The following is a 432,725-nucleotide window of genomic DNA, read 5'->3' on the forward strand; positions in this document are numbered from 1 at the left end:
ATAACAAAACAATCTGTGTAGGCACTACATCAAGTCGTCCAACGACTTTACGTAAGGAGGTGATCCAACCCCAGGTTCCCCTAGGGTTACCTTGTTACGACTTCACCCCAGTCATGAAACACAAAGTGGTAATCGTCCTCCCGAAGGTTAGACTAACTACTTCTTTTGCATCCCACTCCCATGGTGTGACGGGCGGTGTGTACAAGGCCCGGGAACGTATTCACCGCAGTATGCTGACCTGCGATTACTAGCGATTCCGACTTCATGGAGTCGAGTTGCAGACTCCAATCCGGACTACGACAAGCTTTAAGGGGTCCGCTCCACATCACTGTCTCGCTTCCCTCTGTACTTGCCATTGTAGCACGTGTGTAGCCCTACACGTAAGGGCCATGATGACTTGACGTCGTCCCCACCTTCCTCCGGTTTGTCACCGGCAGTCTCCTTAGAGTGCCCAACTAAATGATGGCAACTAAGGACAAGGGTTGCGCTCGTTGCGGGACTTAACCCAACATCTCACGACACGAGCTGACGACAGCCATGCAGCACCTGTGTCAGAGTTCCCGAAGGCACCAATCCATCTCTGGAAAGTTCTCTGCATGTCAAGTGTAGGTAAGGTTCTTCGCGTTGCATCGAATTAAACCACATGCTCCACCGCTTGTGCGGGCCCCCGTCAATTCATTTGAGTTTTAACCTTGCGGCCGTACTCCCCAGGCGGTCTACTTAGCGCGTTAGCTTCGCTACGCACGAATTAAATTCACACACAGCTAGTAGACAGCGTTTACGGTGTGGACTACCAGGGTATCTAATCCTGTTCGCTACCCACACTTTCGCACATGAGCGTCAGTCTTTGGCCAGGGAGCCGCCTTCGCCACTGATGTTCCTCCAGATATCTACGCATTTCACCGCTACACCTGGAATTCCACTCCCCTCTCCAAGACTCTAGTCTGCCAGTTCTAAATGACCATCCCAGGTTGAGCCCGGGGCTTTCACATCTAGCTTAACAAACCGCCTGCGTGCGCTTTACGCCCAGTAATTCCGATTAACGCTCGCACCCTCCGTATTACCGCGGCTGCTGGCACGGAGTTAGCCGGTGCTTCTTCTGTTGTTAACGTCACAGCTGGCAGGTATTAACTACCAACCTTTCCTCACAACTGAAAGTGCTTTACAACCCGAAGGCCTTCTTCACACACGCGGCATGGCTGCATCAGGGTTTCCCCCATTGTGCAATATTCCCCACTGCTGCCTCCCGTAGGAGTCTGGGCCGTGTCTCAGTCCCAGTGTGGCTGATCTTCCTCTCAGAACAGCTAGAGATCGTCGCCTTGGTAAGCCTTTACCTTACCAACTAGCTAATCTCACTTGGGCCTCTCTTTGCGCGGGAGCCGAAGCCCCCTTTGGTCCGAAGACATCATGCGGTATTAGCAGTCGTTTCCAACTGTTATCCCCCTCGCAAAGGCAAGTTCCCAAGCATTACTCACCCGTCCGCCACTCGTCAGCGATGTGCAAGCACATCCTGCTACCGTTCGACTTGCATGTGTTAGGCCTGCCGCCAGCGTTCAATCTGAGCCATGATCAAACTCTTCAATTAAATATATCGAAATTTTGAATTGTCGTTGTTGACACTCTTAATGAGTGCCCACACAGATTGTCTTGTTATAAATTGTTAAAGAACAGTGCAAAGCGTTGATTTAACTCGACTTTGCGGCTTCAGACTTTTGTGTTTAGCCCCGAAGCGGGATGCGTATATTACGCTTTTCGTTTTCAGTGTCAACCACTTTTTGAAACTTAATTTCGAAGGGTTGAAACTTCAAACCACTTCAACTTTGCCTTTCAGACCTCGTTGAAGTGAGGCGCGCATTTTACGCTGTTGGCTTTCAGTGTCAATGCTTTTTTTGAAGTTTTTCAAACGTAGCATCTGGCTGGAAGCAGCTTCACATAAGGCTTTCGCGTTATGCCGGTTGAGCCTGTTGGGCGTTCCCCGTTGAAGTGGGGCGCATTATAGAGAGAAGAGGATTTTGATCAAGCGTTTTTTGCAAAAAATACAAAAAACGCGACCGTTTGGTCGCGTTTTATACAAAAGCGGTAAAAAGCCACTTAAATCGATTATTTTTTGTCTGATTCCAACGGTTCTTCTTTAACTACGTCTTCTGATTGTTCAGTTTTTACGTCTTCTGTTGATTCGGCCGGAGTGAAGTCAGCATCTTCTAACTGATCGCCTACTACATCACTCAACGTTACTTTATCTACTGTTCTGAATGTATTGATTGGGCCAGCCAGTGCATACAGCGCAAATACAATAAATAAGACAAGTGCTGGCTCGGTAGCAACGATAATAAAGATAAGCAGGATAATAAGCAGAGCAACAAAAGGTACCTTGCCATTCCAGTTCAGTTCTTTAAAGCTGTTGTATTTAAAGTTGCTTACCATTAATAAGCCAGATACGCCGGTTATTAACGCTACTACAATGCCTATATCATTACCGTTGATATCGTACTCTACGCCTAACCATACAAAACCACATACCACTGCGGCAGCAGCCGGACTGGCTAATCCCTGGAAGAAACGTTTATCGGCTATGCCTACTTGTGTATTAAAACGGGCTAAACGCAGAGCGGCACCCGCTACATATATAAAGGCAGCAAACCAACCCAGCTTACCCAGGTCACTAAGCCCCCAGTTGTAAGCAACCAACGCTGGCGCCATACCAAAGGAAACCATATCAGCCATGGAGTCATACTCAGCACCAAAGTCGCTCTGTGTATTAGTGATACGCGCTACCCTGCCATCAAGACCGTCAAAGATCATGGCCACGAACACTGCCACAGCCGCAGCTTCAAAACGCCCATTCATTGAAGACACCACAGCGAAGAACCCAGAAAACAGTCCTGCTGTGGTAAGAAGATTTGGCAAAAGGTAAATACCTTTATGTTTACTTTCTGACATGTTTTTCTCTATTGCTACAAACGGCTTGTATTATTTCATAATCTCAATGGACATGCTTTCAGTTTTTAAGTTTCATACTGTTAGCAAATATATCTTCAGAGTGTATACAGCAGATAACCAGTTATGAGATCATATACACAATGCATAGTGTCCTTGAAGTAAACTCTTACGCAATGAGAGTTTAAGTTTGCCATGTTGAAGCACTTTACACCCTCACAAACTGTCAGTAAATTTTACATTCAAAGTAAAGACACTCGACACTCCATGCATAACATATTGATAAATAAAGATTAAATTTTAAGGCATGATATTTGCTAAAGATTTATCAGCAGGAATGAAAAGTTTTAGAGGTAGTAATGAAGTTAATTAATAAAGCGATTCTTGTAGGCTTGCTACTAGGCTCGAGCGCACAATTTGCAAATGCAACAGGCACAACTTGGGATTTTACGGATAAAAGTTCAAATACAGATTTTACATCCACTGACGGTAATTATAGTTTTCATGATAATACCATTGATCGCGGCAATGTTTTCAAATTAAGCAAAGACGGTGTCAACCTAGAGATAAGAGCCTTCGCTAACACGGGTAGTGGCGGTACAATCGAGGAGGCTAATGTCAGCCATGCAGATTTGGGATTATTGAATTATAACGCTAATTACAATCCGGAAACTAATTCCGGTGATAGCCACGCGATTGATAATAAAGGCGGACAAGTTTTCGATATGCTCTATTTTGAGTTCTCGGAAATGGTTAGCATAACGAATATTAATTTGGGTTGGAAAGGCGACGACTCAGACATTGCTGTTGCTGCATTCAATGATATTAGTTGGTTCAGTTCACTAGATGACACAACTTGGGGTGACGTGGCGCACAATGCTGCATGGAAGGGCACATTCTTCAATTTAACTAATTATGATTTAACATCTAATATTAATAATGTTGAGGCAAAGTATTGGTTAATAGGTGCCTACAACCAAGTTTTTGATGGTGCCAGTTGGACTGAAGATAACGATAGCGTAAAAATCGCTTCACTGACAACTCATAAAGCAGTCCCTGAAGACCCAAATACTACGCCGGTAGATGCGCCTTCTACGATTGCAATGATGTCTTTAGCCTTGGGCGGCCTGCTTGTTCGTCGTCGCAAAGCAATGAAATAACATCTGGCTATTAAACATTGAAAAAGCCCCTTTTTAGGGGCTTTTTTATTATGACATGCCAATTTATGTCATTCTCAGTTAGACTGTTTATTAGTTATTGATTTGAAAAGAGTCGACGTGTGAAATCTCTTAAATTACTGTTATTTACTGCAGCGCTTAGTCTTCCTTCCTATGCCCAGACCGTGGCAGATTTTTACGAAAAAGCACTCGATGCTTTCAAGGAAGAGAAAATCCAGGACAGTTACATATACACCAAAAACGCATTGCAGCAGGATCCTGACCATTTACCCTCCAAGCTATTAATGGGAAGAATTCTGCTAATGGATGGTTTTATTCCTGATTCAATTGACGAGTTCGAAGAGGCGTTGTTGGGAGGTGCAGATAAAAACCTGGTTCTGCCATTTCTTGCACAGGCTTATTTGTTATCTGGTTTGTATCATAAAGTCGTTGATTTATATACCGAACCGGGTCTCACCGAAGAAGTGCGTCTAAACCTGCTATTGGTATCCAGTGAAGCGAAAGTAAGACAAGGTAAGATTGAAGATTCAATTAAACTTCTGGAGTCGAATCTGTCTAAATACGCTAACAAAGCGTCGCTCTATTCTACTCTTGCGTCACGCTATATTTCCGTTGATGACCTGAGCAATGCCGAAGCCTATCTGATAAAAGCACTGACGATTGGCAAGCAATCACCGGCTATTTTGTACACCCGGGGCCGTTTAGAAGAAGCTAAAGGTAACAAAGCAAAAGCGCTCGAAATTTTCGAAAAGGTTGATCAGCAAGACCCTGACAACCCGACTTATATGCGCACTCTGGCAACAACCTATGCCGAAATGGAAGAGTTTGACCGGGCTAATGACATTGTTGCTAAAATTGAATTACAAACGCCTGGTGATGTTCAGAATAAGCTGCTTAAAGCGCGTATCCTGGCTTTAACTAATCAACAGTTTGAAGCCGATAAAATCCTCCAGGAGCTTACCAATGAGTTCAGTCTGTTAACTGAACAACAACGCAATGAGCGTATCCAGTTAAGTTTGATAACCGGCATTGTCGGTTACATCAACAAGAGCTATGACCTGGCTTCGACGGAACTGGCTCGCTACCTCTCCGAGCGTAAACCCACAGTAGAAATTATCGGCATGCTCGCTGACTCGCTGTTGCGTTTGGGCTATTACAAAGATGCAGTTAAAATCCTTGAAAAACATCAGGATATTATACTAAACAATATCGAGGTTGCAGCATTAACCTGCGAGCTTTATATCGCTATTAACAGAAGTTTTAAATGTGAAGCGTTAGTTCCTAAACTTGACATGCGCTATCCGGGCCACACCGATGTAACGCTTATTAAGACCAAGCTGCTAATGGACCGAGGCCAATATACCGAAGCTTATGACTATCTAACTTCAGCCACTACTGATTCCGCACGTTTAGATGTTACCAAACTAAAGATTTTGCTTTTGGCAAACCTGGGCAACTTTACCGATGCTTATGAACAGGCAGGTAAGTTACTTGATGAAGACCCTGACAACATCGGCTACCAGGTTATTTATGCCGATATTGCCGTGCGTTTAAACCGTTTAGATACCGCCACGGCATATGTTAATAAAATCATTAAGGTTGATCCCAAAAATGTCGGCGCATTAGTAACAAAAGCGCGTATTCAATTTGCCCAGGAAGAGCCTCAACCCGCTATTATTACGCTCGATTCTATATTACAGGAAGATAAAAGAAACGTTTCTGCGCTGCTATTGTCAGCGCAAATTCATGCCAGTGAAAGAGAATACGAACAAGCAATCAATCAGTTGCTTACGGCGAAAGAGCTAAGCAACAACTCAGTTAAGCCCCGCCAATTACTGGTTAGCGTTTACCGCGAACAACGTGATTGGGAGGGCGCTTTAGCCGAGATAAACCAATTGTTGAGTATCAGACGCCTATCTACGGATTATCTTATTCAGAAGGCAGAAATTCTCATCAGCATGAACCGGGAGAAAGAAGCCCGCTCACAATTAGGCGCGGTGTTTGGGCAGTGGGCAGAAGAGCCCTACAAACTCTCGGCGCTAAGCAAACTGCAAATGCGCGCAAACGATTACGAAGGGGCTGAAAAGTCGCTTTTGGCCGCCATCGAGAAAGTCCCTAATCAACCGACTTTCCGGCTGGAGTATATTGATTTACTCATTAATCAAAAAGCCCTGGATAAAGCTAAAGGTGAAATTAAAACATTTATCAGCTTATTCGGTAAAACCGCTAACAGCGAGATGCTGGAAGGTGATTTTGCATTTGCCAAAGGCAACAGAAAAGCAGCCTTCGCTCACTATTTAGCCTCGAGTAAACTTGATGGTAATTTCCAACGACCCATACTGAAAATGTACCAGTTGGTAAAAGAAGGACAACCTCTTGATGCATTCTTAAAGCATATTCATTCGCTGCTGGCTAATGACGGAGATAATCATTTAGCCCGTCACCTACTTGCTGATACTTTGTTTAGTAACGGTCAGTACGCCGAGGCCATTGAACAATACAATATGTTGCTGGAAGTGGATGATTTACCCAGAAAATCCTATATCTATAATAACCTCGCCATTATTTATAAAGATCGTGATGTTGAACAAGCAATTAAATACAGCGACTTAGCACTTGATTTGACGCCTGACTCGGCTGCAATTCTAGATACAAAAGGCTGGTTATTAACGCTAAATGGTGATTACCAACAAGGTCTTGCGTTACTGCGAGAGGCGTATACGCTTAACTCTTCCGATCCTTCAACCCATTACCATATTGCCTACAATTTAAATGCGACGGGTAAACGGGATGAAGCCTATACGATACTGAGTTCTAACAACACACTGACTAAAGATTTTACTGAGTTAGAAAAAGCTAAAGCGCTTTACCAGTCGTTAGAAGACAGATAATTCAAATTTCAGACATAAAAAAACGGCTGGCACCAAAGGTACCAGCCGTTTTTTTTGGATTTACAAAATCACTAACTGCTCGCCATCCACATCAATACGAATAGTCGATTCAGGCAGTATCTCACCTGCTAACAGTTGTTGTGCCAGTGGGTTTTCTACCTGTGTCTGGATAGCCCGCTTGAGTGGTCTTGCACCAAACACCGGATCGAATCCCGCATCGGCCAGTTTGTCCATTGCTGCGGCAGAAAGTTCCAGTTTATAACCTTTGTCAGCCAGGCGAGCCCGTAATGCTGCCAACTGAATTTTCGCAATCGATTTGATTTGCTCTTTACCCAGTGGATGGAATACCACAATGTCATCAACCCGGTTAATAAACTCAGGGCGGAAATGCTGGCCTACTACGTTCATCACCATGGATTTCATTTCGTCATACTGACTTTCCTGATGCTTATCCTGAATGATGTCGGAACCTAAGTTCGACGTCATAATCACCACCGTATTTTTAAAATCGACAGTGCGACCCTGACCGTCAGTTAAACGACCATCGTCCAGTACCTGCAGCAGTATGTTGAACACATCCGGATGGGCTTTTTCTACCTCGTCCAACAGGATAACCGAGTAAGGTTTACGGCGAACCGCTTCGGTTAAATAACCGCCCTCTTCGTATCCAACATAGCCGGGAGGAGCACCGACTAACCGTGCCACGCTGTGTTTTTCCATGAACTCCGACATATCGATGCGGATCATGGCTTCTTCGGTATCAAACATAAAGCCAGCCAGTGATTTACACAGCTCGGTTTTACCTACACCAGTTGGCCCTAAAAACAGGAATGAGCCAATCGGCCGGTTCGGATCAGCCAGCCCTGCCCGAGAACGGCGAATCGCGTTAGAGACCGCATTCACCGCCTCTTGCTGACCAACAACGCGCTTGTGTAACACCTCTTCCATGCGCAGTAATTTGTCCCGTTCACCCTCCAGCATTTTGGCTACCGGAATACCTGTCCAACGAGATAACACGTCAGCAATCTCAGCATCAGTTACTCTGTTTTTCATTAGCAGAGTTTCTTTATTCTCGTTTTCGGCGGCTTTTTCCAACTTCATTTCAAGCTCAGGGATACGGCCATACTGTAACTCTGACATCCGGTTGAGATCAGACGCACGACGAGCAATCTCTAAATCCAGCTTGGCTTGTTCCAGCTCAGACTTGATGGTTTGCGTGCCCTGCATGGCGTCTTTCTCTTCTTTCCAGATTTTCTCCAGTTCACCGTACTTGATTTCAGCCTGCTCCCGCTCGAGCTCAATCATCTCTAAGCGCTTATGACTGGCGTCATCGGTTTCTTTTGCCAGCGCCTGCTCTTCCAGCTTAAGCTGAATGATACGTCGCTCAAGGCGATCCATTTCTTCCGGCTTAGAATCAATTTGTAAACGAATGCTGGATGCTGCTTCATCAATCAAATCTATCGCTTTATCCGGTAACTGGCGGTCACTAATGTAACGATGCGACAGCGTGGCTGCGGCCACAATCGCCGGGTCAGTAATATCAACCGAGTGATGCAGCTCGTAGCGCTCTTTTAGACCACGCAAAATCGCAATGGTATCTTCTACACTGGGTTCATCCACCAGTACTTTCTGGAAACGACGTTCGAGAGCCGCATCTTTTTCGATGTACTGACGATATTCATCCAGCGTAGTAGCGCCTACACAGTGCAATTCGCCTCGAGCCAGCGCAGGTTTGAGCATATTACCGGCATCCATGGCACCATCGGATTTACCCGCGCCAACCATGGTGTGTAATTCGTCGATAAACAGAATCACCCGGCCTTCTTCTTTCGCCAGTTCATTCAATACCGCTTTTAAGCGCTCTTCAAACTCGCCGCGATATTTAGCGCCTGCCACCAGCGCGCCCATATCCAGAGATAAGACACGCTTGTCTTTTAAACCTTCGGGCACTTCACCATTGATAATTCGTTGAGCTAAGCCTTCAACGATGGCAGTTTTACCCACACCCGGCTCACCAATCAGCACCGGATTGTTTTTAGTCCGACGTTGCAATACCTGCACCGTACGACGAATTTCATCATCACGACCGATAACCGGATCCAATTTACCCTGCTCCGCACGCTCGGTGAGATCAGTGGTATATTTCTCCAGTGCCTGACGCACATCTTCGGCATTCGGGTCGGTGACTTTTTGTCCGCCGCGCATGTCATCAATGGCTTTCTCGATGGCTTCTTTGGTTATACCGAGTTCGCGGAAAATATCACCTAAGCGACCTTTATCCTGAATGCCGGCTAATACAAATATTTCTGAAGTGATGTAATCATCTTTACGCTGCTGGGCGATTTTGTCGCACAAATTAAGTAAAACAACACTGTCTTTACCCAGTTGCACATCACCGCCAATACCTTCAACCCTTGGCAGACGTTCAATCGCCTGAGCCAAAGCCGAACGCAGCGCATTTACATTTACGCCAGCCTGATCCAGCATGGAGCGAACAGTACCGCCCTGCTGGTTGAGTAATGCTGTCATCAAATGCACGGGCTCGATAAACTGATGATCTCTGCCCAAAGCAAGAGACTGCGCATCTGAGATCGCAATCTGGAACTTGCTGGTAAATCTATCTAAACGCATGGAAACCTCTTTTAACCGTGCTAATACCCTTGCACTCTTTATGGGTATGAATAAATTGGGATTCAAGTAACCAGCACAAAAATCACACGATAAAAATGCACTTTATTGCTTAAGATCAGCTTGTTAGCCAGTTTAAAATATGCCTCAAATTTTGAATTTTAAATTGGAAAATCAGCCACCTGCGACGAAAGGTGGCTGAGAAAAGACATTCGTATTATTTTTTACCCAGGGTCGCAAAGAAGCTATCGCTGTTCCAGCTTGGGCGTTCCGGCGTATTCGCCAGATCCCGGGCAATGGCATAGTTAATTTCAACAAACTGAGCGGCCCATTCATAATCGATCGGCAAATTCAGATCATCTGATGGCATGTGATAATGCTTGGCCAGAAACGTTTGTGGCGACACCCCGAGGGCATCTTTTACTTCAGTCGCCATGCTTGGTACCAAAAACACCGCTGGCACGCCTTGCTTAACAAAGCTGAATTGATCACTGCGCACAAAAATCGCTTGTTCTGGCATCGGATCGTCTATCAACTTCATTTCATTCTTCAGCAATGTAGAACTTACCGTACTTTCCAGCGAACTGTGAGTCGCGCCAAATGCGATGATTTCATTAGTGCGGTAGGTCAGAATGGGCATATCCAGATTCACGTTAGCCACGATGTTTTCGATGGGTACCGTTGGATATTCAGCGTAATATTCAGAGCCTAGTAAACCCTTCTCTTCGCCGGTAACAAAAGTAAATATAATCGAGCGTTTAGGCTTTTCTTTCGCATGATGAAATTCATGGGCAATTTCTAACAGGGTAGACACACCGCTGGCGTTATCCATAGCACCGTTGTTGATTTTATCCTTTAACACCGAGTTTTTGCTGATGCCGATATGATCAGAATGCGCGCTGAGAATAATAAACTCATTTTTTAAAAGCGGATCCGAGCCTTCTATCACACCGATCACGTTAGGACTGGTGGTTTCGCTTAAGACTGACTTTTTCTCCAGTGTCGCGGTCAGGCCCATTGGCATTGACGTCAGCGGTTCATTATTTTCAATCTTTTCGTATATGGCTGCCAAATCCATTCCGGCCATCCCGAACAGTTGTTTTCCCGCTTCAATGCTTAACAATGCGCCGCCCTGCAACTGCGGGTAACCATTGTGAACCTCGCCTTCTTTGTCGAGCCACCGGGTTGTTGGGGTTTTAACGTATAACTTACGCTTTTCAAAGGGGGATACTTTTTCCGAAGTTGGCGTGCTCACTACGATTGTACCTATGGCACCATGCTTTACCTGGCTATCAGAAATCAAGCGTCTGAAATGGGAACCTTCTTCGCTTGGGAATGTATGCGGGCGGTCAGACAAAATCACCGCAATTTTGCCCGTTAAGTCGATACCATCGTAATCAGTGTAGTTCAGATACGGTGCATCAATCCCAAATCCGGCAAACACCAGTTCGCCGCTTACACTAGACGATTCGCGGTTAATATCGGCACTCATGAGCATGTTTTGCATAAACTCAAACTCAATGGAGTCACTATCTTTAGATACCACCATTTTGGGCGATTCCATATCCAGCGTAGATTGTTTGAACGGGACTACCTGATAGTAACTCCCATTATCACCAGCTGGCTGCACACCCATTTTTTGTAATTCGCTGGCGATATAGAGCGATGCAAAATCATGGCCGATACTACCGGTGTCGCGTCCGGCCAATAAGTCATCGGCCAGCAACATCATATGACCTTTAAAACGTTCAGGGGAGGCGGCATTAACCGCGGGGATACATAAGAGCGGTAGCAAAACTGCCGCTAAAACTGACTTGAATGGTTTCATCTGTCGTCTCCGGAATTTCATCTTTCGTTATATTTGAAATTTATAGTAGGAGAATGATGATTTGCTGTACAGCTTTAGCTCTGCAAGGCGCAAAGGGTTTAGGCGCAAAGACCAATTACACTGACTATTCGCCCGGTTTGCGACTGCGCGTTGTGTGTAGCGCGCCGATGAGAGAAAAAACGCGGGTCCTGATAAGTACACAGCGCAGAATTTACTACACTGCCCACCCCAAGCAGTTCAAGTTGATACTTTGCCACCAGTGGCAAATCTATAAGGTATTTATCGGGGTTTGCAGAGCGAACCACCGCAGCGGGGTACGCCATAAAGTGCGTCGCTACGGATTCTGGCACTTCATAACACGCCTGGGAAATAGCGGGGCCAATCCAGGCCATTAACTGGTCAGGGGGAGAGGTCATTCCAGCGACGGTGTGTTCAATTATTTTAAGATGCAGGCCCTTCCAGCCAGCGTGGATGGCAGCCACTTCCTTGCCACTGTTATCGCAGAGTAAAACCGGCACACAGTCGGCTGTCATCACGGCACAATAATAGCTGGCTGAGCGGCTGATTGCCGCGTCAGCTGATGTTGCAGCCGTCGGCAAGGTTACAACATCAGCACCATGGATCTGATTAAGCCAGTGAATTTTATCACTTGCGGGTAACAGGTGGCGGTTGCGTAAGACAACTTCCGCATCATCACCTACATGCAGACCAACATTTAAGCCGGCATAATTTCCCTGACTAAATCCCCCTTCACGCGTGGTGCAGTAGGCCAGTACGTTTTGTGGTGCTGACCAGCGTGGCAGAATGAGCGGGATTTCAGATTTCATCAATACCAAAATGCCTGGTATCTTCGCGTGTACTTTCGATAAGGCTTACCATGTCCTCTGGTAACGGCGCCTGCCAGGTCATCCATTCTTCGGTTTCAGGATGATATAAAGAAAGCTGCGCCGCATGTAACGCCTGACGCTTGAAGCCGCGTAAGGTATTGGCAAACTCTTCGCTTGCGCCCTTGGGCAAACGCCATCTTCCGCCATATACCGGGTCACCCACCAGCGGATGCTTAATATAAGCCATATGAACACGAATCTGATGGGTACGGCCTGTTTCTAACTTAAGGCGGACATGGGTGTGGGCACGAAACTTTTCAATAACACGGTAATGAGTGACGGCTGGTTTACCAAACTCACGTACCGCCATGTGGGTGCGCTTAGTAGCATGGCGGCCGATTGGCGCATCCACTATGCCACCCGCAACCATGGTTCCAAAAACCAGAGCTTCGTACTCACGGCTCATCACCCGGGTCTGTAGTTGATCAACCAGATGTGTTTGGGCGGGTAAGGTTTTGGCCACAACCATTAAGCCGGTCGTATCCTTATCCAGACGATGGACAATCCCGGCACGAGGCACTTTATCTATATCCGGCACATGGGCCAACAAGGCATTTAACAGGGTGCCGTCCTGATTACCGGCGCCGGGATGCACAACTAAATCCGCGGGTTTATTGATTATGAGGATATGTTCATCCTCATAAACAATATCGAGCTCGATTTCTTGCGCTACATTGGCAACTTGCTGGGTTATCTCAGCTTCTATCCCAATAGACTCGTCACCGGTCATTTTTTGTCGCGGGACTTTGCACACTTCACCATTTACCGTTACATTACCTGCCAAAATCCATTCTTTTAGCTTTGAACGGGAATAATCAGGGAACAAATCTGCAATAACCTGATCTAACCTTAGCCCAAAGTGTTGGATATCAGCTTGCGCTGCTAATGAAATTTGTGAACTTTGTTGTACCATAACCGCCTAAAGAGATAACGCAAAAGGCAGATTATAACAGGTTTACTCGCTGTGGCTGTTTTCTTTTGGAGTTTATGTGGTGTTTGCGTTTAAGAGTACGTTAAAATACCAGCCAGAAAACTGTTTTACCCTTGCAGTAAAATTAATTATGTACCAGGAACCAGTAGTACTATGAAAATAAACCGTTGCATTGCCCCCCTGATGATCAGTGTCATTTTATCGGTGGCAGGGTGTTCGTCATCAAGCAAAGAAGATCAGGTGATGAATGCAAACCTGGGCGCGCAGGCACTCTACGATAAAGCACGTGAGAGCATGGCAAACGGCAACTTTGCTGCCGCAGCAGACTCACTCAGTGCGCTGGACTCTCGTTTTCCTTTCGGTCCGTTGTCACATCAGGTGCAACTGGATTTAGTGTACAGCTATTACAAATCAGGCAAGATTGATCAAACGCTGGCCACTATCGACCGGTTTATTCGTCTTAATCCAAACCATGCAGATGTGGATTACGCATTCTACATGCGCGGCTTAACTAACATGGAAGCCGACAACAACCTGTTCCAGGAACTGGTTGGTATTGATACCACAGACCGGGATCCCAGCAAATCCAAACAGGCTTTTGACGATTTCAGACGTCTGATTCAGCAGTACCCTGACAGCAAATATGCTGCTGATGCCCGTCAGCGTATGGTGTTTATCAAAAATCGCCTGGCCAGTTACGAAATTTCTATCGCGCGTTTTTACATGCGCCGTGAAGCCTTTATTGCCGCGGCTAATCGCGGGCGCTATGTACTGGAATATTATCCGGACTCTGATCAGTTACAACAGGCACTGGAAATAATGGTGGAATGTTACGACCAGCTCGAATTAACCGAGCTACGCGACAACGCCATGAAAACCCTGAAGCTGAACTTCCCTGACAGTCAGTTTATCAGTTAATTCCCGTAGAATTTCTAAGCAGAGGCAGCCTGATGGTTGCCTTTATTGTTTTCGGCGGTAGTTCTCTTAAGCGCTTTGTAAGTCGCCTAGCTGCTAATAAATTCGATAAATTCGCTCAGAGGTAACGGCTTGCTATAAAGATACCCCTGTGCCAACTGACAATTCTCGCTTTCTAAAAACAGGTGTTGCTCGGAATTTTCTACGCCTTCAGCCACCACTGAACACCCCATATCCCTGGCAATCCTGATAATACTGCGGGTTAAATTAGTACTCGACTGCTCCAGGGGAATATTTGCTACAAAGCTTTTATCAATCTTGAGGGTATCAATGGGTAAACGATTCAGGTAAGACAGCGACGAATACCCGGTACCGAAGTCATCCAAAGCGAGGGTAAAACCTGCCTTTTTGAGGTCGACCAGAATTTTTAGTTCAACATCAATCAATGCGGTTTCAGTCAGCTCAATTTCAAATCGGGATGGCGTTAAATCAAATTCTTCCAGCACTCGCCGCAGCGAGGCTAACAAATGCTCATTGGCCAGTTCACTGGCTGATATATTAACCGCCAGTCTGAAAGAGTCCGGCACATACGGCGCGATCTGGTTTAATGCATCACAGGCTTTTACCATAATACAGTCTGTCAGACGCCTCATTAAACCGGCTTCTTCTGCCAGTGGAATAAATACATCCGGCGCGATGCGCTCATTATCGTCGGTAGTCCAACGCGCCAGTACTTCAGCGCCATGCACTGCTCCGCTACCAAGATGAATTTTGGGTTGCAGATACACTTCCAGCTTACGACTGTCGATAGCTTCCCGTAGCAGGCTCTCCAGAGTCAGCGACGAACGCCGGGACGTAGTCATCATTTCCTGATAAACCTTAACGGTTCCCTTACCGATCCCTTTTGCCCAGTACAGGGCCGTATCTGCCTGCTGGTATAGCTCATCCGGCGTGCTCGCGAATCCAGGAAACAAACTGATACCAATACAACAATCCACATAAACCGGCATTGTAGGTTCGATATCACAAGGATAACTGGCCTGTAAGCGTAACGCATTAGCCAGTTGCAGCGCCTCGGTAGCACTGTTTATGCCCTTGCAATACACCGAAAATTCATCACCACCGATGCGGAACAAACGGGCGTTATCAGGTAACACCATAGACAGCCTGCGGCTGACCTGCACCAATAACCTGTCGCCTTTAACATGGCCAAAACTATCATTGACCTGCTTAAAGTTATCTAAATCTATCAGTAACAAAGCGACGTCTGGTGCTTCAGCGTTATCTGCCAGTAAAGCCTGTAAAGCGCGGCGGTTAGGCAATCCGGTGAGCACATCGTGATGCGCCATATAGCGCAGCTCTTCCCGTACATCCACCAGCTCCGAAATATCGGTCAGTGACGCCGTATAATTAAGGGCTTTATCGTGGCGATCCGGCACGGTTACCAGCGTGAGTAAGCCTACGTGCACTTTACCGCTAATTACCCAGGTCACTTCATTCGACCACGACGGGTAGTTGTTAAGTTGCTCCTTAATCGCTGTGAGCGTTTGCGGCACAGAAATTAACGTCAACAGATTCTGCTCTGTCAACTCTTGCGTAGGCGCGGATTCCAGCAGCCGCTCCAGTGCAGGGTTTGCAGAGATGATCTTAAAATCGGTATCGAGTACAGCAATGCCTTCCCGACTGTGTTGAACTACGGTCCGCGCCTGCAACAGCTGAGCTTCGTTTTGCTCCAGTTTCTGTACAATATGACTACTACTGGATAGCAACAAACGCCAGTTGAGCAGCGGATCATTGAGTGCTTTTTCCATTCTTTGTTTATTGACCAGCATAAACAGAAACAGGAACGAACCAAAGGTCACTGCTATCAATGCTTTACCACTTAAGTTACCAATGATCAGGGCAAAAACATCGCTCGACACACCCATCGCAATTAAAGGAAACAACACGCCATCCATCAAAATAACCGCCACAAAGCCCAGACTATAGGCCAGACTAAAAATGGCATGATTAACCAACAGGCGCTTGAGTTTATCGAACACAAACACCAGCAGATACAGCTCAACGATAATCAGTACCGCACCAAGCACAATCAATGGCAAAGACAGTTCAAATAAGCCAACCGGCACATTAAGAGGATTCAGAATTTGCGGCGCGTTCAACAGGCCGGCGACACTGGTAAAAAGTAAGACTTTAAATACCGAGACCATCAGAACCAGCCTGACGATATTTTGCAAAATGAACGGATCGTTTTCGATAAACGCCATCATAATGCAGGCCATCATGAAACCGCCGTAGGCGATGGTTCCCCCCGACAAACTGATTGCGTCGAACAACACAACCGAATAAACCGCGCCAAGAAAACCGCCCATAATGAGCACCAGACTCACGTAAATGTACAAAGACACTCTTCTGGTCTGCGGGTTCTTTTCGAAGGTCAGTAACAATGGAAACAGGCAATATATGCTTACCTGCAGTAACAACTGCGCAATCATCGGTGATTCGTATTTTTCAAGTCCGTTTTGACCAGAATACCAACGAAACCTGAGTTGCACCACCAGCGTTGGCAAGGCTAACGTAAACTTTCATTAACGATTAGGAAATGTAGCGGAGAGTTTCATCAAAAAGCAAAAATGGGAGACAAAAAAACAGGCCTCATGGGCCTGTTTTTATCTGAAAAACAAATGACTGAATGGGTTGAGCAACCGCGCAATACCTGATGTGAAATGCAGCGGCTGGTCTACGATACTAAAAACCAGACATCCCTCAGGCGCATCGGACTTGGGCGCGTGAGTGTGATCACCATTCATGTAAATAAAATCACCAGAGTCGTACTGGTTCATTCCATCAGAGAATTCACCATTGATCACCAGTGTCAGCTCAGAACCACGGTGGGTATGTTCTGGTACGGTGCCGCCTTTTTCCATGTAAATAAAGTTCGCGACGCCATCGTATCCAAGATCAACCGGTGCTTGCCACAGCTTACCCACCAAAGACGACCAATTGCCTTTTTTCTGGACTAACCGGTGTAGCGACTTTGGCAATTCAAACGTTTTACCGTCAAGCTCAATGGTGGTTGATAAAGCCTCTTGCTCTAACGTATTTACCCGGGCTCGATCGCGTGGTTCGGCAGCCGGTTGCTGAGTAATATTAGCCAGCATCATGTCAAACTGCGGGTCGTAACTGGCCGCAGCCGACTCTAGCTCAAGATGGTCAAAAGCAAACTCTGCAGTTTTCGTATCAACCAGGTCCCGGCAATACTTGCACATATCACAGTGGGCTGACACCATTAATGACTCTGCCGGCGCCAGGATTCCCGTCACAAACTGCTCAATAAGTTCAGGGGTTGGATGGAACTTAATCATAATCGCTTATCATACCTTTAAGACGCTGAAGCGCGAGACGGGTTCTGGACTTAACCGTTCCCAGAGGAATTTCCAGCTCATCAGCAATTTCTTGTTGCGACTTACCTTCAATGTAGATAGCTTCCAGAACAATTTTTTGCTTTTCAGGTAAGTCTTCAAACAAATGACCAATTTGTTCCAGCGTCACTTGCTCGTCTAAGGCTTGCTCGTTGGCATCCGGCGTTTGTTCGCAAAGCACTGGCCACAGGTCGTCCGCACAAATATCTTCCTTGCGGTTCTGCACCTTACGGAGCATATCGAAACGAATATTCCTGGCTATGGTAAAAATCCACGTGGAAGGGGAGCCTTTTTCTGAGTTAAACAGATGCGCCTTTTGCCACACGTTAGACATGGTGTCCTGAACCAGTTCCATGGCAAGCGCCTCATTACCCAGTTGCTTAAGGGCATAAGAGCGAAGTCGTGGAGCGAAAAAGCCAAACACCCGCGCGAAGGACACCTTACACCTGTCCTCGGCTACCTTAACCAGGTAGTCAGACATTTCAACTGCACATTCTTTAGGTTCTATTGCACTGTTCTCGTGTTCCAAAGGAATTCCAACAAGCATAAATTTTGTCCGATTTTGTCCGTATGATATTAATCCATACGCGACAAAATGTGATCTGGATCAATTTTATTATCTCACCAGCTCATTTATGTAGTCTAACACCTTTTTACAATTATGTTCGTTAAGGAAAGCCTGTTTATTCGCGGCATCCACGGGCAATAGCTCTAACCAGCGGTAGATCACCCACAGTGGTTCGGAGAATTTAAGTTCAGGATAGAGCCTGGCAATTTCCGGATATTTATCGTAAATAATCTGCAGTTTGTCGCGTAGCGGCTCGATATCACCCTCTTCAACTTCGGCATTCCAGTCTTCAATCGGATCGCAAACTCCTACCCGTAAACCATCAGGTTCTGTCGTTACCTCTGACACCCGCACACAGTATTCGCCCTCGACTTTAATGCCCAGTAACCCATCTTCAAGCAAGTCAAAATCTACAATTCTGCATAATGTACCAATAGGGAAGATATGCTCGTTTTTCTGTTGATCGCCCCGGGAATTAAGCATGCACAGCACAAACCGACCACTGCCCCCACACGCTTCCTTAACCATTCGCACATAACGGGGTTCAAAAATCCTCAATGCCATGTGCCCACCAGGCAACAAGTGGGCAGACAAAGGAAACAAAGGCAGTGAATGGTCAGACATAAGCTCGTTCTTTACAAAATTGTATACTAAAACCAAAAACACATACGCCGGCTAAAACCATTTGGATCTATTAATGGCTGCGCAAAACAACAATGTAGAAAAAAGTCCGGGCGGATGATCTAACCACCAGCACCGAAGGTATATGAGGATAAGCTTATAAAATGCATGGAAATACCCACAGGTGAACTTTGAGCAACGCTTTAACTTAATCTACAAGGATTTACTTAATACTGACACTGAAGAGTTGGCGTCAATCTATCACGATGACATTATTTTTGTAGATCCCATCACTACTCATCAGGGGCTTGCTGCGGTTAAAGCTTATTTCGCGCGACTATTAACCAGTACTGAGGCCTGCGAATTTGATATTCACCTGATGCAGGATTGCCGGACGCCTGCAGACGCTAATTACGATTATTTAGTGGAGTGGACGATGCGACTGACGCTTAAGAATCAGTCCCGCCTGATAACAGTAGATGGGGTGTCAGTGCTTAAACTCACCGACGATAAAATTATTTATCATCGCGACTATTATGATTTAGGCGAAATGGTTTACGAACATATTCCACTGCTTAAGCAAGTCATTCACTTTGTTAAAAAGAAACTGAACTCATGAAAACCATTCTTATTACTGGCGCAACCTCGGGCATAGGAGAAGCCCTGGCGATACACGCAGCACAAAGCGGATATAAAGTGCTGGCTTGCGGCAGGAACCAGCAAAAACTGGGGCAGTTAGCTAAAGACTTCGGCGTAGAACCAGTTCAATTTGACGTTACCGACGAACAAGCTACCCTGGATGCCCTCAACGAGGTTAATTTTGATATTGCGGTACTCAACGCCGGTACCTGCGAATATGTTGACCTGCCCGAATTTGAACCCGCGATGTTCAGACGAGTGTTTGAAGTCAATTTTTTCGGCATCATCAATTGCGTTAACGCTTTGCTACCTAAATCTAAAGCTGGCACACAGCTGGTCATCATCGATTCAATGGCCAGATTGTTTCCTTTTACCCGTAGTCAGGCCTATGGCGCCAGCAAAGCGGCGGTCCACTATTTTACCCAAAGTATGAAGATCGACTTAAAACAAAGGGGTATAGTGGTTCAATCGGTTTCTCCCGGATTTGTAGAAACCCCGTTAACTGACAAAAATGACTTTGATATGCCTATGAAAATTACCGCCAGGGAAGCGGCGCAAGCGCTGTTAACCGGCATTGAGCAAAAGCGCTCTGCTGTTTATTTCCCAACCGCTTTTGGCCTGATTTTACGAACCCTTTTCCGCTTACCTGGACGTCTTCAGGTATGGCTTTCAGCAAAACTACAATAACCATGATGGCGGACTGAGCCCTATGAAAAAAGACATTGCCATAATTGGCACCGGGATATCAGGTTTAACCTGTGCGCATTTACTCCACGAAAAGCACAATATCACCGTTTATGAAGCCAATGACTATATTGGCGGCCACACAGCCACCAAGGATGTCACCGTACATGGCCAGCCCTACGCTATCGACACTGGCTTTATCGTATTTAACGACTGGACGTATCCTAATTTTATCAAACTGATAAACCAGTTAGGCGTAGATTACCAGCCTACCGAAATGAGTTTCTCTGTGCGTCACGAGGGGTCAAATATTGAGTATAATGGTCATAACCTCAATACCCTGTTTGCCCAGCGACGCAACCTGTTGCGCCCCCGTTTCTGGCAAATTGTGCGCGACATTGTTCGCTTTAATAACCTGTGCAAGGAAACGCTTGAACAGGAGCAGGACACCAGCGGTCAGACCTTGTCTTCTTTTATTGCCCAACATGGTTTCAGCGACGATTTCAGCGAACACTATATTTATCCGATGTGCGCGGCCATCTGGTCTGCCAGCCTGGAACAAACCAAGGCGTTTCCGCTGACGTTCTTTCTGCAATTTTTTAATAATCATGGCTTACTGAATGTTAGCGATAGGCCGCAGTGGTATACCATCAAAGGCGGCTCCCGCGAATACATCGCACCGCTGGTAAAACCCTTTGCCGACCGAGTCAGACTCAGCTCTCCGATTAGCCGGGTAGAACATACCGGCGGCGGTATTGCGGTTACCACAGCGGTAGGACAAACGGATTACTTTGATGAAGTGATCTTTGCCTGTCATAGCGATCAGGCGCTAGCCATGCTGGCGCATCCAACCGAAGAGCACCAACGTATACTGGGTAAGATTGGATATGCAGAGAATGACGTGGTACTTCATTATGACACCCGCCAATTGCCTCGGCGCAAAGCGGCCTGGGCGAGCTGGAATTATCGACTGACAGGCGATCCTCATGAACAGGAGCGCCCAACCGCGGTTACCTACGACATGAATATCCTGCAACGACTACAGGCTCCAGAGACTTTTTGTGTCAGTCTGAACACGCCGGATATCGATGGGCAAAAGATCCTTGGCACTTATTCCTATGCTCACCCTCAGTTCAGTGAAGATATGGTCAGAGCGCAGCAACAGCGAGCCGAAATCTGCGGTAAAGACAGCCTGCATTTTTGCGGGGCTTACTGGTATAACGGATTTCACGAAGACGGGGTGCGTTCTGCGCTGGATGTCTGCGAACGATTCGGAGCACGCTTGTAATGGACAGCGCCATCTGTACAGGGAAAGTTACCCATCAGCGCTTTCGGCCTACTCAGCACGAGTTTGAGTACGGCATTGCCATGATGTGGCTAAATCTGGATGAAGTGAATCTGCTGGCGCGCACGGTAAAGGGGTTTTCCAATACCGGCCGGGCAGCTTTTGAATTTCGCCGCAGCGATTACCTGGGCGCAAACGACATTCCCCTTAAGCAGGCCGTGCTTAAAAAAATGAACGAGCTTGCCAGCGGGCAGTCCCTTAGCGGCGAGGTGTTTTTACTTGGTCAGGCCCGGCATTTCGGGCTCTACTTCAGCCCCGTCAATTTTTATTTTTTGCGTAACCGGCAAACTGGCATTTTCACTTATATGCTGGCCGAGGTCAGTAATACTCCCTGGAACGAAAGACACTATTATCTGGTTGATCTATCCCGCCAGGAAGATACGCCTAAGGCGTTCCATGTATCCCCGTTCAATCCGATTGACATGGTGTACAAATGGCACATTCAGGCACCTTCTGATGCCTTTAGCGTGGGCCTGAGTTGTTATAAGCAAAACAAGCATTTTACTGCGTTGATGCATTTAAAGTTAAATCCATTAAACTCAAATACGATTAGAAACGTAATTAAATCAATCCCGAATATGACACTCAGAACGGTCATCGGAATTTACTGGCAGGCAGTTAAGTTATGGATAAAACGCACACCGGTATATTCACATCCGATTAATAGTCAGGAATAGATCATGGCAAACAGTGAAACAGCGCTAGTAGCGCCCCTTACGTTTTCTTTTATTGAACGTTACTCCAGACAGATTTTTATCAGTCTGATGCAGTCGTTACCCGAAGGGTATCTGGTTATCAAAGAAAACGGCAGACTGGTCGCCCAATGCGGCAATCCCACCAGCGATTTGCACGCCGAAGTGGACATGCATTCGCCACAGGTTTACAAAAAGCTGTTAATTGGCGGCAGCGTAGCTTCAGGTGAGACCTACACCGCCGGATTATGGACCAGCCCGGAGCTGACTAACGTTATCCGCTTGTTTGCCCGTAATCTTCCCACTCTGGATCGCTGGGAGTCGCGTTTTAAATGGCTCAGCTTCCCCTTTGACAAGATTCAGCATCTGATGCGTCGCAATACCCACGATCAGGCGAAAAAGAATATCGCGGCCCACTATGATTTGGGCAACACGCTTTACACCCATTTTTTGGATGAGAGCATGATGTATTCATCGGCGATTTATCCGGATACCAACGCGTCGCTGGCCGATGCGCAGTTTCATAAACTGCATACGATTTGCAGTAAACTCCGCCTGACGCCCGATGACCACTTAATTGAAATTGGTACCGGCTGGGGCGGCCTGGCAGTGCATGCGGCCAAACATTTTGGCTGTCGCGTCACCACCACTACCATTTCAGAAGAACAGTATGCCTATGCCGTTGACTGGGTAAACCGCGAAGGGTTACAGGATAAAATTACGCTGCTCAAAAAGGATTACCGCTTACTGGAAGGTACCTACACCAAGCTGGTGTCTATCGAAATGATAGAAGCCGTAGGTAAACCTTATCTTAACGAATTCTTTAAAAAATGCGCGAGCCTGCTGACACCTGAGGGGCTGATGCTACTGCAATCAATTACCATTGATGACCGTCGCTACGATAGTTACCACAAAGGTGTCGATTTTATTCAAAAACATATCTTCCCCGGCGGTTTCCTGCCCTCGCAGCTGGTGCTTAATCAACATATTAAGCAGGCCAGTGATTTATCTATTCGCGATCTGCAGGATATCGGACTGGATTATGCAACAACCCTGCGTGACTGGTTTGATGCCTTTACCGCGGCAAAAGATAAGCTGGCCGCACACGGCTATGATGAACGCTTTGCCCGTATGTGGGAATACTACTTAAAATACTGTGAAGGTGGTTTTCTGGAGCGCACCATTAGTACCGTGCAGCTGGTACTCAGCAAGCCGCGTTATGTGGATCCACTTACCCGCTAAGCGGGTAAGTAAGCTTAAACTACTGATCCTGATTTAACACCGAAATCGGCTTTGAGCGAATGGGCTCGCCCTGGTTGATGTTAATTTCGACCCGGCGGTTACTGGCCAGCTCTTCTGGTGTTTGAGGATCTTCAAAAAGCGGATCGTTGCTGGCTTTACCTACCACTGACATTCTGGCTTCATCAAACCCCGGGGCCAGTCTTAATGCTTCTGCAACGGCCACTGCGCGCTGAGCAGATAAATCCCAGTTAGAGCTGTAGAGTTCATTGGAAATTTGCTGCTTGTCACTGTGTCCGGACACTTCGATTTGGCCCGGCATATCCGCCAGAATCTCACCAATTTTACGAATAACCGGGCGAAATTGTGGCTGTAAAAATGCCGAGCCAGCCGAAAACGAACCGTTCTCTCTGATTCGAATGGTGATTTGCTGACCCAGGGATTCCATTTCGATAGACCCGTCAAGAATTTGCTTTTGCAGCTGCTGAGCGACTTTTTTCATCATTTCAGCCACCTGTTCCTGATTGGCCGCGGCCTGACTCGCGGCTGACTGGTCAGCAGCCGTTTGTTGAGACTGCCCCCCCCGCTGGGTGCCCCGCTGTTTCTGGCGGCCACCGGCAGAGTCCTCATCACCAGCCTGAAACTCCAGCATCTGCTGAGTCATATCGATAGTTTGCTGTTGGATAGTATCAATGGGCGTGGGATCCGGTCGACCAGGACGGAACTCCATGGCAATCACACTGGTTCCCTTAGGAATGTCTTTTACTTCGATTTTATTTTGCACACCAAAAGCAAACTTCATGGAACCGGCAATTTGCTTAAACTTGAGTACATCCATCTCGGAAAACGCCAGCAGCAGTACAAAGAAGCACATCAACAGCGACATCAGGTCCGCAAAAGTCCCCATCCACGCGGGGAGACCTTCGGGGGGGCATTTGGGGCATTCTTCTTCCTGCGACATGACGGCTACTCTTCTTCTGCTGCGCCACGCTTACTGGCGGCCAGATAATTTTTCAGGATCCCTTCGATAACACGAGGGTTCTGACCGTCGGCGATCCCAACTATGCCGTCCAGTATCAGTGACTGATTGAGCTTCTCTTCGTTAAGACGGTTGCTGAGTTTAGCAGCAATGGGCAAACAAATAACGTTAGCCAAAAATGCCCCGTAGAGTGTGGTCAACAAGGCTACCGCCATGGCAGGTCCGATGGCTTTCGGGTCATCCATGTTTGATAACATGGCAACCAGCCCGATGAGCGTACCGATCATCCCCATGGCGGGCGCAACGTCACCGAGACCTTTAAAAATAGTCACGCCGAACTCGTGGCGTTCGGTAGTCATTGAAATGTCTTTCGCCAGGGTTGCCCGCACCACATCAATGTCGTGGCCATCCACCAGCATATCAACGCCTTTTTGCATAAAAGGATTCACGATTTCGGCTTCTTCTAACGCCAAAAATCCACCTTTACGAGCTGCATCAGCCATTTCAACCACTTTCTCGATAAGATCTTCCGGCGTATCAATTTTAAACATGAACGCCTTACCGGCAATCTTACCGGCCCCGAAGAACTGACCCAGCGTAAACTGTGACATTACAACAAAAAGGCTACCGCAAAATACGATAAGTACCGAAGGTACGTCGACGAACATGCTGAGATCCCCACCGAGGATCATGGCCATTACAATAAAGCCAATGCCGCCTAACATACCAACCAGGGTTGCTAAATCCACTTGTATCCCTCACTTCATCACTTATTCAGGGCGAAACTGAATTAATGGTGTTAAATATAGCTGTGAATTTATCACAATGCCTTCTTACTCAAAGCAAAGTAATTATCAAAGCGCAATTTATTTTATGCTTGCTTGTCATTCTATCGGCAGCTATTTTTTTTTCTACACCGATATTGAGATAGTTTTCAGCCTGGTTAAACGCAAAATATTCAGTATTTACAGTTATCCGAACCAAAACCCCCGCCACTGCGCCTAAACCATTTGACCCTTGCCCAGCCCTCGGTTAATGTGCCCCTTTTACGCAAAATGAGACCAAAAGAGGGTTCCGTGAGCGATAAAGCCACTCCAGCCAATCCGTCGTTTGAACAAACCATCAGTGAACTGGAAGCCATTGTTAATGAAATGGAACAGGGAGATTTACCCCTGCACGAAGCACTGCAAAAGTTTGAGCGCGGTATCGAGTTATCCCGCCTGAGTCAAAAAGCCCTGGTTGAGGCTGAACAAAAGGTCCGCATCCTGACCGAGCAAAACGGTGACAGTCAGTTGCAGGATTTTGCTGCAGATAACGAGGACTAACATGCAACTTGCTTCATTGCATCAGCTCATCAAAGAGCGCATTGATGCCAGTCTGCAAGACACCATAACCCAGTTAGATGATGCTGCGCCACAGTTAAAACAGGCCATGCTTTATGCCCTGACCAACGGCGGCAAGCGAATGCGTCCGTTGTTGGTGCATCTGACCGGCAATATGCTGGATATTCCGGATAACGATCAACGCGCCATTAGTATGGCCATTGAGTGTATTCATGCCTACTCACTGGTTCATGATGACTTACCGGCAATGGACGATGATGATTTACGCCGGGGCAACCCCACTTGTCATATTGCGTTTAACGAGGCAACTGCCATCCTGGCGGGTGATGCACTGCAAACTCAGGCATTTACCATTCTGGCCGAACACCCTATGAGCAACTATGCCAATCAGCAACGGGCAAAACTGGTCGCTACCCTCGCCCGGGCTGCGGGCTATCAGGGCATGTGCGGCGGACAGGCGATTGATTTAGCAGCAACCGGCAAAGCCATAACGCTGGACCAGCTTAAGCAACTGCACCAGTTAAAAACCGGTGCGCTACTCACGGCTTGTGTGGAAATGGTGTGTCAGGTCACTGAGCAATTACCCCGGCAACACCAGCAGGCACTATGTCGGTTTGCCAGCCTGATTGGCCTTGCATTTCAGGTCCAGGATGACATTCTTGATGTCACCGCAACTACTGAAACCCTGGGTAAACCCATGGGTTCTGATGAAGCTCAGGGTAAAAATACCTTCCCTTCACTACTCGGACTGGAAGGCGCCCGTCAGGAGTTAGCAAAATTACATCAAGAGGCGCTTCAAGCCTTGGCCGGTTTGCCCTACAATACCGACTACTTAGTAGCCTTTACCGATTTGATGGTCAGTCGTAGTCATTAATACGAAGACAGACCAACCCAACGTATCAGAATAATAAATAATGACTCTAGATTTAGCGCACTATCCGACTCTTGCCCTGGCCCGGTCTCCTGAACAACTGCGCAAGCTTCCGCAGGAAAAACTGCGCACACTGGCTGATGAACTTCGCCAGTACCTGCTGACCTGCGTAAGTCAAAGCAGCGGCCATTTTGCATCAGGCCTGGGAACCGTAGAACTCACTGTCGCGTTACACTACATTTATAATACGCCCTTCGACCGCCTGATCTGGGATGTGGGTCATCAGGCTTACCCGCATAAAATCCTGACTGGCCGCGCCGAGCAAATGTCCACGATCCGTAAAAAGGATGGTTTACATCCTTTTCCATGGCCACCGGAAAGTGAGTTTGACACTTTCGCTGTGGGTCACTCATCAACGTCAATCAGTGCTGCACTGGGCATGGCAATAGCCGCAGAAAAAGAACAGTCTGGCCGAAAAGTAGTGGCGGTGATTGGCGATGGCGCTATGACTGCCGGTATGGCATTTGAAGCAATGAACCATGCAGGCGATATCAGCAAGGATTTGGTTGTTGTCCTTAATGACAACGAAATGTCTATTTCTGAAAATGTGGGGGCTTTAAACAGTCACCTGGCGCGCTTACTAACCGGTAACCTGTTTAACAGCATCCGTGATGGCGGTAAGAAGCTCTTGAGCAACGTCCCCCCCATCAAAGAATTCGCCAGCCGCGCCGAAGAACATATTAAAGGCATGGTGGTGCCCGGAACCATCTTCGAGGAACTGGGCTTTAACTACATCGGCCCGATTGATGGGCACGATATCAACGGCGTAGTGGATACTCTGCGCAACATGCGTAAGTTTAAAGGCCCGCAATTACTGCACGTAGTAACGCGTAAAGGCAAAGGGTACCCGGAAGCCGAAAAAGACCCGATTAAATTTCATGCGGTACCTAAATTTAATCCTGCCGAGCAAGCACTACCAAAGGCAAAAGCCTCTAAGCCAACATTTTCTGCCATTTTTGGCAACTGGTTATGCGACATGGCCAAACAGGATCCTAAGTTAATGGCGATTACCCCGGCCATGCGGGAGGGTTCAGGCATGGTGGCATTTTCCCAGCAATTCCCGGAGCAATATTTTGACGTCGCCATTGCAGAGCAACACGCTGTGACACTGGGCGCCGGGATAGCTAAAGAAGGCCTGAATGCGGTAGTTGCAATTTACTCAACATTTTTACAGCGCGCCTACGATCAGCTAATTCATGATGTCGCCCTGCAAAATTTACCGGTTCTGTTTGCTATAGACCGTGCCGGTATTGTCGGAGCCGATGGTCCAACTCACCAGGGTGCATTTGACATCGCCTTCCTGCGCTGTATTCCTAACATGATTGTGATGACACCCGCCGATGAAAACGAGTGTCGGCAGATGCTTTATACCGGCCATATTGCTAATGCACCGGCAGCGGTTCGCTATCCGCGTGGTGCAGGCAAAGGGATCACACCTGAAGTCACCATGACAGCGCTGGAAATAGGCAAAAGCCGCACGCTGCGCCAGGGTCAGAAGATTGCCATACTAAACTTCGGTACCCTGCTGCCGTTTGCTGAAGCAGCAGCAGAAGAACTCAATGCCAGCCTTGTCGACATGCGTTTTGTAAAACCACTGGATACCGCAATTCTGGAAGAACTCAAAGCCACTCATGAGTGCTTCGTTACCCTGGAAGATGGCTGTGTAATGGGTGGAGCCGGTAGCGCAGTAGTAGAATATGTGATGCAAAACCGGTTAAAAACGGATGTGCTTACCCTCGGCTTACCCGACGAATTTATCTTACAGGGTACCCAGGAAGAGATGTACGCCGAACTGGGCCTCGATAGCGCAGGCATCGTGAGCCGCGTTACTGATTATCTGGCCTGATTTTATTGATAGCGCCGCCTGACGGTGCTATGCCATTCTGGTAGCCCACCATCTAAAGTAGCAGGCATAAAGCCTGCTACTTTAATAGACAACCCTCAGCCAACTTGTATACTCAATGAGTACCTCTTAACCAGCGGGCGTTGTCGCGAACCTGATATCTATGAATTCTGCTTCTTTTTATGCTGACTTACCTGTAGAGGAAGATTTTTCGCATATCGCCGACCCCGATAGGTTTTATGCCGTACCACAAGACTGGCTGGTCGTTATCTCAGATATTCGTGGCTCGACCCAGGCCATGTTGCAGGGTAAGTACAAGCAAATCAATGCCACCGCGGTAGCCATGATTGTTGCCGTTAGAAACTGCTTTAACGAACTTGACCTGCCCTTTGTTTTTGGTGGAGATGGTGCCACCATTTGCGTGCCGTCTGGCAATGAGTCAGCGTTACAGCAGTGCCTCTCCTCATCCATCGCTAAAGCCGATATGATGGGTCTGAATTTGCGGGCTGCCGTAATTCCGGTTTCGACACTGTGTTTTGGCGAACAAACCGTGCTGGTGAGTAAATTTAAAGTATCAGAGCACTTCACCCAGGCTTTTTTTACCGGTGGCGGTATTAAATTTGCCGAAAAGATGCTTAAAGATCCGATATTAATCGGTGACTACCTCATAGAACCAAGCAGAGCTGACGCCGATTTTTCAGGATTTGAATGCCGCTGGGACAGCGTTGGCAGTCGCCATGGTGAAACATTATCGCTCATCATCGAGGCAAACGACCAGAGCAATTACGACAGCGCGTGGAAAGAAATTCAGCGGATTACCGGCGGTGCCGACGTCTGCCATCCCGTGCAGGCAGAACAACTCTCCTTCGCCTGGTCCCCCAAAGCGCTGGCCACCGAAATAGCCATTCGCAGCGATTCAGCTGCGCTTGTCGACCGGGTTAAAAAATACGCCAATATTGTGCTGATGAACCTGGTGGGCAGCTGGTTAATGAAGCGCAAAATTAAAACCGAAGAAACCGACTGGGGGAGTTACAAACAGGACTTTGTCGCCAATTGTGACTTTATTAAATTCGAAGACGGTCTGAAAATGTGTATCAGCTGCTCTCAGAGCCAGCGTCAGGCCATTGTTGACTACCTGACAGCGCAGGAACAGGCTGGTTATCTGAAGTTTGGCCATCATGTTGCCAGCGCGGCGTTAATCACCTGTATGATTAATTCGTATCAGTCGCGGCATATTCATTTTATCGATGGTGAACACGGTGGCTATAGCCTGGCGGCTGCCGCGTTAAAAAAGAAACTACTCACAGACCAGTAAGTAACAAGATCGCGTGTAAACTCACACAGGCCATGATGCCGGCAACAATGTCGTCCAGCATAATGCCAAGCCCGCCTGCGACATACTTATCAATGGGCTTTATGGGCCAGGGCTTTAAAATATCGAAAAAACGAAACAGCACAAAACCCAGCAAAACGGTAAGCGGACTAAGGGGAATCCAAAGGAAAGTCAGCAGAATACCGGCGACCTCGTCCCACACAATCGAGCCGTGGTCATGTACCTGCATATCATCTGCAGTTTTACCACACAGATAAATACCGAGCACACTGGCCAGCACAGCGGTAAGTAAAAGGGCATAAGGCGAAAGCCACAGAAAAGGTATTAGCAGTGGCAACGCTGCCAGCGAGCCAAAGGTCCCAGGCATAAGCGGGATCAGGCCACTACCAAAGCCCAATGCTAAAAAATGCACCGGATTTTTGAGTGATACCCGCCCACGCAGTACTTTATCCATTAAAACTGATGCTCGTAACCGGCGTCTTTGTCCAGTTCATACTTTGCGTCGTACAAACGAAGATCAAGTTGCCCGGTGTAGCCATTCACCTGACCAATACAGGTTGCCTTTACGTTAGCGTTGGCCAGCGAGGTCTCCAGATTACCGCGCTGTTCTTCGTTAACGGTAAAGACCAGCTCATAATCGTCACCGGCGGACAAGGCATACCGATAAGCCTGCTGTGCACCAACGGTATCAAACAGAGCGGAAGACACCGGCAATCGATCAACATGAACAGTGGCACCACAGCCGGAAGCGCGCAAAATATGGCTTAAATCGGCTACCAGGCCATCAGAAACATCTATTCCGGTATTTGCTGTACGACGCAAGGAAGTACCGGCAAGCACCCTTGGCGTTGGGTAATAGTGACGGTTGATGAGGTAATCACGATGTTCTGCAGAAGCCTCTATGTTACCTTTAAGGATATCCAGACCCGCCCCGGCATCACCGAGATTACCCGTAACATAAATCCAGTCGCCCGGTTTGGCATTACTGCGCCGCAGTTCGGTATCCGGCGGAACAAATCCCTGCGCCGTTATCGTCAGGGCTAAAGGCCCGGTCACCGTATCCCCGCCGATTAGCTGGACAGAGTAATACTCGGTGAGCTCGTACAAACCGTTGACGAATTCGTCTATCCAGGCTTCATCATAAGACGGTAAGGATAAGGATAAGCTGATCCAAGCGGGTTCGGCACCGCAGGCGGCCAGGTCACTGAGGTTAACGGCCACAGCTTTGTAAGCCACTGAACGGGCGGGAGCATCAGCGAGAAAATGAACACCACTGATTAAGGTGTCAGTTGTAACAGCAAGATGCTGATTGTCCGGTACTTTAGTAATCGCACAATCGTCACCAATTCCCAGGATCACGTCTTTTCTTACGTGACCCCGCTGGGCAAAATACTGTTTAATCAGGTCAAACTCTTTCACAGTAATCCGGAAAGTTAAGTAAATTAAACGTCGAGCATCCTGCTCGCACTAACGATAGGAATACCCGGACTAACCGCGCTCATGGGGACGCAGGGTTTTCACCGCTTTGTCCAGCGCACCGTTGACAAACTTATGGCTATCTTCCGCGCCAAAGGATTTTGCCAGCTCTATCGCTTCATTAATAATGACCTTGTATGGGACATCCAGTTGTTCGGTTAGTTCAAAGGTTGCCAGACGTAAAATCGCTTTTTCGATAGGATCAAGCTCTTCAGGCAAACGACCGAGGTAAGGCTTGATGGTGGCATCAAGACCGGAAGCATTGCGAACCACACCACGCAGCAACAGCTGAAAATAAGCCGTATCAACTTTTTTCATGTCGTTGCTGGTTGCCAGGGACAGCTCAACCTGGTCTACCTGATTTTGGGTCATCTGCCAGGAATACACGCCCTGTAAGGCTAGTTCACGGGCACGACGGCGAGGAGATACTTTCACACCAGTACCCTTATGCCAGGTCGTCTAAAGCAGACATTACGTTAACCATTTCAAGCGCGCCTAAGGCGGCTTCTGAGCCTTTGTTACCAGCTTTAGTGCCAGAACGCTCAATGGCTTGTTCGATAGAGTCAGTGGTGATCACACCGAAAGACACCGGGATGCCGTACTCAAGAGATACCTGGGCCAGACCTTTATTGCACTCACCGGCAACAAAATCGAAATGCGGCGTACCACCACGGATTACCGCACCTAGGGCAATAATGGCATCAAACTTTTTAGACTCAGCAAGTTTCTTAGCGGCAACGGGTAACTCATAGGCACCAGGAACGCGAACCAGGGTTACGTCATCATCGCTTACTTCGCCATGACGCTCCAGTGTGTCCAGCGCGCCTTCCAGCAAACTTTCAACAACAAAGCTATTAAAACGTGAAACAACAATGGCAAATTTTTTGCCCGTCGCGCGAATATTACCTTCGATTACCTGCATTACCCAAATCCCGTATATGAAACCCGTAAGAAAAACGGCGCGAAGTATACCACAACAGCGCCAAAACCCAATCGTTAGTCGTGAATATACTCAACAACTTCCAGCCCAAAACCGGAAAGCGCGTGATATTTAATGGGTTTACTGAGTAAACGCATTTTTTGTACGCCCATGGCGGCCAGGATCTGACTCCCCACCCCTACAGTGCGCGACGATCCCTGCCAGTTTTTACCCACTGGTTGCTCGCCTTTGTCTTCGGCCGCAAAACGTAATAACTGCGACTCCAGATCTTCTTCTTTACCCAGTAACACCAGCACACCGCCTTCTTCGGCAATTTGCTGCATGGCATCTGGTAGCGCCATGGAACGCGAGATGCCGCGGGTAGAACCGAGCAGATCGCTCAGGGTATTATGCAGATGAACACGCACCAGCGTAGGATCCTGAGGGTTAATCTCGCCTTTCTTCAGTGCAAAGTGTAGCTGATTATCAATAACATCTTTAAAGGTAAGCAGTTCAAATTCACCAAACTGGGTAGGTAGTTTGCAACTGGTGACTTTCTGAATGGTTGTTTCGTTAAGATTACGGTATTCAATAAGGTCAGCAATGGTACCGATTTTAATATCATGCTCAGCCGCAAACGCTTCAAGCTGCGGACGACGAGCCATGGTGCCATCATCATTTAATATTTCGACAATAACCGCAGCGGGTTCACACCCGGCTAATCTGGCCAGATCCACGCCAGCTTCGGTATGTCCGGCACGATTGAGCACACCACCCGCTTTGGCAATCAGCGGGAAAATATGACCGGGCTGAACAATGTCACTGGCCTGGGCATCTTTACCCACGGCGGCAAGAATGGTCGTTGCGCGGTCTGCAGCAGAGATACCGGTGGTCACACCTTCAGCCGCTTCAATAGACACGGTGAAATTAGTCGAAAACTGGGCGTTATTGCGATCTACCATCAATGGCAGGTTCAGGCGCTGACAGCGCTCTGCGGTCATCGGCAGACAAACCAGTCCTCGCGCATGTTTAACCATAAAGTTAATGGCTTCAGGCGTCACATGCTCAGCAGCCATAATGATATCGCCTTCGTTTTCGCGATCTTCGTCATCCATCAGAATGACCATCTTGCCGAGCTTGATATCTTCGATTATTTCAGCGGTAGTATTTAATGCCATAAATTTTATTTCTTGTAGGGTTATTTTCTTAAAAAGCCGTTCTCGGCGAGAAATTCCAGACTGATATCCGCTTTTTTCTGCGCAGCTTTATCGCCTAACATCAGTCGTTCCAGATAGCGGGCTATAACGTCCACTTCCAGATTTACTTTTGTGCCGGTCTGGTAAGTCCCTAACACGGTTTCCTGTAAGGTGTGGGGAATGATCCACAACATAAACTCACTGCCATCGACCTTATTCACCGTCAGGCTCACACCATCAACGGTAATACTGCCTTTATGGGCAATGTATTTAGCCAGCTCATCCGGCGCTTTAATCCAGATTTCAACGTAGTCACTGTGTTGAATAATGCGCGACACAACACCAACGCCATCAACGTGACCCGACACGATATGGCCGCCAAAACGAGAATTTACCTGCATGGCTTTTTCCAGATTGACCCGGGTGCCCGGCTTATACTGGGCAAATCCGGTCAACCGAATCGTTTCTGCTGACACATCCGCACTGTAATGATGAGGGCTGTAATCGACCACAGTTAAACAAACGCCATTCGTTGCGATACTGTCGCCCAACGCAACGTCAGACATGTCGAGCTTGCCTGTCGCCACCTTAAGACGAATGGCATCGCCATGGTTGGCCATCGACTCGATGGTGCCAAGTGCTTCAATAATTCCAGTGAACATAGTCTTTTCTCGTGCCCTGCTCTATAACTTGTCGCTGACTATCTGATAGGTCAGGCGAATGTCTTGTGCTATATGTCTGATATCGGTTAATTTCAAGTGCGGAGCCTGATTAACTTCGTCGTAGACTGGTAAGTTCAGCATGGAAACGCCCTTATCGCCCAGAATAACCGGTGCCTGATAGACAATAAGCTCATCGACCAGACCGTTAGCCAAGAACGCACCGGCCAGTCCCGCACCAGACTCTACCAGTACCTCATTAATGCCGCGCCCGGCCAACTCTGCCAGTAGCAGCGATAAATCAATTTTGCCCTGGGCGGATAACGGCAAATGGCATTGCTGTGTATCCTGGCTAAACCCGGCACGAAAGTGCTGGTTAACTAACAACACCGGTTGGCCATCGTTAAACATCAGCCAGTTGGGGGTTAGTTTTTCCTGGGAATCAATCACCACTCTTAATGGCTGACGAACAGTCGATACCGGGTAATCACTAAACTCTGCCTGTTCCGGTCTGACTAACATACTGGGATTATCAGCAATCACGGTACCACTGCCGGTAATAATGGCGCAGCTCTTTGCTCGCAGGCGCTGCACATCACGGCGTGCCGCCGGGCCGGTAATCCATTTACTGGCACCATTTTGCAACGCAATTTTACCGTCCAGACTGATACCCAGTTTAACTCTTACCCAGGGAAGTCCGCTCTCCATACGCTTTATAAAGCCCGGATTAAGCGCTTTAGCCTGTTCAGTGAGTACATCTTGCGTTACCGCTATACCGGCTGCCTTGATACGCTCAATCCCCTGCCCGCTCACCTGCGGGTTAGGATCTGTCATGCCCACCACCACTCGCTTTACACCGGCTTTAATTAAAGCATCAGCACAAGGTGGCGTGCGGCCAGTATGACTGCATGGTTCAAGGGTGACATAGGCAGTAGCGTCACGGGCGTGGTCACCGGCGGCAACCAGGGCATGTACTTCGGCATGGGGGGTACCGGCCTGAATATGATATCCCTGACCAATACACTCGTCGTTTTTTACAATGACGCAGCCAACTCGGGGATTGGGAGAAGTGGTGTAACAGCCTTTGGCTGCCAGCCGGATAGCTTTTGCCATCCAGAATTCATCCGTTGCCGGCGATGTTTTGCGGTGTTGCATGGGAACTAATCCCCCAGTCTGGCTATCTCTTCACCAAACTCTTTAATATCTTCAAAAGAACGATACACCGAGGCGAAACGAACATAAGCCACTTTATCCAGCTCTTTGAGGGCATCCATGATCAGGTTACCCAGTAGTTCGCTCTCGACTTCACGTTCGCCGGTTGCCCGCAGGGTCGATTTCAGTTGCAAAATACACTGCTCGACTTTTTCGGTACTTACCGGACGTTTTTCCAGGGCTCGCTGTAAGCCTGCCCGCAGTTTATCTTCGTTGAAAGGCTCGCGCGTGCCGTCCCGTTTAATCACCCGGGGCATAACCAGTTCGGCGCTTTCAAAGGTAGTAAAGCGTTCATGGCATTCGGCGCATTCGCGACGTCTGCGCACCTGATGCCCTTCAGCGACCAACCTGGAATCAATAACCTTGGTTTCTTCGGCAGAACAAAAGGGACAATGCATAAACGCTCCTGATAACTGACCGGCTCAGCCAGTATTACTGAGCCGGAATTCCTTGGTTCAGGCGTAAACCGGGAAGCGTGAGCACAGCTCAACCACTTCTTTCTGAACGCGTTCTACTACGCTTTCGTCGCCCATGTTATCCAGCACATCACAGATCCAGTTAGCAACCTGTTTGGCTTCAGCATCACCAAATCCACGACGGGTAATCGCCGGAGTACCAATACGCAGACCACTGGTTACAAACGGTGAACGAGGGTCTTTTGGTACTGAGTTTTTGTTTACCGTGATGTTAGCACGGCCCAGCGCCGCATCAGCATCTTTACCGGTGATGTCTTTATCAATCAGGTCTAACAGGAATAAATGGTTGTCAGTACCGTTAGAGACGATCTTATAACCACGCTCCTGCATAACGCTAACCATTGCTTTGGCATTCGCAACAACCTGTTGTTGGTATGCTTTAAAATCCGGTTGTAGCGCTTCTTTAAAAGCAACCGCTTTAGCCGCGATAACATGACACAGCGGGCCGCCCTGATTACCCGGGAATACCGAGCTGTTCAGCTTTTTATAGATGGTTTCGTCGCCACAGGCAGACAGGATAAGGCCGCCTCGTGGACCCGCCAGCGTTTTGTGCGTGGTGGTAGTAACTACGTGAGCGTGTGGCAGTGGGTTAGGATAAACACCCGCAGCAATCAAACCAGCTACGTGCGCCATATCCACCATCAGATACGCACCCACTTTGTCGGCAATAGCGCGGAAACGCTGCCAGTCAACAATACCAGAATAGGCAGAGAAACCACCGATGATCATTTTCGGCTTATGTTCTTCGGCCAGCGCTTCAACCTGATCATAGTCAATTTCGCCAGTCTCTTCGTTCAGACCGTACTGCACTGCATGGTAGGTTTTACCAGAGAAGTTTACGCTGGCACCGTGAGTTAAGTGACCACCTTCAGACAGGCTCATACCTAACACAGTGTCACCGGCATTTAACAGCGCCATAAATACAGCGGAGTTAGCCTGCGAACCAGAGTGTGGCTGTACGTTGGCGAATTCGGCACCAAACAGCTCTTTGGCACGTTCGATAGCAAGGTCTTCAACAATATCGACATACTCACAGCCGCCGTAGTAACGCTTACCCGGATACCCTTCGGCGTACTTGTTAGTCAGCTGCGACCCCTGGGCCTCCATTACTCGAGGGCTGCAATAGTTTTCAGAGGCGATTAGCTCAATGTGGTGTTCCTGGCGTTGATTTTCTTTTTCAATCGCTGCGGCTAATTCCGGATCAAAATCGGCAATGTTCATTTGGCGCGGTAACATGAAGGCTCCTTACTGCGTTTTGGGGTCGCGTAAAATCAGAGACGCATATTCTAGTCATTTTACGTGCTATGTATACTGCTTTGTGGCTGAATTATGACAAATCCGAACAGTATTCCTCAAAACCCACTGTCAACCGAGGATTACATTGGCGTGCACTGTTGCCTCCGGGTTGTCTCCCGATGGTACAAACCCAAGCGGCAGAAACTAAAGAGCCAGCATTAAGCTGGCTCAAAAAAACTCAGGCTATCCGTGAGTCAGGCTAGGCTTTCTTTTCCAACTGCTTTACCCGATCGAACAGTTGCTCCAACTGACGGTTGCGCACGGCGTTTTTACGCCATTCACGGTTGGTCATCGCCGGTTGGCCGGAAGAATAGAGTCCTGGCTCCTTGATATCGCTGATCACCATAGTGTAGCCGGTCAGCTGCACATTATCGCAAATGGTCAGGTGCCCGCCGATGCCGCAGCCGCCCGCAATAATTACGTACTTACCAATAGTCGCACTGCCGGCAATGCCAGTTGCGCCGCAAACGCAGCTGTGGTCACCAATAATACAGTTATGGCCAATCTGCACCTGGTTATCAATAATGACATTCTTGCCAATAATGGTGTCATCCAGTGCGCCCCGGTCGATAGTGCTCGACGCACCAATCTGACTGTCATCGCCAATAACCACAGAACCGGTTTGCGGAATAGGCAACCAGGTACCGGCATCATTGGCGTAACCGAAACCGTCCGCCCCGATAACCGTCTGACTATGAATGCGTACCCGTTTGCCGATGCGGGCATCGTGATAAACCGTCACGTTAGGATGTATTACACTGCCATCACCAACGTGCGTGCCCCGGCTGATGATGGAATGTGCGCCAATCACCACATTATCCCCCAGCACAACATCGTCTTCGATAACACAGTAAGGACCCAGCGCTACGTTTTTGCCTAACTGGGCAGAATCAGCTACCACCGCGGTTTTATGCTGCCCTACAGCCACGCCCGGCGTCGTGTCAAAGATTTGCGCGATACGTGCAAAAGCCGCATGGGGATTGTTGTGAACCAGTGCAGGTAACGGGCAGCTTTCGGCTTCCTTGGGATGCAGAATTATTGCTCCCGCCTGTGACGACTGCAACTGCGCACGGTATTTACCATTGGTTAAAAAAGAAATTTGGTTAGATGTTGCACTGCTTAGCGTGCCAACGCCTGAAAGCATCACTGCTCCGTCGCCCTGAACATCACCGCCAACCTGCTCAGCAAGTTGAGCCAAAGATAGCGTTTTAGGTTGTGCCGGCATGAAAAATCCTTCAAATAATTAGAGATAACGTCTTTTTCCTATACCCGTAGTTTACAAAAAAAAAGCACACTTGGCTCACGCCACTATAAAAAATAGTGAGTTGAACTACGCTATAGGCTGTGCACGGCTACCAAGTAGCCGCGTCTTTGATTACAATAGCGACTTTGTTTAACGCCAGGACCAAGCATGTCTCAATACGTATATACCATGCATCGGGTGGGCAAGATTGTTCCACCTAATCGTCAGATTTTAAAAGATATCTCATTAAGCTTTTTCCCCGGCGCCAAAATTGGCGTACTGGGTTTAAATGGCGCCGGTAAATCCACCTTACTGCGCATAATGGCAGGCGTCGACACCGAAATCGAAGGTGAAGCCCGTGCCCAGCCAGGCATTAACATTGGCTACTTACCACAGGAACCGCAGTTAGACGAAAGCAAAGACGTTCGCGGTAATATCGAAGAAGCCGTGGCCGATGTTGCTCACGCGCTAAAACGCCTGGACGAAGTTTATGCCGCTTATGCCGAGCCGGATGCAGACTTTGACGCGCTGGCCAAAGAACAAGGTGAGCTGGAAGCCATTATTCAGACCAAAGACGGCCATAATCTGGAAAATGCGCTGGAGCGTGCAGCTGATGCCCTGCGCTTACCGCCATGGGATGCAGACGTCAGTAAACTGTCTGGTGGTGAACGCCGCCGTGTAGCACTGTGCCGCCTGTTACTGGAAAAGCCGGACATGCTGCTACTCGACGAACCCACTAACCACCTGGATGCCGAATCCGTGGCGTGGTTAGAGCGCTTCCTGCACGACTACGAAGGCACTGTTGTGGCCATTACCCACGATCGTTATTTCCTGGATAATGTTGCAGGCTGGATTTTAGAACTTGACCGTGGCCATGGTATTCCATGGGAAGGCAACTACTCCAGCTGGCTGGAGCAGAAAGATGCCCGTCTGGAGCAGGAAGAACGTACGGAAAATGCCCGCCAGAAGTCCATCAAACAAGAATTGGAGTGGGTACGTACTAACCCTAAAGGCCGCCAGGCTAAAAGCAAGGCACGTATGGCCCGATTTGAAGAACTGGCCAGCGGTGACTATCAAAAACGTAACGAAACCAATGAACTGTTTATCCCGCCGGGCGAGCGCCTGGGTGACAAGGTTATTGAAGTTGAGCACCTGAAGAAATCATACGGTGATCGTATTCTTATTGATGATATGACCTTCACCGTACCTAAAGGCGCGATTGTCGGCATTATCGGTCCGAACGGTGCAGGTAAATCAACCTTATTCAGAATGCTTACGGGCAAAGAGCAACCGGATTCAGGCACTGTGACCATTGGTGATACGGTTAAGATTGCCAGCGTAGAACAGTTCCGCGACCACATGGACGGCAACAATACGGTGTGGCAGGAGCTGTCAGATGGTCAGGATATCGTGCGTATCGGCAACTTTGAACTGAACAGCCGTGCTTATTGCAGTCGCTTTAACTTTAAAGGGACTGACCAGCAAAAATTCATCAAGGATTTATCCGGTGGTGAGCGCAACCGTGTGCATTTAGCCAAGCTGCTAAAAGCCGGCGGTAACGTATTGCTGCTCGATGAACCGACCAACGATTTGGATGTTGAAACCCTGCGTGCACTGGAGAATGCCCTGTTGGAATTCCCGGGTTGTGCCATGGTGATCTCGCACGATCGCTGGTTCCTCGACCGGGTTGCCACACATATCCTGGATTACCGTGATGAAGGTAAGATTAACTTTTACGAAGGTAACTACAACGATTACGAAGCCTGGTTAAAAGCTAACTTTGGTCAGGATGTGGTTGAACCACACCGCTTAAAATACAAACGCATGAGCAAGTAAAATTGCGCGACTTTGCAGGCTATGCGCTACACTGAACAATAGTGCATAGCCTGTTTTTAAACGAAGTCATTTCATGCAAAACGAAAAACGATTATTTCAGCGTGTTCCGATAAATCTGTGCGGACACCTTACCTCTCCGCAGGGCTCACCCGCGGGTAATACCGCCGTAGACGTACTGGATGTATCCTTACAGGGCGTCAGAATTGTTATTCCGGCCAGTGCCACCACAATTTTAACTGCCGAGTCAGTCACCCTGGCGTTTCAGGCCAACGAAGACAGTCCGATGATCTCGCTGACAGGCACTATTTCACATCAGTTGCCTTCGTCAGAAAACCAGCAACATATTGAAGCCGGTATTAGCATTACTCATATAGACGTAGAAGGTTTAGCCTTACTACGGCGTCTGTTATTACTCAACAGTGGCCAGCAAGATATGGATGCCGGAGAACTCGAGGCATTAGTGGATAAAATCACTAACGCACTCCAGTAAGTCTGCCGGGTCAGGCCTCCAGCGCTTCCAGTGCGTCACTCAGTTTGGTCACCGGAATAACCGTTAGCCCGTCAATTTTTTGCTTGGGCGCATTTGCCTTGGGCACGATCGCCCGTTTAAAGCCATGCTTCACCGCTTCGCTGAGGCGTTCGCTGCCATTAGGTACCGGTCTGATTTCCCCGGCCAGTCCAACCTCGCCAAACACAATGAGTTCCCGCGGTAAGGCACGATTGCGAAAGCTCGAAATCATCGCTACCAACAGCGCTAAATCCGCCGCCGTTTCGCTTACCTTTACGCCCCCCACTACGTTGACAAACACGTCCTGGTCGTTCATCTGCACATTGCCGTGCCGGTGCATCACTGCCAGTAACATGGCCAGCCGGTTTTGTTCCAGCCCCACGGCTATCCGGCGTGGATTATTCAACTGCGAATAATCCACCAGCGCCTGAATTTCTACCAGCAGTGGTCGTGTGCCTTCCCAGATCACCATGACAACAGAGCCAGGCGCCTGACTATCGCCACGACTCAAAAAGATAGCCGAAGGATTGCTGACTTCTTTCACGCCCTTGTCGGTCATGCCAAACACACCCAGTTCATTTACCGCGCCAAAACGGTTTTTGTGACTGCGCAGCGTCCTGAAGCGGCCATCACTTTCGCCTTCCAGCATCATGGAACAGTCGATACAATGCTCCAGCACTTTAGGCCCCGCCAGACTGCCGTCTTTGGTTACATGACCCACAATAAACATGGCAATATGATGTTGCTTGGCAAACCGGGTTAGATACGCTGCGCTTTCGCGTACTTGCGATACACTGCCAGGGGCCGACTGCACATCTGCCACATGCATGACCTGAATGGAGTCGATCACCATTAACTGTGGCTTTTGCTTTAATGCAAGGTCGCAAATGGTTTCAACATTGGTCTCTGCCAGCATCATTAGCTTATCATCGGGCAGTCCCAACCGTTTGGCGCGCATGGCAACCTGCTGCAAAGACTCTTCACCAGTGACATACAGTGCCTTGTGCTGTGTAGCCTGGGTACACATAACCTGCAGCAGCAAGGTACTTTTACCGGCCCCCGGCGAGCCGCCGATTAAGATAGCCGAACCGGGCACAATGCCGCCGCCCAGCACGCGATCCAGCTCTTTTAGTCCGGAGCTGAAACGAGGCAGGTCTTCCACGTTGATTTCGTTGAGGGTTTGGATCTGACTCTGCGTCTGCCCGGCGTAGCCGCTTAAGTTACCTCTGGCCACACTTTTAGCCGGACTCACAACAAATTCAGAGATGGTGTTCCAGGCTTTACATTCGCTGCACTGCCCTTGCCAGCGGGGAAATTCTGCACCACAGTCAGAACATACAAAGGCTGTTTTTCGTTTTGCCATAAATCAATTGGTTTCTGCAAATATTAGTATTATGATTTCGTTAACAAGGATGTGCTGTTTTTAACAATGCTATCCCCGTACACTCTGCAAATAATTACTACGTTAATGTAGTGAGTGATTTTGCCGATAAGTGATTAATATACAAGAAAGCGGTCAGGGACACAGCAAAACCTCGTATGAATCAGGATTTATCACAGTACGCCACTATAATTGAGCAGCTCAAGCCAATGGTTAAAGAACCTGAGTTTAATCAGGTGCTTCAGCAAGTTGCGTCACATGTCCCGAAAGAAAAACGCTTTCTGATAAAAATGGAAGTAAAACGCCTGGCCCGCCCCTGTATGCGTGCCATAGATCTGCGTGGTCAGGTCGACGGTGAATGTAAGCTCTATGAATTTGATGGTATTAAGCACTATCTTGATGATGTGGCTATCGAAGTATTTGAGCAACAGGTGCGCGTTTTCGGTTTATATTGTTTCGGTGTTTACGAGGCCGTTATGGCAACCGAGAACAATTTCAGAGTGATACGGGAAAAAGCCGAAGCCCGAAACGAACAGGACACTGAAATCCCCGAAAAAGCCAGCAACAGCCTGACCCAGTTTGATGTGCCTAACATCAGTTTGCTGACTTACGCCAAGCGTGTCGAAGAACGCATGAACTTTGCCGTGGCGCTGGAAATCTTTACCGAAACCAATAACAGCATTCGGGCAACCAGTGTGGATATCTCTACCAAAGGCATGAAAATCAAGTTGTCAAAAGAACAACTGTTTAAGCCCGGAGAGAATATTGGCGTTTATTTCAGGGGCCTTGAAACCGAATACTCACTGGATAAAAAACTGGCCATTAAGTATCAGGTTGTCAGTATCAGCCGTAAAAAAGAATACCAGTTTTTGCAAATGAAACGCCTGGCTGATGCACCAAACAGCCACTTCGATCAGTTTATTGATAAGTTTATCCATGGCAACAAGCGCCGCTATAAGGTGAATATGGATAACACCATTGATGCCATTATCAATAAGTCCTGCGAACAGTATTTTTCACCCAGCTGTCCTTCTCTGCCGGTGTATATCGAAGTAAATGAAGGCCGGGCCCGTCCCCGCTTTGCTATGGCAAACGATATTAACCGCCACATTCTGAGTTACTGGAATGACGAAGAAGACGAATTACGGCTGGGCTACCTGATCACCGGGGAACGCTTAAAACAACTTATTCAGAGTCCGCACGAATCACCGGCACTGTACGTTTACACTTTTAATCATATTCAAAATGGCAAAGTATATTTTTATTCCGCCTCCAGCGATGAACTGGCGCGCCATCCGGCCTTAAAAGATCTGTTTATTGGCTTTGGCTCACGAAAAGTCAGTTGGCGGGTGTTTAAGCTCGCGATAGGTAAAATGTCACCCAGACAGGCTTACGCACCACTTTCGCTGCCGGATGACGTTGGTTCCAAGGTTAAACGTCAAAATGCTAAACCGGCTCCCCGCCTGATGGCCAGATTGCAAAATCTCGCCTATATCGTGCAGGTTACCGACATTACCTCAGACCGTGAACAACTACAGTACAGTCAGATTAAGATCGACCGAAATCAGCTTAAAGCCCTGAAATTATTTGGCCACGCACGCAACCGGCCGCCAGGCGAGATAAAAGCCTTCCGCTATAAATTTCAGGAACAACGGATGGAAACACGCTACCTGCTGCGCACCAGCATTCAGGTGGTAGCCCGGGGACAAACCATCAGCGCCATCAGTGAGGATATCTCCATTAATGGTATGCGTCTGGAGATCGACGGTGAATACCATGGCGACCTGAATATGCGCGTACTGGTCAGCCTGCCCAAGCTACAGGAGCTGACCAGTAAATATGATCTGAATAACTTACATTACCGGGTAGTCCACATCAGCGGCGACAAAAATGTGCTGCACCTGCGTTCGGTAGCAGGTGATGACGGCTTACCGGCGCGGCGCTTTTTTACCGAGCTGATCAAAAATAATAAATCATCGCTTAAAACCTACCCGGATGAAGAGGAAATTCCTGGCATCGGCCACGCCTTGCGGTGCATTAATGCGAAGAATCCATCGACCCTGGCTTTTGTATTATCGAAAGTCAGCGGCCGCTATTTGCCTCAGGTAGGTGTATTGAGTAAGCAAGCGAACCCGCGTTTAAAAACCTTGTTCAGCCACTTCGCCGAACAGCAAAAAATGAATCTTGAAATTTTTTTCCGCGACCGCCATCAGGATGCACCTTTTATACAACAAGCCATCAAACAGGTAAAAACCGAGCATCAGCCGATAAGCAAAGAAATCTTTGTGGCCTTCCGGCCCGCAGAAAAAAATCCAGCCGAGGCCATAGATGCACGTTACGAGCATCGCTTTAATTCCGATGACTCTCGGCGACAGTATATTGAGAATGCACTAAGCAACGGTCAGTTTATCGCCATGGCCATTACGGTATCGACCACCGGCAAACCGGATTTAGAAATGCTGCAATCAGAAATAAACTATATCGGTGTCTACGCCATTCACCGGGCAAAAGAACTGGAAGAGCGTTTGTGGAGTATTGGCGCCAGTGTCCACGCCGTCGATATTACCGATCAGGTACTGTTACGATTTGGCTTTGACGAACAGCGCATAGCCCAGAACCATAAAGCGCCCAGTCAGCATGCTATAGAGCCTGGCGGCATCAAGGCGTTACTGAAAAGTTAGCCGCGGCGGGATCCCGCGGCATTATCATAGCGCTATCGCAGATAGGTAAGCATCGTGTCCAGACCCGAATAACGGATTGCCACATCGGCCTGAGCATTCACCACGGGCTTAGCCTCAAAAGCCACTCCCAGCGCGGCCACCCCCATCATTTTAAGATCGTTGGCGCCGTCGCCCATGGCCACCGTCTGACTCATTGGGATCCCCCACTCGGTAGCGAGCTCCTCAACGGTTTGCGCTTTTACCTGAGCATCAACGATGTTACCTAATACCTGGCCGGTAAGAATACCGTTATGCTCTTCCAGCACATTCGCTCTGGCGGCATCCAGACCAAGACGCTGTTGCAGGTATCCGGCAAAATAGGTAAATCCACCCGATGCGATGGCAATCTTCCAGCCATGAGCCTTAAGCACCTTAAGCAGTCTTTGCAGGCCCGGCATTAACGGAATGCTGTCGCGAATTTGCTTAAGCTGACTCACTTCAACCCCCTGCAGACAACTCACCCGCGAACGCAGACTCTCGGCAAAATCCAGTTCACCGCGCATGGCTTTTTCCGTGACCGCAGCTACCTGCTCTCCCAAACCAGCCAACTTGGCAATTTCATCGATACATTCAATCTGAATGACTGTTGAATCCATATCCATCACCAGTAAACCCGGCTGAGCAAGCAAAGGGGCATTTTCACGCAGGGCCACTTCGCAGTGAGTTGCGGTAGCAGCGGCATCCAGTAAATCATGTACAGCCTGAGCTTCGCCATTAACAGATTCAACGTTAAAAGCCACGACGTCGGCATCAAGCCATTGCTGACTAACGTGACGGCTGAAACTGCCAAGGGAAAGTAAAGATGAAAGTTGCTGTGCAACTAAGGCCAGGTGCTCAAGGGTTAATTGCTGACCGCTGATTATAAGCTGTCTGGCACTGGTGCCTGACGCCGGGCTATGCAGTCCGGTGTAAGATTGATCCCAGCTAAGATTCTGATACTCTGACAAAAGAGTTTGTAAATAAGCCGCGCTGGTAAATTGTTCTGTACTAAGCGTTTGTATGTCCAAGGTTCAAGATCCGATTGCCTGGCGATGTTGGTAGCCTGATCCTAACGGATAGTCGGCATTTGGCAACTGCCGAGTTAATCTAACTTAAACATTTTTTCTCTGAATAGGCCTTTTCATTGTTTGAACTAATCGTTACGCGCCTGCACCGTAAAGTGATTGCCCTTTTAGTCGTGGTGACAGCCATACTCACGGCTACCGTGTACACCTTATCCTCTCCGGCAACTGAGCCAGAAGTCACTGGCCGACTGGGCGAACACTATGCGCGTTTGTTAGCGCCTGCGGTAGAAAAATCGGATAAGCAAGAAATTAACCGTATTCTGGCGAGTATGACCGCAGATGAAGACATTATCCTGGCGGCAGTTTACTCGTTACAGGGCGAAAGAGTCGCCCGGCAAGGTAGTCCTGAGACGCTTGTAGCCCTGTTGCGGGAGGATGCGCATAGAGTGAGCAAACTATCGCCGATTGCCATAGAAACGCAAACAGTAGCTTATCTGCACTGGCTCACATCCCCAAAAACGTCAAAGTAATTTGCTGTGGTTTGCGCTATAACCGCACTTAAAGGTTGGTGCTTTATATGTGCCAGCGCCTCGGCTACCTCACCCAGGTAGGCCGGTGAATTACGTTGCCCTTGCCTGCCAGATATTGGCATGTCCGGCGCATCGGTCTCCAGCAGCAAATGCTCCATAGCCATTTCTGCAACCGCCTCACGGGTTTTATTAGCCCTGGTATAGGTTATGGTACCGCCAATACCCAGTTTAAAGCCTGCCGCAACGTACTGCCGCGCAACTTCGCGACTACCAGAGAAGGCATGGACAACGCCACCTTGTTTAAAGTGACAACGCTTAATGGATTGCAGGATAAAGTGGTGGGACTGACGGTGATGAATAATCACCGGTAACTGCCAGGTGGTAGCTAATGCCAGCTGCGCCTCAAACAAGTCCTGTTGCTCGGCAACCGGCGTGGTAACGGTACCATCAATGCCTATCTCACCAATTGCGACCGCACGAACCGGACTGACACTTATCTGCGTAGCCAGTGCTGCCAGTGCCTGTTGCGGATCAGGCGGAAAAAAATAAGGATGCAGGCCAAAGGCAATATCCAGGCGCTCACAATCCAATGCCATCCTGATTTGCCGTTGCCAGCCTGAAACGCCCGTGCCTGGTATGAGAATTCGCGAAACGCCGGCTAGCGCTGCCTGATGGATGACCTCCTGCCAGTCTGACTCAAACTGAGGCAAATCCAGGTGGCAGTGAGAATCAATCATCAGACCCTGACTTTTGTTTATGGCATCAAACGCTGAGTTGTCCAGCTATTATCCCCTTGCAGGGTGTATTCGTAACGGTCGTGCAGACGGTCTTCACCGCCTTGCCAAAACTCGATTTGATGCGGGCGTACTTTAAAGCCGCCCCAGAAGTCCGGTAGTGGAATTTCTTTTTTGGCAAATTTTTCTTTCATCTGATGAAACTGTGTCATCAGTAATTCGCGGCTTGAGATCGGCTGACTTTGCTGGGAGGCCCAGGCAGCCAGCTGTGAGTCTTTCGGCCGGGACAAAAAGTATTTTGTATTTTGTGCCGTGCTCAGTCGCTCTGCCCTACCGCAAATACGCACCTGACGCTCCATAAAGAACCACGGAAAATGCAGTGATATACGGGGATTATCAGCCAGCTCTTTCGCTTTACGACTGCCCAGATTGGTGTAAAACACAAAACCTTCATGGTCGTAATCTTTTAACAGCACAATGCGCTGGGAAGGCTGGCCATCGGCATCAACGGTAGCCACTGTCATCGCCGTAGGATCCGGTATGCCCGAATCGATTGCGGCGCCTAACCACTGCTTAAACAAATCAATCGGGTGTGCCGTCAAATCGTCATGGGTTAAATGCCCCTGACGGTACTGACGGCGCATATCAGCAATGCTCATAACCTGATTCCTTAATCTTCACCATAACCCAGTGAACGCAGTGCCCGTTCGTCGTCGGCCCAGCCTGACTTCACTTTAACCCAAAGCTCTAAGAACACTTTGTTGTCAAACAACCGCTCCATGTCCAGACGCGCCTGTTCACCAATGGTTTTTAAGTGTTTACCACCTTTTCCGATCACCATCCGTTTTTGTGTTTCACGCTCAACCAGAATCAGTCCGTTAATGCGATAAACACCGTTTTCGCCCAGCTTAAACTGTTCGATTTCCACGGTGGTGGAGTATGGCAGTTCATCGCCGGTAAACCGCATCAGCTTTTCGCGAATAATCTCGGCTGCCATAAAGCGGCTGGAACGGTCGGTAATGTAATCTTCAGGAAAGTAGAATTCACTGGGCGGCTGGCGCTGCATTACCAGTTCGCGCAATACTTCAACCTGTTTGCCCTGCTTGGCGCTAATCGGGATGATTTCGTCAAACTCATGCTTTTGTGCCAGCACCTGCAAATGGGCAATTAACGCTTCCTGTTCCGGTACTTTATCCTGCTTATTGACCACCAGGATACACGGCAAACCGGATTGTTTAACCCGGGTTAGCACCAGTTCATCATCACTGGTCCAGCGCGTGCCTTCGACCACAAATAAAATCAGGCTCACTTCGCCTAAGGAGCTGGTAGCCGCCCGGTTCATCAAACGGTTAATAGCGCGCTTTTCTTCGCTGTGCAGGCCCGGTGTATCAACATAAACAGTCTGGCAGTCGCCTTCGGTATCGATACCCAGAATGCGGTGACGGGTCGTTTGTGGTTTACGCGAGGTAATGCTGACCTTTTGTCCAAGCAAGCGGTTAAGCAACGTGGACTTGCCCACGTTGGGACGGCCAACAATGGCCACTAATCCGCAACGGGTCGTCACTTCAGCGGGATCGTGATGGTCAGCTTCAGTCATTATCGAGTTTCTCCAGCGCATTACGGGCGGCTTGTTGTTCGGCTTTTCGGCGGCTGGTTCCTGTGCCCTGCATTGGCTTGGCCATGGACTCTATGTGGCAATGCACCACAAAGGTCTGATCATGGTCCTTGCCACTGATATCCACCACTTCGTACACCGGCAAGGGTAACTTGCGGGACTGTAAGAATTCCTGCAGTCGGGTCTTGGCATCCTTTGGATGTTCGTTAGGGTCAAGGCGTTCAATACGGCTCTGCCAAAGGCGCAAAATCACTTCGGCGGTAGTATCCATACCGGCTTCCAGATAAATAGCGCCTAAAATTGCTTCCATCGCATCAGCAATAATAGAACTGCGCCGGTGTCCACCGCTTTTAAGCTCACCCGGCCCCAGTTTAAGTAACTCGCCAACGTCGGCTTCACGGCCCAGTTCGGCCAGCGTCTCGCCCTTGACCAGAGTTGAACGCATGCGGGTCAGTTTGCCCTCGGGTACGCTTGGAAAACGTTTGTATAAGGCCTGTGCCACAACCATTCCCAGTACAGCGTCACCCAAAAATTCCAGGCGCTCGTTGTGTTCTTTCGCCGCGCTACGATGGGTCAGCGCCTGCTTTAATAATTCGACATCGGCAAACCGGTAACCCAGGCGGTCCGATAATCTGGCGTAGCGATCGATACCGATCATTATTGAATGCCACCTACGCGGCTGAATCTGACGCCTGAGGGCACCCACGACGGCAACCAGCTGTCCGGGGCACGCTCAAATTCAAAACTAATCCAGATAGCCACGGCTTTACCCACCAGATTGTCATCCGGTACAAATCCCCAGTAGCGGCTGTCACGGCTGTTATCGCGGTTGTCACCCAGCACAAAATACTGGTTTTCAGGCACGATCCATTCGTTCATCTTAGTACCCGGCTGGGTGTAAAACTCAGACGGATGCGCTTCGGCAATTGGATGCTGCAGGATATCGTGCTCAACCTCGCCGAGGGTTTCGGTCATACGCTTAAGTGGCGCCAGGTTTTGCACAAACTCACCGCTGCTGACAAACTCCTGCGACATCTCTTTAAAGTCAGCGCAGTCTTTGCCGCCATCACAGGCCGGCTTAATGTAAATTTTCTTGTTGCGGTAGATCACCGTATCACCGGGCAAACCCACCACGCGCTTGATGTAGTCTACATTGGGGTCTTCGGGAAACTTAAACACCACAACATCACCGCGCTCCGGCTCACCGGTGGCAATCATCTTATGACGAAATACCGGGTCTTTAATACCGTAGGAAAACTTTTCAACCAGAATAAAATCGCCTACCAGCAGGGTTGGCATCATTGAGCCTGACGGGATCTGAAAAGGCTCGTACAAAAATGAACGCAGTACCAGCACAAAGGCAATTACCGGAAAAATCTGCTGTGCGGTATCCACGATATACGGCAGGTTTTCTTCGGGGGCCAGTGCCGATTCGCCATTGGCAGACAATGCAGCACCACGCACTTTACGCTTTGGCGCAAACAACAGGGCGTCGATCAGCCAGATCAGTCCTGACCCCAGGGTCAGCACGACCAACAAAATTGAAAAATAATTCGCCATTACTTAGATACCTTCAGAACTGCCAGGAAAGCATCCTGAGGCAGTTCTACATTCCCTACCTGTTTCATCCGTTTCTTACCTTCTTTCTGTTTCTGCAACAGCTTTTTCTTACGACTCACGTCGCCACCATAACACTTGGCGATTACGTTTTTACGTAACTGTTTAACCGTGCTACGCGCAATAACATGGTTGCCAATCGCGGCCTGAATGGCAATATCAAACATTTGTCGTGGAATTAACTCACGCAGTTTTTCCACCAGATCACGGCCACGATAAGGGGCATTCTCTTTGTGGGTAATAATGGCCAGTGCATCTACCCGCTCACCATTAATCAAAATATCCAGACGCACCATGTCTGAAGTCACGAACTTCTTAAAGTTATAATCCAGTGAAGCAAAACCCCGGCTGGTTGACTTTAAACGGTCAAAGAAATCCAGTACTACTTCGGCCATTGGCAGTTCGTAGGTAACCGCTACCTGTTTACCGTGATAACTCATATTGGTTTGATAACCACGCTTCTCAACACAAAGCGTGATAACGTTACCCAGGTACTCCTGTGGTACCAGGATATTCGCTTCTACAATTGGCTCACGAATTTCTTCGATATCGTTAATCGGGGGTAATTTTGAAGGATTATCAACCTGAACAGTCTCACCATTGGTTTTCAGCACTTCATAAATTACGGTTGGCGCGGTAGTGATGAGATCCAGGTCATATTCACGCTCTAAACGCTCCTGGATAATTTCCATGTGCAGCATGCCCAGGAAGCCAACCCGGAATCCAAAGCCCAGCGCCGCTGAGCTCTCTGGCTCGTAGAATAGCGATGCATCGTTAAGGCTGAGTTTAGCCAACGCATCGCGGAAGTCTTCGTAGTCGTCAGAACTGACCGGAAAGAGACCGGCATAAACCTGAGGTTTAACCTTTTTAAAGCCCGGCAACATTGCGTCTGCTGGCGCTCTGGCCGTGGTAATGGTATCCCCTACCGGCGCGCCGTGAATTTCTTTTATGCCGGCGATAATAAAGCCTACTTCACCTGCCTTTAAAACTTTGCGTTCAACAGGCTTTGGCGTAAAGACACCAATTTTGTCGGCCTGGTGAGTCTGACCATTCGACATGATCTGGATTTTATCCTTAACGTTCAGTTCACCCTGAACAATGCGTACCAGTGATACGACGCCCTGGTAATTATCAAACCAGGAATCAACAATCAGTGCTTTAAGCGGCGCATCAATCTCGCCTTCAGGCGGCGGAATTTGCTTAACAATGACTTCCAGTACGTCTTCGATACCAATACCGGTTTTTGCCGAACAACGCACCGCGTCGATAGCATCAATACCAATGATGTCTTCAATTTCTTCTGCGACACGCTCTGGTTCGGCCTGCGGCAAATCGATTTTATTGAGGATCGGCACCACTTCCATATCCATGTCAATGGCGGTGTAACAGTTTGCTACGGTCTGCGCTTCCACGCCCTGCCCCGCATCAACCACCAGCAGCGCACCTTCACATGCGGCTAACGAGCGTGATACTTCGTAACTAAAATCAACGTGTCCCGGGGTGTCGATAAAGTTCAGCTGATAGGTCTCGCCATCGCGGGCTTTATAGTCAAGCGTTACGCTTTGCGCCTTAATGGTAATTCCCCGTTCTCTTTCCAAATCCATTGAATCCAGGACTTGTTCGGCCATTTCACGCTCGGTCAGGCCACCACAGTGCTGAATGAGTCGATCCGATAGGGTCGACTTACCGTGGTCAATGTGCGCGATGATTGAGAAGTTGCGTATGTGCTTATGTTGCATAATGCTTGGAAATTACCTGCAAATTGTTACATTTAAACGTCTGGTGGGCGATTTAAGATTAACACAGCAACTCAGCCAGACACCTTCAAGGCTGCGGATTTTACCTACTTATTGCGCTAAAAGCGAATATCAGGACGCACAAATAGTCACTCTTGTCCCGTGGCGCTCTCTGGAATATCTCACACCGCCTTGGGTTGTGCGGTTATTTTACTGATGATCACCGGCTCAAAACGAATATTCTGACGCCGTAGTACGCCTCGGGAGACCGCTTTAACACTGACCCAGGCAACAATAGCGCCGATGGCAAAACCGCTTAGTTCGTGCCACTGTGTTAATAACGTAGTCGCCATTACGCTGCCGATAAAAGCCAGCAGCGGCACCAGATACACCAACAATGACGCCAGCAGCATTTTTTGTTCAGGTATACCAATCATCACCTGATCGCCAGTTTTTACCGGTAACGGCGAACTCACTGTGAGCAATTGCTGGCGTGGTGTAAAGGCTTTGGCCACTGCGCTGGTACCGCAATCGGTGGCAGCCTGACACTGACTGCAACCGGTCTTGACCGACGCACTGACGGTTATTTTATCGCCTTCAACTTTTACCACGGTGGCTGTTTCGGTGAGCATTTTACTCCCCTGCTGCGCGGATGGAGCGCGCTATCTCATAGGCCGTTTGTGGTGGAATTTTACCAATAATGGTGATCTGCACCTGACCATTGGTCAGCGACAAAAAGGTATTGGTGGAATGTCGCAACACCACATCTGAGTCCAGCGACTCTTGTGCCGGTTGCACGTATACTGATACATCCACCATGCCATCACTGAACAACTTATACTCTACTACCTGGCCGGTCATGGCCAGACGCCGGGTTTCACGCTTTATTTCGTGCATGCCAACGGGCAGAAAATTCACTTCCCACTGATGCTGGCGCGGTTTTGGGGTCATGGCTACCGGCCCGGGTAATGCCTGGGGATTGATTCGCGCAAAGTACGGGGAAGGCAATTCGCTGACATTAACGCCGGTGACCTGAATTTGCTCAAGCAGAGAGCCTTGCAGGTCAACCATGTCGAGCTTCAGTAACATGCCGGTTTCTTCATCCAGCCATACCTGATAGTTGTAGCGTTTACTGTCGCGACTAACAATGCGCAACTGCTGGGCAGCACGACCTGACACCCGCGTACGGCCGATAGTGATAAACTGATAGGCCTCTTGCAGCGCTGCCGGGTTGTACAACAAATCACCGGGGATAGGCCCGCTGATGGCATCCGAATAGATGCTGTAAGGCTGTAAGTCCGGTTCAAAAACGCTGACCACATTCCCCAGTCGAATCATCTCCTGGCCAGGGCCGTTTTGTAAATTGAGTTGTTCTGCCTCAATCCCGTTTTCCAGCACCGCGTGACGCCAAAGATACGGCACCATTTCCTGACCGGCCTTGGTCAGCACAAATGACACTTCAAAATTGGCGGTACGATTAATCTGCGCTAATTGTTCGAACCATTCAAAGCCGCTGAGGCCTCGCTGCGTTTCTTCGTCCGGGACCGACGCCTGCGGTGCCGCAGGCTCATCGGGCGGTGGTGAAGTCTGCGCAAAACTTGCCGGAGTAACGCAAAATACGCTGGCTAAAAACAACAAACGCACTGCCCTGGCAGTGCGTTTTATTTTATTTGTGGGTGTAAACATAGTCATTAAGGCTGATTAGGGTCTGATTCCGTTGCCTGCTTTGGATGCTCTTCAGCCTGCTTCAGCTTGAGCTGTTGTTCATGATCAGCCAGCAGGGCATTAATTTGACGCCGCTTCTGAAGCATTGCTTCGATATCGCCATTACGATTACCCGGCAAAATGTTGCTTTGCTCCAGGCTAACTGGTGCCATACCGGCCTGAGGCATCCCCGATACCCGGATTGTCGGCGCTTGCAGCGTCGAAAATGAATCATCGGCGGTAGGCTGATTAACCTGTTGCACGCCTAAAATCACAGCTGCCGCTACCGAAGCCGCCACGGCAAACTGGCCGGACTGACGCAGGAAAGGAACAACACTGCTAACCACAGGTAACGATTTCCACTTTGACTTAGGTGCCAGCACAGTCGCTTCCTGTTCAAGCGCTGCGGCAACCTGAGCGGTTATATCAAACTCAGGCATTACTGTGGCTTCTTTGCGTAACCCACTACGAATAACATGGTAGCTGCGCCACTTAGCCAGTGATTCACTATCGTTTTTAATGCTGTCGATAAACCCTTCGTCGCTGAGTTCACCATCCATAAAAGCCGACAATTTTTCGTGTTGCTGCGTCATATAGTTTCTATTCCTGGTTACGCCCGTACTACTTGACTCGACTCGTCATCGCGTCAGGCAACCTGTCGTGTTCTACTGTAACTGATAATTGGCCTAAAGCTCAATATCAGGTTTCCAGTAATGGCTGAATAACCTTGTCTATCGCTTCCCGCGCTCTGAATATCCTGGAACGTACCGTTCCTACAGGACAGGCCATCACATTTGCTATTTCTTCATAACTCAGCCCCTCTATTTCACGCAGGGTAATTGCCATCCGTAAATCATCGGGCAATTTTTCCATAGCACGAAACAAAGTGGCTTCTAATTCATCTGACAACACGCTGCGTTCCGGAGACGAATGCTCCTTGAGCGCATCACTGCCGTCATAGTAATCTGCCTCTTCAGCATCGACGTCATTGGCTGGCGGCTTACGCCCTATGGCGACAAGATAATTCTTGGCGCTGTTCACGGCTATGCGATACAACCAGGTGTAAAAAGCGCTGTCACCCCTAAAATTAGGCAACGCACGATACGCTTTAATAAACGCATCCTGCGTGACATCTGCAACGTCACCGCTGTTTTTCACATAGCGCGATACCAAATGCATCACTTTATGCTGATAACGTGTTACCAGTAAATTAAATGCGTTCTTATCGCCTTGCTGAACGCGTTCAACTAACTGTTGATCAGTAATTTGCTCGCTCATTCGAGCTATTTCTCCTACAGACTAAATCCCAAACAGCTCATGCAAGCACTTGAGTAGACTTCGCGATATTCAAAAAGTTCGCAAAGAATTTGATCTTTTTTTAATTTCTCAAGTTAAACATACAGGAAATCGGTAAAATTCTCAGTGCACGCACTTGAAATCTTTTACCTTTACGCCGACTTTTATTAGACTTTCCGAAAATCACGCATTGTGACCCTTACATCAAATGAATTCAAATGCTTCTTCTGTAACACCGGAGCAACCAGCCGACGCCAACGTTGAGCACAGTTGTGATGTTTTAATTATTGGCTCTGGCGCCGCGGGCATGACCCTGGCGCTGTCGCTGGCCAATTATTGCCGAATCATTTTGCTCAGTAAAAGTGATTGTAACGAAGGCTCCACACGCTACGCCCAGGGCGGGATTGCTGCAGTATTTGACGAACGCGATTCGATTGAGTCACATGTTCAGGATACCCTCGAAGCCGGCGCTTATTTGTGTGACGAGGACGTTGTCCGCTTTACCGCACAAAATGCCAAGAGCGCTATGGAATGGCTCATCCAGCACGGCGTTCCCTTTGATCAGGAAATAACCGGCGATGGTGAAAACCGTTACCATCTGACCCGGGAGGGCGGCCATAGCTTCCGTCGTATACTGCATGCTGCCGATGCAACCGGCGAAGCACTGCAAATAACTCTCAACGAAGCGGTTTCCCAGCATCCCAACATTCATATTTTTGAACGTTACAACGCGATTGATTTAGTTAAAAGCGAACAAAACGATAAGCGCTGTAAAGGCGTGTATGTATGGAACCGTAAACGCCAGCAGGTTGAGGTTATCCGCAGCCGCTTTATTACCCTGGCCACTGGTGGTGCCAGTAAAGTTTATCAGTACACCTCCAACCCGGATATTGCCAGCGGCGACGGTATTGCCATGGCCTGGCGCGCGGGCTGTCGGGTGGCGAATATGGAATTTAACCAGTTTCACCCAACCTGTCTTTTCCACCCACAGGCTAATAACTTCCTGATTACCGAGGCTTTACGTGGTGAAGGTGCGCGATTGGTGCATGCCGATGGCACGCCCTTTATGGAAAAATTCGACGAACGTAAGGATTTAGCGCCACGGGATATTGTTGCCCGCGCAATCGACTATGAAATGAAGCGCCTTGGGGCCGACTGCATGTACCTCGACATCAGTCATAAGCCGGCTGACTTTATCGTCAAACATTTCCCCAATATCTATCGCAAATGCCGTTCACTGGGGATTGATATTACCCGTGAAGCTATTCCGGTAGTGCCGGCTGCCCACTACAGCTGCGGTGGCGTAATGACAGACATGAATGCGCGGACCGATCTGGACAACGTGTATGCGGTGGGTGAAGTAGCCTATACCGGCCTGCACGGGGCTAATCGCATGGCTTCCAATTCACTGCTTGAGTGTATCGTGTTCGCCCGTTCCGCAGCCGAACATATTTTATCCCGACTGGATGAAACCCCAGCGGAAGAAACCATAGCGCCATGGGACGAAAGTAAGGTCATTGATTCTGACGAAGAGGTTATTATTCAGCACAACTGGCATGAGCTGCGCCTTTTCATGTGGGATTACGTCGGTATCGTAAGAACCAACAAACGTCTGGAGCGGGCCATCAGACGTATCAAGCTGCTGGAACAGGAAATCAGTGATTATTACTCTAACTTCAGGGTCAGTAACAATTTACTGGAATTGCGCAACCTGGTTACCGTTGCCGAACTTATCGTCAGGTGCGCGATGCAACGCAAGGAAAGCCGCGGGCTGCACTACAACCTGGACTTCCCCGCCCGTGCTGAACAGGCAACGCCGTCGGTGCTAACACCTATGGCAACTAACCTGCCACCCCAGCCCGGCGATTTAACCAGCTTCGAACACTAAGTTCAGTCAATTCGGCCAGTCAGATAAGTCTCTTCATTTGGCTGGCCGTCAGAAACCAACGCAAATCGTCGCCCCTGCGCTTCTTCTTCCACCAGCAATCGGGCCTGAGCAGGCACAAACATTGGTCGCTTGAAGGCGATATCAATTGCCTGGCCTGCCAATGCCGATTGTCGGTTTAATGCTGATATCACGCACGCACCGCTATACATGCCATGCACAATCGCGCGTTTAAAACCAAACAGTTTTGCCGTCAGTGTGCTCAGATGGATAGGATTCATGTCTTTGGAGCGTCTGGCGTAGCGGCGCACCATAGCGCCCGAAAATGACATCTGTGCGAGAGTTTGGGCTGCGTCACTGAGTTCTTCGCCCTGTGGGGTATATGCGGCCAATCCGGCCGGCTGATGCGCGGTGCGCATTAAGTAACGTCCTGTCGCACTGTAGACTCTTTTGCCCCGCTGAGTGCCGGTCAGGATGACCTCGACCACTAATCCGCGCCGGTGTTGATAAATCTCACCAAAACGGGCTACCAGCTCACAGGGAATATCAACCCGGCATTCTTTATACAGATCCACACGATTGGTTAAATGCACTAATCCCAATAGCTTAAACGGGCTTTTTTGGTGAGCAAGCAGGCGTAACTGTAACGCCAGGCCCCGGACCTGCCAGTAGAAAGGATGCACCTCGGCGGCCTGCCAGTTAACTAACTGGCAATATCGCTCATAATGTTTGGGCCGTGGCATAAAGGTTTGCCACAATACCGGGGCGCGTTGCAACCCCTCAAGAACAACCGGCGTTATCGAACCCGGCTTTTTTAATCCGGCTTGTAAATATAGTCCTAGCATTTACTGAAGTCCTTGCCTGTACACAATCCTGGCGAGCCGGCGATAGCTAGTGTCACTGGTTTGCCAGGGCATCACCCAGCAAGACTCATAACAGCGCGACTGCGCGTGGAACCTTACCACATATATGGCGTAGGGCAGCAGTTTACTACGCGCGCAAATTTGCCAGTTATCCTGTTGTTCCAGCGCGGAAGCAGCCAGATTGCGCCCTCGTCCGGATTCTGCAAGCATCCATCTGACCGGCTGCTGCTTATGACCTATTGGCCAGTATAGAGCCAGCAACAGTGTCGCAAGACTTAATGTCAGCAACCAGGTTATTCCAGGCTGCATAATAAGAAAAAACATGCCAACCAGGGCCAGTCCGCTCAGTGCCAGTAAACACCGGTACCCGCCCCGACTCATGGCCGGATGAAGGCTAATGCTATACTTTAACTCGGTTGACAATGATGTCTACCATTCTGGCAAGCTCAGGATCAGGGCATGGCTGATGCCCCATAAACCAGGCAAACATATCCGGATCATCAGAGGTTAGCAGACGCTCGAAAACTTCCTTATCGTGCTCTGACAAATCATTAAACGCTTCTTCAACAAATGGCTGTAATAGCACATCCAGCTCCAGCATGCCGCGGCGGCAAGCCCATTTCAATCGTGCATAACGTTTTGCTGTAAACATAACCGGGTGTTCGTGATTAATACTCATGGCGGCAAATATACCATGGTTGACAGCAGGTTGATACTGGCCAAAAGGCATCTGAGGGCGGCTAATTGTCTTACAAACAAAATCAAACACGGCTTGATCTTGTGGCCTTTGCCCCACATATTGACAGTGTTTGGACAAACTACATCAGGCGTTAAAAAATCATGCAGGAATACTCTCCACTCCCCGCTCAGCTAACTGACTTACCCGCTAACTTTGCCGTTGCGTTAAACGCCATGGCGTGTTTAAGCGTCACCGGCGATGATGCGAAAACGTTTTTGCACAGTCAGCTGACTATCGACGTGAATAAACTTGCCGAACATAGCGTTCGCCGCAGCGCTCATTGTGATTTTAAAGGTAAAAGCTGGAGCATCAGCCTGGTTGCCAACGCCCCGTCAGCCATTTATGTGCTTGCCGATAAGAGCGCGCTGCAAGCGTCACAGGAACAGTTCAATAAATACGGCGTGTTTGCCAAAATCAATATCGAGTCGAAAACCGATGTACTGGATTACTTTCTGATCCAGGGCGAAAGCACAAAACAAGCTTTGGCCCCCTATTTCAACGCGCTGCCTGACACCCCGATGACACTGACAGAGTCTGCATGTGGTTTCTGTGTGGCATTGGATTACCCGTCGGATTCATTGCTGGTTGCACTGGAAAAAGACACTGCCCTGGCATTTACCGCAACACTGAAAGAGCACAGCATCGCCTTATTCGACGAAACCGTTGCCACCGCTTTGGAAATTGCCGCCGGAGTTCCTGCTATTTGTGGCACTGATCACGTTAACCAGTACGTACCGCAAATGATGAACTTACAGGCGCTTAATGGCATAGATTTTAATAAAGGCTGTTACATGGGACAGGAAGTCGTTGCCCGTACCCGTTATCTGGGCAAAAACAAACGCGCCGCGATGATTTTTAAACTCGATGGTGCGGTAACTGATATCAACGGTGCAGTTCTGGAAAAGCAAGCCGGTGAACACTGGCGCTCAGGCGGCACCATTCTGCGCGCGGCGGTCCTGGGCAACGAAACCTGGCTGCTGGCCATTGTTAACAACGACACCACTGATGCTGATGCTTTCAGACTCTCGTCAATCCCGTCATCAGAGTTGATCCATTGCGACTTGCCGTATACGCTCTAATAAAGCGCCATAGCGGCTCGTTATTTTTCTTTTAAAACCAACAAGGCAGATATTATGCAAATATCGCAAAACAGTGTAGTGACCCTGCACTACACCGTCAGCACAGACGATGGTACCGAATTAGACTCATCAACCGGTGGTGAGCCGTTGTCAGCATTGCTGGGCAGTCGCTTTTTAATCAGTGGTCTGGAAGAAGCCCTGCAGGGGAAATCGGCTGGCGAGAAGTTTGAAGTCACCGTTGCCCCGGAAAAAGCCTATGGTGAACGTTTAGACCATCTGGTACAGGCGGTCCCGGCATCTATGTTTGAAGGTATGGACGTTGAACCCGGCATGCAATTTCGCGCGACAACCGACGCTGGCGAGCAATCCGTTATCGTGATTGAGACAACCGACGATGAAGTGATTATTGATGGCAACCATCCGCTGGCTGGCATTGCTTTGTCTTTTGAGGTTGAAGTACTGGATGTGCGTGAACCTACTGAAGACGAACTCGCCCATGGTCATGTCCATGGTCAGGGTGGTTGTGGCCACTAAGGCTTATGGCCAAGGCAATATTGCAAAAAAAAACGGAGTGCTGAGCACTCCGTTTTGGTCTTTAAGGCTGGATAATTAAATCGCTTCGTCACCCTGCTCAGAGGTACGAATACGGATCGCTTCTTCCACTGAGTAAATAAATATTTTACCGTCACCAATTTTACCGGTTTTAGCAGACTTAAGAATCGTCTCTACGGCCAAATCCACCCGCTCGTCATCAAGGACTATCTCTATTTTTACTTTAGGCAGAAAATCCACCTGATACTCTGCACCGCGGTACAGCTCTGTATGACCTTTTTGACGTCCAAAGCCTTTTACTTCCGTTACTGTCATACCGGCAATGCCCACGTCGGCCAGAGCTTCCCTGACGTCGTCGAGTTTAAACGGCTTAACGATTGCTTCAATTTTTTTCATCGTCGCTTACTCATCGTAAATAGTAGGAATAGGTACACGTTTATGCTGTGTACGATTATAAATATACAGTAACTTTTCGGATACTTCTGCTGCAACAGGCTTATTTTCAAGAAAATCGTCAATCTGATCATAGGTCAGACCCAACGCCTGTTCATCCGCTTTTTGTGGCGAGAGCGATTCTAAATCTGCCGTTGGTGCTTTATGGATAATCTTTGCCGGTGCACCAAGATGCTCAGCAACCTGACGAACCTGACGCTTACTTAAGCCAAACAGGGGCGCTAAGTCACAGGCACCATCGCCATATTTAGTGTAAAACCCGGTGATATTTTCAGCCGAATGATCGGTGCCTAACACCAGTCCGTCAACCATGCCGGCAATTTCATATTGAATAACCATGCGGGTGCGTGCTTTTACGTTACCCTTTACAAAGTCCTGCTTGCTCTCATCAGCAGGTAACAAACCGGCTGCGCTGAGCGCCGCACAGGTTTCCTGGTGAATGGCATCAGCACCAGGTTGCACGTTTACAGCAATCGACTGGGTGGGTTTGATAAAGTCAATGGAGGCCTGGGCATCATCTTCATCTGCCTGCACATTGTAAGGTAAGCGAACCGCCAAAAACTGGTATTTTTCATGGTGTTCCTGATTAAGCTCATCAACCGCCAGCTGCGCGAGACGGCCCAGGGTACACGAATCTATACCACCGCTAATTCCCAGTACCAGCGCGTTCATGCCAGATTGCTTTAGCTGCTGTTTAATAAACCCGACTCTGCGCGTCACCTCAAACTCAACGTCGATGACCGGCAGAACCTTCATTTCCTCAATAACCGCTTGTTTATCCATTAGATAATCCAGAGTTTATTTATAACCTGTATACAGTCTACGTTAAAATACGCCACCTTGTCAGCAGCCATTCACTGGTTGTTAAAAAGCAGCTTTATTTTTGTCATGCCTAAACACAATACCAGCGTGTGATTTTTCATAAACAAATCGCTGGGCACTGGGTTACACTCCCCTTCAGCTACATAATTTTTTCATTGTAAGATAAAGACTTATGCGACATTCAGGTTACACACTGGTTGAACTTATGATCACCGTTGCCATCATGAGTATCGTTATTGGTGTCGTCGTTCCCGGAGCCCGGGGGTTTATCAATCACTCGTTACTTGCAAAAGAAATTAATGAGCTGAGTGCACTGGCCAGACTGGCTCGCTTTAAGGCAATGGAAGAACGAACCGAAGTCATCCTATGCCCCACCCTGAATTATACGAATTGTGTCAGCAACTGGACTCATCCAACCATGGCTTTTTACGATATTAATGGCAACAGTGAGCATGATAATAATGAGGCTCTGCTGGGTGCCACTGAGCCTTTGCATCATTCAGTTAGTATCCAGGCCCCTGGCCAGGCCATTGTGTTTGACGCCCGTGGCGGCGCCAGTGTGACAACCACGATAAGCTTGTGTGACGATACCGGCAGTGCCGACAAAGCCGTTGGCTTAATCATTAACGGCTATGGAAAAATTGCCATCGCCCAGGACTACAACAACGATGGCATTAACGAAAATCATCTGCAAAGTGCTCTAGCTTGCAGCTAACGTATTTTTGTATGGCTAAGCTGGCCTAGCACGCCCAGCAATATTCATTCGCGGCTATCGACCCATCGGCATTTTTATCCCAGGCTTTTCGCCCGTCACTAAAAATAGACAAGGTTCCATCCCCCGCCTGCACCGAACTGCTTACTGGCACCGCCCGTAATTCATAGCTATTGCCATTATTTCCCACCGCATGGATAGTAAGGGTGTATTTTTTGTTGGCTGCCAGTTCGGTAGACGGCGAATGGCCGCTGAAAATTTCCGGTGTACCTGTGTCAGTACCGTTTGATGCTGCCCCGGCATAGCTGAAGGTAGTGGCATAATGCCGCTCCATCGCCGAGGCAAAACTCATCAAATCGGCCTGCGCGGTACTACGATTAGAACTTTTCATAACTGACTGATAAGAAGGAAAGCCCACCGCGGCAATAATGCCCACTATCGCCACGGCTATCATTAATTCAATGAGGGTAAAGCCTGCTTGCTTTGCCATTACTTTTACAGCTCCACTTCGGTTGACCAACTACCGCGAATTACCCGCTGATAACGGCCAAAGATATTTTGACTTAAACATTCAAATTCTGAGGTACAAGGTTGCTCATTACCATTTTCATCGACCGGCACGACGGCAGATACACACTCCTCGCCCAGGCAAATAGTAGGGTTAGTAGCATCTTCTATCAAAATTTTTGTATCCGGGGCAATGCCTGTTTGGGTCAGTGTGGCAAAGCGGTCTTCATCGCTGAGTTCACCATCGCCATTCAAATCACCCGCCGCATTGCCGTCAATCAGGTTAACCAGATAAGCACGACTGTTTCCCGCTGGCGGCGCACAGGCACTGGTGCTGCTCGCGGCTGCCACGCCTAACAGCGTGACACAAAGCAGTAGGACCATAGCAAACACTAATACCATCCCTTGTTGAGCACATTTCATAACGCTGCACTCCCAACATAATTAATACTGTTACGCAGCGCTACTGCGACATTAAACACCTGATAGTAGTGATTTTTATCTAAAGTCAGCGGCGCTTCAGACAATAAAGTCACTTTTTCATTGGCGAGGTTCTGCAATTTAATGGGCGGACTTTGCACCAGCAGTGCCAGACGAATGGCAACCACCTGCATATTCGCCAGCCGGGCATTGCTTAAATGGCTGCCATCAACGTAGCGAATTACCCGCCCATCGTTTTCAGTAATATCCCCGGACAAGCCATATTCAATCTGCATGCTCTGAACACCATCCAACAGCACCACCTCATCACTGGGTATGAAGTTGCCGGTTAATCCGCGCAGGTAGCGGCCACTGTAGCCCTGACACTTAAGCTGGCCATCCTCGACAAAAAAGTGATTAACGATGTGCAATTGCATAGGGGCAGCTAAACCAAACCGGTTGCCGCTACAGTCTTGCTCAGCCAGTAAATTTACCACCAGTTCGTCACTGGCGTTGCCAACGCCTTCAAGACTTCCCAACGCGCCCATGACGGCGTAATCCGCAGCCAGAGCCACCGGCTGACGCAGTACAAAACTCGACTCAGTAACCAAATCCACCGAGTTATCTATATTGCCCAGCGTTTGCTCATAGCGGCCGACTTCCCGTAGTTCGTCCTGTAATCTTAAGGTGATGTAACGCCCGTATTCCTGGACTTCTGAAATGGCCTGATTAAGCGAATTGGTCGAACGGGTACTAACAAAAACCTGGATCACGCCGGTAGTGATGATCAGTCCCAACAACATACTGATCATCATCTCAATTAAAGAAAAACCGCCCTGCGATTTCACAAGGTGACCTCTTTAACCACGCAGGCCCGGTTAGGGTCGGCATTAAAGGCACAACGAGCATCATTTACTTGCCCTTGCGCTGTGTTTTGTTTTTCTGGCCAGCTCACTGCGATGCTGATAATCGACCCTGCTGAGCAGGCTTTAGCATCGGTATTGTCGCGATCATCACAACTGACCGATATCCGCATATTCGGATTGCTGCCCACCGCCTGACAACTGGCCTACCAGCCACTGAATTGCGCCATTTCGGCCGCCGAACAGTCATTGTCATTACAGTTAGGGATCGCTCCCGGCAAGGTCAGGCAATAACACTGATATAAGTTACTCCCCTGACAACTCAAGGTACTAAAATTGAAGTTATTCTGGTTTAAGAAGGCATCGTCCACTTCCCAACCGTTCGCAGCTTGCGCAGGTCGGACGCCACTAACCAGTTGCTCAGTCAACTGACGGGCCACCAGCTCGGCATGGCTGCGACTGGCAGCCTGGACATTGTTAAAGGTACCGGTAAATTGTAAGGAAGCCACGCCCAGTAATCCTACCGTCAGAATAAAAAGGCTGACGAGGATTTCCACCATCCCAACACCGGATTGTCTGAACACATTGTGACGAGTCTGTACTACCATAAACAGCTCCTAAAATGGCTGTCTATGGTACCGCATACGTTAGAAAATTATTGTAAAAATAGTTACTTAATAGATGTTAAAGGTATCCAATTAAATAACAGCCCGAAAAACCGCCTTGTGTTCAGCTCACAGATAAAAGCAATAAGGGTACTGTAGCAACCTGTGCCCACAGGACATTCGAGGAGCTGCTATGCGGGACCATTACGGATTTTCATTGGTTCAGTTATTGTCGGCTATCGCCATACTGACGTTACTGGCAAGTCAGAGCCTGAGCAATTTTCAGTCGTTGCTGGCCTCATTTTATCTGCGCGGGGCATTGCAGGCAGTGTATTTTCAGTTGCAACAAGCCCGGCATCAGGCAATTACCCGGCAGCAACCAATTACAGTGGATTTCTCTCCCGGCTCCATGTGGTGCATTGGCATGACCGACCAAATGGATTGCAACTGCCAGCAGGCTAACAGCTGCCTGGTAAACGGTTTAGAGTCGGTCGTGTCCTACCAACAGTTTCGTTTTACTGAACTCAACGCCCTGACCTTCGCCAATAACCAGCAGACACGATTCTCTGGTCACCGGGGCTTTGCTGTTGGCTATGCCGGTTCACTAACGTTTACCAACAGTTCGCAGGATTTTAAGGTGATTGTCAGTAACACTGGCAGAGTCAGAATCTGTACGCTGACACCGCCAGTACATCCTTATAAAGCTTGCTGACTCTTTACTGATAAAACTCCAGGATAAGGTTATATTCCTGATTTGATGTAGCAGTTAACCCCTGGGTTAGCGTAATCGTGTCAGTATTAACTACAGAGTTATCCGGCTGCTGAATCTTAATGGTTACCCCATAACCTGCTTTGCTGATTTGGAACTTAATTGTACCCAACCAATTTTCAGATACATTTACGCAGCTGAAGAATGGGGTTGATTTTCCTTTGGGGATCGTTACCGGACAGACAAACTGATTTGGCGAAACAAAAATTTGTAACGCTGTTAAGTCAACAAATTCCGCTTTATTGGTGTTATTTGTTTCACAACTCTTAGTCACGTTTGCTGTGGTGATAAGGCAGCTGATATTACCTATCAGGCCAAAGAATTTTTCTGCACTTGATTTACTGTCTACGGTTACCTCAAGGGAGTCATCGGTAAATAACTGGTTGTATTCGTAAGGTGAAACCGGTGCGGTGCCGGTAATACCCGCGTTATATGCAAAGGCAGCCACTTCGATATCTGCACTACCATCCATAAGTGCCTCTGCCCGCCCCCGGCTATAAGTGCCATAGTAATTATTAGCCGGGTCGATAATAGTCTGAATGGGTTCATTGGTAATGGTTGCCACCGATGTATTATCAGAGCGCCAGTCAGACAACAAGGTAAGATTGACATCGTAAAATGGCACAATTCCCTTCCATTCCGGATCATTTGTTGCCAGTTTTGCCTTAACAGCGTTGAGATGATCTGTTGTCATTCGATCCAGATAGATGCCCCGGGCAATCAGCTGATAACCACCGGGAGGCACCAGAATATCGCGGTCAGCAGGTTTTGCCGGCGCAGGCGACTGATTAATTTTGCTGGCAATCACCCCCTCGGTGTAAGCCCGGTAGCTATCCAAAGCAGGCTCAGTGTTGAGGTAAGTGGTTTCAAACTCGATAATGTCAATGAGCTGCCAGTCAGGATAAAGCTGATATAGGCCATCAATTCGCTTAAAACGACACGCTTCGGTGTAAGGGTCGCCAATACTGGTTGCTTTACTAAAATTACCATTACCCAGATATTCATAATGGCCATGGGGTAAGCCGCCTTCGACCCGGTAATACTCCTCGTTGTTAACCATTGCAGCGGTATCATGATGGTCGCGACAACAGGTAGTACAAAGCGCGGGTTGTTTGCTGGTGGCCACAATACCGACATCCTTGGATTCTTCACGTCCCGGCTTAACTTTCATGTCATTGCCATCAAGCACTGTCATTGCCGGGGTGTAGCCCGTACCGGTACCAGCAAGTCTACAACTGCAGTTGACGGTAAGAAAATCCTCCTGCTCCAGTTTTTCACTAATTTGAGCGTTGCTTTCGTAGCGAATGGTTTCAAACTGCACTACGTTATTATCGCCCTGATTAGAAATATCCGGTACCGGTTTACTGGTTTCCACACTTTCGTTATTACCCAGATCATAGGAGATAACATCCGGCGCTAAACCCGGTGTGTAAGCCACTTCTGGCTGCTCTTTGGCATTGTCGGTCTCGGTGGTAGCCTGAAAACTGCGTCCCGCAGTTACCGGTGCAAAATTACCATCCAGGTTAACCGCCACGACATTACCATCGACGTCCACCCAATCAACGGTGACCGTGACCTGTTTTTGTGGCGGTGTAGCAGGGAGAGCAAAACCCAGCAGAGTAAAAGTAGGGCCATCGACCCAGGTATCTTCAACGCCGTCAGCATTGGTGTCGGCAAAATATTCGTCGGCAACGGTCCATGTGCGGTTAAATGCGTAAGCCTTGCCATCTGAACCAATAACAATATTAACCTGTCCCGCCGCTATATTACCGCCGAGATCGGTAGCAATATCGTTGTATGCCATCAAACCGGCGGTGGTTTCCAGCGTTTCAAACTGCCGCAGATCATCAAATTTTTCCTGGGCCAGTTGCAAGGCAACCTGACGCAGATTAGTCTGGGCATCGCTGCGCATATAGGCAGATTGCAAGGTCACAAACCCCGACACGCCCATCATGATAATCAGTGATGCAATCATCACTTCAATGAGTGAGAAACCACGAACCTGCATATTACCTCCTAGAAATCCCGCCAACTGCCTGGGACTCTGGCTACGCGCTGAAGCGCATCGTGTTGTTGTAGCTGATCAAGCACGTCAGTATCGTAAACCGAGTTATAGGTACCGTTTGCCTGACCAACCGGATGATTAGAGGCCACGACGCCGTTGACGCGGGCACCACCAATCATGTTAATTTCAAAGTCAGCCAGATTACCCGGCTTACGAAAAGAGAACACCATGCCATTGATTACGGCCCCACCATTCATGGTCAGGTCGCCATCGGTAACTATCAGTACCGCAGGATTCGCCGCGCTACCAACAATTGTTCCCGCATTGAGATGGCAGGTTCCATCTACCCAGATAAGTCCTAAACTACCGGGACCCAGTGTCGCGCAGGAGTTCAGCACTTCATCGGCATCGGCCCTTAATGAAGCCCATTCAGCTTCCGGCACATTAAATATGTATTCCAGTAAGTCATCGGGAAAATCAGGATCGTTATCCAGAATATCCAGATCCTGAAAGCCCTTTTCCGAGTAAGGAGAGCTACTGCAATTACCGTCATTAAATTCCTGCAAGCCGCAGGTGGTGCCGCTACCATTGGTCATATCCACGTCCAGATCGGTCCAGATAGACAAAGGTACACCTTCGCCTCCACCATTGGGATTAGCCACTACCTCAAAGTTACCGCCTACATTCAATCCTCCCGCCACAATCAGGGGGACATCAGGTGGGTTAGCTATCACCGAATACAACAGTGCCTGTTCCTGCACGGTAACGGTAGATAATCCATCCGGCGAAGTGCCTGCAGACTGCAACGTTACCAAACGCATGGTGGTGGACTCTCGCGTAATCACCTGCCACGCGCCGCTTACGGTATAGCTGCCCAAATTAGGTAGCGCATCAGCAAAAGCAACGCCATCCCAGCGGGGATTTTCCGTCAGCATCCCTAATGCCTTCATCAGCCCGGCTTCGGCGGCATTAAATGCCAGTACCCGATTTTGCGTATTCAGCATTATTTGATTCTCAAAAGACTTCACCCGCCCGGTATAAACGGTCACCAGCGTTGCCAGGGTTAGCAATAATACCACCGCAGTCAGAATAACCGCGCCGCGTTGTCGGGCAGAGAAACCAGGATTAACTGTCATAATTCCTCACTACCACTACTGTTTGATATTCGCGGGAAAAACTATCATTACTGGCTAATTCACCATTCAACCTGACAGAAATAGCGGTAGTGGTTATGCCATTGTCCACCGACTGATTGACGATAAAAGTCAGGGCCGTCACGTCAATCACATCGTCATCGGTTAAATCTTCCCAGCCCACATCGCCGCAGGCCGCGCCATTGCGGCGGATTTCCACGGCACCATCGCGAAGCCGGTATCCATAACGCTCGTCCGGGACCAGGGTATCGAGCCCTCCGTTATTGTTGCGGTCGTAGCTGAATAAAATGCAGCTGTTAATCTGTTCCCCCGGAAACTCGCTCACCACCACAGAGCCATTGAAGGGCGATGGATTGGCATCCGGGTCAGTGACCATGGGAACCGTCGCCCCCGAATATCCCGTACGCCGCAGGTCGCTCAATAACAACGCGTAAACATTACCCAGTTCCTCATTGAGTCGGGCACTGTTAATGAGGTTGCCATTAACGCCAATCCCATAGCCAACCAGTGAGGAGACGGCAGCCAGTGAGCCAACGGCCAGTACCATGGCAATCAAAATCTCAACCAGTGTGTAGCCGGCCTGTCTTTTAGTACTTAACACGCTGGAAAACTCCCTACATCACCACTGACATTACACATTGATATCCGTCCCGTAGCAGAGATATTAACTCGCACATTGTGGTTAGTGGCATCAGTTAGCTCCAGTGACACCGCGCCTTGAGGAGCCATACCGCGTACGCCATCCAAAATGGCCTGATTGGCATTATCAAAGTTAACATTCTGCATGCTGATACCATTAAAGTCAGCTGAACTGACGACCTGCTCAAGCCCATCGACGGTGCAACTGTTGGCTAGCGAGCAATCACAGTTTGCGGCGTCGGTAATGCCCACGCACCAGGAGATTGTGTCAAAATTTGTGTCAATAAGAATGTCATTGCTTTGCCTGATAGCACTGCTTCTGGCCAGCTGGAGCAGGAAAAACACGTTTTCAACGGCCCCCTTAACTGCCATTTGGCGCTGTACTGTTAATACAGAGGGTGCTGTCACCGTAACAACAACGCCGATGATGGCAACCACGATCAATACTTCTATCAACGACATTCCCTGTTGATAACGGGATGAATGCATAACATACCTTGTGATTAAATTTGCAACGTTACAATCCGGATTTTCTTATACACTAATAGCATAACTATCCGTACTCAGTGTCAGTTGTCTGATGATATTTTAGTCACAAAGAATAGACCAGTAAGTATTCGAATCAATTAATGGGTATAAAGCATGATGCAACGATGTAAGTTAAACCAGGGTTTCACACTAATAGAAATGATGATTGCCATCGTAATAATGGGCATACTGGCGGCGGTGGCCGTGCCGTCGTATCAGAGCCAGGTCAGGGAATCCCGTCGGGGTGACGGACAAACTGCGTTGATGCAAATGCACATGAGCCAGGAAAATTACAGATTACAAAACGTAACCTATGGCAGCGCTAATGATATCGCCATACCGGCTTCAGATTTCTATACGTTTACCGTTTCCAATGTTAGCGCAACCACCTTTACGCTGACTGCTACAGCCAAAAACAGTCAGACCAGTGATACCGGCTGTACAACGCTGACACTGAATCAGTCCTTAACGCGCACCCCGGCGGGATGTTGGTAATACCGCAAAAACAAAAACGCCGCAGAGAAGCTTTCCCGCGGCGTTTTTACATTAGATAGCAATGCTGATACTAACTGACTTGCTTAACCCGTAATTCTTTGGGTACCGCAAACTCAATATTTTCTTCACGGCCACTGCGTTCGGTTGCTTTTACCGCTCCCCAGTCAAGTAGTCGCTGGATCACCCGTTTAACCAGCACTTCTGGCGCCGATGCGCCCGCGGTTACGCCAATGTGTTCGATACCATTAAGCCAGTCGCGCTGAATACAGTTTTCATCGTCGATCAGGTGGGCCTGAGCGCCCATTTTAGCCGCTAACTCTCTAAGACGATTGGAATTAGAACTATTCTGTGCCCCTACCACTAACAGCACTTCACAATCCTGCGCCAGTTCGCGCACGGCATCCTGGCGATTTTGTGTGGCGTAACAGATATCGTCCTTCCGCGGCCCTTCAATTGCCGGGAATTTCTCTCTCAGCGCATCAATGACATCGGCAGTATCGTCTACCGACAATGTGGTCTGGCTGCAGTAATACAGGGCCTGCGGATTTTTCACTTCCAGCGTTTTCACATCGTCACTGGATTCCACCAGATAGATACCGCCTTCAGGATTATCGTACTGACCCATGGTGCCTTCGACCTCTGGGTGACCAGCATGGCCAATAAGAATACACTCAGTGCCACGACGACTCGCCCGGGTCACTTCCAGATGCACCTTGGTAACCAGTGGGCAGGTCGCATCAAATACTTTCAGACCGCGCCGCTCGGCTTCCTGACGAACAGCCTGGGACACGCCATGCGCCGAAAAAATCACGATGTTATCATCCGGCACCTCGTTGAGTTCATCAACAAAAATAGCGCCACGCTCTTTCAGGCCATCCACCACAAATTTGTTGTGCACTACTTCGTGGCGAACATAAATAGGCGGCTGAAAAATTTCCAGAGCCCGCTCTACAATAGTAATGGCCCGGTCTACCCCGGCACAAAAACCGCGGGGATTGGCTAAATGTATTTGCATCGCTTAGTATTCCTCGGCGTTAAGCCTTACGCGTTGATGACATCGATGATTTCAACGTCGAAGATCACCGTTTGTCCGGCCAGTGGATGATTGAAATCCACGGTAACTGAATCGCCGGCTATGCTGCGAATAATACCCGGCACTTCACTGCCATCAGGCTGCGAAAATGCCATGATCATGCCTTCTTCCAGCGCCATATCGGCACTAAAACGGCTTCGGTCCATATGGTGAATGTTATCCGGGTTAGGCAAACCAAATGCATCTTCCGGAGCAAGTTCGAAAGACTTTTTCTCGCCCGCAGTAAGACCTAATAAACAGGCTTCAAAATTAGGCGTCAGGCTGCCATCGCCCATTACCAGCTTGGCTGGCTTTTTATTAACGCGTGTACTGTCGGCTGCTGAACCGTCAGACAATTTCAGGTCAAAATGCATAATGACCTCACTGTTGTCGCGGATGACCTTTGATGCTTCGCTCACGGTAACTCTCTCTGACTTAATTTGTTAATTTGCGTCTTGGGTTGAGGTGTCTTCATTCTTACTGGTTAGCATGTCCCAAATCAGCAGGGCCGCACCAATAAAAATGGCACTGTCAGCCAGATTAAATGCCGGCCAGTGCCAGTCATTTACGTAGAAATCCAGAAAATCGATGACATAACCGTGCACAATCCGGTCGTACACATTACCAACGGCACCGCCCAGGATAAAACTAAACGCGACAGGCAGTAGCTTTTGCTGCCGGGGGGTCTGTTTCAGCCACCATAAAATCACGGCACAAACAGCAACAGCAATAGCAGTAAAAAACCACCGCTGCCAGCCACCGGAATCATGTAAAAAGCTAAAAGCGGCACCGTAATTATGCACATAAGTAAAATTGAAAAACGGTGCCAGCTGCACAGACTCATACAATTCCATGCTGCCTATCACCGCATACTTGCTCCACAGATCAAGTATTACGGTGATCACACTAATCCACAAAAAACGCAGACCGCTTTCGCTTATTAACTTAAGCATAGTGACGCGTTTCTCCGTCGCCATCGACGTTAGTTACGCAGCGACCACATAGTTCCGGATGTTCACTGTGGGTACCCACATCATCCAGCACATGCCAGCAGCGTACGCATTTTTCACCTGAACTTTTCGCCACGCTGACAAACAGCCCTTCCACTTCGGTCGCCGTAGCGTCGTCGGATTTATCGGCCAGTGCCGCCACCGTAACGCCCGATGTTATCAGTACGAAGCGCAGTTCATCACCAAGCTTAGCCAGTTGCGACTTCAGCGCATCATCGGCATATAAGGTCACATTCGCTTCCAGCGAACCACCCAGTAGTTGCGCTTTACGTGCCTGTTCCAGGGCCTGGTTTACTGCATCCTTAACGGCCATTACCTGTTTCCAGTAGGCATCGTTAAAGGTTTCATCCTGACCAAAGCCATTAAAACCCTGATACCAGGTTTCGGTAAACACGTACTTAGCGCGCTCGCCCGGCAGTTCCTGCCAGATTTCCTGTGCGGTAAAGCTGGTAATAGGCGCCATCCAGCGCACTAACGCCTCAACGATATGATACAGCGCGGTCTGACACGAGCGACGCGCCACACTGTCGGCTTTGGCGGTGTACTGGCGGTCTTTAATGATATCCAGATAGAAACTACCCAATTCAATGGAGCAGAAATGAGCGAGTTTTTGCGATACCACCAGCATATCGTACTTTTCGTAGTCAGCAACGATCTCGGCCTGCAGCTGTTTAGCGCGGGACACGACCCAGCGATCCAATGCCACCATGTCGTCTTCGGCAACGGCGTCGGTCTCTGGATTAAACCCGTTCAGGTTAGCCAGCAGGAAACGCGCGGTGTTACGTAAGCGACGATAGTTATCGGCTGCACGTTTGAGGATTTCATCAGATACGGCGATTTCACCACGGTAATCGGTTGAGGCTACCCATAAACGCAGAATATCTGCTCCCAGCTTATTGGTCACTTCCTGTGGGGCTACCACGTTACCCAGAGACTTGGACATCTTCTTGCCCTGAGCGTCAACGGTAAAGCCGTGGGTCAGCACCTGACGATAAGGCGCATGGCCGTGCATGGCGGTAGAGGTCATCAGCGATGACATAAACCAGCCCCGGTGCTGATCAGAACCTTCCAGGTATAAATCGGCTTTAGCCGGAATATCATCCCGACAATCCACCACAAAGAAGTGGGTTACACCGGAGTCAAACCAAACATCCAGCGTATCAGTGACTTTTTCGTACTGGTCTGCGTCGCTGCCTAACAGCGCAGCATCATCGATATCCCACCAGGCCTGAATGCCGGTTTTTTCGATTTCGCTGGCCACCGTTTCAATCAGACTGGCTGATTCAGGGTGCAGTTCGCCACTGACCTTGTGGATATACAGCGGGATAGGCACGCCCCAGGTACGCTGACGGGAAATACACCAGTCCGGACGCCCTTCCACCATCTTGGTGATGCGGTTTTCACCCCACTCAGGGATCCACTCTGTCTTACGGATTTGTTCCAGCGACTGCTCGCGCAGGCCCAGTTTATCCATACTGATAAACCACTGCGGCGTGGCGCGGAAAATAATTGGCGTTTTGTGACGCCAGCAATGGGGGTAGCTGTGCTCAAAATTCACATTCAGCACCAGGTTGCCGCTTTCAGCCAGGGTTTCGATAATTGGCTGATTGGCTTTAAATACGTGCATACCAGCAAACATCGGGGTGTTTTCCAGATACACACCATTGTTACCAACCGGATTGTAGACTTCGATATCGTAGTGTTTACATACGTTAAAGTCATCCACACCGTGGGCTGGCGCGGTATGTACACAGCCGGTACCGGCATCGGTAGTAACATGATCGCCCAACACGATCAGCGAGGTTTTATCCAAAAACGGATGGTGTAATTTGGCTTTGTCCAGCGCCTGACCTAAACAGGTGGCTACCGTTTTATAGTTTTCCACGCCGTAACGCTGCATGCAGCTTTCTACTAAATCGCTGGCCAGCATGATCCACTGGGCGTCGTCACCATATTCTACCAGTGAGTATTCCAGTTCAGGGTGCAAGCTGACGGCCAGGTTAGCAGGCAGGGTCCACGGAGTGGTGGTCCAGATAACTACACCGGCTTTGTGCGCGGTAAGCGCATCACTGTCTACGCCGAATGCTCCAGCAAAGGTGTCTACATCCGCCAACGGAAATTTCACATCGATAGCAGGCGACGTTTTGTCTTTATACTCTACTTCGGCTTCTGCCAGTGCTGAACCACAGTCTGTACACCAGTGAACCGGTTTAAAGCCTTTTTCCAGATGCCCTGCTTCGATAATTTTACCCAGTGCACGAACAATGTTGGCTTCTGAGTCAAAGTCCATGGTCTTGTAGGGTTTATCCCACTCGCCGAGCACACCAAGACGTTTAAAATCGGTCATCTGGCCATTGATTTGCTTTTGCGCATAATCGCGGCATTTCTGACGGAATTCTGCCGCAGTGACCTTTTTACCAGGCTTGCCGACTTTCTTTTCTACCATCAGTTCGATTGGCAGACCGTGACAGTCCCAGCCGGGCACGTATGGGGCGTTAAAATCCGCCAGCGTTTTGGACTTAACAATAATGTCTTTGAGGATTTTGTTAACTGCGTGACCAATGTGAATATTGCCATTGGCATACGGAGGGCCGTCATGCAGTACAAAAGGCGCTTTGCCTTCTTTTGCCTGGCGAATCTGCTGATACAAGCCGTCTTTTTCCCAGTCTTTCAGCATCTGAGGTTCGCGTTGTGCCAGGTTCCCGCGCATCGGGAAAGCGGTTTCCGGCAAATTCAATGTGGCTTTGTAATCACTCATAGCGTTTGTTCTATCCGTCCACGTTATCGGGAGTTATCCCGGTTTCAGACCTCTGACAGGTCATCGTTATTCATTAAAATCTGTTGCGCCCGGGCAACATCCAGCGCGATTTGTTCGCGCAGGGCTTCCAGGCTGCTAAAACGTTGTTCATCTCGTATTTTGGCTACCGGTACTACAGTAATATGCTGACCGTACAGAGAGCCGGCAAAGTCGAAGATATGCACTTCGAGTTGCTTACGCTGGCCGTTGACGGTGGGCCGTGAGCCAATATTGGCAACGCCGGTGAACAGCTTGCCATCGATATTAAGCTTTACTGCGAATACGCCTGTAATGGGGGTCTGACAACGGTTTAACAAGACATTGGCAGTGGGAAAACCGATGGTCCGGCCTTTCTTTTCGCCGTGAATGACCCGGCCGGAAATATAAAAGGAGCGACCCAGCATGGAATGCGCCAACGCAAAATTGCCATCGGCCAGCGCTTCGCGAACCGCGGTAGAACTAATGCGACAATCCTGCATGACGAAACTTTGCGTGCTTACCACTTCAAAGCCCAACTGCTTACCGGCTTGTTCCAGTCGGGTAAAATCGCCCTGGCGGCCTTTGCCAAACCGAAAATCATCACCCACCACTAAAAACTTAACGCCCAGCTTTTCCACCAGCAGGTGTTCAATAAACTCATCGGGTGATTGCGCGGCAAACTGAGCATTAAACCTGACGCAGAGCAGTCGGTCGACCCCCTGAGCTTTAAGCAACTGGTACTTCTCAGCCAACGGACTAATGCGAGCTGGTGCGGTTTCAGGCGTAAACACCTCTTCAGGGTGTGGTTCAAACACCATCACAGTGGCAGGCAGCGATAGCCGCCGGGCTTGTTCAATCAGATTAGACAGCACTGCCTGATGCCCTAAATGGACACCATCGAACTTGCCTATTGTCAGTACACAGCCGTGATGATGGGCTTTTAAATTGTTAAGGCCCCGGATTAGCTCCACGTTTAACAGCAACCTTTTATGAGATGAATATGCTACAAAGCCGGCGATTATAAACTACCCGGCCGGCAATACCAATCGCTAAAAGGCCTTGGATTTGAAATGGCGCAGACGAATGCCCATGGCGAACATACCGCCACTAAAGACGATAACAGCGAGTAAAATGGTTAGCGAAATTGACAATACCTTGTCATGAAAAGTCAAAGCAGTAAATTCCACTCCATGCTGACACCACAAAATAGCGGCAACCATGGCGCAGGTGGCTACCAGCACGCGCATCACAAACCCAACGGTAAGACGGCTCACGGTATAAACCTTCTGTCGCGTCAGTCCCTGATACAGTAAAACCGCATTCAGCGTAGCCGATAAACTGGTGGCAATAGCCAGACCAACATAGCCATAAGAAATCGCAAAAATCAGATTAAACAGCATATTGGCGGCCATACACCAAATACCGAATTTAACCGGTGTTTTGGTATCCTGCCGCGAGTAGTACCCGGGCGCCAGCACCTTAACCAGCATAAAACTGAGTAGCCCCAGGGAATAAGCCATCAGACTGTAGGATGCCATTCTCGCCGTTTCCGCCGTAAAAGCGCCGCGCTGAAAGATGACCGACAGGATTTCCTCAGCCAGCACACCCAAACCAGCCGCAGCGGGTATGCCTAACAGACACACCATTCTCACCGCCCAGTCCATGTTGCCAGAAAAACCCAGCTCGTCCTTGCCCACATGGTTACGGGAAAGGGCTGGCAGGATAACGGTTGCGATAGCAATACCAAACAGCCCCAGCGGGAACTCCAGCAGGCGATCAGAATAATACAGCCAGCTTATGGAACCGGTTACCAGAAAACTGGCAATAAACGTATCCAGCAGCAAATTGATTTGGCCAACAGAGACACCAAATAATGCCGGGATCATCAGCGTCCTGACCTTTACCACACCCGGGTCGCGCCAGCCCCACTCAGGCTTAACCAGTAAACCGGCCCGATACAAAAAAGGTAACTGAAAGCCAAGCTGAACAATACCACCAATAAACACCCCCCAGGCCAGCGCAAAAGCAGGCTCGCTCATAAAGGGAGACAACCAGTAGGCGCAGGCAATAATGCATACATTAAGTAAAACCGGGGTAAAGGAAGCCACGGCAAATTTATTTAATGTATTTAAAATAGCGCCGGACAGTCCGGTCAGAGAAATAAAGGCAATATAGGGAAAGGTAATTTTGAGCATGGCACTGGCCAGTTCAAATTTCGCGCCGTCGGGCTGATCGTTAAGGTAATCAATAAACCAGCCTGCGCCGAATAACACGGTTATGGCCGGAGACACAAACACACCGATAATCGCGGTGACAAATACAATGGCACCCAGTGTTCCCGAAACATGGGCCACAAATTGTTTAAGCTTTACGTCGTCTTTTTCGGCATGCACTTCGGTAAGCACAGGAATAAAGGCCTGAGCGAATGCTCCTTCGGCGAACAAGCGGCGCAGAAAGTTAGGGATTTTATTAGCAAAAAAGAACACATCGGCCGCTGCATCCGCGCCCATCAGCCGGGCAATGACGACATCGCGAACCAGGCCCAGTACCCGTGAAAGCAGGGTCATGGTACTAACAATCAGGCCTGATTTGATTAATTTCTTCGACACAACATTCCCTTTTGGGTGCCCCACTGACACCTGCACTTATTTGTGCCGGTTATTGTATCGTAATTAAACGGAATTAAACCAATAATTAATTGCTTAGAGCAGCTGCTGTCAGCCTTGCAATCGATCCAGCTTATCGATAAGCATCATCGACAAATTAACAAAATCGGTAGACGTCACAATCCCGATAACATGGTTGTTATCGTCAACCACGGGTAAACAGCCATGCTTATTGCGTAAAAAGAATGGTGCAACGTCCTGAATGGTCTCGTCTGCCTTAATCGTATCAAAGTCACACACCGCCACTTCCATTATGTTGGTTTGTTTTTCGTGTTGCTCCAGCACATCGCTGCCATAAAGCACCATCAGGCTCATTACCTTGGCAATCAGACTTTTTTGTGTCACCACGCCAATGATTTGTTGAGTTTCCTGATTAACCACCGGCAAATGGCGAATGCCGCGATGGCGCGTAATATAATGGGCATCATGTAAAGTATTGCCCTCATGTAATTGCATTACCGGGCAAGTCATAATGTCAGCAACCGTTAGCATTACCAGACTCCTGCTATAGTTATTTTAAGTATTATTCTACGTATTCAGTAATTTAGCTTCCCAATACGGGAAAGGTAACTTTACTGTAGACCATTATCGCTGGTTATGCAGAGAAGCATTTGACCTGAATCAAGTGTCGATGTCAGCGAATAATTACTGGAGGCCCGGGTATTAACTCAGGTATAATATCGCCCCAGTGGAAGAAAGTTGCGCTCAACGGCGATAAATTGTTTGACAATTAGCCGATAGCTAGGCACAATCCGCACCCTCGTTTTTGACATGAATTTTTTTGGGAGTTACACCTTGGCTAACATCAAGTCTGCTAAGAAACGTGCAATTCAAGCCGAAAAGCGTCGCCAGCATAATGCCAGCCGTCGCTCCATGACTCGTACAAGTATTAAAAAAGTAGTAGCGGCTATCGCCTCTGGTGATAAAGAAGGTGCCCAGGCTGCACTGTCTGCTGCGACTCCAATTCTTGACAGAATGGCTACAAAAGGTTTGATTCACAAGAACAAAGCTGCTCGTCATAAGAGCCGTCTGGCTGCGCAAATCAAAGCGCTGGGTTAATCACCCACTGACGTTTAGTTTAAAAAAGCGCCTACGGCGCTTTTTTTATGCCTGTCATTTAAACTTCAACAACTCGTCATCGAACGGTCAAACACCCGTCACCTAACTGTCAAGGCACGTGGGTAAAGTACCAGAAACTTTACCAGTAGCGAACCGCCGGGAACATGTGATGGCAAAACTCCACTATAAAGCTGTATGGTTATCTGATATTCATCTTGGTAACAAAGACTGCAAAGCAGAGTTCCTGCTTGAGTTTTTGCAGAGCATCTCGGTCGAAACACTTTATCTGGTTGGCGATATCGTCGATATGTGGCAAATGGAAAAACAGTTTCGCTGGCCGGATGCGCATAACCAGGTCATGCATAAACTCATGCAAATGAGTAATCAGGGCACCCGGGTGGTGTATCTTCCTGGCAATCATGACGCGCCAATTCAGAAATACTCGGGTATGGCCTTTGGCGATATTGAGATTGAGCGCGAGCTAGTGCACACCACGGCAGACGGCAAACGTTATCTGGTACTTCACGGCGATCAGTTTGATGCTGATGTGACACTGGGTAAATTTCATGCCTGGATTGGCGATAAGGGCTACGACCTCCTGTTGTTTTTAAATCGCTGGTACAACCGCTTCAGAGCCTGGCGCAACAATCATTACTGGTCACTCGCAGGCTATATTAAAAAGCACATTAAAGGCGCTAACAAAGCCATAGAACGCTATCGTGAAGCCGGCTGTAAGCACGCCGCTGAAAGAGGCCTGGACGGTATTATCTGCGGCCATATTCACCATCCTGAATCGATTATGGTGAATGGCGTTCACTATATTAACGATGGTGACTGGATTGAGAACTGTTCGGCACTGGTTGAAGACAACGCTGGCCAACTTTCACTGATTCACTTTAACGAATACCTCAAGCACTCGAACAACGTATCGGTACTGGCAGATTTCATCAAAACAGGTCGGGCTGCCTGATCATTGCGGCGCCCAACTGTCAAAGAACTGCAACACAACTGTGAGCATATCGTCACAAATCGCTGCTATCGTGTGGCGAAATAACCTTAAGTGTACCGAATATGTTTACTGTTGATGAATTGCTCGATGAGTACTATCCGCAGGTGGCCAAGCACAGCCTGCTAAGCAAACCCTTGCGCTTTGCCCTGCGTCATTTGTTGCACGAAAGGGAAATCGCCGACTTTGGCCAGACCTACCCGCATTACCACGGTATCGATTTTGTTGAACAGGTACTGGAATACTTTAACGTCAGTACCTCGGTAAGGGACACTGAGCGCGAGCGCATCCCCAGTGAAGGCCGGGTAGTTATTATTGCTAATCATCCGATTGGTTCTATTGATGGCCTGGCCCTGATTAAGCTTATCTCAGAAATCCGCCATGACCTGAAAGTGGTGGCCAACCAGATGCTGATGGCCATAGAGCCACTGCGTGACATGTTATTGCCGGTAAATAACATGCAGGGCGGTACGCGCAAACAACATCTGGCAGCTATTCATGATCACCTCGCCTCAGACGGCGCGGTGTTGATCTTCCCGGCGGGTGAGGTTTCGCGGTTACGTCCACAGGGTGTGCGTGACACACACTGGCACAGTGGCTTCCTGCGTATGGCTCGCCAGGCAAAGGCGCCTGTTCTGCCAATTTTTATTGATGCGAAAAACTCACCGTTATTCTATGGCGTGTCCATGGTCTACAAGCCACTGGCAACCGCACTACTGGTGAAAGAGATGTTTAAGCAGCGCCGCAAATCGCTGCCTATGCGTATTGGTGAGCTTATCCCCTTTTCCAGTTATCAGTCGCTGACCATTTCCGTACCGGATCAGGTAAAGCTGTTTAAACGGCATCTGTATCGGGTTGGTACTAACCGTAAAGGCATCTTTGCTACGCAGGCGGCTATCGCCATGCCCGAAGACAGAAAAGAGCTGTCCCGGGCTATCAGACAATGTGAGCACTTAGGTGAAACCTCTGACGGTAAACATATCTACCTTTACCTGCATCAGGGCAGCTCAGTGATCATGCGTGAGATTGGTCGTTTACGGGAAATCGCCTTTCGCGCTGTGGGAGAAGGGACCCTGCACCGCCGTGACATTGATAAATACGACAATCATTACTATCACCTGATCCTGTGGGATGAAAACGATCTGGAGATTGTGGGTGCTTACCGCTTTGGTGATGCGCGTATTCTTAGTCAGCCTGATCACCCAACCGGGTTATATTCTGCCACGCTATTCGATTATGCCCGGGACAACCCGAAGCTGTTTGAAGAAGGACTGGAACTGGGACGCAGTTTTGTGCAACCGCGTTACTGGGGTAAACGCAGTCTGGATTACCTGTGGTTTGGTATCGGCGCGTTTTTAACCCGCTACCCGCACTACCGTTATTTATTTGGCCCGGTAAGTCTGAGCGATAGTTACCCGCAGCCTGCCAAGCAGTTAATCGTGCAGTTTTACGCGACCCACTTCCCGGCGCGTTTCGGCGCAGCAGAAGCCAAAATTCCGTTTAAGCTGCCAGGCGACGCCCTGACCGAATTTGCAGGTGTTGATTACAAAAAAGAATTCACCCAGCTTAAACACCTGCTGGCCAACATGGGCGTAAACGTTCCCACGCTTTATAAGCAGTATACCGAAGTATGTGAACACGATGGTGTGGCCTTTTTAGACTTCAACATCGATCCGGACTTTTGTGACTGTGTGGATGGCCTGGTTGTGGTCGATACCGACAAGCTGTTACCGAAAAAACGTAAGCGTTACCTGCAAACCCATGAGCTGGCTAAATCTGCTTAAACATCCTTATCCCCGGCAATCTTCGCCGGGGAAACTCTGTTCCCCTCCGCTGATAATTACGAATTTACAATTACTTACAGAGTAAGTCTCAACTCGCTGCTGAATTTTCGATAGCATGGTGCTCCTTTGTTTTAAGTGAGCCATCAGGAATTTACGTATTATGGCAGTAACACCGCAACAACGTTTTGCAGAGCTGGACTGGCTGCGTATCGGCCTTATTCTGGCCGTATTTACCCACCATGTTTTTATGCCATTTAATGGGGATGACTGGCATGTCATGAACCAGCAATCGAGTAAATTACTGGATGACATCATGGTGTATTTTGAGCAGCTTCGTTTGCCCACGTTATTCACCATTGCTGGCGCAGGGAGCGTATTGTTGTTGGGCAAACTCACTGCTGGCGCTTTCCTGCTAAACAAACTCAAACGCCTCCTGATACCACTGCTTATTGGCATGATGTTTATTACGCCGCCGCAAGCCTATTTCGAATCGCCGGAGCATTATGCTTCGCTGTGGGACGCCTATCAGCAACGTATTCTGCTGTTTGATAACAAGCACCTCTGGTTTGTGGAATTTCTGATTGTATTTATGCTGCTGGCCATTCCGGTTTACTGGCTGCTAAGACACCGGACCAACAAAAGCCTGACAGATTTAACGGTCAGGCTGTGCCAGTACCGTTTTAGCCTGATGATCATTGGCGCTGTTGTAGTGCTGATCAGAGGGGGGCTAAAACTAAGTTATCCGGAACAACATGGCAGTATTGAAAACCTTTCGGTTTCGGTATTTTATTTACTGTTTTTCTTAGCCGGCATGCTGTTTATGTCCCGCCAGGAAATATGGACAACACTGCGGCATTTCCGCCGCACCAACCTCTGTTTCTTCGTCTTTTTCAGTCTGTGTTTTTATATTTACTATCTGGGAGACTTCAGCTTTTTAGGTTCGCTTACGGTTCGCTGGCAAATCTGGTGGGCATTGTGTGCTCTGGTGTCCTGGTCGGCCATGCTGGTGATGCTGGGCTACGGCAGTCAGTATCTGATATCCTCGCCCTCCTGGCTGCGCCAGAGCAATGAGCTGATTTACCCATTCTATATTCTGCACCAAACCGTCATTGTGGCCTTAGGCTATTACATTGTGCAATGGGATGCCGCTATAGCAGCAAAATCAGTCAGCCTATTTATGCTGTCGTTACTCCTTACCACCGGCCTCTGTTATTTTGTTATCAGGCCCTTTAACCCAATGCGCTTTTTATTTGGCCTGAAACAGCGCCGCTCCGAGCGTGTGTCGGTACAGAGTTAACTACTGACAGCTCACCGTTATAGCGAATAAAAGTTTTACACAGCCCTGTAAATCTCTCACAACAGGGCATCTCATCGTGCCGCGCCTTTGCTTAAAGTAACCACTTACTTTTTTGGCTTAACCATTTGTATTGAATGGTTTATTTTAAATGCAATCAGGTCAAATTTTAAACAGGCACCCTACTTGCACTCACTCTTCTTAGTTATGCCTTTGCAGTAGCGCAATCCCCCATTCAATTAAGAGGAAGCATCATGAAAAAACTGATTTCATTAACCATTTCAAGCGGACTTATTCTCAATCTCACGGCTTGTGGCACCATTTTACACCCGGAGCGTAAAGGTCAGACAGATGGCCGATTGGATACCTCAGTGGTGCTGTTAGACGCCCTGGGGCTACTGTTTTTCTTTGTGCCGGGCGTGGTGGCCTTTGCGGTAGACTTTTCAAACGGAACCATTTATTTACCAGGCGGATTCACTTCACAACTCAGTGAAGAAGAATTGCAGTCGGTGATCAAAGAAGGCAAGGTTGACGAACAAAAATTAAAGGCGATGGTGTCACAAAAAACCGCTCTGCAGATCCCAGAGAGCCAGCTCTATTCTCAGCCTCTGGCTGACAGCAGTCAGGTTGCCTTAATGATGAAACCGTACAATAAACCCTTACTGGCGATGCAATAAAGCTAGCCGGACAGGAATTTCCCTTGACCTGAGGGTAATGAACAGAAAAACTAGTAGTATTAATAACGGGTAATACGACAAAAGCATTATGTTTAAATTAATCGTACTTATTCCACTACTACTTAGTCTGGTGTGGTTTTTTTATCTGACCTATAAGGGCTATAGTCTGGCCGATGGCAAACAGGGATTTCAGTATATTCTGGTTATTTCTTCGGTCATTGCCGTGTTCTTTACCATTATGTATTTTGTTACTCATTAACACTGTACAAAGCAGGTTGCACAAAAAAAGCAGGTCACTAAAGAGTGACCTGCTTTTTTATTATTTAATCTATCGCTAACGCTTACAGATTAATGGTTACATCCGCCGCAGCGCGTAACGAGTCAACAAAACTTTGATAGTTTGCCTGACTGTAGGTCGCCATTACCTGTTGCTTGAGTCGGGTTTGCTCTTCATCTGACAATGCCGCTGGCGCATTAATAGCAGTCAAACGCACCACTCCGGCATCGCCCGAACCCAATTTAGCGATATCGATGTTATCAGGCGCGTCTGTGCCCAGGGTAAACAGCAAATCAACCAGATTACGCGGTAACTCGCTTGAGTTTCTGGTAATCGCTTCTTTGCTCTCCCACTCAAGGCTCATGTCATCAACCACAAGCGCTGGCGTTTCACCCGCATTAAGCTGCTCAACCACGGTGGTTGCCCAGTTAAATGCCGCTTCCTGCGCCTTTTGCGCGCGTAACTGAGCCAGAATCTGGGTTCTGACTTCATCCAGTGACTGAGTACGCTGTGGCTCATGGCCAACAACACGTACCACAACGACGTTATCGTTGCTCAGTTCAATCACGTCACTGTTGAGACCTTCCTCGATAAAGTCCGGGTCGAACATTTTGCTGGTTACTGCTGGAACATTCAGCGGCACAGGAACCGCAGCGGCAGTAACTAAACCGGTTTCTCTGATTGTTCCGTTAACCGCACCGGCAACATCTTCCAGTGTGTCTGGTACCTCAAACGCCAGGTTAGCCATATCTGACTGTAGCGCATAGAACTCGTCGGTTGCTTTATCGGTTAACAGTTGTGCTTCGATTTCATCACGCACGTCAGCCAGTGGGGTAACCTCTACCGGCTTAATATCGGTAAGTTTGATGATGTGGAAACCAAATTCCGTTTCCACGATGCCTGACGTATCACCAACATCAGCGATAGCAAATGCCGCCTCATCAAATGCCGGATCCATCAGACCAGCAGTAATGAAGTCCAGATCACCGCCATTTTCAGCCGAAAACGTATCAGCTGAATTTTCTTTGGCTAAAGCAGCAAAATCTGCGCCCTGGCCGAGGTCAGCTAACAGTGCTTCGGCTTGAGACTTAGCCGCAGCTTTATCATCACCAAATTCTACCAGGATATGGGAAACGCGACGTTCTTCATCCGTTTTGTACAGCGCAATATTATCGCGGTAAGCCTGCTCAATCTCTTCATCGTTGACGCTTACCTCGCCCTTCAAATCTTCTACAGCGAGCGAAACGTACGCCAGATTGACTTTTTCCTGAGTATCAAAGCGGCTCAGATTTTCCTGATAGAAGGCTTCAACTTCAGCATCAGTAATCTCTACTTTTTTGGCAAACGGTGCAGAATCAACAATCAGATAATCAGCATTGCGGGTCTGACCTTGCAGCACGTGAGCTGTGTTCACTTCTGCAGGCAGACTAAAGTCACTGGCCTGCAACGCTCTGACCAATTGCTCACGCGTCATTTGCTGGCGCATATAATCGCGGAAATCACTTGGCTGAAAACCGTTCTGGCGCAGTAACATCTGATAACGCTCGTTATCAAAGCGTCCGTCGGTCTGAAACTCAGGCATAGCCGTAATGGCTTCGCGAATTTGCTTATCTGACACCCGTAAGCCCATATCATCGGCTTTCTGCTGTACCAGTGTGTCCGCGATTAAGCGTTCCAGCACGTTCAGACGAAAATCGCGCAAATAATTTTCATCACTGAAAAGTGCGCTGATACCCTCGCCAAATTGTGACTCTAACCGGGCGCGTTGTGCCTGATAAGCGCGTTCGACATCCTGTTGACTGATGGGCTCGCCATTGACTTCAGCAGCGGCGGTAACGCCTGATGAATTCACATAACTGCTGACACCAGCAAACACAAAACTCAATACGATCAGGGCAATAATCGCCATCGCCCATGGGCCTTGAGAACCTTCTCTGATCCTTTCTAGCATGACTCGATTTTAACTCCGTTGTATTACAACTCTTCCAACCCAACTCTTGCTATTATTTTGCTAGGTGCAGGCAGGACAAATAAGCGGGGATTATAGCTTAACATTCACCCGGATAGAATGCTGAAGCGTGATTCCTTTGCTTGCAGCAATAAAAAAGGCGATGGAAATCCATCGCCTTTTCAAAAAAATATCTAATGCTTAGTTACAAGCGTCTTTCAGTGCTTTACCAGCTTTGAAAGAAGGTACTTTAGCTGCAGCAATTTCGATAGTCTCACCAGTTTGAGGATTACGACCACTGCGTGCAGAGCGCTCTCTTACAGAGAAAGTACCGAAACCAACCAGAGCTACCTGGTCGCCTTCTTTCAGCGCTTCAGTTACCGCGTCAGTGAAAGCATCCAATGCACGGCCAGCAGCAGCTTTAGAGATATCTGCACCAGCAGCGATTTTATCGATGAGTTGAGACTTGTTCACAATTAGATCCCCTTCGTTTGTTATTATGCTCTCGTCCGCAAAACAATAATTCAGTTCATTGCCCAGACGTTATAGCAAGCTTGAAGTTTAACATCAAGCTTAGCTTTACAATTTTTTAACTTATTACTGAATCGCTGCCATCCCTTTAGTGACAAGGCTTCAAGCGAATCCAGCAGTTAAGGTATCACAACTTTTCGGACTTTGAAGCCCCTAAAGTTAAAAAAAACGGGTTTTACCACATCAGATGGATAAAAATTAACCAAAAGGTCAGAGAAAACCGCTGATGCTCAGGAATGACGCGCGCTTCAGCGATTTTATATGGTGATTTATTCGCCGTTAAGCGCAACCGGTTTAAAACTTTCTACCGGCTCCTGTAAAGCAATATCGAGTACTTCATCTATCCATTGAACCGGATGAATCTCGAGATCCTGTTTTACATTATCCGGAATTTCTTCCAGGTCACGCTCATTTTCTTTTGGAATGACCACCGTTTTTATACCACCACGGTGAGCCGCTAACAGCTTCTCTTTTAATCCGCCAATGGCCAGCACTTCACCACGCAGGGTAATTTCACCGGTCATAGCCACTTCGCATTTAACCGGATTACCGGTCAGGCTGGACACTAAGGCCGTACACATCGCGATACCCGCACTCGGACCATCTTTCGGTGTCGCCCCTTCAGGTACGTGAACGTGAATATCGCGTTTTTCATAGAAATCACTGTTTATACGCAATTTCTCTGCTCGCGAACGCACAACGGTCATGGCAGCGTGAATAGACTCCTGCATTACATCACCGAGAGAGCCGGTCGACGTCATTTTACCTTTACCCGGAACCGACGTTGTTTCGATAGTCAGCAGATCGCCACCCACCTGGGTCCAGGCAAGGCCGGTTACCTGACCAATCTGGTTGTTCTTGTCAGCTTTACCGTAGTCAAAGCGCTGCACGCCCAGATAGTCTTTCAGGTTATCCTGATTAACTACCACTTTCTTGGTAGCTTTATTCAGCAGGATGTCTTTCACGGCTTTACGGCACACTTTAGAAATTTCGCGTTCCAATGACCGTACGCCCGCTTCACGGGTGTAATAACGAATCATGCCGATAATGGCAGAGTCATCAATTTCCAGCTCGTTTTTCTTCAGACCATTACGTTCAATCTGCTTGCCAATTAAATGGCGTGTAGCAATGTTCAGTTTTTCGTCTTCGGTGTAACCAGACAAACGAATGACTTCCATCCGGTCGAGCAGCGGCCCCGGAATGTTCATGCTGTTTGAGGTGGCCACAAACATAACATCTGAAAGATCGTAATCCACTTCAAGATAATGGTCGCTGAAGCTGCTGTTTTGTTCCGGATCCAGTACTTCAAGCAGCGCCGACGCCGGATCACCGCGCATATCCGATGACATCTTATCGATTTCATCCAGCAGGAACAGCGGGTTTTTCACTTCAACCTTGGCCATTTTCTGGATTAGCTTACCCGGTAACGAACCGATGTAAGTACGGCGGTGACCGCGAATTTCAGCTTCATCACGCACGCCGCCTAAGGCCATACGCACATATTTACGGCCAGTCGCTTTAGCGATGGACTGACCCAGCGAGGTTTTACCCACACCAGGAGGACCAACTAAGCAAAGAATTGGACCTTTAAGCTTACGCACACGCTGCTGCACGGCGAGGTATTCAATAATGCGTTCTTTAACCTTATCCAGACCATAATGGTCCGCGTTAAGAATTTCTTCTGCTTTAGCCAGGTTTTTCTTAACTGCAGAGCGTTTATGCCAAGGCACACTGGTCAGCCAGTCGATATAGCTACGCACTACGGTGGCTTCAGCCGACATTGGCGACATCATCTTCAGCTTTTGTAGCTCCGCTTTGGCTTTTGTTTCAGCTTCCTCGGGCATTTTGGCGTCTTCAATTTTTTTGCTCAGCGCTTCAAACTCATCCGGCGCATCATCCAGCTCTCCAAGCTCTTTTTGGATCGCTTTCATTTGCTCGTTTAAGTAATACTCGCGCTGGGATTTCTCCATTTGCTTTTTAACCCGCGTACGGATTTTCTTTTCAACCTGGAGTAAATCGATTTCGCCTTCCATCAGTGCCATCAAATATTCGAGACGTTCATTCACGCCTTTCATTTCCAACACTTTTTGCTTTTCAATAAGCTTTAATGGCATATGCGCGGCCATGGTATCGGCCAGGCGCGCAGCATCGTCAATACCGTTAAGCGACGTTAGCACTTCTGGCGGTATTTTCTTGTTGAGTTTTACATAGCCTTCAAACTGCGACACGGCGGAACGAATCAGGACTTCCTGTTCACTTTCAGACAGATTTTCGTCTTCTGTGCGCTGAATGTCTGCAATAAAGTAAGGCTCTGATTGGGTGTATTCGGCAATCTCACCGCGAACATTACCTTCGACCAACACTTTAACCGTGCCGTCGGGTAATTTAAGTAACTGCAGGATGGTAGCAATGGTGCCTACGCTGTATATATCATTGGTATCGGGTTCATCGATCCCTGCATCCTTTTGCGCAACCAGAAAGATCTGTTTGTCGCTGTCCATGGCCGCTTCCAGGCAACGAATGGATTTTTCTCGTCCAACAAATAAGGGTATGACCATATGGGGGTAAACAACCACGTCCCGTAAGGCCAGTACAGGAATTTCAATGCGATTTTCTCGCTCTGACGTCATACTTCTTCTCTATCTTTTCTATTAATGACTGTTTATATGGGGATAGGCAGACAAAGTTCAATCAACCTAAGAATGTTTTGTACTAATTTCAGCGTTGATATGCCGGATATTCAATACGTTGAATCTAAGATAGCGCAAAAACGCGGAGTTTTGATACAAAAAAGGCCCTTAATTTAAGGGCCTTTTAAAAATTAATTACTCACTCGCCGCTTTCTTGTCGGCGTTGTCGTAAATTAATATGGGTTTCGATTCACCACGGATAACCGTTTCGTCGATGACCACTTTTGACACGTTGTCCATTGATGGTAACTCGTACATGGTTTCCAGCAGCACGGCTTCCACTATCGAACGCAGACCACGGGCACCGGTTTTACGCTGCATGGCCTTTTTCGCTATAGCGAACAAGGCGTCTTCACGAAACTCCAGTTCGGTGTCTTCCATTGCGAACAATGCACCATACTGTTTGGTGATGGCGTTTTTCGGCTCTTTCAGAATCTGAATCAGTGCTTCTTCGTTCAGTTCTTCAAGGCTGGTCACCACTGGTAAACGACCGATGAATTCCGGGATCAGGCCATATTTAACCAAATCTTCAGGTTCGACCTGACGGAACAGGTCTGACACGGCTTTCTTATCTTCCTTGGATTTAACCTCAGCACCAAAACCAATACCACTGCCCTGGGCAGAACGCTGTTCGATAACTTTATCGAGTCCCGCAAATGCACCGCCACAGATAAACAGAATCTTAGAGGTATCTACCTGCAGGAATTCCTGTTGCGGATGTTTCCGGCCACCTTGCGGTGGTACCGACGCAACAGTACCTTCGATCAGCTTGAGCAAGGCCTGCTGTACGCCTTCGCCCGACACATCGCGGGTGATTGACGGGTTGTCAGATTTACGGCTGATTTTGTCGATTTCGTCGATATAAACAATCCCGCGCTGGGCTTTTTCTACATCGTAATCACACTTTTGCAGCAGCTTTTGAATAATGTTCTCAACGTCTTCACCCACGTAACCCGCTTCGGTTAACGTAGTGGCGTCAGCCATAGTAAATGGTACGTCGAGTAAACGAGCCAGCGTTTCCGCCAACAACGTTTTACCGCTACCCGTTGGCCCGATTAACAGAATGTTACTCTTGCCTAACTCAACACCATCATGCACGTCGCCATTACGCAGGCGTTTATAATGGTTGTATACCGCAACGGATAATACTTTCTTGGCGTGCTCTTGCCCGATCACATAGTCATTCAGATGTTCGTGAATTTCCTGTGGCTTCGGTAATGCGTTTTGATTGTTTTTATTCGGTGAAATATCTTTAATTTCTTCGCGAATAATATCATTACAAAGTTCTACGCACTCATCGCAAATGAACACTGAAGGTCCTGCGATCAGCTTTCTGACTTCGTGCTGACTCTTTCCACAAAACGAGCAATACAAAAGTTTATTATCGCTATCGCTGCCTTGTTTATCGCTCATAGATTCTTGCCTCTGGACTGCCCGGCATACACAAAACCAGTGCCGGGCTTTATATAACTATACTACTTAGTGGCGGATGCGTCAGTTCGATTTGTTAAAACCTGGTCGATCAGACCATATTCTTTCGCTTCGATAGCACTTAAGAAATTGTCGCGGTCGGTATCACGAGCCACTGTTTCGTAGTCCTGGCCAGTGTGTTCAGCCATCAGTCGGTTTAATTTTTCCTTGATGCTGAGAATTTCACGGGCGTGAATTTCAAAGTCAGATGCCTGGCCCTGGAAACCACCTAAGGGCTGGTGAATCATTACCCGCGCGTTAGGCAGACAATAACGTTTGCCCTTGGCTCCGCCTGATAACAGGAACGCGCCCATGCTGGCGGCCTGGCCGACGCATACAGTGCTTACATCAGGCTTAATGAACTTCATGGTATCGTAGATTGCCATACCTGCGGTGACCGAACCGCCTGGAGAATTGATGTACAGGAAGATATCCTTTTCCGGATTTTCCGCTTCCAAAAACAACATTTGTGCCACGATAAGATTGGCCATGTGATCCTCAACCTGACCCACCAGAAAAATCACATTTTCTTTGAGCAGACGAGAATAGATATCGTAAGAACGCTCCCCTTTTGCGGTTTGTTCAACAACCATGGGGACAAGTGCATTCATTGGATCAAACGGGCTATGCATTATGCGGTTACCTTAAGTACTAACAGAAATAAAAATGCTCGGACTAGACCGAGCATTTAAACAGTTGCGTGTAGGTTAAGTCAATCCAGGAGTGCAAAATTACCCCTGTTTGTTCATAACCTCGTCAAACGGCTTGCTCACTTCAGTGACCTTAGCCTGAGCTACAACCCACTCGATCGCTTGTTCTTCGAGTGCAACATTTTGCATTTGTTGCATCAGTTCCTGATTATTTTTGTAGTAATCAACAACTTCTTGTGGATCTTCATACGCAGATGCCATGGTTTCGATCAGGCTGTCTACTTTTTCTTGGTCAGCTTTCAGGTCGTTTTGCTTGATGATTTCACCTAACAACAGACCGATAGTAACGCGACGGGTAGCATTGTCTTTAAACAGATCAGCTGGCAGGTCAGGCAGGTTTGCACCGCCGCCTTGTTGGCTGAAACGTTGTTTAGCTTGTTCACGCAGCGCGTTAACTTCTTGATCTACCAGTGCAGCAGGCAGGTCGATTTCGTTCTTCTCAACCAGTTTTGCAATCACGTCTTCTTTAAGCTGAGTTTTAAGCGTTTGGCTTAACTCACGCTCCATGTTCTTACGAACTTCCGCTTTCAGCGCTTCAACGTCACCGTCTTCAATGCCGAACAGTTTAGCGAATTCTTCGTCTACTTTTGGCAGCGTCAGACCTTCAACTTTCTTCACGTTTACTTTGAACTGTGCTTCTTTACCTTTAAGCGCTTCCGCGTGGTAGTCTTCAGGGAAAGTTACATCAACGATAACTTCATCGTCTTTCTTAGCGCCAACCAGAGGCTTTTCAAAGCCTGGGATCATGCGCTCTTTACCCAGCTCAAGGGTGAAGTCTTCAGCTTTACCGCCGTCAAATTCTTCGCCGTCGATGGTGCCTACGAAGTCGATAACGATTCTGTCATCTTTGCGTGCTTTACGCTTAACTTCTTTCCACTCACCGTGTTGCTTTTGCAGCGTTTCTAACATGCTGTCCAGATCTTCATCAGAGATCTCTACAACTGTTTTTTCAATTTCGATTTCGTCTACGCCTTTAACTTCTACTTCTGGGTAAACTTCGAATTTTGCAACAAACTCAAAATCTTCACCGTCCTGATCTTTAGTCAGTTCGAATGAAGGCATGCCAGCAGGATTAATTTTTTCCTGAACGATGGCCTGATAGAAGTTTTGCTGCATTACGTCACCAGCCACTTCCTGACGAACTGCTTGACCGTAACGTTTCTTAATTACGCTTACTGGTACTTTACCCGGACGGAAACCGTTAATACGCTGAGTTTTCGCTAATTGCTGTAAACGCGACTTAACGGCGTTATCTACTGACTCAGCAGGAACAGTAATAGTAAGACGGCGTTCTAAACCCTGAGTCGTCTCGACTGAAACTTGCATTGTATTACCTCAACTTTGCGCCTAATACGCTCTATTTTCCAGCCTCTCGCCCGTCACTGCATGCAGTGATAAAAACCCAGGTAAGAGGTCGATTCATCGCGCTATAAACTAAGCGCAGCCTTAAAAAGACGCAGTAGTATACAGTTTGAGAACAACAGAGTCGAGCATAAATCAGTGGTTTCTGTTGTGGCAGGAAAAACAACGTGCAAAGTAAGAAATATAAAGGCTTTAGGGTGCGTTAGCAGTGGCCATTCAGGAGAAAAAAGAAATTAATGATTTGAGAAAATCGCGCTCAACCAACGACAGATTTCCTGGAATCAAAAGCTTAATGACTCTACGGCTTTCTTTGTAAAAAATTAACTGGAACAGTTAAGAGAGATGGTCGGTGAGACAGGATTGGCTGCGGACTCCTGTCCTTCGCCCTTCGGGCCAGCGCTGAAGCGCTGTTGCACATTGTTCCCGACAATGTGCTGAACTGCTCCCCAACACAAGGGGTCTGCGGCGTTCTTTGTAGAAAATTAATTGGAAAAGCTAAGAGAGATGGTCGGTGAGACAGGATTGACTGCGGACTCCTGTCCTTCGCCCTTCGGGCCAGCGCTAAAGCGCTGTTGCACATTGCTCCCGACAATGTGCTGAACTGCTCCCCATCACAAGGGGTGTGCGGCGTTCTTTGTAGAAAATTTAACTGGGACAGTTAAGAGAGATGGTCGGTGAGACAGGATTTGAACCTGCGACCCCTTGTACCCAAAACAAGTGCGCTACCAAGCTGCGCCACTCACCGACTTTAATCTGTGTTGCTGAACCGGTGAAAATGGTGCGGAAGGAGAGACTTGAACTCTCACGCCGTGAAGCACTGGAACCTAAATCCAGCGTGTCTACCAATTCCACCACTTCCGCGAGAAAATGGGGTGGACGATGGGACTTGAACCCACGACAACCGGAATCACAATCCGGGGCTCTACCAACTGAGCTACGCCCACCATTGAGGTGTTGCATTATACAAATAATAGTTGTGGAGTGGTAACTATTATTTGTTTTTTGCTAGTCACTTCTGCCGACATCGCGTTGGCGCGTCCGGCAGGATTGCAACATACATCGTGTATGTTGTCCTTCGGACCAGCCTGCGGCTGTGCCAATTTGTTCCAGACAAATTTGGTCGAACCTTAGGTTCTCATCTGCCCGACTTCGCGTTGGCGCGTCCGGCAGGATTCGAACCTGCGACCCACGGCTTAGAAGGCCGTTGCTCTATCCAGCTGAGCTACGGACGCTCGGCGAATCTACGCTAGCAAAAAATGGTCGGTGAGACAGGATTTGAACCTGCGACCCCTTGTACCCAAAACAAGTGCGCTACCAAGCTGCGCCACTCACCGAACCTGTGCAGAGGAAGTAAACTTACTGGCCTCTACGGGGTGCGCATACTACCTACTTGCCCCTACCTCGTCAAACACTTTTTTACACTAAAATCATCGTATGCTCACAAAGCCAGCAACTCGCTATAAATTTATCCAAAATATCACGTCGTCGGAAGAATTCGCGTTTGTTGTTTTGCCTTAGCCGCTATACTTGTGGGAAAATACAGCTCCTATCGTTTTTTAATTAATTACTTCATTAAGCAGCCAGTAACTATGACCGCCCATTTGATTGACGGCAAACTCATTGCCAAACAAGTTCGACGAGATGTCGCTTTATATGTTGATTCACTGAAACAAGCAGGTAAAAGGGAGCCTGGTTTGGCGGTGGTGTTAGTTGGCAGCGATCCGGCTTCTCAGGTGTATGTTGCTAATAAGAGAAAAGCCTGCGATGAAGTGGGATTTAACTCACGCTCCTATGATCTGCCTGCAAACACCTCGCAGCAAGAGCTGTTGGATCTGGTCGACGAACTGAATAATGACCCGGCCATTGATGGCATATTAGTGCAATTACCGCTGCCGGCGGGTCTGGATGCTGAAGAAATTCTCGAGCGTATCCATCCCCACAAAGACGTGGATGGGTTCCACCCATACAATATTGGCCGTCTTGCACAGCGCATTCCCGCGCTACGTCCTTGTACGCCCAAGGGCATCATGACCATGATCGAAGCTACTAAGCGCCCGGTCAAAGGGCTTGATGCGGTTATTGTTGGCGCTTCCAATATTGTTGGCCGTCCGATGTCCATGGAATTACTGTTGGCCGGATGTACAGTAACCACTTGCCATAAATTTACTCAGGATTTAAAAAGCCACGTAGGTCGTGCCGACTTATTGGTAGTAGCAGTAGGCAAACCTGCTTTTATCCCCGGCGACTGGATTAAGCCTGGTGCAATCGTAATTGATGTGGGTATTAACCGCACTGCTGAGGGCACACTGGTTGGTGACGTCGAATTTGATAAAGCCGTTGAACGAGCAGGCTGGATTACGCCGGTACCCGGTGGCGTTGGCCCGATGACCGTTGCCAGTCTGATTGAAAACACACTGGAATCCTACGTTAAGTTTCACTCTTAATCGCCGGTTATGAACTATATCCCACCAACGCCAGCCTGTGAGGATGTAAAGCGCTGGCTTGATACCATGGTAATCGGGCATAACTTCTGCCCTTTTGCCCGGTTTGTCCGCGATCAACAGCGCATCCGCTATGTGGATATTGCCTCTGACGATATGGCCGAAGTGCTAACCGGCCTGCGCGCCGAATTTGACCATCTGGATGAAACCCCAAAAACGTCTACTACGCTGGTAGTGTTGCCGCTGGGATGGCAGGATTTTGAGGACTACCTGTTACTGGTTGATGTGGCTCAACAATCACTGGAACACTGGGGCTATGAAGGCTGCTATCAGTTAGCCAGTTTTCACCCCGACTATCTGTTCGATGGCGAACCCTCAGGCGCAGCCAGCCATTTTACCAATCGCGCCCCCCATCCGGTTATTCATATTATTCGCGAAGCCGAAATGGAACAGGCGCTGGCCCATCATGCCGATCCGGAATCGATACCGCAAACTAACATTGAGACCGCAGAAAGCCTTGGTAAAAAGGCGCTGCAGGCACAACTGGATGCCTGTAAACACAGGGATTAATTCCGCAGTGGGCAAGCTGGCCAACTACGGTTTTATCTACCTGCCAGGGGGTGTTTGAGGTTGTTGCAATAAATCCCCCTTCGATGACAACAGTCCACGGGCCTGAAAATCCGTCAGGCCGTATTGCCATTCCAGCATCGACGCGTCAATCAAGTCGCCGGAAAGTATCAAAATATAGCCCTCTTCCCGGGGACGATTATAAATAGATAAACGCAGGCTCTTGTCGTCGCTGGCACTGATATCGATGGTTCGTACCAGCCTGTCGGGCGAGGGTTGCTCTATAAGCGGGCTTACTGTTTCATATTCAAAATTTACAATATCATTAAGCGTATGAACCAGCACGCCGGGATAAGCCAGAGGAAGTTTGTTTTCGCTTAGTTGCCAGTTACCATCCGCTTCCCTGAATAGCGTGAATGCCGGATCGCTGTCGATAGTGACCGATTGCAAGGTATTAAGTCCTGCATCAATGACATCTGGCATCAGCCATTCGTTTGGCGTTAAGGGTAACGAAACGGCCTCGTTAATCAGGTAACTTTGTTGCTGACTCGGCTCGCGAACGTAGCGCCCCAATCCACTGGATGCAAGATTACCAATCAACACCCGCCATTGCTTGGTTGGCGAGGCCAGCGTAATCAGGGTGCTCTGCGAATCAGGCTGGGTGACCGGCTCTACTCCCAAAAGCGGATATTGCGATGCTTTGGCTGTTTTCGGCTCAATAATTCGAGCCTGCGTCAGTGCGCTGACAAATGCCGACAGTTTTTCAACATCGACCGGGAACCGCATAACACTATCCAGATGGGTTGCCAGCCACTGCTCTGAATCCTTGCGTGCAGCAAAGAGAGTGCCCTGAGCATTCTCTATGGTTATTTTAGACAGTGACTGACTCTCCGCGGCCAGACCGCCTAATAACAGATGCGATTGCGCAACCTGCTGAGGATGTCGTTGCACCACCAGGTAATAGGCGCTTCCCAGCGTGATCACAACCAGTAAAAATAAAACGGCGACTCTAATCATGCTGCAATGGCCTCCCTGATTTTTTTGCTGGCTTTGCGCCGAAGTAACCGGGCCAGTAACCACAACAAAGAAACCAGTAACAGCGGGCTCACGGCAATAGTGATTAACTTGAGATAATTACCCAGCTTATCGATATCACTTTGCAGTTGGTATCGCACTTCACGCAGTTCTCGACGTATCTCGTTACGCTGGCTGATGAACGAATCCAGGGCTGCCTGTTGCTCGCTGGTCAGGGTGAGTGCTCCGGTTTCGGTTTGCACATTTTGCAACTGAGCTAATTGCTCCTCGGTTTGCTGCAACTGACTTTGCAAACGTTCTTCCTGCTCGCGAAAACGCGCCTCCGCTTTGGCCTGCAAGGCCTGAACTTTCTCGAAAGGCCGGGCCGAAATCCCCCGTCCGCGAATACTAATCAAGGCATCACTGCCAGCCAGATTTTCGCTGGCATTTACCACCATATCGCCGTTATTGGCAAAAGGCGTGAATATGGTTTCGCCGAAAAAGCTGGTTTGCTGCACCCAAAATCTGTCGGCCAGCAGGTCAGCATCACCCACAACAATCAGATTAAGCTGAGTTGTGCGGCTCACATGCGCCTGATTCAGGTCTTCCGCAGATTCGCTGGGGGGAGCGGCAGCAAACGCAGACTCAGCCGGACCACTGATCCGGGCAACCAGGGTGAATTTTTCTTTGTTGGTGTCATCGAGCATTCGCTGCAACGACTGAGGATCCTGGCTAAGCGCATAGTCAGCGGCATCTACCGCTACCGAATCCGCCGATGAACTGGCCAGCGGTGTTAGCGTTAACTGACTTTGAGGCGAAAGCGCTAACGGCGCGAACGAGGCCCCATTAACCAGTTCCAGATTAGCGGTGATAACGTCTTCACGGTTAAGCTGCTCGGCGGTTAAACCGATAATGCCCGGATGACGGGTAACGCTTCCTTCGGGGGTTCGTATATCAAGGCCTAAACGACCATCCAGGATGACTTTATCCAGATTGACGTTAATCCCCCAGGCATCAAGCAGCGGAAATTGCGACTGATTAGCCTGCAGAGCCCCCATCATGGCCATAGCATCAGACTCATAATGCGAGTCTGCAAACAACAGAATGCGGCCCTGCCGCATGGCAAACTGGTCGATGGAATAAAGTAAACTTTCGCTAAGGTTTTGCGGATGAATAATCACCAGCACATCGGTCTCTTCTGGCAACTGCCTGGCGTCATTGCCGATGGTGGTTACCTGATAAAGCTGGCTAAGCTGAGAGTAAAAGGTCATCGCGGGCGTTAACTGGCCGTTCATGGGGTTTTGGCCCCCCATGAGCTCCAGGTTAGTCAGTAATGTGACTTGTACCTGCTCTGGCTCACTTAACTGATAGATCAGCTTACTAATGTCATACTCAAGAAAACGCTCTTTTTGCGGGTCGAAAAAGTTAATCGTAAACTGATTATCCACCGCATTGGTGCCCGCCAGACCAAAGAATATCGACTCGCCCACACTGCCCAGCGTAGCCGCCGTCAGACCAAACTGACTGGCGCGGTCCTCGGCCTCAGAAAATGGCTCGGGATCGATAATATTAAGGGTGATTTTGCCGTTGGAGCGGGATTCGTATTCTTCTAACAAACTCTGCACCCGATTGGCGTAGTTACGCAGAGAGGTCATGCCTTTAGAAGCCGCATCCGAAAAATAAAAGTTAAGTACGATTGGCTCATCCAGCTCATTCAATACGCGCTGACTTCCCTCAGACAGGGAGTACACTTTGTCTTCGGTCAGGTCGATACGGTAATCTCCAAGCAGTTCGTTATTGATAACCACCAGCCCTAAAAACAGCACCACCAGTAAAAATAAAGTTAGCGAAGTAATCAGTTTTTGCATACTTAATCCGCCTTCTTCTGTTCAATAACGATCAAACTGGCATACAGCCATACCAGCATGATGATGACAAAATACCCCACATCATTAAGCGCCAGCACGCCTTTTGCCATAGCCTCAAAATGGGTTAAAAAGCTGAAGCTGGCAACGGTGTCGAGTACCAGATTACCGGCCCAGGACTGAAAAGCATCAAGCACAATGCCACTGCCGGATACAACAAACAAAAAGCACACCACTACCGCCAGAATAAAGGCCACCACCTGATTACGGGTAAACGCCGACATGCAGGTGCTGATAGCCAGAAACGCACCGGCCATCAGCCAGCTGCCAATGTAAGCAGCAATAATAATGCCGTGATCAGGCTCGCCGAGGTAATCCACGCTAAGCCATAGCGGAAAGGTCAGCGCCAGTGCTAAGCCCAGCACCAGCCAGGCAGCAATAAACTTACCCACCACAGCTTCAGCTGCACTGATGGGGAGTGTCATCAGCAATTCTATGGAGCCTGATTTGCGCTCTTCGGCCCAGCTTCGCATTGCAATAGCGGGAACCAGAAACAAATACAGCCAGGGATGAAAATTAAAAAACGGGATCAGATCCGCCTGTCCCCGTTCGTACAGATTACCGATAAAAAAAGTAAAAATGCCGGACAACATTAAAAAGATAGCAATAAACACATAGGCCACCGGCGTGGCAAAAAAGCTCGAAAACTCTCGTCTGGTAATGATCCAAATATTACCCATGGGTCACCTCCGCCGTGGTGATATAACGAAATACTTCGTCTAACCGGCCGGTTTCCAGCGTCAGGGTATCCACCGGCAGTCTGCGTTGGGTGACGTACTCATTGATGACATGAAAAATATGTTTACCGGGCTCAGGGAAAAGCGTGACTAATCCACTCTTGCGGTCAATTTCCATTTCTTCCACCCCTTCAAGCTCTGCCAGCCCCGAAATATCGGCGGCATAACTCAGTTTCAGACTAACTGCATTACAGTAACGGGAACGATGCCTTAACGCCTCCGGCGTATCATCAAATCGCAACTGGCCGTTGGCCAGAATCATTACCCGGTTACACACCGCAGAGACTTCTTCGAGAATATGGGTAGAGATAATCACGATTTTATCCCGCGACAAATCTTCAATAAGCTGGCGGACATGGTGTTTCTGATTTGGATCCAGACCATCCGTGGGTTCGTCGAGGATGAGAATATCCGGATCGTGCAATATCGCCTGCGCCAGGCCAACCCGGCGTTTAAACCCTTTGGATAAATTATCAATGGGTCGGTTGAGCACATCGGCAAGTTCTACCCGTTTTATCACGTCAAACAGTCGTGCCTTGCGGTGCTCCCCCTTTAAACGGCGCACATCTGCAATAAAATGCAAAAACTGCCATACCGTCATGTCTCCATAGGCGGGGGCGCCTTCGGGCAAGTAACCGATATCACGCTGGATAGCCTTGGCTTCACTGGCCAGTGACTGCTCCTTGATGTAAATCTCACCCTCACTGGGTTGCATAAAGCCCGTGAGCATTTTCATGGTGGTCGATTTACCAGCCCCATTCGGACCTAAAAAACCAACGATATCGCCAGGTTTAATGTCAAATGACAAATTATCAACTGCTTTAAAGTGGTCATAAAATTTTGATAAATTTTTTACCGAGATCATAGCCATCCTATATACGATCTACTTTTGTTACCGCTCTTCTTTGCACACTGTCAGGCAAGTCTGGAAGGCAGTATATGCGATTGTATTTTTCCACGGAGCTATATAGTGGCATACGCAGGGTTTTCAATCATGCAAAAAATTGCAGATTTCCTGTTCACAAGGGTCGGCACTACAGAAAAAATGCCCACCAGCGGCGGGCCAAAGGGATTCCAGGGACTACCAGTAATTCGATAGCGGCGTTACTATAAGTGATAAATGTTTGATATTTGTGTCAGCTAAACTACAAAAGTGTTGCAATTTATGACTGAGCCGGTGGCCTATTCGATTTCTGCGATTGGTACAATAACCTCGCCTTTTAAACAAAAATTTGCCATTCCCCGGCAACCAGCCCTGGCTAATGCCAAAGGCAGCGTTGTTTTTACCCCGGAATTTAACGATGCTAACGGTTTAAGAGGAATCGAAACCTACTCGCACCTCTGGTTACTTTTTTTATTCCACGAAAATCTCGCGCAAAGCTGGACACCTACGGTGAGAGCCCCTCGCCTTGGCGGCAACAGTCGTATTGGTGTTTTTGCCTCCCGCAGTACGTTCCGGCCTAACGGCATTGGTATGTCTGTGGTGAAAAATCTGGGCCATGAACAAAAGCACGGGCAACTTATCCTGCATGTGGGGGGGCTTGACTTACTCGATGGCACACCGGTCATTGATATCAAACCTTATTTACCCTACAGCGATAGCGTTGATGACGCGAGCGCCCGGTTGCTGGAGCAGAATCCTCTGCCACAGCGTGAAGTGGTTTTTACCGACGCTGCTCAAACTGAATTAAATAACCAGCCGCATACCGACCTTGCAGCGCTTATCCAACAGTGCCTGGGGCAGGATCCCCGCCCCGCTTACCGCCAGGCCGAGGACAACGACCCGAAAACCTATCAGGTGATTTTTTATGACCGCGATATTCACTGGCAGGTTACCGCCGGGCAAGTGGTTGTCACCGCTATAAAACAAGTGGCGGTTTAGGGCTATGTAAGCGCTGCTAACACTGCTAGAATACGCCAGTTTTGTAATCATCCAATGGGTATATGCCAGCAATGCGTACTAGTCAGTATTTATTAGCAACACAAAAAGAAACCCCTGCTGACGCTGAGGTAATTAGCCATCAGCTTATGCTTCGGGCCGGTCTTATCCGTAAACTTGCTGCCGGGCTATACACCTGGCTGCCAACCGGTTTGCGGGTACTGAATAAGGTAGCCAATATTGTTCGTGAAGAAATGAACAAAGCTGGCGCCATCGAAGTATTGATGCCTGTCGTTCAGCCTGCCGATTTGTGGCAGGAAACCGGACGCTGGGAAGAATATGGCCCCGAACTACTGCGCATTAAAGATCGCCATCAGCGTGACTTCGTACTCGGCCCAACCCATGAAGAAGTTATTACCGCACTGGTTCGCAACGAAATTAGCAGCTACAAACAGCTGCCGTTGAACCTGTACCAGATTCAAACCAAGTTTCGTGACGAAGTGCGTCCACGCTTTGGTATTATGCGCGGCCGCGAATTTACCATGAAAGACGCCTACAGCTTTCACTTAACTCAGGATTCATTACAAGCCACTTACGATGCCATGTATAACGCGTATTGTAAGATTTTTGAGCGAATGCAGTTGGATTACCGTCCGGTAATGGCCGATACAGGCTCTATTGGCGGCAGTGTCTCTCACGAATTCCATATGCTGGCGGAGTCTGGTGAAGATGCTATCGCATTCTCTAATAGCTCGGATTACGCCGCTAACGTTGAGTTAGCAGAAACGCTGCCAGTAGCAACAGCGTCGGTTGATGCCCTGCAATATGTGCTGGTACAGGCAGAGAGCGAAGAAGGTGAAGCCGATCCAGATAAGTGGGTACTGCTGGTACTTTCTGCCGCACATTCACTGAACGACATTAAAGCAGAAAAGCTCGCTGGTGTGGCTGCGCCATTAATCACCGCAAGCGAAGAAATTGTGACCAAAGTACTCGGTGTCGCACCAAAAGACATCGATTTAGCGTCGGTCGAAGTACCAGTTTATGCCGATTATGTGGTTGCAGCCGCACTGAGTGCAGAAAGCTTTGCCGACAAATTAACTGCGGTTGATATTCGCAACATTGAAGCGGGCGATCCTTCACCCTGCGGTACCGGTACCATCGAAATTAAACGTGGTATCGAAGTGGGCCATATCTTCCAGCTGGGAGATAAGTATTCTCAGGCAATGAACTGTGGCGTTCTGAGTGAAAGCGGTAAACATGAAACCCTGACCATGGGTTGTTATGGCATTGGTGTTTCTCGTGTGGTTGCCGCTGCAATTGAGCAAAACCACGATGAGCATGGCATTATCTGGCCTGACCCGATTGCGCCGTTCACCGTAGCGTTAATTCCAATGAACATGCACAAGTCCCAGCGTATCAAAGACGCTGCCGAAGCGCTGTATGCCGAATTAACCGAAGCAGGCGTAGAGGTATTGTTTGACGATCGTAAAGAACGTCCGGGCGTGATGTTTAAAGATATGGAGCTGATTGGGATCCCACACAGCATTGTTATCGGCGAGCGTAACCTTGACGAACAACTGGTCGAATACAAAAATCGCCGCACAGGTGAAAAATCTTTATTACAATTAAGTGAAGTAGCAGCCTTTATCGGCGCTTTATAGTGGTTCGGGTTTTATTAACGTAAAACCCGTTACATAAGGAGTAAGCATGCAGTTAACCTTCTATGGTGTAAGAGGTTCTATTCCAACACCAGGCGCCGATTATGTGCGTTATGGAGGCAATACTGCGTGCGTCCACATAGAGCTGAGTGACGGTACCGATATTTCGCTGGACGCTGGTACCGGTATTCGCTTGCTCGGTGACAAGCTGATAAAAAAACAAACCCCTATTCACATTTTGCTGACCCATAACCATTGGGATCACATTCAGGGGTTTCCATTTTTCACACCGATTTATCAGCCCGGACGGGAAATCTTTATCACGCCTGGACAAACCACCCTGCCCGAGAATGATGCCATTATCAGGCAGATGCAAGGCTCGGTATTCCCGGTTCCTTTTTCGGCGCTACAGTCCAAAATCAGTATCACCCCACAGCCTGACAAAACCGATACCTGGAAATTAAATGGGGCGACAATTAGTCGTTTACCCATGAATCATCCAGGTAAAGGCAGCGCCTATTCCATTACGGAAAACGGCTATAAAGTGGCCTACATTACCGATAATGAGCTGTATCCCCCGTACAAAAAAGAAACCGACTTTCTGACCTTTGTGGATTTTGCCAGAAATGCCGACCTGATCATCCATGATGCGCAGTATATGCTTTCTGACATGCCGGCTAAGAGTGGCTGGGGCCATTCCGTCGCCGAAGAAGCCGTTAAACTCGCAATGGCGTGCAACGCCAAAAGGCTGGCTTTATACAGCCACGATCCAAGTCGAACAGATACGGATATCGACGCTATTATTGACCACTGCAATCAGTACATTACGATTGCCGAATCGCCATTGGAACTGGTTGCTGCTTATGAAGGACTCACCATTGACTTTGCAGCTGAAAATTAACCGTTTGTTGTTTAGCGGTATTTTACTGGCAACATCCTCAACCTGCACACTAGCAAACGACAATCCCTCCGCTTCTGAAACCGCTACAAAACAACAAGGCAGTGGGCTGGTTGCCCGCCCCAGTTTGTTTACCAAGCGTTTTGAGGCGGACAAGGAACTGGCTGACAACACGTTTGCGATTACTCAGTTCAGGCGTAACTACTTTTTGCCTTATACCTATGTTGATAACCCCAACGCACTGGGCAACGCAGCGCTGACCGAAGACAACATCGACAATAAAGAAGCCAAATTCCAGATCAGTATAAAATTGCCTTTGTATACGCGCAATGAATCGGCAGAGGGTGTCTACTTTGGCTTTACGCTGACGTCATTCTGGCAACTTTATAACACCGAGGTGTCCAAACCTTTTCGGGAAACTAACTACGAGCCGGAAATATTTTATCAGTGGAACACGGATATAAAGCTGCTGGGAATTGACTTTAATGCCTTGCAACTGGGCTTTAACCACATGTCCAATGGGCAGAGTGAAGAACGTTCCCGCAGCTGGAACCGGATTATGCTGACCAGTTTGTTTAGTGATGCCGACGACATCTATTATCTGCGAACCTGGTACCGTATTCCGGAAGACGCCAAAACATCCCCCACCGATACGGCTGGCGACGACAACCCCAGAATCACCCACTACTTTGGCCGGGTAGAATTAGGCTATGGCACACGGGTCAATGATTTTGGTATTTTTGCCCGCCTCAGAAACAACCTGGAATTTGACGACAATCGCGGCAGCATCGAATTATCCCTGAGTTATCCAGTGTCCCCCAGATATGAGGTTGTGCTGCAATATTTCAGTGGTTATGGTGATAGTCTGATTGACTACAACCGTCGTCAGAATCGCATAGGACTGGGTTTTCAGCTCGCTGCTTTTTAACGCCTGTGGGCTAATCGATAACACCTGCAGCGCGATACAGCTGCAGGTGAACAGACACCAGCGCGTCGATATCCCGTTGATACCCACCGCCAATAACGCAGGCAACTGGCAGCCCCCGCTGCCGGCACCAGTCGAGTACCATACTGTCACGTTGATAGACGCCATCAGTACTAACCGATAACAGGCCAAGGTCGTCATTTTCGTGGATATCCACCCCAGCATCATAAATTACCGCATCGGGCACATACACGCGACTAATCAGACTTAAAGCTTCGTCCAGTACAGCCAGGTATGCATCGTCTGTCATTCCCTTAGGCAGCGGAAAATCCATGTCGGACTGCTGCTTTCGGTGTGGGAAGTTTTTCTCGCCATGTAACGATAGGGTAATAATGGCAGAGTCATCCTGGGCCAGTAATGCGGTACCATCCCCCTGGTGCACATCCAAATCAACAATCAGTACCGAATCTATTCCTGGCTGACCAAGCATATGTTTAGCCGCAAGATATAAATCATTGAACAGGCAAAAACCAGAACCCCAGTCAGCAGCGGCATGGTGATATCCACCGGTCAGATTTAAAGCCATGCCATTTAGTAAAGCCAGTTCAGCAGTTTTAATAGTACCGCCAATGGCCGTCAGGCTGCGCTTTATTAATTGATCAGACCAGGGGAAACCAATGCGGCGCATAGCTTTACTATCGAGCGTACCAGCCAGTAGCGTTTCAACATAGTGGCTGTCGTAGTGATTCAGTAAGATGTCTTTCGCTACAGGCTCAGGAGTAACAAAAGTCCTCGCATCAACACCATGGCGGCACAGCGCATCATGGATCCCCTGATACTTGTCGATTGGAAACCGATGCCGCACAGGTAAATCAAGCTGGCTGTAGATAGGATGGAAAACTAGCGGTATATCTTTGTGCAAAATAGTTAACTGATTTTGTAAAGTTACCGCTATGGTACGCTATTTTGCGGCTAACGGCTCAATGCCGATACCACTGACATCACATTTTTTGACATCAGATTAATGGCTTCGCTAATACTGTTGCTCTGCGACAGCTGCTGGTAATTTTCAGCGGAGCGCATCACATTAGCAATGACGCCATCGAGCTGATGCTGGATCACACTTTGGTCGGTTGCAGCCCCCTCAAGGGCCGCCACAACACTCTGGGTTTCATCAATAAAACGGACCAGCTCATTAAGCAGGGCCAGTGCCTGCTGAGCACTTTTTGCATTTACGTCGGCCTGCAGCTGGCCACTTTCCATGGCGGCCACCGCTTTACTGGAATCAGCTTCAAAGGCACTGAGGATGGCGTTAATTTCCTGGGTTGATTGTTGAGTTTTGGCAGCCAGGGCGCGCACTTCGTCTGCAACAACCGCAAAGCCGCGGCCATGCTCTCCCGCGCGCGCCGCCTCTATGGCCGCGTTCAGAGCCAGCAAATTGGTTTGGTCGGCAATCTCATTAATCACATTCACTACGGTAAGAATACTGGTACTTCTTGCCTGTAGTTCATTCACAATCTGGCTTGCCGACGACACGGTACTGGCCAGTTCAGCAAAGCCTTTATTTGCCGCATCAAATGTGGCGTAACATTCCTGAACCTGCTGCTGAGAATGGCCCGATGCCACCGCTACCTGGCTGGTGATCGCACCAAGGCTTTTAACGATTTCGTCCAGTTTCTCGTTAGCCTGAGCCAAGGAATCCGAAGACTGACGCTGCTCAGACGCACCATTAGCAATCCCCGCTCCAACGTCTTCCAGAAGATCGTGAGAGCGCCCTATTTGTTGTTGAGCGTCAGATAAAATAGTTACCGTGTCCTGTAGTTTGGTTTGCAAATGGCGTGTGGCGCTGGCAACCAGCCCTAACTCATGCTCACTGCGATAAGTCAGCTGGTAGTCATATTCTTTTTGTTCCATTTGCTGTAAACACGTGGCAATTTCACGAGTTGGCTTGACGATATTACGGCGCAGATTAGTAATAAGATAGGCAATACACACACCACTTAAAATAAAGGACAAACCCATCACTACCCACAATAATTGCGAGGTTTCACTCATAACACTTTGCTTGGCCTGCTGCGTGGTCTGAGCAATATCATCGGCAGCAGATTGCAACAGTTCGGCGGGCTCCCGATCGATGCCTCTTACAAAGGTATCGCCGGTATGCGGATTATAACCCGCCGCCACAAATGCCTGATAACCTTCACGGTATTTCCTGCCCATCGTCTGGTGAGCAAGTAAGAAGCGCTCGATGGATGCCTTGGCACCGCTACTGAGTTCATCATTACCAACCAACTGACGCAGTATTTTCTGCACGTCGGTTTCTCTGTCCTGAAAACGGGCCCAGTACTTTTCCCGGTCTTTATCGACAGCACCGCGAAGCAGTACATTCTTCCATTCCTGAACCTGGGTTTTAAATTGAGTTAATGCATCTGACACCATCCGCTCCTGCACAACATGAGTCTGCTCTACGCGATCGATGCTGTTCATAAGCGAAAAGGCAATTGCCAGAGACCCGATATTCAGTAAAACCAAAACCGCAATAATGGCCAGTACAGGTGTCATAATCAGGTGATTGATACTGGTGAAACGTATCATAGCGGTCTCCGGGAAGCGGTAATTGAATGATTTCTTACACTTTCCCTGTGCATGGACTGATTATTACAGCGCGTTTATATGACAGTTGCGTGAAATCCTGAATGATAATCATCCAAATCTGCATTTTTCACACCATAGATGTTTAAACCGGGAATAGAAATGCACGTCAGACGGCCCCGCCTGACGCTAAGAATCAGCAGTTCAAATCAAGTTTAGACAACTCGTCTGCTACAGGGAAGCATGCACCAGTTGGTAAAGCATCGGGTTTGTATCTGGCTAAATCAGGGTCGTACAGGGCGTACTCCAGAAAGGCCGTTAGCTGATCAATCTCGAGTTCACTCAGGCCCAATGGAATGAATCGCGGATCCAATTGCGACGCGGGAATGACTTTCTGTGGCACGGCAGCATTTTTATAGGCCACAACATCCCGAATACTATTGAAGCTGGCCCCATGGCCAAATACGTTTGTATCGGCAAGGTTATATAGCTGAGGAACCTTAAATTTATAATCATCTGCCGATTCTCCCGTAAACCCCCCACGACCTTTTGCGTCTGCATCACCAACTGTTCCGGTAATTTGTGGATTATTCGGGTCAAAATCGGCAAAACCAATTGCCATGAACATTTCACTTTCAGTAGCTTCAGCAGAAGAACTCAATCCCGGACCGGTATGACAACTGACACATTTCGCTTTGCCAAAAAATAGGGTTGCACCAAGGATCTCAGACTCAGTCATCACTAGTGACTCACCTTTAAGCCATCGCTGAAAAGGCGCCTGATTAGCCAGCACTGTTCGTTCATATGCCGCTATAGCTTTGCCCGCATCGGCAACGATATCGGTACTTCCTTCAGGAAAGGCCAGTTCAAACAACAGCGCATATTCATCGTTAGTTTGAAGCACCGAACCTTCATCAGTTTTCAGCCGATGTACTTTGGTACCGGCGATTGCCTGGGTTTCCAATCCGGATAACTGTCGAAGATTTTCGTGCTTGGGGGTTCCTTCCGGCGCTAACACCTGTTCATCCAATCCACGATTAACTGAACCTGATTGAGCATTACCAAACTGACCATTCCATAACATTACGTCCTGATAGGCCGTATTTAAAATTGAGGGGGATGCTAATGGCTGAACGTCAGGAATAAGATCAGAATCCATCGATGCTTTATCAAACCCCACGGCAAAAGTACGCATCTCTCCTTTCACACCAAAACCTTCACCGCCTTCACCGATCCCCTGGGGCAAACCAGATTTAAATCCTGCGTCGGCATGATGACAACTGGCACAGGACCAGGTTCCGGTTTGCTGACTGTTGACCCCCTGTGTTGCCAGTGCCGTTTCATGAAAAAGCATTTTACCCAAATGCACTTTTTCGGCCGTCAGCGGATTATTAACATCCTGGGGAATAAGCCTGAAAGCATCACTTTCGGGCAGCACAAACGCACTGAGACCTTGCGGATGGCTCTCATTGATGGCACTGACTAACGCCTCTTCCGGCGATGGCGTGGCAGGCTCGATTACCGTACTGTCTTTGTCATACAGACAACCTGAAAGTAAGGAGAGGCAAAGTCCGCTAATCGCGAACTCGCGAAAAGGTTTCGATGGTACGGATTTCATTTTAACGCTTCCATGTTAAGGAATTTAGCACAACTTCATCCGCCTGCACTGTATTGTGTATTTCGCAGGGAAACGATGTTTTCAGGCATACAAAGGTATAGACCGGGCTTAGTGAAGGTGTTTAATTTGTAGCGTTTGCTCCCAACCTCCGCCACATAAAGTTTAGTCGATATTTATCAGGAAACATAAAACTATAGTACTAATTCTATATCTGTTTTGACTTTACTACGCTTTTACTATTTCACAACACGGAGATCTGACATCAAAAACAAGAAAGCCTTGCAATCGCAAGGCTTTCGAAGTCAGCTGAAACTCAGTCCAGAAACGACTGCTATTCCCACTCTATAGTAGCCGGTGGCTTACCGGAGATGTCGTACACTACGCGGGAAATGCCATCGATTTCGTTGATAATGCGATTAGATACTTTCCCTAAGAAATCATACGGCAGGTGCGCCCAGTGAGCGGTCATAAAGTCGATGGTTTCTACTGCTCGCAATGAAACTACCCAGTCGTACTTACGGGCATCGCCCATTACGCCTACCGATTTAACTGGCAGGAATACCGTAAATGCCTGACTTACCTTGTGGTACAGCTCTGCGTTATGTAGTTCTTCAATAAAGATAGCGTCGGCGCGGCGTAGCAGATCGCAGTATTCTTTCTTGATTTCGCCTAATACCCGAACACCTAAACCCGGACCAGGGAATGGGTGGCGATACAACATGTCGTAAGGCAGACCCAGTTCCAGACCAATCTTACGCACTTCGTCTTTGAACAACTCACGCAGCGGTTCAACCAGACCCAGTTTCATATCCTCAGGCAGGCCGCCTACATTGTGGTGAGATTTAATCACATGGGCTTTACCAGTAGCAGAACCAGCTGATTCAATGACATCCGGGTAAATGGTGCCCTGCGCTAACCATTTAGCATTAACCCGCTTACCGGCTTCTTCATCAAAAACCGCAACGAATTCGTTACCGATAGCTTTACGCTTAAGCTCAGGATCTTCAATTCCGTTAAGGCGGGCCAGGAAGCGCTCTTCTGCGTCAACCTTGATAATATTAAGGCCAAAGTGATCGCCAAACATATCCATTACCTGCTGGCCTTCGTTTAAGCGCAGCAAGCCGTTATCAACGAATACGCAGGTTAGCTTATCACCGATTGCGCGGTGAATAAGCATGGCAACAACAGAGGAATCAACACCGCCGGAAAGCCCCAGAATCACCTCATCGTCACCCACTTTCTCTTTAATGCGAGCAATGGCGTCTTCGATAATCGCGTCTGGCGTCCACAGCTTTTCACAGCCGCAGATATCCATAACAAAGTGCGACAGTAAGCGCATGCCCTGACGGGTATGGGTCACTTCCGGGTGGAACTGTACACCGTAAAATTTCTTCTCGGTATTCACCATAGCTGCATGAGGGCATGAAGGCGTTAAGGCAACGGTTTCGAAACCTTCAGGGATGGCGATAACTTTATCACCGTGGCTCATCCAAACATCCAGTAAGGCATTCCCCTCGGCGCTGATGGCATCTTCGATATTGGCCAGCAGGTCATTCGCTTTAACCACTTCTACCTGGGCATAACCAAACTCACGCTTGTCGGAACCCTGAACTTTACCGCCAAGCTGCTCGGCCATGGTTTGCATGCCGTAACAAACGCCCAGTACCGGCACACCGGCATTAAATACATATTCAGGCGCTCGGGGGGAGTTTTCTTCGGTTACCGACTCAGGTCCACCCGACAAAATAATCCCCTGTGGGTTAAACGACTTAATCTGTTCTTCTGTGACATCCCATGCCCAGAGTTCACAATATACGCCGAGTTCACGTACGCGACGTGCAATAAGCTGAGTATACTGAGAGCCAAAATCCAAAATGAGTATGCGATGATCATGGATGTTTTGTGTCATGGTGTTCGCCTTTAAATAGAAAACAAGCAGGCTGGTAAAAACCAGCCTGATAAATCAATTATTGTTCAGGGTTAGTTTAACCTAAACGGTAGTTTGGTGCTTCTTTGGTAATGCTTACGTCGTGTACGTGCGACTCACCCATACCCGCTGCGGTTACCCGAACAAATTGCGGCTTGGTATTAAGCTCTTCAATAGTGGCACAACCGGTTAAGCCCATAGCAGAACGCAGGCCGCCCATTTGCTGGTGAATGATGGTGGCAATCGGGCCTTTATAAGCCACACGACCTTCAATCCCTTCCGGCACCAGTTTTTCAGCGTTATCGCTTTCCTGGAAGTAACGGTCCGAAGAACCATTGCGCTGATTCATGGCGCCTAACGAGCCCATGCCACGGTAAGACTTGTAGTAACGGCCCTGATACAGTTCAACTTCGCCCGGTGCTTCTTCGGTACCGGCCAGCATCGAACCCACCATTACACAGCTTGCGCCGGCAACCAGGGCTTTGGCAATGTCACCAGAGAAGCGAATACCGCCGTCAGCGATAACCGGAATGTCGCGGCCTTTGAGTGCTTCTACCGCATCAGAAATCGCCGTAATTTGTGGTACGCCACAACCGGTAACAATACGGGTAGTACAAATCGAGCCAGGGCCAATACCCACTTTAACCGCATCAGCACCCGCTTCGGCCAGTGCCAGTGCACCTTCTGCCGTAGCCACGTTACCAGCAATAATTTGCAGTTCAGGATAGGTTTCACGAACGGTTTTAACGCGATCGATAACGCCTTGAGAATGGCCATGTGAAGTATCGATCAGCAGCACATCTACGCCGGCCTCTACCAGCAGAGCAATACGCTCATCGGTACCCGGACCAACGCCAACCGCTGCACCAACGCGTAAACGACCTAAAGAGTCTTTACAGGCATTTGGTTTGCTTTCTGCTTTCTGGAAATCTTTTACGGTAATCAGGCCAGACAGCTTGAAGCTATCATCGACCACCAGAATTTTCTCGATACGGTGTTCGTGCATCAGTTCCAGTACTTCTTCTGAACTGGCGCCTGCTTTCACGGTAACCAGACGCTCTTTAGGCGTCATCACTTTACTTACCTGTAAATCCAGACGGTTTTCAAAACGCATGTCACGACCAGTGATAATACCAATCAGGTTATTATCTTTGTCAGTCACTGGAAAGCCCGAATAGCCCAGCTTTTTACTGAGGGCCAGCACGGTACCCAGATTATCTGTTTCAGAAACGGTAACGGGGTCTGATACCACGCCACTTTCGTATTTTTTTACTTCGCGAACGTGTTTTGCCTGTTCCTCTGGCGTCATATTTTTGTGAACAAAACCGATGCCGCCTTCCTGGGCTAATGCAATAGCTAAACGCGCTTCCGTTACAGTATCCATAGAAGCTGATACCATTGGGATATTCAGGGCGACCTTGCGGGTCAGCTTAGTTTGTAAGTTTGCTGTGTGCGGAAGTACGTTGGAGTGCGCAGGAACCAATAATACATCGTCAAAGGTTAGCGCTTCTTGAGCGATTCGTAGCATGCAAAAACACCTGTAGATTGAGGTTTAATTGCGGCGCAATTGTAGTGTTTTTTCACTTTCAGGTAAACTGTATTTGCATTAAAGCTGAGGTTTTTTCATTCGATGACAGTATTCTCTGCCCCGGACGGGCAAAAAGTTCACAGCGTAACAACATTAAACCGTTTAGCGCGTAACATTTTAACCAGTGAAATTGGTCTGGTCTGGTTGAGCGCCGAAATATCCAACCTGACCCGCGCTTCCTCCGGGCACTGGTATTTTACGTTAAAAGATAACAAAGCCCAGGTCAGAGCGGCTATGTTTCGCTCGGCTAATCGTGTGGTACGCAACCCGCCACGAGAAGGGGACAAGGTGCTGGTCAGAGCCAGCGTGGGAATTTATGAGCCCCGTGGCGACTACCAGCTTGTGGTGGAAACCATGGAGCCCGAGGGTGAGGGCCAGCTAAAACTGGCATTCGAACAGCTAAAATACAAACTCCAGGCTGAAGGACTTTTTGATCCCGCCAGCAAAAAAACGCTGCCAGAGCATATCACCCGCATTGGCGTAATTACCTCCGCCCATGGCGCCGCCCTGCACGATGTATTAAGCGTGTTAAAACGCCGCAGTCCGGCAACCGAAGTCATTGTCTACCCTTCCATGGTTCAGGGTGAACAAGCCGCAGCCCAGCTGGCCCGGAATATCTGGTTGGCAAACCAGCGCAATGAAGTGGATGTTATTCTGCTGACCCGCGGTGGCGGTTCAATGGAAGATCTGTGGTGTTTTAACAATGAATCACTAGCACGTGAAATAGCGCGCTCACAACTACCACTGGTAAGTGCAGTAGGACACGAAGTAGACGTAACCATTGCCGATTTTGTGGCTGATTTACGTGCGCCAACGCCCTCGGCGGCTGCCGAACTGCTGTCTATGGATCAGCGGGAAACGCAACAACGCATCGCGCAACTGCAAAATCACCTTACCCGGGCTTTCAGAAGCAGCTTGCAAAGCCGCTCTCATACCCTTGCGGTTCTGAGTCAGCGCCTTAAGACGCGTCATCCTGAGGTCATGCTTCAACAACAAAGTCAGCGGGTAGATCAGCTTACACAAAGAATGATCAACCGCTTTACCCAGCGAATCGCCCTCCTGCAAGGGCGTAACCAACGTTTAGAAAGTCGTCTGGCGCGCCAGCATCCATCAATTAAACTCGACAAGATCAAAGCCCAACGGCTGTTTTTAACCAGACAACTTCAGACAATGATGTATCAGCGACTAGAGACGGACAAACGCAAGCTTGCTACACTTGCGCACCTGTTGCAGTCTGTCAGTCCACTGGCCACAATGGCTCGAGGTTATTCAGCTACCCTGAAAGGGCAGCAGGCCATTACCAGTATTACCGCGGTGAACGAAAAGGATGAGATTGTCAGCCGGGTAACTGATGGTGAAATTATCAGTGTGGTAAAGGCTGTCAGAGCCAAACCCACGATTTAAGCTAAATTACAGACCCGCCACTCAAGTGGCGCTGGCACTCGTTAAAGGTAATGTTGTTTGAATAATGGTTGGCGGCACCTATTTGCGGTGCCCGTATTACTTATGCTGACAGGTTGTGGCGCGAGCTCCCCTACGCCACCGGAGCAACCGCAGCTCAGTGCACCGGTTAATCTCCCTTTTGACCTTGCGGTAAACGTATTTTCGTCCTATCTCAGTCAAACTGCCGAGCAAGCGTGCTTTGCTGCGTCTTCTCAGGGCCAATGTCGCAACGATGGTATCGCGTCAAACGAATTTCTTGCCGGCCTCGAGCAGCTGTCGCTATTCAGAGAACTTAGTCCGTCTGTGAGTCGGCATGACTACGAGTTGCTCATAGCCAACCAGTTAACCGAAACACCAGCCACGCAGCAAGGTAGTACTAAAGATCAGCCATTACAGAGCTTTAGTGAGTTTTCCGTTGAGTGGCGCGGCGTGCAACTGGATAGTTTTCTGGTCCATTACTGGCATCAGGATAAAGTCACACCTCAGGATATCCAACAAATCATTCTGCGTTGGGCCGCCCATGCAGAGCAACAGCACCTTTTTACAACCCCCTATCTTTATAAGGCTATGGGGGCCAGCGATTACTCAGGTCAGCTGGTACTGCCTCAGACACTGGGAAAATTCCGGCTCAGCCAGCAATACCTCTATCCCGATCCGTTTAAAGGGGTTCTGGCGCGCTACCTGCACCCGGAATTTACTGATGCCATTGTTGATATTGCTGTTTACCCTGTTTTGGCCCCGCTCACTCATAACAGTGCGCAACAGGTTATCCATGAACTGGAAGATGCGGTAGAACAGGCTAAAACGATCGCCGCAGAGCGAGCGATGAATATTGATATCAAAAAGCATCAGCATCCGATCAGTGATGATACAGGCAATATTCATGGCATGATGTCAGAACTCGCTGCGGAAGGTGATGACAGTGAAGCCTTGTATGCCAGTATTTATTTGTTCAGGCTTGAGGACAAGTTTGTTAAATTCAGCACCACCTTTCCTTCCCGGATTGGCGATCCTCTGGTCATTCAGGCCCTGCGTGAACTTACCGTACCAGGTGAATCAGCCCTTATGAAAGAACTACGTCAGGCGCTCTGAAATCAGTCCTTAAATAGCCTGATAAAAAAAGCCCCGTTTGAAAACAGGGCCTTTGGTTACTTTTTGTTTTTATGGAAATCCATCAGACGTTTACGTTTACGCTGCTGCGCCAGCGTAAGCTGATTCTTTTTACCTTCAAACGGGTTAGCCCCCTCGCGGAATTCCATCTTAATAGGCGTACCCATCACATCCAGCGCTTTTCTAAAATAGTTCATCAGATAACGCTTATAGGCATTGGGTATGTCCTCAACCTGGTTACCATGGATGACGATAATCGGTGGGTTATAACCACCGGCGTGGGCATATTTCATTTTAATCCGACGTCCGCGAACCATTGGCGGCTGGTGATCTTCCTGGGCCATTTTCATAATTTGGGTGAGCATCGAAGTGTTGATCCGTTTGGTGGCACCACGGTAGGCTTCATCAACCGACTCAAATAAATTACCCACTCCCGATCCATGTAAGGCCGAGATAAAATGTAACCGGGCAAAATCGATAAAGCCTAACCGACGATCCAACTCTCGTTTTATTTCGTCTTTAACGTCAGTATCCAGGCCATCCCATTTATTCACGGCAACCACCAGCGAGCGGCCGGAATTTAATACAAAGCCCAGCAGGCTGAGATCCTGATCGGAAATACCTTCCCGCGCATCAATTACCAGTAACACCACGTTGGCTTCTTCGATAGCCTTAAGGGTTTTTACAATAGAGAATTTCTCAATTGCCTCAGACACTTTTTTACGTTTACGTACGCCGGCCGTATCGATAATGATGTACTCACGATCGTCGCGTTGAAGTGGAATATACACGCTGTCGCGGGTGGTCCCTGGCATATCAAAAACCACAACCCGGTCTTCCCCAAGAATGCGGTTAGTTAGTGTGGACTTACCAACGTTAGGTTTACCAACAATAGCCAGTTTAATGGGCAAACTTTGCAACTTTTCCAGTTGCTCTTCGGCATCCAGTTCTTCTTCCTGGGCGGTTTTTTGCACCAGCATTTCGGGAAATTCTTGTTCCAGCGGTAACAACGCCGACTGAATAAGTTGTGCGACACCACGGCCATGGGCCGCAGCAATCTGATGCACATTGCCCAACCCTAAAGAAAAGAATTCAGCGCTCTCGCTGTCGCCATCGATGCCATCAACCTTGTTGGCCAGCAAAAATACCTGCTTATCGGTTTTACGCAGGTGGTCAGCAATTAACTGATCAGCGGGTAATAACCCGGCTCTGGCATCCACTAAGAAAAACACGACATCAGCTTCTTCGATAGCTTGCAATGATTGCTGTGCCATCAGGGTATCTATGCCCTCTTCATCGCCTGTAATACCACCGGTATCCACCACAATAAACTGACGTTGTTCGTAGCTGGCCTGTCCATACTGGCGATCCCGGGTGAGGCCAGGAAAATCAGCAACCAGCGCATCACGGGAATGAGTTAAACGGTTAAACAAAGTTGACTTACCCACATTGGGTCGCCCAACTAACGCCACAACAGGCAACATATCGGTGTTCCTTTAAGTAGTAAACAAGCAAACGGCCGCGCTAAGAGCGCGGCCGTTAGATTATATCGGATAATCCGGCGAATTGCAGGATGTGTCAGGTCAGCTTACTGAGATGACAGCGCCGCAATATCGCCATCACGGGTAATGGTCACCACCAGATCATTCACTTTGATTGGCGTGGCGTAAATGGCTTCGTCTTCATCGTCGCCGCCCAGATCATAACGTGCAATCAATGAACCGTCTTCGGTGTTCAGCCAGTGCATTAATCCCCAGCGGTCACCTACTACTAATTTATCATCCATCACCAGTGGCGCAGTTAAGTTACGTTCTTTAAGACCGGCCTGTGACCAGATTTCGACGCCGTTACGGCGATCCAATGCATAAACAATAGAGCGGGTATCAACTACGTAAATACGATTGCCACTGACCGCTAAATCGCGGTAAGAGCCATATTCACGCTTCCATAAAATACGCCCACTGCGTAATTCAAGAGCGGCCAGGGTGCCATCGTATGACACGATGTAAACGTTGGTACCATAAACAACCGGCGAGGAGTCCACATCAATGATGCGCTCCAGCTCTGTGGCTCCGGAAGGGGCTGTAATTGCCGTTTCCCAGGCTGGAATACCACTGGTCAGAATATTAACCTGTAACTTACCGGTTGGTGTACCTACTATTGCACCACCATTGGTCGCCACCGGCGCGGAGATACCACGCAGGCTTAATGGTGGCACGTCGGTTTCGCTGCGCCATAGCTGCTCGCCAGTTTTCACGTCCAGACCAAACAGCACACCAGCGCCTGTATTAAGAACAAGAATACCTTCGTCCATAGCTGGCGTGGCAAGGATTTCACCCGGGACTGACTGTTCCCACAGGGTTTCACCGGTTTCCTGATCAAGCGCGCGTATGATGCCGTCTTCAGTAGCGATAAACACCATGTTATAACCCGCAGCCAGCGCACTTATTTTTGCCGATGCACCGCTACGCCAGATGCGTGCGATATCATCCCAGAACGACTCTTCTTTGAATATCGCAAAATTACGCTCCCAGACAACATCACCTGTATCGGGGGTTAACGCAACAACTTCACCGTGACGCTCTGCGGCAAACACTTTGTTATTGCCAAAAGCAGGCTCTAATCGCGAAAAAAAGCCGTTCACACCGTCACCAATCGAGTAGCTCCAGACTTCTTTTGGCTCAAACTGATTCTCAATTGGCGCGATACGACGAATTTTTATTTCTTCTTCATCAGCAAACCAGTCTGACATGGTAGCACAACCAGACAAACCAATAATGGCAGCGGTTAAAACGACCCGTTTAAACATACGGCCACACAGAGCGGAATGCTGTGAGATGTTTCGAGTATTTAAATTCATTCACTATCCTGCGGTAACTGCAAGGTTATCAAGTTTCATTTGCAGTAATCGATTGTTGATATCTTTCTCTAACGCAGAAGAGTAGGCTATACGAGCCTTATCAAAGTTCCCTTGTGCCGCAAAAATATCACCTTTAATTTCTTCAACCTGGGCTGTAAAGGCTTCATCTTTAACAGACTCAATGGTCGACAATGCTTTTTCAGGCTGTTGCTGAGCAAGCTGAACACGCGCCAGACGAACCTTTGCCACTTGCTTCAGACTTTCATCCACGGCGTTAGTGGCGACGGTGTTCAGATAAGTTGCAGCCGTGTCCAGGTTACCGTCGTCAACCGCTTGTTTAGCTGCCAACAGACCAGCGATGTTAGCGTAACCGGTTGCACTGTCTGAATTGATTACCGTCTCAATCGGCTTGCTGTTTTCGTCATTAACCAGAGACTCCAGCGCTGCCTGATAAGACTGCGATGCCGATTCTTTGGCAGCAATTTGTGAATCGCTATAGTACTGCCAGCCAAACAAACCAGCTAAGCCTAGCACTGCACCCACAATCAAAGACGTTCCATGCTCTGACCAAAATCGTTTAATCGCTTCTACCTGTTGTTCTTCTGTAGCGAATTGTTCCATTTTAAAACCTCGTTATTGTTAACGGTTATGCAGATAACACGTTATTTATTGCTTCAGGCAGTTCACTAAGTGCAACACTTGCCTGTTCACCATTACCGCGTAATGGTTTAAGCGTTACTTGTTCGGCGGCCATTTCTTCTGAGCCAATTAGCAAGGCAACACTGGCACCGACTTTGTCGGCACGCTTAAGTTGTTTCTTTAAGTTACCACCGCCGCAATGCAACATTACCCGCAACTGACTGCTCGCGTCGCGTAATGATTCGGCAACCCGACTGGCGTAGCCACGGGTGTCATCGCCCAATGCGGTAACATAAATGTCTGCCGCAGGCTGTTCCTGTTCGATTTTTTCCAGCGTATCCAGAAGCAACACCAGTCGCTCCATACCAAGTGCAAATCCCACACCCGGTGCTGGTTTTCCGCCCAGTTGTTCAACCAGACCATCGTAACGTCCACCAGCACACACGGTGCCCTGCGCGCCAAGACTGTCGGTTACCCACTCAAATACGGTGCGATTATAGTAATCCAGCCCGCGTACCAGGCGAGGATTTACTTCGTAACGAATACCGGCGTTGTCCAGTAACTGACACAGCAACTCAAAATGCGCTTTTGACTCGTCATCCAAATACTCCATCAATGAAGGCGCATCGACAACTAATGCCTGTACATCCGGATTTTTGCTATCCAGCACGCGTAGCGGGTTGGATTCTAAACGGCGTAAAGAGTCCTCATCCAGCTTTTCTTCATGCTGTTTAAGATACGCGACCAGCGCCTCTTTATAATTTTGACGGGCTTCATTTGAACCGAGGGAATTGATTTGCAGCGTGACCGCATCAGCAATACCAAACTGCTTCCACAAACGCGCCGATAACTGAATCACTTCGGCGTCGATATCGGCACTTTCCAGGCCATAGGTTTCGACACCGAACTGATGGAACTGACGATAACGGCCTTTTTGCGGGCGCTCATGACGGAACATCGGCCCCATGTACCACAGCCGTTGCTGTTGATTGTAAATCAGGCCGTGCTCATTGCCGGCACGCACCGCACTGGCGGTACCTTCAGGACGAAGTGTCAGGCTGTCGCCGTTGCGATCTTCAAAGGTATACATCTCTTTTTCGACGATGTCGGTTACTTCGCCGATAGAGCGCTTAAACAGGTCGGTACTTTCGACGATAGGCGTTCTGATTTCCTGATAGCCATAACTGGCCACAACCTGCCGAATAACTGCCTCGACCTGTTGCCATTTACCCGACTCCGTCGGCAGGCAATCATTCATACCTCGAATAGCCTGGATTGTTTTTGCCACCTGTTCTCTCTCAACCCTAATTAAAAGCCCCGCATTATAGGGGCTTTAGTGATTAACCACAAACATTCTTGCCCGCGGCAGAAATTGTTCTTAGCTGCTACTTTTCCACCACCGGAATGGCGTTAGCAGAATCCAGCATTGCCGCTTTGGCACGAATACGTTTTTCCAGCTGTTCTACCAGATCATCATTGGCCAGACGCTCTTTCTGACGTTTTCCGTCCAGATAAAATCCACTCATATTGCGTGCGCCGGTGAGGCCTAAGTCCGATACTTCCGCTTCGCCTGGTCCGTTAACTACGCAACCAATAATCGACACATCCATTGGCGTTAATATGTCTTCCAAACGCTGTTCCAGCGCGTTTACCGTACCGATTACATCGAACTCCTGGCGGGAGCAGCTTGGACAGGCAATAAAGTTAATACCGCGCGAGCGAATGCGCAGGGATTTTAAAATATCAAAACCAACTTTGATTTCTTCAACCGGATCAGCAGCCAGCGATACCCTCAGCGTGTCGCCGATGCCTTCGGCCAGCAACATGCCCAGACCAACCGCGCTTTTAACGGCACCAGCGCGCTGTCCGCCTGCTTCGGTAATCCCCAAATGCAGGGGCTGTTCAATTTGCTTAGCCAGCAAGCGATAGGCACCTACCGCCAAAAACACATCAGAGGCTTTTACCGATACCTTAAACTGGTCAAAATTAAGTTTGTCGAGAATATCAACATGGCGCATGGCTGATTCCAGCAGGGCTTCGGGTGTTGGCTCACCGTACTTTTCCTGTAAATCACGTTCCAGCGAACCACCGTTTACGCCAATTCGAATAGGGATATTCTTATCTTTAGCACAGTCAACAACTGACTTTACCCGCTCCATATTGCCAATGTTACCGGGGTTAATGCGTAAGCAATCCACACCATATTCGGCTACTTTCAGGGCAATGCGGTAATCAAAATGAATGTCGGCGATGAGCGGCACACTCACTTGCTTGCGAATTTCTTTAAAGGCTTCTGCAGCATCCATAGTCGGCACTGATACCCTGACGATTTCGCCGCCAACGGCAACAATACGGCTTATTTGCGCAACCGTTGCGGCAACATCAGTGGTAGGTGTATTAGTCATGGATTGCACCGCAATAGGCGCGCCATCACCAATGGGGACATTGCCAACATTGATTCGAATAGATTTTCTGCGTTGGATAGGACTATCAGCAAACATCATTGATCCTGCCTGGGTAACGAAAATTTAGCGGTTCGGGTGGGGTCAAAACCTGACATATCCACGGCTTCACCATCATAAGTAATTTCTACCACACTTGGTGCTCCCAGTGTGACTTCAAAAGGCGGCAGCCCGGTAACACGCATCTGATAGCCTGATGATTTTACGCCGTAGGCAATCGCCTCGCCTGAGGCATCATTTATATTCACCCAGCAGTCTGCGTTAAAGTTAAAGACCAACTCTACCGGTGCACCATCAGGGCTGTTCAGATCACTGGCGGGGTCAGACACTACCGGTTCATTAATTTCAGGCTCGGGGGTAAGCGCTTCGGTATCGTCCTGCTGGTTAGTTTGCAAGGCATCAACATTGTCAGCGACTACGGTTTCTTCAGCCTCATCGGACACGTAGTCCTCAGCAGAGTCATTGAGCACAGTGCTGTCATCAACTGCTGCCGCATTTTTTTGCTGGCTCTGTTGCGGCTGGCTTTGCACACTTTTGGGCGCAACAGGCTGGGAGTCCGCTTCATTTGCGGGTTGTTGATACCACCACACCACAACCCCCGCAATCAGCACCACGGCAATGCCGTAAGTCACCATCATCCAACGGTCATCATGGGCCTGCTTAGCCACGCGACGGGAAAAGCTTTGTAATTTTGCCGGTGGTTTAGGGGTAGTGTGATACTGATCAAACAGTTTCAGTAATTCTTCTGCGTTCAAGCCCACGTTTTTGGCGTAAAGCCTTACATACCCCTTAGTGAACGTCACCGAGGTTGAATCATCGAGTCGGTTTTGCTCGAGGTCATCAATGATACCGACTTTCAAATACAATTTATCAGCGATTGCCTGTTGAGTCAGGCCCTGCTCTTCCCGCGCTTCCCGCAATACCTGACCGGGACTGGGCGTGGCAGGCACATGCTGCTCATCAGCTTCGATGTGCTGCTCTTTGTCCATTTGTTACCTACATTAGTTGGATTGTTCTGCCGGTGGTACCAGCCACAGTTTCATACCTGACCTGATAGACCCGTTTGTATTCAGGCCGTTCCATTCTTTCAGCGTATCAAGCTTAATATTATATTTTAGCGACAAGCGGTACAGGTTTTCCTGTGGCTGTACGATATGAAACTTTTGTACAGACTCAGTCTCTGCTTGCGGCGCTTGCGGCGCTTGCATAACCTGCTCAGGTTTGGGTTGTGTTGCCACCACGGGCTCAGAGGGAGCCTGGGTTTCTTTTTTTACTACGGCGTCGGTTTTGGCTTTTACTTTAACCACTGGCTGTGGGTTACTTTTTTGCCGCTCTACATACAAACGGGTCAGCGAATTATCCGGGTACATGCGCAGCAACATATCACCATAGCCGTTAGCAGCGCGAATATCGCCCTGGCCTTTGGCAATTTCTATCGCCATCCACAACGAATCAGGCGACACTCTCGCCACCCTTTCATAACGACGCAGGGTTTCCTGAGCCAGGCCATATTGTTCTGTGGCCACATACATTTCGGTCAGGATAAACAACGTTTTTGCCCGACCGGGCTGATGTTTCAGGGCGCTGTTAAGATATTCGATGGCATCTTCTGCTTGCCCCTGGCTTTGTGCACAAAGCGCCATATTTTCATAGGTTTCGGCTGAGTTGGCATACTGTCTGGCATTTAGCGCCCGCATAAAAAACTCTTTGGCTTTTTCGTAGCGACCGTCCTGACACAAGAAGGCGCCGTAGCTATTGGCGATATTCGCGTCACGCGGCGCCAGGCTCATTGCGGTTTGATAAGATTCATCAGCACGTTCTGTCTCGCCTACCACCTGGTAGTAGTAAGCCAGACCGTAATGGGTTTCGGCCAGTCGTGGGGCAAAAGCCAGCGCTTTATCTAAATTTTGCTTGGCCTGGGAATAATTACCGTTCTTAAGATAAGTCAGACCGAGAGAAACCCGGGTTTTCGCCGCTTCCTGTTGATCAAACTCCGAGCTAAAAGTTCCGGGCTGACTTTCGCTGACACATCCGGCCAGGGCGATCATCAGACTCAACACAATCAATATTCTCATCTGCAGCGCTTACCCTCTGTTTTTTCGACAGTTTGTTATTGTGACATTTTTACCGAAATTGGCTCGCCCTTCATCTGTTTTTTCAACATTCTTTTAGTGCGGTCCACTACGTCACCAACTAACTGGCCACAAGCGGCGTCGATATCATCGCCGCGAGTCTTGCGAACGATAACAGTATAACCATACTCCATCAGTACTTTGGCAAAGCGATCGATACGTGAATTACTTGAACACGTATAAGGTGAGCCTGGATAAGGGTTAAACGGGATCAGGTTGATTTTACACGGGGTGTTTTTCATCACCTTAGCCAGCTGATGAGCATGGTCGGTAGAGTCATTAATCTGGTTAAGCATGACGTACTCAACCGTAACTTTACCCTGGTTGGCCTTAGACTTACTTAAATACCGACGTACACCGGCCAGAAACTCTTCGATATTGTACTTTTTATTTATTGGTACGATTTCATCGCGCAGTTCATCGTTTGGCGCGTGCAACGAAATAGCCAGCGCGACATCAATCTGATCGCCCAGCATATCAAGGGCTGGCACCACACCTGAGGTACTCAGGGTTACCCGACGTTTAGACAAACCAAAGCCATAATCATCCAGCATAATATCCATCGCTGGTACGACGTTTTTAAGGTTTAACAGCGGCTCACCCATGCCCATCATAACCACGTTGGTCACCGGACGTTGGGAAGTATCGTTAGATAATCCCAGGGTAGTGGCTACGCGCCATACCTGACCGATAATTTCACTGACTGTCAGATTGCGGTTAAAACCCTGTTGCGCGGTAGAACAGAATGTACATTCAAGTGCACATCCTACCTGCGAAGAGACACATAACGTGGCCCGGTCAGCCTCAGGGATCCACACGGTTTCAACTTCCTGACCACCATCGAGTTTAAGCGCAAATTTAATGGTGCCGTCTGAGGCCTGTTGATGATAAGCAATCTCAGGCGCTCTTATCTCGCAGTTTTCAATCAGCTTGGCGCGCAGATTTTTATTCAGATTGGTCATCTGTTCAAAATCACTGATACCTTGCTGATAAATCCACTTCATAACCTGATCAGCACGGAATGGCTTCTCGCCGATTTCAGCGAAATAGTCGCGCAATCCCTGCCGATTAAAATTGAGTAGGTTTGTTTTGGTCATAAAGTGTCATCAACTCTTTAAATGGTAGCTTGGAACCGCTATAGAATATCACGAATCAGATTGTCATTCACAGACACAAAAGGGAGCCGAAGCTCCCTTTTTGCAAAGCGTTAAGCTGAGCTTAGCGAGTGCGTGGGCAGATTTCTTCTTCTGAGAAGAAATACGCGATTTCACGCGCCGCAGATTCAGGGGCATCAGAACCGTGCACTGCGTTTTCGTCGATTGATACTGCGTAGTCAGCACGCAGAGTACCAGCAGCCGCTTCAGCCGGGTTAGTTGCACCCATGATTTCACGGTTTTTAACTACGGCATTTTCGCCTTCTAAAACCTGAACCATTACCGGACCAGACGTCATGAAGTCTACCAGTGCACCAAAGAAAGGACGCTCTTTGTGCTCTGCATAGAAGCCTTCTGCCTGCTCTTTGCTCATGTGTACCATTTTAGAGGCAACAATACGCAGACCAGCAGTTTCGAAACGGTTGTAGATCGCACCGATTACGTTTTTAGCAACGGCATCAGGCTTAATAATTGAAAACGTACGCTCAAGAGCCATTTTCTGTCTCCGGGTTTAATTGTAAAAATTTTGGTGGCGAATTATAGGCAATCTTTGCCCCTGTGCCTAGGGGGTAAAGGGCAATTATCAAAAAATCTTCACAATTGGAGAGGCTAACGCAGGCTAACCGCCGTGCTGAACAGCTAATTGCTGGATTTTGCCAACAATAGCACGTAATCCATTACCTCGGGTCGGCGTAATGTGACGCTCCAGATCAAGTGCCGCAAAATAACCATCAATATCAAAGGCGGTGATTTCTGCCGGCGTTTTATCATTGTAGGCCGCCATCACCAGCGCCAGTAATCCGTGTACGATAACCGCGTCGCTGTCAACCTCGAAGTGAATTTTGTCACCCTTCATCTCGGTTACCAGCCACACACTACTCTGGCATCCTTTCACCAGCCGTTCCGGCGTTTTCTGAACATCTTCAAGGCGTGGTAGTGCTTTACCTAAATCTATGATGTATTGGTATTTTTGCTCCCAATCATCAAAGAATTCCAAATCTTCAATGATTTCCTGACTTGATGGTAACTGCATTATTTACTCTCGATTTTAGAAAAACAGGCCGGCTTCCAGCTGAGCTTCTTCGCTCATTTTATCCCGCGACCATGGCGGATCAAAAACCAGTTCTACTTTAACGTTTTCTACGTGGGGTACTAAACCTACACGGTATTCCACATCGCCTACCAGTACCGGCCCCATACCGCAACCCGGTGCAGTTAATGTCATATCGATAACGACCTGTCCGGATGACTGTTCAATGTTTACCGCATAGATTAAACCAAGGGAGACCAGATTGATTGGTATTTCAGGATCGTAGATAGTTTCCAGCGCATCCCAAACCTGCTGTTCGTCAATCTTGCCGTCGGCAGGTGGCACAAAATCCAAAGTCTGGGGTTTGCGGCCAATGGCATCAGCATCAGTTCCATCAATACGCAGCATGTTGCCACGCCAGGTCACCGTATAGTTGCCGCCTAAATCCTGGGTAATATTAACAAATTCCCCTTCAGGAATAATGACCGTCTCACCAGAAGGCACTTTACGTGATTTTACCTCACGCTCGGTCACCACCATTTTTTGCTTCATAAAAATTGTTATCCGACGTTAAAGCTTTCGCCACAACCGCATTCGTCAACAACGTTGGGGTTGTAATATTTAATCACGCCGTTAACACCTTCCATTACGTAATCGATTTCGGTGTTTTGTAATAACGGTACCGCATCTTTGGCAATTGCTACAGTAAGCTTGTCAGACAAGGACAATACCTCATCGCCCTCTACCGATGCGTCGGCAAAATCCAGTACATACGCGTACCCGGTACAACCGCTGACTTTAGTCGATAAACGGATGATTTTTCCGGGTTGGCTGTTTAGCTTACCTTCAAAATGTCTGACCGCTGCCGGGGTTAGTGTTACAACATCTTTACTGGGTACAAAAGTTTCAACTGACATAGATATACTCTCCTAGCCCAACATGGTTTGAGCTTTACGTAAGCCCGCGAAGAAGGCTGACACTTCTTCCTGTGTGTTATACAACGAGAAAGAGGCACGGGCAGTGCCATTGATACCAAGCCGATTCATCAGCGGCTGCGCGCAGTTATCACCGGTACGAATGGCAATGCCCTGGCGGTCGAGAATAAAGCCGATATCCGCAGGGTGCGCATTGTCCATTACAAAACTCAGGATACCAATTTTATTTTTTGCGGTACCGATAAGGCGCATACCGGGAATATCAGCAGCCTGCGCCATCGCCGCATCAATCAATGCTTTTTCATGAGCTTGCACCGCTGCAATATCCAGCTGACTGAACCAATCCAGTGCGGTGCCCAGACCAATTGCGCCGGCAATATTAGGCGTGCCCGCTTCAAGACGATTGGGCAAAGCGCCCCAGGTAGCAGTTTGATAAGTCACATCGGCGATCATCTCGCCGCCAGTAAGCCATACAGGCCAGTTTTCCAGCACTGACTTCCTGCCCCAAAGCGTACCGATACCAGTAGGGCCAAAGACTTTATGACCAGAAAACGCATAAAAATCGCAACCCAATGCCTGAACATCCACATCGCCATGAGCAATACCTTGCGCGCCATCAACCAGCACCAGCGCGCCATAGGCTTTTGCCAGCATGGTTAGCTCTTTTACCGGGTTTACAGTGCCCAGAGCATTAGACACATGTGGGAAAGCGACCATTCGCGTGTTGGGTCCAAGGGATGCTTTGAAGGTTTCAACATCCAGTTCACCATTGTCAAAAATAGGCGCGATGCGCAGCGTGGCACCACTTTGCAGACAGGCTTGCTGCCAGGTAACCAAATTTGCATGGTGCTCCATTTCAGTGACGACGACTTCGTCACCGGCCTGAAGCTGCTGCGCCAGACCTTTGGCTACCAGATTGATTCCTTCGGTAGTTCCACTGGTCCAAATGACTTCTTCACGACTTTCGGCATTGATGAACGCAGCCACCTGATCACGCGCCTTTTCATAGCGGCGGGTCGCTTCGTCTGAGAGCTGGTGAGCACCGCGATGCACATTGGCATTACAGTGAGTGTAAAAATCTACCAGTGAATCAATAACCACCTGTGGTTTCTGGGTGGTTGCGCCGTTATCCAGATAAACTAAGGGCTTACCATCCACCTTTTGTGAAAGGATCGGAAACTGTGCACGAATGGCCGCTACGTCGAAGCTCATTTGACCTCCATGCCTACAAAACGGTCATGTAACTGGGTTAACAGCCATTCTGAAATATCCGCATTGGGGATTTGGTTAATTAGCTCCTGGATAAATCCAAAGTTCAGCATAATGAGTGCCTGACTCCGACTAATACCGCGGGTTAACAGATAATACAGAGCGGTATCGTCAATCTCGGCAACGGTTGCACCGTGGGCACATTTCACGTCGTCGGCGTAGATTTCAAGTTCGGGCTTGGTGTTTATCACCGCGCGGCGGGATAGCAACAAATTACGGTTATTCAGTTCTGCCAGCGTTTTTTGTGCATCACGATGAATATGAATGCGGCCATTAAATACTGCTTTAGCGCGATCGCCAACGATACCCCGGGCATTTTCCTCGGTAGTACAGTTAGGCACGGCATGCTCAATGGTAGTGTGCAAGTCAAACAGCTCGCCTTCGGCCAGCAAATAAATCGCATTAATATTAGCGTTAGCTAATTCGCCGGTATAGATCACATCCACATCGAGGCGTGATAGCTGACTGCCATAGCCAATCAAGGTGCTATTAAGCTGGGCTTTTTCTGCCACTTTAAAATGGCATCCACCCACATGCATGGCATCCTGGGTGTACATAGCAAAGCGATAATGCTCAAGCTGCGCCTGGCTTTCCAGCACATATTCGCTGAAGGCCGTATTCAAACTACTGGCACTGCCGTAGCCATCTTCCAGGATAATCGCTTTTGCGCCCACTCCCACATGCATCAGTACACGCAGATGTTGGTCGCCTTCGTTGCCAGCCAACTGGGTAATACGCACCGGCGTTTCGATGCTGGCACCGTCTGCCACCTCAATAAACAGACCATCGGCCAACAACGCATCGTTAACCTGTCCAAATAAATGCTTGGCCGGCTTTACGTCTGACAACAGGCTTTCGATGACTCGTTGTTGCTCAGCAGTTGCTGATGAGAACCGTAGGATTTCCATCCCTTCCGGCAACGTCAGTGTGCTTACGTCGGTGAGCAGCTCATTGCCACTGAACACCAGTTCGATTGCGTTTAGCTCGCCTATTTTAGGCGCGCTAAACTCGGTATTTTCAGGCTTAGCCAGTGATACGCTGCGCTTTTCTACCGGGATGAGCGGAGTAAAACGCCAGTCTTCCACTTTGCGCAGCGGCCAGCGAACTTTTTCCAGTTCAGCCAGAGCCGCCTGACGATGAGGAGCCAGCCAGTCCTGATGTGTTTGCGCCGTGGCGATTACTTCAGACAGCCATTGGCTCATGCATCCGCCTCCTCGTAGGCTTTACCCAGGAAAGCGTAACCGGATTTTTCCACTTCCAATGCCAGTGAAGCGTCGCCACTTTTAACAATCTTGCCGTCCGCCAGGATATGCACAAAGTCTGGCTTGATATAGTCAAGCAGACGCTGATAGTGAGTCACAACAATGAAGCTGCGCTCACCATTGCGCTGGCTGTTTACGCCATCGGCAACAACCTGCAGAGCGTCAACATCAAGTCCTGAATCAGACTCATCAAGAATGCAAAGTGATGGTTCTAGCAAAATCATTTGCATGATTTCATTACGCTTTTTCTCACCACCAGAAAAGCCTTCGTTAACACCACGCTTTAAGAAATCCAGTGGCAGATTCACCTGTTTACAGGCTGCTTTGGCTTTCTTTAAAAATTCAGCAGCGGTCAGAGGTTCTTCACCACGGTGCTCGCGCAACGCATTAACCGATTCTTTTAAGAATTCCATGTTGCTAACGCCTGGGATCTCAACCGGATACTGGAACGCAAGAAATAACCCTTCACGAGCACGCTCTTCCACTTCAAGGTCGAGTAAATCTTTACCATTAAGCGTTACGGCACCTTCGCTCACTTCATAGCCGTCGCGACCTGACAAGACATACCCTAAGGTACTTTTACCGGCGCCGTTTGGTCCCATGATGGCGTGAACTTCACCAGGCTTAATTTCCAGATTCAGCCCTTTGATAATGGTTTTATCTTCAACACTGGCGTGTAAATTATCGATAGATAACATTAAATTCTTTACCCCACAGAACCTTCTAAACTAATTTCGAGTAACTTGCCGGCTTCCACCGCAAATTCCATTGGTAATTCTTTAAATACTTCCTTACAGAAGCCATTGACGATCATGGATACGGCTTTTTCAGCATCCAGACCCCGTTGCTGAGCCAGGAATAACTGTTCGTCACTCACTTTGGATGTAGTGGCTTCGTGCTCAACGATGGCAGACGGATTTCGGCTTTCGATATACGGGAACGTATGCGCACCACACTGATCGCCAATCAGCAGCGAATCACACTGCGTAAAATTACGGGCGCCGTCAGATTTCGGTCCCATTTGTACCAGACCGCGGTAGGCGTTATTACTTTTTCCTGCCGAGATCCCTTTGGATATGATCGTAGAACGGGTATTTTTACCCAGATGGATCATCTTGGTACCAGTGTCTGCCTGCTGCCGGCCACGGGTTAACGCCACAGAATAAAATTCACCAACGCTGTTATCCCCTTTCAGTACGCAGCTCGGGTACTTCCAGGTTACGGCTGAGCCGGTTTCTACCTGGGTCCAGCTGATTTTTGCGTCATTATGGCAAATACCGCGCTTGGTCACAAAATTGTAAATACCGCCTTTGCCGTTTTCGTCGCCCGGATACCAGTTTTGTACCGTTGAGTATTTGATGTTGGCTTTATCCAGCGCTACCAGCTCTACGACTGCTGCGTGTAACTGGTTTTCATCACGTTGTGGTGCCGTACAACCTTCAAGATAACTAACATGGCTGCCTTCGTCGGCAACAATTAATGTACGTTCAAACTGACCGGTGTTTTGCTCGTTGATTCGGAAATAGGTAGACAGTTCCATTGGGCAACGTACGCCCTTAGGAATATAAACAAACGAGCCGTCGGTAAATACAGCACTGTTCAGCGCCGCAAAGTAGTTATCGGTTCGAGGAACCACAGAGCCGATGTATTTTTTAACCAGCTCAGGATATTTCTGGATAGCTTCAGAAATAGGACAGAAGATAACACCTGCTTCATGCAGCTTTTCGCGGAATGTCGTAACCACCGAGACCGAATCAAATACGGCATCAACGGCAACGCCCGCCAGCATTTCCTGCTCATGCAATGGAATGCCCAGCTTGTTATACACATCCAGTAATTCAGGATCCACTTCATCAAGCGACTTAGGCTTGTCTTTCATGCTCTTAGGCGATGAGTAGTAGGAAATCGCCTGATAATCCACCTTGGGGTAATCGACGTGAGCCCACTCTGGCTCTTCCATCTCCAACCACGAATGATAAGCTTTCAAACGCCATTCGAGCATCCATTCCGGCTCATTTTTCATTGCAGATATGCGGCGGATTATCGATTCGTCCAGACCATTTTCGAAGGTATCAGACTCGATTTCTGAATAGAAACCCGCCTCGTATTGTTTCGATAGTGCCTGTTCGATTTGCTCGCTCATTGACTCATCTCACTGTTATTGAACATATTCTTCACGGTTTTGGTTAAAACGTAAGTTTATTTTCGCACTTACCAACCTGACAACACACTGGTTATCACCGTGACGTGGGTGCCGTATTGTATAATACCCGAGTAATTCACTCAACTATTCGCCCCGAGCGATAGTGACATGCGCTGCTACTGCAGCAATAATTTGGCTTTTATATACACGGATATCTGGGGGCCGCAATCTTGCCTGAATATTGATTAAACTGCAATCTCAGCGGCTCCGACGTTTGTCTCATACCAGCAGCAGAATTAACCTGCCATCCTGGCTTTACGTAAAGTTTCTACAGTTTCTGTTACCCGCTGCGCAACAAAGCGCACTTCATCTTCTGTAGTGAACCGCCCTACCGAAAAACGCAACCCTGCATGCGCCAATTGCGCACTTCTTCCCAGAGCGGTTAACACATAAGAAGGTTCCATGCTCGCCGAGGTACAGGCCGAACCGGTGGAGATAGCAATATCATTCAGTCCCATCACCAGGCTTTCGCCGTCTACACCACCAAAACTGATGTTGATAATGCCTGGTACTCGCTGCGTAAGATGACCATTCAGATAAACATCATCCAAAGTGCTCAACAAGTCCCAAAGCAACTCAGTGTAGTGCCTCAAGCGTAGCCCTTCTTCGGCGAGCTGCTGGCCTGCCAGTTCACAGGCTGCACCAAAGCCAACAATCTGATGGGTAGGTAAAGTGCCAGAACGCATACCCCGCTCATGACCACCGCCATGCATCTGCGCAGCAAGCTGCACTTTAGGCCGACGCCGTACATACAGCGCGCCGATCCCCTTAGGGCCGTAACATTTGTGTGCCGACAAGGACATTAAATCCACCGGCAGTGCGGATAGATCAAGCGGCAACTTACCCAGGCTCTGTGCTGCATCGACATGAAAATACACTTGTTTTTGCCTGCATACCTGACCAATTGCGACCAGATCCTGTACCACACCGATTTCGTTGTTAACATGCATCACCGACACCAAAACCGTCTCGTCGGTAATCGCATCCGCCACCTGCTGCGCCGAAATCAGGCCCTCGGCATCGGGCTGCAGATAGGTAACAGCCACTCCTCGCTGCGCCAGATAATCACAGGTGTCGAGTACCGCTTTGTGCTCGGTAATAACGGTAACAACGTGCTTTTTAGCTTTTTCTGATGCTTCTATTACGCCCTTGATAGCCAGATTGTCTGACTCAGTTGCACCAGAGGTAAAGACGATTTCTCGCGGGTCACAGTTAATCAGGTCAGCTATCTGATTACGTGCTACATCAACTGCTTCTTCGGCAATCCAGCCATAGCGATGGGAGCGGGAAGCCGGATTACCGAAACTGCCATCCATTGTTAAACAGACAGCCATTTGCTCAGCAACCAAAGGGTCTACCGGCGTTGTCGAGGCATAATCTAAATATACGGGAGTACGATTCATACTATGGCTTTAAATTTGAATACTGACCTGGATTTTACCGTCGAGCGGCAGCTTATGCTTATCCTGACGCCCGGCAACGGCCTGCACATCGCCTTTTGCCATTAACTCACCCAGGCTGATACCATCAAGAAAATGACTAATGCGGTCACTTAAATCCTGCCACAAACTGTGGGTAAGGCAGCGTTCGCCAGCCTGACAATCACCTTGTCCCTGACAACGGGTAGCATCAACAGACTCATCTACCGCACGGATCACTTCACCAATAGCGATAAGGTTGGCTTCCCGCCCAAGCTGGTAACCACCACCGGGACCGCGAACACTCAGCACCAGATTGTCTTTACGCAAACGGGAAAACAGCTGCTCTAAATAGGACAGTGATATTTCCTGTCTGGCTGATATGTCAGCCAGAGAGACTGGTCCCTGCTTGGAATGGAGAGCTACATCGAGCATTGCCGTTACAGCATAGCGGCCTTTAGAAGTCAGTTTCATAACCAGGTACGGATAATTAACAATGACAAAATTGTTCCATACCCGAGTAAAATGGTCAAGTATAAAACCCTGCAATTTACTCAGGTATTCGGGATTGCGGTTACGCCGCTAAATTTGTGGATCGAACTCATCATGATGGGGCTGTTTGCTATTAGGTACCACCGGAGAGATACCAGTACAGGCGAAATCTTCGGCGGTCATCGCACTTAAACGCTCCTTAGACACCTCACCACCCAGACTTTGGATAACCTGACAAAGTTCTTCAATGCGCCCATCCATCGCATGGATATGTTCCACCATGATACCCATGGCATTGGCAACCGGATCCGGGTTTTCTGATGCAACCGCATAAGCATCAAAGCCATACTTTTTGGCAATAGCATTACGCTTTTTATTCTCTGTATCAGTCTCTTTAGCCGGTTGCAAAATATGTCCCGGAATACCCAGCACCGTAGCTCCCGGAGGCGCATCTTTAACCACAACAGAGTTGCTGCCAATTTTTGCCCCTTCACCAATGGTAATCGGTCCCAGGACTTTAGCTCCGGCACCAACCACAACATTATCTTCTAAAGTGGGATGGCGCTTGCCGGCGTTCCAGGTGGTACCACCCAGCGTTACGCCATGATACAGGGTGACATCATCACCAATTTCTGCGGTTTCCCCAATTACCACGCCCATACCGTGATCGATAAAAAATCGTTTGCCAATAGTCGCGCCGGGGTGAATTTCGATGCCAGTCAGCCAACGGCTAAAAGTCGATAACGAGCGCGCCAGCCATTTTAGCTCTAACCGCCACAGCTTATTGCTGATCCGATGTAACCAGACCGCATGAAGACCCGGATAGTTAGTGAGTACTTCAAACGCGTTGCGTGCAGCCGGGTCGCGATGAAACACGCCCTGGATATCTTCTTTGATTCGGCTAAACATCGTTATTTCTCCGCTGATTTATCCACCGACGCTAATATACCGCGCAGAATATTGAGCTCCTGTGATTCAGGACGCGCACGGTTAAACAAACGACGCAGGCGGGTCATCACAATACCCGGATGACTTGCTCTGATAAAGTTGACCTTTGTCAGAGTGGACTCGAGATGTACGTAAAAACGCTCTAAGTCATCGTTAAGCGGATACTCGGTTTCCTCGCTTGGGATCGCATCTTTATTTAAATAGGCCATTCGAATTTCGTAACACAGCGTTTGTACTGCAGCTGCAAGATTCAGAGAGCTGTAGTCCGGATTAGCTGGAATGCAGACATGGAAATGACATTGCTGCAACTCCTCATTAGTCAGACCGCTGTTTTCCCGCCCAAATACCAGTGCCACCGGATAATTATCTACTTCTTTGATCAGCTTTTCACCGCAACTACGAGGCTCAAGCATTGGCCAGCTTAGTGTTCGCGAGCGCGCAGAGGTGCCTACTACCAGTCCACAGCCTGCAACGGCTTCCTCAAGCTTGCTGACGATTTTTGCATTTGCCAGCACATCACCGGCCCCCGCGGCCAAGGCGCTGGATTTTCCATCAGGGGGCGTTACCGGATCCACCAGGTATAAATTGCTCAGACCCATAGTCTTCATAGCGCGGGCGGTAGACCCAATGTTACCGGTGTGGGAGGTGTTAACTAATACGATTCTGATATTTTCTAACATGCTTTTAACGTGTACGGCTGTAATTGGCGCTGAGTGTAGCATACCGCTTACACATTCTCACCGCCCGGCAACGTATTTCATCTGGTATGCCATTGCATTGTAGGGTGGAACTGGTAAACTCCGCCGCGTTTACTTTTTGATCTTTTACAATTGGTGGTTTTGTTATGCATCCGATGCTGAACATTGCGGTGCGCGCTGCGCGCGTGGCTGGCTCTATTATTGTCCGTGGTTTTGAAAACCGTGACGATCTGGTAAAACAGGTTAAGGGCGCGAATGATTATGTGACTCAAATCGACAAAGAAGCCGAAATGGCAATCATTCATAAAATTAAGCAATCGTATCCTGACCACAGCTTTCTGGGTGAAGAAAGTGGTGAAACTGCAGGCGAAAGCTCGGAGTTTCAATGGGTTATCGACCCACTGGATGGCACCACCAATTTTATCAAAGGCATACCTCACTTTGCCGTTTCTATTGCGTTACTGCACAAAGGCCGTTTAGATCAGGGCGTTGTCTTCGATCCTATCCGTGGTGAACTCTTCACTGCTTCACGCGGCCAGGGTGCACAATTAAATGGCTATCGTATTCGTGCAAGTAAAGCGCGCGATCTGTCAGAAACAGTTCTGGCAACCGGCCTGCCGTTTAAAAACAAAACCCAATATGCCGATTATGCCATTCGCTTAAACAAGATTTTCCATGAATGTGGTGATATACGCCGCGCAGGTAGTGCCGCACTCGATCTAGCCTATGTGGCAGCTGGCCGTCACGATGGCTACTGGGAGCGTGGCATTAAGCCATGGGATATCGCCGCTGGCGAGCTGTTAGTTCGTGAAGCCGGTGGTTTGGTAACAGATTTTAGTGGTAATAACGACCCACTGTATAAAGGCGAGATTGTTGCCGGTAGTGTTAAGGTTGTGCAGGGTTTGGTTAAACACCTGAAATAATCCCAATAGATAGCAAAAGGCCACTTCAAATGAAGTGGCCTTTTTTATAATGTTCTGTTCGGCAAATTAACCGTTTAGAGACGCCAGATATTCTTTGAATTCTTCACCCAGACCAGGATGGCGCAGAGCATACTCTACGTTAGCTTTCATGTAACCCAGCTTACTTCCGCAGTCGTGGCTCTTTCCTTTCATGTAATAAGCATCAACCTGCTCAACCTTCATTAACGAGGTAATCGCATCAGTTAACTGAATTTCGCCACCTGCGCCTGGTGGAGTATACTCAAGCAGAGGCCAGATTTCATGAGACAAGACATAACGACCCACAACCGCTAAATCAGACGGCGCTTCATCCAGCGGTGGCTTCTCAACCATGTTGTGAATTTTGGCTGACTCGCCTGGTTTAATCGTTGCGCCTTCCAGATCAACAATACCGAATTTAGAAATGCTTTCCTGCGGTACCTGCTCAACCATAACCTGACTCACCCGGCTGGTGTTAAAGCGCGAGACCATCTCTGCCAGGTTATCTTTTTTCAGGTTACTGGCGTAGTCATCAATGATAACGTCCGGCAGTACCACCGCAAATGGCGCATCGCCAACCATAGGGTGTGCACACATAATAGCGTGTCCCAAACCTTTCGCCGCGCCCTGACGCACGTGCATAATGGTTACGTCTTTTGGACAAATCGCCTGGACTTCTTCCAGTAACTGACGTTTTACCCGTTGTTCCAGCGTGGTTTCCAGCTCAAACGACGTATCAAAGTGGTTTTCGATGCTGTTTTTACTGGCGTGAGTAACAAGAATAATTTCTTTCAAACCTGCCTGAACACATTCGTTTACCACGTACTGAATTAAAGGCTTATCAACAACTGGCAGCATTTCTTTTGGGATTGCTTTAGTTGCTGGCAGCATCCGCGTACCTAGGCCGGCTACAGGAATAACCGCTTTTTTTACCTGACTCATAGTTTATGTCCTTTAATTGAAAGTCCTCGACCAATAGTAGAGTAATGCAAACCGCATTCCGAATTGACCTTCGGCTTTTACTCACTACTACCATCATAAAATAGTAGGCTGACCAATATTCTTTAGCTAAATCGGGATTTCTCCCGCTTTTATCTCGTTTATCTTGCACCAAAAATGAGCGAACGCACATTATTAGTGAACAAGGGCGGCGTATTCAGGCCAACCATTCCTTCAAATACACCGGCTTTAACTTTATCAATCCGGGGGCGTTAACCGCTCAACTTTTATTCAACAACTGAGCTGAAAATAAAGCTGAACCTAAATGTAAAACATCTTCATTAAAGCATCATGACGAAGCACGCTCAACCTAAACTTGTTTGCCTGGTTGGTAAGGTCCGGCTCGCTCATTAATCCCGTCAAGCAATCCTTTGTGCATATACTTTCGACGCAGGGCTTTATTATCCAGGCACCAACCATTGATGATCCAACGGAGCGGTAAAGCAAGACAATTGCGTAGCTTCCAATAGCGAGGAACATAGCCTCTGCGCGACAACAAAAGAATGTTGCGATACTGATAATACAATCGGATCGGGCTACCCACCTTAAAGGTAATGCCAAGGATTTTTTTTCTGTCCTCCCCCTGACGATGCAACAGATGCGTCTGGGTATCACCTATGATCCGAAGCCCGCGCTGCGCCGCCCGCCAACACCATTCGTGGTCGACACCGTCGATAAATAAGGCTTCTTCCATGTCTCCGGTGATTTGCAGAACACTCAATGGAATGACTTTTCCGGAAGCAATAATTTGCCGACAAGCCATAAAGCCGTTGTCGCAGCTTTCGGGCCGCTGTATGCGAGCCTTCACCGCTTTATTATTAAACTCGCTAATAATAGTCGGCCCATACGCTGCCATATCGGGAAAAAGCTGATGCGCAGTGACTGACCGCGCCGACACCGCATTAAGGAAGGCAACGCTTAACCGGCTATCCTGGTCCAGCAACATGGCATAGTCATATTGCAAACTTACCGCTACTTCAAGCCCACGATTTTGAGCTGCGGCGATACCAATATTAGTCGGAAAATGCCGGTATTCGATAACTGAAGAAAGCTTTCCCTGACAGCTCTGAGGCGAATTATCAATAATGATGACACCCCATCCGGCGTCTTGCAAATGGGCGATATTACCAAGCAAAACATCCTGCTCGGGATGATAAAGGATAATGATTGCGACAAATTTCAATGTTTAATAAATTTTTCTAATATGTGCCGGTCAAGCTTGTAGGCCATTTTAACAATTCCCGAAGGCATCATTCGCAATCCAAGTACAAGACAAGCGTAAAAAAAGTTATAGGCGGTTAATCTTTTCAACCAACGCATAGCCCTGACCCGGGCACGAAATTCATTAAGGGACTTTATCAATCCACGACGTTTATAAAAATCGTTAACCCGACGAAAACGCAGTAATTTATCTTTTAAATTACAAAAAATATAACCGGCCGCTGCCAACTCAATCCACAAAAAATAATCCTGCGTGTTTTGTAGGGCATCATCATAACGGTAACCATCGGCAAACACTTTGTAGCGAATACATACCGTAGGATGGTTAATAGTACAGCGACGAGGTAACAAACGCGTAATCTGGCGATTAGTCTGCGGCATTACCCGTGCGCCAACCTGCTTGTTCTGTTCGTTGATTTCGACTAAACCCGTTCCCAAAATCGAAACATGGGAATGCTTATTCAAATAAGTAATTTGTTTCTCGAGGCGATTTACTTCGGAGAAATCATCCGCATCCATACGAAAGAAATAGGTAGGCTTTAACGATAGAGACCAGTCTATTGCGAAATTCATACAGGCCGCTAACCCTCGGTTCACGGCCCCTTCTACAACCACGATGCGGTCATCATTTTCGGCATGCCCCATAACGACAGCAAGCAACGACAAATTTATGTGCCCATCGATGACAATCACATACAAAAAGTCGCTATAAGTTTGCTGACGAATACTGGTAATCGCTTGATCTACCCATTCTTCACAGTCTTTTTCATACACGGCCATAGCTACAATCGCAGGTACTTCGTGGACCTTGTAGCAACTGTGTTTGATTGAAAAATTGGGAGTCAAAGGTAAATCCGGTAGTCATCGGTAAACGAAGTGTACCGGATTTTTTGGGAAAAATGCACCATCATGATGCAGATTATACAGGAAATATCTGGCGTTTAATGGTCCGGACAAAGCGTATAATTTTCCAGATATTCATAATCGCGGTACTGTAAATTACCAGCAACGCCATAAATCCCCAGAACATGATGTAGTCGGGAACCTGATAAACCTCACCAAGAATGCCGATCAAGCAATAGGCTGCGCCCATCAACAGAATGGCTACCAGAGAGCGACGGGAACTAAATCCGGCACGCATGAAAATATTGTGCAGATGCTTACGATCGGGACGTAATACAGACTGCCCTTTGCGGGCACGACGGAACATGATCGCCGCCATATCCATTAATGGTAAACCGATTAACCAGACACCCGTTATCGGGCGCAGTGAGGCATTAGCTCCCTGAGTGTGATCCACCAGTAACCAGACGATAGTAAGCCCAACAAACATGCTGCCGGCATCACCCATAAAGATTTTGTTTCCTTTAAACCCTTTCAGGCTAAGATTAAAGGCTAGAAAAGGAACGATAGCCGCAATGATAACCAGCGGCTCCATAATTGCCGCGCCGTTACCTGAAATCAACAACAAGCTGACAACGCTGGCGAGGACAACCAGACTCATACCACCGGCGAGACCGTCAATACCATCAATCATATTAACGGCGTTAATAACGCCTACTACACAAATTAGCGTGAAAAAGTAACCGCCTAAACCAAGATACACTTCGCCAAAGCCAAAAATGTCGCCCAGTGAGGTGATATAGTTTTGCGCACTCCACGCCATTATAGAAGCGACACCGAACTGACAAACCAAGCGCCCTTTAGCACTCAGGTCAAAGCGGTCGTCCAACATACCGAGTAATACAATAAATGCCGACGCCGTAAAAAATAACGGGTTGTTTTTCATCCAGACATCGGTTAGTACGCTGGCAACAAGTACAGCAACAAAAATAGCCACGCCACCAGTTAAAGGAACAATCCCACTGTGTCGTTTGCGATAGGACGGTTGATCAACCAGCCCAAACTGGTGCGCCAGAGGCGTCATTACTACCAGTAAAATCAACGCTACAAAGAATGCCGTAAACAACGGTATCAGCTGCAGATAATCCATCATGCCTTACAATTCTCCACAGAATCCTTACCCACCTGTGTTCTCACGCCCATACTTCACCAAGGACATTCCATTTACTTACTTGCTCCGTTGAGAATAAATCCGAACCTTAGCAGGCTTTATCAGCCCCAGAGGCTTCGTGGAGAGGTCATTACAATCTTCCGATATAATAGTAAACATTAATATAACTGACTAGCCCCCGCAAAGAATTAATATTTAACCGCACAGTTTTTAACCGCTGGCTCCGAATAAAACGCCTCTCTTATCCATGCAACCAATCTAAGGATGCCTTTTTATTCGATTATGTTATGCTAGCGCCAATGTTAAATGGACGTAATTCAGTCAGGCAATGAGAAGACAATTTACATTACTCACACTACTTTTCAGTTCGATGACAATGTTAGGGTGCGTTTCACAACCACAAAGCGTCAAGGCGAACCTGCCACTGGTCAATCCTAGTTTTGCTAATCACAACGATGCAAGCAGTTCCTCGCTGCTCAAAAGTAAAGCAAAAGCTATTCCAGAATTAAGAGTTGTACCTAATCAAACCATCATTATTGAAGGTGAAGAGTACACAGTATCTGCGGGATATACGTCAGCCCTGGGTAACGAATGTTATCGATTACATCGTACTGGTAATTCGGGGGCAATCGAGGTCCGCCCTGTATGCAATAATAAAACCTTTTGGTTGCTTTACCCTACGTTGGTTTCCAATAACACTCTATAAAGGTTCAGAGAGTTTATGCGAATTTCTTTTTGGTTAACGCTTGCGGCGTTTTCACTTCCATTAATGAATACTGCTACAGCGCAAACTGCCGAGCAGATTCAGCAAATACAACAGCAGTTGAGCCAGCGCGGAACAACAACGTCCCGAACAGCCACAGGGGTTAACCCGATGCAAATGGCTGCTTCTCCTACTTTGCAGGGAAACAGTCAAACCGGCACTCGCCCCAGTTCAGGTCAGTATACAACACAACCGCGCAGCGGACTTGTGTTACCCGGAGAACCAACGATGGCCATGGTCTTTCCTTTGCAGGAAGCCATGGAAAACCCGCCATTTGCGGCGAACCTGTTCGTTGGAGGGTTCGAGTCAGAGCGGACTAACAGTGTAAATCCTAACTACCTGGTGGCACCAGGAGATCAAATCTCAATCTGGTTGTGGGGAGCGGTGGATTATGCGGATGTTGCAACCGTCGACAGTCAGGGCAATATCTTTATCCCCAATATAGGCCCGGTAAATCTGCTCAACGTCCCATCTAGTCAGGTCAATGCCACGGTGACACGCAGTATCAAGCAGGTCTACACAAATGATGTTAATGTCTATGTTAATCTGCTCACTGCTACACCGGTATCGGTATATGTGTCAGGTCCGGTGTTAAGACCAGGACAATACGCCGGGCAAGCAACCGACAGCCCTCTTTATTTCTTGAAGCGGGCCGGTGGCATTGATTTCTTGCGGGGCAGTTTTCGCTATATCGACATTATTCGTGGTGGCGAAGTCGCTCATTCCATTGACTTGTACGATTTTGTGACCGACGGAGAGCTCCCATCCGTGTCTTTTCAGGATAAAGACGTCATTTTAGTTCGCCCCATAGGTCCAACGATTACGGTAAGTGAAGGGGCCAGAAACAGCTTTACATTTGAATTAAAACCCACTGATTTATCCGGGGATTCGCTGGTAAATTATGCCAGACCAGGGGATTTTATCAGCCATGTTTCGGTAAGTGGTTTACGCGACGGTGCACAGTTTGCCAGGTATGCAACATTAAGCGAATTTACTCAATTCAAGCTGAAACCCGGTGATCATGTAGAATTTAAAAATGATCATGAAATACAGGTCTACCCTATTAATGTAGCCGGCAGTTTCCGTGGCGCTTCACGCATTATGGTTTCTAAAGGGGCTCGCTTACATCAGGTACTTAGTAATATCGAAGTGGATCCTGCCCTTGCCGATTTTCGCAACGTCTACTTATTGCGGGAAAGTGTTGCTGAACAGCAACAGTTGATCATTAATCAGGCTTTGGATCGTCTCGAGAGAAGTATTTACACTGCACCAGTACGCTCTACCGGTGAAGGCTCTATCCGCGTGCAGGAAGCGCAGCTGGTCACCGACTTTATCGCCAGAGCGAGACAAATCAAACCGCTTGGTAAAGTCATCATCGCCGAAAATAGTAACGTAGCCGATATCCTGCTGGAAGAGAACGATACCATTGTCATTCCGGTTAAGACCGACCTTATCCATATTGGTGGTGAGGTCCTTATGCCTCAATCAGTGGTGTTTAACCCGGATGCTCAATTGGCCGATTACGTTGCCTGGGCGGGCGGTTTCAGTGAGCGTGCTAATGATGCCCGTATCCTCATCGTTAGAGCTAATGGCATGGTTGATTTTTACGATGTCGACGATGAGACGAATATTGTCGCCGGCGATCAGGTAATCGTGCTGCCACGGGTTGATGCGAAGACACTGCAGGCAGTGAAAGATATTACCCAGATTATTTATCAGATTGCGGTTGCAGCTAACGTAGCGCTTAATTAATGTCTGACGTCCTGAAGATTTCGCTTCGCTCGCAACTGAAAGTTTGGAATAGCGTTTGCTTTGCGCTATTCCTGCGGGAGTTGCGCTCGCAATTTGATGATAAGCTTGGCCTGACCTGGGGATTTGTCGAACCCTTTATCTTTATTTTTGGCATGTCATACGCCCGAACCTTTATGGGCGGTGATGACGTTCACGGCATCCCCGTCTTTATGTTTATGCTGATTGGCATGGTTGGCGTACAAACATTTTTACAAGCTTTCCCCAAAGTAGCTAACGCTTTTAGTAAAAATAAACCATTGTATGCTTTCAGGCAGGTACAGCCTATTGCGGGTTTGTTAGTGTCTGGCTTTGTCGAGTACACCATTAAAGTCATTGTGGTGCTGTTATCTGTGGTAACTGTTTATTTACTTGAGATTCCGGTCAAGATACATGACCCATTGTTATTGCTGATTTTATTCCATTTGTTGTGGATTATGACCTTGAGTATGAGCTGCCTGCTGGGTATAGCAGCGTCTTATGTACAAGAAATTAAGAAAGTCGTCGCGTTATTCACCCGTCCATTATTTTTCATTTCCTGTATTTTTTTCAGTCTGCAGGACATACCCAAAGAATACTGGCACTGGCTGACCTGGAACCCACTGGTACACTTTATCGAGCTGGCTCGTTATGCTTGCTACGAATCCTATGGCGATGCCGGTGTGAGCATCAGCTATGTTATTGAATTCACCGTTGCCGTTTTCTTCTTTGCGATAGCGTGTTACCACCTGACCTGGAAAGGATTGTTATCACGATGACTATCCGCCTGATTAATCTGACCAAGTCATACCCCAGCAAGCTTGGCCCGCAATATATTTTTAAAGATCTGAATTTCGATTTTCCAACCGACGATAACGTGGCCATTCTGGGCAAAAATGGCGCCGGTAAATCCACACTATTTCGCATGCTGGCTAAAAGTGAATATCCGGATAAGGGACAAATCTACACCAACAAAACCATGTCCTGGCCTGTCGCACTCGCAACCGGCATCCACCCGCAAATGACCGGCAGAGAAAACGCCCGGTTCATAGCCCGAATTAATGATGTTAAAGACCTCGCTGCCTATGAAAGCGCAGTACAGGATTTCGCTGAAATTGGCCAGCGGTTTGACTTACCAGTTAAAACATACTCATCGGGGATGCGTGCGCGACTGGTGTTTGCCTGCTGCATTAATATTAATTTTGATATTTATCTGATTGACGAAGCCACCTCAGTAGGCGATCCGAAGTTTCGACGCAAGGCCCGGGAAGCGCTGGAAGTCAAAGCTAAAGAAGCAGGACTGATTATGGTGAGCCACGAAATGGATCAAATCCGTGAATTTTGTACCTCGGCAATATTGATTGAAGAGGGTCAACTCAATTATTACAGCGACCTTGAAGAAGGTATAGCGGTCTATATGGAATAAAGAGTAAAACATGAATCAAGCGCTTACTTATACATTAGCTCAAATAAAAAGAAGGCCTGTTCTCCTCGTTGCCATTCCCTGGCTGCTCTATGCTTTTTATCTGGTGGTTCTGGCAAGTCCCAAATACGAAAGCATCAGTCAACTGGTTGTGAAGTCTTCCGATGGCGCCAACAGTTTTGATCCGTCATCCATGCTCATGAGCAGCGTGACAGGCGTTGCCAGCACCAATGACAGTCAGCTCGTAGTTGCTTTTGTCCAGTCAGCAGATATGCTCCACTATCTTGACGATACTATCGCTCTCAGAGAGCATTACACCGCTGCAGGCGCTGACTTTATTGGCCGCCTAGCCAAAAACCACAGTGAAGAGGACTTCCTTGAGTATTACCTTACCAACACTGATGTGGTTATTGACTCGAACAGCAGTGTCATAGAACTATCCGCAAGAGCTTTCGACCCTGCATACGCCCAGCTTATCAGCCAGACTATTGTTAAACGCGCAGAGCAGTTTATTAATGAAATCAGCAATAATCTGGCCAAGTCACGCCTGGCATTTGCCCAAAGTGAACATGACATAGTTGAAGAAAAGTTACACAAAGCCAAGCTGGCCCTGTTAGATTTTCAAACCAAGTACAATGTAATGGACCCCAACGCAGAAGGGGCAGCAATCCAGCAGATAGCTTTCTCACTGGAGGCAACCCTGGCTCAAAAAGAGGCGGAGCTGAACACTCTCAAAAGTATAATGTCTGATTCCGCGCCGGAAATCATTTCCCTGAAGCGACAGATAAAAGCGCTTGAGGAACAGATTAACAGTCAGAAAACCAGAATAAACGATGCGCAGGGGGGAGAAACCAAGCTGTCGATAAACCAGCTAATGGCCCAGTATTCTAATTTACAGGTTCAGGCTGAGTTGGCCATGCAGGCCTACGGCTCATCTTTAATGACGCTGGAAAATGCGCGGGTGGATACTTATCAACAGATACAGCATCTGGTCACCATAGAGACGCCGACATTGCCAGACGAAGCTGCTTATCCGAAGAAGCTGTATAATCTGGTGTTATTTGGCGTAATGTTAATGATGGCCTTTATTGCCGGCCGTATCATCATAGCAACCATAAAAGAGCTGTAAGACTTACGCTACACCCCCATGCCGTTATCCCCCTGACACAGGTTGTGCTTTATCCAAGGCCGCTTGTGTCAGGAATCAACCTCTAGTATAAGAGAGATAGCTAATTAACCAGCCACTCCTGCAGGTAGCCAGTTGATTAGAACTGATAATAATTTTAAATAAAAACTATATGGAACTCTGTTGTGACAACAAATACTTCTAACGACACCAGCTTTTTCGGCCATCCGGGTGGTCTGTTAACGCTATTTTTCACTGAAATGTGGGAGCGCATGAGCTATTACGGCATGCGTGCCCTGTTAGTAATCTTTATGACCATGACCCTTCAGGAAGGTGGTCTGGATTTTAGTAAAGACAACGCTTATGCCATTTATGGCTTATACACCGGTGCCGTTTACTTTATGGGGCTATCCGGTGGTTGGATTGCGGACCGCCTGTTAGGTGGTCAAAGCGCCGTTTGGTATGGCGGTATCACCATAATGCTGGGCCATATCATCCTCGCGATCCCCAGTACTAACACCTTTTTTATTGGCCTTATTTTCGTTGTACTTGGTACTGGTCTGCTAAAGCCAAACATCAGCGCCATGGTCGGTCAGCTTTACACCGAGCAGGATACCCGTCGGGACAGTGGCTACACCATATACTACATGGGTATCAACCTGGGCTCGGTTATCGGTAATCTCGTTTGTGGTTATCTGGCAACCAACTGGGGCTACCACTATGCATTCGGCGCCGCCGCCATCGGCATGGCTGTTGGCTTAATCCAATACCGCATGACCCAGCACAAACTGGGTACTATCGCGACCGGTCCTACCGTGAGTATGTCTGCAACCGGCATTCGCAACAGCTGGGTAGGCGTGTTGATTTTCCTGTTAAGTATCGTTGTGGTCACGTTTTTGATGAGCACCGGCGCAATGGTTATAGACGTTGTTAGTGTTGCGAAATCCGTAGCCTACATCTTTACCGCAATTTTTGTGCTCTACTATGCGTCAATCTTCTTCTTCGGTAATCTCGACAGTGCCGAGAAAAAGCGCATGATTTCGCTACTGCTCATCTGCATAGCCTCAGCCTGTTTCTGGGCCGGCTTTGAACAAGCAGGGTCATCACTGAATATTTTTGCCCATGAGAATACTGAGCGTTTGTTAGGCAGCTTTGAAATTCCTACCGCCTGGTTCCAGTCTTTGAACGCCATTTTTATTATCACGCTTTCGCCTTTCTTTGCCGCTTTGTGGATTAACCTGGGTAAAAAGATGCTCGATCCGTCTTACGGCATTAAGTGTGCGATTGGCATCCTGATTATGGCTAGTGGCTTTATCGTTATGTTTTTTGCCGCACAAGCCGCCGCCAGTGGCCTTAAAGTCGCGCCTTACTGGTTAGTTGCAACGTACTTCCTGCATACGGTTGGTGAACTGTGCCTGAGCCCGGTTGCCTTAAGTGCAGTAAGCAAACTATCACCTAAACGCTTTGCTGGTCAGATGATGGGGCTGTTCGTACTAACCTACTCTATTGGTAACGTAATTGCTGGTGTACTGGCTGGTAGCTTTGGTGGTGAAGAATCTGGTGACTTAAGTGGTCTGTTTGCCTTTATTATCCAGTTTACTGTAAGTATTGGCGTTATTGTGTTCCTGGTAGCGTTATTTACGCGCAAATGGGAAAAACCAGAACAAGAAAATGCCTGACATCCGCTAATTCCAGCGGGAATTGTTACCCAAAGAAACGTCACTAGTGTTAAGCTAGTGGCGTTTTTTTATGAGTGTTACAGAGAGTAATGAAGCTATATTTTTCGACCCGAAATATTCCACAATTGCAGGGCCTATCGCTTGCCGAACGTATGCAGCGACTTGAGAGAGCGGCTAAAAAATTAACCGTTCCGGAGAAAACCTTCCTCAACCTGCTCAAATTGCTGGTGATCATTCCGGCATTTTCATTCCTGCTGCGAATTGCATCGGACTGGACCTCGTTGCTCTGGGCCCTGCTTATCTTCTTACTCTATCCGTTAGTGGTTAAGCCTGTACAATATTCATTAAGCACTAAATATTTAGCATCGTTGTCGACCAAGGATAAACAATGAAAACCATACTTGTCACTGGCGGGGCCGGCTATATCGGTAGCCATACGGTCCTGCAATTACTGGAAGCCGATTATAAAGTAGTCGTACTGGATAATCTGAGCAACGCGTCAGAAGAGTCGCTCAAACGCGTAAGCACACTAACCGGCAAAAGCCTTACATTTGTGCAGGGCGATATTCGCGACAGCCAACAGTTGGATGACGTGTTCAGCGCCCATGAAATTCACGCCGTCATTCATTTTGCCGGCCTGAAAGCCGTTGGTGAATCTGTACAAAAACCGCTGGAATACTACGAAAACAACGTTTACGGCTCTGTTGCGCTCTGCGACGCTATGCGCAAACATAACGTCAAAAATCTCGTATTCAGCTCATCAGCAACCGTTTACGGCGATCCGGTATCCTTACCACTCAGAGAAGATATGGCTACCGGCCAGCCAACCAATCCCTATGGCATGTCCAAGCTGATGGTTGAAACCATTCTGACCGACCTGTATCAATCTGACAACGATTGGAATATTGTTCTGCTGCGTTACTTCAATCCGGTTGGCGCACATCCTTCCGGCCGCATTGGTGAAGATCCAAACGGTATTCCAAACAACCTGATGCCATACATTTCTCAGGTAGCCTCAGGAAAACTACAACAGCTGGCAGTATTTGGTGATGACTATGATACGCCGGATGGCACCGGGGTAAGGGATTATATCCACGTAGAAGATCTGGCTAATGGCCACCTGAAAGCTATCGAACGCCTGAATCTGAATATGGGCCTTGATATTTATAATCTTGGCACCGGTACTGGCTACTCGGTACTGGAAATGATCACGGCTTTTGAAAAGGCCTGTGGCAAACCGATTAACTATAAGATTGCCCCCCGGCGCTCCGGCGACGTAGCGGCCTGTTATGCTGATCCAACCAAAGCAGCAACTGAGTTAAACTGGTGTGCCCAGAAAACCCTCGAAGACATGTGTGCGAATGCCTGGCACTGGCAATCGCAAAATCCTCAGGGTTATTAATCACAAAAGAAAAGGCGCTTAGAGCGCCTTTCTTGTCTTCTGGTTAATTATTATCGGTATCCGACAACGAATCACTTTCCAAATCCACATCGTCAAATAATGATTCAAATTCATCAAACTGCTCAGCTTCAGCTTCGTCAGGCTGAGTTTCTATGCTCTTGCCATCAGTTACCCGAAACTCAAGGTTTTGAAAATAGATATTTTTAACCTGCTCATAGGGGTCTACGGCATCTTCGATTTGCCCTTCCTGTCCCAACAACTGCGCTCGCGCTTCCAGTGCACGTACTGTAAAACGAATTACATTCAGATTACCGGTCATAATGGTCATAGGGAAATACAGATTATCCACATACTCGCCAACCAGACTGCGGGGATCACTCGGCCCGGCTGCCGGCAACATCACAAACGGACCAGTTCCTACCCCCCAGCTTCCGAGAGTTTCACCAAACTCTTCCTCCTGACGTTCCAGTCCCATTGCTCCGGCAACATCAAAGATGCCGACTACACCCACTGTTGAGTTGATAATAAAGCGGGTAAAGCTATCAAAAGAGGGGCCAATCTTACCTTGCAGCAGGTTGTTGAGCATATTAGCGGGCTCAGACAGGTTTTCCACCGCATTTGAAAGCCCGGTTCTGGCAAAGCCAGGCATCACCGCTACGTAAGTTTTGGCGGCTGGACGCAACAGATATTTGTCCAGTATGTCCCAGTTAAAATCCCACACTACGCGGTTTACACTTTCCAGCGGGTCACGAGGGTCAGAGTAGTCCTGCACCACGGGCTGGTTTGTCTTCGCCTGAGCCTGCTCGTCAGCTGCGTCTTTACTGGCACACCCGCTCAGCAACAATACACTGATAGAAAAGATAAATAACGAAAAGCGACGAAGAGATAATGTCACATCAGTTCCTTGTTGATTACTATGGTTTGGTCGATAACTTTACCGCTTTGCACGGGTGCCTCAATGGTTCCTTCAAGGTCACCAGGCTGGGCTGGTGCCTCCTGATCGGCCGATATCCGGGCAATAAGACGAGCGCTGGTCACCTGTGCCAGCGTGTAATTCGGCGCCATGGCATTTTCGCTGGTCAGCGTTACCGTTAATGGCAGCTTATCCAGCGGTAGCCTCAGTACCGCTGCAGGCATGCGGTTGTCACTGTTAGCATCCTGCGCGAAAACAAACAAAAACGCGTTCTGAGGAATAGTCGCAGCCAGTTCTTCACTGATTTCTACCGTCAGATTAAATCCTGTCAGCGCTTTAGCCACTGGCGTTTCACCATTCAGGCTGGCCAGGCGTTCATTGAGCTGCATGGCAATCGGGCTGTCAGCTGGCAATTTACCCTCCAACTGCCGCAGACTGCCGGCTAACAACGTTTTATCACCAAGACGCCCCGCTACCACCGCCTGCATTAACACCAGGTTATCGTTGTCTTGCTGCTGTTCAATAAGAGAAGTTAATAATCTCCGGGCATTTTCCAGATGTGACTTATCGTCGCTCATCATCAGTGCTCTGGCATAGGTCATGCGTACATTTTCATCGTCTGGTGAAAAATGTATGGCTTTCTCCAGCGCAGCGTAGGCTTCGTCGGTTTGATTGAGTGCCATCCAAATCCGACCAAGAAACATCCAGCCCTGCCCGTCTTCAGGCTCGTCCTGCAGGCGTTTACGAATAGCCAGCGTTAACTGCTGGAAATCTTCCGGCGTAAAGTTTTGTCCTTCTCCTGCGGCTAACTTACTGCTGAGCTGTGGTAACGCATCAAGAGCAGCCTGCGCATCTGTTAAATGACCGATATTACTGGCCTTAACATACGCAACTGTGCCCACAGCTATGGCTAACAAAGCGCCACAGGCTAAAATAAACGACGCGTTTGCCTTGCCCTGAGCCTGACTCTGCTGTTCCTCTACCAGCGAAATCTTAATCTCATCGCTGGCCTGACGCATGTCCTGCTCACTGAGCAAGCCTTCCTCTACTTCTCTTTGCAGTTCACTGAGGCGTTGTTTTACTACGGCTACGTTGGCCTGAGTGAGATTTTCCTGCTCAGGTCTTGCCCGTAACCAGGGCAACACTACCATCAGGATTAACAGAGCTATCAATACCACAACAGCGGCAACAAAAATCCATGACATTACTTATTATCCTGCTTCAACATCGCCTCAGCTTTAGCCAGCTTGGCCGCCATATCTTCAGGCGGAGAAGATTTACGTCTTTTAACCACCAATAAAAAAGCGAGTACTGCAAACAGCAGTGGCGCCAGCCACAACCATAAGGTCACTGGCGTCACCGGCGGTTTATAGCTGATAAAGTCACCATAGCGTGACTTCATGTAAGTAATCACTTCATCACCGCTTTTGCCCTGCCTGACAAGGTTATACACTTTGCGACGCATATCATGGGCAATCATGGCATCAGAATCGGCGATATTCTGGTTCTGACACATCGGGCAACGCAGTTCTTCGGTTAACGATAAAAACAGCTGGCGTTGCTCAGGGCTGTCAAATTCATAACTGTCTTCGGTGGCCCAGGCCGAGGCACTAATGGCTAACAGGACCGCAAGAATCAGATTTTTCATTCAGCACCACTCTGTTGGGCCAGCTCTTGTTTTAACTGACGGTAAAGCGGACCCACTTTGTTATTCCACACACGTTCGTTAATGTCGCCGACATGATGCATTCGGATCACACCGTGGTGATCGATTAAAAAATGCTCTGGCGCGCCGGTTACCCCTAAATCGAGTGCGGTGTCACGATACACGTCGAAAATATGGAACGCATAAGGATTACCAAAACGACCGGTGATATCCCTGACTTCCTGTTGCACCCGGTTTAAGGTTTTCGTACCAAATTCAGGGTCCAAATCCTGGTCAAAATAAAGACCAACAATGTTAATTCCTTCCTGCTGAGTCAGTTCAGTGAGGTAAGGTAATTCTACTGCACAGGTTACGCACCAAACACCCCAGACATTGAGCAAAGTCACTTTGCCGCTAAATACTTCGGGGGTATAGGTAATCTCTGGCGCCATCAAATCCGGTAATGAAAAATCAGGCACAGCTTTACCCTTAACCTGAGAATCCAGCTCTCTGGGATCGGAAAATAAGCCACTGAACAAAAACACTACCAATATCACAAAAGCAATCAGTGGCACGCCAAAAATGAAGAGCTTCTTCATGCCTTCGCCTCCATTGAACCGGCTACCGCTGATGCAGCTGACTTAAACCGGGCGACTTTGGCCATCCGGTAGCGTTTATCACTCATTGAGCAAATCCCGCCCAACGCCATAATGACCGCACCAGCCCATATCCAGGTAACAAAAGGTTTAATATAAACCCGTACTGCCCAGGCTCCGTCATCCAACGGCTCACCCAGCGCAATAAACAGATCGCGAAATACCGTTGAATATATGCCGGCTTCCGTCATTGGCATTCGCTGAACCAGATACAAACGCTTCTCCGGCTCCAGGTGTACCAGCTTCTCGCCCCCGGCGTATACATCAAATATACCAACATCGGCGGTATAATTTGGCCCGTTTCTTTGCTCAATTCTACGAAATGCAAATTCATAGCCGGATAATGTCACCGATTCACCAGGCACCATCCGCACATCGCGCTCTACCTCATAGTTGCTCACTAAGGTAATACCGATGAGTGTGACGGCAAAACCCAGGTGACCAAGGATCATCCCCCAGTGGCTCGGCGTCAGCTTGGCCAGGCGATGGGTAATAGTCTCGGTAGCATCCATGGAGGCCAGTCGTTGCATCACTTCCAGTATTGTCGTAATCAGAATCCACGCACTCAACACCAGCCCCAACGCCGCCATATAGGTTGGCGCGTCATAGGTAAAATTAATCAGTACACCAGCACTGATACTTAAACCAAAAGCAATCAACAAAGTCTTTTGCACCTGAGAGACTGGCTGATGTTTCCAACGGGTTAATGGGCCTAACCCCAGAAACAGCACAAATGGCACAATCAAAAACGTGAACATTTGATTAAAAAACGGCGCACCAATCGAAATAGACCCAAGCCCCAACTCTTTATGCACCAATGGCAGCAGTGTTCCCAGTAGAACAACCAGTGTAGCCGCACACAGGAACACGTTATTTCCCATCAGCAACACTTCACGGGAAAACAGTTGGTAGCGCCCGGGACTTTTAAGCTGTTGTGCCCGCAGGGCATAAAGTACCAGGCTTACACCGGTCAGAATCACCAGGATACCCAGAATAAATAATCCCCGGGCCGGATCGCTGGCAAAAGAATGCACCGATACGATTACGCCAGAACGGACCAGGAAGGTACCAAGTAAACTTAACGAAAACGCGGCAATAGCCAGCAGCACTGTCCATGACTTAAAGGCTTTTCGTTTTTCCGTCACCGCCAGAGAATGCATTAGCGCGGTACCCACTAACCATGGCATAAACGAGGCATTTTCTACCGGATCCCAAAACCACCAGCCTCCCCAGCCAAGTTCGTAATAAGCCCACCAGCTTCCCAGTGCAATACCTACAGATAAGAAGCTCCATGCGGCAATAACCCAGGGACGGGACCAACGCGCCCAGGTCGAATCCAACTGTCCTGACAATAACGCAGAGACGGCAAAAGCAAAGGCGACGGAAAAACCTACATACCCCATGTACAGCATTGGCGGATGGATAATCATGCCAAAATCCTGCAATAAAGGGTTAAGATCCCGTCCATCAACCGGGAAATAGGGCAACATGCTGTCGAATGGGTTCGACGTTAATAAGATAAACAGATAAAAGCCGATTGCGACCATGCCCAGTACGGACAGCACCCGGGCAATCATAATTTGGGGAATACCGCGACTAAACAGGGCTACGGCTACCGTCCATAACGATAACATAAGGACCCACAGCAAAAACGATCCTTCGTGGCCTCCCCACACCGCCGTCACTTTATAATAAACCGGCAAACGGCTGTTGGAGTGCTGAGCGACATAGGCGACAGAAAAATCGTCGGTAACAAAGGCATAAACCAAACAGACAAAAGCGAGCGCGGTAAAACCAAACATCGCGATGGCCAGAGGGCGGGCGGTACCAATCATGGCACCGTGGCCTTTAAATGCCCCCCACAGCGGATAGACCGCTAACAAAATTGACGTTACTAACGCCAGTGCAACAGCAATATTACCTATTTCCGGGATCACGACTCGGTATTTCCTTGATTCGGATTAACGTGCTTTATACCTTTCATTTTTTCAGCCAGTTCAGGCGGCATATATTCTTCGTCGTGCTTTGCCAGCACTTCTTCGGCTTCAATTATGCCGTTTTCCTGCAGCACACCCGTTGCCACAATACCCTGCCCTTCACGAAATAAATCCGGCAAAATTCCCGCATATCGAACCGTCACCTGTGGTCCGGTATCAATCAGATTAAAACTCACCGCCAGAGATTCGTTATCACGGTTTACCGTACCGGGCACAACCATGCCTCCAATACGTAAACGCTGGCCAACCGTGGGTTTTACGCCGTCTTTCCCTTCAACAATCTCAGAAGGGGTATAAAATAAATCGATGTTGTCAGTCAGGGCGAACAGCATAAGCGTGATTGCGCCAACAATTAATAAACCAATACCGCCAACGGCTGCGAGTCGTTTTTGTCGTCTTGGATTCATAAGTTTTAACTACCTGCCTGTTCGGATTCTGAATTAATCGGTTTAGCTTTACGAGCAGCGTCGATACGAGCCTGTCTGGCTTGTTCACTCTGCGCCGTTTTCAGTAATTTTTTATGTGTTGCCGCACTGTCCAGCACAATCCATAAGAGCGCTAACAGCGAAACACCAAACGATAGCCACACATAAAGGGCGTAGCCGCCCATGGCAAAAAAATCTGCCAGGTTGTCAAACTGCATGGTTATCTCCCAGCGCTTGCGCCGCTAAAGCCTTAACCCAGGGACGATGATATTCTCGCCGGATAATTTCATTTTTCATGCGCATTACGGTCACTGCTGCTATAAATAAGGCCAACCCCAGTAAAGCGATCAATAACGGCCATAACATTTCAGGGGCAATTGAGGGTTTATCAAATTTACTGATAGTGGCGCCCTGATGCAGGGTATTCCACCACTCAACCGAATAGTGAATAATCGGCACATTGACCACGCCTACCAGAGCCATAACACCCGCGGCTTTACCGGCTTGCTGTTTGTCTTCAAAGGCGCCATACAGCGCGATTACGCCCAGATATAAAAACAGTAAAATCAGTTCTGATGTGAGTCGTGCGTCCCATACCCACCAGGCTCCCCACATAGGTTTGCCCCAGGCTGCACCGGTAAATAAAGCGATAAAGGTGACCACTGCGCCAATGGGTGCCATGGCAATCATCGCCATAAATGCTGTGCGCCATTGCCATACAATCCCCACTAATGCGGCTACTGCCATAGCGGTGTAGGTACTCATGGATAAAATAGCGCTGGGGACGTGGATATAAATAATGCGAAAAGAATCACCCTGCTGATAATCTTGCGGGGCAAACGCCAACCCCCAAATACTACCAATCACCAGACAAAGAATGCCCGGCCATAAAAAGTAGGGTTGCAGGGTTACGCACAGTTGATAGGCGCGTTCTGGTTTTGCGTACGGATGTAACCACTTCCACATCAGTTTTGACTCACTTTTAGTGCATAAGCTATAGCAAAGGGGGCAGCCGCCATGGCTAATAACAGCATGGCGCCAATAATAGCAAGTTGTGCCCGATAAGGTAATTGCAGCGCGGCAGAATCCACCGCAGAGGTGGCAAAAATCAGCAACGGAATAAACACCGGAATCAGTAGCAGAGCCAGTAACACGCCGCCCCGTTGCAAACCAACAGTTAAACCAACCGCTATCGCTCCTACTAAAGACAGCAGCGGCGTACCCAGCACCAGGGTCAGCATCAGCGCAACATACATATCGACAGTAAGGTTAAGAAATAGTGCCAGCAAGGGAGAAAATAATGCCAGGGGCAGAAAACTCACCAACCAGTGTACCAGTACTTTTACTCCGGCAATCGCCGACACTGGCAATCCGCTAAGCATATATTGCTCAAGCGACCCATCCCAAAAATCGTCACGGAATATGCGTTCCATGGCCAGTAAAGAAGATAAAATCGCGGCAATCCAGATAACACCGGGACCAATTTTTTGCAGTGTCATTGGCCCGGGACCAATACCTAACGGAAATAACGTGATCACCATAAGCAAAAACATCAGCGGCTGAGCTAGTTCCGAGCGTTGCCGAAATGCCAGAGCGATATCCCGTTTGAAGATCCCCTGATACAACCCGTTCATAGCCGATACTCCAGGACTAATTCTTCCATTGGACCCGCCAGGTCACTCAATGGTTGGTGGGAAGTCGTAATAATGGCGCCGTTTTGGGCTACGTGCTGGCGCATGTGCTTTTCGAGCAAGGCAATACCATCGGTATCAAGTGCAGTAAAAGGTTCATCAAGTATCCAGTACGTCGCTTTTTTTAGCCATAACCGGGATAACGCCACCCGACGTTGTTGCCCTGCCGATAACATTCTCACCGGCACTTCTTCGAGTCCCACCAGGCCAAGTAATGCCAATACGCGATAAGTATCAGCCGGAACAAACTCGGCACCATGCTGAGCGCACCAGAAGCGCAGATTTTCCATCGCGGTTAACGCACCGTTAAGGCCAGCCTTGTGACCGACGTAAATCAGTTGCTGATTGAATGTGTCCCGCTGCCTCTCCAGCGGCTGGCCGTCAAGCGACAACTCCCCGGCATCTGGCGCAGAAAGTCCGGTCAGTATTCTTAATAAACTGGTTTTGCCTGCACCATTGGGACCACGTAAATAAATGAGCCTGCCAGGCAATAACGCAAAGGACAGATCGGTAAACAAGACTCTGTCGCGTTTTATACAGGTTAAGTTGTCTGCAGCAAGTCCTGCCAAGATTTATCCCGTTCTGTTACAAAAAAATCCGCCGCATTCTATCACAAACCGTAAAGTTCGCATCTTACCCAATAGACCGAACAGCAAATTTCTGATCTATTTCAATCTTTGGCATCATTGACATTATACTTAAATGATCAAAGCAACGGTCGATAACACCTTATGCACTCTTCAAATCTGCCACCACAAATACCGATTGAGGTAAACCGTAGCACTCAGAATCAGGTTCCTTCCCCGGATTCAATTCCGGCGCTTTCGCGTGTGGCACAGATTTTACAACCATTACAAACTCCGGTACCGGCAAGTGCATTGCAATCATCGCAGGCATTAACAACCTCGCTGTTCAGACTCAATAACCAGCAAGGCCTGCAAATATCACCGGCAATACGCTTAGCAGGCAAAGAAAGTTTATTATTAGCTAACCTGCCGGCAACCACGCAGCTTAGAGTCAGTCAGCCTCAACCAGTTACCCTGCAATCATTATTACCAGACCTGGCAACAAAAAGTGAACACTTATCTCTGCTCCGCCTGCTGCCGGAAACATTAAAAACCCAGCTGTCTGAGGTCGCGTTCCAATCCTTGATGAATGTCCTGTCCCGTTCAGTTTCAAGCCGAATTGAATTACCTGCCAGCATTATTCGGCAAGACGAATCAGTCCTTCGTGTCAGTGTTGGTTCGCCTAAAACGCAGATTGCTGATATCCCGGTGGACAATAAAACGGCACAATCCGCTGCCTCCCGAACAACAGTCACAAACATTAGTCCCTCTGTGGATTTGCCCGCTAAGGTAACCCTGACTCTGGTGCCTAAATCCTCACACTGGGAAGTACATATTACGCCGCAGGTAATGTCACCAACGCACGCTCAGGCTGCCAAAGTGGCATCAGCCGCGCCTCCGGTCAATAATCCTATTATGACTGTCCGCCTGCCCACAGAGTCAGTGCCAGTCACTAAACTGACTCAGGCTGTGATGCAGCAACAGGCCGTGACGACAGATGTTCAACCTTTGCTCAGGTGGGCCAAACAGACTTTACCAGCAGAAACGTTCAGGCCTATGCAACAGTTAACGCCAACCATGCCAGTACAAGTTGCCGTCAAAGGCAATGAGCTGACTATTGCAGGTCATACTGCCCAGTTATCCGGGGTAGCACTGACATCAGATAAAGCACTCATCCGCCAGTTACCCAACGTCAGTACCACCAGTGCAAATCAGCTTAATCTGCAAATCAATCAGGGTAACCGGATCCCGCAGGTTGAAATAAAAACCATGCAGGTATCACCCGGCGCGAAATCAGATATACCTATTCAGTCTCACAGTTTATCAGGGAATACCGCGTTGTCTGGCGCGGCCCCCGCGAGTTCAGGCAGACAGTCTCCACAATCAGCCTCTCAGACAGTGACCAACGAACCGGAAAACATCGCCAAACATAAGTTGCAGCAACTTCCTCCCGAGGTTAAAGCTTCACTGGAGCAGTTTGTCCGTTCCGCTAGTCGGCTCAATATGGTTAACACCGAGCCGCAGTTACCTAACCTTGCTGCTTTATCTACCACTATTTTAAAGCTGGTATCGGCCAATCCTTCAATGAACAAGCCATTAAGCGCTTTAGTTGAGCAGTTGCAACTAGGGATGACCGGAATGCAGGATTCCACTACGCAAACTACTGTAAAAGAAAAGTTGAGTAACGATGGTGAAGCGCCGGTGACAAAATCGGCCGTTGCACAGGAATCACTACCCCAGAACGCTGCCATAAAGCAATTAATGACGTCTTCAGCCTGGCTGCAAACGGCTCAGACATTAAGCAACCCGCCATCGGGGCAAAACTTCCTGAATGGATTGATTCAGTTATTACAGGTTTCCTTGCTCGGTCGGCATTTCAAAAGCCAGGATGATATAGAGCAAGTGCTCAGTAAATTAAAAGCAGGCAATCAGCCCGGAGGGGCTTCCGGCAATGTTGCCGGTGGCATTCTAAGCGCCATATCAGGGCGACAAGTACGGGAATTTGCCCAGCTTGACGCCCAGCAAAACCTGCTTAAACAGCTCAAGGGGCTCCTGGCCGGACATCAGAGCGCCAAACTCAGGAACTTAGAACAAGCTTTGCAGGGTCAGGATAGTTTTTACTATGCTTTACCAGGACTATTACCCGAACAGCGCCCTGCCGAAATACTGATTCGCCGCGAACGAGAACAACCAAAAGAGCAGGAAACTGAAAGTTCACATACTCAGTGGCACCTCACCATGAAACTGGACATTGGTGAACAAGGTGAACTCTTGACTAAAGCGAGAATTTCACAGGAACAGTTGTATCTGGATATTTACTCTTCAAACCAATCATTGCTTGAAAAGGTTGGCCTGACCCTGCCCTATTTACTAAAACGCTTTAAACAACTCGGTCTGCATGTTGAAGAACATAAACTTCAATTGGGCAAAATTCCTGATACGCTGGCAAGTCGCCCTTACCAAATTCTGGAAACACAGGCATGAAAAGTAAAAGTAAACGTGCAGTAGGTTTAAAATACAATGAAGCTGAGTCTTCCAAAGCTCCTGTCATTGTAGCAAAAGGCTATGATGATCTTGCCGAAGCGATAATTGCCAGCGCCCGGGAACATGGCGTTTTAATTCACGAAGATCCTTATTTAAGTGAGTTCCTTGCCACCCTGGATTTGGGCCAGTCAATCCCTGAATCACTGTATTTCGTTATTGCTGAATTGCTTGCTTATTCTTATGTACTGCAAGGTAAAGTGCCGGATAACTGGAAACAGGCGTTTCCCGGCATTGAAGAACATATCTAAAGCGTTACATCGACCGTAACCTGACCAGTGTTTGAATCATAAAAAATAGAATAGGCGGGCTGGTCTACCAAATAAAAGGTACAGGTGTTGGCAGAATAGGTTGCCTGATAATCTGCCGATGTATTCTCAGCTACTGTTGGCGAACCATCCAGTAACAGAGCTCCCCACACCGATGTGCAGTCCCAGGCATTATCCAGCAAGGGGTTGGCTTCATAGGGCGGATAACTTTGAACTGGCCAGCCATTCGCGTTCATGTCCATCTCATTCAGGCCATTTCCATATAAATCCAGATTATCTACCGGACCGTTATTGCCACCTACCGCCCATTTAAGGTGAGCCAATTTTACGGCTGCCTCAAACGCGGTCGCAGTTCCCTGAACCGATGCCGCCAGGGCATCATCCTGAATATTGACAAATCGAGGTAACGCAGTCACCGATAACACGCCCAACAATATTATCACGGTTATTAATTCGATTAGCGTAAAACCAGACTGCGATAAGGTATGGCGTTCCATGTTATTGATAAACGGCTAACTTCTTAGTTGGCCAATGTTTACATTAATCACAAATATCTTTCAATAAATATTCATATATGCATATATAAAAAAGCCCATCCAAGCGGATGGGCTAAACTATAAGTTGGGCTTATAGGGGGGTGTTTCAACGTGTGTTGAAATTGATACTACCGTGACTACAGGGCGTCTTCCGGCTCTACGTCATCAGCTTTAATATTTTTGCTCAGCAACAGTTCGGCGCGAATTTTCTTTTCAATATCATCCGCGATATCGGTATGCTCTTTCAGGAATTTCACCACGTTGGCTTTACCCTGACCAATTCGATCGCCATTGTAGCTGTACCAGGCACCGGCTTTATCTACCAGTTTTTGTTTTACGCCTAAATCAATTAGCTCAGCTTCTTTACAGATACCTTCACCGTACATAATTTGGAACTCGGCCTGTTTAAACGGCGGGGCAACTTTGTTTTTAACCACTTTCACCCGGGTTTCGTTACCTACTACTTCGTCGCCCTCTTTCACCGAACCAATCCGGCGGATATCCAGTCGAACCGAGGCATAAAACTTAAGCGCGTTACCACCAGTAGTGGTTTCCGGGTTACCAAACATCACACCAATCTTCATACGAATCTGGTTGATAAAGATACACAGCGTATTAGAACGCTTAATGTTACCGGTAAGCTTACGCAGAGCCTGTGACATCAGACGTGCCTGAAGACCTACGTGAGAATCCCCCATATCGCCTTCAATCTCAGCTTTTGGTGTTAATGCCGCTACCGAGTCAACAATGACTACGTCTACCGCGCCAGAACGAACCAGCATATCGCAGATTTCCAGTGCTTGTTCACCAGTATCTGGCTGTGACACCAGCAGGTCATCAATGTTTACGCCCAGTTTTTCTGCGTAAACCGGATCCAACGCGTGCTCAGCATCAACAAACGCACAGGTTTTACCTTTCTTCTGTGCTTCAGCAATAACCTGCAGGGTAAGAGTTGTTTTACCTGACGATTCCGGACCGTAGATTTCTACTACACGACCACATGGCAGGCCGCCAATACCTAACGCAATATCAATACTGAGTGATCCGGTTGAAATAGACTCAATGTCCATTGCCTGGTTATCACCCAAACGCATAATAGCGCCTTTACCAAATTGCTTTTCAATTTGACCGACCGCTGCCGATAGTGCTTTAGATTTATTGTCGTCCACCACAAAACCCTCATTATTCTTTACTGTTTGCATTGCCTGTTTGGTTACTTTTATTAAAGCAATCGAAAAGCCAGGCAGCGCTCAAATCTGACTGCATAATATACTGTACGATTATACAGTGCAATATGCATTTTACCTTTTCTTTATTTCACCATGATATCAATTGGCGTCAACTAGTCTGTGGTGCAGTGTTGCAATAGCAAAGGCGATAGCCTGGGTTCGCACCGCCTCCCGATCACCATCAAACTGTTGCACAACCGAATCGGTCTTACCGTCAATATGAATGCCAAACCAGACGGTTCCTACAGGTTTTTCTGTGCTGCCTCCACCGGGGCCGGCTATACCGCTGACGGCTAGCGCGCATTCCGCCTGCGCCTCGCGTGCTGTTCCTTCGGCCATCTCCAGCACAACCTGTGACGATACCGCACCGAATTGTTCCAGCGTCGCTTGCTCAACTCCCACCAGAGCGTGTTTGGCGGTATTGGAATAGGTCACAAAACTTTGCCTGAACCAGTCTGAACTGCCCGCCACCGATGTCAGCGCATAAGCAATACCACCACCGGTACAGGATTCAGCGCAAGAAACTGTCCAGCCCCTTTGTCGCAGAACGTCACCAATGGCAAAAATCTGTGCGGCTAATACATTTATATCCAGTTGCTGTCGCGAAAGAGTTGAAAATGACTGGCTCATAGGAATAATACACTCATTACATCATGGCAGTATTATGCCGTGGTCAAACCAACAATCGCAAGTAACAGCAAGCTGAGGCATTCTTGGAATCACACACGCCAATGATGCGCCAATACCTGAATATTAAGGCGCAGCACCCCCAAATTTTATTGTTTTACCGGATGGGCGATTTTTATGAATTGTTCTATGACGATGCCAAGCGGGCGGCAGAATTACTGGACATCTCTCTGACAGCGCGCGGTAAATCCGGCGGCGAACCCATTCCTATGGCCGGGGTGCCTTATCACGCTGTAGAAAGTTACCTGGCCCGACTGGTAAAAATGGGAGAATCAGTGGCAATTTGCGAACAGGTCGGCGATCCTGCCACCAGCAAAGGCCCGGTAGAACGTCAGGTTCAGCGCATTGTTACGCCAGGTACGGTTACCGACGAGGCATTACTGGATGAGCGTCAGGATAACGTACTGGCCGCGGTATACAGCGTAAAAGATAAATTTGGTCTGGCCTGGCTGGACATCACCAGTGGTCGCTTTCTGGTAAGCGAATTTGGCGGCAGCGATATGTTAAGTGCCGAGTTGCAACGCTTACACCCGGCCGAATTACTGTATCCTGAGGGTTTTGAATGGCTGTCTAAGATAGACCATATTAAAGGTTTACGCCGTCGCCCTGAATGGGAATTTGACCAGCAGACGGCAGAGCAGCAGTTAAACAGCCAGTTTGGTACCCGGGAACTCAGTGGTTTCGGGTTAAATAACGTGTCTCTCGCAATCAGCGCGGCGGGCTGTATTCTGCAATATGTTAAGGATACCCAGCGCACTGCCCTGCCGCACATCCGCGCGCTTACGCTGGAGCAACAATCCAACCGCGTGCAGTTAGATGCAGCAACGCGCAAAAACCTGGAGCTTACCCGCAACCTCTCTGGTGGTACCGAACATACACTGTTTGCGGTTCTCGACAAAACCGCTACGGCCATGGGTAGCCGACTGTTGCAGCGCTTTTTACACGCACCGATTACCGACCGAAACGAACTGAAAGCCCGACAGCAGGCGATTGGCGATTTTATTCAGGGTGATTATCCGTCGCTAACCCATCAGCTTAAACAAATTGGCGATATCGAACGGATCATGGCCCGCCTGGCGCTGCGTTCAGCCCGCCCCCGGGACTTTGCCCGCCTCAAAAATGCGCTTACGGCGCTGCCGGCATTACAACAAGATTTAAAACCCTACGAGGCTCGGTTAATCAAAGCATTGAGTAACGAGATTGGCGAATTCCCTGAACTCGCCGATCTGCTCGACAGGGCTATTATTGACAACCCCCCTGTGGTCATCCGCGATGGTGGTGTAATTGCCCCCGGCTACAATGCCGAGCTGGATGAATTACGCGACCTATCTGATGGCGCTACCGAATTATTACGCCAGATAGAAACACGCGAGCGGGAAGAAACGGGGATCAGTACGCTTAAAGTGGGCTATAACAAAGTTCACGGCTTCTTTATCGAAGTGTCCCGGGCCAACAGCCATCTGGTACCGGCCAGCTACATTCGTCGTCAAACACTAAAAAACAACGAGCGCTATATCACGCCGGAACTCAAAGAACATGAAGACAAAGTGCTCACCTCGCAAAGCCGGGCCCTGGCACTGGAAAAGCGCCTGTACGAAGAACTGTTTGAGCTGATTAACCCGCAACTTGACGCACTAATCACTTCAGCAGCCGCGCTAGCCAAACTGGACGTAATGGTTACTCTGGCTGAACGGGCTGAAACGCTGGAATACCATTGTCCGACGTTGTCCGACATACCGGGCGTGACTTACAGCCAGGGCCGCCATCCGGTGGTGGAATACGTGATGGATTCACCGTTTATTCCTAACCCGCTGGATATGGATAAGGATTCACGGATTAAAATCATAACCGGACCAAACATGGGCGGTAAATCTACCTTTATGCGGCAGACTGCCCTTATTGTGCTGTTAGCTTACATTGGCAGTTATGTTCCGGCTCAGCAAGCCAGTATTGGTCCGATTGATAAGATATTTACCCGTATTGGCGCATCAGACGATTTAGCCTCCGGCCGCTCTACCTTCATGGTCGAAATGACCGAAACAGCGAATATCCTGCACAATGCAACGCCATATTCACTGGTGTTAATGGATGAAATTGGCCGCGGTACCAGTACCTATGATGGTTTATCACTGGCCTGGGCCTGCGCTGAGTATCTCGCCACTCAGTTACAGGCATTTACCTTATTTGCCACTCACTATTTCGAGCTGACGGAACTCACTCACACGTTAAAAGGCGTGCAGAATTTGCATCTTGATGCGATTGAGCATGACGATACTATTCGCTTTATGCACTCGGTAGAAGTGGGTGCAGCCAGTAAAAGTTACGGATTACAGGTGGCCCAGCTAGCCGGGGTACCCAAGGCCGTCATCAGCGCTGCAAAAGCGCGATTAAAATCCCTGGAAAGCCAGCATAGCGTATCCGGAGACATAGCCGGATATCATTCTGAACCGGCATCCCAGCCAGCTCAGCCCTCACTGTTACCGGCAGAACCAAGCGCCCTGGAACAAGCGTTCGAGGATATCGATCCCGATGAACTTACGCCAAAACAAGCCTTAGCGCTGATTTACGAATTAAAACAGCTAAAATCATAAAAATCCTCCTCCACACAGCAATTTCAAACGGGCTTAAACGACTTCTTCACAAGGGAAGTCGTTTAAAATCAGCACTCTTGTATAAAACACCAGGAAACAGTATCTTTTAGAGCTGTTATAATTGTGTGAAAGCGCCATATTGGGTATACTGTTGCGCCGTCTACAGTGTTGTTTAAAAACAACGTTTTACCCAAAAATATAACCCAACGTCTTAGGTTTCGCATGACAAACTATATTTTCGTCACCGGTGGTGTTGTTTCATCGCTTGGTAAAGGCATTGCTGCTGCATCCCTTGCCGCTATCCTTGAAGCACGCGGTCTCACCGTGACCATGCTTAAGCTGGATCCGTATATTAACGTTGATCCAGGTACCATGAGCCCCATTCAGCATGGCGAGGTTTTTGTTACTGATGATGGAGCAGAAACAGATCTCGACTTAGGTCACTACGAGCGTTTTATTCGCACCCGTATGACCAAACGCAATAACTTTACCACCGGACGGGTTTACGAAGAGGTATTACGTCGCGAGCGTCGCGGCGATTACCTGGGTGCTACTATTCAGGTTATCCCGCATATCACCAACGAGATTAAACGCCGGGTTATCGACGGTGCACAAGGCCATGATGTGGCTATCGTTGAAGTGGGCGGTACCGTGGGTGACATCGAGTCACAACCATTTATCGAAGCCATCCGTCAGTTAGGCACCGAAGTAGGTCGAGAACATGCTATGTTCATGCACTTAACCTTAGTGCCTTACATGCCAGCTTCAGGCGAGTTAAAAACTAAACCGACCCAACACAGTGTTAAAGAGCTACGCTCAATTGGTATTCAGCCAGATATCCTGGTGTGCCGTTCTGTGGGTGCCATGCCTGTGTCAGAGCGTTCTAAGATTGCGCTGTTCACTAACGTTGCTGACAAAGCGGTTATCTCATTAAAAGATGTGGATAGCATTTACCGCATTCCAGCGGCACTTAAAGCCCAGGGCCTGGATCAGCTGGTTGTTGACCGTTTCCAACTGGATTGTCCGGAAGCCGACCTGACCGAATGGGAACAAGTACTCTATGCAGAATCTAACCCGGTTGGTGAAGTTAACATCGGCATGGTCGGTAAATACGTTGAATTGCCCGACGCTTATAAGTCGGTTAACGAAGCGCTTAAACACGCTGGCCTGAAAAACCGCCTGACGGTGAATATCCATTATGTGGACTCTCAGGATATCGAATCAAAAGGTACTCAGATTCTGGAAAACCTGGATGCCATTCTGGTCCCCGGCGGCTTTGGTGAGCGCGGCATCGAAGGCAAAATTGCCGCTGCCCGTTACGCCCGTGAAAACAAAGTTCCATATTTAGGCATTTGTTTAGGTATGCAGGTAGCACTGATTGAATTTGCCCGCAACGTGGTTGGTATGGAAAACGCCAACAGTACTGAGTTTGATCCAAACACACCATACCCGGTGGTCGGTTTGATTACCGAATGGCTCGACTCTGACGGTAGTACCGAAACTCGCGACGAATCCTCCGATCTGGGCGGTACCATGCGTTTAGGTAGCCAGCTTTGCCACCTGATCCCAGGCAGCAAAGTTCACGCAGCCTACGGCAATGAAGAAATATACGAGCGTCACCGTCACCGTTACGAAGTAAACAACAACCTGCGCGATCAAATTGAAGCGGCGGGCCTGAAGGTCAGTGGATTATCCACCGACAAGCGCCTGGTAGAAGTTATCGAGTTGCCAGACCATCCATGGTTTGTAGCAGGTCAGTTCCACCCGGAATTTACTTCTACACCGCGTGACGGACATCCGCTATTTACCGGCTTTGTCGCAGCGGCGCAATCGTACCAAAAAGAAAATCACTAATTTAATAAAACCCGGCACTGTTACTCCCGCAGTGCCACCATTATTGTTGAGGAAGAAAAAATGGCGAAGATCTCGCGTATCATTGGACGTGAAATTCTGGACTCTCGTGGTAACCCCACGGTAGAAGCAGACGTATATTTAGACTCAGGTGTTATGGGTCGCGCCTGTGCACCATCTGGTGCCTCTACCGGTTCACGCGAAGCACTGGAATTACGCGACGGCGATAAAGGCCGCTACATGGGTAAAGGTGTAGAAAAAGCCGTAGCAGCAGTAAACGAGAAGATCGCACCGGCCCTGATTGGTATGGATCCAGTGGCTCAAACTGACATCGACAAAACCATGATCGATCTGGACGGCACCGAAAACAAAGAAACCCTGGGTGCGAATGCTATCCTGGCTGTGTCACTGGCCGTTGCCAAAGCCGCTGCTACCGAGAAAGGCGTTGCCCTTTACGAGCATATTGCCGACCTGAATGGCACGTCTGGTCAGTACTCAATGCCGGTACCTATGATGAACATCATCAACGGTGGTGAGCACGCCGACAACAACGTTGATATTCAGGAATTCATGGTACAGCCGGTTGGCGCGAAGAGCTTTAAAGAAGCCCTGCGCATGGGGGCTGAAATCTTTCACAACCTGAAAAAAGTACTGAGCGCCAAAGGCCTCAATACTGCCGTTGGTGATGAAGGTGGTTTTGCCCCTAACCTGAGCTCAAACGCAGAAGCCCTGGCAGTTATCGTTGAAGCGGTAGAAAAAGCCGGTTACAAGATGAACGAAGACGTTACCCTGGCACTCGACTGCGCAGCCTCTGAATTCTACAAAGAAGGCAAATACGTACTGTCTGGTGAAGACAAGTCATTTGATTCAGAAGCCTTTGGTGACTACCTGGCAGAGCTGTGTGAACAGTACCCAATCGTGTCTATCGAAGACGGTCTTGATGAAAGCGACTGGGATGGCTGGGCCAGCCTGACCAAGAAAATTGGTGATAAAGTGCAACTGGTTGGTGACGACCTGTTCGTAACTAATACCAAGATCCTGAAGCGTGGTACTGAAAACGGTATCGGTAACTCTATCCTGATTAAATTCAACCAAATCGGTTCATTAACCGAAACCCTTGAAGCGATCAAGATGGCCAAAGATGCAGGCTTTACCGCGGTTATCTCACACCGCTCTGGTGAAACCGAAGATGCCACCATTGCCGACCTGGCAGTAGGTACCGCAGCGGGCCAAATCAAAACCGGTTCACTGTGTCGTTCAGACCGTGTTGCTAAGTACAACCAGTTACTGCGCATCGAAGAAGCGCTGGCGGGTAAAGTAGCTTACAACGGCCGTAGCGAGATCAAAGGTCAGTAATCTGAAGTGGGCGGGCAATAGTCCGCCCTCTTTTTGATACCGTCCCATTTTTGAACGCTATGACGCATCCATCAGACCCAGCGTCACACCAATCCGACTTCTTTAGCACAGTCGAATCAGATACAGCCCAACGAACTATCGCTGAGTTGTGCAACGCATTGTACGAACGCGAACTTCTTACACTTGCCCAACAAGGGCCTAATCAGCTAAACCTGTTACGCCGCAAAATTGCCGGACTAAGTCATCATGTTAATCGCACGGCGCGTTTTCTGGCAACCGGCTCGGTACCATTGGAACTTGATGAACACAATGCCAGCTGGCAAGCCAGACAAGCCGCTAAAAGTCCCGCCCGAACCGGTGATGAGGAAAAAAACCTAAGCTGGTTCAGCGAGCATGCTAAAGTAGGATTAGTGGTCCCGGTGAGGGTCCAGGAATTTGATAATGAACACATCGAACTGGATTCAATCGATCGCGTGCAACACGAAAACCAAACGCTGCATGTCAATAAGTTTGGCTGGTTTGACTTCGCGGGGATACCAGTAGAAAGCCCTGCACGGTTTAGCACAAATGCCAATATTAAACTGACCTTAGTTAAACCATCTAAAGCTATCATGACCGCAGCCTGCTGTGGTCATAGCTGGAATCATAAAGGCCGGATATCGCCCCGTACCCTTACCCTCAGAGAAATCATGCTCGCCAGCACACTAAACTGGCGGACATTCAGTGAAACCCAAAAATCAGCCCATCGCTAACACCGACCAGGACGAACGATCAGGCTCAGGAAAATCGCCAGCCCAAGGCCGATTGCTAACCGGTTAGTTCTGTTCTTCGTATCGCTTAAGAGCGCGCTGCGCATCAACCATCTCAACAAATAACTTAGCCAGATCCGGATTCGCTTTAATCACTTTTTCTGTGTAAGCGTAATAAGCCTGTTGTTTCTTGCGGGTCAACCTTTGAATAAACTCCATGGTAGGCGGTGGCGAGCCGGCGCGGCGGGCCTTCTGAGTTTCTTCATTTAATTTATCCAGCGCAAACTTGGGATGACAAACCTTCCGGATAACCCGTGAGCTGGTGCTTTTTTCGTTTCGACAACTCATCTTAAACTGACTTTTGGTCGTCAGTTCATTAAAGCGTTCATAAAAACTCAGTTCGGTAGACTCTACCTAGTTTTCAAAATACGCTCGTGATGGTGTTCCGGTCACTTCGATGTTTTCTATTTCCTGCTGGTCCGCAGCATTCGACGAAACCGTATCATCCGCAAAACCGTTAGCAGCCGTGATACCGCTACACACCAAAAGGGTAGAAGCCAGCAGGCCGGCTCTGATTAACTTACTTCCGTTTCCGATAATCATCATAGAGTCCTTAATGTATTCTTTAAATAAGTACTATTAGTTTAAGCAAACAATCCAGGTTCACAACCTGACCTTGGTACAGAAATGTAACGAGGAATGTCATTTGTAACATCTGGCAAATTGTCAGTGTATGAAAGCTTTGCAAAGACATTTCAGAGGCTCCTTTTTAACAGGTAGAAATCTCAGTTTTATGACCATCACTGACAATTCCTGGTCAAATACCTGTCGAATTAGGAGACTTATCCTATTTTTTCCCACATTCGGTAATTTATAACTAAAATTTATACCGAAAATCCCAATCAATGGTTGACCTGACACCGCTCAGCCTGTAAATTACCCGCCATTAAAAGGTCGCAACATGCTGCAAACACAAGGTTATATTAATGCCGCGTATGTTTTCTCTATCACTTCTACTCCTTATGGCAGCCAGATTGCACGGGTAGATTGCGACCAGCGATTCATTACACAAAACCCGTGCACAGCACGGGTTTTTTTTTAACTAAAATCAACGAGAGACAGCCATGACGAATCAGGTAAAAATATTTGATACGACCTTGCGTGACGGCGAACAAGCCTTATCAGCCAGTTTGAGTGCCAAAGAGAAACTGCAGATCGCGCAGGCCCTCGAGCGTCTTGGTGTTGATATCATCGAAGCTGGCTTCCCTGTTTCCTCACCGGGCGATTTCAAATCGGTGCAGATGATTGCCAAAGAAATTAAAAATTCTACGGTAGCCGGGTTATCCCGTGCCTTGCCAGCAGATATAGATGCCTGTGGCGAAGCCTTAAAAGTGGCTGAACAATTCCGTATTCATACCTTTATTGCAACCTCCGAGATTCATGTTAGTAACAAGCTTAAAAAATCCCAGGATGACGTAGTAGACATGGCGGTTGCCGCAGTTAAGCGTGCACGTAATTATACCGACGACGTAGAGTTTTCCTGTGAAGATGCTGGCCGTACAGAAATTGGTTACCTGGCCCGCATGGTAGAAGCCGTTATTGCAGCGGGTGCTACCACCGTGAACATTCCGGATACCGTTGGCTACACCACCCCTACCGAATTTGGCGGCATTATCCGTCAGTTATTTGAGCGCGTACCTAACATCGACAAGGCCACCATCTCGGTTCACTGTCACAATGACCTGGGTCTGGCTGTGGCTAACTCGCTGGCAGCCATTGAAAACGGTGCCCGTCAGGTAGAATGTACCATTAACGGTATCGGTGAGCGTGCGGGTAACAGTTCACTGGAAGAAATCGCCATGATCCTGCAAACCCGTCAGGCCATGTTAGGTTTCGAAACCAACATTAACAGCAAAGAAATCAGCCGTACCTCAAAGCTTGTCAGTCAGCTGTGTAACATGCCAGTGCAGGCCAATAAGGCGATTGTTGGCGCTAATGCCTTTAGTCACTCATCAGGTATCCATCAGGATGGTGTCTTAAAAGCGCAAAATACCTATGAAATCATGACACCAGAGAGTGTAGGTATTAACAAAAACAACCTGAATATGACGTCACGCTCTGGTCGTCACGTTATCAAGCACCGGTTACAAGAGCTGGGCTATAAAGACACCGATTATGATTTGGAAGCCATTTATGCGGCTTTCCTGAATCTGGCAGATAAAAAAGGTCAGGTTTACGACTATGATTTAGAAGCGCTGCTGTTTTTCGATCAGCAAAAGCACGATCAGGCGCACTATCAGTTAACCTATCTGCATGCAACGTCAGGAAAAGAGATTATTCCGAGCGCCACTGTGCAGTTAAAAATTGGCGACGAGCTGGTCACCCGCTGCGAAACCGGTAACGGTCCGGTGGATGCCTCTTACAAAGCCATTATGTCGATGCTTGGTCACAACGATCTGGAAGTGGTCGACTTTAAATTAGACTCAAAAGGTGAAGGTGCTGACGCACTGGCCTCAGTAAGCGTAATTACTGAGTATAAAGGCCGCCGTTTCCACGGCCTGGGCCTGGCAACAGATATCGTTGAAGCCGGCGTCAAAGCCTTAATCTTTGTATTGAATAACACCTACTTAGCCGATCAGATTGATCAGCAAAAGAACCAACAAGAACGCGTAGCAGGAGTATAAATGAGCCAGTTTAACATCGCCGTACTTGCCGGAGACGGTATCGGCCCGGAAGTGATGCAGGAAGCCAATAAAGTATTGGATGCCATTGAGCAAAAATTTGCCGTCACCTTTAACCGTACTGCTTATCCTGTTGGTGGTTATGCTATTGATACGGAAGGCGAAGCTCTGCCAGCAAAGACCCTGATGGGTTGTGAGCAGGCAGACGCCATTTTGTTTGGTTCAATTGGTGGTCCTAAGTGGGACACCCTGCCGCTGGAACAGCGTCCTGAACGTGCTGCGCTATTAACCTTGCGTAGTCACTTTGACCTGTTCAGTAACCTGCGTCCGGCTAAGATTTACGCAGGTCTGGAAGACTTATCACCACTACGTAAAGATATCGCCTCAAGTGGCGTAGATATTTTAGTACTGCGCGAACTAACCAGCGGTATTTACTTTGGTCAGCCTAAAGGCCGTGAAGGTGAAGGCGAAGAAGAATACGCCTTTGATACCATGCGCTATTCAAAGCGTGAAATTCGCCGTATTGCAGTGAGTGCCTTTGAAGCTGCAATGAAACGTGGCAAGCATGTTACCTCGGTAGACAAAGCCAACGTACTGGTATGCAGCCGCTTATGGCGTGAAGTAACGGAAGAAGTAGCCAAAGACTACCCGGAAGTTACACTGGACCACATCTATATTGATAACGCGACGATGCAGCTGGTGAAAAACCCGGCGCAGTTCGACGTCATGCTGTGTTCTAACCTGTTCGGCGACATTATGTCTGATGAATGCGCTATGATCACCGGTTCTATGGGTCTGTTACCTTCTGCCAGCCTTAACGAAGACGGCTTTGGTATGTACGAGCCAGCTGGCGGTTCGGCGCCTGATATCGCCGGTCAGGGCATTGCTAACCCGATTGCGCAAATTCTGTCGGCATCCATGATGCTGCGTTTCAGCTTAAACCTGAACGAAGCAGCTGACGCCATCGATGAGGCAGTAGTAAAAGTACTGGCGGCCGGTGTACTGACTGGCGAACTGTTACCGGCAGACAAGCGCGATCAGGCCGCGACCACCTCTCAGGTTGGCGATGCTATTGTTAAATCTATTTTAGGTCAGGAGTAATTATTCATGGCTAAAACCTTATACGACAAGGTGTGGCAGGCCCATATCATCAGCCAGATGGGTGATGACAGCCTGATCTACATCGACCGCCACTTAATTCACGAAGTGACCAGCCCGCAGGCGTTTGCCGGCTTAAATGAAAAAGGCCGTAAGGTACGTCGTCCGGATCGCACGTTTGCGACCATGGATCACTCTATCTCTACCCGCAGCCTGGCACTGGATGCCTGTGGTCCGCAAAATAAACTGCAGTTGCAGACCCTGGCCGAAAACTGCGAAGAGCACGGCGTTAAGTTATTCCCGGTAGGCCACCAGAAACAGGGGATTGTCCACGTAATGGGCCCAGAACTGGGTTTAATCCTGCCAGGTTTTACCGTAGTATGTGGTGACTCTCACACCGCAACCCACGGTGCCTTTGGCGCGCTGGCCTTCGGTATCGGTACCTCTCAGGTTGAACACGTACTGGCCACGCAAACCCTGAAGCAAAGCCGCGCTAAAACCATGCAAATCAAGGTTAACGGCAAGCTGGCGGTGGGAATCACGGCAAAAGATATCATCCTTGCCATCATTGGTAAGATTGGTCACGCTGGCGCGACTGCCCACGTGATTGAATATTGTGGTGAAGCTATCGAAGCCTTATCGATGGAAGAGCGCATGACCATCTGCAACATGAGTATCGAAGCAGGTGCCAAGGCTGGCATGATTGCGCCTGACCAAACCACCTTCGACTACCTGCAGGGTCGTGAGTTTGCACCTAAAGGCGCAGACTGGGATGCGGCAGTAGAATACTGGAAAACCCTGTATTCTGACGATGATGCCGTATTCGACACTGTGGTTGAACTTGAAGCCAAAGACATTACGCCACAGGTTACCTGGGGTACTAACCCGGGTCAGGTTATCGGCGTTAATGAGCCAGTACCAGCACCAGAAGATTTCAGCGACAGCGTAGAGCGCGAGTCTGCTCGTAAAGCACTACAGTATATGGGCCTGAGTGCCGGTGAAAAACTCGGTGATGTACCGGTTTCTCACGTATTTATTGGTTCTTGTACTAACAGCCGTATCGAAGATTTACGCGCTGCTGCACACATTGCCAAGCAAGGCAAAGTCGCAGACTCCGTAACGGCCATTGTGGTCCCAGGCTCTGCGGCGGTAAAACGTCAGGCCGAAGAAGAAAAGCTGGATGTTATCTTTAAGGATGCCGGTTTTGAATGGCGTTTACCTGGCTGTTCAATGTGTCTGGGTATGAACGACGACCTGTTAACCGCAGGCGACCGCTGTGCGTCAACCAGTAACCGTAACTTTGAAGGCCGTCAGGGCCGTGGTGCGCGCACCCATCTGGTCAGCCCGGCCATGGCTGCTGCTGCCGCCCTACGCGGTAAATTTGCCGACGTCAGAGATTTTCAGGAGTAATTTATGAGCGAGACAACTACCGGGATCACCACACTGACCGGCACTGCCTGCCCCTTGGATCAGGCTAACGTCGATACCGATCAGATTATTCCAAAACAGTTTCTGACCAGCGTTAGCCGCGCCGGCTTTGGTAAGCACCTGTTTCACGACTGGCGTTATCTGGATCTGGAAGAAAAAGAGCCAAACCCAGAGTTTGTGTTAAACAAACCCGAGCATGCTGGCGCCACTATTTTGCTGGCCCGCGAAAACTTTGGCTGCGGCTCAAGCCGTGAACACGCACCATGGGCGTTAACCGATTTTGGTTTTAAAGCCGTAATCGCCACCAGCTTTGCCGATATATTTTATGGTAACTGCATGAACAACCAGCTTTTGCCTATTGCACTGAGCAGTAGCGAAATGGATGAGTTGTTTAACGCTGTGGCTGCTGATGCCAATGCGGAAATTACCATTGATTTACCTGCACAAACCGTTTCTGTAGGTGTAACCACGCTGCCCTTTGAGATTGCTGAGCATCACAAAAACAGTCTGGTAAAAGGGCTTGATGCGATTGGTCAAACCCTTGAGCTGACCAGTCAAATCGAAGACTTCGAAGCCAAGCAACCCGCCTGGCTTTAATCTCTCCTGTTTTAATTGCCGTTTATTTGATCCAGATAAGCGGCAATTCTCTAATTTTCATTTCATCTGTCCATAGTTAAGCTATAGTTATCAAGATTAAAGCCTGAATAGCAATCCAACACGGAGAGGACATGCTGCAACGAATCGCCATAGATGAATTATGCCCTGGCATGTATGTGAATCGGGTTCTTGATGACACCGGCAAGGTAAAAATTCGGTCTAAAGGCGTTGTTCGCAGCGACAAGGTCATTGCACAATTAAAGCAAAAAGGCGTCGAGTTTGTAGAAATCGATACCACCAAAGGCTTAGCGCCGGTCGCGCCTCCCGCACCAGAGCCCGAAGCGGATCCCAAGTCTTGTTTGGTTGAAACCACCAGTGCACCGCTGACTTCCGACAACCTCAAAGCCGCAGAAAAACTGTTTCAGAAGGCTATGGCTATACAGCAGTCATTTTTAGAACACCTGAAAACGGGAAAAGGGGCTGATGTTAACAAGCTCACGGCACTAACTCAGGATATTCTGGAATGCGTGTTTGAGAATCAGGCAGCCATGATTTGCTTATCCATGGTGCAACGGGGGAACGACTGTTTGCTGGAGCACTCACTCAATTGCAGCATTCATATGGCTATTCTGGCCGATGCCGCCGGGTACGATAAGCAGTCTGTTGAGTATGCCAGTCTGGCTGGTCTGCTGATGGATATCGGTATGGTTAAGCTACCCGCAGAACTTTGTGTGCCTAAAGAGCGCCTTTCTGGCTCAGACTTAATGATGTACCAAACCCATGTAGATGAATCACTGGAGGTTCTCGATGGCACCGATGACCTGCCCGAAATCGTTAAAACCATAGTGAGCCAGCACCACGAAAGAATTGATGGCAGCGGTTTTCCCAAAGGACTGAGCGGCGAGGAGATCGAACCGTTAGCACAGCTGGCGGCAGTGGTTGACGAGTTTTCTCAGTTAGGCATGTCAGCCCCTCTTGGTAACGCCTATCCGGTTAACAGAGTGCTCAAAACCATGGCGCAAAACACGGGCCTGGAGCAATCTCTGGTAAATCGGCTAATTGGCGTACTGGGTATTTACCCCATTGGCTCACTGGTAAAACTGAAAAGCGGCAAACTCGGCATTGTTAGTCGCCGTAATTCATCCAATCTGCTACAGCCTCAGGTGATGACTTTTTACAGTATTAACAGCGGCCACTTTCAGGAAATCAAGCGTATCGATCTGGCCAAAGGCGGCGATGAAATTGAAAGCAGTATTGGCCCGGATGAATTTGCCATCAACCTGCCCAAGTTTTTCTCCGACGTGTTTATTCATCAGGTAGGCAAGTAAGCGTGACCGGCGCGCTACCAATCGGTGAGCGCTGTCATACTGAATACTTCGCCTTCAAAGCGCAAAATCACCCGCTGCGCCTCAATATTGACGATTTGCACGCGATCGGCGATCCAGTCACCTTCGACTTTATCCTCACCATTAACCCTGACCCAACGGTCACGCGGATTAGACGCATACATATGCGCACTAAAATCCATCGCCGGTAGCCGGGTCAGCAGTCGGGCGGGTAGCTGATCCACACGTTGAATATCATCATGCACATTCACCACGGTGTCGGGCGTTGTTGTGGTTCCGCGCTCCTCTTCATTCTCAAGGTCGGTCAGAACTTTGTTGAAACGCGCCATTAACTCCGGTGACACTTCAACTTCTCTGGTGTCATCAGCCTCTACCGGTGTAGATTCAGGTTCTGGTTCAGCTTTAGTCGTGGCAATTTGCGACGGTTCGTTTTGCGCTGTATCCGGCGAATTTGCCTCCTGTACTGAAGGTCCCGCAGCCTGCTCAGCCGGGGAAGTATCTTGTTGCACAGGGGCTGGCTGGGGAGTTGTAGTGACCAGAGGGGGCGGCGATGCCGGGGGATTGAGTAAGCCCGTGATAGTAGCAGGCAAGACCGCTAAGGTGTAACCGGTAGCAGTTCCACCAATCGCCATCAGCATTCCGATTAGGGCAGGCTTCAGCGCACGTCGCCACTGTCCGGGCAGGCCGTTTACCGTAGGTAAAAATAAACTGCGGTTAAACTGATCACTGATAGCGCTATCCGTTTTTTGTGCGCGGGTATCGTACTGCCCCCGCAATAACGCCTGGGTCGGCGTTTGCTCACTGGCTGGATAAGTTTCATCCGCACAAATTTCAACAGTTTGTTCAGGATCGTACTCGATTTCCTGTACACCCATTTCAATCAGGCCCTGAATCATGGTCCCACTGGTAATTAAACCTGACTTGTTGATACGTACAGGGCCATTTTGCGCCGTGACCCGCACAATCATCATGCCGGGCTGAGCCTGGTCGATAGGAATGATTTGCGTCATGCCATTCCCCACAGATAACCGCCCACCATAGCAGTACAAAAAATACCGGCATAGATTAGTGTCTGCCGTGAGCGCAAACGTTGCTGCACCACATCTTCACCCAGAATCTGCTCAGCCGCGGCCAGAAAGATGTGCTTTTTGACCACCGGTTTTTGCTGGGTAAATGCCAGTGTCAGGGCTCTGTCACACAACAAGTTAATCACCCGCGGAATACCGGCGGTAACCCGGTACATCACGCGTACCGTAGCCGGACTAAATACGGAAACGTCGCCATTGGCCACATTCAGACGGTGGTTAACATAGGCTTTCACTTCATCAGCATTCAGCGGCAACAGGTGATAACGGGCGGTGATACGCTGAGCCAGCTGACGTAACTCGTTGCGTTTGAGCAGTTGCTGTAATTCCGGCTGACCAATTAAGACGACCTTAAGCAGCTTTTCACGATTAGTTTCTAAGTTAGTCAGCAGGCGCAGTTGTTCGAGCACTTCCGGTAACAGATGCTGCGCCTCATCCACCATCAGTACCGTATTTTTGCCCGCGTTATGATTGTCCGCCAGTTTTCTCAAAATCTTGTCGGTAAAATATTTCAGGCTCGCCTGATTGGGGTCAGTCTCTATATTCAGCTCATCACAAACCGTGGCTAATAATTCGATGGCGGATAGCGTGGGATTCAGAATCATGGCGACCTGAGTAGAATCAGGTAACTGCTGTAATAACTTACGCGAAACGGTGGTTTTACCTGTTCCCACCTCACCGGTAAGCATCACAAAACCGCCGCTTTCCCGCAAACCAAAGGTAAGATGCGCCAATGCTTCTTTATGGCGCGGACTCATATAAAGGTAGTCAGGGTTAGGCGCTATAGAAAACGGATTATCAGTTAATCCGAAATATTGTAAAAACATGAGTTATCAGCTGGACTGTCCATATGTCCGGTAAACTATCAGACTGTCGGTCGAAGTCAACAAGACCGTGTTTTCAGGCGTTTAGTCAGGCATAATAGCGCTATCATTTCGTATTTCTTTTTGTGCATGCAGGTTTATCTGGTAGGCGGCGCTGTTCGCGACAAATTACTCAACCGAAACGTAACCGAGCGCGACTGGGTGGTCGTCGGGGCAACCGCAGAACAGCTCATCAAACAAGGCTTCACTCAGGTAGGCAAAGACTTTCCGGTGTTCTTGCACCCGAAAACACAGGAAGAATATGCACTGGCACGCACCGAGCGAAAAACCGGCGGTGGCTATACCGGATTCAGCTGTCATGCTGCGCCGGATGTGACCTTAGAAGAAGACCTGCTGCGCCGGGACCTGACCATTAATGCCATGGCGGAATCGGCCGAGGGGCAACTCATCGACCCCTATGATGGTATGGCAGATTTAAATCAGCGGCTGCTTCGCCACGTTTCACCAGCATTTAAGGAAGATCCGCTCAGAATATTCAGAGTGGCACGCTTTGCTGCACGTTATGCTTATTTAGGTTTCCGGGTCGCCCCTGAGACAATGGCATTGATGCAAACCATGAGTGCCTCGGAGGATATCCTGCACCTCAGCGCCGAGCGTGTGTGGCAGGAAACCCGTCGCGCCCTGATGGAATCATCGCCCCAGGTTTATCTGCACATTCTTCAAGCCAGCGGCGCCTTGCAAGCCTGGATGCCGGAATTAACCAGCCTGGCTGAGCAGCCCGCTACACTTGAGTACCTTGCGCGCTCGGCTGCTGCAAACTGTGCTTTAAATATACGCTGGGCTGCACTTTGCTGGCCCTTGGCCGACGACGCACTCAGCGCATTACAACACAGAATCAAAGTTCCCAACCAGGTAGCAGATACCGCATCGCTGGCGAGTCGCTTTATGCCTGAGCTGCCCGAAAATTACGCCAGGGCCGACTGGTTAATGACCTTATTTAACACCTGTGATGTGTGGCGTCGTCCGGAACGACTGACCCAGTTAATGCCGCTGTCAGCTATTCTTTATCCTGAGCAAGGCAGTACTTATCAGCAAGTTATTGAACAGGCCCTGACAGCCGCCCTCGCCGTGGATGTAAAAGCCATCGTAGCCGCAGGTTACCAGGGCCCACAAATCAAACAACAGCTAACCGAACAACGCCTGCAACGAATCAGTCAGGTCTCGACAAACCGCGGCGTTTATTAGTTTTAGTGCTACAATAGCGCCATTCACGCGACAGACGTATTTTTATGACTTTTGAACAATTAGAATTAGATGATGACCTGTGCCGGGCTCTGGCAGATATGGGCCTGACCCGCCCTACTACCATTCAGTCAATGGTGGTGCCGGTAGCGATGGATGGTAAGGATGTCCTTGCCTCTGCTCCAACCGGTACGGGGAAAACCCTGGGCTTTTTGCTGCCAGCCTGCCAGTTTTTACTGGATTTCCCCCGCAAGCAACCCGGAGCAACCCGTATTCTGGTACTCACGCCTACCCGTGAGCTGGCCTTACAGGTCTATGAGCAAGCGGTAGCCGTTAGCCGCTACACCGATATCGTGTGTGGCGTTATCACTGGTGGTATTAATTATGGTACCGACAAAGAAACCTTGTCACAGAATCTGGATATTCTGGTTGCCACACCGGGACGCCTGTTTGAACACATTGAGCAGGAAACCGCAGATTGTCGCGATATTGAGTGCCTGATCCTGGACGAAGCCGACCGCATGCTCGATATGGGTTTTTCCAGCATTGTGAATCAGATTGCGTCTGAAGCGCGCTGGCGTAAACAAAACATGCTGTTCTCAGCCACCCTGGAAGGTGCCGGCGTGCGCCACTTCGCCGAAGATTTATTAAACGAACCTGAAGTTATCGAAGCCGATCCGCCGCGGCGGGAAAAAGCCAAAATTCACCAGTGGTATCATCTGGCGGATGACCTGGAGCATAAACTGGCATTGCTGGAGAAGATCCTTAAAGAGCAAATCACCAGTGCTATTGTGTTTGTAAAAACCCGCGAGCGGTTACAATGGCTGCGCGAGCAACTCCAGAAACGGGGGCTGATGGTTTGTTACCTGCAAGGTGAAATGCCCCAGGACAAACGCATCGCCGCACTGGCCAGTTTTAAATCGGGCAAGTTAAATATTCTGCTGGCCACCGATGTCGCGGCCCGAGGCATTGATGTGCCTAACGTCAGTCACGTCATCAACTTTGATATGCCCCGCAAAGCCGATGTTTATGTACACCGCATTGGCCGCACCGGCCGTGCCGGCGCTAAAGGCACTGCTATTTCGCTGATTGAGGCCCATGACTTTGAAATGATAGGTAAAGTTTGCCGCTACATGGACGAGCCAATGAAGGCGCGCTTTGTTGATGGCCTGCGCCCCAAACACAAAGCACCAGAGATAAAAGCCAAAAAGAAAAAAGCCAAGTCTTCTAAAACTGCCAAGAAAGCCAAAAAGAAAAAGGGATAAGCACCATGTCATTACCCGCTAAAGTTGTGCTGGCCACCGGCAACGCTGGTAAAGTAAAAGAATTTGCCAGCCTGTTTGCCCCGCTTAACATTGAAGTGGTACCGCAAAGCGAATTTAATGTGAGTAGCGTACCAGAAACCGGCACCACCTTTGTCGAAAATGCCATCATTAAAGCCCGTCACGCCGCCAAAGAAACCGGCCTGCCTGCTATAGCCGATGACTCAGGCCTGGTGGTAGACGCCCTTAACGGCGCGCCCGGTATCTATTCGGCGCGTTACGCTGGTGAAGAGGCCAGTGACAGTGACAATATCGAACGTCTGCTGGCTGAGCTTGGTGATGATAACAGCGCGCGTGCCGCGCATTTTCAGTGTGTGTTAGTCATGATGCGCCACGGTGATGACCCTATCCCGTTTATCAGCGAGGGGCAATGGCATGGCAGTATCACCCGCAAGCAGCATGGGCAAGGTGGCTTTGGCTACGACCCGGTATTCTACGTGGATGAATTTAAATGCACGGCAGCCGAGCTGGATAAAGCACAGAAGAACGCCGTAAGTCACCGTGGTAAAGCCATGCAGCAGCTCCTTAATCAGCTACAAGGGCTTTAATGCGTACGCCACCTCTTGGGCTGTACATCCATATTCCATGGTGTGTGCAGAAATGCCCTTACTGTGATTTTAATTCTCATGCACTGAAAGGCGGGCTGCCGGAACAGGAATACGTAGCCCATTTACTCGCTGATCTTGAGCAGGATGCCCGAATCACCGGTGACCGGCCAGTACAGACAATATTTATCGGGGGTGGTACGCCAAGCTTATTTAGCCCCGACAGTATCGGTCATTTGTTATCTGAAGCCAGCAAACGCGTTCCCTTTGCGCCCGACATTGAAATCACGCTGGAAGCCAATCCGGGCACCATCGAAGCCGCCCGCTTTAACGGCTACGTCAAAGCGGGTATAAATCGTTTTTCCATTGGCATTCAAAGCTTTCAGGCTGCGCATTTAAAAGCATTAGGGCGAATTCACGATCCGGCTCAGGCGCTATTTGCCATTAACCAGGCAAAGCAAAGCGGTGTAGGTAGTTTTAACCTCGACCTGATGCATGGCCTGCCCGGGCAATCCCTGCAGAATGCGCTCGACGATCTGACTACGGCTATGGCACAACAACCAGCCCATTTATCCTGGTATCAGCTAACCATTGAGCCGAACACGCCTTTTTACTCCCGGCCCCCCCAACTGCCTGACGATGATATTCTCTGGGACATTCAGGATGAAGGTCACAAACGCCTGAGTCAGGCCGGCTATGAGCAATACGAAATCTCGGGCTACAGTCAACGCGGTTTTCAGTGCCGTCACAATCTGAATTACTGGCGCTTTGGTGATTATCTTGGCATCGGTTGTGGTGCTCATGGCAAAATCACCGATATTAACTCGGCTACGATTAACCGTACCGTGAAAGTTAAACATCCCCGTGGTTACATGACCCTCAACCGACCCTACTTAGATCAAAGTACCCTTGTTGATCCAGACGATCTGGCCTTTGAATTTTTTATGAATCGTTTTCGCCTGGTAGAACCCTGTCCTAAGCAGGATTTCACCGATTTCACCGGCTCATCACTTAGCTATGAACAGCAAAAAGCGCTGCAACAAGCGGTTGAGAACGGCCTTTTAACCGAAACTTCAACGCACTGGCAAGTTACCGTGCTGGGGCGTCGCTATCTCAATACTTTGCTCAGTGCTTTTGTTTAGCCTCAGGCGTTAAAAAACCGTAACAAATACGTTAAATAATTAGCTGATTTTAAAATCTCCACTACTATAGTATTAAACAAAATAGTCGTTTAAGTTGCTGTACAGGGACGCCAGCCAAAATACTTATTTGCCGGAGTCAGTATGTCCATTCAGCGTAAATTTCTAATCGCTATTACGGTGGTGATAGCCGCTTTCTCGGTGGTGATTGCCATTATTACCTCGATTTCTGCCTCTTCTGAGGCGGAAGATAAAATCAATGAACAAAAGCAACAGCTGTCAGCCAGATTAACCAACATCCTCACCGTTACCGATTCATTGATGCACGAACGTGTGGTAAGCAGTATGAAACTGCTAAAAGAACGGGGTAACAAACTGGGAGTTCCTTCTCAGGGCGGCAGTGTCATGGTAAAACAAACTTCCGCGACACAGCTGTATATTGGCGATGAGCCCCAGGCTAATAATTTTACCCTGGTGGATAACCTCACCGCGGTGATGGGCGGCACAGCAACCCTGTTCAGCAAAACCGGTGACGATTTTATTCGTGTCAGTACCAATGTCATCAAAGATGGCCAGCGGGCTATTGGCACCAAACTGGCTCCTCAGGGCAAGGCCATGGCACAAATTAAACAACGCAAGGCCTACTATGGTGCCGTAGATATTCTGGGCAGTCCTTATTTAACCGCTTATGAGCCAATGTTTAATGCCGCCGGTGACGTTATCGGCATCTGGTATGTTGGCTATTCGGCGGATCTCAAGGTACTGGAAGAAGCCATCACCAGAAGTAAACTACTGGAAAACGGTTTTGTCGCCCTCAGGGACAGCAAAGGCAATCTGCGCATGCACTCGACCCATGTGGACGACGCTACTGTTAATAACGCGCTGAGTCGCGCCAATGACAGCTGGGATGTATCAGTGATCCCATTCGAAGCTTGGGGTTATGAATTAATTCTGGCCGCCTCCACTGACGAAAAATCCGCGCTTGCCGGCAGTGCTGTGTTTTCCGTTCTGGTTAAAATTGTCATTGCCAGTGTGGCAATTCTGGCTACTCTGTTTTTCCTGATTAGCCATATGGTTGGTAAACCACTGGATGAATTTATCAAAGTGGTTAACGATCTCGCCTCCGGTGAAGGCGACCTGACTTTCCGCTTTAATGCCAGTACCAGTGACGAATTCGGCCAGATGGCCAAGGGTTTTAATAAGTTACTATCGCAGCTACAAACTACGCTGCGCACGGTTAACCAGGCCACAGATACCATGCTGGCACAGTCCAGAGGACTTAACGATACCGCGGTACAGTCTAGTTCTACAGTGGCTGCGCTGACCAACGAAACTCAGGCTATCGGCGAAGCTCTGGCAACGCTGCAAGAAAATGCCATAGCGGTCTCATCTAACATTAATCAATCTAATGACGCCGCCGGCGCGGCAGATACTGACACCCGCAACAGTGTTAGTGTGTTGTCCGCTACTATCAGGGACATTGAAGCTCAGGCGCAGAACATTGACGCATCGGTACAGGTTATAAACGAGCTGGCCGCTGCCAGTGAACAAATCAGTGGGGTGATGGATGTTATCCGCAATATTGCCGAGCAAACCAACTTACTGGCCCTGAATGCTGCAATTGAGGCCGCCCGCGCTGGTGAACAAGGCCGAGGCTTCGCGGTGGTGGCCGATGAAGTCCGCTCGCTGGCTAGCAGAACCCAAACATCCACAGAAGAGATCCGTGCAATGATTGAACGCCTGCAGCAAGGTAGCCGGGAAGCGGCTGAGAAAATGCAGCAAAACAAAGACAACGCGTTTTCTACCGTGCAGGTGACGCAAAACGCTGGCGATTCATTAGAAAAATCCCTGCATGCGGTTGCGACCATAACCGAACTGAATCAGGAAGCCGCCACCATGGCCGCTCATCAGGCCAGTATTACTGAAAATGTCGCTACAAGGCTAAGCAGCATCCAGGATGTTGGCAGCCAAAACAGTGATTACGCCCGCCAGGTGGCGCAGAATTGCGCCCAGCTGGTTGATGAGATCAGCAACATGCAGCAGCAACTTAAGCGTTATCGTTTTTAATCCGTTCATCCAGTAACAGCGCATCAATGATATCCCGGTTAGCGGCCGGGAAATCATCGTAGTGAAGTGCATCCAGTGCCAGCCACTTACCCGGCTGGCCTTCTGCTCCGGTAGGCTCTCCGGTAAAACCAGTCACGGTAAACACATGCAAGCGCACGCATTTATCACCGTAATCATGTTCAATTAAAATCAGCGGCTCACAAAACGTGGTGGTTATAGCGACCTCTTCCTGTAACTCGCGAACCAGCGCCGCCTCGGGCGCTTCGTCAGCTTCAACTTTACCGCCAGGAAATTCCCATTTGCCCCCCTGATGTTTATCTTCAGGTCTTAAGCACACATAAGTTTGTGTATCACGTAAAATCACACCTACGGCTACGTCTATATATCTCATGGCTGACACCTTTACTTTGCTCATTAAAAAGGCCGGTTGTACGCTCACCACGTACAACCAGCCTTTTCAGGTTAATTCAGTTCAACGGCTTATTTTAATTTACCGTGGCACTGCTTGTATTTTTTACCCGAGCCACAAGGACAAGGGTCATTACGGCCTACTTTAGGGCCTTCACGCATGCCCGCCTGCTGACCACTCATTTCGTCCGAGGGCTCACCGTCCGGCCCGGCATGTTGGAAGCTTTTAGGTACTTCATCGGCCTGACGACGCTGTTCTTCCACCTTCTCAACGTCCGATTCAGCACGTACCTGAACGCGGCTCAGAATGGTAATCACTTCCAGTTTCAGACCTTCTAGCATATTCGAGAACAGTTCAAAGGCTTCGCGCTTGTATTCCTGTTTCGGGTTCTTTTGCGCATAACCACGCAGGTGAATGCCCTGACGCAGGTGGTCCATGGCGGCCAGATGCTCTTTCCAGTTGCTGTCCAGATTTTGCAGCATTACGGCTTTCTCAAACTGACGCAGTACCGGCGCCCCCACCATTTCTTCTTTCGCCTTATAAGCCGTATTCAGTTCATCCAGAATCTTCTCGCGAAGCTTCTCTTCATACAGCTTGTCATCGGCATCCAGCCACTGCTGAATCGGTGCATCCAGGGCAAAGTCGGCTTTCAGGCGCTGTTCAAGTCCGGCAACATCCCACATTTCTTCCAGTGACTGTGGCGGAATATATTCATCTACCACTTCAGCAATCACATCTTCGCGGATAGCCTGCACGGTATCACTGATATCAGCTTCGTCTAATAGTTCGTTACGCTGCTCGTAGATCACCTTACGCTGATCGTTAGCAACATCATCATATTCAAGCAGTTGCTTACGAATATCAAAGTTACGCCCTTCCACTTTACGCTGTGCATTTTCGATAGCGCGGGTTACCCATGGGTGCTCGATAGCCTCGCCTTTTTCCATACCCAGTCGTTTCATCATGCTGGCCATCTTTTCAGAAGCGAAGATACGCATTAATGCATCATCCAGCGACAGGTAGAATCGAGACGAACCCGGATCGCCCTGACGACCGGCACGACCACGCAGCTGGTTATCAATCCGGCGTGATTCGTGACGTTCGGTACCAATGATATGCAAACCGCCGGCTGCCAGCACGGTATCGTGGTCGGCTTTCCACTGATCCTTAATTTTCTGAATTTGCGCTTCGGTGGGATTTTCCAGCTTGTCTACTTCAGCCTGCCAGTTACCGCCGAGCACGATATCGGTACCACGGCCGGCCATATTGGTGGCAATGGTTACGGCACCGGGACGACCCGCCTGGGCAACAATGTCGGCTTCCTGGGCGTGGAATTTAGCGTTAAGTACTTTATGCGGAATTTTTTCTTTCTTCAGAATGCGCGATAACAACTCTGAATTTTCAATCGAAACCGTACCCACCAGGGTCGGCTGACCACGTTTTACGCAACGGCGAATGTCTTCCACAATGGCATCGTATTTTTCCTGGGCAGTCAGATAGATTAAATCGGCTTTATCATCACGAACCATGGCACGATTAGTAGGAATAACCACCGTTTCAAGGCTGTAAATATGATTAAATTCGAAGGCTTCGGTATCTGCCGTACCTGTCATACCAGACAGCTTCTCGTACAGACGGAAGTAGTTTTGGAATGTAATGGAAGCCAGCGTCTGGTTTTCGTTCTGAATTTTCACACCTTCTTTGGCTTCAACCGCCTGGTGCAGGCCTTCTGACCAGCGGCGGCCTTCCATCGTACGCCCGGTATGTTCATCAACAATAACAATGTTGTCATCCTTAACGATATAATCCACGTCTTTGGTAAATAGCTTATGGGCGCGTAGTGCCGCGTTCACGTGGTGCAGTAATGAGATATTACCAGCATCGAACAGCGATTCTTCTTCCTTGAGCAGACCTTCACGTTTCATGATTTCTTCAACGTGAATCTGACCGTGTTCCGTCAGGTGGATTTGCTTGGCTTTTTCATCAATGGTGAAGTCACCATCGCCATGCTGACCTTCTTCGTCTTCTTTATCCTGTCTGGTCAGTTCAGGAATGATCTGATTAATGCGTAAGTACAGTTCTGAACTGTCTTCGGCGGCACCAGAGATAATTAATGGTGTACGGGCCTCATCGATTAGGATGGAGTCCACTTCATCGATAACAGCGTAATAGAGTTCGCGCTGTACACGATCCTGGGGGCTAAACGCCATATTGTCACGCAGGTAATCGAAACCAAACTCGTTGTTAGTACCATAAGTAATATCGGCCTGGTAGGCTTCGCGCTTTTGGTCCGGTGCCATGCCCGGCACATTACAGCCAACGGTTAAGCCAAGGTATTCAAACAACGCCCGGCTCCAGTTAGCATCCCGCTTGGCCAGATAATCGTTAACCGTAATAACGTGCACACCACGCCCGGTTAGTGCATTCAGATACGTTGGCAGGGTTGAGGTCAGGGTTTTACCTTCACCGGTACGCATCTCAGCAATCTTGCCAGAATGTAATACCTGACCACCCAGCATCTGTACATCAAAATGACGCATACCATACACGCGCTTACTTGCTTCGCGTACTACTGCGAACGCCTCAATAAGTATGTCGTCCAGACTCGCACCGTCTTTCAGACGTTGCTGGAATTCGGCTGTTTTTTGTTTCAGCGCAGCATCATCAAGAGCTTCGTATTCTGCTTCCAGCGCATTAATGGCATTGACGTGCTTTTGTAGTTTTTTTAATAGTCGATCGTTACGACTGCCAAATACTTTCCTGAGAATGCTTGCAAACATTGTGTTGGTATTTCCACTTCTGTGATTTATCTAAAAACAAAAAAACCTGATCGGCAGATTAATCTGTCGCGTTACAATAATTAGATTGGTAGGTAGAGAAGCTTACGTTACTTTTTATAAACGTAAGGAAGTGGATCGACTTTTTGACCAGCCTTAATGACTTCATAGTGTACATGGGCGCCCGTCGAACGACCGGTACTCCCCATTAATGCAATCACCTGGCCCTTCGTGACCAGATCACCTTTATTCACTAATAGTGTCTGATTATGGCCGTAGCGTGTTACCAGCCCATCGCCGTGCTCAATTTCCACGAGATGACCGTAACCATAGCGATCGCCTGACCAAGTCACAATGCCTGCCGCGGTAGCGACGACATCGTCACCCACTTCACCGGCAAAGTCTAATCCGTTGTGCATGGCCGGTTGTCCGCTAAACGGATCCGTACGCATGCCATAGTAGGATGATAACCATCCTTTCTCTATCGGGCGACCCGACAAACTAATCTGTTCATCAATATGGTGCCCGGTAACCAATCTTTCAAGGGCGGCCAGTTGTTGCTGTTTATGCTTTAACTGGCTGCTTAATTCTTCTATCGGCGATAATATCCGCTGTTCTTCGTCTTCCAGCTGGCTTGTAATCGTTGCTGATGCCAGGCCAAAGTCTTTTAATGATGGCTCGTCCACGCCCATGGCTTTAGCCAGCACCTGGGTTTTGGCGTCAATCTTATCCAGCGTCCCCTGCATTGCCATAAGCTGCTCGGTAAGGGCCTTCACCTGTTCACTGGTGGCCACTGTCAGGTCATCTACCTGTTGCTGTTCTGTTTCCAGAATATTCTGAGCAATTTTAACGCGGGCAAGATTTTCAAAGGAAGAGTCGGTAGAGCGGCTTGAAACTAACACAAATAAAGATGACAAAACGGTAAGACTAACGATCGAGCGTACGCTTACGCTGCGCCTGATGCGTTTGTTCTTGCCTATCAATGTCACGGTTAATTTCATTAGTTGTTCTTTTCCACTGTTGTGGTGCTGTGCGACTACAAACGCAGGGTTTAACTTAAATTTTTACCATTCTAGCGACATTTTGCCCTATTAAACAACAAAAAAGCCGCCACAAGGGCGGCTTTTTCAGCAAAATGTGCTAAACCAGCGCAGGCTGAGCATAGCGAATAGGCGCATCTTCCTGTGACTCGTAAGTCACATATTCCCAGCAATCCTGCTGAGCCAGTACAGCATTTAACAGTTTATTGTTAAGACCGTGGCCGGTTTTGTATGCAGCTAGTTCGCCAATAATGCTATGACCACCTAAATAAAGGTCACCAATTGCATCAAGTATCTTGTGTTTCAGGAACTCATCGTCATAACGCAGACCTTCAGGATTCAGCACCCGATAGTCATCCAGCGCAACGGCATTTTCCATACTACCGCCCAACGCCAGGTTGTTAGCGTTCATGTATTCCAGATCACGCATAAAACCAAAAGTACGGGCACGGCTGACTTCGTTCACGTATGAACAAGAGTCGAAGTCCATAACCATATGTTGACGGGTCTGACTGATAACCGGGTGGTCAAAATCAATTTGAAAATCTACCCGGAAACCATCGTATGGGCGCAGTTCTGCCCATTTGTCACCGTCTTCTACCCGCACGGTTCTGGTCATACGAATAAAACGTTTTGGCGCGTTTAATTCTTCGATACCGGCCGACTGCAACAAAAACACAAACGGACTGGCACTGCCATCCATAATGGGAAGTTCGTTGCTGTTCACCTCAACGATAATATTATCGATACCGAGGCCTGCCAATGCTGAAGCTAAGTGTTCAACAGTGTGAATGCTCACGCCGTCATCATTATTCAGACAGGTACACAACATGGTATTCCCCACCGCATTTGCGCGGGAGTGAATATCGACATGCGGTTCAAGGTCAATACGCCGAAACACGATTCCCGTGTTTGCAGGCGCAGGCCGGAGAGTCATCGTGACCTTGTCCCCTTTGTGCAAACCTATGCCAGTTTCCTGGACAGCATGTTTAATTGTACGTTGTCTAATCATGGCTATAAAAAACACCTAACCTAAAGCGGCCGAACATTATAGTTAGCCTTTACTTACTTGTCAAAGATATCGGTTATTTTATGAACAACCTTAACCTTTTGGACAAGCCCCCTGTAAATATTTGTTTACCCTTTAGTCGGCTTGCTTACGCAAAAAGGCCGGGATATCCAGGTATTCCAGGTCGTTGCCCGGCTGCGCATTTTCGTCAGCTTTTAATGCATGACTACCTTCTGTGCCGCCTACTGCGCGTGACTCACCGCTTGAGTGGAACTCACGGGCTGAAGCACTTAAACGCGAGCCTTCCGAACTAACCAGAGAAATATCCGGCTTACGCTCAGCACCAATGCCAGTGGCTACAACTGTAACGCGTAGTTCGTCGGTCATTTCCATGTCGATAACGGTACCTACTACTACAGTAGCGTTTTCTGAAGCAAAGGCCTTAACGGCATTACCTACGGTCTCAAATTCGTCGATAGCGAAGTCCGGACCAGCAGTGATATTAACCAGAATACCACGAGCACCAGACAAGTCGATATCTTCCAGCAACGGACAGGCAATTGCGGCTTCAGAAGCCTCTTCTGCGCGATCCGGACCTGAAGCTGAACCACTACCCATCATGGCTGTGCCCATTTCTGACATCACGGTTTTCACGTCGGCGAAATCCACGTTAATTAAACCCGGACGGGTGATCAGCTCTGCAATCCCCTGCACCGCGCCACGTAACACGTTGTTGGCTTCGCTGAACGCTTGCAGCAGAGGCGTACCCGGCCCCATCACCTTGAGCAATTTTTCATTGGGAATAGTGATCAGTGAGTCAACGTTTTTCGCCAGTTCGTCGGTGCCCTGATTAGCAAAATCAGTACGTTTTTTACCTTCGAACGGGAAAGGTTTAGTCACTACCGCAACGGTAAGAATACCCATCTCACGGGCAATTTTAGCTACCTCTGGCGCCGCACCGGTACCAGTACCACCGCCCATACCCGCGGTAATAAAGACCATATCAGCACCTTCCAGTGCCTGTCTGATGGTCTCACGGTCTTCCTGTGCAGCTTCGCGCCCCTTGTTAGGATCCGCGCCAGCGCCAAGACCTTTGGTTACATTAGAACCAATTTGTAACGTGACATCTGCAGATGAACTACGTAACACCTGTGCATCGGTGTTAACTGCAATAAATTCTACGCCTTCAATGCTTTGTGACACCATGTGTTCAACAGCATTGCCACCGCCGCCACCGACACCGATGACTTTGATTACGGCTTCTTCGCCGTGGCTATCCATTAACTCAAACATACTTACTCTCCGGTTTTGTACGTCTTTCTAACACTTGAGCTTAACTGCATTCTGAGCATTCCATGACTCATACAGATAAACCTAAGCGCCCCCTAAAATTAAAATTCACCCTTAAACCAGCTTTGCACGCGCTTAAACAAGCTATCTGAAGCGCGTTGCTTACTCGTTTTTTTATTATCTGCTTGCATTTTTCCATAGTGGAGCAGGCCCACGGCAGTCGCAAAACTTGCGTCATCGGTATATTCCGATAACCCCACCATGTTAAGCGGGCTGCCTACCCTTACAGGCATCTGGAAAATTTCTTCAGCGATTTCGACAGCACCTTCCATTTTTGCCGTACCACCGGTTAATACCAGTCCGGCTGCAATTTGCTCTTCAAAACCACTTTTTTTAATTTCTTTGTGTATCAGTTCAAATAATTCCTGATACCGAGGTTCTATGACCTCTGCCAGAGTATGGCGGGACATAACGCGGGCAGGACGACCGCCAACGCTGGGCACCTCAATACTCTCTTCCATGCTAACCATGTCTTTTAGCGCGCAGGCATAGTTAACTTTTATTTCTTCAGCGTTACTGATAGGTGTTCTGAAGATTTTTGCAATATCACTGGTAATCTGATTACCGGCCAACGGAATTACTGCCGTATAGCGAATCGCCCCATCAGTATAGATGACAATATCAATGGTGCCTGCACCAATATCAACAACACAGACACCTAATTCACGCTCGTCATCGGTAAGCACAGCATAACTGGACGCCAGCGCTGAAAAAATCAGCTGGTCAGCGTGCAATTCGCAGCGCTCAATGCATTTCACCAGGTTTTTTGCCATGTCGTCAGCACAAGTAATAATGTGCGCTTCGGCTTCCATTCTTACCCCGGACATGCCAATCGGGTTTTTAATGCCCTCTTGCACATCGATAGTAAATTCCTGTGGCAACACATGCAGTAAGCGTCTTTCCGCAGCAATGGGAACCGAACGTGCGGCGTGAACCACGTTATCTACGTCTTCCTGGGTCACTTCCTGATTGTTAATCGGTACCATACCGCTTTCATTCTGGCATTTCACATGACGGCCAGAAATCGACATAAACACAGAAGAGACCTGACAATCCGCCATCAGTTCCATTTCGTTTACCGCGCTTTGTACCGATTTAACCACCAGGTTCAAATCGTTTACACCGCCTTTATCCATGCCCCGGGCAGGATGGGTACCGACACCTACGATACTGATTTGATCATCGTCGAGTAATTCTCCGAGGACGGCTTTCACCCGGCTGGTGCCGATATCCAGTCCTACAATCAAATTACGTTCGGTCGGTTTAGACATATGTCGCTTATCTCTTGTTAACTTTTACTCTGACTATTGTCAGCATCATTCTGCCAGCCTACAGCCAGCCCTGTGTCATAACGTAAATCCACATAACTGACAGCTTTAGGTTGCTCTGTCAGCAAGGGATAGATATCTACAAATCGTTGTAACCGGTCAATAAATTCCTGTCGTCCCAGGTTTATCTCTATGCCATTGACCAGCTGTACCTGCCATGCAAAGCGCTCAGATAACGACAGTTCCTTAATTTGCAACTGACGGCTATGCAACAACTTTTGCATGGCGTTAAAACCTTCCAGGGCGGTTTTTTCGCTGCCACCAGGGCCAAATAATCTTGGTAGCCCCAGTTGCTTTCCTTCAGCGTTAAAACTCTCACCGTAAGGGTTTAACATTAAATCTTCGTTCCATCTGGCCACTGGCGTTTGCTCCACCAGGTAAACCTTTAACCGGTTTGGCCATTGTTTGCGCACCGAGGCCCGATATACCCAGGCCTGATCTTCCAGCAACTGGTGAATATCATTCACATCCAGAGCGAAAAAACTGCCCGGTTGCGACTGCCGGATTAAACGCTCCAGTCTCAGTACATCCAGTTGTTCAAACTGGCCCGAAAAATCTATTACCTGTACCGGCGCCTGCTGCTCATCCTGCATCCAGTTGTAGGTATGCACGCCACCGATGATCAACATCACAACTAACACGACCAAAAAGGCAATACCGCCCCATGGGGCCTGTCGCTGCTGCGCTGACATTCTCGTGTCACTCCATACTGGTTGCCAGAATAGCTAATACCAACTCGGTAAAACTGACCCCGGCAGCGGCGGCCGCTTTAGGTACCAGACTCTTTTCAGTCATGCCGGGTACGGTATTCGCTTCAAGCAGAAAAAATTCACCAGTTTGTTTGTCCTGCATCACATCAACACGCCCCCAGCCTGTTGCTGAAAGCGCCTCAAAGGCTAATGCACAAAGCGATGCCAGGTGCTGCTCATCTTCATCAGATAAGCCACTCGGACAAAAATATTCGGTCGTATTATCCTGATACTTTGCCGAATAATCGTAAAATATATGTGGGGTAGACATGCGGATCGAAGGTAATGCCTGCCCTTGCACAACGGCAACGGTAAATTCAGGACCTTCAATATACTGCTCAAGTAAGACTGTGTTATCGTATTTAAAAGCATCTTCTATGGCAGTCGCGAGTTGTTTAGCGCTTGTCACTTTGGCCATCCCGATGCTCGAACCTTCCCGAGCCGGTTTAACCATGACTTTTCCCCCTAATTTATTCATTATAGCGCCGCATGATCCAGCTTCAAAGCGACTTTTCATAGCAATTTCATATTTCGCCGTAGGAATATTTAAACATTGCCAGATTTGTTTGCTATGCACTTTATCCATAGCCAGCGCTGAGCCTAAAACACCACTACCGGTGTAGGGGATCTTCAGCTGTTGCAAGGCCCCTTGCATGCTGCCATCTTCACCGCCCCGACCGTGCAGCATAATCAGCACGCGATCAACCTTTTCATCAATTAATTCAGTTATTTGACGTTCAGCCGTATCAAAACCAAAGGCATCGACGCCAGCCTGAATCAGCGCGTTTAGTACCGCAGCACCAGACCGCAGTGACACTTCACGTTCGGCGGAATCACCACCAAACAACACCGCTACACGACCGTAAGCGGCTGGCGAACAGGTTGTTAAGGCCATTATTGCCCCTCCCGATGCATGTCTTCAGGTTCTAATTGCATAGCCGCCAGCTTTCTGGCTAACTGCCCTACGTTACCAGCGCCCTGGGTCATCACGATATCTCCCGGTTTAAGCTGGTTGGCCAGAATAGCCGGTAATTCATCATGTTCGCTGACGTAAACTGGCTCAAGCTGGCCTCTGGCACGAATAGAGCGGGCCAACGAACGGCTGTCAGCACCGTCAATCGGTTGCTCACTGGCCGCATAAACGTCCAGCAATAGCAGACAATCCACCTGCGACAGAACTTCGACAAAATCCTCATACAGATCCCGGGTACGGGTGTAACGATGGGGCTGATAAATCATCACGATCCGTTGGCCGGGCCAATTGTTGCGCGCCGCTTCAATGGTCGCCGCTACTTCAGTGGGATGATGGCCATAATCATCTACCAGGGTCACATCACCAATACTGGTGGTAAACTGGCCAAGCACTTCAAAGCGGCGGCCAATACCACCAAACCCTGCCAGTGCGCGCTGGATAGACTCATCATCAATACCTTCTTCGCTGGCAACGGTAATAGCTGCCAGGGCATTGAGAACATTGTGTTTGCCGGTCTGATTTAAGCTGATGGCAAGGGGCGTTCTTTCCGGACGATGCACCGTAAAGTGTGCCGAACCAAAACTAAAATGGATATCTGACGCGTAGACATCGTTATCGTCATTAAGACCATAGGTAATTACGCTGCGACCGATATCCGGTAAAAGCTGCCGAATCACCTTATCGTCGCCGCATACCACAGCCTGTCCGTAAAAAGGCAGGTTATGCAGAAATTCAATATAGGTGTCGGTCATTTTACTAAAATCACCACCGTAGGTTTCCATGTGGTCCGCTTCAATATTGGTCACCACACTCATCATCGGCTGCAGATGCAAAAACGACGCGTCGCTCTCATCGGCTTCGGCAATCAGATAGCGACTGCTACCCAGTCTGGCGTTCGTGCCAGCGCTGTTGAGTAGCCCGCCAATAACAAAAGTTGGATCGCGTTCTGCTTCGGCAAAAATCGTCGCAATTAAACTGGTGGTAGTCGTCTTACCATGGGTACCCGCAACAGCAATACCATGCCGGAATCGCATTAACTCAGCCAGCATTTCGGCGCGGCGAATAATCGGAATGCGCTGCTCTCTGGCGTACTGAATTTCCGGGTTCGCTTCGTTAATGGCACTGGACACTACCACAACATTGGCATCCACCACGTTTTCGGCGCGGTGACCAATGGCAATATCAGCCCCAAGCGCAGTAAGGCGCTCAGTCATTGCACCAGCCTGAATGTCAGAACCGGCAATATCATAGCCTTCGTTTAACAGCACTTCGGCGATACCGCCCATGCCAGCACCGCCAATGCCCACAAAAAATATGCGCGTTATTTTTCGCATTTGTGGACTTTGAAAAGGCGTTTCTAAAACCATTTACCGCTATCTCTCTTTGGTTAAAGCTTCACAGGCGTCGGCCACCTGCTCTGCTGCATTGTAAGGTGCAAACTGTTTTGCATTGGCCGCCATCCTGACACAGTCAGCAGGATTTTCCAGCCAGTCCCGCAGTATTACCGGTAATTCGTCACCAAGTGCTGCTTGTGCCACCACTTTGGCGGCATTCTGATCAGCCAGGGAGCGCGCATTTAAAGTCTGATGATCGTCCACTGCATGGGGTAAGGGCACAAATATCGCTGGTTTTCCCGCTGCTGCGATTTCAGCCACCGTCAGAGCACCAGCCCGACAAACAACAAAATCGGCCCAGTCATAGGCGGCGGCCATATCATTAATAAATTCCGTAACCGTAGCCGTACTCTTTCCGTAGGCTTCCCGGACACTTTGTTCGTTGCCTTTGCCGCATTGGTGACGGATAACCAGTCCCGGAAAAGCCTGGCATATTTGCGGCAATTGTTCATTTAACGGTCGCGCTCCGAGGCTGCCGCCAATCACCAGCATACGCATAGGCGTGGCCGTTTCGGTATGCGGCGTGATAGCCAGAATATCGTGGCGCACCGGGTTGCCGACCACCTGACATTTATCTTTGCCATTGCCGAAATAGGACTGCGCCGAGGCAAATCCCAGCATGACTTTTTCTGCAATGCGCGCCAGCAATTTATTGGTCATCCCGGGCACGGCATTTTGCTCGTGAATAATGACCGGAATGCCCAGGGTTTTGGCGGCAATCCCGCCCGGGCCGCTGGCATAGCCGCCCATACCTATAACTACATCCGGCTTAAGTTCCTGCAGCAGCTTTCTGGCATTCAGCAAAGATTTAACCAGTGCCAACACGCCACTCAAACGCGCCACAATCCCCTTGCCGCGTAATCCTTTCACCGGAATAAAGTGAATGGGGAAACCATGCGCCGGTACCACCTGCGCTTCCATTCTTTCGGCGGTGCCCAACCAGTCTATATGCCAGCCGCGGCGCGTTAGTTCATTTGCCACGGCAATGCCCGGAAACACATGCCCGCCGGTACCGCCAGCCATAATCAGACAACGCTTATTCATCTTCTGGTTCTCCGGCTTCGTCCGCATTCGCTGGCTCTGCTGGCTTGGTAATCGCTTTGTTCTTTGGCTTGCCTTCGCGCTTACGCCCTTTGTCCAGCGCCTGTACGCCAGCCACCCGCATTTCAAAGTCGATACGCAACAGCACCGATACCGTCACCGCCATGACAATTAAACTGGAGCCACCGTAACTGACCAAAGGCAGGGTTAATCCCTTGGTGGGTAAGATGCCCGCGCTGGCACCAATATTGACTGCCGTTTGAAAGCTAAACCAAATCCCAATGGCATAGGCTAAGAAACCGTCGAAAGGCCGTTCGTTGGCTAACGCCTTATTGCCTATCTGTAACGCCCGGATAACCAGCCACAGCATCAATAGCAGTACGACCATTACCCCGCTAAACCCGAGTTCTTCGGCCAGAATAGCCATTACAAAGTCGGTGTGTGCTTCGGGTAAAAATTCCAGTTTTTGCAAGCTGTTACCCAGTCCCTGACCAAACCAGTTACCACGACCATACGCCATTAAGGACTGGGTCAGCTGATAGCCGCTGCCAAAAGGATCAGCCCAGGGATCCCAGAAAGACGTTACCCGCGCCAAGCGGTATTCAGAATCAACAATCAGCAGAACTACGGCCAATACGCCAGCAAATAACAGGGCAAAAAACTGCCACAGTCTGGCCCCGGCCAAAAACAGCAGACCCATGGTTGTAGCCAGCATTACAACCACAGTTCCAAGGTCAGGCTGAGCAAGCAGAAGTACCGCCAGAATAAAAAAGACAAACAGGGGTTTAATGAACCCTTTGAGGTTTTCGGTGACTTCGTCGTAGCGGCGCACCATGTAGCCGGCCAGATAACAAAAGAAGAACAGCTTGGCCGGCTCAGCAGCCTGCACGGTTATTGGCCCCAGCACCAGCCAGCGGGTAGACCCGTTTACATTCCGGCCTATCAGCAATACAGCAATGAGTAAGCCGATGGCGGCGAGCAGCATGTAAGGATTAGCTACGCGCCAGAACTGCATCGGCAGCTGCACGGTAATCATAGCGGCGATAATAGCGCCAATCAGATAAATACCGTGGCGAATAGAGAAGTAAAAAGGATTGTCATGGAGACGTTCCGCCACTGGCATGGATGCCGAGGTGACGATAATCAAACCGATAGCCATTAACGCAAAACACACCAGTACAATGCCGCCGTCAAAAGCCGGCGCATTGCCGGCGGGTTTATCGTGGCGGGCAGCAAACAGCCCGGCGAGATGAGTCGTTACGGCATTCATGCAGTTAACTCCATCACAGCCTGATAAAACACTTCAGCACGATGCTGATAACTGGAAAACATATCCAGGCTCGCGCAGGCCGGCGACAACAATACGGTATCGCCTTCAGCAGCCATGGCAAAAGCTTGCTGAACGGCTTCAGACAGGCTGTTAACGTAGCTCCCTTGCGCCGCTATCTCACTTAATACTTTGCCATCACGACCAATGGCAATAACAGTATCAACGTATTTATCCAGCAGCGGTGCCAGTTCGGTTAAATCCGCGCCCTTAGCATCGCCACCGGCTATCAGAATGAGCTTACCAGGCAGACTCCCGGCCAGGCCAGCCAGTGCCGCCTGGGTAGCGCCAATGTTAGTCGCTTTAGAATCATCAATAAAACTCACACCAGCAACCTGAGCAACTTTTGTGCAGCGGTGCGGCGCAGGTTTAAAAGACTTCACCGCTTCTGCAGCGGCCTGTATGTCATTACTCAGCACGCTGACCAACGCCAGTGCGGTTTGAATGTTTAGTACATTGTGCAAGCCCACCAGAGCAGTATCCGTCATTGCCAGCAACGGCTCACCGTTAAAGGTAATTAGCTGTGGCTCTTGCTGCCAGCCAAACCCCGTTGCTGATGCCGTACCGCCCACGGTAAGCAGATGTTCGACTGCTTTGGCAGGTTTGGTATTGGCATCATCGCGGTTGATCACTGCAACCTGACAATGATTAAAGATCCGTTGTTTTGCCTCACCGTAAGCCGCCAGAGTATGGTGACGGTCGAGGTGATCCGCAGAAATATTCAGAATAGCGCCCGCAGCCAGATTAAGACTGTGGGTGGTATCTAACTGGAAACTGGATAATTCGAGTACCGTTACCGCCGCACTTTCGTTAAGTGAGTCCAGGGCAGGTAAACCAACATTGCCCGCGGCAACGGCATTAATGCCCAGCTGCCTGAGGATATGCGTGGTGAGTAAGGTCACCGTGGTTTTGCCATTAGAACCGGTAACGCCGATCACCGGATGGGATACCTTGCCGGCAAAGAGTTCAATATCCCCGATAACGGCGACACCTGCTTGCCGGGCGTTTTTTACCGCAGGCAAATCGGTTGCAATCCCGGGACTCAGCACTAAATTTGTCACTCCCTGCCAGTAATTTTCTGGCAGCGACCCACAGGTAATTTCGGCATTGACCTCTTGCGCCAGTGCGTCTGAGACCTGAAAGTCCGCGCGGGTATCCCATACTTTGAATGGCAGACCCTGCTGTTGTAAAAAGCGCACACAGGAGAGTCCGGTCTTGCCCAGACCGGCTACTACATACTGTCCCGAACGCTGTGCTGCTGTCATCATTTACCGTAGTTTCAACGTTGCTAAGCCAATTAACACCAGAATCAGAGAGATGATCCAGAAGCGCACGATTACCCGTGGTTCCGGCCAGCCCTTTAATTCGTAGTGGTGGTGAATAGGTGCCATTCGGAAAATCCGCTGCCCCCGTAATTTGTAAGAGCCAACCTGCATAATGACTGACAGGGTTTCCATAACAAATACGCCACCCATAATGATCAGTACGATTTCCTGACGTACCAGTACCGCCAGCACGCCCAGGGTGCCACCCAGCGCCAGGGAACCAACATCCCCCATAAACACCATAGCCGGATAGGTATTAAACCAAAGGAATCCCAGACCAGCACCAACAATGGCAGTACAGACAATAACAAGTTCACTGGTCATCGGAATATGCGGAATGTTCAGGTAGGTAGAAAAGTTCACGTTACCAGTTACATACGCAAAAATAGCAAAGGCGCCAGCCACTAAAATGGTAGGAACAATGGCCAGGCCATCCAGTCCGTCTGTCAGGTTTACTGCGTTACTGGTGCCCACCAGCGCAAAGTAAACAATAGCGATATACAGAATACCCAGCTGTGGCAATACCTCTTTAAAAAACGGTACCACCAGCGCCGTCTCTTCCATGGTCTGTGCCGATGAATACAGATAAAAAGCCACGGTCAGCGCAATCACCGACTGCCAGAAATATTTCCAGCGGGCGATTAATCCTTTCGAGTCCTTACGCACCACTTTACGGTAGTCATCGACAAAGCCAATAATGCCAAATGTCACCACCACAAACAGCGTTACCAGTACATAAGTGTTGGTGAGATCAGCCCATAACAACACGCTAATAACTATAGCGGCAAGAATTAGCAGGCCGCCCATGGTCGGCGTACCAGATTTAGAGAGGTGAGATTCCGGACCATCAGTACGCACGGTCTGACCTATCTGCATACGCTGTAACCAACGGATCATTTTCGGGCCAATAATAATGGCTATCAGCAACGCCGTGAGGGTACTTAAAATTGCTCTCAGTGTAAGATAAGAGAAAACGTTAAAGCCGCTTTCAAATTGTGTCAGCCAGTCGGCGAGCCATATTAACATGCTATTTTCTCCCGCCGACGACTAAGCTTTCCCAGCGGCGAAGTCTCCAATGCCGCTATAACGTTTTCCATTCTGGCACTACGGGATCCCTTCACCAAAAGCGTAAGATCCCGCTGTTCCAGCCCTAAATCCTGTTCCAGAGCGGTAATCAGTGCCGCTTGCTCGCTGAAGTGAAACCCGTTTTCACCAAAGGCGGTCGAGGCACTTTGACTCAACACGCCCACCGTATATAAACAATCAATAAATTTCTCTTTTGCGTATTCGCCTACCTGTTCATGGTAGTAGCGGGCTTTTTCTCCCAGCTCCCCCATATCGCCCAGTACCAGCACCCGGCGACCGGCAAAACTGGCCAGCGTGTCTATCGCTGCCTTAACCGAGCCCACATTAGCGTTATAGGTATCATCCAGAATTCGCACCTGATCTGTTAACGCAATAACCTTTAAGCGACCGCCTACGGCCTGCATGTCCTGTAACCCGTATTTAACGTCTTCTGAAGTGGCACCCACAGCCATAGTAAGCGCCGCAGCTACCAGCGCATTACCCACATTGTGCATGCCAGGAATTGACAGACGAATGTCTGTACTGCCGTGTAAAGAATGTAAAACGAATTCCGCACAACCATTCAAATCAATAATAATATCAGTAGCATAAAAGTCCGACTGGCTGTTCTGGCTGTCCGGCGCGAAAGTCTGCACAGGCTGATGTTTCAGTTTGCCCAACCAGAATTCAGCAAACTGACTGTCCTGATTGACTATAGCCAGTCCCTTGTCGCCGAGGCCTTTGAATATTTCACTTTTCGCACGAGCTACGCCCAGTAAACTGCCGAAACCTTCAAGATGCGCGGCTGCCGCGTTAACAATAGTGGCCACATCCGGTTTCACCAGATTGGTGGTGTAGGCGATTTCACCCAGATGATTAGCGCCCATTTCCACCACGGCATATTCATGTTCCGGCGTCAGACGTAACAAAGTGAGTGGCACGCCAATCTCGTTGTTAAAGTTACCCGCGGTCGCCAGTACGTTGCCGCGGCGCGAGAGAATAGCGGCGCACATTTCTTTTACCGTGGTTTTGCCACTGCTGCCGGTAATACCGATAGTTTTAGGATTAAATTCGCGTTTTACTGCCGCGCCAAGTTGCCCTAGGGCAAGCTTGGTATCCTCGACATAAATCACCGGCAGCGCAGTTTCCACTGGCTGGCTGGCGATAACTGCCGCTGCGCCGGCTTTTTCGGCGGCTTCAATAAAGCCATGGCCATCAAAATTAGTGCCTTTTAAAGCCAGATACAACGCACCTTCTGTCAGGGTACGTGTATCCGTGCTGATAGCAGAAATAGTGCAGTCCTCGCCCGTCAGGCGACCCTCGATTTGCTCTGCAATCCACATCAAAGACGTTGTAATCATTTGCTGCACTCCTGCTGCAAACGGGCAATCACTTCCCGTTCGTTATAATTTATTTTTTTATTACCGATGATTTGGTAGCTCTCATGGCCTTTGCCAGCCGCCAGAATTAAATCATCAGGACCGGCCTGTTCCAGACAATAGCGTATTGCCTGTTCACGATCCGGTATGTCCCGGGCCAGTTCTGGTTTTGCCAATCCGGCTCTGATGTCGGCGGCAATAGCTTCGGGGCTTTCAGAACGACTGTTGTCAGTTGTGATGATCAGTACATCAGCATCCTGCTCGGCAGCCTTTGCCATCAGCGGCCGCTTACCCTTATCCCGGTCGCCCCCGCAACCAAACACGCACCAGAGTTTACCCTGGGTATGCAGCCTCAGCGCTTTCAGGGCCTGAGTCAGTGCGTCAGGCGTATGGGCATAATCCACTACAACATTGGCGTGCTGGTTAAATTCAAACACTTCCAGACGGCCTGCTACGGCATGCACCTGTTCAATGGTTTTTACCACGTTGTCAAAGCGCTCGCCCTGAGACAGTAAAGCCGCCGTTGCACTCATTAAATTGGCGATATTAAAGTGCCCTAACAGTTCGGTTTGCACCACGGTAGTTCCCCAGGATGTCGCCAGTCTGAACTGGCATCCATTGGCATGGTATTGCACGTTTGTGGCGAAACAATAGCGACCTTCTGGCAAATTCTGCACAGGTTCTGGCACCACCGCAGTCCAGACCTTCTGCACTGATGGCCGGGCCTTTAACGCCCAGGCCTTACTGGCTTCATCGTTATAGTTAAGTACAACGGAATGCAAGCCGGGTAATTCAAGCAGCCCCAGTTTTGCCTCTGCATAAGCTTCCATGGTGCCGTGGTAATCGAGATGATCCCGGGTCAGATTAGTAAATACCGCAATTTCGGTGTTTACCTGCTTTAAGCGGTTTTGCACCAGCGCATGGGATGATGCCTCATAGGCAACCTGATTAACTTCCTGCTGAACAAATTCGGCCAGCAAATATTGCATTGATATGGCATCAGGGGTGGTATTGCCATTGGCCGGTGGCTTGCTGTTTTGTTCGTCCCGGTAAATACCACTGCCCAGCGTACCAATAGAGGCGGCGCGATGGCCTAACAGGTGCTTCATCTGACTGATCAACTGCACCACGGATGTTTTACCGTTAGTACCGGTTACCGCAATGGTCGCCAGTTTATTGGCCGGATAATCATAAAACGCCGCAGCCAGCGAAGAAAGTAATGCTGACAGCTCCCATACTTTAACGATAACGGTTTGTTCGCGCATCAGAATCTGACCATGCTCGCCAGCTTCATCAGCTTCGGCAAGCACCGCCCGCGCGCCCAGGCTAATCGCCTGAGGAATAAAATCACGACCGTCATTGGCATGACCTTTGACCGCCACAAAAACCAGTTTAGGGGTAACTTCGCGGCTATCCAGGGTCATCCCATGCACGCGGATATCCGGCGCATTAATACCAAACTTAATTAACAGGGCATGCAAACTCTGCACAAAAGCGTTAACCACCATTGACTGACCTCTCAATCACCTGAGTGGCGCTTACCTGACGATCATCCGGTGCAATGTTTAGCAATTGCAGCGCCCCCCCCATGATTTCAGAGAACACCGGTGCAGCCGTATCACCCGCATGGTAAAGATCGCCACCAGGTTCATTGATTAACACCACGGTGACAAGCTGCGGATCATTGAGCGGCGCAATACCGGCAAAAATATTGACGTATTCTTCGCCATAACCGCCGGCTACCGCTTTACGGCTGGTACCGGTTTTACCCGCCACCCGATAGCCAGGGATCCGCGCTTTCACGCCGGAACCATCATCCTGAGTCACGGTTTCCATCATTGCCATGATGGCCTGGGCATTTTTCTCACTGATAACCCGCTCGGCATCGGGCTTAAAGGCCTCGCTGCCAGAATTTTTAACTATGTTGAGTGGCCGTTTAATACCACCGGAGGCGATAGTGGCATACATACGGGCCAGCTGCGCTGTAGTCACAGAAATACCGTAACCAAAAGACAATGTCGCCAGTTCAAATTCAGACCAACGATTGCGCTCATGGAAAATACCGCTGCTTTCACCGGGCATGTTGATCCCGGTATCCGACATCAGCCCCATATTGTAATAAGAGTCGAGTAAAAACTGCCTGGGCACTGACAATGCCAGTTTCGATGTCCCCATATTACTCGAGTGCTGAATGATTTCGGCAAGACTCAGCTTACCGTAGTTACGGTGATCTTTTACCAGACTGCCGCCCAGTCGCATCCAGCCCGGTGAGGTATCCACAATATCACCGGCTTTTACCGCACCAAATTCCAGTGCGCTCAGTACCGCCAGCGGCTTCATGGAGCTGCCTGGCTCAAACGCATCAGTAATCACGCGGTTACGCATACGGTGAGGGGCAATATCATTACGATCATTGGGATTAAACGACGGCGCATTGACCATCGCGAGGACATCACCACTGTGCACATCCACCACAATGGCTGAAGCCGAACTGGCCTGATAATACAGCATGGCTTCTTTGATCTCACGATAGGCCAGAGCCTGAATACGTTGATCGATAGTCAACGCCAGGTTACCCGCCGCCTCACCATCTTTGGTTTCGAGGATCTCCACCTGCCGTCCCTTAGCATCGCGACGAATTTTACGGCTACCCGGTGAACCGGTAAGCCAGTCATCGTACAACCTTTCCAGCCCCTCGATACCTTTGTCATCGACGTTGGTGATACCAATTAACTGCGCTGCCACTTCACCGGTTGGATAATAGCGGCGTGATTCCTTGCGCAGGTACACGCCGGGAATTTCCAGCTTCTCGACATAATCCGCCATGGCGGGTGACACCTGGCGCTGGAGATACACAAACCGGCGTTTGGGGTTACCCACCTTTTCCACCAGCTCATCAACATCCTGACCCAGCACTTCTGACAGCGCCAGCCAACGGCGGGTCTGATTCAGGCCATTTTGCTCGTGAATAATTTTCGGGTCGGCCCAGATAGCTCTCACCGGTACGCTGACTGCCAGCTCCACACCGTTACGGTCGGTAATCAGGCCGCGATAAGTAGGCGTATTGCGGGTGCGCAGCGTACGGCTGTCGCCTTGCTCAATCAGGGCGTCCGGCGCAATAACCTGAATAAACGCAGTACGGAGCGCCAGGATAAGGAATACCAGCACAATAATGCCCAGCACCAAAAAAAAGCGCCACTGCATGGGACCAGGGCGGGTGTTCATCTTCGCTCCGCCGGCCTTGCCTTTATTGGGTTTCAGCGCAATGGTTGTCATTTAATCCGCACCACTACCTCGTCATTCACACCCGGACGGTGCATGTCGAGTTCCTTTTCAACCATGGCTTCGATACGGTTGTGTTCGGTCAGCGCGCGCTGTTCAAGTACCAGATTACGCCACTCCACATCCAGCTGATCTTTCTCGCGCATCAGCTCTTCCAGCGCAATATTTTGCTGCCGGTTATGGTGGGTACTTAAGATCACCGCCAGTGCGCTGGCGATAACCGCTATAAACAACAAAACCCGCAGCTTATGGCGGGTCAATTCGGTAACCAGGATGAGGAGAAAATTGAAGTTGGTCGTCGAGCCAGTCATCGTTTTTCCGCTACCCTGAGCACCGCACTACGGGATCGTACGTTGTGTTTTAATTCTTCATCGCCGGGTTTAATGGCTTTGCCAATTAAGGTCAGCACTTTGTCAGCATCAATCTCGGCCTGAGTAACCGGTAAGCCCGGTGGTAATGCCTTTCCTTTGCTTTGCTCCTTCATAAAGCGCTTAACCAGACGATCTTCCAGCGAGTGAAACGAAATTACAGCCAGACGTCCGCCGGGTTTCAGGATCCCGGTGGCGGCTTTAAGACCAACCCGGAGCTGATCCAGTTCGGCGTTAATATAAATGCGAATGCCCTGAAAAGTGCGGGTAGCCGGATGCTTAAACTTGTCTTTTACCGGGACGGCTTCGTCAATGATATCCACCAGCTGACTGGTGCGGGTCAGTGCCTGGGTCTGACGGAAGTTAACAATGGCATGAGCAATACGTTTACCAAACTTCTCTTCGCCAAATTCCTTGATTACCTGAGTGATATCCTGTTCGTCGGCGCTGGTCAGCCATTCGGCAGCACTCAGGCCGCGAGAGGTATCCATGCGCATATCCAGCGGCCCGTCACGCAGAAAACTAAAACCGCGCTCAGCATCATCTAACTGCGGCGAAGACACACCCAGATCCATCAATACGCCGTCTATCTGGCCTGTCAGGCCCATCCCGGCGATAACTTCAGCCATATCACCGAAGGCAGAGTGAACGATTTGAAAACGGGCGTCATCAGCAAAACGCGCGGCTGCCTCGATTGCCTGAGGGTCGCGGTCGAACGCGATTAACCGCCCATTGTCGCCCAGCTGTTTTAAGATTTCTCCAGAATGACCGCCCCGGCCGAAGGTGGCATCAATGTAGATACCATCCGGCTTAATCGCCAGACCATCCAGGCACTCCTGTAATAGCACGGAGGTATGTGAAAACGACGTGGTCATAGCGAGAAGTCCTGTAAGCGCTCGGTGAGCTCAAAGTTACCAGAACGCTCAACTTCCATATCTTCTTCGATACGTTTAGCCCAGATTTCTGAATCCCAGATTTCGAATTTATTTAATTGCCCGACAAGGAGAATTTCTTTGTCTAATTTGGCATGATTACGTAGAGGTACAGGAATGAGAACGCGACCGCTCTTATCCATTTCACAATCGATGGCATAACCCAGTAACAGACGAATCTTCCGTCTTTCCTGCTCAATATTGCTGGAAAACTTGCTCAGCTTGAGTTCGATTTCTTCCCATTCGGGAAGCGGGTAAAGCAGCAAACAGCTTTGTTGGGTGTCAATCGTGCAGATTAGTTGTCCGGCGCAATCATCCAGAAGGGGCTGCCGATGCTTTGTCGGTATAGCCAGTCTCCCTTTGGAATCCAGATTGATTGCGTTAGCGCCGCGGAACATTCCCCTAGCCTTTTGTGTATTGATCTTATTATTCGTGTTTTTTGAGATCTAATCTGTAAAACGTTGATTATTTGATCCACTATTTGCCACTTTTACCCACTTTTGACAGTTTAGGTATCATTCCTCCCCACTGTCAAGCAAAAACGGCCCGTACAAGACGAGTGACCAAATGGGGCAAATAGCCCGAATTTCGCGGTTTCCGTTGAAGTGGCTGATAAGAAAGAAGGAAAAAGGGGGAAAAGTGGGGAAATTAATCCCCCTTAGAAGTAAAGCTAAGGTTAAGTGGGTAATTAATGCAAAAAAGGTCTGAGTTGATTACCGAAAAAAAATTACTTTATCGGTAATCGCTCATATTCAGGCAGCGATGAATCGAGGGGATCTTATCTTCGCTGTGATGATTCACATAAAGTAAGGTGGTGCCACCTTCCCGGGCCAGTAACTCAAGCATCGCCAGCACTTTGGTGCGATTAACTTCATCAAGGCCATTGCAGGGCTCATCCAGGATCAGCAGACTCGGATGCTTAACCATGGCACGCACGATCAGCAGTAACCGCTGGTCGCCAAAAGACAGTGACTGGAATGGTGTTTTAGCTTCGTGATCAAGCCCCACCGCAGACAGCCATTCACCACACAACATGCGCTGACGGTCAGTGGGGGTTTTATACAACCCAATACTGTCGTAAAACCCGGAACACACCACATCGGCGACCGAGCAGTTTACCCGGTACTGCAAATGCAGACTGTTAGAGACAATCCCAAGGTGCTGCTTGATATCCCAGATGCTTTCGCCACTGCCCCGTTGATAACCAAACACATTAAGGTTATTGCTGTAACAAAGCGGGTTATCGCCGGTGATTAGCGTCAGTAAACAGGTTTTGCCCGACCCGTTAGGACCAGTCACCTGCCAGTGCTCGCCAGGACGGATAGTCCAGTTAAGATGCTCAAACACCACGTTGTCACCCCAGGCAACGCGCCCGTCAATAAGATTTACCAGTGGCGCATCCGGGTCGCTACGCAGCGGCGCATGACAATCACTGTCGCGCCCGGGCAGCGCTTTCACATTGTGCTGGATATGCAAAATTTGATTCAGCGGGGTTAACGCTTCGTCATTCAATGGCTGTGCTTCGACCTGCCAGGCTACGCGGTAATTTTGCATGAACAGCAATCGTCCCGCCCAGACAGGTATTTCACTCACCCGGTTAACCACCATAATAACGGTGCAGCGACCCGCCAGCGTTTGCAGATAGGCGGAAAACCGCGCAACCGTTTCCACATCCAGGCCATCATATGGCTCATCGAGCACCAGCCAGTCCGGCTGTAACAGCAGTTCACGGGTCAGGATAACTTTTCTGGTTTCACCGGTAGATAACGCCAGAAACTCACGATCTAACAGTTCGGCTATGCCCAGCAAGTCGGCCAGCTCTGCTAACGCCTGCTGACTTTTATCAGGTTGCGGTAAACCACGTAAAATAACCTCTCTGGCGCTACTTGGCACCGGCACCACATCAAGAATGTCCGCATCGTCTTTACGCCGCTCAGCCTCGATAATACGTTGTTGCTGGGTAACGCTCACCCAACCTGTTCGCCCGCTTATTTCGCGCTGTCCTGCCAGTACCTTTCCATCGCCGGCGAGCACTGCCGCCAGTACCGACTTACCACTGCCATTTAAGCCACTGATTATGGTGTGCTGACCGGGTTCAATCGTCAGCGGCGGGCACTCAGCTACCAGCTGATCATTTAGTTTGACAGTGAGCTGGTTAAGAACAATAGACATAACAGACCATTCCGAATTTGCGGGAGATATTGCAAACAAAAAAGGTGGGCTTATGCCCACCCTTCATTGCTATTTTTAATGCTTTTAAATTACTGCTGTGGCGCGGCTTCAGCCTGTTCAGCTGGAGCTGGCTCCATTTGCATCGCTTTAATTGGGTTTTCGGTGGTGGCTGACATTTCGATCAGACGGTTCAGCTGACCCAGCGACAGCATCATGGCATACAAGGCACCCATGAAGCCGGCTTTATGCAGCTCAACGACTTTGTCGTCGGCCAGTTCAAATAACTTTTTCTCATTGATGGCTAAGATACCGCCTACGTTACGGCCCTGACCATTGGTATACTGCACACGCAGTTGCATTGGCGTTAACAGATCCAGTTCTACCACTTTAGCAACAAACTGCTGAGTCAGCATTTCGCTGTTGGCAAGATCACCTAATAACTGCTGACGGTTGTTAAGGAAATCCGATGGATTGCCTTCTTCATTAAACAACGGCTGACCGTCGTCTTTGATAAGGTCGCTGTTTTCATCAATGTAAACGCCCAGCTTTTCACCGTCCGGACGCACGTCAAAGGGATAACGTACAATATTCATCGGAATATGCGGTGCATTCCACTTGTCGTCGTGTAAATACAGGTTTTGACCCGGCTCGATACCCAGCATTGCTACTACGTGGTGCTTGCTGGTTTTAGGATCCTGGATGAACACCAGCGGCATAGCACCGGATAACTGGGCGAACTCACGAATAGAAGCCGCCGCCAGGTGGGTGTTTTTCGCGTATGGAAAAGCCGGATCTACCGCCACTTTCAGATCTTTATGTTTGTTTTTATCCAGCGGTACGAAATTCATTGCCATAAGTACTATCTCGATTCAAATGTAAATTGTGGTCCGGTGCACAAAGCACCATCACCTGTTATTTATTAGTTAATGAGGGCCTGGTTTCAATATTCAAGGGGAGAAATCCAACAAGTTCACTGAAAGCCCGGGATGGCCGCCTCTACAGGGCGTTTCATTAAAAAGAACGCTGCGCTCACGGCGCTGATAACCAGGGTCCTGTTGACCCGGAGCCGCCTGAATATAAAACAGCCGGGAGGCAGTATGGCGCATTTAAAGTTGCGCGTCCAGCCACCCGGCGAGCGGGCCAATGGCAAGGCTACGCCCTGAAGATGACTAAAATATGAAAACGCAAACTATCGCACCACACTAACCACCAGGTGAGTAAATCAGAAAATCATGGTAGGTTTTATATATCATGCAGCGTTTATATTGATTAACAAGGATTTACACCATGAAGCATTCTTATTTGCTGGGTTCGTTTGCGGCACTGACTCTGCTAGCCGGTTGCCAGTCAACCGCAAACAGCGTACAGCCCCCTAAGGGACTCTCAACCGCTCAGGACATTGCTCAGCGTTACATCATTGTTGACGGTCATATCGATGTCCCCTATCGGGTTCACAACAAATGGGTAGATGTGACCCAGGCCACAGAGGACGGTGATTTTGATTATCCACGGGCGGTCAGCGGCGGCCTCAATGCGCCTTTTATGTCTATTTATGTGCCAGCCAGTCTGGATAATTCAGCTGAGTCCACGCAGTTGGCTCACATGTTGATTGATAATGTCGAAGCCATTACGGCACGGGCACCGGACAAATTTGCGATTGCAAAGAGCCCAGCGGATGTTCGCGCGCAATTTGCCAACGGCCTCATTTCTTTGCCCATGGGCATGGAGAATGGCTCACCCATTCAGGGCGATCTGAAAAACCTGGAAAAGTTTTATGAGCGTGGTATTCGCTATATTACCCTGGCTCACTCACGCGCTAATCACATCAGTGATTCTTCCTACGATATCCGACGCAAATGGCATGGCCTGAGCCCGTTTGGTAAAGAGCTGGTTACTGCCATGAACAACATCGGTATTATGATTGATATTTCACACGTTTCGGACGAGGCTTTCTATCAGGCTATTGAGATAAGTAAAGTTCCGGTGATCGCCTCGCACTCATCACTGCGTACATTTACGCCCGGCTTTGAGCGTAACATGACCGACGACATGATTAAAAAGCTTGGCGAGAACGGCGGCGTGGTGATGATTAACTTTGGCTCCGGCTTTGTGACTAAAGAAGCCCGGTTATGGAGTGATAACCGCACTAAACAGCGTAATGCCCTGATTAAGGAATTTGGCGAAGACAGTGAGCAAGTGGCTAACTTTGCTGACAGCTACGCAAAAGAAAACCCTTATCCCTACTCAACCCTGTCTGACGTACTTGATCACATTGATCACGTGGTGGGCCTGATAGGCATTGACCATGTAGGTATTGGTTCAGATTTTGACGGCGTAGGTGACTCTCTGCCGGTAGGGCTTAAAGATGTATCGGCCTATCCTTCTCTGGTGCAGGGCCTGCTGGATCGCGGCTACAGCGAAAAAGAGATTGCCAGCCTGCTGGGAGAAAACTTGCTGCGAGTGTGGTCAGACGTAGAGGCCTACGCCCTGACACATTAATTCAGCAGAGTGTTGTTACTCTTTCGTGGGGGATAAATTGACATATTGTTGATTTACCTTCATGAAAGATAAATCAGCATTTCCCTGTCCTGTCTGATTACCGTATACTGAAACTTCAACATTAAATGGACTGGTTTGTGCAACGACTTTTTTCATATTTATTGCTAAGCATGCTGATTTTGCTGCCTTTGTCAGGGCAGGCAAATACCGTGCGCGTGATGGATACAAAATCAGTTAACAGCATGCCTGCAATGCAAAGCAGCCAGTCCGATTGTCCTATGCATCACGCAAACGACAACAGCGACACGTTACCGATGGTTCACGCCAGTCAGTCTGTGGAAAACGCTCATCAAGCCGATTGCTGTCAGGATGACAATAACAGCCATTGCGCACATCAAGGCTCATCCTGCAGCCAATCAGGTTGCCAGTGTGACCATGTCAGTACACATTTAGTGACCTATCTGACTGGCACGGATACACCGATAACGGTTAAAGTGACATCAGGTGAAATCAGCGGCCGTCCGGCGCTGGCTTTTGCCGGTTTTACCTCCTCCTTGCTTAGGCCGCCAACACACTTACTCTGAGAATCTGGATACCGCAATGTTTTTGGCATTGCACAGGGGTGATTTCACCTGATCGATGATATTTCCGGAGTAAGTATGAAACTTCCTTCTTTATATGCCTTGTCAGCAGGCATTTTGCTCAATTGCTGGCACCTGACCGCGACGGCACAACAAAGCGAACAACCGCAGTTACCACAGCTGCTGTCTCAGGCAATGACTCAGGACTATGCCCTGACCCAAAGCCGCCATAGTGAGCAGGCGCTTAACGCGCAGCGCGACGCGGTTCAGCCGTTACCGGATCCAAGGGTATCAGTGGGAATGGTAAATGTGCCGGTCGATGGTTTTGCCCTTGACGAACAAGCCATGACCCAGCTTAAGGTGGGTGTCAGCCAGATGTTACCGCGAGGAGATTCTGTCGACCTTGCCCGCAATGTACTTGCCGCCCGCGCTACTGAGCATCCGGCCAGGCGCGCTCTGCGCGAGGCGGAAGTCACCCGAGCCATCACCCTGGCCTGGATTTCGGTCATCGTACTGCACAACAGCGCAGATCTGGTAAATGAACAGCTGCACCTGCTGGATCAGTTAACCACGGCTATTGCTAATAACTATGCCAGTTCATCCGGCGCCAGCCAGTATGATGTGTTAGGCATGGAAGTACTCCACGCCGCTCTTGAGGATCGTTTGGAGGCAATTACGGCGCAACAACAAAGCGCAGTGGCGAGCCTGGGAAACTGGCTTACGCCGGCACAGCAGAGCGGCTTAACCGATTTGCAACCCAATCAAGCTGACCAGCGTTGGCTAACCGCACAACTTGAACAATCGTTACCTGCGCCTGACCAGGCATCACTGCTCGCCAGGCTGCAGCAGCACCCATTGGTGCTTATTCAAAACAGCGCCATCGACGTTAAAAAGATTAATCAACAGCAGGTCGCCGCCAGCTTTGACCCACAGTGGGAGTTTAACGCCAGCTATGCATACCGGCAGGATGACACTGCCAACCGGTCGCGTGCCGATTTTGTTTCGGTTGGCATGAGCGTCGACATACCGTTATTTTCCGGCCAGGTAAAACAGGCCGCCCTGGCGGCTACCGTGGCCGAAACTGAAAGTATGGAAACCGAAAAACGCCTGATTATTCAACAGCAACTAAGTCAGGTAAAGCAACTCTATGCGCGCTACCCAACCCTGGCATCCCGGCTCAAACGCTATCACGATACGTTGCTGCCACTGCGTCTTCAGCACTACGAGGCCGCCCTTAATGCCTACACCACGGCAAGCGGTAATTTTTCTGATGTCATGCAGAGTAACCTCGCACTTATTGATGACCAGATGAAACTACTGGCCTTACAGGGCGATATGGCGTCATTAATTACACAACTGGCTTTTTACCTGCAGCCCGCCTCTCACCACACAGGGAATGCTTTATGAAACGTTTTATTCTGCCCACATTAACCCTGTTAGCCGGTGTCAGCATTGGCTATGCTGTACTGCCTCTCGGAGAACCAAACGAGCAAAGTCAGCCAACAGCGGCAGGCGAGCAGGAAATCCTGTACTGGGTTGCCCCAATGGACAGCAGCTATCGTCGCGATAAACCCGGAAAATCGCCAATGGGGATGGATTTGGTGCCAGTATACGCCGGCAACGAGAAAGCAGAGCCTGGTACGGTTTCCATTTCACCCAACATCGTTCAGAGTCTGGGGGTAACCACTGCGCGAGCCGAACTTCAGGATATCGCACAACCGATTACGGCAACGGGGGTAGTCGAAGTTGCTGAAGATAATATTATTCATGTACATCCGCGCGTAAGCGGCTGGATTGAGACTTTATCAATCACCACGGATGGCCAGACCGTGAAAAAAGGTGACACCCTCTACACCCTCTACTCACCAGAGCTGGTTAATGCGCAGGAAGAATACCTGCTGGCCCGCAGCCGTAATCATAAAGCTTTAGTGGATGCAGCTCGTGACAGGCTGAAAGCCTTACAATTCCCACCATCAGCCATTGCCACACTGGATAAAAGCGGCAAGGTACAGCAACAAATTGCCTTTCCGGTCCCACAGGATGGTTATGTCACAAACCTCAATATCCGACCGGGTTTTTATGTGACACCCGGCACCACTATGTTAGCCATAGCCAGCCAGAACTCAGTCTGGATCACCGCCGAAATACCGCAGCGCTATGCTGGTAGCATCAGCACAAACCAGCAGGTCCGCGTGACACTGCCCGCTTATCCTGAGCAACATTTCGACACTCAGGTCGACTTTATATATCCGGAGCTAAATGCCATTACCCGCGCCTTAAAAGTTCGCCTGCAACTGGACAATACTGCCAGGGATTTAAAGCCAAATATGTATGCCAGCGTTACCTTTAACACGCCAGAAGACACTGTGCTGGCTATTCCCCGCTCAGCATTAATCAGAACGGCTGCGAATACTCGGGTAGTGCTGGCATTAGGCAATGGCGAATTTCGCTCGACAGCTGTTGCGGTAGGCCGTATCACCAATGAGTATGCTGAGATTACCGCCGGGCTGTCACAGGGCGATGAGGTCGTCTTAAACGGCGCCTTCCTTATCGACTCAGAAAGTGCTATCGATGCTGACCTTTCGCGAATAACCGGCCCCGAGGAAGCGGTCTCTCCCACAGATACACAGTGGGTCACGCTGAATATCGAAGCAATTGACCACGAAAATAACACCGTTACGGCAAGTCACGGTCCCGTCGAAGCCTGGGACTGGCCGGGCATGACCATGGATTTTGACCTCACCAGCGGCATTGATCATTCCTTGCTGGAACCGGGCATCAGTGTGGCGGCTGAACTTAATCGCGACACAGATGGCATGGTTGAGATTCTTAACCTTAAGGCCGACAGCATCGTTTCTGATGTGCCTAATGCCACGGTTGATGGGGTGATAAATCGCATAGATGAGACCAGCCGCATTATGAATATCAGTCGGGGGCCTATCGAGAAGTGGGGGCGCGGACCTGCCACGATGGACTTTACGGTAGCCGAGGGGATTTCGCTCACTGCCTTTAATAGCGAACAAACTGTCCGCTTTACCTTTGAAATACACAACGGAGAGTTTGTGATTACTGCTATTCAACCGGCAATGGCCATGTCTCATGACATGGACCATTCTGATCACTAACAGGAGCCTGCAATGATTGCATTTATCATAAGCTGGTCTCTCAACAATCGCGTGCTCGTTATACTCGCAGCTTTCATGCTTACAGCGGCCGGGATATGGTCGGTCAAGCAAACACCGGTGGATGCCATTCCTGATTTGTCCGATGTCCAGGTGATCATTCAAACCAATTATCCCGGTCAGGCGCCGTCTGTTGTGGAACAACAGGTCACCTACCCGTTGACGTCTGCCATGCTGTCAGTACCAGGGGCCCATACAGTGCGGGGATTTTCCTTTTTTGGCGACTCGTATGTGTACATTCTGTTTGATGATGATACTGATATGTACTGGGCGCGCTCACGCGTACTGGAATATTTATCCCAGGTCGCCCCAACGCTGCCTGCTGCCGCTAAACCCCGTTTAGGACCTGATGCCACCGGGGTGGGCTGGGTGTTTATGTATGCACTGAGCGATCCCACTGGTCAGCATGGCATTGAAGCACTGACCAGCATTCAGGATTGGTACCTCAAATTTGCCCTGCAGTCGGTAGCCGGTGTTTCAGAAGTGGCCACCGTTGGCGGTATGAAAAAGCAATACCAGATCGTGGTAGATCCTTACAAACTGAATGCTTACAACCTGACTATGGGGCAATTGGAACAGGCGGTTAGCCAGAATAATCAGGAGGTTGGGGCATCCGTTATTGAAATGGCCGAAGCCGAATATATGGTTACCGTTAGCGGCTATATTGAAACATTCGACGACATCCGCAACATCGGTTTGGGCGTATCCCCTACCGGAACCCCCATTACTCTTGCTGACGTCGCCGACATCAGAAAAGGTCCGGCACCACGCCGCGGTATCGCAGAACTCAATGGCGAAGGCGAAACCGTAGGCGGTATAATAGTGATGCGCTATGACGAGAATGCCCAGCACACCATCAACGGTGTTAAAGCCAAACTGGCAGAGCTCAAATCCGGATTACCTGAAGGTGTTGAAATAACCCCGGTATACGACCGCTCCAACCTTATTGCCAGCGCTATTGATAATCTTTGGGATAAGCTGATTGAAGAACTGCTCATCGTGGCGTTGATTTGTGGCTTATTTCTGCTGCATTTGCGCAGCGCCCTGGTCGCTTTGGTCACCCTCCCATTGGGTATTTTAGGGGCTTTTCTGCTCATGCACTGGCAGGGAATTAATGCCAACATCATGTCACTTGGCGGGATTGCCATTGCCATTGGCGCTATGACTGATGGCGCGATAGTCATGATAGAAAATTTTCATAAACATCTGGAAAAAGGCAGCCCGGATGCCAACCGTTGGGAACTGGTGCGCCAGGCCGCCACCGAAGTCGGCCCGGCGCTGTTTTTCAGTTTGCTGATCATTACCGTGAGCTTCTTACCCGTGTTCATTTTAGAAGCGCAGGAAGGCCGGATGTTTGCACCACTGGCTTATACTAAAACCTTTGCCATGGCTGCCGCAGCGGGTCTTGCTATTACACTGATCCCCGTACTCATGGGGTATGTCATTCGCGGTAATATTGTTGCCGAAGAGCGCAATCCGATTAACCGAATTGCCCAGGCCGCGTACAAGCCAGCATTGCGACTGGTGTTGCAATTTCCTAAGAGCACACTGTTAATAGCAACGCTGATCACCGCTGCAGGTTACTATCCACTGTCAAAACTGGGCAGTGAATTTATGCCACCACTCGACGAAGGCGATTTAATGTATATGCCCACCACTTACGCTGGTGTATCTATTGCTGAAGCCAGAGAAATCCTGCAACAAACCGATAAATTAATCCGCACAATACCCGAAGTAAAAACCGTTTTCGGTAAAGTGGGTCGCGCAGAAACCGCAACCGATCCCGCGCCACTGACCATGATTGAAACCTTTATTCAGTTAAAACCCCAAAACCAGTGGCGGGCGGGCATCAACAGTGAGGATTTACGCCGGGAACTAAATAATATAGTGACCTTTCCCGGGCTGACGAACGCCTGGGTAATGCCAATTCAGACCCGCATAGATATGCTCGCAACCGGTATCAAAACGCCTCTGGGGATTAAAATATCCGGACCAGACGTGAAGGTCATCGAACGCATCGGTGCGCAGATTGAAAAACTGCTGGGCCCCCTGACTGGCACCGCATCTGTTTACGCTGAGAGAGTCGCTGGCGCACGCTACATTGATATTGATATCGACCGCAACGCCATTAACCGCTATGGCTTATCAGTTAAAGAAGTACAGCAGTTTATCAGTACGGCTGTAGGTGGAAAAACAGTTACATCAACTGTGGAGGATATTGCCCGTTACGCGGTTAATCTGCGCTTTGCTCAACCTTTCAGGGACAGTCCTGAAGCACTCGCGATGCTGCCGTTACAGACTCGCCAGGGAGAGCGTCTCACACTGGGCGACATCGCTCGCATCGTTATAGCCGAGGGCCCACCCGCGCTTAAAAGTGAAAATGCGCGCTTAACCGGTTATACCTTTATCGATGTTAACGGCATGGCACTCGATACCTACGTTACCAACGCCAAAGCGGTGCTCGATAAGGAACTTTCACTGCCGGCAGGTTACACGCTGCAATGGGCTGGCCAGTATGAGTACCTTGAACGAGCAATACAAAAGCTTACCTTTGTGGTGCCCATGACCCTGGCCGTGATTGTCATCCTGCTGTTTATGAGCTTTCGCCGCTTTAGTGATGTCCTGTTAATCCTCGGCACCTTGCCCATGGCACTGATCGGCGGCATCTGGCTGCTTTACGCACTCGATTATCACTTGTCCGTTGCAGTCGGCGTTGGCTTTATCGCCCTGGCTGGGGTCGCCGTAGAAATTGGCGTGATCATGGTCATTTACCTGAATGCATCCTGTGCAGATATCAGTGCTGACAATGGCGTTGCAAGCAATACCAACTTGCGTGCTGCTGTTGAAGATGGCGCACTGAAACGCGTACGTCCGGTGCTGATGACAGTATTAACGGTGATGATAGGGCTATTGCCGGTGATTGGCGGCAGTGGCACCGGCTCTGAAGTGATGAGCAGGATAGCCGCACCCATGGTCGGCGGTATGGCCAGCGCCCTGGTATTGTCGTTGTTAGTGGTACCCGCCGGCTTCTACCTGCTAAAACGTACCAAGCGGTAACCCCGTTGCCCTGCTATTGCAGGGCAAATTCTACAAAGCCGCGCAATGCACGTGCCATGGGGAAGAACTGTGGGTTTACCTGTGGTATCCCACAGGTTTCACCTAAATCGGCGCGGCTTTTATCAAACTGCATTTTTTCCAACAGCAGACGGTTTACCACCAAATCGGCATGACAAAGCTGGTACTCCTCATCAATGACATAAAACGTATTATCGGCGTCCACATAGGTCAGCAGATTTTCCACGCCCTCAATCGGAGTGGTCTGATCGGCCTGAGAATGGGCGACAAACACGGGGACTTCAATACGCGCTCCATCATCCAGTTGCTCACGAATGCCACGGATCAATTCCATTAACTCCAGACCAGCAAAACTCGCTACCTTGGGATACTTTTGCGGGTTAGGGCCATCGGTCTGGTAATCGCCATCCAGCCACTTTGCCAGGGTTTTTATGCCCCAGATTTTTGACAAAGACTCAACATTACCGTTTAACGCCAGCGCACCGGAAAATAACAGGATCCCTTTTACGTTGTCAGGATGATTCAGGTAATAATCCACCGACAAGGCGCCCCCGGTAGAAAAGCCCCCCAGAATAACCTTATCCGTAGATTCCAGAGCAAGCGCAATAACGTCAGCCAGATGAGCCTGCCAGCGTTCGGCCAGTTGCTCATCTGCCATAACATCACCCGCATCTTTGAGTCCGTGGCCGGGTAACAATGGTGCAATCACAGTATAACCGGAAGCGTAAAGCTCAGCGGCAATGGCGGAAACAAAAAACGGCGAGTCACTTAACCCATGGGTCAGTACTACAATCGGACTTTCTGCACTCTGTAACAAAATAAACGGGGCATTTGTGTCACCTCTGAGCACGGCGGAGCAGACCGCAAAGCGATTTGCCGAGGCATCCAGGCACTTTTGTGTGCTGCCAAGCTCTTTTTCGTAAAGAGCAGTAAAGCCCTGCTGTAAGGCAAACTGAGATTGCCCGGCAGCCAATGCAGGGAAACTCAGGGCAACAAGGATACAAATATGATTAAACAACGACTTCAATGGTTCGCTCCGAAAAATCAGCAAGGCCGCTACTATGGCGGCCCTATCTGACAAATGCAATATGTAAACTGACCCTACCGCTCATTCAGACGTGACAGCAGAATAGCTGCACGCTTGGCCTGTGCCGGTAAAGCACTAATTACCGCGGTTTCTTTCACGGTATGGCCACCCGACCCACTCATACCCAGCCCATCAAGTGCCATCTCGACATACTCCGACGTAAAAGACACATCCGCTGCGCCGGCATTGAGTGGATTAACCGCAGCGACTTTTCCCTGTCCCAGATCCTGACTGACCTCACTGTACAGGTTTAGCAACTGTTGGTTTCCGGCTGAAGGTGATAAGGGGGGATATCCTTCGCCAAAGGTAATTTCAGCGCCGGTTTGCGGCAGGCTTTGCTGCACAATAGCGCGCATTTTATGCTGCACCCGAGTAAGCTGCTCTTGCGAAACAGCCCTGATATCGCCGGTGACAACGGCATGTTCAGCCACCACATTATTTTTACCGAAGGTCGTTCCACTATTGCTGGATTTATCATGGGTCACTTCGGTTCCACCTATAATCCGACCAGGGTTAAATGTAAGTAATTGCTCACTACGAAGTTTGGTGTAAAAGGCGTTTAAAATGCGTGAAGCTTCGTAAATTGCGCCTGCACCTACCGTTGGCTTAAACACCTGCGAGGAGTGAGCAGGCGTGCCGGTAACCGTTAGCACCCAATCAACAGAGCCACGCCGGGACACATTTGCCGTGGCAGGATTACCATCACCGTTTTCGAATCCCAAGGCAATGTCAGCCCATTTAGCACCGTCAATCAGGGCCTTTTTCGACAAAGCCAGAGGACGACCACTCAGTTCCTCGTCGCCGGTCATCACCACCATAATATTCATAGACGCTAACTTCCCAGCCGCGTGTAAAGCACGTAAGGCTTCAAGCATGATTATGTTGCCGCCTTTCATGTCTGCTACGCCGGGGCCACTAACATGATTTTCATCGACATAAGCAAAGGTCTGAAACGGACTCGAGGGTTCAAACACGGTATCAAGATGGCCAATCAGCAATATTTTAGGCCCGTTACCCCCTTCCAGTTTGGCAATAAGATGCCCGGCCCGGTTAAATTCCCCACCGTCTTCAAAGCGAACATCAAAACCAAGTGTCTGAAATTCAGGCATCAGTAACTCAGCCACACTTTTAACCCCGGCAAAATTCATGGTACCGCTGTTGATATTGACACTCTCTTCCAGCAACGCCATGGCCTGGGTTTTACGCTGCTCAATAAAATCAGCCATGCGCTGCTCATCGGCATTTAAAGCGGCCATGGATGGCAGTGAAGTGGTGATGCAAGCTGCCCATAACATGGCGGCCCTGATTTGCTTTTTCATTGTTCTCGTCCTGGTGTTTTTTCTTACTATGACAAATTCGCATCACGATAACGAGGGAAAGAACGATAAACGCCCGGCAAAACCCGATAGTTGCGGACCCGGTTCAACCGGTTTTGACATCGACAACAGAATCGCCATACTGAAGAGCACTACAACAACAAATCCAAGCCTGTTAAGGATTCACTATGTCTAAAAAAGTTTACTGCTGCGCTCAGTTCCTGCCCAAACCTGGCAAAGATAAGGAGCTCTTTAAAGTATTACAAAGCCTGGAACCCAATACGTTAAGAGAAGATGGCTGTATCCAGTATATTGTCACCCGCCACATCACCAGTCCGTTCGCCGAAGGCAGCAGTTTTCCTATTGCCTTTAATGAGATTTGGGCGGATATGGCAAGCTTCGAGGCGCATTGCCAGCGTCAGGAAATCAGTGATTTTTTTGCCACTTACTGTCAGGCGGAAGACGGTCTGGCTGAAGACTGGAATGTTTGCATTTACACGGATGAACCCGAAGACTTTGACGCGCCAGCGCTGTAAAACTAAGGGGTAGGTTAATAAAAAACTCGCCGCAAGGGCGAGTTTTTGTTTTTCGGATTAAGCGAAGTACGCTTCGAGGTCGTCACTACCACCTATGTGTTTGCCGCCAATAAACACCTGGGGCACGGTATCCCGCCCGCTAATGGCTTTGAGCGAAGTAAAGCTGGCATTCTGACCCATAACAATTTCTTCGTATTTGTAGCCTTTTTCTGTCAGCAGCGCCTTGGCTTTCGCGCAATACGGACAGCCCGGTTTAGTGATAATGGATACCGGCTCTTTTTTCACCGCATCAGGCGCAATATAAGCCAGCATGGTATCGGCGTCAGAAACTTCAAAGGGGTCTCCCGGCTTGTTTGGTTCAATGAACATTTTTTCCACCACACCATCTTTCACCAGCATGGAATAACGCCAGCTGCGCTTACCAAAGCCAAGATCAGCTTTGTCCACCAGCATACCCATACCGTCGGTGAACTCACCATTACCGTCAGGGATCAGCGCTACATTTGCCGCTTCCTGATCCGCAGCCCAGGCGTTCATAACAAAAGTGTCGTTAACCGAAATACAAACAATTTCGTCCACACCATGTTCTTTAAACGTATCGGCCAGCTCGTTGTAACGCGGTAAATGGGTAGATGAACAAGTTGGCGTAAAAGCGCCCGGTAATGAGAAAACCACCACAGTCTTACCGGCAAAAATGTCATCGGTAGTCCGTTTAATCCATTCTTCACCAGCACGGATGGCAAAGGTTACAGCGGGTACTTTTTTACCTTCGTAGGAAGGTTTATCGACGGGATGAGTCATTTCAATCTCCTTTAGTATTTAGCCCAGTATAACGCCTGAATCATGAAGAGCCAGTGACTAAAGCAAATCATCCTAATCAGTTTTTTAAATCAATATAACAACAATAAATCAACAAAATTAAAAATAAATCAGGGTCGAAGCGTATTAACCCCAATCCCTTAATATAGATTTTGATGCCTGGATTACGTAGCGAGGCGAGGTTGCGTCGTCTATTATCTCTACAGCTTCAAAATGGGTGGCACCAGACATCCAGGCAGTCAATGAAAAAGGCAAAGCATTCTGAAAAGATGTGACGCAAAACTTCCGGTCTACGTCGATGGATAAGATAGCGGGGTTACCGAACACTGCAAAGCATACTGAACAGCCAGTGACGACTATTCAGTATTGCCCGCAGAGTGTTCACTTTTTTATTACGTAATTACGGTTACCTAATGAGGATTGAACAATGATGATTTTAGTTGGTGGCGAAAAAGGCGGTAGCGGCAAAAGCTGTATCGCCCAGAATATCGCCGTTTATTTACGCTGTGAAAAGAAAGCCAGTGTGTTAATGGTAGATTGTGACCCTCAGCGCACAACTTCAGACTGGGCGCAGGAACGCAGCAGCAATGATGAACTGCCGTCCATTACCTGCATTCAGCTGTACGGCAAAATCCGCAATGAATTACTGAGCCTCAAGGAACGTTATGACTACGTGGTCATCGACTGCGGTGGACAGGATAACCTGGCATTACGTTCGTCTATGGCGGTGGCTGATCATATTTTAATCCCGCTGCGTCCAAAGCGTCGCGATTTAAAAACGGTTCCGCACATGGAAGATATCCTCTCTACCTGTAAGATGGTAAATCCGCGGATGAATGCCGCATTTGTGATTACTCAGTGCCCATCTCTGCCTTCGCTGGCGTCAAGAATTCTCGAAGCCAAAGAAGTTTGCCGTTCCTTTGAAGTACCGGTCCTGAACTCGGTGACATTTAGTCGCAACATGTATGACGACTCTGAAGAATACGGTCGTTCTGTACTGGAAAGCGAACCAGATGGCAAAGCAGCGATAGAAATTCGCAGTATCATCGAAGAATTACTGGCCCGGGGTAAAGGGGAACAACATGAGTCTGATCAATCTCTCTCGTACAGCGCCGCAAGCTAGGCATTCAACCCGGGACAAGGTAAGTGCCGAGGAGTTTATTCAGGAAGCGCTGAATTATGCTAATGGCGTGGTCGTTCCAATAACGGCCGCTGCTGATAAAGCGGGCAGCGCAGTTTCCCCTGAGCCGATGCGTCGCGCCACTTTTACGCTGACCGAAGAATGTATAGCGCAGTTACAGCAGCTTTCTGATCAGAGTGGTATTGCAAAATCTAAGCTGATAAGGCTGTGGATCCAGCGTTATGCCAGCTTAAATATTGACGAAGTTAAACAAAACTTCATTTAAGGCTGATTATTTTTTAAACTGTTCTAACCATAAATTATCTTATAAGTTAAACTTAAGACTAAATTAAGACTATGCCGCGGTAAAATGGAGTTTCGCGGTCAAACGTCACAGGGCGGTGTAGAAAGTAATGAAGTTATTCCGTGCAGGCCTGTTATTGTCCGTACTATGTTACGTTGTGCCAGCGTTTTCGCATACCATGCGCCATGTATCGACGGAAGAACACGCACTTTATTCCAGTGGTTTTAATGTTGATGATCTGGTTAATGAGGGCGACACCCTCAGGGCAGAACGCCATATTCACGAACATTTGGACACCTTTGCGGCAAGTAATGACCAACATGCCATGGCATCTGCTGCCCATGCGCTCGGCCATATTTCGCTGGTCAAAAATAACTATCCCCTGGCGCTTCGCCAATTTCAGAGTGCGCTGGATTACTTTAAAACGGTAGACGAGCCTCTCGGTATGGCCAATCTGTACACCGATATAGGCAGAACCTATCGGGTGATGGGCCTGTATCAGTCAGCGCTGGGCTATTTTAACCTGGCTAAAGACATCTATCATCAGCAAAACCGTAACCTGGGTATCGCTATTCAACAGTTAGAGGTAGGTATTTCCCTGCGTCAGCTGGGTCAGTTTGAAAGTGCGCTCAGTCAGCTCGAACGTGCATTACCATTACTCAGACAAGAGAATGACAATATCGCGGTGGCCACCGCGCTGATGAATATTGCCCGGGTGTATAACGATATCAATAAACACGATGAAGCGATGCTTTATTTACAGGATGCCGCTGCACTTATCAGTACGCTGGAGGTTAAATCTCTGCAAGCAGAGCTCGATTATAACCTTGGACAGCTCAATGTCGAAGCCGGTAACTATGCCGCTGCCCGTCATCATTTGGCACAAAGTCGACAACAATATTCAGCCCTTGATGCTCAGTGTGATGTGGCAAAAACCAACACTTTGCTGGGCAACATTCTGATTAATGAAAAACAATTTTCCCAAGGCGTTTCGTTACTGGAGCCCATTTTGCAATCGGCAGTCCAAAACAACTGCACCACGTTGTTAACCGAAATTCATCTGATGCTGGCCCGGGCTTATCTGGGCAATGAAAACCTGCAACAAAGCAAAAATCACATTGACCTTGGTCTGCAACAGGCCAGAGAGCGCGGCGAGTTGTATACTCAGGGGCGCTATGAAGGCATGAAAGTCAGGCTATTTGAGCAACAAGGCGATTTTGCTAATGCACTGGCCGCCCTTAAGCGTCAACAACAGTTAGAGAAGCAAAGCATCGACCAGCGCCGCTCCCTGGCGTTACTTTACCTGCAGTCGCAGCTTGACGTGGAACGCCAGGCACAGGCACTGGAGCTCACCAACAAAAATCAGGCCATTCAGTTGGCTCAGGCTGAGCAGCAGGAACTTCAGTTACGTATGCTGTACGCTACCTTGTTTGCCATTACGTTACTGGTATTTTTAATCTGGAGCCGTTTTAATCACAGCCAGCGCGCCAGGTTTTTAAAACGGGAAGTCAGTCGCAGAACCCAGGAGCTTGAGTCAAAAAACCACGAGCTCGAAAATGCCTATCTTGCCCTTGAGAGGGCCAGTCTTATGGACCCCCTTACCGGCCTGTATAACCGTCAGTATTTAAATAATCAGCTACCCCAGGAAATCAACCGGGCCCAGCGCGCCTATCTTATGCAGGCAGGCGCCGCCCTGGATAACAGTCCATCGGATATGATTTGTTTTCTGCTGGATATCGATAATTTTAAAACCATTAACGATACCTACGGGCATCTGGCCGGCGACAACATTTTAATTGAGTTAGCCAAAGTCATGCGCTCGGTATTTCGCCCTTCTGATATGTTAATTCGCTGGGGTGGAGAAGAATTTTTAACCGTATGCCGCAATACCAATCGCCAGGAGGCAATTAGCCTGGCTGAGCGATTACGTCAGGGGATCGATCAGCACCTGTTTGCCCTCGACAATAAAAGAAACATCCATATCACCTGCTCTATTGGCTTTTGCGTGCTGCCTTTATATCCGAGTTCGCCCACCTTTCTGGACTGGAACGGTTACTTTGCCCTGTTAGATGATTGTCTTTATGCGGCAAAACGTTCCGGTAAAGACTGCTGGATTGGTTTAACCGGCGAGAAGCAGCATGCAGCTAAAAACACATTTAAAACGCCGCTGGAAAAAAAGCATCATCTGCCACCCACCCGGATCCAGACTTCGCTTAACAACATGTCATCAATTGACTGGGGAGACAGTGAAAAAGTTGAATCAGCTGTCACACCGGATGATGTAACAGCCACTTAAACCAGAGCAGGAAAAACTACACGCCGGTTTTTAAATCTTCCAGGTGATATTTATCTATCAGCGAGTACAGCGTAGGCCGGGTTACGCCCAACAGCTCGGCCGTTTTTGACATATTTTTATCGGCTCGCTGATACGCCTTCCGGATCGCCTTACTTTCGGCCTGTTCCCGCACTTCGCGCAAATTCAGGTTCTCGCCGTCAAAGTCTTCTGAGGGTTCAATTAAACCTAAATCATCCGCCTGGATCACTGTACCCTCGGCCATGATCACCGCTGACTTTAGCTTGTTTTGCAGTTCACGAATGTTACCCGGCCAGCGATGAGCAAGCATGGCTTTTATCGCACCATCGCTAAAGCTTTTAGCCTTGGCATTAAAATCTTCGCGATACTGGTTAAGGAACGTGCGTGCCAGCAAAATGATATCCTGCTCGCGCTCCCGTAAGGGCGGAATATTGATAGGGATCTCACCAATCCGGTAGAACAAATCCTCCCGGAACGTTTCTTCACCCACCATGGCCTGAATATCCCGGTGCGTCGCACATATCACCCGAATATCTACCGGGATCTCGTTTCTGCCCCCTACCCGCTCAATCACCCGTTCCTGCAGAAAACGTAACATTTTCGCCTGTAAACCAATGGGCATATCGCCAATTTCGTCCAAAAACAACGTACCGCCCTGGGCAGTTTCAATCTTGCCCACGGTGGTTTTATTGGCACCGGTAAAGGCGCCTTTTTCATAACCGAACAGTTCACTTTCCAGCAGGTTTTCCGGAATCGATGCACAGTTGATAGCCACAAAAGGCTGATCTTTACGCGGGCTGTGTTCGTGGATAGTCCTTGCAAATACCTCTTTACCGGTACCACTTTCTCCCAGCAGTAAGGTACTGATGTCCGTACCAGCAATTTTTTCGGCCTTGCGCATTACCGTCTGGATCGCGTCGCTGTTACCGATGATCCGTCCCATTGCCGGGCGGGTTTTCGCCAGAATACGGTTTTCATCTTCCAGTTTTGCCAGGTTAAGCGCCCGGTTGATCAACAGCTTAATCGTGTCGGAATCAATGGGTTTCTGATAGAAGTCGTAAGCCCCCAGATCAATGGCTTTGAGAGCATTTTCCTTGTCGTTGTTGCCGGTGACAACAATGACTTTGGTGTTTGGCGCTAACGCCAGGATTTCTTCTAATGCCTGCAACCCTTCTGACGCATTGGCCGGGTCCGGGGGCAAGCCAAGATCAAGCGTAACAACCTTGGGTTCAAAGCGTCTTAGCTGAGCGATGGCTGACGGGCGATCATCAGCAAAAACTACATTAAAATCCGTCAGGCTCCATTTTAACTGCTTTTGGATCCCCAGGTCGTCATCAACTACCAGAATGGTGTCACTCATATTCTATTTCCGTTTTTATTTTCTTTCGACGACATCACTCAACAGGAAAGCCCAGAGTAAAGCAGGTTCCAACACCCGGCTGACTTTGCACCTGCAGATATCCGCCAATCGATTCCATATAGGTTTTTGCATCGTACGCCCCTATGCCCATGCCCGCGTTACCTTTGGTGGTATCGAAGGGTTTGAACAACCGATGCTTGATAAATTCTTCGTCCATGCCTGTGCCATTGTCTTCAATAAACACAAGCTGATGACCATGCTGAGCATCCAGTACCAGCGTCACTTCAATTTCACCGTCATCAGCACACGCCTGTTGCGCGTTACTAAGAAGATGATACATCACATTCGCAAACTTATCCTGGTCAACCACTACACTGGTTTCGTCCTTCACCACCATTTGGGGGATCGGCAATAACGACTGACAGCGTTTTTCGATGACCTGTTCAATTAATGCAGACAACGTATGCGTGGCATTTGCCCCTTTCTCTTCCACCTGCTTCTCGGTGAGCTGGCGTAACATCCTGTCCATACGTGCTTTGGTATGATGCAGTGTTTCAAAGGTATCTTCAATAAATTCAGGATTTGCTTTGTGCTGTTCAGCATTACACAAGATCAGGTCGATCTGTGCCAGTACATTTTTCAGATCATGCAAAACAAAGGCTGCCATTCGGTTGAACGCCGCAAACTGGGCATTTTCAGCGAGGGATTGGGCGGCTTCATGTAAATAGATAAAATTGGCAATCTGGTTGGTCACCGCATTTAAATAATCCCGCACCTCCCAGTTAAGTGCCACCTTGGGGCGATCAACCGCACACAACAGGGCCAGCCCCCACATATTGTCGTGACGGATAAAAGGAATTATCAGCTGTAAGGTGGTGTCAGCTATTAACGCATTAGGCAAATTCAGCCCTTCGTAAACATAAGGCTTGGTGCGATATTCATCGAGGTCGATAAGCCAGCCGGTCCTTTCACAATATTCCCACAGCGGTTTTAACGTTGCTTCCACTTCATCCAGGGAGCCAAAATGATCGCTGCTGACCACATGAAAACCCGGCCCCTGTTTCTTCACCAATGCACCGCTGTCGTAATTAATAGCGCCCATTACCCCTTCCAGCGCAACATTATAAACACTGGGTAGTGACTGATCATTGGAAGAAAGAATGTTGGTTAACTTGACCCATTCCGCCCGGTAATCAAACTGATTGGCAAAAAAGTGTTTGGTAATAAATACCTTAATCCGGGTACGAAAGTTATTCGACATAAACACCGTAGCCAGCACCACCAGTGATAAGGCTACCAGAATAATCTGCACCGTTGAGCCCCAGCTCCATCCCAGGTAGCTGATGACGTACCCCATTGCTGCCATGATAAATAAATACACCCCTGCCACCAGCAGCAGCGAACTGTGCAGCACCACATCGCGGGAGATAAAAATACTCACCCCCCAGTGCTTGATGCGCCGGGTTGCGATGACCAGAAACGGTAGCATCAGCAGATAGAAATAGCCCCGGGCCGCAATAAATCCGGGCTCAATATTCGCTACCATTGTCGCGTTGGCGTAGGATACAAATTCAAACAGGTTGGTGGCACCAAGGTACAACGCCAGAGGCTTGTACGCCCATTGGTCTTTACCTACCTGGCGGTACAACACTTCCAGCAGAATAAGTCCTTCCAGGGCTATCAGCGTTTGCAGTAAAAAATGCCAGGTAATATCGACATGAATAAACCAGGGGGTCACCAGCGCAATTGCCGGCACAATAAGAGCAAACACGGTGGCGGGCTGGCGTAAAACCTGCCAGAGATTGGCAAAGTCATTTTTCAGGCAACTGGCGATAAACAGTAACCAGACACCTTGTTTGATGGTGTCTGCCTGCAATAAGTGAAACACGCTGAGCGGACCACTCAGGTAGGAAACAAAGCTTAACGACCACAACAGTGTTACCAGTGTTGCCAGGCTAAGCATGTACTTGGCCAGGCCGGGTTTACGAACCGTAAACAGCAGCAGCAACAACATCAGGTAACCCATACTATTCAGGCCATAGCCTATATCTGCAATCATTTGTTGTCCTACGGTTTGATGCCAAGCATGTAACAGGCGCGACGACCAGACAGCGTCGCGCCGGGCGGGAAATTAACCCCCTATAAAGTATGGGTATTTTCTATCACAAACTGACTGTTGCTGCCAGTTACCTTTTACGGATCACCAGACTCCCGATAGAGTAGCCGGCACCAAATGAACAGATCACGCCAACATCCTGACTGGCCAGATCCCGGTGGTGCAACGCGAACGCAATAATTGAACCGGCCGATGCTGTATTAGCGTATTCATCCAGCACAATTGGGGCTTCTTCAGCGTTAGCATCCCGCCCCAGTAATTTCTTACAAATCAGGGTGTTCATATTAATATTGGCCTGATGTAACCACCAGCGACTGACCTGCTCTGCAGCGATGTCATGCTGGGCAAGATGGGCGGTAATGTGCTCAGCAGCCATTGGACAAACTTCTTTAAACACCTTGCGGCCAGCCTGATGAAACAACTTATCCGGGCCAAAGGGATCGGTGTCATTAGCGCGACTGATATAACCAAAGTTTGAACGAATATTGTTGGAGAAAACCGTTTGAGCTTTGGTACTTAAAATATCAAAGGCGGTATCGGTATTCACCGTCGCGGCACTTTCCAGCACCGTAGCCGTTGCCACATCACCAAAAATAAAGTGACTGTCGCGATCGGTATAATTCACCTGAGGGGACACCAGTTCAGGATTTATCACCAGCACGCATCTGGCGTTGCCAGAGGCGATCATTTCCCACGCCCGGTGCATACCAAAAGTCGCGGCGGAACACGCCACCAGCATATCAAAGCCAAATCCCTCAATTTCCAGTGCCTGCTGAACCTCTATGGCGATCGCCGGGTAAGAGCGTTGGGTATAAGCACAAGAGACGATCACCGCATCAATATCGGCGGCAGTCTTATTGGCGTCCGCCATGGCCAGCCGGGCGGCTTCAATAGCGATTTCGGCCTGATTAGACAGCTCCTCCTCGCCGCGCTCAGGTATAACAGGGCGCATGCGCTCAATATCCAGCGCCCCTTCCTTACGATAGATATAGCGGCTTTTGATGCCTGAGGCCTTTTCGATAAATTCAGCGCTGGAAAACGGTTTGGCGGTTAATGTTCCGGCGTCTATTTCACTTTGATGTTGTTGATTGTAGGCCGTAGCCCACGCGTTGTAGCTGTCGACCAGCTCCTGATTGGTAATTTTATTAGGTGGTGTCCATAGGCCGACACCACTTAGTACAACATTTGCATTCATGGTTAGCTATTCTCTTTTTCAATTAACCTGTGCTCCCCGGCAACGGAATGGCAAACAGGTCTGATGAGTTTAGCTAAGCTTATACCTTTGTCGGACAAATGTCATTGACCTGAATGGCTTTCCATAACCAGCACCGGCCAAATTGCCTTGCTTTTATAAACGAGACCCCGCGCCAATCCGAACAAATTCGTCAATCAGCCTGGCGGACATCTTCTCCAGACTAACAACATGATCAGCAGCCCCCAAATCGATCGCCGCTTTGGGCATTCCAAATACCACACAGCTGTCTTTATCCTGACAAAAGGTTGATGCCCCCTCCTGCTTTAACTTCAGCATGCCAGCCGCACCATCTTTGCCCATTCCGGTAAGCAGCGTAGCCACCACGTTACTGCCTGCTGCACTGGCCAGGGAATCGAATAACTTGTCCACTGACGGTTTATGCCCGGTTACCCGCATGCCATCGTCCAGAACAATGCGATAGTCGGCACCACTGCGTTCTACCACCATATGTTTATCACCGGGGGCCAGATAGGCATAGCCCGGTAGCAATCGTTCTCCTCCTTTGGCTTCCCTAACCTGCATGGCACAGCAGCTATCCAGACGCTTGGCAAAAGTGGAGGTATAGCCCGGTGGCATATGCTGAGTAATCACCGTTGCCGGTGCATTTCCCGGCAGACCGCTCAGTACATGTTTAATGGCTTCGGTGCCGCCGGTGGACGCGCCAATTGCCAGGATTTTTTCGGTACCAGAAAACTGTACTTTAGCCGTTGAGGTTAGGGGCAGCTTACGCGGTTTACGCACGTAAGCTTTGGCCACTGTCTGGATTTTACTCACGATTAACTCGCTGTAATCTTTTATCCCCTGGGCCACGCCCAGTTTGGGCTTGGGAATAAAATCAATGGCCCCCAGTTCCAGTGATCGAAAAGTCGCATCGGCGCCTTGCTGAGTCAGAGTCGAAATCATCAGCACCGGGATCGGTTTAGCCTGCATCAGGACTTCCAAAAACCGAAGGCCATTAACCTTGGGCATTTCGATGTCCAGAGTAATCACGTCCGGCTCATATTCGAGTACCATTTTCTTTGCCACGTAGGCATCCGGCGCAGCCCCCACCAGTCGTAAACCCGGAGCCGAATCAATAATTTGCGACAGTAACTGTCGAATCAAAGCGGAATCATCAACCACTAAAACTTTTATGGTCATAAACAACCTCTGTGTAACTAACCTACTACACGACGGGAAAGACAAGAACGATGCTGCTTTTCCCGGTCAATGATAGTCGTGTTGTTTAACCGGCGAATACGTTTCATGCAAACTTCGCCGGATTGGGGTAAAAAATACACTTTCCTTGCATAATCCTGATATAAATCCCGCGCGACTATCGGGATATGGTGGGTTTCCATAAACTGCTCGATAAACCTGGCATTCTGAGACCCCACATCACACTGCTCAAAACCATCCAGCACCTTGCCACCGCCAAAAACTTTTGCTTCGTAATGGGCCGGATTCGCCCCCATGTTGTACATGGTTTCCAGTAAAGTCTGCATGGCATAAACACCATACTTGGTAAAGGTTTTGACGGTGTGTTGATCATCCCTGATCACTGCAGGCAGCATAAAGTGGTTCATTCCACCTATGCCGCTTTTGGTGTCCCTGACACAAGCGGCCACACAAGATCCCAAAGTAGTCACCAGCATTGTCTCTCCGGTGGTTACGTAATATTGCCCGGGTAACAGCTTAACTGCGGCACGTTGAAAATAGGGGTCAAAATAGGGTACTGGCACCTCATAAAGTTTCTGCGCTTCATTCGCCATTTGCTGCTTTAACCGGTCGATACAACGTTTTACCGATGGGGGTTACCAGATGACTTTGATGATTAAAGTTTTCTGAATGACCCGCTACGTACAAACCATCCGGTTTCAGCAGTCTGACCATCCGTGCCAATACTTTTAACTGCGTTTCTTTATCAAAGTAAATCATTACGTTACGGCAAAAAACAATATCGACAGGTTGGTTAAAACCCCAGTCTGCCTGGTGCAGGTTGAGCTGGCGAAACTGCACCATATCGCGTAGCTCTTTAACTACCCGAACCTTGTCAGAATTGGCGCCACGCCCCCGATGGAAAAACTGTTGACGACGAACATGAGAGATCCGTTCAATGCTTTTCAAAGGGTAAACACCCTCTCTTGCGGTTGCCAGCACATTACTGTCAATATCTGAGGCAATAATTTTCACCGGGGTTCTGAACGAACCAAAAGCTTCTGCTACAACCATGGCAATGGAGTAAGGCTCCTCACCGGTACTGCTCGCTGCACACCAGATAGTGGTGGTTTGCGGATGCGCTTGCAGATAGTCTGCCAGCGCATCAAAGTGATGAGGTTCACGGAAAAAAGAGGTCAGGTTGGTTGTTAAGGCATTGATAAACTGCTCTTGTTCCGCTTTGGATGATTCGACATAGTCGAGGTATTCTGCGAAGCTCGACAGGCCAAGCGCACGAATACGCTTTGCCAGTCGACTGTATACTAATCCGTCCTTAGCTTCGGTCAGCCTGATGCCGGCTTTTTGCATCAGGCTAGCGCGGACCTTATCGAAATCCGCACGTTTAAAAACAAACTCCCGTTCGTTTTGTATGGCCACCGCGCCCATACTTAGAACGACTCCCAATCATCTTCAGAGGAAACTGACGGCTTTAGCATGGCAGGCGGCATCTTGCTGCCATTCAGTGCAGAACCATTCAGTTTTTTCGCTGCTGGCGGCACATTAAGTGTACGTGTTGCAATAGGGGCTGCAAAGCCAACCGGCGCTGCGGCCGACGTATCCAGTTTAAAGCTTGAAACCCGATCAGACAGCTGACTGGCTTGCTGACGTAAGCTATCGGCAGCGGCAGCCGCTTCTTCCACCAGGGCCGCGTTTTGCTGGGTCATCTCGTCCATTTGTACTACCGCTTTACTGACCTCATCAATACCTGAGGCCTGTTGAACAGAAGCAGCGGCAATTTCAGACATAATATCGTTAACCCGTTTAATCGAATTAACCACATCATTCATCGTGTCACCTGAACGATTCACCAGTTCGTTACCGGTAGTAATTTTGCTGACCGAGTCAGAAATCAACTCTTTAATATCCTTGGCCGCTTCGGCAGAACGCTGAGCCAGGGTTCTGACTTCACTGGCGACCACCGCAAATCCTCTACCCTGCTCACCGGCGCGAGCGGCTTCAACTGCGGCATTCAGTGCCAGAATATTGGTTTGGAAGGCGATACCATCAATCACACCGATAATGTCAGAGATTTCCTGGGCCGACTCGTTGATAGACGACATGGTGGTGACGACCTGACGAATCATGTCTCCGCCCTGGGCTGCCACTTCACAAGCCTGCGCGGCCAGACCATTGGCCTGTTCGGCATTTTCGGCATTCAGTTTCACAGTGCCGTTGAGCTCTTCCATGCTGGACGACGTTTCTTCCAGACTCGATGCTTGCTGCTCAGTACGCGATGATAAATCAGCATTACCTGATGCAATCTCAGACGAAGCCGTGTTAATGGTTTCTACGGCGGTGTTGATCTCACCGATGGTGGAACGCATGTTAAAGATGAACTGGTTAATGGCTTCACCCAGCACCTGGAAATCACCTTCAAATTCATGCTCAATGCTACAAGTAAGATCACCCGCGGCTAACTGAGTCATCACGTTCTTGATATCCATAATGGTAGTACGCATATCTTTGATGAACTGCTCCGTGGCCTGTCCCAGTTCTTTAAAGTCACCTTCAAATTCCTGTTCGATACTGCAGTTAAGATCGCCTTTCGACAGGGAATGCATGATGTGTTTGATTTCGTTAACCGCTTTAGTACGGGCAGTAACATCAGTAGCAAACTTAACCACACGGAACGGCTTACCATTTTGATCCATAATCGGGTTATACGTGGCCTGAATAAACACTTCACGACCGCCTTTGGCAATTCGCTTAAACTCGCCGGAGGCATAAATCCCCTTGTTCAGCTTGTCCCAGAATGCGGTGTAATCGGCGCTGTTTTTGTACTCTTTTTCGACAAACAGGCTGTGGTGTTTACCCATGATTTCATCGCGACTATAACCTAAGGTAGCGCAGAAGTTTTCATTAGCGTTTAAGATCACCCCGTTCAAATCAAACTCGATAACCGCCTGAGACTTACTGATGGCGTCCAGCTGACCTTCAAAATACGCATTCTTTTGTTTTTCGGCAGTAATGTCAGTAGCGTATTTCACTACTTTAAATACTTTACCGTTCATGTCGAAAATAGGGTTGTATGAAGCCTGGATCCACACTTCTTCGTCGTTTTTGCCGATACGTTTAAATTCACCAGCGAAAAACTTACCCTTCTTCAGATCGTTCCAGAACGATTTATAGGCAGAGCTGTTTTGTTCTTTGGCTTCAACAAATAGGCGGTGATGCTGACCTTTGATCTCATCAATCGTATAACCTACTGTGTTCAGGAAGTTTTCATTGGCTGTGACAATAGTCCCGTCCGGCGTAAACTCGATGGTCGCCTGCGACTTACCAATGGCCTCTAACTGACCGGCATAGTCGGCATTTCTCAGCTTCGCTTCGGTAATATCAGAGGCATATTTAACCACTTTATAAGGCTTACCATCTAAATCCATAATGGGGTTATAGCTCGCCTGGATCCAAATTTCTTTATTGTCTTTACCAAAGCGTTGGTATTCGCCGCTAAAGAACTCACCCGCTTGCAACTTTTGCCAGAAAGTGGCGTATTCGGGGCTGTTGGCATAGTCACTGCTAACAAACTTACGGTGATGCTGGCCTTTGATTTCGGCCAGCGTATAACCCATGGCATTGAGAAAATTTTCGTTGGCGGTAAGAATGATGCCGTTCAGATCAAACTCGATGACGGCCTGCGACTTTCCAATGGCATCCAGCTGGCCACTGAAATCGGCATTACGCATTTTCTCGGCGGTAATGTCAGTAGCAAACTTAATGACCTTGGCGACTTTGCCGTTTTTGTCCAGTACCGGGTTGTAGCTGGCCTGGATCCAAATGGCATCGCCCTGTTTATCAAAACGGCAGTATTCGCCAGCGTGAAATTCGCCATTACGCAGTTTTTGCCAGAAATCCTTATACTCGCCACTACGAGCATAATTACTGTCAACAAACATGCTGTGATGCTGCCCTTTGATTTCGTCAAGGCGATAGCCCATGGCGTTTAAAAACAGTTCGTTAGCGTTCTCAATTGTGCCATCAGGGGTAAATTCGATCACCGCCTGAGAACGCTCCATGGCGGCGATTTTACCAAAAGCCAGTTGGTTTTCCTGTTCGTCAAACCATTCCAGTACATAGCTATCAATCTGACCGGTAATGCCCTGTACCGCGGTTACATTTAATTCCAGCGTGTAACTGCCAATTTGCACAGACTGTCGTTGACCCGCCGTTGCCAGCAGATTAGTTAAATCCGCTTTAATCACACTGCAGTGTTGCCCGGCCAGCAAATCTGCCTGCCATTGCCCCTGGTTGGTTTGTAACTGAGCCTGATGCAGTCTGAACAGATTACGCAGCGCCGGGTTGGTGTAGGTAATAATGCCTTCACTGTTCAGTACCATTAAAAATGAAGAACTGGCATCCAATGCCTTGTTTTGTATCAGCGCCTGCTGCTGTGCTTTCTTCAGTGCGTCTTGATTGAAAATGTTTAATACACCCATGATTTAACTCCACAATATTTTAATTGCATGCGGTCACCCACCTGGTCAACCCGCAACACGTAATTACTTAAGCCTGTCTGACCGCTAGCCAGCCAGGGACATGTTTTGGTTAGGATCGACCAGAGCTAAAGCATCACTGGTGATCAGTTTTTCGATGTTGACCAGAATGACCATAGTGTCATCCACCTCAGAAAGACCGAGCAGGTACTGACTGTCGAATGCCACACCAAACTCAGGCGGCGGCAAAATATCATCTTCAGTCAGACGCACCACGTCTGAAACACCATCAACCACCACACCGACGATGCGTTCATGCACATGCAACATGATGACGATGGTAAATTCGTTATAAGTGGCTTCACCCACGTTGAACTTGAGGCGTAAATCCACAATCGGCACGATGTCGCCGCGCAGGTTGAGAACGCCCTTGATAAAGGCCGGCGCATTGGCAATTTTGGTTGCCGCCTCGTAGCCTCGTATTTCTTTTACGGTCGTGATATCCAGTGCATAGTGCTCCTTGCCTAACACAAAACTTAAAAATTCCTTTTCGTTGGATGCCACGGGTGATTGCTGTAAGGTTGAATCGCTCATGCACACACCTCTTGTTTAATGTTTAACTGGCAGGATTGAGCCATGGAATCGACATCGATAATTAATGCCACCTTGCCATCGCCCATGATGGTTGCGCCGGCTACGCCTGCGACCTTTTTGTAATGCTTTTCTAAACTCTTAATTACCACTTGCTGCTGACCCATCAGCGCATCCACTTGCACACCCAGACGATTTTTACCGCTTTCCAGCAATACAATGATGCTCTCGGTGGGCTCCTGAATCGCGTCATCAACCTGCATCATTTGGTGCAGTGGCAACAGCGGCCAGTATTCATCGCGGATCCACAACACGTTGTCGTTGCCGATGGTCTGGATTTGCTCTGGCTTGGGCTGGAATGATTCGATGATGTTCAGCAGCGGCATAACAAAGATTTGTTTGCCCACGGTGACACACATGCCATCGACAATAGCCAGGGTCAGCGGCAGGTGAATGCTGAATGACGAGCCCCGTCCCAGGTTTGATTCGATTTCGATGCGCCCGCCGATGGACTCGATGTTACGACGCACTACGTCCATTCCCACCCCACGACCAGAAACGTCAGTCACCTCGGCGGCGGTAGAGAAACCCGGTTGGAAAATCAGTTGCCATACTTCGCTGTCAGGCATGTCCAGTGAAACCGGCAGGCCATTTTGCAGTGCTTTATCCATAATGCGTTCACGGCTAAGCCCGGCACCATCATCACTGATACTAATGATAATACTGCTGCCTTTTTGCTCGGCACTGAGAATCACCGTACCTGATGCAGGCTTACCAGCCTCAGCCCGGGTTTGGGGTGACTCGATACCGTGGTCGATACTGTTGCGAACCAGGTGAGTCAGAGGATCCACTAACTTTTCAATCAGACTCTTGTCGATTTCGGTGGCACCGCCCTCAATAACCAGTTTTACCTGCTTGCCCAGTTTTTGTGACAGGTCACGGACAACCCGGGGAAAACGGTTAAAGGTCATGTTAATCGGCAGCATACGCATCGACATCACCGATTCCTGAATCTCGCGGGTATTGCGTTGTAATTCAGCAATGGCGGCTTGCAGCAGTTCACCTGACTGTCCGTCGATATCGCGGCCAATCATGGATAACATGGACTGGGTAATAACCAGCTCCCCCACCAGATTCACCATGCCATCAATTTTGCCGGTATCTACGCGGATCGAGCCGGACTCTTTACTCTGGCTGTTGTTGTTTTTTGCCGCCGGCTTTTGCGCTGCACTTTTAATCGGGGTAACGTTAACCGGCGCCGTCTTAGCGGGTTCTGGTAAATCGACAAAGAACCCGAATCCGTCTTCCTCTGCGTCGTCTTTTTTCGCTTCTGGCGCAGGAATATCGGTAAAGAAGCCAAAGCCGTCGTCTTCTTCATCAGCTTTAACCGCTGCCGAACTTGCAGAATCTTCTGCCTCAGTGGCACCGAAGGCAAGGTCACCAAATAATGCATCTGTGGATGTTCCATCGGCCTCGGCAACAGGCTCAGGTATATCATCAAAAAAGCCAAAACCCTCATCTTCTTCGACTTCGGCTGCCTCGGCCTGCGCCAGGAGTTGTGCCTGACCATCCTGGCGCTTTAAGGTTGCTTCCAGCTTTTCAATTCCGGCAGCAATCTGCTCATCAGGCAGGGGCTGTTGTTCGCGATATGCCGTCAGGGTTGCTTTTAACGTATCAACAGTCTCTAAAAACACATCAACAATAGCAGTATCCAGGGCCATGGTCTGGTTACGCGCTCTGTCCAGCAACGTTTCCATTACATGGGTCAGCCCGGTCAACGCGTCGAAACCAAAGATTCCGCTACCGCCTTTAATGGAATGCGCCGCTCTGAAGATACTGTTCAGCTCTTCGATATCCGGATCATCCACATCGATTGTCATTAGCAGATCTTCCATTGCCTGCAGATGCTCTTCACTTTCGTCAAAGAACACGCCGTGGAACTGTTCTACGTCTATAGACATATTAACCTCTGCAACCGCTCTAAGGAGTTAGCCCAGTACCCGTTTGAGTACGTTTAATAACACGTCCGGCGAAAATGGCTTGACCATCCAGCCTGTCGCGCCTGCTGATTTACCTTTCTGTTTCATGTCATCGCTGGATTCTGTGGTCAGCACAACGATAGGGGTTTTGCTGAACTGGGCTTTAGCCCGTAATGCCTTGATAAGCGACAGCCCATCCATACGCGGCATATTCTGGTCGGTCAGAACGAAGTCGAACTGACCTGCACCACATTTGCTCAGTGCATCCTGGCCATCTTCAGCAGTGGTTACGTTGTATTGCGCTGCTTTCAACGTTGCCTCAACCATCTGGCGAATAGAAACTGAATCATCGACGACTAAAATGTTTTTACTCATGGGTAGTCCTACTTATCTCTACACTTACTAAAACAGTTCCACGTCACCGGCTTCCATTGAGGTCGCCGATACCGGGTTGTGATCCAGCTGGCCTTTTGCTATCAACTGTCCCTGATAATCTTCAATCTGAGCTTCGATGTGAGCCATGTCATGGGTTGTCAGCTGATCTTTAACCATGGAGATGATGCCGCCAGTGTGGGACAGGTTCTGACCGTTAATGTCACCAAACTGCATACCCCGTATTGCATCGCCAATGGTGCTTGAAAACTGACCGTTGAGGCTTTCCAACTGGGCCGTAATGGCCATGTCGTTATGGGCTTTCTCGGCAATACTCAGCAGTTGTGCTTTGATGTTGTCTTTTTTGCTGATGACGTTACTAACGTCCATCTCAGCAACGAAACGCGCTTCTTTTTCAAGTTTGATAATCAGGTCGCCAATCATCCCCATCTGATGGGTGATCACGCCGCTAAATTCGGTTGAGCGCGTGGAAAGCTTGCGTACTTCATCAGCAACCACGGCGAACCCACGTCCGGCGTCACCGGCACGGGCGGCTTCGATGGCGGCATTGAGGGCCAGCAGGTTGGTTTGCGAAGAAATCGCATCAATATCGCTCAGCGCTTTTTGTACCGTTGGCATGGCTTCGCAAATATTATTGACCTGAGCCATCAGTGACTGGGTAGAGGTACTCATTTGTTCGCTGGTATCAATGAAGGACATCAGCGTTTGATCGGTTTCTTCAACGAACTGCTGAAGTTTTACCGCATAAATTTCGTCGCTGTCAGCGTCTGCTTTCAGCAGTGCAAATGTCAGCTGGTTTTGTTCTTCAACTAATGAACGTAGCGAAGCAAATGCGGTGGACAGGGTTTCTACCGCATCATCCTGCGTCGATTTTATACCCTGGATGTTAACTTCACATTCCGACAGCAGCTCTGCCAGTGAGTCGTGAATACGACGCATACGGTCCGGCACTTGCGATGGTGGTTCTTTTGATTTGAGTTCGGCCGCCAGAGAAAGCTCGGCGCATTGCAATTCTTGCTGATCACGGGCGGTTCTGGCTATAGAGGCCATCACTGCTACAGATAAAACAGTCAGTGACACAGCGGTTTGTTGTGTGTAAGCAGCCACCCAGGCAGCAACAAGTACCAGTATCAAAGACCAAAACCAACCCCCTTTAAACGAAAGCGGGTGCTTCAACGAACTAACGAACTCTGCCATAACTACCTCAGATAATGCCCATAGCAAAAAGCAAAGCTCCATTTGCTTAACAAAACTTAAACAAACACATCACAAAATAATTATGACCATAATCCGAACTTTCGCCAAAAAAACTTTTGCGCACTTTGTTGCGTTTATTTGTTTAATGACATTTGCGACAAGAGTGATATTAACGGCAGTCCATATTGCTTAGCAAGCACATTTTTTAATCAGCCAGAATGGTTTCCAGGCAGGTTAAAAAAAAGAATCTTAGAATCAGTAGATTAGTCGAAAAGGTTGAGTCTGAAGGTAGACTAAAGAATAAGTCGAATTATCGCGGGGACAACGTGTGATGGCCGCTTCACGGCAAAAACGGAGCGAATTTAAAATAAAATAAACTGGTCTTAACAGCAAAAAAGACAGAGGAAATAGCCGGGCCCGGTCAAGTGTCGGGCCTGGCTGAGATCGGGTTAAAAATGCAGATTACTTTTGGGTAATTGAGTAAACCGCAACCGTGCCACTCACCTCATTGCCCACAATTAATACTGGCGAACCAGTCGGGCTGTTTTCAGCGCTAACAAACAACAGGCTTTCTGGAGCCAGATCGCCAATTGCATCACCCACGGCAAGGCCTTCAGTCACATCGCGATTATTAATGTATTCAACAAAATACGCCTCATATGGATTGGAGATGTCGTAAACAAAGATACCGCCCATGCGCTCAAGACCTATAAAGGCATAAGTGTGGTCGCCAATCTGACCAACGGTCAGCGCTTCGGGTTCTGGGCCTTTATTTTCTGAACGAGAATCTCCTTCGTTTTCATCGTCACCGTTATTAAACGCCGCGCCGTAGATAGAAGCGGTGATACGCTCAAAATCATCACCAGAGTCAAACACCACCAGGCCGTTTTGATCCCAGATAGTGAAAGAACGAGCGCCATAGCTATAGGCCGCGTCGTACAAACCGTTGCCATCGGCATCACCTAAAGCGTTAGTCACACGCAGGTCGTCAGCACCGCCATTGGCTTGTAGCGCTTCCAGCAATGAGCCTGGTTCGGCATCCAGCTTTTTCAGCTTAACTTCTTCGGTGAAAGCCAGACACTCACCGTCGTCCCAGTCCTGACCACCTGCCGCGGTGCAATCAGCTTCGCTCATATTGTCAGAAATAAAATATTCACGGGCATCACCTTCGTTAGCTGTGAGCAGGAAATCAGCCCCTTTCCAGCTAAACATGGCAATGGTGTCAGGCATATAGACACCATAAAGGCCTTCGTACTGGCCGAAGCTCACAGCACCATCTTCTTCTGCGTCAATGTTTAAGCCGGCCCAGTCTTTAAAGCCTAAACCCACCACGCTCATTTCCATGGTATTCAGATCAATGACGGCGACGCCATTATTTTCCTGCAAAGTAACATAAGCCATATCATTGCTGGCGGTGATGTACTCAGGCTCCAGATCCTGAGCCACAGAAGTGCTGATTAGGGTACCGTTAATTGTACGCCCTGCCGGATTGGGGAAATGCATGCCCATTGCCATCAGTTCGGCCTTTTGCGCATTAAACGCGGTAAAGTCCAGCAGCGTTGCACTATCGGCTGGTACGCCATCAGTAACGGCGATCACAGCCACTGAACCTTCCGGATCTATGGTATAGTCACCACCTGGTTCGCCCTCGTTGGCCACTAACACTTTGCTGCCATCCGGCGTAAAGGTCACCATATCCGGCAGATTGCCCACTTCTACGGCTTTGAGGAATGTGGGTGCAATGCCTGAAACATTACTGTAAAACAGCACGTAGCCATTGTCTGCCTTGGCATCTGCTGGTACAGCAACGGCCAGTAAATCACCGGACAACGCAATGCTGGTGAGGCCGTCTAACGCCACCCCGTTAACATCAGCGGGTAATGTCACTTCGCTACCAACCGTCAGATTCAGATCCGTAACAGGACTATCCAGTGGTGTGTTAGTCAGATCGTTAATGTCAACGAGAGCCACGGTGTTGGCGTCACTGTTAGTCACATAGATAGTGCCGGTTGCAACATCAAACTGCACGATTTCAGCCGCGCCTTCCGCTTCCAGTGAACCACGACCAATAATGGCAAGCTCTACACCGCTTACGGCATCGGCACCGGCCGCGCCGGTTTCACCTTGTGGGCCCTGTGCACCATCCAGACCATCAGCGCCATCATCACCGTCCAGGCTACACCCGGTTAGCAGACCAGCGATACTTAAGGCCAGAAGACTCGTTTTAAACATTGACGCTCTCATTGCATTTCCTTTCTTACAGTTAATTGAAGTATGCTTAGCAAAAGACGCTCACCGATCTGAAAAGTAAGCAATTCAGGGTGTTAATCTTGTGTAAACTAGTGAGCGTAGAAAAATCAAATGACGCTTTCATGTCTTTGGGATGACAAATAGATGAATCCCATCAGACTAATTTGCTGGTAAAAAGGAAAAAGGAATCAGTACCATGAAGTTTTCAGCTTACGTTATGGCAATGACGCTCGCCGCGAGCGCGGTAGTGGGTTGTGCAACCTCACCGACAGGACGCAATCAATTGTTATTGTTTAGTAGCAGTCAATTGGATGAAATGGGCGCGCAGGCTTTTGACGGCATGAAAAGTGAAACGCCGGTGTCAAAACAGCCCGCGCAAAATCAGTATGTTCAGTGCGTAGCCGATGCATTACTGCCCTATGTACCCGCAGGCGTTTATTCCGGCGACTGGGAAGTGGTGGTGTTTAATGATGAACAGGTAAATGCTTTTGCCTTACCCGGTGGTAAAATTGGCGTTTACACCGGCCTGCTCAATGTAGCCACAAACGAACATCAGCTGGCCGCGGTAATTGGCCATGAAATTGGCCACGTCATCGCCCAGCACGGTAACGAACGGATGTCTCAGTCGACCCTTATTCAAACCGGTTCACAGGTGGTCAATCAGGTGTTAGCCTCAAATCAGGTGCCTTATAATGCTGAAATTATGGGCGCGCTGGGCGTAGGTTTACAGCTGGGCGTACAACTGCCTTTCAGCCGCTCCCATGAGTCTGAGGCTGATGTCATTGGTTTACAACTGATGGCAAAAGCGGGGTTTGATCCACGCCAGTCGGTGGCTTTATGGCGTAATATGGAAGCTGCCAGCGGTGGTGACCGTCCAATGGAAATCCTGTCTACTCACCCGGCGCCGGACAGTCGTATTAACAACCTGCAAGCCAATATGGATGCAGCGTTGGCCGACTACCAGGCCGCGCCTAACAAACCAGCTTGCCGACCTTAATCCGCAGGCAAAAAAAACGGCTCTTTTATGAGCCGTTTTTTGTTTCCGATTGACGATTAGTCTTTTTTCTCGGTGTTATCCGCTTCTTTGAAGAAATGCACATCCATTTGTGGATAAGGGATGCTGATGCCTTCTTCGTCAAAACGCAGCTTTACTGCTTCGGTAAACGCCAGTCTAACCGGCAGATTATCTGAGGCCTTAACCCAGGGACGAACAGTAAAATTAACTGAGCTGTCACCCAGTTCGGCAACGCCAATCAGACATTCCGGCTCTTTTAAGATGCGTTCTTCTGCATCCACCAGCTCACGCAAAATTCGCTTGGCTTTAAGCAAGTCATCGTCGTAGCCAATACCAAAGGTCATATCGCAACGACGGGTATCTTTGGCGGAGAAGTTTACGATGTTATCACTATAAATTTTACCGTTAGGAATAATGATTTCTTTATTGTCCAGTGACGTCATTGTAGTCGTGAAAATACCAATATTCTGCACCGTGCCTTCCGTGCCAGCAGCCTGTACATAGTTACCTTTGGTAAATGGTTTAAAGACCAGCAGCATTACGCCTGCAGCAAAGTTTTTCAGTGAATCCTGCAGAGATAAACCGATGGCCAGGCCGGCAGCACCTACAATAGCAACCAGTGAAGTCGTGTCTACCTGTAACTGATCCAGTGATGCCACAATAACAAACAACATTAGTACGGCCGATAAAATAGACTCAACAAAATTTATCAGCATTTCATCGTACTTGGATTTCGCCATCACACGACGGAAAATCGACAGCAGTAAGCTAACGACGATTCGGCCCACGATAAAAATGACAATTGCCATTACGATGTTAATACCCCACGGAATCGCGTAGGTATTGATATACATTTCAATATCTTCTTGGCTAAACATATTTTTATTCCTTTAGTATTTATTGTGTTGATAAGTTACCAGTCATACCGCAAACGACGCAACAGAATTGCTGTTCGGAGTTAAAAATTCATTAAGTTGTCACACCCGCTTATTATGATGTCAGCAATGGTTTCTATGCTTATTTTGCTAATCAACTGATTGCCATTGAATTTTTAAAAAAGGTCGGTTTACCACCTGCTTTTTACTGGTATTGAGCGCAGTAAAGGATTATATTTTTTAGCGCGCAATTTTGAGCCGTCCCGGTTGCGCGCCTAAAAAGGTATTTTAGGCCATTCAGAAGTATTCGTAAGTATGCTTAATACTCTGTACTGATTTGGCATAGTGTTAAAACTGCTTACCACCAGTAGAAATTTTTTAAGGAATAGAAAATGTTACTACTTAGTTGTTTATTTGCTGTTGTGTTATTGATTCTTGGTTACGCCCTTAAAGGGGATAAAGGTAAACATACGGTTCACGCCCGTCGGAACAAGACGATGGCGGTAAACCATGCCCAGTCCATCAATACTTTTGCTTCAAAATAAACAAGTGAGGTGCTGTGTTTTATCTTAAGGGTATACGCAGCGCCTTCAGATTCAGTAATCATCGGTTGAACTAACCACCTGATGAAAGCTACACTAACGACCGTTTTCTCTTTGCTAAGATAGTCGTTATGCGCATCCCCCGCTTATTTCATCCAGATACCATTACCGTCGACAGTGAACTGACCCTAACCGCAGAAGCAGCCCATCATGTTGCCAATGTTTTGCGGCTAAAAAGCGGCCATCCGGTAGTGTTATTTAATGGTGACGGTAACGAGTATCCGGCAACTATCATACTGGCCCAACGACGTCAGGTAGTAATAGAAATTGATTCCCGACTGGCTATAGATCCCCAGTCAGCCCTCCCATTACATCTGGGTCAGGGCGTTTCCAAAGGCGACCGCATGGATATCGTGTTGCAAAAAGCCACCGAGCTGGGCGCCACCACCATCACACCGTTAATCACCGAGCGTTGCCCGGTCAAGCTCGACGACGCCCGCTGGCAGAAAAAAATCGCTCAATGGCAAAAAATTATTCAGGGTGCGTGCGAACAGTGTGGGCGCAATACTTTACCCGAGTTAAAACCGGTGACCTCACTTAAAGACTGGCTGGCAGACTCCACGCGTCAGACCCGCCTGGTATTTGCTCCTGGCAGCCAGCAGCGGTTATCACAGCTGAGTGCTAATCCGGCCGGTTTTCGCGTTCTGGTTGGCCCCGAAGGCGGCCTGTCAGACGCCGAGGTTCATCAATCACAGGAAGCCGGCTTCACCGCCTGCTCTTTGGGGCCCCGAATATTACGGACAGAAACTGCGGCAATTTCCGGTCTGTCTGTATTACAGGCCACCTTTGGCGATTTATAATTACCCCGGACAGACCCGTAAGTTGCCAAAAAATACGACTATTAACCGTTTAATGACTTGAATTAAACGGTTTCGGCCTCCATTTTTCTTCCTACATGATTAAAGAGAGTGCGCTATGACCTATACCGTTGGCGTGGTAATGGACCCCATTGCCAAGATAAAACCCGAAAAAGACACCAGTTTTGCCATGATGCTGGAGGCCCAGAGACGCGGTGCTACGCTGGTTTATCTGGAATTAAAAGATTTATACATCGATAACGGTGTGCCAAAAGCTATAGGACAAACCGTCTCTGTCACCGATCAGGCAAAGGATTTTTATCAGTTGGGCGAGCAACAGCAGTATTTGCTGGGTGACCTCGACGTTATCCTGATGCGCAAGGACCCACCCTTCGACAGCGAGTTTCTGTACGCCACTCACATTCTGGATTTGGCTGAAAAAGCCGGCGCTCTGGTGGTCAACAAACCACAGAGTCTGCGGGATTTTAACGAGAAGTTATTTACTGCTTATTTCCCTGAGCTTATCCCCGATACCCTGGTAACCCGTAACGCGCAGCTGGTGAGAGCATTTCATGCCAAACATCAGGACGTTATCTGTAAGCCTCTCGATGGTATGGGCGGTGCGTCTATCTTTCGGGTTAAAGAAGACGGGAATAACCTGGGTGTGATCATTGAAACGTTGACGAACAATGGCCAGCGGCAGATGATGGTACAGGCCTATTTGCCGGCCATTAAAGACGGCGATAAGCGGGTGCTGATTGTTAATGGCAAAGTGATGCCTTATTGTCTGGCGCGGTTACCTTCTGCGGGAGAAACCCGGGGAAATCTGGCCGCCGGCGGCACCGGGCGTCCACAGCCGATCAGTGACAGCGACCGTGCGCTGGCAGAAACCATTGCTCCGGTGCTGGTAGAGCGTGGATTGATGTTTGTTGGCCTGGATGTAATTGGCGATCGTATTACCGAAATAAACGTTACCAGCCCAACTTGTGTTAGAGAAATCGAGCGCGAGTACGATATAAACATTATGGGCGAGTTATTTGACGCCATAGAAGCTAAACTTAACTGACGCGTACGCGCTTAGCTGAGATAGTCGACCTAGTGAGGTAGAGAACATGACAGAACTAAAAAGTCTGGCAAATCACTTTTTGATTGCAATGCCGTCCATGGAAGACCCGTTTTTTTCCCGTAGTCTGACCTACATCTGTGAGCACAATGATGAAGGCGCAATGGGGCTGGTAGTAAATCAACCCACCAACATGACCTTAAGAGAGTTGCTGGAACAGGCCGACAAGGATGCTGAAGTCGATGACGAAAAAGGTCAGCAAATCGTGCTGGCTGGGGGCCCGGTAAGTCAGGAGCGCGGCTTTATTTTACATAGCCCGCAGCCCGGTTGGAGCTCCAGTCTCAACCTCACATCAGAAATCATGGTCACTACGTCAAAAGATATTCTCAGTGCCCTGGGGAATCATCGCGGTCCGGACCAGGCGATCATTACCTTAGGTTATGCAGGCTGGAGCGCGGGACAGTTAGAACAGGAAATTCAGCAGAACTCCTGGCTGACTATCGAAGCCGACCCGAAAATCTTATTTGAAACGCCTATCCATCAGCGCTGGCAGTTGGCGGTTAACAGTCTGGGCGTGGATGTCTGGCAGATTGCGCCAGAGGTTGGCCATGCCTGAGGCTGGCCAGCGTACGGTACTGGCTTTTGATTTTGGCACCAAGAGCATAGGTGTTGCTGTTGGTCAGGAAGTCACGGGCACCGCTGCTCCCCTCGAGGCCCTAAAAGCTCGTGACGGAATACCAGACTGGAATCAGATTCAAAAAATCTATGATGAATGGCAACCCCATATCGTCGTAGTGGGCCTGCCTCTTAATATGGACGGCACAACACAAACCATGACCGAGCGGGCCCAGACCTTTGCGAATCGTCTTCACGGACGGTTTAAAACGCCGGTGAAGACCTGGGATGAACGTTTGAGTACTGCCGACGCGCGAGCAACCCTTTTTGAATTAGGCGGTTATAAAAAACTCACCAAAGGCAAGGTAGATAGCGTATCTGCTTGCCTGATTTTTACCAGTTGGTTTGAGAGCCAGTGGGATTAATTGAGCTCCCCTGCCCCAGAAATTCACTCAATCAATTAGCACTATAAAATTCATACTAAATAGTTATAGCCAATTCCCTCGACATATCGCAGACTGATGAAAATTCCAACGAAAAGGGAATCACTGTGTCCATGTCCAAGTTCATTGAGCAAATAGAAAAAGTCCTCTTAATCCTGATCATGCTGGCAACGCTGGTAGCCGTTGGTGCCGAAATTATGCATATGATTAAGCACCGCACCGTGGAGCTTTCTGATTTACTGTTGTTGTTCATTTATGCAGAAGTCATGGGCATGCTGGCGGCCTATTACAACAGCAACCGTATTCCGGTTACCCTGCCACTGATTATCGCAATGACAGCGTTGAGCCGAATGATTATTTTACAAAGCAAAGAACTGGACAAAATCGTTCTGATTTACGAATCAGGCAGTATTTTGTTACTCAGTATTGCCGCGCTTATCATGAGCATTAAGGATAAATACAGTCTGGATAAGCTGAAAAACCGGATCATCAGCCAACCTGAGCGTTAGCCTGATAATCCCTTGGGTCAATCTTTTATGGTGCAGTAGCCTGGCCGTTACTGCTCTTTTATCACGGCCATTTATCTACTCTGCGATTGCCTGCTTTTAAACGCCATTGTATCGTGTAAATCAACTTCATCGAAAAGGATTAACACGATGACCCAGGTTACCTATGCCGGATTTTGGATCCGCACCGGCGCAGCAATCATCGATTCGATATTATTATTACTTGTTATTCTGCCCGCCGTGGCAGCTATCTATGACATCAGTATTGTATCTGCACTATTTGTTTCCGGCGGACTTAGCGGCGCATTGCTTAACTATTTATTCCCTGCTGTCGCAATCATGTTGTTTTGGATTTATAAGTCTGCAACCCCTGGCAAACTGCTTACCCACACCACCATTGTGGACGCTAACACCGGTGAAAAACCCACTCCGAAGCAGTTTTTAATCCGTTACGTGGGCTACTACCTGGCCATGTTGCCTTTGTTTCTGGGCATTATCTGGGTTGGCGTGGATAAACGTAAACAAGGCTGGCACGACAAACTGGCGCAAACCGTGGTAATAAAATCACCAGCCTCTAAGTAAGAATAACTATGCTAACCAGCAAGGTTTAATGCTCGTCAAACAAGGTTTTGTTTCTGATGTATTTGCGCATGTAATGGTAGGTAATGGGGCGCAACAACCAGCTGTGTAGCGACTTAAGAAACCGCTCATGGGTGGGGGTATTTTCGTAAATCTGATCATCATGCAGCCACAACATTTTTCCCACATGCCAAAAATAATAGGGGAACGGCGGCATAAAGGTCACCATATCCAGATCGCAACAAATGCGATAGGTTTTATTATGCAGTAAATAGTGTTTATGCCACGAGCGAGTTGCTACCGCTGGCTGACCGAAAGTGACCACTCGCTTAACGGCCTTAGCTTCGAGACGCTCAAAGTAGTCAGCCATTAAAACGGCCACCGCACCACCCGATGAATGGCCGGTAAAAGTAAAACGCTTGCCCTGCTGGCGAAGCGGCTCGAGCACCTTGACCAGTAATTCTCGAAGCGGAAGCGCTTCGTTAATGGTTTTAGTACTGGAAAACATGGGCTGATTTAGCAAACGCTTAAACCCCCAGTGGACGTAGAAGTGGCGGTCCACCTGCTTTATCCTGGCTGGTACAAAAACCATGTTAGCCAGCCAGTCCCTCAAGCCTAACGACCCGCGGAACACTACGATGACCTCTTTTTTGTTTTCCATCCACAAAATACGAACGCTCATGCGACCGTATTTGTCCACCAGCAGGCGCTCATGAAAAGGCTTGAGCACCTTTTGATAATTAGCCGCAGCGTCGGGATAAGCGAGCTGGCAAAGAATGGCATATCGCTCGTATTGATAGCGTTTCAGCTTTTTCATTAAAAATTATACAGGCGGCAGTTTCTGTTTTAATGGCATCAATATACGGGATATTAGCCGAATAAGCACAACAGAGTGACCCATTGGATTAAAAATTTCCAGCTAACGCTTGGGCGACAGGCAATTCCAGCACAAATTAAACTCCGCTTCCTGCGGTTCTTCACAGGCCGAACACACCCAGGCCCGGGTTGCGCAGTCTTCCTTGAGAGACTGTAAGACTGCTTCGGCAAACACGATATCTTCAGCGTTAAGCAACCATAGTTCCGGCTCAATGTCCTGGGCTGGCAGCTCGCCCAGCGCGCCACTGATAAACTGATTACGCACCAGGCAGCGGATGCCCTGGGTGGTCAGGGCATCGTAATACTGCTGAATAATAAAGGGCGTTAATCCCGATTTATAGCGAATCAATGCTTAGTCCATATCAATGGACACACCAGACAGCGAGCCCAGTCCATCGCTTTCGGCGTTATTGTCATCAAGCTTGATCATCAGGCGCAGGTCGTTTGGCGAGTCAGCATGATGCAGCGCCTGCTCAAGATTAATCTGGCCCGCTTTGTACAAATCAAACAAGGCCATATCAAAAGTTTGCATACCCTGCTCTTTACCTTTTTGCATTGCTTCTTTCAGGCTGCCAATCTCGTTACGCTGAATCAGGTCACGAATGAGCGGTGAATTAAGCAATATTTCGATAGCAGCGACCCGGCCTTTGCCATCCACGGTAGGCACGAGCTGCTGAGCAACAATGGCGCGAATGTTTAAACTCAGATCAAAGCGAAGTTTATCGTGCTGGTCTTTAGGCGCCAGGTGCATGATCCGTTCAATGGCCTGGTTGGCGTTGTTTGCGTGCAGGGTTGCCACACATAAATGCCCGGTATCGGCAAACGACATGGCATATTCCATGGTTTCCATGGAGCGGATCTCACCAATCAGGATGACATCCGGCGCCTGACGTAACGAGCTTTTCAGCGCGTCGTCAAAAGACTGGGTATCAATACCCACCTCGCGCTGGGTTACCACGCAATTTTTATGTTCGTGAACAAATTCAATGGGATCTTCAATGGTCAGGATATGGCCGTGAGAGTTGGTGTTCCGATGACCAATCAGGGCTGCAAGGGAAGTCGATTTACCGGTGCCGGTGCCCCCGACAAACAGTACCAGCCCCCGTTTGGACATGATGATGTCTTTTAATACCGACGGCAAACCCAGATCTTCAGCGTTAGGGATTTGCGTCACGATTCGACGAATGACCATACCGGCCTGATCACGCTGCCAAAAAGCGCTGCAACGAAAACGACCAATACCATCGCGAGCGATAGCAAAGTTACATTCTTTGGTGGTATGAAACTCTTCGCGCTGCTTCTCGTTCATTGCTTCATGAACCAGATCCAGCGCCGCCTGATCAGATAACTTTGATTCCATCAGTGGTGTCAGTTTACCGTTTATTTTGGCACTGACCGCAAAACCCGATGTCACAAACAAATCCGAGGCATCTTTATCCACCATATTTTGTAACAGCTGATCAAGCATAAAATAACTCCTTAAAAGCCCGGACGTTGTTGCTTATCAATCATTTTCGCCATGGCGTCCTGCTGGGTAATCACGCCGGTCGCCACCAGCCTTTGTAAACACTGATCCATGGTTTGCATACCGTGGGCCTGGCCCGTTTGAATGACCGAATACATTTGCGGCACTTTGTCTTCACGGATAAGGTTTCGAATAGCCGGAATACCAATCATAATTTCGTGCGCTGCCACCCGACCGCCACCAATCTTTTTCAACAGGGTTTGCGAGATAACCGCACGCAATGATTCCGACAGCATGGAACGCACCATGGCTTTTTCTTCGGCGGGGAACACATCGATAATACGGTCGATGGTTTTTGGCGCAGAATTGGTATGCAGGGTGCCAAATACCAGGTGTCCGGTTTCGGCCGCAGAAATGGCCAGACGAATGGTTTCCAAATCCCGTAATTCCCCCACCAGAATCACGTCCGGGTCTTCACGCAGTGCCGAACGCAAGGCATTAGAGAAGCTATGGGTATCCCGATGCACTTCCCGTTGGTTTAGTACGCTGAGTTTGTTGTCGTGGACAAATTCAATCGGGTCTTCGATTGTCAGAATATGCTCACGCTTGTGGCTGTTGATATGATCTATCATCGCCGCCAGGGTGGTACTCTTACCCGAACCGGTAGCCCCTGTTACCAGCACAATTCCGGTGGGCTGATTAATGATTTCCTTAAAGATTTGCGGGGCCCCGAGGTCGTCCAGGGTCAGCACTTTACTGGGAATGGTCCGCAACACCGCCGCCGCACCGCGGTTTTGCACAAAGGCGTTAACCCGGAAACGAGACAGGTCTTTTACCTCAAAGGAAAAATCGGTTTCGAGGTTTTCCTCGTATTCCTTACGTTGCTTGTCGTTCATGATTTCATAAACCAGGGCATGAACCTGTTTATGATCAAGAGGGTCAACATTTAACCGACGCATTTCGCCGTCCACCCGAATAATCGGCGGAAGGCCTGCGGACAAGTGAAGGTCTGATGCGTTATTCTTAACACTAAATGCTAAAAGTTCGGTAATATCCACAGCCTGACTTCTCCATAACCTGTAGGTGAGTTGTATTAATGCAAACAATAGCAGATCGACTGATAAACGCACGTCAAGAAATCGATAAAGCCACTGCGTCTGCTAACCGTCCGCCCCATTCTGTCCGATTGCTGGCCGTAAGCAAGACCAAACCCGTATCGGATATTGAGCTTGCGTATGAAGCGGGACAACGATTGTTTGGCGAAAACTACATCCAGGAGGGTGTCGATAAAATTCAGACCCTTAAACACCTGTCAGACATTGAATGGCACATGATTGGCCCCATACAATCAAATAAGACTAAAATAGTGGCAGAGCATTTTGACTGGGTGCAAACCATCGACCGTCTGAAAATTGCCAAACGGTTAAATGACCAGCGCCCGGATGACCTGCCGCCGTTAAATGTGTGTATTCAGCTCAATATTGAGCAGGAAGAAACAAAATCCGGCATTATACCGGCCGAACTACCGGCGCTGGTGCAAGAAATACGTCATTTACCCCGCTTATCATTACGCGGGCTGATGGCTATTCCTGCGACTGGCGTCACGCCTGAAGCACAGCACCAGACGCTGGCCACGCTGGCGTCGTTGTATACCGAACTGGCGTCGCAGGTTGACACTGTTGATACGCTCTCGGTAGGAATGAGTGGCGACATGCAACAGGCAATTGCCCATGGTTCTACCATGGTGCGCATAGGCACCGCCATTTTTGGTGCCCGAAACTATCAACAATAAGTTAAAGGAGACTCATGCAACATCGTAAACTTGCATTTATTGGCGCGGGTAACATGACCCGCAGTATCGTTGCCGGACTGGTATCATCTGGTTATCCCAAAGAGGCTATCATTGCCAGCAACCGCTCGCGGCCAAAGCTTGATGCCCTGCAGGAAGAGCTGGGTATCAATGTGACTCAGTCCAACGATGAAGCCTGCCAGTTTGCCGATGCCATTGTGTTATCCGTAAAACCACAAATGATGGCCGACGTCTGCGCAGCAATGCAGCAACAAACAGACTTCAGCGGCAAGCTGTTTATTTCGATAGCCGCAGGCTTACCGGTAAGCCGCTTACAGGAAATGCTGGGTGGTGATTACCCCGTTGTTCGGGTGATGCCAAATACGCCAAGTCTGCTGGGCATGGGTATGTCTGGCCTGTATGCGCAGGACTCTGTCAGTCAGGCCGATCGGGATTATGTGGCGGATGTTATGGCGGCTGTAGGCAAAACCCTGTGGGTTGAGCAGGAAGACGGCATTAACGGCGTCATTGCAGCAGCAGGCAGCAGTCCGGCCTATTTCTTTTTATTCCTGCAAGCGATGCAGGACGAATGCATGGCCCAGGGCTTCAGCAAAGATGATGCCCGCCTGTTAGTGCAACAGGCTATGCTGGGTGCAGCACAAATGGTTTGCGAAAATCCGCAGCTTGAATTAAGTGAATTACGCGCTCAGGTAACCTCTAAAGGCGGCACCACCGCAGCAGCGGTTAACTCTCTGATCGACAGTGATTTACAACAAATTGTCGCAAAAGCGATGCAGGCCGCGGTTGCGCGTGCCGAGGAAATGGCTACTTTATTTTAGGATAGGAACAAGCAATGAACGCCACGGTATTTCTTATCACCACTGTTTTCAATTTGTATCTGATGGTGGTGCTATTACGGCTATGGCTACAGATGGCCAGGGCTGATTTTTACAACCCGTTCAGCCAGTTTGTGGTTAAAGCCACGCACCCGATTATTGGACCAATGCGCCGGATCATTCCTTCTATCGGCGCCTTTGATGTTGCCACCCTGGTGCTGGCACTGCTGGTAGCCTTAGCGAAATACCTGGTGCTCACCCTGCTGTTTGGTGGCAATGTTAACCCTCTGGGCTTACTCATTATCTCGGCACTGGATGTGGTTAAAGAATTCCTGACCCTGGTGTTCTGGGTACTCATTCTGCGCGCTATTTTAAGCTGGGTATCACAGGGCAGAAACCCCATTGAATATGTGATGCAGCAGCTTACCGAACCATTTCTGGCACCGATTCGCCGTATTATCCCGCCCATCGGGGGGTTGGATCTGTCGGTACTGGTTGCCATCATCGCGCTGCAGGCCATTCAGCTGGTGCTGCGTGATTACCTACCTTATTACTAACCCGGGGAGATTTTTATGAGTAACTATCTCGCTAAGAAAGGCTTACGGGGCATTTTGCTATCAATGCTACTTTTGCCTCTGGCTTTTATGGCCCAAGCCGAACAAAAGGAACAGTTAGGCCAGTGGGATGTGCACTACATTGTGGTTAATTCCACTTTCTTTAGCCCGGAAATTGCCCGTCAGTACGGTATTGTGCGCAGTAAATACAATGCACTGGTGAATATTTCCGTGCTCGAAAGCGCTACGCAACAGGCACAAACTGTGGGAATGCAGGGCACGGCGACTAACCTGCTGGGCACCGAGAAAAAACTGGCCTTTAAGAAAGTTCAGGAAGGCGATGCCATTTATTACCTGGCCGTATTTGATTTTCGCCATGACGAGACGTACCGGTTTAATATCGAAATTCGCCGGGGTAATACCGTTGAAACCCTGAAGTTTCAGCAGAAAATGTACGTTGACTAATCTTTCTCACGGCTGACGGAGAGCTAGTGTGGCACGCTTTACCCGGCGCAATTTATCCAGCACTGCAAAGCAGGCCCATCGGGGTTTTCTGCATGGCTTTACCTCGCTGTTCACGCTAAACCCGATTCCGCGGCCGTTACCACTAATTCTGCTCTGTTCATTCTGTATGGCATCGCCACTTATGGTAGGGCTGCTTACTAACCATCTTAATGCCGGTCTCACCGCCTGTATCGGGGCGTTGTTAGGACTTTACAGTCCGTCTTTTACTCCGGGTTACCGGGCCAGCACCCTGGTTAAAATGATCGTGCCTTTTGGCGCGTCATTTACCCTTGGGTTGCTGACTCAATCGTTTCTGCCAGCATCAGCCTTATCACTCAGTCTGGTATCTTTCATTGCCGTGTATCTGGCCCTGTACAAACAAATGCGCCCGCCGGCGGCGTTCTTTTTCATCATGGTCTGTTGTTTAAGTAAAACCCATCATGTTGAAAGCAGCGAAATCCCTTTTATGGCGGGTGCTTTTTTCGCTGGTAGTCTGTTTGCTACCAGTATGGTCTTGCTCCACGATTTACTGCTGATACGGCCAAAACCACCGCGGCCTGAGACTCCCGATACACCTTTGTGGCAACCGGCGTTGTTCACCAAAGCACTGGTTGTCGGTATCACCGTTGGCGGCAGTTATTACCTGGCTGGTATGGCTGGTATCGATAACCCTTACTGGGTACCCATTACTGTTGCTGCGGTACTGCAAGGCCAACGTATGACCGACTTCTGGCAACGTTCATTACATCGGTCCATTGGGACAGGACTGGGTATGCTACTCGCTACGGGCATCTTTTCGCTCTCGCCGTCACCGGTGATACTGGTCGCTTTATTGTTTGTTCTGGCCTTTACCATTGAAATGCTCATTGCCAAAAACTATGCCCTGGCCTGCGTGTTTATTACGCCACTCACGGTAATTCTGGCGCACACAGCCCCAATTGGTTACAGCGCAGAAACCCTGATCATTGCCCGCATGACCGACGTTTTAATCGGCGCAACCTTTGCGTTGATGGCTGGCCTGGTGCTGAAAATACTGCCCTACAGCAAAAGCCATCGGGTCAGGTAAACAGGCTCTGTGCATTGCACGTTAAGCGGCCAGGTTAAGACTACCAACCTCCTTTGCGTCTGCGCGTATATCCATTACACTCAAAACTCCAAAGCACTGTTGTGCATATAAAAACGACGGGACTCACATTGAAAAAATTTACCAAAACCCTGATTACCGGTGCAGGTTTACTGGCCATGGCTGGCTGCGCACCAACCCCGGAAGCAACAACTGAACCCACACCGACCTTATCTCTTGAGCGTATTTACACTAACAAAGAATTTAAAAGTGAACGCGCACCGTATTTTCGCTGGCTCGATGACGGCAGCGGCTATACCGTGCTTGAAGCCCGCGACGAATCGCAAGCTAGCAAGGATGATGATAGCCATGGTGTTAAAGGCAACGACATCGTGTTTTACCAGCCCGATGGCAGCGGCCGCAAGGTGCTTATCACGGTTGAGCAACTCACGCCTGAAGGCGCTGACGAAGCCCTGAGCATCGAAGATTACCGCTGGTCAGACGATGGTAAATGGGCGCTCATTTTTACCAACGGACAAAAAGTCTGGCGTCACCGTACCCGCGGCGATTACTGGGTGCTTAACCTGGAAAATAACAACCTGTATCAGCTGGGCGGACAGTCACCTGAAGCCACCAGTGTGATGTTTGCTAAGTTCAGCCCGGACAGCAGCAAAATCGCTTATGTTCAGCACAACAATATTTATGTTGAAACGCTCGGTAAGCAAATGGTAACGGCACTCACTACCGACGGCAGCGACACTATTATTAACGGCAACTTTGACTGGGTTTATGAAGAAGAATTTTCCATTACCGATGGTTTTCGCTGGAGCCCGGATAGCCAGGCCATAGCCTACTGGCAGCTTGATCAATCTGGTGTCGAATACTTCACCATGATCAATAACACTGATTCACTCTACCCCACACTCACCCGCTTTCCTTACCCTAAAGCTGGCGAGCAGAACTCAGCAGTGAAAGTGGGCGTGGTATCGCTGGCCTCCAAACAAACCCAATGGGCGCCGCTACCCGGTGACAACCGCGATCGTTATGTCCCGCGCATAAGCTGGGCGGGTACCAGTGATGAGATCCTGATTCAGGATGTTAACCGCCCGCAAAACACCAACATTCTGCGTTTGTTCAACTGGCAAAAGGGCGCATTAAAGACCATTTACACCGACCAGGATGATGCCTTCCTTGAGTGGTACTACGCGGCTGAATGGCAGGAAGATGGCAGCCACTTTGTATTTCACAGTGAGCGCGACGGCTGGCGTCACCTGTACTCGATTTCCCGGGATGGTAAATCCATTGTCGATCTGACGCCCGGCGAGTACGACATTGTTGACTTAATCACCATTAACGAAAACACCAACAGCATTTACTTTACGGCTTCGCCGGATGCGCCGGAACAGCGTTTTCTGTTTAAGGGCTCGCTTGATGGCAGTAAGCCGGTAGAACTGGTTACGCCAACGGAGTTTACCGGTAATAATCGTTACTACATGTCAAAAGATGCCAGTTTTGCCATGCATACCCATAGCCGTTTTAATCAGCCTGCACGCAGCCAGATTATCGAAACTGCGGGACATAAACCGGTTACTCAACTCACCACAAACAACGAGTTAAACGCCCGCCTGGCGCAGGAGTCACTTCCGCAGCATGAGTTTTTCCGCGTTGAAGCCCGCGATGGTGTGGCCCTTGATGGCTGGATAATGTTCCCACCCGACATGGACAAAAGTAAAAAATACCCTGTCATTTTCTACGTTTATGGCGAACCCTGGGGCTCGACTGTACAGGATAGCTGGGGCGGCAGCAGCTATTTATGGAACAGCATGATGACCCAGAAAGGGTTTATTATGGTGTCGGTGGATAACCGCGGAACCCGCGCGCCCAAAGGGCGTGACTGGCGCAAATCCATCTATAAGAAAATAGGTAGCATTACCGTACGCGATCAGGCTGATGCCCTTGACGCTATTGCAGCGCGCTGGCCGCAGATTGATACCAGCAGAGTCGGTATCTGGGGTCATTCAGGTGGTGGCAGTTCTACGCTTAATGCCTTATTCCGACAGGGGGATAAATTCCACGTTGGGGTATCTCAGGCACCGGTAGCCGATATCCGCTACTACGATACGATTTATCAGGAACGCTATTCCGGCAACCCCAAAACGGATCCCGATAGCTATACCAATACGTCGCCCATTACTTTTGCCAAAGATCTGACAGGCGAGCTGTTACTGGTACACGGTACCGGCGATGATAATGTTCACTATCAGGGCACCGAAGCATTAATCAACGAACTGGTGAAGCACAACAAACAGTTCAGGTTTATGTCCTACCCTAACCGCAGTCACAGGATTAGTGAGGGCGAAGGCACTACACTGCACTTACAAACCATGAAGACTAACTTCTTTATTGAGCAATTAAAGCCATAAACCAAAAAGCGCAGCGGGTTGCCCTGCTGCGCTCTTCTGTTTGCCACACTGCGTTGAGCGCCTATTGCTCTTCGCGCAAAAACACCAGCTCTGTAGCTGAGCTTTGTTCTTCACTGAAATAGTAACCAGCAGTATCAAAAGCCTTTAATCCATCTACACCCTTCACCTGATTTTGAATGATATAGCGCGCCATTAAGCCGCGTGCTTTTTTGGCATAAAAACTAATAATTTTGTACTGGCCATTTTTCTTATCTTTGAATACCGGCGTAATGATCATGCCTTCAAGCGCTGACTTCCTGACGGATTTAAAATACTCATTGGATGCCAGGTTAATCAGCACATTGTCTCCCTGGTCGGCTAATGCCTTGTTTAGAACACTGGTAATCTTAGTGTCCCAGTATTCGTACAGATTCTTACCCCGGGAGTTTTCCAGCTTAGTGCCCATTTCAAGGCGGTAGGCCTGCATTAAATCGAGCGGTCTTAGCACCCCGTATAAACCTGACAGAATCCGCAGATGCTGCTGAGCATAGTCAATATCCTGCTCACTCAGACTTTGCGCGTCCAGGCCGGTATACACATCACCGTTAAACGCAAACAGCGCCTGACGGGCATTATCAGCGGTAAAGGGAAGGGAAAATTCGGCAAATCGATTGGCATTCAGCGTTGCCAGTTTGTCACTGATTTTCATTAATGAGCTAAGCTGCGCCGGACTTAAATCCTTACACTCTTCGGCCAGAGTCGCGGCGTCATCCAGCAAACCCGGCTGGGTAAACTCATTAACCGGCACTCTGGACTCGTAATCTAAATTTTTAGCGGGGGATACAACAACTAACATGCTTTCTCCTATATCAATGACGCAAGTATACCACTCATCATTCGCGGTATCAGGCCACAAAAAGCGATTAGCTGATTCAATTTTTTACGAACCATTAATCAGCGCGGTTTCCATCTTGAGAAAGCCGCATAACTCCCCCACATCCTTTATCAGAACCTATTGCTGTTGAAGGCGCAATCTGGCGGTTAAACTCTCCGTGAGATTGGTATACACTGGATGGTATACTCGCCCATAAAAGCCAGATAAAGGCACCCTACAGTAAAACTAACTCGGTTATGCATCACCACCATCGTTGTGATTGCCTGGCCATAACAAAATTCAGGATAGTAAAGCAAATGAGCAATCAGTTAGAGTCACTCCGTAAACTCACTACCGTGGTCGCAGACACCGGCGATATCGACGCCATCAAGAAATACCAGCCGGTTGACGCAACAACCAACCCATCACTGCTTTTAAAAGCTGCCAGCTTACCGCAATATGCCACCTTAATTGACAAAGCTGTCAGCTGGGCTGCCAGCCAGTCGGATGATGCAGCACAGCAATTAACTGACGCCTCAGACAAACTGGCCGTGGCCATTGGTAAAGAGATTTCTGGTAGCATTCCTGGTCGAATTTCTACCGAAGTAGACGCGCGCTTATCCTTTGATACCGAAGCCACCATCGCTAAAGCTCACCGACTGGTTGAACTGTATGCCGATGCCGGTATCGATAAATCCAAAATCCTGATCAAAATTGCCTCTACCTGGGATGGCATCCGCGCCGCTGAGGTGCTGGAGAAAGAAGGTATTAACTGTAACCTTACCCTGCTATTCAGTTTTGCCCAGGCCCGTGCCTGTGCTGAAGCCGGCGCCTTCCTGATTTCACCTTTTGTTGGCCGTATTCTGGACTGGTACAAAAAAGCCACCGGCAAAGACAGCTATGAAGCCAGTGAAGATCCGGGCGTAGTATCGGTAACCAGCATCTACAACTACTACAAGGCAAACGGCTACAAAACCATTGTGATGGGCGCCAGCTTCCGTAATACCGGTGAAATTCTTGAGCTTGCTGGCTGTGACCGTCTGACCATCAGCCCGCAGTTGCTGGAAGAACTGGCCAATGCGCCGGGCGAAGTTGAAGCAAAATTAACTGACAACGGTGCTACCGAACAGCCGGGTGCTGCATTAACCGAAGCACAGTTCCGCTGGGATATGAATGAAGATGCCATGGCTACGGAAAAACTGGCCGAAGGTATCCGCAACTTTGCCGCGGATCAGGAAAAACTGGAAAGCCTGTTAACCGAAAAACTCAACAATTTGTAATACGCGTCCACTAACGTATTGCAATCATAAACCTTTACACTGAAAAGTTTAGTAGGAACTAAGTATGACAACGCTCACGGAATCAGCCCAGTGGCAAACGCTTGAATCACTGGCACAACTGGTAGAGAAAGAACATATGCGTGACTGGTTTGCCAGTGACGCAAACCGCGCCGCCGATATGAATGTTGAAGCCTGTGGTTTATTTCTCGATTTCTCGAAAAACCGGGTGACTAAAGATGTCTTAAAAGCTTTATTTGATCTGGCTGATGCCCGTGGTGTTGCCCAACACCGCGACGCTATGTTCAACGGTGATATTATCAATAACACCGAAGGACGAGCGGTATTGCATACTGCCCTGCGCAACTTTTCCGGCCAACCCGTGATAGTAGACGGTGAAGATGTTATGCCGGAAGTGCTGGCAACACTGGATAAGATTGAAGCGTTCACCCACAGTGTGCACAGTGGTGAGCACAAAGGTTATACCGGTAAGGCTATCAAACATATTGTGGCCATCGGTATTGGCGGCTCTTTCCTTGGCCCGAAAATCATGACCGAAGCACTTAAGCCCTATCAGCAGGATGCGGTTAAAGTGCACTTTGTGGCCAACGTAGACGGTTGCCACATTACTGATGTCCTAAGCGCTATGGATCACGAAGACACGCTGATTGTGATGTCATCCAAGTCGTTTTCTACTCAGGAAACACTGCAAAACACGCTAACGGCAAAAGACTGGTTCCTTAAACAGGGTGGCACTCAGGAAGATATCGCCAGACACTTTGTTGCGGTGTCTTCTAATGTTAAGGCAGCCACTGAGTTTGGTATTGCCGAAGAAAATATCTTCCCCATGTGGGATTGGGTTGGCGGTCGCTATTCCTTGTGGTCTGCCATTGGCTTGCCGATTTCCTTATGCCTCGGCTTTGCCAACTTTAAGGGCCTGCTTGAAGGTGCCTTTGCCATGGATGAGCACTTTAAAACTGCCCCCAATGAGCAAAACCTGCCGGTGATCCTGGCCATGCTGGGTATCTGGTACCGTAACTTCTTTGGTGCGCAATCACACGTAATGCTTCCTTATTATCATTACTTGCGTGGCCTGCCAGCCTATGTGCAGCAGCTTGATATGGAAAGTAACGGTAAGCTGGTTACGCAGGACGGTGATGCTATTGGTTACGAAACGGGTCCTATTATCTGGGGCAGCGAAGGTACCAACGGCCAGCACAGCTTCCACCAGCTCATCCACCAGGGTCATGGCGTTATCCCGGCGGACTTTCTGATGCCACTGAATGTGCCCAATCAGGACGATACCCACCATGCCATGCTGGCCTCTAACTGTTTTGGCCAGGCACAGGCACTGATGCAGGGTAAAACCTTTGCGGACTGTTACGCTGATTTAGCCGATAAAGGGCTGGATGAAGCCGAGCGTAAACGCCTCGCACAGCATAAAACCATGCCGGGCAATAAACCCAGCAACACTATTTTATTTGAAAAGCTGGATCCGTTTACACTTGGCGCGCTGGTTGCAATGTATGAACATAAGGTGTTCGTACAAGGTGTTATCTGGCAGCTTAATTCATTTGACCAATGGGGCGTAGAATTAGGTAAAGTCCTTGGAAATCAAGTGTTAGCGGGGATTCAGGGGAATACAGAAGCAGAGACTTTTGACAGCTCAACCCAGAATCTGATAAATCGCTTTAAGCAAACCAATGCACCAAAATAAACATTACTGGTCATAATCTGAGCCAAGAATGTGCAACTTAACAGAGGGACCACGCAAAGGTTCCTCTGCTATCGAACACCACGGATTGTCATCACAGCGTCATAATTTGTTAATTAAAAGTAAATAAAACTATTTTAATCTAGCAACAGCTGTGGTACAAAAATTGTCAGGAGTCAATAAAGGCGCACTGACAGTGTAGTTAGCGGTAATTACAAGGAGATCTCCGTGGATACTTCAGATTTATTTGCAATGCTTAACCTAGACGAAACTTCAACCAAAACCAAAAGTAAAAAACGTAAGTGGAGAGAAATCGAAGCAATTAAAGACCGGTATCAACTGGAAAAGGAACTCGCTGATATCGATATGAGTTTTGACCTGGCTTTAGAAGAAAGCGCTCGCTAAGAACACACAACGACCACATCATTGATGTGGTCGTTTGCGTTTAGGGCATCTGATTTTTAAATCGGGCCATAAAAGCTGATAACGTCGCTTATTAGCTGGTTGCTTATACCTGCCAGTTAACAGGCGACTTATTCTGGCTCACCAGCAGCTGGTTAGTCTGGCTGAAGTGCTTACAGCCAAAAAACCCCCGGTGTGCAGACAACGGAGAAGGGTGTGGTGCACTCAGCACATGATGCTTACTGGTGTCGATATGCATGCCTTTTTTTTGCGCGTGGCTGCCCCACAACAAAAACACAACGCCCTGTTGATGTTGATTAACGGCGTCGATAATCGCGTCGGTAAATCGTTCCCACCCCCATTTAGCATGACTGTGTGCCTTACCCTGCTCTACGGTTAATACCGTATTTAATAACAACACACCCTGCTCTGCCCAGCTTGTCAGTGTGCCGTGATTGGGTATCGCAAATCCGTCGATATCTGCCGCCAGCTCTTTATAAATATTAACTAACGAAGGCGGCGTTTTTACGCCGGGTAAAACCGAAAAGCACAGACCATGGGCTTGATTGGGACCGTGATAAGGATCCTGTCCAAGAATGACAACCTTTACAGCATCCAGAGGGGTATATTTAAGGGCGTTAAAGACATCATGTGAGGGTGGATAAATGACTTTACCCGCCTCACGCTCAGCCTCAACCCGGGCCATCAGGTTAACAAAATAGTCTGCCTGTTTTTGTGGCCCGAGTATTTCCTGCCAACCAGGCATTACTCGCCTTTTAACAGGGCAAACATATGCGCTTTCAGCGCTTCGTAATCCGCTGGCAGCTCGGCTTCCAGGCTTTCCATGTTGGCACAGTCAGCCAATGGTTTAGGCAGGCTTAACGGCGTGCCTAACACGTTTTCTACCGTTTCACGGAATTTAGCCGGATGGGCTGTACCTAAAAATACGCCAACTTCATCGTCATTCAGATCATGACTTACCGCACGGTAAGCAATGGCAGCGTGTGGCTCAGAGGTATAACCTTCTTTCAGTAACTGACGCATGGCCAGTTGAGTGTATTCTTCATCCACCGACTCACCGCGCAGAATATCCTTGCTCAGGTAACCGCGCTCCACCAGCGCTTCAATGCGCGGCCAGTTATTTGGCTGGCTTACATCCATGGCGTTTGACATGGTTGCTACGGTGGCATTAGGCGCCCACTCACCGGTTTTAAGATAACGTGGTACGGTATCATTCAGGTTAGTCGCCGCGATAAAGCGTTTAATCGGCAGGCCCATGGTTTTGGCAATCATACCCGCAGTCAGGTTACCAAAGTTACCACTTGGTACCGAGAACACGGCTTTGCTGCGCTTGTCTTCCGGCAGTTGTGCAACGGCTTCAAAGTAGTAACACACCTGCGCTAACAAGCGACTGATGTTAATAGAGTTAGCCGAGTTTAAATGCAGTCCTTCACGCACATCAGCATCGTCAAACGCTTGCTTAACCATAGCCTGACACGCATCAAAGTCACTTTCGATGGCAACAGTGTGAATATTGTCACCCAGCGTAGTAAACAGCTTTTGCTGTAACGGACTGATTTTGCCTTTAGGGAACAGGATTACTACGTTAATGTTTTCCAGACCGTGGAAAGCATGGGCAACGGCAGCGCCGGTATCGCCCGATGTGGCGGTAAGGATAGTAATTGGCGAGCCATCACTGATGCGCGATAAACACTGGGCCATAAAGCGGCCACCAAAATCTTTAAACGCCAGCGTCGGGCCGTGGAATAACTCCAGACAATAGGTCTTATCGTTGACCTGCTCAACTTTAGCCGGAAAGGTAAAGGCTGATTTAACGATTTCAGCAACGGTTTCTTCACCCAGCTCATCGGCGATAAACGCAGATAGAATTTTAGTTGAGCGCTCGACAAAAGGCATTGCCAGCAATGCATCGATATCGTCAAAGGTAGGAATTTCAGTTGGAAAGAATAACCCCTGATTACGACCCAGACCTTGTTTTACTGCCTGCGCAAATGATACCTGTTCACTTGCGTCTTTTAAATTTACCAGTTGCACTTACTTATACCTTACTCTTGTTCTTGCTGAGATCCGGCGCCTTTGGCGGGGATACGGCAAACATGGCTAAAGCCATCTTCATTTTGAATATAGTTCTCAGTCAGCCAATTGGCGATATCGTTGGCCTGACGATAGTCATCACACACTGCGAACACGGTTGGACCTGAGCCCGAAATACCAAATGCCAGCGCGCCGTTGCTCATACTGTAATCACGCGCTTCATCAAACATCGGTAGCAATGACTTACGGTATGGCTCGGCGATCACGTCCTGCATCACACTGGCCGCCATGGCATAGTCATCGTTGTACAACGCGTGCACAAAGATACCTAACTGACGGCCAAAAGTGAGCGTATCTTTCAGCGGTACCGCATTGGGCAGGATATTCCGTGCTGCTGAAGTGGATACGCTGATCCCCGAATAGCACACCACCCAGTACCAGCTTTTCACCACCGGCAGAGAAACCGTAACGTTGTCTTCCTGCCCGGTCATTAATGTCATACCGCCCAGATAACAAGGGGCAACATTATCGTAATGGATACTACCGCTTATCTGCCCTTCCAGCTCACCCATCATTTTCAGCAGGGTGGTTTTATCAAACGGACGATCAAAGTGCTCGTTCAGACCATGAAAAGCCGCCACAATCGAGCTCGCGCTTGACCCCAGACCACTGCCGATAGGCAGCGATTTCAGCAAGGTGATTTGCACCGGACTGGTAGGTAAATTGCGCGCTTGCATTGCATTGATAAAGTAACGGTAACAATCGGTAACGATGTTCTCATCGGCATTCGCTGGCAGTTTATGGGCAAAGACACCGGCAACGGCTAAACCGTATTCGTCTGCATCGCTGATAATGACTTCGTCACCTAACAGACTACCATCCAATGGTTGTAAGGCTGCGCCCAGTACATCAAAGCCAAGGCTGATGTTGCCAATTGATGCGGGTGCGTAAGCTCTGGTTGTTTTCATTTCTACTAATCTCTAAAACCGGTTAATGCGCGTTTTGTTTCCAGGGCATGGTCCGCAGCACATCAGCAAAGACACCTGCTGCGGTAACCGTCGCACCTGCACCATAGCCACGAATAACATAAGGAATAGGCGTGTAATAATCACTGTGGATTGCTAACGCGTTTTCGCCATCTTTCACTGCGGCCAGCGGATGTGAATTGGGCACTGCCTGAATGGTCACTTTACACTTATCACCTTCAATGGAACCAATGTAGCGTAATACTTTACCTTCCGTCGCGGCACTTTCAACCCGTGCGGCAAAGTCTTTATCAAGCTGTGGTAACTGTTCCATGAAACTGGCGACATCACAGTCTTCGGCGAAGCCTTTTGGTAACACAGATTCAATCTCAATATCACTGAGTTCAAGTTCCAAATCCGCTTCACGGGCCATGATTAACAGCTTACGGGCCACATCCATACCGCTTAAATCATCACGGGGGTCTGGCTCTGTAAAACCGTTGTCCTTGGCAATGCTGGTTGCCTGGGACAAGCTTAACCCTTCTTCAAGCTTACCAAACACGTAAGACAGGCTTCCTGACAAAATGCCCTCAAAACGATGTAGCACATCACCGGCGATAAACAGTTTTTGCAGGTTATCAATAACCGGCAAACCTGCACCAACCGTGGTTTCATAAAGATACTGACGGTTAGTTTGTAGTGCGGTTTTACGCAGCTTTTTGTAGTAAGCCAGGCTGTCTGTGTTGGCTTTCTTGTTTGGGGTTACCACGTGGAAGCCATGTTCCATCATATCGACATACTGGCTCGCAATTGCCGCATTACTGGTACAGTCCACGATCACAGGATTAACCAGTGCGTTCTTATTAACGAATTCATGCAGACGCTCTACCGAGAAGCTGTCAGCAGATTCACTCAGCGCCGCTTTCCAGTCACCACTGACATCCACGCCATGGCCATCAAGCAGCAGTTTGCGACTATTAGCAATACCGTAAACGCGTAGCTGAATATTGCGCGCCAGTAACGTGGGTTGCTGTTTAGCAATTTGTCCCAGCAGTTCGGCGCCAACCACACCACAACCCACCAGGAACACATCGATGGTATGCAGATCAGAGAAGAAGTTCTGGTGAATAACCTTAACTGCTTTCTTCGCACGCGGCGCTTCGATAACCGTAGAAATTGAGCGCTCAGAAGATCCCTGGGCAATAGCGATGTTATTCACCCGCGCCTGGGATAATGCATTAAAGAAGCGTGCCGCCAGACCTTTGGTATGACGCATGCCATCACCTACGAGGGTCACAATGGCTAGATCGTGGCGCACTTCAATGGGATCAAGTAACTGGTTTTGCAGTTCCAGGGCAAAGGCATCTTCGAGCAGATTCTGGGCGCGCGCTGCATCCTTACTGGAGATACAAAAGCTGATGGAATACTCAGAGCTCGACTGGGTGATAAGGCTGATAGAGATATGCGCGTTGGACATTACCTCAAACACCCGGCTGGCCATGCCAACCATGCCTTTCATACCCGGGCCGGCAACATTAAACATAGAAATGTTATCCAGTTGAGAAATACCTTTAACGCTGGTCCAGGTAGTACTGGCTTCGTTACTTATCAGCGTACCCGGCGCGCTCGTGTTTAAGGTGTTTTTAATTAAGCACGGAATATGATGCTGAGCGATTGGACCAATGGTTTTTGGATGAAGTACCTTAGCGCCAAAGTAAGACAGCTCCATGGCTTCCTGATAAGTCAGCTTATCCAGCAATACTGCCCCTTCAACCTGGTTTGGATCGGCATTATACACACCGTCTACGTCGGTCCAGATTTCGCAGCATTCTGCATCGATACAAGCCGCCAGAATTGCCGCCGAGTAATCGGAGCCGTTGCGTCCCAGGGTGACTTTTTCACCCGCTTCATTGGCGGCGACAAAACCAGGCATGATGATCAGCTGACTACCGTCTGTCACCACTTCGCTAAAGTTCGCTTTGCTCAGTGCCACATCAGCAATGCTATCAAGGTATTCCCCCTCTGCAATCACGTATTCAACCGGGTCGATAATCTGATTAGTGACACCCTTTGCCGTCAGAATCGCGCTAAACAAGTTAACACTGATATACTCACCCAGGCTCATAATGCTAGCGGTAATAGCATCCGGTGAGCGGCCCAGCAGGGCAATACCCTGTAACTGCTTTTTCAGACCGGTAAGCTGGGTGGTAATAAAGTCGTTAATGGTAGCAACGTCAAAATTCTCAACCTGTTCGTTGAGTTCTGCTGCAATGCCAAGCACTTTGTCATTTAATTCGCCAAACAGAACTTCGTAGTCTTCACCCGCCGCTGCCTGGTCGCACAGGGCTCCAAGCGCGTTAGTAACGCCTTTCGGGGCTGACAATACTACTGCTGCGCCATTTGCCTGGTGGATCGTCAGGCTAATCTCGGTCACTCGCAAGTAGCGTTGTGCATCGGCCAGAGATGAACCACCAAACTTTAAGACTTTCATTGAATGCTCCTTGACTGCATCATGTTTTGGGCCTTGCCCATTTTTATTACCGCAAAAAAAAACCCGCTCTTGTCAGGGCGGGCTTTCGTTGTCTGTTTGCTTACGCGCACTAGCCAGCGACCGCCCTCAAAGAGGTGGTAATAATCATGCCGGTGGTGCTCATAATCGTCTTCATGTGGTCAATTTGCCGTATAGACGTCTATATGTCAACAGCCATTTGCACAATTTAAGACCGTTCCCTGACCTTTTTGGGTGGGAATCTTCATTTTGGGCGCGCATAATATCACGAGAGTACTGCTCACTTCTACTCCCACAAACCGCCTTTATGCTACTGGTTTAGTATACTGGCCTGCATCATTTTGCGGGCACTGGATAAGGCCAGTGGTTTATTCGGGGTAGACGTCACGCGCTCATCATCGGCGCGCCATTCAAAATCGGCGTAATACTGCTTGCGATACTCTGTGGGTGTAACACCACAGTATTTCTTAAATGCCGCCAGCATGGCCCTGTGTTCTGCAAATCCAGCCCGTTCGGCAATATCGGTAATCGGCACCTGCATGCTTTTAAGCAGAGGCTTGGCATGATTCACCCGCACCATAGCCAGATAATCAGAGGGACTGTAGCCGCTGACTTTTTTAAATAAGCGGGAAAAGTGGGAATAGCTTAAGTAAGCCCGGTCGGCCAAATCCGCTATGGTAAGCGGCTCGGCGAAGGCTTCGTTGATATAAGCAATACTCTGGCGGATCACCATTTCCTCACGGGAGTCAGTCGCCGTACCTGCCGGTATCTGTGGTTGCTGCCCGAGCTGCTCTTCTAACAGTACCAGCAGCGAGTAAGTGCATGCCTGCAATGCAAAGAAAGCAGCATCCGGCTGTAAAACCCGCTCCAACAGCGTGAAGCACTGCGAGACTAACTGTCTGGCTACTGGTGTGTCTGCACGAAAATGACCAAACCCCGCTGGCAAAGTATGGGTGTCATGGCCTAATTGCGGCGAGAATTGCAGGGTGAGTAACGCGCATTGGTGTTGGTTTTCAAGGGCATGGATAAGATCGGGGCCGATATAGGCCAGATCACCGGTATTAAGCGTGACTTCCTGCTGATGTACCGTGAGACTAAGCGCGCCCTTCAGCACATAAACCAGCTCGGGTGCTTCATGCCAGTGGGGCTGGCAGTGGCTGAGCTCAGCAGCAAAGATATTCAATTGCGCCGAGTCATAGGTGATCACCTCGCAGGTGCCGGCAAAGGCAACAGCTTGCTTATCTGACTGGGCATTAACTAAGCGAAAAGGCTGCACCGGCTGGCTTACTCCTTACCAATAGCATCATCAGGACAATGGTTAAGCATAGCTTATCAGGTTGTGTAGTGGTTAGCTCAACCCCGCTAATTATTCACTTCGCAGGGCGTCCAGCAGTTCTGGACGGCTAACCGGCACATTTAAAAACTCAGTCAGGGCAATAAACAGCCCGCAGAAAAGCTCAGGAGCAATGGCTTGCAAGCGCTCTGTGATAACCGCCTGATCCAGACCGCTTTTGTCAGCCACCAGCGTGACGACCCGTTGAAATGCCTGTTCATCTTTAATCACCTGCACCAGCGAGCTGTCTTCTTTAAGCGGTAACCGATAGTCGCTACCGGCCACCTGCACGGCAGCAGACAACGGCAGCTCCCGAGATGAGGGCCCGACTTTCACCTGATAACAACCGGCTTCGACTATCCAGTCATGTAGCGCCGGATGCCAGGCACGAAAATCATCAGCCCCCACAGTCAGGCGCACGGTTTTACTTTCACCCGGTTTAAGGGCAACTTTCGCGTAAGCTTTTAACGCCAGCGGCGGCTGCGCCAGTTCAATACCGGGGAAGCTCAGATAGAGCTGAATAATTTCTTTACCAAAGCGGACCCCGGTGTTGGCAACCGTGACATCTACCTGAAGCGACTCGCCGGTACCCAGCTTATCGTTTACCAACTCGATACTGCGGTACTCGAAAGAGGTATAACTCAGGCCATAGCCAAACGGGAAGCAAGGCGTCATTTTGCGCTTATCGTAATAACGGTAACCCACGTAGATACCTTCACTGTAATAGTGTTTTAACGCCTCACCGGGGTAATGCAGATAAGCCGGGGTTTCTTCCAGTGAATTCGGCACGGTCACGGTGAGCTTACCGCAGGGATTTTTCAGGCCGAAAAGCAGGTTAGCGATAGCCCGGCCAACACCCTGCCCGGCGAAAAAGGTTTCCAGCACGGCTTTACACTGCCCAAGCCATGGCATAACCACCGCATCGGAATTCATCAGCACTACCACTACATTAGACTGTACCGAGGCCACGGCGTTTAGTAACTCAGCATGACTTGCCACCACATCCAGGTGCTGTCGGTCGCCATTTTCGCCGTCTTCACCCACTGCAGTGTTGATAAATACAATAGCAACATCAGCAGCCTCGGCCTGAGCAGAAGCTAGCAGCAGAGCCTGTTCACTGCTGGTTGCGCCGTCGGCTACTCCGGCACTGTAGGTCACATCAGCCGCATCACCGGCGACATCGATAATTTCATCCAGCGGCCGGTCTAGTATGCTCGGTACCGTTGTGGCGCAGCCTGAGCCTTGTATCACCGGCGTATGGGCGGCAGGCCCGAGTACGGCAATTTTATGTGTGTGAGTTGTATCCAGAGGCAACAGATCGTCGGTATTTTTTAGTAGCACGATAGACTCTTCAGCAATACGCTGGGCCAATCGGTGGTGAGCAGGCATGTCTACCGGCCGCGGTTGCTTGCGCGCAGCACCAATGCGTTCAATCAGCTCAAGCATGCGCATACAGGCAGTATCAATCGCATCGATGCTTACTTCGCCACTCTCAATCGCGCTAAGCAATTCGCTTTTGTCTCTGGCTACTTCAGGCATGGCCAAGTCGTTGCCTGCCAGCAGCGACGCCGGACGGTCTTTCACGCCGTACCAGTCAGACATCACCAGCCCTTTATAGCCCCACTGTTCACGCAGGATGTCATGCAGTAAGCCTCGATGCTGCGAGGTTTGCTGGCCATTTAAGCGATTGTAGGACGACATTAACGTCCACGGGTCGGCCTTATCAATAGCGCGCTTAAAGCCAGACAGATAAATTTCATGTAGTGAGCGCTCATCAACAATGGAGTCCATTTCGGTGCGGCGGTATTCGGAATTATTGCAGGCAAAATGCTTGAGGCTGGCGCCTACGCCTTCGCCCTGCAAGCCATTGATCAGCGAGGCGGCAAGCTCGCCGGAAAGTAACGGATCTTCCGAGTAATACTCATAGCCACGGCCCGATAACGGCGTACGCCGGATATTGATGCCGGGGCCAAGTAAAATATCCACGCCCAGTGCCTGACATTCCCGGGCCAGAGCCTGACCCATTTGCTCTACCAGCTCATTGTCCCAGCTGCACGCCAGGGCAGAGCCATTAGGAAAACAAGTAGCTGGCAGGGTGTGACCAAACAAGGCTTCACTGCCTTTTTTATCGGTCTGGTCATCGGCATGCTGATTAACCACGCCGAGGAAGTCGGTAATCGACCAGTTGCCATCATTGTCGATTTGCTCAGGGCTGTAACGCACCCCGTAGGTGCCGTCGGTCATGGTGAGCGGCTCGATTCCGTGTGCCGGTAAATGGGCTGTTTTCCAGAGGCCGTTACCGGTCAGCAGCGCCACCTTGTCTTCAATCGACATGGCACTCAGGCATGGTTTGTTTGATTTATTCATGGTTTTCTCCCGCATTTGCCTGCCGGGCTAGTTTGCGCTGGTTGATGTTTTCGATAAGGTCGCGATAGGAGGCTTCGTTGAGCTGGTAAAAGGCCACCACCAGCATACACAGTATAAACATCAGCGCCGGAAACAGAGTCATGGCAAAATTTATGCCTGCCACCGCCGCCGCATCAGGCGCTGCACTGGTGTAATCGAAAACATCCAGTAGCAGGCCAGCACAACCGCCGCCCAGCGCCATAGCCAGCTTGGTAACAAAGTTATAAAAGCCATAAATCGTGCCTTCCGCCCGGGTATTATAATGCCATTCAGCGTATTCCACGGTATCAGGCACCATAGACCACATTGTCACAAAGCCCATTCCCAGCGTCACACTGAACATACACACGCCGGTCATCACTGCGGTGATATTGTCTCCGGCCAGAAAGTACTGATAAAGCAAACCGCTGATGCCAAATAATAGTGCCGCCTGGGTAATCATTTTTTTGCCCCAGCGCGCAATCATCTTTTCTGAGGCTATGATCCCGCCAGTGTAAGCCATGGTCTGAATGAGGAAAAAAGTCGTCAGGAAAGCTTCATCGCCAATCACATACTTTACAAAGTACACCGCAATAGCAAGCCAAACCGTATAGGCAATGTAGAAGAACAGGGTATAAAAAGACACGTTGATTAACGGCTTGTTTTGCAAAATAACATGCCAAGCATTTTTCGCGTTGTCTTCCAGCGGATGACTTTCGGCCTGCACGCGCTCTTTGGTCATGGCGAAACAGGCCCAGAATGTGACCGTCGCCAGTGTCGCGTAAAGCGTTACGGCTACGATATATCCGGTTTGCGGCGAGTCAAAAAGGGCTACCAAAGGCCCGGCTGTGGTCGACACCACCAGATAACCAATGCTGGCCAGGGCAAACCGGTAGACAGACAACGAGGCCCGCGACTGTTCATGCTGAGTGAGCATGTTGGTGAGAGCGGAATAAGGGGTATTCACCGTGGTATAAGCCAGGCAATACAAGGTGTAGGAAAACAGCGCGAAGATAAACTTGTAGTCGTCGCCAACCATCACAAAACACAGCACGGTGAGTAAACCCAGCGGCAAGGCGCCAAACAGTAAATAAGGCCGTAACTTACCGTGGCGGGTGTTGGTGCGGTCCACCGCAACCCCGATCAGTAAATTAAACACGGCGTCGATAACCCGGGCCACTACAAAAATAAAGCTCGCCTGAGCAGCACTTATGCCGTACACATCAGTGTAATAAAACAGCAGAAATAACGAAACAAAGCCAAAGGATAAATTGGACGCAAAGTCACCCAGCCCGTAACCAAACTTTTCAGTGGCAGACACAACTACATAACTTTTACCGGCGGTACGATTCACGCAAAACACTCCGCTTATGACAACCCGGATAGGTTAGCAAATTGTTAACAACCCGGCTTTCAAGATTTTGCTTATCTGCCTACATAAATTTGCTAAATAACGCTGACACAGCAAAACTGTTATCGGCAGGTGACACCAGATTGTGTAGTTTTGCCGTAATGAGTAAAAGGTGTGGTAACAAGGAGCAGTACGAAAAAACAAATATTGTGGCTATGTTGCACCGTCAAAAACGAAAAAAGCCGCCCTCGAAAGCAAGGCGGCTTGTTGTTTTAGCGCAAATTTTTAGCTGGCAAACAGTACCATCAGCACGGCAAACACAAAACCTACACCGGCGATTTTAAGCCCGTTCTTAAACGGTAATGCCCGCGGGATAAACATCAGGAAAGCCGACACCACGAAAAACAGCAGCGCAATACCAAAGGCAATGTTCATAATAAATAACGGGCTGTTAGTTGTAGCCTTATGCAGCTTAACCATTTTGTTCAGCGGGAACGGGTAATCCTTACTCGTTACGCGGGCCTCACCGGTTTGTTTGTTATATTCGCCCTGCGGAAAAACAATTTTACCGTCTGTTTCCTGTTCTACTTTAAACCCACGCATACGTAGTTGCTCGCCAAGCCCCTTACCGTTCAAGCCTGCTTCTAACTGACGATGGGAGGTTTGTTCAAACTTCAGAAAGTCGGTGGTACGAAAAATCAGTAACACGCCACTGAGCGCGTAAACGGCCATGATGCCGGCCAGAAAAAAGCCAATCCAGCGATGGTATTGTCTGAAGGTATTGTGAAATTTAGGCGAAGCCATTGCTATCCTCAAAAGTAACTAATTAAAAGTGGTTTCGGCAAGATGCGGGCATTCTGCCTCAAATTCGTTACTAATGACAATACGTTTGCTTAACTTGACACTCGCTCTTCTTAAACCGCAGTTGATCCGACTCGGAGTCTGCCAGGGCACAAAAAAGCCCGGCCAGTTGCCGGGCTGGATTAACAAAAAATGGCGTTATTGCGACACTTTTACGCCAATACTCAGATTGGCCCAGAATGCCGACGACGTGCCCTCTTGCAAAATATCCGTAGTATCTTTAGCCAGGATCACGTCGCCGTTATCACTGACATACCAGGTTTCCGTTTCACCTTCCAGCGTAATGGAAATCTCGTTGCCGCTTAACGACCAGGTACCGCTAATTGATCCAGCATCAGAATAATCCTGCAGATTACGGCTACAGGTAGACGAATCAGCCTGGTCACTGCAATACAAATCAAAGCTTAACTCCTGCTCCAGTTCGGTAAGCTCAGTGATGTCCAGTACACCACCGTCGTTGAAGGTCACCAATGCATTGCCACCGTAACTGTCGGATGCACCATAACCCGTATCGCTGCTGTAGTTATGACCGGCACCAATGTACCCGACCCGGTAAGTACTGCCTGCAAGGGTAAATGCCGAGTCGGCGGACTTAAGACTTTCCACTGCCGTTTCCAGCGCCGCTATCCGGGAAGCCTGACTGTTCAGGGTGGACTGCAATTGGGCAATGGTAACCGCGTTATCGTTTATGGCAGTGACCAGCGCTGCAATAGTTGAGTTAACGTCGGCAGCCGTAGCCGGGGTACCACTGACAAACGTAGTCACGTCAGCAGATTCTACCTCTGCGGCATTTACACCACAGGAAACGCCGATGAATAATGCCAGAATGCTTAATTTTTTCATTTTCAACTCCATACCCACCAGCCACACTATGACTGATGGAAAAACATTAATTAATCAAAAGTGTGTCTGCGCCAACGGGGTTTACTGCCATAATCCGGCATCCCAGTTAAACTGATCCCAGATTGCCTGGGTACAGGCATCACCTACACCATCACCATCTGCATCACCCTGTTCAGCATTAGCCACCAACGGACAGTTATCACTGGCGTCTTCAACACCATCATTGTCATCGTCGGTATCGCCGTTATTGCCTATCCCGTCACCGTCTGCGTCTTCCGACTCAGCCGGATCTAAGGGAAACAAATCGTCGGCATCAATCACGTTGTCATCATCGTCATCGTTATCAGCGTTGTTACCTATGCCGTCGCCATCGGTATCCAGGGTTTCACTGGCATCAAACGGAAAGGCGTCCTGACTGTCTTCGACACCGTCGTTGTCGTCATCCGTATCCGCATTGTTACCCGTGCCGTCGTTGTCAGCATCTGCACTCTCGGATGGATCCAGAGGAAACGCGTCTTCAGCATCCCTGACACCATCATTATCATCATCGGTATCGCACTGGTTGCCACTGCCATCAGCATCGGTATCGAGCTGATCCGCATTAGCGATGACGGGACAATTATCCTGGGAGTCAACAACACCATCGGCATCGGTATCGCTCTCTGTCACCGTTGTCGAAGCGTTGGTGCGGGGTGTATAACTCACATCGCCGGATTCTATAGCTGAAGTATCCACCGTACTGCCGGTGGTGGCCGTCTCCTGAGTCATCACTGTGGCCGTTTGCGTAACCAAAACAGACGTACCGGGAATGGTTAGGGCACCAATATCTACCGTCACCTCGGCCACCACATCCGCGATATCGGTAAAAGCATCGATAGCGGCTCCAGCCGCCAATCCATCTATTTCACCGTCACTCAAATCAGCGGCCAGGCCATCAAGCACCTGGTTAGTAGTCAGTACCGAAGCCGCATTGTTGGCCTGAGCGTCTGCCTGCATGTTCACCACAATTGCACTTACCGCCTCTATGGCAGTTCGGTAAGCGATGGCAAGGGTTTGTGAACTGGCATCAGCGGTGGTGTCATCCAGCACGGGTGATGTACTGTTGAGGTCTATCGACGAATCAATGCCAAAGCCCAGGGTCGACAACACCTGCTGAGATGCAACCTCAAAGGCCGCCACCAGCTCTTCAGCAGTCACGGAACCATCGCCGTTGCCGCCAAATCCATTCGTACTGAGATCGGCATTTTGTTTAGCCAGACTCAGGGCAATGGTAGTTAGCGGGGATGGGTAAACATTATTGCCGCCGCCTGGCGTGGCCAAAATGGTTGACATGCTGGTAATGACAGGGGCTTCGCCGGTGGATATATCCACCGTGTCGTCATTGGCGATGACCTCCAGTATGACCGGCGATGTCTCATTTTGCGGAATCGACAGACCGGTAATCTGCGCCGCCTCATCAGTTTCGCCCTCGCCCACCAGCTCACCAAGCATAGCCGGCTGAGATGGGTCAATTAAATAAGCGGATACTGTGGCCCGGGCCAACGGCCCTTTCACCGGCGAACCAGACAACGAAACCATAGCGGTTTCTGCTTCGTCCTTATCACTGCCTCCACAACCACTCAGTACCACAGGGATGAGCACAGGCATGGCATAAACCGCCCAGCCTTTCACCTTAATTCTTGGTACCACGTACACCTCCATAGAATTAGTGCCAGGGTGCCAGTCAATTCAGCCAGCAATGCTACTGAGCCGGGGTCAGCTGACGTCCCATAGCAATAGACAAGTCAGGACATTGCCTGACTGCGCGCTAACACGAAGCAACCGACTCACCATTACACACAAAAAGTTACGGGCCGCTCGTGCAATTTTTTTAGTGTAGTAGAGATCTTTCGTAGCACTAGCTCAGAGGGCTAAAAATGTAAAATAAATGTTAATCTTACAGAAAGAAGAAGAGTAATCGAATTGCTCCCTGAGGAAGAATCCCCTCAAGGATAGAATAGGATGAAGACTAAAAATTTATTCGCACAACCAGTTTATGGCTTCCTGAGTATCACTGAAATGATTAACCTCGCCATTGATAAACCAACTGCCAATACTGGCCATCAGCGCCTGCCAGTTGGCGTTACCAACAATGGCAATTTTGCTGAACTCACTGCCATGACGCAGCCCAATTTTAAAATCATCCCAGGCCGCCCGCAGTTCCCAGCCGTGAAATTCGGTGGCATCAAAGAGCATTTTCACCTGTGGTGAATCAATGGTTTCCAATGCGCCTTCCAGCAGTGGCGTAAAGAACTGGTAATCATCATGAGTGAGTTTCCCCACTGCTTTCATTGACACATACAACGTGTTTTCAAACCGTTCCAAACCAATTGTGACCCCATGGGTGACCCTGACCATTATTAACCTCCTTCGGATATACCCTTTAAGTGTAACTTAGCCGCCATTATTCATGCTGATTTATATCAACATAACGCAGGAGGGCGTACCGACAGTCACCACTGATGTGCTATGTTTTACGCACGACTTTCTAACCGGGTAACCACTGTGGCGGATAAAGCACAAGCCAAAAAAATGGCCTATCAAATTATGACCAGCTTCGATAAGAACTATCGTTGGTTCAGTCGGGTTACCCGTGGCGCCCAGGAACGTTTTGAAAAGGGTCAGTGGCAGCAGGCAATCGCCGCTTCCAAGGAGCGGATCTCCCTTTATGAGCAAAGTCTCGCCAGTGCGGTGGCTGAGTTATATGATTTTATTATGGATCATCAAAAGGACCGCCAGTTTTGGGAGTTGCTTAAAAAAGCCTTTGCCGAACTAATCGAAAACCACCCACAATATGAACTGGCCGAAACGTTTTACAATTCGGTGATAGGTAAAGTATTCCGTCACAAGTCCATAGATAACTCCATCATGTTTGTGATGTCGAGCCGCTGCTTTTTAGCCGGACAGGACCGTCACAAAGTCATCCATAGCTTTGACACCAATGCTACGGTACGGGAAATGTACGAGTCTATCTTTGCCTGTTACCGGTTTAATATTCACTTTGAAGATCGCGAACGGGATATGCAGCAGCTTGACGATGCCCTGCGAGCGCGGCTCAGCAAAGAAGAACTGGCGAGTGTCACCGCAGTGGAAATGCTCAAACCGGTATTTTACCGGGGCAAAGCCGCTTATCTGGTTGGCCGCATTTGTATGCCTGAACGCACTGTACCTTTTGTTATCGCCTTACACACCAATGAAAATCGCCAGATTTATGTAGATGCCTTGCTTACCGAACGTCAGGATTTAAGTGTGGTATTTGGTTTTGCCCGTAGCTACTTTATGGCCGACACCCAGTATCCGGCAGAGTTAGTGGCCTTTTTACACGAATTGCTACCCAACAAAAAGGTATTCGAACTCTTTATCGCTCTGGGGCATTACAAGCATGGTAAAACCGCTTTTTACCGTAACTTCCTTGACCATATGGAACAATCTGACGACCAGTTCGAAATAGCACCGGGGATCCGGGGCCTGGTCATGATGGTTTTTCATCTGCCATCCTACGGCGTGGTGTTTAAAATCATTAAGGATGAATTTGCTGAAAGTAAGAAAATCACCCGTGAGCACGTTATCGACCGCTACAAGCTGGTAAAAATGTCCGACCGCGTGGGGCGAATGGCTGATACCCATGAATACGTTAACTTCCGTTTCCCCCTCGATCGGGTATGTCCGGCCCTCCTTGAGGAATTACAGCAAACCTGTGCGTCCAGTGTTGAGCTCACCGATGACGAGTTGATTATAAAGCACCTGTACATCGAGAAAAAACTCACACCGCTTAACCTGTATTTACAGCAGGAAACCGACCCGGACAAATTACATAACGCCATTGATGAGCTGGGAACCTGTATTAAACAAATTGCCATGGCCAATATATTCCCCGGTGACATGCTGCATAAAAACTTTGGCATCACCAAGCATGGCAGGGTTATTTTTTACGATTACGACGAAATATGCTGGATGGACGAACGGAATTTTCGTTCAATTCCCAAATCTGATGACCCTTACGCCCTCGATACCCTCTCGGTGGCGCCTAATGATGTCTTTCCTGAACAGTTTGAGCACTTTATTGTGGGCAAGCGGCCTTTTAAGGAAATGCTTAAAACCTTACACGGCGACTTGATGACACCAGAATACTGGCGCGAGGCCCAGCAGCGGGTTTCTCAGGGTACCATCCATAATTTTACGCCATACCCTAAATCACGCAGCTTTAGCCGTTCCAGTTAAATAAAGGACAACAATAAGTAAATTTCCTCTTTGTTATAAACACGTTGAGTCTGCCAAACTCAGCTGTTAGCATAATCTGGGTTAGGGGCGATAGTATACAAAATACAAATTCAATAATAATACGCCCTTCCTTGCCTGATAATAAAAATAAAAATATTGGTTTTTCCGCCCTCAATATTATTTTCTAGTCTTGGGTAGCAAGGAACACTATGCACAACTTAGATAAAAAACTGACGGTGTTTTCAGTTTTTGTGGATTGTAAATCTTCTCTTCGCAACATGGTAAGCAAATACCTGTTTCATAAGGGCGATGTTGAAGATGTATTGCAAGAAACATTTACACGCACATTTGCTGCGGATCAGAAAGATACGATTGAGTATCCCAAGCTGTATATGTTTAAAACAGCAAAAAATCTGGTACAGCGAGAGAATACCAAGCTAACGGCTAAACTGACGGATTATCTTGATGATGATGCGATTCAGAGCTTACCGGCCCAGGATACCCATCCGGTTGAGACAATTTCTGCTGAGCGACAAAGTGAACTATTGCTCGAAGCCCTGGCCTCATTACCTGAACAGTGCCAGAAAGTAACCCGGTTGAGAATACTCCAGGATTTGAGCGTAAAAGAGATTGCCAGCCAGTTAGATTTGTCTGTTAGCACAACGGAAAAGCATCTTTCAAAGGGGTTTGAACGGTGCGATAACTATGTACGTCAGGCGACAGAAAACGCTTCGACTACTGTATCAGAATCGGTGCAGATCATGGGTTTAAAGAGTAGCGTAAAATGAAAGACGTGGTAAATCTTAAGGATAGTAAACAAGCTGTCCGCCAGCAGGCGGGTGAATGGCTGGTTAAAATTGATCGGGGCGATCTGTCAGTTGAAGAACAGCGTGCACTCAATGCCTGGACCAAACAGAGCCGTTTGCATTTCGAGACTCTGACGCATATGGCAGAGAGTATTGATAGCTTAAAAGAAACGGCGAGCAAGCAAGCCAGGCCGGTTGTACAAAGTGCGCCGGTGGCATCGGGTCATTCATGGCACAAATGGGCAGTTAAGATGGCTGCCATTTTTGCCTTCGCAGTGATCGTTCCGCTTGCGTATTATATGAAGACCATGGTGGAGTTTAAATCAACCAATGGCGAATACGTAACCCGGGTGGGCGGCCAGAAAGCGCTGACGCTGGTTGATGGTTCGGTGGTAACGCTGAATACCGATTCTCGCCTGGTTGTTGAGTATCAGGACGGTAAACGGCTGTTAAGGTTACTCAATGGTGAAGCCAATTTTGATGTCGCCCCCGACCCGGAGCACCCTTTCATTGTTAGGGCGGGTAATGGCGATGTTCAGGCGTTGGGCACGAGCTTTGCCGTAAGACTCAAAGGCGAGGAAGTTGACGTACTGGTGTCTCATGGCACGGTAAGAGTACGTGCCGATGAGTCGGTAATGGAACATTCATCACAACCGGACTCCCTACCTCAGTCAACAGCTCCGACTAACAGTGCAGTGACACAAGCTGTCAGTAGCGTCGTAGTAGGAGCGGGTAAACGTGTGGTGTTTGACGAAAGTACAGTTGCATCAGTTAGCGAAGAAGATCAAGAATCTCTTAATCGTCATCTTTATTGGCGCAAAGGGTATCTCGCCTTTAAAGACCAACCGCTCAGTCAGGTAGTGGAAGAGGTGAGCCGGTATACCACTTACAATATTATCCTCAGTGATGCTTCGTTGGGGGAAATCAGGGTTGGCGGCTACTATCCCATCGATAATATTGAAACGGTTTTTTCATCTTTAGAAATAAACCTCGGATTGCAGGTTGAAAAACAAGGCAAGGAGACTTTTTTTATCAAAAAAAATTCATAATAAAAACAAAAGTTTATTAGTTTTTTACTATAAGTATTCAAAAAAATTCAGTTGTTAAGTAGCGGGTTTTTCTTTCCTTTTGCTTTTTAAAAGATAAGGCCGACAAAAAAAGCCCCGCTTCTCTGTTGAGAAGCCGGCGCAAAAAGATCGGCTGATACGTGGGAATAGTGGTGAGCATAAAGCGGATAATAGTCCTCTTGTTTTGTTGTTTGGTAGCGACGTTAACCGCCGTTACACCGGTTTCTGCCAGGCAGGCAGAGACCGAACAGACCCGAGACTTCAACATCCCAGAACAGTCTGCTGAGGAAGGCCTTTTAAGCTTCGCCAGACAGGCTGGACTCGCTATTTTATTTCCGCAAAATCTGGTGGCACAAGAGACAACCTCTGCTCTCAACGGTCACTATTCTATTCAGGACGGCTTACACCGGCTGCTAACAGGCACCGACTTGGAAGGCTCTGTGTCAGTTAAGGGTACAATTCTAATAAAACGCCCAACTGTCGCCCGCTCAGAGACCGTAAATCCGGCACCCGCGCCGGTATCAAAGCCGTCTGAAAGAAGAGCAAGTGAAATGAAGAAAACTGAATTGAAAACTAAAGTTAAAAAAACTACGCGTGGTGTTATCGCATCACTGCTGGCAGCGTCTAGCGCTGGTTATGCTCAAGAAACACCGGATACAACAGACGCCACGGCTGAAGAACAACAAGAGCGAATTACGATTGTAGGTTCTCGTATTGCCGGTGCCTATGTTGGAGATTCATTACCCGTTTCTGTAATTGGTAGTGATGAAATAGAAGCTATTGGCGCAGTTTCCGGCGAAGACTTATTCCGCTCTATTCCACAAATGGGTGATGTCAGCTTTAACCAGACCCGGGGACAAGTGAGTAGTAACTTTGCACGGGGTGACGTTGGTTCAGTTGATCTAAGAAACTTAGGCGTTGGCAGTACACTAGTACTAATTAATGGCCGGCGAGGCGTTAATTACCCAAGCAGCCAGGCCAGTGGTACCCTCGCACCCGTTTTGACATTTAACTCCAATACCATTCCAATGAACGGCATTAAACGTGTAGAAATACTGCGTGATGGTGCCGGTGCTATTTACGGTTCAGATGCCGTAGCGGGTGTGGTCAATATCGTTTTAAACGACGAATATGAAGGCGTTAAACTAGAAGGTCAGTACGGAAAAGCGTCTGGCACTAATATGGATGAAATCAATCTGAACGGTACCTTTGGCTTTGCTTTAGGTGAGCGTGGTAACTTTACACTATTTACAAGTTACACCGATCGATCCGCACTATTGGCAACAGATCAAACCTTTTCATCCATGGGCGATCTGCGCCCGTTATTTGTTGGCACTGCGGCAGAAGGCTCAGGCTCTTTACGCAATACCAGTACAACAACGCCATGGGGTAATTTTCAAACCGTTGGTGGGGTACCGGTTTATCAGGATGGTAGTCGTATTACCACTTCCGGCGGCTCTTTCCATGTGCAACCGGCTTACAATAGCGGTTGTTTAGCTGCGCTTGCAAACGGCATATGTATTGATGACGGCAGCGCATCTACCACCAGCTCCGATGAAAACCTGCGTTGGGACTCACGTCAGAATTACCCGATTGCGCTGATGCCCGATTTGGAGCGTATTAACACTTTTGCCATGGCCAAGTATGACATCACCGAAGACATCCAATGGTTTGGTGAAGCCAGCTACTACCGTGGCGAAACCGAAAGTACCCAGGATGCGGTGTTCTCGATCGGCTCAATCAGCATGACCGTTCCGGCCACCAACTACTATAACCCGTTTGGCCCGGTGACATTTGCTGATGGTACGGTTAACCCTAACCGCTTAGCCGGTATTGATGCACCGGCGGAAGGCTTACCGGTAACCATAAGCCGTTTGCGTTTCACGGATTTAGGCGCAACGAATGTGCGGGTTACCGCTGAACAATACCGCGTTTTAACTGGTTTACGCGGCGCGACCACCAACTGGGACTGGGAAACTGCAATATTCTACAGTGAAGCCAAAGTGGACGATTTGCAGGATGGTATCAGCGCAACCTTATTACAGGAAAGCCTTGGCCTTTCTACTCCCGACGCGTTTAATCCGTTTAATGGTGGGGATCTGGAAAATCCGGGCTCTGATACGGTGTTCAGTTCGCAAGCCGCGCTGGATGCTATCAGCATTACTCCAAACAGAAAGAACAAAACCACCCTATTCCAAATTGATGCCAATGCCTCAACGCCTGACATCTTTACTACCTGGGCTGGTGATGTGGGCTTAGCGGTTGGTGCTGAGTTCCGCCGTGAAACACAGCTTGATGACCGTGATGCCAACGTAGATGGCACCAACACCTGGTTGGATACGGTGACCGGTAATCTACAGGAGAGTAACCTGTTTGGGGTTAGTCCAACTCCAGATAATTACGGGTCGCGTAAGGTGTTCTCTGCCTATGCCGAAATGGCCATTCCACTGGTGAGTGAAGAAATGGATATTCCGTTTATGCAGTCTTTCAATGTGCAGTTAGCCGGTCGGTTTGAAGATTACAGTGACTTCGGTAGCGTCGCCAAACCAAAAATCTCGGCATCCTGGGTAGTTAACGACTACGTGCGTTTACGCGGTGCCTATTCAGAAGGTTTCCGTGCACCTAACCTCGAACAGGTAAACGCGTCGCTGATCACCCGAGGCAATACCCGCACCGACTGGGTATTCTGTGAGGCAGACCTGCGTGCCGGACGAATTGCGAGTTTTGACGACTGTGATGAACGTAATGTGGCGACTGCCCGCCGTTCTGGTAACCCGGACCTTGAGGCCGAAGAATCGACCAACTGGACCAGTGGTATCGTATTAATGCCGGACTTCCTGCCTGAAACAATGGGCAATATCACCCTGTCTGCTGACTACTGGTCGATTGAGCAAACCGGTATCGTTGGTGTGTTTGGTGGCGGTAACGCACTGATCGTGGATTATCTTGAGCGTGTGCAAGGGGGCACCAACCCTAATGTAACGCGTCTGGAGCCGGATGCTGATGACATTGCACGATTTGCTGGCACTGGCATTGACCCGGTTGGTCAGGTCACTTATGTGGCTGATATGTATCGCAACCTGCAACCGCAAAAAGTTCGCGGTGTTGATTTAAGCTTCATTTGGAAACTACCGCAAACCGCTTTTGGTGATTTTAACTTTAATATTAATGCATCAAGAATGCTTGAGTTTACCCGTGGCGTACCAGATGCAATTAATGAGCTTTATGCTGCGCGCGACGCAGGCCTGATTAACGAAGGTACCGAGTTACCTTCGTCTTCAAGCCGGATTGAGCAAAACGGTAATCCAAAATGGCGTGTATCGTCTTCACTGACCTGGTCTTACGATCAATTCCGCGTTGGTGCGAGCGCAAGATATGTAACCGGTTTCTACGATACCTCGTTGCGAGTAGACGGTGACTATTGGCGCGTTGATGATCACACTGTGGTTAATCTTTATGCGCAATACAGCTTCGATGACGATGCACTGGCTAACACCAAAGTCAAAATTGGTGTGCGTAACCTGTTTGATCGCGAGCCGCCTATGGCTGATGAGACATATGGTTACTCCGGCTCTGTGCACTCACCTATTCCACGTTATTTCTACCTGAACTTATTAACTGAGTTCTAAGCGGTTTGAAAATAATGCCGGGCTATGCCCGGCATACTTCATTACTGCCCACAACGAATTAAAGATTGCGCAATCGCGTGAGGAAGCAAATATGCAAATAAAACCTTTGCTTGCCCTGATGGCGAGCTTATTCAGCTTTGGCGCTGCCAGCGCTGAGGCTGAAGCCCCCTACCCATCAACTTATAAGCCAAAATTATCGCAGGATGTCGCTATCGTTGGCGCAACAATAATGCCCGCAGAGGGTGACGAAATCCCCAACGGTACCTTAATTATTAGAAACGGAAAAATTGCCAAAATCGGTTCCAGGGTACGCATCCCCAAGGGAATAAAAATCATTGATGCTAAAGGGCAATGGGTCACTCCCGGCATTATTGACATCCATTCGCACTTGGGTGCCTTTTCATCACCGGGTATGCCATCAATGCGCAATGGCAATGAAAAAACAGAGAAAAATACAGCCGAAGTCTGGGTTGAACATTCCGTTTGGCCTCAGGACCCGGGCTTTCAACGCGCCAGAGAAGGCGGTGTCACCACACTCAATATTTTGCCCGGCTCTGCCAATTTATTTGGAGGGCGTTCGGTCATTTTAAAAAATGTCCCCTCTGCGACGGTGCAAGGCATGAAGATGCCCGACACCGCCTATGGCGTTAAAATGGCCTGTGGGGAAAACCCAATAAACTATGCAGCCAAAGACAAAGACCCCTTTACCAGAATGGGTAATATGAAAGGATTTCGTAATGCCTTTATCGACGGCCAAAACTATCTTGAAAAAAAGCGCAACGGCGACGTTAAAACGGATCTCGAATTAGAAACCATCGCAGGCATTCTCACTGGTGAAATTAGTGTACACCTGCATTGCTACCGCGCTGATGAGATGGCCATGATGATCGACCTGTCCCATGAGTTTGGTTTTAAGATCGGCACAATGCATCATGCTACCCAGGCATACAAAATCACTGAATTATTGGCTAAAGACGGCATTGGGGTTGCCACCTGGCCTGACCGTTGGGGCTTTAAAATGGAAGCTTATGACGGTGTGCCTATGAATGCGGCAGCAACCGAATGGGCTGGCGTACTCACCATGATTCACTCAGACAGCAGCGTGCTTGGTCAGCGCCTGAATGTCGAAGCGGCCAAAGGCATGGCACAGGCCAAACGCGCCACAACACCTATTACCAGAGAACAGGCGCTGCGATGGATTACTCTAAACCCCGCCAAAACCCTTAAAATTGATGATCGAACCGGCAGCCTGTTACCGGGCAAAAATGCTGATGTCGTGATATGGAGCCACGATCCTTTCAGTATTTATGCTAAAGCTAATAAGGTTTTTATCGACGGTGTATTAGTTGTCGACAGAGACGCGCCCCATTCCACTACTTCTGACTTTTTAACAGGTCAGGCAATTTCGGAGACTAGCTATGACTAAAGTATCGTTAGCTATTTTTACGTTAAGCTGGTTAATACTGCCCACTACACTAGCCGACACTTTACTACTCAAAAATGCCCGGATTATTACCGCCAGTGACACTGGCTCCCTAAACAAAGGCGATGTTTTAATTACTGACGGCGTGATTACCGAGGTCGCAAGCTCAATAAGCGCCCCCAATGACGCAAAGGTATTCGACTATAACGGCAAAACAATCACCCCCGGGTTCATCAATTCAGAGAGTGCTTTAGGCATTAGTGAAATAAATGGGGGAGCCAATGCTTCTGAAAGTGCTTCCAAAGACAAAGCCATCACCGCCGCCTATAACGTTGCTGATATCGTTAACCCATTTTCTTCAGCAGTACCGGTAGCCAGGCGCGGCGGTGTCAGTAGCGCAATCATTGCTCCACGGAGTAGCCGGGATTCTCACTACGCCGGTCTGGCTGCCTGGTTTACCACGCAAGACAGCTTTAATCCCGATGCAGTCATACCTGGAAAAGTCATGTTCTGGGATCTAAAGGCGGTAAGCGCAGGACGAGGAGCCACGTTTCCTAGATTACGCGCTGAGCTTGAGGATGCAGCGACGTTTGCTCAAGCAGGAGATAAAGCGGGTCCATTAAAGGCAAAAAGCTGGTCTCGTTACGACTTAAAAGCGCTGGTTCCGGTTATGCAGGGAGACATACCGATGGCTTTCAGAGTCAACCGTGCCTCTGATATCACCGCGTTAATCACGCTTCTGGCAAGCACCGACATTAAGCCGGTGTTCGTTGGTGTCGCTGAAGGCTGGATGGTCGCTAAGCAGCTTGCAGATGCGAAGATTCCGGTCGTAGTAGACCCAACCGATAACATGCCAGGTAACTTCGATATGCTTAATGCGGCTAATCAGAATATTACACTGATGCATAAAGCCGGCGTAAAAATTGTTATTGGCGGACCTACTTCTGCTCATGATGCGGGCAAAATACGTTACTTTGCTGGTATGGCTGTCGGCAATGGCTTGCCTTACGACGAAGCAATAAAAGCGATTTCCGCTACCCCTGCCGAGGTATTTAATTTAACCAACGTGGGACAGATCAAACCTGGAATGCGCGCGGACATAGCAGTATGGGACGGCGATCCTCTGGAACCTTTGAGCCAAATAACTGCGTTATTTATAAAAGGGCAGGCCCAGTCATTAGAGACAAGGCAGGATCAATTGGAACAACGATATATACCTAATGCGATAAATGTTTATGGCGAAACCGGTTCACAGGGAGAATAGAAAAATGACAAATAAAACGACAACAATTATAGCTAAAGCAATGGCCCTTAATACCATTTTTGCCCTGGGGGTCAGTGCAGAGACTATTTTTATAGATAATATCACCGTATTTGACAGTACCGGCAGCGATCCGTTTGTTGCTGACGTCATCATCGAAAAAGGACGGTTCAGCGCAATTGCCCCAGAACTTAAACAACCAGCCAATACCACGTTAGTTAACGGTGAAGGATTAAGTCTTGTTGCCGGCCTGAGTGATATTCATGTCCATTGGACCGCTAACCGATCGGTGGTAGCAACAGAATTACTCCGGTATGGCGTCACTACGGCGACCGATTTTCACTCATCACCAGACTCTTACGCTGCCAAGCGCGAATGGCACAAAAGCCACCTCATTTCACCACATGTGGCCTATGCGGCGCGCATCGCGCCGCCAGGCGGGCACGGTGCAGACTGGGCAGATGAACGTATGACCAGACTGGTCGCTTCGCCCGAAGAAGCTAAGAAAGTCATGGAATATCTCGATGATTATCAACCTGATGTTATCAAGGTCTTTGCGGATGGCTGGCGCTATGGCAATCCCAAAAGTGACACTGATATCAGTTTGCATGCACTTCAGGAGTTAACCCATCAAGCTAAAACACGTGGCTGGCCTGTTCTAACGCATACTGTTACCACAGACGGCGCTAAACGCGCGGCTTTGGGTAACGTAACGGCTATTGCCCACGCCATCCAGGATGAAAAAGCGACTGATGAGCTGGCAGCATTGCTGGTAGACCACAGCGTATTTTATGCCCCGACATTAGCTGTTTATGAAATGCGCCCGGATAAAATCGCGTCCTATTCCCCGGCACAAATAAAAGCAGGTGAAAGCCGTCAACAAAACTCTGAATATAATCTGTCGCTATTTAACGAGGCTGGTGTAACCCTGGCGCTGGGCACAGACTCCGGCATTGGTCGGACGCCATTTGGCGAATCAAGTGTCCGGGAAATGGAGCTGATGACCAATTTTGGCGTATCGGCTAAAGAGGCGTTAATTGCTGGTACCCTTGGCAGTGCCGAGGCTCTGGGCGTAGGCAAAGACCGTGGCACTATCGAAGTGGGTAAACGCGCTGACTTCGTACTGTTAAGTGGAGAACCCTGGAAAAATATCTCTGATTACCGCAATGTGTCCGCCGTCTATGTTGACGGTATTTTGGTAGTAAAGGATGGTGAGCTAGTCGGCCAACAAGGGCCTGAAATACCACCAGCCACCCCGGCGTTGGCGATGATTGATGACTTCGAAGGCGAACGCGGATTAACTCAGTATGGTACGTTACGCCGGGCCGATCTCGATTACAGTTTCCCACGCAGCCACGTGTTAATGGTAGAAAAACCAGGTAGCGAAAAAGGTGATCATAACCTGAGTGTAACTATCGAGCTTGAGAACAAGCCCAAGCCTAAGGCCGGGGTCATTTTTCCTCTCTCTGAAGGAAGCTTTGTACCTGTTGACGCTTCTGAATTCAGCGCCGTTGCCTTTGATATTAACGCCAAGCCTGGCAGCTACATTATTGCTATGGACGCCTATGGTGGCAGTGGTACAGCCACAATAGATGTTATTAGCGGCTGGCAAAAAATCGTTGTTCCTTTTGACAGCTTTACCGGGAAAAAACCTGTAAATATCGAGCTATTACGTTCAATCGGTATCAGTGTTGCCGGTTCTGGTGAAGAGTCATTCTGGTTAGAGCTGGATAACGTAAGATTTATTAAGTAATCCAGGCAGGGGCTTTAGCCCCTGCGTAATCGACTTACGTTTTGAAATAACCCTTTAGCAATTTGGATAATAGATAATGCTGAGAAGTAAACGAGGTAAATTGAGTACCACAAAGGGTATTCAAATTTGTTGCTTAGCCGTGGCACTTTTTCAGGTAGGTTGTGCCGAAAACACCACTAATATCACCCCAAAAACAACCTCCGGGCCATCACTCGCAACCCAGCCAAAATTCGCAGCCAGTTGGCTGGATACTGTTGATGGCAATATGCCGTTGGTGATTAGTGCACCCCACGGCGGCTCAATCAAACCCGATGACATACCCGACAAAACCTGTGGCGCTAAAGTACAAGACAGTAACACTGCTGACTTAGCGTTTGAGATTAAAAATGCCTTTGCCCGGGAAGGTAAAACACCACACCTGATTGTTGCTCGCATTGCACGCACAAAAATCGACCTCAATCGGGATAAAGCTGTTGCTACCTGTGAAAACCCATTGATGGAAGAAACATGGGAGCAATATCATACAGCCATAGAACAAGCGCTTAAAGAAGCTATCGATAAATTCGGTTATGCGATGTATATCGACCTGCACGGCCAAAGCCATCCGGTTAAGCGTTTAGAATTGGGCTATCTGTTGCGAACACCTGCTTTACGTCAAAGTTACGAAGCGCCACAAACAAACGGCGAACGCGCCGGGCAAACGTCATTACGAAACCTGTTAAAAGATAATGACAAGCTATCACTGGAAAGCTTATTTACCGGCGATAAAGCACTGGGAACACTGCTGGCAAAGGCTGGTTTTCCAGGTGTACCCAGTCAGTCGGATCCTTTCCCGCAGGAGGGCGAGCCCTATTTTAATGGCGGCTATAACACCCGGCGCTATACCTCGGCTGACTATCCAAAGGTGTTTGGTTTACAAATAGAAGCCAATTTTGATGGCGTGCGGGACACGGCAGAGAACCGTAAGAAATTTGCCGCAGCCTTCGCTAAATCCATCAATGAATACCTGGTTTTTATTGAAGCAAATTCCAGTCTTAACGCAAATTAAACGGCAATCTGATTCTGATGTTTCCGGATAAACTTTGCCAGTTTAAAAAGCGCTGACTAAAACAGCGTGGCGAACATGGCCACGCTGATCCCCAGCCCTGCCACAAACATGATGCTACGCAGCTTGTCGATGTCGTACCAATAGCAAACCAGGTACACGATACGACAAATAACAAAGGCCACGGCCAGATAAATGTGCAGTGAACCAACTGCCCCCAGGGCCAACACAGCCAAAGCCGCTGGCGCATAGTAGGTGATAGCCTCAAAGCAATTATAATGCGCCGCATTTGCACGAGCACCAAACCCGGTTAACCCTTGCTGCTGCGCTCTTGGGTGTTTATTGTCGTAGCCCCCCGCTTTCTGCATGGCCCAGGCCAGCGGCAACTTCGCCAAAAAAGGCATCACACAGACAAACAGTAAACACAGTAGAAAAATTGTCACCTAAGCTTCTCCATTAGTAGTTTTATTGCTGCTGCATAAAAATCGTGACTTCGGCCATCACCAGGCCAAATTTCTTCACGTAAGACCGGTTCATTAACGTACCGTCTCCCATCGCCCAGAACCAATCATCAAAAGCAACTTTATAGGTCGTATCATCCACCGGCAAATCCATTTCATACTGAAAATTAAACGCATTGCCGTAGGACGTCCCTTTGGCGGTACCTAAAATGTCGCCCGCCTCGCCCTGATAAACGCCATTGCCCATAGGTGTAATGCGCCAGGTTCGCTGCTGGGGCCCTTCCCCAACTTCATAAGTAAAGGTTTCATCCAGAATTAGCACGCTACCTTCTATACGTCCATCAATATCAACGGTGAAGCGCTGAACCACATCACCGGAACGATTTTGCACAATCCCCCAGGCTTTTACTTTGCCATTAAAAAAACGCTCAAGGGCCAGCGGCGGTGTGGTTTGCTGGTACTTACTGCCATCGATGGACGTGCTGCAACCGGCAACAACACCCATCAATAATAAAATCAGCATTATGTGTTTCATCGGATTCACTCCTGTTGTAATAATTCGGCCCTGAATTCAGGCTCACTGGTGTTTGGCCCCAGCCATATATTAAAAAACCAGGTGGCAAATGCGGGGTCTTCCACATCACCCAGCCATTCGCCATTATGGTAAAACCGCGTAACGCGATTTTCGGTTACCAGCCCAACAATGGTGTCCTGGGCAACCACGTCGGGGAAAAGCGCTTCCATTTGCTGTAGCCAGCGGCTATGCAGTTCAGCGTTATCAAGCCCTTGTTCGCGCATCTCCTTTATCGACCTTGACGCGATGTCACTGCCGTCGAAGTCACGTAGATAGGTCAGCGACAAGGCAAAAGGGCGATCAGCCAGCCATTTCCCCTGTGAGGCAAATAAATGGGCATCGTAAATATCCCAGAACAAATAAGAGTAACGGGCTTTGCCAACCACCTTGGCCTCCTGAACCACCGCCTGCACAGGCTCTGGGATCACCTCATTGGCCATGCCTGTTCCCGCCGCAAGCGAATACAGCAGTCCAGTCGTCCACGCTAGTTTCATTACCTTTGCTCCACGCGATGTATCTTTGGATTTCTTATACCGACAGGACCCCCGAGTTGATCACTATTGCAATTTATCAGGCATGTTATTAGTCTCAACGCTTGCCGTTTAAAATTGTTGGTTATGTCCGTTACTGAAAGTGATCTGAGCCATCGTCTTGGCTTAACCCTGCCCTCCCCCCTTATGCCTTTTACACCAGACTGGCCTGGTGCCGAGCGTGTTAACCTTTGGATCAAGCGCGACGACCTCATCCATCCGGTTATTTCTGGTAACAAGTGGCGTAAGATGAGCGCCCTGCTGGCGCATCACGCTGCAACCTGTCAGCACATCGTTAGTTTTGGCGGCGGTTATTCCAACCATCTCCATGCACTGGGCTGGTGTTGTAAACAACTGGGTATCGCTTTTACTGCCATTATCCGCGGGCACTACCAGGCAAATCCAACACCAATGATTGCGGATTTGCTGCACTGGGGCGCCGAGATTCGCTATGTCACCAAAATCGAATATCAGCAGCGCCATAGCCAGGACTACTTAGCGCTATTGACCCGGGATTACCCTCAGGCACTAATTATCCCCGAAGGCGGCAGCCAGCAGCTCGCTCTGCAGGGCATTCATGCCATGCTAGCGGAGTGCCAGCAACCTTTTGATACCATTGTTACGCCAGTGGCCAGTGGTGCCACCATGGCGGGTATGGTTAGCGGCGTTTCAGAACAACAACAGGTTTTAGGTATTGCAGTTCTTAATGGGGTTGGGTATCTTGAAAATCTCGTAGCACAATTTTTACCCGAAAAATCAGACTGCCGCTGGCAAATTCTGCACCAGTTTCATCATGGTGGTTATGCACGAAAGTCAGCAGATTTGCTCAGTTTGTGTGAAGAAATGCAGCAAAAATACAGCATTGCGGTAGAACCGGTATATTCTGGCAAGGTGTTTTTTGCTATGAAGGAATTGCTTAAACAAGCGTTTTTCCCGGCAGGCCAACAGATTATTATTGTCCATACCGGTGGTTTACAAGGCGCGCGAAATGATCTTCAGGCCGGGCTGTAACGTTACAAACCCTATACAGATAAACTATTTAACTAACAGGGAAAATGCATGAGTGACAATTACACCGTTTTTTCACGCCCCAGTCAGTTGTTAATCGACAGGTCGTTGGTGCTTTGTAAAACACTGCTACGCATGGAAAACAGCTTTTATCCCTTCGCCGCCATCTACGAAAAAGGCCGTATTGGTTGCTTATTCAGCGAAGACTTTGGCGTAGAAAATCCCGGCGAGATGCAAATTCTTGAGCATTTGCAATGGCGTGTTATCGATAACATTACCGATAACGACGCTTACGCTACTTTGGTGTACGCGGCACAAATCGAAATCAATGAAAAAGAAGCACAGGATGCCATAGTCATCACCCTGTGCGAACCTAATCGTCCTGAGCGGTCAGTGGTTTATCCCTATTATCGTAAAAACCAGCGCGTTATCCTTGCACCTCCGCTGGTCGAAAAGTAATCATACCGACTTATAGTCAGACCGGTGTAACGCCTGAATAAACACTGTGCTTTTACAGCTCAGGCGTACGACTTTACTTGCCTATTTCACGCCGTCTGATAGCATTCAACGCAAATTTTAAACCCACTCTAAAAGGGATAATTATATGTCTCGTGTTCTGATTATCGGTGCCGGTGGCGTAGCGGCAGTTACCATTAAAAAATGTGCTCGTTTGCCTGAGTATTTCGACGAAATTTATCTGGCCAGCCGCACCGTATCCAAGTGCGAAGCGCTGCAACAGGAAGTTGGAGCTGATCGCGTAAAGGGCGTTTTCGCCGTTGATGCCGACGACGCCAAAGCCGTTGAAGCCCTAATCAACGACGTTAAACCGGATCTGGTTGTTAACCTGGCCCTGCCATATCAGGATCTGCCAATCATGGACGCGTGCCTGGCAACCAAAACCGATTACCTGGATACTGCCAATTACGAGCCAAAAGACGTTGCCAAATTCGAATACAGCTGGCAGTGGGCGTATCAGGATAAGTTTAAAGAAGCCGGCATCATGGCCCTGTTAGGTTCAGGCTTCGATCCGGGTGTTACCAATGTATACACCGCTTATGCTGCGAAACACTATTTTGACGAAATTCACTATCTGGATATCGTGGATTGTAATGGTGGTGATCACGGTCAGGCCTTTGCGACTAACTTCAACCCGGAAATCAATATCCGCGAAATCACTCAGCGTGGTCGCTTCTGGGAAGACGGCGAGTGGAAAGAAACCGATCCATTAAGCGTTCGTGAAGATCTGGATTATCAGAACATCGGTGTGCGCGCCTCTTACCTGATGTTCCACGAAGAGCTGGAATCTATAGTTAAGCATTTCCCTACCCTGAAACGTGCCCGTTTCTGGATGACCTTTGGCGATGCCTACCTTAACCACCTGCGCGTGCTGGAAGGTATCGGCATGACCAGCATTGAGCCAGTTGAATTCCAGGGCCAGCAAATCGTGCCTCTCGAGTTCTTAAAAGCCGTATTACCTAACCCGGGTTCACTGGCGGAAGGCTACACCGGCATGACCTGTATTGGTACTTACATTACCGGTGTGAAAGATGGCAAAGAGAAAACCATCTTCATCTATAACAACTGCGATCACGCGGTTTGTAATGAAGAAGTCGGCGCTCAGGCGGTATCTTACACCACCGGCGTACCAGCAATGATTGGCGCCATGATGATGTTACAGGGCAAATGGCATAAGCCGGGCGTATGGAACATGGAACAATTCGATCCGGATCCGTTTATGGCTGAGCTGAACATCCACGGTCTGCCATGGCACGTTATCGAATGTGACAGCAGCCCATTCAGCAAGTAATGGCAAGTAGCGGAGAGCAAGGCGTGACCGATTTAACCCAACGCACTGATATTCCATCACCCTGTTATGTGCTGGAAGAAGTTAAGCTGGTAAACAACCTGGAACTGATGAAACGGGTTCAGGATGGCTCCGGCGCCAGAATTATTCTGGCGCTGAAAGGCTTTTCCATGTGGTCCTGTTTTGACATCGTCAAACAATATCTGCATGGCGCTACTGCCAGCTCAGTTTGGGAAGCCAGACTAGCCAGTGAAATGGGTAAGGAAGTCCACGCCTATGCCCCGGCTTATAAAGCCAGAGACATTGCTGAACTGGCCGGTCTGGTTAATCACCTGTCGTTTAACAGCCTAACCCAATGGCAGGCATATAAAGACGCCTTACCAGGGGTTTCGCTGGGCTTGCGGATTAACCCGGAACATCAGGAAGCCGACACTCCGCTCTACGATCCGGCTGCGCCGGGGTCTCGTCTTGGCATCCGTGCCAGCGAGCTGGAAGGTGTTGACCTTGGCGGTATTGAAGGGTTTCATTGCCACAATTTGTGTGAGTGCGATTCATTTGCTACCGCCCGTACACTCGACGCCATCGAGCAGCGCTTTGGTAAATGGCTGGGCGAGCTAAAATGGTTAAACTTAGGCGGTGGTCACCTGATGACCCGCGCCGGTTATGATGTAGAACACCTCATTACCACGCTGAAAACTTTTAAAGCCAAATACCCGCATCTGGACGTGATCCTCGAGCCTGGTTCTGCTGTGGCCTGGCAAACCGGGCCGCTGATAGCGGAAGTGGTGGATATCGTTAATAACGAAGGGCCTATCGCCCTGCTGGATATTTCTGCCACCGCGCATATGCCGGACGTACTGGAAATGCCGTACAGGCCTGCCATATTGCATGCGGGCCAGCCCGGCGAATTGGGTTACGACATCAAACTGGGCGGCAACTCTTGTCTGGCCGGTGACGTTATCGACACCTACAGTTTTGCCAAGCCTTTGGCTATTGGCGATCGTCTGCAGTTTGAAGACATGATGCACTACACCATGGTGAAAACCACCTTCTTTAATGGTGTGGAACATCCGGCTATCGGCATTCTGCGTTCGAATGGGGATTTTGAACTGGTTCGTCAGTTTAATTATGCCGATTTCAAATCGCGCTTATCCTGATTAACCGCCAGCAAGGTACACAAAAGCAAAGCCGGCTAAAGGTGTAGCCGGCTTTTTTTTGCTTACAAAATACCGTGTCCGCGGCTAATACCACTGGGGGCAATGGTGCCTTCGGCCAGCACGGTGTCATCCAGCCTGATGATAAAGGGGCTGTTAGCCTTACCCACGATGCTGTATTCAAATCCATAAAGGTGATCGTCATGGATATTCACTTTCGCAGAGCGAGCCGGTGAAACCAGTTCATAGACACCATTATCACCATGCTCGTTGATGATATTTACCATCCAGTTACCGCGTTCCATGTCGATATTAAGCGTTTTTTCAAGCATTCGTTATTCTCCGAAAAACGTAGCGTGTCTTCTGAAAAAAAAGCACAACACCGATCAACAACTCGGTGTGTAAATAATTGATTTTTTTAATGGCGGCCTTAGAACAAACAGCCTGATGTAGGGTAACTCGGCAGTAATTATTCTAGAGCTAATCCGGCCTGATACAAAGCGTTTTTCTTTAACTGGTAATGATCTGCAACAATAGCGGCGGCTTTTTTCAGCGGCAGGTCCTGTTTAAGTCGTTTAAGCAGTGCCATAGCTTCGGCCGGCATTTCATCGGATCGGGGCGGCGCCCCGGCAACCATCAGCACAAACTCACCTTTTTGATGAACGGGATCCGCTTGCAACCAGGCAATAACGCCATCCGGCGTATCGCTGATATAGGTTTCGAAGGTCTTGGTCAGTTCTTTGGCAAGTACCAGCTGACGGCCATCGCCGAGCACGGTTTTTACATCGTTAACCGTGTCCAGAATACGTCTTGGCGCTTCATAGAAAACGCTGGTACAAGTCCTCTCTAGTAAGGTTTCCAATACGTTCATTCGCGCCTGGGTTTTAGCCGGTAAGAAGCCTTCAAAAATAAAGCGATCCGTGGCAAGCCCCGAGGCACTCAGCGCGGTAATTGCTGCACATGGCCCGGGCAAGGCAACAACGTTGATCCCCTGCTCACGACAGCTGCGTACCAGAACAAACCCCGGATCGCTGATCAACGGAGTGCCAGCATCGCTGATTAACGCAACGGACTCACCGGCCTGCAATTTATTGCACAGCATCTGGGTACGTTTTTCTTCGTTGTGATCGTGCAGAGATAACGTTCTGGCCTGAATAGCCAGATGCTGCAGCAACTTTTGACTGTGACGGGTGTCCTCTGCAGCAATCCACGCCACTGAACTTAACACGTCGATAGCGCGCTGGGTAATATCCTGCAGATTACCAATGGGCGTTGGTACAATAAAAAGCGTAGCGGCTGTCATAGGGTGAAATCCGAAGCGAGTAAAGGCTGTCAATATACCTGTTTGTCACAACCGCGAAAACCATTGTGTGAACAATACCCGGCCAAATGGTCAGAATTTAGATTAATGCGTAGATTTTAGATATCAGTCAGTTAAACTGACATTCAGGAACGATTGTAAGGAAATGCTGGACCCCTATGCGCCGTGCTTTGTCATTATTACTGGTTGGAATTAGTGCTTCACTGTTGAGTGGTTGCGGTTCAACCCCTCAAACCACCCGTGCGCCGGTTAACGCACCGGTGCAGCAGAGTGCGCCAAAAGTTGAGGCTGACCTCGTATTAACACCGGCGATGATGGTCGCCAAAGCCCAGGATATCTGGCAGCAAACAGGCTCCCGTTCGATGCGCAATGCCTTTTTACTGGATGCCGCTGAGGCCTGGCTGGCCGACGGTGAGTCAGCCAAAGCCAGCCAGATTGTTTACATGTTACGCGACGAGGTTGAACTGCCGGAACAGCAAAACCGCTATCATTTACTGATAGCCGATCTGTACCGCAACGATGTCAAAGTTGGCAGTAGCCAGCGTCTGGCCATCCTCCAGTCGGTTAATACGGCCGATCCGCAAATCGAGCAGCATAAGCTTTCGTTAATGGCCGTGGAGTATGCACGACTCGGGCAATGGCTCGCCGCTGCCAATGCCTTACTGAGCAGTGATGACAGCAACGCTGAACATGTTTCTACCGCCTGGCAGTGGGTCAATCAGGCCAGTCAAAAAGAGCTTGAAAACAGTGCCCGCTTCAGCAAACTGCCTGCTTATGTTTCGCTCAGACAGCTTATTCTTGAACATGGTTTTGAGCCGGAGCAACTCAAACAGCAACTGGCCAGATTTCAACAGGTGTTTCGCGATCACCCGCTGGTAAATAACTGGCCTGATCATCTGAGTAACATTGAACAGCTGGGGCAAAGCAGCCGCGAAAATATAGTCGTTATGCTGCCGTTAAGTGGCCGTCTGGAAGTTACCGGCACCGCCATTAAAGAAGGTATTCTGGCCGCCTACTTTAATGACGCGAGTACCATGAATGCCACGGTGATTCCGCAGTTGCACTTTGTCGATACCGTTGGCACCAGTGCCGATGAGCTGGCAACCGCCGCCAGTGATACTGACTGGATAATCGGCCCGTTGCTTAAAGAGAACGTGGATGCCTTATTGCCAAAACTCAATCCACAGCAGCGTATTTTAACCCTCAATCGCCCCGAAACCAGTGAACAGGTTATTGAACCGGATAGTGAGCGTGAAGAAATAATGCCCGGTAGTTTTGCCACGCAGGTTTACTATGCACTCGCGCCGGAAGACGAAGCGCGTCAGCTGGCCGAACGGGTATTTACTCAGGGACGTCGTTCGCCCATTCTGGTGGCGTCAGAAAACACCTTGCACCAACGTATGCAGGACGCGTTTTTACAACGCTGGCAGCTGCTCACCCGCGGACTGGCCGCCAGCCAGCACAGCGCGCCAACGCTGGTAACCTATTCTGATAACAACACCCTGCGCGAAGGTATTTTAGAAGCGCTGGACGTGGCGCAAAGTAAAGACCGGATCAAAGAGATCCAGAGCTTTGCCGATGTGGAAGTTTATAATCTGGCCCGTAACCGCCGGGATATCGATGCCGTGGTAGTCTTTACATCGCCAGAACAAACCGAGTTAGTCAACCCGGTTATCGAAGCCAGTATCAGCCCGTTTGGTGGCGTAACCGTGCCGGTTTTCGCCACCTCCCGGTCAATAGATTACGTGCAGTCGCGCAATCAGTGGCGGGATCTGGATAACCTGCACTTTCTGGACATGCCCTGGGTATTGCCCGGTAACCCGGCCCAAACACTGGCCCGGCAAAGCGAACAGCTGTGGCCACAGCGGCCAACACCGTTGCAGCGCCTGTTTGCGTTTGGTGTGGATGCTTATGATTTACTGCCACGCTTAAACAGTATGGCATGGTTACCACAGCTGGAATATCGCGGTCTTACCGGCAATCTCAGCGTAAACCAGCAAAACGAAATTGTGCGTAGTCTGCCAGAAGCCGTAGTCTCGCAGGAGCGCGTACAGGTACTGGCCGAGTAACACCATGGCTCGTTGGATTGGCGCTAACCAGGAACAACGTGCCGAACGTTATTTACGCCAGCTGGGACTTACCCCGGTAGCCCGCAATATTACTTACCGGGGCAGTGAGATAGATCTCATCATGAAAGAACAGCATACCTGGGTGTGTATTGAGGTGAAGTACCGCCAGCGAAACAGCCACGGACAAGCTGCAGAATCCATCAACCCGGCAAAAATACACCGAATGGGTACTGCGTTTCAGCGTTATTTAAGTGATAATGGCGTAAATCCGAATATGGTGCCGATGCGACTGGATGCCGTTGTTATTGACGGTGACGACATTAAATGGCTAAAAAATATTGGCCAGTAGCGGCCGGTACCTCAAGCTGTAATTTAAATATAACGATACGACATCAATGATAGAAAATATCAAAGCTAACTTTACCGAAAGTATTCAAACCAAAATTGCCGCATCTGAAATGCTGCCCCCCGCCATCGATAAAGCAGCAATGATGATGGTAGAAGCCTTGATCCGTGGCAACAAAATTTTAAGTTGCGGTAATGGTGGTTCAGCCGGCGATGCCCAGCATTTTTCTTCAGAAATGTTAAATCGGTTCGAACGGGACCGTCCGAGTTTACCGGCCATTGCTATCACCACCGATACCGCTACCCTCACGTCGATTACCAACGACTACAGCTTTGATGAAGTGTTTTCAAAACAAGTTCGTGCGCTTGGGCAGCCAGGCGATGTGTTACTGGCCATCTCCACCAGCGGCAATTCGCGTAACGTCATTAATGCCATGGAAGCAGCCCTTTCCCGGGATATGACCATTGTTGCCCTGACGGGTAAGGATGGTGGCGAAATGGCGGGATTTTTAGGCGAACACGATGTTGAAATTCGCGTTCCATCCAATCGTACCGCGCGTATTCAGGAAGTACACCTGCTGGTTATCCATAGCTTGTGCGAATGTATTGACGACAGTTTGTTCCCGGCCCATGATCCTGATGATTACTAATTCACGACTTCGCAAATTTATTGGCATTACCGGCGCCCTGTTGCTGTTAAATAACCTGACCGGTTGCGCAGTGGTAGCGATGGGTGCTGTCAGCGCCACCGCCGTATCTGTGTCTAATGATCGTCGTACTGCCGGCACTCAATTGGATGACTTTAATGCACAAAATACCGCCTCAAGACTCATTGGCGAGCAGCAAAACCTGAAAGAAAACGCCAATATCGAAGTGACCGTATACAACAAAGTGGCGTTACTAACCGGGCAAGCCCCCGGTCAGGCCGAAATAAATCAGGCCGAAGCGCAAATTAAAACCATTGGTTATATTCAAAAAATCCATAACCAGATCCGCATAGGTCAGCCCCTCGCGACCTCCAGCGAATTATACGACCGTTGGCTGGCGACTAAAATTCGCACCAAAATTCTTGCCTCAGAAAAAGTACCCACTGCGCAAATCAGCATTATTGTGGAAGACTCAGAAGTTTTCCTGATGGGCCTGGTCACTAACCAGGAAGCCACTGCAGCGGTAGATATTGCCCGTCATGTAGATGGCGTGACCCGGGTTGTCCGGGCGTTTGAGATATACTGAGTAATAGTTCTGTCCTTGATCCACCGCAACCATCGGCTTAAGTTGCGGTTCCCTTGTTCTGGACAAACCTTTTCGTTGTACTAACCTGAAGTATAAATATCAGTATCACTCAATGGAAAAGGGTGAATGTCCGGTTCAACCAGTTCCCTGCGCCGAATCACGTTACAAATAGTCCTGACGGGCCTGTTATCCTTTATCAGTGCCGGTAGCACTGCTGCGCCCGCCGATCTGAACAATTACTTTAAAGAAGTCTGGACCACCCGGGATGGACTGCCCCACAACACCGTAAATGCCATACAACAAAGTGACGATGGCTACCTGTGGATCGGAACCTGGGAAGGTGCCGCTCGCTTCAATGGCCGCGCCTTTACTCTGTTTGGTCGCGGCGAGCCAACAGGCATGCCGGATGTTGGTGTTCGCACTATGAATATGGATCGTCAGCGCAATCTGATTCTGGCAGGTGCTCGCGGTGGCTTAAGTCAACGTACCGAAAATGGCTGGCATAGCTGGCCGCCTTTACAGGTGCTGATTAACGCCGTTTCACAGGATCCTGATGGCAATCTGTGGCTGGCCACAGAAGGACAGGGACTCTATCGGCAATCCCCTACCGGCGAACGCCTGCAGCTGACCACCGCTGAAGGCTTACCCAGCAATGTGGTTTCCAGTGTGCTGGCTGATAACGAAGGAGCAATCTGGGTTGGCACTGGTCGAGGACTGGTTCGCCTGAATACCAACGCAAATGATTTCGCCCCCCAGCTTATATCCTCGCTGCCGGCAGTACCTGTACTTAGCTTTACCCATTATCAGGACAGTCTGTTGATTGGCACCGAGCGAGGCCTGTACCAGTTAAAAAATGACAAGGTCTCGATTTATTCCGAGGCACTGCAAAAGCTGCCGGTATCAGCGTTACTTGCCTTTGACGATCAAATGTGGATTGGCACGACGGACCGGGGCTTGTTTCGGCTTAGTGAACGGGGACTGGAAAGCCTGGATATGGCAGCCGGACTGCCCAATAATCGTATTCTGTCCTTATTCCGGGATCGTGAGGGCAGCATATGGGTTGGCACCAATGGGGGTCTCTTTCGGCTACGGGATGCTCCCTTTGTGACATTAACGTCAGAACAAGGCTTAGCCGGAAATTACATTCGTTCGGTTTTAGCCCACAGCGATGGCAGTATATGGGTTGGCAGTAGCCGGGGCATCAGCCGAATCACGCCGCAGGGCACTGAGCGGGTGGATATATCTGCCTACAGTGATGGCCAGTCCGTACTTAGTCTGGTTGAAGCCCCCGATGGTTCAGTATGGATCGGCACCTATTCCGATGGTGTTCTCCAATGGCAGAATAACAAAATTGTTCGACAATATAACCGTACCAATGGCTTGCTGGCCAATGAAGTAAGAGCGATTGCCGTTGCCCCGGATGGCGGCCTGTGGGTAGGCACGGCCTATGGCTTAAACTTCGTCGATCAGCATGGCATCACCAGTTATACCACTCAGGATGGCTTGCCGACGCCCTTTGTAATGGGATTATATTTACATCATGACGGCCGGCTGTTTATTGGCACCGGTGGCGGTGTCGCGATACGCCAGCCTGACGGCGAGATACAGGCGCTGGACATCAGTTACCTCGATGACGCCGAATACGCCTTTGGTTTTGCTCCTGATCCAGTTGCGGATCGACTGTGGATGAGCACCGACCGAGGCTTAGTAGCCTTCGACCTGAACAACGGTACGCTTGCTATGCTGGGACGGGAGGCTGGATTACCTTTCGATAAGGTCTTTCAGGCGGTTATCGATAATGAGCGAAATCTCTGGCTCAGTAGCAACCGGGGTATTCTGTATTTTGAGCGCGCACAAATTGAAGATTACTTCGCCGGACGCCGCCCCCAGGTAAATTACCAGTTGTTTGGTGAGAGCGATGGCATGCAAAGTGCGCAGGCAAATGGTGGCTCTATGCAGGCCGGCACGCTGGCACAGGATGGTTCGGTATGGTTTGCGACCTCAAAAGGTGCCAGCCGGGTTAAGCCTTCAGAGCTATCCCGCTTTAGCGCCAGCATCCCGCCGGTGGTTATTGAAGGATTTAAGGTAAATGGTTTATCTCATGTACTAACCACACACGAGCAACTGCCACCTGAAGCGAACCGGATAGAAATTCAGTTTGCCGGGTTAGGCTTTATTATGCCTGAGCGTATTCAGTATCGTACGCGCTTAAAAGGGTTTGACAGTGAGTGGGTCAACCGTGGCGCCAATACCCTGGCAGAATATACTAACCTGCCTCCCGGTGATTACCAGTTTGCGGTTCAGGCAGCCTATCCAGGCGGAGACTGGAGTGAGCAGAACGCGCAGGTTCAGTTTACCATTAACCCTCACCTCTGGCAGCAGACCCGCTTTTGGTTTGCCCTGTTGTTATCAATGATTGCACTGATTTTTATAATGCACCGACTGCGACTGAAAAACTTGCGCATCAGAGCGGCTGAACTTAGCTCTCAGGTGGCGAAAAAGACCTATGAACTAAAGCAACAAGCCGATCATCTGCGTGCCATCGACCAGGAACGCTCCGCACTGTTACAGGAACTTAAACAACAAGCCCATGAGTTTGAACTACAGGCTCGTTCAGACAAACTCACCGGCCTGGCAAACCGACGCGCCTTTGATGAAGCGCTCATACGTGAGTGCGCACGAGCCCGCCGACAAGATGTGCCGCTGTGTGTAGCCCTGCTGGATATTGATCACTTTAAACTGATCAACGATAACCATAACCACAGTATTGGCGACAAAGTGTTAAAGCAACTGGCCGAAGAGGTCAGCCAACATTGTCGGGAAGAAGATCTTTTAGCCCGTTGGGGTGGAGAAGAGTTTGTTCTGTTACTGCCCAACTGCAATGAAGAAGCCGCTCACGTCATTTGCGAACGAATACGTATTGCCATTGACGAGTCTGACTACACGTCAGTAGCAGCCGATATTACCCTGAGTATCAGTATTGGTATTACCTGCTATCAGGATTCGGACAGTCTGGAACAGTTTGTTACCCGGGCAGACGAAGCACTTTACCTCGCCAAGCAAAATGGTCGAAATCAGGTACGATTAGCCAGCTAGAGATGTTTGTAAGGTACGCTCACCGCTATAACACTAACTGTCAGCAGGCATGCTTTTTGTGCAATGCTACGGCATGGCGGTTTCACTATGATCGTCGACATAATACTTTGGTGGTACAGGACTAACGCTTAATAACTAATCAGCTATACTAACAATGTCCTGAAGCGCAGTACTGGCAAGGGCTGGCGCATGGTCAGCCGTATTACAACGTCCAATCCTCCCTTACCCAAGCTTCATTTTGTCGACAATAATAGCTGTTCAATATTGACTCAACGCCAACATACCCCTATATTGTCGACATCATTTAAAACAGTGAGCAGTTAATTGTGAGTATCGCAGCCTTTGCAGAACAAGCTGTTACCAGTGCTGACAAAACTTTTTTGCAGCTTCGGGTAGATATTGTTGAAGGTACTATTCCTGCTGGTAGCAAACTCAGCGAAACCGAACTGTCGACAAAGTATCAGGTAAGTCGCGCCGTTATCCGCGAAGCTATCAACCGTCTTGAGTCTTGCCATTTAGTTGAGCGCAAAGCCAATGTTGGCGCCCGTATCGTGTCACTCACCCCTGAAGGCTTAATTCAGTTATATCAGGTGCGCGAAGCGCTGGAAGGCATGGCTGCCCGTCTGGCAGCCAAGAATATGTCGGATGAAGAAATTGCCGACTTAACCTCCTTGCTGGATAACCATTTCCAAACCGTTAAGGGCGGCGAATCTTACTATCAGGAAGCCGGCGATCTGGATTTTCACTATCGCATTATATTAGGCAGCAAAAACCAGCACCTTATCGAAGTGCTGGTAAACGGTATCTATCACTTAATTCGCATGTACCGGGTTCAGCTTGGCATGGCCGGGCCGCGGGTCACTACCGCATTTGATGAACACAAAAACGTGGTACAGGCGATTGCAAACCGTGACGAAGAATTAGCTGAAATGCTGATGCGACGTCATATTTTGTATTCAAAAAACAACATTGAACGCAAATTGCTTCAATCCTAACCCAAGAGAATGATTATGAGCGCAGGTAAAAAATTTCGTCAGGCGTTAGCCGACAATAAACCTCTTCAAATCGTAGGCACCATCAATGCCTACAGTGCCATGATGGCCAAAGCCATCGGCCACAAGGCCATTTACCTCTCGGGTGGTGGTGTGGCTAACGCATCTTATGGTCTGCCGGATCTGGGCATGACTTCACTAAACGACGTTATCGTTGACGTTCAGCGCATTACTTCAGCCTGTGACCTGCCATTACTGGTAGATATCGATACCGGTTGGGGCGGCGCGTTTAATATTGCCAAAACCATCAAGGATATGGAAAAAGCCGGCGCAGCAGCGGTACATATGGAAGACCAGGTTGCACAAAAACGCTGTGGTCACCGTCCGAACAAAGAAATCGTGTCTACCGAAGAAATGGTTGATCGCATCAAAGCGGCGGTAGATGCCCGCACCGATCCCGACTTTTTCATCATGGCTCGTACCGATGCCTTTGCCCAGGAAGGCCTGGAAAAAGCCATTGAGCGTGCCAAGGCTTATGTAGCTGCTGGTGCCGACGGTATCTTTGCCGAAGCGGTTAAAACCGAAGAGCACTACCGTGCATTCGCCGAAGCGCTGGATGTGCCAATTCTGGCGAATATCACCGAGTTTGGTCAAACCGAATTGTGGAACAAAGAGCAGTTAGGTGAATGGGGCGCGGCCATGGTGCTGTATCCGTTGAGCGCGTTCCGTGCCATGAACAAAGCAGCCGAAACCGTGTACACCGCCATCCTGAAAGACGGCGATCAAAAAGCGGTAACAGACATGATGCAGACTCGTATGGAACTGTACGATTATCTGGGTTACCACGAGTATGAGCAAAAGCTCGATGCGTTATTCGCGGAAGGTAAAAACAAGTAATTTCCTGGCTGACGCCGCCCAATCGGGCTTTGCCACCCGAACCGCGTCAGCACACATATATGTACTCTACAAAATATAAAGTAGGAGAAAAATGATGGCTAAAGGTAAAGTTCTCAGTGGTGCAGGCTTACGTGGTCAGGTAGCAGGTAAAACTGCATTATCTACCGTAGGTGTTTCAGGCTCAGGTTTAACCTATCGTGGTTACGACGTTAAGGATCTGGCCAACAACTGTCAGTTCGAAGAAGTGGCTTACCTGATTTTAAAAGGCAAACTGCCTAATCAGGCCGAACTGGATGCGTACAAAGCCAAGCTGAAAGGCATGCGCAGCCTGCCACAGGCACTGCTGGACGTACTGGAGCGTATCCCTGCTGATGCTCACCCGATGGACGTTATGCGTACCGGTTGTTCCATGCTGGGTAACCTGGAAATGGAAAACGACTTCAGCGAGCAAGGCGAAGTGACCGACCGTATGCTGGCCTGCTTCCCTAGTATCATCTGCTACTGGTATCGTTTCTCGCACGATAGCGTGCGCATCGACGTAGATACTGACGACGATTCTATCGGCGGACACTTCCTGCACCTGCTGCGTGGCGAAAAGCCAAACGCGCTGCACGAACAGGTTATGCACGTATCATTAATTCTGTATGCAGAGCACGAATTTAATGCCTCTACCTTTACCGCTCGCGTGTGTGCTTCAACCTTATCTGATATGCACTCTTGTATTACCGGTGCAATTGGTTCACTGCGTGGTCCTCTGCACGGTGGTGCTAACGAAGCGGCCATGGAGCTGATTGAAAACTTTACCTCGCCTGAGCATGCCGAAGCAGAGATGATGGGCAAACTGGAACGTAAAGAGAAAATCATGGGCTTCGGTCACGCGATTTACTCTGAGTCTGACCCGCGTAACGAAATTATCAAAGGCTGGTCAGAAAAACTGGCTGCTGATGTGGGCGATACTGTGCTGTATCCGGTTTCCGTACGCTGTGAAGAAGTAATGTGGCGCGAGAAGAAACTGTTCTGTAATGCCGACTTCTTCCATGCCTCGGCCTATCACTTTATGGGTATTCCAACCAAGCTGTTTACGCCAATCTTCGTGATGTCACGTCTGACTGGCTGGGCTGCTCACGTAATGGAACAACGCGCTGACAACCGCATCATTCGTCCATCTGCAGACTACACCGGCGAAGATCTGCGTCCGGTTCCAACGATTGCAGACCGCGCATAAATCCTTATGGCCGCTGCGTGACCGTCGCAGCGGCCCCCTTGCTACGCTTTAGGATACGCCATGAATACCGAATACCGTAAAAGCCTGACAGGCACCAAATTAGATTACTTCGACGCCCGTGAAGCAGTTGATGCCATCAAGCCGGGTGCCTTTGATACCCTGCCCTACACCTCGCGAGTGCATGCTGAAAACCTGGTTCGCCGTTGCCCACCGGATCAGTTAAAAGATTCATTAATCCAGTTAATCGAGCGCAAACGCGACCTCGATTTCCCGTGGTTCCCGGCCCGCGTAGTTTGTCACGATATTCTGGGACAAACCGCACTAGTAGACCTTGCCGGTCTGCGTGACGCCATCGCCGAAAAAGGCGGCGATCCATCGAAAGTGAACCCGGTAGTGCCTACGCAGTTGATCGTGGATCACTCTCTGGCCGTTGAACACGCCGGTTTTGAAGAAGACGCCTTCGAGAAAAACCGCGCCATTGAAGATCGTCGTAACGACGACCGCTTCCACTTTATTAACTGGACCAAAACTGCCTTTAAAAATGTTGACGTAATCCCACCGGGTAACGGCATCATGCACCAGATTAACCTGGAAAAAATGTCGCCTGTTGTGCACGCGAAAGACGGCGTTGCCTTCCCGGATACCCTGGTCGGTACCGATAGCCACACACCTCACGTTGATGCCTTAGGTGTTATCGCTGTTGGTGTAGGCGGCCTTGAAGCTGAAAGCGTTATGCTGGGCCGCGCGTCGTATATGCGTTTGCCTAACATTGTTGGTGTTGAATTGACCGGTAAACCACAACCGGGTATTACCGCTACCGATATCGTACTGGCGCTGACCGAGTTCCTGCGTAAAGAACGCGTAGTTTCTGCCTATCTTGAATTCTACGGTGAAGGGGCTGCCCACTTAACCTTAGGTGACCGTGCGACTATCTCTAACATGACACCAGAATACGGTGCCACTGCGGCGATGTTCTACATCGATGATCAAACGCTGGATTACCTGCGTTTAACCGGTCGTACTGCAGAGCAGGTAGAACTGGTTGAAACCTACGCCAAACAAGCCGGTTTATGGGCTGATACCCTGACCAAAGCCGAATACGAGCGTGTACTGACCTTCGATTTATCCAGCGTCGGACGCAACATGGCTGGCCCGTCTAACCCGCACGCTCGTCTTGCCACCAGCGATCTGGCTGCGCGCGGTATTGCCGGTAAGTGGGAAGAGCAGGAAGGTTTAATGCCTGACGGCGCGGTAATCATCGCGGCGATCACCAGCTGTACCAACACCAGTAACCCTCGTAACGTGGTAGCTGCTGGCCTGCTGGCCCGTAACGCAAATGCCAAAGGTCTGGTGCGTAAGCCATGGGTTAAAACCTCACTTGCTCCGGGATCTAAAGTGGTCAAGATGTACCTTGAAGAAGCTAACCTGTTACCCGAACTGGAACAGTTAGGTTTTGGCGTTGTCGCCTTTGCCTGTACTACCTGTAACGGTATGAGTGGTGCCTTGGATCCGAAGATCCAACAGGAAATCATCGACCGTGATCTGTACGCTACAGCCGTCCTTTCCGGCAACCGTAACTTCGATGGTCGTATCCACCCTTATGCTAAACAAGCATTCCTGGCTTCTCCGCCACTGGTAGTCGCCTACGCCATTGCCGGTACGGTACGTTTTGATATCGAAAAAGACGTATTGGGTTACGATGCAGACGGTGAACCAGTCACGCTGAAAGATATCTGGCCAACCGATGAAGAAATCGATGCGGTGGTGAAAGCCTCGGTAAAACCAGAACAGTTCAACAAGGTGTACGAGCCAATGTTTGATCTGTCGGTAGATTACGGTGATGACATTGACCCGCTGTATAACTGGCGTGAAATGAGCACCTATATCCGTCGCCCGCCCTACTGGGAAGGCGCACTGGCCGCTGAGCGTACCTTAAAAGGCATGCGTCCGCTGGCGATATTACCTGACAATATCACTACCGATCACTTGTCACCGTCTAACGCTATTCTGGCCTCCAGTGCCGCCGGTGAATACCTGGCGAAAATGGGACTGCCGGAAGAAGACTTTAACTCCTACGCGACCCACCGCGGCGATCACTTAACCGCGCAGCGCGCTACGCTGGCCAACCCTAAACTGTTTAACGAAATGGTGCTGGAACACGGTGAAGTGAAACAAGGCTCACTGGCCCGTATTGAGCCAGAAGGCAAAGTGACCCGCATGTGGGAGGCCATTGAAACCTACATGGAACGCAAGCAGCCGCTGATTATTGTTGCCGGTGCTGACTATGGTCAGGGTTCTTCCCGTGACTGGGCGGCCAAAGGCGTTCGTTTAGCCGGGGTTGAAGCGATTGTCGCCGAAGGCTTTGAGCGTATTCACCGCACCAACCTGATTGGTATGGGTGTATTACCGCTGGAGTTTAAGGAAGGCACTAACCGTAAAACTCTGGCACTGGACGGTACCGAAACTTACGACGTGATTGGCGAACACACGCCTGGCGCAACCTTAACCTTAGTGATTCATCGTGCTAACGGTGAGAGCATTGAGGTGCCGGTAACCAGTCGTTTAGATACCGCTGAAGAAGTGTCTATCTATGCCGCTGGCGGTGTGTTGCAACGTTTTGCCCAGGACTTCCTGGAAGGCAACGCGTAACAAACACGTTAACAATCCTGTTGAGGGCTTCGGCCCTCACTGTATTCTACGAGAGAGACTCATGGCTTTTGCACCACAAATAAAAATTCCCGCGACCTATATGCGTGGCGGTACCAGTAAAGGCGTCTTTTTTAATCTGGCTGATTTGCCTGACGCGGCCAAACAACCGGGCGCATACCGTGATGCCATGTTGCTGCGCGTGATTGGCAGCCCGGACCCCTACGGTAAACAAACCGATGGTATGGGCGGCGCCACGTCCAGTACCAGTAAAACGGTTATCTTGAGTAAAAGTGAACGTGAAGGTTACGATGTGGACTACCTGTTTGGTCAGGTCTCTATCGATAAAGCCTTTGTCGACTGGAGCGGAAACTGCGGTAACTTAACCGCAGCCGTGGGCGCTTTTGCCGTGAATAATGGCCTGGTTGATGCTGAGCGTATTCCACAAAACGGTGTAGTAATGGTGCGCGTGTGGCAGGTTAACATCAGCAAGGCGATTAACGTACACGTGCCAATTACCAACGGTGAAGTACAGGAAACCGGTGATTTTGAACTGGACGGCGTAACCTTCCCGGCCGCCGAAGTAAAAGTAGAATTTATGGATCCCGCCGATGGCGAGGGCGATATGTTCCCTACCGGTAACCTGGTAGACGATCTTGAAACACCGGAATTCGGTACACTGAAAGCCACCATGATCAACGCTGGTATTCCAACCATTTTTGTTAATGCAGCGGATATTGGCTACACCGGCACCGAATTACAGGACGACATTAACTCTGACCCGGTAGCGCTGGCTAAATTTGAATCCTTACGCGCTCACGGCGCCGTAAAAATGGGCTTAATCAGTGATATCAGCGAAGCCGCTGGCCGTCAGCATACCCCTAAAATTGCCTTTGTTGCGCCGCCTAAAGAGTACACGTCATCCAGCGGTAAGGTGATTGAAATCGACGATATCGATGTACTGGTTCGCGCTTTATCGATGGGTAAACTCCACCACGCCATGATGGGTACGGCCGCCGTAGCCATTGCTACCGCAGCGGCTATTCCCGGCACGCTGGTAAATGATGCTGCCGGCGGTGTAGACCGTTCCAGTGTGGTTTTTGGCCATCCTTCCGGCACATTAGGTGTTGGCGCTGAAGCGGCATTAATTGATGACAAGTGGACTGCCACCAAAGCCGTTATGAGTCGTTCAGCCCGCATATTAATGGAAGGACGGGTGCATATTCCTGAGCCTCAGGTGTAATACCTTTTTCTCTGGGTGGCCAGCTACTATTGGGCATGGGCTGGTCACCCCTTTTCTCTTTTCTCTTTCATTGACCTTTGCAATCTGTCTGCTTACGGCGCACAATGGAATTTCTCCAATATTCTTACCTGAGAATGGACGAATGGCAGGTAAATTTAAAAAACACGGTTCGCTTAGTGTTGCCATTGACGGCAGAATGGTTGTGTTGGATGGAGAAGGTCCGTGGAACGCGGAATCCTTACATTTAACCGATGACAGCATCATGCAGAATCTGCGTGCTATGTATGGTTCGCCATGGGGTGTGCTGGCCTTTTTTCGTGGCGAGGCGGTCTATGTGCCCGAAGCTTTTGCCCTGTTGCGCAAACAAATCAAAAAAGAAGTCAGCCTTGGGCGGGTTGCCACCGCTGTGGTCTTTGAAAAGGTTAATTCACCGCTTCTTTCCAGACATCAGTTTACTGCTATCTACGAGGTCGCGGGACATGAAGTGGCCTTTTTTGATAACGGCGAGGATGCCAGAAGCTGGCTCAAATCGTTAATTACCACACAGCAACAACAGGCCTAAAAGCGATAGCCTATGGATGCCAGAGGCGACCATTCCTCACCATCATAGATATAACTGGCGCCAATCACGATACCGGGCTTATTCTTGCCGGCAAAGAATACCTTTAAGCCGGCAGAGCCACCAAAGTCGTGTTCAAGATCGTCATTATATGCGTTGTGGGTTGTAGACATACCAGCATAGCCAGTGACCGCGATATATTTATTAAAGAACAGGTTCAAACCAGAACCACCGCGAAAAGAACCACCGGATTCAGAGGAGCCATCAAACCCCGCCGCCACAAAGAGCTCAAGCGGCTCCAGGGGCGTTTGCCAGCTAAACTGGGAGCCGATGATGCCATACTCCCAACCCACACCAACTTCCGCTTTGAGGGGACTGGCAGCTTGTGCGCAAGCCACCGGCAGCAGTAATAAAAATCCTGATATTCGTTTCATTTGCGTCCTTGCTCCTGCTCTGCACTATGCTCTGTTGCTGTTACATTAATCGTCTATAGTTTGCTCTTTTAACCAGTCGTGCAGCTTTTCCATATCGTGGGGTACGGCCATTTGCAGTTCTTCTACCCAGTCGTGCACGTTTTGCCACCACGCCGGATGATCGCCTTGCTGGATCTGATTAGCTATACGCTGCACCCGGGCCAGGCCAACAGAACTTGCAGCCCCTTTTATTTTGTGGGCCTGAGCGCATACTTCCGATTTTTCATCGGCACTCAGGCTTAGTTGCAGGATTTCCATATATTCCGGCATTTTTTCCTGGAAGACCTTAACACTGGCGCGAACCATGTCTTCACCGATGGTATCCACCAGCATTTGCAGCAATTCCATATCCAGAATATTGGTTAGCAGCTTGCTGCTGTCGAGCTTCTTACGCGGCGGTGTCTCTGGTGTGGGCTGATCTAATTCAGACTCAGCAAACAGCAGATTTAACACTTCCACTACACGGCTCTTCTTAACAGGTTTAGCAATAACGTCGTCCATACCATTTTGCAGATATTCTTCACGTTTTTTAATCACATTCGCCGTTAGCGCCACAATAGGCGTTTGCATAACGAGATCTTCTTCGATAATCGTCGCTGCAACATCAAAGCCCGTCATATCCGGTAACTGGATATCCAGAAGGATAAGGTCGTAGGTGGTCGCTCGCACTTTGTCTATCGCTTCCTGACCCGTCATTGCCACATCAACATGCTGCCCCAGTTTTTCCAGTAATGCCTTGGCCACCATAACATTCAGTTCAATGTCTTCAACCAGCAGAATATTCAGGCCGGTCACCTGTAACTGGGCCACCTGCATCGGACGACTGGAGATTTGCAACGGCAACTCAACAATAAAGCGGGTGCCTTTACCCTGCTCACTTTCAACTCGAATTTCACCGTGCATCAAATCGACCATTTGTTTACAGATCGCCAGCCCGATGCCTGTCCCCGTTGCCGACTGATGGTCAGGGTGATCCACCTGATAGTACATAGCAAAAATTTTGTCTATTTCGCTTTCTGGTATTCCTACGCCAGTATCTTCTATCACGTAGGTAACCATCGAAATATCATTGTTGGGGCGAGTGGCTGAGACCGTTAGTGATACATGACCTTTCTGAGTAAACTTAACCGCGTTAAACAGGATGTTCCACAGAATTTGACGCAAGCGGGTGCCATCAACCTCAACCTGTTTGGGCAGCGGTTCGACAATATTGGTTATCAGTTCCAACGATTTGTCTTTGGCCAGTAAGCGAATAATGGAACTGAGTTCTTCGGTGAAGTCGCGCAGGGAAACCGTTTTAAGCGATAATTCCAGCTTATCGCGGTCGAGCTTGTCCAGGTCAATAATATCGTTGAAGATATTCCCCAGCGTAATGGCGCTGGCATAAATCGTACTCACCCAGCTCCACTGTTCTTCATTTAACTCGGTATCACGGAGCATGCGGCTCAGGCCAACGATACCGTTTAGCGGGGTACGTAACTCGTGACTGATGGTAGCAATAAAGCGGGTTTTGTCGGTGCTGGCTTTGGCTGCCGCATTCTCCGCCTGCTTGCGCTCAGTCATATCACGGCCAAAGGCTAACAGTCCCAGGCGGGTGCCGTCCTGGTCAAAAAACGGTACCTTGCGCATTTCGAAATAGCGGCGTCGGCCATCGGCAAAGCGTAACCACAGCTCGTCAGTAATACTTGCATTCGCTTCCAGTACTTCATGATCGCTGGCTACCACCTGGCGAGCCAGATCTTCTTCATAAACATCATGGGGCGTTAAACCCAGTAGTTCTTTTTCGGTCTTGCCGGTCATCTGCTCTGCCACCCGGTTACATCCGGCGAAACGGCCTTCTTCGTTACGGTAGTAAATTAAATCCGGTGAGGCGTCGATAATGGAACGTAATAATGTGGACAGACGACGGGCCTGGGCTTCCTTCTCGGATTTGTCCTGGATTTCTTTTTCCAGTTCTTTGAACACCGTTTCCCGTTCTTCCTGAGCGAACTTTCTTTGCTCTATTTCATGATTGAGTTGGCGAATGTTGCTTTGCAATTCACGATTCAGAAACACATCTTCTTCGCGCAGATGTTCCAACTGACTCACCACTTCTTTCAGATTCGTCCGCGAATGCTCCAACTGCTTGACCAGTTCACTAAAGAAGTACAACACCCAGGGCGCTGACAGCATGGTCAGAATCACCGGGCTGATGAAATCATCCGGTTTAATGTCACTGCCTAAACTCAGACGAATGACATAAGAGCCACCCACCGTAAATGCCAGCGTTAACAAAACAAATAACACACTTAGTTTTAGCGTACCGAAGCGCTCTACAAACTGAGCAAAACGTATCGCCCAGGAATCGTACGGAGTTTCTTGATGCATAACCGAATAACTTCATTGTTTAGTGGCGCTATCCTATCAGGTAACTCACCTGTTCGGCTAGCAATAGGCGTACTCCATTAAGCAGGTTTTAACGGCTTTTTTTGCTCTAAACACCCCTAAATAGCGTAAAATAGGAACCAAAATCAAAAATTGTTGTGTATTTATACAAGCCGAATGCGGTATTCTATCAACAATCTCCGTGCTCTGACCCTGGCCTGATTTAATATAATCATTCAAAGCAGACGCAGCCTACTGGGTATTTACCCAACAAAAACGACTATTTATGCAACTTAAGTTGAATAATATTGAGTCTGAGCACTTGTTTATTTTAATTGTCTGGTGTTTTTTTCCTTTTTTTTTCACAACCCGACATTAAAGCAAGCCATTGTTTTTATTTGAAATAATGGATTGTATACGATTTAGCTCGACCCGTTTCTCACATTCCGATTGATTTTAATGATCAATATCGGTATTTTGTACGGCCCGCTAAGCAATAGTGCATAAAAATGCGGTATATGACTGGTATCCACTAATAATAATTAACGACAAACTGGCGCAGACTGATTTTCTTCTATAATTCAGTCTATTACGTGCTTTTATGCCGCTGTTTAAAGCCACTTCTGGCAAACAACGCAGCGCACACCTTGCCCAGTCAAAGGTTTAAGGAGTTAAGAGAATGAGTTTATATAATCCCAACGATTCACGGGATAACTGTGGATTTGGTTTGATTGCCCACATCGAAGGTGAAGCCAGTCATAAACTGGTGACCACTGCTATTGAAGGGCTTGACCGCATGCAACACCGTGGCGGTATTGCCGCAGACGGTAAAACCGGTGATGGTTGTGGTCTGCTATTACAAAAGCCTGATGCCTTTTTCCGCAAGGTTGCCGACGAGCATGGCTGGAAGCTCAGCAAAAAATATGCTGTAGGTATGATTTTCCTTAATCAGGACGAAACGCTGGCGCAAGCTGCGCGGGAAGTCGTTAATGAAGAGCTGCAAAAAGAAACCCTGGATGTTGTGGGCTGGCGTGAAGTGCCAGTTAACCATGAAGTACTGGGTGAACTGGCGTTAACCGGTGTTCCGCAAATTGAGCAGGTGTTTGTTAATTGTCCGGCGGGCTGGCGTAAGCGCGACTTAGAACGCCGCCTTTTTATGGTGCGTCGTCGCGTCGAAAAACGTCTTGAAGAAGATAAAGACTTCTATATTGCCTGCTTATCTGGCCTGGTAACTATTTATAAAGGTCTGGTAATGCCTAAAGACTTGCCTGCCTTTTATAAAGATCTGGCAGACGAGAATCTGAAGAGCAGCATCTGCGTATTCCACCAGCGCTTCTCTACCAATACCCTGCCAAAATGGCCACTGGCACAGCCGTTCCGCTATTTAGCGCACAACGGTGAAATTAACACCATTAAAGGCAACCGTGACTGGGCAATGGCCCGCACCGGTAAATTCGCTACGCCACTGATCCCGGATCTGAAAGATGCTGCGCCTTTTGTTAACACCGAAGGCTCTGACTCATCGTCACTGGATAACATGCTGGAACTGTTCCTGGCCGGTGGTATGGACTTATTCCGCGCCATGCGTTTATTAGTGCCACCAGCGTATCAGAACAATGACACCATGGATCCTAAGCTGCGTGCTTTCTACGAGTTTAACTCCATGCACATGGAGCCATGGGATGGTCCGGCTGGTATCGTAATGACCAATGGTCGTCACGTTGCCTGTAACCTGGACCGTAACGGTCTGCGTCCGGCGCGTTACGTGCTGACTAAAAATGGCTTTATTACCCTGGCATCAGAAATTGGTATCTGGGATTACGAACCCGAAGACGTGGTAGAAAAAGGCCGCGTTGGTCCGGGTGAAATGCTGGCTGTTGATACTTACAACGGTAAAATCTGGCGTTCAACCGAAATTGATGATGAGTTGAAAGACCGTCATCCCTACCATGAGTGGATTGAGAAAAACATCCGTTCATTAACGCCGATTGAAAACATGGATGCCTCGCTGATTGGTCAGCGTGTGTTTGACGACGATACCATGGCGGTGTACCACAAACTGTTTAATTACAGTTATGAAGAAATCCACCAGGTTATTAAAGTACTGGGTAAGGATGGTCAGGAAGCCGTTGGCTCCATGGGTGACGATACCCCAATGGCCGTGCTGTCTTCCAAGCACCGCACCCTTTACGATTACTTCCGTCAGCAATTTGCGCAGGTAACTAACCCGCCAATCGATCCGCTGCGCGAAAATCACGTTATGTCACTGGCCACCTGTATTGGCCGCGAACAAAACGTGTTCAGCGAAACCAGTGGCTATGCTGACCGCGTACTGTTTAAGTCGCCGGTACTGATGTACACCGACTTAAAACAACTGCGTGAGTTTAATCCTGAGCATTACTATTCAGAAATTATTGACCTGCAATACTCCGCAGAAGAAGGCTTAAAGAAAGCCATTGAACGTGTTTGTCACGAGGTGGAATACCTTGTTAAACAAAAACGTGCCGCTTTTGTTGTGTTATCAGATCGTAATATCAAACCAAACAAACTGCCTATTCCAGCGGCTATGGCCGTAGGTGCCGTTCACCGTCGCCTGGTAGACCAGCAGCTGCGTTGTGACGCAAACATCGTGGTTGAGACCGCCTCAGCACGCGATCCGCATCACTTTGCTGTACTTATTGGCCTGGGTGCAACCGCGATTTATCCGTTCCTGGCCTATGAAACCATTGAACAGCTGTGTGAAAAAGGCGAGCTGGATGTTAGCGCCATGCAGGCTACGTTGAACTACCGTAAGGGTATCAACAAGGGTCTGTACAAAATCATGTCCAAAATGGGCATTAGCACCGTGGCCAGCTACCGTAGCTCCAAACTATTTGAAGCCATTGGTATCAGCAATGAAGTCATGGAAATCTGCTTTAAAGGCGTTACTTCACGTTTGCAGGGTGCTAATTTCGACGACTTCCAGCAAGACTCAGTTAATCTGTCTCGTGTTGCCTGGCTGAAACGTAAGAAGATGTCTCACGGCGGCCTGCTGAAGTATGTGCATGACGGTGAATATCACGCCTATAACCCGGATGTTGTTAAAACCCTGCAAACAGCGGTGGTGTCTGGCAACTACAGCGATTATCAGGAATACGCCAAACTGGTTAACGAACGTGCGCCATCGCATTTGCGTGACCTGATGAAAGTGAAAAACTTAGGCGACGCGATTGATATCAGCGACGTGGAATCAGCCGAAAGCCTGTATCCGCGTTTTGACACCGCTGCGATGTCTATCGGCGCACTGAGCCCGGAAGCCCATGAAGCTCTGGCTATTGCCATGAACCGTCTGGGTGGTCAGTCAAACTCAGGTGAAGGTGGTGAAGATCCAAAACGCTTTAATACCGAGAAGAACTCTAAGATTAAACAGGTTGCTTCTGGTCGTTTTGGTGTTACCCCACACTATCTGGTTAACGCTAGCGTTATTCAGATTAAAGTAGCCCAGGGCGCCAAGCCGGGCGAAGGTGGCCAGTTACCGGGTGACAAAGTCAATAAATATATCGCGCAGCTGCGTTTCTCGGTGCCAGGCGTAACCCTGATTTCACCACCGCCGCATCACGATATTTACTCTATCGAAGATTTAGCTCAGTTAATCTTTGACCTGAAACAAGTGAACCCAACCGCACTTATTTCGGTAAAACTGGTTTCTGAGCCAGGTGTAGGCACCATTGCAACCGGTGTTGCTAAAGCCTATGCCGACCTTATTACTATTTCTGGTTATGACGGTGGTACTGGTGCAAGTCCGCTGACATCAGTGAAGTATGCTGGTAGCCCGTTTGAACTGGGTCTGTCAGAAACTCAACAGGCGCTGGTCGAAAACGGTCTGCGTCACAAAGTCCGGGTGCAGACAGACGGTGGTTTAAAAACCGGTCTGGATGTGGTTAAAGCGGGTATCTTAGGTGCTGAAAGCTTTGGTTTTGGTACTGGCCCTATGGTGGCATTAGGCTGTAAATACCTGCGTATTTGTCACCTCAACAACTGCGCCACCGGTGTAGCTACCCAGGATGACAAACTGCGTAGTGACCACTTTATTGGTCTGCCAGAAATGGTGATGAACTACTTTAAGTTTGTGGCACAGGAAGTCCGTGAAATCATGGCTTCAATGGGCGTACGCAAGTTTGACGAACTAATAGGTCGTACCGAATTGCTGGAACTGCTGGACGGTCACACAGCCAAACAAAACCGTTTGGATCTGTCACCTATTCTGGCTAAGCCGGTAGCTGGTGAGCATACCCGTTTATTCTGTTCAGAAACCACTAACGCACCGTTAGATAAAGGTGTTCTGAACGCGAAGATGCTCAAAGATGCCAAAGAAGCGATTGTTAAAGGCTGCGGTATCAACTTAAGTTACCCAATCCGTAACACCGACCGTTCGGTAGGCGCTCTGGTGTCTGGTGAAATTGCCAAGCACTACGGTAACCATGATATGGAAGAAATGCCGATCATCGTTACTTTCAAAGGAACTGCCGGGCAGAGCTTTGGGGTATGGAATGCCGGTGGCCTGAACATGTATATCGAAGGCGACGCTAACGATTACGTGGGTAAAGGTATGACTGGCGGTAAGCTGGTTATTTACCCGCCACGCAATGCGCAATTTAACACTCACGAAAGTGCCATTATGGGTAACACCTGTTTGTATGGTGCCACTGGCGGTAAATTGTTTGCCGCAGGTCGTGCAGGTGAACGTTTTGGTGTGCGTAACTCTGGTGCCATCGCCGTCGTTGAAGGCGTGGGTGACAACGGTTGTGAATATATGACTGGCGGTATCGTTGCTGTGCTGGGTCCGGTAGGCATTAACTTTGGTGCGGGTATGACCGGCGGCTTTGCTTACCTTTACGATGAGCACGGCGATCTGGACAGACGCGTAAACCAGGAGTTGGTAGAAGTACTGGATATTGACGACAAAGTCATCCTGACCGAGCACTTACGTGGCCTGATCAACCAGCACTACGAAGAAACCGGCAGCCAGTTCTCACTGAGCTTGTTAACCGATTTTGCCAACTCAATGAAACGCTTTAAGCTGGTGAAACCAAAAACCAGTGATGTGAAAAATCTGTTGGGCCACATTAGTCGTTCCAGCGCGGAACTCCGCGTACAGGCGCAATAGAGGGGAAGATAATGGCTAAGAATGTTTATCAGTTTGTTGACGTAGAAAGGATAGATCCACCGAAGAAGCCGATTATGGATCGCAAAACCGGCTTTGCGGAAATTTATCACCCGTTAACCAATTCTCAGGCTGAAGGCCAGGCAGACCGCTGCCTGGACTGCGGTAACCCTTACTGTGAGTGGAAGTGCCCGGTGCATAACTACATTCCACAGTGGCTGGCACTGGCTAACGAAGGTAAGTTTATGGAAGCGGCTGAGTTATCTCACCAAACCAACAGCCTGCCTGAAGTATGTGGCCGTGTTTGCCCGCAGGATCGCCTGTGCGAAGGCTCGTGTACACTGAATGATGAGTTTGGTGCGGTGACCATCGGCTCAATCGAAAAGCACATTACCGACACCGCCTTTAAAATGGGCTGGCGTCCGGACATGAGCGGTGTTACCTGGACCGATAAAAAAGTTGCCATCGTTGGTGCCGGCCCGGCAGGTCTTGCCTGCGCGGATATTCTGGTACGTAACGGGGTTAAACCTGTAGTATTCGATAAATACGAAGAAATCGGTGGCCTGCTGACCTTTGGTATTCCGTCGTTCAAACTGGAAAAAGACGTTATTAAACTGCGTCGCGAAATCTTTACCGAAATGGGTGTTGAGTTTGTGCTGAACACCGAAATTGGCAAGGATATCCCGTTCCAGGATCTGATTGACCAGTACGATGCGGTGTTCCTGGGTATGGGTACCTACAAATACATGAAAGGCGGTTTCGACAACGAAGGCGCTGATGGTGTGATTGATGCCCTGCCATTCCTGATCTCTAACACTAACCGTGTAATGGGACTGGAAAAAGACGAAGCCGATTTCATCGACATGAAAGGCAAGAAGGTTGTCGTACTCGGTGGTGGTGATACTACCATGGACTGCGTACGCACTTCGATTCGTCAAAATGCAGAGCGCGTTACCTGTGCCTACCGTCGTGATGAGAAGAGCATGCCTGGTTCACGTCGTGAGGTGGTAAATGCCCGCGAGGAAGGCGTTGAATTTGAGTTTAACGTACAGCCGCTGGATATCGCTGTGGATGCGACCGGCAAAGCCGTTGGTGTTAAGATGGTCCGCACAGAAATGGGTGAGCCAGATGCAGCAGGTCGTCGTCGTCCGGTTGTCGTGGAAGGCTCTGAGTTCGTACTGGAGGCAGACGCAGTGATTATTGCTTTCGGTTTCCAGCCAAGCCCGGCTCCATGGTTTGCCGATTACGGCATCATCCTGGATGAAAAAGGCCGTGTACGCGCGCCGGCCAAAGGCCAGTTCGCTTACCAGACCTCAAACCCTAAAATCTTCGCTGGCGGCGATATGGTAAGAGGCAGTGATTTGGTCGTTACGGCTATCGATGAAGGCCGCAAGGCCGCCGATGGTATACTCGATTACATTGGCGCTTAATTGCCCCAAACGCAAAAAGCATTAAATGGAGCCTTTCGGCTCCATTTTTATTTAACCTGTCTGTAAATATACTTATTCACTTCAGTGGATACGTTAATCTGCCCCTTTACAATTGCTTAGCGGTCAGAGCTCTCCTATAGTAACTGTATGAATTAACTTAATCGTCAGACTATGAAATTTACGCCACGCAAACTGATACTGGTTACCAGCCTGATGGTCATGGCTTCGTCCTTTATGGCAACGGACTCGCTGGCCACGACCGCACCGGTCTCGCAACCGCAGATCAGCACCTGCCCTGACGATTTTTTTACCGTTAAGATCCATGAAGATGCCAAACAGTGTCAGCCATTTGACACTGAGCTACCGGCGTCTTTGATCTATTTTATCGGTCAGACACCAGATGCCATCGTGGCCTACTATCTTGCGCTTATGCCGGATTTATCGCTGAAAGGCGAGCACAATAAACGGGTTTTATTGGTCAACACTGCCCAGAATGTGCGGGTTGTGGTCTCACCGGATGGTGAAGGAGCCCAGGTTGATATTCTGGTATTACCGACAAAAGCCTCCGACTCACTGGCGGACATTACCAGCGAGTGACTACTTTGCGGTAGTCGATCGACTTTCTCACCTAACTGGCACCACCTTTGCAATTTCCTCAATAAGTTAAATCATCGTGCGAAACTGTCATTTTTTTGACGACTGCACGCTCTAATTTGTTGAGGAAGCGTATGGAACTTGCCATCATTTTGTTTATGTTACTGATAGTCGTTACTGTTGGTGCACTTAAACTGGCCGATCACGGTATGAGTTTTCCCTTTCGTAAAAAGCAACAGCTGTTTACCCAGGTAGAACACACCTTTATCAATTTACTCGAGCAGGCAGTTGGACGTGAGTTCAGAATTGTATCCAGAGTTCGCCTTAATGATTTACTGGCCGTGCGCGACAGCACCAATAAACGACAGGCTCGTCAGGCTTTGTTGCGTGCCGGCAGCAAACAGCTGGACTTTGTCCTCTGCCGTCGTGACGACATGACGCCCGTACTGGCTATCGATTTGGTCCATAAGCAGGGCAAAGAGGGTTACAAAACTCAGCGGGACTGGTTTGTATCCGGCGCTTTGGATGCAGCGGGGATCCCCCATGCGCGCTTTAAAGTGAAGTCCGGCTACTCGGTGGATGAAGTGCGCGAATGCGTGGAAACAAAACTGATCCCACTGCGTAAACAACAGGCAAAAATCGCCGCCAGTAAAATGAATCCCCCTTCGCCTTCGCGCCCGACCCGGCCAATCCGCTCCAGTCGACAGCCCGGCGGAGAGCAGGTTGCAGCATAGTAAAAACCAAAAACGGGGCTTTCAGCCTCGTTTTTGGTTGTTGATAAAACAGCCTAAAGTTTGTCGGTGGAATACACCACGGTCAGATGTGGCGGAATTTCGACATCTGCCGGTACATAAGCCACCGTACCTTTATTGCTGGAAACAAACGACAGTAACTCATCTACGGTACTCATTTGATCTGGCTCACGGGAACGACCGCTAAAGCGCATCTGAGACCAGTAGGACTGAATTCTGGCTTCGGTAAGGCCAATGATTTTGGTGTTAAATACCGCTCTGGTCAGCGTTTCCGGTGGCAAACTGACGGGCTTGAGTAATACATCACTGGCATTACCCATAAACAGATTTCTCACCGCAACCTTGTCGAGCTTGATTGCCGGATTATCTACGTTGGCAACCACTTTGATATCATACTGCTGAGCCAGGCTAGTTGCGCTGCCCAAGCTAAGTAATATTGCTGTTACTAGATGTCTGGAATGGGATAAAAATTTCATCAAAACACAAACTCCATAGCCAACTGGTACAGATTAGCGCTTTCATCAAAATCGCCCCGCCCCTCTCTGGGCTGAAAAGTCGAGATCCCTAATGCTCCTTTAAAATGGGTGACTTCAGCTTTAAAAGCAATGTTATAACTGGCATCCCAGCGAACCCCAAATGTCAGGCTCTGTAAATCAGACGCCTGAGTCTGAGCAAATATTGTCTGATAACCATAATACAGCTGATCCAGATCTGGCGAGAGACCAAAAGGAATATCGCTGGCAGCAGTGGAAGGATCAACAATCATATCAGCAAAAGTCAGGCTTACCGTTACTGGCTGAAACACCATGCCACCGCTCAGATAATAGCTGACGATATTAGGGGCCAGTACCGTATTGGACTGAATCTCCATCCATTCTGAGGCCAGGTTGTAGTCCAGTGAATCGTAGGCGACACCAAGCTGATAGATATCGAACTCTCCCTGCATCGTCAGGGAGTCTGCACTCTGATTAAAACCAAAGCTGCGCAGTAAGTCAGAAAATTGCGTAATTTCCTCAAGGTCCAGACTAAAATCCGCCATAATGTAGGATGCCCGGACCCGCAGGTTGCTGTTAAACATGCCGTTAAACACTATACCTGCCAGGTTATTGATGTCAGTAGGGTAACTGCGCTCCTGAAAGGTCGTGTCGCCATCGAATACGCCGTAGTAGCCTTCCACTGAGGCACTAAAATCGCCGAAGGAGAAACGACGGATCAGACTGACACCATCATACTGATTAAACAAAAAGGCGCTGTACAGTTGTTGCGGAGGAGAGATCCACGGATAGGCAAACCCCACATCGATAACGTCGCTGTACTGATAAAAAGGCGTTCGCATCCGGCCAGCTTTTACCTGCCACAATGGCGATGGCGCATAGCTCACGTACAGCCACTCCAGTCCGGAGTCACGCTCGTTACTGCTATGCGCCAGTAATTGTGCGGTAACAGTCAGATTATCAAGAAGGTGGTAGTCGGCCTGCAGGGCCAGAAGTGACTGCTCGGTAAAGGATACCTGGTTGGTGTAGGCTTCAAATTCGACATTCGGGTCGTCCAGATAGCCTGCCACTATGCGGCCAAAACCCGATATTTCCAGCTTGTCACTGGCCATAACAGCCGGTGAGAAGAGACTTACCGTCAGTAATGCGGCACCGGTAACACGTTTAAATAATGTATAAACCATAAATTTGAATACTAATTACATCAATAGGATAGACAGCAAAATTTATTAGCAGCCTGTTTTACTAACCTTTTGGCAATCATAGTGTACCAATACCCACATTCATATTACACTTTCAGGTATGTTTGTAAGCATAGTGCACGCTTCACCGTTACGCACTTGATCTCCGTTAAATAAATTGTACTAAAGGCTAAATATGAAGATTGGTATCCTCGGCGCTATGGATCAGGAAGTCGCCCTGTTAAAAGACACACTGGAAAATGTCAGTGAACAGCAGGTAGCGCATCTGACCTTTTACACTGGCACTTTGCACGGTATGGACGTGGTGTTAGTGAAATGCGGTATCGGTAAAGTTGCCGCCGCCGTTGCCACCACTCTGCTGATTACCGAATTTAAGCCCGATTATGTAGTAAATACTGGCTCGGCCGGCGGCTTTGATACCAGCCTGGAAATTGGTGATATTGTTATTGGCAACGGTGTACAGCATCATGATGTGGACATTACTCACTTTGGCTATGAGCTGGGACAATGCGTAGGCATGCCAACGGTATTTGAATGTGACGAGCAGTTAATTACTGCCGCAGAAGAAGCCGCAGCCACTGCCCTGCACGTAAAAACCATCCGCGGGTTAATCTGTACCGGCGACTCGTTTATTGGCACCGATGAAGCGGCCGCCAGTTTACGTGAGTCATTTGCCGCTATCAGCGCATCAGAAATGGAAGGCGCAGCCATTGCACAGGCCAGCTTTATGTTAGGCACGCCATTTTTGGTCATTCGCTCGCTGTCGGATATTGCCGGTAAAACGTCTACCGTATCATTTAACGCCTATCTGGAAACCGCAGCCAAAAACTCAGCGGAACTGGTAATGGGAATGATTCAGGCCCTAAGCCAGCGCACCTCAGGCACCGCGTCATAAACAAACCAGGCAAATAATGACGCAGTTGCAGCTACCGCCGGATATCAGCCTACGCCTTGTTATCGCGCTGTGCGTGATCCTGGTAGACAGGGTATGGCGAATTCCGGCCCAGGCTCATCCCTTAACCCTTTACCGCATGCTGGTAAACAACATGGCGGTCAAGGTGTGTCCCGATACAACTGCCCCGGTTTCACAGCATTACATCAGTGGTACGCTGGGCATTGTCGTACTGACTTTCCCTTTTATTGCGGTGTTGGCTTTTATGCTGGGGATGGCAGAATACCGCTGGTTCTTTGATAGTCTGATACTCTTTTGTACCCTTAACTTTTACCCTGTCAGGCGTCAGTTCAAACTGATTACCAACGCTCTGAGTGGCAGCAAAAAGTTACTGGCCCGTGAACAACTTAGTCCGCTGGTTGCCCGTCAGACAGCCTCCTTGTCAGATATCGGCATCGCCAAAGCCGCAATAGAAAGCTATTTGTTACGATTTTTGCAGCAGTTTATCGGCGTTATTTTTTGGTTTGTCATTGCCGGGCCTCTGGCTGCACTTACCTACCGCCTGTTACTTGAATTTCGTTGGCAGTGGCACCGGCTTGCCCCAGGCTTTAAACACTTTGCTTTGCCAGCCTACGGGCTTAGTCAGGTACTGATTTGGCTGCCCTACAGTACAGGCCTGGCCTTAATTATCCTGGCCACGTCCCCGGTAAAGGCATGTCGCGGCTTATTGGCCAGTCCATCGAAAGATTTCACGTCCCTGCTCCTGGCTACCTTTGGCTCTGGAATGAATATTCAGCTCGGCGGGCCGGCTATTTACCATGGTATTAAACGGCGTTACCATCGGGTTGGTAGCGCGCGCCAGGTCCGCCTGTCCGACCTCACCTATACGCTTCGGGCAATTAACCGAGCCACCTGGTTAACCTTAACTGGCTTAACCTTCGCACTGATTATTTGTTGGCAACTTAAACTATGACAAAATGGAAGTACCTGCTGCTGTGGGCTGTTTGCGCTGTATTCAGCCCAACCTCTGTGGCTGTGGAGCGCATTATTACCTTATCACCACACCTGACCGAATGGATTTACAGTCTGGGGCTTGAAGACAAACTGGTTGGCGTAAGTGCGTTTAGTGATTATCCCGCTGAGGCCAGTGAAAAACCGGTTGTTGCCGATTATCAGGGAGTGGATTTTACCGCCCTTATGGCGTTAGAGCCTGATTTAGTGCTGGCCTGGGGAGGCGGTAATAAACCCCAGGACATTACCCGCTTAAAGAGTCTGGGGATCCCGGTATTTATCTCTCAGCCTGACACCCTGGATGCCATTGCCAGTGAGATACTTGAGGTCGCCAGACTTGCCGGGGCCGACGAGCAGAGTCAGACACTGGTTCATCAGTACCGTACCCAGTTAGCAAAAATACAACAACAGTATCAGCACAAGCCGGTGGTAAAGGTGTTCTACTATATGTGGAGCCAACCGCTTATGACCATTGGTAAAGCCGCCTGGGCCAATAAGTTCCTAACCACCTGTGGGGCTCAATCCATCTTTAACGATTCACCCATCGATTACCCTCAGGTGTCAGTCAAACAGGTACTGCTCCGCCAGCCACAGCTGCTAGTGGCTGCCAGTGACCAGTCCATGCAAACCCTGGAAAATTTCTGGGCACCCCATCGTCCGGTTATCCAGGCCCCTTTAATCCAGGCCAATGTTAACGCCTTACACCGCTTTACACTGCGTATTGCCGATGCCATTGAAACGCTGTGTCATGACATCGATAGCTACCGTCAACAGGAGCAAAAATGAAACTGTCACTCAACCCGCTTCTGCTTATTTGCCTACTTTTACTGCCCGTCACTGCCGCTGCGCACAATGGCTTTACCGATATTGCGGTTAATGAGCTCCACCAAAACGGCTTTAACGGACTCATCATAGATGTGCGAAGCGCAACCGAATACGCAGAGGGTCATGTGCCAGGGGCGATAAACATTCCTTTTGATAAGCTTGATGCACACCTGGCAACCCTGGGCTCCATCAGCCAGCCAATGTTAGTGTATTGTCGTTCCGGGCGCCGGGCAGGGATAGCGCTGCAAAGCCTCGCTCAACTGGGTTATACGTCGCTTAGCCATCTCGATGGAGACATGCTGCAATGGCAGGCCAGTCAGCTGCCGGTGACGTCGTCACATGAGTAAAATAAAGCGCTCGTCATAGACACAACGGCTTATTAGCGGCATCATTACGCTCTTGTTGCTACTCGTTTTTTTGCTATGACTATTGATATCGCTACGCCGGCCATGTTGTTTCCGGCTATCTCACTATTACTGTTGGCTTATACTAACCGTTTTCTCACTCTCGCTTCCTTAATTCGCCATTTCGATAAAGGCGAAGACAGCGAAAGTACCCAGGCACAGATCAAAAACCTCAGAAAACGTATTCACTATATAAAACGCATGCAGGAAACCGGCGTATTCAGCTTTTTCCTGTGCGTATTGTCCATGCTGGCCATTTATCTGTCCTATCAGTTGGCGGGTAACTGGTTATTTGCCGCCAGCCTGGTATTTTTGCTCTACAGCCTGTGGCAGTCCGTACTGGAAATACGGATTTCGCTGGATGCACTGGATGTACATTTACAAGGAATGGATCTTGGACGCAAAAAGAAATAGCGCTGATATTACTTATACCGAACTGGCCCCGGCACATTTTGCTGATGTGCTCGAACTCGGCAACCGGGTGCAGGGTGAGGGCTACCTTAACCTTGATAATCTTACCGAGTATTATCATCGCGGTATAAAAGACGATATCAATGCTGGCATCGCGGCGTTCTATCAGGATAAGTTAGTCGGCTTCAGGCTCACTTTTGCCCAGGGCCAGTGGGATATTGACCAATGGGCGACACCGGCAGAATGGCAGGTACCCTCTGGCGAGGTCTGCTATTTCAAATGTAATACGGTGGACCCGGCAATGCAGGGTTATGGCATTGGTTCGACTCTACTGAATAAGGCCATTGATGCGGCCCGCCGCCAGGGAAGTTGTGCAGGCCTTGCGCATATCTGGCTGGCAAGTCCGGGTAACAGCGCCTACCGGTACTTTAGTAAAAATGGCGGTCGGCTGATAAAGAAACACCCCAACAAATGGCAGTATGCAGCACTGTACGAAGGCTATGATTGCCCCGTTTGTGATGCGTTGTGTGAATGCCTGGCGGCAGAAATGTTGCTGACTTTTGCCGGGTAGGACTTACAGAAGAGGCTGCGCTGCCAGTAGCAGCGCAGTTATATTGCTTTTTGTATAGCTTAAGCCAGCGTTACCCGGGCAAATTTGCGCTTACCAACCTGATAAACCTTTTCGCCTTTTTCGGTTAACACCAAACGAGTATCAGATACTTTCTCACCGTCGATTTTAACCGCGCCCTGCTTGATCATACGCATGGCGTCTGAGGTAGACCCAACCAGACCCGCTTCTTTCAGTAAGTTACCGATGGCCATTTCGCCGTCGGTCAGTTCAACAGTGACCTCTGGCATATCATCCGGGATCGCGTTTTTCTGGAAACGCTGGATAAAATCCTGATGCGCCGCCTCAGCATCTTCTTCGGAATGGAAACGCGCGATAATCTCTTTTGCCAGGGTGATTTTAATGTCGCGCGGGTTCGCGCCATCAGCCATTTGCTGTTTGAGAGCCGCAATTTCTTCCAGCGGTCGGAAACTCAGCAGATCATAGTAACGCCACATCAGCTCATCAGAAATCGACATGATTTTACCAAACATTTCGGTTGGTGCGTCGGTAATACCAATGTAGTTGTTCAGCGACTTCGACATTTTCTGCACGCCGTCGAGGCCTTCCAGTAATGGCATCATCAATACCACCTGTTGCGACTGTCCCTGCTCTTTTTGCAGCTCACGGCCCATCAACAGGTTAAACCGTTGGTCGGTACCGCCCAGCTCAACATCGGCTTTAAGCGCAACAGAATCCCAGCCCTGCACCAGCGGATACAGGAATTCATGGATCGCAATAGGCTGCTCATTAGCATAACGCTTTTTAAAATCATCCCGTTCCAGCATACGCGCAACGGTCTGACTCGCTGCCAGTTTGATCATGCCAGCCGCGCCCAGCTCGTTCATCCATTCAGAGTTAAAACGAATCTGGGTTTTTTCCGGGTCCAGGATCTTAAACACTTGTTGCTGATAGGTTTCAGCGTTAGCAAGTACTTGCTCTTTAGTTAGTGGTTTGCGGGTAACGTTTTTGCCGGTTGGATCGCCAATTAAACCGGTAAAATCCCCAATCAGGAATACCACATTGTGACCCAGTTGCTGGAAAGCGCGCATTTTATTGATCAAAACGGTGTGACCTAAATGCAAGTCAGGCGCCGTTGGATCGAAGCCGGCTTTAATGGTCAGGGGCTTACCTGACTTCAGTTTTTCAATTAGCGCGTCTTCGGGCAAAATTTCATCGGTACCCCGTTTAATTTCGGCCAGGGCGGCTTGCCAGTCACTCATTTTATTGGTTTCCATCTAACTTCATTCTGGGCGGGCATTTTACGCGCGCAAACCGCCTATTTAAACCCTTTATGTGCTTTATCCACGCCGGATCGCGATAATTTGCCCATTTACTCGCATATTCGTCGTAATTTTATTCACCGCCACTAGCATATCGGCCCTGAAACCGCTATTCTCATGCTGTTATGAGAAAGATATTTACACCTCAGTTACTCACTGATTTATTTAAGCAAATGCCGCGGCCTCACCGCATTGGTCTGGCTGCTGCCAGCGCTTTTGTTGGTTTACTCATTTTGCTCCCTTCTGAGAAGGTCGAAGCATCGCGGCATACCGAATCACTTATCCTGGAAACCGGTAAACGTTACCCACTGTCGATTTCAGTCGCCGAATCCGAAGTTATCAGCGAACTGGATGACGAGCCGCAATGGCAAACCTTTAAGGTAAAAAGCGGCGACACTCTGGCCAAAATTTTTAAACGAGCAGGCCTGAGTCCCAAAGATACTTATGCAGTAAGCCATGCTGGCGAACAAGCAAAAACCCTGGTTACGCTGTTACCCGGCGATAAACTGGACCTGAACGTCATCAACAATCAGTTTGCCGGATTGCGCTACGCGCTATCGCCCACCGATACACTGTATATCGAACCCCAGGCAGACAGTAACGACCTGGTCTCCCGCATCGACACCAAGGCGGTAGAGGTCAGATACAACTTTGCCCAGGGCGAGATTACCTCAAGTTTCTGGAATGCAGGCGTTGCCGCAGGCCTGACCGACAATCAGATTATGCATCTGGCCAGTATCTTTGGCTGGGATATCGACTTCGCGATGGAAATTCGATCCGGCGATAGTTTTAATGTGGTGTTTGAAGAGCGCTATATCGACGGCGAATTTGTTGGCTATGGTGACATTGTCGCTGCCGAGTTTGTCAATCAGGGCGATATGTTTCAGGCAATTCAGCACGAAGACGGCAACTATTACACCCCGCAAGGTCGCAGCATGCGTAAGAGCTTCCTGCGTGCACCGATTAATTTTAAATATGTCAGCTCCAATTTTAGTAAAGCTCGCTTTCACCCGGTGCAGAAACGCTGGAAAGCTCACCGTGGTACTGACTACGTAGCGGCTGTGGGTACGCCAGTTATGGCCGCAGGCGATGGTAAGGTCATCGAAGCTGGCTACAACAAATTTAACGGTAATTACGTGTTTATTCAGCATGGCGAAAAGTACGTTACCAAGTATCTGCATTTTAAAAAGAAAGCTGTTAAGAAGGGTGAGACCGTAAAACAAGGGCAAACCGTTGGTTATCTTGGCAGTACAGGTATGGCCTCGGGTCCGCACCTGCACTATGAGTTTCTTGTTGACGGCGTCCACCGTAATCCGCGAACGGTAGATTTACCTAAGGCCCGCCCTATTGCAGCCAGTCAGCGCAGTGCATTTAACCAGATTGCACAACAGCGACTCGCTCAGCTAAATACCTCGCGGCGTATTATGTTGGCTATGAAATAGTTCATGGCCTACTTTATTGGTGTAATGTCAGGGACCAGCATGGATGGCGTGGATGCCATCCTTACTGATATTACTGATACCGCCATCGCGCCCATTGCGGCCGTCTCTGTTCCCTACCCGGAAGAACTCCTCGACCAGCTTCATCAACTATGCATTATCAGTCCTAACGAGATAAATCACCTCGGCCAGGCAGACCGGGCTGTGGCTAAAGTATTCGCTCAGGCGGTTAATAAGTTAATTGCTGAGCGGCAGTTATCACCGGCTGACATTCGTGCTGTTGGTTCCCACGGCCAAACCGTTCGCCACTATCCGGATGGTCCTCCAGGAACATCAGGCGAAAACGGTTTTACCCTGCAGATTGGCGATCCAGGCACTATTGCCGCCCTTACCGGCATCGATGTCGTTGCCGATTTTCGTCGTAAGGATATTGCTTTTGGTGGTCAGGGTGCACCGCTGGTCCCCGCCTTTCACGCGGCAAAGTTTGCCAAAGCCGGCCACAATCGGGTCATTGTCAATATTGGCGGTTTTGCTAACCTTACGGTGTTGCGAGGTCTGGATAGCAGCGCAATTAAAGGATTTGATACCGGCCCCGGCAATGTTCTGATGGACGCCTGGTGTCGCAAACACCGTAATACACTTTACGATGTAGATGGACACTGGGCAGCATCAGGCAAGGTTTATCAGCCGCTGCTCAATAGTATGCTGGCAGACGGCTATTTTGCTCAGACAGGCCCAAAGAGTACCGGCCGGGAACATTTTAATCTGACCTGGCTGCAGCAGCATTTGCAGGCATTGGATACTGACCTGGCACCACAAGACGTGCAGGCTACCTTACTGGCACTGACTGCCACGACTATTGCTAAAGCCATTGAACAACAGGACCGGATAGAGCAATGCTTCGTTTGTGGCGGTGGCGCTTTTAACAAAACGCTAATAGCTAAGCTAAAAGAACTGTTACCACAAATCTCTGTCGCGGCAACAGACAACCTCGATCTGCACCCTCAGTGGGTAGAAGGTGTTGCCTTTGCATGGCTGGCCTGGGCATATATGCACCGTGTACCAGGCAACGTACCCAGTGTAACTGGCGCATCCAGAGCCGTAGTTCTGGGTAACCTGACACTGGCTGACTAATAACAAAGGTTCCCGGAGATAGCTGCCATGCGCAAACTCGATGACACCGACATTGCCATTCTGGCCAGCCTGTTTAAGGATCCCTGTATTACCAACAAAGCCATTGCCAGTCAGGTTGATCTGGCACCATCGTCCTGCCTGGAACGAATCAAACGGCTGCAGAATGAAGGAATAATTTTAGGTGCCAGCAGTAAGCTGAATTACAACTTACTCGGTGGTCATATTCAGGCCATGGTGGCCGTTCGGCTCGCCTCTCACAACCGTGATACGGTTGCCCGTTTCCAGCAGGAACTGGTTAGCCAGAAAGAAGTATTAAGTGTCTTTCATATGGGCGGTGAGAATGACTTTCTGCTTCACGTATGCGTGCCCGACGCATTACATTTGCGGGATTTTATTTTTACCCAGGTTACCGGGCGCGACGAAGTGATCCACGTGGAAACAACCCTTATTTACGACCACGTGACCAGCACCTCTCTGCCCTTCTTCGGCTAATCTAAAAGCCGCGAATTCCCGTAATTATTGCAACAAGCGCAATTACAAGGAGATATAAATTCATGGCTTTAGCGCACTTACTCTCGCCAGTAACCTTTGCCGGTAACCCCCTTAAAAATCGCATGGTCCTTGCTCCCCTGACCCGCGGGCGTGCGGGGCCAGACCGGGTACCTAACAAAGTTATGGGCGACTATTATGTTCAACGGGCTTGCGGCGGTTTGCTGATTACCGAAGCCACCAGCATATCACCGGAAGGTAACGGCTGGGTTGATGCACCGGGCATCTATACCAGTGAAATGACAGCAGCATGGCGCAGTATCACCGAGCGGGTGCACAACGCTGGCAGCCGGATCGTTCTGCAAATGTGGCATACCGGACGGGCTTCACACAGTGATTTTCATCAGGGTAAATTACCCTTCTCGGCTTCTGCTATTGCCATTGGTGACGGCAGTAGCATTCATACTCCTGCGGGCAAAAAGCCTTTTGAAGTGCCGCAGGCAATGAGCGTTGAAGATATTAAGCGCACCGTTGAAGACTATCGCAAGGCTGCGCAAAACGCCAAAGAGGCGGGGTTTGATGGCATCGAGGTCCATGCCGCTAACGGTTACCTGATTAACCAGTTTCTGGATAGCCGCAGCAACCAGCGCGAAGATGACTACGGTGCCAGTCTGGAAAATCGCTATCGCTTTTTAGCCGAAGTTATGCAGGCGGTACTGGACGTGTGGCCAGCGGAAAAAGTTGGCGTGCGTCTCTCCCCTAACGGGATGTTTAATGATATGGGGGCTGATGATTACAAGGAAACTTACCTGTTTGTGGCAGACAAGCTTAACCAGCTCAACATTGGCTACCTGCACATTATGGATGGCCTCGCCTTTGGTTTTCATGAGCGCGGTGAGCCCATGACATTGCAAGAGTTCCGCCATGTATTTAATGGTCTGTTGATAGGCAATTGCGGCTACGACAAAGATACCGCGGAGCAGCGCATTGCCGGTGGCGAGGCTGATATGATCGCATTTGGCCGCCCGTGGATCAGCAACCCGGATCTGCCGGTAAGGTTTGCCAGGGATTACCCCCTTGCGCCCTGTGACGATATGAGTCACTGGTATGGTGGTGGCGCTCAGGGTTACAGCGACTACCCGTCCTATGAGGAAGCCAGCGGAATCGGTGAAGCCAGTAAGTTAGTGTGATTACTCCCCGAGGCAATATCAGGAGTGCTTATTAGCACTCCTTTTTTGTGGCTATTTAAGCTTATCAGCCAGACTCTGTTGCGATGCATGATGCTGGGCATAGACGTCCGCGGCGACCCGTTGATACATTTCATCCAGACGTTCGGCGGACATAAACTGCTCACTGAATCCCGGGTGTACGGGGTCAATTGCCTGGCGCAGGGCCAACACAAAATGAGCAATTAATGCTTTGACACAGTCACACCCCATGGCAATTCGCATTGTGGTTAAGCCAATACCGGCTTTGCGTTGTTCTTCACGGCTCATTTCAGAATGTGAGGTTAACGCCGGACACAGGATTAGCGTATTCGTCTGACCAATACTGATTTGGTGACCAAAAGCCGGTTCCAGTGAATCGAAAAAGCGACTGAATTGCACTCTGTCCAGTTCCGGCAAATTAAGCTCGGCGGTAAACAATGCCGTAGGCCAGCCATTTGTGTGCAATCGCTCGCGCAGGCCAGCATTGTCATGTTGACTGAGGGCGTGACTATTAACGTTAATAAGCGGATGCGAGTCGAGATAGTGAGTAAAAACCCGGGTATTTATTACCTTAGTCAGCATGCGCTGAGTGAGTGTTTTCATACCGGTCAGCACATCAAAGGCTTTTTCCGAATCCAAAAACGCGCCCTTTATATAATAGACATCCCAAAATAAGGTTTGCGACCAATCTACGCCATTACACTGGCTGCCCTTGGGTTGGAACATGCGATGATTTTCACCAATCACGACTCCGGCCGTAGTGGTACCGGTACCGCAAATGTCCTTGGTGTAACTATGCACCAGATAATCCGGCCGAGACATTTTATCCGGATGCTGCAGGGGCTGGTGTAATACAGGCGTCGCCAGCGTAGAATCCAGCATCACCAACAGGTTTTGAGCGTGGGCCAGTTGGCAGATCGCCGGCACATCCAGAATCAGTCCATGAGGGTTACAGGGTGATTCAATATAGACATGCAACTGACTGCCGGCAGCCAGCTTATCAGCGTATTTGCTTTGAACATCGCTCAGATGACGGGCAAAGTCATCCCCGGTATAACCGTCGAACCAGGCCAGGCTGACAGCCATGCGGTTTTGTCGCGCAAAATAGTCATGCAGGAGCTGATAAACACCACCATACACATTACGTGACACGATTAAGATATCGCCGTGATTCAGCACATTAGACAGCAGCGCATCAATCGCCGCCATACCGGAGTTAAAGTTCCAGGCCAGATAAGACGAGGCATGCTCACCGGCTTCCAAATCCACAATGGCGTTGGCCAGAGAAATATTGGTGGGGTTCATTAACCGGCTGTAAATCTGATGCGTTGACTCCTTGCCTTCAAAAGCATCAGCAATCCATTCTGTGCAGGCGTAGACATAAGTGGCCGTTTTTACCACCGCCGGAGTGGCTGAAAATAACGCTGGTACATTATCAAAAATTGGATAGTGCTGAGGGGCTGATTTATTCAGGCTCTGCCAGGTTTGGCGAAACGGATTTTGCAAGGTATCCAGTACCTTGGCAATTTGAAACGACAAAAACTTTTTAGCATTGAAATAGCTCAGCTTATCGGTTTGATCTAACCTTTCAAGGGTATCTCGTGTAACCTGCCAGAGTTGTTGGACACCTTGTTGTGCACCATAAAGGTGGCGAGCCGTTTCGGCCAGGGCTTCACCGTACTGGCTATCTGCACTAATGCCAAAGTGTTGTAGCTGCTCCTGTACCAGCTGTTCCACCGACGTTGCGTCGGTAGTATGACGACGCGGCGACAATGTTCGGCAATTATCAACAGCAAGAGATTGGTTTGATTTCATTACAACTCCTTATTCTTTTTTCTGAATATAATTCGGAAATAAAAATAAAATAAGGAATTTAATTCACATAAAAATCACATAAAGGAAACTTTTCTTTACTTATGACAACACAGTCTCCTGCCAGTTTAACCTGGAAACTTGGTATTTTAAGTCGGGACTACCAGCAGTACGCCGCACTGCTGACCCCTTTGCTACCAGACAACGTGACGCTGTGTAGCAGCACTAACGATCCATCACAGTTTGATACCCACGGGATACAACTGGCCTTAGGCGATCCGGATTTACTGGCACAGATTGTTGAGCAGTGTCACGAACTACGCTGGATCCAATCCACTTTTGCCGGTAATGCGCCGCTGCTGAGGGCCGCAAAACGGGATTACCAGCTCACCGGAGTAAAAGGCATATTCGACCAGCAAATGCGCGAATATGTATTCTCTTATTTGCTGTACTTTGCCCGCAACCTGGAAGCTTTTAATCTTGCCCGACATAAAACCACAAATAAGTGGCACCCACCCGCGTTTGACGAACTGGCAGGTAAAACACTGGGAATTGCCGGAGCAGGAGATATAGCTGCAGGTTTGGTAGATGTTGCCACCCTTTTTGGTATGCAAGTGATAGGTCTTAATCGCAGCGGCACGGCCACGGCAGACTATGCAAAAATATACCGACCAGAAGAAAAACTGACCTTCGCCAGCCAGTGTGACTACCTGTTGAGCCTGCTGCCGGATACCCTCGCCACCAGGCATTTTATTGATGACGCTTTATTGCAGGCCTTGCCGGCTCACTGCGTACTGATAAACGCGGGGCGGGGTATTACGATTGACGATGAGGCTTTAATTAATGCTTTGTCTACAAAGCAGATTAGCGCGGCGGTGCTGGATGTCTTTGTTGATGAACCCTTACCCGATGAACACCCCTACTGGGCACTGCCCAATGCCTATATTACCCAGCATACCGCTGCCATTTCCCGGGAGGCTGACGTGGCGGTAATTTTTAAAGGTAACCTGATACGTTTTTTAGAAGCACAACCGCTGATTTATGCCTTTGATTTTGACAAGGGCTACTAAACCCTAGGGTCAGTTATCGCAACATCAGCTTCCTGCTGATGTTGCTGCCAGAACGCCTGTAACTCAGGATAGGCAGCAAAATCAGCCAGCTCTCTGAATATCACCCAGTCAATCAGGCAGAACAAACAGATGGCCGGATATTCCCAGCGGGCGAAATCCCCGGCTTCGATGCCTTTATTCAGCGTTTGCAGTAGCGTATCAACCCGTTCGTTATTGAGTTTAAAAAACAGTTTATCCGGCTGATTGGCAATGTCGGAACGCTTTAGCATCATCAACTGCACAAAAGTATCATTTGCTGCATCGATAAGCGTTAAGCTATTTTCCTGCGCCCAGGTTAATGGCGCCATAGCAAGTTTTTCGTTTAAGAACCGAAAAATTACCCTTGAGTCATAAATCAGTAAATCGCCGTCTTCCAGCATTGGCACTTTAAGGGCAGGATTTTTGACTCTTAGTAACTCACGTCCTGGACCGGCAAAAATATCCATGTTGATAAATTCATAATCCTTACCCGCTAATAACAGTCGGATCCTGCGAACATAAGGTGATGTGGTTGAGCCATATAACTTCATAAAGTAATCCCTTGCAAAAATAAAAAAGCAGTCCGCAGACTGCTTTTGGCTATTAAACGCTGAAACTTGCTCCACACCCGCAGGTCGTGGTTGCGTTGGGGTTATTTACCAGAAAGCGGGAACCTTCCAGGCCATCCACGTAGTCTACCGTGCCGCCCACCAGATATTGTAAACTCATCGGGTCGACCACCAGGGTCACTTCGTTTTTCTCAATGGCCATATCGCCTTCGTTAACCTTTTCATCGAAGGTAAAGCCATACTGAAACCCGGAACAGCCACCGCCAGTCACATAAACCCTCAGTTTCAGATTCGGATTTTCTTCTTCCTGTACCAATTCACGCACCTTACTTGCTGCTGCGTCAGAAAAATCAATTGGTAACGCCATCTCTACCGACATACTCACCTCAATTCTATACCAAGCCTGCCCGGCTCTTTGATAGGTTATTATCTAATACCTGAGTAAATACATCAACTATTAGGCAACGTCATAAATATCGCTGTGTACCAAGACAGTCAGTCATATATGGCGACTAATAGCGTGAAGGACAATAAGCAACTAAAGGAAAAAAAGAAGTGCCAGCTAAAGCCAGCAGGGAAAGCAGGTGGCCAACAGGCCACCCGAAGTCGGTATAGCAAGTAGTTAGCGTATCTTACGTCTGAACAACATCATGCCCAGGCCGCCGGCCAGTAACAACAATGGATAAGGCTCACTGACATCAGTGACAACACCACCACCACCCTCTGTTGTGGTACCTGTCAGGTTACTTAAAAAGACACCACTATCAAAAACGGAGTCGAACGTATCGGCAATCGCAATTTTTAGCGTATGTGTCGACAGGTTTTCGTCGATCAAACCAATAAGGCTCAATTTATTACTAAAGCCATCGTATTCAATATCAAAAGCGCCCCCGGTGTTGGACTGAAAATTACTGGCATTGTCACCCAGCACGAAAGATACTAAGGACGAATCCGGGAAAAAGGCATAGTTAGTACCATCAACAAACACACCGAACACATCCGTTACTGCCTGATCAGGGAATTCATCACTACCAAAAATAAAATCCAGTGAAATAGCGTTTAGCCCGGCATCCAGGGTGAAGTCAAACTCGAAAAAGTTAACGTCATTGGTTACCGAACTTGGCGCAGAGGCAGCGGTCAATATTGCTGCCAGATCGCTGTCTGAACCGGTTGCCGGAATGAAAGGATTGAATTGCGAATTAGTATTCGTAGAGGGGATATTTGCCGTACCAGTTGTTAAAACTACGCCACCGCCCATGGATACGGTGGTGGTTCCGTCGGTGATATTTACACCAGCAAAAATACCAGACTGAGCAGTATTGGCAGTAACACCATCTCCCACAGCGCCAACAAAGGTTGGCGTACCAGTAATAGTAATACCACTACCGGGCGCAAATAACGCACCACTGATATCCGCAACGGCATCATCGCCAGCTTCAATTAAATCTAATCCAACAATGCCAGCCTGCGCCTGCAGCGAAGTAGCCAGAAGTACTGACAAACCAATAAGTTTCTTTTTCATCATGAAATCCTTGTAAATGTGTTATTCCCTTACTAAACGTCATTGGTACCGCTACATCATGAACAGTAGGTAACGTCACATTGCATAAGTAAGGCCAACTTGGAAAACCTAACAAAATCAATAAGCTCATTTTTTGAACAAAAAAAATAGAATCAGACTTGTATAAAATTCCGACAACGCGACAGAGCAGAACTGTAATTAAGTTACAAAAATGGTGACAAATAAACGAGAAACCGTAGAAAAAGATGAAGAGCAAAATACAACAACGCTCATAAATCGATATAAGCAAGGACTTGCATGGGCATAGCAACAGCCTGCACTAATTGTAGCCCCCTCCGAATCATTACGAAACAGGAATGCCGCATTGTACTAAAAAGCGGATTCTTACTGGCAATATTCTACTTGCAAAAGCCGTGTGTTGCAGAGAAATGAAATATCAATGGCAGGAGAGAGAGGTTATACTACAAATCGACACTAACCCGCTCAATAAGCTGCAAAAAGGCTTAACCTGTGGCGAGTCAACAGCTCATTCTGGCTCGGCTAACAGTTCGTGCCAGTTGTAGCTGCGCTGATAGTCACCCCGGCGTCGCTTGTATTGATAAACCGTAGTTGAAAACTCAATGGACTCAGGCGTAAACCCGGCGGGAAGCTGCAAATATAAAGTGACTGGCTGGAAATATTTAAACCCGTACTCCACCACACCTTCAGGCAAAATAGCATCCTCCAGTGAGCTTAAAATGGTGTGCTTTCCTTTAAGGATCCCGGTTACCGAGATGGTCAGCTCACCTCTGATAATGGCAGACACAGCGCGTTGCTGCAGCAACACCATGGTGGCCTTAAAATAACCGGGGGTGGCGGTAGGAAAAACTTCCAGACCATCAATAAAAAAGCCATCCTGCGTCGTTTCAGGGGCGACCACATGCTGATAAAACGCTTTGTCTTTTTGCAGTTTAAAAATGGCCTCTTCCAACGCCAACACTTCTTGCCTGAGGTTGTCGTTGTGCATTTGCGCCATGTCGAGTTTGACGGACAGCTGATTACTCAGGGTCTGAAGTTGTTCGTTTTCGGCCTGCAAGCCCGCCACCGAGTGCTGTAATTGCTCTGTTTGTTGCTGCATCCTGGCGCGTTCGATGTTAGCCAGTACAACCCCAAACACCAGCATAGCCAGCAGGCTTGCGCCAAGCAGCAGGATAGTCCGGGTCTGACCCAGGCGCTGAGGTATCTCAGATAAATGCATAACCGTCACAGACAAACTAAAAACAGAACTGTGCCCGTTTTAGGCCAATTATTCAATCTTCGTGATGACATATCGATGCAATACTGTGCAAACTAACCACTTGTTTGTGTTACCATTTGACTACTTTCATCCGGCGTCCCAAATTTATGCAATTGCGCGCTCTTCGACAAGAACTGGCCCATCCCCGCACCTCTGTGCAGGTGTGTTTGCTTGGTATTATTGCCGGGGTAACGTCTGCGCTGTTAATAGTGCTGTTTCGCCTGGGCATAGATTGGGTGCAGCAAGGCGGTATAAGCCTGCTTAGCGCCTTAGGCTTATCTGCCCAGTGGATATGGCTGGTGATGCCGGTTTGTGCAGTTATTCTGATTTTACTGATTGCTTATACTACCGGCTTTAAACATTACCGTCTGGGCATTCCCTTTGTCATTCATCGGGTAAAACAGCACTACGGGCATATTCCATGGCGAACAACCGTTAATCAGTTTTTCGGTGGGATGCTGGCGCTGGCTGGCGGGTTTGTGGTTGGCCGTGAAGGCCCCTCCGTGCATTTAGGCGCAGCAGGCAGCAGCCTCTTTGGTCAGGCGCTTAAATTACCCCATAACAGCATTCGTACCCTGGCGGGCTGCGGCATTGCTGCCGGCATTTCTGCGTCTTTCAACACCCCTTTTGCCGCCGTGATATTTGTTATGGAAGTGGTATTAAGGGAATATAAAATCCACGTATTTGTTCCGGTAATGCTGGCTGCGGCCTGCGGCTCGGTGATTACCCGCATCGTTTTTGGCGAAGGCAATGAGCTGGCTTATTTTTCATTTTCCTCTTTTAGCCAGTGGCTGTATCTGTATCTCATTTTGTTCGGTTGTTTGTTGGGGGTGCTGGCTACCTTTTTTAATCAGTTGCTGATGTCTGTCATGAAACTCTTTAGCAAGGTGTCCATGGTATGGCGATTATTGCTGGCCGGCATTCTTACCGCCACCGGCGGCGCCCTGCTCCCCGAAGCACTGGGGGCAAACTTTGAAGACGTTAACGCGCTGTTTTCCGCCCATCCGACAGCATTAATTTTGCTGGAAATTCTGCTAATGAAATTTTTACTGGCCACCTTTGCCATTGGTCTGGGAATACCCGGTGGTATTATTGGCCCGGTGATGGTTCTGGGCATGCTATCAGGCGCAGTGTTATTGCTACCTGTTTCGCATTGGTTACCCGTTGACGATTTCACATCCAGCTTTGCTCTGCTGGGCATTGCGGGCATGCTGACGGCAGTATTACACGCCCCGCTGGCAGCACTTTCGGCAGTGATGGAGCTGTCTTACCGGCCGGAAATTATTTTACCGGCCATTTTGGTGATCGTACCGGCCTACGTTACCGCTACACAGTTTCTCGGCAACCGCTCTATTTTTATTCAGCAGCTGGATTTTCAAAAGCTTCCTTATGCCATCACCTCCATTCGTGAAGCACTGGAGAAAACCGGGGTACTGGCTGCCATGGAAACGGACTTTAAATTATTTTACGATGCGCCCGAATCAGCGCTGGAAAAAGTCTTGTCAGAAAACCCCACGCTAACGGTTATTCAGCAAAATAAGTTTGAACTGGATATTAAGTATTCCTGGGTTCACTATGACGTTAGTCTGGATCGCCATGCGCATCCCATCAGTTATCAGAGCATGCAGGGGTTATCCGCTCAGGCTACCCTTGCAGAAGTCTACGAACTATTAAAGAGCACCCGTTCTGGTGCCGTTTACATATATGCTGAAGACGCTACAGAGGTAATAGGTGTGATCACCTGGAACCGCCTGCAAAGCTTTTTACAACGCGCACAATTTTAAACGAGAGACATTACCAATATGACAATACTGTGGTTAAAAGCCCTGCACATTTTTTTTATGGTAGCCTGGTTTGCCGGTATTTTTTATCTGCCGCGATTGTTTGTTTATCATGCAGAAACCAATCAGCAGGTGGTGCGCGACCAATTTAAGGTGATGGAGCGGCGCTTATGGCTGTTTGTTACTCCCTTTGCGCTTTTAACCTTGGTATTTGGTCTGGCCCTCATCTACACTTATGGCTATGCATGGTTTGCCGCATCAACCTGGTTACACATTAAACTTGCTTTGGTGGCATTAATTTATGTGTATCATTTTTATCTTTGGTCATTGGTTAAACAATTTGCTGCCGATAAAATCACGCATTCGTCGCGTTATTTCCGTATCTTAAATGAAGCACCTGTACTGATATTACTCGCCGTGGTACTACTGGCGGTAGTTAAATTTATCTAGAGCAAGTAACGCTCTCAATACAAACCCCACCGGAATTGGGTATTGTTAAGGATCAGGCAAATATGGATGTGAACAACCAGCTGTTGAAAGAGTTATTGCATAAAACGGATACTGCTTTTCAGGCGCTTATGGATGAGCCGGGCTCCAGTGAGCTGCAATCCGCTTACGATGAGGCCAAGCTGGAACTCGACCGCTATGTGGTAAAATTTCGCGAGCAATTACAGTACCGGCACGGCCATAAAAGCCGCTAACAGCGCACACTCAATGATTTTTAGGCACCACCTCGAACTGATTGGGTAACACCTGCATCAGCTCACCGCTTATATCCACATACTCTTTTAGCATACCCGGCAAGCTGTCAGCCAGACGGGGCAATCCACGCTCCAGTTCAGCTCGCCTATCCATTGGGGTTTGTTGTAGCCGGGATTGTGGGTCGGCCAGCGTACTGAATAATTTAAGACAACGGGTCAGACGGGCAGACAATGATTCCAGATCCAGACTCTGGCTACTTTCATTCCACGCCTGCAACCATTGTTCCTCCAGTTGCTGATGACCCGTCAGTAAGCCCTTTAGCCATTGCTGCAAATTCTCTCGCTGGCTGGTATCACTATGCCAGCGGCAATCTTCCGGTAAACAAGACTCCCCCCGCCGCATTTTATCCAGGGTGTCCCGCAGTTGCGCCATTAAAAAATCAGCCAGTTCATCAGCCTGCTGCCGGTCGATAAAAGCGTCGCTGTTGCTGCAAATCACCCATGGCATCCATTGTTCAGGCATGGGGATTTCAGGGCAAGCGGCCACAGCAAAAATAGTCCCTTGCAAATACGTCTGCTGCGGCAGAAATTTGGCAAAAGCCTGTTGTTGGTCGTTTTTCGACTTACTCACCATAACATTCCTCTGCGTGATGAATGGCTGTTAATGACCATCCTCTCATGGTGTAATGCGGTTGTATTTGCCGCTTTGGCTAACTTTTAGCCGGGGCGCGTCACGCCATCTGTTCAATCATTAAATGAGTGTAACATGTCATCACGTCGAACCAAGTCAGGCTTTATTATCGCAGCTGCTTTTATTGGCCCGGGAACGGTAACCACGGCCAGTCTGGCCGGTGCCGGGTTTGGTTTTCATTTAGTCTGGGCGTTACTGTTTTCTGTGCTTGCGACGGTTATTTTACAGGACATGGCGGTTCGTCTGGGATTTGCAACCCGGGCTGGAATGAGTCATGCCCTAAGCAATCAAATTAAAAACCCTCTGCTCAGACGGGGCATTTTACTCCTTGTGGTCTGCGCAATTGGCGTAGGCAACGCCGCTTACGAGTCGGGAAACCTGACCGGTGCCGCCATTGGGCTCAATAATATCGCCGGTCTGGGCATTCCCATCTGGAGCTGTCTGCTCGGCGCTTTGGCAATTGTACTGCTCTGGCTGGGTCAGTACCGGCTTATCGAGAATGTACTGGTTTCATTAGTCGCGGTGATGGCCCTGGTATTTGTTCTTACTTTTGCCGTCAGTCAACCAGACTGGCAGCAAATGGCAGAGCAGTTGTTTACCCCCCATTTGTCCGCCGATAGCCTGACTACCATACTGGCGCTGATAGGCACCACAATTGTCCCTTATAACCTGTTTTTACACGCTAGCTTAGTCGCACAAAGTGAGCAGGAAAGCCCCCATGAAGCGAGTCATTACCGCCGTCAATCAGCGCTGGCAATCAGTACCGGAGGGCTGATCACGTTGTTTATTGTCGCCACGGCAATGCAGGCCTTTTATGGCCAGTCAGAGTCACTGCACGCTGGTAACCTTGCCCGACAACTCGCCCCATTGCTGGGCGACTACGCCCAGTGGTTCTTTGCCGTTGGCATGTTTGCAGCCGGTTTAACCAGCGCAATAACCGCTCCCTTAGCGGCAGCCTATGCTCTGACCGGCGCGCTGAACAAACCGGCAGATTTACGTAGCCCTTGGTTCAGAGGGATCTGGCTTTGTATCATTCTGGTAGGTATCGGATTTTCACTTACCGGCACCAGGCCTCTGGTTGCCATTCTGTTTGCCCAGGCGGCCAATGGTTTACTGCTGCCGGTTATTGGCCTGCTGTTACTGTATATGATGAATTTTCATCCCGCGCTGGGCCGCTTAAAGAATAACTGGCTCGCTAATCTTGGCGGTGTAAGTGTGATCCTGTTGATTGTCTGGCTTAGTTGGCAGAAATTTGCATAAAGAGACAATCACGCGATGTATACAGCACGGTTAATGCGCGCATAGCCTTATCGGGAGATGCATGGACTGTTGCAATCTGGGGCAAGAACATTACCGACGAACAATACTTACAGGAAGTAATCCCCGCGCCTGAATTTGGCGATTCTTTTATTCACCCTTCAGCACTACGTGCCTACGGCGTGGATGTCAGTGTCGACTTTTAATCAGGCTGGTGTAAAACGAATCACCCCGGACAAGCCGGGGTGATTTCAGATTTACTTCAGGGCTTATGCGCTGAGTCTGTCGAGGATCTCGGTCAGCATTGCCCGGCTACAGCCGAAGTTGATTCGAAAATAATCAGGCTCGCCAAAATCACGCCCCGGCGATGGGCCAACGCCCTTGCTTTCACACCATTTAAGCACATCTTCTACGCCCAAACCTGATGCATCAATCCACGCCAGGAAAGTCGCGTCGGCAGAGACAACTTTTAGTCCGTCAATGGCGTTAATGCGCTCTACCAGATAATCACGGTTGCCACGCAGATAAGCAATTTGCTCGGTCAGCCAGTCATCACATTCAGTAAATGCAGCGGCGGTGGCCACCAGTCCCATCACGTTTGCCCAGGGCACGATACCGGCTGCTCCCTGAGTAAACTGGCGGCGTAAAGTAGCGTTGGGAATAATCGCAAAAGATGTGCCCAAACCTGCTATGTTAAAGGTTTTACTGGCAGCCATCAGGGTTATGCTGCGCTCGGTGAGAGCGTTAACGCGACCGGCCGGAATATGACTTACGCCTTCTTCAAGGATCAAATCGCAATGAATTTCATCGGAGCACAGCAACACATCGTTACGCTCACAGATTTGCGCAATTCGACTAATCTCTGACTCGGTCATTACTGAGCCTACCGGATTCATCGGATTACACAGGATCATTAACTTACATTTGGGATCGGCCGCCTGTTTTTCGAGTTCTTCCAGATCAATGGTCCAGCGGTCTGCCTCAAGCTTAGTTGGAATAGGAACACGCTCGGTACCGTTTAACCCGGGGGCAGCAAGTAGCGGCGGATAATTTGGTGTTTGAATAAGTACTTTATCACCGGCTTCACAATAAGCTTTAATCGCTACGTTAAACGCCGGCACTACACCCGGAGTCCAGACAATCCAGTCGGCCTCAATTGCCCAGTCATGCTTGTCTTTAAGCCAACGCACAACGGCATCGTTGGCCGGCTTATGTTGAGCCGGCAATGAATAACCAAAGTTGCCATATTCCGTTTGCTTTTGCATGGCATGCAGAATCGGCTCTGCACAACGAAATTCGGTATCGGCTACCCAACAAGGTAGCACATCCTGACCTGCATATTTTTGCCATTTGAACGTCCAGAAGTCACGACGATCAGGGGTATTTTCAAATTGACTCAAAGTAACGACCTTTTTATCCGGTATTGGCGGTGCACAGCCAGCAGCCTTAGCACACCCAATTAATGTGAAGAGATGGTTTGCTTAACCAGATTGACCAGTTTTTTACGAATAATGGGTTTTACCAGATACGCTACCGCGCCCAATTGTTTGGCCAGTAACTTGGTTTGCCGGGATTCGTAAGCAGTCATAAACAAAAACGGAAACATCAGACCCGCAGCCCTGACATCACGTAATAAAGCTAAGCCATCAAAACCGGGCATAACCATATCACTAATTACCATGTCGAGTGAATCGGATGTTTGCTTTAACAGAAACTCGCGCGCCAGAGTACTGTTGGAAAAGCTAACGACATTGACATCCAAATCTGATTTCAAAATGGTCACTATCAGTTCAAGGGTAATCTCGTCGTCGTCAATTACTGCGATATTAATAGATGGCATGATCCGGTTAGCAATAAAATGAATGGTTGAGTATTCAGTGTAAACGAAAAAGGCCGGTTGTTCAGACAACCGGCCTTTTAAGATAAACCATTCAACGATTCATGGTGCCCGAAGGCTTATTTAGGTGCCCGTGAAGCTCGCTTACGATCGTTTTCGGTCAGCAGTTTCTTACGAATACGAATGCTTTCTGGCGTTACTTCTACCAGTTCGTCTTCGTCGATAAACTCAAGTGCTTGTTCCAGCGACATTTTAACCGGTGGAACCAGGGTCTGCGCTTCGTCAGTACCTGATGCACGCACGTTAGTTAACTGCTTACCTTTAAGCGCGTTAACAGTCAGGTCGTTGTCACGACTGTGAATACCGATGATCATACCTTCGTACACTTCAACACCGTGACCGATAAACAAGCGACCACGTTCCTGCAGGTTGAACAGCGCGTTAGTCAATGCTTTACCAGCGGCGTTAGCAATCAGTACACCATTCTTACGCTTACCAATCACGCCACCTTTGTGCGGACCGTAGTGATCGAATGAATGGTAGAGCAAACCAGAACCTGAGGTCATGGTCATGAACTCAGTTTGGAAACCAATTAAGCCACGGCTTGGGATCATAAAGTCCATACGAATACGGCCTTTGCCATCCGGTGACATGTCGGTCATTTCTGCCTTACGCAGACCAAGCTGTTCCATGATAGAGCCCTGATGCTGCTCTTCACAGTCGATGGTCAGGGTTTCAAACGGTTCCATGGTCTGGCCGTCTTCTTCTTTGATGATTACTTCCGGACGTGATACCGCCAGCTCGTAACCTTCACGACGCATATTTTCGATCAGGATACCTAAGTGCAGTTCACCACGGCCTGATACGCGGAATTTATCCGGGTCGCTGGTCTCTTCAACGCGCAGGGCAACGTTGTGTACCAGTTCGTCCTGCAGACGTTCCAGGATGTTACGTGAAGTAACGTACTTACCTTCTTTACCAGCAAACGGTGAAGTGTTTACCTGGAAGGTCATGGTTACGGTAGGTTCGTCTACGGTTAATGGCGGTAACGCTTCAACGTTGTTCTGGTCACAAATGGTGTCAGAGATTTTCAGCTCACCCAAACCACTGATAGCAATAATGTCACCCGCAGTAGCGTATTCAACTTCGTGACGTTGTAAGCCAAGGTAGCCATATACCAGACCCACTTTACCGTTACGTTTGTTGCCTTCCGCATCTACGATAGTGACCTGCTGGTTAACTTTAACGCTACCACGCTTAATACGGCCAACACCGATAACGCCTACGTAAGAGTTGTAATCCAGCTGAGAAATTTGCATCTGGAATGCACCGTCGATATCGGCATCTGGTGGTGAAACCTGGTCAACGATAGTCTGGAACAGCGCTGTCATGTCTTCGGCTTTTTCGTCAGCATCTACTGACGCCCAGCCATTCAGTGCAGAAGCGTAAACCACCTGGAAATCCAGCTGTTCATCAGTCGCACCCAGGTTATCAAACAGATCGAAAACCTGATCCATTACCCAGTCAGGACGCGCGCCAGGCTTGTCGATTTTGTTGATAACAACGATTGGCTTTAAGCCCTGGGCAAACGCTTTTTGCGTTACAAAGCGGGTTTGTGGCATTGGACCTTCCTGCGCATCAACCAGCAGCAGTACCGAGTCAGCCATCGACATTACACGTTCTACTTCTCCGCCGAAGTCGGCGTGTCCGGGAGTGTCTACGATATTGATGCGGTAGTCATTCCAGTTAATGGCAGTGTTTTTTGCCAGAATGGTAATACCACGCTCTTTCTCGATGTCGTTTGAGTCCATCACACGTTCTTGCGCTTCGCCTCGGGTCTCAAGAGTACCGGATTGTTGCAGCAGCTTATCAACCAGGGTCGTTTTTCCGTGGTCAACGTGCGCGATGATGGCTATGTTTCTTAGCTTATTGATGTCAGTTACGTTCATTAAAGTTCAACCCGCAAAGCACCCTGACTTTGTTATCCGGAAGGGATAAATCAGAATGGCCCTGCAATTTTCTCATATAGATAAAAGGAAATGAGCGCGGATTGTACAGAAAATCTTATTGCATTGCGCCTGTTTTTTTATGTTTAAAGAAAAATTAATCTGTTGATAAAGCGTTCGCGCAGTGAAAGAATGCTGAAAGGAAATAAAGCGGTATGCCTTTTTCCACTGCACCAAAACAAAACAACAAAATCACCATATTGGTGCATAATTTGGTTTACAAAATGACGACAACCCGTAATTACGCGTTATTCGGCCTTTACAAGTAGCTGGCATGAATATCGCTTAGGATTTTTCCACCTGATCGTTCGGCTCCCCGAACATCAACTTTACGAAACAACCTGGAGGACACGATGTCAATTGAGAAGGCATTAGAATTAATTAAATCAAGCGAAGCTAAGTTTATTGACCTTCGCTTTACTGACACCAAGGGTAAAGAACAGCACGTATCTATCCCTGCTTCTTGTGTAGACGAAGACTTCTTTGAAGAAGGTAAAATGTTTGACGGTTCGTCGATCGCTGGTTGGAAAGGCATCAACGAATCTGACATGATCCTAATGCCAGATCCTGAAAGCGCACTGGTTGACCCATTCGCAGAAGAAACTCAGGTTAACATCCGTTGTGACATCGTTGAACCTTCAACAATGGAAGGCTACGACCGTGACCCACGCTCTATCGCCCGTCGCGCTGAAGAGTATCTGAAGTCAACTGGTATCGGTGACACAGTATTGTTTGGCCCGGAGCCAGAATTCTTCCTGTTTGACGACATTAAGTTCCACACTGATATGTCTGGTTCAATGTACAAAATTGACTCATCTGAAGCTGCCTGGAACTCTGGTTCTGAATTTGCAGATGGCAACATGGGTCACCGTCCTGGCGTTAAAGGCGGTTACTTTCCGGTTCCTCCAGTAGATTCTGCTCACGACCTGCGTGCTGCTATGTGTCTGGTAATGGAAGAAATGGGTCTGGTTGTTGAAGCGCACCACCACGAAGTCGCAACTGCTGGTCAGAACGAAATTGCTTGTCAGTTTAACACTATGGTGAAGAAAGCTGACGAAGTTCAAATCTACAAGTATGTTGTTCACAACGTAGCTCACGCATACGGCCAAACTGCGACCTTTATGCCTAAGCCTCTGGTTGGTGATAACGGTTCTGGTATGCACTGTCACCAATCTATCGGTAAAGAAGGTAAAAACATCTTCGCTGGTGACAAGTACGCTGGTCTGTCTGAAGAAGCTCTGTACTACATCGGTGGTATCATTAAGCACGCTCGTGCTATCAATGCATTCACTAACGCTTCTACTAACTCATACAAGCGTCTGGTCCCAGGCTTCGAAGCACCAGTAATGCTGGCTTACTCTGCCCGTAACCGGTCTGCATCTATCCGTATTCCTTACGTAACCAGCGATAAAGCGCGCCGTATCGAAGTACGTTTCCCTGACCCAACTGGTAACCCATACCTGGCATTCACTGCCATGTTAATGGCTGGCCTTGACGGGATTAAGAACAAGATCCACCCTGGCGATTCTGCGGATAAAGATCTGTATGACCTGCCTCCAGAAGAAGCAGCAGAAATCCCAACTGTTGCAAGCTCACTGGAGCAAGCTCTGGAAGCCCTGGATAGCGATCGTGAGTTCTTAACTGCTGGTGGCGTAATGTCTGATGACATGATCGATGCTTACATCGACCTGAAAATGGAAGAAGTCACTAAACTTAACATGACAACTCACCCAGTTGAGTTCGACATGTACTACAGTGTATAAAACATTGTATTAAGTGAGATACCTAAAGCCCGCTAGCGCGGGCTTTTTTTTTGCCCGGAATTCACTACAATCAAACACATGCTCAGAGTATTTTTATTGATTAGCATATGCCTTGTCCCGGCGCATGCTCAGGAAATCTATAAAGTTGTCAATAAAGACGGCTCGATTACCTATACCGATAAGCCAGTGCCGGAAGCACAGCCGGTAGAACTGGGTCCTGACAACCGTATCACGGTGCCCCCCCCAAAACCGACACTTCCACCAGTGCAAACCTCTACTGAGAAAAAAGCACCTGACCCCGTTATTGAGGTTATTGCCCCACAGCCAGAAGCGACCGTTCGCAACAACTCAGGCAACATGACCATTGCCGCTAACGTCACCCATGCAGACAAACAAGGTAAGTACCAATTATTTATTAATAATCAACTAATTATGGAGCAATCCAAGCCCCTGTTTTATGTTAATGGTATCAACCGCGGCGCCCATACATTTTATATTGCCCACACAGACAATAAGGGCAAGACTCTTGCATCATCCAGCCCACAAACATTTTATCTGCATCAGGCATCGCGACTGATTAACAACTAAGTAAGTTGTTATATCGGTGCAAGCGAGTAAAAATGCGCACCATGGAAGTTCATTGTAACTTTTTTGCGTAAAATAATTGCATGGCAATAAGCAGCCTGAAATAATGAGGCACCATATTGGTGCAACTGGAGAGAGCCCGGCATGCACGCCACGCCGTTTGATACCAATAATTTACTGGATAACCTTAACACCGTATTGGTGGTTATCGATAATTCACTACGTATTGTCTATGCAAACCATGCCGGACAAGCGCTTTTTGCGACGGGCACCAAACAGCTCTATGGCCAGCCCCTGGCGGACTTTTTTGTTCCAAATACCATTAATAAAGCGCGTCTGCGTGCCGCATTCCGCCGCGGCGAGGATTTTACCGAAAACGAAATAAAGCTGTATTTTCGTGATAATCGCGTAGTACTGGCAGATTTAACGGTAACTAATTTAAGCACCGAAGAAGGCCCAAGACTGCTGTTTGAAGTAAAGAAAATCGATCAGCAAAAACGGATTTCCCGGGAAAACCAACAACACGCCCAACACTACGCAGCAAGAGAGTTGATCCGCGGACTGGCCCACGAAATTAAAAACCCTCTGGGGGGCATTCGTGGTGCAGCCCAACTGCTGGAAAAAGCGCTGGAATCAGACGAACAAAAAGAGTTTACTCAACTCATCATCGAACAGGCCGATCGTCTGCGTAATCTGGTAGACCGTTTGCTTGGTCCCAATTCATTGCCCCGGCTGGAATGGTGCAATTTGCATCGCCCCTTGGAAAAAGTACGCAGTCTGATGAAAGCAGATACTACGCAGGCCATTGCGATTACCCGGGATTATGATCCGAGTATTCCGGAAGTTCGTGTGGACCCGGATATGTTGCAACAGGCAGTGCTGAATATTGTGCGCAATGCAGTACAGGCGTTACGTGACTCAAAAACGCCAAACCCGCACATTCGTTTGGTCACGCGCATCGAGCGCCAGCTTACTATTCATGGGCATCGTCACCCCCTGGCCGCCCAAATTAAAATAATCGATAACGGTCCCGGTATCCCACCCGAAATCAGAGATACCCTGTTTTATCCGCTGGTCACCAGTAAGGATACAGGTTCGGGACTGGGCTTATCCATAGCCCAAACACTTGTGAATCACCATGATGGAAAAATTGAAGTTGATAGCCGCCCTGGCCATACAGAGTTTATTTTGTCCCTGCCAATCGACCGTAAGGAATCGCATTAATGAATACTGAATCTGTATGGATAGTCGATGACGACAGTTCTATTCGTTGGGTACTACAAAAAGCCCTGCAATCTGCCAACATCGATTGCTGCAGCTTTGAAAACCCGCAGGACTTACTGTTACAGCTGGAATCAGGGCATTATCCTGAGGTAGTGGTATCAGATATTCGCATGCCACAAATGGACGGCATGACATTGCTCAACGAAATTCACCAGATCGCACCGATGATCCCGGTTATCATTATGACCGCCCATTCGGATTTGGACAGTGCTGTTAATGCTTACCAAAGCGGTGCTTTTGAATATCTGCCTAAGCCCTTTGATATTGACGAGGCGGTCACCCTGGTAGAGCGAGCTCTGGTGCATGCCAGAGAGCAGACCCGCAGTATTCAGGTACCCCAGTTAGAATCTGCACCGGAGATTATTGGTGAAGCGCCGGCCATGCAGGAGGTGTTCCGCGCTATTGGCCGCTTATCCCGTTCATCTATCAGTGTGTTGATTAACGGTCAGTCTGGTACCGGTAAAGAACTGGTTGCGCAGGCATTACATCGTCATAGTCCGCGCGCCGCCAATCCGTTTATTGCCCTGAACATGGCTGCCATTCCCGCCGACCTGGTAGAATCAGAGCTGTTTGGCCACGAGAAAGGCGCGTTTACCGGTGCACAAACTGCTCGTCAGGGACGTTTTGAACAAGCCAATGGCGGTACGTTATTTCTGGATGAAATTGGTGATATGCCATTAGATGTGCAAACGCGCCTGCTGCGGGTACTGGCAGACGGTCAGTTTTACCGGGTAGGTGGTCATCAGTCGGTCACCGTGGATGTGCGAATTATTGCTGCAACTCACCAGAATCTGGAAAAGCGCGTTGCTGAGGGCAAGTTCCGTGAAGATTTATTTCACCGCCTGAACGTTATTCGCATCCACATTCCGGCACTGGCTGAGCGTCGCGAGGATATTCCTTTACTTGCCCGCCATTTTTTACGCCGTGCCGCAAAAGAACTGGATGTAGAAACCAAAATGCTCAGTAAGGAAGCTGAAAAAGTGATGGCCCAGCTGCCATGGCCTGGTAACGTCCGACAGTTAGAAAACGTCTGCCGCTGGTTAACCGTAATGGCATCCGGGCAGGAAGTTCTGCCTTCCGATCTGCCACCAGAAATTCACGCCGATAACAGCAGCGAAAAAGCATCTCCACAAAGCGGTGACTGGACAGAATTACTGTCCGTCTGGGTTGATCAGCAGTTAAAAGATGGCCAGCACAACATTCTTGATGATGCCCTGATGACCTTTGAGAAAATCATGCTGGAGCGGGCATTGCACTATACCCACGGGCATAAGCAGGAAGCCGCTAAACGACTGGGCTGGGGTCGTAATACCTTAACCCGTAAACTCAAAGAACTGGATATCGACGGTTAAAAAACACAGATAGCCAGACTGGCAGGGCTCAGTCTGGCATGTGCTAACGAGTAAGCACCCTCGCCATGGCCTGATTAAAGTAATTTAACCAGGTGGCATTGAACTTATCCTTATTGTAACGATTAAGTGCAACCACAGCCTGCTTCTTGGAATACTGCGGTTTATCCTGCCGTGAACCACTGTGCGTCATCGAGTCAAACGTATCCAGAATGCCGAGCAGCTTGGCACCATCACAAATATCGTCATCCTTAATGCCCAAAGGGTAACCACTACCGTCCGCTCGCTCGTGATGTTGCATGACTATTTTTCGCGCCATGTCCCACTGATCCAGATGTTCCAGCAGGCGCGAGCTTTTGTACACATGGGAGCGCATCAGGTTAAATTCGCTGTCGGCGTAGGCTTCTTCTTTCATTAATAGTTTCAGGGGCATAAATGCCATGCCAAAATCATGTACGTAGCAGGCAACCGCTAACTGGTCTTCCTCAATGGGATTACCCGCAATATCATTTACATAAAGAGCCAGCTTGGCGATACGATCGCCCTTACCCGCCCAGTCAGCAGAACGCTTTTCGATGGTTTGCATCAGGTCTCTGAAAAACAAAATATCCAGACGTTTTTCGGCACTGATATCTTTTGGAACCCCGGTTTTAGACAACTTGGGTACAGCAGTCAGAACCGGTTTTGCCGGCATGTCGGGGTGCTCTGGCTCACTGGCTTCCCGGGGCTGATCCAGTTCAGGGTTAAGCAGTAATACCGCTTCGCCAAGCAGTCTGTCATGGTCGCTGTGGTTTTCTGGCGTAATCCGGGTAATTGCCATGATCAGTTGTTGATACAACACACTGTCGTATTCGGCCTTACCTGAAGCAATCACACTTTCGACAAATTGCTTCACCCGATCCATGGTCAGTAATACCAGATCACTCATGATGCTGGTGTAGTCCACCTGCCCTTTACGCAGGTAGTCCAGCAAATCCTCGACATGTTGCAACAGTGGAATAATTGGCGAAAAGTTGACTAATCCCAGATCCCCTTTGATGGTATGTACAGAGCGGAATAAAGCGCGTTGCAGCTCGTTATCTTCGGGTTTTAGTTCTAGCTCTATCAGGGTTTGTTCGCTGGCTTCATAGAGTTCGTGGATCTCCTCGATGAGGTCAGTCAGGATCTCGGGTTCGAGATCTTCCGGAATAAATGTCTGCATTGTTTAGACAACTCAAAAAATATACATCGATTACTCTCTCGGCGACTCTGCGAAAATCCGTGATTCACCAACAGCAACGACATAAAAACTATATATAGATTGTATTTAGCATAGCACGAGATTTTTAATCAGGAATATTTTTAGCCGGGTTTATCGACTGGCAGAAAACCGCTACCCTGGCTGTTTTCATACTGATCGGACATGCACACAGGCGCTAAACAGCTATAATCTGCGGCCAAATTTTCTTAACTGGTGTATTAGTGTTAGCTCTGATTCGAATTCCCGTCGTACTGGTCGCCTTCTTAGTACTCAACGTACTGGTACTGATTGTATGTGTTGCCCGCCCGTTTCATCGTGACAATGTCTATATTGCCGGTCAGCTTTACAGCCAGATAGCAAAACTGCTGGGGCTGAAAATAACCATTCGCCGCCCGGAAGGTCTGGATACCGACAAGTCCTATGTCGTCGTCGCCAATCACCAGAACAGTTACGACATCATTACTATCTGTAAAGCCGCTTTTCCTGGTGTGGTGACCATTGGCAAAAAGAGCCTTAAGTGGATCCCGATTTTTGGTCAGATGTACTGGCTTAGCGGCAATATCATGATCGACCGCAAAAATACCGCCAAAGCGCTGGATACCTTGCAGTTAACTGCGAAAAAAATTACCGAGAAAAACCTGTCAGTGTGGTTTTTCCCTGAGGGTACACGTTCTTATGGCCGTGGCATTTTGCCCTTTAAGGTTGGCGCATTTCGCCTGGCCATCGCTACAGAGACACCGGTTATCATGGTGACTGCCAGCAATCTTCACGAAAAAATTAAGTGGAACCGCTGGAATAACGGCGAAATGATTATCGATATCGGTCAACCAAGTCAACTGGATAACAGCCGTTCGCCTAAAGGCTGGATGGCCCATTATCACGGCGAAATGGAAAAAAAGTTTGCTGAGTTAAACGATGAAGTCGCTCAAAGCGAGAAATCAATATAATATAAGCAGATAAAGATTTTTTGCTAACCAGGCTTTTATTATGACGCAATACGACGAGCGTACTGAATGGTACGAATTTAACCAGGAAACCATTGATGCACTGTTGAGCGATGGCAGTGAAGCCGATGCCACTTACACCATTGAGCATCATATGGCATGCAAAGACTTTGATCTCCTGGAAAAAGCCGCGGTGGACGCCTTCAAAGCCGGTTTTGAAGTCACTGACGCAGAAGAAGTGTACCTGGACGACGGCGGCACTGTGTTTTGCTTTGACATTATCGCAGAACGTTTGTTAAACCGGGAGCTGCTGGATAAAGACACCGACGCGCTGCTGCAAATCGCCGACAAGCACTCAGTGCATTACGACGGCTGGGGCACTTATTTTATTGGTGAAGGCGCCCTGGAAAACGACGATAACTACGATGATGAAGACTGAAAAACAAGCCTTAGCTTGTTTTTCATCCTTGTTTATTCGCCCTTACTATCCGCTATCTCTGTTATTTTCTTCATTATTTTTTAATTAAAGTCTCGTTTTTTCACACAAAATCCTGGTTTTGTTCCTATACTTTTTATGTTGATTAATTCAGCAGTTCACTGCGGGACAGTGGGTGTATTAACCATCACCAATGAGTAGCAAGGGATGAAATTAAAATCGAAGTTGATTACGAGTTACACCCTGATCGGGGTAGTCTTCGCCATAGTGAGTTGTTTAACGCTGGGATGGTTTATTGAAAAAGATGCTAAAGAGCATATTTTGCAATCCTCGAAAGAACGGCTTATCAGTGCCCGAGACCAGACTGCGCATCAGATAGAAAGTTACCTTGCTACCGTTCGTTATCAGGCCGAGACACTGTCCTTCAACCCAACTACCGTAAAAGCGCTGTCAGAATTTAAAACCCACTTTCTGCAATCCAACAGCACCAATAGTGTTGCAAACAGCCTGTCTGATTATTATCGCCAGCAATTTGCCGCCAGATTCCAACAGCTTAATCCCAATAGCAATCTGGATGAGCAAGCGTTACTTACTTCGCTCTCAGGTCTGGCTCTGCATTTTCAGCAACGCTACATCTCGGACAACCCTCACCCCCTTGGCAGCAAAGACGCGCTGGAGAGTGATGGTTCCGGCAGTGACTACGACCAGGCCCATCAACAGTATCATTATGTGTTTAAAGATTATCTGGAACACTTTGGCTACTACGATATCTTTTTGGTAGATGCCGAAACAGGTTACGTGGTTTACTCCACATTTAAGGAACTCGACTACGCTACGTCGTTAAAAAGCGGTCCTTACAAACAAAGTGGTCTCGCGGATGCGTATCGCGGGGCTTTGTCACTAACCGACTCAAAATCCAGTTTTATCACTGATTTTCAAACCTATGTGCCATCGTATAACGCGCAGGCTGCATTTGTCTCTTCACAGATTACTGTCAATGGCGAAGTTACAGGCGTTCTGGTGATGCAGCTACCACTGGACAAAATCGATAACATCATGACCCATGACAGGGACTGGGTTGAAGCAGGCTTTGGGGTGTCAGGAGAAACCTACCTGGTGGGTGCCGATACGCTGATGCGCTCGAACTCACGCTTTCTGGTAGAAGATAAACCCGGTTACCTGAATGTGATGAAAGCCATTGGCACCGATATGCAAACTGTTACCGCTATGGATGTTTTTTCCACGTCTATCGGCCTACAAACGGTCAACTCTGAGGCAGCCAAACATGCCCTTAATGGCCAGACAGGTTATGCGTTGGTGCAGGATTATCGCGGCGTAGATGTGCTTTCGGCCTATAAGCCGCTGAATATTGCTGGTTTAAACTGGGTAATATTAAGCGAAATTGACTACAGCGAGGCATTGGGTTTTATTGAACAGCTCAATACTCAGATTGTGTTTAACATTTTGTTGCTATCGGTATTTGCTTTGGTGATTAGCTTTTTGGTTGGCGTTACGATGTCCCGCCCGGTCCTTAACCCCATCAAACAAATGCATAAAACCGTTGAACAACTGAGTTCCGGTGACGGTGACTTAACCATTCGCCTGCCCGATAAAGGCAACGATGAGCTGTCTGCCCTGGCACAGAAATTTAACGAATTTATTGAACACCTTGATGTAACCTTTACCCAATTGCTAGCGTCAATCCTGCGAATGGAGCCAATGTCTGTAGACGTTAAAGAGGTCAATCAGGAACTCATTACCTCTTCAGACAACTTACATAACCAGTCTGATATCGTGCGACAAGAACTCAATAATACCCTGGAATCCAGCCAGTCAGTGGCAAACGAGGTAGGCGGCATTCAGCAGGCTTCCCGGGAGACAGAAGCACGGGTAAATGAAGGCCGGCACTACGTAGATGAAACCCTGAAAAACATGGACAGGCTAAGTGCGACCCTGACCAACGTATCCAATGCGGTAAATGAGCTTAAATCTGACGCTGAAAGTATTTCTAAAGTAATTGATGTTATTAATGAGATTGCCGAAAGAACCAATTTATTAGCACTGAATGCGGCTATCGAAGCAGCACGGGCGGGTGAATCCGGACGGGGTTTTGCCGTCGTCGCTGACGAGGTCAGAAACCTGGCAAGTCAAACCCGCTCCTCTACCACCAGCGTTGCCCAGATTGTTGGAAACATTACCAACAGTACGCAAAACGCCGTGGATATCATGCTGGAAAGCCTGGAAAACGCGCAGGGCTGTACACAACAAGCCAACGAAACTAAAAACAGCTGGGGCCACATAGAATCGGCAATTGACAATATCAACCAGCACGTTTTACAAATCGGCACGGTTGCCACGGCACAACAAGATCAGCTTAAGGCAGTCGCAGAAAACTTCACAATCATGGACAAGAGCTTCGATCTCAATCAACACGCCATTGAATTAAGTGCAAGTATTGGCGAAGACATCACAAAGATGGGAAATAAACTGCGCTCACTAACTGATAACTTTAAAGTGTCCCAGTCCATGCGCGCCCCTAAACGACGAGAGAAATTCCGCAAGCCAGAGTAAACGGTTAACCGCCCGTTTATCCAGCGTCTGAGCAGGAAAAATGCGGGCGGTGTGTAATTAACTAACGGTTTACCTGATGGCAAACCGCGCAACCACCCGCCACTTTACCGGCAAAATAGTAGCGTGGCTCAGCCAGTGATGCTGCGCCTCTGGCTTTATCCACTTTAGCTACAAAGTCACGCATAAAGTCCTGCATGTAAGGGTGATTAGAGCCTCCATTGGTGCTTTGCAACCCTGACGCGATAGCTTCAATATTATCCAGCGCTGCCATTACCTGTTGTTGCTGACGCTCAGCTGCTGCCGGGTCGGCGGCATCAACCGGCTCGAGGGCGAGATCCAGTAACCGGATTTGCCCCGCCATCCGCGCCATTTCAGACTTAATATCCTGAGGTTCAAGGTAATTAAAATCCGGTGGATAAGTGACTTTACGCACGTCCGCCATATTAAACGAACAGCCTGCCGATAACCCACAAACACATAACACTGCCAAACTTTTTTTATACTGCATTAGTTGAGAAAGCATCACTTCGACTCCTCTTTTATTTAACTCAAAAGTATGTCGGGAATGATTATTACGCAACGTCCTCCGTTAAGAGAGTTGACCTGCAACAATAAAAAAATGCCCTGGCAATTTTTCCAAATGAATTCTGACTAACTTTTCATCGTTGCCATTATTCTGGCCAGTTGCTCTACCGCCGCAATGGACTCCTGTGGATTAACGTTAGCTACCGGGTTGTTAAAGTCACCTTCTGCACCGGCCTGTACCAGTAAGCCATCACGCCTTGGGTAAACCGAGGTATGCTGATCAAAATACTGAAGACCATATTTCACCTCGGGTTGCGGCATTAACTTACAGGTTTGGCCTCGTACCGGAATAATTGACTCGTCATTAAGTAACGCCTTAGCCCCATAGCCGGTGCAATTTACAATCACACTCTCATCAAACTGAGCAAAATCAGCAGCTGACGTTAAGGTGCGGTCTATAATCTTGCCACCGCTACGATAAAACAACGCCAGCAAATACTGAGAATAAGCACTGATATTGAACATTAGCAGAGGAAACTGCCGGACATAAGGGGTCGCAAATGGATTTAGCGCTGGCGGCACATCGCGGGCTTTGGGATTTAAATCGCTCAGCAACTGCTTGCGGTAATCTGGGTAAGCCGGTTCGCCGGGAATATTATGGCCTCCGTGATCATCAAAAGGCTTATCCGCTAATCTGAACATGGTTGTCCATTCTACCGGATTACCAGCCAGCCCTAACAAAGTTTGAAAGCGCAGATAAGATAACCTGGCCATCCATTGCCAGCGTTCAGCAAATGGCTGCGCATGCTCAAGGGTTACAATACGGGAATCGGGAGACCAAATACCGGTTGCATACGAAGATCGCACATAAGGAGGCTGCTCTTTGGCATAAATTGTTACCTGGTATCCTGCGCGCTGGCACTGAATGGCTGTGGTCAGCCCGACGGCACCACACCCAACCACGGCAATAGGCTTTTGCTTATCGGCTTTTATCAAAGACTCAGCAAGCGCAGCGGTTCCCCATGAAAGTGACCACCCACTACCACCATGCCCGTAGTTATGAATAATAGTTTTACTGCCTGACGTTTCTGCCTCTATGCGCGGCCCTGTAGCCCTGAATGGGCGGGTACATACATTAGTACTGATTATTCGGTCAGCATAAGCATTAATTGGCGCAAGCGTCGGCAGGCCAAGCGGTAACTCAGCCGTAGATAAAGGCATGTGAGAAGAGATATCTTGCGGGGCGCTGGCACAACCTGCCAGCGTTGCGGCTAAACCTGAGCCTGCGGCTCCCTGAAGAAAACGACGACGATGCATAAGGACTCCATTAGTAGCCGCCTCAACGGCAGCCTGATTGAGATAAGTCCTGATACAAAACAAAAAATACAATGATGGTCTTTGCGCCATTTGGTCCAGATTAACGACAGCCTGAGAGTTAAACAAGGTCAGTTATCGTGTGCACAAGCAATTTACCCACGGAAGTGTTTTTCGTGGGTGTTCCTTGTGCAGCTATTGCCCCCCAGAACAGAAGCTCAATAAAGCGTTAGAAGTGTCAAAAAACTGAAAAACAGCTTTAAATAAGTTTATTTTAAGCCGGTAAACTTATCTTCAATAAGTAATTTCACCCCCGGATATAGCGGGCAGCACGCATGTTTACTGCATGAATAAAATAGCCGCTCAACAATTCCACAGCTCCGTCAAAAACTTGTCATTTCTCTGTAGCAAAGCCCTTATAGTGTTTTCTGCACTTCAGGACAGTTGATTAAATCTATAAGCAGGAGCAACACACAAATGAAAGCAAAATTGTTGTTGCCTTTGGTATTCAGTCTGCCGGTCTCAGCCCTTGCTGATGACTTGTTTATCTCTGAATACATCGAAGGTAGCTCGTTTAATAAAGCGATAGAAATTTTTAACCCTACCGACACCGCAATCGATTTGGCTGGATATCGTCTGGAGATCTACTCCAACGGCCGCGATACAGTCAGTTCCACGATTAACCTTTCTGGCACAATCGCCAGTGGCGGTGTTTATGTGGTTGCCGATGATAACGCCAATGAGAGCATTCTGGCCGTTACCAACTTAATGACCACCAGTTCTTTGTATAACGGCGATGATGCCATTGTACTGGTGAATAACAGCACCGTTATTGATAGTTTTGGCCAGGTCGGTACCGACCCGGGTTCTGCGTGGCAATCCAACGGTATCTCAACCGCAAACAAAACCCTCGTACGCAAATCAACTATCGCCACTGGCGACATTATTGTTAATGACGCTTTTGATGTCTCTCTGGAATGGATCCAATTCGACCAGGACTATACTGACGATCTGGGTATGCACACCTATGATGCTGGCAGCGCAACACCGCCAGGGGATGACGATGAAGATTTAGAAGACGTTTGTACAAACTGCCCTGACATTGACAAGGTAGCCGATGCGGCAAGCTTCGATCCGGTTGCCTATTATGCGCCGGTGCAAACCGAGATTGACGCGAATGCCCCGGTTGCATTTATCAAACAAGCATTAAATCAGGTTATCAGTGCCGATCACACCGTGCTTGATTACCGTGAAGTTTGGACTGCGCTGACAGAAACCGACGAAGATCCAGGCAATCCTGATAATGTAATTTTGTTCTACTCCGGTATTTCCTTACCTAAAACCAGCAACCAGTCTGGTGTAAACAATAACGACTTCTGGAACCGTGAACATGTTTGGCCTAACAGCCATGGCTTCGGCAGTCAGTCATATGAAGCTTATACGGATATCCATCACTTACGTCCTGAAGACGTCACTGTAAACGGTTCTCGCGGCAACCTTGATTTCGATTATAGCGACAACCCGCTGGCCGAGGCCCCCGCTAACCGTATTGATAATGATTCCTTTGAACCACGCGATACAGTTAAAGGCGATGTTGCCCGTATGATGCTGTACATGGACGTTCGCTATGAAGGTTCAGGCAGCGACAATACGCCCGACTTAGTATTGGTAGACCGCACAACGAGTGCTGGCGATGCCGAATTAGGTAAACTGTGTACGCTGCTGGCGTGGCACAACGGCGACCCGGTTGATGCAAGCGAAGAACAACGTGCCGCCACTATTTATGAATATCAGGGCAACCGTAACCCGTTTGTCGACCACCCTGAGTGGGTTGACCTGTTGTACCCTGCCGCTAGTTGTGGTGATGAGCCTGGTGAACCTGAAGAGCCACCGATTGATCCGGAAGAACCGCCAGTCCCCGTTTCTACGCCGCTAATTTTAGCCGGTGTGATAGATGGTGATTTAAGCGGTGGATTACCTAAAGCCGTCGAAGTTTTTGTTACTGCCGATATGCCGGATATGAGCGTATGTGGTATTGGCTTTGCGCAAAACGGTGGTGGTACCGATGGTCAGGAATTTACCTTCCCGGCGATGGCTGCCTCTGCTGGCGAAAGCTTTATCATCTCGAATGAAACAAGCGGATTTACCGCTTTCTTTGGCGAAGCGCCTGATTTTCAATCAGGTCAGGCATCAATTAATGGTGACGACGCCATTGAGTTATTTTGTAACGGCGAGTTGGTTGATGTTTTCGGCGATCCGGAGGTGAATGGCGACTATGAAGCATGGGATTACACCGATAGCTGGGCGTATCGTGTATCCAATACCACAGCCAGCACTACCTTTAACCCAGCTGACTGGACGATGGCAGGTCGCGCTGCACTGGATGGTGAAAGCACTAACGCCACCGCCGCAACGCCATACCCGTACAAAACCTTCACTGCGGTACAACCAGAGCTCTTTTTCTCTGAATACACCGAAGGCAGCAGCCTGAACAAAGCGCTGGAAATCGTTAACCTGGGCTCACAGACCGTTGATTTATCTGCGCACGCTTATGTCATCACGGTTTACTCAAATGGCAGCAGCAGTCCGGGATTCAGTGTAACGCTAAGCGGCACTATCGCTGCTGGTGATGTATTTGTGGTGGCCGAACCTGGCGCAGCACAACCACTACTCGATGTTGCCGACCAACTCGCCGGTATCAACTTCAACGGTGATGACGCCGTAGTGTTCACCAAAGATGGTGAAGTAATTGATGCCATTGGTCAGGTTGGTTTCGATCCGGGAACACAGTGGGGCACTGGCGATACCAGCACCCGTGACAACACACTGCGTCGCTTAATGAGCGTTCAGGCTGGTGACACTAACCCTGACGACGTTTTCGATCCGGCGGTTGAGTGGGCAGGCTTCCCGAATAATACCTTTGATAACTTTGGTATTTACGGTGACGGAAACACTGGTCCGGAAGAGCCACCGATTGACGAGTTTGGTGCGTGTTTTGACAGCGCAACCCTGATCAGTGCTGTACAAGGTTCAGGCAGCGCCTCGCCACTGAGTGGTCAGACTGTCATCATCGAAGGTGTAGTGACCTCGGTGGTACCAGACATTGAAGGTTTCTTCATGCAGGAAGAAGACAGCGATCATGATAGCGATCCGCTGACGTCAGAGGGCATTTTTGTTGATACTTTAGCGCCACCAGCGGGTCTGCAAAATGGCGACGTAGTGCGTGTGATGGGAACGGCTGGGGAAGAGTTTGGTCGCACCAGACTAACAGCAGTTACCGAATCGGCAATTTGTGGCACTGCCACCGTTACTCCCACAGAGTTCAGCCTCCCGCAGGAAAATGCTGATGACTTTGAAGCCCTTGAAAACATGTTGGTCGTCAGTAACGCCAGCCTGACCATTTCAGATACTTACCGCTTTGTACGTTACGGTGAAATTCTGGTGTCTAACGGCCGTTTGTATAACCCGACTCAACTGTTTGATGCGGGTAGTCAGGACGCAATCGACTACGCCGAGTTTAACGCTCGCAACCAACTGATTATCGATGATAACCGTGACGGTTCGAACAACTCTGCGCCGATGCTTTCAATTGGCGAGGTAACTCCGTTTAATCCATTGCGTAGCGGCGATACAGTCACCTACGTTGAAGGCATAATGGACTACGGTTACAGTGCTTACCGAATCCGTCCGGTAGCCAATTCAACCGTGGTAAACACCAACCCTCGTGAAGAAGCTCCGGTCATTGCTGACGGCAATTTAAGCATTGCCAGCTTTAACGTGCTTAACCTGTTTAATGGTAACGGCGACAGCACGGGATTCCCAACCAGCCGTGGTGCTAACAACTACGCAGAGTATCAACGCCAACTGAGCAAAATCGTTAAGGCTATTGTTGCCATTAATGCTGACATTGTGGGTTTGATGGAAATTGAAAACGATGGTTTTGCCAGCTCAAGTGCAATCGCTCAACTGGTTGCGGCAATTAACACGGAAATGGGTCCTGGCACTTATGATTTCATTAATGCCGGCAGTCCAATCGGCACCGACGAAATTACCGTGGGGATCATTTATAAACCTGGTGTGGTAACCCCTGAAGGTGCGCCGCAGTTGTTATCCTCAGCTAACAGTATCGTAGATATTGAAGGCCCGCTGTTTGACGACGGCCGTAACCGTCCATCACTGGCTCAGGCCTTTGTTCACAGCGAGACACGTCAGACTGTGGTGGTTGATGTAAACCACCTTAAATCAAAAGGTTCAACCTGTGGTGCCGGCGACGACAGCACCAATGGCCAGGGTAACTGTAACCTGACCCGTACCCGTGCAGCACAGGCACTGGTAGCCTGGTTAAGCGACACCTTTGCCGGTTTACCGGTTGCGGTTCTGGGCGATATGAACAGCTACGGTATGGAAGATCCGATTCAGGTCTTCGCTGATGCTGGTCTGGCCGATGCTGCTCATACGATTCTTGGTGATACAGCATACAGCTACACCTTCGACGGCCTGGTTGGCAGCCTTGATTACCAGTTGGTTAATCCGGCAATGAGTGAATGGTTAATTGATGCGACTGAATGGCACATCAACGCCGACGAACTCAGCCTGTTCGACTACAACGAAGAGTATAAAGATGCTGACATGCTCAATGAGCTGTTATTCCGCGCCTCTGACCACGATCCGGTGATTGCCGCTTACCAGCTGGAAATGGCACCGGTACTCGGTGACATGGACGGCGACTTTGACGTCGATCGGTTAGATATCCGCGCTTTCCAAATGGCCATTGTGCGCCGTCAGCCTCTGGGCATGGAATATGACTTTAATAACGACGGTAACGTGAATATGCGTGACCTGCCGGCTATGCGTGCACTGTGTACTCGCCAGGCTTGTCGTCCTTAATTAAATTGGAGCAAGATTAATGAAGAAGTTTATTTTAACCTTAGCCAGTTTACTGGCATTTAATAGCCAGGCTGCGGTTATTTCAGTTGAACTGGCCGACAGTGAAATTGCCGTGGGTGAATCTACCACAGTTACGGTGACCGGCGCATTTGACAGCACCACCGAAGCGTTCGATTTCGCGTCACTTTCTGTGTTTTTCGACAACTCACAATTGATTGTTGATGAAAGCAGCTTTGCTTCAGATTTACCTTACGATTTTGGCATAAATCAAGAGCTTTTCATGTTTGATAATGTTGGGTTCAATGAAGTGATATTAAGCTGGTTGGATTATACCGGTACAACATTCAGCTCTATTGACGCTTTTACGTTGCTAAGTTTTGATGTAATCGGCTCGTCAACGGGTAACTATGAAGTAAGCTTAGCTGGTGGTCTCGACCCAGACTACCTGCTGTTTACAAACGGTATTGATGAAATCACAGACATTACTACTAACAACGCGACACTAAATGTTACTGAAGCCGCAGAAGTGGCAGCACCGCACACTGCGTTGCTGTTTAGCTTAATGCTCGGTGGCATGATGGTAGCCCGTCGCCGCGCCTGATACGGTTAACCTGTTAACTATTCAAAGCCTCGCTCTTGCGGGGCTTTTTCTTGCCTGCGTACCTAACCAGCTGATCTGACCGGCAAACAGGGCCGTACAGGTGACGGTTACGGATAATTAACAGGTGCTATTATTATTAAAAATCTGTCAGCTTTGTTACCCTTACCCTCTTTTGCCTCCTTTGGGATAGGGAATCACCAACGATGAACAAGTTTACGCTTCTTCAACTTGCCCCCATCATGTTCTGCCTGTCAGCGCCAGTACTTGGCGACGATGACTTCCCGGTCAATATTGGCGGCCACGTCAGACTCAATTACAGCTACCAGGACTGGCCAGAACCAGAACTGCGTGATGGCTTTGGCTTCGAGTCCCTGAAACTGACAGTGTCGGGTGAAACCGACGAGTTCAGCTATCAGGCGGATTACCGCTGGTATGAAAACACCGATTTTAACACTGTTCGTTATGCCGACCTTACCTATCATGTTGATGAACGAACCAGTGTTTCGGCTGGTATCACTAAAGTGCCCTTTGGTTTGCTGCCCTTTGCTTCCAATAGTTTTTGGTTTTCTATTAACTATTATCTCGGCTTCGAAGATGATTATGATGCCGGAATGGTTGTACAGTACGAGCGTGCCAACTGGAATTTCCAGGCCGGTTATTTCTTTAACGACGAATACAATGATGCCAGTCGGCTTGGCCGCTATTCCTTCGACATTGCTGACGATGGCAGCTATCGTAATCAGGAAGACGGTCAGTACAATCTGCGTCTCAGCTATACAGCGGGACTAATTCGTGGCGCAACCACCGAAGTGGGCGCATCCTTACAAAAAGCCGATGTACTCAATCTTGATACGCTGGATAAAGGGGACATGCGCGCTTATGCCCTGCATGTCAGACACACCCAGGGCCCGGTGGTAGTTGCCCTGCAATATACCGATTACGATTACGATCTGGCCGCACCGCAAGGTCAGGCAACTGACCGCCTGGCTCTTTCGGCATTTGATTTTCCTTTTCTTGTTGCCGCTGATGCACACAGCTATACCGCCAGTGTCAGTTACCAGCTGCCGTTTGAATTTAACGCGTTCACGCCAATCAAATGTTACTCCGAATACGGTTCGGTTGAGCCTGACGTGGCTGCGGGACTTCGCTCCTCACAATGGGTGAATGGCTGTAGCTTTGGCTGGCGATCGCTGTATTTTTATGTGGACAGCATTCAGGGTAAAAACATGTGGTTTTCCGGGGGTTCTGGCATCGGCCTTAACCTTGGCGGCAATCAGGACACGACCCACCGCCTGAACATCAGTTTAGGCCTTTACTTTTAGGACTTGTATGAAAAAGCTTATCTTAATCATCAGCCTGTTTTGCTCTGTCGTGAGCAATGCCTTAGCGCACTCGTGGCGTACCTTAACCATTGCCACCACTGAATATCCGCCCTATACCTCCACTGACATGGAGCACAATGGCTATATTAATCACATTATCAGCGAAGCGTTTCTGCGCGTTGGAATTGAGGTGGAATATCAGACCACAGAATGGAGCGATGCTCTCGCTGCCGCTCAATCAGGCGAATTTGATGCGGTTTCCTATGGTAACTTTACCCGGGTACTCAGTCAGGATTTCTGGTTAAGCGAACCTATCTCTACTGAAAATCTGGTGTTTATGGCAAATCAGACCCTGCCACTTGGCGACTGGGAAAGTTTGTCTCAGCTGGCCAGCTATAAAATGGGCGTGGTTAAGGGCTATACCTACAGTGACGAGCTCTTTGCGTTTATTAACCAATCGACCGCCACGACTACTTTTAAGAGTGATAAAGCCGGACTCAATGCACTGATAGACAATACTATCCAGCTATTCCCTATTGATCAGCTCACCGCCTGGTATTTACTCCAGCGGGATTTTACGGCCTTTGACCGGGATGAGGTAAAAATGCTTACCCCATTTATTTCTACCGTCACCACTCATTTGCTTATTCCCCGGCAAAACAGCGATGCCGAATTGTTACTGGCGCTGTTTAACAAGGGATTACACACGCTGGCAATGGAAGGCAAATTAGATCGATTCAAAACCTTATTACGTGAAGGTTACTACCAGCACCCGGAAAAACCAGTCGACTACGATCGGCGCTAAGCCATAAAATGCTGCCTGCTACGGCAGCATTTTTAACGCCAGTTCGCGGGTATGGGAAAGCAACTCTGCATCTCCGACTTTGCCATGACCGGGAACAACCGTCTGTACCTCAGGCAAATACTCAATGACACGGCTGACCGATTCCGGCCACGCGCTTACGTCGCCCTCTGCGGTATACCCCAGCGATAAGGTCGCCCGTTCACGAATAAAACAGCCGCCAAATAACAGATTGTGTTTTTTTATCCACACCACGCTGTTGTCCAGCGTATGGCCCGGCCCGGGATAGAATGCCTCAATCATCTCAGGCACTACCCACACGCTGTCGCTGAAGGTATGTTGAGCGGGCGTTTCGCCCTTTTGGGTTAAGTATTCATTGGTTAACTCGAACGTCCATGAGGGGATATTTTTGCTGTGAAAACGCGCCAGATGCCCACCGGCATCCTCGTGGGAATGAGTGACGACCACAGCCTCAAGATTCAGATTCTGCGACTCAAGCCAATCGAACAGCATATCCACATCACTGTTATCCCAGGGCGTGTCGATTAACACCGCGTTATGCGGCCCCGTCTGCACAATTAAGCCATTACCGCTCACCAGACCGAAACCTTCTACAGCCCGTTCGGAACGCATCAGATAAACCCCATCGCTCAGCGGCGTTACTGTCAGATTTGCGGCCAGTACCGGTAACGAAACAACAGGCATCAGTAAGAGTGTAGCAATACGCTGCCACAGAGCATGGTTTGGCATGGTTAAGTTTCGCTTCAGTTATTGTTCAGCCTGACTTTCGCACACTGCAATCACAGTCATTGCAGATACCACAGGACGAATGGATGATGAGAATTCAAAGAGTAACACAGACTATACTGGCTGCAACGCTGATGTCACTGAGCTTTGTCGCCTTTTCATCGGCCGCCTCGGGCAAGGATGTAGCGGTTAGTGAAACTATCAATACGCCTGAACTGAATGCCGCCGACAATGTCCCGCCCCGGGTGAAAAAGAAAGATCTCAGTAGCATTACGGTTAAATCAGGTGAGCAGCTTCGCACTGCTACGCACAGTGTTGATTACTGGTTTTACGATGCCACGGTTACGCTTTATAACGACAGGGACTACGACGGTTACTATGCCAGTTTTGATCTCGAGTTTGATGCAGACTCCACTTATTACCGAACGCCGGTTTACGCCATTGTATATCTGGGCACCAATGACTATTACGAAGCCTTTCATGTGACATCGGTATTTAACCTGTATGCAGACAGCAGTGATGACTCAGTGCTGCTCGAAAGTGAATTAGTGACCGGGTACCCCAGCAACGACTACGATATTTTAATTGAGCTAATTGATGCGCAAACCGATCAGGTACTAGCCACAATTGATGCCTATGAAGATGCTGATTTGTCTTATCAGAGTATGGAAAGTTTCGACTATGACCGGCCGGTAACGTCAGAGGTAGTGATAGAAACCCATGGAGGAAGCTGGGGCGTATGGACAAGTATAATAGTAGTTCTGACCATACTGCTGCGCAGAACATCTGTTCGTCGCTTACGCCCCGAAAACTAACGCTAATCCAGCGTGAGTGAAGGTTGCGGGGTCTTAGCGCCCCGCTTTTTAATACTCAATAACACTTAACTGCCAAACTTACGGACAAACACCTTCATGCCAAACTGTCCCATCGGTAGAGTAAAGTGATGTGGTTCCCCAGGTTGAACCGGCCAGCGGGTCATCGGATCCTGCAGCAAAGTAGTCTGGTGAGAAGTAGTAACCGGTGCTGTAGGCGCGGCCCGCCACTTTGTGATAGTAGTTTGCGGTAGTGTACTCGGCACAGGTAGATGTATCACCGCCGGTATCGCCACCAGTATCACCGCCTGAGTCACCACCGGTATCACCGCCAGTGTCACCACCTGGACCAGAACAAGCCTGAACCGGACCGCTACACGAGCCATCATTATCCTGCCATACACACATACCACCGCTTTGAGGCTGCTCAGTTAACTTGAAAGGATCAGCCGAATACTCCAGATAGCAGGTGGAATACGCGGTGTAGTCGAGACGACCAGCATTTATGTGTTGATCAAGCGTGGCGATCTGACCGGCATCAATATCCACCGTCAGTTGCGTATTGCTACTCAGCCCGCTGTTGTCGATAGCCGTAACGGTAATACTCTGCTCACCACCAGGCAACTCGCAGGCTTGAGCGCTAAAGGATAGCCCATCCACACTCGCGTTTTGAGTACCGGTCGCAAATGTTACTTCTACTGCGGTAAGGTCCTGGTTTTCGTCGTAAACCGAGCCGGTAACCGTTGCACACTGCCCATTGGCATCCACCAGCACATCAGATAATACGGGGGCAGCAGGTGGCGGTGGCGGGCCGACGCGCACGCTCACAGTGCTGGCTTCGGACACGGCGCCAACATCGTCACTGGCCGTCACCGTCACAAAGTACAAATCGTCTGGCAGGGTGGCCGAGGTTACCGAGAAACTATCATCACTTTGGGTCGACGCCGAGTACTGATAGGTATCGCCATTATTATTGGTGATCAGCACATCAACATTATCCACGTAGCCTTCAGCGTCGGTGGCGTTACCAGTGACGATCAACTGACCGCTGCTTTCTGAAGCGCTCACCGAAGATAATTGCGGAGGCTGGTTTCGATCGACCCGCTTATTATTCTCGCTGAAGTATTCACCCAGGTACATCGCATAGTTAATGCCAGTGCCACTTACATAGGAACCACTGGCGCCAGCGCCGCCCGACCAGGAGTGATCCACGCCATTGAGCCAGATCATAGATACCCGACCTTCTTCCCACAGGTATTCCTCGGCGGTACGCGAGCCGCTACCCAGGGTGTTGCTGCCGGGCAACTCACTAACACCATAGGCACCAGCCATCCCTTCAGCATTTTGCCGGTTGTAACAGGTATCAACGGTGGTATCGGCATCACCATGTGCGATAGACGCGATCTGATCATCGAGCGATCCGCTGTAGCTTCCTGCATATTGTTGGCATCGCTGCGCGACGTTGGCGTATTCACAGCTGCCTATCGCCCCACTGGAACTCGTGCCAATGCTGGGTCCGGCACTCACGCCCACCCCGGCAAAAACGTCGGGAGCGATACAGGCCGTGGTATTGGCAAAAGCCGCGCCGGAAGACAATCCCGCCACGTACACCTGGTCTTCATCAATGGCATAACCGCTGCCAGACTTCATAGCATTAACCAGTGAAATGATATTGGCGTAATCACCGGCGGTGCGGGATTTAGACCCCTGCCAGTAAGACCAGCAGCCAAAACCGGCTTTGTTCATTGCATCAGGAACCGCTATAACCATTCCGTAACTTTCCGCAGCAGCCTCAAGATTTGCTGAAAGATAGGCGTCTATGGATTGTGTGCAGCCGTGAAGTACGACTAACAGCGAGCGTCCCTGCCCTATTGGTGATAGCGAATCAGGAGTATAAACATGCACTTTATTAAAGTTACCTACTGAAACATTCTGCTGCCAACTGCCAGCCTGAGCGGAAATGCTCAGCGCAGATGACATCAGTGTACCTGCAACGAGTAGCGTATTTTTTAACGTCATATTACCACCTTCTTCTTTTTTGTATTTACCAATGGTTAACGCATTTTTGATCAATTATTAACATAATCCTCTAGCACTTTCGTACTGTGGTGTAAGTGGGTAGTAATTTTGCCAGGATAAGAGCCAGAAACTGCTCTAAAGTAGTAATACTCTGTGACCAAAGTAGCAGGGGCTTTGTCAACGCACGGATACCTTTTTCGGTATAATGTTATTGTTTTGTAAATTCAGGCGGCAGTTGCGCTTACTATGAATGCATCCAATAAAGTCACACTCACGATAATTTTTATTTTTACTGCGGTTTTTAGTGTGCTGGCGGTTGCGATGTTCTATCAGGCTCGCTCGGATATCACCAGAGAGGGTCAGGGAGCACTGCAACTGGCGCAAACACTGGCCGAGGCAAACCTGGATACAACAACACTAAAACAAGTGCTGCAAAACAGCCGCCATCTGAGTGTAATCACCGGGCAGGAGAGCCGGGAAGTCGAACCGACTGGCGGATTTCTGGAGCAGTGGCTGGCGCCGCAGTCGCCGGTTACCGTAATAACCTCAGCCTCTGGTCAGCAGTTTAGGGTACGAGCAAACAGCGGCGCAGAATTTGACGAAATCACCGCCACGGTGAGCAATGTCCTGTTTATTTTTGTACTGGCGTTACTGCTTACTCTGTTTACGCTGCGCTATGCCGTTAATACCCGGTTAAAACCGCTGGCCGAACTGTGCCGGGGTCTGGATTCCATTCAAAGCGGTCAGTTTACGCTGTCTGCTGCCTCCACCGACATAGCCGAGATTCATACCCTTATCGAACACTACAATAACCTGATAAGTTCACTGGCCAGCAAAGAAACTCAGGTCGCAACATTGCGCCAGCGGTTGTCAGCGTTGCAGGAAAACGAACGACGACTGCTGGCTCGTGAATTACATGACAATCTTGGCCAGCTGATCACCGGCATCACGGTACAAACCTATATGCTTGAACAACAAAAACACAATCCCGATTTTATTGTAAAAGCCTGTGCCACTATTCAGCAGCAGTGTGATGCAGTACACCAGGGCATGAAGGATTTAACCAATCAGCTATATCCGGTCTTTCTGGGTAAACTGGGCCTGACGACGTCTATCGCCCAAATGATTCAGACCTGGCAGGATATTCATCAGATAGAGGTGAGCTGGCTGCCGGATGCCGCAACCATAGCGACTAACTTAAACCGCGATACCCAGGTTTACCGTATCACTCAGGAAATTTTTAATAACATCGCCAAGCATGCCAAGGCCACCGAAGTCACCGTGAGCCTGACCGCTAACGATGACGACTTAACCTTACAGGTCACGGATAATGGCCGTGGGTTTGTGCTTCCCGACAACACACAAACAGCCGGACTGGGCCTGGAATCCATGCAGGAAAGGGCTTCATTGTTGGGTGGGCATCTTAACGTAAGAACAAACTCAAGCGGCACCACCGTAACCCTGGTCGCGCCACTGGCATTACAGGATAAACATCACTATGAATATTCTAATCGTTGATGATCACGCCGTCGTCCGGCAGGGCTACAGCGCGCTGTTAACCATGATGCTGCCCGATGCAGTGGTCAGTGAAGCAGAAAACGCCCAACAAACCATAAAAGTGCTTTCTAACACTGACATTGATTTGGTGATACTGGATATCAACCTCGAGAACGCCAGTGGTCTTAACCTTGCCGGCCGTCTGATGAAGCGCTGGCCGCGATTAAAGATTATCTTCTTCAGCATGTTTGACGAACCTTCTGTGGTTAATCGGGCCATCCAGACCGGCGCCAAGGGTTATCTGAGTAAACGCAGTAAACCAGAAGTGATGATAGATGCGATAAAAACGGTACTCAGTGGTAAACGTTATATCGAACATGACATTGCTATACAGCTAGCCACCCATCAGCTCAATGATGCCGACAACAGCTGCAAACAACTGACCCAGCGGGAATTTGATGTATTTCTTGGCATTGCCAAAGGGCTTGAGCGGGCGCAACTGGCCGATGAACTCAACGTGTCCAGCAAGACGGTATCGAACATCCTCACCCAACTTAAGGCAAAGCTGCAAATTAATACCCATGCCGAACTGGTTCATCTGGCCATAGAACAAGGTTACTTAAAGGTTGCGGTATAGCTTGCCCACCCTTTACAGGGAGGCAAAATAGGATTCCAGCAAAGTGATAGCCTCGCGGGTTTTGGCCGGGATAGTAATGCGGTCGGCCACCACAGCAAATACCCGGTAATCCGGCAGGGTCCACTCAGGCAGAATTTGCACCAGCTCTCCTTTATCCAGATAATGTTGCACTTCCATTTGCGGCAACACCGCATAGCCCAAACCATCCACAGTAAACTGAATAAGTGCCTGCATAGAATTGACGCTGAGTTTAGGTCGACTCAGCAGATACGTTGCATTATTAACACCGGTGAGTTCGTGGGAAGGCAGGTGCTCGTATACCATGAAATTTTCTTTAACCAGGGCTTCCGGATGAGCGATTTGCTGCTGCGCCAGCGGATGCGAAGGCGCTACGCACAGCATCTGAGGCCAGGTAGCCAGCAGGCAGGACTTAAACCCGTCGTTTTCTATGGGTGCTAATCCCAACGCCAGATCCGCCCCGGTGGACACGATATCTTCGTAGCCCTCACCCAGGGTAACCGTTACCGATATGCGCTGAGAACTTTGCAGTAACTGCTGTAATGGTTTGCTCAACAGGCCACCACCAAATCCTTCCGGTGCCAGAATTTTTAGCTCACCACTGGGTGAATGGATCAGCGCATCAATTTCCTGCTGCCCTTGCCTGGCCATTTCTAACACGGATTCACTGGTGCGGTAATAAATTCTGCCAGCTTCGGTCAGGCTTAGATGACGGGAATTGCGATTAACCAGTTGCTGACCGATATCATCCTCGAGTTTACGTAACTGCTGGCTTATGGCAGACACTGTCATGTGCATTGCTTTGGCCGCCTGGCTCAGGCTGCCAGTGTCGGCGACCGACATAAATACATTGAGTGCTTTAACCAGTTTAGCATTCATAAGTGTTTAACCATTTCTAAAAGCTTCGTTCAAATTAAGTAGATTGTATCAAGAGTGCATCAATCTTATTCTAAATACAAATAATTCTCACTAACAATATCAAACTCAATATGAAATTTACGCCGTTAACCCTTGCCTGTTGTTCTGCTTTAGCTTCTTTTTCTCTGCTGTGTGAACAGGCCTACGCGGCTTCTGCCCCGGGAATGCCTGCGGCGGCCGCCGATTTAGAAACCATTGTGGTTACCGCTTCTGGTTCTGCGCAAATGCTCAAAGAAGCCCCCGCTTCCATCAGCGTGCTGAGTAAGGAAGACTTAAGTGAACGTTTATACCGCGATCTTACCGATGCGATGACAGATATTCCCGGCGTGGTCGTTACTGGTGGTGGTGACCGTGAGGATATTTCATTGCGAGGCATGGGCAGTCAGTACACGCTGATCCTGGTTGATGGCCAACGCCAGTCATCGCGTGAAACCCGTCCCAACAGTGACGGCCCCGGTGTCGAAGGCGCCTGGATCCCGCCGCTGTCTGCCATCGAGCGGATCGAAGTGATCCGCGGCCCAATGTCGTCACTGTACGGCTCAGATGCCATTGGTGGCGTTATCAACATTATTACTGCAAAAACTCCTGACGAATGGCGCGGCGAAATGCGTTTTGATGCAACATTGCAGGAAAGCAGTGAGTCAGGAAATCAGTTTCAGACCACCTTCTTTACGGCAGGCTCGTTAATTCCCGGAAAACTGGGTCTGCAACTGTACGGCCAGTATTCTCAGCGCGAAGAAGACAATATTGTTGATGGCTTTCGCGACCGCGACAATAAAAATATCAGTGCCAAACTGGCCTTTACGCCTAACGACAATCACGAGTTTGTGATTGAAGCGACCCATACCATGCAGGAAATTTACGCCACGCTGGGTAAAACGGTTGCCGAACTGGCCGAGGGCGAAGCCTGTGGCCGTCGCGGCTGCCCGGAGTCGAGCCTGACCGAGTACGACCGCACTAACCTGTCGCTCAGCCACACCGGCTATTGGGGCTGGGCTACATCACAGTCCTACGTCAAACAGGACGAGTTTGACAACGATTCACGCCAGATGTTTGTAAAAAACATTGATACCCAAACCATGTGGGCTATTCCGCTTACCGATCAGTTAAGTCTCAGTGCGGGTGGTGCATTCTTTAAAGAAGAACTCAACGACTTAACCAGCAACCAGGTGTCAGATTTATCCCTGGTTGATGGCCACCAGTGGTCAGTGTTCAGCGAAGGCGAATGGAAACTGACCGAAGAATTTGCCCTGACCACGGGTATTCGTTACGACGATGATCAGAATTTTGGCGGGCAATGGAGTCCGCGCCTGTATGGTGTCTGGCAACTTAGCAGTGACACTATCCTGAAAGGCGGAATTTCTACCGGCTTCCGTGCGCCCAACCTGCGCCAGATGAACCCCTCCTGGGGGCAAATAAGCCGTGGCGGCAATATCTACGGTAACCCCGACTTAGCCGCAGAAACCTCCACCAGCTACGAGTTTGGTCTGTATCAGGACTTCGGTAAAGACAGTACGCTGTCTGCCACGGTTTTTTATAACAAGTTCGAAGATAAAATCACCCGCATCGAGTGCCCCGAAACATTATGTACCGACGGCCTTAACGATTTTGGTTCAGCGCCGACCACCTACGTGAATGTTGATGAAGCAATAACACAAGGTTTTGAACTCAGTGTGGAAGCAGCGTTAAGTGACAGCATCGAATTTAACGCCAACTATACCTACACCGACTCCGAGCAAAAAACCGGTCAGTATGCTGGCAGTCCGCTTAATCAGTTACCCAAACATCTGGTGCAGACCTCCTTCCGCTGGAGCATCAATGATGCAGCCAGCAGCTGGCTGCGGGTTAATTACCGTGGTGAAGAAAGTCAGCCAACCACGGGCCCGTCACAGGACAGTCTGATCGCGCCCTCTTACACCCTGGCTGATTTGGGCTTTAACTACTCACTGACCACGCCTATTAAGCTCGGCGCAGGTATTTACAACCTGTTCGATAAGCAAATAGGAATGGACGAATACGGTTACGTAGAAGACGGTCGTCGCTACTGGCTGTCACTTACCTGGAGCTTTTAATGAACTGGCTATCCCGTCACTTCTTTAACTGGAAAAACTGGCACTGGGTAAGCTCGGCTGTCTGTCTCATTGGCATGCTGCTATTTGCGCTAACCGGGATCACCCTGAATCATGCTGGCAGCATCGAAAGCAAACCGGTCGTCACAGCCACCGAAGCAGTAGTAACAGAGGAATTACTGGCTGAGGTGATCCGGCAGCAAGCATTCACCCCGGCCTTTCGCCAATGGTATCGCGCTACCACGGGCAATAACCTGCCGGGCCAGATAAATGCCCAGTGGGATGATTTTGAAGTCTATGTCGCCCTGCCCCGGGCCGGGGGAGACCGTTGGTTTACCTTAACCCTGGACAGTGGCGAATTTTACCAGGAAAGCATCGACCGCGGCGCCGTTGCTTACCTTAATGATTTACATAAAGGACGAAACACGCCAACCGCCTGGCGTTGGTTTCTCGATATCTTTTCAGGAGCATGTATTGTGTTTAGTGTCACCGGATTAATGCTGTTAAAACGCTATGCCAAAGGGCGCAAAAAAACCTGGCCGCTGGTGATAGCCGGCCTTGTTATCCCCATCGCTTTTATCGTCTTTCCTTCCCATGCCAGTGCAGATGAACTGGAAATTACCCTGCCGCGCCTGAATGTGGCGGAATATCACGCCCCCTACGTGGCTGCCTGGCTTGCCGACGAACGAGGTCAACGCGTGGTGGATATTGCCGTTTGGTATGACCTCGACATGGCCGATAACGAAGGCGAAAAATGGTTAAAAGATTTGCGTATGTGGTGGCGACGCAGTGGCCGCAGCGCCAGTATGCCCATCGACGGTGTCAGTGGTGCCACCCGTCGCCCCGGTAAATCAGTGATCGATCTGACCCATCGTTTTAATCAGGTTGCGGCTGGCAATTACTTTATTTGGGTCGAAGCCGCCCGCGAACTGGGAGGCAGGGAAACCCTGAAACTTCCCATCACTTTACCCGTCGCTCAGCCTGTTAAGGCACATACCGAAGGCAAACAGGAACTCTCTTCAATCACTTTAACCATGGAACCTGAACAATGAAAACATCTTTATTAATTGGCGCAGCAACGCTGGCTCTGGCCCTTACAAGCACCGTCACCCATGCCCATCGCGTTTGGGTTAAGCCTTCAGCAACAACCGTTTCTGGCGACAGTGAGTGGATCACCTTTGATGCCGCCGTTGCCAACAGTATTTTTAGTGCCGACCATGTTGCTTTGCCGGCGGATCGTTTAACCGTAGTGTCACCCTCTGGCCAGCCGGTGCCGATTCAGAATAGCCAGAAGCTGCGCTATCGCAGCGTATTTGATGTTGAGCTAACGGAGCCGGGTACCTATAAGGTCTTTAATGCCTCGCAAACCCTTACCGCATTCTGGCAGGATGCAAACGGCGAACGTCATTTCTGGCCTGGTCGCGGTAAAACCGGCAGCGTGGAAGAATTCTATAAAGCCGTCCCACAGGATGCCAAAGAGCTTATGGTGACCGACAGCGCAAGAAGACTGGAAGTTTACGTTACGCTGGGCGCGCCAACCGCCAGAAACAATCAACTTACTGGCCGGGGGCTGGAGCTAAAAGCGCTGACTCATCCCAATGATGCCTATACCGGCGAGCCGCTGGAATTTCAGTTTTACATGAACGGTGAAGTTGCACCACAAACCGCCGTAACCCTGGTGAAAGAAGGTGAGAAATACCGCGATACCAATAAAAGTAAAGCGCTCACGGCCGATGCCAATGGCCTGATTAGTCTGCAAATTGATGAGCCGGGCATGTACTGGCTGGAAGCCGAATATGAAGACGAAAACGTGGCACCACCAGCAATGAAACGCACTGGTACCTATGTATTAATATTCGAAGTACTGCCATTGTAACTTCGGTCTGCCGGGTTGGTCGTCGGTCCTGCCCGGTTCGCTTTTCTTACCCTAATCCCTCCTCTCTGGCACCACAGCCCTCTAATCAAACTCACTAACTTAGTCAGTATGATCTAAATCAAAATAACAAAGATAATAACTATTATCATTTGCGTTGACCTTACGCCTTGTATAAAGTCCACCATAAATAAGAATGACTATCATTTAGTTTGAGGACTCAATTCGTGAAAAAGCATTATCTGGCCTGTGCTTTGCTGGCGGTAATTAACGGTTATGCGGTAGCTGAAGAAGACAACGTAGAACTGATTCAGGTATGGGGAACTAAAGTCAAAAGTTCTTCAGTGTACGTAGGCGAACAGGCCATTGCCTCTAAGCAAGCAGATCATTTAAGTGACTTACTACGCGATATTCCCGGTGTGGACGTGGGTGGTACTCACTCCTTAAATCAACGCATCAATGTGCGCGGCCTGGATGACACGGATCTCGAAGTCCTTATCGATGGTGCCTCACAAAATAACTACATGTTCCACCATATGGGTAACCTGAATATCAACCCGGATATACTCGAATCGGTCGATATCCAGGTGGGTTCAAACTCGGTAGTTCACTCTGGTCTTGGCGGTGCGCTGGAATTCAGAACCAAGTCAGCCAGCGATATTCTGCGTGGTGGCGAGCAGTTTGGTGGCCGTGTACTGGCGGGCTATAACACTAATGATCTGCAGTATCTGTCATTGACAGCTTTTGGTCAGCTTACTGACAGCCTGGATGTGCTGGCCTACGGCTCGACCATGAATAACAATAACTTTGAAGACGGCGCTGGCATCGAAGTTCTGGGCAGCGACGGCAAAATTCAAAATGCCATGGTCAAACTGGGTTGGGATATCGATGCTCAACAGCGTTTCTCAGTGAAGTACGATACCTACCGTAACCACGGCATGTACGCCGCACGTCCGGACATGGGCGTAAGAACCAACGCAGCCATTGGCGGCGGTGAAGTGCCGTTATTCGACACCCACTACGACCGCGATACCATCAGCGGCCACTACGAACTCAATATGGGTACCGCGCTTAACCTGCGCGCCGACCTGTATCAAAACGAACAGGAATTGTGGCGGGTATATAACGGCGCTACCACTGAAGGAACATCAACCAATACCGGCCTGACCTTAATTGCCAATAGCTTAGTGAAAACCAGCGGCATCGACCACCAGCTGACTTACGGTGTTAAGTGGATCAATGCAGATAACGACGTGAGCAGTGTTACCGCTGACGAAATGACCACAGGCGCAGAAGAAACCGACGATACCGGCATTTTCATCGAAGACGCAATTTACTTTGGTAACGGCCTGACCGTGACTCCTGGTGTGCGCTTTAACAGCTACGAAAAGTCATCAGCCGCGCAGCCAGAAAAAGACAGCTGGACCGACTGGCAAATGGCGCTGGCCGCGGAGTATTCCGTTACCCGCGAATTAACCATTCATGCCAGCACCACCGACCTGTTTAAAGGCCCGCAGCCAGGTGAAATATTCAACAACGAACAGGCGGGTAAGGTACGTAACCCGGAACTTGAGCCTGAAACCGGCACCAACCGCGAGGCCGGTATTCGCTACCGCAGTGCCGATGTACTGGGCGCTGACGAATTCAGCACAGCCGTTACCGTATTCAGAACCGAAGTAGACAACTACATTGAAGCTGTGGACTACCCTGAAGATGAGTGTACCGGGCGCGGCTGTCTGCAATGGGACCGCAACATCGGTACCGTTGAAATTGACGGTTTTGAAGCAAGTATTTTCTATGCCATTGGTGACTTCAACGCCCTGGTAACCTACGCTAAGTCCGACTCTGATATTCAGGATGGTTCAGCCACAACAGCGCCGCTGGATCGTGAAGTCGGCGACAGCATGGGCTTAACCCTGAATTACTATGTGACCGATATTAATTTGGATCTGCGCTGGCATTCACAAAAAACCTTCGCCGAAGACGCTAAGGAAGGTTATACCGTGCATAACCTGACCGCTATCTGGGAACCGGCATATTTTAATACCGATCTGAACGTAACTCTGGGTATCGAGAATATCTTCGACCGGCTCTATGTCTCCCATGCCTCGCGCACCGGCACCACTACCCATCCGGTATTTGGCCCGCTGGAACTCAGCGACTATGAACCAGGTCGCAACATCAAGCTGTCTGTTGCCTATAAATTCTAATCCGGATTAATCGCCCGCTTCGCCGGGCGATTCTTTTGCCCTCGACACAATGGCTAACAGTCCTCGTAATCAGGGAGTCTGCCCTACTCAGGCTTTAACGGACGTAGCACCATCTTAAGAAACAATATGGCTAAGGCCATAACGAGAGCCAGAGAAAGCGCCCAGTGCACTGTCTTGTTCGCCTCTACGCCAAGCACAATCAGGGCAAAAAACACCACAAAATAAGTCAGTCCGGCGGCAATAAGTACTGGTGCATAATGTACTGCCCGACTAATCAGCCAATCGCGATTTTGCATGGTTAATTACTGTAATAATGATGAGTTAATAACTTACTTTTACGCCGTAACTGCCTGAGCGTATCAATCGTGGGGGCGGGTCCAGATAAACAGCATTACCGCACACAGGGTTACGGCCTGAATGCTCAGTACCATTGGCTTTAAACCCATCACCACCGAAATGGAAAATACCACTAAAATTGACAGTGTAGCGGCGTATTTGCCAGATTTACTGATAGCGCCGCTGCGATTCCAATCTTCAATCGCCGGGCCAAAAACGCGGTGGTTGACTAACCAGTAATGCGTGCGGGCAGAAGACCGCGCAAAACAATAAGCGGCCAGGATCATAAAAGGAACAGTGGGTAATAATGGCACCACCACGCCTACGGTACCCAGGGCAACACTTAAAAAGCCAACAATAAACCAGATGGGGCGCATAAGTAACCACTCAACTAAATGCAGATACCACTAAGTATAAAAAGAGGCTGAAGTTTCTCAAGAAAATTGCCCTGAATATGTGCACAATGTTGAACACAGCGAACCCGGTGCGTTAAACACCCGGCGAAGTTGTTAAGCCCCGGCAACCTGGGTTTTCAGATACTCGATGATTTGCTTTGACTCGTACATCCACTCATCTTTACCGTCTGCGTGCCTGATGTGCAGACAAGGCACCTGCACCTTACCACCACCGGCAATCAACTCTTCACGATAGGGCGAGCCCTGAGCCGCACTTTTCTTGGTAATGTTCAGATTGAGCTGATGAATAGCCCGGCGGGTTTTTACGCAAAACGGGCAGGCAAAAAAATGATACAGCGTCATATCGTTACTTTTTGCATCTACCTTAGCCTGTGCATCCGGCGTGCGCTTAACTTTTTTCCAGCGTGTCAGCACGTCCGCTGACACGATAACCAATCCCAGTGCATTACGAACAATTTTAAGGACCATATACTTACCGTTAACCTTGATTTACCTATATTTATCTGGCCCGGATCTTCACACAAACGGCACCGAAAAACCAAGTAAAAATAGATAAATTAGCAGAGGTTAGTAGCGCTTACTGGTACCTAGCATGGCTTTAAACTGATTAGCCAGGGCAATAAATTTCTCTTTGATGGTACGTTTCAAATCAATATCAATGGAGCCCATTAATACAAAGCCTTCCACCGTTATGGTTGGCGCCTGACGGTCAGCGATAGAAGGCGCTTTATTTGATACACCGCCCATAAAGCAAAACGCTTTAGTCACAACATTAACGTTCTCCGGCACTTTAATGTCACTGCCGCCCATAATGCACAACGCTTTTATCGTCACATTTGGTGTAGTAAACACAGCGTCAGAAAAATCTATGGTGCAGCCGCCCATAAAATCCAGCACCCGGATTTCGGCGGGCACATTCCAGCGGCCGGTGCGGTCCGAACCGCCCATCACGTTGATAAAGGTTTCGGTGGCAGGGGCATCGGTGGTGGCGTAGTTAATATTCAGTTTTTGCTCTTTCTGGCGGGTAAAATTGTCGTCCACATCCATGGTTAAATCAGCTGCCAGATCAACAATTTCCTGATGATTCTGACTGGCCATCGCCGCATCCAGACGACGCTCAAAGGCCTCAGCAGAAATAACCCCATGACTGTAGTGATAGATTAATTTATCAATAATTTCTTCACGAACCTGTTCGATGGGGCGATCGGCTAACTTAACCATGTTATTTATCCTTTGCGTATTCGATAGACCCGTGAATTGAAGCAAACACCAGGCCAACCAGAAAAAACTTTATTTACAATAACTTAAAAACAACAAGGTTTTACAATTTACGCTATTTAACGAAGTTTTAGCTAATCGTGCCGATAATTAGCAAAACAAACAGACTTGCGGCCAGCCGTCTGAGCTGACACCATTGACACTTGTTTTTACCAATTAATCCAATGCCTGTTATGAGCTCTCGTTTTTTTCGATTTTCCCCGGCAACAACCTGGTTATTACTGTGCGCCTTTATATTAAACGGCTGCGCCACTACTTCTTCGACAGACCTACCGGGCGTTACCGTTACTGAAGTTGAATCTTTTACCACCGTCGACCAAACCATCAATGCATTAAATGCCCAATATGGTGCAGAGAATGTTTTAATTGTTTCGGATATCGATAACACCGTACTCACCAGCGCTGGCGATCTGGGCGGCGATATCTGGTACCAATGGCAACGCGGCAAGCTGAATATTAAACCCACCGACTCACAAAAAGTAAGCTGCCTGTTTGAAGATACCATTAGTTTGCTTTATGAACTCGGCCCAATGAAATTAACCGAGGAGCAATTGCCTGGCCTTTTGAACAACTGGCAAAACAGCGGTAATACCCTGCTTTTGCTCACGTCCCGTGCGCCCAAAAACCGCTCCGCCACCGAAAGAGAGTTGCTGCGTAACCAAATCGATGTCGCCGCTGCCGCACTGGCCCCCATTAGCAATAACAACCCGGTCTATCGCAAAAAACTGGACCGGGAGATGAGTTACAGTCGCGGGGTGATGATGACCACCGGGATGAACAAAGGCACCATGCTTAAGTGGATCCTGAACCAAACCCAACGTGAGTTTGACGCCATCGTATTTGTGGATGATTCCTACACTAATATCGAGAATATGCACGCCAGCTGGCTGCAGGACGCTATCGACATGCGCATTTTTCATTACACCCATGTTGAGGCCCAACGTATTGCACAGCAAGGCAGTGTGCTGACCCAGGCGCAGGCAAATCAAATGGCTGATGATTACGCCAGGCTGATGCGTACCATTAACAGCACTTTTCCGGCTCGATTAAATAACGGTGAGTGTCTGGCTCGCTAAAACCAACTTAGGTACGGGGCAATAACAGTGTTGCCCTGCTGCTCAGAGCCGCTGATTAAGCGCTCCCCGATAGGCATCAATCGCCGGCAGCAAACTGCACAACAACGTAGCCAGCAACACAGCACCGATAACTAACCCGGTATGTAAATTCAGTAAATTAGCCGAAATGAACATGCCGTAATGGCTGGCCAACCAGCCTCTGGCCACTGCAAAAAAGCCAGATACCAGGGCCACTGAGGCTAAACTGGCGGCACTGGCCAACAGCACTGCCTCAAGCAAAATAAGGCGAAAAATAGTTCCCGCCCCGGCTCCCATAATGCGCAATACGGCAATTTCCTGTTGCCGCTGGTGCATAGAAGCCAGCAACATGGTGGATAAACCAAATAACGAAGACAACATAATAAGCACACTGATAAAACGCAGCAGATTTTCGACGCCAGACATCATTTGCCACATTTCGTTTAACGCAACCCCAGGCAACACCGCCATCAGGCGGTCCTGGTCGTAGTTATTCAGCTCCCGTTGCAGGGTAAAGGTGGCAAACTTACTGTTAAGGCCCACCAGAATGGCAGTAACACTGTCCGGCTTGTTAACCTTAGCATTTGCGTGTTCGTGAGCCTCTTGCTCCGCCTCATGCCGGGCATGAGGAGCGTGCATGGCTTCAATGCCTTGCAGCGAAACATGGACAGTTTTATCCACCGGCGTGCCGGTTGGTGCCAGAATACCGGTAACCGTAAACGGTGAATCGTCGTGTTGTTTAAAACTCACCGCCCCCAGTCCATGGGCAATAACAATCTTGTCGCCCACTTTGTAGTTGAGCTCACTGGCCACATCTGCACCCACCACAGCATCAAACATATTACTGAATGACTTACCCTGAGCGAAGGTTAATGGCTGCTTATTGCCATACTTGTAATGCGCAAAATACTGCTGATTAGTGCCCAGCACTCTGAATCCATGGTGAGCATCGCCTAAGGATAACGGAATCGCCCATTTTACCTGCGGTTCCGTAAGCAACATCTCGTAACTGGCATAGCGGATACTGTTGGTAGGACTGCCCATTCGGAACACCGAATATAGCAACAAATTTAGCTGCCCACTGGGCGCACCAACAATCAGGTCTACATCGGATATGGTGCGGTTAAAGCTGGCCTGAGCCTGCCGCTGGACATGCTCAACACTGAGTAAAACACTGATGCTGATGAGCAGAGCCAGAAAAGTCAGAGCCACGGATTTACCCCGGCTACGCAGACTGCTTAGTGCAAACGACATCAGCATGATCGCGACTCCTTTTTATCCGCGAGATCTTTTAAAGCAACCCGCTTATCCAGGTAGTCGCTTAGGCTGATGTCGTGACTTACAAAAATCAGCGTTGTCTGATACCGCTCGCACTGGCTTATAAGTAACTTCATAAACGCATCCCGGGCATCGGCGTCGAGAGCCGATGTCGGCTCATCCACCAGTAATATCTCCGGCCGATTAATCAAGGCGCGGGCAATAGCCACCCGTTGTTGCTGGCCCACACTTAACTGCCCGGCCTTATTGTGAAGGATTTTTGGTGGCAATTGCAGCGCTTCAATCAACTGCACCAAGGTTGCCGAATCCGGTGGTGAGGAGCCGGCAAAATGCGTTGCCAGGGCAATATTCTGCGCCACAGACAGATGGGAAATTAAATTAAACTGCTGAAACACGACACCGATATGTCTGGCTCGGAATTTATCCCGTTGGGTGTTGCGCAGCGTCGAAAATGGCTTCGACAACAGCTCAACGGTACCTTTATCCGGCGTTAAGATGCCACACAATAAATTAAGCAGCGTCGTCTTGCCTGACCCCGATGGCCCATGCAAAAAAATGCGCTCCCCCTGACTGACCTGCCAATCGTGGTAGCATAGCTCAGTGGCGCTCTCAGCGTACTGAAAACTCACATTCTTAAGGGTTATTGCGGGGTGTTTGGGGCTATCTGACAAGATCACTTTTGCTACCACTTTCCTGACTGATTCCAGATTATACCCATAACCTGGCAATTAAAACGGTCACTTACCGTGCTATCAATACAAAGACCTCAATCAAGGGGCTGTCGCGCCCAAACACATTAAATAAATTGCTTTATTTGCAACAAAACATGCAAAATATTCATCAGTATTATCTTTGCAGACACAAACCAATGTTAGAACGTTTCCATCTTGAAGTCCTACAGGCAATAAAAAACCACGGTACCCTGACCCAGGCAGCAGAAAGTCTGCATCTGACCCAGTCAGCACTCAGCCATAGTATGAAAAAACTCGAAACTCAGCTTGGCACCGCCATCTGGCAAAAAGACGGCCGTAATCTGCGCCTTAATGCCGCCGGCGAGCGCATATTAACCCTGGCAAATCGCGTGCTGCCGCAATTTCGCCATACCGAGTTGCTGCTCAGCCAGATAGCCAAGGGCGAAATGGGCTCGCTGCGAATAGGGATGGAGTGTCACCCTTGCTATCAATGGCTGCTCAAGGTGATCGCGCCCTATCTGGAAGACTGGCCAGAAGTGGATATTGACGTCAGACAAGCCTTTCAGTTTGGTGGACTAAGCGCGCTGCTAAACTATGAAATCGATATTCTGGTTACTCCGGATCCTTTGTTTCGGCCAGCGCTTAATTTTATTCCCGTATTTGGCTACGAGCACCGTCTGGTGGTTAGTGCTAATCACCCACTGGCGCAAAAGGACTGGGTGACACCAGAAGATCTGGCTAAAGAAACACTGTTTACTTACCCGGTAGAACCCCAGCGGCTGGATATTTTCAGCCAGTTCTTAACCCCGGCCAAATGCACAGTGCGCCAGCATAAAGTCATCGAAACCACCGAAATTATGCTGCAAATGGTGGCCGCTGGCCGCGGTATTTCGGCATTACCAGGCTGGTTGGTCGACGAATACGCCAAAACCCTGCCCATCAAGAGCTTAGGCATAGGTGAATCCGGCATTCAAAAAGACATTTACCTGGGCGTGCGCAAAGGTGAGGAAAGCATTTCTTATTTGGGTGAATTTATCTCTCAGGCACAACATACGCGCTAATTGCTCTGTCATATTAGGGACATTTGCTGTCTGAATTAGGGAACTTTTCCGTAGTGTGTAACGCATAAAACCCTCACACTGCAGTCTGGCGTTATGGCAGTCAGTAACCCGCAGCCATTTAGCGTCACTCCAGTGATGACAATCATCAACTTCCTTCGGGGCCAGCTTCATCAGCCTGGCCCTGTTTTTTGTTTTAAAGTTTCCCCGGCAAAGTCAGACATTTTCAAGAACTTACTACTTTGGCACTACTTATCTGCAAAAGCACAACCCCCTTTAGTATTGCAGGGTAAAAACCGGGAACTTTTCCCGGTTGAATACGGGAACAGCTCACTAGGATAGCCAGGGGAATATGTACATACTTACCCTGCCTTAACGCGATATTTACACAAATACTACAACAGCCTGACAGCACGATCAGGGACGCGTTTAATTACCGAGAACATGTTGGAAAGAACACAATGACGAAAAAAGCCTATCTCTATCTTGCAGCCTGTATCGCAGGGAGTTTCCAGGTGCACGCCCAACAAGCGACTGAAGACATGGAAAAAGTGACCGTTTACGGGCAGTCACCACTGAGTTTTGTCTCTGGCCTGACCGAATATTCGCCCGCCAGCCAGCATATCGACGCTGATGCTCTGGATGTGGATAACGGCAATTCATTAGCGCGGATTTTAGATAATCAGCTGGTCAGTGTGTCGATCAACGACGTGCAAAATAACCCGTTTCAGGCTGATCTTCAGTATCGTGGTTTTACCGCTTCACCCTTGCTCGGTTTACCCCAGGGTTTATCGGTGTTCTTTAATGGCACCCGTTTTAACGAGCCCTTTGGCGATACCGTAAACTGGGATTTAATTCCGCCTTCGGCGTTAGAGTCAGTCACCCTGGTCTCTGGCGCTAATCCGGTATTTGGTCAGAATACACTGGGCGGCGCGTTAATCTTAAACAGTAAAGATGGTTTCTCTTTCCCTCACCACAAGGTCACCGTAATGGGCGGCGACTTTGGTCAGCAGGGTATTAACCTTGAATCCGGCGGCAACAACGGTGAATGGGGTTACTACATTAATGTTAACAAATACGAAGAAGACGGCTGGCGTGACTATTCACCCAGTGATATTCAACAAGGCCTGGCTAACATTACCCATAAAGGTAAAGACTCAGCTACCCGAATTACCCTGGCCGCTAATGATAACGACCTGATTGGTAACGGCGCTATTCCGGTTGACCTGATCCCTTATGAAGGCCGCGATGCGATTTATACCCGCCCGGATCAAACTTTTACCAGCCTGCGCTTTATTAACCTGAATCACGAATGGCAACTCGACAACGATTTAGTGGTGCGTGTTAATGCTTACTTCCGTGAAAACGAAATCGAAACCTACAATGGTGACGACAGCGACTACGAGGAATGTGACGTAGGTTTTGGTGAAACATTGTGTGAAGAAGATGAAGAAGCCGAATTAGCCGAGGGTGCTGAAGAGGAAGAAGGCGAAGAAGAAGAAGAGTTTGAAGAGGATGATGCCATTCAGTTTGTTGGCTTCGATCCGCTGGTTCCATTGGAAGCTATTTCTGACGCTGACCCGGACACTCTGGACGGTACTGCCAATACCAGCTTAACCGAGCAGGAAAGCTATGGTTTTAGTGCCGAGCTTGCCGGTGTGACTCAATCTGGCTCGTTAACTCACAACTGGGTAGTTGGTCTGGGTATCGATACCGCTGACATCTCGTTTCGTAGTGACACCGAATTTGCCGTGCTCGACAACGACACACCACAAGACAGCCGCGGCGTAACCGGCATTGGTGTATTCGACGAAGGCTCACGGGTGCGCCTGGATACCGATGTAAAACATACCTATCTGTTTGTCAGCGACGTCATCGAATTGAACGACAACTGGCAACTGGCTGTGGCTGGTCGCTATAACAAATCCACTATCGATATGGTCGATGGCGTAGAAGTGGGCGAAGGCTCTCTGAACGGAAATCATGAGTTCAGCCGTTTCAACCCCTCAGCCACGGTGCACTATCGCAAAGATGGCTACCATGCTTATGCTTCTTACAGTCAGTCGTCACGTACGCCAAGTCCGGCAGAGCTTAGCTGCGCCGATGAAGACGATCCGTGTAAACTGCCCAATGGATTTGTGGCCGATCCGCCGCTTGATCAGGTACGCACCGACACCCTGGAGGTAGGCGTAAACTACTCGCTGGAGAACGGCCTGCTACACGCAGCGTTATTCCGCAGCGAAAGCAAAGATGACATTATCTTTCAGCAGGCGGGTGACCGCGCCTCCGTGGGCTATTTTGTGAATGTGGACAAAACCCGTCGTCAGGGCGCCGAATTCAGCCTGTTGCAGCAATATGACGATTTGGAGATTTCAGCCAATGTGAGCTATTTACAAGCCACGTTTGAAACCTCGTACTTATCGTTCAGTCCACAAAACCCGCTGGGACCGGGACGTCAGGTAATGCCGGGGGATAACATTCCAGGCCAGCCTGAGTGGCAGGCCGGGTTTGAGGTAACCTACCCAGTGATTGAAAACCTGTTTATCAGCGCCGATGTGGATTACGCTTCCGGCCAGTATTTCCGTGGCGATGAAGCCAATGAAAACCGCGAACTGGATGGCTATACCCTGGTTAACCTGAGTGCCACGTATGCCCACAGTAGCGGTATTACCGTGGGACTGCGTTTAGAAAACGTGTTTGATACCGAGTTTGAAACCTTTGGTACGTACGGCGAGGCTGATGAAGTTCTGGAAGATATCTATGACGACATCGAATCAACTGAGTTTGTTGGCCCTGGCCAGCCCAGAACCTTGAGACTCTTTGCGTCTTACCAGTTTTAAGCTGACTGCCTGCTAACAAAAACAAAAAGCCCCGCATGCACTAATGAGCATTGCGGGGCTTTTTTATTGGCTCAACAGCCGCTAATTACAGTGCAGCAATGGTTTCCTGCTGTGCTTTTAACTTAGCCAGCTGCGATTCAGAATCGGCCAGCTTGGCTTTTTCTTTTTCAATCACGGCTTCCGGCGCATTGCTAACAAACTTCTCGTTAGACAGCTTCCCTTTAAAACGGGCAACTTCCTGTTCCAGTTTACCCATGGCTTTAGCAATACGGGCAAGCTCGGCTTCTTTGTCAATCAGCCCGGCCATCGGGATAAGAATTTCCATCTCACCTACGACTGCTGCGGCACTGGCTGGTGCTTCTTCACCTTGTTTGAGCACCGTAATGGACTCCAGACGGGCCAGACGATCGATAAAGGTGCGGGAAATGCTCAAACGTCGCTCGTCTTCGCTGCTAACGTTACGCAGTAGCGCAGGAAGTGGCTTGCTCGGCGCAATGTCCATTTCACCACGAATGTTACGAATACCCACGATAAAGCGTTTTACCCACTCGATATCGCTTAATACCTGTTCGTCCTGCTTAGCCGCATCCACGGTGGGGAATGGCTGCACCATAATGCTGTCGCCGGCTTTAAATTCCAGCGTACTTAACGGCGCAACACGATCCCAGATAGTTTCGGTAATAAAAGGCATTAACGGGTGCAATAAGCGCAACAGACTTTCCAGCACGTTAATTAATGTATGACGGGTGCCGCGCTTTTCTGCTTCGGTAGCATCATCATTATTTAGTACTGGCTTGGTAAGTTCTAAGTACCAGTCACAGAACTGATTCCAGGTAAATTCGTAAACCGTTTGCGCGGCAATATCGAAACGATATTCGCTGATGGCTTTTTCAAATTCCACCAGAGTTTGCTGGAACTGAGCCCAAATCCACTTATCAGCCAGACTCAGCACTAACTCGCCACCGTCACGTCCGGTATCTTCGGTTTCGGTATTCATCAGCACAAAGCGTGATGCGTTCCAGATTTTGTTACAGAAGTTACGGTAACCTTCTACCCGGCCCATATCAAAGTTGATATCACGGCTGGTTGAGGCCATCGCCGCAAAGGTAAAGCGCAGCGCATCGGTACCGTAAGCATGAATACCTTCCGGGAACTGTTTACGGGTGCGTTTTTCGATTTTTGCAGCCAGTTGAGGCTGCATCATACCAGTGGTACGTTTGGCAACCAGCGATTCTAAATCGATACCGTCGATCAGATCGATAGGATCCAGTACGTTACCCTTCGACTTAGACATCTTATCGCCGCTCTCATCACGGATAAGGCCGGTAATATAGATATCCTTAAACGGAATTTTGCCAGTAAAGCGCTTGGTCATCATGATCATTCTGGCTACCCAGAAGAAGATGATATCAAAGCCGGTCACCAGTACCGAAGACGGCACAAAAGTTTCCAACTCTGGCGTTTTCTCTGGCCAGCCCATGGTAGCAAATGGCCACAGCGCTGATGAGAACCAGGTATCCAGTACGTCTTCGTCTTGCTTAAGCTCAACGTCGGCGGTCAGTGAATGCTTAGCACGCACTTCTTCTTCGGTACGGCCCACATACACGTTACCGTTGTTATCGTACCAGGCAGGAATGCGGTGTCCCCACCACAGCTGGCGAGAGATACACCAGTCCTGAATGTTATTCATCCACTGGAAGTAAGTTTTGCTCCAGTTTTCTGGCACAAAACGGATCTCGCCGCTTTCAACCGCTTCGATTGCCGGCTTAGCCAGCTCGTCAATGGCCACATACCACTGATCGGTCAGGTAAGGTTCGATAACCGCACCAGTACGATCGCCGCGGGGCACTTTTAATTTGTGGTCGTCGATTTTAACCAGAACACCGTCCTGTTCCAGTTGCGCCACAATAGCCTTACGCGCATCGAAACGATCCATGCCCTGATAAGCTTCTGGCGCTTCGTCGTTAAGTTTGGCATCTGGCGTAAAGATGTTGATCATCGGCAGGTTATGACGCTTGCCCATGTCGTAGTCGTTAAAGTCGTGCGCCGGGGTAATTTTAACGCAACCGGTACCAAACTCCGGATCCACGTAATCATCGGCAATAATTGGAATTAAACGGCCGGTGACAGGCAGTTTAATTTCTTTACCAATTAAGTGCTGATAACGTTCATCATCAGGATGCACGGCAACGGCGGTATCGCCCAGCATGGTTTCCGGACGGGTGGTAGCAACTACGATGCTATCGCTGCCATCGGCCAGCGGATAACGCATGTGCCACATGTGGCCGGCTTCTTCTTCGTTAAGTACTTCCAGATCAGACACCGCCGTGTGCAGTACCGGATCCCAGTTAACCAAACGCTTACCACGATAAATCAGGCCATCTTCGTGTAGTTTAACAAACACTTCGGTTACCGCTTTGGACAGGTTTTCGTCCATGGTAAATACTTCGCGGTCCCAGTCTGGCGATGTCCCTAAACGGCGCATCTGGCTGGTGATAGTGCCACCTGAGTGCTCTTTCCATTCCCAGATTTTGTCGATAAACGCTTCGCGCCCCAGATCGTGACGGGTTTTGCCCTGGGCGTTTAACTGACGCTCAACTACCATCTGCGTGGCGATACCGGCGTGGTCAGTACCTACCTGCCATAGCGTGTTATCGCCTTTCATACGGTGATAACGGGTCAGCACGTCCATAATGGTTTGCTGGAAACCGTGGCCCATATGCAGGCTACCGGTAACGTTTGGTGGTGGTAATAAAATACAGTAAGGGTTCCCCGTAGGTGCATCTGCACCTTTGGCTTTAAACAAGCCTTCGCTTTCCCAGCGCTGATAGCACTGCTGCTCTATCGATTGGGGTTCGTAGGTTTTATCCATGAAGTTTCTCGAAAAGTCTCTTTTTAGGCCGGTAAAAATTGCATTTGGCAACCGGCTTGTTGAAATTGTTTATACCGTTGACGCGCCTGTTGTTTGGCCGATTCTTCTACCGGCACAAAATCGATGATGTGCTGAAACTGGTTGAAGTTATTCACCATCTGACCGCTCAGATTAATCAGGCACTGCTTGCGCGGCAGCGACTGAAGTTGCCAGACGATTTCTACCGGCGCGCCCCCGTTAGGGCCTTCACCGGCGAGATTATGCGGCACAAAACGCCCGGTTGGTAATTGCCACAGCAGTTGGTCTACAGCTTCGGCCTGAGCCTGATCGGCGCACAATACCACACTCTTTTTCTTCTGCGAATAGAGTTCGGCGGTGAGTTCGCAGGCTTTGGCGCACACCGCAGGCACGCTTTTTTGTCCTGCGGGCGTTACCGATTCTTCAGCCAGTGCGTAAAAACGAACAGCGGGCATGGGAGCTTAATCCTCCAGGCCTAAACCAGCGCGGTTCATTAAAAACTGCGCAAGCATGGGCACTGGCCGACCGGTTGCCCCTTTATTTTTACCACTATTCCAGGCCGTACCGGCAATATCCAGGTGCGCCCAGTTGTACTTTTTGGTAAAGCGCGACAGGAAACAACCTGCAGTAATCGAACCGGCAGGACGACCACCAATATTAGCCATGTCGGCAAACGGGCTTTCCAGCTGTTCCTGATAATCATCCCATAAAGGTAAACGCCAGGCGCGGTCAGATGCTTGTTCGGAGGCATTCAGCAGCTCATGGGCCAGCGGGTTATGTGTACTCATTAAGCCGGTAGCGTGTTTACCCAGTGCGATGATACAGGCACCGGTTAAGGTAGCCACGTCGACTACGGCTTCCGGATCGAAGCGTTCTACGTAGGTCAGCGCATCACACAGCACCAGACGGCCTTCAGCATCGGTATTTAATACTTCTACCGTTTGACCAGACATGGTGGTTAAGATATCACCAGGACGGTACGCATTGGCATCAGGCATGTTTTCACAACCGGCCAGCACACCAATAACATTGATTGGCAGATTAAGCGCTGCAACGGTGTGCATTACACCCAGCACTGAAGCTGCACCGCCCATGTCGTATTTCATTTCGTCCATGCCTTCGCCTGGCTTTAATGAGATACCGCCTGAGTCGAAGGTTAAGCCTTTCCCCACCAGCACCAGTGGCGCCTGATCTTCGGCACCGCCTTTATGGTGGATAATGCTCATGAGTGATTCGTTTTCTGAGCCGCGGCCAACAGCCAGGTAAGAATTCATGCCCAGGTCTTTCATGTTGGCTTCGTTAACGACTTCTACCTCAACGCTATCGTATTCACCAGCCAGCAGCTGTGCCTGTTCCCACAGGTAAGCCGGGTTACAGATGTTAGGCGGCATGTTGGCAACATCTTTAGTGACCTTAACACCTTTAGCGATGGCCAGACCGTGCTCAACCGCTTTTTCGCCAACGGTTAACTCACGGCGGGTGGGTACGTTGAAAACAATTTTACGCAGCGGACGGCGCGGCTCGCCCTTTTTGGTTTTAAGCTGCAGGAAGGTATACAGCGTGTCCTGTGAGGTTTCGACCGCCTGACGGACTTTCCAATAGGTGTCGCGGCCTTTAACGTGCAGCTCCGTTAAGAAGCACACCGCCTCCATCGAACCGGTTTCGTTAAGGGTCTGAATAGTCTTGGCAATAATTTGCTTATACTGGCGTTCATCCAGCTCACGCTCTTTACCACAACCCACCAGCAGTACGCGCTCGCTAAGTACATTAGGAACATGATGAAGTAACAACATCTGGCCAGCTTTGCCTTCCAGATCACCACGACGAAGCAGGTTGCTGATATAGCCTTCGCTAATCGCATCCAATTGCTCTGCAACGCCGGACAAACGTCGGGGCTCGTAAACGCCCACTACAATACATGCACTGCGCTGTTTTTCCGGACTGCCACTCTTTACGTTAAACTCCACTGTATCACCTCATTTTTATCTGTCTGGTTGGCCCGGCGCAATTTTACATCCCGTTTTGCCTTGCTTTATGGTTTAATACGCACGAATTCAATCCTGCGTAGGGCGCGTCAACGTGATAATTCACGGCTCAGGCAAACGCGCCTTCCGGCACCAACGGTTAGTTATTACTGGCAAAACTTGTAAAAATGGTAAGTTTACTCAAAATTATAGCCGCTTTCACTAAAATTCCGACTTTTTGCGCAGGCCAGATATGCTGATATTCCGCTATCTGCTTAAGGAAACGCTTAAATCGCAAATCGCCATTTTTTTAATATTAATGGCCATTTTCATTACCCTGAAATTTGTCCGTGTGTTAGGCGACGCATCAGAAGGTGACATCCCCGCCAGTCTGGTGCTGGGATTCCTGTCTCTTTACGCGCCTGTACTCGCTTCGCTTGTAATCCCTATCAGTGCTTTTTTAGGCATTATGATGGCTTATGGCAGGCTTTACGTAGACAGCGAAATGACAGTGATGCGCGCCTGTGGCATAAGCGAGTGGTATGTTACCCGCGTGATGCTGTTTTTATCTGTCATCATCATGGCACTCACCGGCATAGTCACACTTTATCTGGCACCACTGGCAGCCGAAAGCGAATACAACCTGCGCGAACAAGCCCGTGCTGAAGCTGGTTTCAGCGCTATTATCCCCGGTCGTTTTCAACAAACCGGCAACCAGGAAGCGGTAATATTCGTACATGACATTGGTAGTGATGACTCACTTCAGAAAGTCTTTCTGGCTCAGCAAAAGAACGAAGGGGATGAACGGGTACGGGTAGTTTATGCACAGCAGGGCACCGTAAATAAAGAACCCGATGGTACTCGCCAGCTGATTCTTAAAAACGGTAATCAATACGAAGGTCAGCAACGCAAACTCGATTTTCGCGTAGTGGCTTTTGACGAATATCAGATCCAGATTGATGACCCTGAGCAACAGCAAAAGCGCAAAAAAGTGTCTGTTATTCCCACCATGGAATTACTGGAAGATGGCTCTACCGAGGCTCTCGCTGAGCTGCAATGGCGACTGGCTATTCCGCTGTCGATTCCCTTTTTGGTGTTAATTGCAGTACCGCTTAGTGCGGTTGATCCCCGTCAGGGTCGGTTTGGCAAAATGTTCCCCGCCATTTTACTTTACCTGGGCTATTTTATGCTGCTACTCGCCAGCCGGCGCGTGCTGGAAGATGGCAAAATTCCCATTCAGCTTGGCCTGTGGTGGGTTCATGCTGTGATGTTAATAATTGGCGTAACCCTGCTGGCCAGAGACAGAAAATTTGGTGCCGAGATTAAAGCCATGCTGAAGCGGAGGAAGTCATGATCCGCATTTTAGACTGGTATATCGCCAGAACATTGCTGGGTACGGTAACAGTTACCCTTTCAGTACTGATTGGTTTAAGCGCCCTGATTAAGTTTGTAGAGCAGCTTAAAAAAGTGGGCGAAGGTAACTATGACATGGTCGCCGCTTTGGTTTATGTGCTCCTGAGCTTACCCCGCGATCTGGAACAGTTCTTTCCCATGGCTGTGCTACTTGGCGGCCTTATTGGTATGGGCTTACTCGCCAGTAACAGTGAGTTGGTGGTTATGCAGGCGGCGGGGCTCAGCCGCTGGAACCTGATTGCTTCAGCCATGAAATCTGCCGTGGTGATGATTATTATTGTGATGGCTGTGGGCGAATGGGTAACACCGGTTAGTGAATCCCGCGCCAAAGAGCTTCGTACCGAAGCCATAACCGGCGGCTCGCTGTTTTCATCCGATAAATACGTGTGGGCAAAAGATGGCGACCACTTTGTGAGTATTGGCCAGGTGGCCAGCCGTGACTCCCTGCAGGAAGTAACCATATACCGGTTTAGCGACAGTTTACAGTTAGACAGCATCACCAATGCCAATGGGGGCTTTTATGAGCAGGACAGCTGGACCTTAACCCAGGTAACTCACACCTACTTTGGGGAGGATGCGATTACCGCCGAAACTCTGCCTACCTGGCGTTGGGACTCATCGCTGACGCCGGACAAACTGGGGATTGTTACGATTAAACCCGAGGCACTGTCGATTCAGGGGTTAGTGGATTACATTACTTATCGGGCCAATAACAAGCAGGATACCAGCCGTTACGAACTCGCTTTCTGGCGCAAAGTGTTACAGCCAGTCACCGTTTGTGTAATGTTGCTGATGGCTCTTTCGTTCATTTTTGGGCCGCTACGCAGTGTGACCATGGGTGCCCGAATTATCATGGGCGTGCTCACCGGCTTTGGATTTTTTATCACCAATGAGGTGTTTGGGCCGCTTAGCCTGGTATACAACATCCCGCCGGCTATGGGGGCCCTGCTACCGAGTATATTGTTTGCGGCTGTGGCAACCGCACTGCTATCGAGGTAAAAACAGAGCTAGTGGGTTACCAGCTCTTATGGTTATTTTGCTCTTTTGTGAGCTTTAACACTTCGGTTTGCGCCACTCTGTCTTGCAAGGATTGCTTGTTCTTCACATCAAACAATACCAGCAAAGTCCCCAGACCTGCCATTGAGGCAATCAAACGCAGTACTAACCGCCCCCAGGTAACCGGCTCGTCATTGGTACTAAATATACGTAAGCGCCAGGCCCGCATCCCCAGCGTTTGACCACCACGCTTCCAAAACCACAGAAAGAAACCAGCGATCCAGAGGCCTACCCAGACCTGAATAATCGTTTTATACATTACTGATTCACCCAGCAATTCGTTGGGTTCGCTGTAGCCTTGCAGATCCAGCCAGCCATTTTTGAGCGATACCACCAATACCACTATTAGCACCATTGCAGCGCACATGCCAACCGCAGTGGCCACCAGCGCATCATAAATCATGGCTGCCAGCCTGCGTACAAATCCGGCCCGCGCAGATACCGGCGACCCGACAGGCTGTTCAGAGGCTTGTTCTTGTTTAGCGCTTTTTACTTTTTTAACCATTACATCTTGCGAAACTGTCTTGAGTGGGCGCAAGTTTGCCACAGTTCACAACAAAAGTAGACGCTTAAGCACGAAGGAAAATATCAGAAAGGGCGTTTTTCAGAGGCAGAAACAAAACAGGCACCCGAAGGTGCCTGTTTTTAAGAACAAATGTCTTACAGTACTACTACGTCAGCAGCCTGTGGACCTTTGTTACCTTGTTCGATAGTGAACTGAACGTTTTGACCTTCAGTTAAGGTACGGAAACCGTCAGATTTGATCGCACGGAAGTGTACGAATACATCTTTGCCGCCGTCAGCTTGAGAAATAAAACCGAAACCTTTAGCTTCGTCGAACCATTTTACTGTGCCTGTAGAAGTAGACATAGATAACTCCAAAAAGTATAAAATTTAATGTGGTTTAAAAAACCGGTCTTGCAATGAAGGGCTATCTGTTTTGCGGCAGGCTTGATTCAGTAATCGTATCTAATGTGAATCGCGCAAGGGACTTACAATGGATCAACGGAACGAGCAATTTTCAAATATAATAGAACCTTTCAAAGGCTAGGTAATAGTACACCCTTACTCTGACTCTGTCAGGCTATATTTTAAACTTTTTAAAAAATAGTTAAGAAATAGCAATTCAACACCAGCAAAAAATTGTGAGCCAGGTTGATCAAACTTGACCAACTCCCCTTTGACCATAGAGAGCAATAAATCACCAGTTATTTGTAAAACCAAAAAAAACGCTTGTCTGTAGTCGCGACATCGTTATAATTCGCAACCTGACTGCAACGCAGTCTTAGCACATCTATCAGTGCCAGAGTGGCGAAATTGGTAGACGCAGCGGATTCAAAATCCGCCGGTGGTGACACTGTGCCGGTTCAAGTCCGGCCTCTGGTACCAAACACTTCTAGGTGTGCATCAATAAACGCCTCTACCCCATAAACGGGGGATCAGCATTCATCTTGTTCGGTTAATTATTCCATCCCATCCACAATGGGTCATCACTCTAATTCTGTAATTTTCGGCTCTACCCTACTATTTCTATAAACTCTCTGCATGCTCTTTCTATGTCTTTTATTTCATCATTGGTCTTGGCTGTATAGGGATTGGCCCAGTACTTTTCTCTATTAAAAGCTTCTTCCTTTGAAGCTATACGTCGACCTGATACTCCTACATTTTTTCCAGAAAACTGCGTGATGTACCCCCAAAACCAAATATCATCCCAAATCAACATCTTCTCAGGATAATTTTCACTTGAGTTAGTAAATAAAAAATCGTTAATAGTATCAAATGATCTACTCGCCGATTTGTATAACACTGGGTCTTGTATTGTATTATTGAAGAAAAATACATTGTGAATAACAGCATCAACTGGCAGATACAGCCGATCATCATTCGCTATTTTCTTCATTCCATATCCTGAATTTTCAGGCCAAAAAGCCAATTCCCATTCCTTACCTCGACTTATATTAATCTGGTAAAGAGTTTTCACCAACAGAGCCGCCGTCTTTTTCCCTACACCATTAAACCTTTGAAGTGATTGATATAATTTTTCATAAGATTCAAAGCCAATGCCACTCTCTTCGAGCCTTTTAACGAAACTATCAAAATTATAAAACCCTTCTTTATTATGTAAGGCTTGTATAAACTCGGCTGTATACTTGATGTTTCCGCTAGAGCGCTCAGCCAATAACCCATAAACAAGAGAAATAACCTTGTCCATTGGATTTTCATACGCTGTTAAAGCGTGTTTCAGAGCTTTCTCATGAAGTCTATCAACATGTTGTTGATTTTGCTTTTCTGTCAAAAAATCAAAAAGCTTTGACAGTCTCTCTGAATGAATCCAACAATCTGACAAATATTTGTAATTAATTTCTTTAATATTTATTTTGCGTCCCTTCATTATTAGTTACTCCCCCCAAAAAACTAGAATATAAAAATATAGTCTCAAAACTCTGCTATTCTCACTCTGAAATCCTGCTATAGGAGGCTTCCCGGTCTAGCAAGTGCCGTATTCAAATCATTAATTGCTTCATCCAATGATTTTTTGGTTGTATCCAGAATCGGCTGACACTCCGTCTATTTATCAAAATGATAAACTTTAGTTTAATTAATTCCTATCTTCTTACTGTAACCGTATAGTATTGCTCTAACAATGGTCTTACTTGGTAAATGAATGCGCTACCTAACAAAATCCCGCTTCAAGCTAGCCACGGAATGCCCGACTAAGCTCTTCTATACCAACAAAAAAGAGTACGTTAATAAGTCTCTTGATGACCCCTTTATGGAAGCTCTTGCCGAAGGGGGTTATCAGGTCGGCGAGCTAGCAAAGTGCGCTTATCCTGGTGGTATCGAAGTTGGTTCATTGGACTACGAACAGGCTTTAGCCAAAACCAACGAATTACTTGCCCAAGATTCCGTAGTGATATTTGAAGCAGCGGTTAAGTTCGAGAATTTGTTTATCCGTGTCGACATCCTCGTTAAACAGGGTAATCACTTTGAGTTGATAGAGGTAAAAGCCAAGTCTTACAGCGCGGTGAAAGACAAAGACTTTTTAAATACTTCTGGCAAGGTTGATAGTAAATGGAAGCCTTATATTTTTGATGCTGCATTTCAGCGTTATGTTGTTAAGCATGCTTACCCGCAATCGTCCGTTGATACCTACTTAATGCTGGTCGATAAATCAGCCACCTGCCCTACCAACGGATTGAACCAGAAATTCCAAATTGTCCGGGATGCGCGTTCTCGCAAAGGCATTCAGGTTTCTAATTCCCTCACTAACGACGATTTAGCAACGCCTTTATTAACGCGAGTAAACGTTAACAATGCTATTCAGGTCGCTCTAGATAATGACTTACAACACGGCTTTCCGGCGCATAGTTTTGAACAGAATATTTTAGCGTTGGCTGACCATTATGAACGCGATGAAAAAATAGCCCCTGTAATTGGCAAAAAATGTAAGAACTGTGAATTTCATCTGCCCATTAATGATATTACAGAACAAAAACGCAGTGGGTTTCATGAATGCTGGAAAGAACAGCTTCATTGGGATGATGCCGATTTTGATGAGCCTACGGTTCTTGATATCTGGAGTTTCCGTAAAGCGGATTCGTTAATCAATGATGGGGTTATTAAAGTCGCCGATTTAACTAAAGAAATGATCGGTTTGGCTGAATCTCCTGAACCAGCGTTAAATACAACTGAGCGGCAGTGGCTACAGATAGAAAAAATTCAAAACAAAGATCCCTCTATTCACATCGACGAAGACTCGCTTAAAGCAGAAATGGCGTCCTGGACTTATCCACTCCATTTTATTGATTTTGAAACCAGCGCCGTGGCCATTCCTTTCTTTGCAGGGATGGCCCCCTATCAAGGCATAGCTTTTCAGTTTTCCCATCACAAGGTTTATGAGGACGGCCGCGTTGAGCATGCTGGAGAGTTTCTGTCTACTACCCCGGGGGAATTTCCTAACTTTGAATTTGTGCGGGAGCTCAAAGCACAGTTAGAACCCGACAACGGTACGATATTTCGCTATTCCAATCATGAAAATAGTTACCTCAATATGCTTCATGATCAGCTGGAAAGCAGCAGTGAACCAGATGCTGCCGAGCTTCAGGCATTTATCGAAAGTATCACTCACTCATCAAGTAGTTCATCCAAAAACTGGAGCGGTGAACGGGATATGGTCGACTTATGGGTACTGGTTAAAAAGTACTTCTACGATCCGGCCATGAAAGGCTCTAATTCAATTAAAGCGGTATTACCTGCCATTTTGAATAGCTCTGAATACTTGCAGCGAAAATACAGTTCACCGGTTTACGGCAGTGACGAAATTCCCAGCCATAATTTTAGTCAGCATGCCTGGGTACAATTCACTTCGGATGGCAAAGTTGCAGACCCATATAAGAGCTTACCCAAACTCTTTTCTGACGTTCCAGAAGATGTTGAGGAACTGATATCTGACGCCGATGAACTCAACAATGGTGGGCTCGCTCAAACTGCTTATGCAAAAATGCAGTTTACGCAAATGAGCGACTACGAACGTGACGAGCTACGCAACGGGCTTTTAAAGTATTGTGAACTCGATACGCTTGCCATGGTGATGATTTTTGAGGGCTGGCGCGAAATGATTCGTTAGAGGTAATCGCGCAATATGAGTTCTTTACCAGCAAGACTCACCGTGACCTTCTCACCCAGCCCAGGCAATAACTCAAACTCAATTGAGACACCGTCGCCGCGTACTTCAAAAGAAAATTGCTCTAGCCATGCAAAATACTTTTCAATTTCTTCATGAGATAAGGCCAGTGACTTCTGGAGCGAAACAATTGAGTCAAGCTTATCCATATCCAGCGCATTCAAGTCAGTGTCTTCACTATCGTCACTGCTATCAACCTCAATCATTGTATGGTCGGGATAATAGTCTGTATCATTTATTACTGATAATAACAGTTGTGAAACCGCCTTATCATGCTGTTCATTTTTGGCACAAGCCATATGCTCAGTCGCCAATTTAGTAAGATACGCAGTAAGCTCAGAGCAATCATCACGCTGATAACTTAACCTGAAGACCTCAGCCACATAAGAATCATACTCGTACTTCGGCCAGTTAGAATTAGACAGGTTTAGTGGGTCCCACTTATAAAATAATATATCGCTGATCCTGGTTTGTAATTCTTCAGGTATGTTTGCCACATTCTCTTGATTCACATTCAATTCCTTTTAGCTAATTTGATCTGACAAAGTTACCGGCCTCACGTACTACTTTTAGATGTGAGCACAAACCGACGCGAGTCGTTTTTTTGTTTTGGTAGAATCAAACTTACCCAACCTAGCCCTAAATACTATCCTATTTCATCACCTTTGACCGGCGCTTCATTCATTGGAAGAGAATCCAGAATATTTAATGCTTCTTGAACATCAGCTCCTGCAGCTCTTTGTTGGAAAAATTTGCGCGTTTTTAATTCACCTAACTTTTCTGAGATGGCTGCCAAAAAAAACTGATTCAGTGAAACCTGATCATCTTCTGCAAGACGTTTCGCCTCTTCCATAACCGAATCTGGCAACCTTAATGAAAACTGACTCATTACTTTAACCTCCTGACAAAATTCCCAGGTTGAATAACTTCGACACCAAATTTCTCTGCGCCTTTAAAATCCCTTAAATTAAACGAGATTATTGTTTTTGCTCCACCATTCACGGCTGCTTCAAGCACCATCTCATCCTTTGGATCTTTAAGAACCGGCCGCCAACGGTAATGATTATGTACAGGTGCCAATTGCTTGGCTAGAGCCGCCAGAATGGTATTAACCTGGGCGATGTTTAAACCTGAAGCCTGCAAGTGACTCGTTCTTTTCAATACGTCTTCGTATTCAAGAAACAACGCCACACTAGCTCAAGCTAAAATCTCGCCAGTCAACACACCCCGCAAGATAAAGTGACTCGCACCTGATGGTGAGCGTAATGCAGCAGTCCAAATATTTGTGTCGACTATAATCATATATGAAATTATATATGACATCACAGAAATGACAAATCACAGATTTTTGTATACGTCACATCGAAACCTGTATCTTAAGATCTACGATAGGTACGGGATAAATGGTCATGCAAAGAATTTGCAAACCGTCTCAATAAGATTTCAATTAACTGATTACAAATAACTATTTAAGACACAGACTTTTCAAAATCCGCCGGTCGCAATACTGTGCCGTACGAGTGTCGGTCCATCGGGTGGTGAGCATTTGCAGTTCATAAGCAAATTCGCAAGCAGTTTGTGTTTAAATTCTATTTTTAAAACGATAATAGCCACGAAACAAATCTTTTTGTTTCGGCTGAATTTTTTAAATTTATATATTGCTTCGACTTACCATCTTCAAAGGCAACATTAAATTTATTAACAGATATTTGAGTAACAGGCGGCAGAACATTAACACCTGATGAATTCATAGTATTTTGCATATTTATTCTTATTTTTGTATTTGAAATATAGGAATTGAAACGAAAGAAGGAATTTATTGCGTGATTTTTTAAAAAATAAAAAGGCTAGAATATTCTAGCCCTTAAAATCTGGTAAGGATTATAAAGCAACAACGTTTGATGCTTGTGGGCCTTTCTGGCCTTGTTCAATGGTGAACTGGACTTGTTGCCCTTCCACTAACGATTTAAAGCCTTCTGACGCAATAGAGCGGAAGTGTACAAATACATCTTTTCCACCTTCAGTCGGCGTTAAAAAACCAAAACCTTTGTCATCATTAAACCACTTAACTGTACCATTTACGGATTTAGACATTTTATAATTCTCTTGTTAAATAAATAATTAGCGGATATCCGCCTGTAAGGCGCTAAAAAATAGTAAAACATTAACCAATAGAGCAAATGTAAATACTAAATCGACTTTGAATAACAAAAGAAGAAAGAGAAAAGCAAGAGCAGTAACAGATAAGGCATTAATTTTCTAAAGCCAGATGATAGTACGCTACTTCACAACGCTTGTATATGGTTATTTTTTCGTTCGCACATTTATTACATAATTTCTTATGTTTGAAATACCCTCAACGTTAACTGCAATGTTCCAGCAATAATTATTTTAAAGAGGTACCCTAATACTCCTGTAAAGATACATGTTGCCTTATATGAAACGATTCAAAGTAGTACACCAGACAACTTACGAATATTCTGATGACGTGCAACTGGGTGCTCATACACTTCGCCTGAGACCCCGGGAAGGCCACGACCAGCATCTTGAATCATCAACTCTCTCTATTAGCCCTGGTGCTGAATTGAGGTGGCATCGGGATGTAGAGAGTAACTCAGTAGCAATTGCACGGTTTACAGAAGCCTCCCGTAAACTTCAGATAGAGTGCAATTCGATTATTCAAAAATTTGATGTACTCCCTCAAGATTTTCTTATAGAAGATTATGCTGTTAATTATCCATTTTGTTACCCTACAGAAGATGCTATCACTTTGGCGCCTTACCTACGAAGTAACACTGACGAAGACAACATCCTCATCAAAAATTGGTTGAATAATGGGTGGGCATCTCAACAACCCAAACAAACCTTTGAATTGCTTCTATCACTGAACCAATACATTTATCAAACGCTCAATTACGTAAAAAGAGATGAGGAGGGAGTTCAAAGTGCACAAACCACACTCAGCAAAAATGCAGGATCCTGCCGGGATTACGCGAACTTATTCATTGATGCTGCACGCTATTTAGGATTTGCCGCTCGGTTTGTAAGTGGCTATGTGCATACAGAGGATGATCATCACCTATCAGGTACCACTCATGCTTGGGCAGAAGTATTTATTCCTGGGGCCGGATGGAAAGGCTTTGACCCTACTCATGGAAGTCTGGTGGGTTTAACCCATATTGCCGTAGCCGTAAGCAGACTTCCTGAATTGGTTCCTGCTGTATCCGGTGCATTCTGGGGCCTGCCAGGTTCAAGTTTAAAGGTGGACGTATGGGTAACAGAAATCGGCTAATAAATACCTAAACCAACACTTACGTGCAAAAAATTTGCAAAACACCAGAACTAAAATCTAATCCACTGAACTAAAATAACTTTTTCAGAGACCAAGATTTCAAAATCCGCCAGAAGTGACACTGTGCCGTCCGAGTGTTAGTCCATCGCGTGGCGACCAATCATGCCCGAGCCTCTGGTACCAAACGCTTCTTAGGTGTGCATCAATAAACCGACTTTATAGTCTGCCCAAGGCAATATCAGTTATCAGGCAATCACCATCTTTGATATCTCGATTGTAAAACCGATTAGTGCCAAAACGAGCCCTACCCCGCCGATGACGTTTCCCCTACCAAGTTCAATACCGAGTCTTACAAACACTTTACTCATAAAAATTACACTGCCTAGAAACATGGTAAATATGGTAAAAGCCACATTTGCGACAATACTCATAGCAGGATCCAATATTGATACAATGGCAACGGAAACCACCCAGATAGAGATATAAGCGCCAATCGCCACCCAATTCCAGTATTGTTTAGTCGCGGTTGTGCCAACCAGGCGAAACTGAATACTTTCGAGGAAGATTTTCAGGCGTTCCGATAGTGCTGGCAAATAAAGCTCAATCGTAATCAACAATAAGCCGATAACCTGTATCGTAAAGCCAACCCAGTTTATTACGTTGTTAGCCAAAATATTCCAACCTCCCTGGGTGCCATGTCCCCCACCATTGTTGGTAAAATAACGCCCAAATATCGGCAAAGTAATCTTGGCGAAAATCTACGACGAACGGCGCGGGAGCTAAGCTAAATGTGTCACGATGATTTACTTTTCAGGTGTTTTTAACTGAAAAACTCTATAACAATACTTATTTTTTTCGTTTAGACGCTGCTATCGTAATTATTACAACGATAATGACAACAACCACACCACCAATTACTGAACTGCTCATAACAAACTCCTTTGATAAAACTTAGTTTAAAATAACGTCGAATAGTCAAGGCAACATAATCACCAAACAGCGAACTACTACTGAGATAACACGAACCAAACCAAAAATAGCTTCTTATCACCATTTCCGGCCTGCTGTGCCTTGATAAAAACAATTAAATAGCCCCTACAACTCAGTCTTTTTCCATGTTTTCGAACTGGTCTAACAGATGCGTTAACCTGCGGCCGGATATTTCCCGATAAAGCCAACCAATTAACTTATTACTCCTATTTTCTGGCTTAAGCTTATTGATGAGCAGTGCCACCAGCAGTCCAAATATCAAGGCAATTACGGTAAATCTAATTTTTGTATCGACAGACATTAATGAAAATAAATCAAGACCAAAAACCAGGTCGTACCCCAGAAATACATAGGCCAGGTAAAAAGGAGCAGAAAGAATTAGCAGTTTAAAAATATTCAAACCATGCGTTCTTACTGCAATAAGGTCATTCAGCGTTTCCCTAATCGGCTTAGAAAAATCTACCCTCCTCAACAGCGCAATTTGGCCAAAGCTCCCGGCAAGTCCTACTATCGCAAATACGCTGAGTAAAAATGCAGACACCACCGGTGCAGTTAACCCCCAGGACAAAGCCATGTACTTACCCAATGAAACCACAATGCAAAAAAACACAAAGCCTTCAACAGCTCTTGTCAAAATGAGTTTGTTTAACTCACCTTTGTGATTGTCTGCCTGTATCTTCTGAAGAAGCGCTTTGTTCAGGCTCACACACTCGTCCAGCTTTTCACTATGCGCCTGCCACATAGATTGCATTTGCTCTAAATTCATATCAGATCACCTCTTTGGATTAAGCCGCTTTCTGCTTTAACTTCTGTTTAATTCGACTGATTTTTGTAGAGACATTTGAAATTGAAATATTCAGATTGGCTGCAATTTCGGCCTGGCTTTCGCCTTCTAAATACATCAACAAAACTGCTTTATCTATGTCGTTCAGTCCGTTAATGAATTCGTATAACTCACTCAAACTCTGTTCATGCTCCCTCTCTTTGTCCATGTCGTAACTAAGCAACCGGTCTTCCATTTCCGTGTGTTTGTAAGCGACTGACTTGTCACTTCTGTAAAACGAAATGGCAACATTAAGCGCAACCCGATACATCCAGGTCGTTATTTTAAAGCTGTCATTGTAGGTATCTAAAGAACGCCATATTTGAGCAAGAATTTCCTGGACTAAATCCTCCCGATCAAACTCATTGCTGCAGTAGGAGCGAGCGACTTTAAACACAATGCCCTTGTGCTTTTCTAAGATGTCTAAGTACATCCTATGCCGATCAACACTCATTTCATTTTTCTCAATGGTTTGAATCTATTCATAGCCTTGGTTTAAATGCCTTATTCACTTATTAAATGATTGCAGTATCAACGCTCATCACTAGCGCCTTCGCTTTACAAAATACGCTGTATTTAACTAATGATTCGCAGCCGGAGATTAAATCTCACACTATTTTTTAAATTAAATAAAAAAGTTGTTTAACGTGGAGCTAGTCTTCCAGACTACAGCTTTAACAACCTTACCTCAGGAAGACTGGGATGTGTGAATTGCAGAAAAATCAGTAATTAACCTTGCCGATGTTTTTACTTCCGCCTGCGGCTTTATCCGAGAGGTTCGAATACAGCCTTTTTATCTGCTACCCCCTCAAGATGAATATTCAAACGGCTCAATCCTGGCATAAATACCATAATCAAAAAAAAATCCGCAGGCTGCAAAGCACTGCGGATTTTTTATAGTCAGCGAGGCATGCTCGCGTGGGATTAATCGATATATTCGATTCTGAAATTATCCAGGGTCACTGTGCCACCACTTTCAGTACGCAACTGAATAAATGAATTTGCCGTCGCCACCGGGCCCTCAACTTCCAGAGTACCAATGGTTAAGTCATTAATCAGTGTGGCATAAAACTTAGAGCTGCCACCGAGGTGCGACTTACTGCTGCTACTGGTGTTATTGTCCACGTAGATCTGGAAGTTATTGTCACCATCTGGGTCGCTTACGCTGACAATATCGACTACTACCTTATACGGACGGCTCAGGTCAAACACGCCCCGGCCTTCAGTATCACTGTCGGCGGTATCAGTGCCCGGCATGGTATCGCCAATACTGAAACGGGCGCTGTTAAGGGTGATCTCACCATTAGCCAGCGTGATACCACTGCCACCACCGGTGATATTATGCAGCGGCATCGAGCTGTCAGCCGGTAGTGACTTATACGCAGCACTGAAAAACTCATCAGCATCCGCCGCACTAAAGTCTTCGGCATAAGGCAGTGTTACATCGGTGCCCTCACTGGTACCGCCGCCATTACCACCACCGGTGTTACCCTCATCAATCGCCGGAATATCTAAACCGCTTTGGTCTATTTTCCCTACCCCCGCATGGTTAATAACCTTACTTTTTACCATACTGGTTTCGTCCAGGCTGTAAGCGTAGGGCACCTGATAGCTGCTGGTAGGTGTTTGTTCCGGCCCCGCTGAGACATCATTACCAGAAGGCGTAGTCCAGGTAACACCGGTGCCAAACAGGTTACCAGAAGTATTCCAGTAACCAATTACGTCTGAGTAGAACGAGACAATCGGGTTCTGCGTGTTTTCAAACACGTTGTTCTCGATTTGCAGTTCTGCACCAATACGTGAGTTGATGGCGGTTGAATTGATATTGTTGTAGTAGTTGTTGTACAGGTGGCCATGACCGTATCTGAACAGAGGTAAACGTGACTCAATGTTTTCGAAACGGTTATGATGGAACGTAATCAAACGCTCGGTGTTATCACTGGCCGTATCGTTTTCGGTATGACCATGCAGCGACGCCTTCCAGTGATCGTGCAGGTAGTTGTACGAAATCGTAATGTTCTTGGCACCGGATTTCGAGTCAATCAAGCCGTCATAGTAGTCTTTATCCACATTCAGCGTACTGTACAACTCATTATGGTCAATCCAGATATTGCTGGTCGTTGAGCCATCATTATCGCCTTCAATAGAGATAGCGTCTTTACCACCGGTCAGTACGTGATGAATCTTAAGGTTCTGGATAATCACGTTGTTGGCACGACGGATGGAAATACCTATGCCATCAAACTCACCACGATCGGCTACCCCGATAATCGACACATTATCCATGTCTTTGATTTCAATTGAGCGGCCGCTACCATCGTTGTTGGCATCGGTAATGACACCATCAACATAAATGGTCACCGGTGAATTGGCGTCGCGAGCCTGCTCCAGCGCAGAGGTCAACTTAGCGCCGGTATCCACGGTAACCACCATTCCACCAGCACCACCGGTAATATCAAAGTTGTAACCGGCAAAGCCTTTATCGGTCACTTCTTCAATAATCACCGGAGCATCCAGCGGCTGAGGCTCCCAGCCGGCACCGCTGTTGTAGCTTGCGAATACCGCCGCTCTGCTGCTAAAACCGCTTGCTTCTGACTCAGACAGGATATAACCACCTACCCGTGCAGATAAATCAAGGTCATTCCCCTGGGCATCCGTACTGCCGTACTCACGCCAGCCACCGTTGGCCGTGGCCGGATCCGGCGTAGGCTGCGGTTGACCGTTAATACCATTGTACGCCCAGCCCACTGCAGCAATGTGTTCGCCAAAGGTGTTATTGATCAGGGTGATATTGTCGAAGTAGCTGCTGTTGCCACCGCTACGAGCAATATAAGTAGAGTCCGCTTCAACCGTGGTACCTAATGGTCCTGGTCCATGCGTGAAGTCGCTGTTCAGGAACACAAAGCCCGGGTCATCGGCATTCTGAACCCTGGCCTGTAACACATAGCCTCCCGGTGAGGTCGCGTCGGCACCGTATTTAGAATCACCAATGGTACGGATTTCACTTTCTTCAAACAGTGCTGCCGTAACGTAACCCCAGATGAAATCCACGTTACCAGCCACCAGCGTATTATAGAACCAGCTGTAGCCTTTCAGCAGCAGTGTATCCTGCTCACTGATGAAGTTCATGTTGTTGGCAATCAAACGGTGACTACTGTTGAAATAAATCGTCTCAGCCTGATTAGAGTCCACATTGTTACGCGTATGGCTGTTTTTCAGGGTAAAGTTATTCAGGATCAGATTGTCCGCACTCTCGACCAACAACACACTACGTCCACCATTCGGCGTGCCGGTTCCAGGCGCTTCACTGCCACCCGTACCGCCATTGAATGACTCATAGTTATCGTAATAAATCACCGTGTTCTCGCGATCCTCGCCCTGAATCGTCAGGTTGTTTTTGTTGCGAACAAACAGCAGCTCATTGTACATACCGGCTTTAACCGTTACGGTTGCTGCCGTATCCTTGGCGACGTTTTCCATCACGTAGTTTAATGCGCCCTGCACGGTTCTGAAGTCGGCTGCGCCGTCGTCATCCACCGTTACGTCTGAGCCTGACGGCCCGATTTCCTGGGTGGAGAACTCCCAACCGGCGGTTTTACCCATACCGGTAAAGTCGACACCATTAAGCTGTGTGCTGGTTATCACGCCATCACCAATGGCAACGTAGTAAGTCTTATCGTAATCCAGCGCGTTGGTATGCGGCACAATCGTCAACGTGTTGCCATCCACACTAAACGGACGGTAGTTAACCCGACGCATCCGATCCTGCCCGGTGTAACCAAGCGCATCGATATCGCCGCCAAGCGTGATCACATCCACAACCGTGTCGTCTGCAGCATCATAGATACGCACTTCCCCCACTTCTGCGAGTACCGGCGGGCTATCGAAGGTAATCGACAGGCGGCCATCCACATAGGCGTTAGTCGCGGCTATAGCGGGGGAGGTTTTACCCGTCAGGTCGCCATAGTCACTGGTGGGCATCACAAAACCTTCGGTAACAAGCACTTCCACCGTGCGCACCAGCGTTGGATCAGAACCCGACGTAAAGGTAATGGTGGCACTACCCGCCGCTGCTGGTGTCAGCGTGATATTCGGGCCATCAGTACTGACACTGACAACGCTCTCATCTGAGGAGGTAACGGTAAAGGTGTCATCAGTAATACCGTCGTTTTGTACCGCCGTTACATACACAATCAGCGGATCTGTGGTGGTCGTGGCGTTCCACTCAGGGTCTTTATAGTCGAGCGTCAGTTGCACCGGCTTAACACTGGGGTCGCCTACTTTAAAGTCATCCATCTCAAAGGAGCGATTGTTAGTGAACATCCCAATCAGTCCTTTCGCTGTGAAGGTGGTATCACTGATTGACCCCATTTCTTCACCGTCAAGATAGACTGTCAGAGCATCACCAATCAGTTCAAAACGTACCCGGTACCACACACCGTCCGTACCGTCTTTTTCACCTAACAGCAAAGGGGTAGAAGCTTGCACAGGACGGCTAATTGAACCATCAGTACTAATGGCAACTTCCACCCGGGTTGAGCTCGATGAGTTCTGCAGATTCAAACCACCGCCATACCAGTTACCCGCACTGTCGTAACGGGCAGTAAAATACAGCTGTTTGTTAGCAGTGGTGCTGTTCTGGCGCGGGCGAATACGGGCTTCCACGAAGTAATCTGCGGTATCCGGAATTTGCGCCATAGCAGCATCGGTTAATTGCAGAATTTCACCACCAGCACCGCCGGCGGTGTATCGCAACATATCATTGCCAGTCTCACTGGTATAAATATCAAAGCTACCAATTGCCCCTTCGGTATTATCCGGTTGGGCCAGCAGGTTCCAGTTATCGGTATTACCAGAGCTAAAGTCGTCACAGAAGTAGAGCGTTGGTTCATCGTCACAGGAGAACATACTGGCATCTTCGATATATTCGATGCGCAGATTGTTAATCACAACCGTGCCGCCACTTTCGGTACGTAGCTGCAGGAAGGAGTTTTCTGAGGCTACCAGCCCTTCCACTTCCAGTGTAGTGCCAGGCTCAAGCGTGGTGATCAGTTCACTGTAGAACCGTGATGCCCCGCCGTGCACAGACTTACTGCTGCTACTGGTATTATTGTCTACATAGATTTGGAACTTGTTGTTACCTTCGGTATCGCTTACCGACACGATATCCATAACCACTTTGTATGGACGGCTCAGATCAAGTACACCACTAAACAGGGTGTCGTCAGCCGTGGTTTCGGTATCCGGCGTTGAATTACCAATGGTAAAGCGGCCGGAATCGATTTGCAGGCCATCGCTCACAACAACAACCGTGCCGCCGGTACGAGAATACAGCGGTAGGGTTTCGCCATTACTGTTTACCAGGCTGGCAAAAGCGTCGGAGAATATATCTTCTGTGACGCCCACAAAGTTATAGGTGAGCGGTAAATCCACCTGTGGAATGACCGGTTGCTCTGGTACCTCCGGCTCTTCAGGTTCTTCCGGCTCAACCGGTGGTTCCGGTGCGTCCACCGCATCGGCCACGGTCTCAATAGTCAGGTTATCAATGGTAATATTACCAGAGCTGTCAGTACGTAACTGGAAGAACGAGTTAGTGATATCCGGATTGAGAATACGAGCGTCCGGATCGTCAACCGGCAAGCCGGTCACATCTGTGCCAGGCACATAGGTATAGGTGTAGCGCTGCCCCACCGGGAAGTTTTCTTCGTTAATACTCAAACCAATAAATTTACTGGCTCCACCATGGACGGAATTCCCCTGACTGGTTGTATTGTTATCCACGTAAATGTTCAGGTTACCGGCGCTGGTATGGGCAATAACATCAAAGCTGATGGTAAAGCCTTCACTGATATTATAAATACCAGTGCCTATGGTATCTGAGGAAGTCGTTTCAACGCCGGGCGTGGTATTTCCGATAGTAAAACGGGCCCCGGATAAGTTCAGTTGACCAAGCTCCGGATCGATAACCGGGCTGCCACCTGTTTTAAAATACAAAGCGCCACTGTTAGGATCGTCGCTCAGACGTTTATAGCCCGAAGAGAAAAAGGTGGTGAGATCCGTATCAAAACTCTCAGCCAGTGCAGGTTCGACACTGGATGCCTGCTCTTCCAGCGCGATAAGCTCAAGGTCTGCCTGCTCTTCAGAGAGTACTAACAGGTTATCTTTCGGATCCTCACCGGCATCACAGGCTCTGACCAGGCTGGTAATCGCCTGAGTCGGGTCGTCAAACCAGCACAAGCTGTAAACCTGATTAACGGTGTTGAACGAACGCGAGACCAGATAATGGGTACTGGTTTCAGTAGTGAGCACCAGAGCGCGACGACCAAAGGCAAAACCATAGGTGCCCGTTGTCGTTACCTCACCTTCAGTAAGACTGAAGCTACCGGTTAATCCTGCGGCATCATCAGGTGTAAACGTAATGGCCGTTTTCACCGCGGTGTTACCCTGAATGTACGTATTATAAAGCGTACCGGTTATCAGCTCTGCGCTGATGGCATTGGTCAGTAAGGTACCGTACTCGGTTTCAAGATAATTAACAAAGTGCGCGACGGCGTCATCATAATCAGTCAGCGTTGCGCTGCCGCCGGCGGTCGCCAGCCAGGGCTCAACGTCAGCAGCAAAGTCATCGGCATCCTGTGCAAAAAAAGCATCTACCGTTTCGCCGTCTGCCAACAACATTTGCGCCGCAGCAGCGGCGTTCGGTGAAATACTGATTCCGTTAGCAGGGTCGGCATCAGTATCAAGCGCCTGCAGCAACCGTAACGTATTCACAACAGCAGGGTTAAACGGATTATCCGTTTCAAACAGCGCCAGTGGCGTTAACAGGCTCGAAGCCGGTACCGCAGGAAACGTAAACTCACCAATAGAAAAGGTGATTTGGTCGCCGCGAAAATAAGAAAACTCGCCGTTTTCATTAGTGGTGCCATCAGGGAAGGATTCTGAGCTGTAACTCAGGCCTCCTACCGGGGCATCAACAAACTGGCCGGTCAGCGCAGGCGCCGGCTCTTCTTTTACATTAATGGTTTGTTCAAATCCGCAGCCGGTTACTAATACGGCACTACCCATCAGAGCAGCAATGCGATTGAGCTTTTTCATGTTCACCCTCCCAGGATGATAAGGCGGGAGTGCGGCGACGGGGCAAACAATGATAGCCCCTGAACTATGCCACGTTCCCGATTCAATTAACTGTGCAGAGGCATCGCCTCGTTATCGTTTAATAGAACTTGATCGTGGCACCTAACTGATAGGTCTGGCCGTAGACTTCTTTTTGATACAGGATGTTACCGCCACTGTATTCATTGCCTTTAAAGAAGCGTAAGTCTTCCTGAGAAGTCAGATTCAGCGCATCAAAATACAACTGAATGTTTTCTGTCAGGTCGTACTTAAACTTAGCATCAACACTGGTGTAACCGGCCTGATACTGATCGCCCCAAATTTTACAGCCTTTCACGTCATCTAACTGTGCCGTCTCAGGGCACGAGCCGATTTGCTCCAGAATTTCAGAGCGATAATTAGTGATTAAGCGGGCTGAAAACACTTCGTTTTCCCAACCAACAGTAAGGTTGAAAGTCTGGTCAGCCTGATCCGGCAGTGGCATGCTGCCCTGACGAACCGTGCCATCAAGACGCGCATCACTGTTAAGGAAGGTGGCGTTAGACTGGACAAAGAAGCCATTTTCAAAATACTGGTTGTAACTCAGTTCAATCCCGTACACTTTGGCTTTATCACCATTGAGAGTAATGTTGATTTCATCCATGTACAGATCTTGCGGAATGACAAACTCGGTTACCTGATTCACTGGCAACGTAACCGGCAGGTCGGCCAAGGACATGCCAATACCGTTGACTTCAATAATGAAGTTTTCGATATCCTTGTAAAACACGCCAATTTCCATAAACAGGTTTTCACTGGCGTACCAGCTTAGTGAGGCATCATAGTTTATCGATGTCATTGCCGTCAGGTTAGGGTTACCCACATCCAGCGTATTATCAGACGCCAGGATATAGTCCTGTAATTGCTGAATACTGGCACCGCCCTGAGAGTCATCACAGTTGTTGCTGCCCGGCGGACACAGTTCGATATCACTATCGAAGGTGGCATAAGCCCGCGCCTGACTAAACGAAGGGCGGGTAAAACTGCTCCAGATTGCCCCGCGCACCAGAATATTCTCGGTGGGCTCGTAACGTAAATGCACGCTGGGGAAGAATTCGCTGTATTTAATCGACGCTTCGGGCAGCGGGATAGCAATATCCAGCGAACCGTTACCGGCACCGTTAAACTCGAAGTCATCGTTCTCCAGCGACATAAAGCCGGTAGATGCAAACTCAGTTTCGACCCAGCGCACACCGGTAATAATGGTGGCGTCCATGCCTAGTGGGAACTCGGTCATCGCGTAGATAGCTTTGGTGTCTTCGTCGATTGCATAATCACCTTTGGTGCTCTCAATCGATTCCTCACCATTTGTTGCTAACTCCACGGTTTGTCGGGTTACATCGGTAATGGCATCCACAATGGCGGCACTTTCAAAGGGATACTGAAAATCACTGCCCGCCGGGATCGCGCTCGGGTAATCCGCCAGACTGGAGTTTACTGCATCAATACAGGCCTGATCGCCGCTACAATCTTCTGGTGACGGATCAAAGCTCCAGCGGTTCTTGTCACGCGCGTAATAACGCGTGGTGAACAAACCACCCACTTTGATATAGTTGATGTAATCGTTATAAACATCCTTACGCAGATTAACCTGCCAGCTTTCCAGATCATCAACCCGCAGGCCGCCTTCCAGAAACAGGTTATCAAACTGCCAGTTGTTTAAGTCGCTGGCATCACCTCGTGCCGAGTTACCAAACATGCCGTCGGTGTAGGGCAAACCCGCAAAGGTCGCCGCTTCCTCAGGCGACATAACGCGGGCACTGATATTCCGGCGTCCGCCCTGACCATACACAATCAAATCGCGTTCACGAAACTGCACACGACGGTCGCCACGGGAATCTTCTTCTGATTTGGATTTTGCGTACTCGTAATCCAGGGTCCAGCTATCGTTAAAGGTGTTACGACCGCCCAGACTGAATGTGGTGGTTTCGTTGGTGCTTTCCTGAATAAAGTGCTGGTGGAACACATCAATATCCGACAGGATGAATTCTTTGGTATCACCATTTACAAACAGGATTTCTTCGTTGCCAAAGGAGCCTGCGTCCTGAAAATCGTAAAACTCTCGCAGCGCAAAATCGCCATCTTCGTACTTGGTGTACGTGCCTTTTACGTAGTAGTAGGCGTTGTCAGACGGCTGATATTCAACGTTTAATGCACCGGCTGTGCGCGTACGATCAGCAATCTCACGACGATATTCCAGCTGAGCAGGCCCAAGAATTTCCGGGCCAAGATTGCCTGCTGCGATATCCTCATCGGAAACACCAAAATCCGCCTGATAGAATTTCATTTCGTTGGAGCTGTGATGGCGGGTTTCGTCGACCAGGGTTTCACGGTCTTCATAAGATACAGCGAAGCCCAAACCAATGGTGTTATCAAATAGCAGCTGAGTACCATTTAAGCTGAAGCGCGGCGAGTGAGACTCCCGCAACTCGTTATAAGCATCCTGCACTTTCAGATTCAGCGTGCTCTTACCACGGTCAAATGCTGAAATGGCTTTAACGTTTACTGTACCACCGATGGAGTTAAGGTTTTGATCCGGGGTCAGCGATTTTAAGACCTCGATGGTCCCCAGCAGATCAGCGGGAATGGCATCAAGGCCTACAGCGCGGTCTTCGCCCGCACCGGCCATCTCTGCACCGTTCATATTAACGGTCACAAAGCTTGGCCCCAGGCCACGCACGGCGACAAATTTACCTTCGCCCTCGCTACGCTGCAGGGTAACGCCTGGTAAGCGGCGTAATGATTCGGCCACGTTCTGGTCAACAAAGTTGCCCAGTTCATCGGTAGAAATCACCGAGCTGAATCCATCTTTCATGCGTTCAAGATCGCGGGCTTTCAGGTCAGCGGTTTTAACGCCTTTTACCTGAATAATTTCCAGATCCTGTTCCTGATTATTTGCTTGTTGTTCAGTGTCAGTAGCGACGGGCTGAGTTTCAGCGGTTTTATCTTGTTGTTCTGCTTGCTGAGCATAAACGGGCAAACTGAATGCCAGGCAGGCCATTACCGCGTTTAACTTAAATGTTCTCATAATCCTATCTCCGGACACGACGCGATTTGTAGGGTCGTGTAGACGAGTGCGATATAAATTTAGTCAATGACACGAACAACAGGCATAACACACCAAGTCAGTGCCACCGGTGGCAATATAGCGCCGCTAAAACATTAAATCAACATTTTATTAACAATAATTTACATAGGTAAGCTTTAAATACAGAAACAGAGCGCTGAGGCAGGATGCGATAGCACGGCACTTAAGAACAAAGCGCCGTGAAGGTTATATGATCAGAGGCGGGACATAAACTCCGCTGCATACGCCTGCCAGCCACCGGGCGCAAGAACCATTAACTCGGTGTCAATCAAGCCGTCACCAAAGGTCGGTTTACCACTGGCAATTTCAGACAATAGCCGGGTGTCTACGGAATCCCGGAACACGCCACTGGCATTACGGTTAGCCCCCACATCACCCTCAATTATCAGGTGTTGATAAGCCGCTTCGGCGCTTAGTGTCGCAGACGGTTCAATAGTAAACGGGGTTGCCACTAAGATTTCATCAAATTGGCTGTCAATTTGTGTTGTCGTCATTTTCTTTTGGTTTTTCAACACTATCCCGGCGCGGGATTGCTCACCTAACGCCGGATGCCCGGCCATCACATTACCACTGACAAACGCTTTTGTGGTGGGTAACCGCTTATCTTGCCAGAATTGAAAAAAGTAAAAATCTTCACTGGCCGGGCCCGGTTTGTAATAGTTATTCACCAGATTAAAACGAGTACCTTCTGCGCCGTAGCCACTGTTATCACCCCAGTTAAAAAACACATTATTGCGGATGTCGGTTAATGCCTCAGATTGTGGATACTGCGGCTTAAGCCGGTAACCATTGATGCGCGGGTTACGACTGTCATGATGAGCGACTACATTGCGAATAAAACTGGCTTTGGCGCCGCCCCAAATGCCACCATAACCATGACTGCCTTTGTGATGACCAGCATTCCTCAGGCTTTCTGCGATTATAGAATTTTGCAGGGTAAACCACTGATTATTATAAAAAGAAGCGACTTCATCATTGGCCCAGCTCAATGAACAATGATCGATAATGATGTGGTGTTGATTGCGGGCAGTTAACGCGTCCCCCTCGCCCTGCCAGTGTCCCGGGCGAAAGCGCAGGTAACGCAGAATTACCTGGTTGGCCTTAATGGAGGTTTGCGCCCCCGTGATCACAATACCGCCTGGGGAAGTTTGCCCCAGTACGGTAATAAAATCGTGTTTAATTTCCAATTCGGCCTTCAGGTGGATCACGCCGGATACCGCAAACTCGACAATACGCGGGCCCTTCTGCTTCAACGCATGGCGCAAACTGCCGGGCTCTGGCGAATCAGGGTTATCATCCAGTGAGGTAACGACATAACGTTCGCCGCCAGCCCCGCCCTGGGTATGTTGTCCAAAGCCCAGGGCACCTGCAAATGCCAGTGGCTCTGCATTGGCAGAGTTTACGGTAAGCAAAAGGATAACGGCAATTACCCCAGTTAACATTTTCATCCCGCACTCCTCTACAACAACTCAGATCACCATATTCCCAGTTTCCCCGGCCAAATGCACCCGGTTCGCGTTGCTCAACCATTTATGCCACCGGTAGCATTTTAAAAAATACACCATCGTAAAAAATTTAACAACAGGTTAACGTTAATCACTCAAAATGATTTACTTCACCGCCGTATTCATGATTGAGCAGGCTATCTAAAAGCTCATGATATCCCCGTCGAATAGTGCGTTATTCAGCTGAAATGTCGTTACCAACCACTTTTACAGCGTTTTTAGACCCCCTGTCGTACCCCGTTCCAGCATACAGTTGTTAACGCAATGTAAACATGAAGTCTCGACGATAATAACAATTGGAGTTACCTGTATGTGTAATAATCACGGAAACCGCGGTGTTGTCTATAAAGGCCCCGGTGAAGTCGCAGTCGAAAACATTCCCTATCCGGAGTTAGCGATCGGAAATCGAAAATGTGATCATGGTGTTATTCTGAAAGTTGTCACCACTAATATTTGTGGTTCAGACCAACACATGGTTCGCGGTCGCACCACCGCACCTTCTGGCCTGGTACTTGGACACGAAATTACTGGCCTGGTAGTAGAAACAGGGCGTGACGTAGAATTTATTAAACAGGGCGATCTGGTCTCTGTGCCCTTCAACATTGCCTGTGGTCGTTGTCGTAACTGTAAAGAAGGCCGAACCGGTATTTGCTTAAACGTTAACCCGGCACGTCCAGGGGCTGCCTATGGTTATGTTGATATGGGTGGTTGGGTCGGTGGCCAAACCGAATACGTGATGGTCCCCTACGCCGATTTTAACCTGTTAAAATTCCCTGATTCAGAACAGGCAATGGAAAAAATTAAAGACCTTACCCTGCTCTCTGATATCTTCCCCACCGGATTTCATGGCTGCGTAACGGCAGGCGTAGGACCAGGTTCCACTGTTTATATTGCAGGAGCAGGCCCGGTGGGTCTGGCGGCCGCGGTTTCAGCACACTTGCTTGGCGCAGCCTGTGTCATTGTGGGCGATATGAATGCTGAGCGCCTTAAGCAAGCTAAAAGCTTTGGCTGCGAAACCATCGACCTGACCGAAGAAGGTGATATGGCTGATAAGCTTGAAGTTATCCTGGGCGAACGAGAGGTAGATGCTTTTGTTGATTGCGTAGGTTTTGAAGCGCACGCCTGCGGCTGTAATCATGCACAGGAAGCCCCCGCTACGGTACTTAACTCTGCCATGCAAATGACCCGCGCAGGCGGTCAAATTGGTATTCCAGGATTGTACGTTACCGAAGATCCGGGCGCCGTCGATGATGCAGCAAAGGTAGGCGCATTAAGCATGCGGTTCGGACTCGGCTGGGCGAAGTCGCACTCCTTCCATACCGGACAGTGCCCCGTGATGAAATACCACAGACCATTGATGCAGGCCATTTTGTTCGACAAAGTTAAGATAGCGGATGCAGTTAATGTAGAGGTTATTTCTCTAGACGATGCACCGAACGGTTATGCGGAATTTGACGGCGGTGCGGCGAAAAAATACGTTATCGACCCTCATGGCGTAGTTGCATAAGTTTGCTTTGCTGAATGCTGTAACAGTAGTGATTAATTACAAGCCGACAAACTTAATTGTCGGCTTTTCTTATCTTAGTCAAAATGAACTCTCCCAGACGATAACCTCGCAAAATCCCCCCTGGAATTACTTGGAAAACAAACCTTATCCAAGAACATTTTTGAATAAATCTAAAATCAGCAGTGCAGCCACTATGAGGCAGGTAACCCCGGGACTCACGAAACCGATTATTTAATCCAGTCAGGACTCATGAAAAAAATAACCGCAATCAGCAAATCAAACAAAATAAAACAAAGAAACAGCACGTTATTCAGTGTGCGCCCTTTAAACGGCGCTGGCAATTTAAGCTTGGGGCTAAGTGTAAACCCAGCATGGAGTAGCTCTAGAAAGTGCTTATTAGCATCACGAATAACTTCATCCCGTTTCATCATTAACCACAAAATCACGGTTACAAAACTACACAGTCCCAGTATAAACGCAGAGTTGACTGGATCTGCTTTTAACGCATAAGCGCCACCGATTGAAGCGATTTGCAAAGCAATAAACCATTGAACCCGGTGCCACATCATCTCATCCAGATGGATAAAATGTGACATCATTACCGATAACGTCTCTGTATCTGGCCTTTCAACCTTTGCTTCTTTCAAAATAACACCTTGATTATTAAAGTTAATGTCGAGCTAATGTACCTCTCATTATACACTTTGAATAAGCCTTATTCTGCAGACTCGTCAACTGATTTCACTCCTTTAGTCTGTACTGGCAGCCACTTCCTAAGGACGGTCAGACTAAACGTAACCCATTTCAGGGTTAACACTGCTTTTTCTTTGAATATAGCTATCGCTTTTACCGCTTCGCCAGTGCCTTACCTATTACGTAGCCCTGGGTGTAGTTGTGGCCCAGGTTAAGACCAGCTACTGTCATCGGATATTCCACACCGCCGTAGAAGTTGCCAGCGCAGTTACCCGCCGCATAAAGCCCGTCAATGGGGTTACCGTTGATATCCAGACATTGCAGATTCTCATCCACCTCTACGCCAGAGCAGGACATAGACATACCTAACAAACGGTGAATCCCATAATACGGGGCTTTGTCGATAGTTTTTAAGAACTTAGACGGCTTACCAAATTCGGTGTCCTGTCCTTCAGCAACCATCTCGTTGTAGCGTTGTACACTAGAGATAAACGCATCGACATCGGTAATACCCAGTTTGGCAGCGAGCTCTTCCAGTGTGTCAGCTTTTACGGTATTGATAAGATCAACTTCCACACCTTTGCGCTCAACGTCTTCCTCTGGCATCCACATTTTAAGCTCTTCTGGCGCAACCAGTTCACCCGACCAGTCAGCCGCTTTTTCCATATAGTCGGCGTCGAAGATCTGGCAATAATGTCCTTTGTTCTCTGCATCCAGCACGTAGTTGTTCATCAGCTCCATGCCAAGGGTCTCGTCGCAGAAACGCTTACCGTTAAGCTTTACGCGCATAAATGGCTGATTACACATGGGCCCAGAATCAAAATCGTGACACATTTTAGTGTGACCAAGATTTTCAATTCGTCCACCAGCCCACACAATCATTTTATGACCATCACCGGTTCTGCCTGCCTTTTTAGGTACAAGGTTGCCTACATCTGGCAGATAGTACCCCATCATGTCACGGTCGTTCTGGTAATCACCCGTTGCCACAACAACGCCTTTTTTCGCTTTAAACTGAACATAGCCGTTTTCGGTTTCCGCGATAACGCCAACCACGCGACCATTATCAACCACTAACTGCTTTGCTGGTGTACGAAAGAAGGTTTCGACCCCTTCTTTCTCGGCCAATCTGCAAAGTGATTTCAGCGCATCACCTACATCATAAGGTTTAGGGCCAAAAAACGAGGTCACAAAACTAATGTTAAAGCCGTTCTTTTCCAGTAATCCGGCGTGTGCACCGTTGCCAAGGTCAGAGACCTGCGCGCCAGCCGCTTGCATCTTCTCAATAAGCCAGTTAATGGCTTCGCCAGAGTTCTGCGCCCAGGATGTTAATAAACCACGTTTTGGACGATGCCCTGAATCTGCCATCAGATGGGACAACAGCGCCTCGATATCGGCTGCATCGCTGTTTGCTAAATTAATGCCCGAACCAACATTACCGCAGGCTGAGGCATCATCTTCTTTTTGCAAAATAGCGACTGTGGCTCCCTCTTCGCGGGCTGCCAAAGCGCATGGAACACCTGGTGTACCCGCACCAATTACCACAATATCGAATTCCTTCGTTTCGGTAATATCAGTGATAGGGGCAGGTTTTTGCAAAAATTCGGGCACATCCTTACTGATATGTCCTGTTACAGTAGCCTTAATGTCTGGCATTTCTTTCTCCAATTAAATAATGCGCCAGAGCAGCAGTGCGGCAGTTATTGTTTTGTATGCGAGGTATCAAGAAAGGATTTGGCGATACATTATCGTAAAACCCTCAGGCAATATTCCCGACCAGCGCAATGTCCGTCTGCACTCTCCCACCCTGGAGATAACAATAAACAACAAGATATAACGGTAAGCAGCATGCAACGAAGACAGATAAGTGTTACATGCAACCAGAATAACCACGCGTTACAACTTACTAAAAAAGCAATTTCTCACGCCTTTTCGAAGCGCAAAATGGCAAAACAGCAAGTACGAATTATGACGTAAATCAATGCTATCGAGACAAATTCAAAAATAAGTGAAATTAACAGAGCCATTGAAAAATAAAGTAAAATTAATATTTATTTTCCAGCCACCCTGATAACAATCTTCCCCAAAAAGTTGCGGACAATTTGCATATTCCTTACTTTTGCAGAAGAAAATTAATAATTAAAAGATCCTCATCGCGTTAAGCGCCGAGCGCTTTGGCAATATAGTCACGCCAGCCGGTCTGATGCCCATAAAAAGCAGCATGATCGAGTGTTACCCACTGATTAGTTTTTTCAATCAGCAGTGTTGGGAAGCCTCTTACCTGAAGCTTTTGCATCAACGCCTGCGAAGACGAAATTATCTCAGTGAGCCGGAGCTTGGTTTTTGCGATGGCTTTTTCCCACTCGGCCTCCCCCTGCCCCAAATCGACAGCCAGCTGTTGCAATATCGCCAAATCTGAAGTGTCTTTTCCGTCGATAAAATGTGCACTCTGAATCGCTTTAAGCATTGCGAAGCCTTTACCTGCAATTTCTTGTGCCACCACTACTGCCAGAGCCGTTTGATACGAGTCAAGTATCAAGGGTTCATGACCAGAAACCTTAGCCTGGTAACGCTCACCAAACTTTGCGCCTGTCATCGCGGCTATGCGTGAATCAGCCTGCAAAATATGACGACGAAAACTTTCTTCAATGGCTCTTCCTGGGATCATGCCGCCAGGATGCATCACCAGCTCAATAACAGGATTAGCCTGCAGCACTTCAATAAGCGGCGTGGCGCCGTAGCACCAGCCGCACATAGGATCAAAAAAAGTAATGCACCCGCGTTACCATTGAATTTCTCCTTTAACCACTTTAGCGGCCAGTTCCAGCGAACTTTCACTCGGTAACGCCGGAAAAGTCTTTTCCACTTTGCTAATCAGTTCGGCGCTGTTGACGCTATCGTCAGCGGCATCGCCAAAAACGGTTAGATAACGAATGGAATAATTAATGGCAGATGCATCCATTGGCGTGCCTTCAGCCATATGACCCGGGATCACTTGCTTTGGCTGTAAGGCTTTCATTTCGTTTAATTGCGCGATCCAGGCTGCCTGCTGTTGCTCGGTTTTGGTATCTGCCAGCCAGAGATGCATACCACCAAACACCGCTACATTACCCAGAATAGTTTTGCTCTGTGGTGCCCACAGGTAAGGCCGTGTTGCCAGCACACCGGTTGAGCTGTGTATTTCAATAGGATGACCGTCGACAGAAATAGTGGACTGTGCATAAGCTTCTGGTATCACCGGCTGTTGCGGTGCATTCCCGCCCATTTCAGGCCCCCATATTGCGACTTTTTTCTGGCGGTTATTTTTAATGGCGTTACTCACTGCTGGCGTGGCAATTATCTTTGCATCGGGAAACAGTTTATGCAGTTCTTCGGCCCCAAAGTAATAGTCCGGGTCGGCCTGACTTACAAAAATGGTGGTGAGTGTTTTACCCGAGTCGTACACATTCGCCGCGATGCGTAATGCATCAGCTTTAGTAAAACCGCTATCTACAATTAAGGCTTCCGTATCGCCGTAGACCAGTGTTGAATTTACGCCAAAACTCCCCTCTCCAGCGTTATAAACTTTAAAAGTAAGATCGCCAGCTACCGCTGACACGCTAAGTAATGAGGTGGCAATAAGTGTCGCTAATTTGTTCATGATAAGTTTCAATTATTTAATTAAGTCAATAATTAGATAATAAGGTCTTTTTTGTATTGAAAAAGACACTAAAATGAGCTTCATTATTTCTTAAATCGTGCAAATAAATGGATAAAGTGACAGCGGCCAAAGTATTTATTGATGTAGCGCATTCAGGGAGTTTCACAGCCACTGCAGAACGGCTTGAAATGTCCAGGCCCATGGTAACGCGTTATATCGAAGCGCTCGAAGACTGGCTTCAGGTACGCTTGCTGCACCGCACGACGCGAAAAATATCCCTCACGTCCAAAGGGGCGCAATGCTTACCTGAAATTGAAAAATGGATAAGTCAGGCTGATGAACTGATATCGATAACAGGCTCAAAGGATAAGTTAACCGGCACCATCCGCCTTGCCACCAGCACTTCATTTGGCTTTGCTAAACTGTCTGGTGCCCTAGCCTCATTTTTAAAGCACCACCCACTCATCTCTATCGATGTGGATTTACAGGACGGAACCTCTGATTTGGTTGAGCGACAGCTGGATTTAGCTATCAGGATCACCGCGAACCCGGATCCCTCGTTAGTGGGAAAACCCATTGGCGTGTGTGAATCTATTCTGGTGGCGTCTGAAGCCTACATAAAAAGCAGCTCCATGATAAAAGAGCCGGCCGATTTGAGCAGGCATCAGTGTCTTGGCTATAAGCAATTTGACCAGCACACCTGGTATCTAAATAACGGTGCAGAGCAAAAAGCCGTTAATATCGAGTGCCGGTTTACGGCTAACGAAACCACCAATTTGTTGCACGCAACCCTGCATGGTGCCGGGGTTGCCCTGCTTCCTACATACCTCACCGAAAGCTACATTCAATCCGGCGAACTCAAGCATATACTCCCTCTGTGGAAGCCACATGATTTGCAGATTTATGCGCTGTATTCTTCGCGCAAACATCTGCGCCCAGCGGTGCGCCAGCTGATTGATTATCTGGAAAGCTACTTGAATGCATAGCACGCACAAGGTCAGCACCTATCTGCAACAGGGTATAACGTTGCTCTATTTCTGACGGGCTCAGCAGCCCTCGCTACTCGCGGAAATCAGCGTTTTATACAGCAGTTCTGTCTGTTTTACTGACGTTTAATCCATTTTATTTCTTCACGATAAAATGGCTGAAACTTTCCGTAATACCGGTATCAAATTCCGCTTTCCCATGTAAATCAATTTTGTTTTGCTACACTATATACATTGAGTTTAGCTTTTCACCTTAAACATTGGTTAAACGAATCGTTTGACTAGCTGAATCGCAGCCGGTCAAAGCTAAGCAGATTGAGCAAACCGTTTGCGTTAAATAACTATTGGATAGTTTTGGCAATGTTGCTATTGTGGGTGCGTATTCGCGAACTGCTTTGTCGCGCATAAAGTAAGATCGATGCTTTTGGTAGTTTAAAGCACACAAGAATATGATTATCGTCAAAATTTTACTAAAAATTGCGTTGTTCTCCATCTTCTTATCCGGAAGTTTTCTGGCATATGCGAGAACAGTCACACTGATTGATGAACAGGGCCAGCCGTTCGTTAATGCAGTCATCAGCGTGAAGTCCACGGCTGACGAACAGCCGATCGCCTCACAGCCGCCTTCTCAACCCGCCATAATGGACCAGGTAAATCGTCAGTTTGAACCTACCACGCTGGTTATCGAGCAAGGCAGGACAGTGGTGTTCCCCAATAGCGATAATATTCGCCACCACGTTTATAGCTTTTCACAACCCAAACCTTTTGAAATAAAACTCTACGCGGGTGACTCTGTGCCACCTGTACAGTTTGATAAATCAGGTATCGTGGTACTAGGGTGTAATATTCATGACTCCATGCTGGGTTTTATTTACGTAAAAGATAACGCCCCCTCCTGGACAACAGATAAAACCGGAAAAGCCGAATTAGACTCCACCCAAAGCGACATACTGATTTGGCACCCCGATCTCTCTCTTAATCACCTTAAGCGCCTGCCGCATAAGTTAAGTAACGATAATGAACCGGTCAGGATCACCCTGCCTCGGGTAGCTGCGCTGGAGAAATCCAAGCGAGTATTCGGCAACCGAAAGTTTGAGCGCCAATGACCGTTACTCTCCGGCAATCGCTGTTTCAGATTCTCTTTATCGGCATTTTTATTACAGCGTCTTTGATTCTGGGCAATGTCTGGACAGTAACCTCAAAAACCGCGCTTAATCAGGTGACTAAAAATATTGAAGTTGCTAACACTGTGCTGGAGCAACTGCTGCGTGACCGCAGCGAGCAATTATTGAATTCGGCAGGGGTACTTACCGACGATTTCGGCTTTAAACAGGCCGTTGCTACCGGTGATATTCCAACCATCAAAAGTGTTTTGCAAAATCATGGCCAGCGCATTGAATCAGACTTTATGATGCTGACCGACTTATCCGGAAACGTGCTGGAAAGCCAACCAGGCTACTTTGACCGTGGCAGCGAATTCCCCTTTCCCGACATAATAAATCAGGTACTCGAGGATGGCGGCTCAGAAAATGCCATTATTGTAGATGGCAGCTTGTACCAAATTATTATGTTGCCGGTTTACGCTCCCAATCCCATAGCTATTGCAGGCATAGGTTTTCTGGACGGTGATGATTTTTTAAAGCAGGTCAAAACTATTATTCAGGCCGATATCATCGTTTCATCTAAACGCCTGGTAAACGGTAAACATGTGGTGTTACACAGCAGTTTACCTTACCTCAAGGCACAGCGATTGAGTAACGAAGATCGGCAAACACTCAGTTGGTTTGATGTGACATTCTCACGGGATACACCTTATTTAACCCGCGATATTAAGCTTCCAGCCACCCTGAATAACGAAGTATCAATTACCCTTGCTGTTGATGTATCTACCCATTTTGATAATTTCACCCAATTGCAATTTAATATTTTGGGGATTTCGGTTTTTGCCATCGCGGGCTCGATGCTGTTATCGATGTACATGGCCAGCCGGGTAAATAAACCCGTGGCAAGCCTGGTAAATGCCGCGAATCATCTGGCTGACGGCAATTACGAACAAAGTGTCAACACTTCGGGCCATTTGCAGGAAATAAATGAACTGTCCGATGCCTTTGTACGCATGAAAGACAGTATCCAGAATCGCGAACAGCGGATCCTGATGCAATCCAGATTAGACATGCTCACCCAATTGTATAACCGTAGCCACATGGAAGAACTCATTCAGCAACGCCTGAATGCCGGCGAGTCCCTACAAGTCATCGGTATAAATATCCGGGATTTCAGAACCATCAACGATCTGTATGGCTACTCCAACGGTGATAGCTGTATTATCGCTATTGCCGAACGAATAAAAAGCTGGGAGGGCACAGCAGCGCGCTTATCCGGTGGCGAACTGGTGTGGTTTGCCAACGAACCACTCACCGACGAACAGATTGAAACCTTTCACACACTTCTTGAACAACCAGTAACAGCCCAACAGTTAGTGATTCCGGTCAAACTGGTATTCACCGTGGTTAACTGTCCGGTTGATGCTAATAACGCGCAGGATTTGTTTCGGCGCATGAATATTTTGCTCGATGAAGCTGAACTCAGCTCCAACTGGCTACTGCGGTTCAGCGCCGATATCGAACAGCGATACCTGCGCCGCCTGAGTATCATCACAGAATTAAAAGTGGTATTGCAAAGCGACCAGGACGAACTATCGCTGGTCTATCAACCCAAAATCAGCCTCAAAACCCGTCAGGTAAATGGTCTGGAGGCTCTGATCCGTTGGAACAGTCAACGCCTCGGTTTTATTCCCCCGGATGAATTTATCGAAATTGCAGAGCAAGCTGGCTTTATAGAACAGGTCACCGATTGGGTACTCAACAGGGTTATCGCTGATATTCTGACACTGCGAAAACACCATATCTTTGTGAAACCGGCCGTTAACCTGTCGACCCAGGATATTCAAAACAAGCAGTTGCTCGAACGACTTATTGCCCTGCTCGATGACAATAAATTAACTGCCGACGATATTACCCTTGAGATAACAGAAAGCGACCTGGTGGCCGATGCTAATATTGCCATCGCCAATCTCCAGTATCTTAGGGATAAAGGCTTTAGTATTGCCATCGATGATTTTGGCACTGGCTATTCATCGCTGGCTTATTTAAAACACCTGCCAGTATCGACCATCAAAATTGATAAGGCATTTGTGCTTAACCTGAGCACTGATACTGATGACCAGCAGATTGTCAGAACGGTACTGAGCCTGTCGACCATCTTTGATTTGGACGTTGTGGCCGAGGGCGTTGAGGATGCAGATACCATGGAAATCCTGGCGGACTGGGGTTGTGATACGGCACAGGGTTATTACATTAGCCGCCCATTGCCACTCAACGGACTGATTGACTGGCTGGCTTCGTCTGAATATTACCAACATTAGGGAGTGTTGCGTGGGATTGAAAAAATTAATAAGCAGCACGCTTATTTTCTGTACCTCACTGGCCTGGGCGGGTGACGGCAAGCTCATAGGCACAGCAGGACTCAATCAACTGGAAGGCAGTGGCGGTGGTGGTATTGTGCCCTGGGCTACCTTGTCGGGATACGATACCCGGGATGAGATTTCAGCCAATGCCTTTATTACCCAGGTTAACCTGGAGGACTACCGGCTTAACGTTTTAGGTGCCAGCGTATCGCTGTATGACCGCGCAGAATTCAGCGTCGCCCGTCACGTGTTTGACCTGACTACCCTTGGTGGAGAAATCGCTCAAACGGTTTACGGCGCAAAGTTTAAGCTTTACGGTGATGTCATCTACTCTGATTGGCCGCAACTCAGTGCCGGTGTGCAATACAAGGATCTTGAAGATACCGCAGTGGCTAATCTGGTTGGTAGCAAGGATACGTCAGGTACCGATGTTTACCTGGCCGCAACGAAAGTGCATCTGGGCGCAGTAGGCGGCTATAACCTGGTCTGGAACCTGACCGGCCGACTCACTAAAGCCAATCAACTTGGCCTGCTGGGTTTCGGTGGTCCGCAGAACAGCGATTATGAGCTCATGCTGGAAGGGAGCCTTGGCTTATTGTTTTCTCGTCATTTTGCTGCTGGCGTAGAATACCGTCAGAAGCCCGACAATCTGGACCTTGGTGAAGACGACTGGATAGATGTTTTTGTAACCTATATTCCGTCAAAGAAGGTTAACTTTACCCTTGCCTGGGCAGACCTGGGCAGTATTGCCGGGGCCACCGGCCAGAAAGGTTTATATTTCTCGGTTGGAGGTCAGTTATGGTAAAACCTTTGTTTTGGATTCTTGCTTGTATAGTCATGCTAAACGGTTGTGCGAGTCGCTCTGTCAGCCTTTACGAAGAACTCGGTGGACAGGCAAAAATTAACGAAATCGTAGAAAACTTTGTTTATGAAATAGAATATAACGATACTATTCTGCCCTATTTTGCTGATACTGACATCGACCGGTTTATAGAGAAATTTGCTGAACAGCTATGTGTATTTTCCGGTGGTCCCTGCAGTTACAGCGGCGACACCATGAAACAGGTGCACGGCGGTATGAACATTACCGAGGCTGATTTCAACCTGACTGTCGACTTGTTCATCAACGCTATGAATAAAGCAAATGTACCGCATACCCTGCAAAATAAACTCATCGCACGAATGACGCACACCCGTAAACAAATGTTATACCTGTAACAGGGTAATATCTGCGGCCTTTGTTCAGATTTGTTGGTGTTACCACAGCATAATGTGGAAGTTATATGCGCCCTCTGGGGCGCGTGTTCACCGAACAGCTGGAAGGTTGTTTGCGAACATAACTCAACTACAGGCAGGTTAATCCACTATAGCATTACAAAGCCAGGCCAAAACTAAAAGCCAGGAAAGGCGCGTCTGGACTTTTTCGCTTTTTCAGCAGCGAGCAGTTCCTCCAGTTTTACTTCGGCCTGCTCGTAAAACAGACCTTGGGGATACTGTGCTAAAAAGGCTTTGTAAGCGGCTACCGTGGCGTCATCAAGCGCTTGCTGCCAGGCTTTTTTTTCTGCGGCTTCTACCGTGGGACTTACAAAAAATATATCGCCATACAGAGAGGAATGCTCCCAGGGCACCTGGCGAAAATCAGTTTCTTCCATCACGCCTTTTCTAACCAGCTTAAATAAGTCTTCGATGGAGGTTCTGGGTTTTCTGATATGCTTAAGCAAATGCTTGGTATAAGTACCATTGCTGCCCTCGCCATCTTCAGCTACCATGCCGGGCTCTGTTGCATAGGCCACAAAAGTGCCCGGTGGAGCCTTAATCGACGCTAAACCACTCTGCACCAGGCGCAGGCCCCTGTCGATGCTACGGGAATTCCCGGACTGTGCAGTAACCTCCTCCAGGAATGGATTATTTCGACAGGCATCCAGAATAACAATATTGGTCTGAGAGACATTTTCCTGGTTCATCGCGGCCATGAGCTGGTCGATATTGTAGGTTTCTTCTTCGATGTTGTTTTGCGATTTCAGATCGGCATGAATGGGGATGAGGTAATTTTTACCGTTAATTTGTATGGCGTGTCCGGCGTAGTAAAACAACCGAATGTCATTTTCTGCTGTGTCTGCGTAAAAATCCTCAACGGCGTTTACTATCTCATTCATTGAGGCGTTTTTTAATAAGGCGGTTGTAAAGCCAATACTTTGCAGCGCATCATTAACCGCATAAGCGTCTCGTAAAGGATTTTTAAGCGGTGAGAATGCATAACTGGCATTACCAATAATTAATGCCAGTCGCTGAGGCGGTCTGTCACTGGCCAGAACAGACCAGGACAAACTCACAATAAACAGGTAACAAATATGCTTGGCCAGTTTCATCATCATCAGACTAGTAATAAACGCTAAAACCCAGCATTAATAAAATTAAGGACTCTTCTGATTCGCCCCGTAGTTCTCCTGAAAAAGCCACCGGCATATCCCCATAAAACGGATCGTTCAAAGTAAATGAAGCTGCTACCGGCCCCACCAAATCAGCTTTATAAAGCTGCCCCTTAACAGATGCATGAAAAAGAATATTAGCGGTTAACGCCGACGTATATTTTACCGAATAGCTAAACCCTTTTGCGGTGCCTGTTGCCGGAAAGTTTGAAATAATGAAGTCGCTATAATTAGCGCCATTAGAGGAACCTGAAGTTACACTTCTGGATGTAGACATGTCCATGTCAAAAGCGGCATAGGCTAAACTAAAGTTAATCGATGCATTTTCAAGATGGTAGGTATAACCCGCCCCGGCGGTCAGGCCGCTGTAATCCCACCAGGAATCACTGTTGTCTAAGGATTTATCTTTCCAGCCAACAAACACACTCACATCGTCAACCAGCATGTACCCAACCGTTATGCCCCATTCGTCATAATCGCTGGGTAATTGCTTAAGATTAGTATTATCATCAGCAGGCGTGTAAGTGGATGAGGTGGATTCGACCTCACCAATTTCCGTTGAGTAGCTTAAAGAAGTATAGAAACGTTCATAAGCAAAGTTTAAATCCAAGACTGCATTGTAGTAATCGGTATTCAGTGTTTGTTTTGTTTCTGTGATTAAAGGCTCATCGCCAACAAGTTCAAGCCCGCCAAAGGTGTAAGAATCAAAGGTCACCGCGCCATCGAAACTTTCTTCAGAGTTTACCGATTGCAGGCTTAGGGTATGCGAAAAGCTAAAAGAAGACTCGTCAGCTAAACCCGGGATTGAAAATAAACTTAACAGAAGAGAAAAAACGGTTTTGTTTTTCACAACAGCATCCTTACTATTTGGGGGAGTCAATTAAAATAGCATTAACTTAAACAGCCTGATTGCCCGCGCAGGCCTTCTTTAATTATTAGTTTATATTTGCCGATTTCACAAAAAACTTTATGCGCTTAAGTTCTAAAAGAACGCCCTGATTACAGTTACCAAGCGTGTTGAATCCAGTATCATGCGTGTTAGAAAAAAGCTTATTCGGCAATAGCTTAAGCAACATCAAAAGGCTGAATTGTGGATTAAAATAACGGATAAAGTGTTGTTCGCCCTGAATCAATAACATAAACTCCCTACAGCGAATTATAAGGAAATAAACAATATGGCATGGCGACTTCTCTTATTATGTTTGTTGGGCATCTTCAACCTGGCCCAGGCCCAGGAAGCAGCTAAAAACGTGGTAATTATTCTGGCCGATGATTTGGGCTGGAGTGATACCTCGCTTTACAACCAAAGCGATTTTTATGAAACCCCGAATATTGATCGCCTCGCCGACATGGGCGTCACATTCAGCAGCGCCTACGCAAACAGCCCGCTTTGTTCGCCTACCCGTGCCAGCATTTTAACCGGTCAGACACCTGCCCGGCATGGCTCCACCCAGCCGAACCATCATCTCCCTGAAGTTCGGCTTCAGGCTAGTCTGCCAGACAGCGCTGCAACTAATAGAAAAACCCTGGTACCGCGAACCGTTACCCGGCTGGATACGCAAATTCCAACTCTGCCACGGTTGCTAAAACAGCAGGGCTATCACACGGCTCACTTTGGCAAGTGGCATCTGGGGCCCGCGCCTTACAGCCCGCTGGAACATGGGTTTGATGTGGATATCCCGCATTATTCAGGCCCCGGGCCAGCTGGCGGGTATTTGGCCCCATGGTCTTATGCCCCCAACCTGCAACCACAACAACCAGGCGAACATATTGATATTCGACTGGCTCAGGAAGCCAGTGAATGGATTGCGGAAGTAAAAGATGACGGGCCTTTTTTCTTAAACTTCTGGGCCTTTTCGGTGCATTCACCTTTTGATGCGGATCCGGCAACGGTTGATTATTTCACGCAAAAGCGAACCGCCTTCCACAGTCAGCGCAGCTCTGTTTATGCAGCCATGGTAAAGCAGTTTGATGACAGCGTTGGCATTTTGCTCGACTCGCTGGAAGAACAGGACTTACTTAAAAACACCATTATCATCTTTACCTCCGACAACGGCGGCAACATGTATAACGTGTTGGGGACTATCCGAGCGACCAGCAACTTCCCACTACGGGGAGGCAAAGCAACCGAGTTTGAAGGAGGCATTCGCGTTCCCACTGTCATTTACTGGCCAGGCATTACTAAGCAGGCCTTTTTGTCCCGCCGGCCAATTCAGTCTGCCGATTACTACCCGACAATACTTTCCGGCCTGGATATTCCCTGGCCATCATCACATATTGTGGATGGTACCGACATTCGCCCCTTATTAGCAGACGAAGAGTTTGGTCCGCGTCCGATTATTACGTTTTTCCCGTCGGAACCGCCGGTACCAGACTGGCTTCCGCCGTCTGCCACCATCACGCTTAACCAATGGAAGTTAATTCGCACCTTTTATTACGGTGTAGATGGCGGCCACATGTATCAACTCTTTGATATTGATAACGATATCGCAGAGCGGCACAATCTGGCAGAGCTGTATCCGGATGTTGTTGCCGACCTTGATTATCAGTTAGAGCAGCATCTGTTAAATACTGCAGCCGTTACCCCGGTTGAAAACCCACGTTATGTGCCCGGCAGTTTTAATGACAACAACATTGGCAAACAATCGGCTAACTGGACCATTCCGCTGGCGGATCCCAACAATCTGCCACCGGTGATAACGGTAACCAGTGATAGCGAAATCGTCTCTGCGGGTGAAACTGTTAGCGTTTCGTATTCGTTGTCGGACGAAAACTCATCGACCTCCGCGTCTTACCGACAGTTTATGGGGCCAGAGGTTACCCTTACTGAAACCGGTGAAAAAGAGTTCTCCTTTACCGCACCAACGGTATATACCAAACAGTCTATAGGTATTGCTTTTGTCGCCAGAGATGAAGTGCAGACCACGTCCCAAGTGTGGCAGGTTACCGTGATGCCCCAGGCCATTGCGCCAGTCGTTAATCTCTCGGCTCAACGAACCACGGTAACCAAAGGCGGTAGCGTTAATTTCACGGTAGAAGCCAGTGATGAAAACCAGGAACATTTAATTTTCACCATTGAGAGCGATGCCGTAGGTATTGACCTGCCCGAAATTACCGCCTCCGGGGATTATTCCATTCAGGTGCCAAATAACTTCTCCGGCAGCACACTGGCCATAACAGTAACGGCTATCGATGGCGAATTTACCACGCAAAACTCTATAAACATTTCGGTGGCAGATGCGCCAGCGCCAGCAAGCAGCGGCGGCGGTGGTACTACCTCTGTATGGGTGCTTATTATGGTGACAGGACTAGTACTTTATCGCCGTCGCGTTAGCTAAGAAAGCGGCTTAGACAATCCTTTGTGCATAGATTCCCCCGGGCATGCCCGGGGTTCTTTCTGTTACAGCTCCATTCGGAGCTGATCTGAATCCTTCCGACCTTGATGCTCAACGTAGTTCCGTATTGTGTGCTCGTCTAAGCCTACGCTGCTTACAAAGTAACCCGGCGACCAAACAATATTTTCATTCCAATAGACCTTTCCTAGCCATTTGAATGTCTTTCTCATGTTTGACGCTGACTGGGCTTTGAGTTTACCCATCACTTCTGCTATCGAGTATTTCGGTGGAATGACCATCAACATGTGCATATGGTCATTATCAAAGCCCATTCGCTCTATCGTTACGCCGGGCATACTTCGAAGCAGCTTCGGCAACACTTTGCGCAAATACTCCACGACGAAAGGCTTCAGTATCCGACGCCTGTATTTGGTTACCCAGACGACGTGATATTGAAGTCTATATAGACCATGTGATGAGACTCGAACTTCCATCTTCGTAGCATACAGGCCTCGGACTCATTCATCCACGGGTAAACCCGTGGTGTTCTGTCGCTTCGCGACCGGTCACATAAA

Annotated in this window: 377 protein-coding genes, 6 tRNA genes, 1 rRNA gene, 1 pseudogene and 1 riboswitch; of the genes and pseudogenes, 162 read left to right on the forward strand and 223 right to left on the reverse strand. The window is 48.7% G+C overall.

Features of this window, described 5'->3' with window-relative positions:
• Window positions 1-52 precede the first annotated feature (52 nt).
• Window positions 53-1,585: ribosomal RNA gene (locus BFC17_RS18435) — 16S ribosomal RNA — on the reverse strand.
• 515 nt (window positions 1,586-2,100) lie between these two features.
• On the reverse strand, window positions 2,101-2,940 hold the full coding sequence (gene pssA, locus BFC17_RS18440; protein WP_070177999.1) for a CDP-diacylglycerol--serine O-phosphatidyltransferase: 840 nt from the start codon (window positions 2,938-2,940) through the stop codon (window positions 2,101-2,103).
• Between the two features lie 356 nt (window positions 2,941-3,296).
• Here pssA and xdp1 point away from each other — a divergent pair, with 356 nt between their 5' ends.
• Window positions 3,297-4,097, forward strand: a complete 801-nt coding sequence (gene xdp1, locus BFC17_RS18445) for an exosortase-dependent surface protein XDP1 (RefSeq protein WP_070178000.1) — start codon at window positions 3,297-3,299, stop codon at window positions 4,095-4,097.
• Between the two features lie 119 nt (window positions 4,098-4,216).
• The gene (prsT, locus tag BFC17_RS18450) at window positions 4,217-7,006 is read left to right on the forward strand and encodes an XrtA/PEP-CTERM system TPR-repeat protein PrsT (RefSeq protein WP_070178001.1); all 2,790 of its coding nucleotides are present in this window, start codon (window positions 4,217-4,219) and stop codon (window positions 7,004-7,006) included.
• A 60-nt stretch (window positions 7,007-7,066) separates the two neighbouring features.
• Here the strand turns inward: prsT and clpB are convergent, their stop codons facing one another.
• The 4 genes from clpB to rluD form a co-directional block, all read right to left on the reverse strand.
• Window positions 7,067-9,637: an ATP-dependent chaperone ClpB gene (gene clpB, locus BFC17_RS18455; protein ID WP_070178002.1), complete on the reverse strand. Its 2,571-nt coding sequence runs from the start codon at window positions 9,635-9,637 to the stop codon at window positions 7,067-7,069.
• A gap of 214 nt (window positions 9,638-9,851) precedes the next feature.
• Window positions 9,852-11,462: a M28 family metallopeptidase gene (locus tag BFC17_RS18460; RefSeq protein WP_070178003.1), complete on the reverse strand. Its 1,611-nt coding sequence runs from the start codon at window positions 11,460-11,462 to the stop codon at window positions 9,852-9,854.
• 98 nt (window positions 11,463-11,560) lie between these two features.
• Window positions 11,561-12,289: a peptidoglycan editing factor PgeF gene (gene pgeF, locus BFC17_RS18465; RefSeq protein ID WP_070178004.1), complete on the reverse strand. Its 729-nt coding sequence runs from the start codon at window positions 12,287-12,289 to the stop codon at window positions 11,561-11,563.
• A complete protein-coding gene (gene rluD / locus BFC17_RS18470; protein ID WP_070178005.1) occupies window positions 12,279-13,262 on the reverse strand; it encodes a 23S rRNA pseudouridine(1911/1915/1917) synthase RluD in 984 nt (327 codons plus the stop codon). The genes pgeF and rluD overlap by 11 nt, the downstream gene beginning before the upstream one ends.
• Before the next feature lie 171 nt (window positions 13,263-13,433).
• On the opposite strand from rluD, the gene BFC17_RS18475 reads away from it, so the two are divergent.
• Complete coding sequence (locus tag BFC17_RS18475) at window positions 13,434-14,198, forward strand: outer membrane protein assembly factor BamD (RefSeq protein ID WP_070178006.1); 765 nt, start codon at window positions 13,434-13,436, stop codon at window positions 14,196-14,198.
• 86 nt (window positions 14,199-14,284) lie between these two features.
• On the opposite strand, the gene BFC17_RS18480 is transcribed toward BFC17_RS18475, so the two are convergent.
• The 4 genes from BFC17_RS18480 to BFC17_RS18495 all read right to left on the reverse strand — a co-directional run bounded on the left by BFC17_RS18480 (window position 14,285) and on the right by BFC17_RS18495 (window position 18,809).
• Window positions 14,285-16,603: a putative bifunctional diguanylate cyclase/phosphodiesterase gene (locus tag BFC17_RS18480; protein ID WP_175439602.1), complete on the reverse strand. Its 2,319-nt coding sequence runs from the start codon at window positions 16,601-16,603 to the stop codon at window positions 14,285-14,287.
• Window positions 16,604-16,864: 261 nt separating this feature from the next.
• A complete protein-coding gene (locus tag BFC17_RS18485; protein WP_070178008.1) occupies window positions 16,865-17,560 on the reverse strand; it encodes a ChrR family anti-sigma-E factor in 696 nt (231 codons plus the stop codon).
• Window positions 17,553-18,164 carry a sigma-70 family RNA polymerase sigma factor gene (locus BFC17_RS18490; protein ID WP_070178009.1) on the reverse strand — a complete coding sequence of 204 codons (612 nt, stop codon included), beginning with the start codon at window positions 18,162-18,164 and terminating at the stop codon, window positions 17,553-17,555. The genes BFC17_RS18485 and BFC17_RS18490 overlap by 8 nt, the downstream gene beginning before the upstream one ends.
• A 69-nt stretch (window positions 18,165-18,233) precedes the next feature.
• Window positions 18,234-18,809 (reverse strand): LON peptidase substrate-binding domain-containing protein, encoded by a 576-nt coding sequence (locus BFC17_RS18495; protein WP_083271872.1) that lies wholly within the window; start codon window positions 18,807-18,809, stop codon window positions 18,234-18,236.
• A 181-nt stretch (window positions 18,810-18,990) separates the two neighbouring features.
• On the opposite strand from BFC17_RS18495, the gene BFC17_RS18500 reads away from it, so the two are divergent.
• The 5 genes from BFC17_RS18500 to BFC17_RS18520 are packed head-to-tail and all read left to right on the forward strand — an operon-like array spanning window position 18,991 to window position 23,408.
• Window positions 18,991-19,425 (forward strand): nuclear transport factor 2 family protein, encoded by a 435-nt coding sequence (locus BFC17_RS18500; protein WP_070178011.1) that lies wholly within the window; start codon window positions 18,991-18,993, stop codon window positions 19,423-19,425.
• The gene (locus tag BFC17_RS18505; RefSeq protein ID WP_070178012.1) at window positions 19,422-20,132 is read left to right on the forward strand and encodes an SDR family NAD(P)-dependent oxidoreductase; all 711 of its coding nucleotides are present in this window, start codon (window positions 19,422-19,424) and stop codon (window positions 20,130-20,132) included. The genes BFC17_RS18500 and BFC17_RS18505 overlap by 4 nt, the downstream gene beginning before the upstream one ends.
• Before the next feature lie 22 nt (window positions 20,133-20,154).
• Window positions 20,155-21,417 (forward strand): NAD(P)/FAD-dependent oxidoreductase, encoded by a 1,263-nt coding sequence (locus BFC17_RS18510; RefSeq protein ID WP_070178013.1) that lies wholly within the window; start codon window positions 20,155-20,157, stop codon window positions 21,415-21,417.
• Window positions 21,417-22,151: a DUF1365 domain-containing protein gene (locus BFC17_RS18515; protein ID WP_070178014.1), complete on the forward strand. Its 735-nt coding sequence runs from the start codon at window positions 21,417-21,419 to the stop codon at window positions 22,149-22,151. Before BFC17_RS18510 ends, BFC17_RS18515 begins: the two co-directional genes overlap by 1 nt.
• A gap of 3 nt (window positions 22,152-22,154) precedes the next feature.
• A complete protein-coding gene (locus BFC17_RS18520; RefSeq protein WP_070178015.1) occupies window positions 22,155-23,408 on the forward strand; it encodes an SAM-dependent methyltransferase in 1,254 nt (417 codons plus the stop codon).
• Window positions 23,409-23,427: 19 nt separating this feature from the next.
• On the opposite strand, the gene BFC17_RS18525 is transcribed toward BFC17_RS18520, so the two are convergent.
• Both BFC17_RS18525 and pomA read right to left on the reverse strand, forming a co-directional pair.
• Window positions 23,428-24,366: a flagellar motor protein MotB gene (locus BFC17_RS18525; RefSeq protein ID WP_070178016.1), complete on the reverse strand. Its 939-nt coding sequence runs from the start codon at window positions 24,364-24,366 to the stop codon at window positions 23,428-23,430.
• A 5-nt stretch (window positions 24,367-24,371) separates the two neighbouring features.
• On the reverse strand, window positions 24,372-25,133 hold the full coding sequence (pomA, locus tag BFC17_RS18530; protein ID WP_070178017.1) for a flagellar motor protein PomA: 762 nt from the start codon (window positions 25,131-25,133) through the stop codon (window positions 24,372-24,374).
• A 327-nt stretch (window positions 25,134-25,460) separates the two neighbouring features.
• Between pomA and xseB the strand changes: the two genes are divergently transcribed.
• The 4 genes from xseB to BFC17_RS18555 all read left to right on the forward strand — a co-directional run bounded on the left by xseB (window position 25,461) and on the right by BFC17_RS18555 (window position 29,816).
• Window positions 25,461-25,709, forward strand: a complete 249-nt coding sequence (gene xseB, locus BFC17_RS18540) for an exodeoxyribonuclease VII small subunit (RefSeq protein WP_373287200.1) — start codon at window positions 25,461-25,463, stop codon at window positions 25,707-25,709.
• Window position 25,710: 1 nt separating this feature from the next.
• Window positions 25,711-26,601 (forward strand): farnesyl diphosphate synthase, encoded by an 891-nt coding sequence (locus BFC17_RS18545; RefSeq protein ID WP_070178020.1) that lies wholly within the window; start codon window positions 25,711-25,713, stop codon window positions 26,599-26,601.
• Between the two features lie 40 nt (window positions 26,602-26,641).
• A complete protein-coding gene (gene dxs / locus BFC17_RS18550) occupies window positions 26,642-28,504 on the forward strand; it encodes a 1-deoxy-D-xylulose-5-phosphate synthase (RefSeq protein ID WP_070178021.1) in 1,863 nt (620 codons plus the stop codon).
• Window positions 28,505-28,664: 160 nt separating this feature from the next.
• Window positions 28,665-29,816, forward strand: coding sequence for a DUF3095 family protein (locus tag BFC17_RS18555; protein WP_070178022.1), 1,152 nt, complete (start codon window positions 28,665-28,667; stop codon window positions 29,814-29,816).
• Here the strand turns inward: BFC17_RS18555 and BFC17_RS18560 are convergent.
• The 10 genes from BFC17_RS18560 to lpxD all read right to left on the reverse strand — a co-directional run bounded on the left by BFC17_RS18560 (window position 29,803) and on the right by lpxD (window position 38,293).
• Window positions 29,803-30,288: a phosphatidylglycerophosphatase A family protein gene (locus BFC17_RS18560; RefSeq protein ID WP_070178023.1), complete on the reverse strand. Its 486-nt coding sequence runs from the start codon at window positions 30,286-30,288 to the stop codon at window positions 29,803-29,805. The two genes, BFC17_RS18555 and BFC17_RS18560, sit on opposite strands and share 14 nt — an antisense overlap.
• The gene (gene thiL / locus BFC17_RS18565) at window positions 30,288-31,253 is read right to left on the reverse strand and encodes a thiamine-phosphate kinase (protein WP_070178024.1); all 966 of its coding nucleotides are present in this window, start codon (window positions 31,251-31,253) and stop codon (window positions 30,288-30,290) included. Before thiL ends, BFC17_RS18560 begins: the two co-directional genes overlap by 1 nt.
• Before the next feature lie 69 nt (window positions 31,254-31,322).
• A complete protein-coding gene (gene nusB / locus BFC17_RS18570) occupies window positions 31,323-31,745 on the reverse strand; it encodes a transcription antitermination factor NusB (protein ID WP_070178025.1) in 423 nt (140 codons plus the stop codon).
• Between the two features lie 10 nt (window positions 31,746-31,755).
• A complete protein-coding gene (gene ribH / locus BFC17_RS18575) occupies window positions 31,756-32,232 on the reverse strand; it encodes a 6,7-dimethyl-8-ribityllumazine synthase (RefSeq protein ID WP_070178026.1) in 477 nt (158 codons plus the stop codon).
• A gap of 74 nt (window positions 32,233-32,306) precedes the next feature.
• Window positions 32,307-33,407, reverse strand: a complete 1,101-nt coding sequence (gene ribBA, locus BFC17_RS18580; RefSeq protein WP_070178027.1) for a bifunctional 3,4-dihydroxy-2-butanone-4-phosphate synthase/GTP cyclohydrolase II — start codon at window positions 33,405-33,407, stop codon at window positions 32,307-32,309.
• 20 nt (window positions 33,408-33,427) lie between these two features.
• Window positions 33,428-34,087, reverse strand: a complete 660-nt coding sequence (locus BFC17_RS18585) for a riboflavin synthase (protein WP_070178028.1) — start codon at window positions 34,085-34,087, stop codon at window positions 33,428-33,430.
• A gap of 21 nt (window positions 34,088-34,108) precedes the next feature.
• On the reverse strand, window positions 34,109-35,239 hold the full coding sequence (gene ribD, locus BFC17_RS18590) for a bifunctional diaminohydroxyphosphoribosylaminopyrimidine deaminase/5-amino-6-(5-phosphoribosylamino)uracil reductase RibD (protein WP_070178029.1): 1,131 nt from the start codon (window positions 35,237-35,239) through the stop codon (window positions 34,109-34,111).
• 5 nt (window positions 35,240-35,244) lie between these two features.
• The gene (nrdR, locus tag BFC17_RS18595; RefSeq protein WP_070178030.1) at window positions 35,245-35,694 is read right to left on the reverse strand and encodes a transcriptional regulator NrdR; all 450 of its coding nucleotides are present in this window, start codon (window positions 35,692-35,694) and stop codon (window positions 35,245-35,247) included.
• 57 nt (window positions 35,695-35,751) lie between these two features.
• Complete coding sequence (gene glyA, locus BFC17_RS18600; protein ID WP_070178031.1) at window positions 35,752-37,008, reverse strand: serine hydroxymethyltransferase; 1,257 nt, start codon at window positions 37,006-37,008, stop codon at window positions 35,752-35,754.
• A gap of 259 nt (window positions 37,009-37,267) precedes the next feature.
• Window positions 37,268-38,293, reverse strand: a complete 1,026-nt coding sequence (gene lpxD / locus BFC17_RS18605) for a UDP-3-O-(3-hydroxymyristoyl)glucosamine N-acyltransferase (RefSeq protein ID WP_070178032.1) — start codon at window positions 38,291-38,293, stop codon at window positions 37,268-37,270.
• A 186-nt stretch (window positions 38,294-38,479) separates the two neighbouring features.
• Between lpxD and ettA the strand changes: the two genes are divergently transcribed.
• A complete protein-coding gene (ettA, locus tag BFC17_RS18610) occupies window positions 38,480-40,147 on the forward strand; it encodes an energy-dependent translational throttle protein EttA (protein ID WP_070178033.1) in 1,668 nt (555 codons plus the stop codon).
• A 73-nt stretch (window positions 40,148-40,220) separates the two neighbouring features.
• Complete coding sequence (locus BFC17_RS18615; protein WP_070178034.1) at window positions 40,221-40,637, forward strand: PilZ domain-containing protein; 417 nt, start codon at window positions 40,221-40,223, stop codon at window positions 40,635-40,637.
• Window positions 40,638-40,647: 10 nt separating this feature from the next.
• Here the strand turns inward: BFC17_RS18615 and radA are convergent, their stop codons facing one another.
• Entirely contained in the window at window positions 40,648-42,018 is a 1,371-nt protein-coding gene (radA, locus tag BFC17_RS18620) for a DNA repair protein RadA (protein ID WP_070178035.1), read from the reverse strand.
• 176 nt (window positions 42,019-42,194) lie between these two features.
• Here radA and BFC17_RS18625 point away from each other — a divergent pair, with 176 nt between their 5' ends.
• On the forward strand, window positions 42,195-44,717 hold the full coding sequence (locus tag BFC17_RS18625) for a PilZ domain-containing protein (RefSeq protein ID WP_070178036.1): 2,523 nt from the start codon (window positions 42,195-42,197) through the stop codon (window positions 44,715-44,717).
• 32 nt (window positions 44,718-44,749) lie between these two features.
• Here the strand turns inward: BFC17_RS18625 and serB are convergent, their stop codons facing one another.
• Window positions 44,750-45,763, reverse strand: a complete 1,014-nt coding sequence (gene serB, locus BFC17_RS18630) for a phosphoserine phosphatase SerB (protein ID WP_083271844.1) — start codon at window positions 45,761-45,763, stop codon at window positions 44,750-44,752.
• A gap of 116 nt (window positions 45,764-45,879) precedes the next feature.
• Here serB and BFC17_RS18635 point away from each other — a divergent pair, with 116 nt between their 5' ends.
• Entirely contained in the window at window positions 45,880-46,290 is a 411-nt protein-coding gene (locus tag BFC17_RS18635; RefSeq protein WP_070178037.1) for a hypothetical protein, read from the forward strand.
• Here the strand turns inward: BFC17_RS18635 and BFC17_RS18640 are convergent.
• From BFC17_RS18640 to rpoE, 10 genes are all read right to left on the reverse strand, one after another.
• Complete coding sequence (locus BFC17_RS18640; RefSeq protein WP_070178038.1) at window positions 46,251-47,027, reverse strand: TatD family hydrolase; 777 nt, start codon at window positions 47,025-47,027, stop codon at window positions 46,251-46,253. The two genes, BFC17_RS18635 and BFC17_RS18640, sit on opposite strands and share 40 nt — an antisense overlap.
• Before the next feature lie 17 nt (window positions 47,028-47,044).
• Window positions 47,045-47,683: a pyridoxamine 5'-phosphate oxidase gene (gene pdxH / locus BFC17_RS18645; RefSeq protein WP_070178039.1), complete on the reverse strand. Its 639-nt coding sequence runs from the start codon at window positions 47,681-47,683 to the stop codon at window positions 47,045-47,047.
• A gap of 11 nt (window positions 47,684-47,694) precedes the next feature.
• Entirely contained in the window at window positions 47,695-48,621 is a 927-nt protein-coding gene (gene era, locus BFC17_RS18650; RefSeq protein WP_070178040.1) for a GTPase Era, read from the reverse strand.
• Window positions 48,614-49,297, reverse strand: coding sequence for a ribonuclease III (gene rnc, locus BFC17_RS18655; RefSeq protein WP_070178041.1), 684 nt, complete (start codon window positions 49,295-49,297; stop codon window positions 48,614-48,616). The genes era and rnc overlap by 8 nt, the downstream gene beginning before the upstream one ends.
• Complete coding sequence (gene lepB, locus BFC17_RS18660) at window positions 49,297-50,199, reverse strand: signal peptidase I (RefSeq protein WP_070178042.1); 903 nt, start codon at window positions 50,197-50,199, stop codon at window positions 49,297-49,299. Before lepB ends, rnc begins: the two co-directional genes overlap by 1 nt.
• Window positions 50,199-51,995 carry a translation elongation factor 4 gene (gene lepA, locus BFC17_RS18665; RefSeq protein WP_070178043.1) on the reverse strand — a complete coding sequence of 599 codons (1,797 nt, stop codon included), beginning with the start codon at window positions 51,993-51,995 and terminating at the stop codon, window positions 50,199-50,201. Before lepA ends, lepB begins: the two co-directional genes overlap by 1 nt.
• A 179-nt stretch (window positions 51,996-52,174) precedes the next feature.
• Entirely contained in the window at window positions 52,175-52,624 is a 450-nt protein-coding gene (locus BFC17_RS18670) for a SoxR reducing system RseC family protein (protein ID WP_070178044.1), read from the reverse strand.
• A 1-nt stretch (window position 52,625) separates the two neighbouring features.
• Window positions 52,626-53,678, reverse strand: coding sequence for a MucB/RseB C-terminal domain-containing protein (locus BFC17_RS18675; protein WP_244887052.1), 1,053 nt, complete (start codon window positions 53,676-53,678; stop codon window positions 52,626-52,628).
• 5 nt (window positions 53,679-53,683) lie between these two features.
• Window positions 53,684-54,289 (reverse strand): sigma-E factor negative regulatory protein, encoded by a 606-nt coding sequence (locus tag BFC17_RS18680; RefSeq protein ID WP_070178045.1) that lies wholly within the window; start codon window positions 54,287-54,289, stop codon window positions 53,684-53,686.
• Window positions 54,290-54,395: 106 nt separating this feature from the next.
• A complete protein-coding gene (gene rpoE / locus BFC17_RS18685) occupies window positions 54,396-54,974 on the reverse strand; it encodes an RNA polymerase sigma factor RpoE (protein WP_070178046.1) in 579 nt (192 codons plus the stop codon).
• A 226-nt stretch (window positions 54,975-55,200) separates the two neighbouring features.
• Between rpoE and nadB the strand changes: the two genes are divergently transcribed.
• On the forward strand, window positions 55,201-56,880 hold the full coding sequence (gene nadB, locus BFC17_RS18690; protein WP_070178047.1) for an L-aspartate oxidase: 1,680 nt from the start codon (window positions 55,201-55,203) through the stop codon (window positions 56,878-56,880).
• Between the two features lie 2 nt (window positions 56,881-56,882).
• Here the strand turns inward: nadB and BFC17_RS18695 are convergent, their stop codons facing one another.
• The 3 genes from BFC17_RS18695 to BFC17_RS18705 are packed head-to-tail and all read right to left on the reverse strand — an operon-like array spanning window position 56,883 to window position 58,392.
• Window positions 56,883-57,722: a MaoC family dehydratase gene (locus BFC17_RS18695; protein WP_070178048.1), complete on the reverse strand. Its 840-nt coding sequence runs from the start codon at window positions 57,720-57,722 to the stop codon at window positions 56,883-56,885.
• Window positions 57,723-58,163 carry a protein YgfX gene (locus tag BFC17_RS18700; RefSeq protein WP_139142142.1) on the reverse strand — a complete coding sequence of 147 codons (441 nt, stop codon included), beginning with the start codon at window positions 58,161-58,163 and terminating at the stop codon, window positions 57,723-57,725.
• Entirely contained in the window at window positions 58,141-58,392 is a 252-nt protein-coding gene (locus BFC17_RS18705; protein ID WP_070178341.1) for an FAD assembly factor SdhE, read from the reverse strand. The genes BFC17_RS18700 and BFC17_RS18705 overlap by 23 nt, the downstream gene beginning before the upstream one ends.
• A 188-nt stretch (window positions 58,393-58,580) precedes the next feature.
• Here BFC17_RS18705 and ygfZ point away from each other — a divergent pair, with 188 nt between their 5' ends.
• Both ygfZ and BFC17_RS18715 read left to right on the forward strand, forming a co-directional pair.
• Window positions 58,581-59,558, forward strand: a complete 978-nt coding sequence (gene ygfZ / locus BFC17_RS18710) for a CAF17-like 4Fe-4S cluster assembly/insertion protein YgfZ (protein ID WP_070178050.1) — start codon at window positions 58,581-58,583, stop codon at window positions 59,556-59,558.
• Between the two features lie 54 nt (window positions 59,559-59,612).
• Entirely contained in the window at window positions 59,613-60,092 is a 480-nt protein-coding gene (locus tag BFC17_RS18715) for an FKBP-type peptidyl-prolyl cis-trans isomerase (protein ID WP_070178051.1), read from the forward strand.
• A gap of 75 nt (window positions 60,093-60,167) precedes the next feature.
• On the opposite strand, the gene BFC17_RS18720 is transcribed toward BFC17_RS18715, so the two are convergent.
• Window positions 60,168-60,506: a P-II family nitrogen regulator gene (locus tag BFC17_RS18720; RefSeq protein WP_070178052.1), complete on the reverse strand. Its 339-nt coding sequence runs from the start codon at window positions 60,504-60,506 to the stop codon at window positions 60,168-60,170.
• Window positions 60,507-60,512: 6 nt separating this feature from the next.
• Entirely contained in the window at window positions 60,513-61,346 is an 834-nt protein-coding gene (nadE, locus tag BFC17_RS18725) for an ammonia-dependent NAD(+) synthetase (protein ID WP_070178053.1), read from the reverse strand.
• Window positions 61,347-61,557: 211 nt separating this feature from the next.
• Between nadE and BFC17_RS18730 the strand changes: the two genes are divergently transcribed.
• On the forward strand, window positions 61,558-62,100 hold the full coding sequence (locus tag BFC17_RS18730) for a GspH/FimT family pseudopilin (RefSeq protein WP_070178054.1): 543 nt from the start codon (window positions 61,558-61,560) through the stop codon (window positions 62,098-62,100).
• Between the two features lie 25 nt (window positions 62,101-62,125).
• On the opposite strand, the gene BFC17_RS18735 is transcribed toward BFC17_RS18730, so the two are convergent.
• From BFC17_RS18735 to BFC17_RS22345, 5 genes and pseudogenes are all read right to left on the reverse strand, one after another.
• Window positions 62,126-62,587 carry a type IV pilin protein gene (locus BFC17_RS18735; protein WP_070178055.1) on the reverse strand — a complete coding sequence of 154 codons (462 nt, stop codon included), beginning with the start codon at window positions 62,585-62,587 and terminating at the stop codon, window positions 62,126-62,128.
• 5 nt (window positions 62,588-62,592) lie between these two features.
• Window positions 62,593-62,955, reverse strand: a pseudogene (locus BFC17_RS18740) (hypothetical protein); the annotation flags it as partial.
• A 68-nt stretch (window positions 62,956-63,023) separates the two neighbouring features.
• On the reverse strand, window positions 63,024-63,872 hold the full coding sequence (locus tag BFC17_RS18745; protein WP_083271846.1) for a PilW family protein: 849 nt from the start codon (window positions 63,870-63,872) through the stop codon (window positions 63,024-63,026).
• Window positions 63,869-64,060: a hypothetical protein gene (locus BFC17_RS22340; RefSeq protein WP_083271847.1), complete on the reverse strand. Its 192-nt coding sequence runs from the start codon at window positions 64,058-64,060 to the stop codon at window positions 63,869-63,871. Before BFC17_RS22340 ends, BFC17_RS18745 begins: the two co-directional genes overlap by 4 nt.
• A 33-nt stretch (window positions 64,061-64,093) precedes the next feature.
• The gene (locus BFC17_RS22345) at window positions 64,094-64,495 is read right to left on the reverse strand and encodes a type IV pilus modification PilV family protein (protein WP_139142143.1); all 402 of its coding nucleotides are present in this window, start codon (window positions 64,493-64,495) and stop codon (window positions 64,094-64,096) included.
• Between the two features lie 190 nt (window positions 64,496-64,685).
• Between BFC17_RS22345 and BFC17_RS18755 the strand changes: the two genes are divergently transcribed.
• Window positions 64,686-65,204: a GspH/FimT family pseudopilin gene (locus BFC17_RS18755; protein ID WP_083271849.1), complete on the forward strand. Its 519-nt coding sequence runs from the start codon at window positions 64,686-64,688 to the stop codon at window positions 65,202-65,204.
• A gap of 4 nt (window positions 65,205-65,208) precedes the next feature.
• On the opposite strand, the gene BFC17_RS18760 is transcribed toward BFC17_RS18755, so the two are convergent.
• The 4 genes from BFC17_RS18760 to BFC17_RS18775 are packed head-to-tail and all read right to left on the reverse strand — an operon-like array spanning window position 65,209 to window position 69,548.
• Window positions 65,209-67,269, reverse strand: a complete 2,061-nt coding sequence (locus tag BFC17_RS18760; protein WP_070178057.1) for a prepilin-type N-terminal cleavage/methylation domain-containing protein — start codon at window positions 67,267-67,269, stop codon at window positions 65,209-65,211.
• An 8-nt stretch (window positions 67,270-67,277) separates the two neighbouring features.
• Window positions 67,278-68,402, reverse strand: a complete 1,125-nt coding sequence (locus BFC17_RS18765; protein ID WP_083271850.1) for a PilX N-terminal domain-containing pilus assembly protein — start codon at window positions 68,400-68,402, stop codon at window positions 67,278-67,280.
• Complete coding sequence (locus BFC17_RS18770) at window positions 68,392-69,021, reverse strand: prepilin-type N-terminal cleavage/methylation domain-containing protein (RefSeq protein ID WP_083271851.1); 630 nt, start codon at window positions 69,019-69,021, stop codon at window positions 68,392-68,394. Before BFC17_RS18770 ends, BFC17_RS18765 begins: the two co-directional genes overlap by 11 nt.
• A complete protein-coding gene (locus BFC17_RS18775) occupies window positions 69,015-69,548 on the reverse strand; it encodes a GspH/FimT family pseudopilin (RefSeq protein WP_083271852.1) in 534 nt (177 codons plus the stop codon). The genes BFC17_RS18770 and BFC17_RS18775 overlap by 7 nt, the downstream gene beginning before the upstream one ends.
• A 153-nt stretch (window positions 69,549-69,701) precedes the next feature.
• On the opposite strand from BFC17_RS18775, the gene BFC17_RS18780 reads away from it, so the two are divergent.
• Complete coding sequence (locus tag BFC17_RS18780; RefSeq protein ID WP_070178059.1) at window positions 69,702-70,082, forward strand: type IV pilin protein; 381 nt, start codon at window positions 69,702-69,704, stop codon at window positions 70,080-70,082.
• Between the two features lie 70 nt (window positions 70,083-70,152).
• Here BFC17_RS18780 and ispH read toward each other — a convergent pair whose 3' ends face one another.
• The 7 genes from ispH to BFC17_RS18815 form a co-directional block, all read right to left on the reverse strand.
• The gene (ispH, locus tag BFC17_RS18785) at window positions 70,153-71,097 is read right to left on the reverse strand and encodes a 4-hydroxy-3-methylbut-2-enyl diphosphate reductase (protein ID WP_070178060.1); all 945 of its coding nucleotides are present in this window, start codon (window positions 71,095-71,097) and stop codon (window positions 70,153-70,155) included.
• Between the two features lie 26 nt (window positions 71,098-71,123).
• Entirely contained in the window at window positions 71,124-71,573 is a 450-nt protein-coding gene (fkpB, locus tag BFC17_RS18790; protein ID WP_070178061.1) for an FKBP-type peptidyl-prolyl cis-trans isomerase, read from the reverse strand.
• A 24-nt stretch (window positions 71,574-71,597) separates the two neighbouring features.
• Window positions 71,598-72,107 carry a signal peptidase II gene (lspA, locus tag BFC17_RS18795; protein WP_070178062.1) on the reverse strand — a complete coding sequence of 170 codons (510 nt, stop codon included), beginning with the start codon at window positions 72,105-72,107 and terminating at the stop codon, window positions 71,598-71,600.
• The gene (gene ileS / locus BFC17_RS18800) at window positions 72,100-74,922 is read right to left on the reverse strand and encodes an isoleucine--tRNA ligase (protein WP_070178063.1); all 2,823 of its coding nucleotides are present in this window, start codon (window positions 74,920-74,922) and stop codon (window positions 72,100-72,102) included. The genes lspA and ileS overlap by 8 nt, the downstream gene beginning before the upstream one ends.
• A 44-nt stretch (window positions 74,923-74,966) precedes the next feature.
• Window positions 74,967-75,911 (reverse strand): bifunctional riboflavin kinase/FAD synthetase, encoded by a 945-nt coding sequence (gene ribF, locus BFC17_RS18805; protein WP_070178346.1) that lies wholly within the window; start codon window positions 75,909-75,911, stop codon window positions 74,967-74,969.
• 78 nt (window positions 75,912-75,989) lie between these two features.
• On the reverse strand, window positions 75,990-77,549 hold the full coding sequence (murJ, locus tag BFC17_RS18810) for a murein biosynthesis integral membrane protein MurJ (RefSeq protein WP_070178064.1): 1,560 nt from the start codon (window positions 77,547-77,549) through the stop codon (window positions 75,990-75,992).
• Window positions 77,550-77,657: 108 nt separating this feature from the next.
• Complete coding sequence (locus BFC17_RS18815) at window positions 77,658-78,098, reverse strand: CBS domain-containing protein (protein ID WP_083271853.1); 441 nt, start codon at window positions 78,096-78,098, stop codon at window positions 77,658-77,660.
• Window positions 78,099-78,401: 303 nt separating this feature from the next.
• On the opposite strand from BFC17_RS18815, the gene rpsT reads away from it, so the two are divergent.
• The 6 genes from rpsT to BFC17_RS22645 all read left to right on the forward strand — a co-directional run bounded on the left by rpsT (window position 78,402) and on the right by BFC17_RS22645 (window position 83,685).
• On the forward strand, window positions 78,402-78,665 hold the full coding sequence (gene rpsT / locus BFC17_RS18820) for a 30S ribosomal protein S20 (protein ID WP_070178347.1): 264 nt from the start codon (window positions 78,402-78,404) through the stop codon (window positions 78,663-78,665).
• A 169-nt stretch (window positions 78,666-78,834) separates the two neighbouring features.
• A complete protein-coding gene (locus tag BFC17_RS18825) occupies window positions 78,835-79,635 on the forward strand; it encodes a UDP-2,3-diacylglucosamine diphosphatase (protein WP_070178066.1) in 801 nt (266 codons plus the stop codon).
• A 101-nt stretch (window positions 79,636-79,736) separates the two neighbouring features.
• Complete coding sequence (gene olsF / locus BFC17_RS18830; RefSeq protein WP_070178067.1) at window positions 79,737-81,455, forward strand: bifunctional ornithine lipid synthase OlsF; 1,719 nt, start codon at window positions 79,737-79,739, stop codon at window positions 81,453-81,455.
• Window positions 81,456-81,615: 160 nt separating this feature from the next.
• Complete coding sequence (locus BFC17_RS18835; protein WP_070178068.1) at window positions 81,616-82,752, forward strand: acyltransferase family protein; 1,137 nt, start codon at window positions 81,616-81,618, stop codon at window positions 82,750-82,752.
• 251 nt (window positions 82,753-83,003) lie between these two features.
• Window positions 83,004-83,426, forward strand: coding sequence for a hypothetical protein (locus tag BFC17_RS18840; RefSeq protein ID WP_070178069.1), 423 nt, complete (start codon window positions 83,004-83,006; stop codon window positions 83,424-83,426).
• Window positions 83,427-83,514: 88 nt separating this feature from the next.
• The gene (locus tag BFC17_RS22645) at window positions 83,515-83,685 is read left to right on the forward strand and encodes a hypothetical protein (RefSeq protein WP_175439603.1); all 171 of its coding nucleotides are present in this window, start codon (window positions 83,515-83,517) and stop codon (window positions 83,683-83,685) included.
• An 82-nt stretch (window positions 83,686-83,767) separates the two neighbouring features.
• On the opposite strand, the gene BFC17_RS18845 is transcribed toward BFC17_RS22645, so the two are convergent.
• The 11 genes from BFC17_RS18845 to BFC17_RS18895 form a co-directional block, all read right to left on the reverse strand.
• Window positions 83,768-85,654, reverse strand: a complete 1,887-nt coding sequence (locus BFC17_RS18845; protein WP_070178070.1) for a SurA N-terminal domain-containing protein — start codon at window positions 85,652-85,654, stop codon at window positions 83,768-83,770.
• Between the two features lie 198 nt (window positions 85,655-85,852).
• Window positions 85,853-86,125 carry a nucleoid-associated protein HU-beta gene (gene hupB / locus BFC17_RS18850; RefSeq protein WP_070178071.1) on the reverse strand — a complete coding sequence of 91 codons (273 nt, stop codon included), beginning with the start codon at window positions 86,123-86,125 and terminating at the stop codon, window positions 85,853-85,855.
• 326 nt (window positions 86,126-86,451) lie between these two features.
• On the reverse strand, window positions 86,452-88,812 hold the full coding sequence (gene lon / locus BFC17_RS18855) for an endopeptidase La (protein WP_070178072.1): 2,361 nt from the start codon (window positions 88,810-88,812) through the stop codon (window positions 86,452-86,454).
• A 195-nt stretch (window positions 88,813-89,007) separates the two neighbouring features.
• Complete coding sequence (gene clpX, locus BFC17_RS18860) at window positions 89,008-90,285, reverse strand: ATP-dependent protease ATP-binding subunit ClpX (RefSeq protein WP_070178073.1); 1,278 nt, start codon at window positions 90,283-90,285, stop codon at window positions 89,008-89,010.
• A 62-nt stretch (window positions 90,286-90,347) separates the two neighbouring features.
• Complete coding sequence (gene clpP / locus BFC17_RS18865; RefSeq protein WP_070178074.1) at window positions 90,348-90,977, reverse strand: ATP-dependent Clp endopeptidase proteolytic subunit ClpP; 630 nt, start codon at window positions 90,975-90,977, stop codon at window positions 90,348-90,350.
• A gap of 96 nt (window positions 90,978-91,073) precedes the next feature.
• Window positions 91,074-92,378 carry a trigger factor gene (gene tig, locus BFC17_RS18870; RefSeq protein ID WP_070178075.1) on the reverse strand — a complete coding sequence of 435 codons (1,305 nt, stop codon included), beginning with the start codon at window positions 92,376-92,378 and terminating at the stop codon, window positions 91,074-91,076.
• Between the two features lie 704 nt (window positions 92,379-93,082).
• Window positions 93,083-93,159 (reverse strand) — tRNA-Pro (locus BFC17_RS18875).
• A gap of 31 nt (window positions 93,160-93,190) precedes the next feature.
• A tRNA-Leu gene (locus BFC17_RS18880) sits at window positions 93,191-93,275 on the reverse strand.
• 7 nt (window positions 93,276-93,282) lie between these two features.
• Window positions 93,283-93,358, reverse strand: a tRNA-His gene (locus tag BFC17_RS18885).
• Between the two features lie 211 nt (window positions 93,359-93,569).
• Window positions 93,570-93,646 (reverse strand) — tRNA-Arg (locus BFC17_RS18890).
• Between the two features lie 25 nt (window positions 93,647-93,671).
• Window positions 93,672-93,748: transfer RNA gene (locus tag BFC17_RS18895), tRNA-Pro, on the reverse strand.
• A 255-nt stretch (window positions 93,749-94,003) separates the two neighbouring features.
• Here BFC17_RS18895 and folD point away from each other — a divergent pair.
• Window positions 94,004-94,858: a bifunctional methylenetetrahydrofolate dehydrogenase/methenyltetrahydrofolate cyclohydrolase FolD gene (gene folD / locus BFC17_RS18900; protein WP_070178076.1), complete on the forward strand. Its 855-nt coding sequence runs from the start codon at window positions 94,004-94,006 to the stop codon at window positions 94,856-94,858.
• 9 nt (window positions 94,859-94,867) lie between these two features.
• Window positions 94,868-95,425, forward strand: coding sequence for a DUF1415 domain-containing protein (locus BFC17_RS18905; RefSeq protein ID WP_070178077.1), 558 nt, complete (start codon window positions 94,868-94,870; stop codon window positions 95,423-95,425).
• A 36-nt stretch (window positions 95,426-95,461) separates the two neighbouring features.
• Here the strand turns inward: BFC17_RS18905 and BFC17_RS18910 are convergent, their stop codons facing one another.
• The 4 genes from BFC17_RS18910 to BFC17_RS18925 are packed head-to-tail and all read right to left on the reverse strand — an operon-like array spanning window position 95,462 to window position 99,963.
• A complete protein-coding gene (locus BFC17_RS18910; protein WP_070178078.1) occupies window positions 95,462-96,439 on the reverse strand; it encodes a DUF4340 domain-containing protein in 978 nt (325 codons plus the stop codon).
• The gene (locus BFC17_RS18915) at window positions 96,436-98,304 is read right to left on the reverse strand and encodes a GldG family protein (protein WP_070178079.1); all 1,869 of its coding nucleotides are present in this window, start codon (window positions 98,302-98,304) and stop codon (window positions 96,436-96,438) included. Before BFC17_RS18915 ends, BFC17_RS18910 begins: the two co-directional genes overlap by 4 nt.
• Before the next feature lie 2 nt (window positions 98,305-98,306).
• Window positions 98,307-99,041 carry an ABC transporter permease subunit gene (locus tag BFC17_RS18920; protein WP_070178080.1) on the reverse strand — a complete coding sequence of 245 codons (735 nt, stop codon included), beginning with the start codon at window positions 99,039-99,041 and terminating at the stop codon, window positions 98,307-98,309.
• The gene (locus BFC17_RS18925) at window positions 99,034-99,963 is read right to left on the reverse strand and encodes an ABC transporter ATP-binding protein (RefSeq protein ID WP_070178081.1); all 930 of its coding nucleotides are present in this window, start codon (window positions 99,961-99,963) and stop codon (window positions 99,034-99,036) included. The genes BFC17_RS18920 and BFC17_RS18925 overlap by 8 nt, the downstream gene beginning before the upstream one ends.
• 300 nt (window positions 99,964-100,263) lie before the next feature.
• On the opposite strand from BFC17_RS18925, the gene tsaA reads away from it, so the two are divergent.
• The 4 genes from tsaA to BFC17_RS18945 all read left to right on the forward strand — a co-directional run bounded on the left by tsaA (window position 100,264) and on the right by BFC17_RS18945 (window position 104,461).
• Entirely contained in the window at window positions 100,264-100,980 is a 717-nt protein-coding gene (tsaA, locus tag BFC17_RS18930) for a tRNA (N6-threonylcarbamoyladenosine(37)-N6)-methyltransferase TrmO (protein WP_070178082.1), read from the forward strand.
• 71 nt (window positions 100,981-101,051) lie between these two features.
• Window positions 101,052-102,638 (forward strand): proline--tRNA ligase, encoded by a 1,587-nt coding sequence (locus BFC17_RS18935; RefSeq protein ID WP_070178083.1) that lies wholly within the window; start codon window positions 101,052-101,054, stop codon window positions 102,636-102,638.
• A gap of 46 nt (window positions 102,639-102,684) precedes the next feature.
• The gene (locus BFC17_RS18940) at window positions 102,685-103,536 is read left to right on the forward strand and encodes an MBL fold metallo-hydrolase (RefSeq protein ID WP_070178084.1); all 852 of its coding nucleotides are present in this window, start codon (window positions 102,685-102,687) and stop codon (window positions 103,534-103,536) included.
• Complete coding sequence (locus tag BFC17_RS18945) at window positions 103,514-104,461, forward strand: phospholipase A (protein ID WP_229680999.1); 948 nt, start codon at window positions 103,514-103,516, stop codon at window positions 104,459-104,461. The genes BFC17_RS18940 and BFC17_RS18945 overlap by 23 nt, the downstream gene beginning before the upstream one ends.
• Window positions 104,462-104,471: 10 nt before the next feature.
• Here the strand turns inward: BFC17_RS18945 and BFC17_RS18950 are convergent, their stop codons facing one another.
• The 5 genes from BFC17_RS18950 to guaB all read right to left on the reverse strand — a co-directional run bounded on the left by BFC17_RS18950 (window position 104,472) and on the right by guaB (window position 112,123).
• Window positions 104,472-105,380, reverse strand: coding sequence for a histone deacetylase family protein (locus BFC17_RS18950; RefSeq protein ID WP_139142144.1), 909 nt, complete (start codon window positions 105,378-105,380; stop codon window positions 104,472-104,474).
• 50 nt (window positions 105,381-105,430) lie between these two features.
• Window positions 105,431-107,053, reverse strand: a complete 1,623-nt coding sequence (locus BFC17_RS18955; RefSeq protein ID WP_070178086.1) for a methyl-accepting chemotaxis protein — start codon at window positions 107,051-107,053, stop codon at window positions 105,431-105,433.
• A gap of 193 nt (window positions 107,054-107,246) precedes the next feature.
• Complete coding sequence (locus tag BFC17_RS18960; RefSeq protein ID WP_070178087.1) at window positions 107,247-108,668, reverse strand: cytochrome-c peroxidase; 1,422 nt, start codon at window positions 108,666-108,668, stop codon at window positions 107,247-107,249.
• 331 nt (window positions 108,669-108,999) lie between these two features.
• Window positions 109,000-110,577: a glutamine-hydrolyzing GMP synthase gene (gene guaA, locus BFC17_RS18965; protein WP_070178088.1), complete on the reverse strand. Its 1,578-nt coding sequence runs from the start codon at window positions 110,575-110,577 to the stop codon at window positions 109,000-109,002.
• 76 nt (window positions 110,578-110,653) lie between these two features.
• Window positions 110,654-112,123 (reverse strand): IMP dehydrogenase, encoded by a 1,470-nt coding sequence (gene guaB, locus BFC17_RS18970; protein WP_070178089.1) that lies wholly within the window; start codon window positions 112,121-112,123, stop codon window positions 110,654-110,656.
• A 102-nt stretch (window positions 112,124-112,225) separates the two neighbouring features.
• On the opposite strand from guaB, the gene xseA reads away from it, so the two are divergent.
• Window positions 112,226-113,587 carry an exodeoxyribonuclease VII large subunit gene (gene xseA / locus BFC17_RS18975; protein WP_070178090.1) on the forward strand — a complete coding sequence of 454 codons (1,362 nt, stop codon included), beginning with the start codon at window positions 112,226-112,228 and terminating at the stop codon, window positions 113,585-113,587.
• A gap of 102 nt (window positions 113,588-113,689) precedes the next feature.
• The gene (locus BFC17_RS18980; RefSeq protein ID WP_139142145.1) at window positions 113,690-114,718 is read left to right on the forward strand and encodes a hypothetical protein; all 1,029 of its coding nucleotides are present in this window, start codon (window positions 113,690-113,692) and stop codon (window positions 114,716-114,718) included.
• Between the two features lie 56 nt (window positions 114,719-114,774).
• On the opposite strand, the gene der is transcribed toward BFC17_RS18980, so the two are convergent.
• From der to trmJ, 20 genes are all read right to left on the reverse strand, one after another.
• Window positions 114,775-116,220: a ribosome biogenesis GTPase Der gene (gene der / locus BFC17_RS18985; RefSeq protein ID WP_070178092.1), complete on the reverse strand. Its 1,446-nt coding sequence runs from the start codon at window positions 116,218-116,220 to the stop codon at window positions 114,775-114,777.
• Window positions 116,221-116,324: 104 nt separating this feature from the next.
• Window positions 116,325-117,545: an outer membrane protein assembly factor BamB gene (bamB, locus tag BFC17_RS18990; protein ID WP_070178349.1), complete on the reverse strand. Its 1,221-nt coding sequence runs from the start codon at window positions 117,543-117,545 to the stop codon at window positions 116,325-116,327.
• A gap of 54 nt (window positions 117,546-117,599) precedes the next feature.
• Window positions 117,600-118,217 carry a YfgM family protein gene (locus BFC17_RS18995; RefSeq protein ID WP_070178093.1) on the reverse strand — a complete coding sequence of 206 codons (618 nt, stop codon included), beginning with the start codon at window positions 118,215-118,217 and terminating at the stop codon, window positions 117,600-117,602.
• 25 nt (window positions 118,218-118,242) lie between these two features.
• Complete coding sequence (gene hisS / locus BFC17_RS19000) at window positions 118,243-119,523, reverse strand: histidine--tRNA ligase (protein ID WP_083271854.1); 1,281 nt, start codon at window positions 119,521-119,523, stop codon at window positions 118,243-118,245.
• 97 nt (window positions 119,524-119,620) lie between these two features.
• A complete protein-coding gene (gene ispG, locus BFC17_RS19005) occupies window positions 119,621-120,736 on the reverse strand; it encodes a flavodoxin-dependent (E)-4-hydroxy-3-methylbut-2-enyl-diphosphate synthase (protein ID WP_070178350.1) in 1,116 nt (371 codons plus the stop codon).
• Entirely contained in the window at window positions 120,736-121,686 is a 951-nt protein-coding gene (locus BFC17_RS19010; RefSeq protein WP_070178095.1) for a RodZ domain-containing protein, read from the reverse strand. Before BFC17_RS19010 ends, ispG begins: the two co-directional genes overlap by 1 nt.
• Before the next feature lie 12 nt (window positions 121,687-121,698).
• Window positions 121,699-122,772 (reverse strand): type IV pilus biogenesis/stability protein PilW, encoded by a 1,074-nt coding sequence (pilW, locus tag BFC17_RS19015; RefSeq protein ID WP_070178096.1) that lies wholly within the window; start codon window positions 122,770-122,772, stop codon window positions 121,699-121,701.
• Between the two features lie 35 nt (window positions 122,773-122,807).
• On the reverse strand, window positions 122,808-123,926 hold the full coding sequence (gene rlmN / locus BFC17_RS19020; protein ID WP_070178097.1) for a dual-specificity RNA methyltransferase RlmN: 1,119 nt from the start codon (window positions 123,924-123,926) through the stop codon (window positions 122,808-122,810).
• Window positions 123,927-124,047: 121 nt separating this feature from the next.
• The gene (gene ndk, locus BFC17_RS19025; protein ID WP_070178098.1) at window positions 124,048-124,479 is read right to left on the reverse strand and encodes a nucleoside-diphosphate kinase; all 432 of its coding nucleotides are present in this window, start codon (window positions 124,477-124,479) and stop codon (window positions 124,048-124,050) included.
• A gap of 123 nt (window positions 124,480-124,602) precedes the next feature.
• Window positions 124,603-125,016, reverse strand: a complete 414-nt coding sequence (locus BFC17_RS19030) for a SufE family protein (protein WP_070178099.1) — start codon at window positions 125,014-125,016, stop codon at window positions 124,603-124,605.
• Window positions 125,017-125,031: 15 nt separating this feature from the next.
• Window positions 125,032-125,565, reverse strand: a complete 534-nt coding sequence (gene sufT / locus BFC17_RS19035; RefSeq protein ID WP_070178100.1) for a putative Fe-S cluster assembly protein SufT — start codon at window positions 125,563-125,565, stop codon at window positions 125,032-125,034.
• Window positions 125,566-125,573: 8 nt separating this feature from the next.
• Window positions 125,574-125,930 carry a HesB/IscA family protein gene (locus tag BFC17_RS19040; RefSeq protein WP_070178101.1) on the reverse strand — a complete coding sequence of 119 codons (357 nt, stop codon included), beginning with the start codon at window positions 125,928-125,930 and terminating at the stop codon, window positions 125,574-125,576.
• A 12-nt stretch (window positions 125,931-125,942) separates the two neighbouring features.
• Window positions 125,943-127,160 (reverse strand): aminotransferase class V-fold PLP-dependent enzyme, encoded by a 1,218-nt coding sequence (locus BFC17_RS19045; protein ID WP_070178102.1) that lies wholly within the window; start codon window positions 127,158-127,160, stop codon window positions 125,943-125,945.
• Window positions 127,157-128,419, reverse strand: coding sequence for a Fe-S cluster assembly protein SufD (gene sufD, locus BFC17_RS19050; protein ID WP_070178103.1), 1,263 nt, complete (start codon window positions 128,417-128,419; stop codon window positions 127,157-127,159). The genes BFC17_RS19045 and sufD overlap by 4 nt, the downstream gene beginning before the upstream one ends.
• Window positions 128,416-129,177 carry a Fe-S cluster assembly ATPase SufC gene (sufC, locus tag BFC17_RS19055; protein WP_070178104.1) on the reverse strand — a complete coding sequence of 254 codons (762 nt, stop codon included), beginning with the start codon at window positions 129,175-129,177 and terminating at the stop codon, window positions 128,416-128,418. Before sufC ends, sufD begins: the two co-directional genes overlap by 4 nt.
• Before the next feature lie 8 nt (window positions 129,178-129,185).
• On the reverse strand, window positions 129,186-130,622 hold the full coding sequence (sufB, locus tag BFC17_RS19060; RefSeq protein ID WP_070178105.1) for a Fe-S cluster assembly protein SufB: 1,437 nt from the start codon (window positions 130,620-130,622) through the stop codon (window positions 129,186-129,188).
• Window positions 130,623-130,918: 296 nt separating this feature from the next.
• Entirely contained in the window at window positions 130,919-132,085 is a 1,167-nt protein-coding gene (locus BFC17_RS19065; RefSeq protein WP_070178106.1) for an IscS subfamily cysteine desulfurase, read from the reverse strand.
• A 9-nt stretch (window positions 132,086-132,094) separates the two neighbouring features.
• Window positions 132,095-132,574, reverse strand: a complete 480-nt coding sequence (iscR, locus tag BFC17_RS19070; RefSeq protein ID WP_070178107.1) for a Fe-S cluster assembly transcriptional regulator IscR — start codon at window positions 132,572-132,574, stop codon at window positions 132,095-132,097.
• A gap of 108 nt (window positions 132,575-132,682) precedes the next feature.
• Window positions 132,683-133,501: a serine O-acetyltransferase gene (gene cysE, locus BFC17_RS19075; RefSeq protein WP_070178108.1), complete on the reverse strand. Its 819-nt coding sequence runs from the start codon at window positions 133,499-133,501 to the stop codon at window positions 132,683-132,685.
• 2 nt (window positions 133,502-133,503) lie between these two features.
• A complete protein-coding gene (trmJ, locus tag BFC17_RS19080) occupies window positions 133,504-134,220 on the reverse strand; it encodes a tRNA (cytosine(32)/uridine(32)-2'-O)-methyltransferase TrmJ (protein ID WP_070178109.1) in 717 nt (238 codons plus the stop codon).
• A gap of 164 nt (window positions 134,221-134,384) precedes the next feature.
• Between trmJ and suhB the strand changes: the two genes are divergently transcribed.
• Window positions 134,385-135,161 carry an inositol-1-monophosphatase gene (gene suhB, locus BFC17_RS19085; RefSeq protein WP_070178110.1) on the forward strand — a complete coding sequence of 259 codons (777 nt, stop codon included), beginning with the start codon at window positions 134,385-134,387 and terminating at the stop codon, window positions 135,159-135,161.
• A 66-nt stretch (window positions 135,162-135,227) separates the two neighbouring features.
• On the opposite strand, the gene galU is transcribed toward suhB, so the two are convergent.
• From galU to wecA, 4 genes are all read right to left on the reverse strand, one after another.
• Window positions 135,228-136,121, reverse strand: a complete 894-nt coding sequence (gene galU / locus BFC17_RS19090) for a UTP--glucose-1-phosphate uridylyltransferase GalU (protein WP_070178111.1) — start codon at window positions 136,119-136,121, stop codon at window positions 135,228-135,230.
• Between the two features lie 367 nt (window positions 136,122-136,488).
• Window positions 136,489-137,361, reverse strand: coding sequence for a glycosyltransferase family 2 protein (locus tag BFC17_RS19095; protein ID WP_070178112.1), 873 nt, complete (start codon window positions 137,359-137,361; stop codon window positions 136,489-136,491).
• Window positions 137,358-138,245, reverse strand: a complete 888-nt coding sequence (locus tag BFC17_RS19100; protein WP_070178113.1) for a glycosyltransferase — start codon at window positions 138,243-138,245, stop codon at window positions 137,358-137,360. Before BFC17_RS19100 ends, BFC17_RS19095 begins: the two co-directional genes overlap by 4 nt.
• 73 nt (window positions 138,246-138,318) lie before the next feature.
• Window positions 138,319-139,395, reverse strand: coding sequence for a UDP-N-acetylglucosamine--undecaprenyl-phosphate N-acetylglucosaminephosphotransferase (gene wecA, locus BFC17_RS19105; protein WP_070178114.1), 1,077 nt, complete (start codon window positions 139,393-139,395; stop codon window positions 138,319-138,321).
• A 739-nt stretch (window positions 139,396-140,134) separates the two neighbouring features.
• On the opposite strand from wecA, the gene BFC17_RS19110 reads away from it, so the two are divergent.
• From BFC17_RS19110 to galE, 7 genes are all read left to right on the forward strand, one after another.
• Entirely contained in the window at window positions 140,135-141,928 is a 1,794-nt protein-coding gene (locus BFC17_RS19110; protein WP_070178115.1) for a polysaccharide biosynthesis/export family protein, read from the forward strand.
• On the forward strand, window positions 141,928-142,722 hold the full coding sequence (locus BFC17_RS19115; RefSeq protein ID WP_070178116.1) for an ABC transporter permease: 795 nt from the start codon (window positions 141,928-141,930) through the stop codon (window positions 142,720-142,722). Before BFC17_RS19110 ends, BFC17_RS19115 begins: the two co-directional genes overlap by 1 nt.
• Entirely contained in the window at window positions 142,719-143,369 is a 651-nt protein-coding gene (locus BFC17_RS19120; RefSeq protein WP_070178117.1) for an ABC transporter ATP-binding protein, read from the forward strand. The genes BFC17_RS19115 and BFC17_RS19120 overlap by 4 nt, the downstream gene beginning before the upstream one ends.
• Window positions 143,370-143,379: 10 nt before the next feature.
• Entirely contained in the window at window positions 143,380-144,495 is a 1,116-nt protein-coding gene (locus tag BFC17_RS19125; protein ID WP_070178118.1) for a KpsE/RkpR family capsule polysaccharide export protein, read from the forward strand.
• Between the two features lie 182 nt (window positions 144,496-144,677).
• Window positions 144,678-146,171 carry a peptide MFS transporter gene (locus BFC17_RS19130; protein ID WP_070178119.1) on the forward strand — a complete coding sequence of 498 codons (1,494 nt, stop codon included), beginning with the start codon at window positions 144,678-144,680 and terminating at the stop codon, window positions 146,169-146,171.
• Window positions 146,172-146,260: 89 nt separating this feature from the next.
• On the forward strand, window positions 146,261-146,563 hold the full coding sequence (locus BFC17_RS19135) for a DUF6170 family protein (RefSeq protein ID WP_070178120.1): 303 nt from the start codon (window positions 146,261-146,263) through the stop codon (window positions 146,561-146,563).
• A complete protein-coding gene (gene galE / locus BFC17_RS19140; protein ID WP_070178121.1) occupies window positions 146,560-147,573 on the forward strand; it encodes a UDP-glucose 4-epimerase GalE in 1,014 nt (337 codons plus the stop codon). Before BFC17_RS19135 ends, galE begins: the two co-directional genes overlap by 4 nt.
• 43 nt (window positions 147,574-147,616) lie before the next feature.
• On the opposite strand, the gene BFC17_RS19145 is transcribed toward galE, so the two are convergent.
• The 10 genes from BFC17_RS19145 to ccmA are packed head-to-tail and all read right to left on the reverse strand — an operon-like array spanning window position 147,617 to window position 155,469.
• On the reverse strand, window positions 147,617-148,468 hold the full coding sequence (locus BFC17_RS19145) for an MlaA family lipoprotein (protein WP_070178122.1): 852 nt from the start codon (window positions 148,466-148,468) through the stop codon (window positions 147,617-147,619).
• Window positions 148,465-149,691, reverse strand: coding sequence for a c-type cytochrome biogenesis protein CcmI (gene ccmI, locus BFC17_RS19150; RefSeq protein ID WP_070178123.1), 1,227 nt, complete (start codon window positions 149,689-149,691; stop codon window positions 148,465-148,467). Before ccmI ends, BFC17_RS19145 begins: the two co-directional genes overlap by 4 nt.
• Complete coding sequence (locus tag BFC17_RS19155; protein ID WP_070178124.1) at window positions 149,691-150,134, reverse strand: cytochrome c-type biogenesis protein; 444 nt, start codon at window positions 150,132-150,134, stop codon at window positions 149,691-149,693. The genes ccmI and BFC17_RS19155 overlap by 1 nt, the downstream gene beginning before the upstream one ends.
• A complete protein-coding gene (locus BFC17_RS19160) occupies window positions 150,131-150,730 on the reverse strand; it encodes a redoxin family protein (protein WP_070178125.1) in 600 nt (199 codons plus the stop codon). The genes BFC17_RS19155 and BFC17_RS19160 overlap by 4 nt, the downstream gene beginning before the upstream one ends.
• A complete protein-coding gene (locus BFC17_RS19165; RefSeq protein WP_070178126.1) occupies window positions 150,727-152,724 on the reverse strand; it encodes a heme lyase CcmF/NrfE family subunit in 1,998 nt (665 codons plus the stop codon). The genes BFC17_RS19160 and BFC17_RS19165 overlap by 4 nt, the downstream gene beginning before the upstream one ends.
• Window positions 152,721-153,191 (reverse strand): cytochrome c maturation protein CcmE, encoded by a 471-nt coding sequence (ccmE, locus tag BFC17_RS19170; protein ID WP_070178127.1) that lies wholly within the window; start codon window positions 153,189-153,191, stop codon window positions 152,721-152,723. Before ccmE ends, BFC17_RS19165 begins: the two co-directional genes overlap by 4 nt.
• A 5-nt stretch (window positions 153,192-153,196) precedes the next feature.
• A complete protein-coding gene (ccmD, locus tag BFC17_RS19175; RefSeq protein ID WP_070178128.1) occupies window positions 153,197-153,427 on the reverse strand; it encodes a heme exporter protein CcmD in 231 nt (76 codons plus the stop codon).
• Entirely contained in the window at window positions 153,417-154,175 is a 759-nt protein-coding gene (locus BFC17_RS19180) for a heme ABC transporter permease (RefSeq protein ID WP_070178129.1), read from the reverse strand. Before BFC17_RS19180 ends, ccmD begins: the two co-directional genes overlap by 11 nt.
• Entirely contained in the window at window positions 154,175-154,843 is a 669-nt protein-coding gene (ccmB, locus tag BFC17_RS19185; protein WP_070178130.1) for a heme exporter protein CcmB, read from the reverse strand. The genes BFC17_RS19180 and ccmB overlap by 1 nt, the downstream gene beginning before the upstream one ends.
• On the reverse strand, window positions 154,840-155,469 hold the full coding sequence (gene ccmA, locus BFC17_RS19190; protein WP_070178131.1) for a cytochrome c biogenesis heme-transporting ATPase CcmA: 630 nt from the start codon (window positions 155,467-155,469) through the stop codon (window positions 154,840-154,842). The genes ccmB and ccmA overlap by 4 nt, the downstream gene beginning before the upstream one ends.
• Before the next feature lie 162 nt (window positions 155,470-155,631).
• On the opposite strand from ccmA, the gene BFC17_RS19195 reads away from it, so the two are divergent.
• Both BFC17_RS19195 and BFC17_RS19200 read left to right on the forward strand, forming a co-directional pair.
• Window positions 155,632-157,950: a hypothetical protein gene (locus BFC17_RS19195; protein WP_070178132.1), complete on the forward strand. Its 2,319-nt coding sequence runs from the start codon at window positions 155,632-155,634 to the stop codon at window positions 157,948-157,950.
• Window positions 157,947-158,258, forward strand: a complete 312-nt coding sequence (locus BFC17_RS19200; RefSeq protein ID WP_070178133.1) for an EscU/YscU/HrcU family type III secretion system export apparatus switch protein — start codon at window positions 157,947-157,949, stop codon at window positions 158,256-158,258. Before BFC17_RS19195 ends, BFC17_RS19200 begins: the two co-directional genes overlap by 4 nt.
• Here BFC17_RS19200 and BFC17_RS22960 read toward each other — a convergent pair.
• The 3 genes from BFC17_RS22960 to BFC17_RS19215 all read right to left on the reverse strand — a co-directional run bounded on the left by BFC17_RS22960 (window position 158,255) and on the right by BFC17_RS19215 (window position 160,671).
• Window positions 158,255-158,773, reverse strand: coding sequence for a type II secretion system protein (locus tag BFC17_RS22960; protein ID WP_070178134.1), 519 nt, complete (start codon window positions 158,771-158,773; stop codon window positions 158,255-158,257). The two genes, BFC17_RS19200 and BFC17_RS22960, sit on opposite strands and share 4 nt — an antisense overlap.
• Before the next feature lie 176 nt (window positions 158,774-158,949).
• The gene (recA, locus tag BFC17_RS19210; RefSeq protein WP_070178351.1) at window positions 158,950-159,981 is read right to left on the reverse strand and encodes a recombinase RecA; all 1,032 of its coding nucleotides are present in this window, start codon (window positions 159,979-159,981) and stop codon (window positions 158,950-158,952) included.
• A gap of 159 nt (window positions 159,982-160,140) precedes the next feature.
• Entirely contained in the window at window positions 160,141-160,671 is a 531-nt protein-coding gene (locus BFC17_RS19215; RefSeq protein ID WP_070178135.1) for a CinA family protein, read from the reverse strand.
• A 101-nt stretch (window positions 160,672-160,772) separates the two neighbouring features.
• Here BFC17_RS19215 and mutS point away from each other — a divergent pair, with 101 nt between their 5' ends.
• The 4 genes from mutS to BFC17_RS19235 all read left to right on the forward strand — a co-directional run bounded on the left by mutS (window position 160,773) and on the right by BFC17_RS19235 (window position 167,278).
• A complete protein-coding gene (gene mutS / locus BFC17_RS19220; protein ID WP_070178136.1) occupies window positions 160,773-163,319 on the forward strand; it encodes a DNA mismatch repair protein MutS in 2,547 nt (848 codons plus the stop codon).
• Between the two features lie 222 nt (window positions 163,320-163,541).
• On the forward strand, window positions 163,542-165,173 hold the full coding sequence (locus BFC17_RS19225; RefSeq protein WP_070178137.1) for a CTP synthase: 1,632 nt from the start codon (window positions 163,542-163,544) through the stop codon (window positions 165,171-165,173).
• A 60-nt stretch (window positions 165,174-165,233) separates the two neighbouring features.
• Window positions 165,234-166,526 carry a phosphopyruvate hydratase gene (gene eno / locus BFC17_RS19230; RefSeq protein ID WP_070178138.1) on the forward strand — a complete coding sequence of 431 codons (1,293 nt, stop codon included), beginning with the start codon at window positions 165,234-165,236 and terminating at the stop codon, window positions 166,524-166,526.
• Between the two features lie 59 nt (window positions 166,527-166,585).
• Window positions 166,586-167,278, forward strand: a complete 693-nt coding sequence (locus BFC17_RS19235) for a hypothetical protein (protein ID WP_070178139.1) — start codon at window positions 166,586-166,588, stop codon at window positions 167,276-167,278.
• Between the two features lie 63 nt (window positions 167,279-167,341).
• Here the strand turns inward: BFC17_RS19235 and BFC17_RS19240 are convergent, their stop codons facing one another.
• Together BFC17_RS19240 and BFC17_RS19245 are read right to left on the reverse strand one after the other, a co-directional pair.
• On the reverse strand, window positions 167,342-167,623 hold the full coding sequence (locus BFC17_RS19240) for a hypothetical protein (protein WP_070178140.1): 282 nt from the start codon (window positions 167,621-167,623) through the stop codon (window positions 167,342-167,344).
• 66 nt (window positions 167,624-167,689) lie between these two features.
• Window positions 167,690-167,881, reverse strand: coding sequence for a hypothetical protein (locus BFC17_RS19245; protein ID WP_139142146.1), 192 nt, complete (start codon window positions 167,879-167,881; stop codon window positions 167,690-167,692).
• Between the two features lie 518 nt (window positions 167,882-168,399).
• On the opposite strand from BFC17_RS19245, the gene leuA reads away from it, so the two are divergent.
• From leuA to BFC17_RS19270, 5 genes are all read left to right on the forward strand, one after another.
• On the forward strand, window positions 168,400-169,959 hold the full coding sequence (gene leuA / locus BFC17_RS19250; RefSeq protein ID WP_070178142.1) for a 2-isopropylmalate synthase: 1,560 nt from the start codon (window positions 168,400-168,402) through the stop codon (window positions 169,957-169,959).
• Entirely contained in the window at window positions 169,960-171,057 is a 1,098-nt protein-coding gene (gene leuB, locus BFC17_RS19255; RefSeq protein ID WP_070178143.1) for a 3-isopropylmalate dehydrogenase, read from the forward strand.
• A 6-nt stretch (window positions 171,058-171,063) separates the two neighbouring features.
• Window positions 171,064-172,464, forward strand: a complete 1,401-nt coding sequence (gene leuC, locus BFC17_RS19260) for a 3-isopropylmalate dehydratase large subunit (RefSeq protein WP_070178144.1) — start codon at window positions 171,064-171,066, stop codon at window positions 172,462-172,464.
• Between the two features lie 3 nt (window positions 172,465-172,467).
• The gene (gene leuD / locus BFC17_RS19265; protein WP_070178145.1) at window positions 172,468-173,079 is read left to right on the forward strand and encodes a 3-isopropylmalate dehydratase small subunit; all 612 of its coding nucleotides are present in this window, start codon (window positions 172,468-172,470) and stop codon (window positions 173,077-173,079) included.
• A gap of 131 nt (window positions 173,080-173,210) precedes the next feature.
• Window positions 173,211-174,407 (forward strand): cyclic di-GMP phosphodiesterase, encoded by a 1,197-nt coding sequence (locus tag BFC17_RS19270; protein ID WP_070178146.1) that lies wholly within the window; start codon window positions 173,211-173,213, stop codon window positions 174,405-174,407.
• Between the two features lie 14 nt (window positions 174,408-174,421).
• Here the strand turns inward: BFC17_RS19270 and BFC17_RS19275 are convergent, their stop codons facing one another.
• Together BFC17_RS19275 and BFC17_RS19280 are read right to left on the reverse strand one after the other, a co-directional pair.
• A complete protein-coding gene (locus BFC17_RS19275) occupies window positions 174,422-175,435 on the reverse strand; it encodes a general secretion pathway protein GspB (protein ID WP_070178147.1) in 1,014 nt (337 codons plus the stop codon).
• The gene (locus BFC17_RS19280; RefSeq protein ID WP_070178148.1) at window positions 175,432-176,337 is read right to left on the reverse strand and encodes an ExeA family protein; all 906 of its coding nucleotides are present in this window, start codon (window positions 176,335-176,337) and stop codon (window positions 175,432-175,434) included. Before BFC17_RS19280 ends, BFC17_RS19275 begins: the two co-directional genes overlap by 4 nt.
• A gap of 126 nt (window positions 176,338-176,463) precedes the next feature.
• Here BFC17_RS19280 and BFC17_RS19285 point away from each other — a divergent pair, with 126 nt between their 5' ends.
• The 5 genes from BFC17_RS19285 (at window position 176,464) to BFC17_RS19305 (ending at window position 182,649) form a co-directional block, all read left to right on the forward strand.
• Complete coding sequence (locus tag BFC17_RS19285) at window positions 176,464-177,579, forward strand: tRNA nucleotidyltransferase/poly(A) polymerase-related protein (protein WP_070178149.1); 1,116 nt, start codon at window positions 176,464-176,466, stop codon at window positions 177,577-177,579.
• A 44-nt stretch (window positions 177,580-177,623) separates the two neighbouring features.
• Complete coding sequence (gene srmB, locus BFC17_RS19290; RefSeq protein ID WP_070178150.1) at window positions 177,624-178,841, forward strand: ATP-dependent RNA helicase SrmB; 1,218 nt, start codon at window positions 177,624-177,626, stop codon at window positions 178,839-178,841.
• 5 nt (window positions 178,842-178,846) lie between these two features.
• Window positions 178,847-179,446, forward strand: a complete 600-nt coding sequence (locus BFC17_RS19295; RefSeq protein WP_070178151.1) for an XTP/dITP diphosphatase — start codon at window positions 178,847-178,849, stop codon at window positions 179,444-179,446.
• The gene (gene hemW / locus BFC17_RS19300) at window positions 179,446-180,585 is read left to right on the forward strand and encodes a radical SAM family heme chaperone HemW (RefSeq protein ID WP_070178152.1); all 1,140 of its coding nucleotides are present in this window, start codon (window positions 179,446-179,448) and stop codon (window positions 180,583-180,585) included. Before BFC17_RS19295 ends, hemW begins: the two co-directional genes overlap by 1 nt.
• A gap of 141 nt (window positions 180,586-180,726) precedes the next feature.
• Entirely contained in the window at window positions 180,727-182,649 is a 1,923-nt protein-coding gene (locus BFC17_RS19305) for a methyl-accepting chemotaxis protein (protein ID WP_070178153.1), read from the forward strand.
• Here BFC17_RS19305 and mutT read toward each other — a convergent pair.
• The 21 genes from mutT to BFC17_RS19410 all read right to left on the reverse strand — a co-directional run bounded on the left by mutT (window position 182,630) and on the right by BFC17_RS19410 (window position 207,423).
• Window positions 182,630-183,040 carry an 8-oxo-dGTP diphosphatase MutT gene (gene mutT, locus BFC17_RS19310; RefSeq protein WP_139142147.1) on the reverse strand — a complete coding sequence of 137 codons (411 nt, stop codon included), beginning with the start codon at window positions 183,038-183,040 and terminating at the stop codon, window positions 182,630-182,632. The two genes, BFC17_RS19305 and mutT, sit on opposite strands and share 20 nt — an antisense overlap.
• A gap of 89 nt (window positions 183,041-183,129) precedes the next feature.
• A complete protein-coding gene (gene secA, locus BFC17_RS19315; protein WP_070178154.1) occupies window positions 183,130-185,838 on the reverse strand; it encodes a preprotein translocase subunit SecA in 2,709 nt (902 codons plus the stop codon).
• 107 nt (window positions 185,839-185,945) lie between these two features.
• Entirely contained in the window at window positions 185,946-186,836 is an 891-nt protein-coding gene (locus BFC17_RS19320) for a M23 family metallopeptidase (protein WP_070178155.1), read from the reverse strand.
• Between the two features lie 139 nt (window positions 186,837-186,975).
• Window positions 186,976-187,887: a UDP-3-O-acyl-N-acetylglucosamine deacetylase gene (lpxC, locus tag BFC17_RS19325; protein ID WP_070178353.1), complete on the reverse strand. Its 912-nt coding sequence runs from the start codon at window positions 187,885-187,887 to the stop codon at window positions 186,976-186,978.
• 132 nt (window positions 187,888-188,019) lie between these two features.
• A complete protein-coding gene (gene ftsZ / locus BFC17_RS19330) occupies window positions 188,020-189,177 on the reverse strand; it encodes a cell division protein FtsZ (RefSeq protein WP_070178156.1) in 1,158 nt (385 codons plus the stop codon).
• A 98-nt stretch (window positions 189,178-189,275) separates the two neighbouring features.
• Window positions 189,276-190,505, reverse strand: a complete 1,230-nt coding sequence (ftsA, locus tag BFC17_RS19335; RefSeq protein ID WP_070178157.1) for a cell division protein FtsA — start codon at window positions 190,503-190,505, stop codon at window positions 189,276-189,278.
• 17 nt (window positions 190,506-190,522) lie between these two features.
• Window positions 190,523-191,254 carry a cell division protein FtsQ/DivIB gene (locus BFC17_RS19340; RefSeq protein WP_070178158.1) on the reverse strand — a complete coding sequence of 244 codons (732 nt, stop codon included), beginning with the start codon at window positions 191,252-191,254 and terminating at the stop codon, window positions 190,523-190,525.
• Between the two features lie 7 nt (window positions 191,255-191,261).
• A complete protein-coding gene (locus BFC17_RS19345; protein WP_070178159.1) occupies window positions 191,262-192,206 on the reverse strand; it encodes a D-alanine--D-alanine ligase in 945 nt (314 codons plus the stop codon).
• Window positions 192,206-193,651: a UDP-N-acetylmuramate--L-alanine ligase gene (gene murC / locus BFC17_RS19350; RefSeq protein WP_070178160.1), complete on the reverse strand. Its 1,446-nt coding sequence runs from the start codon at window positions 193,649-193,651 to the stop codon at window positions 192,206-192,208. Before murC ends, BFC17_RS19345 begins: the two co-directional genes overlap by 1 nt.
• A gap of 6 nt (window positions 193,652-193,657) precedes the next feature.
• Window positions 193,658-194,722, reverse strand: a complete 1,065-nt coding sequence (murG, locus tag BFC17_RS19355) for an undecaprenyldiphospho-muramoylpentapeptide beta-N-acetylglucosaminyltransferase (protein WP_070178161.1) — start codon at window positions 194,720-194,722, stop codon at window positions 193,658-193,660.
• On the reverse strand, window positions 194,715-195,989 hold the full coding sequence (gene ftsW / locus BFC17_RS19360; protein ID WP_070178162.1) for a cell division protein FtsW: 1,275 nt from the start codon (window positions 195,987-195,989) through the stop codon (window positions 194,715-194,717). Before ftsW ends, murG begins: the two co-directional genes overlap by 8 nt.
• Entirely contained in the window at window positions 195,986-197,314 is a 1,329-nt protein-coding gene (gene murD / locus BFC17_RS19365; RefSeq protein WP_229680995.1) for a UDP-N-acetylmuramoyl-L-alanine--D-glutamate ligase, read from the reverse strand. Before murD ends, ftsW begins: the two co-directional genes overlap by 4 nt.
• On the reverse strand, window positions 197,315-198,397 hold the full coding sequence (gene mraY, locus BFC17_RS19370; RefSeq protein WP_070178163.1) for a phospho-N-acetylmuramoyl-pentapeptide-transferase: 1,083 nt from the start codon (window positions 198,395-198,397) through the stop codon (window positions 197,315-197,317). It abuts the gene before it with no gap.
• Window positions 198,391-199,797 carry a UDP-N-acetylmuramoyl-tripeptide--D-alanyl-D-alanine ligase gene (locus BFC17_RS19375; protein WP_070178164.1) on the reverse strand — a complete coding sequence of 469 codons (1,407 nt, stop codon included), beginning with the start codon at window positions 199,795-199,797 and terminating at the stop codon, window positions 198,391-198,393. Before BFC17_RS19375 ends, mraY begins: the two co-directional genes overlap by 7 nt.
• Entirely contained in the window at window positions 199,794-201,323 is a 1,530-nt protein-coding gene (locus BFC17_RS19380; RefSeq protein ID WP_070178165.1) for a UDP-N-acetylmuramoyl-L-alanyl-D-glutamate--2,6-diaminopimelate ligase, read from the reverse strand. The genes BFC17_RS19375 and BFC17_RS19380 overlap by 4 nt, the downstream gene beginning before the upstream one ends.
• Window positions 201,313-203,091: a penicillin-binding transpeptidase domain-containing protein gene (locus BFC17_RS19385; RefSeq protein ID WP_070178166.1), complete on the reverse strand. Its 1,779-nt coding sequence runs from the start codon at window positions 203,089-203,091 to the stop codon at window positions 201,313-201,315. The genes BFC17_RS19380 and BFC17_RS19385 overlap by 11 nt, the downstream gene beginning before the upstream one ends.
• A complete protein-coding gene (gene ftsL / locus BFC17_RS19390) occupies window positions 203,088-203,408 on the reverse strand; it encodes a cell division protein FtsL (protein ID WP_070178167.1) in 321 nt (106 codons plus the stop codon). Before ftsL ends, BFC17_RS19385 begins: the two co-directional genes overlap by 4 nt.
• On the reverse strand, window positions 203,405-204,340 hold the full coding sequence (gene rsmH, locus BFC17_RS19395) for a 16S rRNA (cytosine(1402)-N(4))-methyltransferase RsmH (RefSeq protein ID WP_070178168.1): 936 nt from the start codon (window positions 204,338-204,340) through the stop codon (window positions 203,405-203,407). Before rsmH ends, ftsL begins: the two co-directional genes overlap by 4 nt.
• Window positions 204,337-204,795: a division/cell wall cluster transcriptional repressor MraZ gene (mraZ, locus tag BFC17_RS19400; protein ID WP_070178169.1), complete on the reverse strand. Its 459-nt coding sequence runs from the start codon at window positions 204,793-204,795 to the stop codon at window positions 204,337-204,339. The genes rsmH and mraZ overlap by 4 nt, the downstream gene beginning before the upstream one ends.
• Window positions 204,796-205,129: 334 nt before the next feature.
• Window positions 205,130-206,569 (reverse strand): molybdate ABC transporter ATP-binding protein ModF, encoded by a 1,440-nt coding sequence (gene modF / locus BFC17_RS19405; RefSeq protein WP_070178170.1) that lies wholly within the window; start codon window positions 206,567-206,569, stop codon window positions 205,130-205,132.
• Between the two features lie 89 nt (window positions 206,570-206,658).
• Window positions 206,659-207,423 carry a SapC family protein gene (locus BFC17_RS19410; protein WP_070178171.1) on the reverse strand — a complete coding sequence of 255 codons (765 nt, stop codon included), beginning with the start codon at window positions 207,421-207,423 and terminating at the stop codon, window positions 206,659-206,661.
• A gap of 433 nt (window positions 207,424-207,856) precedes the next feature.
• Between BFC17_RS19410 and BFC17_RS19415 the strand changes: the two genes are divergently transcribed.
• From BFC17_RS19415 to BFC17_RS19435, 5 genes are all read left to right on the forward strand, one after another.
• Complete coding sequence (locus tag BFC17_RS19415; protein ID WP_070178172.1) at window positions 207,857-209,068, forward strand: dipeptidase; 1,212 nt, start codon at window positions 207,857-207,859, stop codon at window positions 209,066-209,068.
• Between the two features lie 137 nt (window positions 209,069-209,205).
• The gene (locus BFC17_RS19420) at window positions 209,206-209,652 is read left to right on the forward strand and encodes a hypothetical protein (protein WP_139142148.1); all 447 of its coding nucleotides are present in this window, start codon (window positions 209,206-209,208) and stop codon (window positions 209,650-209,652) included.
• A gap of 75 nt (window positions 209,653-209,727) precedes the next feature.
• Entirely contained in the window at window positions 209,728-211,056 is a 1,329-nt protein-coding gene (locus BFC17_RS19425) for a TolC family protein (RefSeq protein ID WP_070178174.1), read from the forward strand.
• Window positions 211,053-212,774 carry an efflux RND transporter periplasmic adaptor subunit gene (locus BFC17_RS19430; RefSeq protein WP_070178175.1) on the forward strand — a complete coding sequence of 574 codons (1,722 nt, stop codon included), beginning with the start codon at window positions 211,053-211,055 and terminating at the stop codon, window positions 212,772-212,774. Before BFC17_RS19425 ends, BFC17_RS19430 begins: the two co-directional genes overlap by 4 nt.
• 12 nt (window positions 212,775-212,786) lie before the next feature.
• A complete protein-coding gene (locus BFC17_RS19435; RefSeq protein ID WP_070178176.1) occupies window positions 212,787-215,888 on the forward strand; it encodes an efflux RND transporter permease subunit in 3,102 nt (1,033 codons plus the stop codon).
• 13 nt (window positions 215,889-215,901) lie between these two features.
• Here the strand turns inward: BFC17_RS19435 and BFC17_RS19440 are convergent, their stop codons facing one another.
• Window positions 215,902-216,933: an alpha/beta hydrolase gene (locus tag BFC17_RS19440; RefSeq protein ID WP_229680993.1), complete on the reverse strand. Its 1,032-nt coding sequence runs from the start codon at window positions 216,931-216,933 to the stop codon at window positions 215,902-215,904.
• 74 nt (window positions 216,934-217,007) lie between these two features.
• The gene (locus BFC17_RS19445; protein WP_083271857.1) at window positions 217,008-218,312 is read right to left on the reverse strand and encodes a M20/M25/M40 family metallo-hydrolase; all 1,305 of its coding nucleotides are present in this window, start codon (window positions 218,310-218,312) and stop codon (window positions 217,008-217,010) included.
• Window positions 218,313-218,497: 185 nt separating this feature from the next.
• Here BFC17_RS19445 and BFC17_RS19450 point away from each other — a divergent pair, with 185 nt between their 5' ends.
• Entirely contained in the window at window positions 218,498-218,845 is a 348-nt protein-coding gene (locus BFC17_RS19450) for a putative quinol monooxygenase (RefSeq protein ID WP_070178178.1), read from the forward strand.
• A 57-nt stretch (window positions 218,846-218,902) separates the two neighbouring features.
• Here the strand turns inward: BFC17_RS19450 and BFC17_RS19455 are convergent, their stop codons facing one another.
• Window positions 218,903-219,646, reverse strand: a complete 744-nt coding sequence (locus BFC17_RS19455) for a glutathione peroxidase (RefSeq protein ID WP_070178179.1) — start codon at window positions 219,644-219,646, stop codon at window positions 218,903-218,905.
• A 258-nt stretch (window positions 219,647-219,904) separates the two neighbouring features.
• Window positions 219,905-219,988, forward strand: a riboswitch (cyclic di-GMP riboswitch).
• A gap of 103 nt (window positions 219,989-220,091) precedes the next feature.
• On the opposite strand from BFC17_RS19455, the gene BFC17_RS19460 reads away from it, so the two are divergent.
• The 3 genes from BFC17_RS19460 (at window position 220,092) to BFC17_RS19470 (ending at window position 223,384) form a co-directional block, all read left to right on the forward strand.
• Window positions 220,092-220,787: an AAA family ATPase gene (locus tag BFC17_RS19460; RefSeq protein ID WP_070178180.1), complete on the forward strand. Its 696-nt coding sequence runs from the start codon at window positions 220,092-220,094 to the stop codon at window positions 220,785-220,787.
• On the forward strand, window positions 220,747-221,070 hold the full coding sequence (locus BFC17_RS19465) for a ribbon-helix-helix domain-containing protein (protein WP_070178181.1): 324 nt from the start codon (window positions 220,747-220,749) through the stop codon (window positions 221,068-221,070). Before BFC17_RS19460 ends, BFC17_RS19465 begins: the two co-directional genes overlap by 41 nt.
• A 127-nt stretch (window positions 221,071-221,197) precedes the next feature.
• Window positions 221,198-223,384: a tetratricopeptide repeat-containing diguanylate cyclase gene (locus tag BFC17_RS19470; RefSeq protein ID WP_070178182.1), complete on the forward strand. Its 2,187-nt coding sequence runs from the start codon at window positions 221,198-221,200 to the stop codon at window positions 223,382-223,384.
• A gap of 16 nt (window positions 223,385-223,400) precedes the next feature.
• Here BFC17_RS19470 and prsR read toward each other — a convergent pair whose 3' ends face one another.
• From prsR to BFC17_RS19530, 12 genes are all read right to left on the reverse strand, one after another.
• Complete coding sequence (gene prsR / locus BFC17_RS19475; protein ID WP_070178183.1) at window positions 223,401-224,762, reverse strand: PEP-CTERM-box response regulator transcription factor; 1,362 nt, start codon at window positions 224,760-224,762, stop codon at window positions 223,401-223,403.
• 34 nt (window positions 224,763-224,796) lie between these two features.
• Window positions 224,797-226,821 carry an XrtA/PEP-CTERM system histidine kinase PrsK gene (gene prsK, locus BFC17_RS19480; RefSeq protein ID WP_070178184.1) on the reverse strand — a complete coding sequence of 675 codons (2,025 nt, stop codon included), beginning with the start codon at window positions 226,819-226,821 and terminating at the stop codon, window positions 224,797-224,799.
• A gap of 127 nt (window positions 226,822-226,948) precedes the next feature.
• Window positions 226,949-228,073: a beta-ketoacyl-ACP synthase III gene (locus BFC17_RS19485; protein ID WP_070178185.1), complete on the reverse strand. Its 1,125-nt coding sequence runs from the start codon at window positions 228,071-228,073 to the stop codon at window positions 226,949-226,951.
• A 153-nt stretch (window positions 228,074-228,226) separates the two neighbouring features.
• Window positions 228,227-229,273 (reverse strand): protein-glutamate methylesterase/protein-glutamine glutaminase, encoded by a 1,047-nt coding sequence (locus BFC17_RS19490; protein WP_070178186.1) that lies wholly within the window; start codon window positions 229,271-229,273, stop codon window positions 228,227-228,229.
• A 17-nt stretch (window positions 229,274-229,290) separates the two neighbouring features.
• Window positions 229,291-229,884, reverse strand: a complete 594-nt coding sequence (gene cheD, locus BFC17_RS19495; RefSeq protein WP_070178187.1) for a chemoreceptor glutamine deamidase CheD — start codon at window positions 229,882-229,884, stop codon at window positions 229,291-229,293.
• Window positions 229,874-230,716 (reverse strand): CheR family methyltransferase, encoded by an 843-nt coding sequence (locus BFC17_RS19500; RefSeq protein WP_070178188.1) that lies wholly within the window; start codon window positions 230,714-230,716, stop codon window positions 229,874-229,876. Before BFC17_RS19500 ends, cheD begins: the two co-directional genes overlap by 11 nt.
• Before the next feature lie 2 nt (window positions 230,717-230,718).
• Window positions 230,719-233,766 carry a methyl-accepting chemotaxis protein gene (locus tag BFC17_RS22965; protein ID WP_070178189.1) on the reverse strand — a complete coding sequence of 1,016 codons (3,048 nt, stop codon included), beginning with the start codon at window positions 233,764-233,766 and terminating at the stop codon, window positions 230,719-230,721.
• Window positions 233,767-233,850: 84 nt separating this feature from the next.
• A complete protein-coding gene (locus BFC17_RS19510; protein WP_070178190.1) occupies window positions 233,851-234,357 on the reverse strand; it encodes a chemotaxis protein CheW in 507 nt (168 codons plus the stop codon).
• Window positions 234,354-236,315, reverse strand: a complete 1,962-nt coding sequence (locus BFC17_RS19515; protein WP_070178191.1) for a chemotaxis protein CheA — start codon at window positions 236,313-236,315, stop codon at window positions 234,354-234,356. Before BFC17_RS19515 ends, BFC17_RS19510 begins: the two co-directional genes overlap by 4 nt.
• Window positions 236,316-236,342: 27 nt before the next feature.
• On the reverse strand, window positions 236,343-236,708 hold the full coding sequence (locus BFC17_RS19520) for a response regulator (RefSeq protein ID WP_070178192.1): 366 nt from the start codon (window positions 236,706-236,708) through the stop codon (window positions 236,343-236,345).
• Window positions 236,709-236,735: 27 nt separating this feature from the next.
• Window positions 236,736-237,923 carry a methyl-accepting chemotaxis protein gene (locus BFC17_RS22970; RefSeq protein ID WP_070178193.1) on the reverse strand — a complete coding sequence of 396 codons (1,188 nt, stop codon included), beginning with the start codon at window positions 237,921-237,923 and terminating at the stop codon, window positions 236,736-236,738.
• 462 nt (window positions 237,924-238,385) lie between these two features.
• On the reverse strand, window positions 238,386-240,155 hold the full coding sequence (locus BFC17_RS19530; protein WP_229680991.1) for a choice-of-anchor I family protein: 1,770 nt from the start codon (window positions 240,153-240,155) through the stop codon (window positions 238,386-238,388).
• A gap of 214 nt (window positions 240,156-240,369) precedes the next feature.
• Between BFC17_RS19530 and BFC17_RS19535 the strand changes: the two genes are divergently transcribed.
• Window positions 240,370-241,170, forward strand: a complete 801-nt coding sequence (locus tag BFC17_RS19535; protein ID WP_070178195.1) for a M48 family metallopeptidase — start codon at window positions 240,370-240,372, stop codon at window positions 241,168-241,170.
• Between the two features lie 56 nt (window positions 241,171-241,226).
• On the opposite strand, the gene BFC17_RS19540 is transcribed toward BFC17_RS19535, so the two are convergent.
• Window positions 241,227-242,066: a mechanosensitive ion channel family protein gene (locus BFC17_RS19540; protein ID WP_070178196.1), complete on the reverse strand. Its 840-nt coding sequence runs from the start codon at window positions 242,064-242,066 to the stop codon at window positions 241,227-241,229.
• Between the two features lie 389 nt (window positions 242,067-242,455).
• Between BFC17_RS19540 and BFC17_RS22650 the strand changes: the two genes are divergently transcribed.
• From BFC17_RS22650 to BFC17_RS19570, 7 genes are all read left to right on the forward strand, one after another.
• Entirely contained in the window at window positions 242,456-242,608 is a 153-nt protein-coding gene (locus BFC17_RS22650) for a hypothetical protein (RefSeq protein ID WP_175439604.1), read from the forward strand.
• Window positions 242,609-242,736: 128 nt separating this feature from the next.
• Window positions 242,737-243,465 (forward strand): 16S rRNA (uracil(1498)-N(3))-methyltransferase, encoded by a 729-nt coding sequence (locus BFC17_RS19545; RefSeq protein ID WP_070178197.1) that lies wholly within the window; start codon window positions 242,737-242,739, stop codon window positions 243,463-243,465.
• Between the two features lie 115 nt (window positions 243,466-243,580).
• Window positions 243,581-244,528 (forward strand): glutathione synthase, encoded by a 948-nt coding sequence (gene gshB / locus BFC17_RS19550; RefSeq protein ID WP_070178198.1) that lies wholly within the window; start codon window positions 243,581-243,583, stop codon window positions 244,526-244,528.
• Window positions 244,529-244,574: 46 nt separating this feature from the next.
• Window positions 244,575-245,141 (forward strand): YqgE/AlgH family protein, encoded by a 567-nt coding sequence (locus tag BFC17_RS19555; RefSeq protein WP_070178199.1) that lies wholly within the window; start codon window positions 244,575-244,577, stop codon window positions 245,139-245,141.
• Window positions 245,134-245,565, forward strand: coding sequence for a Holliday junction resolvase RuvX (ruvX, locus tag BFC17_RS19560; RefSeq protein WP_070178200.1), 432 nt, complete (start codon window positions 245,134-245,136; stop codon window positions 245,563-245,565). Before BFC17_RS19555 ends, ruvX begins: the two co-directional genes overlap by 8 nt.
• 131 nt (window positions 245,566-245,696) lie before the next feature.
• Window positions 245,697-246,092 carry a phosphate-starvation-inducible PsiE family protein gene (locus tag BFC17_RS19565; RefSeq protein ID WP_070178201.1) on the forward strand — a complete coding sequence of 132 codons (396 nt, stop codon included), beginning with the start codon at window positions 245,697-245,699 and terminating at the stop codon, window positions 246,090-246,092.
• 147 nt (window positions 246,093-246,239) lie between these two features.
• Complete coding sequence (locus BFC17_RS19570) at window positions 246,240-246,671, forward strand: RDD family protein (protein WP_083271859.1); 432 nt, start codon at window positions 246,240-246,242, stop codon at window positions 246,669-246,671.
• A 25-nt stretch (window positions 246,672-246,696) separates the two neighbouring features.
• Here the strand turns inward: BFC17_RS19570 and BFC17_RS19575 are convergent, their stop codons facing one another.
• The 4 genes from BFC17_RS19575 to BFC17_RS19590 all read right to left on the reverse strand — a co-directional run bounded on the left by BFC17_RS19575 (window position 246,697) and on the right by BFC17_RS19590 (window position 250,067).
• Window positions 246,697-247,485, reverse strand: coding sequence for a lipase family protein (locus BFC17_RS19575; RefSeq protein ID WP_070178203.1), 789 nt, complete (start codon window positions 247,483-247,485; stop codon window positions 246,697-246,699).
• A 102-nt stretch (window positions 247,486-247,587) separates the two neighbouring features.
• Window positions 247,588-247,893 (reverse strand): putative signal transducing protein, encoded by a 306-nt coding sequence (locus BFC17_RS19580; protein ID WP_070178204.1) that lies wholly within the window; start codon window positions 247,891-247,893, stop codon window positions 247,588-247,590.
• 3 nt (window positions 247,894-247,896) lie between these two features.
• Window positions 247,897-249,012, reverse strand: coding sequence for a PilT/PilU family type 4a pilus ATPase (locus BFC17_RS19585; RefSeq protein WP_070178205.1), 1,116 nt, complete (start codon window positions 249,010-249,012; stop codon window positions 247,897-247,899).
• Between the two features lie 11 nt (window positions 249,013-249,023).
• Window positions 249,024-250,067: a type IV pilus twitching motility protein PilT gene (locus BFC17_RS19590; RefSeq protein ID WP_070178206.1), complete on the reverse strand. Its 1,044-nt coding sequence runs from the start codon at window positions 250,065-250,067 to the stop codon at window positions 249,024-249,026.
• Window positions 250,068-250,105: 38 nt separating this feature from the next.
• Here BFC17_RS19590 and BFC17_RS19595 point away from each other — a divergent pair, with 38 nt between their 5' ends.
• The 6 genes from BFC17_RS19595 (at window position 250,106) to BFC17_RS19620 (ending at window position 256,178) form a co-directional block, all read left to right on the forward strand.
• Window positions 250,106-250,801 (forward strand): YggS family pyridoxal phosphate-dependent enzyme, encoded by a 696-nt coding sequence (locus BFC17_RS19595; RefSeq protein WP_070178207.1) that lies wholly within the window; start codon window positions 250,106-250,108, stop codon window positions 250,799-250,801.
• 14 nt (window positions 250,802-250,815) lie between these two features.
• A complete protein-coding gene (proC, locus tag BFC17_RS19600; RefSeq protein ID WP_070178208.1) occupies window positions 250,816-251,637 on the forward strand; it encodes a pyrroline-5-carboxylate reductase in 822 nt (273 codons plus the stop codon).
• Window positions 251,638-251,651: 14 nt separating this feature from the next.
• Window positions 251,652-252,191, forward strand: coding sequence for a YggT family protein (locus tag BFC17_RS19605; protein WP_070178209.1), 540 nt, complete (start codon window positions 251,652-251,654; stop codon window positions 252,189-252,191).
• A gap of 15 nt (window positions 252,192-252,206) precedes the next feature.
• Complete coding sequence (locus BFC17_RS19610) at window positions 252,207-252,653, forward strand: DUF4426 domain-containing protein (RefSeq protein WP_070178210.1); 447 nt, start codon at window positions 252,207-252,209, stop codon at window positions 252,651-252,653.
• 28 nt (window positions 252,654-252,681) lie between these two features.
• Entirely contained in the window at window positions 252,682-253,758 is a 1,077-nt protein-coding gene (locus BFC17_RS19615; RefSeq protein ID WP_070178211.1) for an FUSC family protein, read from the forward strand.
• Between the two features lie 176 nt (window positions 253,759-253,934).
• Window positions 253,935-256,178: a S9 family peptidase gene (locus BFC17_RS19620; protein ID WP_083271873.1), complete on the forward strand. Its 2,244-nt coding sequence runs from the start codon at window positions 253,935-253,937 to the stop codon at window positions 256,176-256,178.
• A gap of 61 nt (window positions 256,179-256,239) precedes the next feature.
• Here the strand turns inward: BFC17_RS19620 and yaaA are convergent, their stop codons facing one another.
• Window positions 256,240-257,013, reverse strand: coding sequence for a peroxide stress protein YaaA (gene yaaA, locus BFC17_RS19625; protein WP_070178213.1), 774 nt, complete (start codon window positions 257,011-257,013; stop codon window positions 256,240-256,242).
• A gap of 335 nt (window positions 257,014-257,348) precedes the next feature.
• Here yaaA and tal point away from each other — a divergent pair, with 335 nt between their 5' ends.
• From tal to BFC17_RS22350, 3 genes are all read left to right on the forward strand, one after another.
• Window positions 257,349-258,311 carry a transaldolase gene (gene tal, locus BFC17_RS19630; protein ID WP_070178214.1) on the forward strand — a complete coding sequence of 321 codons (963 nt, stop codon included), beginning with the start codon at window positions 257,349-257,351 and terminating at the stop codon, window positions 258,309-258,311.
• 64 nt (window positions 258,312-258,375) lie between these two features.
• A complete protein-coding gene (gene pgi, locus BFC17_RS19635; protein ID WP_070178215.1) occupies window positions 258,376-260,025 on the forward strand; it encodes a glucose-6-phosphate isomerase in 1,650 nt (549 codons plus the stop codon).
• A 225-nt stretch (window positions 260,026-260,250) separates the two neighbouring features.
• Entirely contained in the window at window positions 260,251-260,427 is a 177-nt protein-coding gene (locus BFC17_RS22350; protein ID WP_083271860.1) for a DUF3545 family protein, read from the forward strand.
• Between the two features lie 103 nt (window positions 260,428-260,530).
• Here BFC17_RS22350 and ung read toward each other — a convergent pair whose 3' ends face one another.
• The 11 genes from ung to BFC17_RS19690 all read right to left on the reverse strand — a co-directional run bounded on the left by ung (window position 260,531) and on the right by BFC17_RS19690 (window position 275,123).
• The gene (gene ung, locus BFC17_RS19640; protein WP_070178216.1) at window positions 260,531-261,190 is read right to left on the reverse strand and encodes a uracil-DNA glycosylase; all 660 of its coding nucleotides are present in this window, start codon (window positions 261,188-261,190) and stop codon (window positions 260,531-260,533) included.
• A complete protein-coding gene (gene thrC / locus BFC17_RS19645) occupies window positions 261,190-262,479 on the reverse strand; it encodes a threonine synthase (RefSeq protein WP_070178217.1) in 1,290 nt (429 codons plus the stop codon). The genes ung and thrC overlap by 1 nt, the downstream gene beginning before the upstream one ends.
• 11 nt (window positions 262,480-262,490) lie before the next feature.
• The gene (gene thrB / locus BFC17_RS19650) at window positions 262,491-263,447 is read right to left on the reverse strand and encodes a homoserine kinase (RefSeq protein ID WP_070178218.1); all 957 of its coding nucleotides are present in this window, start codon (window positions 263,445-263,447) and stop codon (window positions 262,491-262,493) included.
• A 22-nt stretch (window positions 263,448-263,469) separates the two neighbouring features.
• Window positions 263,470-265,935: a bifunctional aspartate kinase/homoserine dehydrogenase I gene (gene thrA / locus BFC17_RS19655; RefSeq protein ID WP_070178219.1), complete on the reverse strand. Its 2,466-nt coding sequence runs from the start codon at window positions 265,933-265,935 to the stop codon at window positions 263,470-263,472.
• Between the two features lie 328 nt (window positions 265,936-266,263).
• Window positions 266,264-267,229, reverse strand: coding sequence for a helix-turn-helix transcriptional regulator (locus tag BFC17_RS19660; RefSeq protein ID WP_070178220.1), 966 nt, complete (start codon window positions 267,227-267,229; stop codon window positions 266,264-266,266).
• A 90-nt stretch (window positions 267,230-267,319) separates the two neighbouring features.
• The gene (locus tag BFC17_RS19665) at window positions 267,320-269,653 is read right to left on the reverse strand and encodes a beta-glucosidase (protein WP_070178221.1); all 2,334 of its coding nucleotides are present in this window, start codon (window positions 269,651-269,653) and stop codon (window positions 267,320-267,322) included.
• Window positions 269,646-271,025 (reverse strand): MFS transporter, encoded by a 1,380-nt coding sequence (locus BFC17_RS19670; RefSeq protein WP_070178222.1) that lies wholly within the window; start codon window positions 271,023-271,025, stop codon window positions 269,646-269,648. The genes BFC17_RS19665 and BFC17_RS19670 overlap by 8 nt, the downstream gene beginning before the upstream one ends.
• A gap of 282 nt (window positions 271,026-271,307) precedes the next feature.
• Window positions 271,308-271,826, reverse strand: coding sequence for a PepSY domain-containing protein (locus tag BFC17_RS19675; RefSeq protein WP_070178223.1), 519 nt, complete (start codon window positions 271,824-271,826; stop codon window positions 271,308-271,310).
• A gap of 195 nt (window positions 271,827-272,021) precedes the next feature.
• Window positions 272,022-272,726, reverse strand: coding sequence for a hypothetical protein (locus BFC17_RS19680; protein ID WP_070178224.1), 705 nt, complete (start codon window positions 272,724-272,726; stop codon window positions 272,022-272,024).
• 81 nt (window positions 272,727-272,807) lie between these two features.
• On the reverse strand, window positions 272,808-274,415 hold the full coding sequence (locus tag BFC17_RS22860; protein WP_229680989.1) for a thrombospondin type 3 repeat-containing protein: 1,608 nt from the start codon (window positions 274,413-274,415) through the stop codon (window positions 272,808-272,810).
• Window positions 274,416-274,742: 327 nt separating this feature from the next.
• Complete coding sequence (locus tag BFC17_RS19690) at window positions 274,743-275,123, reverse strand: SpoIIAA family protein (RefSeq protein ID WP_070178226.1); 381 nt, start codon at window positions 275,121-275,123, stop codon at window positions 274,743-274,745.
• Window positions 275,124-275,234: 111 nt separating this feature from the next.
• Here BFC17_RS19690 and aceK point away from each other — a divergent pair, with 111 nt between their 5' ends.
• The 8 genes from aceK to BFC17_RS19730 all read left to right on the forward strand — a co-directional run bounded on the left by aceK (window position 275,235) and on the right by BFC17_RS19730 (window position 287,973).
• Window positions 275,235-276,986, forward strand: coding sequence for a bifunctional isocitrate dehydrogenase kinase/phosphatase (gene aceK, locus BFC17_RS19695; protein WP_070178227.1), 1,752 nt, complete (start codon window positions 275,235-275,237; stop codon window positions 276,984-276,986).
• Between the two features lie 209 nt (window positions 276,987-277,195).
• Window positions 277,196-277,774 carry an RNA polymerase sigma factor gene (locus tag BFC17_RS19700; protein ID WP_070178228.1) on the forward strand — a complete coding sequence of 193 codons (579 nt, stop codon included), beginning with the start codon at window positions 277,196-277,198 and terminating at the stop codon, window positions 277,772-277,774.
• Window positions 277,771-278,841: a FecR family protein gene (locus tag BFC17_RS19705; protein WP_070178229.1), complete on the forward strand. Its 1,071-nt coding sequence runs from the start codon at window positions 277,771-277,773 to the stop codon at window positions 278,839-278,841. The genes BFC17_RS19700 and BFC17_RS19705 overlap by 4 nt, the downstream gene beginning before the upstream one ends.
• Window positions 278,842-279,038: 197 nt before the next feature.
• On the forward strand, window positions 279,039-282,488 hold the full coding sequence (locus tag BFC17_RS19710) for a TonB-dependent receptor (RefSeq protein WP_217494042.1): 3,450 nt from the start codon (window positions 279,039-279,041) through the stop codon (window positions 282,486-282,488).
• 91 nt (window positions 282,489-282,579) lie between these two features.
• Window positions 282,580-283,914, forward strand: coding sequence for an amidohydrolase (locus BFC17_RS19715; RefSeq protein ID WP_070178230.1), 1,335 nt, complete (start codon window positions 282,580-282,582; stop codon window positions 283,912-283,914).
• Window positions 283,907-285,175, forward strand: coding sequence for an amidohydrolase family protein (locus tag BFC17_RS19720; RefSeq protein ID WP_070178231.1), 1,269 nt, complete (start codon window positions 283,907-283,909; stop codon window positions 285,173-285,175). Before BFC17_RS19715 ends, BFC17_RS19720 begins: the two co-directional genes overlap by 8 nt.
• A 4-nt stretch (window positions 285,176-285,179) precedes the next feature.
• The gene (locus BFC17_RS19725) at window positions 285,180-286,925 is read left to right on the forward strand and encodes an amidohydrolase family protein (protein ID WP_070178232.1); all 1,746 of its coding nucleotides are present in this window, start codon (window positions 285,180-285,182) and stop codon (window positions 286,923-286,925) included.
• A 100-nt stretch (window positions 286,926-287,025) separates the two neighbouring features.
• Window positions 287,026-287,973: an N-formylglutamate amidohydrolase gene (locus tag BFC17_RS19730; protein ID WP_139142149.1), complete on the forward strand. Its 948-nt coding sequence runs from the start codon at window positions 287,026-287,028 to the stop codon at window positions 287,971-287,973.
• A 56-nt stretch (window positions 287,974-288,029) separates the two neighbouring features.
• Here BFC17_RS19730 and BFC17_RS19735 read toward each other — a convergent pair whose 3' ends face one another.
• Genes BFC17_RS19735 through BFC17_RS19745 form a run of 3 tightly spaced genes read right to left on the reverse strand, consistent with a single transcriptional unit; the run spans window position 288,030 to window position 289,499 of the window.
• The gene (locus tag BFC17_RS19735; RefSeq protein WP_070178234.1) at window positions 288,030-288,413 is read right to left on the reverse strand and encodes an MAPEG family protein; all 384 of its coding nucleotides are present in this window, start codon (window positions 288,411-288,413) and stop codon (window positions 288,030-288,032) included.
• A gap of 22 nt (window positions 288,414-288,435) precedes the next feature.
• Window positions 288,436-288,966 (reverse strand): DUF3833 domain-containing protein, encoded by a 531-nt coding sequence (locus tag BFC17_RS19740; RefSeq protein ID WP_070178235.1) that lies wholly within the window; start codon window positions 288,964-288,966, stop codon window positions 288,436-288,438.
• 5 nt (window positions 288,967-288,971) lie between these two features.
• Window positions 288,972-289,499 (reverse strand): chalcone isomerase family protein, encoded by a 528-nt coding sequence (locus BFC17_RS19745; RefSeq protein WP_070178236.1) that lies wholly within the window; start codon window positions 289,497-289,499, stop codon window positions 288,972-288,974.
• A gap of 123 nt (window positions 289,500-289,622) precedes the next feature.
• On the opposite strand from BFC17_RS19745, the gene BFC17_RS19750 reads away from it, so the two are divergent.
• The 4 genes from BFC17_RS19750 to nspC all read left to right on the forward strand — a co-directional run bounded on the left by BFC17_RS19750 (window position 289,623) and on the right by nspC (window position 293,504).
• Window positions 289,623-290,546 (forward strand): 1-aminocyclopropane-1-carboxylate deaminase/D-cysteine desulfhydrase, encoded by a 924-nt coding sequence (locus BFC17_RS19750; RefSeq protein WP_070178357.1) that lies wholly within the window; start codon window positions 289,623-289,625, stop codon window positions 290,544-290,546.
• A 48-nt stretch (window positions 290,547-290,594) separates the two neighbouring features.
• On the forward strand, window positions 290,595-291,002 hold the full coding sequence (locus BFC17_RS19755; RefSeq protein ID WP_070178237.1) for a hypothetical protein: 408 nt from the start codon (window positions 290,595-290,597) through the stop codon (window positions 291,000-291,002).
• A 145-nt stretch (window positions 291,003-291,147) separates the two neighbouring features.
• Window positions 291,148-292,350, forward strand: coding sequence for a saccharopine dehydrogenase family protein (locus BFC17_RS19760; protein ID WP_070178238.1), 1,203 nt, complete (start codon window positions 291,148-291,150; stop codon window positions 292,348-292,350).
• Between the two features lie 23 nt (window positions 292,351-292,373).
• The gene (gene nspC / locus BFC17_RS19765; protein WP_083271874.1) at window positions 292,374-293,504 is read left to right on the forward strand and encodes a carboxynorspermidine decarboxylase; all 1,131 of its coding nucleotides are present in this window, start codon (window positions 292,374-292,376) and stop codon (window positions 293,502-293,504) included.
• A gap of 62 nt (window positions 293,505-293,566) precedes the next feature.
• On the opposite strand, the gene BFC17_RS19770 is transcribed toward nspC, so the two are convergent.
• Complete coding sequence (locus BFC17_RS19770; protein WP_070178240.1) at window positions 293,567-293,833, reverse strand: hypothetical protein; 267 nt, start codon at window positions 293,831-293,833, stop codon at window positions 293,567-293,569.
• Between the two features lie 137 nt (window positions 293,834-293,970).
• Window positions 293,971-294,804: a 16S rRNA (cytidine(1402)-2'-O)-methyltransferase gene (gene rsmI, locus BFC17_RS19775; RefSeq protein WP_070178241.1), complete on the reverse strand. Its 834-nt coding sequence runs from the start codon at window positions 294,802-294,804 to the stop codon at window positions 293,971-293,973.
• Window positions 294,805-294,980: 176 nt separating this feature from the next.
• Here rsmI and BFC17_RS19780 point away from each other — a divergent pair, with 176 nt between their 5' ends.
• The 11 genes from BFC17_RS19780 (at window position 294,981) to BFC17_RS19830 (ending at window position 309,130) form a co-directional block, all read left to right on the forward strand.
• Window positions 294,981-296,891: a penicillin-binding protein activator gene (locus BFC17_RS19780; protein WP_070178242.1), complete on the forward strand. Its 1,911-nt coding sequence runs from the start codon at window positions 294,981-294,983 to the stop codon at window positions 296,889-296,891.
• Window positions 296,892-296,895: 4 nt separating this feature from the next.
• A complete protein-coding gene (locus BFC17_RS19785; protein ID WP_070178243.1) occupies window positions 296,896-297,240 on the forward strand; it encodes a YraN family protein in 345 nt (114 codons plus the stop codon).
• Between the two features lie 46 nt (window positions 297,241-297,286).
• A complete protein-coding gene (locus tag BFC17_RS19790) occupies window positions 297,287-297,886 on the forward strand; it encodes a phosphoheptose isomerase (RefSeq protein ID WP_070178244.1) in 600 nt (199 codons plus the stop codon).
• Window positions 297,876-298,469, forward strand: coding sequence for a BON domain-containing protein (locus BFC17_RS19795; RefSeq protein ID WP_083271862.1), 594 nt, complete (start codon window positions 297,876-297,878; stop codon window positions 298,467-298,469). Before BFC17_RS19790 ends, BFC17_RS19795 begins: the two co-directional genes overlap by 11 nt.
• A 126-nt stretch (window positions 298,470-298,595) precedes the next feature.
• Window positions 298,596-301,565 (forward strand): ligand-binding sensor domain-containing diguanylate cyclase, encoded by a 2,970-nt coding sequence (locus BFC17_RS19800; protein ID WP_070178245.1) that lies wholly within the window; start codon window positions 298,596-298,598, stop codon window positions 301,563-301,565.
• 332 nt (window positions 301,566-301,897) lie between these two features.
• Window positions 301,898-302,560: a GntR family transcriptional regulator gene (locus tag BFC17_RS19805; RefSeq protein ID WP_070178359.1), complete on the forward strand. Its 663-nt coding sequence runs from the start codon at window positions 301,898-301,900 to the stop codon at window positions 302,558-302,560.
• A gap of 15 nt (window positions 302,561-302,575) precedes the next feature.
• A complete protein-coding gene (prpB, locus tag BFC17_RS19810) occupies window positions 302,576-303,454 on the forward strand; it encodes a methylisocitrate lyase (protein ID WP_070178246.1) in 879 nt (292 codons plus the stop codon).
• A gap of 94 nt (window positions 303,455-303,548) precedes the next feature.
• A complete protein-coding gene (gene prpC / locus BFC17_RS19815; RefSeq protein WP_070178247.1) occupies window positions 303,549-304,679 on the forward strand; it encodes a bifunctional 2-methylcitrate synthase/citrate synthase in 1,131 nt (376 codons plus the stop codon).
• Between the two features lie 60 nt (window positions 304,680-304,739).
• Window positions 304,740-307,328 (forward strand): Fe/S-dependent 2-methylisocitrate dehydratase AcnD, encoded by a 2,589-nt coding sequence (acnD, locus tag BFC17_RS19820; protein ID WP_070178248.1) that lies wholly within the window; start codon window positions 304,740-304,742, stop codon window positions 307,326-307,328.
• A gap of 61 nt (window positions 307,329-307,389) precedes the next feature.
• A complete protein-coding gene (prpF, locus tag BFC17_RS19825) occupies window positions 307,390-308,568 on the forward strand; it encodes a 2-methylaconitate cis-trans isomerase PrpF (RefSeq protein WP_070178249.1) in 1,179 nt (392 codons plus the stop codon).
• A 142-nt stretch (window positions 308,569-308,710) separates the two neighbouring features.
• Window positions 308,711-309,130: a hypothetical protein gene (locus BFC17_RS19830; protein WP_070178250.1), complete on the forward strand. Its 420-nt coding sequence runs from the start codon at window positions 308,711-308,713 to the stop codon at window positions 309,128-309,130.
• Here the strand turns inward: BFC17_RS19830 and BFC17_RS19835 are convergent.
• Together BFC17_RS19835 and arcB are read right to left on the reverse strand one after the other, a co-directional pair.
• Window positions 309,127-309,561 (reverse strand): hypothetical protein, encoded by a 435-nt coding sequence (locus BFC17_RS19835; RefSeq protein ID WP_070178251.1) that lies wholly within the window; start codon window positions 309,559-309,561, stop codon window positions 309,127-309,129. The genes BFC17_RS19830 and BFC17_RS19835 overlap by 4 nt on opposite strands.
• Before the next feature lie 45 nt (window positions 309,562-309,606).
• On the reverse strand, window positions 309,607-311,967 hold the full coding sequence (arcB, locus tag BFC17_RS19840; protein WP_070178252.1) for an aerobic respiration two-component sensor histidine kinase ArcB: 2,361 nt from the start codon (window positions 311,965-311,967) through the stop codon (window positions 309,607-309,609).
• A gap of 676 nt (window positions 311,968-312,643) precedes the next feature.
• Here arcB and gltB point away from each other — a divergent pair.
• From gltB to BFC17_RS19860, 4 genes are all read left to right on the forward strand, one after another.
• Window positions 312,644-317,110 carry a glutamate synthase large subunit gene (gene gltB, locus BFC17_RS19845; RefSeq protein ID WP_070178253.1) on the forward strand — a complete coding sequence of 1,489 codons (4,467 nt, stop codon included), beginning with the start codon at window positions 312,644-312,646 and terminating at the stop codon, window positions 317,108-317,110.
• Between the two features lie 11 nt (window positions 317,111-317,121).
• On the forward strand, window positions 317,122-318,537 hold the full coding sequence (locus BFC17_RS19850; RefSeq protein ID WP_070178254.1) for an FAD-dependent oxidoreductase: 1,416 nt from the start codon (window positions 317,122-317,124) through the stop codon (window positions 318,535-318,537).
• 171 nt (window positions 318,538-318,708) lie between these two features.
• Window positions 318,709-319,134: a hypothetical protein gene (locus BFC17_RS19855; RefSeq protein ID WP_070178255.1), complete on the forward strand. Its 426-nt coding sequence runs from the start codon at window positions 318,709-318,711 to the stop codon at window positions 319,132-319,134.
• A gap of 131 nt (window positions 319,135-319,265) precedes the next feature.
• Window positions 319,266-319,865, forward strand: coding sequence for a DUF2726 domain-containing protein (locus BFC17_RS19860; protein WP_070178256.1), 600 nt, complete (start codon window positions 319,266-319,268; stop codon window positions 319,863-319,865).
• Window positions 319,866-319,918: 53 nt separating this feature from the next.
• Here the strand turns inward: BFC17_RS19860 and BFC17_RS19865 are convergent, their stop codons facing one another.
• Window positions 319,919-320,359: a hypothetical protein gene (locus tag BFC17_RS19865; protein WP_070178257.1), complete on the reverse strand. Its 441-nt coding sequence runs from the start codon at window positions 320,357-320,359 to the stop codon at window positions 319,919-319,921.
• Window positions 320,359-321,561: a porin gene (locus BFC17_RS19870; protein ID WP_070178258.1), complete on the reverse strand. Its 1,203-nt coding sequence runs from the start codon at window positions 321,559-321,561 to the stop codon at window positions 320,359-320,361. The genes BFC17_RS19865 and BFC17_RS19870 overlap by 1 nt, the downstream gene beginning before the upstream one ends.
• Before the next feature lie 193 nt (window positions 321,562-321,754).
• Between BFC17_RS19870 and BFC17_RS19875 the strand changes: the two genes are divergently transcribed.
• The 6 genes from BFC17_RS19875 to BFC17_RS19900 all read left to right on the forward strand — a co-directional run bounded on the left by BFC17_RS19875 (window position 321,755) and on the right by BFC17_RS19900 (window position 325,693).
• On the forward strand, window positions 321,755-322,474 hold the full coding sequence (locus BFC17_RS19875) for a 5'-methylthioadenosine/adenosylhomocysteine nucleosidase (protein WP_070178259.1): 720 nt from the start codon (window positions 321,755-321,757) through the stop codon (window positions 322,472-322,474).
• Between the two features lie 16 nt (window positions 322,475-322,490).
• The gene (locus tag BFC17_RS19880; protein WP_070178260.1) at window positions 322,491-323,444 is read left to right on the forward strand and encodes a cobalamin biosynthesis protein CobD/CbiB; all 954 of its coding nucleotides are present in this window, start codon (window positions 322,491-322,493) and stop codon (window positions 323,442-323,444) included.
• Window positions 323,441-324,268 (forward strand): cobalamin-binding protein, encoded by an 828-nt coding sequence (locus BFC17_RS19885; RefSeq protein WP_070178261.1) that lies wholly within the window; start codon window positions 323,441-323,443, stop codon window positions 324,266-324,268. Before BFC17_RS19880 ends, BFC17_RS19885 begins: the two co-directional genes overlap by 4 nt.
• Window positions 324,265-324,654, forward strand: a complete 390-nt coding sequence (locus tag BFC17_RS19890) for a rhodanese-like domain-containing protein (RefSeq protein ID WP_083271863.1) — start codon at window positions 324,265-324,267, stop codon at window positions 324,652-324,654. Before BFC17_RS19885 ends, BFC17_RS19890 begins: the two co-directional genes overlap by 4 nt.
• Before the next feature lie 75 nt (window positions 324,655-324,729).
• Window positions 324,730-325,125, forward strand: a complete 396-nt coding sequence (locus BFC17_RS19895) for a DUF2721 domain-containing protein (protein WP_070178262.1) — start codon at window positions 324,730-324,732, stop codon at window positions 325,123-325,125.
• A complete protein-coding gene (locus BFC17_RS19900; RefSeq protein ID WP_229680986.1) occupies window positions 325,106-325,693 on the forward strand; it encodes a GNAT family N-acetyltransferase in 588 nt (195 codons plus the stop codon). Before BFC17_RS19895 ends, BFC17_RS19900 begins: the two co-directional genes overlap by 20 nt.
• A 59-nt stretch (window positions 325,694-325,752) precedes the next feature.
• Here BFC17_RS19900 and tyrS read toward each other — a convergent pair whose 3' ends face one another.
• A complete protein-coding gene (gene tyrS, locus BFC17_RS19905; RefSeq protein ID WP_070178361.1) occupies window positions 325,753-326,952 on the reverse strand; it encodes a tyrosine--tRNA ligase in 1,200 nt (399 codons plus the stop codon).
• A gap of 185 nt (window positions 326,953-327,137) precedes the next feature.
• On the opposite strand from tyrS, the gene BFC17_RS19910 reads away from it, so the two are divergent.
• The 4 genes from BFC17_RS19910 (at window position 327,138) to BFC17_RS19925 (ending at window position 331,264) form a co-directional block, all read left to right on the forward strand.
• Complete coding sequence (locus BFC17_RS19910) at window positions 327,138-328,454, forward strand: OapA family protein (protein WP_070178264.1); 1,317 nt, start codon at window positions 327,138-327,140, stop codon at window positions 328,452-328,454.
• Between the two features lie 3 nt (window positions 328,455-328,457).
• On the forward strand, window positions 328,458-329,585 hold the full coding sequence (locus BFC17_RS19915) for an anhydro-N-acetylmuramic acid kinase (RefSeq protein WP_070178265.1): 1,128 nt from the start codon (window positions 328,458-328,460) through the stop codon (window positions 329,583-329,585).
• Window positions 329,586-329,612: 27 nt separating this feature from the next.
• Window positions 329,613-330,077: an Lrp/AsnC family transcriptional regulator gene (locus BFC17_RS19920; protein WP_070178266.1), complete on the forward strand. Its 465-nt coding sequence runs from the start codon at window positions 329,613-329,615 to the stop codon at window positions 330,075-330,077.
• Window positions 330,078-330,139: 62 nt separating this feature from the next.
• Window positions 330,140-331,264 carry an alkene reductase gene (locus BFC17_RS19925; RefSeq protein ID WP_070178267.1) on the forward strand — a complete coding sequence of 375 codons (1,125 nt, stop codon included), beginning with the start codon at window positions 330,140-330,142 and terminating at the stop codon, window positions 331,262-331,264.
• A 51-nt stretch (window positions 331,265-331,315) separates the two neighbouring features.
• Here BFC17_RS19925 and BFC17_RS19930 read toward each other — a convergent pair whose 3' ends face one another.
• A complete protein-coding gene (locus BFC17_RS19930; protein ID WP_070178268.1) occupies window positions 331,316-333,097 on the reverse strand; it encodes a trans-sulfuration enzyme family protein in 1,782 nt (593 codons plus the stop codon).
• Between the two features lie 101 nt (window positions 333,098-333,198).
• Here BFC17_RS19930 and BFC17_RS19935 point away from each other — a divergent pair, with 101 nt between their 5' ends.
• Window positions 333,199-334,164 carry a D-2-hydroxyacid dehydrogenase gene (locus BFC17_RS19935; RefSeq protein ID WP_070178269.1) on the forward strand — a complete coding sequence of 322 codons (966 nt, stop codon included), beginning with the start codon at window positions 333,199-333,201 and terminating at the stop codon, window positions 334,162-334,164.
• Here BFC17_RS19935 and BFC17_RS19940 read toward each other — a convergent pair.
• The 4 genes from BFC17_RS19940 to BFC17_RS19955 all read right to left on the reverse strand — a co-directional run bounded on the left by BFC17_RS19940 (window position 334,161) and on the right by BFC17_RS19955 (window position 337,510).
• A complete protein-coding gene (locus BFC17_RS19940; RefSeq protein ID WP_070178270.1) occupies window positions 334,161-334,733 on the reverse strand; it encodes a glutathione S-transferase family protein in 573 nt (190 codons plus the stop codon). The two genes, BFC17_RS19935 and BFC17_RS19940, sit on opposite strands and share 4 nt — an antisense overlap.
• 52 nt (window positions 334,734-334,785) lie before the next feature.
• Window positions 334,786-335,130, reverse strand: a complete 345-nt coding sequence (gene erpA / locus BFC17_RS19945) for an iron-sulfur cluster insertion protein ErpA (RefSeq protein WP_070178271.1) — start codon at window positions 335,128-335,130, stop codon at window positions 334,786-334,788.
• A 243-nt stretch (window positions 335,131-335,373) separates the two neighbouring features.
• Entirely contained in the window at window positions 335,374-336,276 is a 903-nt protein-coding gene (locus tag BFC17_RS19950) for a choice-of-anchor L family PEP-CTERM protein (RefSeq protein WP_139142150.1), read from the reverse strand.
• Window positions 336,277-336,799: 523 nt separating this feature from the next.
• On the reverse strand, window positions 336,800-337,510 hold the full coding sequence (locus BFC17_RS19955) for a DUF6776 family protein (RefSeq protein WP_070178273.1): 711 nt from the start codon (window positions 337,508-337,510) through the stop codon (window positions 336,800-336,802).
• A 146-nt stretch (window positions 337,511-337,656) separates the two neighbouring features.
• Between BFC17_RS19955 and BFC17_RS19960 the strand changes: the two genes are divergently transcribed.
• From BFC17_RS19960 to BFC17_RS19970, 3 genes are all read left to right on the forward strand, one after another.
• Entirely contained in the window at window positions 337,657-339,333 is a 1,677-nt protein-coding gene (locus tag BFC17_RS19960; RefSeq protein WP_070178274.1) for a chloride channel protein, read from the forward strand.
• 18 nt (window positions 339,334-339,351) lie between these two features.
• On the forward strand, window positions 339,352-339,780 hold the full coding sequence (locus BFC17_RS19965; protein ID WP_070178275.1) for a CopD family protein: 429 nt from the start codon (window positions 339,352-339,354) through the stop codon (window positions 339,778-339,780).
• A gap of 62 nt (window positions 339,781-339,842) precedes the next feature.
• A complete protein-coding gene (locus BFC17_RS19970; protein WP_070178276.1) occupies window positions 339,843-340,031 on the forward strand; it encodes a hypothetical protein in 189 nt (62 codons plus the stop codon).
• 10 nt (window positions 340,032-340,041) lie between these two features.
• On the opposite strand, the gene BFC17_RS19975 is transcribed toward BFC17_RS19970, so the two are convergent.
• The gene (locus BFC17_RS19975; protein ID WP_070178277.1) at window positions 340,042-340,665 is read right to left on the reverse strand and encodes a UPF0149 family protein; all 624 of its coding nucleotides are present in this window, start codon (window positions 340,663-340,665) and stop codon (window positions 340,042-340,044) included.
• A gap of 132 nt (window positions 340,666-340,797) precedes the next feature.
• Between BFC17_RS19975 and BFC17_RS19980 the strand changes: the two genes are divergently transcribed.
• Both BFC17_RS19980 and BFC17_RS22655 read left to right on the forward strand, forming a co-directional pair.
• Window positions 340,798-341,982 (forward strand): Nramp family divalent metal transporter, encoded by a 1,185-nt coding sequence (locus BFC17_RS19980; RefSeq protein WP_070178278.1) that lies wholly within the window; start codon window positions 340,798-340,800, stop codon window positions 341,980-341,982.
• The gene (locus BFC17_RS22655) at window positions 341,964-342,185 is read left to right on the forward strand and encodes a hypothetical protein (RefSeq protein WP_175439605.1); all 222 of its coding nucleotides are present in this window, start codon (window positions 341,964-341,966) and stop codon (window positions 342,183-342,185) included. The genes BFC17_RS19980 and BFC17_RS22655 overlap by 19 nt, the downstream gene beginning before the upstream one ends.
• A 63-nt stretch (window positions 342,186-342,248) precedes the next feature.
• On the opposite strand, the gene BFC17_RS19985 is transcribed toward BFC17_RS22655, so the two are convergent.
• The 3 genes from BFC17_RS19985 to typA form a co-directional block, all read right to left on the reverse strand.
• Window positions 342,249-343,379 (reverse strand): MalY/PatB family protein, encoded by a 1,131-nt coding sequence (locus BFC17_RS19985; protein WP_070178279.1) that lies wholly within the window; start codon window positions 343,377-343,379, stop codon window positions 342,249-342,251.
• A 59-nt stretch (window positions 343,380-343,438) separates the two neighbouring features.
• On the reverse strand, window positions 343,439-343,819 hold the full coding sequence (locus BFC17_RS19990) for a response regulator (RefSeq protein WP_070178362.1): 381 nt from the start codon (window positions 343,817-343,819) through the stop codon (window positions 343,439-343,441).
• 116 nt (window positions 343,820-343,935) lie between these two features.
• Window positions 343,936-345,765 carry a translational GTPase TypA gene (gene typA / locus BFC17_RS19995; RefSeq protein ID WP_070178280.1) on the reverse strand — a complete coding sequence of 610 codons (1,830 nt, stop codon included), beginning with the start codon at window positions 345,763-345,765 and terminating at the stop codon, window positions 343,936-343,938.
• Window positions 345,766-346,175: 410 nt separating this feature from the next.
• Between typA and glnA the strand changes: the two genes are divergently transcribed.
• The 4 genes from glnA to glnG all read left to right on the forward strand — a co-directional run bounded on the left by glnA (window position 346,176) and on the right by glnG (window position 350,806).
• On the forward strand, window positions 346,176-347,585 hold the full coding sequence (gene glnA, locus BFC17_RS20000; protein WP_070178281.1) for a glutamate--ammonia ligase: 1,410 nt from the start codon (window positions 346,176-346,178) through the stop codon (window positions 347,583-347,585).
• Window positions 347,586-347,663: 78 nt separating this feature from the next.
• Entirely contained in the window at window positions 347,664-348,173 is a 510-nt protein-coding gene (locus BFC17_RS20005; protein ID WP_070178282.1) for a DUF4124 domain-containing protein, read from the forward strand.
• A gap of 141 nt (window positions 348,174-348,314) precedes the next feature.
• Window positions 348,315-349,394: a nitrogen regulation protein NR(II) gene (gene glnL / locus BFC17_RS20010; protein ID WP_070178283.1), complete on the forward strand. Its 1,080-nt coding sequence runs from the start codon at window positions 348,315-348,317 to the stop codon at window positions 349,392-349,394.
• Window positions 349,394-350,806 carry a nitrogen regulation protein NR(I) gene (glnG, locus tag BFC17_RS20015; protein ID WP_070178284.1) on the forward strand — a complete coding sequence of 471 codons (1,413 nt, stop codon included), beginning with the start codon at window positions 349,394-349,396 and terminating at the stop codon, window positions 350,804-350,806. The genes glnL and glnG overlap by 1 nt, the downstream gene beginning before the upstream one ends.
• A gap of 43 nt (window positions 350,807-350,849) precedes the next feature.
• On the opposite strand, the gene BFC17_RS20020 is transcribed toward glnG, so the two are convergent.
• A complete protein-coding gene (locus tag BFC17_RS20020) occupies window positions 350,850-352,004 on the reverse strand; it encodes an HD domain-containing phosphohydrolase (protein ID WP_070178285.1) in 1,155 nt (384 codons plus the stop codon).
• Window positions 352,005-352,264: 260 nt separating this feature from the next.
• Between BFC17_RS20020 and BFC17_RS20025 the strand changes: the two genes are divergently transcribed.
• From BFC17_RS20025 to BFC17_RS20035, 3 genes are all read left to right on the forward strand, one after another.
• Complete coding sequence (locus tag BFC17_RS20025; protein ID WP_070178286.1) at window positions 352,265-352,990, forward strand: 1-acylglycerol-3-phosphate O-acyltransferase; 726 nt, start codon at window positions 352,265-352,267, stop codon at window positions 352,988-352,990.
• Window positions 352,991-353,030: 40 nt separating this feature from the next.
• Complete coding sequence (gene rraB, locus BFC17_RS20030) at window positions 353,031-353,426, forward strand: ribonuclease E inhibitor RraB (protein ID WP_070178287.1); 396 nt, start codon at window positions 353,031-353,033, stop codon at window positions 353,424-353,426.
• 204 nt (window positions 353,427-353,630) lie between these two features.
• A complete protein-coding gene (locus BFC17_RS20035; protein WP_070178288.1) occupies window positions 353,631-355,994 on the forward strand; it encodes a methyl-accepting chemotaxis protein in 2,364 nt (787 codons plus the stop codon).
• A 61-nt stretch (window positions 355,995-356,055) separates the two neighbouring features.
• Here the strand turns inward: BFC17_RS20035 and BFC17_RS20040 are convergent, their stop codons facing one another.
• Entirely contained in the window at window positions 356,056-356,436 is a 381-nt protein-coding gene (locus BFC17_RS20040) for a hypothetical protein (RefSeq protein WP_244887054.1), read from the reverse strand.
• A 209-nt stretch (window positions 356,437-356,645) separates the two neighbouring features.
• Window positions 356,646-357,836, reverse strand: coding sequence for an FAD-dependent oxidoreductase (locus BFC17_RS20045; protein ID WP_070178290.1), 1,191 nt, complete (start codon window positions 357,834-357,836; stop codon window positions 356,646-356,648).
• Between the two features lie 474 nt (window positions 357,837-358,310).
• Here BFC17_RS20045 and BFC17_RS20050 point away from each other — a divergent pair, with 474 nt between their 5' ends.
• The 4 genes from BFC17_RS20050 (at window position 358,311) to BFC17_RS20065 (ending at window position 365,448) form a co-directional block, all read left to right on the forward strand.
• Window positions 358,311-362,720: an ExeM/NucH family extracellular endonuclease gene (locus BFC17_RS20050; RefSeq protein ID WP_070178291.1), complete on the forward strand. Its 4,410-nt coding sequence runs from the start codon at window positions 358,311-358,313 to the stop codon at window positions 362,718-362,720.
• 19 nt (window positions 362,721-362,739) lie between these two features.
• On the forward strand, window positions 362,740-363,321 hold the full coding sequence (locus tag BFC17_RS20055; protein WP_070178292.1) for a hypothetical protein: 582 nt from the start codon (window positions 362,740-362,742) through the stop codon (window positions 363,319-363,321).
• A 203-nt stretch (window positions 363,322-363,524) separates the two neighbouring features.
• The gene (locus tag BFC17_RS20060) at window positions 363,525-364,643 is read left to right on the forward strand and encodes a porin (RefSeq protein WP_070178293.1); all 1,119 of its coding nucleotides are present in this window, start codon (window positions 363,525-363,527) and stop codon (window positions 364,641-364,643) included.
• A 7-nt stretch (window positions 364,644-364,650) separates the two neighbouring features.
• Complete coding sequence (locus tag BFC17_RS20065; protein ID WP_070178294.1) at window positions 364,651-365,448, forward strand: substrate-binding periplasmic protein; 798 nt, start codon at window positions 364,651-364,653, stop codon at window positions 365,446-365,448.
• An 18-nt stretch (window positions 365,449-365,466) separates the two neighbouring features.
• Here BFC17_RS20065 and bla read toward each other — a convergent pair whose 3' ends face one another.
• Complete coding sequence (bla, locus tag BFC17_RS20070; RefSeq protein WP_070178295.1) at window positions 365,467-366,195, reverse strand: subclass B1 metallo-beta-lactamase; 729 nt, start codon at window positions 366,193-366,195, stop codon at window positions 365,467-365,469.
• A gap of 83 nt (window positions 366,196-366,278) precedes the next feature.
• Between bla and BFC17_RS20075 the strand changes: the two genes are divergently transcribed.
• A complete protein-coding gene (locus tag BFC17_RS20075; protein ID WP_070178296.1) occupies window positions 366,279-367,007 on the forward strand; it encodes a choice-of-anchor H family protein in 729 nt (242 codons plus the stop codon).
• A gap of 78 nt (window positions 367,008-367,085) precedes the next feature.
• Here the strand turns inward: BFC17_RS20075 and BFC17_RS20080 are convergent, their stop codons facing one another.
• A complete protein-coding gene (locus BFC17_RS20080) occupies window positions 367,086-369,023 on the reverse strand; it encodes an extracellular catalytic domain type 1 short-chain-length polyhydroxyalkanoate depolymerase (RefSeq protein WP_070178363.1) in 1,938 nt (645 codons plus the stop codon).
• A 246-nt stretch (window positions 369,024-369,269) separates the two neighbouring features.
• Here BFC17_RS20080 and BFC17_RS20085 point away from each other — a divergent pair, with 246 nt between their 5' ends.
• Together BFC17_RS20085 and BFC17_RS20090 are read left to right on the forward strand one after the other, a co-directional pair.
• A complete protein-coding gene (locus BFC17_RS20085; RefSeq protein ID WP_070178297.1) occupies window positions 369,270-370,541 on the forward strand; it encodes a sensor histidine kinase in 1,272 nt (423 codons plus the stop codon).
• Complete coding sequence (locus tag BFC17_RS20090; RefSeq protein ID WP_070178298.1) at window positions 370,522-371,157, forward strand: response regulator; 636 nt, start codon at window positions 370,522-370,524, stop codon at window positions 371,155-371,157. Before BFC17_RS20085 ends, BFC17_RS20090 begins: the two co-directional genes overlap by 20 nt.
• Before the next feature lie 12 nt (window positions 371,158-371,169).
• Here the strand turns inward: BFC17_RS20090 and BFC17_RS20095 are convergent, their stop codons facing one another.
• Window positions 371,170-372,054 (reverse strand): LysR family transcriptional regulator, encoded by an 885-nt coding sequence (locus BFC17_RS20095; protein ID WP_070178299.1) that lies wholly within the window; start codon window positions 372,052-372,054, stop codon window positions 371,170-371,172.
• A gap of 110 nt (window positions 372,055-372,164) precedes the next feature.
• Between BFC17_RS20095 and BFC17_RS20100 the strand changes: the two genes are divergently transcribed.
• The 4 genes from BFC17_RS20100 (at window position 372,165) to BFC17_RS20115 (ending at window position 378,245) form a co-directional block, all read left to right on the forward strand.
• Entirely contained in the window at window positions 372,165-374,165 is a 2,001-nt protein-coding gene (locus BFC17_RS20100; protein ID WP_070178300.1) for a ligand-gated channel protein, read from the forward strand.
• Entirely contained in the window at window positions 374,165-375,214 is a 1,050-nt protein-coding gene (locus tag BFC17_RS20105) for a PepSY-associated TM helix domain-containing protein (protein WP_070178301.1), read from the forward strand. Before BFC17_RS20100 ends, BFC17_RS20105 begins: the two co-directional genes overlap by 1 nt.
• The gene (locus BFC17_RS20110; RefSeq protein ID WP_070178302.1) at window positions 375,211-376,038 is read left to right on the forward strand and encodes a DUF4198 domain-containing protein; all 828 of its coding nucleotides are present in this window, start codon (window positions 375,211-375,213) and stop codon (window positions 376,036-376,038) included. Before BFC17_RS20105 ends, BFC17_RS20110 begins: the two co-directional genes overlap by 4 nt.
• Before the next feature lie 224 nt (window positions 376,039-376,262).
• A complete protein-coding gene (locus tag BFC17_RS20115) occupies window positions 376,263-378,245 on the forward strand; it encodes a TonB-dependent receptor domain-containing protein (protein ID WP_070178303.1) in 1,983 nt (660 codons plus the stop codon).
• Window positions 378,246-378,328: 83 nt separating this feature from the next.
• Here the strand turns inward: BFC17_RS20115 and BFC17_RS20120 are convergent, their stop codons facing one another.
• The 4 genes from BFC17_RS20120 to BFC17_RS20135 form a co-directional block, all read right to left on the reverse strand.
• On the reverse strand, window positions 378,329-378,541 hold the full coding sequence (locus BFC17_RS20120; RefSeq protein WP_070178304.1) for a hypothetical protein: 213 nt from the start codon (window positions 378,539-378,541) through the stop codon (window positions 378,329-378,331).
• Window positions 378,542-378,604: 63 nt separating this feature from the next.
• Window positions 378,605-378,958 (reverse strand): YbaN family protein, encoded by a 354-nt coding sequence (locus BFC17_RS20125; protein ID WP_070178305.1) that lies wholly within the window; start codon window positions 378,956-378,958, stop codon window positions 378,605-378,607.
• 132 nt (window positions 378,959-379,090) lie between these two features.
• Complete coding sequence (locus BFC17_RS20130) at window positions 379,091-379,465, reverse strand: glutathione S-transferase N-terminal domain-containing protein (protein WP_070178306.1); 375 nt, start codon at window positions 379,463-379,465, stop codon at window positions 379,091-379,093.
• Window positions 379,466-379,564: 99 nt separating this feature from the next.
• Window positions 379,565-380,218 (reverse strand): DUF1707 domain-containing protein, encoded by a 654-nt coding sequence (locus BFC17_RS20135; protein ID WP_070178307.1) that lies wholly within the window; start codon window positions 380,216-380,218, stop codon window positions 379,565-379,567.
• Between the two features lie 230 nt (window positions 380,219-380,448).
• Here BFC17_RS20135 and BFC17_RS20140 point away from each other — a divergent pair, with 230 nt between their 5' ends.
• Window positions 380,449-381,351, forward strand: coding sequence for a DUF2608 domain-containing protein (locus BFC17_RS20140; protein ID WP_083271875.1), 903 nt, complete (start codon window positions 380,449-380,451; stop codon window positions 381,349-381,351).
• Between the two features lie 42 nt (window positions 381,352-381,393).
• On the opposite strand, the gene BFC17_RS20145 is transcribed toward BFC17_RS20140, so the two are convergent.
• Both BFC17_RS20145 and BFC17_RS20150 read right to left on the reverse strand, forming a co-directional pair.
• Window positions 381,394-382,629, reverse strand: a complete 1,236-nt coding sequence (locus BFC17_RS20145) for an ABC transporter permease (protein WP_070178308.1) — start codon at window positions 382,627-382,629, stop codon at window positions 381,394-381,396.
• Window positions 382,623-383,318 carry an ABC transporter ATP-binding protein gene (locus BFC17_RS20150; protein WP_070178365.1) on the reverse strand — a complete coding sequence of 232 codons (696 nt, stop codon included), beginning with the start codon at window positions 383,316-383,318 and terminating at the stop codon, window positions 382,623-382,625. Before BFC17_RS20150 ends, BFC17_RS20145 begins: the two co-directional genes overlap by 7 nt.
• 197 nt (window positions 383,319-383,515) lie before the next feature.
• On the opposite strand from BFC17_RS20150, the gene BFC17_RS20155 reads away from it, so the two are divergent.
• Together BFC17_RS20155 and BFC17_RS20160 are read left to right on the forward strand one after the other, a co-directional pair.
• The gene (locus BFC17_RS20155; protein ID WP_070178309.1) at window positions 383,516-384,400 is read left to right on the forward strand and encodes a LysR family transcriptional regulator; all 885 of its coding nucleotides are present in this window, start codon (window positions 383,516-383,518) and stop codon (window positions 384,398-384,400) included.
• Window positions 384,401-384,858: 458 nt separating this feature from the next.
• Window positions 384,859-387,237 (forward strand): TonB-dependent receptor, encoded by a 2,379-nt coding sequence (locus BFC17_RS20160; protein WP_070178310.1) that lies wholly within the window; start codon window positions 384,859-384,861, stop codon window positions 387,235-387,237.
• Window positions 387,238-387,322: 85 nt separating this feature from the next.
• On the opposite strand, the gene BFC17_RS20165 is transcribed toward BFC17_RS20160, so the two are convergent.
• Genes BFC17_RS20165 through pepA form a run of 3 tightly spaced genes read right to left on the reverse strand, consistent with a single transcriptional unit; the run spans window position 387,323 to window position 392,094 of the window.
• Window positions 387,323-390,109 (reverse strand): valine--tRNA ligase, encoded by a 2,787-nt coding sequence (locus tag BFC17_RS20165; protein ID WP_070178311.1) that lies wholly within the window; start codon window positions 390,107-390,109, stop codon window positions 387,323-387,325.
• A 23-nt stretch (window positions 390,110-390,132) separates the two neighbouring features.
• A complete protein-coding gene (locus tag BFC17_RS20170) occupies window positions 390,133-390,582 on the reverse strand; it encodes a DNA polymerase III subunit chi (protein ID WP_070178312.1) in 450 nt (149 codons plus the stop codon).
• Window positions 390,583-390,588: 6 nt separating this feature from the next.
• Window positions 390,589-392,094, reverse strand: a complete 1,506-nt coding sequence (pepA, locus tag BFC17_RS20175) for a leucyl aminopeptidase (protein ID WP_070178313.1) — start codon at window positions 392,092-392,094, stop codon at window positions 390,589-390,591.
• A gap of 250 nt (window positions 392,095-392,344) precedes the next feature.
• On the opposite strand from pepA, the gene lptF reads away from it, so the two are divergent.
• Both lptF and lptG read left to right on the forward strand, forming a co-directional pair.
• On the forward strand, window positions 392,345-393,445 hold the full coding sequence (gene lptF / locus BFC17_RS20180) for an LPS export ABC transporter permease LptF (protein WP_070178314.1): 1,101 nt from the start codon (window positions 392,345-392,347) through the stop codon (window positions 393,443-393,445).
• The gene (gene lptG / locus BFC17_RS20185) at window positions 393,442-394,503 is read left to right on the forward strand and encodes an LPS export ABC transporter permease LptG (RefSeq protein WP_070178315.1); all 1,062 of its coding nucleotides are present in this window, start codon (window positions 393,442-393,444) and stop codon (window positions 394,501-394,503) included. Before lptF ends, lptG begins: the two co-directional genes overlap by 4 nt.
• Before the next feature lie 16 nt (window positions 394,504-394,519).
• Here the strand turns inward: lptG and BFC17_RS20190 are convergent, their stop codons facing one another.
• Both BFC17_RS20190 and cspE (BFC17_RS20195) read right to left on the reverse strand, forming a co-directional pair.
• Entirely contained in the window at window positions 394,520-395,065 is a 546-nt protein-coding gene (locus tag BFC17_RS20190) for an RDD family protein (protein WP_083271867.1), read from the reverse strand.
• A gap of 155 nt (window positions 395,066-395,220) precedes the next feature.
• Complete coding sequence (gene cspE, locus BFC17_RS20195; protein ID WP_070178316.1) at window positions 395,221-395,430, reverse strand: transcription antiterminator/RNA stability regulator CspE; 210 nt, start codon at window positions 395,428-395,430, stop codon at window positions 395,221-395,223.
• 432 nt (window positions 395,431-395,862) lie between these two features.
• Here cspE (BFC17_RS20195) and BFC17_RS20200 point away from each other — a divergent pair.
• A tRNA-Leu gene (locus BFC17_RS20200) sits at window positions 395,863-395,949 on the forward strand.
• A gap of 127 nt (window positions 395,950-396,076) precedes the next feature.
• On the opposite strand, the gene BFC17_RS20205 is transcribed toward BFC17_RS20200, so the two are convergent.
• Window positions 396,077-396,952, reverse strand: coding sequence for a hypothetical protein (locus tag BFC17_RS20205; RefSeq protein ID WP_070178317.1), 876 nt, complete (start codon window positions 396,950-396,952; stop codon window positions 396,077-396,079).
• A 273-nt stretch (window positions 396,953-397,225) separates the two neighbouring features.
• Here BFC17_RS20205 and BFC17_RS20210 point away from each other — a divergent pair, with 273 nt between their 5' ends.
• Window positions 397,226-399,187 (forward strand): DUF2779 domain-containing protein, encoded by a 1,962-nt coding sequence (locus BFC17_RS20210; protein ID WP_070178318.1) that lies wholly within the window; start codon window positions 397,226-397,228, stop codon window positions 399,185-399,187.
• On the opposite strand, the gene BFC17_RS20215 is transcribed toward BFC17_RS20210, so the two are convergent.
• The 4 genes from BFC17_RS20215 to cspE (BFC17_RS20230) form a co-directional block, all read right to left on the reverse strand.
• Window positions 399,184-399,756, reverse strand: coding sequence for a hypothetical protein (locus BFC17_RS20215; protein WP_070178319.1), 573 nt, complete (start codon window positions 399,754-399,756; stop codon window positions 399,184-399,186). The genes BFC17_RS20210 and BFC17_RS20215 overlap by 4 nt on opposite strands.
• 134 nt (window positions 399,757-399,890) lie before the next feature.
• A complete protein-coding gene (locus tag BFC17_RS20220; RefSeq protein ID WP_070178320.1) occupies window positions 399,891-400,133 on the reverse strand; it encodes a toxin-antitoxin system HicB family antitoxin in 243 nt (80 codons plus the stop codon).
• A complete protein-coding gene (locus BFC17_RS20225) occupies window positions 400,133-400,435 on the reverse strand; it encodes a PIN domain-containing protein (RefSeq protein WP_083271868.1) in 303 nt (100 codons plus the stop codon). The genes BFC17_RS20220 and BFC17_RS20225 overlap by 1 nt, the downstream gene beginning before the upstream one ends.
• A 690-nt stretch (window positions 400,436-401,125) precedes the next feature.
• Window positions 401,126-401,338: a transcription antiterminator/RNA stability regulator CspE gene (gene cspE / locus BFC17_RS20230; RefSeq protein ID WP_070178321.1), complete on the reverse strand. Its 213-nt coding sequence runs from the start codon at window positions 401,336-401,338 to the stop codon at window positions 401,126-401,128.
• Between the two features lie 343 nt (window positions 401,339-401,681).
• Here cspE (BFC17_RS20230) and BFC17_RS20235 point away from each other — a divergent pair, with 343 nt between their 5' ends.
• On the forward strand, window positions 401,682-402,536 hold the full coding sequence (locus tag BFC17_RS20235; protein ID WP_070178367.1) for a transglutaminase family protein: 855 nt from the start codon (window positions 401,682-401,684) through the stop codon (window positions 402,534-402,536).
• Between the two features lie 245 nt (window positions 402,537-402,781).
• On the opposite strand, the gene BFC17_RS20240 is transcribed toward BFC17_RS20235, so the two are convergent.
• The 6 genes from BFC17_RS20240 to BFC17_RS20265 form a co-directional block, all read right to left on the reverse strand.
• The gene (locus BFC17_RS20240) at window positions 402,782-403,207 is read right to left on the reverse strand and encodes a hypothetical protein (RefSeq protein ID WP_070178322.1); all 426 of its coding nucleotides are present in this window, start codon (window positions 403,205-403,207) and stop codon (window positions 402,782-402,784) included.
• 431 nt (window positions 403,208-403,638) lie between these two features.
• The gene (locus BFC17_RS20245) at window positions 403,639-404,292 is read right to left on the reverse strand and encodes a hypothetical protein (protein ID WP_070178323.1); all 654 of its coding nucleotides are present in this window, start codon (window positions 404,290-404,292) and stop codon (window positions 403,639-403,641) included.
• 19 nt (window positions 404,293-404,311) lie between these two features.
• A complete protein-coding gene (locus tag BFC17_RS20250; RefSeq protein ID WP_070178324.1) occupies window positions 404,312-404,803 on the reverse strand; it encodes an RNA polymerase sigma factor in 492 nt (163 codons plus the stop codon).
• Between the two features lie 470 nt (window positions 404,804-405,273).
• Window positions 405,274-411,444: a pectinesterase family protein gene (locus BFC17_RS20255; protein ID WP_070178325.1), complete on the reverse strand. Its 6,171-nt coding sequence runs from the start codon at window positions 411,442-411,444 to the stop codon at window positions 405,274-405,276.
• Window positions 411,445-411,562: 118 nt separating this feature from the next.
• Entirely contained in the window at window positions 411,563-414,529 is a 2,967-nt protein-coding gene (locus tag BFC17_RS20260) for a TonB-dependent receptor (protein WP_070178326.1), read from the reverse strand.
• 254 nt (window positions 414,530-414,783) lie between these two features.
• Window positions 414,784-416,037 (reverse strand): pectate lyase family protein, encoded by a 1,254-nt coding sequence (locus tag BFC17_RS20265; protein ID WP_070178327.1) that lies wholly within the window; start codon window positions 416,035-416,037, stop codon window positions 414,784-414,786.
• Between the two features lie 367 nt (window positions 416,038-416,404).
• On the opposite strand from BFC17_RS20265, the gene fdhA reads away from it, so the two are divergent.
• On the forward strand, window positions 416,405-417,601 hold the full coding sequence (gene fdhA, locus BFC17_RS20270; protein ID WP_070178328.1) for a formaldehyde dehydrogenase, glutathione-independent: 1,197 nt from the start codon (window positions 416,405-416,407) through the stop codon (window positions 417,599-417,601).
• Between the two features lie 227 nt (window positions 417,602-417,828).
• Here fdhA and BFC17_RS20275 read toward each other — a convergent pair whose 3' ends face one another.
• The 4 genes from BFC17_RS20275 to BFC17_RS20290 all read right to left on the reverse strand — a co-directional run bounded on the left by BFC17_RS20275 (window position 417,829) and on the right by BFC17_RS20290 (window position 421,934).
• Window positions 417,829-418,248, reverse strand: coding sequence for a hypothetical protein (locus BFC17_RS20275; RefSeq protein WP_070178329.1), 420 nt, complete (start codon window positions 418,246-418,248; stop codon window positions 417,829-417,831).
• A gap of 199 nt (window positions 418,249-418,447) precedes the next feature.
• A complete protein-coding gene (locus BFC17_RS20280; RefSeq protein WP_083271869.1) occupies window positions 418,448-419,950 on the reverse strand; it encodes an FAD-dependent oxidoreductase in 1,503 nt (500 codons plus the stop codon).
• Between the two features lie 502 nt (window positions 419,951-420,452).
• A complete protein-coding gene (locus BFC17_RS20285; protein ID WP_268236003.1) occupies window positions 420,453-421,067 on the reverse strand; it encodes a DsbA family protein in 615 nt (204 codons plus the stop codon).
• A 9-nt stretch (window positions 421,068-421,076) separates the two neighbouring features.
• Window positions 421,077-421,934 carry an MBL fold metallo-hydrolase gene (locus BFC17_RS20290; protein ID WP_070178331.1) on the reverse strand — a complete coding sequence of 286 codons (858 nt, stop codon included), beginning with the start codon at window positions 421,932-421,934 and terminating at the stop codon, window positions 421,077-421,079.
• Between the two features lie 107 nt (window positions 421,935-422,041).
• Here BFC17_RS20290 and BFC17_RS20295 point away from each other — a divergent pair, with 107 nt between their 5' ends.
• The 5 genes from BFC17_RS20295 (at window position 422,042) to BFC17_RS20315 (ending at window position 427,604) form a co-directional block, all read left to right on the forward strand.
• Entirely contained in the window at window positions 422,042-422,920 is an 879-nt protein-coding gene (locus BFC17_RS20295) for a LysR family transcriptional regulator (protein ID WP_070178332.1), read from the forward strand.
• Window positions 422,921-423,369: 449 nt separating this feature from the next.
• A complete protein-coding gene (locus tag BFC17_RS20300) occupies window positions 423,370-424,026 on the forward strand; it encodes a methylamine utilization protein (protein ID WP_070178333.1) in 657 nt (218 codons plus the stop codon).
• The gene (locus BFC17_RS20305) at window positions 424,023-426,344 is read left to right on the forward strand and encodes a bifunctional diguanylate cyclase/phosphodiesterase (protein ID WP_070178334.1); all 2,322 of its coding nucleotides are present in this window, start codon (window positions 424,023-424,025) and stop codon (window positions 426,342-426,344) included. The genes BFC17_RS20300 and BFC17_RS20305 overlap by 4 nt, the downstream gene beginning before the upstream one ends.
• Window positions 426,345-426,354: 10 nt before the next feature.
• Window positions 426,355-427,191: a DUF3034 family protein gene (locus BFC17_RS20310; RefSeq protein ID WP_139142152.1), complete on the forward strand. Its 837-nt coding sequence runs from the start codon at window positions 426,355-426,357 to the stop codon at window positions 427,189-427,191.
• A complete protein-coding gene (locus BFC17_RS20315) occupies window positions 427,185-427,604 on the forward strand; it encodes a group I truncated hemoglobin (protein ID WP_083271870.1) in 420 nt (139 codons plus the stop codon). The genes BFC17_RS20310 and BFC17_RS20315 overlap by 7 nt, the downstream gene beginning before the upstream one ends.
• Before the next feature lie 173 nt (window positions 427,605-427,777).
• Here the strand turns inward: BFC17_RS20315 and BFC17_RS20320 are convergent, their stop codons facing one another.
• On the reverse strand, window positions 427,778-428,761 hold the full coding sequence (locus tag BFC17_RS20320) for a caspase family protein (protein ID WP_070178336.1): 984 nt from the start codon (window positions 428,759-428,761) through the stop codon (window positions 427,778-427,780).
• A gap of 4 nt (window positions 428,762-428,765) precedes the next feature.
• Window positions 428,766-429,665 (reverse strand): hypothetical protein, encoded by a 900-nt coding sequence (locus tag BFC17_RS20325; protein WP_070178337.1) that lies wholly within the window; start codon window positions 429,663-429,665, stop codon window positions 428,766-428,768.
• Between the two features lie 325 nt (window positions 429,666-429,990).
• Here BFC17_RS20325 and BFC17_RS20335 point away from each other — a divergent pair, with 325 nt between their 5' ends.
• Window positions 429,991-432,153 (forward strand): sulfatase, encoded by a 2,163-nt coding sequence (locus BFC17_RS20335; RefSeq protein WP_083271871.1) that lies wholly within the window; start codon window positions 429,991-429,993, stop codon window positions 432,151-432,153.
• A gap of 62 nt (window positions 432,154-432,215) precedes the next feature.
• On the opposite strand, the gene tnpA is transcribed toward BFC17_RS20335, so the two are convergent.
• On the reverse strand, window positions 432,216-432,644 hold the full coding sequence (gene tnpA, locus BFC17_RS20340) for an IS200/IS605 family transposase (RefSeq protein WP_070174559.1): 429 nt from the start codon (window positions 432,642-432,644) through the stop codon (window positions 432,216-432,218).
• Window positions 432,645-432,725 lie beyond the last annotated feature (81 nt).

Source organism: Marisediminitalea lipolytica, from assembly GCF_001758465.1.
Taxonomy (GTDB): Bacteria; Pseudomonadota; Gammaproteobacteria; order Enterobacterales; family Alteromonadaceae; genus Alteromonas; species Alteromonas lipolytica.

What these genes read in the sequence shown, in the direction of transcription:
- pssA (WP_070177999.1), bottom strand. Translation starts at nt 2,940, where the DNA reads ATGTCAGAAAGTAAACATAAAGGTATTTACCTTTTGCCAAATCTTCTT.
- xdp1 (WP_070178000.1), top strand. Translation starts at nt 3,297, where the DNA reads ATGAAGTTAATTAATAAAGCGATTCTTGTAGGCTTGCTACTAGGCTCG.
- clpB (WP_070178002.1), bottom strand. Translation starts at nt 9,637, where the DNA reads ATGCGTTTAGATAGATTTACCAGCAAGTTCCAGATTGCGATCTCAGAT.
- BFC17_RS18460 (WP_070178003.1), bottom strand. Translation starts at nt 11,462, where the DNA reads ATGAAACCATTCAAGTCAGTTTTAGCGGCAGTTTTGCTACCGCTCTTA.
- pgeF (WP_070178004.1), bottom strand. Translation starts at nt 12,289, where the DNA reads ATGAAATCTGAAATCCCGCTCATTCTGCCACGCTGGTCAGCACCACAA.
- rluD (WP_070178005.1), bottom strand. Translation starts at nt 13,262, where the DNA reads ATGGTACAACAAAGTTCACAAATTTCATTAGCAGCGCAAGCTGATATC.
- BFC17_RS18475 (WP_070178006.1), top strand. Translation starts at nt 13,434, where the DNA reads ATGAAAATAAACCGTTGCATTGCCCCCCTGATGATCAGTGTCATTTTA.
- BFC17_RS18485 (WP_070178008.1), bottom strand. Translation starts at nt 17,560, where the DNA reads ATGATTAAGTTCCATCCAACCCCTGAACTTATTGAGCAGTTTGTGACG.
- BFC17_RS18490 (WP_070178009.1), bottom strand. Translation starts at nt 18,164, where the DNA reads ATGCTTGTTGGAATTCCTTTGGAACACGAGAACAGTGCAATAGAACCT.
- BFC17_RS18495 (WP_083271872.1), bottom strand. Translation starts at nt 18,809, where the DNA reads ATGTCTGACCATTCACTGCCTTTGTTTCCTTTGTCTGCCCACTTGTTG.
- BFC17_RS18505 (WP_070178012.1), top strand. Translation starts at nt 19,422, where the DNA reads ATGAAAACCATTCTTATTACTGGCGCAACCTCGGGCATAGGAGAAGCC.
- BFC17_RS18510 (WP_070178013.1), top strand. Translation starts at nt 20,155, where the DNA reads ATGAAAAAAGACATTGCCATAATTGGCACCGGGATATCAGGTTTAACC.
- BFC17_RS18515 (WP_070178014.1), top strand. Translation starts at nt 21,417, where the DNA reads ATGGACAGCGCCATCTGTACAGGGAAAGTTACCCATCAGCGCTTTCGG.
- BFC17_RS18520 (WP_070178015.1), top strand. Translation starts at nt 22,155, where the DNA reads ATGGCAAACAGTGAAACAGCGCTAGTAGCGCCCCTTACGTTTTCTTTT.
- BFC17_RS18525 (WP_070178016.1), bottom strand. Translation starts at nt 24,366, where the DNA reads ATGTCGCAGGAAGAAGAATGCCCCAAATGCCCCCCCGAAGGTCTCCCC.
- BFC17_RS18545 (WP_070178020.1), top strand. Translation starts at nt 25,711, where the DNA reads ATGCAACTTGCTTCATTGCATCAGCTCATCAAAGAGCGCATTGATGCC.
- dxs (WP_070178021.1), top strand. Translation starts at nt 26,642, where the DNA reads ATGACTCTAGATTTAGCGCACTATCCGACTCTTGCCCTGGCCCGGTCT.
- BFC17_RS18555 (WP_070178022.1), top strand. Translation starts at nt 28,665, where the DNA reads ATGAATTCTGCTTCTTTTTATGCTGACTTACCTGTAGAGGAAGATTTT.
- BFC17_RS18560 (WP_070178023.1), bottom strand. Translation starts at nt 30,288, where the DNA reads ATGGATAAAGTACTGCGTGGGCGGGTATCACTCAAAAATCCGGTGCAT.
- ribH (WP_070178026.1), bottom strand. Translation starts at nt 32,232, where the DNA reads ATGCAGGTAATCGAAGGTAATATTCGCGCGACGGGCAAAAAATTTGCC.
- ribBA (WP_070178027.1), bottom strand. Translation starts at nt 33,407, where the DNA reads ATGGCATTAAATACTACCGCTGAAATAATCGAAGATATCAAGCTCGGC.
- BFC17_RS18585 (WP_070178028.1), bottom strand. Translation starts at nt 34,087, where the DNA reads ATGTTCACTGGAATTATTGAAGCACTTGGCACCATCGAGTCGATGGCC.
- ribD (WP_070178029.1), bottom strand. Translation starts at nt 35,239, where the DNA reads ATGCAACACCGCAAAACATCGCCGGCAACGGATGAATTCTGGATGGCA.
- nrdR (WP_070178030.1), bottom strand. Translation starts at nt 35,694, where the DNA reads ATGCATTGTCCCTTTTGTTCTGCCGAAGAAACCAAGGTTATTGATTCC.
- glyA (WP_070178031.1), bottom strand. Translation starts at nt 37,008, where the DNA reads ATGTTACCGCGCCAAATGAACATTGCCGATTTTGATCCGGAATTAGCC.
- lpxD (WP_070178032.1), bottom strand. Translation starts at nt 38,293, where the DNA reads ATGCCGGCACAACCTAAAACGCTATCTTTGGCTCAACTTGCTGAGCAG.
- ettA (WP_070178033.1), top strand. Translation starts at nt 38,480, where the DNA reads ATGTCTCAATACGTATATACCATGCATCGGGTGGGCAAGATTGTTCCA.
- BFC17_RS18615 (WP_070178034.1), top strand. Translation starts at nt 40,221, where the DNA reads ATGCAAAACGAAAAACGATTATTTCAGCGTGTTCCGATAAATCTGTGC.
- radA (WP_070178035.1), bottom strand. Translation starts at nt 42,018, where the DNA reads ATGGCAAAACGAAAAACAGCCTTTGTATGTTCTGACTGTGGTGCAGAA.
- BFC17_RS18625 (WP_070178036.1), top strand. Translation starts at nt 42,195, where the DNA reads ATGAATCAGGATTTATCACAGTACGCCACTATAATTGAGCAGCTCAAG.
- BFC17_RS18640 (WP_070178038.1), bottom strand. Translation starts at nt 47,027, where the DNA reads ATGATTGATTCTCACTGCCACCTGGATTTGCCTCAGTTTGAGTCAGAC.
- pdxH (WP_070178039.1), bottom strand. Translation starts at nt 47,683, where the DNA reads ATGAGCATTGCTGATATGCGCCGTCAGTACCGTCAGGGGCATTTAACC.
- era (WP_070178040.1), bottom strand. Translation starts at nt 48,621, where the DNA reads ATGACTGAAGCTGACCATCACGATCCCGCTGAAGTGACGACCCGTTGC.
- rnc (WP_070178041.1), bottom strand. Translation starts at nt 49,297, where the DNA reads ATGATCGGTATCGATCGCTACGCCAGATTATCGGACCGCCTGGGTTAC.
- lepB (WP_070178042.1), bottom strand. Translation starts at nt 50,199, where the DNA reads ATGGCGAATTATTTTTCAATTTTGTTGGTCGTGCTGACCCTGGGGTCA.
- lepA (WP_070178043.1), bottom strand. Translation starts at nt 51,995, where the DNA reads ATGCAACATAAGCACATACGCAACTTCTCAATCATCGCGCACATTGAC.
- BFC17_RS18670 (WP_070178044.1), bottom strand. Translation starts at nt 52,624, where the DNA reads ATGCTCACCGAAACAGCCACCGTGGTAAAAGTTGAAGGCGATAAAATA.
- BFC17_RS18675 (WP_244887052.1), bottom strand. Translation starts at nt 53,678, where the DNA reads ATGTTTACACCCACAAATAAAATAAAACGCACTGCCAGGGCAGTGCGT.
- BFC17_RS18680 (WP_070178045.1), bottom strand. Translation starts at nt 54,289, where the DNA reads ATGACGCAGCAACACGAAAAATTGTCGGCTTTTATGGATGGTGAACTC.
- rpoE (WP_070178046.1), bottom strand. Translation starts at nt 54,974, where the DNA reads ATGAGCGAGCAAATTACTGATCAACAGTTAGTTGAACGCGTTCAGCAA.
- nadB (WP_070178047.1), top strand. Translation starts at nt 55,201, where the DNA reads ATGAATTCAAATGCTTCTTCTGTAACACCGGAGCAACCAGCCGACGCC.
- BFC17_RS18695 (WP_070178048.1), bottom strand. Translation starts at nt 57,722, where the DNA reads ATGCTAGGACTATATTTACAAGCCGGATTAAAAAAGCCGGGTTCGATA.
- BFC17_RS18705 (WP_070178341.1), bottom strand. Translation starts at nt 58,392, where the DNA reads ATGTTTACAGCAAAACGTTATGCACGATTGAAATGGGCTTGCCGCCGC.
- ygfZ (WP_070178050.1), top strand. Translation starts at nt 58,581, where the DNA reads ATGCAGGAATACTCTCCACTCCCCGCTCAGCTAACTGACTTACCCGCT.
- BFC17_RS18715 (WP_070178051.1), top strand. Translation starts at nt 59,613, where the DNA reads ATGCAAATATCGCAAAACAGTGTAGTGACCCTGCACTACACCGTCAGC.
- BFC17_RS18720 (WP_070178052.1), bottom strand. Translation starts at nt 60,506, where the DNA reads ATGAAAAAAATTGAAGCAATCGTTAAGCCGTTTAAACTCGACGACGTC.
- nadE (WP_070178053.1), bottom strand. Translation starts at nt 61,346, where the DNA reads ATGGATAAACAAGCGGTTATTGAGGAAATGAAGGTTCTGCCGGTCATC.
- BFC17_RS18730 (WP_070178054.1), top strand. Translation starts at nt 61,558, where the DNA reads ATGCGACATTCAGGTTACACACTGGTTGAACTTATGATCACCGTTGCC.
- BFC17_RS18735 (WP_070178055.1), bottom strand. Translation starts at nt 62,587, where the DNA reads ATGGCAAAGCAAGCAGGCTTTACCCTCATTGAATTAATGATAGCCGTG.
- BFC17_RS22340 (WP_083271847.1), bottom strand. Translation starts at nt 64,060, where the DNA reads ATGCGGATATCGGTCAGTTGTGATGATCGCGACAATACCGATGCTAAA.
- BFC17_RS22345 (WP_139142143.1), bottom strand. Translation starts at nt 64,495, where the DNA reads ATGGTAGTACAGACTCGTCACAATGTGTTCAGACAATCCGGTGTTGGG.
- BFC17_RS18755 (WP_083271849.1), top strand. Translation starts at nt 64,686, where the DNA reads ATGCGGGACCATTACGGATTTTCATTGGTTCAGTTATTGTCGGCTATC.
- BFC17_RS18760 (WP_070178057.1), bottom strand. Translation starts at nt 67,269, where the DNA reads ATGCAGGTTCGTGGTTTCTCACTCATTGAAGTGATGATTGCATCACTG.
- BFC17_RS18765 (WP_083271850.1), bottom strand. Translation starts at nt 68,402, where the DNA reads ATGACAGTTAATCCTGGTTTCTCTGCCCGACAACGCGGCGCGGTTATT.
- BFC17_RS18775 (WP_083271852.1), bottom strand. Translation starts at nt 69,548, where the DNA reads ATGCATTCATCCCGTTATCAACAGGGAATGTCGTTGATAGAAGTATTG.
- BFC17_RS18780 (WP_070178059.1), top strand. Translation starts at nt 69,702, where the DNA reads ATGATGCAACGATGTAAGTTAAACCAGGGTTTCACACTAATAGAAATG.
- ispH (WP_070178060.1), bottom strand. Translation starts at nt 71,097, where the DNA reads ATGCAAATACATTTAGCCAATCCCCGCGGTTTTTGTGCCGGGGTAGAC.
- lspA (WP_070178062.1), bottom strand. Translation starts at nt 72,107, where the DNA reads ATGCTTAAGTTAATAAGCGAAAGCGGTCTGCGTTTTTTGTGGATTAGT.
- ileS (WP_070178063.1), bottom strand. Translation starts at nt 74,922, where the DNA reads ATGAGTGATTACAAAGCCACATTGAATTTGCCGGAAACCGCTTTCCCG.
- BFC17_RS18815 (WP_083271853.1), bottom strand. Translation starts at nt 78,098, where the DNA reads ATGCTAACGGTTGCTGACATTATGACTTGCCCGGTAATGCAATTACAT.
- BFC17_RS18825 (WP_070178066.1), top strand. Translation starts at nt 78,835, where the DNA reads ATGGCAAAACTCCACTATAAAGCTGTATGGTTATCTGATATTCATCTT.
- olsF (WP_070178067.1), top strand. Translation starts at nt 79,737, where the DNA reads ATGTTTACTGTTGATGAATTGCTCGATGAGTACTATCCGCAGGTGGCC.
- BFC17_RS18835 (WP_070178068.1), top strand. Translation starts at nt 81,616, where the DNA reads ATGGCAGTAACACCGCAACAACGTTTTGCAGAGCTGGACTGGCTGCGT.
- BFC17_RS18840 (WP_070178069.1), top strand. Translation starts at nt 83,004, where the DNA reads ATGAAAAAACTGATTTCATTAACCATTTCAAGCGGACTTATTCTCAAT.
- BFC17_RS22645 (WP_175439603.1), top strand. Translation starts at nt 83,515, where the DNA reads ATGTTTAAATTAATCGTACTTATTCCACTACTACTTAGTCTGGTGTGG.
- BFC17_RS18845 (WP_070178070.1), bottom strand. Translation starts at nt 85,654, where the DNA reads ATGCTAGAAAGGATCAGAGAAGGTTCTCAAGGCCCATGGGCGATGGCG.
- lon (WP_070178072.1), bottom strand. Translation starts at nt 88,812, where the DNA reads ATGACGTCAGAGCGAGAAAATCGCATTGAAATTCCTGTACTGGCCTTA.
- clpX (WP_070178073.1), bottom strand. Translation starts at nt 90,285, where the DNA reads ATGAGCGATAAACAAGGCAGCGATAGCGATAATAAACTTTTGTATTGC.
- tig (WP_070178075.1), bottom strand. Translation starts at nt 92,378, where the DNA reads ATGCAAGTTTCAGTCGAGACGACTCAGGGTTTAGAACGCCGTCTTACT.
- folD (WP_070178076.1), top strand. Translation starts at nt 94,004, where the DNA reads ATGACCGCCCATTTGATTGACGGCAAACTCATTGCCAAACAAGTTCGA.
- BFC17_RS18905 (WP_070178077.1), top strand. Translation starts at nt 94,868, where the DNA reads ATGAACTATATCCCACCAACGCCAGCCTGTGAGGATGTAAAGCGCTGG.
- BFC17_RS18910 (WP_070178078.1), bottom strand. Translation starts at nt 96,439, where the DNA reads ATGATTAGAGTCGCCGTTTTATTTTTACTGGTTGTGATCACGCTGGGA.
- BFC17_RS18915 (WP_070178079.1), bottom strand. Translation starts at nt 98,304, where the DNA reads ATGCAAAAACTGATTACTTCGCTAACTTTATTTTTACTGGTGGTGCTG.
- BFC17_RS18920 (WP_070178080.1), bottom strand. Translation starts at nt 99,041, where the DNA reads ATGGGTAATATTTGGATCATTACCAGACGAGAGTTTTCGAGCTTTTTT.
- BFC17_RS18925 (WP_070178081.1), bottom strand. Translation starts at nt 99,963, where the DNA reads ATGATCTCGGTAAAAAATTTATCAAAATTTTATGACCACTTTAAAGCA.
- tsaA (WP_070178082.1), top strand. Translation starts at nt 100,264, where the DNA reads ATGACTGAGCCGGTGGCCTATTCGATTTCTGCGATTGGTACAATAACC.
- BFC17_RS18935 (WP_070178083.1), top strand. Translation starts at nt 101,052, where the DNA reads ATGCGTACTAGTCAGTATTTATTAGCAACACAAAAAGAAACCCCTGCT.
- BFC17_RS18940 (WP_070178084.1), top strand. Translation starts at nt 102,685, where the DNA reads ATGCAGTTAACCTTCTATGGTGTAAGAGGTTCTATTCCAACACCAGGC.
- BFC17_RS18955 (WP_070178086.1), bottom strand. Translation starts at nt 107,053, where the DNA reads ATGATACGTTTCACCAGTATCAATCACCTGATTATGACACCTGTACTG.
- BFC17_RS18960 (WP_070178087.1), bottom strand. Translation starts at nt 108,668, where the DNA reads ATGAAATCCGTACCATCGAAACCTTTTCGCGAGTTCGCGATTAGCGGA.
- guaA (WP_070178088.1), bottom strand. Translation starts at nt 110,577, where the DNA reads ATGACACAAAACATCCATGATCATCGCATACTCATTTTGGATTTTGGC.
- guaB (WP_070178089.1), bottom strand. Translation starts at nt 112,123, where the DNA reads ATGCTACGAATCGCTCAAGAAGCGCTAACCTTTGACGATGTATTATTG.
- xseA (WP_070178090.1), top strand. Translation starts at nt 112,226, where the DNA reads ATGACAGTATTCTCTGCCCCGGACGGGCAAAAAGTTCACAGCGTAACA.
- BFC17_RS18980 (WP_139142145.1), top strand. Translation starts at nt 113,690, where the DNA reads ATGCTGACAGGTTGTGGCGCGAGCTCCCCTACGCCACCGGAGCAACCG.
- der (WP_070178092.1), bottom strand. Translation starts at nt 116,220, where the DNA reads ATGTTGCCTGTTGTGGCGTTAGTTGGGCGACCCAATGTGGGTAAGTCA.
- bamB (WP_070178349.1), bottom strand. Translation starts at nt 117,545, where the DNA reads ATGTTTAAACGGGTCGTTTTAACCGCTGCCATTATTGGTTTGTCTGGT.
- BFC17_RS18995 (WP_070178093.1), bottom strand. Translation starts at nt 118,217, where the DNA reads ATGGAACAATTCGCTACAGAAGAACAACAGGTAGAAGCGATTAAACGA.
- ispG (WP_070178350.1), bottom strand. Translation starts at nt 120,736, where the DNA reads ATGTTTGCTGATAGTCCTATCCAACGCAGAAAATCTATTCGAATCAAT.
- BFC17_RS19010 (WP_070178095.1), bottom strand. Translation starts at nt 121,686, where the DNA reads ATGGACAAAGAGCAGCACATCGAAGCTGATGAGCAGCATGTGCCTGCC.
- pilW (WP_070178096.1), bottom strand. Translation starts at nt 122,772, where the DNA reads ATGAGAATATTGATTGTGTTGAGTCTGATGATCGCCCTGGCCGGATGT.
- rlmN (WP_070178097.1), bottom strand. Translation starts at nt 123,926, where the DNA reads ATGACCAAAACAAACCTACTCAATTTTAATCGGCAGGGATTGCGCGAC.
- ndk (WP_070178098.1), bottom strand. Translation starts at nt 124,479, where the DNA reads ATGGCTCTTGAGCGTACGTTTTCAATTATTAAGCCTGATGCCGTTGCT.
- BFC17_RS19030 (WP_070178099.1), bottom strand. Translation starts at nt 125,016, where the DNA reads ATGCAGTTACCATCAAGTCAGGAAATCATTGAAGATTTGGAATTCTTT.
- sufT (WP_070178100.1), bottom strand. Translation starts at nt 125,565, where the DNA reads ATGAAGCAAAAAATGGTGGTGACCGAGCGTGAGGTAAAATCACGTAAA.
- BFC17_RS19040 (WP_070178101.1), bottom strand. Translation starts at nt 125,930, where the DNA reads ATGTCAGTTGAAACTTTTGTACCCAGTAAAGATGTTGTAACACTAACC.
- BFC17_RS19045 (WP_070178102.1), bottom strand. Translation starts at nt 127,160, where the DNA reads ATGAGCTTCGACGTAGCGGCCATTCGTGCACAGTTTCCGATCCTTTCA.
- sufD (WP_070178103.1), bottom strand. Translation starts at nt 128,419, where the DNA reads ATGAGCCAATGGCTGTCTGAAGTAATCGCCACGGCGCAAACACATCAG.
- sufC (WP_070178104.1), bottom strand. Translation starts at nt 129,177, where the DNA reads ATGTTATCTATCGATAATTTACACGCCAGTGTTGAAGATAAAACCATT.
- sufB (WP_070178105.1), bottom strand. Translation starts at nt 130,622, where the DNA reads ATGAGCGAGCAAATCGAACAGGCACTATCGAAACAATACGAGGCGGGT.
- BFC17_RS19065 (WP_070178106.1), bottom strand. Translation starts at nt 132,085, where the DNA reads ATGAATCGTACTCCCGTATATTTAGATTATGCCTCGACAACGCCGGTA.
- iscR (WP_070178107.1), bottom strand. Translation starts at nt 132,574, where the DNA reads ATGAAACTGACTTCTAAAGGCCGCTATGCTGTAACGGCAATGCTCGAT.
- cysE (WP_070178108.1), bottom strand. Translation starts at nt 133,501, where the DNA reads ATGTTTAGCCGAATCAAAGAAGATATCCAGGGCGTGTTTCATCGCGAC.
- trmJ (WP_070178109.1), bottom strand. Translation starts at nt 134,220, where the DNA reads ATGTTAGAAAATATCAGAATCGTATTAGTTAACACCTCCCACACCGGT.
- suhB (WP_070178110.1), top strand. Translation starts at nt 134,385, where the DNA reads ATGCATCCGATGCTGAACATTGCGGTGCGCGCTGCGCGCGTGGCTGGC.
- galU (WP_070178111.1), bottom strand. Translation starts at nt 136,121, where the DNA reads ATGAGTCAGGTAAAAAAAGCGGTTATTCCTGTAGCCGGCCTAGGTACG.
- wecA (WP_070178114.1), bottom strand. Translation starts at nt 139,395, where the DNA reads ATGATGGATTATCTGCAGCTGATACCGTTGTTTACGGCATTCTTTGTA.
- BFC17_RS19110 (WP_070178115.1), top strand. Translation starts at nt 140,135, where the DNA reads ATGCGAATTTCTTTTTGGTTAACGCTTGCGGCGTTTTCACTTCCATTA.
- BFC17_RS19115 (WP_070178116.1), top strand. Translation starts at nt 141,928, where the DNA reads ATGTCTGACGTCCTGAAGATTTCGCTTCGCTCGCAACTGAAAGTTTGG.
- BFC17_RS19120 (WP_070178117.1), top strand. Translation starts at nt 142,719, where the DNA reads ATGACTATCCGCCTGATTAATCTGACCAAGTCATACCCCAGCAAGCTT.
- BFC17_RS19125 (WP_070178118.1), top strand. Translation starts at nt 143,380, where the DNA reads ATGAATCAAGCGCTTACTTATACATTAGCTCAAATAAAAAGAAGGCCT.
- BFC17_RS19135 (WP_070178120.1), top strand. Translation starts at nt 146,261, where the DNA reads ATGAAGCTATATTTTTCGACCCGAAATATTCCACAATTGCAGGGCCTA.
- galE (WP_070178121.1), top strand. Translation starts at nt 146,560, where the DNA reads ATGAAAACCATACTTGTCACTGGCGGGGCCGGCTATATCGGTAGCCAT.
- ccmI (WP_070178123.1), bottom strand. Translation starts at nt 149,691, where the DNA reads ATGTCATGGATTTTTGTTGCCGCTGTTGTGGTATTGATAGCTCTGTTA.
- BFC17_RS19155 (WP_070178124.1), bottom strand. Translation starts at nt 150,134, where the DNA reads ATGAAAAATCTGATTCTTGCGGTCCTGTTAGCCATTAGTGCCTCGGCC.
- BFC17_RS19160 (WP_070178125.1), bottom strand. Translation starts at nt 150,730, where the DNA reads ATGAAGAAGCTCTTCATTTTTGGCGTGCCACTGATTGCTTTTGTGATA.
- ccmE (WP_070178127.1), bottom strand. Translation starts at nt 153,191, where the DNA reads ATGAATCCAAGACGACAAAAACGACTCGCAGCCGTTGGCGGTATTGGT.
- ccmD (WP_070178128.1), bottom strand. Translation starts at nt 153,427, where the DNA reads ATGCAGTTTGACAACCTGGCAGATTTTTTTGCCATGGGCGGCTACGCC.
- BFC17_RS19180 (WP_070178129.1), bottom strand. Translation starts at nt 154,175, where the DNA reads ATGTGGAAGTGGTTACATCCGTACGCAAAACCAGAACGCGCCTATCAA.
- ccmB (WP_070178130.1), bottom strand. Translation starts at nt 154,843, where the DNA reads ATGAACGGGTTGTATCAGGGGATCTTCAAACGGGATATCGCTCTGGCA.
- BFC17_RS19195 (WP_070178132.1), top strand. Translation starts at nt 155,632, where the DNA reads ATGCACTCTTCAAATCTGCCACCACAAATACCGATTGAGGTAAACCGT.
- BFC17_RS19200 (WP_070178133.1), top strand. Translation starts at nt 157,947, where the DNA reads ATGAAAAGTAAAAGTAAACGTGCAGTAGGTTTAAAATACAATGAAGCT.
- BFC17_RS22960 (WP_070178134.1), bottom strand. Translation starts at nt 158,773, where the DNA reads ATGGAACGCCATACCTTATCGCAGTCTGGTTTTACGCTAATCGAATTA.
- BFC17_RS19215 (WP_070178135.1), bottom strand. Translation starts at nt 160,671, where the DNA reads ATGAGCCAGTCATTTTCAACTCTTTCGCGACAGCAACTGGATATAAAT.
- mutS (WP_070178136.1), top strand. Translation starts at nt 160,773, where the DNA reads ATGATGCGCCAATACCTGAATATTAAGGCGCAGCACCCCCAAATTTTA.
- BFC17_RS19225 (WP_070178137.1), top strand. Translation starts at nt 163,542, where the DNA reads ATGACAAACTATATTTTCGTCACCGGTGGTGTTGTTTCATCGCTTGGT.
- eno (WP_070178138.1), top strand. Translation starts at nt 165,234, where the DNA reads ATGGCGAAGATCTCGCGTATCATTGGACGTGAAATTCTGGACTCTCGT.
- BFC17_RS19235 (WP_070178139.1), top strand. Translation starts at nt 166,586, where the DNA reads ATGACGCATCCATCAGACCCAGCGTCACACCAATCCGACTTCTTTAGC.
- BFC17_RS19240 (WP_070178140.1), bottom strand. Translation starts at nt 167,623, where the DNA reads ATGAGTTGTCGAAACGAAAAAAGCACCAGCTCACGGGTTATCCGGAAG.
- BFC17_RS19245 (WP_139142146.1), bottom strand. Translation starts at nt 167,881, where the DNA reads ATGATGATTATCGGAAACGGAAGTAAGTTAATCAGAGCCGGCCTGCTG.
- leuA (WP_070178142.1), top strand. Translation starts at nt 168,400, where the DNA reads ATGACGAATCAGGTAAAAATATTTGATACGACCTTGCGTGACGGCGAA.
- leuB (WP_070178143.1), top strand. Translation starts at nt 169,960, where the DNA reads ATGAGCCAGTTTAACATCGCCGTACTTGCCGGAGACGGTATCGGCCCG.
- leuC (WP_070178144.1), top strand. Translation starts at nt 171,064, where the DNA reads ATGGCTAAAACCTTATACGACAAGGTGTGGCAGGCCCATATCATCAGC.
- leuD (WP_070178145.1), top strand. Translation starts at nt 172,468, where the DNA reads ATGAGCGAGACAACTACCGGGATCACCACACTGACCGGCACTGCCTGC.
- BFC17_RS19270 (WP_070178146.1), top strand. Translation starts at nt 173,211, where the DNA reads ATGCTGCAACGAATCGCCATAGATGAATTATGCCCTGGCATGTATGTG.
- BFC17_RS19275 (WP_070178147.1), bottom strand. Translation starts at nt 175,435, where the DNA reads ATGACGCAAATCATTCCTATCGACCAGGCTCAGCCCGGCATGATGATT.
- BFC17_RS19280 (WP_070178148.1), bottom strand. Translation starts at nt 176,337, where the DNA reads ATGTTTTTACAATATTTCGGATTAACTGATAATCCGTTTTCTATAGCG.
- BFC17_RS19285 (WP_070178149.1), top strand. Translation starts at nt 176,464, where the DNA reads ATGCAGGTTTATCTGGTAGGCGGCGCTGTTCGCGACAAATTACTCAAC.
- srmB (WP_070178150.1), top strand. Translation starts at nt 177,624, where the DNA reads ATGACTTTTGAACAATTAGAATTAGATGATGACCTGTGCCGGGCTCTG.
- BFC17_RS19295 (WP_070178151.1), top strand. Translation starts at nt 178,847, where the DNA reads ATGTCATTACCCGCTAAAGTTGTGCTGGCCACCGGCAACGCTGGTAAA.
- hemW (WP_070178152.1), top strand. Translation starts at nt 179,446, where the DNA reads ATGCGTACGCCACCTCTTGGGCTGTACATCCATATTCCATGGTGTGTG.
- BFC17_RS19305 (WP_070178153.1), top strand. Translation starts at nt 180,727, where the DNA reads ATGTCCATTCAGCGTAAATTTCTAATCGCTATTACGGTGGTGATAGCC.
- mutT (WP_139142147.1), bottom strand. Translation starts at nt 183,040, where the DNA reads ATGAGATATATAGACGTAGCCGTAGGTGTGATTTTACGTGATACACAA.
- secA (WP_070178154.1), bottom strand. Translation starts at nt 185,838, where the DNA reads ATGTTTGCAAGCATTCTCAGGAAAGTATTTGGCAGTCGTAACGATCGA.
- BFC17_RS19320 (WP_070178155.1), bottom strand. Translation starts at nt 186,836, where the DNA reads ATGAAATTAACCGTGACATTGATAGGCAAGAACAAACGCATCAGGCGC.
- lpxC (WP_070178353.1), bottom strand. Translation starts at nt 187,887, where the DNA reads ATGATTAGACAACGTACAATTAAACATGCTGTCCAGGAAACTGGCATA.
- ftsZ (WP_070178156.1), bottom strand. Translation starts at nt 189,177, where the DNA reads ATGTTTGAGTTAATGGATAGCCACGGCGAAGAAGCCGTAATCAAAGTC.
- ftsA (WP_070178157.1), bottom strand. Translation starts at nt 190,505, where the DNA reads ATGTCTAAACCGACCGAACGTAATTTGATTGTAGGACTGGATATCGGC.
- BFC17_RS19340 (WP_070178158.1), bottom strand. Translation starts at nt 191,254, where the DNA reads ATGTCAGCGCAGCAGCGACAGGCCCCATGGGGCGGTATTGCCTTTTTG.
- BFC17_RS19345 (WP_070178159.1), bottom strand. Translation starts at nt 192,206, where the DNA reads ATGGCCTTAACAACCTGTTCGCCAGCCGCTTACGGTCGTGTAGCGGTG.
- murC (WP_070178160.1), bottom strand. Translation starts at nt 193,651, where the DNA reads ATGGTTTTAGAAACGCCTTTTCAAAGTCCACAAATGCGAAAAATAACG.
- murG (WP_070178161.1), bottom strand. Translation starts at nt 194,722, where the DNA reads ATGAATAAGCGTTGTCTGATTATGGCTGGCGGTACCGGCGGGCATGTG.
- ftsW (WP_070178162.1), bottom strand. Translation starts at nt 195,989, where the DNA reads ATGAATGCCGTAACGACTCATCTCGCCGGGCTGTTTGCTGCCCGCCAC.
- murD (WP_229680995.1), bottom strand. Translation starts at nt 197,314, where the DNA reads ATGATGACAGCAGCACAGCGTTCGGGACAGTATGTAGTAGCCGGTCTG.
- mraY (WP_070178163.1), bottom strand. Translation starts at nt 198,397, where the DNA reads ATGTTAATATGGCTCGCCGACTGGCTGACACAATTTGAAAGCGGCTTT.
- BFC17_RS19375 (WP_070178164.1), bottom strand. Translation starts at nt 199,797, where the DNA reads ATGATTACAACGTCTTTGATGTGGATTGCAGAGCAAATCGAGGGTCGC.
- BFC17_RS19380 (WP_070178165.1), bottom strand. Translation starts at nt 201,323, where the DNA reads ATGGTGGTTAACGCTTTTGTGCAGAGTTTGCATGCCCTGTTAATTAAG.
- BFC17_RS19385 (WP_070178166.1), bottom strand. Translation starts at nt 203,091, where the DNA reads ATGACAACCATTGCGCTGAAACCCAATAAAGGCAAGGCCGGCGGAGCG.
- ftsL (WP_070178167.1), bottom strand. Translation starts at nt 203,408, where the DNA reads ATGACTGGCTCGACGACCAACTTCAATTTTCTCCTCATCCTGGTTACC.
- rsmH (WP_070178168.1), bottom strand. Translation starts at nt 204,340, where the DNA reads ATGACCACGTCGTTTTCACATACCTCCGTGCTATTACAGGAGTGCCTG.
- mraZ (WP_070178169.1), bottom strand. Translation starts at nt 204,795, where the DNA reads ATGTTCCGCGGCGCTAACGCAATCAATCTGGATTCCAAAGGGAGACTG.
- modF (WP_070178170.1), bottom strand. Translation starts at nt 206,569, where the DNA reads ATGTCTATTGTTCTTAACCAGCTCACTGTCAAACTAAATGATCAGCTG.
- BFC17_RS19410 (WP_070178171.1), bottom strand. Translation starts at nt 207,423, where the DNA reads ATGGCAATGAATTTCGTACCGCTGGATAAAAACAAACATAAAGATCTG.
- BFC17_RS19415 (WP_070178172.1), top strand. Translation starts at nt 207,857, where the DNA reads ATGAAGCATTCTTATTTGCTGGGTTCGTTTGCGGCACTGACTCTGCTA.
- BFC17_RS19425 (WP_070178174.1), top strand. Translation starts at nt 209,728, where the DNA reads ATGAAACTTCCTTCTTTATATGCCTTGTCAGCAGGCATTTTGCTCAAT.
- BFC17_RS19430 (WP_070178175.1), top strand. Translation starts at nt 211,053, where the DNA reads ATGAAACGTTTTATTCTGCCCACATTAACCCTGTTAGCCGGTGTCAGC.
- BFC17_RS19435 (WP_070178176.1), top strand. Translation starts at nt 212,787, where the DNA reads ATGATTGCATTTATCATAAGCTGGTCTCTCAACAATCGCGTGCTCGTT.
- BFC17_RS19445 (WP_083271857.1), bottom strand. Translation starts at nt 218,312, where the DNA reads ATGAAAAAGCAAATCAGGGCCGCCATGTTATGGGCAGCTTGCATCACC.
- BFC17_RS19450 (WP_070178178.1), top strand. Translation starts at nt 218,498, where the DNA reads ATGTCTAAAAAAGTTTACTGCTGCGCTCAGTTCCTGCCCAAACCTGGC.
- BFC17_RS19455 (WP_070178179.1), bottom strand. Translation starts at nt 219,646, where the DNA reads ATGACTCATCCCGTCGATAAACCTTCCTACGAAGGTAAAAAAGTACCC.
- BFC17_RS19460 (WP_070178180.1), top strand. Translation starts at nt 220,092, where the DNA reads ATGATGATTTTAGTTGGTGGCGAAAAAGGCGGTAGCGGCAAAAGCTGT.
- BFC17_RS19465 (WP_070178181.1), top strand. Translation starts at nt 220,747, where the DNA reads ATGAGTCTGATCAATCTCTCTCGTACAGCGCCGCAAGCTAGGCATTCA.
- BFC17_RS19470 (WP_070178182.1), top strand. Translation starts at nt 221,198, where the DNA reads ATGAAGTTATTCCGTGCAGGCCTGTTATTGTCCGTACTATGTTACGTT.
- prsR (WP_070178183.1), bottom strand. Translation starts at nt 224,762, where the DNA reads ATGAGTGACACCATTCTGGTAGTTGATGACGACCTGGGGATCCAAAAG.
- prsK (WP_070178184.1), bottom strand. Translation starts at nt 226,821, where the DNA reads ATGATTGCAGATATAGGCTATGGCCTGAATAGTATGGGTTACCTGATG.
- BFC17_RS19485 (WP_070178185.1), bottom strand. Translation starts at nt 228,073, where the DNA reads ATGAATGCAAATGTTGTACTAAGTGGTGTCGGCCTATGGACACCACCT.
- BFC17_RS19490 (WP_070178186.1), bottom strand. Translation starts at nt 229,273, where the DNA reads ATGACCATAAAAGTTTTAGTGGTTGATGATTCCGCTTTGATTCGACAG.
- cheD (WP_070178187.1), bottom strand. Translation starts at nt 229,884, where the DNA reads ATGGCGAATGAAGCGCAGAAACTTTATGAGGTGCCAGTACCCTATTTT.
- BFC17_RS19500 (WP_070178188.1), bottom strand. Translation starts at nt 230,716, where the DNA reads ATGGGCGCGGTGGCCATACAAAACGAACGGGAGTTTGTTTTTAAACGT.
- BFC17_RS22965 (WP_070178189.1), bottom strand. Translation starts at nt 233,766, where the DNA reads ATGGGTGTATTAAACATTTTCAATCAAGACGCACTGAAGAAAGCACAG.
- BFC17_RS19510 (WP_070178190.1), bottom strand. Translation starts at nt 234,357, where the DNA reads ATGAGCGATTCAACCTTACAGCAATCACCCGTGGCATCCAACGAAAAG.
- BFC17_RS19515 (WP_070178191.1), bottom strand. Translation starts at nt 236,315, where the DNA reads ATGTCTATAGACGTAGAACAGTTCCACGGCGTGTTCTTTGACGAAAGT.
- BFC17_RS19520 (WP_070178192.1), bottom strand. Translation starts at nt 236,708, where the DNA reads ATGAGTAAAAACATTTTAGTCGTCGATGATTCAGTTTCTATTCGCCAG.
- BFC17_RS22970 (WP_070178193.1), bottom strand. Translation starts at nt 237,923, where the DNA reads ATGGCAGAGTTCGTTAGTTCGTTGAAGCACCCGCTTTCGTTTAAAGGG.
- BFC17_RS19530 (WP_229680991.1), bottom strand. Translation starts at nt 240,155, where the DNA reads ATGTTTAAAACGAGTCTTCTGGCCTTAAGTATCGCTGGTCTGCTAACC.
- BFC17_RS19535 (WP_070178195.1), top strand. Translation starts at nt 240,370, where the DNA reads ATGAAGTTTTCAGCTTACGTTATGGCAATGACGCTCGCCGCGAGCGCG.
- BFC17_RS19540 (WP_070178196.1), bottom strand. Translation starts at nt 242,066, where the DNA reads ATGTTTAGCCAAGAAGATATTGAAATGTATATCAATACCTACGCGATT.
- BFC17_RS22650 (WP_175439604.1), top strand. Translation starts at nt 242,456, where the DNA reads ATGTTACTACTTAGTTGTTTATTTGCTGTTGTGTTATTGATTCTTGGT.
- BFC17_RS19545 (WP_070178197.1), top strand. Translation starts at nt 242,737, where the DNA reads ATGCGCATCCCCCGCTTATTTCATCCAGATACCATTACCGTCGACAGT.
- gshB (WP_070178198.1), top strand. Translation starts at nt 243,581, where the DNA reads ATGACCTATACCGTTGGCGTGGTAATGGACCCCATTGCCAAGATAAAA.
- BFC17_RS19555 (WP_070178199.1), top strand. Translation starts at nt 244,575, where the DNA reads ATGACAGAACTAAAAAGTCTGGCAAATCACTTTTTGATTGCAATGCCG.
- ruvX (WP_070178200.1), top strand. Translation starts at nt 245,134, where the DNA reads ATGCCTGAGGCTGGCCAGCGTACGGTACTGGCTTTTGATTTTGGCACC.
- BFC17_RS19565 (WP_070178201.1), top strand. Translation starts at nt 245,697, where the DNA reads ATGTCCAAGTTCATTGAGCAAATAGAAAAAGTCCTCTTAATCCTGATC.
- BFC17_RS19570 (WP_083271859.1), top strand. Translation starts at nt 246,240, where the DNA reads ATGACCCAGGTTACCTATGCCGGATTTTGGATCCGCACCGGCGCAGCA.
- BFC17_RS19575 (WP_070178203.1), bottom strand. Translation starts at nt 247,485, where the DNA reads ATGAAAAAGCTGAAACGCTATCAATACGAGCGATATGCCATTCTTTGC.
- BFC17_RS19585 (WP_070178205.1), bottom strand. Translation starts at nt 249,012, where the DNA reads ATGCTTGATCAGCTGTTACAAAATATGGTGGATAAAGATGCCTCGGAT.
- BFC17_RS19595 (WP_070178207.1), top strand. Translation starts at nt 250,106, where the DNA reads ATGCAAACAATAGCAGATCGACTGATAAACGCACGTCAAGAAATCGAT.
- proC (WP_070178208.1), top strand. Translation starts at nt 250,816, where the DNA reads ATGCAACATCGTAAACTTGCATTTATTGGCGCGGGTAACATGACCCGC.
- BFC17_RS19605 (WP_070178209.1), top strand. Translation starts at nt 251,652, where the DNA reads ATGAACGCCACGGTATTTCTTATCACCACTGTTTTCAATTTGTATCTG.
- BFC17_RS19610 (WP_070178210.1), top strand. Translation starts at nt 252,207, where the DNA reads ATGAGTAACTATCTCGCTAAGAAAGGCTTACGGGGCATTTTGCTATCA.
- BFC17_RS19620 (WP_083271873.1), top strand. Translation starts at nt 253,935, where the DNA reads ATGGCTGGCTGCGCACCAACCCCGGAAGCAACAACTGAACCCACACCG.
- yaaA (WP_070178213.1), bottom strand. Translation starts at nt 257,013, where the DNA reads ATGTTAGTTGTTGTATCCCCCGCTAAAAATTTAGATTACGAGTCCAGA.
- tal (WP_070178214.1), top strand. Translation starts at nt 257,349, where the DNA reads ATGAGCAATCAGTTAGAGTCACTCCGTAAACTCACTACCGTGGTCGCA.
- pgi (WP_070178215.1), top strand. Translation starts at nt 258,376, where the DNA reads ATGACAACGCTCACGGAATCAGCCCAGTGGCAAACGCTTGAATCACTG.
- ung (WP_070178216.1), bottom strand. Translation starts at nt 261,190, where the DNA reads ATGCCTGGTTGGCAGGAAATACTCGGGCCACAAAAACAGGCAGACTAT.
- thrB (WP_070178218.1), bottom strand. Translation starts at nt 263,447, where the DNA reads ATGAAAACAACCAGAGCTTACGCACCCGCATCAATTGGCAACATCAGC.
- thrA (WP_070178219.1), bottom strand. Translation starts at nt 265,935, where the DNA reads ATGAAAGTCTTAAAGTTTGGTGGTTCATCTCTGGCCGATGCACAACGC.
- BFC17_RS19665 (WP_070178221.1), bottom strand. Translation starts at nt 269,653, where the DNA reads ATGAATAAATCAAACAAACCATGCCTGAGTGCCATGTCGATTGAAGAC.
- BFC17_RS19675 (WP_070178223.1), bottom strand. Translation starts at nt 271,826, where the DNA reads ATGGCTTCGCCTAAATTTCACAATACCTTCAGACAATACCATCGCTGG.
- BFC17_RS19680 (WP_070178224.1), bottom strand. Translation starts at nt 272,726, where the DNA reads ATGAAAAAATTAAGCATTCTGGCATTATTCATCGGCGTTTCCTGTGGT.
- BFC17_RS19690 (WP_070178226.1), bottom strand. Translation starts at nt 275,123, where the DNA reads ATGGTCAGGGTCACCCATGGGGTCACAATTGGTTTGGAACGGTTTGAA.
- aceK (WP_070178227.1), top strand. Translation starts at nt 275,235, where the DNA reads ATGTTTTACGCACGACTTTCTAACCGGGTAACCACTGTGGCGGATAAA.
- BFC17_RS19700 (WP_070178228.1), top strand. Translation starts at nt 277,196, where the DNA reads ATGCACAACTTAGATAAAAAACTGACGGTGTTTTCAGTTTTTGTGGAT.
- BFC17_RS19705 (WP_070178229.1), top strand. Translation starts at nt 277,771, where the DNA reads ATGAAAGACGTGGTAAATCTTAAGGATAGTAAACAAGCTGTCCGCCAG.
- BFC17_RS19715 (WP_070178230.1), top strand. Translation starts at nt 282,580, where the DNA reads ATGCAAATAAAACCTTTGCTTGCCCTGATGGCGAGCTTATTCAGCTTT.
- BFC17_RS19720 (WP_070178231.1), top strand. Translation starts at nt 283,907, where the DNA reads ATGACTAAAGTATCGTTAGCTATTTTTACGTTAAGCTGGTTAATACTG.
- BFC17_RS19725 (WP_070178232.1), top strand. Translation starts at nt 285,180, where the DNA reads ATGACAAATAAAACGACAACAATTATAGCTAAAGCAATGGCCCTTAAT.
- BFC17_RS19740 (WP_070178235.1), bottom strand. Translation starts at nt 288,966, where the DNA reads ATGAAACACATAATGCTGATTTTATTATTGATGGGTGTTGTTGCCGGT.
- BFC17_RS19745 (WP_070178236.1), bottom strand. Translation starts at nt 289,499, where the DNA reads ATGAAACTAGCGTGGACGACTGGACTGCTGTATTCGCTTGCGGCGGGA.
- BFC17_RS19750 (WP_070178357.1), top strand. Translation starts at nt 289,623, where the DNA reads ATGTCCGTTACTGAAAGTGATCTGAGCCATCGTCTTGGCTTAACCCTG.
- BFC17_RS19755 (WP_070178237.1), top strand. Translation starts at nt 290,595, where the DNA reads ATGAGTGACAATTACACCGTTTTTTCACGCCCCAGTCAGTTGTTAATC.
- BFC17_RS19760 (WP_070178238.1), top strand. Translation starts at nt 291,148, where the DNA reads ATGTCTCGTGTTCTGATTATCGGTGCCGGTGGCGTAGCGGCAGTTACC.
- BFC17_RS19770 (WP_070178240.1), bottom strand. Translation starts at nt 293,833, where the DNA reads ATGCTTGAAAAAACGCTTAATATCGACATGGAACGCGGTAACTGGATG.
- rsmI (WP_070178241.1), bottom strand. Translation starts at nt 294,804, where the DNA reads ATGACAGCCGCTACGCTTTTTATTGTACCAACGCCCATTGGTAATCTG.
- BFC17_RS19780 (WP_070178242.1), top strand. Translation starts at nt 294,981, where the DNA reads ATGCGCCGTGCTTTGTCATTATTACTGGTTGGAATTAGTGCTTCACTG.
- BFC17_RS19785 (WP_070178243.1), top strand. Translation starts at nt 296,896, where the DNA reads ATGGCTCGTTGGATTGGCGCTAACCAGGAACAACGTGCCGAACGTTAT.
- BFC17_RS19790 (WP_070178244.1), top strand. Translation starts at nt 297,287, where the DNA reads ATGATAGAAAATATCAAAGCTAACTTTACCGAAAGTATTCAAACCAAA.
- BFC17_RS19795 (WP_083271862.1), top strand. Translation starts at nt 297,876, where the DNA reads ATGATTACTAATTCACGACTTCGCAAATTTATTGGCATTACCGGCGCC.
- BFC17_RS19800 (WP_070178245.1), top strand. Translation starts at nt 298,596, where the DNA reads ATGTCCGGTTCAACCAGTTCCCTGCGCCGAATCACGTTACAAATAGTC.
- prpB (WP_070178246.1), top strand. Translation starts at nt 302,576, where the DNA reads ATGAGCGCAGGTAAAAAATTTCGTCAGGCGTTAGCCGACAATAAACCT.
- prpC (WP_070178247.1), top strand. Translation starts at nt 303,549, where the DNA reads ATGGCTAAAGGTAAAGTTCTCAGTGGTGCAGGCTTACGTGGTCAGGTA.
- acnD (WP_070178248.1), top strand. Translation starts at nt 304,740, where the DNA reads ATGAATACCGAATACCGTAAAAGCCTGACAGGCACCAAATTAGATTAC.
- prpF (WP_070178249.1), top strand. Translation starts at nt 307,390, where the DNA reads ATGGCTTTTGCACCACAAATAAAAATTCCCGCGACCTATATGCGTGGC.
- BFC17_RS19830 (WP_070178250.1), top strand. Translation starts at nt 308,711, where the DNA reads ATGGCAGGTAAATTTAAAAAACACGGTTCGCTTAGTGTTGCCATTGAC.
- BFC17_RS19835 (WP_070178251.1), bottom strand. Translation starts at nt 309,561, where the DNA reads ATGAAACGAATATCAGGATTTTTATTACTGCTGCCGGTGGCTTGCGCA.
- arcB (WP_070178252.1), bottom strand. Translation starts at nt 311,967, where the DNA reads ATGCATCAAGAAACTCCGTACGATTCCTGGGCGATACGTTTTGCTCAG.
- gltB (WP_070178253.1), top strand. Translation starts at nt 312,644, where the DNA reads ATGAGTTTATATAATCCCAACGATTCACGGGATAACTGTGGATTTGGT.
- BFC17_RS19850 (WP_070178254.1), top strand. Translation starts at nt 317,122, where the DNA reads ATGGCTAAGAATGTTTATCAGTTTGTTGACGTAGAAAGGATAGATCCA.
- BFC17_RS19855 (WP_070178255.1), top strand. Translation starts at nt 318,709, where the DNA reads ATGAAATTTACGCCACGCAAACTGATACTGGTTACCAGCCTGATGGTC.
- BFC17_RS19860 (WP_070178256.1), top strand. Translation starts at nt 319,266, where the DNA reads ATGGAACTTGCCATCATTTTGTTTATGTTACTGATAGTCGTTACTGTT.
- BFC17_RS19865 (WP_070178257.1), bottom strand. Translation starts at nt 320,359, where the DNA reads ATGAAATTTTTATCCCATTCCAGACATCTAGTAACAGCAATATTACTT.
- BFC17_RS19870 (WP_070178258.1), bottom strand. Translation starts at nt 321,561, where the DNA reads ATGGTTTATACATTATTTAAACGTGTTACCGGTGCCGCATTACTGACG.
- BFC17_RS19875 (WP_070178259.1), top strand. Translation starts at nt 321,755, where the DNA reads ATGAAGATTGGTATCCTCGGCGCTATGGATCAGGAAGTCGCCCTGTTA.
- BFC17_RS19880 (WP_070178260.1), top strand. Translation starts at nt 322,491, where the DNA reads ATGACGCAGTTGCAGCTACCGCCGGATATCAGCCTACGCCTTGTTATC.
- BFC17_RS19885 (WP_070178261.1), top strand. Translation starts at nt 323,441, where the DNA reads ATGACAAAATGGAAGTACCTGCTGCTGTGGGCTGTTTGCGCTGTATTC.
- BFC17_RS19890 (WP_083271863.1), top strand. Translation starts at nt 324,265, where the DNA reads ATGAAACTGTCACTCAACCCGCTTCTGCTTATTTGCCTACTTTTACTG.
- BFC17_RS19895 (WP_070178262.1), top strand. Translation starts at nt 324,730, where the DNA reads ATGACTATTGATATCGCTACGCCGGCCATGTTGTTTCCGGCTATCTCA.
- tyrS (WP_070178361.1), bottom strand. Translation starts at nt 326,952, where the DNA reads ATGAGTGACTGGCAAGCCGCCCTGGCCGAAATTAAACGGGGTACCGAT.
- BFC17_RS19910 (WP_070178264.1), top strand. Translation starts at nt 327,138, where the DNA reads ATGAGAAAGATATTTACACCTCAGTTACTCACTGATTTATTTAAGCAA.
- BFC17_RS19915 (WP_070178265.1), top strand. Translation starts at nt 328,458, where the DNA reads ATGGCCTACTTTATTGGTGTAATGTCAGGGACCAGCATGGATGGCGTG.
- BFC17_RS19920 (WP_070178266.1), top strand. Translation starts at nt 329,613, where the DNA reads ATGCGCAAACTCGATGACACCGACATTGCCATTCTGGCCAGCCTGTTT.
- BFC17_RS19925 (WP_070178267.1), top strand. Translation starts at nt 330,140, where the DNA reads ATGGCTTTAGCGCACTTACTCTCGCCAGTAACCTTTGCCGGTAACCCC.
- BFC17_RS19930 (WP_070178268.1), bottom strand. Translation starts at nt 333,097, where the DNA reads ATGAAATCAAACCAATCTCTTGCTGTTGATAATTGCCGAACATTGTCG.
- BFC17_RS19935 (WP_070178269.1), top strand. Translation starts at nt 333,199, where the DNA reads ATGACAACACAGTCTCCTGCCAGTTTAACCTGGAAACTTGGTATTTTA.
- BFC17_RS19940 (WP_070178270.1), bottom strand. Translation starts at nt 334,733, where the DNA reads ATGAAGTTATATGGCTCAACCACATCACCTTATGTTCGCAGGATCCGA.
- erpA (WP_070178271.1), bottom strand. Translation starts at nt 335,130, where the DNA reads ATGTCGGTAGAGATGGCGTTACCAATTGATTTTTCTGACGCAGCAGCA.
- BFC17_RS19950 (WP_139142150.1), bottom strand. Translation starts at nt 336,276, where the DNA reads ATGATGAAAAAGAAACTTATTGGTTTGTCAGTACTTCTGGCTACTTCG.
- BFC17_RS19955 (WP_070178273.1), bottom strand. Translation starts at nt 337,510, where the DNA reads ATGCATTTATCTGAGATACCTCAGCGCCTGGGTCAGACCCGGACTATC.
- BFC17_RS19960 (WP_070178274.1), top strand. Translation starts at nt 337,657, where the DNA reads ATGCAATTGCGCGCTCTTCGACAAGAACTGGCCCATCCCCGCACCTCT.
- BFC17_RS19965 (WP_070178275.1), top strand. Translation starts at nt 339,352, where the DNA reads ATGACAATACTGTGGTTAAAAGCCCTGCACATTTTTTTTATGGTAGCC.
- BFC17_RS19970 (WP_070178276.1), top strand. Translation starts at nt 339,843, where the DNA reads ATGGATGTGAACAACCAGCTGTTGAAAGAGTTATTGCATAAAACGGAT.
- BFC17_RS19975 (WP_070178277.1), bottom strand. Translation starts at nt 340,665, where the DNA reads ATGGTGAGTAAGTCGAAAAACGACCAACAACAGGCTTTTGCCAAATTT.
- BFC17_RS19980 (WP_070178278.1), top strand. Translation starts at nt 340,798, where the DNA reads ATGTCATCACGTCGAACCAAGTCAGGCTTTATTATCGCAGCTGCTTTT.
- BFC17_RS19990 (WP_070178362.1), bottom strand. Translation starts at nt 343,819, where the DNA reads ATGCCATCTATTAATATCGCAGTAATTGACGACGACGAGATTACCCTT.
- typA (WP_070178280.1), bottom strand. Translation starts at nt 345,765, where the DNA reads ATGAACGTAACTGACATCAATAAGCTAAGAAACATAGCCATCATCGCG.
- glnA (WP_070178281.1), top strand. Translation starts at nt 346,176, where the DNA reads ATGTCAATTGAGAAGGCATTAGAATTAATTAAATCAAGCGAAGCTAAG.
- BFC17_RS20005 (WP_070178282.1), top strand. Translation starts at nt 347,664, where the DNA reads ATGCTCAGAGTATTTTTATTGATTAGCATATGCCTTGTCCCGGCGCAT.
- glnL (WP_070178283.1), top strand. Translation starts at nt 348,315, where the DNA reads ATGCACGCCACGCCGTTTGATACCAATAATTTACTGGATAACCTTAAC.
- glnG (WP_070178284.1), top strand. Translation starts at nt 349,394, where the DNA reads ATGAATACTGAATCTGTATGGATAGTCGATGACGACAGTTCTATTCGT.
- BFC17_RS20020 (WP_070178285.1), bottom strand. Translation starts at nt 352,004, where the DNA reads ATGCAGACATTTATTCCGGAAGATCTCGAACCCGAGATCCTGACTGAC.
- rraB (WP_070178287.1), top strand. Translation starts at nt 353,031, where the DNA reads ATGACGCAATACGACGAGCGTACTGAATGGTACGAATTTAACCAGGAA.
- BFC17_RS20035 (WP_070178288.1), top strand. Translation starts at nt 353,631, where the DNA reads ATGAAATTAAAATCGAAGTTGATTACGAGTTACACCCTGATCGGGGTA.
- BFC17_RS20040 (WP_244887054.1), bottom strand. Translation starts at nt 356,436, where the DNA reads ATGGCGGACGTGCGTAAAGTCACTTATCCACCGGATTTTAATTACCTT.
- BFC17_RS20045 (WP_070178290.1), bottom strand. Translation starts at nt 357,836, where the DNA reads ATGCATCGTCGTCGTTTTCTTCAGGGAGCCGCAGGCTCAGGTTTAGCC.
- BFC17_RS20050 (WP_070178291.1), top strand. Translation starts at nt 358,311, where the DNA reads ATGAAAGCAAAATTGTTGTTGCCTTTGGTATTCAGTCTGCCGGTCTCA.
- BFC17_RS20055 (WP_070178292.1), top strand. Translation starts at nt 362,740, where the DNA reads ATGAAGAAGTTTATTTTAACCTTAGCCAGTTTACTGGCATTTAATAGC.
- BFC17_RS20060 (WP_070178293.1), top strand. Translation starts at nt 363,525, where the DNA reads ATGAACAAGTTTACGCTTCTTCAACTTGCCCCCATCATGTTCTGCCTG.
- BFC17_RS20065 (WP_070178294.1), top strand. Translation starts at nt 364,651, where the DNA reads ATGAAAAAGCTTATCTTAATCATCAGCCTGTTTTGCTCTGTCGTGAGC.
- bla (WP_070178295.1), bottom strand. Translation starts at nt 366,195, where the DNA reads ATGCCAAACCATGCTCTGTGGCAGCGTATTGCTACACTCTTACTGATG.
- BFC17_RS20075 (WP_070178296.1), top strand. Translation starts at nt 366,279, where the DNA reads ATGATGAGAATTCAAAGAGTAACACAGACTATACTGGCTGCAACGCTG.
- BFC17_RS20080 (WP_070178363.1), bottom strand. Translation starts at nt 369,023, where the DNA reads ATGACGTTAAAAAATACGCTACTCGTTGCAGGTACACTGATGTCATCT.
- BFC17_RS20085 (WP_070178297.1), top strand. Translation starts at nt 369,270, where the DNA reads ATGAATGCATCCAATAAAGTCACACTCACGATAATTTTTATTTTTACT.
- BFC17_RS20090 (WP_070178298.1), top strand. Translation starts at nt 370,522, where the DNA reads ATGAATATTCTAATCGTTGATGATCACGCCGTCGTCCGGCAGGGCTAC.
- BFC17_RS20095 (WP_070178299.1), bottom strand. Translation starts at nt 372,054, where the DNA reads ATGAATGCTAAACTGGTTAAAGCACTCAATGTATTTATGTCGGTCGCC.
- BFC17_RS20100 (WP_070178300.1), top strand. Translation starts at nt 372,165, where the DNA reads ATGAAATTTACGCCGTTAACCCTTGCCTGTTGTTCTGCTTTAGCTTCT.
- BFC17_RS20105 (WP_070178301.1), top strand. Translation starts at nt 374,165, where the DNA reads ATGAACTGGCTATCCCGTCACTTCTTTAACTGGAAAAACTGGCACTGG.
- BFC17_RS20110 (WP_070178302.1), top strand. Translation starts at nt 375,211, where the DNA reads ATGAAAACATCTTTATTAATTGGCGCAGCAACGCTGGCTCTGGCCCTT.
- BFC17_RS20120 (WP_070178304.1), bottom strand. Translation starts at nt 378,541, where the DNA reads ATGCAAAATCGCGATTGGCTGATTAGTCGGGCAGTACATTATGCACCA.
- BFC17_RS20125 (WP_070178305.1), bottom strand. Translation starts at nt 378,958, where the DNA reads ATGCGCCCCATCTGGTTTATTGTTGGCTTTTTAAGTGTTGCCCTGGGT.
- BFC17_RS20130 (WP_070178306.1), bottom strand. Translation starts at nt 379,465, where the DNA reads ATGGTCCTTAAAATTGTTCGTAATGCACTGGGATTGGTTATCGTGTCA.
- BFC17_RS20135 (WP_070178307.1), bottom strand. Translation starts at nt 380,218, where the DNA reads ATGGTTAAGTTAGCCGATCGCCCCATCGAACAGGTTCGTGAAGAAATT.
- BFC17_RS20140 (WP_083271875.1), top strand. Translation starts at nt 380,449, where the DNA reads ATGAGCTCTCGTTTTTTTCGATTTTCCCCGGCAACAACCTGGTTATTA.
- BFC17_RS20145 (WP_070178308.1), bottom strand. Translation starts at nt 382,629, where the DNA reads ATGCTGATGTCGTTTGCACTAAGCAGTCTGCGTAGCCGGGGTAAATCC.
- BFC17_RS20155 (WP_070178309.1), top strand. Translation starts at nt 383,516, where the DNA reads ATGTTAGAACGTTTCCATCTTGAAGTCCTACAGGCAATAAAAAACCAC.
- BFC17_RS20160 (WP_070178310.1), top strand. Translation starts at nt 384,859, where the DNA reads ATGACGAAAAAAGCCTATCTCTATCTTGCAGCCTGTATCGCAGGGAGT.
- BFC17_RS20165 (WP_070178311.1), bottom strand. Translation starts at nt 390,109, where the DNA reads ATGGATAAAACCTACGAACCCCAATCGATAGAGCAGCAGTGCTATCAG.
- BFC17_RS20170 (WP_070178312.1), bottom strand. Translation starts at nt 390,582, where the DNA reads ATGCCCGCTGTTCGTTTTTACGCACTGGCTGAAGAATCGGTAACGCCC.
- lptF (WP_070178314.1), top strand. Translation starts at nt 392,345, where the DNA reads ATGCTGATATTCCGCTATCTGCTTAAGGAAACGCTTAAATCGCAAATC.
- lptG (WP_070178315.1), top strand. Translation starts at nt 393,442, where the DNA reads ATGATCCGCATTTTAGACTGGTATATCGCCAGAACATTGCTGGGTACG.
- BFC17_RS20190 (WP_083271867.1), bottom strand. Translation starts at nt 395,065, where the DNA reads ATGGTTAAAAAAGTAAAAAGCGCTAAACAAGAACAAGCCTCTGAACAG.
- cspE (WP_070178316.1), bottom strand. Translation starts at nt 395,430, where the DNA reads ATGTCTACTTCTACAGGCACAGTAAAATGGTTCGACGAAGCTAAAGGT.
- BFC17_RS20205 (WP_070178317.1), bottom strand. Translation starts at nt 396,952, where the DNA reads ATGAAGGGACGCAAAATAAATATTAAAGAAATTAATTACAAATATTTG.
- BFC17_RS20210 (WP_070178318.1), top strand. Translation starts at nt 397,226, where the DNA reads ATGCGCTACCTAACAAAATCCCGCTTCAAGCTAGCCACGGAATGCCCG.
- BFC17_RS20220 (WP_070178320.1), bottom strand. Translation starts at nt 400,133, where the DNA reads ATGAGTCAGTTTTCATTAAGGTTGCCAGATTCGGTTATGGAAGAGGCG.
- cspE (WP_070178321.1), bottom strand. Translation starts at nt 401,338, where the DNA reads ATGTCTAAATCCGTAAATGGTACAGTTAAGTGGTTTAATGATGACAAA.
- BFC17_RS20235 (WP_070178367.1), top strand. Translation starts at nt 401,682, where the DNA reads ATGAAACGATTCAAAGTAGTACACCAGACAACTTACGAATATTCTGAT.
- BFC17_RS20245 (WP_070178323.1), bottom strand. Translation starts at nt 404,292, where the DNA reads ATGAATTTAGAGCAAATGCAATCTATGTGGCAGGCGCATAGTGAAAAG.
- BFC17_RS20250 (WP_070178324.1), bottom strand. Translation starts at nt 404,803, where the DNA reads ATGAGTGTTGATCGGCATAGGATGTACTTAGACATCTTAGAAAAGCAC.
- BFC17_RS20255 (WP_070178325.1), bottom strand. Translation starts at nt 411,444, where the DNA reads ATGAAAAAGCTCAATCGCATTGCTGCTCTGATGGGTAGTGCCGTATTA.
- BFC17_RS20260 (WP_070178326.1), bottom strand. Translation starts at nt 414,529, where the DNA reads ATGAGAACATTTAAGTTAAACGCGGTAATGGCCTGCCTGGCATTCAGT.
- BFC17_RS20265 (WP_070178327.1), bottom strand. Translation starts at nt 416,037, where the DNA reads ATGAAAATGTTAACTGGGGTAATTGCCGTTATCCTTTTGCTTACCGTA.
- fdhA (WP_070178328.1), top strand. Translation starts at nt 416,405, where the DNA reads ATGTGTAATAATCACGGAAACCGCGGTGTTGTCTATAAAGGCCCCGGT.
- BFC17_RS20280 (WP_083271869.1), bottom strand. Translation starts at nt 419,950, where the DNA reads ATGCCAGACATTAAGGCTACTGTAACAGGACATATCAGTAAGGATGTG.
- BFC17_RS20290 (WP_070178331.1), bottom strand. Translation starts at nt 421,934, where the DNA reads ATGAACAAATTAGCGACACTTATTGCCACCTCATTACTTAGCGTGTCA.
- BFC17_RS20295 (WP_070178332.1), top strand. Translation starts at nt 422,042, where the DNA reads ATGGATAAAGTGACAGCGGCCAAAGTATTTATTGATGTAGCGCATTCA.
- BFC17_RS20300 (WP_070178333.1), top strand. Translation starts at nt 423,370, where the DNA reads ATGATTATCGTCAAAATTTTACTAAAAATTGCGTTGTTCTCCATCTTC.
- BFC17_RS20305 (WP_070178334.1), top strand. Translation starts at nt 424,023, where the DNA reads ATGACCGTTACTCTCCGGCAATCGCTGTTTCAGATTCTCTTTATCGGC.
- BFC17_RS20315 (WP_083271870.1), top strand. Translation starts at nt 427,185, where the DNA reads ATGGTAAAACCTTTGTTTTGGATTCTTGCTTGTATAGTCATGCTAAAC.
- BFC17_RS20320 (WP_070178336.1), bottom strand. Translation starts at nt 428,761, where the DNA reads ATGATGATGAAACTGGCCAAGCATATTTGTTACCTGTTTATTGTGAGT.
- BFC17_RS20335 (WP_083271871.1), top strand. Translation starts at nt 429,991, where the DNA reads ATGGCATGGCGACTTCTCTTATTATGTTTGTTGGGCATCTTCAACCTG.
- tnpA (WP_070174559.1), bottom strand. Translation starts at nt 432,644, where the DNA reads ATGGAAGTTCGAGTCTCATCACATGGTCTATATAGACTTCAATATCAC.